The sequence below is a fragment of the Agromyces mariniharenae genome (assembly GCF_008122505.1).
Taxonomy (GTDB): domain Bacteria; phylum Actinomycetota; class Actinomycetes; order Actinomycetales; family Microbacteriaceae; genus Agromyces; species Agromyces mariniharenae.
In genome coordinates this window covers 2,096,782-2,553,843 of the sequence record NZ_VSSB01000001.1, presented here as the reverse complement: position 1 = coordinate 2,553,843, position 457,062 = coordinate 2,096,782, and the positions used below count along the sequence as shown (strand labels likewise).

General features: G+C 71.6%; 412 protein-coding genes, 4 tRNA genes and 3 pseudogenes (2 of these 419 cut by a window edge). 192 read left to right on the top strand and 227 right to left on the bottom strand.

Translation table 11 applies throughout. From position 1 onward, the window contains the following. Together FYC51_RS19265 and FYC51_RS11815 are read left to right on the top strand one after the other, a co-directional pair. Positions 1–502 carry the 3' portion of a spermidine synthase gene (locus tag FYC51_RS19265; RefSeq protein ID WP_187432601.1) on the top strand. It extends 260 nt beyond the left edge of the window, so 502 of the gene's 762 nt are visible here — the last part of the coding sequence; its start codon lies beyond the left edge, outside the window; its stop codon occupies positions 500–502. Between the two features lie 78 nt (positions 503–580). Beyond that, positions 581–1,441, top strand: a complete 861-nt coding sequence (locus tag FYC51_RS11815; protein ID WP_148733759.1) for a spermidine synthase — start codon at positions 581–583, stop codon at positions 1,439–1,441. A 126-nt stretch (positions 1,442–1,567) separates the two neighbouring features. On the opposite strand, the gene FYC51_RS11810 is transcribed toward FYC51_RS11815, so the two are convergent. From FYC51_RS11810 to FYC51_RS11800, 4 genes are all read right to left on the bottom strand, one after another. After that, the gene (locus FYC51_RS11810; RefSeq protein ID WP_148733757.1) at positions 1,568–3,214 is read right to left on the bottom strand and encodes a glycoside hydrolase family 10-like protein; all 1,647 of its coding nucleotides are present in this window, start codon (positions 3,212–3,214) and stop codon (positions 1,568–1,570) included. 78 nt (positions 3,215–3,292) lie between these two features. Next, positions 3,293–4,162, bottom strand: coding sequence for a 5-oxoprolinase subunit C family protein (locus FYC51_RS19450; protein WP_222863248.1), 870 nt, complete (start codon positions 4,160–4,162; stop codon positions 3,293–3,295). Further along, complete coding sequence (locus tag FYC51_RS19445) at positions 4,159–4,791, bottom strand: 5-oxoprolinase subunit B family protein (protein ID WP_222863247.1); 633 nt, start codon at positions 4,789–4,791, stop codon at positions 4,159–4,161. Before FYC51_RS19445 ends, FYC51_RS19450 begins: the two co-directional genes overlap by 4 nt. Then, on the bottom strand, positions 4,788–5,549 hold the full coding sequence (locus FYC51_RS11800; RefSeq protein ID WP_148733756.1) for a LamB/YcsF family protein: 762 nt from the start codon (positions 5,547–5,549) through the stop codon (positions 4,788–4,790). Before FYC51_RS11800 ends, FYC51_RS19445 begins: the two co-directional genes overlap by 4 nt. A gap of 47 nt (positions 5,550–5,596) precedes the next feature. Between FYC51_RS11800 and FYC51_RS11795 the strand changes: the two genes are divergently transcribed. From FYC51_RS11795 to FYC51_RS11780, 4 genes are all read left to right on the top strand, one after another. Then, positions 5,597–6,808 (top strand): PQQ-dependent sugar dehydrogenase, encoded by a 1,212-nt coding sequence (locus FYC51_RS11795; RefSeq protein WP_148733754.1) that lies wholly within the window; start codon positions 5,597–5,599, stop codon positions 6,806–6,808. Between the two features lie 118 nt (positions 6,809–6,926). Continuing rightward, positions 6,927–7,424, top strand: a complete 498-nt coding sequence (locus FYC51_RS11790; RefSeq protein WP_148733752.1) for a SprT-like domain-containing protein — start codon at positions 6,927–6,929, stop codon at positions 7,422–7,424. A 100-nt stretch (positions 7,425–7,524) separates the two neighbouring features. After that, positions 7,525–8,139, top strand: coding sequence for a CGNR zinc finger domain-containing protein (locus FYC51_RS11785; protein ID WP_148733750.1), 615 nt, complete (start codon positions 7,525–7,527; stop codon positions 8,137–8,139). Positions 8,140–8,280: 141 nt separating this feature from the next. Beyond that, entirely contained in the window at positions 8,281–8,988 is a 708-nt protein-coding gene (locus FYC51_RS11780) for a TIGR00266 family protein (protein WP_148733748.1), read from the top strand. 73 nt (positions 8,989–9,061) lie between these two features. On the opposite strand, the gene FYC51_RS11775 is transcribed toward FYC51_RS11780, so the two are convergent. Together FYC51_RS11775 and FYC51_RS11770 are read right to left on the bottom strand one after the other, a co-directional pair. After that, a complete protein-coding gene (locus FYC51_RS11775) occupies positions 9,062–9,649 on the bottom strand; it encodes a 2-phosphosulfolactate phosphatase (protein ID WP_148733747.1) in 588 nt (195 codons plus the stop codon). A gap of 200 nt (positions 9,650–9,849) precedes the next feature. After that, positions 9,850–11,115 carry a hypothetical protein gene (locus tag FYC51_RS11770; RefSeq protein ID WP_148733745.1) on the bottom strand — a complete coding sequence of 422 codons (1,266 nt, stop codon included), beginning with the start codon at positions 11,113–11,115 and terminating at the stop codon, positions 9,850–9,852. Positions 11,116–11,215: 100 nt separating this feature from the next. Between FYC51_RS11770 and FYC51_RS11765 the strand changes: the two genes are divergently transcribed. The 5 genes from FYC51_RS11765 (at position 11,216) to FYC51_RS11745 (ending at position 15,935) form a co-directional block, all read left to right on the top strand. Next, positions 11,216–11,806 carry a hypothetical protein gene (locus FYC51_RS11765; RefSeq protein WP_187432599.1) on the top strand — a complete coding sequence of 197 codons (591 nt, stop codon included), beginning with the start codon at positions 11,216–11,218 and terminating at the stop codon, positions 11,804–11,806. Beyond that, a complete protein-coding gene (locus tag FYC51_RS11760; protein WP_222863246.1) occupies positions 11,803–12,432 on the top strand; it encodes a DUF1684 domain-containing protein in 630 nt (209 codons plus the stop codon). The genes FYC51_RS11765 and FYC51_RS11760 overlap by 4 nt, the downstream gene beginning before the upstream one ends. Positions 12,433–12,692: 260 nt before the next feature. Then, positions 12,693–14,273, top strand: a complete 1,581-nt coding sequence (locus FYC51_RS11755) for a DEAD/DEAH box helicase (protein ID WP_148733743.1) — start codon at positions 12,693–12,695, stop codon at positions 14,271–14,273. Between the two features lie 157 nt (positions 14,274–14,430). Next, a complete protein-coding gene (locus FYC51_RS11750) occupies positions 14,431–14,934 on the top strand; it encodes a GNAT family N-acetyltransferase (protein WP_148733741.1) in 504 nt (167 codons plus the stop codon). 44 nt (positions 14,935–14,978) lie between these two features. After that, entirely contained in the window at positions 14,979–15,935 is a 957-nt protein-coding gene (locus tag FYC51_RS11745; RefSeq protein ID WP_222863245.1) for a nucleoside hydrolase, read from the top strand. A 25-nt stretch (positions 15,936–15,960) separates the two neighbouring features. On the opposite strand, the gene FYC51_RS11740 is transcribed toward FYC51_RS11745, so the two are convergent. Further along, entirely contained in the window at positions 15,961–16,542 is a 582-nt protein-coding gene (locus tag FYC51_RS11740; protein ID WP_148733738.1) for an NUDIX hydrolase family protein, read from the bottom strand. A gap of 51 nt (positions 16,543–16,593) precedes the next feature. On the opposite strand from FYC51_RS11740, the gene FYC51_RS11735 reads away from it, so the two are divergent. Further along, positions 16,594–17,226 carry an alpha/beta hydrolase gene (locus tag FYC51_RS11735; protein WP_148733736.1) on the top strand — a complete coding sequence of 211 codons (633 nt, stop codon included), beginning with the start codon at positions 16,594–16,596 and terminating at the stop codon, positions 17,224–17,226. On the opposite strand, the gene FYC51_RS11730 is transcribed toward FYC51_RS11735, so the two are convergent. Beyond that, positions 17,223–17,621, bottom strand: coding sequence for a DUF5997 family protein (locus FYC51_RS11730; protein WP_148734274.1), 399 nt, complete (start codon positions 17,619–17,621; stop codon positions 17,223–17,225). The two genes, FYC51_RS11735 and FYC51_RS11730, sit on opposite strands and share 4 nt — an antisense overlap. A gap of 147 nt (positions 17,622–17,768) precedes the next feature. Here FYC51_RS11730 and FYC51_RS11725 point away from each other — a divergent pair, with 147 nt between their 5' ends. Beyond that, positions 17,769–18,497 carry a LysR family transcriptional regulator substrate-binding protein gene (locus FYC51_RS11725; RefSeq protein ID WP_187432598.1) on the top strand — a complete coding sequence of 243 codons (729 nt, stop codon included), beginning with the start codon at positions 17,769–17,771 and terminating at the stop codon, positions 18,495–18,497. Then, positions 18,494–19,231 carry a glutamine amidotransferase gene (locus FYC51_RS11720; protein ID WP_148733733.1) on the top strand — a complete coding sequence of 246 codons (738 nt, stop codon included), beginning with the start codon at positions 18,494–18,496 and terminating at the stop codon, positions 19,229–19,231. The genes FYC51_RS11725 and FYC51_RS11720 overlap by 4 nt, the downstream gene beginning before the upstream one ends. Positions 19,232–19,235: 4 nt before the next feature. On the opposite strand, the gene FYC51_RS11715 is transcribed toward FYC51_RS11720, so the two are convergent. The 3 genes from FYC51_RS11715 to FYC51_RS11705 all read right to left on the bottom strand — a co-directional run bounded on the left by FYC51_RS11715 (position 19,236) and on the right by FYC51_RS11705 (position 20,859). Continuing rightward, positions 19,236–19,940 carry a YidC/Oxa1 family membrane protein insertase gene (locus tag FYC51_RS11715; protein ID WP_338014699.1) on the bottom strand — a complete coding sequence of 235 codons (705 nt, stop codon included), beginning with the start codon at positions 19,938–19,940 and terminating at the stop codon, positions 19,236–19,238. 221 nt (positions 19,941–20,161) lie between these two features. After that, positions 20,162–20,452: a DUF6412 domain-containing protein gene (locus tag FYC51_RS19595; RefSeq protein WP_238476314.1), complete on the bottom strand. Its 291-nt coding sequence runs from the start codon at positions 20,450–20,452 to the stop codon at positions 20,162–20,164. 137 nt (positions 20,453–20,589) lie between these two features. Next, a complete protein-coding gene (locus FYC51_RS11705) occupies positions 20,590–20,859 on the bottom strand; it encodes a GlsB/YeaQ/YmgE family stress response membrane protein (protein WP_148733731.1) in 270 nt (89 codons plus the stop codon). A 98-nt stretch (positions 20,860–20,957) separates the two neighbouring features. Between FYC51_RS11705 and FYC51_RS11700 the strand changes: the two genes are divergently transcribed. From FYC51_RS11700 to FYC51_RS11690, 3 genes are read left to right on the top strand one after another with little or no spacing between them, the layout of a single operon-like run. Next, entirely contained in the window at positions 20,958–22,040 is a 1,083-nt protein-coding gene (locus FYC51_RS11700; RefSeq protein ID WP_238476313.1) for a DNA polymerase IV, read from the top strand. Positions 22,041–22,086: 46 nt separating this feature from the next. Next, on the top strand, positions 22,087–23,379 hold the full coding sequence (locus FYC51_RS11695; protein WP_148733729.1) for a hypothetical protein: 1,293 nt from the start codon (positions 22,087–22,089) through the stop codon (positions 23,377–23,379). A 49-nt stretch (positions 23,380–23,428) separates the two neighbouring features. Then, on the top strand, positions 23,429–23,893 hold the full coding sequence (locus FYC51_RS11690; RefSeq protein ID WP_148733727.1) for a YdeI/OmpD-associated family protein: 465 nt from the start codon (positions 23,429–23,431) through the stop codon (positions 23,891–23,893). A gap of 60 nt (positions 23,894–23,953) precedes the next feature. Here FYC51_RS11690 and FYC51_RS11685 read toward each other — a convergent pair whose 3' ends face one another. The 3 genes from FYC51_RS11685 to FYC51_RS11675 form a co-directional block, all read right to left on the bottom strand. Then, on the bottom strand, positions 23,954–24,388 hold the full coding sequence (locus FYC51_RS11685; RefSeq protein WP_148733725.1) for a hypothetical protein: 435 nt from the start codon (positions 24,386–24,388) through the stop codon (positions 23,954–23,956). Positions 24,389–24,486: 98 nt separating this feature from the next. After that, positions 24,487–25,665: an MFS transporter gene (locus FYC51_RS11680; protein ID WP_148733723.1), complete on the bottom strand. Its 1,179-nt coding sequence runs from the start codon at positions 25,663–25,665 to the stop codon at positions 24,487–24,489. Further along, entirely contained in the window at positions 25,662–26,024 is a 363-nt protein-coding gene (locus FYC51_RS11675) for an ArsR/SmtB family transcription factor (protein ID WP_148733722.1), read from the bottom strand. The genes FYC51_RS11680 and FYC51_RS11675 overlap by 4 nt, the downstream gene beginning before the upstream one ends. A gap of 91 nt (positions 26,025–26,115) precedes the next feature. Here FYC51_RS11675 and FYC51_RS11670 point away from each other — a divergent pair, with 91 nt between their 5' ends. The 4 genes from FYC51_RS11670 (at position 26,116) to trxB (ending at position 29,888) form a co-directional block, all read left to right on the top strand. Next, positions 26,116–27,477 (top strand): NAD(P)-binding domain-containing protein, encoded by a 1,362-nt coding sequence (locus FYC51_RS11670; RefSeq protein WP_148733720.1) that lies wholly within the window; start codon positions 26,116–26,118, stop codon positions 27,475–27,477. Positions 27,478–27,513: 36 nt separating this feature from the next. Then, on the top strand, positions 27,514–28,401 hold the full coding sequence (locus FYC51_RS11665; protein WP_148733718.1) for a metalloregulator ArsR/SmtB family transcription factor: 888 nt from the start codon (positions 27,514–27,516) through the stop codon (positions 28,399–28,401). Between the two features lie 75 nt (positions 28,402–28,476). Continuing rightward, on the top strand, positions 28,477–28,890 hold the full coding sequence (locus FYC51_RS11660; protein ID WP_148733717.1) for an arsenate reductase ArsC: 414 nt from the start codon (positions 28,477–28,479) through the stop codon (positions 28,888–28,890). Positions 28,891–28,892: 2 nt separating this feature from the next. Further along, entirely contained in the window at positions 28,893–29,888 is a 996-nt protein-coding gene (trxB, locus tag FYC51_RS11655; protein WP_222863244.1) for a thioredoxin-disulfide reductase, read from the top strand. A gap of 321 nt (positions 29,889–30,209) precedes the next feature. On the opposite strand, the gene FYC51_RS11645 is transcribed toward trxB, so the two are convergent. From FYC51_RS11645 to FYC51_RS11630, 4 genes are all read right to left on the bottom strand, one after another. After that, positions 30,210–30,893: a cation efflux transmembrane domain-containing protein gene (locus FYC51_RS11645; protein WP_148733711.1), complete on the bottom strand. Its 684-nt coding sequence runs from the start codon at positions 30,891–30,893 to the stop codon at positions 30,210–30,212. Next, entirely contained in the window at positions 30,893–31,228 is a 336-nt protein-coding gene (locus FYC51_RS11640; RefSeq protein WP_148733709.1) for an ArsR/SmtB family transcription factor, read from the bottom strand. The genes FYC51_RS11645 and FYC51_RS11640 overlap by 1 nt, the downstream gene beginning before the upstream one ends. A gap of 125 nt (positions 31,229–31,353) precedes the next feature. Beyond that, positions 31,354–32,739, bottom strand: a complete 1,386-nt coding sequence (locus tag FYC51_RS11635) for an FAD-dependent oxidoreductase (protein WP_148733707.1) — start codon at positions 32,737–32,739, stop codon at positions 31,354–31,356. Between the two features lie 413 nt (positions 32,740–33,152). Further along, positions 33,153–33,242: transfer RNA gene (locus FYC51_RS11630), tRNA-Ser, on the bottom strand. A 145-nt stretch (positions 33,243–33,387) separates the two neighbouring features. On the opposite strand from FYC51_RS11630, the gene FYC51_RS11625 reads away from it, so the two are divergent. Beyond that, complete coding sequence (locus tag FYC51_RS11625) at positions 33,388–34,167, top strand: SGNH/GDSL hydrolase family protein (protein WP_238476311.1); 780 nt, start codon at positions 33,388–33,390, stop codon at positions 34,165–34,167. A gap of 56 nt (positions 34,168–34,223) precedes the next feature. On the opposite strand, the gene FYC51_RS11620 is transcribed toward FYC51_RS11625, so the two are convergent. Continuing rightward, positions 34,224–35,429, bottom strand: coding sequence for a flavin-containing monooxygenase (locus tag FYC51_RS11620; RefSeq protein ID WP_148733705.1), 1,206 nt, complete (start codon positions 35,427–35,429; stop codon positions 34,224–34,226). Positions 35,430–35,515: 86 nt separating this feature from the next. Here FYC51_RS11620 and radA point away from each other — a divergent pair, with 86 nt between their 5' ends. Further along, on the top strand, positions 35,516–36,880 hold the full coding sequence (gene radA, locus FYC51_RS11615) for a DNA repair protein RadA (RefSeq protein ID WP_148733703.1): 1,365 nt from the start codon (positions 35,516–35,518) through the stop codon (positions 36,878–36,880). A 15-nt stretch (positions 36,881–36,895) separates the two neighbouring features. Here radA and FYC51_RS11610 read toward each other — a convergent pair whose 3' ends face one another. Together FYC51_RS11610 and FYC51_RS11605 are read right to left on the bottom strand one after the other, a co-directional pair. Continuing rightward, positions 36,896–37,306, bottom strand: a complete 411-nt coding sequence (locus tag FYC51_RS11610) for a dehydrogenase (RefSeq protein WP_148733701.1) — start codon at positions 37,304–37,306, stop codon at positions 36,896–36,898. 23 nt (positions 37,307–37,329) lie between these two features. Beyond that, entirely contained in the window at positions 37,330–37,587 is a 258-nt protein-coding gene (locus FYC51_RS11605) for a three-helix bundle dimerization domain-containing protein (RefSeq protein WP_187432597.1), read from the bottom strand. Between the two features lie 84 nt (positions 37,588–37,671). Between FYC51_RS11605 and FYC51_RS11600 the strand changes: the two genes are divergently transcribed. Next, on the top strand, positions 37,672–38,448 hold the full coding sequence (locus FYC51_RS11600) for a class I SAM-dependent methyltransferase (RefSeq protein ID WP_148733699.1): 777 nt from the start codon (positions 37,672–37,674) through the stop codon (positions 38,446–38,448). Between the two features lie 68 nt (positions 38,449–38,516). Continuing rightward, a complete protein-coding gene (locus tag FYC51_RS11595) occupies positions 38,517–38,762 on the top strand; it encodes a hypothetical protein (RefSeq protein ID WP_148733697.1) in 246 nt (81 codons plus the stop codon). A 35-nt stretch (positions 38,763–38,797) separates the two neighbouring features. On the opposite strand, the gene FYC51_RS11590 is transcribed toward FYC51_RS11595, so the two are convergent. From FYC51_RS11590 to FYC51_RS11580, 3 genes are all read right to left on the bottom strand, one after another. After that, positions 38,798–39,451 carry a hypothetical protein gene (locus FYC51_RS11590; RefSeq protein ID WP_148733695.1) on the bottom strand — a complete coding sequence of 218 codons (654 nt, stop codon included), beginning with the start codon at positions 39,449–39,451 and terminating at the stop codon, positions 38,798–38,800. Positions 39,452–39,514: 63 nt separating this feature from the next. Continuing rightward, positions 39,515–40,018, bottom strand: coding sequence for an amino-acid N-acetyltransferase (locus FYC51_RS11585; protein ID WP_148733693.1), 504 nt, complete (start codon positions 40,016–40,018; stop codon positions 39,515–39,517). A 66-nt stretch (positions 40,019–40,084) separates the two neighbouring features. Continuing rightward, positions 40,085–42,613, bottom strand: a complete 2,529-nt coding sequence (locus FYC51_RS11580) for an ATP-dependent Clp protease ATP-binding subunit (RefSeq protein WP_148733692.1) — start codon at positions 42,611–42,613, stop codon at positions 40,085–40,087. 232 nt (positions 42,614–42,845) lie between these two features. Here FYC51_RS11580 and FYC51_RS11575 point away from each other — a divergent pair, with 232 nt between their 5' ends. Together FYC51_RS11575 and FYC51_RS11570 are read left to right on the top strand one after the other, a co-directional pair. Continuing rightward, a complete protein-coding gene (locus FYC51_RS11575; protein WP_148733691.1) occupies positions 42,846–43,472 on the top strand; it encodes a DUF2975 domain-containing protein in 627 nt (208 codons plus the stop codon). Next, the gene (locus tag FYC51_RS11570) at positions 43,472–43,720 is read left to right on the top strand and encodes a helix-turn-helix domain-containing protein (protein ID WP_148733689.1); all 249 of its coding nucleotides are present in this window, start codon (positions 43,472–43,474) and stop codon (positions 43,718–43,720) included. The genes FYC51_RS11575 and FYC51_RS11570 overlap by 1 nt, the downstream gene beginning before the upstream one ends. On the opposite strand, the gene FYC51_RS11565 is transcribed toward FYC51_RS11570, so the two are convergent. Beyond that, positions 43,713–44,216, bottom strand: a complete 504-nt coding sequence (locus tag FYC51_RS11565; protein ID WP_148733687.1) for a hypothetical protein — start codon at positions 44,214–44,216, stop codon at positions 43,713–43,715. The genes FYC51_RS11570 and FYC51_RS11565 overlap by 8 nt on opposite strands. Positions 44,217–44,314: 98 nt before the next feature. Between FYC51_RS11565 and FYC51_RS11560 the strand changes: the two genes are divergently transcribed. Continuing rightward, positions 44,315–45,310 carry a pirin family protein gene (locus FYC51_RS11560; protein WP_148733686.1) on the top strand — a complete coding sequence of 332 codons (996 nt, stop codon included), beginning with the start codon at positions 44,315–44,317 and terminating at the stop codon, positions 45,308–45,310. Between the two features lie 11 nt (positions 45,311–45,321). Continuing rightward, on the top strand, positions 45,322–46,938 hold the full coding sequence (locus FYC51_RS11555; protein WP_148733684.1) for a hypothetical protein: 1,617 nt from the start codon (positions 45,322–45,324) through the stop codon (positions 46,936–46,938). 56 nt (positions 46,939–46,994) lie between these two features. Here the strand turns inward: FYC51_RS11555 and FYC51_RS11550 are convergent, their stop codons facing one another. From FYC51_RS11550 to tilS, 22 genes are all read right to left on the bottom strand, one after another. Then, on the bottom strand, positions 46,995–49,580 hold the full coding sequence (locus tag FYC51_RS11550) for a M14 family zinc carboxypeptidase (protein WP_148733682.1): 2,586 nt from the start codon (positions 49,578–49,580) through the stop codon (positions 46,995–46,997). Between the two features lie 406 nt (positions 49,581–49,986). Further along, positions 49,987–51,462: a cardiolipin synthase gene (gene cls / locus FYC51_RS11545; RefSeq protein ID WP_148733680.1), complete on the bottom strand. Its 1,476-nt coding sequence runs from the start codon at positions 51,460–51,462 to the stop codon at positions 49,987–49,989. 16 nt (positions 51,463–51,478) lie between these two features. Beyond that, positions 51,479–51,655, bottom strand: coding sequence for a hypothetical protein (locus tag FYC51_RS19260; protein ID WP_187432596.1), 177 nt, complete (start codon positions 51,653–51,655; stop codon positions 51,479–51,481). Positions 51,656–51,762: 107 nt separating this feature from the next. After that, a complete protein-coding gene (locus tag FYC51_RS11540; protein WP_148733678.1) occupies positions 51,763–53,823 on the bottom strand; it encodes a PTS fructose transporter subunit IIABC in 2,061 nt (686 codons plus the stop codon). A gap of 10 nt (positions 53,824–53,833) precedes the next feature. Further along, a complete protein-coding gene (locus FYC51_RS11535) occupies positions 53,834–54,820 on the bottom strand; it encodes a 1-phosphofructokinase family hexose kinase (protein ID WP_148733677.1) in 987 nt (328 codons plus the stop codon). Beyond that, positions 54,817–55,611: a DeoR/GlpR family DNA-binding transcription regulator gene (locus FYC51_RS11530; RefSeq protein ID WP_148733676.1), complete on the bottom strand. Its 795-nt coding sequence runs from the start codon at positions 55,609–55,611 to the stop codon at positions 54,817–54,819. The genes FYC51_RS11535 and FYC51_RS11530 overlap by 4 nt, the downstream gene beginning before the upstream one ends. Before the next feature lie 416 nt (positions 55,612–56,027). Next, on the bottom strand, positions 56,028–56,177 hold the full coding sequence (locus tag FYC51_RS19255) for a hypothetical protein (protein WP_187432595.1): 150 nt from the start codon (positions 56,175–56,177) through the stop codon (positions 56,028–56,030). A gap of 13 nt (positions 56,178–56,190) precedes the next feature. Further along, positions 56,191–57,708, bottom strand: coding sequence for a lysine--tRNA ligase (gene lysS / locus FYC51_RS11525; protein ID WP_148733675.1), 1,518 nt, complete (start codon positions 57,706–57,708; stop codon positions 56,191–56,193). 83 nt (positions 57,709–57,791) lie between these two features. Next, a complete protein-coding gene (panC, locus tag FYC51_RS11520; RefSeq protein WP_148733673.1) occupies positions 57,792–58,664 on the bottom strand; it encodes a pantoate--beta-alanine ligase in 873 nt (290 codons plus the stop codon). Beyond that, on the bottom strand, positions 58,661–59,419 hold the full coding sequence (locus FYC51_RS11515; protein ID WP_148733671.1) for a Rossmann-like and DUF2520 domain-containing protein: 759 nt from the start codon (positions 59,417–59,419) through the stop codon (positions 58,661–58,663). Before FYC51_RS11515 ends, panC begins: the two co-directional genes overlap by 4 nt. Next, entirely contained in the window at positions 59,409–61,127 is a 1,719-nt protein-coding gene (locus tag FYC51_RS11510; RefSeq protein ID WP_148733669.1) for a PH domain-containing protein, read from the bottom strand. The genes FYC51_RS11515 and FYC51_RS11510 overlap by 11 nt, the downstream gene beginning before the upstream one ends. Positions 61,128–61,152: 25 nt before the next feature. Beyond that, a complete protein-coding gene (locus tag FYC51_RS19590; protein ID WP_420797247.1) occupies positions 61,153–61,767 on the bottom strand; it encodes a PH domain-containing protein in 615 nt (204 codons plus the stop codon). Positions 61,768–61,834: 67 nt separating this feature from the next. Then, a complete protein-coding gene (locus FYC51_RS11500) occupies positions 61,835–62,308 on the bottom strand; it encodes a DUF3180 domain-containing protein (protein WP_148733667.1) in 474 nt (157 codons plus the stop codon). After that, the gene (gene folK / locus FYC51_RS11495; RefSeq protein WP_148733665.1) at positions 62,305–62,790 is read right to left on the bottom strand and encodes a 2-amino-4-hydroxy-6-hydroxymethyldihydropteridine diphosphokinase; all 486 of its coding nucleotides are present in this window, start codon (positions 62,788–62,790) and stop codon (positions 62,305–62,307) included. Before folK ends, FYC51_RS11500 begins: the two co-directional genes overlap by 4 nt. Continuing rightward, positions 62,787–63,158: a dihydroneopterin aldolase gene (gene folB, locus FYC51_RS11490; protein WP_187432594.1), complete on the bottom strand. Its 372-nt coding sequence runs from the start codon at positions 63,156–63,158 to the stop codon at positions 62,787–62,789. The genes folK and folB overlap by 4 nt, the downstream gene beginning before the upstream one ends. Next, positions 63,151–63,942, bottom strand: coding sequence for a dihydropteroate synthase (gene folP / locus FYC51_RS11485; protein ID WP_148734269.1), 792 nt, complete (start codon positions 63,940–63,942; stop codon positions 63,151–63,153). The genes folB and folP overlap by 8 nt, the downstream gene beginning before the upstream one ends. 16 nt (positions 63,943–63,958) lie before the next feature. Then, positions 63,959–64,555, bottom strand: a complete 597-nt coding sequence (gene folE / locus FYC51_RS11480; RefSeq protein WP_148733661.1) for a GTP cyclohydrolase I — start codon at positions 64,553–64,555, stop codon at positions 63,959–63,961. A gap of 25 nt (positions 64,556–64,580) precedes the next feature. Then, positions 64,581–66,602 (bottom strand): ATP-dependent zinc metalloprotease FtsH, encoded by a 2,022-nt coding sequence (ftsH, locus tag FYC51_RS11475; protein WP_148733659.1) that lies wholly within the window; start codon positions 66,600–66,602, stop codon positions 64,581–64,583. Positions 66,603–66,614: 12 nt separating this feature from the next. Further along, entirely contained in the window at positions 66,615–67,394 is a 780-nt protein-coding gene (locus FYC51_RS11470; protein ID WP_148733657.1) for a DUF2652 domain-containing protein, read from the bottom strand. A 44-nt stretch (positions 67,395–67,438) separates the two neighbouring features. Continuing rightward, positions 67,439–69,127, bottom strand: a complete 1,689-nt coding sequence (locus tag FYC51_RS11465) for an MFS transporter (RefSeq protein WP_148733655.1) — start codon at positions 69,125–69,127, stop codon at positions 67,439–67,441. A gap of 28 nt (positions 69,128–69,155) precedes the next feature. Next, positions 69,156–69,707, bottom strand: a complete 552-nt coding sequence (hpt, locus tag FYC51_RS11460) for a hypoxanthine phosphoribosyltransferase (protein WP_148733653.1) — start codon at positions 69,705–69,707, stop codon at positions 69,156–69,158. Between the two features lie 91 nt (positions 69,708–69,798). Then, positions 69,799–70,926, bottom strand: a complete 1,128-nt coding sequence (gene tilS / locus FYC51_RS11455) for a tRNA lysidine(34) synthetase TilS (protein ID WP_148733651.1) — start codon at positions 70,924–70,926, stop codon at positions 69,799–69,801. An 81-nt stretch (positions 70,927–71,007) separates the two neighbouring features. Here tilS and ppa point away from each other — a divergent pair, with 81 nt between their 5' ends. Continuing rightward, on the top strand, positions 71,008–71,493 hold the full coding sequence (gene ppa / locus FYC51_RS11450) for an inorganic diphosphatase (protein ID WP_148733649.1): 486 nt from the start codon (positions 71,008–71,010) through the stop codon (positions 71,491–71,493). Between the two features lie 234 nt (positions 71,494–71,727). Here the strand turns inward: ppa and FYC51_RS11445 are convergent, their stop codons facing one another. Together FYC51_RS11445 and FYC51_RS11440 are read right to left on the bottom strand one after the other, a co-directional pair. Then, positions 71,728–72,987, bottom strand: a complete 1,260-nt coding sequence (locus FYC51_RS11445) for a C40 family peptidase (protein WP_148733647.1) — start codon at positions 72,985–72,987, stop codon at positions 71,728–71,730. A gap of 25 nt (positions 72,988–73,012) precedes the next feature. Further along, on the bottom strand, positions 73,013–74,392 hold the full coding sequence (locus FYC51_RS11440) for a M23 family metallopeptidase (protein WP_148733645.1): 1,380 nt from the start codon (positions 74,390–74,392) through the stop codon (positions 73,013–73,015). A 279-nt stretch (positions 74,393–74,671) separates the two neighbouring features. Between FYC51_RS11440 and FYC51_RS11435 the strand changes: the two genes are divergently transcribed. The 3 genes from FYC51_RS11435 (at position 74,672) to FYC51_RS11425 (ending at position 75,020) form a co-directional block, all read left to right on the top strand. Further along, positions 74,672–74,747, top strand: a tRNA-Glu gene (locus FYC51_RS11435). A 33-nt stretch (positions 74,748–74,780) separates the two neighbouring features. Then, positions 74,781–74,854: transfer RNA gene (locus tag FYC51_RS11430), tRNA-Asp, on the top strand. Between the two features lie 93 nt (positions 74,855–74,947). Further along, positions 74,948–75,020: transfer RNA gene (locus FYC51_RS11425), tRNA-Phe, on the top strand. A gap of 235 nt (positions 75,021–75,255) precedes the next feature. Here the strand turns inward: FYC51_RS11425 and FYC51_RS19730 are convergent. Further along, positions 75,256–75,648: an isochorismatase family protein gene (locus FYC51_RS19730; protein ID WP_148733644.1), complete on the bottom strand. Its 393-nt coding sequence runs from the start codon at positions 75,646–75,648 to the stop codon at positions 75,256–75,258. Positions 75,649–75,911: 263 nt separating this feature from the next. Here FYC51_RS19730 and FYC51_RS11415 point away from each other — a divergent pair, with 263 nt between their 5' ends. Both FYC51_RS11415 and FYC51_RS11410 read left to right on the top strand, forming a co-directional pair. Then, positions 75,912–76,346 (top strand): Hsp20/alpha crystallin family protein, encoded by a 435-nt coding sequence (locus FYC51_RS11415; protein WP_148733642.1) that lies wholly within the window; start codon positions 75,912–75,914, stop codon positions 76,344–76,346. A gap of 123 nt (positions 76,347–76,469) precedes the next feature. Then, complete coding sequence (locus FYC51_RS11410) at positions 76,470–76,880, top strand: hypothetical protein (protein ID WP_148733641.1); 411 nt, start codon at positions 76,470–76,472, stop codon at positions 76,878–76,880. 73 nt (positions 76,881–76,953) lie between these two features. Here FYC51_RS11410 and FYC51_RS11405 read toward each other — a convergent pair whose 3' ends face one another. Further along, positions 76,954–77,787, bottom strand: coding sequence for an oxidoreductase (locus tag FYC51_RS11405; RefSeq protein ID WP_148733640.1), 834 nt, complete (start codon positions 77,785–77,787; stop codon positions 76,954–76,956). Positions 77,788–77,876: 89 nt separating this feature from the next. Here FYC51_RS11405 and FYC51_RS11400 point away from each other — a divergent pair, with 89 nt between their 5' ends. After that, the gene (locus tag FYC51_RS11400) at positions 77,877–78,461 is read left to right on the top strand and encodes a TetR/AcrR family transcriptional regulator (protein ID WP_222863242.1); all 585 of its coding nucleotides are present in this window, start codon (positions 77,877–77,879) and stop codon (positions 78,459–78,461) included. 537 nt (positions 78,462–78,998) lie between these two features. Here FYC51_RS11400 and FYC51_RS11395 read toward each other — a convergent pair. Beyond that, positions 78,999–79,382: a pyridoxamine 5'-phosphate oxidase family protein gene (locus FYC51_RS11395; RefSeq protein ID WP_238476309.1), complete on the bottom strand. Its 384-nt coding sequence runs from the start codon at positions 79,380–79,382 to the stop codon at positions 78,999–79,001. A gap of 158 nt (positions 79,383–79,540) precedes the next feature. After that, positions 79,541–79,948, bottom strand: a complete 408-nt coding sequence (locus FYC51_RS11390) for a cyclophilin-like fold protein (RefSeq protein ID WP_148733638.1) — start codon at positions 79,946–79,948, stop codon at positions 79,541–79,543. A 100-nt stretch (positions 79,949–80,048) separates the two neighbouring features. On the opposite strand from FYC51_RS11390, the gene FYC51_RS11385 reads away from it, so the two are divergent. Continuing rightward, positions 80,049–80,957: a helix-turn-helix transcriptional regulator gene (locus FYC51_RS11385; protein WP_148733637.1), complete on the top strand. Its 909-nt coding sequence runs from the start codon at positions 80,049–80,051 to the stop codon at positions 80,955–80,957. Positions 80,958–81,411: 454 nt separating this feature from the next. Then, positions 81,412–84,117 carry an AMP-binding protein gene (locus FYC51_RS11380; RefSeq protein ID WP_148733636.1) on the top strand — a complete coding sequence of 902 codons (2,706 nt, stop codon included), beginning with the start codon at positions 81,412–81,414 and terminating at the stop codon, positions 84,115–84,117. Here FYC51_RS11380 and FYC51_RS11375 read toward each other — a convergent pair. The 5 genes from FYC51_RS11375 to FYC51_RS11355 form a co-directional block, all read right to left on the bottom strand. Beyond that, on the bottom strand, positions 84,057–85,151 hold the full coding sequence (locus FYC51_RS11375; RefSeq protein ID WP_148733635.1) for an ABC transporter ATP-binding protein: 1,095 nt from the start codon (positions 85,149–85,151) through the stop codon (positions 84,057–84,059). The two genes, FYC51_RS11380 and FYC51_RS11375, sit on opposite strands and share 61 nt — an antisense overlap. Next, positions 85,148–86,635, bottom strand: a complete 1,488-nt coding sequence (locus FYC51_RS11370) for an ABC transporter permease (protein WP_148733634.1) — start codon at positions 86,633–86,635, stop codon at positions 85,148–85,150. Before FYC51_RS11370 ends, FYC51_RS11375 begins: the two co-directional genes overlap by 4 nt. A 68-nt stretch (positions 86,636–86,703) precedes the next feature. Then, a complete protein-coding gene (locus FYC51_RS11365) occupies positions 86,704–87,723 on the bottom strand; it encodes an iron ABC transporter substrate-binding protein (RefSeq protein WP_148733633.1) in 1,020 nt (339 codons plus the stop codon). Positions 87,724–87,824: 101 nt separating this feature from the next. Then, on the bottom strand, positions 87,825–88,943 hold the full coding sequence (locus FYC51_RS11360) for a sensor histidine kinase (protein WP_148733632.1): 1,119 nt from the start codon (positions 88,941–88,943) through the stop codon (positions 87,825–87,827). Next, entirely contained in the window at positions 88,936–89,631 is a 696-nt protein-coding gene (locus FYC51_RS11355) for a response regulator transcription factor (RefSeq protein ID WP_148733631.1), read from the bottom strand. Before FYC51_RS11355 ends, FYC51_RS11360 begins: the two co-directional genes overlap by 8 nt. Positions 89,632–89,719: 88 nt before the next feature. Between FYC51_RS11355 and FYC51_RS11350 the strand changes: the two genes are divergently transcribed. Next, positions 89,720–90,376, top strand: a complete 657-nt coding sequence (locus FYC51_RS11350) for a M15 family metallopeptidase (protein ID WP_148733630.1) — start codon at positions 89,720–89,722, stop codon at positions 90,374–90,376. Further along, the gene (locus FYC51_RS11345; RefSeq protein WP_148733629.1) at positions 90,373–90,957 is read left to right on the top strand and encodes a VanZ family protein; all 585 of its coding nucleotides are present in this window, start codon (positions 90,373–90,375) and stop codon (positions 90,955–90,957) included. Before FYC51_RS11350 ends, FYC51_RS11345 begins: the two co-directional genes overlap by 4 nt. Positions 90,958–90,969: 12 nt before the next feature. Here the strand turns inward: FYC51_RS11345 and FYC51_RS11340 are convergent, their stop codons facing one another. From FYC51_RS11340 to FYC51_RS11325, 4 genes are all read right to left on the bottom strand, one after another. Next, on the bottom strand, positions 90,970–91,698 hold the full coding sequence (locus FYC51_RS11340; protein WP_148733628.1) for a DivIVA domain-containing protein: 729 nt from the start codon (positions 91,696–91,698) through the stop codon (positions 90,970–90,972). 11 nt (positions 91,699–91,709) lie between these two features. Then, positions 91,710–92,903 carry a globin domain-containing protein gene (locus FYC51_RS11335; protein ID WP_148733627.1) on the bottom strand — a complete coding sequence of 398 codons (1,194 nt, stop codon included), beginning with the start codon at positions 92,901–92,903 and terminating at the stop codon, positions 91,710–91,712. 4 nt (positions 92,904–92,907) lie between these two features. Further along, on the bottom strand, positions 92,908–93,315 hold the full coding sequence (locus FYC51_RS11330) for a group I truncated hemoglobin (protein ID WP_148733626.1): 408 nt from the start codon (positions 93,313–93,315) through the stop codon (positions 92,908–92,910). 221 nt (positions 93,316–93,536) lie between these two features. Further along, positions 93,537–93,905 carry a DoxX family protein gene (locus FYC51_RS11325; protein WP_148733625.1) on the bottom strand — a complete coding sequence of 123 codons (369 nt, stop codon included), beginning with the start codon at positions 93,903–93,905 and terminating at the stop codon, positions 93,537–93,539. A 131-nt stretch (positions 93,906–94,036) separates the two neighbouring features. Here FYC51_RS11325 and FYC51_RS11320 point away from each other — a divergent pair, with 131 nt between their 5' ends. Beyond that, positions 94,037–94,471: a winged helix-turn-helix transcriptional regulator gene (locus FYC51_RS11320; RefSeq protein WP_338014698.1), complete on the top strand. Its 435-nt coding sequence runs from the start codon at positions 94,037–94,039 to the stop codon at positions 94,469–94,471. On the opposite strand, the gene FYC51_RS11315 is transcribed toward FYC51_RS11320, so the two are convergent. The 9 genes from FYC51_RS11315 to FYC51_RS11275 all read right to left on the bottom strand — a co-directional run bounded on the left by FYC51_RS11315 (position 94,463) and on the right by FYC51_RS11275 (position 106,179). Then, positions 94,463–94,828, bottom strand: a complete 366-nt coding sequence (locus tag FYC51_RS11315; RefSeq protein WP_148733624.1) for a DUF202 domain-containing protein — start codon at positions 94,826–94,828, stop codon at positions 94,463–94,465. The two genes, FYC51_RS11320 and FYC51_RS11315, sit on opposite strands and share 9 nt — an antisense overlap. Next, the gene (locus tag FYC51_RS11310) at positions 94,825–95,187 is read right to left on the bottom strand and encodes a YidH family protein (protein ID WP_148733623.1); all 363 of its coding nucleotides are present in this window, start codon (positions 95,185–95,187) and stop codon (positions 94,825–94,827) included. The genes FYC51_RS11315 and FYC51_RS11310 overlap by 4 nt, the downstream gene beginning before the upstream one ends. Beyond that, positions 95,184–96,686 carry a sulfatase family protein gene (locus FYC51_RS11305; RefSeq protein ID WP_148733622.1) on the bottom strand — a complete coding sequence of 501 codons (1,503 nt, stop codon included), beginning with the start codon at positions 96,684–96,686 and terminating at the stop codon, positions 95,184–95,186. Before FYC51_RS11305 ends, FYC51_RS11310 begins: the two co-directional genes overlap by 4 nt. After that, complete coding sequence (locus FYC51_RS11300; RefSeq protein WP_148733621.1) at positions 96,686–98,305, bottom strand: sulfatase family protein; 1,620 nt, start codon at positions 98,303–98,305, stop codon at positions 96,686–96,688. Before FYC51_RS11300 ends, FYC51_RS11305 begins: the two co-directional genes overlap by 1 nt. Positions 98,306–98,312: 7 nt before the next feature. Then, complete coding sequence (locus FYC51_RS11295) at positions 98,313–99,341, bottom strand: aliphatic sulfonate ABC transporter substrate-binding protein (protein ID WP_148733620.1); 1,029 nt, start codon at positions 99,339–99,341, stop codon at positions 98,313–98,315. A 32-nt stretch (positions 99,342–99,373) separates the two neighbouring features. Continuing rightward, a complete protein-coding gene (locus tag FYC51_RS11290) occupies positions 99,374–100,198 on the bottom strand; it encodes an ABC transporter ATP-binding protein (RefSeq protein ID WP_148733619.1) in 825 nt (274 codons plus the stop codon). After that, on the bottom strand, positions 100,195–101,076 hold the full coding sequence (locus FYC51_RS11285; RefSeq protein ID WP_238476308.1) for an ABC transporter permease: 882 nt from the start codon (positions 101,074–101,076) through the stop codon (positions 100,195–100,197). Before FYC51_RS11285 ends, FYC51_RS11290 begins: the two co-directional genes overlap by 4 nt. 37 nt (positions 101,077–101,113) lie before the next feature. Beyond that, positions 101,114–102,346, bottom strand: a complete 1,233-nt coding sequence (locus FYC51_RS11280) for an ROK family transcriptional regulator (RefSeq protein WP_148733618.1) — start codon at positions 102,344–102,346, stop codon at positions 101,114–101,116. A gap of 218 nt (positions 102,347–102,564) precedes the next feature. Next, positions 102,565–106,179: a family 43 glycosylhydrolase gene (locus FYC51_RS11275; RefSeq protein ID WP_222863241.1), complete on the bottom strand. Its 3,615-nt coding sequence runs from the start codon at positions 106,177–106,179 to the stop codon at positions 102,565–102,567. 314 nt (positions 106,180–106,493) lie between these two features. Between FYC51_RS11275 and FYC51_RS11270 the strand changes: the two genes are divergently transcribed. Beyond that, positions 106,494–107,825, top strand: coding sequence for a family 43 glycosylhydrolase (locus FYC51_RS11270; RefSeq protein ID WP_148733617.1), 1,332 nt, complete (start codon positions 106,494–106,496; stop codon positions 107,823–107,825). Between the two features lie 29 nt (positions 107,826–107,854). Next, complete coding sequence (locus tag FYC51_RS11265; protein ID WP_222863239.1) at positions 107,855–109,048, top strand: hypothetical protein; 1,194 nt, start codon at positions 107,855–107,857, stop codon at positions 109,046–109,048. 85 nt (positions 109,049–109,133) lie between these two features. On the opposite strand, the gene FYC51_RS11260 is transcribed toward FYC51_RS11265, so the two are convergent. Beyond that, a complete protein-coding gene (locus FYC51_RS11260; RefSeq protein WP_148733616.1) occupies positions 109,134–110,000 on the bottom strand; it encodes a helix-turn-helix transcriptional regulator in 867 nt (288 codons plus the stop codon). Positions 110,001–110,101: 101 nt separating this feature from the next. Between FYC51_RS11260 and FYC51_RS11255 the strand changes: the two genes are divergently transcribed. The 3 genes from FYC51_RS11255 (at position 110,102) to FYC51_RS11245 (ending at position 113,631) form a co-directional block, all read left to right on the top strand. Continuing rightward, positions 110,102–111,379, top strand: coding sequence for a multidrug effflux MFS transporter (locus FYC51_RS11255; RefSeq protein WP_338014697.1), 1,278 nt, complete (start codon positions 110,102–110,104; stop codon positions 111,377–111,379). Positions 111,380–111,404: 25 nt separating this feature from the next. Continuing rightward, on the top strand, positions 111,405–112,421 hold the full coding sequence (locus FYC51_RS11250) for a zinc-dependent alcohol dehydrogenase family protein (RefSeq protein WP_148733615.1): 1,017 nt from the start codon (positions 111,405–111,407) through the stop codon (positions 112,419–112,421). 100 nt (positions 112,422–112,521) lie between these two features. Next, entirely contained in the window at positions 112,522–113,631 is a 1,110-nt protein-coding gene (locus FYC51_RS11245) for a fatty acid desaturase family protein (protein WP_420797246.1), read from the top strand. A gap of 33 nt (positions 113,632–113,664) precedes the next feature. On the opposite strand, the gene FYC51_RS11240 is transcribed toward FYC51_RS11245, so the two are convergent. From FYC51_RS11240 to FYC51_RS11230, 3 genes are all read right to left on the bottom strand, one after another. After that, the gene (locus FYC51_RS11240; protein WP_148733613.1) at positions 113,665–114,000 is read right to left on the bottom strand and encodes a hypothetical protein; all 336 of its coding nucleotides are present in this window, start codon (positions 113,998–114,000) and stop codon (positions 113,665–113,667) included. Between the two features lie 91 nt (positions 114,001–114,091). After that, positions 114,092–115,099, bottom strand: a complete 1,008-nt coding sequence (locus FYC51_RS11235) for a zinc-dependent alcohol dehydrogenase (RefSeq protein WP_148733612.1) — start codon at positions 115,097–115,099, stop codon at positions 114,092–114,094. Next, positions 115,096–116,016 carry an SMP-30/gluconolactonase/LRE family protein gene (locus FYC51_RS11230; protein ID WP_148733611.1) on the bottom strand — a complete coding sequence of 307 codons (921 nt, stop codon included), beginning with the start codon at positions 116,014–116,016 and terminating at the stop codon, positions 115,096–115,098. The genes FYC51_RS11235 and FYC51_RS11230 overlap by 4 nt, the downstream gene beginning before the upstream one ends. Before the next feature lie 101 nt (positions 116,017–116,117). Here FYC51_RS11230 and FYC51_RS11225 point away from each other — a divergent pair, with 101 nt between their 5' ends. Together FYC51_RS11225 and FYC51_RS11220 are read left to right on the top strand one after the other, a co-directional pair. Then, positions 116,118–117,836 (top strand): IlvD/Edd family dehydratase, encoded by a 1,719-nt coding sequence (locus tag FYC51_RS11225; protein WP_148733610.1) that lies wholly within the window; start codon positions 116,118–116,120, stop codon positions 117,834–117,836. 167 nt (positions 117,837–118,003) lie between these two features. Beyond that, complete coding sequence (locus tag FYC51_RS11220) at positions 118,004–118,996, top strand: alpha/beta fold hydrolase (RefSeq protein ID WP_148733609.1); 993 nt, start codon at positions 118,004–118,006, stop codon at positions 118,994–118,996. A 79-nt stretch (positions 118,997–119,075) separates the two neighbouring features. Here FYC51_RS11220 and FYC51_RS11215 read toward each other — a convergent pair whose 3' ends face one another. Next, positions 119,076–119,792, bottom strand: coding sequence for an alpha/beta fold hydrolase (locus tag FYC51_RS11215; RefSeq protein ID WP_148733608.1), 717 nt, complete (start codon positions 119,790–119,792; stop codon positions 119,076–119,078). 161 nt (positions 119,793–119,953) lie between these two features. Between FYC51_RS11215 and FYC51_RS11210 the strand changes: the two genes are divergently transcribed. The 3 genes from FYC51_RS11210 to FYC51_RS11200 all read left to right on the top strand — a co-directional run bounded on the left by FYC51_RS11210 (position 119,954) and on the right by FYC51_RS11200 (position 121,619). Beyond that, positions 119,954–120,859 carry an alpha/beta fold hydrolase gene (locus FYC51_RS11210; protein WP_238476307.1) on the top strand — a complete coding sequence of 302 codons (906 nt, stop codon included), beginning with the start codon at positions 119,954–119,956 and terminating at the stop codon, positions 120,857–120,859. A 14-nt stretch (positions 120,860–120,873) separates the two neighbouring features. Beyond that, the gene (locus tag FYC51_RS11205; RefSeq protein WP_148733606.1) at positions 120,874–121,074 is read left to right on the top strand and encodes a hypothetical protein; all 201 of its coding nucleotides are present in this window, start codon (positions 120,874–120,876) and stop codon (positions 121,072–121,074) included. Between the two features lie 191 nt (positions 121,075–121,265). Next, positions 121,266–121,619: a DUF7882 family protein gene (locus FYC51_RS11200; RefSeq protein ID WP_238476306.1), complete on the top strand. Its 354-nt coding sequence runs from the start codon at positions 121,266–121,268 to the stop codon at positions 121,617–121,619. Here FYC51_RS11200 and FYC51_RS11195 read toward each other — a convergent pair. Next, complete coding sequence (locus FYC51_RS11195; RefSeq protein WP_187432593.1) at positions 121,609–122,550, bottom strand: helix-turn-helix transcriptional regulator; 942 nt, start codon at positions 122,548–122,550, stop codon at positions 121,609–121,611. The two genes, FYC51_RS11200 and FYC51_RS11195, sit on opposite strands and share 11 nt — an antisense overlap. Before the next feature lie 135 nt (positions 122,551–122,685). Between FYC51_RS11195 and FYC51_RS11190 the strand changes: the two genes are divergently transcribed. Further along, positions 122,686–122,898 carry a hypothetical protein gene (locus FYC51_RS11190; RefSeq protein ID WP_148733604.1) on the top strand — a complete coding sequence of 71 codons (213 nt, stop codon included), beginning with the start codon at positions 122,686–122,688 and terminating at the stop codon, positions 122,896–122,898. Positions 122,899–122,943: 45 nt separating this feature from the next. Here the strand turns inward: FYC51_RS11190 and FYC51_RS11185 are convergent, their stop codons facing one another. Next, entirely contained in the window at positions 122,944–123,966 is a 1,023-nt protein-coding gene (locus FYC51_RS11185; RefSeq protein ID WP_148733603.1) for a PHP domain-containing protein, read from the bottom strand. Positions 123,967–124,108: 142 nt separating this feature from the next. Then, complete coding sequence (locus FYC51_RS11180; RefSeq protein WP_148733602.1) at positions 124,109–125,152, bottom strand: zinc-dependent alcohol dehydrogenase family protein; 1,044 nt, start codon at positions 125,150–125,152, stop codon at positions 124,109–124,111. Between the two features lie 213 nt (positions 125,153–125,365). Between FYC51_RS11180 and FYC51_RS11175 the strand changes: the two genes are divergently transcribed. Both FYC51_RS11175 and FYC51_RS11170 read left to right on the top strand, forming a co-directional pair. Then, positions 125,366–126,310: an EamA family transporter gene (locus FYC51_RS11175; RefSeq protein ID WP_148733601.1), complete on the top strand. Its 945-nt coding sequence runs from the start codon at positions 125,366–125,368 to the stop codon at positions 126,308–126,310. Positions 126,311–126,347: 37 nt separating this feature from the next. Beyond that, a complete protein-coding gene (locus FYC51_RS11170; RefSeq protein WP_148733600.1) occupies positions 126,348–127,049 on the top strand; it encodes an alpha/beta fold hydrolase in 702 nt (233 codons plus the stop codon). 7 nt (positions 127,050–127,056) lie between these two features. Here FYC51_RS11170 and FYC51_RS11165 read toward each other — a convergent pair whose 3' ends face one another. From FYC51_RS11165 to pip, 3 genes and pseudogenes are all read right to left on the bottom strand, one after another. Beyond that, on the bottom strand, positions 127,057–127,797 hold the full coding sequence (locus FYC51_RS11165; RefSeq protein ID WP_238476305.1) for an alpha/beta hydrolase: 741 nt from the start codon (positions 127,795–127,797) through the stop codon (positions 127,057–127,059). Positions 127,798–127,828: 31 nt separating this feature from the next. Then, positions 127,829–128,707: a KPN_02809 family neutral zinc metallopeptidase gene (ypfJ, locus tag FYC51_RS11160; RefSeq protein WP_148733599.1), complete on the bottom strand. Its 879-nt coding sequence runs from the start codon at positions 128,705–128,707 to the stop codon at positions 127,829–127,831. Positions 128,708–129,079: 372 nt separating this feature from the next. Then, a pseudogene (gene pip, locus FYC51_RS11155) lies at positions 129,080–130,030 on the bottom strand (prolyl aminopeptidase); the annotation flags it as partial. A gap of 110 nt (positions 130,031–130,140) precedes the next feature. On the opposite strand from pip, the gene FYC51_RS11150 reads away from it, so the two are divergent. The 4 genes from FYC51_RS11150 (at position 130,141) to FYC51_RS11135 (ending at position 132,786) form a co-directional block, all read left to right on the top strand. Then, positions 130,141–130,635 carry a DUF427 domain-containing protein gene (locus FYC51_RS11150; protein ID WP_148733598.1) on the top strand — a complete coding sequence of 165 codons (495 nt, stop codon included), beginning with the start codon at positions 130,141–130,143 and terminating at the stop codon, positions 130,633–130,635. Positions 130,636–130,723: 88 nt separating this feature from the next. Next, complete coding sequence (locus tag FYC51_RS11145; RefSeq protein ID WP_148733597.1) at positions 130,724–131,737, top strand: malate dehydrogenase; 1,014 nt, start codon at positions 130,724–130,726, stop codon at positions 131,735–131,737. A 50-nt stretch (positions 131,738–131,787) separates the two neighbouring features. After that, positions 131,788–132,582, top strand: coding sequence for a glycoside hydrolase family 16 protein (locus tag FYC51_RS11140; RefSeq protein WP_148733596.1), 795 nt, complete (start codon positions 131,788–131,790; stop codon positions 132,580–132,582). 30 nt (positions 132,583–132,612) lie between these two features. Continuing rightward, entirely contained in the window at positions 132,613–132,786 is a 174-nt protein-coding gene (locus FYC51_RS11135; protein ID WP_148733595.1) for an HPP family protein, read from the top strand. A gap of 2 nt (positions 132,787–132,788) precedes the next feature. On the opposite strand, the gene FYC51_RS11130 is transcribed toward FYC51_RS11135, so the two are convergent. Beyond that, positions 132,789–133,556, bottom strand: a complete 768-nt coding sequence (locus FYC51_RS11130; protein WP_238476304.1) for a TetR/AcrR family transcriptional regulator — start codon at positions 133,554–133,556, stop codon at positions 132,789–132,791. 76 nt (positions 133,557–133,632) lie between these two features. On the opposite strand from FYC51_RS11130, the gene FYC51_RS11125 reads away from it, so the two are divergent. Together FYC51_RS11125 and FYC51_RS11120 are read left to right on the top strand one after the other, a co-directional pair. Further along, the gene (locus tag FYC51_RS11125) at positions 133,633–134,664 is read left to right on the top strand and encodes an ATP-binding cassette domain-containing protein (protein WP_148733593.1); all 1,032 of its coding nucleotides are present in this window, start codon (positions 133,633–133,635) and stop codon (positions 134,662–134,664) included. Beyond that, a complete protein-coding gene (locus FYC51_RS11120; protein WP_148733592.1) occupies positions 134,661–135,509 on the top strand; it encodes an ABC transporter permease in 849 nt (282 codons plus the stop codon). Before FYC51_RS11125 ends, FYC51_RS11120 begins: the two co-directional genes overlap by 4 nt. A gap of 110 nt (positions 135,510–135,619) precedes the next feature. Here the strand turns inward: FYC51_RS11120 and FYC51_RS11115 are convergent, their stop codons facing one another. The 9 genes from FYC51_RS11115 to FYC51_RS11075 form a co-directional block, all read right to left on the bottom strand. After that, complete coding sequence (locus FYC51_RS11115; RefSeq protein WP_148733591.1) at positions 135,620–137,755, bottom strand: acyl-CoA dehydrogenase family protein; 2,136 nt, start codon at positions 137,753–137,755, stop codon at positions 135,620–135,622. 244 nt (positions 137,756–137,999) lie between these two features. After that, positions 138,000–138,401: a DUF7144 family membrane protein gene (locus tag FYC51_RS11110; RefSeq protein ID WP_148733590.1), complete on the bottom strand. Its 402-nt coding sequence runs from the start codon at positions 138,399–138,401 to the stop codon at positions 138,000–138,002. Positions 138,402–138,453: 52 nt separating this feature from the next. Beyond that, positions 138,454–138,891: a DUF7144 family membrane protein gene (locus tag FYC51_RS11105; protein ID WP_148733589.1), complete on the bottom strand. Its 438-nt coding sequence runs from the start codon at positions 138,889–138,891 to the stop codon at positions 138,454–138,456. Positions 138,892–139,172: 281 nt separating this feature from the next. Beyond that, positions 139,173–139,604, bottom strand: a complete 432-nt coding sequence (locus FYC51_RS11100) for a DUF7144 family membrane protein (protein WP_148733588.1) — start codon at positions 139,602–139,604, stop codon at positions 139,173–139,175. A 78-nt stretch (positions 139,605–139,682) separates the two neighbouring features. Continuing rightward, positions 139,683–141,713, bottom strand: coding sequence for a DNA helicase RecQ (recQ, locus tag FYC51_RS11095; protein ID WP_148733587.1), 2,031 nt, complete (start codon positions 141,711–141,713; stop codon positions 139,683–139,685). A 97-nt stretch (positions 141,714–141,810) separates the two neighbouring features. Then, complete coding sequence (locus tag FYC51_RS11090) at positions 141,811–142,467, bottom strand: copper resistance CopC family protein (protein ID WP_148733586.1); 657 nt, start codon at positions 142,465–142,467, stop codon at positions 141,811–141,813. Beyond that, entirely contained in the window at positions 142,464–143,162 is a 699-nt protein-coding gene (locus FYC51_RS11085; protein ID WP_148733585.1) for a YcnI family copper-binding membrane protein, read from the bottom strand. Before FYC51_RS11085 ends, FYC51_RS11090 begins: the two co-directional genes overlap by 4 nt. An 83-nt stretch (positions 143,163–143,245) precedes the next feature. Beyond that, on the bottom strand, positions 143,246–143,782 hold the full coding sequence (locus FYC51_RS11080) for a hypothetical protein (RefSeq protein WP_148733584.1): 537 nt from the start codon (positions 143,780–143,782) through the stop codon (positions 143,246–143,248). Positions 143,783–143,919: 137 nt separating this feature from the next. Beyond that, on the bottom strand, positions 143,920–147,462 hold the full coding sequence (locus FYC51_RS11075) for an ExeM/NucH family extracellular endonuclease (protein WP_187432591.1): 3,543 nt from the start codon (positions 147,460–147,462) through the stop codon (positions 143,920–143,922). 394 nt (positions 147,463–147,856) lie between these two features. On the opposite strand from FYC51_RS11075, the gene FYC51_RS11070 reads away from it, so the two are divergent. Continuing rightward, positions 147,857–148,783, top strand: a complete 927-nt coding sequence (locus tag FYC51_RS11070) for a DMT family transporter (RefSeq protein ID WP_148733582.1) — start codon at positions 147,857–147,859, stop codon at positions 148,781–148,783. Positions 148,784–148,834: 51 nt separating this feature from the next. Here FYC51_RS11070 and FYC51_RS11065 read toward each other — a convergent pair whose 3' ends face one another. From FYC51_RS11065 to FYC51_RS11055, 3 genes are all read right to left on the bottom strand, one after another. Continuing rightward, positions 148,835–151,312: a DEAD/DEAH box helicase gene (locus FYC51_RS11065; RefSeq protein ID WP_148734262.1), complete on the bottom strand. Its 2,478-nt coding sequence runs from the start codon at positions 151,310–151,312 to the stop codon at positions 148,835–148,837. Between the two features lie 90 nt (positions 151,313–151,402). Then, positions 151,403–152,116: an LGFP repeat-containing protein gene (locus FYC51_RS11060; RefSeq protein WP_187432590.1), complete on the bottom strand. Its 714-nt coding sequence runs from the start codon at positions 152,114–152,116 to the stop codon at positions 151,403–151,405. A gap of 340 nt (positions 152,117–152,456) precedes the next feature. After that, the gene (locus FYC51_RS11055; RefSeq protein WP_148733580.1) at positions 152,457–153,056 is read right to left on the bottom strand and encodes a TetR/AcrR family transcriptional regulator; all 600 of its coding nucleotides are present in this window, start codon (positions 153,054–153,056) and stop codon (positions 152,457–152,459) included. A gap of 97 nt (positions 153,057–153,153) precedes the next feature. On the opposite strand from FYC51_RS11055, the gene FYC51_RS11050 reads away from it, so the two are divergent. Both FYC51_RS11050 and FYC51_RS11045 read left to right on the top strand, forming a co-directional pair. Further along, the gene (locus FYC51_RS11050; protein ID WP_148733579.1) at positions 153,154–153,465 is read left to right on the top strand and encodes a putative antibiotic biosynthesis monooxygenase; all 312 of its coding nucleotides are present in this window, start codon (positions 153,154–153,156) and stop codon (positions 153,463–153,465) included. A 73-nt stretch (positions 153,466–153,538) separates the two neighbouring features. After that, positions 153,539–155,617, top strand: coding sequence for a YihY/virulence factor BrkB family protein (locus tag FYC51_RS11045; protein ID WP_148733578.1), 2,079 nt, complete (start codon positions 153,539–153,541; stop codon positions 155,615–155,617). Between the two features lie 12 nt (positions 155,618–155,629). Here FYC51_RS11045 and FYC51_RS11040 read toward each other — a convergent pair whose 3' ends face one another. Together FYC51_RS11040 and FYC51_RS11035 are read right to left on the bottom strand one after the other, a co-directional pair. After that, positions 155,630–156,418: a DUF1353 domain-containing protein gene (locus FYC51_RS11040; RefSeq protein WP_148733577.1), complete on the bottom strand. Its 789-nt coding sequence runs from the start codon at positions 156,416–156,418 to the stop codon at positions 155,630–155,632. A gap of 94 nt (positions 156,419–156,512) precedes the next feature. Continuing rightward, positions 156,513–157,433 carry an AEC family transporter gene (locus tag FYC51_RS11035; RefSeq protein ID WP_148733576.1) on the bottom strand — a complete coding sequence of 307 codons (921 nt, stop codon included), beginning with the start codon at positions 157,431–157,433 and terminating at the stop codon, positions 156,513–156,515. A gap of 208 nt (positions 157,434–157,641) precedes the next feature. On the opposite strand from FYC51_RS11035, the gene FYC51_RS11030 reads away from it, so the two are divergent. Both FYC51_RS11030 and FYC51_RS11025 read left to right on the top strand, forming a co-directional pair. Next, complete coding sequence (locus tag FYC51_RS11030; RefSeq protein ID WP_148733575.1) at positions 157,642–158,109, top strand: aromatic ring-opening dioxygenase LigA; 468 nt, start codon at positions 157,642–157,644, stop codon at positions 158,107–158,109. Between the two features lie 14 nt (positions 158,110–158,123). Then, complete coding sequence (locus FYC51_RS11025; protein ID WP_148733574.1) at positions 158,124–160,529, top strand: phosphoketolase family protein; 2,406 nt, start codon at positions 158,124–158,126, stop codon at positions 160,527–160,529. An 18-nt stretch (positions 160,530–160,547) separates the two neighbouring features. On the opposite strand, the gene FYC51_RS11020 is transcribed toward FYC51_RS11025, so the two are convergent. The 6 genes from FYC51_RS11020 to FYC51_RS10995 form a co-directional block, all read right to left on the bottom strand. After that, the gene (locus FYC51_RS11020) at positions 160,548–161,537 is read right to left on the bottom strand and encodes an aldo/keto reductase (protein WP_148733573.1); all 990 of its coding nucleotides are present in this window, start codon (positions 161,535–161,537) and stop codon (positions 160,548–160,550) included. Positions 161,538–161,631: 94 nt separating this feature from the next. Next, positions 161,632–162,492, bottom strand: coding sequence for a PhzF family phenazine biosynthesis protein (locus FYC51_RS11015; RefSeq protein WP_148733572.1), 861 nt, complete (start codon positions 162,490–162,492; stop codon positions 161,632–161,634). After that, entirely contained in the window at positions 162,489–163,094 is a 606-nt protein-coding gene (locus FYC51_RS11010; protein WP_148733571.1) for a hypothetical protein, read from the bottom strand. The genes FYC51_RS11015 and FYC51_RS11010 overlap by 4 nt, the downstream gene beginning before the upstream one ends. 212 nt (positions 163,095–163,306) lie before the next feature. Beyond that, positions 163,307–163,747 carry a VOC family protein gene (locus FYC51_RS11005; protein WP_148733570.1) on the bottom strand — a complete coding sequence of 147 codons (441 nt, stop codon included), beginning with the start codon at positions 163,745–163,747 and terminating at the stop codon, positions 163,307–163,309. Between the two features lie 80 nt (positions 163,748–163,827). Continuing rightward, a complete protein-coding gene (locus FYC51_RS11000; RefSeq protein ID WP_148733569.1) occupies positions 163,828–164,301 on the bottom strand; it encodes an SRPBCC family protein in 474 nt (157 codons plus the stop codon). After that, on the bottom strand, positions 164,298–164,699 hold the full coding sequence (locus FYC51_RS10995; RefSeq protein WP_222863237.1) for an ArsR/SmtB family transcription factor: 402 nt from the start codon (positions 164,697–164,699) through the stop codon (positions 164,298–164,300). Before FYC51_RS10995 ends, FYC51_RS11000 begins: the two co-directional genes overlap by 4 nt. Positions 164,700–164,860: 161 nt before the next feature. Between FYC51_RS10995 and FYC51_RS10990 the strand changes: the two genes are divergently transcribed. Continuing rightward, positions 164,861–165,277 (top strand): VOC family protein, encoded by a 417-nt coding sequence (locus FYC51_RS10990; protein WP_148733568.1) that lies wholly within the window; start codon positions 164,861–164,863, stop codon positions 165,275–165,277. A gap of 229 nt (positions 165,278–165,506) precedes the next feature. Here FYC51_RS10990 and FYC51_RS10985 read toward each other — a convergent pair whose 3' ends face one another. Then, positions 165,507–165,962: a MarR family winged helix-turn-helix transcriptional regulator gene (locus tag FYC51_RS10985; RefSeq protein WP_148733567.1), complete on the bottom strand. Its 456-nt coding sequence runs from the start codon at positions 165,960–165,962 to the stop codon at positions 165,507–165,509. Between the two features lie 129 nt (positions 165,963–166,091). Here FYC51_RS10985 and FYC51_RS10980 point away from each other — a divergent pair, with 129 nt between their 5' ends. Together FYC51_RS10980 and FYC51_RS10975 are read left to right on the top strand one after the other, a co-directional pair. Next, a complete protein-coding gene (locus FYC51_RS10980; protein WP_148733566.1) occupies positions 166,092–167,327 on the top strand; it encodes an MFS transporter in 1,236 nt (411 codons plus the stop codon). Between the two features lie 226 nt (positions 167,328–167,553). Then, positions 167,554–168,255: a type 1 glutamine amidotransferase domain-containing protein gene (locus FYC51_RS10975; RefSeq protein ID WP_148733565.1), complete on the top strand. Its 702-nt coding sequence runs from the start codon at positions 167,554–167,556 to the stop codon at positions 168,253–168,255. A 140-nt stretch (positions 168,256–168,395) separates the two neighbouring features. Here FYC51_RS10975 and FYC51_RS10970 read toward each other — a convergent pair whose 3' ends face one another. Together FYC51_RS10970 and FYC51_RS10965 are read right to left on the bottom strand one after the other, a co-directional pair. Then, positions 168,396–168,749: a TFIIB-type zinc ribbon-containing protein gene (locus tag FYC51_RS10970; protein ID WP_148733564.1), complete on the bottom strand. Its 354-nt coding sequence runs from the start codon at positions 168,747–168,749 to the stop codon at positions 168,396–168,398. Positions 168,750–168,859: 110 nt separating this feature from the next. Beyond that, on the bottom strand, positions 168,860–169,516 hold the full coding sequence (locus FYC51_RS10965) for a UdgX family uracil-DNA binding protein (RefSeq protein WP_148733563.1): 657 nt from the start codon (positions 169,514–169,516) through the stop codon (positions 168,860–168,862). 245 nt (positions 169,517–169,761) lie between these two features. Between FYC51_RS10965 and FYC51_RS10960 the strand changes: the two genes are divergently transcribed. Genes FYC51_RS10960 through FYC51_RS10950 form a run of 3 tightly spaced genes read left to right on the top strand, consistent with a single transcriptional unit; the run spans position 169,762 to position 172,607 of the window. Next, on the top strand, positions 169,762–170,109 hold the full coding sequence (locus FYC51_RS10960) for a hypothetical protein (RefSeq protein ID WP_148733562.1): 348 nt from the start codon (positions 169,762–169,764) through the stop codon (positions 170,107–170,109). Next, complete coding sequence (locus FYC51_RS10955; RefSeq protein ID WP_148733561.1) at positions 170,109–171,680, top strand: M14 family zinc carboxypeptidase; 1,572 nt, start codon at positions 170,109–170,111, stop codon at positions 171,678–171,680. The genes FYC51_RS10960 and FYC51_RS10955 overlap by 1 nt, the downstream gene beginning before the upstream one ends. A gap of 54 nt (positions 171,681–171,734) precedes the next feature. After that, positions 171,735–172,607, top strand: coding sequence for an NAD-dependent epimerase/dehydratase family protein (locus tag FYC51_RS10950; protein ID WP_148733560.1), 873 nt, complete (start codon positions 171,735–171,737; stop codon positions 172,605–172,607). Positions 172,608–172,710: 103 nt separating this feature from the next. Here the strand turns inward: FYC51_RS10950 and FYC51_RS10945 are convergent, their stop codons facing one another. Then, positions 172,711–172,914 carry a cold-shock protein gene (locus FYC51_RS10945; protein WP_056733649.1) on the bottom strand — a complete coding sequence of 68 codons (204 nt, stop codon included), beginning with the start codon at positions 172,912–172,914 and terminating at the stop codon, positions 172,711–172,713. Positions 172,915–173,331: 417 nt separating this feature from the next. Between FYC51_RS10945 and FYC51_RS10940 the strand changes: the two genes are divergently transcribed. Genes FYC51_RS10940 through FYC51_RS10925 form a run of 4 tightly spaced genes read left to right on the top strand, consistent with a single transcriptional unit; the run spans position 173,332 to position 175,382 of the window. Next, a complete protein-coding gene (locus tag FYC51_RS10940; RefSeq protein ID WP_187432589.1) occupies positions 173,332–173,883 on the top strand; it encodes a VanZ family protein in 552 nt (183 codons plus the stop codon). A 31-nt stretch (positions 173,884–173,914) separates the two neighbouring features. Next, a complete protein-coding gene (locus FYC51_RS10935) occupies positions 173,915–174,730 on the top strand; it encodes a sulfite exporter TauE/SafE family protein (protein WP_148733558.1) in 816 nt (271 codons plus the stop codon). Next, positions 174,723–175,079: a DUF2510 domain-containing protein gene (locus FYC51_RS10930; RefSeq protein WP_187432588.1), complete on the top strand. Its 357-nt coding sequence runs from the start codon at positions 174,723–174,725 to the stop codon at positions 175,077–175,079. The genes FYC51_RS10935 and FYC51_RS10930 overlap by 8 nt, the downstream gene beginning before the upstream one ends. A gap of 9 nt (positions 175,080–175,088) precedes the next feature. After that, on the top strand, positions 175,089–175,382 hold the full coding sequence (locus tag FYC51_RS10925; RefSeq protein ID WP_148733556.1) for a DUF1905 domain-containing protein: 294 nt from the start codon (positions 175,089–175,091) through the stop codon (positions 175,380–175,382). A gap of 103 nt (positions 175,383–175,485) precedes the next feature. On the opposite strand, the gene FYC51_RS10920 is transcribed toward FYC51_RS10925, so the two are convergent. After that, positions 175,486–176,712: an RNA polymerase sigma factor gene (locus tag FYC51_RS10920; RefSeq protein WP_238476303.1), complete on the bottom strand. Its 1,227-nt coding sequence runs from the start codon at positions 176,710–176,712 to the stop codon at positions 175,486–175,488. 38 nt (positions 176,713–176,750) lie between these two features. Then, positions 176,751–177,125: a YciI family protein gene (locus FYC51_RS10915; RefSeq protein WP_148733554.1), complete on the bottom strand. Its 375-nt coding sequence runs from the start codon at positions 177,123–177,125 to the stop codon at positions 176,751–176,753. A gap of 264 nt (positions 177,126–177,389) precedes the next feature. On the opposite strand from FYC51_RS10915, the gene FYC51_RS10910 reads away from it, so the two are divergent. Beyond that, the gene (locus FYC51_RS10910; protein WP_148733553.1) at positions 177,390–178,529 is read left to right on the top strand and encodes a carboxylate-amine ligase; all 1,140 of its coding nucleotides are present in this window, start codon (positions 177,390–177,392) and stop codon (positions 178,527–178,529) included. Positions 178,530–178,555: 26 nt separating this feature from the next. Here the strand turns inward: FYC51_RS10910 and FYC51_RS10905 are convergent, their stop codons facing one another. The 10 genes from FYC51_RS10905 to FYC51_RS10860 all read right to left on the bottom strand — a co-directional run bounded on the left by FYC51_RS10905 (position 178,556) and on the right by FYC51_RS10860 (position 188,364). Beyond that, positions 178,556–179,176, bottom strand: a complete 621-nt coding sequence (locus FYC51_RS10905) for a hypothetical protein (RefSeq protein WP_148733552.1) — start codon at positions 179,174–179,176, stop codon at positions 178,556–178,558. Positions 179,177–179,373: 197 nt separating this feature from the next. Continuing rightward, entirely contained in the window at positions 179,374–179,955 is a 582-nt protein-coding gene (locus FYC51_RS10900; RefSeq protein WP_148733551.1) for a hypothetical protein, read from the bottom strand. Positions 179,956–180,054: 99 nt separating this feature from the next. Further along, positions 180,055–180,276 carry a hypothetical protein gene (locus FYC51_RS10895; RefSeq protein ID WP_148733550.1) on the bottom strand — a complete coding sequence of 74 codons (222 nt, stop codon included), beginning with the start codon at positions 180,274–180,276 and terminating at the stop codon, positions 180,055–180,057. Between the two features lie 227 nt (positions 180,277–180,503). Further along, positions 180,504–181,394: a MurR/RpiR family transcriptional regulator gene (locus tag FYC51_RS10890; protein ID WP_148733549.1), complete on the bottom strand. Its 891-nt coding sequence runs from the start codon at positions 181,392–181,394 to the stop codon at positions 180,504–180,506. After that, entirely contained in the window at positions 181,384–182,370 is a 987-nt protein-coding gene (gene murQ / locus FYC51_RS10885; RefSeq protein ID WP_148733548.1) for an N-acetylmuramic acid 6-phosphate etherase, read from the bottom strand. The genes FYC51_RS10890 and murQ overlap by 11 nt, the downstream gene beginning before the upstream one ends. Beyond that, positions 182,367–183,614, bottom strand: a complete 1,248-nt coding sequence (locus FYC51_RS10880) for an anhydro-N-acetylmuramic acid kinase (protein ID WP_148733547.1) — start codon at positions 183,612–183,614, stop codon at positions 182,367–182,369. The genes murQ and FYC51_RS10880 overlap by 4 nt, the downstream gene beginning before the upstream one ends. After that, a complete protein-coding gene (locus FYC51_RS10875; RefSeq protein WP_148733546.1) occupies positions 183,611–185,176 on the bottom strand; it encodes a glycoside hydrolase family 3 protein in 1,566 nt (521 codons plus the stop codon). The genes FYC51_RS10880 and FYC51_RS10875 overlap by 4 nt, the downstream gene beginning before the upstream one ends. Continuing rightward, the gene (locus FYC51_RS10870; RefSeq protein WP_238476370.1) at positions 185,173–185,973 is read right to left on the bottom strand and encodes a carbohydrate ABC transporter permease; all 801 of its coding nucleotides are present in this window, start codon (positions 185,971–185,973) and stop codon (positions 185,173–185,175) included. The genes FYC51_RS10875 and FYC51_RS10870 overlap by 4 nt, the downstream gene beginning before the upstream one ends. A gap of 122 nt (positions 185,974–186,095) precedes the next feature. Continuing rightward, a complete protein-coding gene (locus FYC51_RS10865; protein ID WP_148733545.1) occupies positions 186,096–187,067 on the bottom strand; it encodes a carbohydrate ABC transporter permease in 972 nt (323 codons plus the stop codon). A gap of 4 nt (positions 187,068–187,071) precedes the next feature. Beyond that, positions 187,072–188,364, bottom strand: a complete 1,293-nt coding sequence (locus tag FYC51_RS10860; protein ID WP_148733544.1) for a sugar ABC transporter substrate-binding protein — start codon at positions 188,362–188,364, stop codon at positions 187,072–187,074. 173 nt (positions 188,365–188,537) lie between these two features. On the opposite strand from FYC51_RS10860, the gene FYC51_RS10855 reads away from it, so the two are divergent. The 3 genes from FYC51_RS10855 (at position 188,538) to FYC51_RS10845 (ending at position 190,767) form a co-directional block, all read left to right on the top strand. Next, entirely contained in the window at positions 188,538–189,551 is a 1,014-nt protein-coding gene (locus FYC51_RS10855; protein WP_222863236.1) for an N-acetylglucosamine kinase, read from the top strand. A gap of 26 nt (positions 189,552–189,577) precedes the next feature. Further along, the gene (locus FYC51_RS10850) at positions 189,578–190,036 is read left to right on the top strand and encodes an NUDIX hydrolase (RefSeq protein ID WP_148733543.1); all 459 of its coding nucleotides are present in this window, start codon (positions 189,578–189,580) and stop codon (positions 190,034–190,036) included. Positions 190,037–190,182: 146 nt separating this feature from the next. Beyond that, positions 190,183–190,767 carry a dihydrofolate reductase family protein gene (locus FYC51_RS10845; RefSeq protein ID WP_187432587.1) on the top strand — a complete coding sequence of 195 codons (585 nt, stop codon included), beginning with the start codon at positions 190,183–190,185 and terminating at the stop codon, positions 190,765–190,767. A 30-nt stretch (positions 190,768–190,797) separates the two neighbouring features. Here FYC51_RS10845 and FYC51_RS10840 read toward each other — a convergent pair whose 3' ends face one another. Continuing rightward, on the bottom strand, positions 190,798–192,501 hold the full coding sequence (locus FYC51_RS10840; RefSeq protein ID WP_148733541.1) for an acyl-CoA dehydrogenase family protein: 1,704 nt from the start codon (positions 192,499–192,501) through the stop codon (positions 190,798–190,800). Between the two features lie 180 nt (positions 192,502–192,681). After that, entirely contained in the window at positions 192,682–193,341 is a 660-nt protein-coding gene (locus FYC51_RS10835; protein ID WP_148733540.1) for a TetR/AcrR family transcriptional regulator, read from the bottom strand. 128 nt (positions 193,342–193,469) lie between these two features. Here FYC51_RS10835 and FYC51_RS10830 point away from each other — a divergent pair, with 128 nt between their 5' ends. The 11 genes from FYC51_RS10830 to FYC51_RS10780 all read left to right on the top strand — a co-directional run bounded on the left by FYC51_RS10830 (position 193,470) and on the right by FYC51_RS10780 (position 208,962). After that, a complete protein-coding gene (locus tag FYC51_RS10830) occupies positions 193,470–194,156 on the top strand; it encodes a DUF998 domain-containing protein (RefSeq protein WP_148733539.1) in 687 nt (228 codons plus the stop codon). A gap of 170 nt (positions 194,157–194,326) precedes the next feature. Beyond that, complete coding sequence (locus FYC51_RS10825) at positions 194,327–196,060, top strand: ABC transporter ATP-binding protein (protein WP_148733538.1); 1,734 nt, start codon at positions 194,327–194,329, stop codon at positions 196,058–196,060. 89 nt (positions 196,061–196,149) lie between these two features. Beyond that, entirely contained in the window at positions 196,150–198,201 is a 2,052-nt protein-coding gene (locus FYC51_RS10820; RefSeq protein ID WP_420797245.1) for an ABC transporter ATP-binding protein, read from the top strand. Between the two features lie 166 nt (positions 198,202–198,367). Next, entirely contained in the window at positions 198,368–199,075 is a 708-nt protein-coding gene (locus FYC51_RS10815) for a FadR/GntR family transcriptional regulator (RefSeq protein ID WP_148733536.1), read from the top strand. A 164-nt stretch (positions 199,076–199,239) separates the two neighbouring features. Further along, positions 199,240–200,118 (top strand): NAD(P)-dependent oxidoreductase, encoded by an 879-nt coding sequence (locus FYC51_RS19925; protein WP_148733535.1) that lies wholly within the window; start codon positions 199,240–199,242, stop codon positions 200,116–200,118. Between the two features lie 51 nt (positions 200,119–200,169). After that, positions 200,170–201,471: an MFS transporter gene (locus FYC51_RS10805; protein ID WP_148733534.1), complete on the top strand. Its 1,302-nt coding sequence runs from the start codon at positions 200,170–200,172 to the stop codon at positions 201,469–201,471. Between the two features lie 44 nt (positions 201,472–201,515). Next, positions 201,516–202,391, top strand: coding sequence for a transketolase (locus tag FYC51_RS10800; RefSeq protein WP_148733533.1), 876 nt, complete (start codon positions 201,516–201,518; stop codon positions 202,389–202,391). Then, complete coding sequence (locus tag FYC51_RS10795) at positions 202,388–203,395, top strand: transketolase family protein (protein WP_148733532.1); 1,008 nt, start codon at positions 202,388–202,390, stop codon at positions 203,393–203,395. The genes FYC51_RS10800 and FYC51_RS10795 overlap by 4 nt, the downstream gene beginning before the upstream one ends. After that, positions 203,392–204,705: a four-carbon acid sugar kinase family protein gene (locus FYC51_RS10790; RefSeq protein ID WP_148733531.1), complete on the top strand. Its 1,314-nt coding sequence runs from the start codon at positions 203,392–203,394 to the stop codon at positions 204,703–204,705. The genes FYC51_RS10795 and FYC51_RS10790 overlap by 4 nt, the downstream gene beginning before the upstream one ends. 103 nt (positions 204,706–204,808) lie before the next feature. After that, positions 204,809–206,119 carry an MFS transporter gene (locus FYC51_RS10785; protein WP_148734259.1) on the top strand — a complete coding sequence of 437 codons (1,311 nt, stop codon included), beginning with the start codon at positions 204,809–204,811 and terminating at the stop codon, positions 206,117–206,119. Between the two features lie 89 nt (positions 206,120–206,208). Further along, the gene (locus tag FYC51_RS10780; RefSeq protein WP_148733530.1) at positions 206,209–208,962 is read left to right on the top strand and encodes a cation-translocating P-type ATPase; all 2,754 of its coding nucleotides are present in this window, start codon (positions 206,209–206,211) and stop codon (positions 208,960–208,962) included. Positions 208,963–208,965: 3 nt separating this feature from the next. On the opposite strand, the gene FYC51_RS10775 is transcribed toward FYC51_RS10780, so the two are convergent. Beyond that, complete coding sequence (locus tag FYC51_RS10775; protein ID WP_238476302.1) at positions 208,966–212,073, bottom strand: DEAD/DEAH box helicase; 3,108 nt, start codon at positions 212,071–212,073, stop codon at positions 208,966–208,968. Positions 212,074–212,300: 227 nt separating this feature from the next. On the opposite strand from FYC51_RS10775, the gene FYC51_RS10770 reads away from it, so the two are divergent. Further along, on the top strand, positions 212,301–215,498 hold the full coding sequence (locus tag FYC51_RS10770; RefSeq protein ID WP_222863235.1) for a M14 family metallopeptidase: 3,198 nt from the start codon (positions 212,301–212,303) through the stop codon (positions 215,496–215,498). 268 nt (positions 215,499–215,766) lie between these two features. Beyond that, positions 215,767–218,898, top strand: a complete 3,132-nt coding sequence (locus FYC51_RS10765) for a M14 family metallopeptidase (protein ID WP_148733529.1) — start codon at positions 215,767–215,769, stop codon at positions 218,896–218,898. A gap of 67 nt (positions 218,899–218,965) precedes the next feature. On the opposite strand, the gene FYC51_RS10760 is transcribed toward FYC51_RS10765, so the two are convergent. Beyond that, a complete protein-coding gene (locus FYC51_RS10760) occupies positions 218,966–219,667 on the bottom strand; it encodes a hemerythrin domain-containing protein (protein ID WP_148733528.1) in 702 nt (233 codons plus the stop codon). 115 nt (positions 219,668–219,782) lie between these two features. On the opposite strand from FYC51_RS10760, the gene FYC51_RS10755 reads away from it, so the two are divergent. From FYC51_RS10755 to FYC51_RS10745, 3 genes are all read left to right on the top strand, one after another. Next, positions 219,783–220,604: an MOSC domain-containing protein gene (locus tag FYC51_RS10755; RefSeq protein ID WP_148733527.1), complete on the top strand. Its 822-nt coding sequence runs from the start codon at positions 219,783–219,785 to the stop codon at positions 220,602–220,604. 63 nt (positions 220,605–220,667) lie between these two features. Next, on the top strand, positions 220,668–222,089 hold the full coding sequence (locus FYC51_RS10750; protein WP_148733526.1) for a maltokinase N-terminal cap-like domain-containing protein: 1,422 nt from the start codon (positions 220,668–220,670) through the stop codon (positions 222,087–222,089). A gap of 20 nt (positions 222,090–222,109) precedes the next feature. After that, positions 222,110–222,532 (top strand): PNPOx family protein, encoded by a 423-nt coding sequence (locus tag FYC51_RS10745; protein WP_148733525.1) that lies wholly within the window; start codon positions 222,110–222,112, stop codon positions 222,530–222,532. A gap of 7 nt (positions 222,533–222,539) precedes the next feature. Here the strand turns inward: FYC51_RS10745 and FYC51_RS10740 are convergent, their stop codons facing one another. Next, entirely contained in the window at positions 222,540–223,007 is a 468-nt protein-coding gene (locus FYC51_RS10740; RefSeq protein WP_187432586.1) for a methyltransferase family protein, read from the bottom strand. A gap of 378 nt (positions 223,008–223,385) precedes the next feature. On the opposite strand from FYC51_RS10740, the gene FYC51_RS10730 reads away from it, so the two are divergent. After that, positions 223,386–224,075 carry a DUF1345 domain-containing protein gene (locus tag FYC51_RS10730; protein ID WP_148733523.1) on the top strand — a complete coding sequence of 230 codons (690 nt, stop codon included), beginning with the start codon at positions 223,386–223,388 and terminating at the stop codon, positions 224,073–224,075. On the opposite strand, the gene FYC51_RS10725 is transcribed toward FYC51_RS10730, so the two are convergent. Then, complete coding sequence (locus tag FYC51_RS10725; RefSeq protein WP_187432585.1) at positions 224,072–224,803, bottom strand: nucleoside/nucleotide kinase family protein; 732 nt, start codon at positions 224,801–224,803, stop codon at positions 224,072–224,074. The genes FYC51_RS10730 and FYC51_RS10725 overlap by 4 nt on opposite strands. 82 nt (positions 224,804–224,885) lie before the next feature. Continuing rightward, on the bottom strand, positions 224,886–225,560 hold the full coding sequence (locus tag FYC51_RS10720; RefSeq protein WP_274379493.1) for an NADPH-dependent F420 reductase: 675 nt from the start codon (positions 225,558–225,560) through the stop codon (positions 224,886–224,888). Positions 225,561–225,629: 69 nt separating this feature from the next. Between FYC51_RS10720 and FYC51_RS10715 the strand changes: the two genes are divergently transcribed. After that, on the top strand, positions 225,630–226,115 hold the full coding sequence (locus FYC51_RS10715) for a hypothetical protein (protein WP_238476301.1): 486 nt from the start codon (positions 225,630–225,632) through the stop codon (positions 226,113–226,115). 56 nt (positions 226,116–226,171) lie between these two features. Here FYC51_RS10715 and FYC51_RS10710 read toward each other — a convergent pair whose 3' ends face one another. Continuing rightward, complete coding sequence (locus FYC51_RS10710) at positions 226,172–226,540, bottom strand: winged helix-turn-helix transcriptional regulator (protein WP_148733521.1); 369 nt, start codon at positions 226,538–226,540, stop codon at positions 226,172–226,174. A gap of 122 nt (positions 226,541–226,662) precedes the next feature. On the opposite strand from FYC51_RS10710, the gene FYC51_RS10705 reads away from it, so the two are divergent. Then, entirely contained in the window at positions 226,663–227,541 is an 879-nt protein-coding gene (locus FYC51_RS10705; RefSeq protein WP_148733520.1) for an SDR family oxidoreductase, read from the top strand. 182 nt (positions 227,542–227,723) lie between these two features. Here FYC51_RS10705 and FYC51_RS10700 read toward each other — a convergent pair whose 3' ends face one another. Continuing rightward, positions 227,724–231,626, bottom strand: a complete 3,903-nt coding sequence (locus tag FYC51_RS10700; protein WP_148733519.1) for a S8 family peptidase — start codon at positions 231,624–231,626, stop codon at positions 227,724–227,726. A gap of 158 nt (positions 231,627–231,784) precedes the next feature. Between FYC51_RS10700 and FYC51_RS10695 the strand changes: the two genes are divergently transcribed. The 3 genes from FYC51_RS10695 (at position 231,785) to FYC51_RS10685 (ending at position 236,398) form a co-directional block, all read left to right on the top strand. After that, positions 231,785–232,753, top strand: coding sequence for a helix-turn-helix domain-containing protein (locus FYC51_RS10695; RefSeq protein ID WP_148733518.1), 969 nt, complete (start codon positions 231,785–231,787; stop codon positions 232,751–232,753). Between the two features lie 165 nt (positions 232,754–232,918). Beyond that, positions 232,919–235,204: an immune inhibitor A domain-containing protein gene (locus FYC51_RS10690; protein ID WP_238476300.1), complete on the top strand. Its 2,286-nt coding sequence runs from the start codon at positions 232,919–232,921 to the stop codon at positions 235,202–235,204. Positions 235,205–235,288: 84 nt separating this feature from the next. Next, entirely contained in the window at positions 235,289–236,398 is a 1,110-nt protein-coding gene (locus FYC51_RS10685) for an epoxide hydrolase family protein (protein WP_148733517.1), read from the top strand. Between the two features lie 257 nt (positions 236,399–236,655). Here FYC51_RS10685 and FYC51_RS10680 read toward each other — a convergent pair whose 3' ends face one another. After that, positions 236,656–237,069: a YybH family protein gene (locus tag FYC51_RS10680; protein ID WP_148733516.1), complete on the bottom strand. Its 414-nt coding sequence runs from the start codon at positions 237,067–237,069 to the stop codon at positions 236,656–236,658. 140 nt (positions 237,070–237,209) lie between these two features. Here FYC51_RS10680 and glsA point away from each other — a divergent pair, with 140 nt between their 5' ends. After that, entirely contained in the window at positions 237,210–238,424 is a 1,215-nt protein-coding gene (gene glsA, locus FYC51_RS10675) for a glutaminase A (protein ID WP_148733515.1), read from the top strand. A gap of 137 nt (positions 238,425–238,561) precedes the next feature. Next, complete coding sequence (locus FYC51_RS19250; protein ID WP_187432584.1) at positions 238,562–238,735, top strand: hypothetical protein; 174 nt, start codon at positions 238,562–238,564, stop codon at positions 238,733–238,735. On the opposite strand, the gene FYC51_RS10670 is transcribed toward FYC51_RS19250, so the two are convergent. After that, positions 238,713–239,264 carry a methylated-DNA--[protein]-cysteine S-methyltransferase gene (locus FYC51_RS10670; protein WP_148733514.1) on the bottom strand — a complete coding sequence of 184 codons (552 nt, stop codon included), beginning with the start codon at positions 239,262–239,264 and terminating at the stop codon, positions 238,713–238,715. The genes FYC51_RS19250 and FYC51_RS10670 overlap by 23 nt on opposite strands. A gap of 29 nt (positions 239,265–239,293) precedes the next feature. After that, entirely contained in the window at positions 239,294–240,643 is a 1,350-nt protein-coding gene (locus FYC51_RS10665) for a DUF2207 domain-containing protein (protein ID WP_148733513.1), read from the bottom strand. A 138-nt stretch (positions 240,644–240,781) separates the two neighbouring features. On the opposite strand from FYC51_RS10665, the gene FYC51_RS10660 reads away from it, so the two are divergent. The 4 genes from FYC51_RS10660 to qcrB all read left to right on the top strand — a co-directional run bounded on the left by FYC51_RS10660 (position 240,782) and on the right by qcrB (position 244,621). Then, entirely contained in the window at positions 240,782–241,999 is a 1,218-nt protein-coding gene (locus FYC51_RS10660) for an amidohydrolase (protein ID WP_148733512.1), read from the top strand. 159 nt (positions 242,000–242,158) lie between these two features. Continuing rightward, positions 242,159–242,575: a CBS domain-containing protein gene (locus FYC51_RS10655; RefSeq protein ID WP_148733511.1), complete on the top strand. Its 417-nt coding sequence runs from the start codon at positions 242,159–242,161 to the stop codon at positions 242,573–242,575. 77 nt (positions 242,576–242,652) lie between these two features. Then, a complete protein-coding gene (locus FYC51_RS10650; RefSeq protein WP_148733510.1) occupies positions 242,653–242,856 on the top strand; it encodes a hypothetical protein in 204 nt (67 codons plus the stop codon). Positions 242,857–242,998: 142 nt separating this feature from the next. Next, complete coding sequence (qcrB, locus tag FYC51_RS10645) at positions 242,999–244,621, top strand: cytochrome bc1 complex cytochrome b subunit (RefSeq protein WP_148733509.1); 1,623 nt, start codon at positions 242,999–243,001, stop codon at positions 244,619–244,621. Here qcrB and FYC51_RS10640 read toward each other — a convergent pair. Continuing rightward, positions 244,618–244,845 carry a hypothetical protein gene (locus FYC51_RS10640; RefSeq protein WP_148733508.1) on the bottom strand — a complete coding sequence of 76 codons (228 nt, stop codon included), beginning with the start codon at positions 244,843–244,845 and terminating at the stop codon, positions 244,618–244,620. The two genes, qcrB and FYC51_RS10640, sit on opposite strands and share 4 nt — an antisense overlap. Before the next feature lie 136 nt (positions 244,846–244,981). Beyond that, on the bottom strand, positions 244,982–245,194 hold the full coding sequence (locus FYC51_RS10635) for a hypothetical protein (RefSeq protein ID WP_148733507.1): 213 nt from the start codon (positions 245,192–245,194) through the stop codon (positions 244,982–244,984). A 478-nt stretch (positions 245,195–245,672) separates the two neighbouring features. Between FYC51_RS10635 and FYC51_RS10630 the strand changes: the two genes are divergently transcribed. Beyond that, the gene (locus FYC51_RS10630; RefSeq protein WP_148733506.1) at positions 245,673–246,050 is read left to right on the top strand and encodes a YciI family protein; all 378 of its coding nucleotides are present in this window, start codon (positions 245,673–245,675) and stop codon (positions 246,048–246,050) included. A gap of 131 nt (positions 246,051–246,181) precedes the next feature. Here FYC51_RS10630 and FYC51_RS10625 read toward each other — a convergent pair whose 3' ends face one another. The 3 genes from FYC51_RS10625 to FYC51_RS10615 form a co-directional block, all read right to left on the bottom strand. Beyond that, positions 246,182–246,580, bottom strand: coding sequence for a DUF7715 family protein (locus FYC51_RS10625; RefSeq protein WP_148733505.1), 399 nt, complete (start codon positions 246,578–246,580; stop codon positions 246,182–246,184). A 163-nt stretch (positions 246,581–246,743) separates the two neighbouring features. Continuing rightward, positions 246,744–250,571 (bottom strand): rhamnogalacturonan lyase family protein, encoded by a 3,828-nt coding sequence (locus FYC51_RS19725; RefSeq protein WP_148733504.1) that lies wholly within the window; start codon positions 250,569–250,571, stop codon positions 246,744–246,746. 157 nt (positions 250,572–250,728) lie between these two features. Further along, the gene (locus tag FYC51_RS10615; protein WP_148733503.1) at positions 250,729–251,238 is read right to left on the bottom strand and encodes a MarR family winged helix-turn-helix transcriptional regulator; all 510 of its coding nucleotides are present in this window, start codon (positions 251,236–251,238) and stop codon (positions 250,729–250,731) included. A gap of 101 nt (positions 251,239–251,339) precedes the next feature. Between FYC51_RS10615 and FYC51_RS10610 the strand changes: the two genes are divergently transcribed. From FYC51_RS10610 to FYC51_RS10600, 3 genes are all read left to right on the top strand, one after another. Beyond that, positions 251,340–252,350: an NADP-dependent oxidoreductase gene (locus FYC51_RS10610; RefSeq protein WP_238476299.1), complete on the top strand. Its 1,011-nt coding sequence runs from the start codon at positions 251,340–251,342 to the stop codon at positions 252,348–252,350. Positions 252,351–252,530: 180 nt separating this feature from the next. Further along, the gene (locus tag FYC51_RS10605; RefSeq protein ID WP_148733502.1) at positions 252,531–253,205 is read left to right on the top strand and encodes an O-methyltransferase; all 675 of its coding nucleotides are present in this window, start codon (positions 252,531–252,533) and stop codon (positions 253,203–253,205) included. A 91-nt stretch (positions 253,206–253,296) separates the two neighbouring features. Continuing rightward, positions 253,297–253,569 carry a DUF1876 domain-containing protein gene (locus tag FYC51_RS10600; protein WP_148733501.1) on the top strand — a complete coding sequence of 91 codons (273 nt, stop codon included), beginning with the start codon at positions 253,297–253,299 and terminating at the stop codon, positions 253,567–253,569. Between the two features lie 143 nt (positions 253,570–253,712). Here the strand turns inward: FYC51_RS10600 and FYC51_RS10595 are convergent, their stop codons facing one another. The 15 genes from FYC51_RS10595 to FYC51_RS10525 all read right to left on the bottom strand — a co-directional run bounded on the left by FYC51_RS10595 (position 253,713) and on the right by FYC51_RS10525 (position 284,591). Further along, positions 253,713–255,305 carry an HNH endonuclease signature motif containing protein gene (locus tag FYC51_RS10595; RefSeq protein WP_148733500.1) on the bottom strand — a complete coding sequence of 531 codons (1,593 nt, stop codon included), beginning with the start codon at positions 255,303–255,305 and terminating at the stop codon, positions 253,713–253,715. 73 nt (positions 255,306–255,378) lie between these two features. Continuing rightward, positions 255,379–256,986 (bottom strand): DUF3482 domain-containing protein, encoded by a 1,608-nt coding sequence (locus tag FYC51_RS10590; RefSeq protein WP_222863234.1) that lies wholly within the window; start codon positions 256,984–256,986, stop codon positions 255,379–255,381. Further along, positions 256,983–258,461 carry a DUF2868 domain-containing protein gene (locus tag FYC51_RS10585; protein WP_148733499.1) on the bottom strand — a complete coding sequence of 493 codons (1,479 nt, stop codon included), beginning with the start codon at positions 258,459–258,461 and terminating at the stop codon, positions 256,983–256,985. The genes FYC51_RS10590 and FYC51_RS10585 overlap by 4 nt, the downstream gene beginning before the upstream one ends. A gap of 430 nt (positions 258,462–258,891) precedes the next feature. Further along, on the bottom strand, positions 258,892–260,016 hold the full coding sequence (locus FYC51_RS10580; RefSeq protein WP_148733498.1) for a reverse transcriptase family protein: 1,125 nt from the start codon (positions 260,014–260,016) through the stop codon (positions 258,892–258,894). 211 nt (positions 260,017–260,227) lie between these two features. Beyond that, a complete protein-coding gene (locus tag FYC51_RS10575) occupies positions 260,228–261,436 on the bottom strand; it encodes a phosphoribosyltransferase-like protein (RefSeq protein WP_420797234.1) in 1,209 nt (402 codons plus the stop codon). Positions 261,437–261,751: 315 nt separating this feature from the next. Then, the gene (locus FYC51_RS10570; RefSeq protein WP_148733496.1) at positions 261,752–263,857 is read right to left on the bottom strand and encodes a DEAD/DEAH box helicase; all 2,106 of its coding nucleotides are present in this window, start codon (positions 263,855–263,857) and stop codon (positions 261,752–261,754) included. After that, positions 263,838–265,172, bottom strand: a complete 1,335-nt coding sequence (gene brxD, locus FYC51_RS10565) for a BREX system ATP-binding protein BrxD (protein WP_148733495.1) — start codon at positions 265,170–265,172, stop codon at positions 263,838–263,840. The genes FYC51_RS10570 and brxD overlap by 20 nt, the downstream gene beginning before the upstream one ends. 3 nt (positions 265,173–265,175) lie before the next feature. Next, the gene (pglZ, locus tag FYC51_RS10560; RefSeq protein ID WP_187432583.1) at positions 265,176–267,836 is read right to left on the bottom strand and encodes a BREX-2 system phosphatase PglZ; all 2,661 of its coding nucleotides are present in this window, start codon (positions 267,834–267,836) and stop codon (positions 265,176–265,178) included. Beyond that, the gene (locus tag FYC51_RS10555; RefSeq protein ID WP_148733493.1) at positions 267,833–271,534 is read right to left on the bottom strand and encodes a DUF6079 family protein; all 3,702 of its coding nucleotides are present in this window, start codon (positions 271,532–271,534) and stop codon (positions 267,833–267,835) included. The genes pglZ and FYC51_RS10555 overlap by 4 nt, the downstream gene beginning before the upstream one ends. Continuing rightward, a complete protein-coding gene (gene pglX / locus FYC51_RS10550) occupies positions 271,531–275,151 on the bottom strand; it encodes a BREX-2 system adenine-specific DNA-methyltransferase PglX (protein WP_148733492.1) in 3,621 nt (1,206 codons plus the stop codon). The genes FYC51_RS10555 and pglX overlap by 4 nt, the downstream gene beginning before the upstream one ends. Beyond that, positions 275,148–279,332 carry a BREX system serine/threonine kinase PglW gene (gene pglW / locus FYC51_RS10545; protein ID WP_148733491.1) on the bottom strand — a complete coding sequence of 1,395 codons (4,185 nt, stop codon included), beginning with the start codon at positions 279,330–279,332 and terminating at the stop codon, positions 275,148–275,150. The genes pglX and pglW overlap by 4 nt, the downstream gene beginning before the upstream one ends. Positions 279,333–279,458: 126 nt before the next feature. Beyond that, entirely contained in the window at positions 279,459–280,373 is a 915-nt protein-coding gene (locus FYC51_RS10540) for an FRG domain-containing protein (protein WP_148733490.1), read from the bottom strand. A gap of 358 nt (positions 280,374–280,731) precedes the next feature. Beyond that, positions 280,732–282,879 carry a GmrSD restriction endonuclease domain-containing protein gene (locus FYC51_RS10535; protein ID WP_148733489.1) on the bottom strand — a complete coding sequence of 716 codons (2,148 nt, stop codon included), beginning with the start codon at positions 282,877–282,879 and terminating at the stop codon, positions 280,732–280,734. A gap of 507 nt (positions 282,880–283,386) precedes the next feature. After that, positions 283,387–284,334 (bottom strand): DUF3825 domain-containing protein, encoded by a 948-nt coding sequence (locus tag FYC51_RS10530; protein WP_148733488.1) that lies wholly within the window; start codon positions 284,332–284,334, stop codon positions 283,387–283,389. Beyond that, positions 284,331–284,591 carry a hypothetical protein gene (locus FYC51_RS10525; RefSeq protein ID WP_148733487.1) on the bottom strand — a complete coding sequence of 87 codons (261 nt, stop codon included), beginning with the start codon at positions 284,589–284,591 and terminating at the stop codon, positions 284,331–284,333. The genes FYC51_RS10530 and FYC51_RS10525 overlap by 4 nt, the downstream gene beginning before the upstream one ends. 109 nt (positions 284,592–284,700) lie before the next feature. Between FYC51_RS10525 and FYC51_RS10520 the strand changes: the two genes are divergently transcribed. Next, the gene (locus FYC51_RS10520; RefSeq protein WP_187432582.1) at positions 284,701–285,894 is read left to right on the top strand and encodes a helix-turn-helix domain-containing protein; all 1,194 of its coding nucleotides are present in this window, start codon (positions 284,701–284,703) and stop codon (positions 285,892–285,894) included. A gap of 75 nt (positions 285,895–285,969) precedes the next feature. Here the strand turns inward: FYC51_RS10520 and FYC51_RS10515 are convergent, their stop codons facing one another. After that, positions 285,970–287,316: a coiled-coil domain-containing protein gene (locus FYC51_RS10515; protein WP_148733485.1), complete on the bottom strand. Its 1,347-nt coding sequence runs from the start codon at positions 287,314–287,316 to the stop codon at positions 285,970–285,972. 104 nt (positions 287,317–287,420) lie between these two features. Here FYC51_RS10515 and FYC51_RS10510 point away from each other — a divergent pair, with 104 nt between their 5' ends. The 3 genes from FYC51_RS10510 (at position 287,421) to FYC51_RS10500 (ending at position 289,856) form a co-directional block, all read left to right on the top strand. Continuing rightward, entirely contained in the window at positions 287,421–287,897 is a 477-nt protein-coding gene (locus FYC51_RS10510) for a GNAT family N-acetyltransferase (RefSeq protein ID WP_148733484.1), read from the top strand. 164 nt (positions 287,898–288,061) lie between these two features. Further along, entirely contained in the window at positions 288,062–288,622 is a 561-nt protein-coding gene (locus FYC51_RS10505; protein WP_148733483.1) for an RNA polymerase sigma factor, read from the top strand. A gap of 40 nt (positions 288,623–288,662) precedes the next feature. Then, positions 288,663–289,856, top strand: coding sequence for a hypothetical protein (locus tag FYC51_RS10500; protein ID WP_148733482.1), 1,194 nt, complete (start codon positions 288,663–288,665; stop codon positions 289,854–289,856). Between the two features lie 55 nt (positions 289,857–289,911). On the opposite strand, the gene FYC51_RS10495 is transcribed toward FYC51_RS10500, so the two are convergent. The 4 genes from FYC51_RS10495 to FYC51_RS10480 form a co-directional block, all read right to left on the bottom strand. Next, entirely contained in the window at positions 289,912–290,343 is a 432-nt protein-coding gene (locus FYC51_RS10495) for a DUF1761 domain-containing protein (protein WP_148733481.1), read from the bottom strand. A 144-nt stretch (positions 290,344–290,487) separates the two neighbouring features. Further along, on the bottom strand, positions 290,488–291,762 hold the full coding sequence (locus tag FYC51_RS10490) for a hypothetical protein (protein ID WP_148733480.1): 1,275 nt from the start codon (positions 291,760–291,762) through the stop codon (positions 290,488–290,490). A gap of 139 nt (positions 291,763–291,901) precedes the next feature. After that, a complete protein-coding gene (locus FYC51_RS10485) occupies positions 291,902–292,558 on the bottom strand; it encodes a response regulator transcription factor (RefSeq protein WP_148733479.1) in 657 nt (218 codons plus the stop codon). Further along, positions 292,555–293,661, bottom strand: coding sequence for a sensor histidine kinase (locus FYC51_RS10480; protein ID WP_187432581.1), 1,107 nt, complete (start codon positions 293,659–293,661; stop codon positions 292,555–292,557). The genes FYC51_RS10485 and FYC51_RS10480 overlap by 4 nt, the downstream gene beginning before the upstream one ends. 127 nt (positions 293,662–293,788) lie before the next feature. Here FYC51_RS10480 and FYC51_RS10475 point away from each other — a divergent pair, with 127 nt between their 5' ends. From FYC51_RS10475 to FYC51_RS10465, 3 genes are all read left to right on the top strand, one after another. Next, on the top strand, positions 293,789–294,724 hold the full coding sequence (locus FYC51_RS10475; protein ID WP_187432580.1) for a hypothetical protein: 936 nt from the start codon (positions 293,789–293,791) through the stop codon (positions 294,722–294,724). A gap of 87 nt (positions 294,725–294,811) precedes the next feature. After that, positions 294,812–295,366 carry an RNA polymerase sigma factor gene (locus tag FYC51_RS10470; protein WP_148734251.1) on the top strand — a complete coding sequence of 185 codons (555 nt, stop codon included), beginning with the start codon at positions 294,812–294,814 and terminating at the stop codon, positions 295,364–295,366. Next, positions 295,356–296,564: a hypothetical protein gene (locus tag FYC51_RS10465; protein ID WP_148733476.1), complete on the top strand. Its 1,209-nt coding sequence runs from the start codon at positions 295,356–295,358 to the stop codon at positions 296,562–296,564. Before FYC51_RS10470 ends, FYC51_RS10465 begins: the two co-directional genes overlap by 11 nt. A 64-nt stretch (positions 296,565–296,628) precedes the next feature. Here the strand turns inward: FYC51_RS10465 and FYC51_RS10460 are convergent, their stop codons facing one another. Further along, positions 296,629–298,026 carry an MFS transporter gene (locus tag FYC51_RS10460; protein ID WP_222863233.1) on the bottom strand — a complete coding sequence of 466 codons (1,398 nt, stop codon included), beginning with the start codon at positions 298,024–298,026 and terminating at the stop codon, positions 296,629–296,631. Positions 298,027–298,352: 326 nt separating this feature from the next. Between FYC51_RS10460 and FYC51_RS19245 the strand changes: the two genes are divergently transcribed. Further along, the gene (locus FYC51_RS19245; protein ID WP_187432579.1) at positions 298,353–299,162 is read left to right on the top strand and encodes a nuclease-related domain-containing protein; all 810 of its coding nucleotides are present in this window, start codon (positions 298,353–298,355) and stop codon (positions 299,160–299,162) included. Positions 299,163–299,245: 83 nt separating this feature from the next. Continuing rightward, positions 299,246–299,569 carry a MobA protein gene (locus FYC51_RS10445; RefSeq protein ID WP_148733474.1) on the top strand — a complete coding sequence of 108 codons (324 nt, stop codon included), beginning with the start codon at positions 299,246–299,248 and terminating at the stop codon, positions 299,567–299,569. Between the two features lie 145 nt (positions 299,570–299,714). Here FYC51_RS10445 and FYC51_RS10440 read toward each other — a convergent pair whose 3' ends face one another. Further along, a complete protein-coding gene (locus tag FYC51_RS10440; RefSeq protein WP_148733473.1) occupies positions 299,715–300,008 on the bottom strand; it encodes a hypothetical protein in 294 nt (97 codons plus the stop codon). Positions 300,009–300,124: 116 nt separating this feature from the next. Between FYC51_RS10440 and FYC51_RS10435 the strand changes: the two genes are divergently transcribed. Then, entirely contained in the window at positions 300,125–300,760 is a 636-nt protein-coding gene (locus FYC51_RS10435) for a hypothetical protein (RefSeq protein ID WP_148733472.1), read from the top strand. Between the two features lie 259 nt (positions 300,761–301,019). Beyond that, a complete protein-coding gene (locus FYC51_RS10425; RefSeq protein WP_238476298.1) occupies positions 301,020–301,496 on the top strand; it encodes a DUF4442 domain-containing protein in 477 nt (158 codons plus the stop codon). A 29-nt stretch (positions 301,497–301,525) separates the two neighbouring features. Here FYC51_RS10425 and FYC51_RS10420 read toward each other — a convergent pair whose 3' ends face one another. Then, complete coding sequence (locus FYC51_RS10420) at positions 301,526–302,026, bottom strand: pyridoxamine 5'-phosphate oxidase family protein (RefSeq protein WP_148733469.1); 501 nt, start codon at positions 302,024–302,026, stop codon at positions 301,526–301,528. A 75-nt stretch (positions 302,027–302,101) separates the two neighbouring features. Here FYC51_RS10420 and ppk2 point away from each other — a divergent pair, with 75 nt between their 5' ends. After that, positions 302,102–302,917, top strand: a complete 816-nt coding sequence (ppk2, locus tag FYC51_RS10415) for a polyphosphate kinase 2 (protein ID WP_238476297.1) — start codon at positions 302,102–302,104, stop codon at positions 302,915–302,917. A 37-nt stretch (positions 302,918–302,954) separates the two neighbouring features. Here the strand turns inward: ppk2 and FYC51_RS19580 are convergent, their stop codons facing one another. After that, a complete protein-coding gene (locus FYC51_RS19580; protein ID WP_238476296.1) occupies positions 302,955–304,259 on the bottom strand; it encodes a hypothetical protein in 1,305 nt (434 codons plus the stop codon). 368 nt (positions 304,260–304,627) lie between these two features. On the opposite strand from FYC51_RS19580, the gene FYC51_RS10400 reads away from it, so the two are divergent. Then, positions 304,628–305,854, top strand: coding sequence for a DUF2510 domain-containing protein (locus tag FYC51_RS10400; RefSeq protein WP_148733467.1), 1,227 nt, complete (start codon positions 304,628–304,630; stop codon positions 305,852–305,854). A 125-nt stretch (positions 305,855–305,979) separates the two neighbouring features. Next, complete coding sequence (locus FYC51_RS10395; protein WP_238476295.1) at positions 305,980–306,924, top strand: DUF2510 domain-containing protein; 945 nt, start codon at positions 305,980–305,982, stop codon at positions 306,922–306,924. Here the strand turns inward: FYC51_RS10395 and FYC51_RS10390 are convergent. Together FYC51_RS10390 and FYC51_RS10385 are read right to left on the bottom strand one after the other, a co-directional pair. Continuing rightward, positions 306,908–307,678, bottom strand: a complete 771-nt coding sequence (locus FYC51_RS10390; protein ID WP_148733465.1) for a M23 family metallopeptidase — start codon at positions 307,676–307,678, stop codon at positions 306,908–306,910. The genes FYC51_RS10395 and FYC51_RS10390 overlap by 17 nt on opposite strands. Next, positions 307,678–309,045, bottom strand: coding sequence for a type I glutamate--ammonia ligase (locus FYC51_RS10385; protein WP_187432578.1), 1,368 nt, complete (start codon positions 309,043–309,045; stop codon positions 307,678–307,680). The genes FYC51_RS10390 and FYC51_RS10385 overlap by 1 nt, the downstream gene beginning before the upstream one ends. 198 nt (positions 309,046–309,243) lie before the next feature. Here FYC51_RS10385 and FYC51_RS19575 point away from each other — a divergent pair, with 198 nt between their 5' ends. After that, positions 309,244–310,233 carry a DUF2510 domain-containing protein gene (locus tag FYC51_RS19575; protein WP_238476294.1) on the top strand — a complete coding sequence of 330 codons (990 nt, stop codon included), beginning with the start codon at positions 309,244–309,246 and terminating at the stop codon, positions 310,231–310,233. Between the two features lie 91 nt (positions 310,234–310,324). Here FYC51_RS19575 and FYC51_RS10370 read toward each other — a convergent pair whose 3' ends face one another. Both FYC51_RS10370 and FYC51_RS10365 read right to left on the bottom strand, forming a co-directional pair. After that, positions 310,325–310,513, bottom strand: a complete 189-nt coding sequence (locus FYC51_RS10370; protein WP_148733463.1) for a hypothetical protein — start codon at positions 310,511–310,513, stop codon at positions 310,325–310,327. A gap of 193 nt (positions 310,514–310,706) precedes the next feature. After that, complete coding sequence (locus tag FYC51_RS10365) at positions 310,707–311,261, bottom strand: dihydrofolate reductase family protein (protein ID WP_148733462.1); 555 nt, start codon at positions 311,259–311,261, stop codon at positions 310,707–310,709. Between the two features lie 133 nt (positions 311,262–311,394). On the opposite strand from FYC51_RS10365, the gene FYC51_RS10360 reads away from it, so the two are divergent. Both FYC51_RS10360 and FYC51_RS10355 read left to right on the top strand, forming a co-directional pair. Beyond that, entirely contained in the window at positions 311,395–313,005 is a 1,611-nt protein-coding gene (locus FYC51_RS10360; RefSeq protein ID WP_148733461.1) for a response regulator transcription factor, read from the top strand. Positions 313,006–313,140: 135 nt separating this feature from the next. Continuing rightward, complete coding sequence (locus tag FYC51_RS10355; RefSeq protein WP_148733460.1) at positions 313,141–314,268, top strand: flavin-containing monooxygenase; 1,128 nt, start codon at positions 313,141–313,143, stop codon at positions 314,266–314,268. Positions 314,269–314,338: 70 nt separating this feature from the next. Here FYC51_RS10355 and FYC51_RS10350 read toward each other — a convergent pair whose 3' ends face one another. Next, a complete protein-coding gene (locus FYC51_RS10350; RefSeq protein WP_148733459.1) occupies positions 314,339–314,608 on the bottom strand; it encodes a hypothetical protein in 270 nt (89 codons plus the stop codon). Between the two features lie 226 nt (positions 314,609–314,834). Here FYC51_RS10350 and FYC51_RS10345 point away from each other — a divergent pair, with 226 nt between their 5' ends. Beyond that, positions 314,835–317,672: an ATP-binding protein gene (locus tag FYC51_RS10345; RefSeq protein WP_187432577.1), complete on the top strand. Its 2,838-nt coding sequence runs from the start codon at positions 314,835–314,837 to the stop codon at positions 317,670–317,672. Between the two features lie 30 nt (positions 317,673–317,702). Here the strand turns inward: FYC51_RS10345 and FYC51_RS10340 are convergent, their stop codons facing one another. After that, positions 317,703–317,975 carry a DUF4242 domain-containing protein gene (locus FYC51_RS10340; RefSeq protein WP_148733457.1) on the bottom strand — a complete coding sequence of 91 codons (273 nt, stop codon included), beginning with the start codon at positions 317,973–317,975 and terminating at the stop codon, positions 317,703–317,705. Between the two features lie 108 nt (positions 317,976–318,083). On the opposite strand from FYC51_RS10340, the gene FYC51_RS19240 reads away from it, so the two are divergent. The 3 genes from FYC51_RS19240 to FYC51_RS10330 are packed head-to-tail and all read left to right on the top strand — an operon-like array spanning position 318,084 to position 320,253. Further along, positions 318,084–318,260 carry a hypothetical protein gene (locus tag FYC51_RS19240; RefSeq protein WP_187432576.1) on the top strand — a complete coding sequence of 59 codons (177 nt, stop codon included), beginning with the start codon at positions 318,084–318,086 and terminating at the stop codon, positions 318,258–318,260. 1 nt (position 318,261) lies between these two features. Continuing rightward, positions 318,262–319,341 carry an NAD(P)H-dependent flavin oxidoreductase gene (locus FYC51_RS10335; protein ID WP_187432575.1) on the top strand — a complete coding sequence of 360 codons (1,080 nt, stop codon included), beginning with the start codon at positions 318,262–318,264 and terminating at the stop codon, positions 319,339–319,341. Between the two features lie 45 nt (positions 319,342–319,386). Beyond that, positions 319,387–320,253: an NAD-dependent epimerase/dehydratase family protein gene (locus tag FYC51_RS10330; protein WP_238476293.1), complete on the top strand. Its 867-nt coding sequence runs from the start codon at positions 319,387–319,389 to the stop codon at positions 320,251–320,253. A gap of 63 nt (positions 320,254–320,316) precedes the next feature. Here FYC51_RS10330 and FYC51_RS10325 read toward each other — a convergent pair whose 3' ends face one another. From FYC51_RS10325 to FYC51_RS10310, 4 genes are all read right to left on the bottom strand, one after another. Beyond that, complete coding sequence (locus tag FYC51_RS10325) at positions 320,317–321,000, bottom strand: VOC family protein (RefSeq protein WP_222863232.1); 684 nt, start codon at positions 320,998–321,000, stop codon at positions 320,317–320,319. A 60-nt stretch (positions 321,001–321,060) separates the two neighbouring features. Then, positions 321,061–322,014 (bottom strand): DMT family transporter, encoded by a 954-nt coding sequence (locus tag FYC51_RS10320; protein ID WP_187432574.1) that lies wholly within the window; start codon positions 322,012–322,014, stop codon positions 321,061–321,063. A 93-nt stretch (positions 322,015–322,107) separates the two neighbouring features. After that, positions 322,108–323,106: a type I glyceraldehyde-3-phosphate dehydrogenase gene (gap, locus tag FYC51_RS10315; protein WP_148733455.1), complete on the bottom strand. Its 999-nt coding sequence runs from the start codon at positions 323,104–323,106 to the stop codon at positions 322,108–322,110. Positions 323,107–323,247: 141 nt separating this feature from the next. Next, positions 323,248–323,772, bottom strand: a complete 525-nt coding sequence (locus FYC51_RS10310) for a metallophosphoesterase family protein (RefSeq protein ID WP_148733454.1) — start codon at positions 323,770–323,772, stop codon at positions 323,248–323,250. 47 nt (positions 323,773–323,819) lie between these two features. Between FYC51_RS10310 and FYC51_RS10305 the strand changes: the two genes are divergently transcribed. Then, complete coding sequence (locus FYC51_RS10305) at positions 323,820–324,209, top strand: hypothetical protein (RefSeq protein ID WP_148733453.1); 390 nt, start codon at positions 323,820–323,822, stop codon at positions 324,207–324,209. Position 324,210: 1 nt separating this feature from the next. Here the strand turns inward: FYC51_RS10305 and FYC51_RS10300 are convergent, their stop codons facing one another. Further along, positions 324,211–325,500 (bottom strand): MFS transporter, encoded by a 1,290-nt coding sequence (locus tag FYC51_RS10300; RefSeq protein ID WP_148733452.1) that lies wholly within the window; start codon positions 325,498–325,500, stop codon positions 324,211–324,213. A 78-nt stretch (positions 325,501–325,578) separates the two neighbouring features. Between FYC51_RS10300 and FYC51_RS10295 the strand changes: the two genes are divergently transcribed. Then, entirely contained in the window at positions 325,579–325,968 is a 390-nt protein-coding gene (locus FYC51_RS10295) for a MerR family transcriptional regulator (RefSeq protein ID WP_148733451.1), read from the top strand. Between the two features lie 77 nt (positions 325,969–326,045). On the opposite strand, the gene FYC51_RS10290 is transcribed toward FYC51_RS10295, so the two are convergent. Then, positions 326,046–327,008 (bottom strand): GlxA family transcriptional regulator, encoded by a 963-nt coding sequence (locus tag FYC51_RS10290; RefSeq protein ID WP_148733450.1) that lies wholly within the window; start codon positions 327,006–327,008, stop codon positions 326,046–326,048. A 306-nt stretch (positions 327,009–327,314) separates the two neighbouring features. Between FYC51_RS10290 and FYC51_RS10285 the strand changes: the two genes are divergently transcribed. The 3 genes from FYC51_RS10285 (at position 327,315) to FYC51_RS10275 (ending at position 331,041) form a co-directional block, all read left to right on the top strand. Further along, positions 327,315–328,028 carry a hypothetical protein gene (locus FYC51_RS10285; protein ID WP_148733449.1) on the top strand — a complete coding sequence of 238 codons (714 nt, stop codon included), beginning with the start codon at positions 327,315–327,317 and terminating at the stop codon, positions 328,026–328,028. 102 nt (positions 328,029–328,130) lie between these two features. Continuing rightward, on the top strand, positions 328,131–328,361 hold the full coding sequence (locus FYC51_RS10280) for a hypothetical protein (protein ID WP_148733448.1): 231 nt from the start codon (positions 328,131–328,133) through the stop codon (positions 328,359–328,361). 382 nt (positions 328,362–328,743) lie between these two features. Then, entirely contained in the window at positions 328,744–331,041 is a 2,298-nt protein-coding gene (locus FYC51_RS10275; protein WP_148733447.1) for a beta-glucosidase, read from the top strand. Between the two features lie 218 nt (positions 331,042–331,259). On the opposite strand, the gene FYC51_RS10270 is transcribed toward FYC51_RS10275, so the two are convergent. The 4 genes from FYC51_RS10270 to FYC51_RS10255 form a co-directional block, all read right to left on the bottom strand. Further along, a complete protein-coding gene (locus tag FYC51_RS10270) occupies positions 331,260–333,179 on the bottom strand; it encodes a glycoside hydrolase family 127 protein (protein WP_222863231.1) in 1,920 nt (639 codons plus the stop codon). After that, positions 333,176–334,150 carry a carbohydrate ABC transporter permease gene (locus FYC51_RS10265; RefSeq protein ID WP_148733445.1) on the bottom strand — a complete coding sequence of 325 codons (975 nt, stop codon included), beginning with the start codon at positions 334,148–334,150 and terminating at the stop codon, positions 333,176–333,178. The genes FYC51_RS10270 and FYC51_RS10265 overlap by 4 nt, the downstream gene beginning before the upstream one ends. Beyond that, positions 334,150–335,073: a carbohydrate ABC transporter permease gene (locus FYC51_RS10260; protein ID WP_148733444.1), complete on the bottom strand. Its 924-nt coding sequence runs from the start codon at positions 335,071–335,073 to the stop codon at positions 334,150–334,152. The genes FYC51_RS10265 and FYC51_RS10260 overlap by 1 nt, the downstream gene beginning before the upstream one ends. A gap of 81 nt (positions 335,074–335,154) precedes the next feature. After that, entirely contained in the window at positions 335,155–336,447 is a 1,293-nt protein-coding gene (locus FYC51_RS10255) for an ABC transporter substrate-binding protein (protein WP_148733443.1), read from the bottom strand. Positions 336,448–336,615: 168 nt separating this feature from the next. Here FYC51_RS10255 and FYC51_RS10250 point away from each other — a divergent pair, with 168 nt between their 5' ends. Then, entirely contained in the window at positions 336,616–337,644 is a 1,029-nt protein-coding gene (locus FYC51_RS10250; protein WP_148733442.1) for a LacI family DNA-binding transcriptional regulator, read from the top strand. A gap of 108 nt (positions 337,645–337,752) precedes the next feature. Here FYC51_RS10250 and FYC51_RS10245 read toward each other — a convergent pair whose 3' ends face one another. The 5 genes from FYC51_RS10245 to FYC51_RS10225 all read right to left on the bottom strand — a co-directional run bounded on the left by FYC51_RS10245 (position 337,753) and on the right by FYC51_RS10225 (position 345,937). Then, positions 337,753–338,190, bottom strand: coding sequence for a hypothetical protein (locus FYC51_RS10245; RefSeq protein ID WP_148733441.1), 438 nt, complete (start codon positions 338,188–338,190; stop codon positions 337,753–337,755). Then, positions 338,190–343,904, bottom strand: coding sequence for an OmpL47-type beta-barrel domain-containing protein (locus FYC51_RS10240; protein WP_222863230.1), 5,715 nt, complete (start codon positions 343,902–343,904; stop codon positions 338,190–338,192). Before FYC51_RS10240 ends, FYC51_RS10245 begins: the two co-directional genes overlap by 1 nt. A gap of 242 nt (positions 343,905–344,146) precedes the next feature. Beyond that, positions 344,147–344,491: a hypothetical protein gene (locus tag FYC51_RS10235; RefSeq protein WP_148733439.1), complete on the bottom strand. Its 345-nt coding sequence runs from the start codon at positions 344,489–344,491 to the stop codon at positions 344,147–344,149. A gap of 37 nt (positions 344,492–344,528) precedes the next feature. Then, positions 344,529–345,026 carry a nucleoside deaminase gene (locus FYC51_RS10230; protein ID WP_148733438.1) on the bottom strand — a complete coding sequence of 166 codons (498 nt, stop codon included), beginning with the start codon at positions 345,024–345,026 and terminating at the stop codon, positions 344,529–344,531. Between the two features lie 68 nt (positions 345,027–345,094). Next, entirely contained in the window at positions 345,095–345,937 is an 843-nt protein-coding gene (locus FYC51_RS10225; RefSeq protein WP_338014696.1) for an SDR family oxidoreductase, read from the bottom strand. Between the two features lie 37 nt (positions 345,938–345,974). On the opposite strand from FYC51_RS10225, the gene FYC51_RS10220 reads away from it, so the two are divergent. Continuing rightward, a complete protein-coding gene (locus FYC51_RS10220) occupies positions 345,975–347,006 on the top strand; it encodes an NAD-dependent epimerase/dehydratase family protein (protein WP_148733437.1) in 1,032 nt (343 codons plus the stop codon). Here FYC51_RS10220 and FYC51_RS10215 read toward each other — a convergent pair. After that, the gene (locus FYC51_RS10215) at positions 347,003–348,673 is read right to left on the bottom strand and encodes a DUF885 family protein (RefSeq protein WP_148733436.1); all 1,671 of its coding nucleotides are present in this window, start codon (positions 348,671–348,673) and stop codon (positions 347,003–347,005) included. The genes FYC51_RS10220 and FYC51_RS10215 overlap by 4 nt on opposite strands. Positions 348,674–348,859: 186 nt before the next feature. Here FYC51_RS10215 and FYC51_RS10210 point away from each other — a divergent pair, with 186 nt between their 5' ends. The 9 genes from FYC51_RS10210 (at position 348,860) to FYC51_RS10170 (ending at position 359,968) form a co-directional block, all read left to right on the top strand. Continuing rightward, the gene (locus FYC51_RS10210) at positions 348,860–349,513 is read left to right on the top strand and encodes an NAD(P)H-binding protein (RefSeq protein ID WP_148733435.1); all 654 of its coding nucleotides are present in this window, start codon (positions 348,860–348,862) and stop codon (positions 349,511–349,513) included. 142 nt (positions 349,514–349,655) lie between these two features. Then, complete coding sequence (locus tag FYC51_RS10205; protein ID WP_148733434.1) at positions 349,656–350,687, top strand: FUSC family protein; 1,032 nt, start codon at positions 349,656–349,658, stop codon at positions 350,685–350,687. A 115-nt stretch (positions 350,688–350,802) separates the two neighbouring features. After that, positions 350,803–351,636, top strand: a complete 834-nt coding sequence (locus tag FYC51_RS10200) for a tryptophan-rich sensory protein (RefSeq protein ID WP_148733433.1) — start codon at positions 350,803–350,805, stop codon at positions 351,634–351,636. Between the two features lie 255 nt (positions 351,637–351,891). Further along, entirely contained in the window at positions 351,892–354,918 is a 3,027-nt protein-coding gene (locus FYC51_RS10195; RefSeq protein WP_148733432.1) for an aminotransferase class III-fold pyridoxal phosphate-dependent enzyme, read from the top strand. Positions 354,919–354,978: 60 nt separating this feature from the next. After that, complete coding sequence (locus tag FYC51_RS10190) at positions 354,979–356,019, top strand: DUF2207 family protein (protein ID WP_148733431.1); 1,041 nt, start codon at positions 354,979–354,981, stop codon at positions 356,017–356,019. Positions 356,020–356,113: 94 nt separating this feature from the next. Continuing rightward, positions 356,114–356,464 carry a putative antibiotic biosynthesis monooxygenase gene (locus tag FYC51_RS19570; protein WP_148733430.1) on the top strand — a complete coding sequence of 117 codons (351 nt, stop codon included), beginning with the start codon at positions 356,114–356,116 and terminating at the stop codon, positions 356,462–356,464. Between the two features lie 28 nt (positions 356,465–356,492). After that, on the top strand, positions 356,493–357,194 hold the full coding sequence (locus FYC51_RS10180) for an alpha/beta hydrolase family protein (RefSeq protein ID WP_148733429.1): 702 nt from the start codon (positions 356,493–356,495) through the stop codon (positions 357,192–357,194). A 76-nt stretch (positions 357,195–357,270) separates the two neighbouring features. After that, the gene (locus FYC51_RS10175; RefSeq protein WP_148733428.1) at positions 357,271–358,815 is read left to right on the top strand and encodes a molybdopterin-dependent oxidoreductase; all 1,545 of its coding nucleotides are present in this window, start codon (positions 357,271–357,273) and stop codon (positions 358,813–358,815) included. Positions 358,816–359,332: 517 nt separating this feature from the next. Then, a complete protein-coding gene (locus FYC51_RS10170; protein WP_222863229.1) occupies positions 359,333–359,968 on the top strand; it encodes a hypothetical protein in 636 nt (211 codons plus the stop codon). Positions 359,969–360,065: 97 nt separating this feature from the next. On the opposite strand, the gene FYC51_RS10165 is transcribed toward FYC51_RS10170, so the two are convergent. Genes FYC51_RS10165 through FYC51_RS10150 form a run of 4 tightly spaced genes read right to left on the bottom strand, consistent with a single transcriptional unit; the run spans position 360,066 to position 364,911 of the window. Next, positions 360,066–360,437 carry an HNH endonuclease gene (locus tag FYC51_RS10165; protein WP_148733426.1) on the bottom strand — a complete coding sequence of 124 codons (372 nt, stop codon included), beginning with the start codon at positions 360,435–360,437 and terminating at the stop codon, positions 360,066–360,068. Positions 360,438–360,473: 36 nt separating this feature from the next. Next, positions 360,474–362,324, bottom strand: a complete 1,851-nt coding sequence (locus FYC51_RS10160) for an amidase (RefSeq protein ID WP_148733425.1) — start codon at positions 362,322–362,324, stop codon at positions 360,474–360,476. After that, complete coding sequence (locus FYC51_RS10155; protein WP_148733424.1) at positions 362,321–363,355, bottom strand: agmatine deiminase family protein; 1,035 nt, start codon at positions 363,353–363,355, stop codon at positions 362,321–362,323. The genes FYC51_RS10160 and FYC51_RS10155 overlap by 4 nt, the downstream gene beginning before the upstream one ends. Next, the gene (locus FYC51_RS10150; RefSeq protein WP_148733423.1) at positions 363,352–364,911 is read right to left on the bottom strand and encodes a purine-cytosine permease family protein; all 1,560 of its coding nucleotides are present in this window, start codon (positions 364,909–364,911) and stop codon (positions 363,352–363,354) included. The genes FYC51_RS10155 and FYC51_RS10150 overlap by 4 nt, the downstream gene beginning before the upstream one ends. Before the next feature lie 119 nt (positions 364,912–365,030). On the opposite strand from FYC51_RS10150, the gene FYC51_RS10145 reads away from it, so the two are divergent. The 3 genes from FYC51_RS10145 (at position 365,031) to FYC51_RS10135 (ending at position 370,369) form a co-directional block, all read left to right on the top strand. Next, on the top strand, positions 365,031–365,666 hold the full coding sequence (locus tag FYC51_RS10145; protein WP_148733422.1) for a TetR/AcrR family transcriptional regulator: 636 nt from the start codon (positions 365,031–365,033) through the stop codon (positions 365,664–365,666). A 37-nt stretch (positions 365,667–365,703) separates the two neighbouring features. After that, the gene (locus FYC51_RS10140; protein WP_238476292.1) at positions 365,704–366,720 is read left to right on the top strand and encodes a zinc-binding alcohol dehydrogenase family protein; all 1,017 of its coding nucleotides are present in this window, start codon (positions 365,704–365,706) and stop codon (positions 366,718–366,720) included. Between the two features lie 106 nt (positions 366,721–366,826). After that, complete coding sequence (locus FYC51_RS10135; protein WP_148733421.1) at positions 366,827–370,369, top strand: TM0106 family RecB-like putative nuclease; 3,543 nt, start codon at positions 366,827–366,829, stop codon at positions 370,367–370,369. A gap of 43 nt (positions 370,370–370,412) precedes the next feature. Here the strand turns inward: FYC51_RS10135 and FYC51_RS10130 are convergent, their stop codons facing one another. Next, entirely contained in the window at positions 370,413–370,850 is a 438-nt protein-coding gene (locus tag FYC51_RS10130; protein WP_148733420.1) for a YdeI/OmpD-associated family protein, read from the bottom strand. A gap of 82 nt (positions 370,851–370,932) precedes the next feature. Between FYC51_RS10130 and FYC51_RS10125 the strand changes: the two genes are divergently transcribed. Next, positions 370,933–371,211 (top strand): glutaredoxin family protein, encoded by a 279-nt coding sequence (locus FYC51_RS10125; protein WP_420797233.1) that lies wholly within the window; start codon positions 370,933–370,935, stop codon positions 371,209–371,211. 32 nt (positions 371,212–371,243) lie between these two features. Here FYC51_RS10125 and FYC51_RS10120 read toward each other — a convergent pair whose 3' ends face one another. Beyond that, complete coding sequence (locus tag FYC51_RS10120) at positions 371,244–372,245, bottom strand: LLM class F420-dependent oxidoreductase (protein WP_148733419.1); 1,002 nt, start codon at positions 372,243–372,245, stop codon at positions 371,244–371,246. A gap of 111 nt (positions 372,246–372,356) precedes the next feature. Here FYC51_RS10120 and FYC51_RS10115 point away from each other — a divergent pair, with 111 nt between their 5' ends. Next, complete coding sequence (locus tag FYC51_RS10115; RefSeq protein WP_148733418.1) at positions 372,357–372,758, top strand: hypothetical protein; 402 nt, start codon at positions 372,357–372,359, stop codon at positions 372,756–372,758. 43 nt (positions 372,759–372,801) lie between these two features. Here FYC51_RS10115 and FYC51_RS10110 read toward each other — a convergent pair whose 3' ends face one another. Together FYC51_RS10110 and FYC51_RS10105 are read right to left on the bottom strand one after the other, a co-directional pair. Continuing rightward, complete coding sequence (locus FYC51_RS10110) at positions 372,802–373,986, bottom strand: baeRF3 domain-containing protein (RefSeq protein ID WP_148733417.1); 1,185 nt, start codon at positions 373,984–373,986, stop codon at positions 372,802–372,804. 81 nt (positions 373,987–374,067) lie between these two features. Then, the gene (locus FYC51_RS10105) at positions 374,068–375,543 is read right to left on the bottom strand and encodes an FAD-binding oxidoreductase (RefSeq protein ID WP_238476291.1); all 1,476 of its coding nucleotides are present in this window, start codon (positions 375,541–375,543) and stop codon (positions 374,068–374,070) included. Between the two features lie 207 nt (positions 375,544–375,750). Between FYC51_RS10105 and FYC51_RS10100 the strand changes: the two genes are divergently transcribed. After that, positions 375,751–376,812, top strand: coding sequence for an LLM class flavin-dependent oxidoreductase (locus FYC51_RS10100; RefSeq protein ID WP_148733415.1), 1,062 nt, complete (start codon positions 375,751–375,753; stop codon positions 376,810–376,812). A 149-nt stretch (positions 376,813–376,961) separates the two neighbouring features. Here the strand turns inward: FYC51_RS10100 and FYC51_RS19235 are convergent, their stop codons facing one another. Next, positions 376,962–377,378 carry a transferase gene (locus FYC51_RS19235; RefSeq protein WP_187432573.1) on the bottom strand — a complete coding sequence of 139 codons (417 nt, stop codon included), beginning with the start codon at positions 377,376–377,378 and terminating at the stop codon, positions 376,962–376,964. A 229-nt stretch (positions 377,379–377,607) separates the two neighbouring features. Here FYC51_RS19235 and FYC51_RS10090 point away from each other — a divergent pair, with 229 nt between their 5' ends. The 3 genes from FYC51_RS10090 (at position 377,608) to FYC51_RS10080 (ending at position 381,756) form a co-directional block, all read left to right on the top strand. Further along, positions 377,608–378,921, top strand: coding sequence for a glycosyltransferase (locus FYC51_RS10090; RefSeq protein ID WP_187432572.1), 1,314 nt, complete (start codon positions 377,608–377,610; stop codon positions 378,919–378,921). Positions 378,922–379,057: 136 nt separating this feature from the next. Beyond that, positions 379,058–380,812: an ABC transporter ATP-binding protein gene (locus FYC51_RS10085; RefSeq protein WP_148733412.1), complete on the top strand. Its 1,755-nt coding sequence runs from the start codon at positions 379,058–379,060 to the stop codon at positions 380,810–380,812. Positions 380,813–380,886: 74 nt separating this feature from the next. Beyond that, positions 380,887–381,756 (top strand): energy-coupling factor transporter transmembrane component T family protein, encoded by an 870-nt coding sequence (locus FYC51_RS10080; protein WP_148734242.1) that lies wholly within the window; start codon positions 380,887–380,889, stop codon positions 381,754–381,756. A 28-nt stretch (positions 381,757–381,784) separates the two neighbouring features. On the opposite strand, the gene FYC51_RS10075 is transcribed toward FYC51_RS10080, so the two are convergent. Next, positions 381,785–382,741 carry an FKBP-type peptidyl-prolyl cis-trans isomerase gene (locus tag FYC51_RS10075; RefSeq protein ID WP_148733411.1) on the bottom strand — a complete coding sequence of 319 codons (957 nt, stop codon included), beginning with the start codon at positions 382,739–382,741 and terminating at the stop codon, positions 381,785–381,787. Between the two features lie 108 nt (positions 382,742–382,849). Here FYC51_RS10075 and FYC51_RS10070 point away from each other — a divergent pair, with 108 nt between their 5' ends. Continuing rightward, positions 382,850–383,665: a class I SAM-dependent methyltransferase gene (locus tag FYC51_RS10070; protein ID WP_148733410.1), complete on the top strand. Its 816-nt coding sequence runs from the start codon at positions 382,850–382,852 to the stop codon at positions 383,663–383,665. A 200-nt stretch (positions 383,666–383,865) separates the two neighbouring features. On the opposite strand, the pseudogene FYC51_RS10065 reads toward FYC51_RS10070, so the two are convergent. Beyond that, positions 383,866–384,734: pseudogene (locus FYC51_RS10065) on the bottom strand (sulfurtransferase). A gap of 17 nt (positions 384,735–384,751) precedes the next feature. Further along, positions 384,752–385,972: an ATP-binding protein gene (locus FYC51_RS10060; RefSeq protein WP_187432571.1), complete on the bottom strand. Its 1,221-nt coding sequence runs from the start codon at positions 385,970–385,972 to the stop codon at positions 384,752–384,754. 117 nt (positions 385,973–386,089) lie between these two features. Between FYC51_RS10060 and FYC51_RS10055 the strand changes: the two genes are divergently transcribed. The 10 genes from FYC51_RS10055 to FYC51_RS10010 all read left to right on the top strand — a co-directional run bounded on the left by FYC51_RS10055 (position 386,090) and on the right by FYC51_RS10010 (position 398,044). Beyond that, positions 386,090–389,200, top strand: coding sequence for a Na+/H+ antiporter subunit A (locus FYC51_RS10055; protein WP_148733408.1), 3,111 nt, complete (start codon positions 386,090–386,092; stop codon positions 389,198–389,200). Next, positions 389,197–389,715, top strand: a complete 519-nt coding sequence (locus FYC51_RS10050) for a Na(+)/H(+) antiporter subunit C (protein WP_148733407.1) — start codon at positions 389,197–389,199, stop codon at positions 389,713–389,715. Before FYC51_RS10055 ends, FYC51_RS10050 begins: the two co-directional genes overlap by 4 nt. Continuing rightward, positions 389,712–391,298 (top strand): Na+/H+ antiporter subunit D, encoded by a 1,587-nt coding sequence (locus tag FYC51_RS10045; RefSeq protein WP_148733406.1) that lies wholly within the window; start codon positions 389,712–389,714, stop codon positions 391,296–391,298. The genes FYC51_RS10050 and FYC51_RS10045 overlap by 4 nt, the downstream gene beginning before the upstream one ends. Continuing rightward, complete coding sequence (locus FYC51_RS10040) at positions 391,295–391,888, top strand: Na+/H+ antiporter subunit E (protein ID WP_148733405.1); 594 nt, start codon at positions 391,295–391,297, stop codon at positions 391,886–391,888. The genes FYC51_RS10045 and FYC51_RS10040 overlap by 4 nt, the downstream gene beginning before the upstream one ends. Further along, complete coding sequence (locus tag FYC51_RS10035) at positions 391,885–392,157, top strand: MrpF/PhaF family protein (RefSeq protein WP_148733404.1); 273 nt, start codon at positions 391,885–391,887, stop codon at positions 392,155–392,157. Before FYC51_RS10040 ends, FYC51_RS10035 begins: the two co-directional genes overlap by 4 nt. Then, positions 392,154–392,513: a monovalent cation/H(+) antiporter subunit G gene (gene mnhG / locus FYC51_RS10030; protein WP_148733403.1), complete on the top strand. Its 360-nt coding sequence runs from the start codon at positions 392,154–392,156 to the stop codon at positions 392,511–392,513. The genes FYC51_RS10035 and mnhG overlap by 4 nt, the downstream gene beginning before the upstream one ends. 237 nt (positions 392,514–392,750) lie before the next feature. Beyond that, positions 392,751–394,934, top strand: coding sequence for a hybrid sensor histidine kinase/response regulator (locus FYC51_RS10025; RefSeq protein WP_222863228.1), 2,184 nt, complete (start codon positions 392,751–392,753; stop codon positions 394,932–394,934). After that, positions 394,934–395,323 (top strand): response regulator, encoded by a 390-nt coding sequence (locus FYC51_RS10020; RefSeq protein ID WP_148733402.1) that lies wholly within the window; start codon positions 394,934–394,936, stop codon positions 395,321–395,323. Before FYC51_RS10025 ends, FYC51_RS10020 begins: the two co-directional genes overlap by 1 nt. Then, positions 395,313–396,449 carry an adenylate/guanylate cyclase domain-containing protein gene (locus FYC51_RS10015; RefSeq protein WP_148733401.1) on the top strand — a complete coding sequence of 379 codons (1,137 nt, stop codon included), beginning with the start codon at positions 395,313–395,315 and terminating at the stop codon, positions 396,447–396,449. Before FYC51_RS10020 ends, FYC51_RS10015 begins: the two co-directional genes overlap by 11 nt. Then, positions 396,446–398,044, top strand: coding sequence for a peptide ligase PGM1-related protein (locus FYC51_RS10010; protein ID WP_148733400.1), 1,599 nt, complete (start codon positions 396,446–396,448; stop codon positions 398,042–398,044). The genes FYC51_RS10015 and FYC51_RS10010 overlap by 4 nt, the downstream gene beginning before the upstream one ends. 12 nt (positions 398,045–398,056) lie before the next feature. Here FYC51_RS10010 and FYC51_RS10005 read toward each other — a convergent pair whose 3' ends face one another. From FYC51_RS10005 to paaA, 6 genes are all read right to left on the bottom strand, one after another. Next, entirely contained in the window at positions 398,057–398,842 is a 786-nt protein-coding gene (locus FYC51_RS10005; RefSeq protein WP_148733399.1) for an enoyl-CoA hydratase/isomerase family protein, read from the bottom strand. Between the two features lie 62 nt (positions 398,843–398,904). Beyond that, complete coding sequence (gene paaE / locus FYC51_RS10000) at positions 398,905–400,131, bottom strand: 1,2-phenylacetyl-CoA epoxidase subunit PaaE (RefSeq protein ID WP_148733398.1); 1,227 nt, start codon at positions 400,129–400,131, stop codon at positions 398,905–398,907. Then, on the bottom strand, positions 400,131–400,613 hold the full coding sequence (paaD, locus tag FYC51_RS09995; RefSeq protein WP_148734240.1) for a 1,2-phenylacetyl-CoA epoxidase subunit PaaD: 483 nt from the start codon (positions 400,611–400,613) through the stop codon (positions 400,131–400,133). The genes paaE and paaD overlap by 1 nt, the downstream gene beginning before the upstream one ends. A gap of 83 nt (positions 400,614–400,696) precedes the next feature. Further along, a complete protein-coding gene (gene paaC, locus FYC51_RS09990; RefSeq protein ID WP_148733397.1) occupies positions 400,697–401,551 on the bottom strand; it encodes a 1,2-phenylacetyl-CoA epoxidase subunit PaaC in 855 nt (284 codons plus the stop codon). Beyond that, entirely contained in the window at positions 401,548–401,853 is a 306-nt protein-coding gene (gene paaB, locus FYC51_RS09985; protein ID WP_136707718.1) for a 1,2-phenylacetyl-CoA epoxidase subunit PaaB, read from the bottom strand. Before paaB ends, paaC begins: the two co-directional genes overlap by 4 nt. Further along, positions 401,853–402,836: a 1,2-phenylacetyl-CoA epoxidase subunit PaaA gene (paaA, locus tag FYC51_RS09980; protein WP_148733396.1), complete on the bottom strand. Its 984-nt coding sequence runs from the start codon at positions 402,834–402,836 to the stop codon at positions 401,853–401,855. Before paaA ends, paaB begins: the two co-directional genes overlap by 1 nt. Positions 402,837–402,972: 136 nt before the next feature. Between paaA and paaI the strand changes: the two genes are divergently transcribed. From paaI to FYC51_RS09965, 3 genes are all read left to right on the top strand, one after another. After that, on the top strand, positions 402,973–403,407 hold the full coding sequence (gene paaI, locus FYC51_RS09975; protein WP_148733395.1) for a hydroxyphenylacetyl-CoA thioesterase PaaI: 435 nt from the start codon (positions 402,973–402,975) through the stop codon (positions 403,405–403,407). Positions 403,408–403,423: 16 nt separating this feature from the next. Beyond that, positions 403,424–404,755, top strand: coding sequence for a phenylacetate--CoA ligase PaaK (paaK, locus tag FYC51_RS09970; RefSeq protein ID WP_420797232.1), 1,332 nt, complete (start codon positions 403,424–403,426; stop codon positions 404,753–404,755). 141 nt (positions 404,756–404,896) lie between these two features. Then, positions 404,897–405,547, top strand: a complete 651-nt coding sequence (locus tag FYC51_RS09965) for a TetR/AcrR family transcriptional regulator (RefSeq protein WP_148733394.1) — start codon at positions 404,897–404,899, stop codon at positions 405,545–405,547. 45 nt (positions 405,548–405,592) lie between these two features. Here FYC51_RS09965 and FYC51_RS09960 read toward each other — a convergent pair whose 3' ends face one another. After that, on the bottom strand, positions 405,593–405,787 hold the full coding sequence (locus tag FYC51_RS09960) for a hypothetical protein (protein ID WP_148733393.1): 195 nt from the start codon (positions 405,785–405,787) through the stop codon (positions 405,593–405,595). A 111-nt stretch (positions 405,788–405,898) separates the two neighbouring features. Between FYC51_RS09960 and FYC51_RS09955 the strand changes: the two genes are divergently transcribed. Both FYC51_RS09955 and FYC51_RS09950 read left to right on the top strand, forming a co-directional pair. Next, positions 405,899–406,969 carry an LLM class flavin-dependent oxidoreductase gene (locus FYC51_RS09955; RefSeq protein WP_148733392.1) on the top strand — a complete coding sequence of 357 codons (1,071 nt, stop codon included), beginning with the start codon at positions 405,899–405,901 and terminating at the stop codon, positions 406,967–406,969. Positions 406,970–407,099: 130 nt separating this feature from the next. After that, positions 407,100–408,866: pseudogene (locus tag FYC51_RS09950) on the top strand (RecQ family ATP-dependent DNA helicase); the annotation flags it as partial. An 81-nt stretch (positions 408,867–408,947) separates the two neighbouring features. Here FYC51_RS09950 and paaZ read toward each other — a convergent pair. The 6 genes from paaZ to FYC51_RS09920 form a co-directional block, all read right to left on the bottom strand. Then, on the bottom strand, positions 408,948–411,041 hold the full coding sequence (gene paaZ, locus FYC51_RS09945) for a phenylacetic acid degradation bifunctional protein PaaZ (RefSeq protein WP_420797231.1): 2,094 nt from the start codon (positions 411,039–411,041) through the stop codon (positions 408,948–408,950). 112 nt (positions 411,042–411,153) lie between these two features. Continuing rightward, entirely contained in the window at positions 411,154–412,128 is a 975-nt protein-coding gene (locus FYC51_RS09940; RefSeq protein ID WP_274379486.1) for a 3-hydroxyacyl-CoA dehydrogenase family protein, read from the bottom strand. Next, positions 412,125–412,895 carry an enoyl-CoA hydratase/isomerase family protein gene (locus FYC51_RS09935; protein ID WP_148733391.1) on the bottom strand — a complete coding sequence of 257 codons (771 nt, stop codon included), beginning with the start codon at positions 412,893–412,895 and terminating at the stop codon, positions 412,125–412,127. The genes FYC51_RS09940 and FYC51_RS09935 overlap by 4 nt, the downstream gene beginning before the upstream one ends. Beyond that, positions 412,895–414,091, bottom strand: a complete 1,197-nt coding sequence (locus FYC51_RS09930) for an acetyl-CoA C-acyltransferase (protein WP_148733390.1) — start codon at positions 414,089–414,091, stop codon at positions 412,895–412,897. The genes FYC51_RS09935 and FYC51_RS09930 overlap by 1 nt, the downstream gene beginning before the upstream one ends. 216 nt (positions 414,092–414,307) lie before the next feature. Next, on the bottom strand, positions 414,308–415,015 hold the full coding sequence (locus tag FYC51_RS09925) for a collagen-like protein (RefSeq protein WP_148733389.1): 708 nt from the start codon (positions 415,013–415,015) through the stop codon (positions 414,308–414,310). Positions 415,016–415,163: 148 nt separating this feature from the next. Next, a complete protein-coding gene (locus FYC51_RS09920) occupies positions 415,164–417,224 on the bottom strand; it encodes a DEAD/DEAH box helicase (RefSeq protein ID WP_148733388.1) in 2,061 nt (686 codons plus the stop codon). 322 nt (positions 417,225–417,546) lie between these two features. Here FYC51_RS09920 and FYC51_RS09915 point away from each other — a divergent pair, with 322 nt between their 5' ends. From FYC51_RS09915 to FYC51_RS09890, 6 genes are all read left to right on the top strand, one after another. After that, complete coding sequence (locus FYC51_RS09915) at positions 417,547–418,560, top strand: alpha/beta hydrolase (protein ID WP_187432570.1); 1,014 nt, start codon at positions 417,547–417,549, stop codon at positions 418,558–418,560. A 92-nt stretch (positions 418,561–418,652) separates the two neighbouring features. Continuing rightward, positions 418,653–419,681, top strand: coding sequence for a YihY/virulence factor BrkB family protein (locus FYC51_RS09910; protein ID WP_148733386.1), 1,029 nt, complete (start codon positions 418,653–418,655; stop codon positions 419,679–419,681). A gap of 133 nt (positions 419,682–419,814) precedes the next feature. Next, positions 419,815–420,993 carry a sensor histidine kinase gene (locus FYC51_RS09905; protein WP_148733385.1) on the top strand — a complete coding sequence of 393 codons (1,179 nt, stop codon included), beginning with the start codon at positions 419,815–419,817 and terminating at the stop codon, positions 420,991–420,993. Further along, positions 420,990–421,661 (top strand): response regulator, encoded by a 672-nt coding sequence (locus FYC51_RS09900; protein ID WP_148733384.1) that lies wholly within the window; start codon positions 420,990–420,992, stop codon positions 421,659–421,661. Before FYC51_RS09905 ends, FYC51_RS09900 begins: the two co-directional genes overlap by 4 nt. Before the next feature lie 153 nt (positions 421,662–421,814). Next, positions 421,815–423,149, top strand: coding sequence for an acyltransferase family protein (locus FYC51_RS09895; protein ID WP_187432569.1), 1,335 nt, complete (start codon positions 421,815–421,817; stop codon positions 423,147–423,149). Between the two features lie 46 nt (positions 423,150–423,195). Then, on the top strand, positions 423,196–423,792 hold the full coding sequence (locus tag FYC51_RS09890; protein WP_148733382.1) for an antibiotic biosynthesis monooxygenase: 597 nt from the start codon (positions 423,196–423,198) through the stop codon (positions 423,790–423,792). 44 nt (positions 423,793–423,836) lie between these two features. Here the strand turns inward: FYC51_RS09890 and FYC51_RS09885 are convergent, their stop codons facing one another. After that, a complete protein-coding gene (locus FYC51_RS09885) occupies positions 423,837–424,619 on the bottom strand; it encodes an IclR family transcriptional regulator (protein ID WP_148733381.1) in 783 nt (260 codons plus the stop codon). An 82-nt stretch (positions 424,620–424,701) separates the two neighbouring features. Between FYC51_RS09885 and hutH the strand changes: the two genes are divergently transcribed. From hutH to hutI, 4 genes are all read left to right on the top strand, one after another. Further along, positions 424,702–426,273, top strand: coding sequence for a histidine ammonia-lyase (gene hutH / locus FYC51_RS09880; RefSeq protein WP_148733380.1), 1,572 nt, complete (start codon positions 424,702–424,704; stop codon positions 426,271–426,273). A gap of 252 nt (positions 426,274–426,525) precedes the next feature. After that, entirely contained in the window at positions 426,526–427,977 is a 1,452-nt protein-coding gene (locus FYC51_RS09875; protein ID WP_148733379.1) for a M23 family metallopeptidase, read from the top strand. A 78-nt stretch (positions 427,978–428,055) separates the two neighbouring features. Continuing rightward, complete coding sequence (hutU, locus tag FYC51_RS09870) at positions 428,056–429,732, top strand: urocanate hydratase (RefSeq protein WP_148733378.1); 1,677 nt, start codon at positions 428,056–428,058, stop codon at positions 429,730–429,732. Between the two features lie 47 nt (positions 429,733–429,779). Continuing rightward, positions 429,780–431,069 carry an imidazolonepropionase gene (hutI, locus tag FYC51_RS09865; protein ID WP_187432650.1) on the top strand — a complete coding sequence of 430 codons (1,290 nt, stop codon included), beginning with the start codon at positions 429,780–429,782 and terminating at the stop codon, positions 431,067–431,069. Between the two features lie 28 nt (positions 431,070–431,097). Here hutI and FYC51_RS09860 read toward each other — a convergent pair whose 3' ends face one another. Genes FYC51_RS09860 through FYC51_RS09845 form a run of 4 tightly spaced genes read right to left on the bottom strand, consistent with a single transcriptional unit; the run spans position 431,098 to position 433,065 of the window. Beyond that, on the bottom strand, positions 431,098–431,394 hold the full coding sequence (locus FYC51_RS09860; RefSeq protein WP_148733377.1) for a DUF503 domain-containing protein: 297 nt from the start codon (positions 431,392–431,394) through the stop codon (positions 431,098–431,100). 20 nt (positions 431,395–431,414) lie between these two features. After that, positions 431,415–431,687, bottom strand: coding sequence for a DUF6510 family protein (locus FYC51_RS09855; protein ID WP_148733376.1), 273 nt, complete (start codon positions 431,685–431,687; stop codon positions 431,415–431,417). Further along, complete coding sequence (locus FYC51_RS09850; RefSeq protein ID WP_238476289.1) at positions 431,684–432,478, bottom strand: FAD-binding oxidoreductase; 795 nt, start codon at positions 432,476–432,478, stop codon at positions 431,684–431,686. Before FYC51_RS09850 ends, FYC51_RS09855 begins: the two co-directional genes overlap by 4 nt. After that, entirely contained in the window at positions 432,475–433,065 is a 591-nt protein-coding gene (locus FYC51_RS09845; protein WP_148733375.1) for a sulfite oxidase-like oxidoreductase, read from the bottom strand. Before FYC51_RS09845 ends, FYC51_RS09850 begins: the two co-directional genes overlap by 4 nt. 128 nt (positions 433,066–433,193) lie before the next feature. On the opposite strand from FYC51_RS09845, the gene moaA reads away from it, so the two are divergent. Both moaA and FYC51_RS09835 read left to right on the top strand, forming a co-directional pair. After that, positions 433,194–434,261 (top strand): GTP 3',8-cyclase MoaA, encoded by a 1,068-nt coding sequence (gene moaA / locus FYC51_RS09840; RefSeq protein WP_148733374.1) that lies wholly within the window; start codon positions 433,194–433,196, stop codon positions 434,259–434,261. Between the two features lies 1 nt (position 434,262). After that, positions 434,263–434,514, top strand: coding sequence for a MoaD/ThiS family protein (locus FYC51_RS09835; RefSeq protein WP_148733373.1), 252 nt, complete (start codon positions 434,263–434,265; stop codon positions 434,512–434,514). Between the two features lie 16 nt (positions 434,515–434,530). Here FYC51_RS09835 and FYC51_RS09830 read toward each other — a convergent pair whose 3' ends face one another. The 4 genes from FYC51_RS09830 to FYC51_RS09815 are packed head-to-tail and all read right to left on the bottom strand — an operon-like array spanning position 434,531 to position 438,283. Then, complete coding sequence (locus tag FYC51_RS09830) at positions 434,531–434,965, bottom strand: molybdenum cofactor biosynthesis protein MoaE (protein ID WP_148733372.1); 435 nt, start codon at positions 434,963–434,965, stop codon at positions 434,531–434,533. Next, a complete protein-coding gene (moaCB, locus tag FYC51_RS09825) occupies positions 434,958–435,974 on the bottom strand; it encodes a bifunctional molybdenum cofactor biosynthesis protein MoaC/MoaB (protein ID WP_148733371.1) in 1,017 nt (338 codons plus the stop codon). Before moaCB ends, FYC51_RS09830 begins: the two co-directional genes overlap by 8 nt. Next, complete coding sequence (locus FYC51_RS09820; protein WP_148733370.1) at positions 435,971–437,167, bottom strand: molybdopterin molybdotransferase MoeA; 1,197 nt, start codon at positions 437,165–437,167, stop codon at positions 435,971–435,973. The genes moaCB and FYC51_RS09820 overlap by 4 nt, the downstream gene beginning before the upstream one ends. A gap of 15 nt (positions 437,168–437,182) precedes the next feature. Continuing rightward, entirely contained in the window at positions 437,183–438,283 is a 1,101-nt protein-coding gene (locus FYC51_RS09815; protein WP_148733369.1) for a ThiF family adenylyltransferase, read from the bottom strand. A gap of 101 nt (positions 438,284–438,384) precedes the next feature. Between FYC51_RS09815 and FYC51_RS09810 the strand changes: the two genes are divergently transcribed. The 4 genes from FYC51_RS09810 to FYC51_RS09795 are packed head-to-tail and all read left to right on the top strand — an operon-like array spanning position 438,385 to position 441,237. Next, positions 438,385–438,801 (top strand): TOBE domain-containing protein, encoded by a 417-nt coding sequence (locus FYC51_RS09810; protein ID WP_148733368.1) that lies wholly within the window; start codon positions 438,385–438,387, stop codon positions 438,799–438,801. Beyond that, positions 438,798–439,616, top strand: a complete 819-nt coding sequence (modA, locus tag FYC51_RS09805) for a molybdate ABC transporter substrate-binding protein (RefSeq protein ID WP_238476288.1) — start codon at positions 438,798–438,800, stop codon at positions 439,614–439,616. The genes FYC51_RS09810 and modA overlap by 4 nt, the downstream gene beginning before the upstream one ends. A gap of 11 nt (positions 439,617–439,627) precedes the next feature. Further along, a complete protein-coding gene (modB, locus tag FYC51_RS09800; protein WP_420797230.1) occupies positions 439,628–440,512 on the top strand; it encodes a molybdate ABC transporter permease subunit in 885 nt (294 codons plus the stop codon). Continuing rightward, positions 440,509–441,237, top strand: a complete 729-nt coding sequence (locus FYC51_RS09795) for a sulfate/molybdate ABC transporter ATP-binding protein (RefSeq protein ID WP_148733366.1) — start codon at positions 440,509–440,511, stop codon at positions 441,235–441,237. Before modB ends, FYC51_RS09795 begins: the two co-directional genes overlap by 4 nt. A 59-nt stretch (positions 441,238–441,296) precedes the next feature. Here the strand turns inward: FYC51_RS09795 and FYC51_RS09790 are convergent, their stop codons facing one another. The 6 genes from FYC51_RS09790 to FYC51_RS19230 all read right to left on the bottom strand — a co-directional run bounded on the left by FYC51_RS09790 (position 441,297) and on the right by FYC51_RS19230 (position 446,053). Continuing rightward, a complete protein-coding gene (locus FYC51_RS09790; protein ID WP_148733365.1) occupies positions 441,297–442,598 on the bottom strand; it encodes an HNH endonuclease signature motif containing protein in 1,302 nt (433 codons plus the stop codon). Positions 442,599–442,867: 269 nt separating this feature from the next. Further along, the gene (locus tag FYC51_RS09785; protein ID WP_148733364.1) at positions 442,868–443,353 is read right to left on the bottom strand and encodes a SixA phosphatase family protein; all 486 of its coding nucleotides are present in this window, start codon (positions 443,351–443,353) and stop codon (positions 442,868–442,870) included. Positions 443,354–443,429: 76 nt separating this feature from the next. Further along, positions 443,430–444,398: an arginase family protein gene (locus FYC51_RS09780; protein WP_148733363.1), complete on the bottom strand. Its 969-nt coding sequence runs from the start codon at positions 444,396–444,398 to the stop codon at positions 443,430–443,432. Between the two features lie 100 nt (positions 444,399–444,498). Next, positions 444,499–444,768 (bottom strand): SHOCT domain-containing protein, encoded by a 270-nt coding sequence (locus tag FYC51_RS09775; RefSeq protein WP_148733362.1) that lies wholly within the window; start codon positions 444,766–444,768, stop codon positions 444,499–444,501. 132 nt (positions 444,769–444,900) lie between these two features. Further along, the gene (locus tag FYC51_RS09770) at positions 444,901–445,887 is read right to left on the bottom strand and encodes an NAD-dependent epimerase/dehydratase family protein (protein WP_148733361.1); all 987 of its coding nucleotides are present in this window, start codon (positions 445,885–445,887) and stop codon (positions 444,901–444,903) included. Between the two features lie 7 nt (positions 445,888–445,894). Beyond that, complete coding sequence (locus FYC51_RS19230; RefSeq protein ID WP_187432568.1) at positions 445,895–446,053, bottom strand: hypothetical protein; 159 nt, start codon at positions 446,051–446,053, stop codon at positions 445,895–445,897. A 263-nt stretch (positions 446,054–446,316) separates the two neighbouring features. On the opposite strand from FYC51_RS19230, the gene FYC51_RS09765 reads away from it, so the two are divergent. Then, a complete protein-coding gene (locus tag FYC51_RS09765) occupies positions 446,317–448,572 on the top strand; it encodes a copper-translocating P-type ATPase (protein WP_420797243.1) in 2,256 nt (751 codons plus the stop codon). A 27-nt stretch (positions 448,573–448,599) separates the two neighbouring features. Here the strand turns inward: FYC51_RS09765 and FYC51_RS09760 are convergent, their stop codons facing one another. From FYC51_RS09760 to FYC51_RS09745, 4 genes are read right to left on the bottom strand one after another with little or no spacing between them, the layout of a single operon-like run. Then, positions 448,600–449,751: a molybdopterin molybdotransferase MoeA gene (locus FYC51_RS09760; RefSeq protein WP_148733360.1), complete on the bottom strand. Its 1,152-nt coding sequence runs from the start codon at positions 449,749–449,751 to the stop codon at positions 448,600–448,602. Beyond that, positions 449,748–450,017, bottom strand: coding sequence for a DUF6457 domain-containing protein (locus tag FYC51_RS19225; protein ID WP_187432567.1), 270 nt, complete (start codon positions 450,015–450,017; stop codon positions 449,748–449,750). The genes FYC51_RS09760 and FYC51_RS19225 overlap by 4 nt, the downstream gene beginning before the upstream one ends. Next, positions 450,014–450,616, bottom strand: a complete 603-nt coding sequence (gene mobA, locus FYC51_RS09750) for a molybdenum cofactor guanylyltransferase (protein ID WP_238476287.1) — start codon at positions 450,614–450,616, stop codon at positions 450,014–450,016. Before mobA ends, FYC51_RS19225 begins: the two co-directional genes overlap by 4 nt. Before the next feature lie 44 nt (positions 450,617–450,660). Continuing rightward, positions 450,661–451,899, bottom strand: a complete 1,239-nt coding sequence (locus FYC51_RS09745; RefSeq protein WP_148733359.1) for an FAD-dependent monooxygenase family protein — start codon at positions 451,897–451,899, stop codon at positions 450,661–450,663. 251 nt (positions 451,900–452,150) lie between these two features. Between FYC51_RS09745 and FYC51_RS09740 the strand changes: the two genes are divergently transcribed. Then, positions 452,151–452,582: a YciI family protein gene (locus FYC51_RS09740; protein ID WP_148733358.1), complete on the top strand. Its 432-nt coding sequence runs from the start codon at positions 452,151–452,153 to the stop codon at positions 452,580–452,582. Continuing rightward, positions 452,583–453,896, top strand: a complete 1,314-nt coding sequence (locus tag FYC51_RS09735; protein WP_148733357.1) for an RNA polymerase sigma factor — start codon at positions 452,583–452,585, stop codon at positions 453,894–453,896. Between the two features lie 7 nt (positions 453,897–453,903). Here the strand turns inward: FYC51_RS09735 and FYC51_RS09730 are convergent, their stop codons facing one another. Next, positions 453,904–457,062: the 3' portion of an efflux RND transporter permease subunit gene (locus FYC51_RS09730; protein ID WP_148733356.1), read on the bottom strand. It continues 21 nt past the right edge of the window; the window shows 3,159 of its 3,180 coding nt (coding positions 22–3,180); its start codon lies beyond the right edge, outside the window; its stop codon occupies positions 453,904–453,906.

Below are 457,062 nucleotides of genomic sequence, written 5' to 3'. Positions count from 1 at the left end.
CATCGAGCACGACGCCGAGCTCGTCGACCTGGTGGCCGACCGGCTGCCGCTGCCCGCCGACGCCGACATCGCCGTGCTCGTCGCCGATGCCCGCGACATGCTCTCGGCGCTCGCGGCCGCCCGCCCGTTCGACGCGGTCGTCGTCGACCTCTACTCGGGGCTCGACGCCCCGGCCTTCGTCGACGAACCGGCCTTCATGGGCGGATGCCTCGCGCTGCTGTCGGCCGGTGGGCTGCTGGCCGTGAACGTGGCCGACGCCGCCGGACTCGCCCGCCTGCGCGCGCAGACCCGGGCGCTGGCACGGGCCGACCCCGGCGCCGACCTGCTCGTCGCGGGCGACCCCACCGTGCTCTCGGGCGCGGAGGAGGGGAACGCGATCCTCGTCGCGGCGCCCGACGGGCTGCCGCCCGGCCTCGAGGACCGGCTGGCGCTGGGCGGTCCGTTCCCCGGCGAGGTGCTCACGGGGCACCGGCTCGACGCCGCGCTCTGGGGCGCCTGCTGAGCGGCGACGGTCGCGCACGGACTCGAGCGGATGCCGCTCGCGCTTCCGGTCGGGCACCGGGCGGGTAGCGTGGCATCCGTGCCCGACCTCGAACGCCGCCTCGCCGTGAGCGGCCACGTCGCCCGCCTCGAGGAGTCGCGCAGCGCGCCCGGGTCGTGGACCCTCTTCGTCGACGGCACCCCGCAGTCGCACGTCGAGCTCGACCGGCCCGACTGGCTCGGCTTCGAGTACGTGCGGCGCATCGGCCACGCCGCCGACCTCGTGCGCCCCGAGGGCGAGGCCGTCACGGCGCTGCACCTCGGCGGCGGCGCGCTCACGCTGCCCCGCTACATCGCGGCGACCCGTCCCGGCTCCCGGCAGCAGGTCGTCGAACTCGAGAGCGACCTCGTCGAGTTCGTGCGCGAGCACCTGCCGCTCCCCCGCGGCGCGCAGGTGCGCATCCGGCACGGCGACGCACGCGAGGTGCTGCAGAAGCTGCCCGCCGGGCTCGACGGCGCGGTCGACCTCGCGGTGGTCGACATCTTCTCGGGCGCACGGACCCCGGCGCACGTGACGAGCGCGGAGTTCTACGGACTGCTCGTGCCGCGGCTCGCGCCGGGCGGCATCGTCGCGGTGAACGTCGCCGACGGCGCCGGGCTCGCGTTCGCCCGCTCGCAGGCGGCGACGCTCGCGCACGTGTTCGCGCACGTCGCCATCGCGGCCGACACGGCGATGCTGAAGGGCCGGCGGTTCGGCAACGTCGTGATGTACGCGTCGGCCGACGAGCTGCCGTTCGCGGGCCTGCCGCGTCGGCTCGCGAGCGACCCGGCCCCGGCGAAGCTCGTCGACGGCGACGAGCTCCGCCGGTTCATCGCCGGCGCCCCGGTGGTGACGGATGCCACGGCGGTGCCGTCGCCGCCGCCGGCGCGTTCGGTCTTCCTGTCGAAGCCGGGTCGCTGACCGCGGCGCCGCGACGCGCCGACGCCGCGCAGCGCCGCGCCGACGGCCCCGACCGCGCGGGAATCCCGTTGCGCCGTTGGAATCCCGTACGTGCGGGATTCCAGCGCACGATCGGGATTCCGCCGGTCAGCCGACGGCGCGCACCGCGCTCGGTGCGCTCTCGTTCCAGACCCGGTCGAGGGCCGTGACCGCGTAGGCGTACTCGCGTCCGGCCTCGGCCGACGCGTCGGTCCAGGCCTGCACCACGCCGGCCTGACCCCGCACGGTCGCCACGAGGTTCGCGGCGTCCTCGACGTCGATGGCGTCGGCCGCGCCGTCGACGCGGTAGACGGCGAACGAAGTCGCACGGCTGCTCGGCGGCGCGGCATCCGACCACTGCAGCTCGACGCCGCCGTCGGTGCGCCCGACCCGCGCGAGCACCGGGGTGCGCACGTCGGCGGCCGGCAGCCACTCCATGGCCGGCACGATCGCAGGATGCGCGTAGTGGTCGGCGACGACCCGCGACATGGAGCCCTGGGGGTCGGCGGGCACGTGCTTGGCCGAGAAGTAGACGTTGCCGTGCACGGGCGTTCCGGCCGCGTCGATGCCGCGGTCCATCGTGAGGTGGTTCGACAGCTCGGCCGGGTCGGTGAAGACGCCCGAGGTCACCTTGTACAGCGCCTCGCCGATGTAGAGGTGCGTGCCGGATGCCGCGGCCACGTCGGCCCACCACGGCACGAGCTTCGCGTAGTCGGCCACCGCGAGCCCGATCTGCCAGTACACCTGCGGGTTGATGTAGTCGAGCCAGCCCTCGAGCACCCACTTGCGGGTGTCGGCGAACTGCAGGTCGTACGACTGCGAGCCGCCCGTCTCGGAGCCGAGCGGGTCGGTCGCGCGGTTGCGCCAGATGCCGAACGGGCTGATCCCGAACTTCACCCACGGCTTCAGCGCCTTGATGCGCTCGGAGATCGACCGCACGAACGTGTCGACGTTGTGGCGGCGCCAGTCGGCGACGTCGGCGAAGCCGGCGCCGTGCGCGGCGTAGGTCGCGGCATCCGGGATCACCTGGCCGGCCACCGGGTACGGGTAGAAGTAGTCGTCGAAGTGCACGCCGTCGAGGTCGTAGTGCTCGACCGAGTGCAGGATCGCCTGCTGGATATGCTCCTGCACCTCGGGCAGGCCCGGGTCGAAGTAGAGCTTGCCGCCGTAGGCCCAGACCCACTCGGGGTGCACGCGCGCGGGGTGCTCGGGCACGAGCTGGGCCGGATCGGCCTGCATCGACACGCGGTAGGGGTTGTACCAGGCGTGCAGCTCGAGGTTGCGGGCGTGCGCCTCCTCGACGATGAACGCGAGCGGGTCGTAGCCCGGGTCCTGTCCCTGCACGCCCGTGAGGTACTGCGACCACGGCTCGAGCGGGCTCGGCCAGAAGGCGTCGGCGGTGGGCCGCACCTGCACGAAGACCGCATTGAGCCGGAACTGCTCGGCCACGTCGAGCCAGTGCAGGAACTCGGCGCGCTGCGCGTCGGCGCTGAGGCCCGTGCGGCTCGGCCAGTCGATGTTCACGACCGACGAGATCCACATCGCGCGCAGCTCGCGTTTGCGCGGGGCCACGGCGGCCGCGGTCGCGCCGGCCGTCGCTCCGAAGGCATTCGCGTGCGCCGGCGCCGGCGCGAGGCCGCCGATCGTGACGGTGAAGGCGGATGCCGCGACGCCCGCGACCGCGAGCGTGAGGAAGCCGCGGCGGCCGAGCGCTGCGGCGGGTTGGTCGGCGGGCGTGGACTGGGAGTGCGTCATCGATCCTCCAAGCAGGTCGGTTTGGAAGATACTTCCATACTCACCGACGCTTGTGAAGCGTTGTTTCCGAGATGGTGCTCAGCTCCGGTGCGCGTGCCGGAACCGCACCTCCTGCCCCGGACGCACCTGCGCCATCGCATCCAGCGAGCCCGGATCGAGGATCGCGATGACGGGATAGCCGCCCGTGACCGGCCGGTCCGCGAGCAGGATCGTCGGTTGCCCGTCGCCCGCGACCTGCATCGAGCCCGGCACGGTCGCCTCGCTCGCGAGCTCCCCCGGGCGCTGTCGCTCGAGCGCCGGCCCCACGAGCCGGACGCCGATGCGGTCGGCCTGCTCCGAGACGCGCCAGGGCCGTTCGAACAGGGCGGCGCGCGCGGCATCCGTGAACCAGTCGGCGCGCGGGCCCGGCAGGAGCGACAGCCGCACCGCGTCCTGCGGCGGCGGGAACGCGACGTCCTGGTCGATCACGGGCACGGATGCCGCGGGCTCCGGCCCGATCGCCAGCACCTGTCCCGCAACCACGGGTTCGGGGCCGATCGCGGCGAGCGTGTCGCGCGATCGGGATCCGAGCACGGGCGGCACGTCGAGGCCGCCGCGCACCGCGAGCACGTAGCGGATGCCGCGCGCCGCCGTGCCGAGCTCGAGCACCGCGCCGTCGCGCGCCCGAGCCGCCGCGTACGGCGCGACCGGCCGCCCGTCGAGCGTGACCGGGCCCCACGCGCCCGTGACCGCGAACCACGCCTCGCCCTCGAACCGGGCACGGAGGCCGCCGACGAGCACCTCGAGCGCGGCCGCGCCGTCGGGGTTGCCGACGAGCCGGTTCCCGAGCGTCAGCGCGCCGCGGTCGAGCGCACCCGAAGCCGGGACGCCGAGGTGCGCGAGGCCCGGGCGGCCGAGGTCCTCCACGAGCGCCGAGGCGCCCGGGTGCTCGACGCGCAGGCCGGTCATGCCGAGCCGATCGCCTCGAAGCGCACGCGACGGCCCGGAGCCAGCAGCGCGGGCTCGTCCGCCTCGGGGTCCCACAGGGTCGCGTCGGTGCGCCCGATGAGCCGCCAGCCGCCCGGGCTCTGCCGCGGGTACACGCCGCCGAACGCACCGGCGACGGCGACCGAGCCGGCGGGCACGCGCGGACGCGGGGCATCGAGCCGGGGGACCTCGAACGGCCAGTCGTCGCTCACGAGGTAGCCGAAGCCCGGTGCGAAGCCGACGAACGCGACGCGCCACTCGGCCGCGGTGTGCGCCGCGACGAGCGCCTCGGGCGAGACGGCCAGGAGCGTCGCCGTGACGGAGAGGTCCTCGCCGTCGTAGGTCACCGGGATGACGACCGGGTCGGCCGCGGCGCCGGCGACCCGCGAGCCCGCCTCGGCCGGGATGCGACGCACCCACGTCGCCGCGGACTCGAGCGGCAGTCGCGTGGGGTCGACCGCGACGAGGATCGTGCGGGCGGCCGGCACGAGCTCGACCACGCCCAGGCGCGGGTCGGCGGCGAGCGCGTCGTGCAGCGCGAGCACCTCCTCGAGCGAGTCGCACTCGACGAGCAGGGCCGCGTCGCCGCTCGGGAGCAGTCGGCGGCTCATGCGAACGACCGGATCTCGACACCCGCACCCTGGAGCGCGTCGCGCACGGCGCGGGCCATGGCCACGGCGCCCGGGGTGTCCCCGTGCAGGCACAGCGAGTCGGGAGACAGCTCGACGCGGCTGCCGTCGTCGGCGGTGAGGCCGCCCGTCTCGGCGAGCTCCAGCGCGCGGTCGGCAGCAGCCGCGGGGTCGTCGACGACGGCGCCCGGCTCGCCGCGCGGCACGAGCGAGCCGTCGGCGACGTAGCCGCGGTCGACGAAGGCCTCGCGGGCGAAGCGCAGGCCCGCGGCATCGGCTGCCCGTTCGAGCCGGCTGTAGGGCGGACCGAGCACGGGGAGGGTCGGGTCGTAGCGGGCGACGGCCTCCGCGAACGCGTGGGCGGCGCGCTCGTCGGCGGACAGCCGGTGGTAGAGCGCGCCGTGCGCCTTGACGTAACGCACGCGCGTGCCCGCGCCGCGGGCGACGCCGTCGAGCGCGCCGAGCTGCACGAGGAGCTCGGCGGCGATCTCGGCCGGGCTCGTGTCGAGCGCGCGGCGCCCGAAGCCGACGAGGTCGCGGTAGCCGGGGTGGGCGCCGAGGGCGACGCCGTGGCGCACCGCGCGGCCGGCGCTCTCGGCCATCGTCAGGGCGTCGCCGGCGTGGTAGCCGCACGCGACGTTGGCGCTCGAGACGATCGCGAACATCGCCTCGTCGTCGCCGACCCGCCACGCCCCGAAGGACTCGCCGAGGTCGCTGTTGAGGTCGATCCCAGGCGTCATGCTCCCATTCTGCCGAAGCAGCGCGCACACTGGGATGGGGAGGTCGCATGCCGAACGCGGTACGTACGCGACGCCGAGGGCGTCGATCCGGTGCCCGGAGCGCCGCGGCCGCGGCATCCGTCGCCCTCGTCGCGGTCGCCGTGCTCGTCGCGTGCGTCGGCGCGCCCGAGCGCAGCCCGCTGCCGTCGACGCCGCCCGGCACGCCCGCGTCGCCGACCGCCTCGGAGCCTCCGACCCCGTCGGGCCCGCCGCCCGTGCTGCTGCCGAGCGGCGGCGTCGAGGTCGTCGCGCAGGGGCTGCAGGCGCCGTGGTCGATCCTCCGGCTGCCCGGCGGCGGCGTGCTCGTGAGCGAGCGCGACACGGCGAACATCGTCGAAGTGCTCGGCGACGGGTCGCTGCGGGTCGCGGCGACCGTGCCGGGCGTCGTCCCCGGCGGCGAGGGCGGCCTGATGGGCCTCGCGCTCCGCCCGACGGACGGCGATGACGACGGCCCCGCCTACGTCTACGCGTACTTCACCGCGGCATCCGACAACCGCATCGTGCGGATGCCCCTCACCGGCGCGCCCGGGTCGCTCGGCCTCGGCGCCCCCGAGGACGTGCTCACGGGCATCCCGAAGGCGGGCAACCACGACGGCGGGCGGATCGCCTTCGGGCCCGACGGGTTCCTCTACGCCACCGCGGGCGACGCCGGGAACCGCGATGCTGCGCAAGATCCCGGCTCGCTCTCGGGCAAGATCCTGCGGATGACGCCCGAGGGGCAGGCGGCGCCCGGGAACCCGTTCGGCAACCTCACCTGGTCGTACGGGCACCGCAACCCGCAGGGCATCGCGTGGGACGCGAACGGCGACCTCTGGGCCGCCGAGTTCGGCCAGAACACCTGGGACGAGCTCAACCGCATCGAGCCCGGCGCGAACTACGGGTGGCCGGTCGTGGAGGGGCGGGCCGGGGACTCGCGCTTCGTCGACCCGGTGCAGCAGTGGTCGACGTCGGAGGCCAGCCCGAGCGGGCTCGCGATCGTCGGCGACACCCTCTTCCTCGCCGCGCTTCGCGGCCAGCGGCTCTGGACCATCGCCCCCGCGACCGCAGGCGGCGCGCTCACCGCGACGCCGTGGTTCACCGGCGAGCTCGGGCGGCTGCGCGACGTGACGGCGGGACCCGACGGCGAGCTCTGGTTCATCTCCAACAACACCGACGGGCGCGGCTCGCCTTCCGACGGCGACGACCGCCTCTACCGGGTGCGGCTCGCGCCGGCGGGCTAGCGGCCGCCACGACCCGGCCCGGAAGACCCGAAAGGCCCGGAAACGGGTGCGAAACGCGGCCCCGTTCGGGGGCCAGCGCCTCCGCCGCCACGTCGGCGGGCAGGGCTATCCTCATCCCATGGCGGATCTCGAGCGGGTTCGGCGGTGGGCGGAGGCCCTCATCGTCCTGCACCTCGATGCCGCGGTGTGGAGCTTCGGCTTCGACAACGCGAAGAAGCGCGCCGGCCTGTGCAACTACACGGCCAAGCACATCTCGGTGTCGCGCTACCTCGCCGCCCGCTACGACGACGACGAGATCCACCAGATCCTGCTGCACGAGGTCGCGCACGCCGTGGCCGGCCCGCGCGCCGGGCACGGGCCGAAGTGGGCGACCATCGCGGCCGACCTCGGCTACGTCGGCCGGCGCACGCACGACGGCGAGGTCGCGCACGAGTTGGCGCCGTGGGTGGGTCGCTGCCCGGCGGGGCACGAGCATTTCCGCTACCGTGAACCCCAGCGCCCCCTGAGCTGCGGTCTGTGCCGTCGCGGCTTCGATCGGGCGAACCTCATCGTCTGGCGTCATCGCGAGATCACGCCTGCGGTGCGGCGGCGGGCCGCGAGCGCGGCAGCCGGCTGACCGCCGAGTCGGCCGGGCCGTCGAGCGCATGCCCGCCGGCGCATGCGTCCTCCCCAGCAGCGCGGATGCGGCGTCCGCGACGTCCGAGGATGGTTCCCCCATGCCCGTCTCCACCGTCTCCATCCCCGTCGGACAGTGGTTCACGTCGGCCGAGGGAGTGCGCTGGTGGTTCGACTCGGGATCGTTCGCGCTCGACTTCGCCTACACGGGCGCCATGGGCGGCAACCCAGCCTGGGAGCGGCTGCACGCGCCCGACGACCTCACCACGTGGCTCCGCGACCGGTTCCCCGTGGCCGTCGGCACGGCCCGGTCGCGCGACCTGTTCGACGCGATCTCGCTGCGCGACGCGATCGGGCGCATGGCGTTCGCCGCCGCGCGCGGCGACGACGTGCGGGCGCAGGACATCGACCTCGTGAACCTCTACGCGGCGACGCCCGACATCCCGCCCGTGCTGGCCGGCGGCTCCCGACAGGCCGGCCGCTCGGTGCAGACCGTCGGGCAGGCGCTCTCGACGATCGCCCGCGACGCGGTCGACCTGTTCGACCAGGCCAACGCCGACCGCATCCGCGAGTGCAGCGGCGACTGCGGCATCGTCTACCTCGACACCTCGCGGGCGGCCACCCGGCGGTGGTGCTCGATGCAGCGCTGCGGCAACCGTGCGAAGGTGCGCGCGCACCGGGCCCGTGCCCGGAAGGCGGACCGCGCGGCGGCCTGAGCCTCCGGGTCGGCACGACATCGGCCGCGGCATCCGTCGACCGGCTCGCGGACCGCAGCGACTTCGACCGGTCTCGGTCGAAGCGGCGGCTTCCCTCCGGATGGCCCGGCCGCGCGGGGCATCCGCTGGTACCGTGCGGCCATGGAGCCCAAGATCGTCGGAACCACCATGCCCATCCTCGAGCTCACCCTCGCCCAGGGGGAGCAGATCGTCGCCGAAGGCGGCGACGTCTCCTGGCTCACCAACGGATTCCGCATGGACACGTCGACCGCCCACGGCAGTGGCGGCCAGGGCGGGTTCATGAGCAGCCTGAAGCGCGTCCTCGGCGGCGGCCAGCTCTTCCTCACGGAGTACACCGCGCCGCAGGGCGGCGGGTTCGTTGCGTTCGCGGCGCAGCTGCCCGGCACGATCCGCGAGCTGCGCATCGACCCGTCCGACGAGTTCATGATCCAGTCGGGCTCCTACATGGCGAGCACCCACGGCGTCGTGGTCTCGGTGGGCCTGCAGAAGAAGCTCGGCGCGGGCATCTTCGGCGGCGCGGGCGTCGTCTTCCAGAAGCTCACCGGCAACGGGACCGCCTGGGTGCAACTCGCCGGCGAGCTCGTCGAGTACGACCTGCAGGCCGGGCAGTCGCTGCTCATCCACCCCGGGCACCTCGCGATGTTCCGCGCCGAGATGCCGCTCGAGTTCGCCACCGTGAAGGGCGTGAAGAACAAGTTCTTCGGCGACTCGCTCATGCTCGCGCAGCTGCACGGCCCCGGCCATGTGTGGCTGCAGTCGATGACGCCCGCGAAGCTGGCCGCGGCGATCGAGCCCTACCTGCCCGAGAAGGACGACTCGAGCAGCTGAGCGCGCCGGCCCTGCGCCGGTCGGTCGATCAGCCGGCGGCGGGCTACGGCGCTGCCGCGACCCTGCTCGCCGATCAGCCGACCGACGGCACCTCGTCGGACGCGTCGACCTCGGTCGCGGCGCGGACCTCGGGTCGCCGGCCCTGCGCGACGAGCTCGGCGCCGCTCGCCGACGCGCCGATGAGGTGCACGGCCGCGTGCCGCAGGCCCTCGAACGCGGCGCACGCCACCGCGGCCTCGGGCGACGTGTGGTCGATGCCGAGGGCGATGAGCGCGTCCACGATCGCGCCGGCGCCGAGCTGGTCCTCGACGGCGAAGCGCACGGCGTCGGAGTGCGCGTCGCTGCCGCCGACCTCGGAGCCGGCGCGTCCGCCCGTCCGTTCGCCCGCGGCCACGATCGCGACCATGAGCCGCTCCCCGCGCTCCTCCTGCAGCTCGAGGATGCGGCGCGCCACCGCACTCCGGTTGCGCAGCGAGCCCTCGAGCACGACGAGGTCGCGTCCGGCCAGCGCGGCGGCGATCGCCTCGCCGTCGGGCGACGGCAGCACGTCGACGACGACCGCGACGTGCGCACCCGGCACGATGCGCTCAGCCCCCGTCGCACCCCAGTCGAGTCGGACCTGGTACTTCGCCTGCCCGTACGGCGCCCTCGTCTCGCTCACCGCGACAGGCTACCCCGCCGTCGACGTCGACCTCTGCGGGCGGTCGTGCCGTGCCGTGCCGTCCCTCCCGAGACCTGCGGAGAGCTGTCTGCAGGAACTTCCGAGCGACGCGCCGCGCGGAGGGCCCCATCGACCGGCGTGTCGCTCGGAACTTCCTGCATCGATGATCCGGAGGGCACGACGCCGCGAGGGAGTGGCGGCTAGCGCCCGTCGCCGAGCGTGTCGTACGCGGCGAGCGCCTCCGCGTCGTTCGCGCGGGCGGCGGCCCGCCGCGCGGCATCGAGCGCGGCCACGGGATCGGGCTCCTGGCGTGCGATGACGAGCTGCCGCTCGGCCTCGGCGAGACGGGTGCGGGCGTCCGCCCCGACGCGCGGACCCGCCCGGTCGATCGCGGCGCGGGCGACACGCGCCTGGCTCTCCGCGATCGCGATCGCACCACCCAGTGCGCCGCGCGCTCCGTCGAGCCGACCCTGCGCGTTCCGGGCAGCGGCCCGCGCCACCTCGAGTCGGTCGAGGGCGGCGCGGATCCGGTCGCGGTCGGCGAACGGGTCGCCCGCGACGTCGCCGCGTGCGGCGAGCACGGCCGACGCCTCGGCGATCGCCGCGCCGAGGGCCTGCTGGGCATCGGCGTCCTCCTGCGCGTCGCGCTCGCCACGCGCGGCCACGAGGTCGGCGTCGAGCGCCGTGGCCTGCGTCGCGGCGTCCTCCTGGGCGGCGGCGAGTTCGAGCTCGATGCCCTCGACGACCGCGAGGTCCCGGCCGGCGCGATCGAGCAGGTCCGCCGCCGTCGCGAGCGTGTCGGCTGCGGGCTCGGTCCCTGCGAGCAGCCGCTCGGCGCCGTCGAGCGCCGAGGTCGCGCCCGAGACCGCCGACGCGGCCCGTGAGGCCGCCGCCCGTGCAACGCCGAGCGCCGACGGCGTGAACCGCGTGCCGAGCCGCTCGAGCCCCGCCTCCGCCTCCGCACGACGGCGCTCGAGGCGCGCGGCATCCGCACGCAGGGCGGGCACGTCGTCGCGGGCTCCCCGTTCAGCCCGGCGCCGTGCTGCGAGCGCGGCATCCGCTTCGTCGAGCTCGTGCAGCGCCGACTCGCAGAGGTCGACGATCCGACTGCTCCACGTGCGGCGCTCCGCGGCGCTGGAGGGGGCGACGTCGTCGAGCCGCTGCTGCAGCAGGAATGCCTCGCGGAGCCGCCCGCGCGCCGCCTCGAGCGCCGTCCGCACGTCACGTGCGACCGCCGGCCCGAACTGCGCCTCGGCGAACGCGACCTCCCGGTCGGCGTCGCGCACGGCGTTGTCGGCCTGGACGATGAGGCCCTTCGCCCGCACCTCGAGGGCGCGTCCGTCGCCGAGCTCCGCGCGCTCGCGCCGCGCGCCCAGGCGACGGAACCCCACAGCCCCGGCGACGAGCGCCACCGCCGCGGCGCCGAACACGACCAGGGACGGCAACCACCAGAGCGCGTCGGCCATGGCCGGAGTCTAGGACGCGCAGCCGAGCCCCGGCCGGGCGGGCGCCGTGAATCCGGCGGGGATCCTTGGCAGGGGCATCCGCTCGGCCTACTCTCTGGACATGCGGGTGCTCCTCAAACTCACGCTCGACTGCACGCCGGATGCCGCGTGGCGCGCGCTGCGGAGCCCGGCCGTCCTGCGCGAGGTCGTCGCCCCCTGGCTCGACTTCTCGTCGCTCGAGCAGGAGGGCCTGCCGACCACGTGGCCCGAGGGACCGCACCGGGTACGGGCGCTCGCCTTCCGGCGCTTCCCGGCGGGCGAGGAGCTCGTCGACGTGAGCTACCCGGGCGGGCTGCCGACGGGCGTGCGGATGCTGCGCGACGGTGGCGGCGCCCTCACGGGCCCGCTCGCCCTGTTCGATCGCTGGGACCACCGCATGGCGGTCTCCGCCCTGCCCGACGGGCGCACGCTCTACCGCGACCAGCTGCTCGCGCACGCGGGCGCGCTCGACGTGGTCGCGTGGTATCCGACGTGGGCGTTCTGGCAGTGGCGCGGCATGCGGCTCCGGCAGCTCGCGCCGACGTGGTCGTTCGACCCGCCCGGCACGGCGGATGCCGCGGCCGCCGCCGGCGCAGCGGGCGACGCGACGGCGAGCGCAGCCACCGCCGGGGCAGCGGGCGCGGCATCCGTCACCCTGGGAGCCGCCGCGTGAACACCTCGATCGGGTCGCTGCAGCTCGCGGACTGGCGAAGACGGGTCTTCGGCCTCTACGCGGGCGTGCGCCAGCTCAGCGTGCACGACCCCGCGTCGGGCCACGAGCTGTGGAAGTCGGGGCGCGACGAGCTGTTCGCGGGGCATCCGCAGTCGCCGCTGCTGCCCGACGACCGCGCGAACTTCACGGGCCTGCGCATCACCCGCTACGACCCCGACTGGCGCTTCGAGCTCGAGGTGCACCGCTCGGAGGAGCCCGTGCGCATCGTCGTCGACAGCGCCACCGACGGCAGGATCCCGTTCTCGCTCGTGGGCACGGTGCGCCTGCCCTACCTCGGCTCGCTCGACGTGTGGCGGCTCACGGGCTACGGCGGCGGCCTGTTCCTGCCGGTGAAGGACGGCCTCGCCGGGGTCGCGGGCGGCACGTACGGCGGCGGGCGCTACCTGCTCGACACGGTCAAGGGCGCCGACCTCGGTCCGGGCGCCGGCGACGACACGCTCGTGATCGACTTCAACTTCGCCTACAACCCCTCGTGCGCCTACGACCCGTCGTGGTCGTGCCCGCTCGCGCAGCCGGGCAACACCCTGCGCGACGAGATCCCGGTGGGCGAGCGGATGCCGCGCTGAGCCCTCGCTCACAGCATCCGCCCCGCGGGATCCGCTATGGTGGTCGACGGCGAGCGCGACGAACGCGCCGCCTGCGTCGTAGAAACGCTTCCGGGCAGGGCCTCGTCGAGAGGGCGCCCGATGACTCTCATACGGCGAACGGATGCGCCGACCGGCGCCTTCGCCACTTCCCACCGCCGGGTCCGATCCGCCGCTCCTCGAGCCAGTCGAAGAGCGCGGGCACTTCGACCTGCGGTGCGCTCTGCCCCCGAAAGGCACCAGTGACCGACATCACCTTCTCAACGCTGGGCGTGCCCGCCCCGCTCGTCGCGGCCCTCGCCGCCGACGGCAAGACCTCCCCGTTCCCGATCCAGGTCGACACCCTGCCCGACACGCTCGCCGGACGCGACGTGCTCGGCCGCGGCAAGACCGGCTCGGGCAAGACCCTCGCCTTCGCGCTGCCCATCGCCGCGCGCCTCGGCACGTCCCTCGCCGGTGGCCGGCGCCGCCCGGGCCGTCCGCTCGCCCTCGTGCTCGCGCCGACCCGCGAGCTCGCGACGCAGATCACCGCGACCATCGAGCCGCTCGCCGCCGCATACGACCTGAAGGCCACCACGATCTACGGCGGCATCAACCAGAAGCGCCAGGTCGACGCGCTGCGTGCCGGCGTCGACGTCGTCGTGGCCACGCCCGGCCGCCTCGAGGACCTCATGCAGCAGGGCTTCATCACGCTCGACGCCGTGGAGATCACGGTGCTCGACGAGGCCGACCACATGGCCGACCTCGGGTTCCTGCCGGTCGTCACGCGCATCCTCGACAAGACGCCCCGCGGCGGGCAGCGCCTGCTGTTCTCGGCCACGCTCGACAACGGCGTGGACAAGCTCGTGAAGCGCTACCTGCAGAACGAGGTGCTGCACTCGGTCGACGAGGCGAACTCCCCCGTCGCCCAGATGACCCACCACGTCTTCGAGATCGACGACGTCGACGCGAAGAACGAGCTCGTGCGCACGCTCGCGTCGGGCACCGGCCGCCGCATCCTCTTCATGCGCACCAAGCACCACGCGAAGAAGCTGGCGAAGAAGCTCACCGAGCAGGGCATCCCCGCCGTCGACCTCCACGGCAACCTGTCGCAGCCGCAGCGCGACCGCAACCTCGCCGCGTTCGGCGACGGCTCGGTCAAGGTCATGGTCGCCACGGATGTCGCGGCTCGCGGCGTGCACGTCGACCACGTCGAGCTCGTGATCCACGTCGACCCGCCCATGGAGCACAAGGCGTACCTGCACCGCTCCGGCCGCACCGCGCGTGCCGGCAGCGAGGGCGACGTCGTGACGATCTGCCTGCCCGGCCAGAAGCAGGACCTCAAGACCCTGCTGCGCAAGGCCGCCATCACCGTGACGCCCGAGCGGGTCACCGCCGAGTCGGCGTCGGTGACGGCGCTCGTCGGCGAGGTCGCAGCCTACGTGAAGCCCGCGCCGCGCCCGTCGACGGGCTCGGGCAACGGCGGAGGCGGCGGCCGCTCGCAGGGCGCGAACGCACAGCGCAAGCGCGCCCGTCGCGACGAGCTCGCCGGCGCCGCCGGTGCGCAGCGTCCGGCCGGCGAGGGCCGGCGCAGCCGCGGCCGCGGTCGCGGTCAGGGCAGCTCGGATGTCGCGCCCGCGACGCCGCGCCGTGACCGCTCGGGTCGTCCGGCCGAGGCGAAGGCGCACGCTCCCAAGCAGGGCGCCGGCCAGAGCCGCGGTGCGCAGACGACGGGCGCGCAGCGCGGGGCATCCGGTCGCTCGACCGCGAAGCAGCCGCTGCGCGTCGGCAGCCTCGTCTCGCCGAACCGCAACCAGCGCACGAACCGCCGCGCGCAGGGCTGACCCAAGCCCCGCTCGTCGAGTAGCGCCCGGCGCAGCCGGACGCGTATCGAGACGCACCCATGGGTCTCGATACGGGTCGGCTGCGCCGGCCCTACTCGACCACCGGCTGCTCGACGCTCGATTTCGCGTCGCGCGCGCGCTGGCTTAGCCTTTCGGCATGAGCACCGATGTTGTTGCCGAAGTCGTCGTCCGTCCCATCCGCGATTCCGACGTCGAGGCCCTGGGGCGGGTCCACGCCATCTGCTGGCACGAGACGTACGACCACCTCATCAGCGCAGCCGCTTTCGAGAAGCTCTCCCCTCGGCGCATGGCCGAGCTGTGGAACCACTACGCCGAGCGCGGCGAGGAGTACCAGCAGTTCGCCGCGCTCGTCGACGGCGAGATCGTCGGCTTCGTCGGCTCGGGCCCGGCCCGCGACGAGGACGCCCCGCGCGAGCGCGAGCTCTACTTCATCTACCTGCTCGACGCGTACCACGGCACCGGCATCGGCCAGAAGCTCTTCGACGCCGCCGTCGGCACCGACCCCTCCTACCTCTGGGTGGCGTCCGACAACCCGCGTGCGCACCGGTTCTACCAGCGCAACGGGTACGCGCTCGACGGCGGCGAGCAGGTCGTGCCGTTCCTCGGCGAGGAGATCCACGAGGTCCGCTTCGTCCGCTGAGCGCATGACGGCAGCGGATGCCGCGGCCGCGCTACGGTGATCCGATGAGCGTTCCCGTCATCCTCGACGTCGACACGGGCGTCGACGACGCCCTGGCCATCATGTTCGCGGTGCGGCATCCGGGCCTCGACCTGCTCGGCATCTCGTGCGTGGCCGGGAACGCGCCGCTCGCGCAGGTCGTCGACAACACGCTGCGCGTGCTCGATGCCGTCGGCGCGCCCGACGTGCCCGTGGCCGCGGGCACCGCGCGACCCCTCCTCGAGGCGCCGCGGGAGGCCCGCCACGTGCACGGGGCCGACGGGCTCGGCGGCATCGCGCTGCCGCCGACGACGCGGCAGCCCGAGCCCGTCGCCGCGGTCGAGCTCCTGCGCCGGCTCATCCTCGAGCACGACCGACCGGTGACGCTCGTGGCGCTCGCACCGCAGACCAACCTCGCGCTGCTGCTGCGCACCTACCCCGAGGTCGCCGGCAACCTCGAGCGCATCGTGTTCATGGGCGGATCGGCGAGCGTCGGCAACGCGACCGCGGTGGCCGAGTTCAACGTGTGGCACGACCCCGAGGCTGCGGCGATCGTGCTCGACTCGGGGGTGCCCGCCTACATGTACGGGCTCGACGTGTTCAACCGCGTCGCCGTCGACCACGAGACGGCGGTCGCGCTCGAGCACGGCGACGACCGGCTCGGCCGGGTGGTCGGAGCGCTGATCGGCAACCGCGTCGCCCTCTCCGAGGACGAGCGCGCCGAGTACACCGGCCTCATCGGCGACGCCGGCGCGGTCTGCTCGATCGTCGATCCGCTGGCGATCGGCACCGAGGTGCGACCGGTGCGGGTGGAGCTCGCGGGCTACGGTCGCGGGCAGACGCTCGTCGACCGCCGCGACTTCGCGGGCGAGGACATGGTGCACGGCCTGGCCGGCGAGTGGACGCAGGTCGAGGTCGCGCTCGACGTCGACGCCGAGCGCCTCGCGCGGCTGTTCCTCGACACGCTCGGGCTCTCGGCGTAGGCGGGCCCCGCCGGCGCCGCGCGACTCAGCGCAGCGCGCCCACCGAGGCGAGCGCCTGGCGCAGCAGCACTCCGCGCCCGCCCTCCATCTCGGCCGCGATCGCCTCGGATGCCGCCTCGACCGGCGTCATCCACGTGACCTCGAGCGCGTCCTGGCGCGGCTCGCACGTGCCCGTGACGGGCACGACGAACGCGAGCGACACGGCGTGCTGTCGTTCGTCGGTGAACGGCGTGAGGCCGGGCAGCGGGAAGTACTCGGCGACCGTGAACGGCACGGGACTCGCGGGCAGCAGCGGGAACGCCATGGGCCCCAGGTCCTTCTCGAGGTGCCGGAACAGCGCGTCGCGGATGGTCTCGCCGTACATCACGCGTCCCGAGACGAGGGTGCGGGTCATCTCGCCCACGGCGTTGGCGCGCAGCAGCATGCCGACCTCGGTGACCTGCCCGAGCCCGTCGACCCGCACGGGCACCGCCTCGACGTAGAGCAGCGGGAGCCGGCCGCGCACCTCGGCGAGCTCGAGATCGCTGAGCCAGCCCGGATTCGCGGGCGGACGGACGACGGGCTCGTCGCCGGGGTTCCAGTCCGGGTCTGGTGTGCGCACGCTCATGCCTCGATTCTGCCTCACGGTCGGCTCGGCGGCCCGGGGTACGATGCCCTGATGCGGATCGACGACGAGGCGGTGCTCTGGTCGGCATCGTCGGCCGACCGGGCCGGGCGCCCGCTCCTGGTGCTGCTGCACGGCTTCAACTCCCACGAGGGCGACCTCTTCGGGCTCGCCCCGTACCTGCCGCTCGCTCCGGCGATCGCGTCGCTGCGGGCGCCCATCGACGCCGGGTACGGCTACGCCTGGTTCCCGCTGCTCGCGCAGGGCGAAGCGCAGGCGCTCGACGACGCCGACCAGGCGACGACGGCGATCGTCGACTGGCTCGATCGCGTCGCGCCCGACACCGCGTCGGTCGGGCTCCTCGGCTTCTCGCAGGGCGGCGCGATCGCGCTCGAGCTGCTCCGCCGCGCACCCGACCGGTTCGCGTTCGCGGTCAGCCTCTCCGGTTTCGCGCTGCCCGGCGTGCGCGACGGCGACGAACGGATGTCGCAGCTCGCCCCGCCCGTCTTCTGGGGTCGTGGCACCGACGACGAGGTCATCCCCGCGGCATCCGTCGCCCGCACCCTGGAGTGGCTGCCCGAGCACGCCGACCTCGACGCGCGCATCTACGAGGGCCTCGGCCACTCCGTCTCCGAGCGGGAACTCGCCGACGTCACCGCGTTCCTGCGCGCGCAGTACGCAAGCTAGACGCCCGCGCCGCCTCCTCCGCCGCCCGCCTCGGTGCGCTTGGCGGCGCGCTCGGCGTCGCGGTCGGCGACGCGGCGCTTCTCGGCGCGCACGCCCGCCTGCGTCGCCCGCTCCTGCACGAGCCAGGCAGGCGGGGCGGCGAGCAGGTCCTTGATCTCGGCGGTCGTCAGCGGCTCGGTGACCCCGCCGCGCGCCAAGCCCGAGTTCGAGACCCCGAGCTTCGCGGCCACGACACCGCGGGGGTGCGGGCCCTCGCGGCGCAGCACCTGCAGCCACTCGGGCGGATCCGCCTGCAGCGCGTTCAGCTCGTCCCGCGTCACGACGCCCTCGCGGAAGTCCGCGGGGGCGGCCTCGAGGAGGATGCCGAGCTTCTTCGCGGCGGTCTCGGGTTTCATCGACTGGGACTGGCTCACCCTGCCACCGTAGCCCCGTTCCGCGGCATCCGCCCGCCGCTGGTCGTGTGACGCCCGGCGGCTGCCGTGCGCACCCGAGTGGCTAGGCTGTGGGCAGGCCGGAGGGGTCGGACATCGGACGGGGGCGCTGTGACGCTGAGGCTCCGCTACGTCGCCGGGGTGAGCCCCGCGAAGTGGCTGCGCGCCTGGTCCGAGCGCCGCCCCGACCTGCCGCTCGAGGCCGCGCGGGTCGAGCAGCCCGAGCAGCTCGCCGAGGTCCTCGCCGGTGACGCCGACCTCGCCTTCGTGCGCCTGCCCGTCGAGGCCGAGGGCTTGCACCGCATCCCGCTCTGGGAGGAGGTCGCCGTCGCGGTGCTCCCGAAGGACCACCCGCTCGCCGACGCCGCGGAGCTCACGCTCGCCGACCTCGAGCACGAGCCCGCCGCGCCCGTACAGCCCGACCCCGCGATGACCGTCGAGCTGGTCGCCGCGGGCACGGGCTACGCGATCCTCCCCCACAGCCTCGCCCGCCTGCACCACCGTCGCGACGTCGCAGCGGTGCCGGTGACGGATGCCGCCCCGACGCGCATCGCGCTCGTCTGGCGCGTCGAGCGCGACGACGCCGACATCCAGGAGTTCGTCGGCGTCGTGCGCGGCCGCACGACGCGGAGCTCGCGCGGCGACGCCGGCGACGCCGGCGACGGCGACGCGACCGGCTCCTCGGCCGGCACTCCGAAGGCGTCGAGCGCCACTGGCTCCACCAAGGCCTCGGCGAAGGGCGGGGCCGGCAGGGCGGGCGGGAAAGGTCGCGGCGCCAGGCGCGCGGCATCCGCCCGCTCCGGTCGCACCGCACGCAAGCGCGGCGGTCGCGGGCGATGAAGCCGTTCCTCTTCCTCGGCGCCCGTCCGGAGTCGGAGGCGGCCGCCCCGGAGTACGAGTCGATGCGCCTCGCGATGGGCCTCGAGCCCGAGCGCCTCGTGCACGTGCGGCTCGACCGCGAGCCGCTCGACGAATCGCCGCTCGACCACGTCGCGGGAATCGTCGTGGGCGGCAGTCCGTACAACGTGATCACGCCCGAGCACGAGAAGTCCGCGACGCAGCGACGGCTCGAGGACGACCTCGCCCGCCTCGCCGAGGCCGCCATCGCACGCGACTTCCCGGTGCTCTACACCTGCTACGGCATCGGGGTGCTGACGCGCGTGATCGGCGGCACCCTGGGAACGCGATACGCCGAGCCCGCCGCCGCGATCGAGATCACGCTGACTCCCGAGGGCGGCGCGGATCCGCTGGTCGGGGTGCTCCCGCAGCGGTTCCACGCGTTCGGCGGGCACAAGGAGGCCGCCGATGCGCTGCCTGCCGAGGCGGTGCTGCTGGCCTCGTCGGCGGCGTGCCCGGCGCAGGTCTACCGGATCGGCGACCGCGTCTACGCGACGCAGTTCCATCCCGAGGTCACGGCCGACGACTTCATCGCCCGTGGCCACGTGTACCGGAACCACGGCTACTTCGCGGCCGATGCGCTCGAGGAGTTCAGCACGCGCGTGGCGGCGGCATCCGTCACCGAGCCGCGACGGATGCTGCGGCGGTTCGTCGAGCTCGCCGACGCGGAGGCCTGACCCGTCAGGCCGGCAGCGGCAGCGGCGGATACGCCCGGCGGAGCACCGCGCGCTGGCCGAGCGTCCACGCGACCGTGACGAACAGGTACAGCGCGGCCGCGAGCGGCACGAACACCGCGATCACCGCCGTGATGAACTGCAGCAGCCCGAGCGCGCGCTGCATGCCGGCCGACGAGAGGGCGGCGAGCGGCTCCGACACTGCTCCGTTCTTCGAGGCAGTGTCGGAGCCACCAGCCGGTGAGGTCGTAGCGGCGGGCGCGGCATCCGGCAACTGCGGTCGGAAGACGCGCCGCGTCACCTCACCGACGAGCGCGATGGCGACGACCACCGAGGCGTAGACGGCGAGCGTCCCGGGCGTGAGGGTGCCGGCCGCGAGCTCGCCCGCGAGGCTCGATCCGAGCGGCACGCCGAACACGGTGTGGTCGAGCAGGGCGTTCGGGTGACCGGCGATGGTCGGCAGGATGAAGAGCGCGTAGATCACGCCGACGATCGGCGCCTGCACGAGCATCGGCAGGCAGCCGGCGAACGGCGAGGCGCCCTCGTCGGAGTACAGCGCCATCGTCTCGCGCTGGAGGCGTTCGGGGTCGCTGCCGTGCTTCCGGCGCAGCTCGGCGAGTTTCGGCGCGAGGCGGGCGCGGGTGCGCTCGGCCTTCGCCTGCGAGACGCCGACGGGGATGAGCGCGGCGCGCACGAGGAGCGTGACGAGCACGATCGCGGCTGCGGCGCTCGAGACGCCGACGAGCGGCTGGAGCAGGTCGGCGAGCCCATGAGCAGGGCGTGGGCGCCGTCGAGCACCGCGGCGATGGGCGGGAAGGCGTAGAAGTCCATGAGGTGTTCCAAACGGTCGGAGGGATGCGGGATCCGTCTGGCCGCGGAACAGCGGGGTCGACCGTGCACCCTGCCGGGCAGGGTCGTCGATGGTCGGTGCGGTTACGCGGCCGGGATGCCGCGTCCGGGCGCCCTGGGTCGCGGACGCCCCGCCGCGTCGGGGTCGCTCTGCGCGAGCAGCGTGCCGGGATCGGCCGTCTGCCGCAGTCGCGTGGCAGCGCCGCTCTGGTCGGCGGCGACGAGCGCGGGCACCGAGCTCCACGCGGCGGCCACGAGGACCACGGCGGCCGCGCCGAGCACGCCCAGCAGGATCACGGTGACCTGCGGGTTCGACGCCACGGCGATGTCGAGCGAGGCCTGCACCTGGCGCAGCAGCATGACGAGCAGCTCCACCTCGGCCTCCTCCCGTGCGTCTCGCCCTCACGCTAGCACTCGCGGCTGCGCCGCCACTCCCGGCGGGAACACCTCTCGAACGCGATCGAGCGGATGACGCGCGGTCGCGTCATCCGCTCGGATCGGGGTTCGCCCGCTCAGGTGGTGCGGGTGCGGTTGCGCGTGATGAGCCCCCAGATCAGCAGCACGATGATCGAGCCGCCGATGGCGAGCAGCCACGTGCCCAGGTCCCAGAACTCCGTCAGCGGACGGTTGAGGATCAGGCTGCCGAGCCAGCCGCCGAGCAGTGCGCCGACGACCCCGAGCAGCAAGGTCATGAACCAGCCCCCGCCCTGCTTGCCGGGCAGGATCAGCTTGGCGATCGCGCCGGCGATGAGGCCGAGGACGAGAAATGCGAGGAAACTCATGTGCGCTCCTTCGATCTTGGGTGATCACAATCTCCTCCGTGCAGGCATCTCGGTGCAAGAGGTTGCGCAGTCGGGCGGAATGGCGCTATCTGGACTGGATGGGGGATCACGAGCGCCCGTGGGTGCTGCACGTCGACCTCGACCAGTTCATCGCGGCGGTCGAGGTGCTGCGGCGTCCCGAGCTCGCAGGCAAGCCCGTGATCGTGGGCGGCCGCGGCGACCCGTCCGAGCGGGCCGTCGTCTCGACCGCGTCCTACGAGGCGCGCGAGTTCGGCGTCGGCTCGGGGATGCCGCTCCGCCTCGCCGCGCGGAAGGCACCCGATGCCGTGATCCTGCCCGTCGACGCGGAGCACTACCTCGCGGCATCCGAGGCCGTGATGGCGACGCTGCGCCAGCAGCCCGGAGCGACCGTGCAGGTGCTCGGCTGGGACGAGGCCTTCGTGGGCGTGGAGACCGACGACCCCGAGGCGTACGCACGGCGACTGCAGCAGGACGTGCTCGAGCGGACGCGGCTGCACTGCACCGTCGGCATCGGCGACACGCTCGTGCGCGCCAAGGTGGCCACGGGCTTCGGCAAGCCGCGCGGGGTGTTCCGGCTCACTGCCGAGAACTGGCTCGAGGTCATGGGCGACCGGCCGACGATCGACCTGTGGGGCGTCGGCTCGCGCATCTCGGCGCGGCTCGCGAAGCTCGGGATCACCACCGTGGCGGAGCTCGCGGCGGCGCGTCCGGCGCCCATGATCGAGGAGTTCGGCCCGCGCATGGGCCCGTGGTACGCGTTGCTCGGACGCGGCGAGGGCGCGCGCGAGGTCGACGACACGCCCTGGGTCGCCCGCGGGCACAGCCGCGAGACGACCTACCAGCAGGACCTCGCCGACCCCGCCGAGGTGGAGGCCGCGCTGCGCGAACTCGCAGCGCGGGTGCTCGACGACGTCGCCGCGGAGGGCCGGCCGGTGATCGGCCTCACGCTGAAGGTGCGATATGCGCCGTTCATCACCAAGACCTACCAGCGTCGAGTCCCCTCGTCCTCCGATCGCGACGACGTGCTGGGCCGGGTCCTGCAGCTCGCCGCCGACCGGATCGAGCCCGGTCGCCCGATCCGGCTGCTCGGGCTCCGCGCCGAGATGGCGATGCCCGAGGATGCGCGCGCGGGACACACGCCGACGCGCGGCGGGTGGTGAGCGTGGTGCGGCCCGGTATGCGTCCCATGGCTTGTACCGTGGTGCCGTGGTGAGCACGCCATCCACACGGCGGAACTTCATCGCCGCGGCCACGGAGAGCGTGAGCTTCGCGGTCGCGAACCAGCTCACGGCCGTCGCCGTGGTGCTCCCGTTCATCTGCATCGCATTCGGCGGGAGCGCCTTCGCCGCCGCGCTGATCTTCCCCACCTACACGGCGGCCAACCTGCTCGGGGTGGTCCTGGCGCCGCGCGTCCTGGGGCTGCGTTCCGTCTCGCGGTCGCTCGCGCTGATCCTCATCCTGATCGCGACCGTGTTCGCGATCACGGGCATCGCGATCGCTGTGGTCGACGAGGTGTGGCTGAACACGCTCTGGATCGTCGCCGCCGTGCTCGGCGTGCTGGCGGGCGTGGCGTCGATCGCCGTGGTCGAGGTGATGTCCTCCTCGCTGGCACCGTCGCAGAAGTCGGCCATCAGCGTCGTGCAGAGCACCGGCGGCTCCATCCTCACGCTGGCGATCACGGTCGTGATGGGCGCGCTGTTCCTCGACCCGACGGGCAAGGACGCCCACGTGACGCTCCTGTGGGTCGGCGTCACGGCGATGGTCGTCGCGGCCCTCGCGCTCCTGCCCATCCGCCCGACGGCATCCGGTCCGGCCGTCCGGCACCGACCGGTCGGCATCCTCGCGGCGCTTCGCGCCCGACCCGATCGCAAGTACCCCTGGGTCCGGGAGTTCCTCATCACCCAGATCCTGTTCCTCTCGATCTCCCTCGGAACGAGCTTCTACAGCGTGCACGGCGCGACCCTGCACGGGCAGGAATCCGAGGCCCTGCACGACATCGTCGCGCTCACCGCGGTCGGGAGCCTCCTGTTCACCGCGCTGTGGACGCTGAGTCGACACCGGGCGACGATCCGGGGACTCCTGCTGACGGCCGCGGCGCTGGGTGTCACCGCAGGGATCACCGCGCTCATCACGGACTACGGCGGCGTCGAGGGCATGCCGATCCTGAGCGGCGTCGTCATCACGCTCGCCGCGGCCGGAGGGGCGGCGACCTCGAGCACGCGGTCGACGTGGATGTACCTCAACCTCGGAGAGGAGGACGACATCGAGGTCGTGGTCTTCTGCCAGGTCGTGCTGGGCATCACGGCCACCCTGGTGGGACTCTTCTTCGGCATGCTCGCCCACCTGGATTCGGTGGCACCGACCTGGGGCCTGCTGATCCTGTCGGGCTATGCGCTCTTCCATGCGCGGAGGGCACCGGGGGAACGCATCTCGGAGACCAAGGCCGGCCACCTGCTCGACCACCACCACGGACATCACTGGGGCGGGTTCCACTGGTGACAATCCGCCGCCCGTTCTCGTTCGACGTCGGGCGTGGCAGGCTACGACCATGGGCACGCAGCAGCGCTTCCGCACGTCGGTCGTGATCGACCGGCGCGGGCGCACGATCGTGACGATCCCGTTCGACCCCGACGAGGTGTGGGGCGTGAAGCCACGTCACCCGGTGCGCGGATCGATCGCCGGCTGCTCGATGCGCGGCAACATCGAGAAGCACGACGACGGGCCGAGCATCACGCTCGGACCCACATGGACGCGCCTTCCCCTGCGCGATGGCTCCGAGGTCGAGGTCGTGCTCGAGCCTGAGGGACCGCAGCGTTCCGACCTCGCGCCCGACGTGGCGGCGGCGCTCGACGAGGCTCCGGATGCCGCGGCGTTCTTCGATTCGCTCGCGCAGTTCTACCGCAGGGCCTGGCTGCGCTGGATCAACTCGACGAAGCGCAAGCCCGAGCAGCGCGCCGTGCGCATCGCGGAGATGGTCAGGAGCCTGCAGGACGGGCGCAAGGAGCGGCCGTAGGCGCGCGGCGCCGGCGCCGGCGCCGGTGCGGAGGATCGCGGCGCCCTCGCCGACGCGAGCTCACCGGTCGTCGTCCTTCTCCTTGTCCCCCTTGTCGCCCTTGCCCTTCTCGCCCTTGTCGTCGCCCTGGTCCTGGAGCTCTTCGATCTGCTGCTGCAGCCGGGCCTGCTCCTCGATGAGCCGCTGGCGCTCCGCCTCATCGGCGGCCGCGGCGATCGCGGCCTCCAGATCGAGGCGTACGAGTTCCATGGCTCCGACGATCGCCTCGAAGCGATCGTCGTCGACCCTGCCGTCCTCGCGCGCCGTGGCGAGCTCGGCGGTCATCACGTCGAGTTCATCGATGGCCGCCTGCCAGTCCCCCGCGGCGCTCGCCTCGCTGACGGTGACGACGTGTTCGCGCAGGCCGTCGCGCGTCTCCGCGTCGTACGCCGGCGAACAGGCGGTCATCGTGAACGCCACGACGATCGCGACGAGGCCGAGCGGGTGAGGTCGCATCGTGCTCCTTTCGACCTCTCAACGCTACGATGCCGAGGCATCACGACGCTCCCCGTTGACAGCGGAGGTCCCGCGACGTCGACGACGAAGGCCCCGGCTCACGAGAATCGCGCCGACACGAGTGCGACCGCACCGAAGCCGGCCATGATGAGCGCCATGGCCGCGTAGCTCCCGACCCCGGCTGCGACGACCGGTCCGAGCGCCGGCCCGAGCGCGGTGATCGCCGTGATCGGCGCGGCGAACACGCCATTGATCGATCCGTAATTCCGCGTTCCCCAGCGGTCGGCGACGGCTGAACCCTGGACGAGCGTCTGCGCCCCTCGGACGGCTCCTGCGGCCATCCCGATCGCGATGAGCAGCCATGGCGGTCCGGGCACGAGCGCCATCAGGCCGAGCAGCACGACCGCGAAGCCCGAGGTCGTCGCGAGCGGCACCCACGGTGCGCTGCGGTGCGGCAGCACCACGTAGACCAGTCGACCGATGACCTGTCCGGCCCCGAGCAGTCCGAGCGCCCAGGCCGCGAGTTCGTACGAGAGGCCCTTCTCCATGTAGAGCGGGATCACGGCGAGCGTCACGCTGAACAGCGCGATCGCGAGTGAGAGCATCGAGAGCTCCAGCGCCCAGAACCGCCGAGTCCGAACCACGGATGCGACGTGATGGACGTGCTCGTCGGGATGCGGCGGCGGCAGCGGCGTCCAGTCGTGCTCGAGGAAGAACCAGTGCAGCGGCACGGTCAGCACGAGGAGCAGGATCGCGAGCACGAGGAAGGTCGCCCGCCAGTCGAGCCGGGTCAGCAGTCCGGCGACGATCGGCGCGAACACCGTCGACGCGAGACCGCCGGCGAGGGTGAGGATCGTCATCGCGCGGCGCCGTCCATCGCCGTGACGGCGCGTGATCACGGTGAACGCGGCTTGGTAGAGCACCGCGGACTGCGCGAGTCCGCAGACGAGCCATCCGACCGTGAAGACGAGGAGGTTCGGCGCCGCGCTCACGACGACCAGTCCGACGGCACCGATGAGCGCGCCCGCGGTCATGATGAGCCTGGGCCCGCGATGGTCCAGCCACCGGCCGACGAGGATGCCCGAGAGCGCCGAGACGATGAGCCCTGCGGAGAAGGCCAGTGTGATCGCGGGGAGCGTCCAGCCGGTCTCATCCGCGATGGCGGGCGCGGCGACGATCAGGGCGTAGTAGAGGATGCCCCAGCTGACGACCTGCCCGACCGACAGCGCACCGAGCCGGACTCCGAGCCGGTGCCGCCTGGTCGAGACGGTGGTCACCGTGACGCAGTGACGTCGAGCAGTTGCGAGAGCTGGCCGAGTGCGCCGGGCACGAGCTTGTAGTAGGCCCAGGTGCCGCGCTTGCTGCGGGACAAGAACCCGGCCTCCATGAGGATCTTCAGGTGATGCGACACGGTGGGCTGGCTCAGCCCGACCGGTTCGATGAGATCGCAGACGCAGGCTTCCTCGCCCTCGGATGCCGCGACGATCGACACGAGACGCAGCCGGGTCGGATCGGCGAGGGCCTTGAGCTTCCGCGCAAGGTCCTCCGCGCGCTCGACGTCGATCGCCTCGCGGGTCAGCGGCGTGCAGCAGGCCTCGAGGTCGGGCTGGATCACCGGAAGCAGCGTCGTCGTCATGACGCCATCCTAAACTGAATATTGACAAACGTCGATGAACTGTCCACACTCAATATCGAAGTTCATCGATGCCATTGGAGGCTCCCCGATCATGACCCTGGTCGACCTCACCGTCCCGAGCCTGCGCGAGCGCAGCCTCGACGCCCTTCCCGTCGCGATCGTCGGCGCCGGCCCGATCGGCCTGGCCACAGCAGCGAACCTCGTGCAACGAGGCATCGACTTCGTGATCTTCGAAGCGGGTGACGACGTCGCCAGCAGCATCCGTCAATGGGGCCACACGCGCCTGTTCTCGCCGTGGAAGCACGTCGTCGACCCCGCCTCGCGGGAGCTGCTGGCAGCGACCGGGTGGGAGGTGCCGGCGCCCGAGAGCCTCCCCACCGGTGCGCAGCTGGTCGAGCAGTACCTCGAACCGCTCGCCGCACTCGAGCCCATCCGATCCCGCATCCGCACCGGCGTCACGGTCGACGCGATCACGCGGCAGGGCATGGACCGAACGCGGACCGCACGCCGGTCCTCCACGCCGTTCCTGCTCCGAGTCCGCAGCGCCGACGGAGTCGAGGAGATCACCGCCCGCGCGGTCATCGACGCCTCCGGCACCTACGATCACCCGAACAGCCTCGCCTCGTCCGGGCTCGAGCCGCTCGGCCTTCCCGACGTCGCCGATCGGGTCAGCCACGCGCTGCCCGACGTCCTCGGGCGGGAACGCTCCCGATTCGCCGGACGCCACACGACCGTGGTCGGCGCCGGACACTCCGCCGCCAACACCCTCCTGGCACTCGCCGAGCTCGCAGAGCAGGTGCCCGGCACGCGGATCACCTGGCTCATCCGCAATGCGAGCGCCGTGCGCGTGACCACCTCCGACGACGACGGCCTCGCCGCACGCGCCTCCATCGGACGACGAGTGGACGCGCTGGTGCACGCCGGCCGGATCGAGGTCGTCGACCGGTTCGAGACCATCCGCCTGGGCCGCACCGACGACGGCGTGCGCCTCTACGGCCTGCGCGGCGACGACCTCGTCGAGCACGAGACCGACCTCGTCGTGAACGCCACCGGATTCCGACCCGACCTCGACATGCTCCGCGAGATCCGCCTCGAACTCGACGACATCGTCGAGGCGCCCAAGCGCCTCGCGCCGCTCATCGATCCCAACGTGCACACGTGCGGCACGGTCGAACCGCACGGCTTCGCCGAGCTGCAGCACCCCGAGCCGAACTTCTTCCTCGCCGGGATGAAGAGCTACGGTCGCGCTCCGACCTTCCTGCTCGCCACCGGATACGAGCAGGTCCGCTCGATCACGGCGTGGATCGCCGGCGATGTCGCCGCGGCCAGCCGCCTCGCGCTCGAGCTGCCGGCGACCGGCGTGTGCTCGACCAGCCTGCCCGCAGATGGCGCCGCCTCGTGCGCAACGGACGCAGGCGACGCGGGCACGGCGCAATCGGGCTGCTGCAGCTGAGCCGGCGAGCGACCCGGGTGGCATAGACTTCGATCTATGGATGCCACCGCGGAGGCCTCGCGCGAGCTGAGGATCGTTGCCGACCCCACGCGCGCGAGCATCCTCCGCTCGATCCTCGAGGCGCCCGACGGGCGCGTTCTGACCGGTCGCCTCGCGGAGGAACTGGAGCTCCGGCAGCCGACGGTCAGCCATCACCTCAAGGCGCTGCTCGACGAGGGGCTGGTCGAGAAGGAGCCCGACGGCCGTCGCACGTGGTACTCGATCCCCTCGGGTCGGATCGACCGGCTCGCAGCGATCCTTCGAACCGAGGATGCATCGGGTCCGCTCGACAGCAGCCTCGACCAGATCATCGACAACCTGGCGTTCCGGTTCGCAGGCACCTTCGGCCGCGAGACGATCGAGCAGTACGTGCGGGAGAGCTACGACCTGCTCGCGGCGCGCCCCGACGCCGGGCGCCATCTGCCGTCGTATGCCGCAGCGTTCGCCGCCGACCGCCTCGACGCCCTCGCCCATGAGGACGAGCGGCCCGCCGATGGGGTCCCCGAAGTGCTCTTCGTGTGCGTGCAGAACGCCGGACGTTCGCAGATGGCGTCCGCGATCCTGCGCCACCTGGCCGGTGACCGCGTGCACGTCCGGACCGCTGGATCCGAACCCGCCGGGGAGGTCCGTGGGACGATCCTCGCCGCGTTGGACGAGGTCGGAGTCCCCCTGGGCGGCGAGTACCCGAAGCCACTGACCGATGAGGTCGTCCGTGCTGCCGACGTGGTGATCACGATGGGCTGCGGGGACGCATGCCCGATCTACCCCGGACGCCGTTACCTGGACTGGGATCTCGACGATCCGGTCGGTCGGCCGATCGCGGACGTCCGCGAGATCCGCGACGACATCGATCGTCGGGTTCGCGACCTCCTCGCCACCCTCTGATCACCGACTTCGAGGACACCGAGACCAGCGGAGTCCGCGTTGGCACAATCATAGATTGTCGTCTATTATTCAGGCATGACCACCGACAAGCCCTCCGTCCTGTTCGTCTGCGTCCACAACGCCGGCCGTTCCCAGATGGCCGCCGGATACCTCCGCGAGCTGGGCGCCGGCCGCATCGAGGTCCGCTCCGCCGGCTCGGAGCCGAAGGACGTGATCAATCCCGTCGCCGTGGAGGCCATGGCCGAGGACGGGATCGACATCACCGGCAACACGCCCAAGATCCTCACCGTCGATGCCGTCAAGGAGTCCGACGTCGTGATCACGATGGGGTGCGGCGACGCCTGCCCCATCTTTCCCGGCAAGCGGTACGAGGACTGGGAGCTCGACGACCCCGCCGGTCAGGGCATCGACGCGGTGCGCCCCATCCGAGACGAGATCAAGCGACGGGTGACCGAGCTGGTGGGCGAGCTCCTTCCCGCACGCGCATGAGCATGAGCATGGGCATCGAGAACGTCGTCGTCATCGGCTCCGGCCCCTCCGGCTACACCGCGGCGCTCTACCTCGCTCGCGCCGGACTGGCGCCCGTCGTCCTCGCGAGCTCGGTCGAAGCCGGCGGAGCACTCGTGACGACCACCGAGGTGGAGAACTACCCGGGATTCAGCGACGGCATCATGGGCCCCGACCTCATGGAGCAGATGCGTGCCCAAGCCGAACGCTTCGGCGCTCGGATCGTCTACGACGACGCGACCGAGGTCGACCTGGCCGCCGACGTGAAGTCCATCCGCACCATCAACGGCGTCGAGTACCGTGCGCACGCGGTCGTGCTCGCGATGGGCTCCGCCTACCGCAGGCTCGGCGTCGAGGGCGAAGAACGTCTCACCGGCCGCGGCGTCTCCTGGTGTGCGACCTGCGACGGATTCTTCTTCAAGGGAAAGCACATCGCCGTCGTGGGCGGTGGCGACTCGGCCCTCGAGGAAGCCATGTTCCTCACCCGTTTCGCGGACTCGGTGACGCTCGTGCACCGGCGAGACTCGCTGCGCGGTTCCCGCATCATGCAGGAACGTGCCCTGTCGAACCCCAAGATCCGGCCGTACTGGAATGCGGAGGTCGCAGCGGTCGAGGGCGCCGACGGTGTCGAGCGCCTCCAGCTCCGCGACACGGTGACCGGCGCCGAGACCGCGCTCGAGGCGACCGGACTGTTCATCGCGATCGGTCACGATCCCCGCAGCGAGCTCGTCGCCGGCCAGGTCGAACTCGACGCGGACGGGTACGTGCGGGTGCGGCATCCGTCGACCCACACGAACGTCGAGGGTGTCTTCGCGTGCGGCGATCTCGTCGACAAACGCTACCGACAGGCCGTCACCGCTGCGGGCACGGGCTGCGCTGCCGCGCTCGATGCCGAGCACTACCTCGCCGAGCGTGGGCTCGCCACGCCCGTCGAGGAGCAGCCGGCGATCATCCTCGAGACGATCGCCTCCTCGAGCTGAGCCCGCGTCGGATGCCCCGAGAATCCCCGGGGCGTCGCATACACGCGGCAGGCGAGCGACCGCGTTCGTCCAGCCGATGGGAACAGGTCGACCCCGTCGACGAGGATCGTCGGCGATCCTGCGAACGCCCATGCGCCGGCTGCCTCCTGGGAGTCGAGCAGCTGCACTCCGATCGGAACGGCTCGGTGCCCTGTCGCGTCGAGCGCCGAGCGGAGCAGGCGCAGCGTCTCCTCCCAGTTCGGACAGTCGGCGATGTGGAGGAGTTCGATCCGCGCGCCACCGTCACGACGCCCCGTCCCAGGCGAGGTCACCGGGTCGGTCTCAGTGGTCATGATCGTGATCGGGATCGTGGTCGTGCGACTCGCCCTCTTCGAGGATCCCGACCGAGGTCGCGCAGGCGTCGCCCTTCCATGCCTCGATGCCCTCGCGGACGGCGAAGACGACGATCACCAGGCCGGCGATCGGGTCGGCCCACCACAAGCCGAAGAGGCTGTTGAGCACCAGTCCGACGAGCACCGTGGCGGACAGGAACGCGCAGATCAGGGTCTGCTTGGAGTCCGCGACGGCGGTCGCGGAGCCGAGCTCGCGTCCGGCACGACGTTCGGCGACTGACAGGAGCGGCATGACGGCGACGCTCACGGCGGTGAGGATCAGTCCGACCGTGCTGTGCTCGGGCTCGACGGCGCCGGCGAGGGCGAGCACCGAGGAAACGGTCACGTAGGCCGCGAGGGCGAAGAACGCGATCGCGATGACCCGCAGCGTGCCTCGTTCCCATCGCTCGGGGTCGCGGCGCGTGAACTGCCACGCCACCGCTGCGGCCGAGAGCACCTCGATCGTCGAGTCCAGCCCGAAGCCGAGCAGCGCGACCGACGACGCGATCGAACCGGCCGTGATCGCCACGATGGCCTCGATCACGTTGTAGCCGATGGTCGCGGCGACGATCAGTCGGATGCGACGATGCAGGATCGTACGGCGAGCGCCGGTGACCGTGGAGGTCGAGGTCATCAGCAGGTGCACCCCTCGCCCTCGCAGCAGTCGGGATCGACGAACAGCACGAGGCGCAGGAGGTCGTCGAGTGCATCCGCGAGATGCGGGTCCGCGAGGCGGTACCACGTGCGGCGACCGTCGGGAATCGACTCCACCAGCCCGCATCCGCGCAGGCAGGCCAGCTGGTTCGACATGACCTGCCGCGACACCCCGAGCGCGTCAGCGAGGTCGGACGGGTACGCCGGTGCCTCTCGAAGCGCAAGGAGGATGCTTGTCCGGGTCGGATCCGAGAGGGCGTGCCCGAGTCGGGCGAGCGCGGCGGTGTGCGTGACAGTCGCGGTGGCGGTGGTCATGGCGCTAACAGTACAGCGAATTGTGAATTAACGACACCGTGTATCGCGGATCTGGGGGCGGGAGTTCGAACCGAAGCGCCGGAACGTGGACCGACGAACGGTTGGTGCGCAGGTGGCTCGCCCGCTCAGATTGTCACGGTCAGCGGCGAGCGGGCTCGTGACCAGGCTTGGGTGGCGTTCTGGACGGCATCCCAGGGCGACCCGAGCGGTGGCGTGTACGAGAGGTCGAGGTCGCTGACCTGGTCAACCGTCAGACCGGCGAACAGCGCTGTCGCGTAGGTGTCGACGCGTTTGGCGGTCTCGGTGCCGAGACGCCCGACCAGTTGCGCACCGAGGAGCCGGCCGGTCTGGTGGTCGCCGGTGATGCGGAAGCCGATCGGCTGGGCCCCTGGGTAGTAGCGCTTGTGGTCGTCGGCGGCGGACTCCACCGTCCTCGGCGCGAACCCGGCCGCAGCTGCTTCGTGGTCGCGGAGTCCGGTGCGGGCGGCGACCGTGTCGAAGACCTTGACCACCTGCGTGCCCACGGATCCGGCGAAGCGCGCCGACCCGCCGAGCGCGTTCTCGCCCGCGATCCGGCCCTGCTTGTGCGCGGTCGTTCCGAGCGGCAGGTAGGTGACGCCGAGGAGCCGATGGTGGGTGACCACGCCGTCGCCGGCTGCGAAGACATGGGGGATGCCGGTGCGCATCCATTCGTCGACGACCACGGCCCTCCCGGCTCCGAGTGCCGCCCCGGCCTGCTCGAGGAGCGCCGTGTTCGGTCGCACGCCGACGACCACCAGCACGAGTTCGGCGCTGTGGATGACCGCCCGTCCCTCCTGCTCGGCGTGGACGGCCAACCCTCCGGCCGTCTTCTCGACCGCCCGCACGGTCGTGCCGGTGTGGACGTCGATTCCGTGAGCGACGAGCTCGGCGCGGACGATCGACGACAGTTCGGGGTCCAGCGTCGAGAGCACTTCCGGGCCGCGCTGCAGCTGCGTCACGTGGATGCCGCGGCCGCTGAATCCTTCGGCCATCTCGAGCCCGACGTAACCGGCGCCGATGATGATCGCGGTGCGGGGTTCGCGCCGGATGAGGTCGTCGTCGAGCGCGAACGTGTCGCCCATCGAGTGGAGGACGTGCACGCCGTCCGCGGGTCCGAGGTCGTCCAGCCCGACGATGCCCGCGTGCTGCGGCAGCGCCCCGGTGCCGACGATGAGTTCGTCATACCGGATGACGGACGGGCGGCCGGTGGCGTCGACGACGCCGAGCCGTCGGCTCGCCACGTCGATCTCGGTGGCGAGGGTATCCAGTCTCAGCTGCATCCCGGTGGCTTCCAGGTCGGCGTGGGTTCGGTGCGCGAGGCTCTGCCACGGGTGCACGTCGCCGGAGAAGTAGTACGGGATGCCGCAGATCGAGTAGTTCGGATACGCGTCGGCGACCACGACCGTGACGTCGACGGTCGGGTCGAGTTCGCGGGCCCGCAGCGCGGCGGAGATGCCCGCATCGCTCCCGCCGATGGCTACCAGGTGCATGTTCGGATTCCTCGGTTCGCGGGTGGGCGGTCGGGGGGTGGGCCGGATCGCGTCAGTCCACGAGGCTCGCGAGCTCGTCCTGCGCGGTCCTGGTCTGCTTGTCGGTGAGCGGAACGAAGAGGGCCGACTCTGCGCTGCGGTTCTCATGGCCAAAGAATAGATCGTCGTCTATGTAATTTGCAAGGGCCGTCGCTTCGGGGTCGTGGCCACTGCTCCCATGACCGGTGGGAGCGGGCGACGATGCCGGAAGCCACCTGCATACTGCCCTCGGCGCGGCGGCGCCGGCGGATCGAATGGTCCGTTTCGTCGGGCGACGGTCGCCCGCTTGCCTGAAGGGTTGCCGCACGAGCCCTCGAACGAGAAGGAACCCCCCAGACTTCCGCGGAATCCTGCGGGAGTCGGGGGGTTCTTCGTGGCGGTACCGGTGGGATTTGAACCCACGGTGGGCGTTAACCCACACAACTTTTCGAGAGTTGCACCTTCGGCCGCTCGGACACGGTACCGGGATCGATAGTAGACGACTCCCGCGCAACGGCCAAAACGAGCGGATGCCGCGGCCGTCGCGGCATCCGCACGAGCACCCGTGCCGCGCTACCGTCCAGCGAACGTCCAGCCCTCATCCAGCCGTCGAGGGTACCGTCGGCACACGTGACGTCGAAGCGCCTGCTTGCTCCGGCGATCGCCACTGGGGCGGTCGCCGCCATCGGCGCACTCGCTGCCGTGGGCTGGCGCCGGTTCCGCGCGAAGCTGACCGCGAACTCGCTCGTGCTCAACGAGACGCTCCCCATCCACTCGAAGTGGTGGCGCGACCACGCGAAGGAGCGCGGCGAGATGCTCTACGTCGCGATCGGCGACAGCGCGGCCCAGGGCATCGGCGCGAGCCGCCCCGACCGCAGCTACGTCGGCGTGCTCGCCGACGACATCCGCGACCTCACCGGGCGGTCGCTGCGCGTCGTGAACCTCAGCGTCTCGGGCGCGACCACCGAGCTCGCCGTACTCGACCAGCTGCCGCGCCTCGCGAAGCTCCACCCCGACCTGGTCACGGTCGCGATCGGCGCGAACGACATCGCCCAGTGGGATCCCGCCCGCTTCGAGCGCAACGTCGGCGCGATCCTCGATGCCGTGCCCGGCGACGCGATCGTGGCCGACCTGCCGTGCTTCCACTTCCCGAAGAACGAGCGCAAGGTCGCCGTCGCCAATCGCATCCTCCGCCGGCTCGCCGCCGAGCGCGGGCTCACGGTCGTGCCGCTGCACGAGCTCACGAAGCGGCAGGGGCTCCGCGGCATCCTGACGCAGTTCGCCGAGGACATGTTCCACCCGAACGACCACGGCTACCGCATCTGGGCCGACGCCTTCCGTCCCGCCCTGCTCGCGCTCGTCGCCCGCCGCCTCGTGGACGCCGGCCACGACCACGCCGAGGTCGCCTGAGCCGAGCTCTGCCGACCGACTGGCGCGGCGGTGCGCCGGTCGAGGCCACGCGGCCGTCACGCCGCGATCCGCCGAGCGACCGCCGCGGCATCCTCGCCGACACCCAGGAGCAGCGGCGACTTGCGGTGCGAGAGCCACGGCATGCCCACGAACCACAGGCCGGGCGCACGGATGCTGCGACCGCCCTCGTGCACCGGGAATCCCATGTCGTCGACCAGGTCGGGGATGCGGATCCAGCCGTACGCCGGCCGGTAGCCGCAGGCGACGACGACCGCGCCGAGCTCCGACACGCGCGGCGGCTCCGTGGCCTCGAGCGGCGTGTCGTCCAGGTCGAGCGGCGGGAGGGCGGGCAGCCCCTGCGCCTCGGCGACCGCGATCGCCGCGCCCCAGATCTGCCGGTACGCCTCGTCGCCGACCGCCACCGACACGGCGAGGTCGTCGGCGACGACGAACTCGTCCCCATCGACGCCCGTGACGCGGCCGCTGAGCGGGACGCCCGACGCGGCGAGGGTACGGAGCGTGAGGTCGTGCCCGCCGCGCGCGCCCGTGGCGAGCGGGTTCGCCGCGAACCGCACCGCCGGCGAGGGCATGTCGGCGAGCGTGTGCTCGAAGAAGCCGAAGTCCTCCAGCCAGTCGACCGCGTCGCGCCCGGCGATCCGCCGCGGCATCGAGGGCGCAGCCCCCGCGGCGAGCGCGACGTCGCGCCCTGCGTCGTGGAGCTCCTCCGTCAGCTGTGCGGCCGTCTGCCCCCCGCCGATCACGAGCACCCGCCCGTCGGGCAGCGAGTCCGGCGAGCGGTAACCCCCCGGCCCGGTCACGTACACACGCTGCGCCAGTTCCGACGCCCACGGCGGCCGGTGCTCGCGCTGGTACGCGCCCGTGCAGACCACGACATTCCGGGCACGGATGCCGCCGAGCGGCGTCTCCGCGCGGAATCCGCCGTCCTCCTGCACGAGCGCCGTCACGGGGCGCCCCTCCTCGATGGGAGCGTGGAACGACGCTGCGTAATCGCGGAGGTGGGTCACGATCTCGTCGCGCGCGAGGAAGCCCGCGGCATCCGTGCCCCGGTACTCGCCTCCGGGTAACCGCACGGTGTGGTTCGGCGTGACGAGGCGGAACGAGTCCCACCGACTCGCCCAGGACCGGGCGATGCGGTCCGCCTCGAGGACGACGTGCTCGACCCCGGCGGAGCCCAGCTCGTGGCTCACCGCGAGGCCGGCCTGGCCGGCGCCGATCACCAGGACGTCGACGTCCGCGGACATGCCGCCAGCGTATGCCCGTGCGACCTGCGGGGCGACACCCCAGTGCGGGCGGCTGCGGTGTCGGATGCCGCGGCTAGGCTGCGGGCATGGCCCGACCGACCTCCGCGTTCCGTTGCACCGAGTGCGGTTGGAGCACCGTCAAGTGGGTCGGCCGCTGCGCCGAATGCCAGCAGTGGGGCACCGTGGTCGACGCCGCCGAGCAGACCGGCATCGTGCGCTCGGTGCAGGCGGTCACGCCGACCGCCGCGCGGGCCGCCCGGCCGATCGCCCAGGTCGAGGCCGAGCACACCGCGCACCGGCCCAGCGGCATCGGCGAGTTCGATCGCGTGCTGGGCGGCGGCATCGTCGCGGGCGCCGCCATCCTGCTCTCGGGCGAGCCGGGCGTCGGCAAGTCCACGCTGCTGCTCGAGGTCGCCGCGCGCGTGGCGTCGACCGGCCGGCGCGTCCTCTACGTGAGCGCCGAGGAGTCCACCGCGCAGGTGCGCCTTCGAGCGGGCCGCACGGGCGCGCTGCACGACGAGCTCTACCTCGCCGCCGAGACCGACCTCGCGACGATCCTCGGGCAGGTCGACCAGGTCGCGCCCGACCTGCTCATCGTCGACTCGGTGCAGACGGTCTCGAGCTCCCTCTCCGACGGTCTCCCCGGCCAGCCGAGCCAGGTGCGCGAGGTCGCGTCGACGCTCATCCGGGTCGCGAAGGAGCGCAGCCTGCCCGTGCTCATCGTCGGGCACGTCACCAAAGACGGCTCGATCGCCGGACCGCGACTGCTCGAGCACCTCGTCGACGTCGTCTGCCAGTTCGAGGGCGACCGCCAGACCGCGCTCCGCTTCGTGCGGGCGCTCAAGAACCGGTTCGGGCCCACCGATGAGGTCGGATGCTTCGAGATGACCGGCGACGGCATCGCCGAGGTGCCCGATCCCTCGGGTCTCTTCCTCAGCCGAGCGCGCACCGTCGTCAGCGGCACGTGCGTCACGGTCGCCCTCGAAGGACGCCGCGCGCTTCCCGTCGAGGTGCAGGCGCTCGTCGTCTCGACGAAGGCGCCGCAGCCTCGTCGCGTGGTGAACGGCGTCGATCCTTCGCGCGTGGCCATGATCATCGCCGTGCTCGAACGTCGCGCCGGGCTCGGCCGCCTCGGCGAGCACGACGTCTACGTCTCGACGGTGGGCGGCGTGCGGCTCGCCGAACCGGGCGCCGACCTCGCCATCGCCGTGGCGATCGCCTCGGCCATGCGAGACCGCGCCGTGCCGCACGAGCTCGCCGCGTTCGGCGAGATCAGCCTCGCCGGCGAGGTGCGGCCCGTCACCTCGGCGACGCAACGCGGCAACGAGGCACGCCGCCTCGGCTACACGACCATCCTCGACGTCGAGGCCGGCAGCGTGCGCGCCGCCGTCGAGCGCGCGATGATGGCGTCCGCGTCGAGCCGCGAACGCGAGCTCGACGCCGCCTTCTGACGCGCGGCCCCGGGGCTACGCCTCGAGCGCCCGCAGCAGCTCGCCGGGCGGCGCCTGCATCGGGTGCGGCCCCGCGATGTCGAGGAAGACCGTCGTGATCGTCGACTCGTAGCGCTTGAGGAACGTGCGCAGCCACGCCGGGCTCTGCAGCCCGACGGCCGGGGGCAGGTTGGCGGGCTTGTTCGCCGCGTCGCTGAACAGCAGCAGCGCGACCTCGCCGGTCTTGGGGTCGCGGTAGGTCCAGACCTCGCCGCCGTCGAGCGGCTTGTCGCGCGGTCCGGGCTTCACGAGCGGCACGACGGTGTTGCCGTGCCGCAGGGCGAGCGCCACGGCCGCCATGTCCTGCCGCTCGAGCGCGTCGGCGAGCGCCTGCGATCGGAACTCCACCGGCTCGCTCGGCTTGCCGGACTTCTTTCGCTGCGCCATGCCTCCAGCGTAACGAGCGGATGCTACGAGACCGCGTCGCCCGGCTCGAGCGCCGCCGCGGCATCCGCCGTGAGCACCGGCGTCGCGCCTTCGGCGCGGAGCCGGTCGCGCGCCTCGTGCTCGACGAGCACGGGGACGAAGTCCCGGATGCGGTTCCCGGCGAGCACCCGGTGCTCCTCGCCCACGATGGCGGCGACGCGATCGCGGGGCACGCCGGGGAATCGCTGCGCGAGGCGGTCCACGACCTGGTCGACGGCGCGCGCCTCCTCTTCGGCGTTCATGCGATGAGTCTGCGCCGGGGATCCGCGCCGATCAAGACCCCCATGCTGCGGTCACGGGGCGGTCGCCCGTAGGATGCAGGCACCATGGCCGAGTACGTCCTGGACCACCACCTCGACGGCGAGCGCTCCCGGCTCGCCCTGATGTCGCGCCTGCTCGACCCGATGCACCGGCGGCACCTCGAGGCGCTCGGCGTGCACCCCGGCGACCGCACCCTCGAGGTCGGATGCGGCAACGGCTCCATCTCCGCCTGGCTCGCCGATCGCGTCGCACCCGGCGGCACGGCCGTCGCCGACGACATCGACCTCTCCCTCGTCGACGTGCGCCCGCCGAACCTCGAGCTCCGCACCGACGACATCGTGGCCGGGCCCATCGACGCGGGATCCTTCGACCTCGTCACCGCGCGTGCGGTGCTCCACCACGTCGCCGACGCGGATGCCGCGCTGCGCAACCTCGTCGCATCGCTGAAGCCGGGCGGCGTCATCCTGCTCATCGAGCCCGACTTCCTGCCGGTGAGCGTGGCCGAGCCGCCCGAGGTGGAGGCGTTCTGGGACGGCTGGCTCGCCTGGTCGCGAGATGCGGGCATCGACTACCACATCGGCCGCAGGCTCGCGCCGCGGCTCGCGGCGCTCGGGATCGAGGACCTCGCCGGCACCGCCGAGACCGCGGTCTACAACGGCGGCTCCGCGTGGGCGACGTACTGGATCGACACCGTCACCGAACTGCGCGACCAGCTCACGGCGAGCGGCCACCTCACCGCGGCGCTCATCGACGGCTTCCTCACGCGATGCGCGGATGCCGCGTGGTGGACGGAGACCATCGCGTTCACGGCCGTGCACGGCCGCCGCGCGCCGCACTCGTGACGCCCGTCCGGGGGACACTCAGGGTTGTCCCCGATGGACGGTGCGGGACCCGCGATTAGCGTCGAATCATGGGCATGGTCAAGGACGCACTCGACGACGATCGGATCCTCGGCGGGATCATCACGCTGCTGATGCTGGCGGTGGTCGCACTCGTGATGGGGATCGTCCTCTGGTCGGCCGATGCCGAGCTCGCACCGCTCTCCGACGATGACGGCTCCTCGTCGATCGAGGCGTCACCGACTCCCGGTCTCGCCGGCCTCGCCGACGACGGCGGATCGTTCTCCACCCGCGGCCACGTCGTCCCCACGTTCTGAGCTCGCCTGAACGCGAACACGGACCGGACGGCCGCTCAGTAGAGCTGGAACTGCTTCGTCGCCTCGGAGGCGAAGCCGTCGACCGTCACGGCCAGGTGGTACGAGGCGCCGCCCGCCGGCACCGCCTCACGCGGCCCCTGGCACGTGTCGACGCTCGATCGCGTGCGGTCCCAGACGATCGGCACGCTCGAGCTGATCGGCGTTCCGGGGGTGAGCGAGACCTCGGCATCGACGGGGTCCACCTGGCAGTCGGTCGAGAGCCAGTAGACCTCGGTGCCGCTCGTGATGGTGAAGACCTGCGCCTTCGTGCCGGCGTTGATGACGCAGACGTTCTTGCCGATGTTCGTGATCGTGACCGAGAGCGCCGGCTGCTCCCCCGCCTCGTACACCGACTTGTCGGTGACCGCCTCCACGAGGAGCGCGCCCTCCTTGCAGCGGTCCCCGTCCGCCTCGGCCGGTTCGGTCGGGATCACGGTGGGCGGCGGCGTCGCCGGGTCCGTCGCACGCGGCGTCGCCGACGGGGTGCCCTGCGCGGCGGCATCCGGTTCATCGCCCTGGCTCGCGCCCGGGCGCACGATGATGAGCACGATCGCGACGATCACCGCGACGAGTCCAAGCAGCACCATGAGCCGACGACGCCGGTACACGTGCGGGGGATGCCGCCGCGCCGGTGCGGGATTCGTCGACATGCCCACAGGGTACGACCGCCGGGCCGTTCGTCCCTGCAGCCTCGCGGCGCGCCGGGCGCCTGCTCAGAAGCGCTTCAGCATGCGGGTGTTGCCGAGCGTGTTCTGCTTCACCCGGGCGAGGTCGAGGAACTCGGCGACGCCCTCGTCGTGGGATCGCACGAGCTCGCCGTACACCTCGGGATCGACCGTCTCGGCGCCCATGTCCTCGAAGCCGTGGCGGCCGAAGAACTCCACCTCGAACGTGAGGCAGAACAGGCGGCTCAGGCCGAGCTCGCGGGCGTCCTGCTCGAGCGCCGCCAGCAGGGCGTGGCCGACGCCGTGGCCGAGCCACGCGTCGTCGACGGCGAGCGTGCGGACCTCGCCGAGGTCCTCCCACATCACGTGCAGCGCTCCGGCGCCGATGAGTCGCCCGCCGTCGGTCTCCGCGACGCGGAACTCCTGGACCGACCCGTAGAGGTCGACGCGCTCCTTGCCGAGCAGGATGCGTCGGGCGACGAGCGGCTCCACCAGCGCGAGGATCTTCGGCACGTCGCTGGTGCGCGCCCGGCGCACCGTGTAGTCGGTCATCCGATCATCGTAGGCGCATGCGAAGAGGGCGGATGCCGCGGCATCCGCCCTCTTCGTGTCAGTCGGTCAGTCGCCCGAGGCGGCCGCCAGGTCGGGGCTCACGGGACCCGTGCCGATCGCGGCGCTGGAGTTCACGCCCACGCCGACGGGCAGGGCCCGCTGCGTCGTGGTCATCACGAACTCGCCGTCGCGGTAGTCGACCAGCACGTGGTCGCCCGAGTTGAGCTCGCCGTGCAGGATCTTCTCCGACAGGCGGTCCTCCACCTCGTGCTGCACCGCGCGGCGCAGCGGCCGGGCGCCGAGCGCCGGGTCGAAGCCGACCTCGATGAGGCGCTCCTTGGCGGCGAGCGTGAGCTCCACCGTCATGTCGCGGTCGAGCATGCGGTCGCCGAGGCGCTTGATGAACAGGTCGACGATCTGCAGCAGCTCCTCCTTGGTGAGCTGCGGGAACACGATGATCTCGTCGACGCGGTTCAGGAACTCGGGCTTGAAGTGCTTCTTCAGCTCCTCGTTCACCTTGCCGCGCATGAGGTCGTAGCCCGTGCGGGGGTCGCCCTCGAGCTGGAAGCCGACGGGGCCGGTCGAGATGTCCTTCGTGCCGAGGTTCGTGGTCATGATGATCACGGTGTTCTTGAAGTCCACCACGCGACCCTGGCCGTCGGTCAGGCGGCCCTCCTCGAGGATCTGGAGGAGCGAGTTGAAGATGTCGGGGTGGGCCTTCTCGATCTCGTCGAAGAGCACGACCGAGAACGGCTTGCGGCGCACCTTCTCGGTGAGCTGGCCGCCCTCCTCGAAGCCGACGAAGCCGGGAGGGGCGCCGAACAGCCGCGAGACGGTGTGCTTCTCGCCGTACTCCGACATGTCGAGCGAGATCATCGCCGCCTCGTCGTCGAACAGGAACTCGGCGAGCGCCTTGGCGAGCTCGGTCTTGCCGACGCCCGTGGGGCCGGCGAAGATGAACGAGCCCGAGGGGCGCTTCGGGTCCTTGAGGCCGGCGCGCGTGCGGCGGATGGTCTTCGACAGGGCGGAGATCGCCTCCTCCTGGCCGATGACGCGCTCGTGCAGTGCCTTCTCCATGAAGACGAGCCGGCTCGACTCCTCCTCCGTCAGCTTGAAGACGGGGATGCCGGTGGCCTGCGCGAGCACCTCGGCGATCAGGCCCTCGTCGACGACCGCGGTGGTCTTGACGTCGCCCGACTTCCACTGCTTCTCGAGGCGCAGGCGCTCACCGAGCAGCTGCTTCTCCTCGTCGCGCAGCGAGGCGGCCTTCTCGAAGTCCTGCTCCTCGATCGCGGTCTCCTTCGCGGCGCGCACCACGGCGATCTTCTCGTCGAACTCGCGCAGCTCGGGCGGCGACGACAGGATCGACAGGCGCAGGCGGGCGCCGGCCTCGTCGATCAGGTCGATGGCCTTGTCGGGCAGGAAGCGGTCGCTGATGTAGCGGTCGGCGAGGTTCGCCGCCGCGACGATCGCGCCGTCGGTGATCGAGACCTTGTGGTGCGCCTCGTAGCGGTCGCGAAGGCCCTTCAGGATGTTGATCGCGTGCGGCAGCGAGGGCTCCTGCACCTGGATCGGCTGGAAGCGGCGCTCGAGCGCGGCATCCTTCTCGAAGTGCTTGCGGTACTCGTCGAGCGTCGTGGCGCCGATGGTCTGCAGCTCGCCGCGGGCGAGCAGCGGCTTGAGGATCGAGGCCGCGTCGATCGCGCCCTCGGCGGCACCCGCACCCACGAGGGTGTGGATCTCGTCGATGAAGACGATGATGTCGCCGCGCGTGCGGATCTCCTTGGTGACCTTCTTCAGGCGCTCCTCGAAGTCGCCGCGGTAGCGGCTGCCGGCGATGAGCGAGCCGAGGTCGAGCGAGTAGAGCTGCTTGTCCTTCAGCGTCTCGGGGACCTCGTTCTTCACGATCGCCTGCGCGAGGCCCTCGACGACGGCGGTCTTGCCGACGCCGGGCTCGCCGATCAGCACGGGGTTGTTCTTCGAGCGGCGCGAGAGGATCTGCATGACGCGCTCGATCTCCTTCTCGCGGCCGATGACCGGGTCGAGCTTGGACTCGCGCGCGGCCTGCGTGAGGTTGCGGCCGAACTGGTCGAGGATCTGCGAGCCGCCCTGGGGCTGGGCCTGGTCGTTCGCGCCGACCTGCACCTGCTCCTTGCCCTGGTAGCCCGAGAGGAGCTGGATGACCTGCTGGCGCACCCGGTTGAGGTCGGCGCCCAGCTTCACGAGCACCTGGGCGGCGACGCCCTCGCCCTCGCGGATGAGGCCGAGCAGGATGTGCTCGGTTCCGATGTAGTTGTGGCCGAGCTGCAGCGCCTCGCGCAGCGACAGCTCGAGCACCTTCTTGGCGCGCGGCGTGAACGGGATGTGGCCCGTCGGCTGCTGCTGGCCCTGCCCGATGATGTCCTGCACCTGCTCGCGCACCGCGTCGAGCGAGATGCCGAGCGACTCGAGCGCCTTCGCTGCGACGCCCTCACCCTCGTGGATGAGCCCGAGCAGGATGTGCTCCGTGCCGATGTAGTTGTGGTTCAGCATCTTGGCCTCTTCTTGGGCCAGGACGACGACACGGCGGGCTCGGTCGGTGAATCTCTCGAACATCCTCAACTCCTCACGGCGCCGGCTTCAGGTAGGGGGCTCCGATACAACGAGCGTAGACACCGCGGATGCCGCGCGGGCGGATGTTCGCCGTGGGCGCAGCGCCGTTACGGGACCCGACAGGCGTCGCGATGACGGATGCCGCGACGCGACCCCCGCCCTTGACAGCGTGACCCGGCATCCCTAAGTTATCGTTTATCGTTATTATCGTTTATCGTTAGGATCGGATCTGGAAATGCAGGCGACCATCACGACCCCCGGCCCGTTCGTCAAGCGCGCTGACGCGGTCAGCCTCTGGCTGTTCATCGCCGCCGGCGCGGCCATCGCCGTCTGGGTCGCCTGGTCGGCCGTCGCGCGCATCATCGACGTGCTGCCGAATCACGACGTCGCCGTGCTCGCCGTGTTCGCCGGCACCCCCGCGGAGGCGCCGATCGGACCCGACGGCGCGCCGGTGGCCGTCGCACTCGAGGAGGCGTGGCTCACGGTGCCCGAGCTCCCGATCGCCGCGCTCTGGGCGATCGTCATCCAGCAGGTGCTGCTGGTGGCGACCGTGGTCACGGTCGTCACGGCCCTCATCTGGCTCAGCCGGAACCTCGCCCGCGGCGTCGCCTTCTCGCGCACCAACACCGCCCTGGTCGCCACTGCAGGCATCGTCGGACTGCTCGGGTACGTCGCGGTCCCGTTCTTCGGCAACATGGCGGCGAACGGCGGATTCGCCGCCATCAGCGATCGCACGTTCGACAACGTCATCATGTCGGTGGACCCGTTCACGCTGGTCCTCGCGGCATTCGTCGTCGCCATGATGAGCACGGTCTTCTCGATCGGCGAGCGACTGCAGCGCGACACGGAGGGACTCGTCTGATGGCGCCGGCCGAGCCCGACGACGCATCCGACCTGCACTGCCGGCTCGACGAGCTGCTCGAGGCCCGCGACATGACGCTCACGCGGCTCAGCGAACTGGTCGGCGTGAGCCTCGTGAATCTCAGCGTGCTGAAGAACGATCGCGCGAGGGCCATCCGCTTCTCGACGCTGCAGGCGATCTGCCGGGCGCTCGACTGCGAGGTCGGGGAGCTGCTCGTGCTGCGGCCGCGGGGGTCGAGCCCTACTTGATCGGGACCTCGACCTCGTAGCCCGCCACCTCGACGATGAGCGGCTCGGTGGTGGTCACCTCGACCGGGGTCCAGAAGATCGTGGAGTGCGGCACGAAGTCCATGGTGCAGATCTCGTCTTCGGGGCGCTGCACGAGGTCGATGGCGACGCGGTTGCCCTCGCCGGCCGGCTCGAGCACGCGGATCTCCTTGCCGACCGTCGGGCAGCTCGAGCTGCCGTAGATGACGAGGGCGATCTGGCCGCCCTGCTCCCACCACGCGACCTGCGGCTCGTCGGACTCCTCGAACGTCGGCCCCTCGAGCTCCTCCTCGGAGACGTCGTCGGTCTCGCCGCCCGACTCGGGATCGACGTCGATGGGCTCGGCCTCGGAGGCGACCGGCAGGCCGGAGAAGTTCTCGGCGGCGTTGCCCGACGGGTTGCACGCCGAGAGCAGGAACACGGACGCGAGCGCCACTGCTGCGAAACCGACCCGACGAAGACGCACGGAGGGAGCCATGCCGCCATGCTAGCGGGCGGAGGGCTCGAATCGGCGGTAACGACGGGACTTCGTCTCGGGGCGGGTCCGGCGCCGCGGGGCGCGGGTAGCATGCCGACATGAGCAACCTCGAGCGCGACCCGGTGGAGCTGCTGTGCCCGCCCGACGAGCCGGTCGGCCCGGTCGTGCAGGTGCTCGCGCCGCGCGACGTGCCGCTCGGCGGTCCTCGTGCGATGAACGTGCGCCGCACCCTCCCGCAGCGCGGCCGCACGACCATCGGCGCGTGGTGCTTCGCCGATCACTACGGCCCCGACGACGTCGCGGAGTCCGGGGGCATGGTCGTGCCGCCGCATCCGCACACCGGGCTGCAGACCGTGAGCTGGCTGTTCGAGGGCGAGATCGAGCACCGCGACAGCGCCGGCAGCCACGAGCTCGTGCGGCCCGGCGGCGTGAACCTCATGACCGCGGGTCGTGGCATCTCCCATTCCGAGGTGTCGACGCCGGGCACCACCACGCTGCACGGCGTCCAGCTCTGGGTGGCGCTGCCCGAGGCGTCCCGCCACATCGGCCCGTTCTTCGAGCACGCCGAGACCCAGACGACGGCCGTCGACGACGCGACCGTGCGGGTCTTCGTCGGCTCGCTCGCCGGCCTCGACGCCGACGTCACCGTCTTCTCCGAGCTCCTCGGCGCGCAGGTCGACCTCCCGGCGGGCGGGCGCGTGCGCCTCGACCTCGAGCCGACCTTCGAGCACGGCGTGCTCGTCGACGCGGGGCCGGTGTCGATCCGGGTCGAGGGTGCGGATGCCGCGACCGACGTCGAACGGTCGGAGCTCGCGTACGTGGAGCCCGGTCGCCGTCGGCTCGAGCTCGCCGCGGGCGACGCGCCCGCGCGCGTGCTGCTGCTCGGCGGCGTGCCGTTCGGCGAACCCATCGTGATGTGGTGGAACTTCATCGGCCGCTCGCACGACGAGATCGTCGACTTCCGCCGGCAGTGGCAGGCCGACGTCATCGGTCGCGACAACCCCGACGGCCGGTTCGGCACGGTGCAGGGGTACGACGGCTCGCCCCTCCCGGCGCCCGAGCTGCCGACCGTACGGCTGAAACCCCGTTCGTGAGCCGGGCGGTCGTGGACCGCGCGCCATCCGACGCGCGGGCGACGAGGGCAGGGCAGCGCGCCCTGGGCTGGGCGGCAGTCGTCGTGCCCGCCGTCGTGGCCTTGGCGCTCGGCCTCCAGCGCTCCCTGCGCCTGCCGTTGTGGCGCGACGAGTACGCGACGGCGTTGTTCGCGCAGCTTCCGCTCGGAGACCTGATGTCGGCCTTGGCGCACGTCGACGCCGTGACGGGGCCGTACTACCTGCTCGCGCACGCGACGTCGCCCGTGCTGGGCCACGGGACCGGGCTCCGGGCGCTCTCGCTCGCGGCGTTCGCGCTCACGGCCTCGGTCGTGGCACTGGTGGCGCTGCGGTGGTGGGGGCCGCTCGCCGCGGCATCCGCGGGCCTCGCCTTCGCCTGCAACGGCGCGGCGCTCACGGCGGCGGTCCAGGCTCGTCCGTACGCGTTGGCGGTGCTGTTCGTCGCGCTCGCGGTGCTCACCGCCGACCTCGCCGCGAGCACGGGGCGCCGGCGGGCGTGGATCGCGTACGCGGTCGCAGCGTCGGCCGCGGTCGCCATGCACGTGCTCGCCCTCATCGCGGTGCTGCTGACCGCCCTGCTGCTCGTTGGCCGCCGACGCCCGCCGGCGGGGCGGGCGCCGGCACTCGCGTGGTGGTGCGGTACGACCGCCCCGGCCGTCGCCGTGGCCGTCGCGCTGCTCGTCCCGGGGCTCGGGCAGCGCGGCCAGCTGGGCTGGATGTCCGACCCGACATTCCGGTCCGCGCTCTCCGACCTGGCGCGAGCGGCCGGGGTGTCGCCCCACCGGGAGGCGCTCTTCGACGGGCTCGCGCTCCTCGCGCTCGCTGCGGCCCTCGCGGTGGCGATCCTCGCGGCGTCTCGACCCGCCGAGGCCCGCCGCGCCGCGCCGGCCGAGCCGGCCGCGACGGAGATCGCGCGAATCCGGCCCGTCGTGCTCGCCGGCTCCCTCGCGTTCGTGCCGTGGACCCTGCTGCTCGGTGCATCGTGGCTCGTGACGCCGATCCTCGCGGAGCGCTACATGACCTGGTCGGCGCTCGGCGCAGCACTCGTGGTGGCGGCGGCCGTCCATGCCGCGCAGACGGCGCGGCGCGGCCTGGCGCTGGGCGCCGGCATCCTCGCCGGGGTCCTGTTCGCCGGCTCGGTGGCCCTCGCCGTGGAGCGGCTGTGGGACCTGCCGCCGGCCGCCGACGACTTCCCCGCCGCCGTCGGCGTGGTCGAACGCGGGGCCGCGCCCGGCGACCTGCTCGTGCTGCAGCAGCGCTACTACGAGGGCGGTGTGGCCTACGGCTTCGCGGAGTCCGCCGCCGACCCGGAGCAGCTCGGCGACGTGTTCGATCGCCAGCCCGAGGGCGGCCAACCACCGCTCGACGTCCGTCGCATCACGAGCACCGACCCGCTTCGGAGCTCCGCGGACGCCGGCGCGGCCGGCGTGGGCGAGACGGTCTGGCTGGTCGGCCTGGTGCAGCCGCTCGACCCGGGGGTCGATGCGACGCTCGAGCCGTCGCTCGCCGCATGCCTGGCCGACGCCCGCTCGAGCGAGCACGACCGGTTCGGCGCGCTGTACGTGTACCGGATCGAGTGCGCCGATGCCGAGACGACCGACAGCGACTGACGCGACGGCGCCGGCCGGGAGCTCCCCGACCGGCGCCGTGCTGCGGCATCCGCCGACTACGGTGCGGGCACCTCGGCGCCCTCGGTGCCGGCCCAGAACAGGCCGCGCGCCATCTGGCTGAAGCCACCGACGGGGTGCGTGCGGAAGTTCAGCGACGTGCCGAACATGAGCACCTTCGACCCCGCGGCCGACTCGGCCGAGACGACCGACGCCTGGCCCGCGGCATCCGCGATGGAACGCCCGGCCTGCGTGGCCGCCCAGTGGCCCGAGATGAACGTGCCGTCGGTCGCGTACCGCTGCTCGACGACCGCGTTCGCGCCGAGGCCGGTGTACCAGACGGCCGGGTAGACGAACGCCGTGTCCTGCGGGTAGGTCGACAGCAGGCCGCCGTCGGGGTTCTCGACCGACACGATGCCGTTCGAGCCACTGGTGCCCTGCGTCGCCGTCGAGGTGACGAGCCCGAACGTGTTCGCGAAGGTCGCGATCGCCGTGCCCTTGCCCGCGACGCCCTTGCCCGTCGCGAGGTAGTCGGCGACCTCGGTGCGCCCGGCCGCCTGGCCGGCGTTGAACGAGAGGTTCGCGCCGATCCAGAGCACGTCGACGTCGTCGAGCTGCACCTGGCCGCTCGTGAGGTTCGCCGAGGTGACCTGCCTGAGGTCGTCGAACCCGAGCTTGCCGAGCGAGATGCGCTCGTCCTGGCTGCCCGAGTAGGCGACGGTGAGCTCGTCGAGGCCGGTGCTCTCCTCGCCGGCGAGGCGCGAGCCGTCGGACGCGGTGAACGCCACCCCGAACTCGTCGGCCACGTCGCTCGCGGCGGCGTACGACGCGGAGTCGGGGCCGAGGATGACCGAGCCGTCCTCGAACGCCGACACCGGGATGCCCGCGTCGAGGAGGGCGTTGACCGCCTGGTACTCGGCCACGCCGCTCGTCGCGAGCTCGAGGTACGAACCCTGCGCCGGCACCGACCCCGTGGGCGCGGCCTCGGCGACGGACTCGAGCACCACGTCGAGCGGGCCGTCGGTGGTCGACCCGACCGCGTCGACGTCGGCGCCCCAGAGGAGCGCGAGGCTCCACGCGGAGATGTCGTACATGTCGGGCACGCGGTCCGAGATGTCCGAGCCGTCGGCGAGCAGCACGTTCGCCATGCCGCGCAGCGGCTGGTGCATGTCGACCACGTACGAGCCCGCGGCGTAGTCCACGCCGCCGGCCGTGAAGTCGCCCGCAGCCCGCGACACCTCGACGCCGTTCGCGATGAGCTGGTCGACGAGGGTCGCGGCATCCGTCACCGAGCGCTGCGTCTCGTCGACCGGGATCACGTAGGCGCGGGGGAACTCCGCCGAATAGACGTCGGTCTCGTCCCAGATCTCGGCCCACTCGTTCGGCGCCGGCACGCTCGCCGGGTCGACGTCGGCCGGGGTGACGCGGAGCGGCTCGCCGGCCGTGCCGCGGCGGAAGATCTCGATCTGGTTCGCGAGCAGCGCCTCGGCGTGGTCGGCCACGTAGTCGACCGCCGTCTCGATCACGACGCCGGCGACCTCGATGTTGACCTTCGAGTTGGCCTGGTTCGTCTGCTGGTTGTTCGTGCGGCCGAGCGGGAGCTCCACGGTGTTCGTGATCGCGCCCTGGTAGGCGACGTACTGCGGCGTGAAGATCGGGGGCCAGTCGTCCCAGCCGGAGCGGATGTCGCGATACGGGATCCGGATGTTGCCGGTGTTCGTCTGCGTGACCTGCCCGGTGGCGCGGTCGAGGTACGTGTTGCCCGGGATGTTCGCGTCGACGACGGCCTGCTCGATCTCGAGCGCCGCGGCGTAGGCGTGCGGCAGGAACAGGTCGTACTCGTAGTTCTCGCCGTGGGGCGGACCGCACGGCTCGATCTGCAGCACGTTGGTGTAGCCGTGCAGGTCGATGAAGAACGTCGGCTGGATGACGCTCGACAGGTCGCGGACGATGCGGGACTCCGGCGTGGCGCCGGTGATCATGTCGCGGTTGATGTCGAAGCCGTCGGCGTTCGCGCGCTGTCCGAGCGCACGGCCGTCGGGGTTGTTCGTGACCGTGAAGTAGAACCGGTAGTCCTGCAGCAGGTCGCGCACCTCGGGCCACGGCGCGGTGGCGAGGTACTCGATGTAGTCGAGGATGCCGTCGGTGCCCTCCCACTCGTTGCCGTGGATGTTGCCGTTGAACCAGATCGGCACCTTGTACTGGTTCTGCAGCGGCCGGTTCTTCGCCGCGGCGTCGGGATCCGCCTTGATGAGCTCGCGGAAGGCCTTCTGCTTGGCCGTCTGGTCGGGCGACTCCTTGGCCGTCAGGGTGACGAGGTGGATGTCCCGGCCGAGGGTCGACTGCCCGACGACCTGCGCCGAGATGCGGTCGCTCGTCGCCATGAGCGAGTTGAGGAACGGCGCGATCTCGTCGTACGGCGTCACGCCGCGGGCGATGGAGGCGTCGGTCGGGTCGTCGGGGACGGTCGGCAGCAGCGGCTGCGACGGGTAGCTCGTGGGCGGGACGACGAGCGAGGAGATCGGCGTGGCGATGGGCGTGGCCGTGAGGGCCTCGACCGCGGTCGCCGGCGCCGCACCGGCGACGAGCGTCGCGGCGACGACCGCCGTGATGCCCGTCCCGGCGAGGAGGCGTTGGAACGACATGGTGCTCCGTTTCTGCGTGGTCTTCTGCGTTGCGTGCGTTGCGTGCGTTGCGTTGCGTGGTCGGCGGTTGCGTGTGTCGGTAGAGGGGTGGAGCGCGCCCGCCGTCGCGGGTGTGCGGGGCGGGCGTGTGCGACGCGAGATCCGATGATGCGGGAATCCTGCGTCAGTCGAGCGGTAGTGCCACTCTGGCATGCGGCGTGAAGCGTATTCCAGACCGATTCATTGCGTGTGCATCAAGATTGTTGCGACTTTCGTGCAGTCTCGCTCGTCGCCGCGCAGCACGCCATGGCGCCGGGAGCGTGGGCGGCTGCGCCCCGCTCGACCTGCGCCGATGTGTCGAGGCTACGTGCGGTCGGGTTACGCGCGTGTGTCGGAGCGCGCCGGGCGCGGCATCCGTCGGCCTTCGCTACTGCAGCGCTGAGGTGAGCCGTGCGAGGTTGTCGAGCACGGTCGAGCGGAGCGGCTGCGTGAGCCACTCGTCGAGCGTGAGCTCGCGGCTGTTGTCGCGGTAGCCGTTCTCGACCGCGCGCATGTCGCGCACGAACGAGGCGCCCCGCACGAGCAGCGACACCTCCATGTTGAGCTCGAAGGACCGGATGTCCATGTTCGAGGAGCCGATGACCGCGACGTCGTCGTCGACGCTGAAGTGCTTCGAGTGCAGGATGTACGGCGCCTTGTAGAGGTAGATCCGCACGCCGGCACGCAGCAGCGCCTCGTAGTACGAGCGCTGCGCGTGGTACACCAGCGCCTGGTCCCCGATCTCGGAGACGAACAGCTCGACGTGCACGCCGCGCTGCGTGGCGCCGCTGATCGCGCGGAGCATCGCCTCGTCGGGAACGAAGTACGGGCTCGTGAGGATGATGCGCTCGCGCGCCGCGTACATGAGCGCGAGGAAGAGCTTGAGGTTGTTCTCGTTCGTGTAGCCGGGCCCGCTCGGCACGACCTGGCAGTCGAGGTCCTGCGCCTCGCCCTCCTGCCCGAGCGGCACGATCTCTCGCATGGGCGCCTCGCCCGTCTCGAGGTACCAGTCGGTGGCGAAGATCGCCTCGAGGCCCGACACGATCGGCCCCTCGACGCGGGCGACGAGCTCCTTCCACATGAGGCCGCGGCGGATGTTCGACCGCTTGTTGTAGGAGCGGTCGATGATGTTCTGCGAGCCCATGAACCCGACCTCGCCGTCGACGACGAGGATCTTGCGGTGGTTGCGCAGGTCGGGACGCTGGTACCGGCCCTTCAGCGGCTGCACGGGCAGCATGAAGTGCCAGCGCACCTGCATCTTGTCGAGGCGCTTCAGGGTCTTGCGGTAGCCCTTCACCCGGATCGAGGCGATGTGGTCGAGCAGCACGCGCACCTCGACGCCCCGGGCCACGGCGTCGCCGAGGGCGTCGAAGAACCGGGCGGTCGTGGGGTCGTACGCGAAGATGTAGAACTCCACGTGCACGTAGCGCTGCGCGGCGTCGATCGCGTCGGTCATCGCGTCGAGCGACTCCTGGTAGTCGCTGATGAGGCCGGCGCTGTTCGAGCCGATGAGCGGCATCGCGCCGAGCGTGCGGTTGAGGCGCACCACGCCGTCGAACCACGTCGGCCAGGTGCGGCTGTCGCTGATGCGCTCGACGCCGTGCGTGGACTCGCGGATGTACTCGTCGACCTCGGCCTGCTTCTCACGGCGGCGCTTCGGCAGCTTGGGATTGCCGATGAGCAGGAAGATCAGGCCGCCGACCACCGGGAAGAAGAAGATCGCGAGCAGCCAGGCCATGCCCGCGGTGGGGCGGCGGTTCCGCGGCACGACGATGACCGCGATGATGCGGATGACGATGTCGATCAGGATGATCGCGCCGGCGACGAACGCCGTGAACTCGGGCGCTGAGATGTCGATCGTCATCCGGCGGGGCGTTCCGTCATCCGGCCGGGTGTTCGCGCCCGAGCTTGGCTCGCTCCTCGGCTTCGATGCGGGCGTACGCCTTGCGCTCGCCGCGGTCGGCGCGGATGATCGCGCGCATCACGAACCAGAAGATCAGCCCGATGAGCACGGTCGGCGCCAGCGACCAGATCGCATTCGCCCAGAATTCGTTCATAGCCCTTCAAGGATACGGGGGTTTCCTCGGGTTCGGTGAACGGATGCCGCGACGGCGACGTCGAAGGACGCGGCGGGTGCTCCACCCGCCGCGTCCTTCGGTGCGGATCAGACGGTCGCGGTCGCAGCGCCGGCGGGCACCGCCGCGCGCTCCTCGACCTCGACCGGGGCCCGACGCGCCCAGCGCTTCAGCGCGACCACGAGGAATCCCATCACGATGGTGCCGGCGAGGATCGCGACGAGGAACATCCCGAAGTTGCCGATCGCGAAGAACACGAAGATGCCGCCGTGGGGCGCCTGCGAGGTGACCCCCGCGGCCATGCAGATGGCGCCGGCCGTCGCACCGCCGACCATCGACGAGGCGATCACGCGGAGCGGGTCGGCGGCCGCGAACGGGATCGCGCCCTCGGAGATGAACGACAGGCCGAGCAGCCACGCGGCCACGCCGTTCTCGCGCTCGGGCTCGGTGAACATGTTGCGTGCGAGGACCGTCGACGCGAACGCCATCCCGAGCGGCGGCACCATGCCCGCCGCCATGACGGCGGCCATGATCATCCAGGGGGCCTGATTCTCGACCGAGCCGGCGGCGAGGCCGGTGACCGCGAACGCGTAGGCGACCTTGTTGACCGGTCCGCCGAGGTCGAAGCCCATCATGAGCCCGAGGATCGCGCCCAGCGCGATCGCGCTGACGCCGGTGAGCGAGTTCAGCCAGTCGGTGAGCCCGGCCATCAGCGTGGCGATCGGGGCGCCGAGGATCAGCAGCAGCAGGCCCGACGAGAACAGCGACGCGAGCAGCGGGATGATCACCACCGGCATGAGGCCCGCGAGCCAGCGCGGCGGGCGGAGCCGACCGAGCCACATGGCCGCGGCACCGGCGAGCAGGCCACCGACAAGGCCGCCGAGGAAGCCGGCGTTGAGGACGAGCGCCACCGAGCCGGCGACGAAGCCCGGGGCGATGCCCGGCCGATCGGCCATCGCGTAGGCGATGTAGCCGGCGAGCGCGGGGACGAGGAACGCCATCGAGGCCGAGCCGATCACGATGAGCACCGACCCGAGGTACTCGGAGAGGCCGCCCGGCGGAAGGTTCCACAGTGCGTTGTTGAGGACGACCTCGCCGGCGTTGTCCCCGATCTCGTAGCCGCCGATGAGGAAGGCCAGCGCGATGATCAGGCCACCGGCCGCGACGAACGGGATCATGTAGCTCACGCCCGTGAGCAGCCACCGCTTGAGGTTGGCGCCGAACGACGCGCTGCCCGCCACCGCGGTCGCCCCGGTGGGGGCGCCGCCCGCCGGCACGCGCGGGGCGTTCGGGTCGGATGCGGCGGCGAGCGCCTGCGCGACGAGCGCGTCGGGCTCGTCGATGCCGCGCTTCACCGGCACCTGCACCACGGGCTTGCCCGCGAAGCGTGCCTTGTCGCGCACGTCGACGTCGACCGCGAAGATGACGGCGTCGGCCGCGGCGATGACGGCGGGGTCGAGCGGCTTCGCGCCCGAGGAGCCCTGCGTCTCGACGTGGTAGTCGACTCCCGCGCGTCCGGCGGCGGCGGCGAGCGCGTCGGCGGCCATGTAGGTGTGGGCGATGCCGGTCGGGCACGCGGTGACCGCGACGATCGAACGGCGATCGGATGCCCCGGCGTCGGCCGGTGCGGCATCCGTCGGCGCTGCAGCCGTGGTCGCCGCCGCAGCCGCGGCCGGCGCGGCATCCGCTGCCGGCTCGTCGTCGCCCGCGAGCGCACCCTGGACAATGCCGACGACCTCGTCGGGCGTGGCGGCGCTGCGCAGCGACGCGACGAAGTCCTCCTTCATGAGCGAGCGGGCGAGCGTCGACAGGAGCGCGAGGTGGTCCTGCGCGGCGGTGTCGGGCGCTGCGATGAGGAAGACGAGATCGGCGTCCTCGCCCTCGTCGAACTCGACGGGGCGCGCGAGTCGCGCGACCGCGAGGCTCGCCTGCTTCACGGCGGGCGACTTCGCGTGCGGGATGGCCATCCCACCGGGGAGGCCGGTGGGCGCCTGCTCCTCGCGCTTCCACGCGTCGGCGAAGAGGGCCTCGGCGTCGGTGGCGCGGCCGCTCTCGGCGACCCGGGCGGCCAGCGCCTTGATGACGCCGGACTTCTCGGGCCCGAGGTCGGCATCGAGCACGACCAGCCCCGGTTCGATGATGTCGGACATGGGGTTCTCCTTACTGGTGGTCGCCGACCGGCAGGCCGGCGACCTCGGTGACGACGACGCGGGCCGGGTCGACCTGGTCTCGGGTGGGCACCGCGCTGCCCGGGAGGGCGACGGCGGCGGCGCCGGAGGCCACGGCGCGGGCGAGCGCGTCGGCCGGCGACGCGCCCTCCACCGCGGCGACGAGGAAGCCCGCGAGCGAGCAGTCGCCCGCCCCCACGGTGCTTCGCGGCACGACGCGGGGAGCCCGCGCGAACCAGGCGTGGTCCTCGGACACGAGTGCGGCGCCCTCGGCGCCGAGCGTGACGAGGCTCGCGCGCACCCGCTCGACGGGGATCGAGCGCGCGAGGTCGATGGCCTCGTGGGGGCCGGCCTCGAGGGCGGCCTCGTCGGAGGAGCCGGTGAGCTCGGCGAGCTCCTCGGCGTTGGGCTTGATGAGGTCGACGCCGACGCCGGACTCGACGAGCGCGGCGAGCGCTGCCCCTGACGTGTCGACCGCGATGCGCGGGGCTGCGGCGCCGGCTCGCACGGCTGCAGCTCGAGCCGCCTCGACGACGCGCACGTAGAACTCGTCGGGAGCACCGGGCGGGAGCGAGCCGGCGAGCACGAGCCAGTCGGCGCCGACGGATGCCGCGGCGGTCGCGTGGACGAGGCGCGCCTGCGCGTCGGCATCGAGCGCGGGGCCGGGCTCGTTGACCTTCGTGGTCACGCCCGCGGCATCCACGATCGTGAGGTTCGTGCGCACCGCGCCGTCGATCGGCACCGCGCGGTGCGGCACGCCTTCGGCGTCGAGCGCGGCGAGGAACGCGTCGCCGGCGGCGGCGGGGAGCACGGCGATCGAGTCGACGCCCGAGGCGCGCAGCGCCCGGGTGACGTTGACGCCCTTGCCGCCGGGGTCCTGGCGGGTGCTCGTGGCGCGCTGCACGGCGCCGGGCTCGAGCGCCTCGGCGAGCTCCACGGTGCGGTCGAGCGACGGGTTGGCCGTGAGCGTGACGATCATGCGAGCACCACCTGCACGTCGGCGTCGGCGAGGGCCTCGGCGAGCTCGGGCGGCGGCGCGGCATCCGTGATGAGCGTGTCGACCTCGTCGAGGCACGCGAACCGCACGAGCGACTCGGCGTCGAGCTTCGTCGAGTCGGCCAGCACCACGACGCGCCGGGCCGCATGCACCATCGCGGCCTTCGCGGCCGCCTCGGTCTCGTCGGGCGTGGAGAAGCCGAACGCGGAGCTCACCCCGTTGGCGCCGACGAAGGCGAGGTCGGGGCGGATGTCGCTGAGCTGGGCGATGGTGGTCGGGCCGACGGCCGCGCCGGTGATGCCGCGAACCGCTCCGCCGAGGCTGCGCAGCTGCAGGTGCGGGTTCGCGGCGGCGTGCAGTCGCGCGGCGAGCGGCACGGAGTTCGTGGAGATGTCGAGCGTCGCGCCGGGGACGTCGGGTGACCAGTTCTCGATGAGCTCGGCGAGCCGGCCGGTGGTGCTGCCGGAATCGATCAGCACGGAGCCGCGGAAGGTCGGCGGGACGAGATGAAGTGCGGCACGCGCGATCGCGTCCTTCTGCTCGGCGTTGCGGCCGAGGCGCTCGACGAGGGAGGTCTCGGCGAGGGCCGACTGCTCGGCGGGGACCGCGCCGCCGTGGACGCGACGCAGGCGCCCGGCCTCCTCGAGCGCGTCGAGGTCGCGGCGGATCGTCTCGGTCGTGACGCCGAAGTCGCGTGCGAGGCCCGCGACCGAGACGCGACCGACGAGCTCGAGCGTGTCGGCGATCTGCTGGTGTCGCTCCGTCGCGTACATCGGCCTGTCCTCCGGTCTGCGTCTGCCTGTGGTTCCGCCGCCGGTCGGTCGCCGTCGACGTGTTATGAGCAATATTCACACACAAACCAACAGAAAGCAACACATTCAAAGATTCCGGGGACGATCGGATGCCTTCGAGACCATCGGATACCCTCGGGACGATCGGATGCCCCCGGGACCATCGGATACCGGGGGCCACTGCTCGTCGACGGCCCGCGCCCTGCCTCCGCACCATCGCACGCCGCCCGAATGCAGGAAGAACCCGGGCAGGACCGGTGTGTCCCGGACCACGGAACGGTGTGTCGGGGAGGTCTTCCTGCATTGCGCACCGCCGCCTCGAGCGACAGCGAGCGAGCGGGACGCCGAAGGCCCGATCCGCGCGGGATCGGGCCTTCGTGAGTGGTGGGCCGAGTGGGTCAGCCGGCGGTGATGATGCCCCAGATGCCCGAGCCGAGCAGGTAGAGACCGACCGCGCCGACGACGATCCAGATCGCGATGCGCGCGTTCGACGGGCGCTTCGGGTCGGGGTCGGGCTCGAGTTCCTTCTTGGGCAGGTAGTCGTTCATGCGCGGCATCCGTTCACTTGACGAGGGGGAAGAGGATGGTCTCGCGGATGCCGAGGCCGGTGACCGCCATGAGGAGGCGGTCGATGCCCATGCCCATGCCGCCCGACGGCGGCATGCCGTACTCGAGCGCCCGCAGGAACTCCTCGTCGAGGCGCATCGCCTCGGGGTCGCCGCCGGCGGCGAGCTTCGCCTGCTCGACGAAGCGCTCGCGCTGCACGACGGGGTCGACGAGCTCGGAGTAGCCGGTGGCGAGCTCGAAGCCGCGCACGTAGAGGTCCCACTTCTCGACGACGCCCGGGGTCGACCGGTGCGCGCGCACCAGCGGCGACGTGTCGAGCGGGAAGTCCATCACGAACGTCGGCCGCTCGAGCGAGCCCTTCACGTGGTGCTCCCACAGCTCCTCGACGTACTTGCCGGGCAGCGGGTGGTCGATCTCGATGCCCTCGGCGTCGGCGAGCTCCTCGAGCCGCGACATGGGCGTCTCGGCGGTGATCTGCTCGCCCACCGCCTCCGACAGCGTGCCGTACATCGAGATGCGGTCCCACTCGCCGCCGAGGTCGAACTCGGTGCCGTCGGCCCAGGTCACCACGTGCGACCCGCTCGTGGCCACCGCGGCATCCTGGATCAGCTGCTGGGTCAGCGCGGCCATGGTGGTGTAGTCGCCGTAGGCCTCATAGGCCTCCAGCATCGCGAACTCGGGGCTGTGCGTGGAGTCGGCGCCCTCGTTGCGGAAGTTGCGGTTGATCTCGAACACGCGCTCGATGCCGCCGACGACGGCGCGCTTCAGGTAGAGCTCGGGCGCGATGCGCAGGTACAGCTCGGTGTCGAACGCGTTCGAGCGCGTCACGAACGGGCGAGCGGATGCCCCGCCGTGCATGACCTGGAGCATCGGGGTCTCGACCTCGATGTAGCCGAGCGCATCGAAGGTGCGGCGGAGGCTCGCGTTGACCTTGGCACGGTCGACGACGTTGCGGCGGGCCTGCTCGCGGGCGATGAGGTCGAGGTAGCGGCTGCGCACGCGCGTCTCCTCGGAGAGCTCGTTGTGCAGGTTCGGCAGCGGCAGGATCGCCTTCGACGCGATGCGCCAGTCCTTCACGAGGATCGACAGCTCGCCGCGCCGGCTCGTGATGACCTCGCCCGACACGAACACGTGGTCGCCGAGGTCGACGAGCTCCTTCCAGTCGGCGAGCGACTCCTCGCCCACCTCGGCGAGCGACACCATCGCCTGGATGCGGCTGCCGTCGCCCGACTGCAGGGTCGCGAAGCAGAGCTTGCCGGTGTTGCGCGAGTAGACGATGCGGCCGGCGAGCCCGACCTGCTGCCCGCTCGCCTCGTCGACGCCGAGGCCGACGAAGCGGTCGCGCACCTCGGGGATGGTCGCCGTGATCGGCAGGCGCACCGGGTACGCGCCGAGTCCGAGGTCATCGGATGCCGCGATGAGCCGCTCGCGCTTGGCGAGCCGCACGGCCTTCTGCTCCGAGATCTCCTCGGCGGTGGGCTCGGCTGCGGCTTCCGTGGTGGTTTCGGCCATCGTTCACTCTCGGTTCGCGGAAATGTGCGTGCCCAAGCCTACTCAGCCGTGGCTCCACGGTTCATGGGCGGATGCCGCGGGCGTCAGTCGCCGCCGACCTCGACGAACGCGTTGTCGATGAGCCGCGTGCTGCCGACGATGGCGGCGACGAGCACGAGTGCCCGCCCGCGGTAGTCCTCGCCAACGGGCAGGAACGTGTCGGGGTCGACGACCACGAGGTAGTCGAGGCTGACGCCGTCGTGGTCGCCGAACGCGGCGACGCCCTCGGCGAGCAGCTCGGACGGGCCGTCGGATGCCGCGGCATCCGCTGCTCGCAGCGACTCGGCCAGCACGAGCGCCGCCTGCCGCTGGCCCGCGTCGAGGTAGCGGTTGCGGCTCGACAGGGCGAGGCCGTCGTGCTCGCGCACGGTCGGCACGACCTCGATGCGCAGGGGCATGTCGAGCTCGGCGACCATGCGCGTGACGAGGAAGACCTGCTGCGCGTCCTTCTGGCCGAACAGGGCCACGTCGGGCTGCACGATGTTGAAGAGCTTCGCCACGACCGTGAGCACTCCGTCGAAGTGGCCGGGGCGCGAGGCGCCCTCGTACTGCGAGCCGACGGGCCCGGCCTGCACGGTCGTGCCACCTCGTCCGTTCGGGTACATCTCGTCGACGGCCGGGGCGAAGACCGCGTCGACGCCGAGCGCCTCGAGCGCCGCGACATCCGCGTCGAACGTGCGCGGGTAGCGGTCGAGGTCCTCGCCTGCGCCGAACTGCAGCGGATTCACGAAGATCGAGACCACGACGAGGTCGGCGAGCTCGCGGGCACGCCGCACGAGCGCGAAGTGGCCGTCGTGGAGGGCGCCCATGGTGGGCACGAGGGCGACGCGCCCACCGTCGGCGCGTCGTCGGGCGACGAGCTCGCGGAGCTCCGCGATCGTGGGCACGGTGCGGATGCCCGATGCCGCCTCGGTCACGAGCCACCTCCCAGTGGCCGGTCGGTGCCGGCCCCGTCGATCGTACCGGTCCCGTCGAGGAACGGCCCGGGATCGTGCCGCGACAGCGCGTTCTCGACGGCGCTCCGCACGAGCGGCGCGAGCACGGCGCCGGGTCGCGCGACGCCGATGCCGTCGAGCAGCCCGCTCGCCTGGTCGACGATGGCGCTCGAGAAGGATGCCGCGGTGTCGATCGCCTCGGCGTACGCCCGGCGGTCGGCGTCCGCCACCACGAACGGCTCCCCGCCCATCTCGACCACGAGGGCCTGGCCGATCGGCAGCACGGGCGCCGGCGCCGTGACGGCGAACCACGTGCCGGCGAGGCGTGCGAGGTCGATGCTCGTGCCCGTGAACGCCATGGCCGGGTGCACCGCGAGCGGGATCGCGCCGGCGCGGCGGGCCGGGTCGAGCACTCCCGTGCCGAAGCGCGCGGCCGTGTGCAGCACGAGCTGGCCGGGCTGCCACACGCCGGCGTCGGCGAGCCCCGAGACGAGCCCCTCGAGCTCGCCCTCGGGCACCGCGAGCAGCACGAGCTCGCTGCGCTCGACGATCTCGGGGATCGGCAGCACCGGCACGGCGGGCAGCATCGCCGCCGCGCGCTCCCGGCTCGCATCCGACACGGCCGCGATGCCGGTCACGGCGTGGCCGGCGCCCGCGAGGGCCGCGGTGAGCACGGCGCCCACGCGTCCGGCGCCGATCGCGCCGACGCCGAGCCGGCCGGATCGCTCAGCGGGCATCGGCGGACTCCTGCGGTGCGACGGCGGCGCCGGCACCCGCGGCGCTCGCGGCGCCCCAGTGGTGCGAGGTGTCGCGCGCGGCGCGGTCGACCGCCTCTGCAGCGAGCCGCTCGAACAGCCCGTCGGCCTCGTCGCGGTCGGCGACCGGGAGGGTCGCGTACACGGGCCCGGCGACCGTGTGGATGCGCACGGCGGCGAGCCGCAGCATCCGCTTCACCGGGCCGACGTGGATGGCGACCGACTGCATGCGCGCGAGCGGCGCGAGCGTGAGGCTGCGCAGCAGCCAGCCGCGGCGGATCAGCGCGACGCCGTCGATCACGTTCCAGCCGATGCGCCGCCACGAGAACGGGCGCAGCCAGGCCGCCCGACGCGGGGTGCGCGAGAATCCGTCGCCGTCGCGTCCGATGAGCCCCGCGTCGACGAACGCGTCGACGGATGCCGCGGAGTCGGGCAGGAGCAGGCCGAGCACGCGGTGCACGTCGACGACGGTGCCGACGGGGAGCACGAGCGTGCGCTGCGCGGCCTCGTTCCCGGCGCTGACCGACTGGCCCGCGACGTTGATGCGGATCGACCACCAGCCGAACGGCCGCCAGAGGATCCACTGCTGCGCCTCGATCGCGTGGATGCGGCCCGGCGGGATCGTCTGGTTGCCCGTCGAGAGCAGGCCGTGGCCGATGCGCACGCCGTCGGGCGTGCCCGCGATCGAGTAGCGCAGGGACTTCGTGATGCGCGACCAGAGGTAGCTCACGAGGCCGATCGCGGCCGGCACGAACGAGAACAGCACCCAGAGCTGGCCCGTCGAGACGCCGATCACGATGATCGCCACGAGGATGATCGCCCACACCGTCGAGCCGCCGAGCAGCGTCGAGCCGATCACGCGGCCGAGCGGCAGGTGCACGACCGACTCGGGCGGTGCGAGGTTGGGGTCGAGCTCGGGGGCGAGGAACTCGTCGACGCGGTGCCCGATCACGGTCGACACCGTGGGGCGTCCGTTGGCTGCGGGCCCGGATGCCGCGGGCGCACCCGGTGCGGTCGGGGCGACCGCGAGGCCCGCGGCATCCGACACGCCCGCGGCATCCGTCACCGGCGCCGCATGCGCGGCCGCCTTCTCGGCGCGGGCCCCGGAGGCGAGGCGCAGCACGTCGGCGCGGAGGCCGTCGGCGAGGGCGGACCCGAGGTAGGACAGCTGCACGTTCGCGGACTGCCCCGCCACCGAGATCTCGAGCTTCGCGGTGCCGAAGAGCCGCGCGAACACCGGCCGGTTCACGTTGATGCCCTGGATGCGGTCGAGCCGTGCGCTGCGGTGCGACCGGAACAGGATGCCGCTGCGCACCTCGACCGCCTCGTTCGTGACGCGGAACGTGTGCATGCGCCACGACAGCCAGAAGCCGATGATGACGAGCACGATCACGACGGCGACGCCCGCCACCGCCCAGCCCACGAGGCCTTGATCGACGATGCCGCCGATCGGGTCGTTGGCCCAGTCACCGCGCCAGCGCTCGAACTCGCCCTCGAAGTCGTCGCCGAGGTCGGGCGCGAAGACCACGATGAACATGTCGACGAGACGCTCGCGCAGGTTCGCGATGATGAAGCCGAGCACGGCGATGAACACGAGGCCGCCGCGCAGCAGCGGGCTCGCGGGGTGCAGCCGGTGCCACTCGCCGTCGGCGAGGTTCGTGACCGGCTGGGGCCGGACGGGTGCGGTCACCGGATGCTCCCTGTGCTCACCGCGCTCACAGTCCGGCCCGGCGGGTCTCGGCGAGCGCCACGAGCTCGTCGCGGAGCCGGTCGGCCTCCTCCATCGGGAGGCCGGGCACGGTGACGGCGGTGGCGGCCGCGGCGGTCACGAACTTCAGATCGGCGAGTCCGAGCGCTCGGGCCACGGGCCCGCGCGTGATGTCGACGAGCTGCATGCGGCCGTAGGGCACGGCGACCTGGCGCTGGAACATGATGCCGCGCTTGAATACGAGGTCGTCTTCACGCAGGCGGTAGCCGATCGAGCGCACGCGCCGCGGCTCGAACGCGATGCCGATGAGCGAGATGGCGCCGATCACGATCGCGCCCCAGAGCGTCCACCACATGCCCCAGAGGGCGTACGCCACGAGCAGGCCGCCGACGAAGACGACCATGCCGATGAGCGAGCCGACGACCTCCACCACGATGTACTTCGGGGAGACGCGGAGCCAGCCGGTGTCCGCGGGGGCGACCGGAGCGGCCGGGGCAGCCGGAGCGGCCGGGGCGGCCGGGGGCTCGGGTGCGAGCGGCTGCGCTCGGACATCCGATGCGAAGACCGGAGCGGATGCGGCATCCGCCGGCTGCACGCCCGGCGCCGCGGGCGTCTCGGGCACGGCAGCGGCACCCTCACCCGGCACCCCGCCCTCCACCGGCTCGATGCGGCCCGCGTCGTCGCGGATCTCAGGCATGCGCGTGCTCTTCCTTCTCGGGTTCGGTGTCGTCGGGCGGGAGGGTGCAGAAGGCCTCGGCGATGAGCCCGGCCGCGAGCAGCAGTCCGGCGCCGATCGCGGTGGCGAGCGCGAGCCAGATCGTGCCGGTGGGCGGCACGACGCTGCGCGTGAGGAGGAACAGCGTGATGCCGATGCCGAATCCGAGCACGAGGGAGCCGCTGAGGCTGCACGCCTTGGCGAGCACGGCCGTGCGCATCGCGCGGAACGGGTCGAGGTGCTTGGTGGCCTTGCCCTTCACGGCGCGCCGGATGGGCCACGCGAACGCCACGACGAGCGCCGCGACGCCCACGAGCGTGATCGGCAGCGACAGCGGCGGCACGATCGCGTTGCCGCCCGCCGAGACGATGGCGAGGTCGACGAGGTAGCCTGCGACCGCGCCGGCGAGCACGAACGCGATGACGGTCGAGGCGTGCGTGCGCTTCATCGCCGCACCACCTCGTCGCGCGCCGCCGCGCGCAGCTCGGCGACCGGCCCGCGCCCGGGCAGCACTGCGTCGGGGTCGACGTCGAGCCACGGCTGCAGCACGAACGCACGCTGCCATGCGCGCGGATGCGGCAGTTCGAGCCGCTCGTCGGACGACACCGCGCCGCCGAAGTCGATGAGGTCGAGGTCGAGCGTGCGGTCGCCCCAGTGCTCGGCGCGCACGCGGCCGTGCTCCTGCTCGAGGCCCTGCAGCACGTCGAGCAGCGCATGCGCGTCGATCCCGGTCTCGACGACGACCACGCCGTTGAGGTACCCGGGCGCGTCGTGGTCGACGCCGGAGTCCTTGATCGCCGGGGTCTCGTAGATCGGCGAGACGGCCACGAGCTCGACGCCCGGCGTCTCGGCGAGGGCGCGCACGGCGGCGTCGATCGTGACCTCGCGTGCGCCCAGGTTCGCCCCGAACGCGACGACGGCGCGGGTCATGCGCGGCTCCGCACGATCGTGACGGCGACATCGTCGAACGGCACGGAGATGGGCGCCTCGGGCTTGTGCACCGTGACCTCCACCTCCTCGACCGCCGGGTACGCCAAGGCGACGTCGGCGACGCGCTCGGCGACGGTCTCGATGAGGTCGACCGGGTCGCGGCGCACCGCGTCGGCCACCGCCTCGGCCAGCTCGCCGTAGTGCACGGTGCGGCCGAGGTCGTCGCCGGATGCCGCGGCAGCGAGGTCGACCGCGACGGACACGTCGATCACGAACTCCTGGCCCTGCTCTCGCTCGAAGTCGAACACCCCATGGTGCGCGCGGACGCGCACGCCGGTGAGGGTGATGCGGTCGGGGGTCCTAGCCACGTCGTCCACTCTGCCACGCCCCGAGGACGTCGAGCGCGCGGCGGGTGCCGCGAACGTCGTGCACGCGCACGCCCCAGGCGCCGGCCTGCGCCGAGAGTGCGCTCACGACCGCCGTGGGCAGGTCGCGGTCCTCCATGGGCGCATCGTCGGGGAGCAGCGCGCCGATGAACCGCTTGCGCGAGGCGCCCACGAGGATCGGCAGCCCGAGCTCGCCGAGCACGTCGAGCCGGCCGAGCAGCTCCCAGTTCTGCGCGCCGCGCTTCGCGAAGCCGAGGCCCGGGTCGAGGATGATGCGCTCGCGCGCGACGCCGGCGTCGGCCAGCGCGTCCACGCGCGCCGCGAGCTCGTCGCGCACCTCGACCGCCACGTCGCCGTACTCGGCGAGCGCGTCCATGCGATCGGAGTGCCCGCGCCAGTGCATCGCGACGTAGTGCACGCCCGTCTCGGCCACGATCGGGGCCATCGCGGCATCCGCGAGCCCTGCAGAGACGTCGTTGATGATCTCGGCGCCGGCCTCGACGGCGGCCAGGGCGGTCGCCGCGCGCATGGTGTCGACGCTGACCCGGATGCCGCGACCGGCGAGCTCGCGGACGACGGGCACCACGCGGCGCAGCTCCTCCTCGGGCTCGACGCGGGCGGCGCCCGGACGCGTGGACTCGCCGCCGACGTCGAGCACGTCGGCGCCGTCGGCCACGAGCTCGAGCCCGTGCGCGATGGCCGCGTCGGCGTCGAACCAGCGCCCGCCGTCGCTGAAGGAGTCGGGCGTGACGTTGACGACGCCCATGATCAGGGTCGATCCGTCAGCCACGGTCGGCGGATCCGATCAGCGCGATGATCTCGGCCCGGGCGGCCGGCTCGCCGAGCGCGCCGCGGCTGGCGATGGTGATCGTCGAGCTGCGCTCCTGCCGGGAGCCGCGCGTGGTGACGCAGCGGTGCTGCGCGTCGAGCACGACGAGCACGCCCTTCGGGTCGAGGCCCGCCTCGAGCGTGTCCGCGATCTCCTCGGTGAGCCGCTCCTGCAGCTGCGGCCGCGCCGCGAGCGTCTCGATGACCGCGGGGATGCGCCCGAGCCCCACGACGCGCTCGGCCGGCAGGTAGGCGACGTGCGCCGTGCCGACGAAGGGCAGCAGGTGGTGCTCGCACACCGAGCGGAAGGCGATGTCGCGCAGCACGACCGCGTCGGACGTCGCGGGGACGCCAGCCTCGGTGTCGCCGAGCGGCACGGTGTCGGCCAGGTGCGTCATCGGGTCGACCGCGAGGCCGCCGAAGAAGTCGGCGTACGCCTCGGCGACCCGCTGCGGCGTGCGCTCGAGCCCCGGGCGTTCCGGGTCCTCGCCGATCGCGAGCAGGATCTCGTGCACGGCGCGCTCGATGCGCCCGGTGTCCACACCGGCCATGGCACCCCCTCTTCGGGTCGGTCGGCTAGGCCGTCGCGGGCCGCGGGCCCGTCCGCGGCGCGCGCGCTGCGGCCGGCTCCTCGACCGGGGTCTGGCCCGAGTCGACGCCGCCGTCGACGGCGCCCTGGTCGATCGGCATCTTCTCCTCGGCGGGGAAGGCGATCGGCGGGCGGTCGGAGACGGGGCGACGGTCGCTCGAGAGCCAGAGCGGGCGCTCGGGGAGCCGCTTCACGTCCTTGAAGATCTCGGCGATCTGGTTGTGGTCGAGCGTCTCGTGCTCGAGCAGCTCGGCCGCCAGCTTGTCGAGGACGTCGCGGTTGTCGTTGAGCACCTGCCACGCCTCGTCGTGCGCCTGCTCGATGAGCGTGCGCACCTCGGCGTCGACGCGCTCGGCGATCTCCTCGGAGTAGTCGCGCTGGTGGCCCATGTCGCGCCCGAGGAAGACCTCGCCCTGCGACTGGCCGAGCTTCACGGCGCCGACGTTCGCCGACATGCCGTACTCGGTGACCATCTTGCGTGCGGTCGCGGTGGCCTTCTCGATGTCGTTCGAGGCGCCGGTCGACGGGTCGTGGAACACGATCTCCTCGGCCACGCGGCCGCCCATCGCGTAGGTGAGCTGGTCGAGCAGCTCGTTGCGGGTGACCGAGTACTTGTCCTCCAGCGGGAGCACCATCGTGTAGCCGAGGGCCCGGCCGCGCGGCAGGATCGTGATCTTCGTGACGGGGTCGGTGTAGTTCATCGCCGCCGCCGCGAGCGCGTGTCCGCCCTCGTGGTAGGCCGTGATGAGCTTCTCCTTGTTCTTCATCACGCGCGTGCGGCGCTGCGGGCCGGCGATCACGCGGTCGACGGCCTCGTCGAGGGCGCGGTTGTCGATGAGCTGCGCGTTCGAGCGCGCCGTGAGCAGCGCGGCCTCGTTGAGCACGTTCGCGAGGTCGGCACCGGTGAAGCCCGGCGTCTTGCGCGCGAGCACCTCGAGGTCGACGCCCTTCGCGAGCGGCTTGCCCTTCGAGTGCACCTCGAGGATCTTCTGGCGGCCCTTGAGGTCGGGCGCGTCGACGCCGATCTGGCGGTCGAAGCGGCCCGGGCGCAGGAGCGCGGGGTCGAGGATGTCGGGGCGGTTCGTCGCCGCGATGAGGATGACGTTCGTCTTGGGGTCGAAGCCGTCCATCTCGACGAGCAGCTGGTTGAGGGTCTGCTCGCGCTCGTCGTGGCCGCCGCCGAGGCCCGCACCGCGGTGCCGGCCGACCGCGTCGATCTCGTCGACGAAGATGATGGCCGGCGCGTTCTGCTTGGCCTGGTCGAAGAGGTCGCGCACGCGGCTCGCGCCGACGCCGACGAACATCTCGACGAAGTCGGAGCCCGAGATCGAGTAGAACGGCACGCCCGCCTCACCCGCGACCGCGCGGGCGAGGAGCGTCTTGCCGGTGCCGGGAGGGCCGTAGAGCAGCACGCCCTTGGGGATGCGCGCGCCCACGGCCTGGAACTTCGCCGGCTCCTTCAGGAACTCCTTGATCTCCTGGAGCTCCTCGATCGCCTCGTCGGCGCCCGCCACGTCGTCGAACGTGACCTTCGGGCTCTCCTTCGTGACGAGCTTGGCCTTCGACTTGCCGAACTGCATGACGCGGTTGCCGCCGCCCTGCATGCCCGACAGCATGATCCAGAAGAAGAGGCCGATGAGCACGAGTGGCAGCAGGATGCCGAGCATCGAGAGGAACCAGTTCGGTTGCGGCACTTCGTCGTTGAAGCCGTCGGTCGGGTTCGCCGCGTCGACGGCGTTGATGACGTCTTCACCACGGGGCGTGACGTAGTAGAACTGCACCTGCTTGCCGAGCTCGTCGTCGGCTTCCTTCAGCGTGAGGTCCACGCGGTTCTCGCCGTCGACGATCTTGACCGACGAGACCTTGTCGTCCTGCAGGAGCTCGAGGCCCTTCTGGGTCGACACCTCGCGGAACCCCGAGGCGGTGATGAGGCTCGATCCGATCCACACGGCGACGATCGCGAGCAGGATGTAGATGATCGGCCCGCGCAGGATCTTCTTCATGTTCATGGTCCTGCAAGGCTACCGCGGTGGTGCTGGACGCTTGCCCCCTGTTCGCTGAAAGCGCGCAGGGCCCTCGTCGTCGGGCTGATCGGATGCCCCGCGGCGGGTCCGCTTCAGCCCCATCATGTACGGCAGCCCCTTGCCGGCCGCCGCAGCGGTGCGCGAGAGGCGCCCTGGCCAGGCCGGCGGCGGCAGCGGCGGCAGCGGATCCTCGAGGTCGCCCACGTCGACGAAGTACGCGCGCACGGTGCCGAAGCCCTCGAGCTCGGGGGCGACCTCCTGCATTGGCTGCCGCACTGCGTCGGGGCCGGCGCGGTAGAGGTCCTCGGAGAGCAGGACGTACTCGGGGATGCCGACGGGGTTCTTCAGGAGGCGATGAACGAGGATGACGTCGATCCCGACGAGCTTGATGCGGTCGCGGATGGTCTGGGTGGCGACGTCGCCGACGTGCGCCACGAACTTCAGCTTGAGGTCGGCGGCCCCCTTGCACCCGGTGCACGGGCACAGGTTCGCGGCGACGTACTGGCGCTCCTCGTGGAAGGCGCGGTGCATGGCGACGGCCGCCTCGAGGATGTCGACGATCGCGGTCTGCGCGTCGCCGTTCTCGGCCTTCCGCGAGAGGAACGCCGCGTCGCCCTCGATCTCGATGAGGTCGAAGCCGGGGGCGGCGTCGATCATCTTCTCGAGCATGCGCGCCGTGTTGACCTCGGCGTGGGCCAGGCTCATCCGGTGCGTGCTCATGTACTCGGTGTAGCCGCCGATGTCGGCGATCAGCAGGACCGCCCGCCCCGAATCCATGCCTCACCTTGTCATTTCTGCGTCGGCAACTCAACGGGTCGGCGTCAGGCCGGGGGTGACGGGTCCTCGGATGCCTCGTCGGGCGAGTAGCGCTCGAGCTCGGCGTCGACCGCCAACTCCGCCTCGCGCGCGCTCGGGGTGTAGCCGAGCACGATCGGGAGGAACTGGTCGGAGCGGAGCATCCGGAGCTCGAGCCGGCTCGTCGCGACCACCGTCGCGGTGCGCGGCGTGCGCCGCAGCAGTGCGATCTCGCCGAAGCCCTCACCAGGGCCGAGCGTCGCGACGACGCGGCCGCCGCCCACGACGTCGGCCTCGCCCGACTCGATCACGTAGTAGCGGTCGCCGACGTCGCCCTGGGAGAACACCGTCTCGCCCGCGGGCACCTCGGCCGGCTCGAGGCCGCGTGCGAGCTGCTCGATCGAGGGCAGTGGCAGCGGCGCGAGCATCGGCACCCGCTGGAGCAGCCCCACATCCGCGTCGAGCGCACCCACCGCCCGGTCCAGGCCGTGCAGGCGCCGCCACGCGACCACAGCCAGCACCGGGCACACCAGGCCGACGGCGATGAGCGCCGGCTGCAGCCCGATCCAGGCGATCAGTCCCGAGGTGGCGACGGCGCCGATCCCGATGAACACGGCGACGAAGCTCTCGAGCACGCCGAAGACGCGCGCGAGCACCTCGTCGGGCGCCAGCCGGCCGAGCAGCGTGAACCCGGCGAGGTCGATGAGGGCGTTGCCGACGCCGATGAACGACAGGAAGACGAGCGCCGCCGCCTGCTGCGGGAACACGCCGACGAGGGCGAGCGGGAGTCCCCACAGGGCGACGCCCACCGCGAACCAGGCGCCGAGCCGCTTCGTGCCGACGAGCAGCGACGCGACGAGCGACGCGATGACCGCCCCCACGCCGACGGCGGTCATGAGGGCCCCAGCCCCTGGCTCACCGGTGCCGAGCAGCTCGATCGCGACGACCACGGAGAAGACGGTGAGGGCGCCCCGGGTGAACGCCTGGGCACCAGCGAGCCCGATGATGATCGCGAGGTCGCGGTTGCGGGCGACGGCCTTCACGCCCTCGGCCGCCTCCCGCAGCAGGTCGCGGCGCTGGGCCGGCGGTCGCGGCGGCGCGTCGTAGCGCACCCGCGCGAGCAGCGCGGCCGCCCAGAGCGACGCCGCCGCGGCGACGCCGAACACGACCGAGACATCCGTGAACTGGAGCAGGATCGCCGCGAGCAGCGGCCCGACGAGCGTCGCGGCGGAGTCGAGCAGGCCGCGCACCATGTTCGCGCTCGCGAGCTCGTAGCCGGTGCGGCAGAGCGACGGCAGCAGCGCGGAGTGCGCCGGCCGGAAGAGCGTCGCCGCGATCGTCGACACGATCGCGAGCGCGTAGACGATCGCCGCGGGACCCGCGATCGCCGCGACCACCGCCGCGGCTGCGGTCGCGATGCCGCGCACCGTCGACACGAGCACGAGCACGCGCTCTCGGCGTCCGCGGTCGGCGATGGGCGACAGCAGCGGTGCGCAGATGGCGGAGGGCACCATCCGGAGCAGGCCGACGAGTCCGACCGCGGCCGCGCCGCCGTCGCGGTAGGCGACGATGCCGAGCGCCACGGTGAACGCCCACTCGGCGGTCCACGCGCCGAGGAAGCTCAGCTGCGCGCGCCGAAGGTTGGGATTGAGCGCGTTGCTCGTGAAGGCGCCGGCCGCGTCACGCAGTCGGCTCCGACCCCGTCCGTCGGCCATGGATCGCCCCCCGATCCGCTCCCGCGCCTCAGCTGTACACGTGCGGCGCGAGGATCGCGACGTCGCGCAGGTTCCGGTACCGCTCGGCGTAGTCGAGTCCGTAGCCCACGACGAACCGGTTCGGGATGTCGAACCCGAGGTACTTGACGGTCACGTCGACCTTCGCGGCATCGGGCTTGCGCAGCAGCGCGCAGATCTCGACCGACTCGGCGCCGCGCGACTCGAGGTTGCCGAGCAGCCAGCTGAGCGTGAGGCCCGAGTCGATGATGTCCTCGACGATGAGCACGTGCCGCCCGGTGAGGTCGGTGTCGAGGTCCTTGACGATGCGCACGACGCCGCTCGACTGCGTGCCGGCGCCGTACGACGAGACCGCCATCCAGTCCATCTCGACGTGCGGTCGCAGCTCACGGGCGAGGTCGGCCATGACCATGACCGCGCCCTTCAGCACGCCGACGAGCAGCAGGTCGCGGCCCTCGTAGTCGGCCTCGATGCGGCGGGCGAGCTCGGCGAGCTTCGCATGGATCTCGTCTTCGGTGACGAGCACCTCGGTCAGGTCGCCGTCGATCTCGCGCGCGTCCATGCCTGCTCCCTGGTGTCGTGGCGAACGGATGCTCAGAGCCTAACGCCGCAGTCGCGCACGGCCGGAGGATCGGCACGACTCCGCACACGACTCAGTGGTCGTGCGGCAGCACCTCGGTCGACCCGGTCGTGCTGAAGACGATGCGACTGCCCGCCCGAGTGGCACGGATGCCGCCGGGCAGGTCGATCGGTCCCTGCCCGTGCCAGTCGGTGACGAGCCGGGCCACCTCGAGGGTCTGCGTGCGCGAGAGCGAGACGCCGAACTCGCTCGCGACCACGTGCCGGATGATCCGCTGCCGCAACGCGGCGGGGTTCGCGGCGAGCGCCGCGGCCGACACGGCGATCCCGGCCTCGGCGGGCTCGCAGAGCTCCTCGATGAACTCGTCGATCTGGCTCGTGAACGCCTGCTCGTCCTCGCGGAGCTGTTCGGCCGTGCGCGCGAGCGCCTCGGCGACGCCGGGGCCAAGCTCCGCCTCGAGCACCGGCAGCACGCGGTCGCGCACGCGCACGCGCGTGTACGCGGGGTCGGCGTTGTGCGGGTCGTCCCAGGGCTCGAGGCCAGCGTCGAGGCACGCCTGCCGGGTGGTCGCCCGGCGGATCCCGAGCAGCGGCCGAGCGTAGCGGCCCGACCGCGGCGGCATGCCCGCGAGGCTCGCGGCGCCCGATCCCCTCGCGAGCCCGAGCAGCACGGTCTCGGCCTGGTCGTCGAGCGTGTGGCCGAGCAGCACGAGCACGGCGCCGGTCTCGTCGGCGGCCGCGTCGAGCGCGCCGTAGCGCGCGGCGCGAGCGGATGCCTCGGGGCCGCCCTCGCCGGTCACGTCGACCCGCCGCACCAGCACGGGGTCGAGACCGAGGGCCCGCGCGGCGTCGGCGGCCGCCTCGGCGACGGCGGCGGATGCATCCTGCAGGCCGTGGTCGACGATCACCGCGCCCGCGCGGAGCCCAGCACGCGGCGCCTCGAACGCGGTGGCCGCGGCGAGCGCGAGCGAGTCGGCGCCGCCCGAGAGCGCGACGAGCACGAGCAGGCCCGGTGGTCGAGTAGCGAGCGAAGCACGCGTATCGAGACCCTCGGTTCGATCGGGCGACGAGGTCTCGATACGCGTCGCCTCCGGCGGCGCTACTCGACCACCGGTCGGGAGCACGGCGCGCACCGCACGCCGCACGTCGGCGATCGGCGGAGTGAGGCGCGGACGCCGCGCCGAAGGGTCCTCGGGAGCCATCAAGTAACCTTATTGCGCCGTTCCCGCCGTCCTGTCGCGGGCCTGCACGGCCGAAGCTTCCGCCAGACAAGGAGAACCAGCATGGGCGAGTACGCCGCCGTCATCGAGATCCCGAAGGGGAGCCGCAACAAGTACGAGGTCGACCACGAGACGGGTCGCGTGTTCCTCGACCGCGTGCTCTACACCTCGTTCGTCTACCCGACCGACTACGGCTTCTTCGAGAACACGCTCGGCGACGACGGCGACCCGCTCGACGTGCTCGTGCTCACGCAGTACCCGCTGTTCCCGGGCGTCGGCGTGAAGGTGCGCCCGGTCGGCGTGTTCCACATGACCGACGACGGCGGCGGCGACGCCAAGGTCATCGCGGTGCCCGCGGGCGACCCGCGCTGGGACTCCATCCAGGACGTCGCCGACATCCCCGAGTTCACGCGCAAGGAGATCGAGCACTTCTTCGAGCACTACAAGGACCTCGAGCCCGGCAAGTGGGTCAAGACCGAGGGCTGGGCGGATGCCGCGGAGGCCGAGTCGCTCATCCGGAAGGCGATCGAGGCCTACCCGGGTCACTGATCCGGGTCTGAGCTTCACGAGGGGCGAGCCGTTCGGCTCGCCCCTTCGTCGTGCCGGAGGACCCTCGGTTCGAGGAGGGGATGCAGCCCGTCGCTCGAAATCGGCCCGCACGCACGAAATGCAGGAAGAACTCGGGTCCCGCTGGCGAGTCGTGACGCGGGCAGCGGCGTGTCGGCTCGATGTTCCTGCATTCCGTACGCAACCCCCGCGGGGACCGTGTGAGCCGGGCTGCGGTCAGCCGGCCGGGCGGGCGGCCGCCGAGGGCGAGCCCCAGATGAAGTACTCGCGCACCGGGACCCCCTCGCGCGGCGCCTCGAGGATGCGGCCGCCGCCGAGGTAGATCGCGACGTGGTAGTAGTCGCCGCCCGATCCCCAGAAGAGCAGGTCGCCGCGTTGGGCCTGCGACACCGGCACGCCGAGGCCGCGCCCAGCGAGCGTGCGGTACTGGTTCGTCGCCGAGTGGGTGCCGATGTAGATGCCGGCGTTGGCGTACGCCATCTTCGTGAGGCCCGAGCAGTCCCACACGTCGGGACCGGCACCGCCGAGCCGGTACGGCTCCCCCAGCTGCGCGCGGGCGAACGCGATCGCGGTCTCGACCGCACCCGAGTTCGGAGGGGCGGGCGCCGACGGCGGAGCCGGCGCGGGAGCCGGTGCCACGCCGCCTCCCCCGGGCGCCGGCGCAGGCGGCGCGGGCGCCGCCGGACGCGACGCGGCCGCGGCCGCCGCGGCCGCAGCCGCCGCTGCGGCGGCAGCCGCCTCACGCGCCTGCCCCTCCGCACGCTCGCGCTCGAGCTCGGCGGTGGTGTCCTTGAGGCTCGCGAGCTGCGCGTACAGCTCCGCGGACTTCTGCTCCTGCACGGCGACGGCGGTGTTCGCGCGGTCGGCGGCCTCGCGCGCCTCGTCGGCGCGCTGCTCGGCGAGGCCGGCGAGCCGCTCGCGCTCGGCCGCGGCATCCGCTGCCTGCTCGCGCAGCGAGTCGGCCGTGTTGCGATCGGCGAGCGCCTGCTCGTACAGCTCGTTCGACTGCTCGCCGAGCTTCGAGGCCATGCCGAGCTGCTGCAGCAGCTCCCGCGCATCGTCCCCCGAGAACATGAGCTCGGTCGCGAGGTCGCTCCCGGCGGTCTTCGCGAGGTGGGCGGCGAGCAGGCCCGCGCGCATCTTCGAGATCTCGGCGACGGCATCGGCCTCGTCGGCCTGCTGGCGCAGCATGCGCTCGCGCTCGGCGGCCCGGTCGCGCTGGTCGACGGCGATGCGCCAGGCCTCGTCGGCCTGCATGGAGACGATCGCCGCGGCATCCGCCGCCTGCTGCAGGCCCACGAGCAGCTCGCCGACGCGGGCGATCTCGGCCTGCTTCGTCTGCTCGTTCTGCTTGGCCTGCTCGATCTCGCTCCACGACGGGTAGTCGGGCTCGGCCATCGCCGGCCCGCCCGCCACGACGACCGACGCCGTGACGGCGCCGACCGCGACGGTCGAGAAGACGGTCGCGGGCTTCACCCGCGAGATCGGACGAGTACGGTGCTCAGCCAAGGCCCACCCCCCGGTCGGCCATGAATGGAATCGGATTGATGCGGCTGCCGCCGACGAAGACCTCGAAGTGCAGGTGGCATCCGGTCGAGGCTCCGGTGGTGCCGCTCGACGCGATGTTCTGGCCCGACTCGACCCACTGTCCGGTGCCGACGAACGTGCCACCGGGACGGATGTGCGCGTAGCCGGTCCAGACGCCGCCGCCGTGGTCGATCTGCACGTAGTTGCCGTAGGTGCCCGACCAGCCCGCGAAGCGCACGACGCCGCTGTTCGCCGCGTAGATGGGCGCGGAGCATCCGGTGCCGAGGTCGACGGCGTAGTGGAACGAGTTCGAGCACCCGCCGCCGGTGCAGATCGAGCTGCGCGAGCCGTAGCCCGACGTGATGCGCCCCGCGGCCGGCCGCGCCCAGCCCGACGCCGCCACCGCGCCCGGGGAGCCGTTCTTCAGCGCCTCCTGGCGCCGGCGCTCCTCCTCCTCCTTGCGGATGCGCTCGCCCTCCTGGTAGGCCGCTGCGGTCTTCGCCTCGGTGTCCTGCAGGAACTTCAGCTGCTGCTCGAGCTCGATCTTCTTCGCCTGCGACTCGGCCAGCGCCGCCTCGGCCGCCGCCTGGGCCGCCTGCGCCACCGCGAGCGCCTCCTCGGCGGCGATGCGCAGCTTCTCACGCTCCGCCCTGGCCACCTCGGCCTGTCCGGCCAGCGAGCTCGCCGCGTTCTGCTTCTCCCGGGCGGAGTTGTAGATGTCGGACGTGCGCTCGACCATCTTCTCCATGCTGCCGAGCTTCGCGAGCAGCGTCTCGGTCGCGGCGGAGTTGCCCGCGTCGAGGAAGAGGCTCACGCCCACGTCGCCCGTGCCCGCGCGGTAGAGCTGCGCCGCCACCTGCCCGGCGTTGCGCTCCGCCGCGGCCGCCTCGGCCGCTGAGGCGTCGGCCTGCGCCTGGATCTGGTCGGCGCGCGCGACCGCGTCGTCGAACTTCTGCTGCGCCACGATGAGCTCGTCGGTGCGAAGCTCGGCCTCCGCCCTGGTGATCTGGACGTTCGTCTCGAGCTGCGCGATGAGTCCGGTGATCTGCACCACGGCGGCGGCGCCCGCCGCGGTGTTCGCCTTCGCCGCCTGCAGCTCGTCCCAGGTCGGGTACGCCGCCGCCTGCGCGCTCGCCGGCACCGCGACCGCCCCGACGAGCGCGAGCGCCGCGATCGAGACGCCGGCCATCACGCGCCGCACGCGGCGGCGCAGCCGCAGGCGCGCGCCGGCGGCATCGGTCGCGCCGGGCGTGCTCGGCGCGCTCGACGCCGGTCGGCCGGGCCGGCGACGGATGCCCCGTGGCGAGGTCGTGCGGTCTCGGGCGATCGGCATGCGGATGGTGGTGCGGTCCATGGTTCCCCGTCCACGCGGGCTCGTTCGCCCCGCGCTCCTCGCGTCTCTCGGCTTCTCTCGTGGGTCGGTGATCGGCTGCCGTGCGGGCAGTGGCAGCCTTCACGTTAGGCGCGAGCGAGGCGCTTTCCGGGTATTTCGGGCGCGCGTGGCGGATGCCGCGGGGTGCGTGCCGGGTCCCGGATCGGAGTGCTCGCGGCATCCGCCGGCCTCGTTTTGCGCTCGCGCGCGTTGGCACGTATGCTTGCTTGTCGGCGGTCATGCCCCAAAGCAAGGCCACCCGGCCCCATCGTTTAGTGGCCTAGGACACCGCCCTTTCACGGCGGCAGCACGGGTTCGAATCCCGTTGGGGTCACCACGAAGGCATTACAATTGAACAGCTTCTTTACGAGGCCCTGTGGCGCAGTTGGTTAGCGTGCCGCCCTGTCACGGCGGAGGTCGCGGGTTCAAGTCCCGTCAGGGTCGCTCAGGCGACAAGCCCTTTCCCTTTCGAGAGAAGGGGCTTTCTCCTTATCGAGGTGGTGTTGACCTGGTCATCCAGGTCAGCGGATGCCCCGAGGCTCTGTAGCTCAGTTGGTAGAGCGTTCGACTGAAAATCGAAAGGTCACCGGATCGATGCCGGTCGGAGCCACATCGAAAACCCCCGGTCATCCGGGGGTTTCCTTGTTTGTGCGGTCTATTTGAGTCGCATGCATTCGCATCGTTTGCCCACAATTGCCCCGGTGCCCAGTTGATCGAATGCCTGCGTCGCGGCCGTTTCCCCGAGCGCCTCAGGAACCGGCGGAGGGCCGGAGTCCGGCTTGGACGCCGGCCCCTCGGCTTCCGGCAGAGGCGCTGAGCAGTCACCAGGTCTCCGTGGTGGCGACTCAGCCGTCGATCGCGGCGAGGATCTCGGTGGTCGTGGCGACCTTCGCGAGCATCGGGAAGATGCGCTCGAGGCTGTTCTGGTGCGTCTCGGGTCGAAGATCGATCACGGCATCGGAGGCGATGACGAGTTCGTAGCCCAGGTCGTGTGCCTCGCGGGCGGTCGATTCGACGCCGATGCTCGTCGCGACACCCCCGAGCACGAGGCGCGTGATGCCCCGGCTTTCGTGCCGCCGATGTCGACCGCGAGAACGACCGAGGAGTCCTGTCGGGACCGCCCATCGGAGAGCGCCGCATCGGCCGCCGAGGGGAGTGTCATCTTGATGCTCATTTCTGCTCGAACTCTCCGCGAGAGGGTAGCGAACGGAAGCAGGCTCAAGCTCGGACCCCGTCATATGCCTCGAGCTGTTGCATTCTCCCGGTCTCGCCGATATGGGAGCGTCACCGCAGCCGGAGCGGGCGATCGAAGGACTGTCATGTGGGCCGAGCGCGTCGACGAGACGCCTGACCTCGCAAAATTCTCAGCACCTGCAAGTGATCGACGACTGTGTTTCCCCTTGGCACTCTCTGACCGAGAGTGCTAATCTGAGCGTGGTTGAGCGACATCGACTCAACTCTTGGAACCGGCCGAACGGCCGACATCAGGGAGGAGCAAGCCATGGCCATGTACTGGGACCCGTTCCGTGAGCTCGACCGCCTCGCTGCGGGCATGCTCGACTCGAGGCAGGGACCTCGCGTGATGCCCATCGACCTGCACCGCGACGGCGACCACTACGTGCTCTCGGCCGACCTGCCGGGCGTGGACCCCGGCTCGATCGACGTCGACGTCGACGGGCAGCTGCTCACGATCCGGGCGGAGCGCACGCTGCGCTCCGACAGCGACGTGCAGTGGCTCGCGCACGAGCGCCCCAGCGGTTCGTTCCTTCGCCAGCTCACGCTCGGCGACGGGCTCGACACCGCCGCGATCAGCGCCCACTACGACAACGGCGTGCTGAGCGTCGTCATCCCGGTGAGCGAGCGTGCCAAGCCGCGCAAGGTCGAGGTGCAGAGCGCGCCGAACTCCGAGCGCGAGATCTCGGCGTCGTCGAGCTGAGCAACCGCCGTCACGAACGAAGAGCCGCTTCGCCGTTCGGCGGAGCGGCCTCTCGCACGCTCCGTTCGCCCGAGTCACCAGCCGGCTGACTCGCGGCCCGATCACGTCGAGGAGATGAGAGAGATGCAAGCTCACGACGGGTGGCGGCGTTATGACCGGACCCTCTTCCCCATCTTCCACGAGCGGTTCGAAGAGAAGTGGGGATCCGGCACGGCACCGTTCCTCGATCCGAGCGTCTACGACAAGGACCAGCCCAGACCGCGAGCCCAATGGATCAATGTCGACACCGGAGCCGCGGTCGCGGTCGTTCCCGTCTGGGAGAACGACCCATCCGCGCGCTCGTTCGCCGTCTTCTACCTCCCGCCACACGGAGGCATCTGGGTACTGCGACCAGCCGGACTGACCGGCTATGTCGAGGATCCGGCCAGCGACACGCTGCTCGGCGAAGGTTCGATCGCACTCCGCAACGACTCGTTCAAGAAGGCAGTCGCCCATGCCGAGGACTTCATCTACGGAACCAGACCAGGGATTTGAAGCCGTTCCACGATCCACGCCGATGCGGTAGGTCTCGAGCGCCGCTCTCGTAGGCCAGGCAGCCCGGTCGGTGTCAAGTGCGAGGCAGCCCGGTCGCGCGACTGATCAGGCTGTCGAACGCGCGGTCCGTGAGCAGGCCGCGCGCCGCGATGAGCGGCTTGGCACCGAACCCCACTGCGTACCGCGTCCTGGGACGGCGGGCGGTCACGCCCTTGCCGATTGCGTCGGCGATCACCGACGGGGGCGAGTTTCGGTTCACGTTCGCCTCGGAGCGCAGCGACTTGGCGACCGCATCTGCCTGCGCCTTGTACGCTCCGGTCCCGGAAGTCTCCTCGAGGTGGGTGGCCGCAATCCCGCCCCACTCGGTGGCGATCCCGCCCGGCTCGACCACGACAACGTCGATCCCGAACGGGGCGACCTCCAGCCGGAGGCAATCCGAGAGCGCCTCGAGCGCGAACTTCGTGCCGTGGTACCACCCGCCAAGCGGGGTGTGCAGCCTGCCGCCCATTGACGTGATGTTCACGATCGTCCCGGAGCGCTGCTTGCGCATGTGGGGCAGTGCGAGCTGGGCGAGACGGATCGCGCCGAACACGTTCACCTCGAACTGGCGGCGCCCCTCGTCGATGTCCACATCCTCCAGCGCCCCGTAGGAGCCGTAGCCGGCGTTGTTGACGAGCACGTCGATCCGACCGGTCTCGGCGATGATCCTTTCGATCCCCGCCTGCATCGACACGTCGTCGGTGACATCCATGGCGAGGGCACGGATCCCGTCGGCCGAGAGCTTCTGCAGGCGATCCGTGCGGCGCGCCGCGCCGTAGACGGTGAAGCCGAGGCTCTGCAACTCGCGAGCCGTGGCCTCGCCGATTCCTGAGGAAGCGCCGGTGACGAGGGCTACCTTGTTGGTCATGTCTCTCTCCCGATGTAAAGTGAATCACGGTTCATGAACATCATGAACCGGCGCTCACGTTAAGTCGAGTGAGAGATCAACTCTCGTTTATGCAGGAGTCGCACATGTCAGTCATCAGGCCCATGCGGGCGGACGCGGTTCGGAACCGTCGCAAGATCCTCGACGCCGCCAACGCGCAGATCACTGCCCGCGGGCCCGACGTCGGCATGGACGAGATCGCCCAGGCCGCCGGCGTCGCAGTTGGCACCCTCTACCGACATTTCCCGACCAAGACCGACCTTGTCGCGGCCGTCGTCGGCGAATATGTCGTCGCGGTCGCCGATGATGCGCAAGCCTCCCTCGGCCGGGCGAGCGTAGGTACCTCACGCGCCGTCGACGAGGTCGTCGGATTCCTCTCCCGTGTCGCCGAGTCATCCGCCGACCACCACGCCGTGAAGGCCGCAGCCCAAGGCCTCGGCGTTGAGGGACATGGCGACGAGTCCGACGAGTCCCGCGCCAGCGGCGCCCTCGCCGAGCTCATCGCCCTCGCGCAGGCCGACGGCGACATCCGTACCGAGGTTACCGTCGACGACCTCTACCTGCTCATGGCCACAGCCCCCACTGATGAGCCCGCGCCCGTCCGGCAACGGTGGCTTGACCTCATTCTCCCCGGAATCACCACCCCACCGTGCTGAAGAGGCCTGCCGTTGAGCCTTCATCGACGGCGGCGGGATGACCTGAGCAGAACCACGCCGACGAAGTCATCCAAGTCGGCGCTGAGCTCGTCGCCGCCCCGATAGAGGCGGCCCCAAGAGAGGCACTCGATCACGGCGCCGACGAGTTCATGTGCGGCGCACGAGGCGCGCCGCGATCCTCCGTCGCGTCGCAGCCGACCATTCTCCTCGCCGAGCTCTGCCTTACTGGTCGACACGCGGCCGGCCCGCTCGCTGGCGTACAGGCGACCGAGCGGCGTGCCCACATTTTGCCCACGACTCGGAGACATCGAGCCGACTTGGACGTGATCATGAGGGCCACAACTGCCTTGCAATCGCTGGGATCGTGAGGCACAAGCCCTGAGATCTCACGGCACCCGGGCCGACTGAAAATCGAAAGGTCACCAGATCGATGCCGGTCGGAGCCACATCGAGAACCCCCGGGAGACCGGGGGTTCTCTCGTTGTCCGCGCGGCGTTCGGGGTGCCCGCTCCGTGGGCTCCGCGCTCGGGTCGGCCGTCAACTGATGAGCCCGGAGCTGGCCATGATGCGAACGGGATCGATGCGAATCGCCACGCGCAGCGGGTTCACGCGCGGCTGGCGGTAGCGGGTCGCATACAGCGCGACGGCCAGTGCGACCTCTTCGCGATCGTCGTGCACGGTGCCCACGCCCTGGACGGTGATCCAGCGGGCGCCGTCGAACTGGCTCACCGTGGCGGTGCCGTTCCGTCGGATGTTCTGGACCTTCTGAGAGCCTCCGGACGAGATGATTCGCAGCACCCCGTCTTGCAGGGTGAAGCCGACGGGCACGGAATGGATGCCACCCCAGGCCGCCAGGGTGGAGAGCGTGGCGAGGCGACGCTCGGTTACGAATTCCTGCCCCGCTTCGGTGAGCCTTCGCACTCCCTCAGGGTATCGAGGCATCGCGGAAGCGCTTGGTGGGCCGCGAGCCACCACTGCCTCGACGTGTCCATTTGCGCGTCCGCGAACGCGTCACCGCCGTCTCGTCGACGGCCTCCCCCATCCTGATGTCCCCATCACCCCCGAGTAACGTCGCCCGTTCATCGCGCAGCAGCCGTCAGGCGAAGCGGGCAGTCGCGCACGCAATCCGCAAGACGCTCAATCCCCGACGTGACCCGCCCGATGCCGACCAGGCCATCCGAGGGCTCGGCCGCGCCGTCGAAGAGGAACACGATGAGGCTCTGCCCGGCGGGCCAGTACGCCACGTCGCCCACGCGGTAGCTGGTGACCGGCGTCGCCGTTGCCGTCTCGAGGGCGGCCGGGAGCTGGGCGACCTGCGCCGCGCCCATTCGGTCGTCGAGCTCGAGGGCGACGGAGAGGCGCTGCTCGAAGCCGGTCGCCGGGTCCAATTCCGCCACGGTCTCAGTCGCGGGGCGATCCGGGGTGAACGCTGGTGCGCCGGCGAGGAGGAGTGCGGCGACGATCGGGGCGAGCATTCGGAAGGTCATGACACGAGCATCCGGCCCGTTGAATGCGTGCGGGAGTCCCGGGTCTGAGGTGTCCTCGCAGGGCATCCCAGCTCGGACGGCGCCCGCCTAGCCTTGATGCATGGATCATCATTCGGAGGTGCGTGAGTTCCTGATGTCGCGGCGCGCCCGAATCGAACCCGAGCAGGTCGGCCTCGCACCGGGCGGCGACCGTCGGGTCCCGGGACTCCGGCGGGGTGAGGCGGCCGCGCTCGCCGGCGTCAGCGTGGAGTACTACGCGCGCCTGGAGCGCGGCGGGCTCGCCGGGGCATCCGATGCCGTGCTCGACGGGCTCGCGAAGGCCCTGCTCATGGATGACGCCGAACGCGAGCACCTGTTTCGCCTCGCCCGTCGAACCGACGGCGTCGGAGCGGGGCGGCGCTCAACGCGCGCGGCCCCGCTCGCCTGGCGTCCGTCGGAGAGCATCCAGTGGGTGCTCGACTCGATGGAGTCCGCCGCCGCGCTGATCGGCAACGGCCGGACCGACCTGCTTGCATGGAACGCGCTCGGTGGCGCGCTGATGGACGAGATGATCACGACCGCGACGACCTCGCCGCCGAACTTCGCGAGGTTCATCTTCCTGGAGCCGGTCGCGCGCCGCTTCTACCCCGACTGGGATATCGCCGCCCGCACGAACGTCGCCCAACTCCGCACCGAAGCCGGCCGAGACCCGAATGACAAGCAACTCCATGACCTCGTCGGCGAACTGTCGACACGGAGCGACCACTTCCGCCAGTTGTGGGGTCGTCACGACGTCTGGCAACACGAGACCGGAGTCAAGCGCGTCCATCACCACGTGGTCGGCGACCTCACGCTGCACTACGACGGGCTCGACCTCGTGGGGCAGGCCGCCGTGCAACTCACCGTGCTCAGCGCGCAACCCGGATCTCAGGAGCACGATGCCCTCCGATTGCTCGGAGCATGGGCCTCGTCGAATGCAGATGCGGCGGAAGCGGTCCAGAAGCCGGGGTCGCGCAGCACGGCGGACTGAACCGCGTCGACGCCGTTCACTGCCACCGTCGGGGGATCACTGCGAACACGCCCACGGGCGGTCACGAGCAGCGCAAGGACGACTGCTGCCGCACTCACGAGGACGGAGATCCATCCGGGAATGCCGAACGCCGCGACGACTTCGGGAAGATTCACGACGACGACCGCGAACGCGCACACCGCGATGGCCAACAGTGCGGCGACGACTCCCGCGACGTACGAGCTCGTTGAGCCTGCTGCCATTTCTCCCTCCAGATCCGACGATGCATGCAGGTGGTTCTCCCGCCCGACGTGACCGCACCAGCCGCACTCGGGACCCAATGAAATGCCGCGACGAACCAGACGGCACGCCCCTTGACAAATGCCCGCCGACACCGAGGGGGGCGCAGATCATAGCCCGGCGAGCGCTTAGGGTAGGCTAACCTGACCCCCTGTTCGCCAACCGGAGATCCGTCGTGCTCAGAACCGCACCCTCGCCCGGCCTGACCCTCCTCGGTGGGACTGCCGACGACGTCGCGCTGGTGTCGGGCGACGAGCGGATCAGCTACGGCGACCTCGCCGACCGGGTCGACGCGCGACGGGCTGAGCTCGGTTCGGGTCGACGCCTGGTGATGCTGCAGGCGGCGAACGCCGTCGAACCCGTCATCACGTACCTGTCCGCACTGGCCGGCGGGCACCCGGTGCTGCTGGTCGCCCCCGGCGATGACGAGGGATCGATCCGGCATCGCGCGTCGCTCGCCGAGCGATTCGATCCCGACCTCGTGGCGGCCGGGTCGGGCGACGCCGTCGCCCTGCACGAGGTCCGCGAGGGCAGTGTGCACCGGTTCGCCCCCGAGCTCGCGCTGTTGGCCAGCACCTCGGGATCGACCGGGTCGCCGAAGCTGGTCCGCCTCTCGCGCGAGAACCTCGAGAGCAACGCACGGGCGATCGCCGAGTACCTGCGGCTGACGCCCGACGACCGGGCGGCGACGACGCTGCCGATGCACTACTGCTACGGGCTCTCCGTGATCAACAGCCACCTCGTCGCGGGCGCGAGCCTCGTGCTCACCGATCGCTCGGTCACCGACCCAGGGTTCTGGCACGAGGCATCCGAGCACCGGATCACGTCGTTCGCCGGGGTCCCCTACACCTTCGAGCTGCTCGAGGCCGGCGGGTTCGCCGAGCGCATGCCCTCGAGCATCCGCTACCTCACGCAGGCCGGCGGACGGCTGGCGCCCGAGGCCGTGCGCCGGTTCGCCCGGCTCGGCGAGCGCCGGGCGTTCGAGTTCTTCGTCATGTACGGGCAGACCGAGGCGACGGCGCGCATGGCGTACGTCCCCGCCGAGCTCGCCGAGCAGGCCGCGGGGTCGATCGGCCGGCCGATCCCGGGCGGCCGCCTCCGCATCGACGCCGAGCTCGGTGCGCACGTCGGCGAGCTCGTCTACGAGGGTCCGAACGTCATGCTCGGGTACGCCGAGTCGCCCGACGACTTCGCGCTCGGGCGCACCGTCCACGAGCTCCGCACCGGGGACCTCGCGAAGCAGCGCGAGGACGGCCTGTTCGAGGTCGTCGGCCGCATGAACCGGTTCGTCAAGGTCTTCGGACTCCGGGTCGACCTGGACGCGGTGCAGCGCCTTCTCGCCGACGAGGGCATCGAGGTGCGCACCGCGAGCGCGGGCGAGCGGCTGCTCGTGTTCGTCCGCGCCGAGCGACAGCTCGAGGCGGCACGCACGCGTGCGGCGGCGCTGCTCGGCATCCCCGGTCACGCCGTGCGGGCCTACCCGATCGCGGAGTTCCCGTGCACGTCGACCGGCAAGCCCGACTTCGCCGCCCTCGTGCGCCACGCCGACCTGCTCGACCGCCGGGCCGACGAGACCGCAACGGATGCCGCGGATGCCGCGGACGGCACGGTCACCGCCGAGACCATCCGCGACCTCTACGCGGAGCTGCTGGGCCGGCCCGACGCGACGCCCGGTGACACCTTCGCCGGGCTCGGCGGCGACTCGCTCAGCTACGTCGAGGTCTCGCTGCGGCTCGAGGAGCTGCTCGGCCGCCTTCCGCGCGACTGGCCCTCGCAGTCCCCGCGCGCGCTGGCCGAGACCGTGACGACCACGGATGCCGCCGCCGACGGCCGCGCGGGCGCCGAATCCACGCCCGACGGATCCCCGACGACAGCGGACGCCCCGGGAGCCGAGCCCGGCCTCAAGGCCACCAAGCGCTCCCGCTCCTGGTTCCCGCACGTCGAGACCCCGGCGACGCTGCGGGCGATCGCGATCGTCCTGATCGTCGCCACCCACGCCGACCTGCTCGGCGTGAAGGGCGGCGCCCATCTCCTGCTCGCCGTGGCGGGGTACAACCTCGCCCGGTTCCAGCTCGCGACGGGGGCCGGCGGCGCCCGTGCCCGGCGCCTGCTTCGCAGCGCGGCGCAGATCGCGATCCCCGCGGCGCTCTGGATCGGCGCGGTCGCGCTGGTCAGCGGCAAGTACGTGCCGACGACCGCGCTGCTCGTGAACAACCTGGTCCCGGGCGACGGTCGCTGGAACGAGCAGTGGCAGTTCTGGTTCCTCGAGGCGGCCGTCTGGACGATGCTGGGCCTCGCGCTGCTGTTCGCCGTCCGGCCCGTCGACCGACTCGAGCGGCGGCATCCGTGGGCGTTCGCGCTCGCGCTGCTCGCGGCGACGCTCGGACTCCGATTCGCGCTCGTCGGCATCGACGCGCACGGCGTCGAGCGCTACGCCGTGGCGACCGTGCTGTGGTGCCTGGTGCTCGGCTGGGCGGTCGCCCGGGCCGACACCGCGCGCAAGCGGCTCCTCGTGTCGGCCGTCGCCGTGGCGGCCACCGTCGGGTTCTTCGGCGACCCACTGCGCGAGGGGGTCGTGATCGCGGGCATCCTGCTGCTGGTCTGGGCGCCGAGCCTCCGGATGCCCCGCCCGCTCGTGCCCGTCGTGCGGCTCCTCGCCGGGGCATCCCTGTTCATCTACCTGACGCACTGGGTGGTGTACCCGCCGTGGGAGCAGTCGGCTCCGTGGCTCGGAACGCTGCTCTCGCTCGCGGTGGGCGTGGCCGCGTGGTACGCGTATCGCCTGGCGACGACGGGCCTCGGCGCGGTGCGCCGCCGACGTCAGCCGGCCGGAGTCGCTTCGGGGACGAGCGTGCGGCGCCGGAGCGCGGTCTCGGGGTAGAGCACCACGCCGCCGTCGACGTCGACCGTCACGGCGGAGCCGGTGCTGAACCGCGCCGCCTCGTGCAGCGGCACCCGGTGGGTCACCTCGACGGGGATCTGGGATGCCCCGATCCGCAGCCGCAGCTCCGCGGTGCTGCCCGCCGAGCGCATCCCCACGACGGTCGCGTTGCCGCCGTCGGCGGCGTCGTCGACCCGGAGCTGCGACGGCCGGAGCATGGCGCACACCCGGGGAGCGCCGCCGCTGCGGTCGTGGCGCACCTGGAGGCATCCGAAGGCGCACATGGCGAGCGCCTCGCCCGCGGCCTCAGCGGGGACCATCACGACGTCGCCGAGGAACTCCGCGATCTCCGCGTCGACCGGTGCGTCGAAGACCTCGGACGGCCGACCCGACTGCACGAGGCGACCGTCGGCGATGACGCCGATCTGGTGCCCGAACGCCAGCGCCTCCTCCTGGTCGTGCGTCACGAGCACGGTCGTGACGCCGCTGCGATCGAGCGCCTCGACCATCGCCGTGCGCGTGTGCGCGCGCAGGCCGGTGTCGAGGGCGCTGAACGGCTCGTCGAGGAGGATCACCGACGGCTCGAGGGCGAGCGCGCGGGCGAGCGCGACGCGCTGCTGCTGCCCGCCCGAGAGCTGGTGCGGGTACCGGTCGGCGAGCGCGGGGTCGAGCGAGGCGATGTCCATCACGTCTCGCACGCGCCGAGCACGGTCGGGGCGACGACGGATGCCGAAGGCGATGTTCCGCGCCACGGTGAGGTGGGGGAACAGGGCGCCGTCCTGGGCGACGTAGCCGATCCCCCGCCGGTGCGCCGGAACGTCGGCGCCGCGACCCGCGAGCGCGCGGCCGTCGAGCGCGACCGTGCCCGAGTCGGGGCGCTCGAAGCCGGCGATGATGCGCAGCAGCGTGCTCTTGCCACTCCCGGAGGCGCCGACGATCGCCAGGCGCGCGCCGCGCGGCACGTCGATCGACACCGCGTCGAGCACGCCGAGGCGGCCGAACGACTTCGAGACGTCGGTCAGCTGCAGGCTCATGGAGTCCTCCTGGCTTTCACTTGGGCGAGCATGAGCGCCACCGCCGGGATCGACAGCAGCACGAGCGTGAGCGCGTATGGTGCGGCGGCGGGGTAGTCGACCGCGGATGCCGCGGCCCAGAACCCCGTGGCCACCGTCGTGGTCCCCGTGGGGGCGAGCAGGAGTGTCGCGGTGAGCTCGTTCGCGGCGCCGAGCGCGACGAGCGCCCCGCCGGCCGCGAGCGACGGCAGCAGGAGCGGGCCCGTGACCCGCAGCTTCGCGACGAACGGCGAGGTGCCCAGCGAGCGGGCCGCCTCCTCGAGGCTCTCGGGCACCTGCGCGATGCCGGCCCGCACCGACACGAGGGCGCGCGGGAGGAAGATCACCACGTAGGCCGCGATCACCGTCGCGACCGTCTGGTAGAGGCCGGGCAGCACGCGGAGGGTGACCGTCACCAGCGCGAGGGCGACGATGATCGCCGGCAGGCTGCTGGCGAAGTAGTAGGCGCCCTCGAGCGTCCGAGCGACCCGCCCCGGATACCGCGCGGAGAGCCAGGCCGCCGGCAGTGCGACCGCCAGCGCGGCGACCGCGCCGCCGACGGCGAGCAGCAGCGTCTGCACGGTCGCATCGACGACGGGCGCCCAGCTCGCGGCATCCGTCACCAATGCCCAGCGGATGACGCTGACCAGCGGGACCACCGACGAGGCCACCGCCAGCGCGACGAGCGCGAGGACCACCGGTGGCGTCGCGCGGCCGAGGCCGAGCCGGGGTGCCGGATGCGGCGAGCCGCCGCCGACCCGGGCGTAGCGCAGGCGACCGCGTGCGGTGGCCTCGACGAGGAGCACGACGAAGCAGAGCAGCGCGAGCACGACGCCGAGCGCCGCGGCGTTGGGGCCGGCGAAGCTCGACTGGTAGGCGACGACGATCGCGGTGGTGAACGTCTCGAAGCGGAGAAACGCGAACGCGCCGTACTCGGCGAGGAGGTGGAGGGCAACGACCAGGCCACCGCCGAGCATCGCGAGCCGCAGCTGCGGGAGGACGACGCGGACGAACACCGCCCAGGAACCCATGCCCAGTGATCGCGCCGACTCCTCGAGCGCCGGGTCGAGGCCGCGGAGCGCGGCGAGCGCCGGCAGGTACACCAGCGGGTAGTAGGCCAGCACGGCGACGAGCAGGCCGCCCCCGAGTCCGTTGATCGACGGGATCGCGCTCGCCCAGCCGTAGCTCGCGACGAACGCGGGGATCGTCAGGGGCACGACGAGCAGCACGGCGAACAGGCGCCGGGCCGGGAGGGCCGTGCGCTCGACCAGCCAGGCTCCGCCGACGCCGAGCACGACGGTCAGCGGCACGCCCAGCACGACCAGCAGGACCGTGTTCACGAGCAGTTCGCCCACGCGGGGGCGGAACACGAGCTCGGCGAGCTGCTGCCACCCCATCTCGACGGCGACCTGGACGACGTAGCCGACGGGGATGAGCGCGGCGGCGCCGAGGACGGCGACGAGCACGACGAGTCCGGCGGGCGGTCGCCTCCGGTCGGCGACCGTCGCCGGTGCTCGTGTCGTCGCCGTCTGGGTCAGAGGAGTCCGGCTTCCGTCATGAGGTCGATGACCTGGGGGCCGTTCAGCTTCGAGGGGTCGATCGCGGGAGCGCCGAGGGAGTCGAGCGCCGGGAGCGGCTCACGTGCGGGCACCCCCGAGCTGACGGGGTACTCGAAGCTGTAGCCCTCGCCGAGGATCGTCTGACCCTCGGTGCCGGCGAGCCACGCGAGGAACTCCTGCGCCTCCTCGGCGCGCTCGCTCGACTCCAGCACGCCGCCGCCCGAGACGCTCACGAACGCACCGGGGTCCTGGTTGCCGAAGTAGTGCAGCTCGGTGTTGCCGCTGTTCTCGGCCGTCTCGTCCTGGTCGCGGTACCAGTAGTAGTGGTAGATCACGCCGACTGGCACCTCGCCCGCGTTGACGGCCTTCATCGTCGCGATGTTGTTGCGGTAGATGGTCGCGTTCTCGTGCATGCCCTCGAGCCACGCGCTGGTAGCGTCCTCGCCCTGCGTCTCGAGCACGGCCGAGACGATGGCCTGGAAGTCGGCACCGCTCGGCGCCGCGCCCCAGCGACCCTTCCACTCGGGCTGCTGGAGGTCCATGAGCGAGGCCGGCAGCTCGGCCTCGGTGATGAGCGACGGGTTGTAGACGAGCACGGTCGAGCGGGCGGCGATGCCCGTCCACGCCCCCGTGGAGGGTCGGTACTGCTCGGGCACGAGCTCGAGCGTGGACTCGTCGACGGGCGCGAACAGGCCCGCCTCCTCGACGAGCGACATGGCGGGCGAGTTCTCGGTGAGGAACACGTCGGCGGGCGACGCCGATCCCTCGGCGACGAGCTGGTTCGCCAGCTCGCTGTCGCCGCCGTTGCGGAGCACGACGTCGATCCCCGTCTCCTCGGTGAAGGCCGCGACCCACTCCTCCGTGAGCTGCTCGTGCTGCGCGTTGTAGACGACGAGCGCGTCGTCGGGCGCGGCTCCTCCTCCCGTGGCGCAGCCCGCGAGCAGGAGCGGCACGGCGGCGAGCGGAACGAGGGCAGCACGGAGCAGGGGACGCATAGATGGATTCCTCACAGCGGTAGGTAAGGCTATCCTAATGGTCGCGCCGCACCCGAATTCGCACGGGGCGACGCACGGGGACTTCTCCGGGAGCCCGGTCCTCAGCGCCGGTCGGCGTCGACCGCTGCGTGCGTCGCCGTGACGGATGCCGCGGGGAGCCGCACCGTGACCCGCAGCCCACCGTCGGGGCGGGCGGCGATGTCGAGCGTCCCGTCGTGCGCCCGGGTGATGCTCGCGACGATGGCCAGCCCGAGGCCGACCCCCGCGTGGTCGGTGCGGATGCGCTCGGTGCCGCGCTGGAACGGCTCGGTGAGCGTGGAGACGAGCTGCGGGCTGAGCTGCTCCCCCGTGTTCTCGACGGTCAGCACCGCCGACTCGGAATCGACCCCGGTCTCGACGTGCACCGTGCCGTGCTCGGGCAGGTTGTGGACGATGGCGTTGTGCAGGAGGTTCGTCGCCAGCTGCAGCAGGAGCGCGTGCGATCCGAGGGCAGGGGTGATCTCCCCCGACGTCTCGATGCCGACGCCGTGCTTCTCCGCGAGCGGGAGGAGCGTCTCGGCGGCCTCCTCGGCGATGAGGGACAGGTCGACCGGCGTGCGGGTGAAGGACCGCTGGTCGGTGCGGCTGAGCAGGAGCAGCGCCTCGGTGAGGTCGATCGCTCGGGCGTTGACGACGCGGAGGCGTTCGATGAGCTCATCATCGTCACGCCGCGGATCGTTCTCGGCGACCTCCAGCAGGGTCTGCGTGATCGCGAGCGGAGTCCGCAGCTCGTGAGAGGCGTTGGCCGCGAACCGCTGCTGCTCGGCCACCTGCGCTTCGAGCCGGGCGAGCATGGCGTCGAAGCTGTCGGCGAGCTCGTGGAACTCATCCTGGCGACCCTCCAGCTCGATCCGGTGGGAGAGCGACCCGCTCGCGGCACTGCGGGTCGCCGACGTGATGCGCGCGAGCGGGGCGAGCATGCGGCCGGCGAGGAGCCACCCGCCGAGCAGTCCGAACACGAGCAGGAAGCACAGCGCCCAGGCCGCCGCCGGCACGAACGCGCGCACGAGGTCGTCGCGGCCGGGCACGAAGCCACCGATGGTCTGGATCGCCTCGGGGGGCACGTAGCGCAGGAGGAACAGCCACACGACCGCGAGCAGCGCGGCGCCCGCGACCATGAGGAAGCCGGCGTAGCTCAGGGTGAGCTTGAACCGGACGCTCAGCCCCGGCGCCCTAGCCATGTCCGCCTCCCTCGCCGGCCGAGGCGGGTCCCGTGTCGATGCGGTAGCCGACGCCGGGCATCGTGGCGATCAGCCACGGTTCCCCGAGCCGCTTGCGCAGCGCGGAGACCGTGATGCGCACGGCGTTGGTGAACGGGTCGGCGTTCTCGTCCCAGGCCCGCTCGAGCAGTTCCTCGGCACTGACGACGCCCCCCTCGGCGGCGACGAGCACCTCGAGCACGGCGAACTGCTTCCTCGTCAGCGCGACGTACCGCCCGTCGCGGAAGACCTCGCGGCGGAACGGATCGAGGCGAAGGCCCGCGATCTCGCGCACGGGCGGTCGGCTGACCGCCCGTCGGCGGTCGAGCGCCCGCAGCCGCAGCACGAGCTCCCGGAGCTCGAACGGCTTGGTGAGGTAGTCGTCGGCGCCGAGCTCGAACCCCGACGCCTTGTCGTCGAGCCGGTCGGCGGCGGTCAGCATCAGGATCGGCATGCCGCTGCCCGATGCGACGATGCGGCGGGCGATCTCGTCGCCCGATGGTCCGGGGATGTCGCGGTCGAGGACGGCGATGTCGTAGGCGTTGATGCCCAGCAGCTCCAGGGCGGTGTCCCCGTCACCGGCGATGTCGGCCGCGATCGCCTCGAGGCGCAACCCGTCGCGGATGGCCTCCGCCATGAACGGCTCATCCTCGACGACCAGAACACGCATGCCCTCGATGGTAGAAGGCGGCGCATATCGTCCGCCTATCGAAAACCGCATACGGCCTGGCAACGCCGCGCTGCGTTGACTTGGCCGCATGAGTCGATCCACCACCGCACGACGACGGCTGCGCCGGACCCTCGCGTTCCTCGCGGTCGGCCTGGCCGTCGCCACCGCCGCCGTCGTCGGGGCATCCGCCGCACAGTCGCCGCCGTCGTCGGCGACCTCCTTCGGGGAGATCCCGCGAGGCGATCTCCCCGGCCCGGCGGCCGACGGCGCAGCGACCGAGGCCGACGGCGCGATGACCGAGGCCGACGGCGTCCTGCCCGACGGCGTGACGGTCTTCGACGACCGGTACGCCGGCGTCGCCAACCTCGACGCCGAGCTGCTCCGGGCGCTGCGCGACGCGGCGACGGATGCCTCCGCCGACGGCCTGGAGTTCCTCGTCAACAGCGGGTGGCGATCCACGGAGTACCAGGACCGGCTGCTCCGCGAGGCGGTCTCCACCTACGGCTCGGAGGCGGAGGCCGCCAGGTGGGTCGCCACGGCCGACACCTCCGCGCACGTCTCGGGGGACGCGGTCGACCTCGGGGCGACGGATGCGGCGTGGCTCTCGGAGTTCGGCGCCGCGTACGGCCTGTGCCCCACGTACGACAACGAGCCCTGGCACTACGAACTGCGCCCCGAGGCGGTCGGCAGCGGCTGCCCCGCGACGTTTGCCGATCCCACGCAGGACCCGAGGATGCAGCAGTGACCGGGTGGCGATCCAGGACCAGGACCGTCCTGGTCGCGCTGTTGGCCGTCTACCTCGTCCTGCTCGTGTGGCTCGTGCTCTGGAAGCTCGAGGTCCCCTGGGTCGGCGACGACGGGCGGCGCGTGATCAAGCTCGTCCCGTTCGTGCCCGGCGACGGGACCGGGGCCAGCCGGCCGCTCGAGGTCGTCGCGAACCTCCTGCTCTTCGTGCCGTTCGGCGTCTACCTCCGTCTCCTCGCGCCGTCGTGGTCGTGGTGGAGGGCCGCGGGCGTGTTCGCCTCGGCGAGCCTCGGCCTGGAGATCGCGCAGTACGTGCTGGCGGTCGGGAGCTCCGACGTGACCGACGTCATCGTCAACACCGCCGGAGGTCTGGCCGGCATCGGAGTCGTTGCCGCGGCCGGCCGGCGGCTCGAAGGGAGGACCGCCGCCGTCATGGTGCGTGCCTGCTCGATCGCCACCGTGCTCGCCCTCGTCGCGAGCGCGGTCGTGACAGCCTCACCGCTGCGCTACGGATCACCGGGCACCGGGCCGAGCCTCGACCGCACCCTGCCCGCGCAGCAACACCCCACGTCGAGTGATTGACGAGGGGACCCCTCAGTGCGACTCGGCGGCGGTCGATCCCGAGGCCGATGGTGCCCAGTCGGGCTCCCCGGTGGGACCCTCGTCCTCGTCGGTGGCGGCGTCGGCGTCGGCGGGCGCCGCACCGGCGTCGGCCGACGGCTGCGGCAGGCTGCCGAGGCGGTCGACCTGCTCGGTGAGGGCCTCGAGGACCGAGCGCAGCTGGATCTGCGCGACCTGCGCGTAGGTGCGGACGTACTCGATCTCGGGAACGGGCGGAACGTGCTCGGCGGGGATGGTCGCCGTCGCCGCCTGGCTGGCGGTGCTCTCGGCGCGCTCCAGGATCTCCCGGTACTGGCTGCGCGCGGTCAGCACGAGGTCGCGTGCGTACTGCTCGGCGTCGGCCACGGCCTTGTCGGCGATGAGCTGGGCCTGGGTGAGCAGCCCGACCGCGCCCGCCGTGATCTCGTCGTCGGAGTCGGGACCGGACGCACTCTGGGTGGTCTTCTGCGCTCGCAGTTCGGCGAGCTCCTGCCGGGTGCTGGCCGCAGCCGCCTTGACCTCGGCGATCGCCGTCGCGAGGTCGCGCATGAAGTTGTCGACCTCGAGGCGGTCGTAGGCGCCGCCGCGGATCTTCATGGTGAACTCGACCGAATGGGGGTCGGGGAGGTGGCTCACCGCGACGGCCAGGTCATGCTCGGGCCCGCTGCCCGAGTCGGCGCCCGAGTCGGCGAGGGTGTCGGGGTCGGTCTCGTTCTGCGACATGCGTGGTACCCCTATTCGCTCCCCGGCAGCCGAGCCGGCTCCGGATCATGGGTGTGGTGGTGGAGTTCATGACTGTCTTCGTCGAGCGTCGCGAACTGCTCGAATCGGACGTCGGTCGGGGCGATCCCCGCGGCACGGAGCCGGGACACCGTGTGCCGCACCATCTCGGGCGAGCCGCACACGAGCGCGAGGCGCCCGTGCAGCGATCCGTCCTCCGCGGCGACATCGCCGACGAGGCCCTTCCTGCCGGGATAGCTGGGATCGTCGGAGACCACGGGCGTATACGTGAACCAGGGGCGTGCCGAGAGGTTCTTGAGCAGCCGGTTCTCGTAGAGGTTCCATGGCAGTCGTGCACCGTGGAACAGGTGGACCTGGGGGGCCTGGCCGGTCGCCTGCCACTCCAGGTCGATCCGCTCGAGGTGGGACCGGAGCGGAGCCAGGCCGGTGCCGCCCGCCACCATGATGAGGTCGCGCCGACGCTCGTCCTCGTCGAGGGTCAGCTCCTGACCCACGGGGGCGCCGATGCGGATGGTCTCGCCGGCCTCGAGGTGACGGACCATGCTGCTGCTGACCTGGCCTCCGGGGACCATCTGGATGTGGAACTCGACGCTGCCGTCGGCACGCGGTGCGTTGGCCGGGCTGAGATAGCGCCACAGCCTCGGCCGGGCCGGGATCTCCACCGCGACCGACTGGCCCGGCTCGAACGCCAGCTGAGGTTCGGGGCGGACCTGGATGACCGTGAGGTCCATCCCGCGCCGATCGACCGCGGTCACGTGACCGCCCCAGGATGCCGGGCTGGTCGACTCGGACTCCTCGGCCGCCTTGACCATGACCGTGGCGATCAGCCCGTAGGCCTCGGCCCAGTCGGCGGCGACCTCATCCGTCCACCCGTCGCCGAGGAAGTGCTTCAGGGTGGCGAGCAGCGAGGCGCCGACGGCGTTGTAGTGGGCCGCGATGACCTCGAAGCGCCGGTGGTCGCGGCCCAGCTGCTCGATGAACCCGACCACCTCGTCGAGTTCGTCGACGCTCGACACGATCCGCCCGAGCGCTCCGACGAGCCGATCGCGCTGCGTCGCCATCGAGACGGGGAACATGCCCCGCAGCTCGGGGTGCGACAGGAACAGGTGCGAGTAGAAGAACAGCGGCACCTCATCGCCGAGGCTCTCGGCCGCCGCCCATGTCCGCTTCAGCGCAGCGGTGTCCACCGCGTCACCCGGCCGCCGTGTCGTTCTCGATGATGTCGGGTGCCGTGCCGGCGACCGCCGTCACCGTGCGGTCGATGATCGCGGGCTCGACCCCGGCCTCGGTGAGCGCGGTCACGAGGTGACCCGCGACGGCGGCGAAGGCATCGGTCGAGATGCCCTTGCCCTGGTGGACGGTACGCAGCTGACGGCCGGAGTACTCGACCGGTCCGCCCATCACCTGGGACACGAGTGCCGTCTGGTGCCGCTTGAGTCGGTCCATCTCGACGCCGTCGAAGTACCCGCGGAGTCGGTCGTCGTCGAGGATGAGGACGTAGAACCGGTCGACCACCGCGGCGACCGCCGGACGGCCGCCGACCGCGTCGTAGTCGCTTCGCGCCTGGTTGTCGGACTGCTCGTCACGGTTGGCGTTCATCGGTGAGTTCCAATCACTGGCAGGGCAGGGGTGTTCCTTTCTTAGCAGAGTCGAACCGCGCACCTGAAGCCGTCATGTCGGCATTGTGCAGACGCCCGAACTGTGGCAATGCAATCCGATAGTCACCTTCATCAGGCGTTTCCACGGAACCCGTCCGCGACGGAACCCCGAACGCGTCAGGGGATTTCCCAGCAACCGGAGCGTCCCGGCCCACTCCCCGCTCAGCCGAGGAGCGCGGCGAACCCGAGTACGGCGCTCGTCGCGGCGAGGAGCAGCAGCACCACGTTCGCCGTGGGGTTCTCCGTGCGACGCACGTGCACCACGATGGCGCCCACCATCACGAGCGCGAGTGCGGACGCGGCGATCGGGCTCAGGATCGGCGCGATACCGGTGAGCGCGGGCAGCACGATGCCGATGGCGCCGAGCACCTCGGCGGCGCCGATGGCCTTCAGCGTCGACTCGCTGAAGTCCTCGGTCCAGGCCATGCCGGATGCCGCGAGCGCCGCCTTCGGGCGGGCGAGCTTCATGACGCCGGCGGCGAGGAAGGCGAGGGCGACGAGGCCGCTGACGATCCAGAACGCGATGAGCATGAGGTCCCTCTCAGGGTCGATGGTTACTGTTTGTGCGTGACCACATGATGCGTGAGTATTGAGGGACGTGCAAAAGGCACACGAGCGTGCAGGAGGCACATGCGTGTGCGTGAGGAACATCGGAGGAAGCGGTGACGATCGCCCTGGATCCGCAGTCGCAACCCGCTCGCAGCGAGTACGAGGGCGCGTGCGCCAGCCGTGGTGACGGCGACGGGCGCGCCGTACGCGAGGTGCTCGACCGCATCGGCGACAAGTGGTCGCTCCTCGTCATCGTCACGCTCGTCGACGGCCTGCTGCGCTTCACCGAGCTGCAGCGGCACATCCCCGGCATCTCGCAGCGGATGCTGACCCTCACCCTGCGTCAGCTCGAACGCGACGGGCTCGTCGCGCGGACCGTGCACGCGGAGGTGCCGCCGCGCGTCGAGTACGAGCTCACCGAGGTCGGCCGCACGCTCATCGAGCCGTCCATGGCCCTGGCCGGCTGGGCGATCGAGAACTACCCGCGCATCAGCGAGGCGCGGGAGCGCTTCGACGCGAACGCGCCGGCGCGACCGCCTTCACCCTGACGATCCTCCCGCCAGCGCGACGAGCAGGACGAGCGCGCCGACCGCGCACGCGGTGACGAAGACCGTCAGCGTCAGCAGCAGGCCGGCGCCCGGCATCCGCTCGAACCGGCTCGACAGAAGCGCCCGGTTGGCTCGGCCGGATCGTGCGCGAGCGAGCGCCCAGAGCACGACGGCGAACGCGACGCCGAGCAGGCCGGGCGCCAGCCAGAGTGGCTGCGCAGCATCCGCCGGCGCCGCGGCGGGCAGCACGCGGAGGGCGATGAGCGAGCCGACGCCGATCCCGAGCGCGGTGCGACGCCACGCGAGCTCGGTGCGCTCGGGTTGGAGGCCAGGGTCGAAGAGGAGGGAGCCGCTCATCGGAACACGATGCCGAGGAGCACGAGTCCGCCCACCAGCACGATCGTCACGGTGAGGAGGATGCTCGTCGCGGAGCCCGGGAGCGGCGACGTGGCTCGGAGCGCGCGCTCGGTGCGTCCCCATTCGAGCCACGCGAGGATGGGCAGTCCGAGCCCGGCGGCGATGAGCACCACCGAGCCGGCCAGTCGGAACGCCGGCTGCAGGTCGAGTCCCAGCGCCTCGAGCGCGACCCCGCCCGCGATCAGCGCGAGGGCGGTGCGCATCCACGCGAGGAACGTCCGCTCGTTGGCGAGGCTGAATCGCGGGTCGGGCTCGGAGCCCGTGCCGTAGACCGACCGTGGGAAGCGCACATCGCTCATCGGGCGCCCGGCACCGCCGCCGCGGCATCCGCTTGCTCGGCCGCGGCCGCCGCGGCATCCGCTCGATCGGGCACGCCGGCCGGCCGCGGCTGGCTCGAATGCGGGGCGTCGCCGAGGCGTGCCTGCTCCAGCCACATGGCCCGCTCGAGCTCGGCCCGCACGGAGGCGTACGCGGGATCTTGGGCGACGTTCCGCAGCTCCTCGGGGTCGGCCGCGAGGTCGTACAGCTCCCACTCGGGCGGGTACGTGAACGGTCCGGTGCCCGGCAGGCCGAGCCCGTCGTTGTAGTAGTAGATGAGCTTGTGCCGGTGGGTGCGGTAGCCGTAGTGCGCGGGCGCCTTGTGGAACGTGTCGTCGTGCTCCCAGTAGCGGTAGTACATGCCCTCGGCGGGCGGCTCGACGGGCCCGCCCACGAGGTCAGGCCAGAAGCTTCGGCCCTGCATGCGCGGATGCGACGGCACGTCCGCAGCATCCAGGATCGTCTGCGCGAAGTCGACGTTCGTCACGATCCCGTCGAACACGCGGCCGCCCTCGAGCCGGCGCGGATAGCTGAGGAGCATGGGCATCCGGAGCGACTCCTCGTACATGAAGCGCTTGTCGAACCATCCGTGCTCACCCAGGAAGAACCCCTGGTCGGATGCGTACATGACGAGCGTGTCGTCGAACTCGCCGCGCTCCCGCAGCCGGTCGACGACGCGGCCGACGTTCTCGTCGACGGACGCCACGCACGCGAGGTAGTCCTCCATGAACCGCTGGTACTTCCACAGGGCGAGCTCGTCGTAGGAGAGACCCTCGGGCGGCGAGACCTTCAGGTCCTCGTCGTTCAGGTTCTCGGCGAGTCGCATGAGCGCCCGGCGGGTCGATGACGACCGCGTGTCGTAGTCGTCCCAGAACGTGCCCGGCACCGGGATCGTGTCGCGGAACAGCTCGGCGTGCTCGGGCTTCGGCTCCCACGGGCGGTGCGGCGCCTTGTGGTAGATGAGCACGCACCACGGGTCGTCGCCCTCGAGCGACTCGAGCCAGTCGAGGGCGAGGTCGGTGATGCGGTCCGTCGCGTAGCCCTCGACGACGCGCTCGCCCTCGGCCGAGAGGAACAGCGGGTCCCAGTACTCGCCCTGGCCGTCGTGGCCGACGAGGATGTCCCAGTAGTCGAAGCCCTGCGGCGTCGACCCCTCGTGCTCGCCCATGTGCCACTTGCCGACCATCGCGGTGCGGTAGCCCGCCGTCCTGAGCTGCGACACGAACGTCGGCTGGCTCGCGTCGATCGGCGTCACGAGCGTCGACACGCCGTTCACGTGGCTGTACGTTCCCGTGAGGATCGACGCCCGGCTCGGGGAGCACAGCGCGTTCGTCGCGAAGCACTGGTCGAAGCGCCAGCCGTTCGCCGCGATCTCGTCGATGCGCGGGGTCGCGTTCACGACCGAGCCGTACGCGCCGATGGCCTGCGAGCCGTGATCGTCCGTGAGGATCATCACGATGTTCGGCCGCCGAGCCGTCATCAGGCGCTCCGCCGGCGGGCGTCGAGCACGCTGACGCCCCGTTCGGCAGCCACGCCGGCGGCCTCGTCGGTGACGGATGACGCGGCGCCCGCGGACGGGCCGGCGGATGCCGCGGCATCCGGTTCGCCCGACTGGTACGTGGTCTCGTCGAGCCCGCTCTGGGTGGGGTCGTAGTCGACCTCGCCCACGTGGTACATCGTCGTCATCCAGTGGTAGAAGTTGTCACCGCGATCCCGCAGCACGCCGTAGAGCCGCTGCATCATGCGGTTCCGGATGTCGCGCATCTCGGGGTGCTCGTAGACGTTGAGCAGCTCGTCGGGGTCGAGGTGCAGGTCGTAGAGCTCGTTGACCGAGTCGGGATTGACGACGAGCTTGTAGCGCTCGTCGCGCAGCATCCGCTGGGGGTACGGGAAGTGGTGCCCGTGGAACTCGCACACGATGTCCTCCTCCCACGCCGGCTGCTCGCCGGCGGCGAGCGGTACGAGGCTGCGGGAGTCGACGGCGGGCGACGGATCGACGCCCGCGAGGTCGAGGATCGTGGCCGTGCAGTCGAGCAGGCTCACGAACTCGGTGCGCACCTGGCCGGGGGCGCCGCCCGGGATCCGGAGCAGGCCCGGCGTGCGGTAGATGTCCTCGTACATCGCCGGGCCCTTGTCGTGCAGCCGGTGCGAGCCCGTGAACTCGCCGTGGTCGCACGTGAAGAACACCGCGGTCTCGTCGACCAGGCCGAGCCGCTCGAGCGCGTCCATCACGCGGCCGATCTGCTCGTCGATGAGGGCGACGTAGCCCCAGTAGACCGCGATGAGCTTGCGCGTCACCTCGATCGGCATCGTGTCGAACGTCCAGTGCGCGCTGTAGTTGCGCTGCACGGGCGGCTTGCCCTCGAACGTCTCGGCGATCGAGCGCGGCAGCTCGATGTCCGCCGGGTCGAACAGGTCGAAGTACTCGTCGGGGACGATGTACGGCAGGTGGGGGCCGAAGAAGTTCAGCTCCAGGAAGAACGGCGTGCCGTCGCGGTCGTTGTCGGCGGCATAGCGCTCGAGCAGCTCGATCGTGCGGGTCGCGAGGTAGTACTCGAACGTCGCCTCGACCGGCTGGTGGAGCCGGGCAGCCAGCAGGTTGCCCGGCCCACCGTTGGGCAGCGTGCCGCGGATGCGGTCGCTGATGCGGTACGGCGGCAGGCCGTGCTCCGCGAGGTAGCCGAGGTAGTCCTCGTTCTCGACCGGGTTGTGCCACCCCGGGAGGTCCGGTCCGTCGAACCCGAAGTCCGCGGCCTTCTTCTCGGTTCCGGCGTGCCACTTGCCGACCAGTCCGGTGTTGTACCCCTTCTCCCGCAGCGCCTCCACGAACGTGAAGGTGCCCTCGGCGAGGTCCTCGAGGTAGCCGACGTTGCGTTCGTGGTTGGCGAGGACGCGGTGGCGGAAGGGCGCCTGGCCGGTCAGCAGGCTCGCGCGAGCCGGCGTGCAGATCGCCGTCGGCGTGTACCAGCGATCGAAGCGCGTGCCCGTGCGGGCCAGCTCGTCGAGCACGGGCGTGGCCGCGAGGGCGTTGCCGTACGCCCCGAGCGTGTCCGCCCGGTGCTGGTCGGTCATGAGGAAGAGGATGTTGCTCGGCTTCATCGCTGGATTACTCGCCTGCCTGCACGAAGAGGTCGCCGGTGTAGAACTCGGCCGGGTCGACCGGAGCGGGGAGCTTGCCGGCCTGGACGAAGTAGTCGACCATGCCCGACAGCCACGTGTTCACGGTGCCGTCCTCGGTGAGCTGGTCGAGCTCCTCGAGCGACAGGATCTGCACGTTGCCCGCGTCGGCCTCGACCTGCGCCGGGTCGAGCGCGGAGAACTGCGCGGTGAGCTGGATCGCCTCGTCGGTGTTCTCGGCGCGGAACGCGATCGCGTCGCGCAGCGCCTTCAGCACGCGGTCGACCTTCTCGGGCTCGTCGGCGACGACGTCGTTGCCCGCGACGAACGCGGTCGGGAAGGCGACGGTGTCCTCGAAGTCCTGGTTCTTCGCCAGCTCCTCGAGGTCGGGCACCTGCTGCTCGACCGTCGCGAGGGCGGGGTACCAGAAGCCGGCGCCGTCGACCTGCTTCGACGACAGCGCGGCGACGATCGCCGACGGCTCCATCGGCACGGCGTTGATGTCGGCCTTCGTCATCCCCGCCTCCTCGAGCGCGAGGGTGAGGATCATGTCGCCCGAGGTGCCCTCGGGGAACGCGACGGTCTTGCCCTTGAGGTCCTCGACCGAGTCGATGCCGGCCTGGGCGACCACGCGGTCGGCCTGGCCGAGCGTGTTGATCGCGACGACCTTCGCCTGGCCAGACGCGGGCAGCCACATGGCGCCCGGCCCGATGTAGCCGAAGTCGAGGTCGCCCGTGCCGAGCGCCTGGATCTGCAGCGGGCCGTTCGTGAACGACGTCGCGGTGACGTCGAGGCCGTACTTGTCCCACAGGCCCTGGTCCTCGGCGACCGCGAGGAGGCTCGTGCCGTTGAAGTCGGGGATGTACCCGAAGTTCACGTCGAGCACGTCCTCGTACTCGCTCCCGGCGGCGGGCTCCGATGCGCCCGAGCCACCCGAGCCGCCGGCGCAGCCCGTCGCGAGCAGCGCCACGGCGGCGCCGACGGCGGCCGTGCCGAGGAGTTTCCTGGAGAATCGCATTGCAGTGTTCCCTTCGTTGGGGGTCGGGCGTCTCAGTTCGACGCGGTTCCGGCGGCGACGCCGGGCTGTTGGTGGTACACGGAATGCCACACGCGGTTGCGCAGCTCCCCGAACTCGGGGCTCAGGCGCACGTCCTCCGTGCGGGGGTACGGGAGGTTCACATCGATGACGTCGTAGATGCGGCCGGGGCGGGCCGCCATGACGACGACGCGGTTCGCGAGGAACACGGCCTCGTCGACGTCGTGGGTGATGAACATGACGGTGCGCTTCTCGCGGCTCCACGTGTCGAGCAGCTGCTCCTGCAGCTTCACGCGGGTGAGCGCGTCGAGGGCGCCGAACGGCTCGTCCATGAGCAGGATCGACGGGTTCACCGCGTAGGCGCGGGCGATGGCGCATCGCTGCTTCATGCCGCCCGAGAGCATCTTCGGCAGCGCGTCGGCGAACTGCTCGAGGCCGACCATGCGGATGAAGTAGTCGGCGCGCTCGCGGCGCTCCGCACGCGACAGGCCCGCGACCTTGAGGCCGAACTCGACGTTCTTGCGCACGGTCAGCCACGGGAAGAGCGCGTACTGCTGGAAGATGACGCCGCGCTCGGGCCCGGGGCCGGAGACGTCCGTGCCGTCGACGAGCGCGTGGCCCGCCGTCGGCGTCTCGAGGCCGGCGAGGATGTTCATGAGCGTCGACTTGCCGCAGCCCGACGGCCCGACGACCGTGACGAACTCGTTGTCGGCGATGTCGAGGTTCACGCGCTCGATGGCGACGAACTCCTCGCCCTTGAGCTCGAAGGTCTTGCGGACGTCGCGGACCGAGATCTTCGCGGTCGCGGTGGGCGTGTTCGTGGGGGTGGTCGTGGTCATCGTCGTTCCTGCCATCCGGTGAGCTTGGTCTCGGCGAAGAGCAGCAGCCGGTCCATCACCAGGCCGAGGATGCCGATGATGACGATGCCGACGAAGATCGTCGCGAGGTCGTAGTAGAGCTGGGCCTGCTGCATCCGGTAGCCGAGACCGGCCTGCGCGGCGAGGAGTTCTGCCGCGACGAGGGTCGCCCAGGCGGAGCCGAGGCCGACGCGCATGCCGACGAGGATGAACGGCGTCGACGCGGGCACGACGACCTTGAGGAAGATCGTGCCGTCCTTGGCGCCGAGCACGCGGGCCGCGTTGATCATGGTGCGGTCGACGTTCACCACGCCCTGGTACGTCGAGATGACGCAGGCGAGGAAGGCCGCGAGGAAGATCACGAAGACCTTCGGCACCTCGCCGATGCCGAGCAGCACGAGCACGAGCGGCAGCAGCGCGAGCGGCGGGATGGTGCGGAAGAACTGGATCCACGGCTCGAAGAGTCCGCGAGCCACGGTGTACCAGCCCATGAGGAAGCCGACGGGGATGGCGGCGGCCGAGCCGAGCAGGAAGCCCGTCAGCACGCGGCCGAGGCTCGCGAGGATGTCCTGCTGCAGGATGCCGGCCTGCCAGAGCTGCACGGCCTTGGCGACCACCTCGGGCGGGGTCGGGAACTGGAAGCCGTTGAGCGCGAGGACCCACCACAGGGCGATGCCGCCCACGATGGAGATCGCGTTGAGGATGAGCAGCTTGGCGCGCTTCGAGAGCCGCTGCCGGCGGCGTGCCGGCTCGGGCTTCGGGCTCGTCGGGGGCAGGTGCTCCGAGACGGCCGACGTGCTCATCGTGTAGGGCTGGATCTCGGCGCGCGACGGCCCGATGGTCATCTTCACCTCGGTCATGGCCGGCTCCCTCCGTTCGGGCGAGGTCGGTGGGCGTTCACAGTGCGCTCCTTTGCTGCTGCACGGGCTCGGCGGATGACGCGGGGTCGGGGTATCCGGCGAGCAGGGGGGACTGGTGGAAGATCGCCGCGATCGCGCCGAGGGCGCCGTCGCTGTCGTGCAGCTGTGCGGCGCGCACGATGTGCGGCTGATCCGAGGGGATGGAGTAGAGCTCGTAGCGCAGGGTCGACGCCGCCTGCTCGACGAGCACGGGCGCGACGCGCACGATCTCGCCGCCGATCACGACCTCGCGGGGGTTGAGCGTCATGGCGGCGGCGCCGAGCACGCGCCCGACCGTCGAGCCGACCTCGCGGAGGACGGATTCCACGGCGGGGTCGCCCTTGCCGACGGCGACGGCGAGGTCGTCGAGCGTCTCGACCTCGGCGCCGACGTCGCGGCACGCGCGGAGGATCGCGGGGACGGAGGCGATGGTCTCGAGGCATCCGCGCTTGCCGCAGCGGCAGGGCGCGCCCGACGGGTCGGCGGTGACGTGGCCGAGCTCGCCCGCGAACCCGCGGGAGCCGGTCACGAGCCGGCCGGAGATGACGAGTCCGCCGCCGACGCCGTCGGAGAGGCGGAGGTAGATGAGGTTGTCGACCGCGTCGGGCCGGGAGATCGCCTCGGCGAGTGCGGCGAGACGCGTGTTGTTGTCGACGACCACGGGCGCGCCGAACCGCTCGGCGAACGCGGTGTCGACGCCGTCGGGGGCGAGCTGCTTCTTCCAGCTCACGGCGGGCATGCCGGCTCGGGCGCCCGTGTAGGGGCCGGGGACGCCGATGCCGACGGCCTGCAGTGCCCCGAAGTGCACGCCCGTCTCGCGGCTGAGCCGGTCGATGAGCTCGAACGCGATCTCGAGGCGGTCGGCCCAGGCGATGTCGTCGTCGTAGCGCTCGACGCCCTGCGCGATGACCTCGTGCGAGGCATCCGCCACGGCCACGTGCACGCGCCGGTGGCCGAAGTCGACGCCGAGGAACTGGCCCGAGTCGGGGTCGAGCGCGAGGCGCTCTGCGGGGCGTCCGCTGCCGGCGCGGGTCGCGGCATCCGTGTCGGCGACGATGATCGCGCCGCGCTGCAGGAGGCTCGCGGTGATCTCGGACAGGGTCGTGCGGCTCAGCCCGACGCGCTTCGCGAGCTCGGCACGGCTGAGCGCGCCGTGGGCTCGCAGCGCGGCGAGCACGCGCTCCTCATGGGTCCGCCTCACGAGGGCGTGGACTCCGGTCGTCGTCGACATGCGTGCCAGACTCTCAACGCTGAATTTTTCCGTCAACATCCCGGCAGAATAACTTCGAAAATCTGTTGGCGTCTTTGCAGAAACGGATGCCGCTCGCCGGTTCGCTGCACAGCGAGCCGCCCGCCGCGGGCGTCGAGCCCTCCCCGAGCACGGGGTCCGGAGACGCCGACGGGGCGCGCACCATATCGGCACACGCCCCGCCGGGACCTCGGATGGGATCAGTCGGTCGTGTCCTCCACGCGGAGCAGGTCGCCCAGCGGGCCCGAACGCTCGAGCCGCACGACGCCCGGCACCGCGGCGTCGTCGAGCCGCGAGGCATCCGCCCAGTACCCGAAGTTCGGGTTGCGGAAGAACGTCGCCCAGACGGTGCCGTCCTCGTCGGTGAACATGTTGTCGTGGCCCGCGCCGACGCCGAGCGTGTACCGCGCCGAGTACGGGCCCTCGAACGAGTCCGAGACGGCCACGACCGCGTCGTACTGGTCCTTGGCGCCCGTGTTCGCGAGGTACGACCACGTCGGCGACGTGGGCGTGCCGCCCTTCAGCGCCCAGATCGCGTGCATGAGGTAGTACTTCTCGCCGACCTTGGTGACCGTGGCCCCCTCGAGGTACGGCTCGGGCGAGTACTTCTTCTGGGTGAACGCCGGCAGGCTCGTCGGCGTCTCCAGGTTCTCCATGTCGGGTGTCATCTTGGCGTAGAGGTCGTTGTGCAGCACCAGGTACGTCGCATCGCCGTCGTCGAAGAGCCCGCCGTCGATGTGGTAGTACTGCGGGTTGGTCGCACGCACGGGCTCGCCGAGCGGGTGCTCGACGCTCCCCTGGATGTTGCGGTACGGACCCTCGGGGCCGCCGTCGCTCACGAGGATGAACGAGCCGGTCAGCGTGCTCTGGTCGCCCATGCACGCCACGAGGTACCACGTGCCGTCGATGTAGTGCAGCTCGGGCGCCCACGCGTTCCCGGCCTTCGTGGCCGGGTCGTCGGGGTTCTGGTAGGCCTGCCACGGCGCCACAACGACCCGGCCCTCGGTGTTCTCGTCGACGAACTCGGGCGACCACACCTTGCCCTTCGGCTGGTCGGGGCGGATGCCGGTGGTGTCCGCGAGCGTCCACGGGCCGTCGAGCGATGGTGCGAGCCACACGTAGATGCCGTCGTTCCAGGGCCCCGCCTTGTCGAGCCCGGGCGACCTGGTGGTGCCGGTCGCGACGTACATCGACGTCCCGTCGACCTCGAAGCGATTCACGTACGTGTCCCGCATCCAGACGCGGCCGAGCTCCTCGTCCTGCGGACGCAGCTCGAGGTCGAGCACCTTGGAGTTCTGCGCGTTCGGCATGAGCTCGGCGCGTGCGTCGGCCGTGCCGTACGGCATCGCCGCCGGCCAGCTCGCCGGGAACGCGGCATCCTCACCGCCCATCTCGTACGTGCGCACGTAGTCGAACTTCGCGGTCGCGCCAGTGGCGTTCATGGAGATGAGGCCGATGCGCAGGTCGCCGAGCACGGGGATCGTCCAGACGCCGCCCCACTGCCAGTCCTCGCCGTCGGTGCTCGACGCCATGCGGACCTCCCACTCGTGGCCCTCCTCGTCGACCTGGGCGTAGAGGCGCAGCCACGTGGTGTCGGCCGTGCTCGCGCCGAACATCGGGCCGTTCGCGACCGCGGCGGGCGGCGTGGCGGTGGGCCGCTCCGCCTCCTTGCCGAACTCGGTCTGGTGCAGGAACTGGCCCGCCTTGCGGTTCAGCGGCAGGATCGAGTGCGTCAGCTTGACGTAGCGGTCGTCGGTCTCGTAGAGCACGAGTCCCGCCTGCTGATTGCCGCGCGTTCCGTCGAAGTCGAGCTTCGTCTCGACCATGAAGTCGCCCTGCGGCGCGTCCCGCAGCAGCACCGACGCCGTGTTGTTGGCGAGGTGCAGCTCGGCCGCCTGGGTCGGCCAGACGAGCTTGCCGTCGGTCGCGTTCGGGCCCGACGCGGGCTTGCGCACCCACGTCCACGCGTCGTCGCCCGCGGTCGGCGCACCGGCGGCGTCGAACTCGTCGGAGTACTCCGGCAACTGGTCGCCCACCTCGGGGTCGGCGACCCGCTCGGTGACGGGCTCGTACAGCGCCGCGGCGCTCAGGTTGTCGCCGGCGACGGATGCCGCGCGCGCCGCCACACCGACCGACCCGTTCGACGTGGCGTCCTCGGGCGCCTCGAAGGCGACCTCCGCGAGCGGCTCGAGCAGCGTGTCGGCGCCCACCTCGGCGGACACCGCCTCGCCGCGCCACTCGATCGCGACCACGTGCCACGAGTCGAAGTCGAACGACTCGGGCAGCGCCGCGGCATCCGTCGTCACCTCGTCGCCGTGGCGCACCTCGAGACGCAGCTCGCCGGCGGCGCGATCGATCCACGCCGTCGCGCCGTTCTGCCCGCGGGAGCCGACGACCAGCCCGGCCGAACCGTCGTCACCGCCCTCGACGAACCGCAGGTCGGCCTGGACGCGGAGGTCGCCGGTCGCCTTCTCCGAGCTCGTGAGCGTCGCGGCGCCGGATCCGGTCGGCGCGATGCGGACGTACCCGCCCGCGTCGGGCGCCTGCCCGGCCGTGACGGCACCGTCACCCCGCAGCTTCCAGTCCGCCGGCGGACCGGCGGTGAAGTCGCTGCCGACGAGCGCGGTCGTCACCGGGGCGGTCTCCTCCCCGCTCGAGGGGCCGGCGCCGGCGCGCACGACGGGCCAGCCGTCGATCCAGTCGAGCCGATCGATCATGAGCGGGCGCTTCGACAGGTTGAGCCGGCCCGCACGCGTGTCGACGGGCGGGAAGTCGGGGTCTGCCGTCGGGATGGCGTGGTACACCAGCCAGTCCTGGCCCGACAGGTCGGTCTGGATGGCGTTGTGCCCGGGCCCGGCGAAGCCGTTGCCGTTGGACTGCAGCACGAATCCGCCCTTGCTCGTGAGCGCCATGAGGTCGACGCCGTGGTCGTCGACGAACGGCCCGCGCGGGCTGTCGGACCGCCCGACCTTCACGGTGTAGCCGCTGAACGCGCCGTCGCAGCATCCGGCGTCGGAGTACAGGAGGTAGTACCAGCCGTCGCGCTGCACGACGAAGCCGCCCTCCATGCGGCGGCCCTGCGCGATCTGCGTGACTGGACCGGTGAGCGCCGCGCCATCCGCCGTCAGCTCGGAGACGCAGATGACGTCGTAGCTGCCCCAGTAGAGGTAGCGGGTGCCGTCGGAGTCGGTGAACATCGCCTGGTCGATGTTGCCCGTCGGGCATGCGCCGACCGCCGCGCCGCCCATGAGCAGGCCGCGGTCGGTCCACGGGCCGGTCGGCGTGTCCGCGGTGAGCAGGGCCACGCCGCCGTTCGAGAGCGAGTACGTGAGGTGGTAGCTGCCGTCGAGATAGCGGATGTCGGGCGCCCACGGGCGGGTTCCGGCGGCCCAGTAGGCCGGCTTCGGGGCATCCGCGGGGTACACGTCGCCGACGTAGGTCCAGTCGACGAGGTCGGTCGAGCGGAGGACGGGCAGGATGTGCTCGCCCGGCTCCCCCGCGCTGTTGAAGATCGGGTTGGTCGTGCCGTACGCGTACCAGGCGCCGTCCTTGCCCCGGATCATCGCAGGGTCGGGGAACGTGTCGACGACGCCGGCACTGACCGGGTTCGTGTAGGTGGGGCCGTCGGCCGCGGTGGCGGCCACGGTCTGCGCCGGGGTCGCGGTCGCCGCCGTCGCGGTCGCCGCCGGGTCCACCGCGGGCGGGGCGGTGACGGATGCCGCGGTCGGGGCCGCCATCGCCGGCATGCCGCCGCCGAGCAGGACGGCCGCCGCGACCGCGGCCACCGCCCCGAGGCCGGCTGATCTCCATCGCATCAGGTGTGCACTCCTTCTCCATCGAAGTCGCCGCGCAGGCGCGCGGCGGTGTCCGCGCACCCTGCGGGCGCGCGCGAGCGGTCGCGGATGCCGCGTCGGATCCGGCATCTGCGCGACGGCGGAGCGCCGTCGGCGGCGCCGTCGAACTCATCCAACGGAGCCGCGATTTTTCCGTCAAGAGACCGGCGGAAAGCTTTCTGACGGTCCGTTGACGGAAAAATCGCGCGTCCGTAGCGTCCCTCAGGACGGGCCGACCCGAGGGCCCGATGGGCCGGAACCGACCGGCCCGCGCTGCGATGAGGAAGGTTTCAACGATGAACAACTCCACGAACGGAGCCCGCCTGGATCGGCGTGCGTTCCTGGTCGGGGTCACCGGCGCGGTGGCCGCGGCGGCGCTGCCGGCCGGGGCCGCCCACGCGACGCCGACCGAGGCCGCGCCGAGTGGTCGGTACCCGTCGAACTGGCCGGATCTCGAGCCCTACGGGGCTGCGGACACGCGCATCGACCTGTGGCCACGCGACGACAACTCCTTCATCCTCGACCTCGAACACCGGCCGCGGGACCCCGAGGGCACGCACGTCTGGATGCGCGACACCTACGTCAACTGCTTCGTCGTGGACGGCCGGCCGGTATACGTCGCGACGGGCACGACCCGCGTTCCCGGGCTCGATCGGGCGGCGCCGTGGAACGACGGCATCTTCATCTGGGTCTCCTCGTCGCTGCGAGGGCCGTGGCGACTCGTCGACACCACCGGGATCCGGCCGGACGTCGAGCGCGGCAAGGTCTGGTCGCCGGAATTCGTCGACGAGAACCGACCCGGCCGCACGATCGTCGCCCCGTGGCAGGAGTACTGGACCGACACGCAGTTCGGCAAGCGCGGACAGGTCTGGGCACCCGAGGTCCACCACTTCCGCGACACCTGGTACATCGTCGCCTGCATGGGCGACCACTCGCAGAAGGTCGGCTCGTTCATGCTCGTGAGCGAGGGCGGGATCGAGGGTCCGTACCGGCTCGTCGAGGGCAACCTCGAGAAGCCGTTCGGCGACCCGGTCGCCGGTGGACCGGCGTTCATCAAGCCGGGCGCCTATCACCACATCGACGGCAGCATGTACACCGAGGGGGACGACGCCTGGCTCGTACTCCACAACCACGAGTACGCGAAGTTCCAGGACGACCTGGAGGACATCCTCCCGACGACGGCCCTTCCGGCGTTCCAGCAGACGCCGTACTCGCCTGAGCCGTACCTCGAGGGCGCCTACGTCTTCCACTACGGCGAGAAGTACTACCTCCTCCACGCGGCCTGGGACCGTACGTCCCTCGGCGCCGACGGCAGCGTACGGTACGCGTACGACACCCCCGCGCCCGGTCGCACGCAGTACCAGTACGACGCCGTGGTCGCCGTGTCGGATTCGTTCGAGGGCCCGTACTCGCCGCGGTGGACCGCGGGTGTCGGCGCCGGCCACAACAACTTCTTCGTGGACCACGGCGGCACGGCGTGGGCGACCTACTTCCTCAACCCGAACGCCGGGTACTGGTCGGACCCGTCGCGCCTCGCCGAGGCCGCCGTGCCCGGAGTGGTCCGGATGGAGTGGACGGGCCCAGAGGGCAACCGCCTCTACGTCGAGCGCCGTCGGGGTCGCGACTGATGCGCGCGCGCCTGGATCGGGGCACGCACGTGACCCGCCGCCGCCCCGCGGCCGCCTTCACCCTCGTCGCGGCGGCCGTCACCGCCATGCTGGCACTCGGGGCGCCGGGCGCGGCGCTCGCCGCCGACGGCGGCGGCGGCGATGACCGCGTCGCGCCGCTTCCGCCACTCGGGTCGCTCGGCGCGAACTACAACGAGAACCTCGACCAGCTGAACGAGCGCGAGCTGCGCGAAGCGCGGGCGAGCTGGGTCCGGGGCTTCTACAACGTGGCCGAGGCCGACACGGTGGCCCCGTCGGAGAGCCCGACGATCCGCTCGATCGGAGCGGTGCACGACCGCGGGTTCCAGACCATCCTGAGCCTGAAGTTCAACAAGGCGAACACCGCGTTCCCGGCTCCGGGCAGCGCCGCGATGGCGAATGAGCTCGCGCGACTCGACCGCGTGCTGCCGCTCGTGCTCGGGACGGTCGACATCGTCACCATCGGCAACGAGCCGTTCATCGAGAGCATGCCCGCCCAGCGCGACGAACGTCTCAACGCGTTCTACGAGACCGTCGCGCGCCACGTGATCGACGCCAGGGCCGAGTTGTGCGGCGACGACTGCGCCACCCACCTCTACCTGGGCGCGCTGAATCGGCTCGACCTGCCCCAGAACCGCACGGCCGCGGTCGAGCGGTTCCTCGCGTTCGCACGCGAGACGCCAGAGATCGAGGGCGTCGACCTGCACCCGCACGTCCCCGACGAAGCACGGGTGCAGGCCTTCCTCGACTACACGCTGCCGCGCCTTCGAGCCGACCAGACCTTCCTGATGACCGAGTTCTCCCTCGTCTGGTACTGGCAGGAGCACATGACGGATCCCGTCCCCGCCGGGTTCGCCGACCGCTACGGATACGCCCCCGACACCCAGGTCTGGGAGGTCATCGGCGAGGCGATCGAGGAGCCGTTCCCGTCCCGCAAGTGGAACGACCTGCTGTCGGAGAGTCCGTGGTTCGAGGGCAAGAAGCACGTGCTCAGCGACGTGATGGGGCAGCTCCGAAGCACGGGGCGACTCGCCGTCGCGACCTACGGCTTCGCCCAGATCCCGTCGATGACCTCGGGCTGGAGCGCGACGAAGCCTCCGTGGCTCCTCAACAGCGTCTACGCGAGCCTCACGGTGCAGGCGCGCGGGGAGGCGATGTCGACGCCGACCTACGCCTGGCTGGAGGACTTCCGCCGACTGCAGTGAACCGACCTTGGTGTCCGTGGAGACGCAGACGCTTCCCCGCGGCGTGGTCCTCACCGGGAACGAGACGATTCGCTGAGCGCGTTCCCTAGGCTTCGGCGTGCTGGGTCGCCGCCCACGACGCGAGGAGCTGCAGCCGCTCCGCCGAAGGCGAGCCCGGCTCGGCCGTGTAGACGAGCATGACGAGCCCCGGCTCGGCCGTGATCGTGAACTCCTCGTAGGCGAGGATGAGCTCGCCGACGACGGGGTGATTGAATCGCTTGGTGCCCGCGCCGTGCGTGCGCACGTCGTGCGCGGCCCAGAGTCGACGGAACGTCTCGCTGCGGGTCGAGAGCTCCCCCACGAGGTCCTGCATCGTGCGGTCGTGCGGACTGCGCCCGGCATCCGCCCGCATGATGGCGACGCACATCTCGGCGAACAGGTCCCAGTCGGGGTAGAAGTCGCGCGAAGCAGGGTCGAGGAACTGGAAGCGCGCGAGGTTCGGCGTGCGTCCGCCGTCGCCGATGAGCGGCGAGTAGAACGCGCGGCCGAGGGCGTTCGTCGCGAGCAGGTCGGAGTACTGGTTGCGGACGAACGCGATGCCGCCCGTGATGGACTCGAGGGTCCACTGCAGGCTCGCCCGCGAGGGCGCCTGCCGCGTGGTCCGCCGGCGTGGACGCCCCGATGCGGGGATGCCGTCGGCGGCGCGCGCGAGGTCGAACAGGTGCGCACGTTCCGTGTCGTCGAGCTGCAGCGCGTCGGCGATGGCGTCGAGCACCGAGGCGGATGCCCCGGCGATCGCGCCGCGCTCGAGCTTCGCGTAGTACTCCACGCTCACGTCCGCGAGCACGGCGACCTCGGTGCGCCGCAGACCCGCCACGCGCCGGTTCGGTCCGGCCGGCAGGCCCGCCTGCTCGGGCGTGAGCTTCGCCCGGCGCGACATGAGGAACTCTCGCACCTCGGCTCGGTTGTCCATGCTCACAGGGTAGGTCGGATGCCGCCGACGAGGGGTGCCCTGCCAGTACACGGTTCGTCAGGGACTCCCTCGAACGGTGGCGCTCGCGTCCACTTGATGTCGTGCCCATCACCGTTTCCACTCCCGATGCGTCGGCGTCCGCCGGCCGGCTGCTGCCCGCCGTGCTGCTCCTGCTCACCGTGTTCGGTCCGATCTCGATGGACCTGTACCTGCCGCTGCTGCCCGCACTGACGCTCGACCTGAGCGCCACCACGTCGATGGCGCAGCTGACCGTGACGGCGTGCCTGTTGGGGCTCGCCCTCGGCCAGCTGATCGCCGGCCCCCTCTCGGACCGATTCGGTCGGAGAGGGCCGTTGCTCATCGGGGTCATCGGCTACGTCGTCATGTCGGCGTGGTGCGCGATCGCACCCAGCGTCGAGCTGCTCATCGGCGCCCGCCTGCTGCAGGGCGTCGCCGGCGGCGTCGGACTCGTCATCGCGCAGGCGGCGGGTCGCGACCTGTACTCGGGCGGGGCGCTCATCCGCTACTTCGGTCGCCTGACCGTGCTCAGCGGCCTCGCCGCGATCGTCGGTCCGCTCGCGGGCGGGCTGCTCGCGACCGTCGCCGACTGGCGCGGCCTGTTCCTGTTCCTCACGGCGATCGGCGTCGCCATCCTGCTCGCGGTCTTCTTCGCCTTCGCCGAGACCCTGCCGCGGGATCGCCGCGTCTCCGGTGGGTTCGCGCACACCGCCGACGGCTACCGCACCCTGCTCCGCGATCGCCGCTTCGTCGGCGCCGTGCTGGTGAGCGGCTTCGTCAGCGCCGCACTGTTCGCCTACCTCGCCGGCGCGACCTACGTACTGCAGGGAATCTACGGGCTCTCGCCGCAGCAGTACGCGCTCGCGTTCGGGCTGAACTCGGCCGGCTTCATGGTCTTCGGATGGCTCGCCGCACGCAGCGCCGAGCGCTGGAGCCTCCACGGCACGCTCGTCACCGGGCTGGCGATGTGCGCGCTGGGCGCGCTCGGACTGCTCGCGGCCGCGGTCGCCGCACTGCCGGTCGGCGTCGTGATCGGTTCACTGCTCGTCCTGGTGAGCGGCGTCGCGGTGACGACCCCGCCGACGACCACGATCGCGCTTGCCGGGTACCCGCAGATGGCGGGCACCGCGTCCTCCCTGCTCGGCATGGCGCGCTTCGCCTTCGGCGGCGCCGCCGCGCCGCTCGTCGGGATCGCCGGTGCCGGGACCATGCTGCCGCTCGGCGTCATCACCGTCGCCGGGATCGCGCTCGCCGCGGCATCCGTCGCCCTGCTCGCGCCTCGCCGCAACGCGACCGAAGCGGCCTCGACCGACCCCCACACCCCTGCCGCCGACGCGCTCGCGACGGCGGCGGACCGATAACCCCGAAGAGAAGGAGCACACCCCCATGCGCGGTGTCATCATGCACGGCCCCGGCGACGTCCGCGTCGAGGACCGCACCGATCCCGTGATCCAGGAGCCGACCGACGCGATCATCCGCGTCACCGCCGCCTGCATCTGCGGATCGGACCTCTGGCCGTACCGCGGCGCGGAGGACCCGCAGTGGCCGATCCCGATGGGCCACGAGTACGTCGGCGTGGTCGAGGAGATCGGCGCGGACGTGAGCACCCTGAAGCCGGGCGACTTCGTCGTGGGGTCGTTCTTCGCGTCCGACAACACGTGCGAGATCTGCCGGGCCGGCTACCAGTCCCGCTGCGTGCACGCGACCGGGCTCGACGGTACGCAGGCCGAGTACGCCCGGATCCCGTTCGCCGACGGCACCCTCGTGACCGTGCCGGGGCAGCCCGACGAGCGTCAGGTCCGAGGCCTCCTCGCGGCATCCGATGTGCTCGGCACCGGCTGGTTCGCCGCCGTCGCCGCCGAGGCCGGGCCGGGCAAGACCGTCGCGGTCGTCGGCGACGGGGCCGTGGGGCTGCTCGGCGTCCTCGCCGCCCGCGAGCTCGGCGCCGAGCGGATCATCGCGTTCAGCCGGCACGCCGACCGCCAGGCGCTCGCGCGGAGCTTCGGGGCGACCCACATCGTCGAGGAGCGCGGCGACGCCGGCGTGGCCGAGGTCAAGGAACTCACCGGCGGGCTCGGCGCGCACTCGGTCGTCGAGGCCGTCGGCACGCAGGAGTCCATGATGCAGGCGATCCGCTCGACGCGCGCCGGCGGCCACGTCGGGTACGTCGGCGTCTCGCACGACGTCGAGCTGCCGGGGCTGGAGCTCTTCTTCTCCGGCGTGCACCTGCACGGCGGACCCGCGCCCGTGCGCCGGTTCCTGCCCGATCTCGTCGAACTCATCATGCACGACCGGATCGACCCGGGAACGGTCTTCGACCTGAGCCTTCCGATCGAGCAGGCCGCCGAGGGCTACCGCGCGATGGACGAGCGGCGAGCCACCAAGGTGCTGCTCACGTTCTGATGCGGCTCACAGACCCCTCCCATGTGCAGCCCGTAGCGTTCGAGCATCTGCAGCGGGTGATCGCCCGCGAACCCCGGCTGGGAAGTCGACAAGACCCCAGCTGGGACGTGCACACATCTCCTCCACCGACTCCCTCGGTGCGGTCCGGGCGACGAAGCCCCGAACCGGATCCGCGGACCTCACCCGCAGCTACACCGCCCTCTCCCGCGTCGTCCGCGAGTCGGGACTCCTGAACCGGACGCGATGGTTCTACGCCGCGCTGGTCGGGGCCCTGGCGCTCGCCCTCGGCGGCACGGTCACCGGGTTCATCCTGCTGGGCGAGTCGTGGTTCCAGCTGCTCATGGCGGCAGCGCTCGGGATCATCTTCACGCAGTTCGCGTTCCTCGCGCATGAGGCCTCGCACCGGCAGGTGCTCGAGTCCGGACCGGCCAACGATCGCGTGGGACGCATCCTCGCCGCCGGGGTCGTCGGCATCAGCTACGCGTGGTGGATGACGAAGCACACCCGCCACCACGCGAACCCGAACCGGCTCGGCAAGGATCCCGACATCGAGTTCGACACGATCTCGTTCGTCGAGACGGATGCCGCGAGGCAGCGCGGGCTGCTCGCCCTCATCACGCGCCGGCAGGGGTGGCTGTTCTTCCCGCTGCTCACGCTCGAGGGCCTGAACCTGCACGTCCGCTCGATCAGCACGCTGTTCGCCCGCCGACCGGTGAAGGGACGCTGGATCGAGCTCGCCCTCATCGCAGCCCGGTTCACGATCTACCTCGGCGCGATCTTCTGGGTGCTGCCGCTCGGCATGGCGTTCGCGTTCCTCGGAGTGCAGCTGGCCGTGTTCGGCATCTACATGGGCGCCTCGTTCGCGCCCAACCACAAGGGCATGCCGCTCATCCCCGCCGACACGAAGCTCGACTTCCTGTCGAAGCAGGTGCTCACCTCGCGCAATGTCTCGGGCGGATGGTGGGCGAGCGCCCTGCTCGGCGGCCTCAACTACCAGGTCGAGCACCACCTCTTCCCGAACATGCCCCGCCCGCACCTCGCCAAGGCGCGCGAGATCGTGCGCGAGTACTGCCACACCCTCGACGTGCCCTACACCGAGACCACGCTGCTGCGGTCCTACGGCATCGTCATCCGCTACCTCAACCGCGTCGGACTCGCCGCCCGCGACCCGTTCGACTGCCCCATGGTCAACCGGTTCCGCCGGGCCTGACCGATCGACCGGTGACGTAGCGCGCGTCCGCGATCAGAGGTCCTCGACCCAGTCCGGAACGTCACCGTTCGAGAGCATCGGCGGTGCCGACGGGTTCGGCCGCAGCGCACGAGTGCGAGCCTTGAGCTCGGCCACCACGCTCGGATCCTGCAGCTCTTCGGCGTCGGTGTCGGCGCGCTTCGCGATGATCTGGCTGGCCGGGCCGACCAGCACGGTCGTCGTGGAACGGGAGCCGTCCGCTTCGAGCGTCGGGATCTCCACCTTCGAGGCGGTGCCGTTCTGGGCGAGCGCCTGGCCGTACTCGAGCAGCGCCTCGGCGATCTCGTCTCCGGTCAGCAATTCGTCCCCCGCGTACACGATGATCTTCACTCCTCGATCACAGCGCCGTGTCGCTCGGGTGGCAATGGTCTTGAAAACTCGCGAGCCGAACGCTAGGCGAGCCGGGTCGACGCGACGGCGGTCAGATCGCGACGTGGAACTTCGGCCCCGGGCCTGAGCCTTCGGGACGCTCCCCGGCGAGCACCGCCGGCAGGTCGTCGAGCGCCACGGTCGCGGCGACGAGCGGGCGCGGATCGACCTGCTGATGCGCGTACGCGCGGATGGTGCCCTCGAGGCCGGGTGACGCGCTCAGGATGCCGACGGCGGTGACGTCGCCGAGCGCGAGCATCCGGGTGTCGAGCAGGCTCGGCGAGCCCGCGAGGCCGATGTAGACGACGCGCTTGCCGGGTTCGACGAGCTCGACCGCCCGTGCTGGCGACTCCGGTGCGTTCGAGGCGTCGATGACCGCGTCCCACGGCAGCTCCGGGAGCGCGTCCTCCGACCATACGTGCTCGAAGCCGAGGGAGCCCGCGAAGTCAAGGGAGCGTTCGCTGCGCCCGAGCAGATGCACCTCGGCGCCGCCGGCCCGCGCGAACATCGCGCAGAGCAGCCCGATCGTGCCGGGTCCCGCGATGAGCACGCGATCCCCGGGCTCGAGGTCGGCGGCCTGCACGGCGCGGAAGGCGTTGCCGCCGGGCTCGACGAGCGCGCCGGCGGCGTCGTCCACGGTGTCGGGGAGCGCGTGCAGCGCACGGGCGGGCACGGCGACCTGCTCGGCGAGCGCACCCGGCCTGCCACGACGGATGCCGAGCTCGGATCGGTCGGCGCAGACGTGCTGGTAACCCGTGCGGCAGCGGCGGCACACCCCGCAGCCGAGCATGGTGTCGCCGGTGACGCGACGACCGAGCCACGACGGATCGACGCCGTCGCCGATCGCGGACACGACACCCATCCACTCGTGGCCGATTCGCATCGGGTAGGTCGCCTGCCCGTCGTGGAGGTACTGCATCTCGCCGCTGAAGAACTCGAGGTCGGTCCCGCAGATGCCGGCGCGACCCACGTCGACGACGACCTCGCCGGGCACCGCCGCGGGCGCCGGCACGTCCTGCACCTCGGCACGACCCGGGCCGGTGATGACGAGCGCCCTCATCCCAGTTCCTCGTCCGTCGCCTCGCCCATCTCGTCGAGGAAGCCCGACCACAGCGGTTGGGGCAGCCCGGTGACGCCCGGAACGATCGTGAAGAGGCATCCGGAGTGCGGGTACTGCTCGAGCTGCTCGGGAGACAGCTCGTCGGCAGCGGTGGTGATGACGAGCGTGTCGAGCCGCGGCCCCGCGAACGCGACGCTCGTCGTGTGCGGGGCGGGCACCTCGATCGCGCGGACGAGCTCGCCGCCCGGGGTGTAGCGGCGCACCTCGCCGAGCCCCCAGACGGCGACCCAGAGATGGTCCTCGGCGTCGACGCACATGCCGTCGGGGAAGCCCTGGTCGAGCTCGACGAGCAGCTCCCGGCGCCCGGTCGCTCCGCTCTCCATGTCGTAGTCGCGCGTGTACACACGCCGCCGGAGCGTGTCGATCGTGTGCAGCCGCGTGCCGTCGGCCGACCATCCGAGGCCGTTCGCGAGGGTGAGATCGCCGTCGAGCACGCGGCGCGAGCCGTCGCGCTCGACCACCAGCAGCTCCTCGCGGTCGGACGGCCCGGCGAGCGACAGCGTGCCCACGAGGTAACGGCCCGCGGCATCCGGCTTGCCGTCGTTGAACCGGCGCGCACCGTCGCTGCCGAGCACGGGGATGGTGCGGATGATCCCGCCGTCTCGCACCACGACGAGATGGTCGCCGTTCGCGACGATCCACTCCCCGCTCGCCGACGGAGCCATGGCACCGACCGTTCCCGGCAGCGAGACCCGGTCGACCACCTCGATCGTCCCGTCGTCGAAGAGCGTTCCCGTGAACACCTCGCCGCGTCGGATGTCGACCCAGTGGATACTGCGGCTCACCGGGTCCCAGAACGGTCCTTCGGAGAGCACGCCCGGCTCTGCGGTGGCGAGCGTCAGCCGGTCGGCGCTCATGCGGGGGACTCCGGTGCCGACATGCTCGCGCGCCTCCCCTCTCGGGCCATATGCTCACCGCAGTCTCACATGACGGACCCGTATTCCGAAGGGTGGACATCATGAGCCAGGTCCTGCGGAGTTCCGCCTGGTACTCGGGCGACGACCGCAACGCGTACATCCACCGGGCGTGGATGCGTCGTGGCGTGCCCGACTCGGCGTTCACGGGTCGGCCGCAGATCGCGATCGCGAACACCGCGTCCGACCTGACCCCGTGCAATGCGCACCTGACCGAGGTCGCCCAGTCGGTGAAGCACGGGATCTACGAGGCGGGCGGCATCCCGCTGGAGCTGCCGGTGGTGTCGCTGGGCGAGACGCAGGTGCGTCCGACGGCGATGCTCTGGCGCAACATGGCCGCCATGGCGACGGAGGAGATGCTGCGCGCGAACCCGATCGACGGGGTGGTGCTGCTCGGCGGGTGCGACAAGACGATCCCGTCGCTGCTGATGGCCGCGGCATCCGTGGACCTGCCCGCCGTCGTCGTGCCCGGTGGGCCGATGCTGACCGGGCACTTCCGCAACGAGGCGCTCGGATGCGGCACCGATGTGTGGCGGCTCAGCGAGGAGGTGCGCGCCGGAACCCTGAGCGAGGCGATGTTCCTGAAGTCGGAGTCGTCGATGATCCGCTCGAAGGGGCACTGCAACACGATGGGCACGGCCTCGACGATGGCGCTCGTCGCGGAGGCGCTGGGCACGGTGCTGCCAGGACTGGCCGGCACGCCCGCGCCCGACGCGCGGCTGCTCGAGGCGGCGCACGAGACCGGGCGCCTCGCGGTGGAGCTCGTCGCGGACGACCGGCGGCCGTCGAGGTTCCTCACCGCCGGGAGCTTCCACAACGCGATCGTCGCCCTCGCCGCGATCGGCGGCTCGACCAACGCGGTCGTGCACCTGCTGGCGATCGCCGGGCGGCTCGGGATCGAGCTGACGATCGACGACTTCGACCGCATCGGCGAGCACGTCCCGCTGCTGGTGAACCTGCAGCCCGCGGGGAAGTACCTGATGGACGACCTGTACCGGGCGGGCGGGTTCCTGGCCGTCATGCGCGAGGTGCGCGACCTGCTCGATCCCGACGCGCTCACGATCACGGGCCGGCCGTTCGTCGACTACCTCGACGACGCCCGGATCTGGGATCCCGAGGTCATCACGCCGCGCGAGGCTCCGCTGCTCCCCGCCGCCGGGATCGCGGTGCTGCGCGGCTCACTCGCGCCTGGCGGGGCGATCGTCAAGCCCGCCGCGGCATCCCCGCACCTGCTGAAGCATCGCGGCCGAGCCGTGGTGTTCGACTCGGTCGAGGACTTCCACGCCCGCATCGACGACCCCGACCTCGACATCGACGCCGACTCCGTGATGATCCTGCGCGGCTGCGGTCCGCGCGGCTACCCCGGGATGCCCGAGGTCGCGAACATGCCCCTGCCGAAGAAGCTCCTCGAACAGGGCGTGCGCGACATGGTCCGCATCTGCGACGGCCGCATGTCGGGCACCGCGTACGGCACCGTCGTGCTGCACGTCACCCCCGAGGCCGCCGCCGGCGGGCCGCTCGCACTCGTGCGGACCGGTGACTGGATCGCGCTCGACGTGCGTGGCGGCCGGCTCGACGTCGAGGTGCCGGCCGACGAGCTCGCGGACCGCCGGCCCGACCAGGCGACGATCGACGGCTACGCGAACCCGCGCCGCGGCTGGGAGCGCCTCTACGTCGACCACGTGCTGCAGGCCGACCGCGGCGCCGACCTCGACTTCCTCGTCGGCGGCTCGGGCTCGACGGTCAGCCGCGATTCGCACTGAGGCGCAACATCCACCTCTGCAGGCGTTCGACGGATGCCGCGACCGCGCGTTCGCCGACCTTGCCGCACCTGCGGGCCGGGACTAGATTGCGCCGTGTCGGGGGCCGCGCCGACACCTCGTCGACCGGGTGCCGCGCCTGGGACGCATCCGACGAATCGAGGTCTCGCATGCCGGCCCATCGGGAGCACCGACACACGCTCGCCGCGGGATGCGCCGTCGGCGTGCTTGCGCTGTTCGCGGGCTGCAGCCTGGGCCCGGTCGCCCAGACCGGGACGGGCAGCCCCGTCGCGTCGGACGCGTCGACCGCGGCATCCGATGCCTTCGTGCCCGGCGACGGCGACCGGTCGGGCCTCGTCGACCTCGGCGACGGTCGCGAGGTGTTCCTGCAGTGCAGCGGCAGCGGATCGCCGACGGTCGTCCTGATCTCGGGCGCCGGCGTGGCCGCCGACGATTGGGAGTACGTCGGCGACCCGACCAGTGCGACCGACCCCGCGGTGCCCTCCGGTGACGCCGTCTACCCGCAGGCCGCCGAATCGACGCGCGTGTGCGCCTACGACCGGCCCGGCACCGAGCAGATGGAGGGCGAGCCGAGCCGATCGACCGAGGTGCCGCAGCCGACGACGTCGCAGGATGCCGCAGCGACGCTGCAGGCGCTGCTGACCGCCGCCGAGGTGCCAGGGCCCTATGTCGTCGTCGGGCACTCGTGGGGTGGCATGATCGCGCAGACCTTCGCGCGGGAGCACCCCGACGATGTGGCGGGCCTCGTGCTCGTCGACCCCGGCTCCCAGTATCTCCAGGAGACGCTGCCGCCCGAGGTCTGGGACCGATGGATGGCGGACGCGGCGGCCGCCGGCGCGTCCAAGCCCGGCGCCGAGACGCCCGACTACCCGGCCAGCTTCGCCGCGCTCGCCACCACTCCGCCGCTCCCCTCGATGCCCGCGGCCGTGCTCACCGCCGACCGGCCGTTCGACTACCTCGGCATCGGTGACGCCACCACCTACTGGCCGGCGTGGATCGAGGCGCAGACGCGACTGGCGGCCTCCCTCGGCGCGACGCACGTCACGCAGACCGACAGCGGCCACTTCATCGGCAACGAGCACCCCGAGCTCGTGCTCGAGCAGATCCGCGCGGCGATGATCATGGGCAGCACATCGGGCTGAGCGCCGGTCGCGGCGCCGAGAGTGCTCGAACGGTCGGAATGACGCGAACATTCCGACCGTTCGCGCACGCTCGATCGTTTCAGCCGCGCCCGCTCGCCGTGAGGATCAGGTCGGCGATCTCGCGGGGGTGCGTGACCATCGAGAGGTGGCCGCTCTCGAGCTCGATGCGCGTCGCGCCCATCCGCTCGGCGACGAACCGCTCGAGCTCGGGTGACGTCGTGCGGTCCTGCGCCGAGATCGCGTACCAGCTGGGCTTCTCGCGCCAGGCCGCCACGGTCGTGCGGCTCGCGAAGAGCGTGTCCGTGATCGGTCCCTGGACGGCGAAGAGCACGCGCGCCCTGGCCGCGTCGACGCCGTTCGCGAAGTTCTCCAGGAACGCCTCGTCGCCGAACTGGATGAAGCCGGCGTCCTTGACGAGCCCCGCCATTGCGGGCGGCGTCGGGAAGCGCGCGGCGAGCGCGGCGTAGTCCTCTCCGACGTCGGGGCCCCGGGCGGCCACGAACACGAGCGCCGAGACGTTCGGGTGCAGGCCCGCCTCCGAGATGACCGTGCCGCCCCACGAATGCCCGGCGAGCACGGTCGGGCCGTCCTGGCGGTCGAGCGCCCGTCGCGTGGCGGCCACGTCGTCGTCGAGCGTGGTGAGCGGGTTCTGCACCGAGGTGACCGACAGGCCCGCCTGCTGCAGCAGCGCGATGACGTCGGCCCACGAGGACCCGTCGGCGTACGCCCCGTGCACGAGGACCACGTTCCTCGCCGGGACGCTCGCCCCGGCGGATGGATCGGCTGGCATGGACATGCGGGCTCCTTCCGGATGTTCGGTCGGGTCGTGCCCACCATACGTTCGGGCCGGGGCTTCGATCTAGACTCGCCCTGAAGGCAGCACCGCGCGGCATCGCAGACGTGGATCGGGGGCCGGCATGGTCTGTGCACTGGTGGTCATCGAGCGACGGGCCGGCGTTGTCCGCACCTGACGTCCGCGGCGAACCGCGATCCGAGCCGCGCGGACCCCGCCGGCCCGAGTCGAGCCTGGCCGAGCGCTGGACCCGGATCGACGGCGTCGACGTGTTCTACCGCGAGTCGCCCGACGCACCGCCCGACGCCCCGGTCATGGTGCACCTGCACGGCTTCGGGCTCTCGGGCCGCTACCTGCTGCCGACCGCCGAGCGGCTCGCGGACGAATACCGCACGTACGTGCCCGACCTCCCCGGGTTCGGGCGGAGCTGGCGAGCGCCGCGAGCGCTCGACGTGCCCGGGCTGGCGCAGACCGCCGCCCGGTTCCTCGACGACCGCGGCGTCGAACGGGCGACGCTCGTCGGCAACTCGATGGGCTGCCCCGTCATCACGGAGTTCGCCTACAGCTTCCCCGACCGCATCGACCGAGCGATCCTCGTCTCACCGGCCGGCGGGGTCTACAACCAGCCGCTCATGGGCGCCATCACGCAGCTCGCGCGCGACGGCGGCCGCGAGCCGAAGCGGATGCTGCGGGTGGCCGTGCCCGACTACCTCAAGTTCGGCATCCCGAGCACCGTACGCATGTTCCGGTCGCTCACGCGCTACCCGTCGTACGAGCGCCTGCTCGCCCTGCACATCCCGACGCTCGCCGTGGTCGGCGATCGCGATCCGCTCATGCCGCCGCCCGCCATCGTCCGCGAGGTCGCGACCAACACCGACAACCACGTCGTGCTCGTCGTCATCGAGGGGGCCGCGCACGCGATCAACTTCAGCCATCCCGACGAGCTCGCGCACGTCATCCGGCTCTTCATGGCCGACCGTCCGATCGTCGACGACCCCGACGCGCCGGGGCTCGCCCACGTCGAGGAGGTCCACCGCAGCCCGCACCACCCACCCGTCACCGACGCGTAGCCCGAGGAGCCCTGATGGCCATCAACCCGATCGAGCGAGCGCAGATGCTGAAGGCGCTGGCGTCCGAGACCACCGCGGCGATCGGCGCGCTCGCCGACAGCGGCGAGGTCGCGCCCGGCAGCGCGGTGTTCGACGCGGTCGCGAAGCTCGCCATCCAGGCGAACGGCATCTCGAACGTGCTCGTCGAGGTGCTGAACGAGCTGCGCACCCGCTGAGGTCGCGATCGGAACGGCCGCAGCCGCTGGCGGAAGAGCTGCGTCGGGCGACCGCGCAACCGGTTGCGCCCAGCCGTACCGTGTGAGCGGACGAACGCCGGCGGTGGGGGCCCCGCCGGCAGGGCCTTCGATCCCGCACGTCCTCCGCGGCACACCCCCGCCCGCGGACCCCCGACCGGTTGGAGCACCCGATGGGCACCCTCATCTACAACGGCGGCATCTCCCTCGCCGTCGACGACCGCACCATGGCGCACCTGCAGGTCGTCATCATCAACAAGCTGCGCCGTCGCGAGTCGTTCACGTTCACGTGGGACGACGGCGCGCAGCAGACGGTGTGCTGGATCGGCCCGTCGATCGCGATCGAGTTCGTCTACTCGGGCAACCGTCGTCCGGCGCTGAACCGGGCCTGGCTCGAACTGCTCGCCCTCTCGGCGAACGCGAACAGCGGCCTCATGGCCGTGCCCGAACCGCTCGAACCGCCGCGACCCGTCGGACGCCCCGGCGAGGGCGTGCCCGGCGGCGTCCCCGAGCCGATCAGCGTCTGAGCGTCTCGGCCGGGTGCTCGCCGAACGCCCGGTGGTACGCCTGCGCGAACCGCGACGGGTTGGCGAAGCCCCAGCGGCGAGCGACCGCGGCGACGGTGAGGTGCCCATCGGATGCCGCGAGCTCCGCGCGCGCCCGCTCGAGACGGATCCGCCGCAGCACCTCCGACGGTGATCGGCCGAGGTCGCGCGTGAACGCGTAGTGCAGGCCGCGGGCGGAGATGAACGCGGCATCCGCGACCTGCTGCACGGTGATGGCCTCGCCCGCGTGCTCGTGCATGTAGTCCACGGCGCGACGCACGACCGCCGACGGCGCGGGGTGCGCGGGGGCACGCTCCGTGACGTCGATCCAGCTCGTGTCGAAGGCGTGCAGGAACGCCGTGGCCAGCTGGTGGAACATCCCCTCGGCGAAGATCGGCGAGTCGAACGCCTCGGGCGCCTCGGCGAGCATGCGCTCGAACGCGCCGAGCGCCAGGCTCCAGTGGCGGGCGCGCTCGGGGGACACGGGTGCGGTGCCTCGCCGGACGAGGCGGAACGACGGATCCCCCGCGGCCGATTGCGCGATGCGCTCGACGGCGCCGAGGTCGAGCCGCACGAGCTTGGCGTCGAACGCGTCCCAGCGCCCGGCGAGCCCCTCCGACGGCACGAGGAACGGCCGCGACGTGTCGACGGCCTGCCGGCCGTGCGCCAGCTGGTAGCCCCGGCCGCGGCTCATGACCACGACGAGGTCCTCGGATCCCGACGTCGCAGCGCCCGACCCCTCGAACGAGTACTCCATGACCGTGAAGCGGTCGCCGGCGGTGGTCGCGAACGTCGATCGGAAGCCCTCGCGTTCGACCCGTCCGAGGCGGACATCGGGAAAGTGGGCGCCGAGCTCGCGCTCGGCCGAGTCGAGGTCGTGGATGACGACCGCCGTGCGCGTCACACCGCTCATTCCAGCTCCTCGGGGGTCGGGTCCTCCCATCGGTGCGACCACTGTACGCGCCCGCGTGCGTCCGGCAGAAGTTCCGTGTTGGAGCGCGACTGTCAAGGGGCGGCGGCGAAGGCCCCCGCGTGCGAGGCTGACGCGATGGACACCCAGGACGCACCCATCGAAGACGGCAGCGGCGAGGCGGGCATCGACGAGAAGATCGCGGGCGTGGCGGAGCAGATGCGCGGCGACGCCGCCCTCGGGCACGTCGACGACCTCACGGCGATGGCGCGCCAGCGGCTCCAGGAGGCGAACCTCCCGACGGACGAGGCCACCGTGGCCGCGGTCGTCGACGCCGCCCGGCGCGGCTGACGCCTGCCGCCCGCCAGCGGGGGCGCCGCAGGGCGGCGCGCCCGATCAGCGGTTGCGGCGCGACCACTCCAGCAGCCGGTCCACCGGCCAGGTCGTGACGATCCGCTCGGCGGGCACGCCGTTCGCCTCCGCGCGCGCCGCCCCGAGCTCGAGGAACGCGAAGTGCCCCGGCGCGTGCGCGTCGCTGTCGATGCTGAAGAGGCATCCGGCCTCGAGTGCGAGCTGGATGAGGTCGTCGGGCGGATCCTGGCGCTCGGGCCTCGAGTTGATCTCCACCGCGACGCCGTGCTCGGCGCAGGCGGCGAAGACCGCCTGCGCGTCGAAGGTCGACTGCGGCCGGGTGCCGCGCGAGCCCTCGACGAGGCGTCCGGTGCAGTGGCCGAGCACGTTCATCTGCGGATCGGCGATCGCCCCGATCATCCGGCGGGTCATCTCGCGCGACTCCATGCGCAGCTTCGAGTGCACGCTCGCGACCACGACGTCGAGGCGCGAGAGCATCTCGGGCGTCTGGTCGAGCCCGCCATCGAGCAGGATGTCGACCTCGATGCCCGAGAGCAGCCGGATGCCGCGGTCGCCGCGGGCGTTCAGGTCGTCGAGCACGCCGAGCTGCTCGGTCAGCCGCTCGACGCTGAGCCCGTTCGCGACGGTGAGGTTCGGCGAGTGGTCGGAGACCACGAGGTACTCGAGGCCGACGAGTTCGGCCGCGCGGGCCATCGTCGCGATGGGGGTCGTGCCGTCGCTCCACTCGGTATGGCTGTGCAGGTCGCCCTTCAGCTGCGCCCGCAGGCCGGGCTTCGCGGCCGAGACCGCCGGGCCGCTGCGCTCGCGCAGGTCGGCGAGGTAGTCGGGCACCTCGCCGCCGACCGCCTGGGCGATGACCGCGTACGTGCTGTCGCCGATGCCCTTCGTGCGCTTCAGCCGGCCGTCGCGCACCCGCGCCGCGAGCTCCTCTGCCGTGTACTCCTCGATGATCGCCGCGGCTCGGCGGAACGCCGTGGACTTGTACCTCGAGGCTCGGTCGCGCTCCAGCAGGAAGGCGATCTCCTCGAGCGCCGCGACGGGATCCATCCCCCCATTCTGGCGACCTCGGACCTTCGACGTCGCGGATTCAGGCGATCGGTCGCGATTCAGGCTGATTCGTGCGGAATCGGCCTGAATCGAGCGCGATCGCCTGAATCCGGCGCGAGCGCCAGCAGTTCGACGGATACCGCTACAGCTCGACGACCGTCATGCCCGAGCCCGCGCCGCCGGCCGTGCCCATCGCGGCGAGCGCCGCGGGCACCTCGTCGAGCGCGATCGTGCGGCCGACGAGCTCGACCGGACGGAAGTCGCCCGACGCCACCGCGCCGAGCATCGACGGGTACTCGTGCGCCGCCATGCCGTGGCTGCCGAGGATCTCGAGCTCGCCGGCGATGACCGCGTCCATGGGCATGGCCGCGAGCGCGTTGTCGCCGAACATGAGGCCGATCTGCACGTGGCGGCCGCGCTTCTTGAGGCTGCGCACCGAGTCGAGCGCGGTCGCCGCCGAGCCGTACGCGTCGAACGACACGTCGACGCCCCCGCCGGATGCCGCGACGATCCGCTCCGCGGCGCCCTCACCGCCGCGCACCGGCACCGCGCCGAGCTGCTCCGCCGCCTCGAGCGCCGCGTCGGACACGTCGACCCCGTAGACGGTCACGCCCGCCGCGACGGCGATCATGATCGCCGACAGGCCGACGCCGCCGCATCCGTGCACCGCGATCTGCTCGCCCGGGGCGAGGCGGCTGCGCGACACGATCGCCCGGTAGGCGGTGGCGAAGCGGCATCCGAGCGAGGCGGCCTCGACGAAGCCGAGCGAGTCGGGCAGGCGGATGAGGTTGCGCGCCGCCTCGTCGACCACGACGAGCTCTGCGAACGAGCCCCAGCGCGTGAAGCCCGGCTGCGACTGCGCGTCGCAGACCTGCTCGTTGCCCGCGAGGCACTCGGGGCAGCGGCCGCACGCGCAGATGAACGGCGCCGTGACCCGGTCGCCGACGCGCCAGCCCGCCTCGGCGGGCACCTCCGACCCGAGCGCGGCGATCTCGCCCGCGAACTCGTGGCCGGGCACGTGCGGGAGGGCGACGGTGTCGTCGTGGCCCATCCAGGCGTGCCAGTCGCTGCGGCAGACGCCCGTGGCGCGCACGCGGATCACGGCGCCGCGCGGCGGGCACACGGGCTCCGGCACGTCGGCGATCCGGGGCGTCTCGCCGAAGGCGTTCACGAGCACGGCACGCACAGGGGTCCTCCGATCGGGGTCGCTCCGCCGACGGGCTGGGGGAACCACGTGACGGATGCCGCGGCGGCACCTGCTGAGGGGGAGGAGACGGTCCGCGGCACTGCGTTCCGTCGCCGCAGGTCGCGCGCGACATCCGCGATGTTACCTCGCCGCGCAGGTCCATGCGTCCGCACGGAGTTGCGGCGGCGTGACAGGATTGTGTAACAATATCGCATGCGTTTCGTCGTCGCGGTCCTCCTCGCCTCGGTGTGCTTCGGCACGACCGGCACGGCGCAGGCGCTCGGGCCCGAGGCGAGCTCCGCCTCCGTGGGTGCCGCGCGCATCCTGATCGGCGGCGGCGCGCTGGGGCTCATCGCCCTCTTCCTGTACTTCGCCGGGCGTCGAGGCGGCGCGACCGGGACATCCGCCGCGTCGACGCCCGGCGTCGGCCTCGCGGCTCGGCGACGGGTGCCCACGTGGGTGATCGTCGGCATCGGTGCGCTGGGCGTGCTCGCGTACCAGCCCGCCTTCTTCGCGGGCACCGCCGCGAACGGCGTCGCGGTGGGCACCGTCGTGGCACTCGGTTCGGCCCCGGTCATCACGGGCGCGCTCGACTGGATGCTGCGGCGCCGCTACCCGGGACACCGCTGGCTCGTCGCCACCGCGATCGCCACCGCGGGCGTCGCGATCCTCGCCGGCGCCACCGACCAGGGCTCAGCGGGCGCCAGCCCGCTCGGACTGCTCGCCTCCCTCGGCGCGGGCGCCTCGTACGCGGTCTACACGCTGGCCGGCAAGGCGCTGCTCGACCGCGACTGGACGCCCACGGGCAGCATGGGCGCGCTCTTCGGCGTGGCGGCGATCGCGAGCCTCCCGGTGCTCCTGTCGACGGATGCCTCGTGGCTCGCGACCGGGCCCGGCCTCGTCATGGCGCTGTGGCTCGGCCTCGTGACGACGACGCTGGCGTACGTGCTGTTCGGGATCGGCCTGCGCGGACTCGCGCCCGCGACCGTGTCGACGCTCACCCTGGCCGAGCCGCTCACGGCGGGCATCCTGGGCGTCGCGGTGCTCGGCGAGACCCTGTCGGCGGGCGGTTTGCTCGGCCTCGCGGTGCTCGCCGCGGGCATCGTCGTGCTCGCCACGACGGGCCGCGGCCGGGCGCCGCAGCCGGCGGTCGCCTGACCGTCCGCATGTCGGTGGCCGGCGATACCGTCGAGCAATGGACGTCATCCTCATCCCCGGTTTCTGGCTCGACGCGTCGTCATGGGAGCGGGTGACCCCCCTCATCGAAGAGGCCGGTCATCGCGTGAATCCACTCACTCTCCCCGGACTCGAGTCGCCCGACGCCGATCGCTCCGACATCGGCCTGCGCGACCACATCGACGCGGTCGCCGAGATCATCGACGGCTATCCGGCCGACGCGCAGCTCGTGCTCGTCGCCCACTCGGGCGGCGGCGCGATCGCGCACGGCGTGGCCGACGCCCGACCCGACCGCATCGCCCGTGTGGTCTACGTCGACGCGGGTCCGCTCGGCGACGGCAACGCGGTCAACGACCAGCTGCCGGTGGTCGACGGCGAGATCCCGCTGCCCGCCTGGTCGGTCTTCGACGACGCCGACCTCGTCGACCTCGACGACGAGCTGCGCGCGCAGTTCCGCGAACGGGCGATTCCCGAGCCCAAGGGCGTCGCCTACGACCCGATCGCGCTCGGCGACGAGCGGCGCTACGACGTGCCGATCACGATCATCGCGTCGGAGTTCCCGAGCGCGGCCCTCGTCGAGTGGATCGCGGCCGACTCGCCGTTCACGCGCGAGCTCGCGCAGGTGAAGCAGGTCGACTACGTCGACCTGCCCACCGGGCACTGGCCGCAGTTCACGAAGCCCGTGCAGTTGGGCCAGGCGATCGCCGCGGCGATCGGGTAGGCCCGCGTCACTGCGCCGATGAGAGGAATCCCGCGACCGCGTCGGTGATGCGGTCGCGGGTGTCCTCGTCGGACGCGGTCGCCGTGTCGTCGCCCGGCTGCGGGCCGTAGTCGCCGAACGCGGCGTGGTTCGCGCCCGGCAGCAGCACGGTCTCCGCGGTCGGCGGCAGCAGGTGCGCCGCGTCGGCCACCTTCTCGGGCGTCGAGAGTCCGTCGCGCTCGCCGACGAGCGAGAGCACCCGCAGGTCGGTGTCGGAGAGGTCGTTCGCGCAGTAGCTGCCGAACAGCACGACGCCGGCGACCGGCGGGTCGGCCGCGGCATCCGTGCCCGTGCCCGCGAGCTGGCAGGCGCGCACTCCGCCCAGGGAGTGGCCGCCGACGTACCACTCGGACACGTCGGGGGCGTCGGCCGTGAACGCCGACAGCGGGCGCGTGTCGAAGAACGCGAGGTTGAGCGTGGGCTCGGTGATCACGACGGTCGCGCCCGACTCGGCGACGATGCCGCTGAGCTTCCACAGGTAGGCGGAGGGGTCGACGCGCGCTCCCGGGATGAACACGAGTCCGACGTCGCTGCCGCCCTCGGCCGGCTCGATGACGAACGAGCGCTCGGTGCGCGTGATGGTCACCTCGGGGTCGCGCCACGCCTCGAGCGAGGCGGGTCGCTCGCCCGCCATGACGAGGTGCGCCCAGACCAGGAACACGACGACGGCGAGCACGAGGATGCCGACGACGCCGAGGGTGATCCCCACGACGCGGCGGCGGATCACCGACCGACGCAGATCACAGCTGCGAGCCGTCGATCGAGAAGGTGTCGCACGACTGCGCCCCGCCCTGGTACCCGGTCTCGAACCAGCGCACGCGCTGCTCGCTCGATCCGTGGGTGAACGAGTGCGGCGACACCTGCCCCTGCGTCGCCTCCTGGATCCGGTCGTCGCCGACAGCCGCGGCGGCGTCGATCGCCTGCGCGTACTCGTCGCGCGTGATCGGCTGCAGGAACGGGACGCCCCGCTCATCCGTGGTCTGCGAGGCGGCCGCGGCCCACGAGCCGGCGAAGCAGTCGGCCTGCAGCTCGGTGCGCACCGAGTTCGACGTCGGTCCGGTCTGGCCGTCCTGCGCGCGCTCGAGGATGCCCGCGAGGTTCTGGATGTGGTGTCCCCACTCGTGCGCGACCACGTACATCTCGGCGAGCGGGCCGCCGCTCGCACCGAACTGGCTCTCGAGCTGGTCGTAGAAGGTCGTGTCGACGTAGAGGGTCTGGTCGGGCGGGCAGTAGAACGGGCCCGTCGCCGACGAGGCGTTGCCGCAACCGGTCGCGACGGCATCCGTGAAGAGCACGAAGCCCTGCGGGCTCGCGTAGGCGACCCCGATGGTCGGCGCCGCGTCGACCCAGTAGTCCTCGAGGGACGCGGCCGCGCCCTTCATGCGGCAGTCGATGCGCTCGTTGGCGTCCTGGCCGGTCTGGCACTCCTGGAGGGCGGAGTCCTCGGCCGCAGGCTGGCCGCCGCCTCCGCCGAGGAGACCGGTCACGTCGACGCCGAGGAGCTGCGAGATGATCACCAGCGCGATCACGCCGAGGCCGCCGCCGACGGCGATGCCGGTGTTGCGTCCGCGCTTCGAGGTCTTGCCACCGCCGATGTCGGCGTTCGGGTTGAACGTCATGGCATGACGCTACTCTCCGCGGGGCTTCGGGAGCCGATCTCCGCCGTCTTCGGGCGAGGGGTTGACGACGTCGGGTCGGGCGGGGATGAAGCCCCTCCGGTGCCGGAGCGGTCCCGTGTCGACGGTGACCGCGTCGTCGTGGTCCGACTCATCCTCGTCGTCGACCGACTCATCCTCGTCGTCGGCCGACTCATCCTCGTCGTCGTCCGACTCGTCCTCGTCCTCGTCGTGGCGCCCGTCCGAGTCGTCCGCGACCGCCTCGTCGCCGTGCGCCTCGACGCCGCCCTCGTCCGCGACGACTCCGCCCTCGTCGTCGGCAACGTGGGTCGCGGCATCCGTCACCGGCTCGCCGTCGTCGCCCTCGTGATCGCGCGCGAACCGGTCGGTCGCCCGGATGAGCGCGTCGAGGATGCCCGGCTCGTCGAATGCGTGCCCGGCGTCGGGGATGAGGTGGAACTCGGCTTCGGGCCAGGCGTTGTGCAGGTCCCAGGCGGTCATCGCGGGCGTGCACATGTCGTACCGGCCCTGCACGATGACGGCGGGGATGCCGGCGAGCCGCGGGGCGTCGCGGATGAGCTGCCCCTCCTCCCACCAGCCGCCGTGCCGGAAGTAGTGGTTCTCGATGCGCGCGAACGCCGTGGCGTACTCGGGCGCCGTGAACCGCGAGATCGTGTCGGCCTGCGGCAGGAGCGTGATCGTCGACGACTCCCATCGCGACCAGGCGATCGCGGCGGGCTGGTGCACCTCGGGATCGGGGTCCTTGAGCAGCCGGCCGTAGGCCTCGATGAGGTGCCCGCGCTCGAGCGCCGGCACGGGCGCGAGGAACTCCTCCCAGAGGTCGGGATACACGGCCGCAGCACCGCCCTCGTAGAACCAGTCGAGCTCCTGCCGGCGCAGCGTGAAGATGCCGCGCAGCACGAGCTCGGTGACGCGCTCGGGGTGCGTCTGCGCGTAGGCGAGGGCGAGGGCGCTGCCCCAGGACCCTCCGAAGACCTGCCACCGATCGATGCCGAGGTGGTTGCGCAGCCGCTCCATGTCGGCCACGAGGTGCCACGTGGTGTTCGCCGAGAGGTCCGCGTCGGGCTCCGATGCGTGCGGGATGGAGAGGCCGCAGCCGCGCTGGTCGAACAGCACGATCCGGTATCGCTCGGGGTCGAACAGGCGGCGATGCTCGGGAGTCGTGCCGGCGCCGGGTCCGCCGTGGAGGAACACCACGGGCTTGCCCTCGCGGTTGCCCGACACCTCCCAGTAGATGTGCTGGCCGTCCCCCACGTCGAGCATGCCCGTCTCGAGCGGCTCGATCTCGGGATAGAGGTCTCTCATGCCGACACGCTAGACGATCCGCGGATGCCGCCGACACCCGCCGCGCCGCCGCTGCACCCCCACCGGCCCACGTGCCGCCCGCTCCCAGCCTCGCGTCGTACGCTCCCGCCATGCGCCCCGTCCCGGCATCCGCGGCTCCTGGGCAGGAGTCCGTCTGGGACTACCCGCGTCCCCCGCGCGCCGAGGCCGTCGACGTGCGCGTGACGATCGACCTCGGCGGCGAGCGCGTGGTGGACACGCGCGACGTCGTGCGCGTGCTCGAGACCAGCCATCCGCCCGTCTACTACGTGCCGATCGCGGCGTTCGCACCCGGTTCGCTCGAGCCCGCGGCGGGCCGGTCGTTCTGCGAGTTCAAGGGCGCGGCCCGCTACCTGACCGTGCGGGGCGGCGACTCGGTGGCCGAGCGCGCGGCGTGGAACTACCCGACCCCGTCGGCCGGGTTCGAGGTGCTCGCCGATCGCGTCGCCGTCTACGCGGGCCCGATGGACGCGTGCACGGTCGACGGCGAGACGGTGGTGCCGCAACCCGGCGGGTTCTACGGCGGCTGGATCACGTCCGACGTCGTCGGCCCGTTCAAGGGCGTGGCGGGCTCGTTCGGCTGGTGACGCGTCCGGCGTCGGGCGCGCGGCGTCGGTCTCCTGTCGCGCGACAGCTCCTCGTTCCCGCGCGCACACCCGGGCATAGTCTGTGGGTATGGCCGCGAAGAAGCCGATCACGATCACGATCACGGGCGCCGGGGGGCAGATCGGCTACGCGCTGCTCTTCCGCATCGCCTCTGGCGCGATGCTCGGACCCGACACCCAGGTGCGGCTGAACCTCCTCGAGATCCCGCAGGGGCTGCGCGGCGCCGAGGGCGCGGCACTCGAGCTGCACGACTCGGCCTTCCCGCTGCTCTCGCACGTCGAGGTCTACGACGACCCGACCGCGGCCTTCCGCGGCACGAACCTGGCCCTCCTCGTCGGCGCGCGACCCCGCACCGCGGGCATGGAGCGCGGCGACCTGCTCGCGGCGAACGCGGGGATCTTCGGCCCGCAGGGCGAGGCGATCAACGCCGGCGCCGCCGACGACGTGCGCGTCGTCGTGGTGGGCAATCCGGCCAACACGAACGCGCTCATCGCGGCGGCGCATGCTCCCGATGTCCCGGCCGATCGCTTCACGGCCCTCACCCGCCTCGACCACAACCGCGCCCTGGCGCAGCTCGCGCCGACCGTGGGCACCCCGGTGAGCGACATCCGCGACCTCACGATCTGGGGCAACCACTCGGCCACGCAGTTCCCCGACGTCGCGCACGCCACCGCGGGCGGGCAGTCGGTGGCCGCGCTGCTCGCGTACCGCCTCGGCGGCCCCGACGCCGCACGCGAGTGGCTCGTCGACCACTTCATCCCGCGCGTGGCGAAGCGCGGCGCCGAGATCATCGAGGTGCGCGGCTCCTCGTCGGTCGCGTCCGCGGCGAGCGCGACGATCGACCACGTGCATGACTGGGTGCTCGGCACCTCCAACGGATGGACGAGCGCCGCCGTCGTGTCCGACGGATCGTACGGCGTGCCAGAGGGCCTCGTGTCGTCGTTCCCGGTCGAGTCGGTCGACGGCGCCTGGCGCATCGTGCAGGGGCTCGAGCTCGATGCGTTCGCGCGGCACCGCATCGACGTCTCCGTGGCCGAGCTCCAGGACGAGCGCGACGCGGTGCGAGCCCTCGGCCTCGTGTAGCGACAGCAGCAGCGGGCGACGCAGGCGTCGCGGAAGGGGAGCGACCGACGATGACGACGGATGCCACGACCCTCGACCTCGACGGCTACGTGCTCGCGGTCGACGAGCAGTTCGACGGCGACGACCTCGCCGACACGCGCTGGCTTCCCTACTACACACCGCACTGGAGCTCGCGCGCGGCGACACGTGCCCGGTACGAGGTCTCCGACGGCACGCTGAAGCTGCGCATCGACCGCGACACCGAGCCGTGGTCGCCCGAGTACGACGGCGACGTGCGGGTCTCGCACCTGCAGACGGGCCAGTTCTCGGGCCCGCTCGGCAGCCCGGTGGGCCAGCACCGCTTCCGCGCCGGACTCGTCGTGCGCGAGGAGCAGGACGAGGAGCGCCTCTGGCTGCCCCACTTCGGCGTCATCGAGGCCCGTGTGCGGGCCATCCGGCATCCGTCGGCCATGGTCGCGCTCTGGCCGATCGGATTCGAGGACGAGACCGCGAACTGCGGAGAGATCTGCATCTTCGAGATCTTCGGCAGCGAAGTGGGCGAGGACTCGGGCCTCGTCGGCGTCGGCGTGAAGCCGCAGCACGACCCGCGACTCGTCATGGACTTCGAGAAGGTGCGCGTCGACGGCGACCTCACCGAGTTCCACGACTACGCCGTCGAGTGGCTGCCCGAGCGCCTGCGCTTCTTCGTCGACGGGCGGCTCGTGAGGACCGTGGAGCAGTCGCTCGCCTACCCGGTGCAGCTCATGCTCGACGTCTACGAGCTGCCGACGGATGCCCCGCGCGACCTCGACGCCCTGCCGTTCGTGTTCGAGGTGGCGCACGTGCGCGAGTACCGCTCCCGCTGACCGCGCACCCGCGCCGCCTAGGCTGGAGGCATGGCCTCCGAACCGATGACCCCCGCCCGCCGCAAGCAGCTCATCGTCGGGCTCGTCGTGGGCGCCGTGGTCGGGGTCGGCATCAGCCTCTGGACCGGGTTCTGGCTCTGGCTCGCGGCCGGCCTCGCGGTCGGCCTCGCGGCCGGAGCGCTCATGAAGCCGCCGTCGGAGTGACCTCAGCGCGCTGACGCGACGTACGCCTCGATCCCGTCGATGACGCGGGCGAGACCGAAGCGGAACGCGCGCTCGGGATCGGACGGCGCGCCGTACTCCTCACCGGCCGCCTGCCCGACCCGGCCTGAGATGGGGTAGCGCGTCGGATCCATGATCTCGCCGAGCACCGGCGCGTTGCGCTCCCACCACTCCTCGTCGGTCTCGGTCGTCGAGCGGTGCAGGCGCTCGGCGTCGACGTAGGCGCGCGCCGGCCCGGAGACGAAGCCGACCACGAGCGTGATCACCTGGTCCATGTCGAGATCGCTGAGCCCGAGCCCCTCGATGGCCCGCAGGCTCCACTCCCAGCGGTCCGAGACGTTCGGGCCGAGCGGCGGCCGGCTCGTGTCGATCGAGAGCAGCCACGGATGCCGCAGCAGCTCGTCCCACGTCAGCTGTGCCAGCTGCTCGAGGCGCTCGCGCAGCGATCCCCGCAGCTCGGGCAGCGGCTGCTCGCCCGCGACCCGGTCGACCATCAGGTCGATGAGCTCGGCCTTGCCCGGCACGTAGGTGTACACCGACATCGGCTTCAGGCCGAGGCGCTCGGCGATGCGGCGCATCGAGAGCGCCTCCATGCCCTCCTCGTCGGCGAGCGCGATCGCCGTGTCGACGACCGCGTCGACGCTCGCGCGCTGCTTCGGACCGCGCGAGCCCACCGGCTCGCCCAGCCGGTCGCGCCACAGCAGGCGCAGCGTGCGGTCGGGCTCGCCCCGGCCCGTGGATTCGGTCGACACGGGGGCTAGCCTACATTCTCCGTATGATGTACGGTCAAATGAAACAACCCCGTACGCCATACGCTGAAAGGGTCCGATGACTGCCACCCTCACTCCCCCTCCAGCCCTCGAGGCCGTGGGCCTGCGAAAGCGCTTCGGGCGCGAACCGGCGCTCGACGGCTTCGACCTCGCCGTCGCGGCCGGCACCGTGCACGGCCTGCTCGGCCCGAACGGCGCCGGAAAGACCACGGCCGTCCGCTGCCTCACCACGCTGACCTCGTTCGACGCGGGCACCGCCGCGATCGCCGGCGTCGACGTGCGGCGCGATCCGGCGAGCGTGCGCGAGCGCATCGGCCTGGTCGGCCAGTTCCACGCCGTCGACGACGCCCTCTGCGCACGGCAGAACCTCATGCTCTTCGCCCGGCTCAGCGGCCTGTCGAAGCGCCGGGCGGCGACGCGCGCCGGCGACCTGCTCGAGGCCTTCGGGTTGGCGGATGCCGCGGACCGCCCGACCTCGGGGTTCTCGGGCGGCATGCGCCGCCGCCTCGATATCGCGGCGGGCCTCGTGCTGACACCGGCCATCCTGTTCCTCGACGAGCCCACCACCGGACTCGACCCGCGCGGCCGCGCCACCGTCTGGCAGGCCGTCCGCGAGGTCGCCGCCGCCGGCACCACGGTGCTCCTCACGACACAGTACCTCGACGAGGCCGACCAGCTCGCCGACCGCGTCTCCGTCATGGACCACGGCCGGGTCATCGCCGAAGGCACGCCGGCCGAGCTCAAGCGCCGCCTCGGCGGCGACCGGGTCGAGGCCGTGCTGGCCGACGCGAGCCGGCTGGCGGATGCCGCGGACGCGATCTCGCAGGTCACGGATGCCGCGGCATCCGTCGATGCGGACACCCGGACCGTCACGGTGGAGGTCGCCGACGGCGCCAAGGCGCTCGCACCCATCGTGCGGGCGCTCGACGCCGCGGGGCTCGACGTGGACGACCTCGCGCTGCGCCGCCCGACGCTCGACGAGGTGTTCCTGCATCTCACCGCACCCGGCCAGGTGCCCGAGTCCGCGCCAGACGCCCCGGATCCCGACCGCGCACCGTCCGCCCGATCCGACGAGGAGGTCTCCCGATGAGCGCCGCGACCCACCCCACGCCCGCCCGCGGCATCGCCGCCGCCCCCGGGTTGCGCGACCGCCGCTCGAATCCGCTCCGCGAGGGCGCGCTCATCGCCGGGCGCGACGTGCTGCACCAGGTGCGCGAGCCGTGGGGCGTCGTCTTCGGACTCGCGTTCAACATCATGCTGATCCTGCTGTTCGCGTTCCTCTTCGGCGGCGCGATCGAGGTGCCGGGCGGCGGCGACTACATCGCCTACCTCCTGCCGGGGATGTTCGCGCTGGCGATGCTGTTCGGCCTCGAGACCACGATGACCGCCATGTCCGAGGACGCGAAGCGCGGCATCACGGACCGCTTCCGGTCGCTGCCGATCTCGAGCGCGTCGGTCGCGCTCGGGCGGGCGATCGCCGACCTCGGCAACTCGGTGCTCAACCTGGCGGTGCTGATGGTGGGCGGCCTGCTCATCGGCTGGCGGCCGACGACGGGGCCCGCGGAGATCGCGCTGGGCGTGCTGCTCCTGCTGTGGCTCCGGTTCGCCCTGCTGTGGGTCGGGATCTTCCTCGGGCTCCGCTTCCGCGGCACGGGCGCCACCACGGCGGTGCAGGTGCTCGTGTGGCCCGTCGGCTTCCTCTCGACCGTGTTCGTCTCGGCAGAGACGATGCCCGGGTGGCTCGGGGTGATCGCCGAGTGGAACCCTGTCTCGGCGACCGCCACGGCAGCACGCGAGCTGTTCGGCAACCCGACCGGGGTCACGACCGGATGGCTCGCGGAGAACGCGGTGCTCGCGGCATCCGTGTGGCCGCTCGCGATCGCACTCGTGTTCGTGCCGCTCGCGGCGTCGGCGTATCGCCGGCTGCGGAGGTAAGCACCCCCGGTGATCGAGTAGCGCCGCGCGAAGCGCGACGCGTCTCGAGATCCGTCACCCGGTCTCGATACGCGTCCGCCTCCGGCGGGCGCTACTCGACCACCTGTGAGCTACTTCTTCGAGTTCTTCTCCGGAGCGGGCAGCGTGCCCGCCGCGCGGCGCTCCGCGTAGTACGCGCGGGCCTCGTCCTGGCGCTCGAGCTCGGCGCTCGTCGCGATGCTCGCGCGCAGGTGCTCGGGCGCGAAGCCGAACGCGTCGACGAGGTCCTGCGCATGCGGGCGCAGGCGCTCGACGAGCCGGTCGATGTAGGCCGTGACGGCCTGCCCCCGCTGCGGCGAGAGGCGACCGTGGATGAGGTACCACGCGAGGTGCTTCTCGACGAGGCCGAGGCCGAACAGGTCGCGCACCCACGTGAGCACCTGCTTCGTGCCCGGGTCGGTCGTCTTTGCGAGGCCGCGCGTGAACGCCTCCCACTGCAGCAGCTCGGCGTGCGCCCGGGCGGCCTCGATGAGCTCGTTCTGGTTGCGGTTGAACGCGGCCGCGGAGTCCGCCTTCGGCAGCTTGCGCGCATCGCGGAGCCGGCCCGCGATCTCGGCGATCATCGTCTCGACGCGGCCGGTGAGCAGCTCGCGCTGCGTCTCCTCGTCGCGGAGCTCCGAGACCGAGCGGGCCGTCGACCCGAAGTCGGCGATCGTCTGCGCGAGGCGGCGCAGGCCCGAGCCGTGGTAGGCACGGTCGGCCGTCTGCGCGACGACGTAGCGCGCGAGCGCGCCGGCGTCGGCGTTCGCGAACTGCTTCGAGTAGTCCGTGAGCAGGCGCTTGGCGACGAGCTGGAGCAGCACGTTGTTGTCGCCCTCGAACGTCACGTAGATGTCGAGGTCCTGGCGCAGGCCGACGATGCGATTCTCGGCGAGGAACCCGGCGCCACCGCAGGCCTCGCGGGCCTCCTGCAGCGTCTCGAGCGCGTGCCACGTCGAGAGCGGCTTCAGCGCCGCGGCGATCGTCTCGAGGTCCTGCCGGTCGTCATCGGTTTCGGCCTTTCCCGAGAACACCGCGTCGAACTTCACGAGGAACTCGTCGTGCGCGAAGACCTGCGCGTACGTCGTCGCGAGCTTCGGGATGAGCCGGCGCTGGTGACGCTGGTAGTCGAGCAGCACCTCCTCGTCCACATCGCTCGCGGCGTTGAACTGGCGGCGCTGGTTGCCGTACGTGATCGCGATGTCGAGTCCCATGGCCGCGGCGATGGTCGACGCGCCGTCGAGCGACACGCGACCCTGCACGAGCGTGCCGAGCATCGTGAAGAAGCGACGGCCGGGGCTCGCGATGGGGCTCGTGTACGAGCCGTCGGGGGCGACGTCGCCGTAGCGGTTCAGCAGGTTCTCGCGCGGGACGCGAACGTCGGTGAAGTGCAGGCGACCGTTGTCGATGCCGTTGAGGCCGCCCTTGAGGCCGTCGTCCTCGCCGCCGACGCCGGGCAGGAACTCGCCCTGCTCGTCGCGGATCGGCACGTAGAACGCGTGCACGCCGTGGTTCACGCCCTTGGTGACGAGCTGGGCGAACACGACCGCCGCGATGCCGTGCACGGCCGCGTTGCCGAGGTAGTCCTTCCAGGCGCCACGGAACGGCGTGTGGATCACGAACTCCTCGGTCTCGGGGTCGTAGGTCGCCGTGGTGCCGATGGCCGCGACGTCCGAGCCGTGCCCGGTCTCGGTCATCGCGAAGGCGCCGGGCACCTCGAGGCTCATGATGCCCGGCAGCCACTTCTCGTGGTGCGGGGTCGTGCCGAGGTGCAGCACGGCGGCGCCGAAGAGGCCCCACTGCACGCCCGACTTGATCTGCAGGCTGGGGTCGGCGAGCACGAGCTCCTCGAACGCGGCGATGTTGCCGCCGTGGTCCTCCTCGCCGCCGAGCTCCTTCGGGAACGCCTTGTGCACGGCGCCCGACTCGACGAGGCGCTTGAGCTGCCCGAGCACGCGCTCGCGGTGCTCCTCCATGGACTGGCCGTCGATGCGCTGGTACTCGGGCTCCGCCGCGCGGGCGCGGGCCGCGAGCCGGATCTCGGGCCACGTGCCGAGGAGCTGGTGCGCGAGCTGCTCGACGTCGATGCGCGGCGAGTCGGGCTGCGCCGCGGCGGGCGGGGCCTGGATGGGCGCCGCGGACTGGTCGCGCGCGGGCGTCGCTGGGACGGTGGCGGCGGTCGTGTCGCCGGTCGTCTTCGAGGAAGTAGGGGTTGCCGTGTCAACCATCGTCGGTTCTGTCCTTCGCTGTTCGGCGGGCTGCCGTTCCACGCTAGGACGCCCTCACGAGGGCCGGAAACGAGGCGTCCGCCGCCTACAAACGGTGTGCGGGACCCCTCGGACGGGGCTGTCGGGACCCTACAAACACGCGCTGACCGCACGTTGCAGTGTCCACAAGCGGATGCCGCGGCATCCGTGCCCGGTGACAGCGGCGATGGGCGGATGCAGCGGCATCCGCCCATCGAACCGCGGTTCAGCTGCGGAAGAAGGCGTTCGCCCGCCGCGTCCAGAGCAGCGCGATGATCACGAGCGAGATGGCCGCGCCGACGTACTCGCCGATCGCACCGGCCGGGTACGCGATCGCGAAGAAGATCGAGATGATGATCGAGATCACCTCGAAGACCGTGATCACGACCCGGGCCCAGCTGCGGCCTCGCATGAGGCTGACGGCCACGACGATGACGATGGCGCCGACGAGGATCGCGCCGATCGCGGACAGGATGAGCTGACTGGCGCCGCCGAACTGCTCGACGGTCGAGGCGATGCTCGTCTGGAACAGCAGGATCGTGCCGCCCAGGATGTCGAGCGCACCCCCGATCCAGGTCAGCACGGCGACGAGCGTCACGCCGCCCGGTCGGTCGACGGAATTCGACATCGATGACTCCCCCACATCGGCGCCGCCAGGACGCGGCGCGCCTGGTGCGATGCTAGCGCTTGGCGCGTTCCTTGGCGCGGGCCGTCGCGTTGAAGTAGGCGCTCGCGGGGCGCGTCCAGAGCAGGATGAGCACGATCGCCGAGAGCGCGACGTTCGCCCACTCGCCGACCGGGTTGCCCATCCACGCCACCGCGAGGAACAGCGACTTGATGAGCGACAGCGCTCGCACGACGGTCACGATCATGCGCGCGACCCAGTTGCCGGTCCACAGGCCGAACGACAGGGCCACCACGATGGCGCCGAGGATCATCGACCCGATGGAGGCGGCCAGCACGCCGCCCGAGCCGCCGAACGCGGCGTTCACCGTGGGATCGTTCGCCTGGAAGATCAGCAGGATGCCCGAGATGATGTCGTACACGCCCGAGATGAACGCCACGACCGCGACGATCGAGACGACGACCGGCCGCTTGACCTCTGCAGAATCCGTCATGATGCGCACCCCATTCGCTTCGGGAGACGCGACCACTGCGTCCCGTGAGGCCGATGCTAGCGCGGTGGCGGATGCCGCGGCGAGGGCGCGCGGCATCCGCCGGACGATGGCGATCGCGACGGCTACGGTGCGGTGGATCAGCCCTCGAAGCGCAGGCCGTGGCCGAAGCGGAACAGCGGATCGGCGGTGTCGAATGGCACGTCAGGCCGGTTGGCCTCGACGGCGGCCATGCTCGACGGCAGGTCGAACGGCAGGCGGCCCTTGTCGCTCGGTTTTGAGCCTCAGGCGGTCGGTTCGTCGGGGGCGAGACCACGGAAGTACCGGCTCGCCTCTCCCGACCAGAGGAGGAAGAGCAGGGCGATCGCGAGGAGGGCGCTCAGGATCTCGCTCGGGAGCAGCGCCGGGTTGACGACGGCCAGCCAGATCGACTGCGCCAGCGAGAACACCTGCAGCACCGTCGCGGCGATCCGGGCGGTCGCGTTCCCGCGCAGCAGGCCGAAGGCGATGATGATCATCGCCGCACCGAGCAGCAGCGAGATGATCGCGGCGGTCACCACCAGCCCGGAACCGCCCATCCGCTCGACGACCTCGGGGTCCGCCTGCACGGCGAGCAGCATGATGCCCGCGATCACGTCGATGATGCCGGCGATGATCGAGAGCGCCGCCACGATCGTGACGCCGAGCGGCCGTTTCGTCGCGAACTGGTCTGACATGGCACTCCCTCGGTCGGGCGAACGGATGCCGCGGCGAACCGCGCTTGCGGCGATCCTAGCGGGGACCCGACGGACGGGCTATGCCGCCGCGACCACCGCGAGGAGCGCCTCGCCGTAGGCCTCGCGCTTCTTCGCGCCGATGCCCGTGATGCCGTCGAGGTCGCCGAGGTTCGCGGGCCGTGCCACGGCGACCGCGCGCAGCGTGGCGTCGCCGAACACGATGTAGGCGGGGACGCCCTGCTCGCGAGCCTCCCCCGCGCGCCACGCCCGCAGCGCCTCGAAGAGCTCGGCCTGGGCCGGCTCGAGGTCGGCCGCTGCGGGGGCCGCCTTCGGCCCGCGCGAGCGCTCCGCTCGCTCGGGCTCGGTGCGGAGCATGACCGTGCGCCCGCCCGACAGCACGTCGGACGCGGAATCGGTGATCGCGAGCGTGCCGTACTCGCCGTGCGTCTCGAGCAGGCCCTGCGCGAGCAGCTGCCGCACGACGCCGCGCCACTGCTGCTCGCTCAGGTCGTCGCCGATCGACCAGGTCGCCAGCGCGTCGTGTCCGTATTGACGCACGCGGGGTGTCTCCTTGCCGCGCAGGATGTCGATGAGGTGGCCCGCGCCGAAGCGCTGCCGCCGCTCGCGCTGCAGCCGCACGATGGTCGACATGAGCTTCTGCGCCGGGACCGTGCCGTCCCATGCTGCCGGCGGCTCGAGGCAGGTGTCGCAGTTGCCGCACGGCTCGCTGCGCTCGCCGAAGTACGCGAGCAGGTTCTGCCGCCGGCACTGCACGGTCTCGCACAGGGCGAGCATCGCGTCGAGGTGCTGGGACAGGCGACGACGGTGCGCGAGGTCGCCGGGGCTCTCGTCGATCATGCGACGCTGCTGCACGACGTCTTGCAGTCCGTAGGCGAGCCAGGCCGTGGCGGGCGCACCGTCGCGGCCTGCTCGACCGGTCTCCTGGTAGTAGCCCTCGACCGACTTCGGCAGGTCGACGTGGGCGACGAAGCGCACGTCGGGCTTGTCGATGCCCATGCCGAACGCGATGGTCGCGACCACGACGACGCCGTCTTCGCGGAGGAAGCGCTCTTGCGTGCGACGTCGGACGCCCGCCTCGAGGCCGGCGTGGTACGGCAGCGCGTTCACCCCGTTCTGGGCGAGGAACGCGGCGATCTTCTCGGTGCTCGCGCGGGAGAGCGCATAGACGATGCCCGAGACCGGGGCGCCCGAGGCATCGGTGCCCTCGCTGCGGATGACGTCGAGGAGCTGGCGGCGCACCTCGAGCTTGGGCGCGATGCGGTACTGGATGTTGGGCCGATCGAAGCTCGAGACGAAGTGCTTCGCGCCCTCGAGCGAGAGCCGGGTCGTGATCTCGCGGTGCGTCGCCTCGGTGGCCGTGGCCGTGAGGGCGATGCGCGGCACGTCGGGCCAGCGATCGGCGAGCTCGGACAGGGCGAGGTAGTCGGGCCGGAAGTCGTGGCCCCACTGCGACACGCAGTGCGCCTCGTCGATCGCGAACAGGGCGATGCGGCCGCCCTCGAGGAACCGCTTGACGGGCTCGGCGTTGAGGCGCTCGGGGGCGATGTAGAGCAGGTCGAGCTCGCCGGCGAGGTACGCCCGCTCGACCTCGGCGCGCTCGGCGGGCAGCTGGCTCGAGTTGAGGTAGGCGGCCCGCACGCCGTTGCGCACGAGGGCGTCGACCTGGTCGTGCATGAGCGCGATGAGCGGCGAGACCACGATGCCCGTGCCCTCGCGCAGCAGCGCGGGGATCTGGTAGCAGAGGCTCTTGCCGCCGCCCGTGGGCATGAGCACGACGGCGTCGCCGCCACCGGTGACCTGCTCGATGATCGCGGCCTGCTCGCCACGGAAGGCGTCGTACCCGAAGACCGTGTGCAGCGCCTCGTCTGCACTCGAGAAGCGGACGGGAGCAGGACGCACGACGTGCGGCTCGGGTTCGACGAAGCGGGCGCCCGCGTCATCGGTCGCGGGGGCCCAGCCGCCGTCGAGGGTCGGCAGTCGCCCATCGTCAGGGGGCGGCGGAGCCCACTCGTCGTCGGGCGGCGGAGCGAGCTCATCGGGATCCCAGGGGACCTCCTCGGGGCCATGGGATTCCGCGTTCCAGCTCACCCGTCGAGTGTAACGAGCACCCCCGACGGGTGAGCCGGTTCCGTCCCCGGCCCGGCGGTCGTCGCCGACCGCCGGGCTGGGGAGGACGGGTCACGCGTCACGCCCTCCGACGGACGACCAGCCAGGTGACGATCGCGGCGACCGCGGCGAGCAGCACGCCGCCGACGATCCACAGCGCGTCGAGCGGTGCAGCGGATGCCGCGTCGCTCGTCTCGTCGGGCGCCTCGGACTCGGACGCCGGCGCGCTGGCCTCGGGCTCGGCGGCTGCCGAGGTGTCGCCGCAGGCGCCCGGCTCGTCGGATCCGTCGGCGAGTGCGATGCCGTCGACGGGCTGCCACGTGAACGCCCACGTGCCCGAGATCGGGTGCCCGTCGGTCGAGACCACGCGCCAGGTCACGGTGTACTCGCCGGGTTCGCCCAGCTGGGTCTGCGTGGTGGCCACGGGCCCGTCGACCACGGCGCATCCGTCGCCGTAGTACCGGCCGTCGGGACCCTGCACCTGGATCACCGATCCGCCCTCGACGTCGAGCAGGGCCTCGTTGGTCTCGAGCGAGACCGTGCCGGGTTGCGCGGTGACGACCGCGCCCTTCGCGGGCGTCGTCGCCACGACGTAGTTGTGCGCCGACGCCGGCAGCGCGGGCAGCACGGCGAGGGCGGCGGATGCCGCGACGACCGCCGCGAGCCGGCCGAGGCGAGCCGTGGCGCGACGCCGCCTCGCCGCCGACCGCGGAACCGCACCTGTCGCCGACATCATGCTCCCGATCGCGGACGGCGCGCGGCGAGCGCGAGCACGATGCCCACGACGCCGACCACGAGGCCGCCGATGCCGAGCACGCGGGCCACGGTGTCGGCGTCGCCCGACGTGGCCGCGACCTCCTCGGTGCCGTCGGCGTGGCCGTCACCGTGCTCGTCGGCGGCAGCCTCGTCGGTCGCGGCGCCGTGACCGTGCCCGTCGCCCGTCGCCTCGGTCACGACGATGACGGGCGCCGGGCTCTCGGGCTCCTCCTCGCCCTCCTCGGCGACCTGGTTCCAGTTCGTCTCGCCGACTTCGCAGGTCTGCAGCACGGGGAAGGCGAGCGTCTCGCCCGCCGCGTCCTCGGGCAGCTGGAGCGAGAGCTCGATGGTGTCGCGGTAGCCTTCTGGCACCGGCGTGATCGCGGTGTAGACGACCTGCGAGGTCCGGTCGCCGTCGGCGACCTTCTCGATCGTGTAGTTCGGGTTGAGCGTCGGCGAGACGCTCGCGATCGACTCGGGGATGTCGATGGCGATCGCCGTGGTCGGCGAACCTTCGCAGCCGTGGCTGTAGGCGAACGTCAGCACGGTGTAGCTGCCGGCGGCGGTGCCGCTGGGTGTCACGGTCACGTGGGCGCTGGCGGCGAGCGGGACGGCCGCGAGCGCCAGGACGGCGCCGCCGGCGAGGCCGGCGGCGGAGAGGCGTGCGATGCGCATGATGGGATGCTTTCGTGTTCGGTGCGGGCGCGCGCGTGCGCGAGGAGACCGCAAGGAAGGAGAGGTGGGAAGCGTCGGCCGCGTCAGGATGCGGCGACGGCGTTCGGCGGACCTCTCGATCCGAGTCCCGAGACGAGGAGCAGCGCGGCGAAGCGCGGTCGCGGCGCATCGGCGAGCAGCGAGAACGCCGGCGCGACGACGGGCACCGGAATCGTCGTGACCCGGCGCACGGCGACGCGGAGCGCACGTCGTACCGCGTCGAACACCCGGTCGCCAGCCACGAGCGCGGCGAGCGTCAGCGCGGCGGCCGCGAGGTGCGCCACCGGCATCCAGGAGTCGCCGTGGTCGACGGATGCCGCGGGCACGCTCAGGTGCGCGGACGCGTGTCCGCTCCGCATCGAGGGCGTCGACGGCGCGCCGATGGCATAGGTGAGGTGCAGCACCCCCTGGGCGACGAGCGCCGAGACGGCGGTGCGCAGCATCCGCGCTCGGGCGCCCGAGAGCGCCATGGCGAGCGGCGCCGAGAACGCGAGCGCGACCGCGAGGGCGACGGGTCCGGGCGGTGCACCGCCGCCGATGGTGTGCGCCAGCGAGGCCACGAAGGTCGCGAACACGGCCACGGCCGTTCCGCGTGCAACTCGTGCGCCCCGGGAAGTCACACGATCAGCCTAACCGGCGCCGCTGATCGCGAACGGGAGCAGGAAACGGGAACGGCCCCGGGCTCGCGCCCGGGGCCGTCTCCGTCATGCCGGTCGGCTCAGCCGACGTTGATCACGAACGAGCTGGTGGTGCCCACCGGCGTCGTGATGCCGAACCGGGTCGGTCCGCTGGTGCCCGCGGGCACCGTGAACGTCACCGTGGCCTTGCCGATCTCGTCGACCGTCGGCGTGTATGCCCGGTCGACGGTGCCGGTGCCGACCGTCGCTCCGCCGAACGTGACCGCGACCGTGCCGGCCGCCGTCTCCGTGCGGCTGAACTCGAGCGACGAGAGGTTGACCGTCACCTGAGATCCCGGAGCGAAGGTGGGGCCGCCCTGCACGACCACGCCGACCGCCCGCTGCGCGAGATCCGGCGTGATGGTGTCGAACGCCTCGAAGTAGTCGACCATCGACTCGAGGTCGACCTTGCCGCTGTCGGCCTTCTCCGTGCCCGTGTTCAGGGTGAGGAAGTTGTCTCCACCCGTCGCGAGGAACGAGTTCACGCCGACCACGTAGGTCGCTGCAGGATCGATCGCCACGCCGTTCAGGAACATCTCGGTGATGTGCTGGCCGGCCGGTGCGCCCGGGTTGTAGGTGTACGTGAACTCCTTGTTGATGCCGAGCTTGAGGAACGGACGCGACGCGCCTGCCGGCTGCCACTGCTCCTCGAGCACCTGCTTGATCTTCGCGCCCGTGAGCTTCATGGTCACGAGCGTGTTGGCGAACGGCTGCACGTCGGCCGCCTCGCGGTAGGTGACCTCGCCAGATGCCAGGTCGGCCCGCAGGCCGCCCGGGTTCATGAACGCGATCTGCACGCCGCGCGGCTGGTCGGAGTTGAGCGACCAGAGCTGCACGTCGGCCACGAGGTTGCCGAGCGTGGACTCGCCGCCTCGGTTCTCGGGGAACGACGAGGCACCCGCCGGGTTCGACGCCACGGCGCGGCCGAAGTCCGCGTTCGCGGTGCCGAGCACGACGTTGCCGAGCTCGTTGGCCTTCGCCACGGCTGCGTCGACGATCGGCTTCACGGCCGCGTCGTCGGGGTACAGCGCCGTCGTGCCGTCCATCAGGTTGAAGATCTCGTTCTTCATGGTGAAGGACTTGGTCTTCTTGTCGAACGTGATGTCCATGCGCGAGAACCGCTCGCCGTACTGGCCGCTCGAGATCACCGGCATGTCCGCGTGGTCGAACTCCGGGGAGTCCGCACGGGTGATCACGTGGTTGTACGCGAGGTGCGTGTGACCCGAGACGATGGCATCGACGTTGTCGTTCACGCCGAGCACGATCTCGCCGAATCGCGACGCGGGGTCGAGCGCCGACGCCTTGCCGGTCGTCGCCGCCCCCTCGTGCACGAGGAGCACGACGATGTCGGCCTCGCCGTTTCCGCCGTTGCCATCGCTCAGCTGGTCCGCGACGCGGTTCGCGGCCTCAGTCGGGTCGCCCACCGAGATCTCGGCGATGCCGCCGGGGCTCACCAGCGACGGCAGCTCATCGGTGACCGCACCCACGAAGCCGATGCGCACGCCCTCGAACTCCTGGATCCAGTACTCCGGGAGCGCCGGCGTCGTGGTGTCCTTCTCGTAGATGTTGGCGCCGAGGTACTCCCAGAGCGCCATCGGCATCACCCGGTCGGTGAGGTCGGCGAAGCCCTGGTCGAACTCGTGGTTGCCCACGGAGCTGACGTCGAGCCCGGCCGCGTTCAGCGACTGGATCGTGGGCACATCCTGCTGGATGAAGGACGTGAACGTCGACGCGCCGATCATGTCACCGGCCGCAGCGAAGATCGTGTTCGGGTTCGCCGCACGGATCTCCTTGACCGCCGATGACAGCGCGGCGATGCCGCCCGACGGCGCCGCCTGCTCGATGCGCCCGTGGAAGTCGTTCACGGTCACGAGGTCGATGTCCACCTTGGTGCTCGCGTTCGGCGAGCCGACACCCACGACGATCGGGTCGTGGTCGCTCGAGCGGTACGGGGTCCCGGCCTCGGCGGCCGTTCCCCAGTACTCGCGCTGCGACCACTCGGGCGAGTTGATCGGCCAGATGCCGACCCCGGTCACCCGATCGGTCGCCGCGGGCGACGCGAGCACGTGGTCGAGCGAGCCGAGCTCGCCGTCGAACGTGTAGGTGAACTGGCCGCGAGCCTTGGCGAAGGCGAGGTCGGTCCAACCCGCCTTCGCGAAGACCTGCACCGGGTCCTCCTTGGAGTACGCGTTGAAGTCGCCCACGAGGTAGACCGCGTTCTTCTTGCCCTCGGACAGCGTGTTCGCGAACTCGAGGAGGTCGTTCGCCTGCTCGACACGCTCGTCGTTGAAGGCGTCCTGGCCCTGCTGCGGCGACGGGTCGGTGCCGCTCTTCGACTTGAAGTGGTTCGCCACGACGGTCAGGAACGACTTGCCGTACTTGAAGGTCTGGGCGATCGGCTCGCGGGCGATGTCCCACACGGCCTCGTCGATGATCGTCTGCGCCTCGCCCGACGGCTTCACGACCGCGGGCTTGTAGATGATCGCGTTGGTGATGAAGTCGGTGATCGCGGCGTCGTGCAACGCGGCAGGCGTGCGCACGTAGTCCCACACCTTCGAGCCTGCGTCGGCGTTGAGGCCCGCGACGAGGTCGGCGAGCGCCTCGTCGGGCGCCTCACCGAGCTTCACCGAGTTCTCGATCTCCTGGAGCGCGACGACGTCGGCGTCCAGGCCGTTGATCGCCTCGATGATCTTCGACTTCTGGATGGCGAACTCCTCGGGCGTGGCCGCGCCGCGCGCCTCGGGGTTCTGCGACGTGAGCGTCGTGAAGTAGTTCAGCACGTTGAACGCCGCGACGGTCACATCGCCGCCCACAGCCGGCGCGGTCAGGCCCGGGCGCGTGTTGACCGCGGTGAACGTCGGCTTGAGGTTCGCGGCGCTCGCGTCGTTGATCGGCAGCGGCGGCTGCACGCGCCAGTTGTTGAACCCGAAGCTCAGGACGCCCCCACCGGTCGGGAAGGTCACGCCGTCACCGTTGCGTACGACGAGCTCCTTGGTGAAGTAGGGCTGGCCGCCGGGGTGCCTGGCGTCGGCGGTGTTCACGTCCCATCCGTCGTCGAGAATCAGGCGGGCGTTGTTGTTCGCGGCCGTGATGTTGTTGGCGGCAGTCGTCGTGGGAGCCTGCTGCTCGAATGCCTCGACCGGCATCGCGCTGCCGGCGCTCGTCCACAGCTCGCCGAAGTTCTGCAGGTTGTGACTCGAGACGACCCGGTAGGTCCCGGTCGGGCGCACGAGCATGCCCTCGAACGCCTCCCGGGCGGAGCCGAGCACGGTCGCGGCCAGGTTGGTCGGCGCGAGCGGCCCGAAGCCGGCCTGCACGACCTCCACCGAGGCGCCGGCACCCGAGGCGTTGACCCGGGTGACGGAGCCGGACTCCTGCGCCACGCCCGTCGCGCGCACGAGGTCGCCGATTGCGAACGACGGCGTGGCCGCGGCGCCGACGAGGACGAAGATGCCGTCGGATGCGCCCTGCGTCGTATCGGGACCCGGCGTCTGGATGTAGAAGCCCCGGTAGCTGCCGTCGACGCGGTGGTCGGCGGTCACGACACCCTCGACCGTCACGGTCTGGCCGGCGAGGGGCGTCACGGCCCCTGTGCCTTGGACCTGAGCGATCGTGTGGCTTACCGGTACGGCGTATGCCGGTGGTGCGGCGAGGACTCCCGCCACGACGGCGCCGGCCGCGGCGACCGCCACGGCTGACAGGCGTTGAACAGTGCTGCGACGTGGCATGACTCTCCTCTGATCCCCACTGCCTCATTGGTGCGCGCTGCGGGGACTCAGGCTCGACGACGTTGTCGGGTCGGGTTCGCAGGGAGCACTGCCCGTAGCCTAAGCACCGCTTCCGACCCTGCCAAGGGGTTTCCGTTGCTTCGTACGCCCGTTTTCATGCGGTGTTCACGGATCGCGCGCAGATGTGCACCATGCACCCCGAACCCTGCTCGGATGAGCACGCGTGCGTCGCCGATACGCTGGGACGACCATGCTCACCGCCGTCTTCTCGCTCGCCGGGGCGCTCGTCTTCGGCGCGGCCGACTTCCTCGGCGGACTCGCCGCAAAGCGGGTGAGCTCCATCCTGGCCACGGCCGTCGCATCGCTGACCGGATTCGTGCTGCTCCTCGCGGCGCTCCCGCTCCTCGGCGGCACCTGGACCGACGACGACCTGCTCTGGAGCGTGCTCTCGGGCGTCGCCGGCGCGGTGGCGATCTCGCTGCTCTACGCGTGCCTCGCGATCGGGCCGATGAGCATCCTCTCCCCGCTCACGGCGCTGGTCTCGGCGGTCGTGCCCATGGTGTGGGGACTCATCGTCGGCGGCGAGCGCTTCGCGACGCTCGGCTACTGGGCGCTCGGGCTGGCGCTCGTCGCGGTCGTGCTCGTGGGCTTCGTGCCCGAGCGCGGCGCCGTGCGACCGAGCCTGCGCGGCATCCTCATGGCCATCGGGTCGGGCATCGCGATCGGGACGTTCTTCATCACGATCGACCAGACCTCGGAGGAGAGCGGCGCACTGCCGCTGCTCGTCAACCGCGTCGTGAACGCCGCCATCATGTTCTCCGTGCTCGGCGTGCTGGCGCTCGTCGGCATCGCCCGTCGGCGACGCAGCGACATGCCACATGCCGATCGGATGCCGCGGCCGGCGTCGGTCGGCGCCGCCGTCGCGCCCGCGCGCAGCACGACCGCGACGGGCGTGCAGCTGGCGATCGCCTGCGGCGCCGTCGACGTCGTGGCGAACGGACTGCTCCTCGTCGGCATCCGCGCCGGCGACCTCTCGGTGGCGGCGGTGCTCGGCGCGATGTACCCGGCGGGCACGATCCTGCTCGCCGCGCTCGTGCTCAAGGAGCGCATCGCGCCCGTGCAGTGGGCCGGGCTCGTGCTCGCGCTGACGGCGGCGGGCATGCTCGCCGTCGCGTAGTCGGGTCTCGATACGCGTCCGCCTCCGGCGGGCGCTACTCGACCAGCGGGTCTAGAGCCGCACGACCTCGGTGACGCGCACGACCGCGGCGCCCTCCTCGGCGGACGCTTCGAGGTCGACCTCGGCGCGGATGCGCCAGTCGTGGTCGCCCGCGGGATCGTCGATCACCTGCTCGACGCGCCACAGGCCGCTCGCGGCATCCGATTCGTCGATCGTGACGAGCCGCGGCGAGCGCGCCGGGCCGCCCGTGAGGATCTCGTCGTGCTCGCCGTAGTAGCGGTCGAGCGCGTCGGGCCATCCGACGTCGGGGTCGAGCTCGGCGAGCTCGTCGTCGCGCTCGAGCGCCGCGAGCTGCACCCGCCGGAACAGCTCGTTGCGCACGAGCACCGTGAACGCGCGACGATTGGTGACCACCGACGGCGGCGCGGGCGGCACGACGGCCTGCTCGTCCTCGGGCAGGTGCGACGACGGGTCGACGAGCTCGGCCCACTCGTCGACGAGGCTCGAGTCGACCTGCCGCACGAGCTCGCCGAGCCACTCGATGATGTCGAGCAGCTCCTCGTCCTTCGCGTCGCTCGGCACGGTCTGGCGGATCGCGCGGAACGCATCGGAGAGGTACCGCAGCACGAGCCCCTCGCTCCGCTGCAGCTGGTAGAAGGAGACGTACTCGCCGAACGACATGCTGCGCTCGAACATGTCGCGCACCACCGACTTCGGCGAGAGCTCGAAGTCGCGCACCCACGGCTGGCTCGACGCGAACGTCTCGAACGTGACGGCGAGCAGCTCGTCGAGCGGCTTCGGCCAGGTCACCTCCTCGAGCAGCGCCATGCGCTCGTCGTACTCGATGCCGTCGCGCTTCATCGCGGCCACGGCCTCGCCGCGCGCCTTGTACTGCTGCTGCGAGAGGATCGGCCGCGGATCGTCGAGCGTGGACTCGATGATCGAAACGACGTCGAGCGCGTAGTGCCCCGTGCCCTGCTCGCTCGTCTCGGGATCGAGCAGCTCGATCGCGGCGAGCGCGAACGGCGACAGCGGCTGGTTGAGGGCGAAGTTCGGCTGCAGGTCCACCGTGAGGCGCAGGTCGGCGAGGCGCCCGGGCGCGGTGGGCTCGAGGATCTCGACCACGCCGGCGACCTTCAGCGTCCGCAGGATCTCCAGGGCCCGCCGTGCGAGCTCGTACTGCCGCGCCCGTGACTGGTGGTTGTCGAAGACGAGCGAGCGGATGCCGCGGACGACGTCGCCGCCCCGCCCGATCACGTTGATGAGCATCGCCGCCGTCAGCTGCAGCTGCGGCACGAGCGCCTCGGGCTCCGCGGCGACGAGCCGTTCGAACGAGCCCTCGCCCCAGGTCACGAATCCGGCGGGCGCCTTCTTCCGCACGACCTTCTTGAGCTTCCTCGGGTCGTCGCCGGCCTTGCGCACCGCGACCTCGTTCTCGATCTCGTGGTCGGGCGCCAGCACGACGACGGTGCCGGCCGTGTCGTAGCCGGCGCGGCCCGCGCGGCCCGCGATCTGGTGGAACTCGCGGGCGGTGAGCTGCCGCATCCGCTGGCCGTCGTACTTCGAGAGCGCCGTGATGAGGACCGTGCGGATCGGCACGTTGATGCCGACGCCGAGCGTGTCGGTGCCGCAGATCACGCGCAGGAGCCCGCGCTGCGCGAGCGTCTCGACGAGCCGCCGGTAGCGCGGCAGCATCCCCGCGTGGTGCACGCCGATGCCCGCCCGCACGAGCCGCGAGAGCGTCTTGCCGAACCCGGTCGTGAACCGGAACCCGCCGATCGCCCCGGCGATCTCGTCGCGCTGCTCGCGCGACACGACCCGGATCGAGGACAGCGCCTGCGCGCGCTCCATCGCCGCGGCCTGCGAGAAGTGCACGATGTAGACGGGCGCGAGCCGGGTGTCGAGCAGCTCCTCGACGGTCTCCTGCACGGGCGTCTTCGCGTACGAGAAGTGGAGCGGCACCGGGCGGTCGACGCCCGTGACCCGTGCGGTGTCGCGACCGGTGCGGCGAGTGAGGTCGTCGGCGATGGCCGTGACGTCGCCGAGCGTCGCCGACATGAGCACGAACTGCACGCGCGGCAGGGTGATGAGCGGCACCTGCCACGCCCACCCGCGGTCGGGATCGCCGTAGTAATGGAACTCGTCCATGACGACCTGGTCGACGTCGGCGTCGGCGCCGTGCCGGAGGGCAAGGTTCGCGAGGATCTCGGCCGTGCAGCAGATGATCGGGGCATCCGGGTTGACCGAGCTGTCACCCGTGACCATGCCCACGTTCTGGGCGCCGAAGATCTCGACGAGCTGGAAGAACTTCTCGCTCACGAGCGCCTTGATGGGCGCCGTGTAGTAGCTGCGGCCGCCACGGGCGACGGATGCCGCGTGCGCCGCGACCGCGACGAGCGACTTGCCCGTGCCGGTGGGGGTCGACAGGATCACGTTCGCGCCCGAGACGATCTCGATGATCGCCTCGTCCTGCGCGGGGTAGAGCGAGAAGCCCCGGCCGGCGGCCCACTCCACGAACGCGTCGTACATCGCGTCGGCGTCGTACGGGCGCGGGGCGAGGTCGAGGAGCGGCGCGGTCACCCGACCGAGTCTGTCATGCGGCCGAGCGGGGGCGCGCCGCTACGCCTTTGGCGCGAACGCGGTGCTCAGCCGTCCGAGCGCGTCGCGGTCGGAGGCGTCGAGGGCGGCGCAGGCGTCGGCGACGGTGATCTCGGGCCCGCGCGACGGCGACCAGGCGATGGTGCCGTGCTCGAAGCATCCGCTCATCGCTCCGGTCGCCGGGTCGACGAGCACGTCGGCGACGGGCAGGCCCAGGTTCGAGCGCTCCCAGCCGAGCAGCGCCCAGATGTCGCGCACCATGCCGTGCACGATGGCGGCGCCGTGGCGGGACGTGCGGTAGATCGATCCGCCCTCGAAGTGCGCGAAGCCGCCGGCGTCGCGCGAGAGCCCGTCGAGGCGCTGCTCGTCGGTCGTCGGCAGTCCGAGGAACGACCGCTCGCCGCCGACCGCCAGCCAGCGCTCGGCGATCTCGCCGTGCACCTCGTGCGCGCCCGTGCGCTCCGACCAGTACACCGCGCCGTGCTCGTAGCCGCGGCGGTACACGTCGGCGTCGCCGAGCTGCGTGTGCAGCGTGACGGCCTCGCCGAGCCACGCGTGCTCGGCGCGCTTGGCGCTGATGGCCGGGACGGCGATGAGCAGCCGGTTGGCCGGGTCGTACCGCACCGCGGTGCGGAAGTCCGTCCAGCTCACCGCGCGGTCGAGCCGCTTCGGCAGCAGGGCGGCGTGCGCCGGTCGAGCCTGCGTGAGGCGCTCGGCTCGCGTCGTGTGGTCCATGGGTGCTCCGCTCGTCGGGCCGGACTCGTCGCGGCCGGGTCGTGTGCGCTCGTCGTGAGCGATGGTGGGCTGGTCGTCCCGGCGATTCCGGGGAGAACGGGGGGAGCCGGTCGCACCCGATTCGCGACCAGGTGCCGACCGGCTCTCCGGTCGCCGTCCGCGGTGACAGTTCCCCCTGCGGTCCGCGGCTCGACGACCGGATCCCACGCTACGCACGCCCCGAACGGCGGGCATCAGGGTTCTCCCTGAACCTCGCCGACGCGGTCGACGGATGCCGCGGCGGGGTGCCGAGCGTGCGGCTCAGGCGGCGGATGCCGCGGCGAGGTGCCGAGCGTGCGGCTCAGGCGGCGGATGCCGCGGCGTCGATCGCGTCGCGGGCGAGCGCCGACGCCGACGCGACGAGCACCGCGCGACGGCGCGCCGCCCGGTCGGAGCCGCCGTCGACGAGGAACGCGTCGAGGTGGCCGAGCACGGGCCACGCGTTCACGAGCGACACGATCGTGAGCAGCAGCTCGCCGGCCGCCTCGCGGTCGACGCCGGGCAGCAGCTCGCGGAAGCGCTCGACCTTCTGCTCGTGGTAGGCCGCGCGCGCGGCGTCGGCCGCGGTGGCCGCGCCGCGCTCGAGCCCCTCCCAGAAGACCAGCCGCGGGATGACGCCGTCGGCGAGGTGGTGGTCGAAGAGGCGGCCGGCGTAGTCGCCCACCGCCTCGGCGCCGACCCCGCGCATCGGGACCTCGTCCATCGACGTGCGGAGGCGGGCGGCGAGCACGGCCGCGAACAGGTCGTCCTTCTTGCCGAAGTACTGGTAGATCCGCTCCTTGTTGACGCCTGCGGCCGCCGCGATGCGGTCGACGCGCGCACCGGCGAGCCCGTGCTCGCTGAACTCGGCGGTCGCGGCATCCAGCAGCAGTCGCTTCGTGCGCTCGGTGTCCCAGGCCATGCCCCCAGTCTAGCAATTTCCAACCGACCAGTTGCGAATTCGATCGGGACGTGGTTCAATTACAACCGTTCAGTTGGAAATGACATGAGGAGTCGCCATGACCACCGCCCCCAGCCCCGTCGTCGAGGCCGCGCCGACGACCGCCGCGCCCACGACCGTCCGCGCCGTCCCCGCCCCGCCGTCGGTGCACGTGCGCGCCGTGATCACGTGGCTCGCGATCTTCCCGCTCGTCGCCGTCGGCATGGTGCTCATCGCCCCGATCGCGGAGTCGTGGCATCCGGTGCTGCGGGCCTTCGTGCTCACGCTCGTCGTCGTGCCGCTCGCGGTGTACGTCGTCGTGCCGCAGCTCATGCGCGCCTACGGTGCGCTGCGCCGTCGCCGCGCCCCGCGTTCGGGGGAAGTCGCTTGATCCGGCGATCGGCCGACCACTAGCGTGCGGTCAGGCGTCGCGCCCCGCGCCGCCCGAGACGCAGGAGGACCAGATGCTCATCGCCCCGGCCAAGGGTCCCGAGTCGGCGACCCGACCCGAGCTCGGCACCTTCGACGCCGCCCTCGTGGTGGTGCACGGCATGGGCAACGCGTTCAAGAGCCAGATCCTCCTCGAGTGGGCCGAGCCGCTCCTCGAGCGCATGGACTGGGTCGCGCGCGACCGCATCATCGGCGCCGACGAGACCCATGGGGTGACGATCCACGACTCCGACCTCTCGGGCGACACCCCGATCGTCACGGCGACGGTCCGGTTCCCGAAGCACCGCGACCCCGACGCAGCGGATGCCGCGGTCGAGACGGTCGAGCGCAGGATCGCGATCCTCGAGGCGCGGTGGTCGGAGTCGTTCGTGCCCATGACGCGGGCGCAGGTGTTCCGGTGGGCGGTGCCGTTCATGTGGCGCGCGATCACGCGCACGCTCGGCCTGTTCTGGAACACGATGGTCGTGCTGTCGTGGCTCACGCTCGGGCACCACCTGCGCGCTCCGCGCGAGACCCTGCTGCTCCCCCGCTGGCTCAACCTCGTCGTCGACCTCATCCGGGTCGTGGTGTCGACGATCGCGTTCGTCGTCGTCTGGACGTTCCTGGTGCTGCTCGGCGTCGTGCTGACGCCGATCCTGCCGCTGCTCAGCCCGCTGCTGCTCATCCCGTGGTTCAAGGACCTCGCGCAGGGCGTCCTCGACCAGCTCGTCGAGTCGATCGGCGACGTCGCGTCGTGGAAGGAGCGTCCCGTGCGGGCGTCCGCGATGCGCCTCGTCGTGCGCGACGCGCTCGCGCAGGCGAAGGACCTCGTCGGCGACGGCGACGTGCACCTCTTCGCGCACTCGCAGGGCGCCGCGGTGGCTACGTTCGCGTTGTTCGAGGAGCTCGATCCGGCCGACTTCAACGTGCGCCGGCTCACGACCGTGGGTGCGGCGGTGGTGCTGCTCGGGCGCGAGAAGTGGCAGGGCCGCAAGGACGTCTACACGCCCGTGAAGACCTGGATCGACCGCAACTCGGCGAACCGGCGCGAGGGCAAGCCGCATGTCGCCTGGTCGAACCACTGGGCGATCTGGGACCCGTTCTCGGCCGGTCCGATCACCGACACGAAGGATGCCGCGCGCAAGCGCTGGCAGGCCGCGTACTTCCCGTCAGCCTCGACGATCGCGCTCGGCCCCGAAGAGCACGCCGTGCACAACACGAGCCAGCCCTGGCTCGACCACGGCGTCTACTACGCGAACACCGTGCAGGTGGTGGAGCCGACCGCGCGGCACCTGCTCGGCGACGAGTTCCCGCCCGTGCCGCAGCCGGTGGAGTACATCCGCAACAGGCTCGTCGTGATCGACAAGAAGTCGCTCGGCCTCTCGACCATCGCGGCGTTCGTCATCGCGGCCATCCTGCCCGGCCTCTCGGGCGCCTCCGCGTTGTTCGCCTGGCTCATCCAGGCCGTCGCCGACGCGGTCGCGTGGGTGATCGGGCTCGTGCCCGGCCTCGACGGCTCGGGGGCCGCGGCATCCGTCGCGTTCCTCATCGACCGGGGCAGCACGCCTCCGCGCCTCTCCACCATCGGCTGGGTCGTCGCGTCGGCGCTCGTCGCGGCCCTGCTCGTCTGGCTCAACCAGCTCATGCAGAAGCAGACCGAGCGCTCGATCGTGTGGGACCGCTGCCCCCTCGACGTTCGCACCTGGCTGGTGCTCACCGCCATCCCGCGTGCGCTCTACGTGTTCGGCGCGGCCGTCGTCGTCTGGTTCGCGATCCTCGACTGGTGGGAGCCGCAGCCCGACACCGGCTGGCTCGTCGTGAGCGGCGTGCTCCTCGCGGCCGTCGCGGTGTTCGTGATCGTGGAGCCCCGATTCTCGCCCGCGCCGCGGACCGTGCCCGAGCAGGAGACCCTCGAGGCCACGCCCCGCGTCGTGCCGCCGCCCGAGCCGATGCGCCTCGGGATCGCGATCGCGAGCGACGAGTACCGCCGCGAGCTCGCGGCCCGGCGCGCCAACCTCCAGCCCGAGGGCGCATGGGCGACGTGGTGGGCGAAGCACTTCCACGGCTGGACGCCCGACGCGACGCCCGCGGCATCCGACACCACCGTGATCTGACGCCGCGAGTGCTCAGCCGTCGTCGCGGCGCTCGGGCGGCGGCGCGACCGTCGGCCGCAGCACGCCGCGCGGGTCGCCCCCCGCGAGCACCTCGACGAGCGCCTCGACGAGCCGGAACGGCACGAGCGCGGCGAGGTGCAGCGCGAGCAGCGGGCCGAGCACCGCGAGCGAGCCCGAGAGCAGCAGCACGAGCGTCGCGAGGCCCGCGGCCGCCCACGGCCAGGCGGCGAGCGCGACGGCGGGCAGCGCGAGCAGCCACCACGGGTTCCAGAACGCGGCGACGGATGACCCGACCACCACGATCGCGCCGACGATCACCTGCACGAGCAGCAGCACGCCGGCCGCACCGCCGAACTGCCGCTCGCGGTCGGCGGCGACCCACGCCCACATCAGCCAGGAGCGCAGCACCGGGACGCGCTGCTCGCGGAGCGCCGTGCGGAAGACCCGGTCGTCCTCGCGGCGCTGCACGAGGGCGGCGCGTCGATCGCCGAGGTCCACCGCGTCCAGCGACAGCTCGTCGTGCAGGATCGCCGGCGCGGACTGGCGACCGTAGCTCGCGATGAAGCTCCACATCCACATGGGCACCGACGCCAGGTCGGTCACGCCATGCGTGGCCGGCTCCGGCACGCCGGGGTCGGGCAGGGGCGCGCCTGGCGCGCGGGCGGGCACCGTGTAGCGGCGCCCCGACACCGGGTCGTCGTAGACGAATCCGGCTCGCACCTCGAAGCGGTAGCCGTCGGCCGGGCGCTGGGCGAGCAGCAGCTCGCCGAGGGATTGTCCGTCGTCGGTGCGGAACGGCATCCGGTCTCCTTCGGTCGCAGGGTCGCGCAGGTCGCGAGGGTCGCGCACGCCCGTGGTTCGGCGAGCGCACTCGCGACCATCCTGCCGCGTGCGGTCAGCCGAGCAGCAGCGCCACCGCGAAGAGCACCGGGACCGATCCCATCGTGGTGACGAAGACCGTGTCGCGGGCCACCACCTCGGCCGTCTCGTACCGCTGCGCGAACACGAACACGTTCTGCGCGGTCGGCAGCGCGGCGAGCACCGTGACGGCATAGAGCTCGATGCCGTCGAGCCCGAACGCGAACCGCCCGAGCGCCCACGCGGCGAGCGGCATGGCCACGAGCTTCAGCGCCGACGCGAGGAGCACGTCGCGGCGGCCGGTGCCGGGCTCGAGGAGCCGCTGGCCGTGCAGCGACAGGCCGTAGGCGATGAGCATGAGCGGCACCGCGGCGTGGCCGATGAGTTCGATCGGCTCGAGCACGTACGCGGGCAGCTCCAGACCCGTGACGGCCACCAGCACGCCGAGGAGCGAGCCGACGATGATCGGGTTCGTGAACGTCGACCGGACGATCTCCCACGCCGACGCGCGACCCTCGACCTTCGCGCCCAGCACGGCGAGCGCGATCGGGGCGAAGAGCAGCAGCTGGAGCAGCACGACCGGCGCCGACCAGGCGGCGTCGCCGAGCATGTAGACGGCGATCGGGATGCCGAAGTTGTTGCCGTTCACGTACCCCGAGGCGAGGGAGCCGATCACGGTCTGGGCGAGCGTGCGCCGCCATGCGAGCATCGCGACGAGGGCGAAGATCGCCATCATCGCGACGGCCGTGACCGCCGAGACGGGCAGGAGCGCCGAGAACAGCGCGCCGACGTCGGCCGTCGCGAGCACCGAGAAGAGCAGGAACGGCGCCAGCACGTTGAAGTTCAGGCGGGCGAGCACGGGCCTCGCCTCGGGCGGGAGCACCCCGGTGCGGGCCGCCAGCCAGCCGACGAGGACGGCGAGGGCGATGACCGCGAAGCCGGTCAGGATGCCGATCACGCGCGCACGCCCTGACGCGGTGCACGGGACGGGCGGATCATCGCCACGAGCCTACCGGCGCACGCACGACTCGGACGTCCCTCGCGCTCGACGCCGACTCGGAGCACCGCGCCGGGACAGGGACTTTCGCCCTTCCGCCCGACCGGCGCCGCCCGATACGCTGCCCCCGAGGGCGGGAATCGCCCCCGACGGGGAGGGGGAACTAGCCATGAGCGGACAGGTGGACGACACCCAACGCACCACGACCGAGCAGCCGCGCCGAGGCAGCGGCGGCTCCCGATTCGCCGGCATCGTCGGCATCATCATCGGCGCGCTGATGATCCTCGGCGGCGTCGCCGCCTGGATCGGCGTGACCACCCAGTTGGCCGAGGAGAACATCGTCGTCAGCGACGACGCCGCGTTCGCGCAGGGCCAGCAGGTGCTCGACCCGATCACCGCATGGGCGCAGGCGGAGGTCATCCAGAAGCACGCGCTGGAGGCGACCGGCGGCCAGACCTACGCCGAGCTCGACCAGGACGACCCGATGCGCGAGACGGCGGCGACCGCCTCGTACCTGCGCACCTCGCTCTTCACCTCGATCGTCGCGTTCGGCGTGGCGCTCCTCGCCGCCGGCACGGGCGTGATCGCCGTGCTCTACGGCTGGTCCTTGCTCGCACTCGGGAGGCGGCCGGTCTGAGCGGGAGCGACGACATGGCATCGAGGGGCGGGGCATCCGTCGCCCTCGAGGTCGTCGACGCGTGGTGGCGCGCGGCGAACTACCTGAGCGTGGGCCAGATCTACCTCATGCGCAACCCGCTGCTCGATCGCCCGCTCGAGCCCGACGACGTCAAGCCGCGTCTGCTCGGGCACTGGGGCACGTCGCCCGGCCTGAACCTCGTCTACGCGCACCTCAACCGCGCGATCGTCGAGCGCGACACGCCGACGCTGTACGTGTGCGGGCCGGGTCACGGAGGCCCGGCGATGGTCGCGAACACCTGGCTCGACGGCACGTACTCCGAGCTGTTCCCGGCGACCACGCTCGACCGGCCGGGCATGGAGAAGCTGTTCCGCCAGTTCTCCTTCCCCGGCGGCATCCCGTCGCACGCGGCGCCCGAGACGCCCGGGTCGATCAACGAGGGCGGCGAGCTCGGGTACTCGCTCATGCACGCGTTCGGCGCGGCGCTCGACAACCCGGGCCTCGTGGTGGCGTGCGTCATCGGCGACGGCGAGGCCGAGACCGGGCCGCTCGCGGCGAGCTGGCGCGGGCACTCGTTCCTGAATCCGGTCACCGACGGCGCGGTGCTGCCGATCCTGCACCTCAACGGCTACAAGATCGCGAACCCGACGCTGCTCGCGCGAATACCCGAGGCGGAGCTCGTCGACTTCTTCCGCGGCAACGGCTACGAGCCGCTGCTCGTCACGGGCGGCTTCGACGGCGAGGACCACATGGCCGTGCACGGCCGCCTCGCCGACGCGATCGACGTCGCCTACGAGCGCATCGGCGCGATCCGGGGGGATGCCGCGGCCGGCGCGTTCGACGTGAACGCGGCGCGCTGGCCCGCCATCGTGCTCCGCACGCCCAAGGGCTGGACCGGCCCCGGCGTGGTCGACGGGGTGCAGGTGGAGGGCACGTTCCACGCCCACCAGGTGCCGCTCGCGGAGGTGCGCGAGAACCCCGAGCACCTCGCGATGCTCGAGGCCTGGCTCCGCTCGTACCGGCCCGAGGAGCTCTTCGACGCCGACGGGCGGCCGGTCGCCGACCTCGACGCGCTGCGCCCCCGCGGCGAGCTGCGGATGAGCGCGACCCCCGTGGCGAACGCCGGCATCGTGCGGCCGCTCGACCTGCCGCCGACCGAGGACTTCGCCGTCGACGTGGACCCGGGCGATCGCGGCGACTCCGCCGAGTCGACGCGGGTGTCCGGCGCCTGGCTCGCCGAGCTCATGCGGCGCAATCCCGACGACGTGCGGCTCTTCGGCCCCGACGAGGTGCTCTCGAACCGGCTCGGCGCGGTGTTCGACGTGACGAAGCGGGTGTGGGCGGAGTCGCTGCATCCGCTCGACGAGCACCTGGCACGGTCGGGCCGCGTGACGGAGGCGCTCAGCGAGCACCTCATGCAGGGCATGCTCGAGGGCTACCTGCTCACCGGTCGGCACGGGCTCATCACGAGCTACGAGGCGTTCATCCACATCGTCGACTCGATGTTCAACCAGCACGCGAAGTGGCTCGAGTCCGCGACGCACGTGCCATGGCGCGGCGACCTCGCCTCCCTTAACTACCTGCTGTCGTCGCACGTGTGGCGGCAGGACCACAACGGCTTCTCGCACCAGGACCCGGGCTTCCTCAACGTCGTGGTGAACAAGCAGGCCGACGTCGTGCGGGTGTACCTGCCGCCCGACGCGAACACGCTGCTCGTGGTCATGCGGCACGCGTTCGACACGCAGAACCGGGTGAACGTCATCGTGGCGGGCAAGCAGCCGGCGCCGCAGTGGATGACGCACGCCGAGGCCGAGGCGCACGTCGAGCAGGGCGTCGGCATCTGGGCCGAGGCGAGCAACGAGCCCGGGTACGACGCGGCCGACCCCGCGGCATCCGTGCCCGACGTCGTGCTGGCGTGCGCGGGCGACGTGCCGACCATGGAGACCGTGGCCGCTGCGCTGCTGCTGCGCGAGCGCCTGCCCGACCTGCGCGTGCGCGTCGTGAACGTCGTCGACCTGATGCGGCTGCAGGATCCGTCGCATCACCCGCACGGACTCAACGACCTCGCGTTCGACGCGATCTTCACGAAGGACCGGCCCGTGGTGTTCGCGTTCCACGGGTACCCGTCGCTCATCCACCAGCTCGCCTACCGGCGCACGAACCACGCCAACCTGCACGTGCGGGGGTTCGTCGAGAAGGGCACCACGACGACGCCGTTCGACATGCTGCACCTCAACGACCTCGACCGGTACCGGCTCGCGCTCGACGTGATCCACCGCGTGCCGGGCCTCGCCGAGCGAACCGGCGTGGCCGAGATCGCCGACGAGTGGCACGCGGCGCGGGCCGCGGCACGCGAGTACGCGTACGAGCACGGCATCGACCCCGACTGGGTCACCGGCTGGGAGTACGAGTCGCGCTGAGGTGCGCCGCGGGCTCGCCTACCAGCGGTCGTGCACGAGCGGTCGGATGTCGCGGTCGTAGAGCTCGCGCACCTGCGCCTGGAACGACGCCGGCAGCTCGAGCGAGCCCGCGGCCGCGTTCGCCCGGGCCTGCTCTGGGCTGCGAGCCCCGGGGATGACCGAGCTCACGCCGTCCTGCGCGGCGACCCAAGCGAGCGCGACCTGCGCAGCGGTGGCGTCGGGCGCCGTCTCGCGCGCGAGCTCGGTGAACTCGGATGCCGCGCGCACCCCGGTCGCGTAGTCCACGCCCGAGAACGTCTCGCCGACGTCGAACGACTCGCCGTGCCGGTTGAAGCTGCGGTGGTCGTTCGCGGGGAACTCGGTCTCGAGCGTGTAGCGGCCCGAGAGCAGTCCGCTGGCGAGGGGCACGCGCGCGATGATGCCCACGCCGTTCGCGCGGGCGGCGGGCAGCACGTCGTCGAGCGGCTTGAGGCGGAACGCGTTGAGGATGATCTGCACGCTCGCCACCCGCGGACGCGCGATCGCGGCGAGCGCCTCCTCGACCGTCTCGACGCTCACGCCGTAATCGGCGATCGCGCCCTCGTCGACGAGCGTGTCCAACGCGTCGAACACCCGGTCGTCGGCGTACACCGAGGTCGGCGGGCAGTGCAGCTGCACGAGGTCGAGCGTGTCGACGCCGAGGTTCGCGCGCGAGCGGTCGGTCCAGGCGCGGAAGTGGTCGAGCGAGTAGTTGGCGTGCTCCTGCGGCATCCGTCGGCCCATCTTCGTGGCCACCGTCACGCCCGAGCCGGGGTGCTCACGCAGCCAGCGCCCGATCAGCGTCTCGCTGCGGCCGTCGCCGTAGACGTCGGCGGTGTCGAAGAACGTGACGCCGGACTCGTGGGCCGCGTCGAGCACGGCGAGCGCGTCGGACTCGTCGACGTCGCCCCAGTCGGCGCCGAGCTGCCAGGTGCCGAGGCCGATCGCGGAGACGGTGCGGCCGGTGCGGCCGAGGGTGCGGGTCTGCATGCGATCGAGCCTAGCCGCGAGTTCGGAAGGCGGTTGCCGGGATCGCGACGTCGGCCGGGTGCCGCTGCTGCTCGACGGATGCCCCGCCCGCGCCTCAGCGGATCGCCACCGCCCGCCCGCTCACGACGATGCCGCCCTGCTCGGGGATGTCGACGATGAGCCGCCCGGGGCGTCCGACGTGCCGGCCCTGCTCGATCACCACGCGCGCGGGCGGACGCACCGCGCCGATCCCCCGCAGGTAGCCGCCGACCGCGGCGGCGGCCGAGCCGGTCGCAGGGTCCTCGGCGATGCGGCCGACGGGGAAGATGTTGCGCGCCTCGAAGTGCAGGGCGCCCTCCGCGGCATCCGACACCCGATGCAGCACGGCGATGGTGAGCGGCCAGCCCTGCGCGTCGATGAACGCGCGCATCGCGCCGGGGTCGAAGCCGAAGTCGTCGAACACGTGGGAGTCGGCGATGACGATGATCGGGTGCCGGCCGCCGGCGGTGGCGATCCGAGGCGGATACCGCTCGTCGAGGTGCACGCGGTCGACGCCGATGAGCTCGAGCAGGGCGTCGAGCGCGAACTCGGGGAAGTGCGCGACCTCGGTGTCCGGGCTCGTGAACGCCGCGTACAGGCCGCCGGCGTCGGCGCGCGTCTCGATCACGATCTCGCCGACGGGCGTCGCGAATCGAACCACGCCCGGGCCCTCGCGCTCGGCGATCGCGACCGCCGTGGCGATGGTCGCGTGCCCGCAGAAGGGCACCTCGGAGATCGGCGAGAAGTAGCGCACGGTGCGCACGTCGCCCTCGCGAGCCGTCACGAAGGCGGTCTCGGAGTAGTCGACCTCGGTCGCGATCGCCTGCATGGCCGCGTCGTCGAGCGTCGACGCGTCGAGCACGATGCCCGCCGGGTTGCCGCCCTCGGGATCGTCGGCGAACGCGGTGTACCGCAGGACCCTGGGCTCCGAGCTCATGACGCCTTCGTCGGCGAGTAGCGCGTGGCCGACCAGTCGTCGGCGACGGCGCTGACCTTCGTGTCGCGCCACCCGGACCCACGCAGCACGGCGCGCACGGCGTTGTCGCCGGGCGCTGTGCTCGCGCGGCCCTTGCCGTGCACGACCCACACGTGCGAGGCGATGCCGCACTCGCGGAACCACGCGGGCAGCGACTCGAGCTCACCGTCGTTGTGCACGACGACCACCACCACGTCGGCCTCCCATGGGGGCACCCGCGTGGCACCGGCCAGGGCGTCGTCGAGCTCGTGCAGCGGCAGCGCACCCCGCACTGCGACCGTCTCGCCCTCGGACACCCCGAGCTTCTCGGCGAGCGACGGCGGCGGCGTGGTGAGCGCCGTCGCCCACGTCGGCGCCGCCGCGCCGAGCTCGAACCGGTACATGCGCCCGTCGGCCTCGAACGACACCACGCCGTCGGCCGCCTCGACATGCGACCACGCCGAACGGGGCACGCGCGCCCGGCGCTCGCCCGAGATCTGCAATCCGGCGGCCTCGAGGTGCAGCGTCACGGATGCCGCGGTTCCGTGCTCGCCGATCCAGGTCGCCTTCGCCTGCCTCCCCATGTCAGAACCCCCCGGATCATGATCGCTGCGGACGCGGCTCGATGCAATGGGTCTGGGGTCGGATGTCGCAGGGTTTCCACCCGAGATCGGGTGGCGCGGCGCGAACGCGCAGACGGGGGCGCAGACGAGCGGATGCCGCGGGCCGATCTCCTCGTGGGGGATGGGCTCGCGGCATCCGCCGCGTGGTGCGGTAGGCCCGGTCGGCCCCGCCGTCAGCCCTCCTGCTCGGCGCCGAAGCGCTGGCGGGCGTCGAGCGGGATGAGCGGCCGCTCGCCGCGCGCCGTGATCTGCTGCACGGCCCACGTGTTGCCGTCGGGATCGGCGAACCCGAAGAAGGTGCCGCCGTCGCGCTCGTCGAACACGGTGATCTCGCTGCACTCGATGCCGCGGGAGGTGAGCTCCTCACGGGCGGCGGCCGCGTCGGCGACGACCAGCTGCAGCCCGCGCATCGAGCCCGGCGCCATCTCGCGCTGCGAGGGCAGGTCGCCGATCACGATCGAGCAGCCGGACCCGCGCGGGGTGAGCTGCACGACGTGCATCTGCTCGTTGCGCGTGTCGTGGTCGAGGTCGAACCCGACCTGGTCGCGGTAGAACGCGACGGACCGGTCGATGTCGGTGACGGGGAGGAGGACGACCTCGAGGGTCCAGTCCATGGTGTGCTCCGTTCTCGGTGTGGTGGGTGTGGTGCCGGCCGGGCCCGAGGCGATCGCGCCGGTGCGCCGGTGGGTGCTCGTCAGGCGGCGAGGATCGCGTCGAGGCGCTCGAAGCCCTCGCGCAGGCCGATCTCCATGCCCGACTCGACCATGCCGTCGCGTGCCTCGACGCTCGGGTAGGTCGACCAGCCGCGGAGTCGGGAGCGGCCGTCGCCCAGGTCTTCGAAGGTCATCGACTCGACCGCGACGACATCGGGGTACCCCTCGAACTCGAAGGTCTGCACGGCGAACTCGTTGTCGCGCACGGTGTGGAACGTGCCGTTGAACCGGTACTCCTCACCCTCGGGATTGCGGTGCACGTAGCGGTAGCCGCCCTGGGTCGTGAAGTCCCAGCGCTCGATGTCCATCTCGTAGCCGTTCGGCCCGAGCCACTGCTTCACCAGCTCGGGCTCGCGGTGGGCGCGGAAGACGGCCTCGACCGGGGCGTCGAACTCGCGGATGATCTCGATGAAGGGGAGCCCCTCGGGGGCGTTGATGGTGACGGGGTTCGTCATGGTTCCGTCGCTTCCTGTGCAGCCCCGGTGTTCGGGGCTTCGGTGTCGGGTGCCGCGGCGTCCGTGCCGCGGCCGGTGAGCAGGGCGTCCAGGTTGCGGAACTGCTGCTCGTGGATCAGCCGGTAGCGGTCGATCCATGCGGTGAGCGCCTCGAGCTGCGCCGCATCCAGGTGCACGGGCCGGCGCTGCGCGTCGCGCGTGCGCGTCACGAGCCCCGCCTGCTCGAGCACCTGGATGTGCTTCGAGACCGCCTGCTTGGTGATCTCGAACGGCTCGGCCAGCTCGTTGACCGTCGCCGGGCCCCGGCTGAGCCGGGCGATGATGCGACGGCGCACCGGGTCGGCGAGGGCCATGAAGGCCCGGTCGAGGCGGTCGTCGGCGCTCGGGTCGTAGATCATGGCCGCCTCCTTTGTCAACTCGATGCTTGATCAACCGTTTGATTGATTACGAGAGTACGCCCATGCCGGATGGTCGTCAAGAGTTTGCCGGGACCCCCTCGCGTCGCCGCGGCATCCGGAGCAGAATCGGGCGGAGGACCAACCAAGATCTGGAGGCCACGATGGTCACGCTCAACCCGTACCTGAACTTCCGCGACAACGCCCGCGAGGCGATGGAGTTCTACCACTCCGTCTTCGGCGGCGACCTGAACGTCTCGACGTTCGCCGACTTCCAGTCGGCCCAGGACCCGTCGGAGAACGACCTCGTGATGCACGCGCAGCTCGACGGACCGGGACTCACGCTCATGGGCGCCGACACCCCGAAGCACATGGACTACAACGGCATCTCGGGATTCTCGGTGTCGCTCTCGGGCACGAACGACGAGGACGCGACGCTGCGCGGCTACTGGGACAAGCTCGCCGACGGCGGCACCGTCGTGCAGCCGCTCGAGGTCGCGCCCTGGGGCGACGCCTTCGGCATGCTCGTCGACCGCTTCGGCGTGAGCTGGCTCGTCAACATCGGCGGCGCGGCCGCCTGACGATCACGACGCGGCATCCGTCATCTCTGGCGGCGGATGCCGCGTTGTCGTGTCAGCGATCGTGCTCGGCTCAGCTCGGCTCCGGCTCCGGCTCCGGCTCAGCTCAGCTCAGCTCAGCTCAGCTCAGGCGATCGGTCCCGATTCAGGCACGGATGCCGCATCGCGGCCTGAATCGCGACCGATCGCCTGAATCGTGCTCGCGTCGCGCCGCAGCCGCGCCGCTCGACGCTCAGCCGGCGGCCGGCACCGCGGCGCCGTGCAGCGCCTCGACGACGGGCGAGAGCTCGGGCTGGTCGGCGGCCTCGGCGAGCACGCGCTCGAGCGTCTCGTCGTGGATCGGGCGCGCCCGCTCGTAGAGCGCCCGGCCGGCCGGCGTGAGCTCGGTGTAGATGCCGCGCCGGTCGTCGGCGCAGAGGATGCGCGTGAGCAGCGCGCGATCCTCGAGCCGGTTCACGAGGCGCGTGGTGGCGCTCGGGCTGAGCGCGGCGGCGCGGGCCAGCTGCTGCATGCGCATGTGCCAGCCGTCCTGCCGGTTCAGCGCGTCGAGCACGGTGTACTCGACGACCGAGAGGTCGACCGACGCCGCGAGCGCGCGCTCGAGCTCGGCCTCGATCATGCCGTGCAGTGCCGCGAGCGTGCGCCAGCCCTGTGCGCGCACCTCGACCGCGTCGTCGGCGATGCCCATGTGATGCTCCTCGGTCTGGTCGGCGAAAGTAGTTGCTTGCGCTTTGTATTTGCGTGTGCAAGTATTATGCCTGCGTTCGCAATAGAGCGCGTCTGCAACTATCTTACCGCTTCCCAGGAGATCTTCCGCATGCCACTCGGACTCGTCGCCCTCGCCATCGGGGGCTTCGGCATCGGCCTCACCGAATTCGTCATCATGGGCCTGCTGCCCGAGGTGGCCGCCGACTTCGGCGTCACCGAGGCGGCGGCGGGCTGGCTCATCTCGGGCTACGCGCTCGCCGTCGTCGTGGGGGCGCTCGGGCTCACGGCCGCCACCACCCGTCTCCCCCGCAAGCCCGTGCTCATGGGCCTGCTCGTGCTCTTCATCGTGGGCAACGCCCTCTCGGCGCTGGCCCCGACCTACGAGCTCATGATGGCCGGACGCGTCATCGCGGCGCTCTGCCACGGCGCGTTCTTCGGCATCGGCTCGGTCGTCGCGGCCGGCCTCGTCGCTCCCGAGAAGGCCGCGGGCGCCATCGCGATCATGTTCACCGGCCTCACCGCCGCGAACGTGCTCGGCGTGCCGTTCGGCACGTTCCTCGGCCAGCAGTTCGGCTGGCGCTCGACGTTCTGGGTGATCGCGGCGATCGGCGTGCTCGCCCTCGTCGGCATCGCCACGCTCGTCCCTGCACTCCACCGCGACGGGCCGGCCCCGAGCCTGCGTCGCGAGCTCGGCGCGTTCCGCTCGGGACAGGTGTGGCTCTCGCTCCTCGTCACCGTGCTCGGCTTCGGCGGCATGTTCGGGGCGTTCACCTACATCGCCTACACGCTCACCGAGGTCAGCGGCTTCGCGGCGAACGCGGTGCCGTGGCTGCTCGTGCTCTTCGGCGCGGGCCTCGTCGTCGGCAACTGGGTCGGCGGACGCCTCGCCGACCGCTCGATCGACGGCACCCTGCTCGCCTTCATCGGCGCGCTCGTCGTCGTGCTGGCGCTCTTCGCCTGGCTCGCCTGGAGTCCCGTCGCCACCGTGGTGCTGCTCGTGCTCATGGGCGCCTTCGGGTTCGGCACGGTGCCCGGGCTCCAGAGCCGCATCATGCGCTACGCCGCCTCGGCCCCCACGCTCGCGTCGGGTGCGAATATCGGCGCGTTCAACCTCGGCAACGCGCTCGGCGCGTTCGCGGGCGGCGTCGGCATCACCGCGGGCCTCGGCTACACGTCGCCCATCTGGGCCGGCACGGTCATCACGCTCGCCGCGCTCGCGGTCATGACGGTCGCGGCCGTCGCCGCTCGTCGCGCAGGGCGAGCGGATGCCGCGAACGCGCCCCGAGCGGATGCCGCGACGACGCCCGCCTCACCCGAGCGCGAGCCCGCGGCATCCGTCGCCTGAGTCGCGCCCGGACCATGCACGCATGGCCCGCACGCTGCGCAGGCCCGCACGCTGCGCAGGCCCGCACGCTGCGCAGGCCCGCAGGCTGCGCAGGCGATCGCGCGGAATTCAGGCCGAGATCACGGAATCCGTCCTGAATCGCGGGCGATCGCCTGAATCGCGAAGGTGCGACCCGATCCACGAACCCCATCCCCCAACTCGCACACCACTCAGGACAGGACCACGAATGCGCAACCTCCTCATGATCGTCACCGGGGCGACCAGCCTCACCATGAAGGACGGGTCGGAGCATCCGACCGGCTTCTGGGCCGAGGAGCTCGTGACGGCGCACCGCGACCTCGTCGCAGCCGGCCACCGCGTCACGATCGCGACGCCGGGCGGCGTCACGCCCACCGTCGACGCGGTGAGCCTCGACGCGGCGGTCGTCGGGAGCGCCGAGACGGTGCGCGAGCTGGAGGCGTACCTCGCGTCGATCGCCGGCGAGCTCGCCGCCGCGGTACCCGTCGCCGACGTCGACCCCGCCGACTACGCCGCGGTCGTGCTTCCGGGCGGCCATGGCCCGATGGCCGACCTCGCGTCCGACGCGGGCGTCGGCCGCGTGCTCGTCGCCGCGAACGACGCCGGCACGATCATCGCGCCGTTCTGCCACGGACCCGCCGCGCTGCTGTCGGCGACGCTCGCCGATGGCACCAATGCCTTCGCCGGGCGCCGCCTCACCGTCTTCACCGACGAGGAGGAGCGCACCGGCGGCACCGGCGAGAACACCCCGTGGTGGGTCGAGACCGCGCTCCGCGACGCCGGCGCCGTCATCGAGTCGGCTGCGCCCTGGAGCGACCACGTCGTCGTCGACCGCAACCTCATCACCGGGCAGAACCCCCAGTCGAGCGCCTCGGTCGCGCGCCGGGTGCTCGAGGCGCTCGCCGCCTGAGTCCCACGTCGGTGACGTGCCGGCGGATGCCCCGATTCAGGCGATCGGCGGGAATTCAGGCGCGGATGCCGCAGCGCAGCCTGAATCGCCGCCGATCGCCTGAATGGCGGCCGAGCGCGCGGCATCCGTGGGGTCGAGGCTCAGTCGAAGAGGTCGGAGAGCCAGCTCTCCTTCTTCTTCTTGCGGTACTGGCCCTGGTCGCCGTAACCGCGGTTGTCGTAGCCGCGGTTGTCATAGCCGCGGTCGTACCGGGGGTCGTACGACTGCTGCCCATAGGCCGGCTGCTGGTACTGGGGCGCCTGCGGCGGCGCGGGCGGCGTTGCGGGGGCCTGGGCGGCCGACGCGGCCTGGCCGAACTCGCGGGCGTCGCGCTCGATGATCTTGTCGAGCTCGCCGCGGTCGAGCCACACGCCGCGGCAGGTCGGGCAGTAGTCGATCTCGATGCCGCTGCGCTCGCTCATCACGAGCACGGTTCCGTCGTTGGGGCACTGCATCGGGGGATCCTCCTCAGGGTCGTCCGCGAACATCGGCGTCTCGACGACCCTATTGAGCGAAGCTCCGAAGACGCCGGGATGCCGCGCGCACGAACCGCGGTCGCGGTAGATCAGCCCGCGGCATCCGCTGCCGTGCGCAGGTCGTCGACGAGCGCCTCGAAGGCTGCGGCTCGGTCGGCGGCGTCGTCGATCCGAAGCAACGCCGACGGATGCGTCGTCACGAGCACGGGCGCCGGCAGCGCGGGTGCCCCGCCTGCGGCATCCGGCGGCATGACCCTGCCGCGGATCTCGCCGATGCGCACCGTGCGACCGAGCACCGAGCGGGCCGCGGTCGCTCCGAGCGCGACCACGACCGCGGGCTGGACCGCCTCGAACTCGGCCTCGAGCCAGGGGCGGCAGGCGACGATGTGGGCGACCGACGGCTTCTCGTGGATGCGCCGCTTGCCGCGCCGCTCGAAGCGGAAGTGCTTCACGGCATTCGTGACGTACACCCGTTCGCGGGCGATGCCCGCCGCGTCGACCGCGTCGGCGAGCAGCCGCCCGGCCGGACCCACGAAGGGCTCCCCCTCGAGGTCCTCGCGGTCACCGGGCTGCTCGCCCACGAGCATGAGCGCCGCCCCCTGGCGACCGCGCGAGAACACCACCTGCGTGGCGTCGCGCCAGAGCTCGCAGCCACGGCAGTCGGGCGCGGCGCGACGCAGCTCGTCGACGTTCGCGTCCTCGGGGACCCACTGCTCGGCGCCGGGTCGCTCGACGTCCCTTGGCATGGTGCGAGGCTAGGCTCGGTGCCCGTCCGGTGGGAGGGGGTTGCGGCATCCGACGTGTCCGACGCGGCATCCGAGAGCCCATCGGAACATGAGGTTGCGTCACTTCTGCGGCGGGAGTACGTTGACGCCCAGAGGGGTCCGGGGGGAGCCCGTTCGACGTGCCCGCACGAGTCGACGTGCCCGCGCGAGCACGTCGGGCGCGCCATCGACCTTCGGGCGTGCCATCGACCTGAGGGGGAAGTCCCATGGCCAGGCGATCGAAGCGCGACGAGCGCGATGACGGCGTCGACGAGGGGCCGGGCCGCCAGCAGGGCGCCCGCTTCGAGGCGACGGTCCACCCCGGCGAGCGCGACGTCGCCCTGAGCCAGGTGTCCGACCTCGACCTCGACCGCATCCCCGATCCGCAGGGCGGGGTGCGGGTGGTCGTCACGGCGGACGAGCTCGCCGAGCTCGTGCGGCGCGGCTACGAGGTGCGGGTGTTCCGCACCGTGCCGATCGAGCCGCTCGATCCGAAGCTCATCCAGTCCGACGAGGACGCGAAGCGCTGGCTCGACGAACGCGTCGCCGGCATCCCGCGTGAGGAGGAGGGCTGATGTACCGCACCGTCGCGCAGCTCGACTCGCTGACGCAGCTCCTCGCCACCTGGTTCCCCGACTACTTCACGCGGATCCAGCTCCCCGAGGCATCCGTGCAGGGACGCCCCGTCTTCGCCCTCCGGCTGCGCGCCGGCACGGGACCCGAGCGACGCGGCGTGCTGCTCGTCGGCGGCACGCACGCGCGTGAGCTCATGAATCCCGACGCGATCGTCGAGCTCGCCGTCGACCTGTTCACGAGCTACGTCAACGAGCGGGACCTCGTGTACGGGGGCCGGCGCTGGCCCGCCGCCGACGTCAAGCTCATCCTCGAGGCCCTCGACATCTGGATGGTCCCGTGCGTGAATCCCGACGGGCGCGTGCACGTGATGACCGTCGACGGCATGTGGCGCAAGAACCGTCGCTCGAACGCGGGCACCTCGTGCATCGGCGTCGACCTCAACCGCAACGCCGACTTCGTGTGGGGCGTGACGCAGGGCCAGACCTCGTGCAACCCGTGCACCGACATCTACGTCGGGCCGAGCGCGTTCAGCGAGCCCGAGAACCGCAACGTGAAGCACCTGCTCGACACGCACCGTGTCGACACGTTCGTCGACGTGCACTCGTACTCCGAGCTCATCCTCTGGCCGTGGGGGCACGCCCCGACGCAGACCACCGATCCGTCGAAGAAGTTCACGACGCTGCCGACCGGCACGTGCGCACCGATCGGCGTCCCCGGCTACCAGGAGTACCTCCCGCCGCGCGACCTGCAGCGGTTCACGACGGTCGGCGGACGCATCCGCGACGCCATCGCGGCGGTTCGGGGTCGCACCTACGCGAACCAGGCGAGCGTCGCCCTCTACCCCACCACCGGCACGTGGAGCGACTACGCCTACAGCCGGCACATCGCGAGCTCACGACTCGGCAAGACCTACGGGTTCACGTTCGAGACGGGACCCTACGTGGGCTCGGCCGAGGAATCGTTCCACCCCGCCGACCCCGAGCCCGTGAAGCGCGACGCGAAGTCGGGCATGGTGGCGCTGCTCCAGCAGAGCATCTGCGCGATCGAGCTCATCGGACTCCAGTTCTTCCGCGCGCAGACCGAGGTCAACGCGCTGCGGAAGGTGCGCGACAAGCTGCTCGCCACCACCGACGCCGGACGCGAGTGGATCGCCCTGTTCGAACGCGTGGAGGTGCCCGTGCTGGCCGCGGCGCTGCAGGACCGCGACCTGCTCGGCGAGACCGCCGAGCTCGTGAAGCGCAGCGCGGGCCTCGCCCGCGACGACACGGCCAAGCTCACGACCGAGGAGGTCGACGTGGGGGTGAGGGTCGTGCGGCGGCTCCGGACGCGCGTCGACGACCCCGAGCTGCGGAAGGACCTCCGCGCGATCGAGGTGCACCTCGACGCCATGCGCGGCGTCACGATGGCGAAGGCGATCGAGCGCCTGATGGTGCAGCCGCCGGGTGCGAAGCCGAAGGCGCCGGCGGCGCGCGGCCGGGCGACGACCGGGTCGAACGCGAAGCCGAAGGCCGTCGAGAACGGCGCACCGACGGCGAAGGCGTCCACGAAAGCGGGCGCGCGCCGGCGCTGAACGGCGACGGATGCCGCGACGCGCCGCCGCGGCATCCGGTGCCAGACTTGGGGCATGCGCATCGCCGTCACCGGAGGGTCGGGCAAGCTCGGCCGCACCGTCGTCCGCACGCTCCGCGACGAGGGCCACGAGGTGGTGAACCTCGACCAGCAGGGGGACCGCGAGTCGGTCACTCGGGTCGACCTCACCGACTACGGTCAGGTGATCGACGCCATCGCGGGCGTCGACGACCGGCACGCCGGGGTCGACGCGATCGTGCACCTCGCCGCGATCCCGGCGCCCGGCATCGTGAGCGATGTCGCGACCTTCCACAACAACATGCTGTCGACGTTCAACGTGTTCCAGGCGGCCCGCCGCCTCGGCATCACGCGCATCGTCTACGCGTCGAGCGAGACGGTGCTCGGCCTCCCCTTCGACGTGCCGCCGCCGTACATCCCCGTCGACGAGGAGTACGCGGCCCGGCCCGAGAGCACGTACTCGCTCGTGAAGCACCTCGAGGAGCAGATGGCGATCGAGCTCGTGCGCTGGCACCCCGAGCTCTCGATCACGGCGCTGCGCTTCTCGAACGTCATGGACCCCGCCGACTACGACGCGTTCCCGTCGTTCGACGCCGACGCGAGCCTGCGCAAGTGGAACCTCTGGGGCTACATCGACGCACGCGACGGCGCGCAGGCCGTGAGCCTCGCGCTCGCCACGGCGCACCCCGGTTTCGAGCGCTACATCATCGCCGCGGCCGACACCGTCATGACCCGGCCGAACGCCGAGCTCGTCGCGGAGGTGTTCCCCGACGTGCCCGTGCGCGGCGACCTCGGCGTCAACGACACGATGCTCTCGATCGACAAGGCGCGCCGCATGCTCGGATACGAGCCGCGGCACTCGTGGCGCGACGAGGTGACGGATGCCGCGGCATCCGTGCGCCCCAGCTGAGCCCGAGTCACGCCCCGGCTGAGCCCGACCGCCGTGTCCGGCCCCGGCCGAGACGACGGACGCCGCCGCGAGCGAGTCGCGACGGCGTCCGGTTGTGCGAAGCCTAGAGCCCGCGGATGTTCTCGGCCTGCAGGCCCTTGGGGCCCTGCGCCACCTCGAACTCGACCTTCTGGCCCTCTTCGAGCGAGCGGTAGCCGCTGCCCGTGATGGCGCTGAAGTGCGCGAAGACGTCGGCGCTGCCGTCGTCGGGGGCGATGAAGCCGAAGCCCTTTTCGGCGTTGAACCACTTGACGGTTCCGGTTGCCATACTGCTGTCCTTCTCTCATGCGGGCCGCCGGCTGCGTGCCCGGTGCGATCGGCGGTCGATCGCGGCTCCGGCGACACGGTGCCGCCGAGGCGTCTTGGGCGAGGGGCGGGGTGCACTCGGCATCCGCCGTCTCGTATCGGGTCATGCCATGCGGATCGGTCCGCCTCCGGGCAATCAGGTGGAGGCGCGGGCGAATGCCCGCTGATGGAGGTCAACCAACACTAATGCACTCCGGCCGATCCGGCACGGTTTCATCCACAGGTGACGTGCGGTGACGCGGCGATGCGGCGCGCCCGACCCGGCCGACTCGACCCCCAGCCGGCGCGACTCGTCCTCGACAGGAGGGCATCGGCGGTGATCGGCGGACATGCGGCAACGTGCCAGCCTGCTCATAGGGAACCGGAGGAGAATCGTGGGATGAACCGCCGCCCCCTGCGATTCGTCGCCCTCGCCTACGCAGCCCTCGTGCTGTGGGTGACGGTCGGGCCCACGCCCTGGCGCACGAGCAGCGGCAGCCAGCTCGACGGCGGCATCCTCAATCCCGAGTCGTGGACGGCGACGACCACCTGGACCACCGGGTACCTCTCCGAGATGGCGTTCAACGTGGCGCTGTTCATCCCCGTCGGCGTGCTCGCCGCCCTGCTCATCCCACGCCGCCGCTGGGCGCTCGCGCTGCTCGCTGGGCTGGCGTTCACCACCGTCATCGAGCTCATCCAGGTGCCCGAGCCGCACCGCATCTCCGACCCGCGCGATCTCGTGATGAACACGGCGGGCGCCGTCTTCGGCGTCCTGCTCGTGCTCGCCGGCCGCATGGTACGCCGATCCGCCCGGGTGGCCGCGGCGCTGCCGGTGGCGGTTCCGGCCATGGAGTCGCTGCCCGACGTCGTCGCCGACCCGTCCATAAGCATCGGCGCCACCGAGCGCACCGAGTCCACCGTGCTGCTCGCCGCCGGCGACCGCGCGGCCTGATCCCGCGGCCGCGCGCCGCTACGCTGGGCGGGTGACCTCCCCCGACGCTCCCGCCGATCAGGCGCGCGTGCCGTGGGTGCGTCTCGCGCTCGTCGGGGCGGCGGGCGGACTGCTGTCGGGCGCGTTCGGCGTCGGCGGCGGCATCCTCATGGTCCCGCTCCTCATCCTCTTCGCGGGCATGGACCAGCGTCGCGCGTCGGCCACCTCGCTCGCGGCCATCGTGCCCGCCGCACTCGCGGGGTCGCTCACGTACTTCGCGAACGGCGAGATCGACCTGCTCGCGGCGCTGTTCGTGGCGATCGGCGGCATCGTCGGGTCGTGGATCGGCTCGTGGCTGCTGCGGCGGCTCTCGCTCGGCTGGCTGCGGTGGCTGTTCGTCGGCCTGCTCATCGCGGTGGCGGTGCGAATGGTGCTCGTCGCGCCCGTTCGCGGCGACTCCTCGATCGAGTTCGACGTCCTTCCCATCCTCGGCATGATCGCGCTCGGCATCGTGATCGGCATCGCCTCGGGCCTGTTCGGCATCGGCGGCGGCGTCATCATGGTGCCCGCGTTCATCGCGCTGTTCGGCATGAGCGACCTCGTGGCGAAGGGCACGTCGCTCGCCGTGATGCTCCCCACCGCGATCAGCGGCACGGTCGCGAACACGCGGGCGGGCATCGTCGACCTCCGGGTCGCCCTCGTGGTCGGCATCGCGGCGACCATCGCCTCGTTCGGCGGCGTCGCGATCGCGTTCCTGCTCTCGCCCGAGTGGTCGGCGTGGCTGTTCGCCGCGCTCATGGTCGTTGCGGCCGTGCAGCTCGCCGTGCGCGCCGTGCGGCTCACGCGGAAGGAACGCGACGGTGCCTGAGCCTCGACGCGCGGCCGGGTGGTACGACGACGACGCGGATGCCGCGATCCTGCGCTACTGGGACGGCGCGAAGTGGAGCCCGCACACGGCGCCGCGGCCCCCGCACGATGACGCGCACGAGCGGCTCGTCGCCCTGTTCCGGGAGGACGCGCCGCCCCGCACGACCGCGCCGCACGCGGAACCGGCGAGTGCGACGGTCGGGCCCGGCGTGGCTGCCACGACCGCACCGGCCGTCACCGTGACGCTGCCCCTGCGCGCGCCCGACGAGCACACCACGGTTCCGCTCCCCGACGAGCCGGCGGCGTCCCGACCGGGCGACCGGCGCCGGCGCGTCGGTGGTCGCCGGTAGCATCCGGGCATGCGATTCCGCTTCACGGCGCCGCTCTGGGAGTGGAGCGCGCAGGGCGGCTGGTTCTTCGTGACCCTGCCCGAGGAGATCGGCGACGACATCCGCGAGGTGCCGCGCATGCCGCGCGGCTTCGGGTCGGTGCGCGTGCGCGTCACGGTGGGCGGCACGACCTGGTCGACCTCGGTGTTCCCCGACTCGAAGCAGGGCAGCTACGTGCTGCCGGTGAAGAAGGCCGTGCGCACCGCAGAGCGCATCGAGGAGGGCGACGACGTCGAGGTCGCCCTCGAGGTGCTCGACCTCTGAACGCACGCTGGAATCCCGCTGACGCGCTGGAATCCCGCCCGGTCCGGATTCCGGCGCACGGACGGGATTCCTGCGGCGAGTGCGCGATCCCGCGGGCGGCCGCTCAGCCCGTCGAGCTGCGCAGGCGCTCGGCCTTCGCGGCGAGGTAGCGCTGCTCCGGCCCGTTGAGCGTGCGGCGCGCCGCCTCGGCGAACGCGAGCGACGCGGCATCCGTCGACCCCGACTGCTCGAGCAGGTGTGCGCGCACCGCCCAGGTGCGGTGGTGGTCGGACAGCCCGCCGTCGTGCTCCGCCTCGGCGCGGTCGAGCGCCAAGAGCCCCGGCTCGGGACCCTCCACCATGGCGAGGGCGACGATGCGTCCGAGCGTGACCATCGGGCTCGGGGCCATGCGCGCGAGCAGGTCGTAGAGCCCGAGGATCTCGAGCCAGTCGGTCGTCGCGGTCGAGTCCGCCTCATCGTGCACCGCCGCGATCGCGGCCTGCAGCTGGTACGGGCCGATGGGCGCCCGGTCGAGCACCGCGGTCACGAGCGCGACGCCCTCGTCGATCATGGCCCGGTCCCAGCGCGACCGGTCCTGCTCGTCGAGCGGCACGATCGCACCAGCGTCGTCGGTGCGGGCGGCACGGCGCGCGTCGGTGAGGAGCATGAGCGCCAGGAGCCCGGTCGTCTCGCCCGAGGCATCGGGGTCGGCGTCGTGGAGCTGTCGGGTGAGCCGGATCGCCTCCGCCGAGAGGTCGACCCGGGCGAGCCGGTCGCCCGAGCTCGCGGTGTGCCCCTCGGTGAAGACGAGGTAGAGCACGCTGCGGAGCGCGCCGAGCCGTGCCTCGAGCTCGTCGGGGCGCGGCATCCGGAAGCCCTCGTCGCTCGCCTTGATGCGCGCCTTCGCCCGCGAGATGCGCTGGGCGACGGTGGCCTCGGGCACGAGCAGCGCGCGGGCGATCTCGGCGGTGGTGAGTCCGCCGACCGCCCGCAGCGTGAGCGCCACCTGCGACGGCGTGGTGAGCGCGGGGTGGCAGCAGAGCAGGAACAGGGCGAGGGTGTCGTCGACGCCGGGGACCGGGGTGGGCGGCGGCTCGAGGTCGGCGGCGAGCGACTCGCGGCGTCGGCGGGCGGCATCCGATCGCACCTGGTCGATGTAGCGCCGCGACGCCACCTGCACGAGCCACGCGCGCGGGCTGTCGGGCACGCCGTCGCGAGGCCACTGGGCGGATGCCGCGATGAGCGCCTCCTGCATGGCGTCCTCGCACGCTTCGAAGTCGCCGTAGCGCCGCACGAGCACTGCGAGCGCCGACGGTGCGGCATCTCGCAGTGCTCGGACGGCGTCGCTCACGGCGTCGCTCATCGTCTCACCCGGCGTCGCGCCCGTCCTCAGACGTCGCCGCGGGCGGCCATGTCGAGCACCGGGCGCACCTCGATGAGCCCGAACTCGGCCTCGGGGAAGCGGGCGGCGATCTCGACCGCGCGGGCCTCGGTCTCGCAGTCGACGAGGTAGAACCCGGCGAGCAGCTCCTTCGTCTCGGCGAACGGGCCATCGCTCGCGACGGCGCTGCCGTCGGTCTGCGTCACGCGCTTCGCGAGCGAGGCGTCGGCGAGCGCCTCGGCGGCGACGTACTCGCCGCTCGACACGAGCTCCTCGCTGATCGCCTGGTAGTAGGCGTAGCCCTCGGCCTGCTGCTCGGGCGTGAAGCTGTCCCACATCGCCCGCGACTCGGGGTTGCTGTAGATCTGGATGAGGTACTTCATCGGAATCGCTCCTTCGATCGTGCGTCGTCGTCGTTTCGTTCAGGAGGCTGGACCGCGCTCCCACCAGTATGTCGAGGCTGCCGTCGCGTTCTCGACACGTGCCCCCGGACGGGTCTTTCCTCCCGATGCGCCGTTCCCTCGGGGATCACCGGATAGCCGAGAACCGTTCATCCGTCACGGGGTTGACAGGAGGATTCCAGCCACCGATGGTCGAATCGGGGGACAGTTTCGAGGTCAGGTCGGGGTCGGCGGAGGGGTCACGTCGTGAGGACGTTCGGAATCGAAGAGGAGTTCCAGTTCCTCGAGCGCATGACGCTGCGCCCGGCGGATGTCGCGGCCGACGTGTACGGCGCCCTGATGGCGTCGCCGCAGTGGGCCGACGTCACGCACAAGGAGTTCCTCGCCTCGCAGGTCGAGCACGCGTCGGCCGTGTTCTCCTCGCTCGAGGAGGCGCGATCGGCCCTGCTCGGCTTCCGGCGGTTCGTGGCCGAGCGCGCCGACGCGCTCGGCGTCGTCGCCGCGAGCGTGGGCACTCCCCCGCAGACGACGCCGTTCCCCTCGATCGCCGACGTCGAGCGCTACCACCGCATCGTCGCCGACCTGGGCGGGATCATCGCCGACCACCAGCTGAGCGGCCTGCACGTCCACGTCGGCGTGCCCGACCGCGAGGCGGGCGTCGTCGCGCTCAACGCCGTCCGGCCGTGGATGCCCCTCCTCACCGCCATCTCGACGAACTCGCCGCTGTGGCGCGGCCACGACACGGGCTACGACAGCTGGCGCACCATCCTGCTGCGCCGCTGGACGATCGCGGGCTGCCCGCCCTCGTTCATCGACGCCGCCGACTACGACCGCCGTGTCCACCGGCTCCTCGGCATCGGCGGCACGAAGGACCTCGGCCTGATCTCGTGGGACGTCCGCCTCTCCGAACACCTCCCCACGATCGAGTTCCGCATGGCCGACGCGCAGCTCGACGTCGAGTCGACCCTGCTCGTCGCCGCGCTCTGCCGCGCCGTGGTGAGTCACGCACTCACGAGGCCCGAGGCGACGGATGCCGCGGCGAACGCCTCGGCCGAGGTGCCGCCCGAGCTGCTCAGCGCGGCGCTGATGCACTCGGCGCACCACGGCATGCGCGCCGACGTGTTCGACCCGATCTCCGGCGGACTCGCTCCGGCCGGCGACGTGCTGGGCCGCTTCGTCCTCATGCTCACGGACGAGCTCGAGGAGGAGGGCGACCTCGACGCCGTCCAGAGCTCGGTGCGACGCCTGCGCCGCGCAGGCACCGGCGCGGAGCGGCAGCGTGCGGCCTTCGCGATCGACGGCATGGCCGGTGTTCGGCGGTTGCTCGACGCGACCATCGTGGCGAACCAGGGCCGCAGCGGCGAGCACACGCCGTCGACGTGGTAGGGCTCGACGTCGTCGTGGGTTGGAACTCAGCAGCCGGGCCCTGACGGGTCGGCGATGCAGTCGCCGCGCGTCAGCACCGTGTCGAACTCGCCCACGAGCACCCGCTGCGGCGGGCCCGTCACCGCGAGGGTGCCCGCGATGGACCGCCAGGGCGAACCCGCGAACCGGTACTCGGCGCGAAGCGCGACCTCCAGCTCGGCCGTATACTCGCCCGGAGCGACGTAGACGTGGCTGGTCGGAGTCGGGCTGAACTCCCGCTGCCCGAGGGCGTCCCACGTCGCGCCGGGGCTGCCCGATTCGACGATCCCGCCGTCGCTGTGGCTCCAGCGGTAGCCGACCGGCGTGAACCGGACGTCGGCGGGCTGCCCGAGCAACGTGCCGGAGACCACCTCGACGGATGCCGCCGCCACGAAGTTCGCCGGCAGCCCGACCACCGCCCATCCCCCGGGCTCCATCCCGTTGCCGGGCGTCGCCGGGCGGAACGACGCGATGTCGCGGAGCGTCACGACGATCGGTGCCGCGGGCTCCTCCTGCGGCGCGGCCGGATCGCCCGCGCAGAGCGTGAGGTTGTTGGGGCTGCAGTTGGCTGGTGGGGGCGGGGGAGGCGGCGACTCCGAGGTGTCGGTGCCAACAGTTGGAGCGCCCACCGGCTGCTCGGATTCCTCAGTGGAGCCTTGCTCACTGCCTGGCCGAATGGCCTCGAGAATTGCCTCCCCTGTGCTGAGGCTGCCTCCAACATCGGGGCAGCCCAAACCCGCCAGCGCGTCAGAGCAGCCGCTACCACCATCCGCCTTCGCCGGCGACGCAATTGCTATTGCCGCCGTCAGCGCAAGCGCGCTCGGAATCAACAGAAATCTTCGCCAGTCCAACGATCTACCCCGTCGACGAGCAGGACACTGGGATTCTCGGCAGTCGACACCAGAAACACTTGAGTCGGAGCGGATGCGTCACGATCTGCGGGGGTTACATCGCTACCGTCCGACGCAACAACCCTCACAGCACTCACATCACGGCAAAGGTAGATCGTGACCCTTGCGCCTTCTGTATCCACCGCATTCTCCGCAAGCGCCGCCTCATAGAACGTGGTTTCGCCAGTCATGCGAAGGCCCGCGTCCGCAAGTGCCGCGAACTCTTCGTGAAGTGTCTCGGCGTACGCCGATGTAACCGTTTCGTCCACACGCTGGGGATTCGTTCCTCCGTCCGCCGTAACGACCGCCGACGCGTCGTTGTACTTCGCATACGCAGCTTCCGCCGCCGCGAGCGCCTCCTCGTCCGACGCGAAGATCGGCGCGGGCGTGTCGGCCGCCGTCGGCGTGGGTGTCGGCGTGGGCGCGCCGACGCATCCGGCGAGCGCGAGCGCGAGGCCCGTCGCCGCGACGACCGAAGCGCCCCGTCGCACGGCTCGGCGGCGGCGGGGGATCGGCATGGCGTCGAGCCTAGGTGAGCCCGGCCGCCCGTCTCGCCGGGTTATCCACAGGCGGGCGCGGGTTCCTCTCCCGCGCGATGGATTCCGCCGGACCTCCGCCTAGCGCATGAGGTCGCGCACGAGCTCGCCCCACTCGAAGCCGCACTCGCGGCAGTCGAACAGGGGTCCGTCTGCGGCGAACGGGTCGGCGGCAGCATCCGCGTCGATGACGACGTCGACCGTGCGGGTGTACACGACCGCTCGCACGGCGGTCGACTCGCAGCGGGGGCACGGCTCGTCGAGCACGTCGGGCGCGACCGTGATCTGCACCTGGTTCGTCATGGCGCCCACGGTACGCACGGAGGGCGACAACACCCGGCGTACACGCGCGGGTCGGCCACAATCGAGCCGATCGTCCGCATGGCGCGAGCCCGGAGCGGACGCTCGGGAGGAGCGTAGTGGCACCGGATTCACCCGATCGGACCGGATTCAGGCGGGAATCCGCGGAAGCGTCCTGAGCGGAGGGTGATTGCCTGAATCGCGCGCGACGGGCGTATGGCGGGAGACCCCTACCCCTGCTCGCGCCGCTTCCGCGAGCTCACCTTGTGGCTCGCGGTCACCTCGTAGGTGCGGCGCAGCGGCGCCGCGACGTCTTCGTGCCGGCGCTGGGCGACGCGCACGAACACGAAATCCACGACGGCGAGCTGCGCGATGCGGCTCGACATGGCGCCCATGCGGTAGGTCGACTCGCGCGCCTGGGTCGTGAGCACCATGTCGGCGACCTCGGTGACGGGCGAGTCGGGCGAGTTCGTCAGCGCGACCGTGGTCGCACCCGCATCCCGGGCGACGCTCAGCGCGTGGATCGTCTCGGTCGTGAGGCCCGAGTGCGAGATGCCGATCGCGACGTCGCCCGGCTTGCGCAGCGCGGCCGAGACGAGCGCAAGGTGCACGTCGACCGAGCAGAACGCCGAGATGCCGATGCGCGCGAGCTTCTGCTGCAGGTCCTGTGCGGTGAGGCCGCTGGCGCCGAACCCGTAGAGATCGACGTGCGCGGCGCTGGCGATCGCGTCGACGACGCGGTCGAGCTCGGCGATGTCGAGCGCCTGCACGGTCTGCTCGATCGCGAGCACCTCGTGGAACGCGATCTTGGCGACCACGTCGGCGGCGGGGTCGTCGGGTCCGATGTCGGAGTCGGCGAGCCCGAACCGGTCGCGCTCGGCAGCCTCGCGGCTGATGGCGCTCGCGACCTCCATGCGGAACTCGCGATAGCCGCTGTAGCCGAGCGTCTGGCAGAACCGCGCGACGGTCGAGAGCGAGGTGCCGCACCGCTTCGCCAGGTCGGTGATCGTGAGGTCGACGACGATCGAGGGGTCGGCGATGATCGCCTCCGCGACGCGGGCCTCCGACGAGCTCAGGCGCGGCAGGGACTGCCGCACACTCTGGAGCACGTCAACGGACATCGGTCTCCTCTGGACGGATCACGGGCATCGGCACCGCGCGAACCTCAGTCAGAGCATCGCGCAACACCCCATCGTGCGTCGAGAGGCGCGCGAGTGCGTCATCGGGTGACACCCCAGTAATGGTCACGAGGATGGCCGCCTTCACCGAGCCGCCGACCGATTCGAGGGCCGCGGATGCCGCCGCCGCATCGACGCCCGTCGCGAGCATGACGATGCGCTCGGCACGGGCGCGCAGCTTCGCATTGGTCGCCTGCACGTCGACCATGAGGTTCCCGTGGACCTTGCCGAGGCGCACCATCGCGATCGTCGAGATGGCGTTGAGCACCAGCTTCTGCGCGGTGCCGCCCTTGAGGCGGGTCGACCCGGCGACGATCTCGGGTCCGACGACCGTCTCGATCGCGAGGTCGGCGACCTCGCCGATCCGGCTCCCGGCGTTGCACGAGAGCCCGACCGTGAGCGCGCCGAGCGCGCGGGCGTGCTCGAGCGCGCCGACGACGTAGGGCGTGCGCCCCGATGCCGAGATGCCGACGACCGCGTCGGCGGGGGTGAGCCCGATCGCCTCGAGGTCGGCGGCGCCGCGGGCGGCGTCGTCCTCGGCGTCCTCGACGGCGGAGCGCAACGCGATCTCGCCGCCCGCGATGACGCCGACGACGAGCGACGGGTCGGTGCCGAACGTCGGCGGGATCTCGCTCGCGTCGAGCACGCCCATGCGTCCGGCGGTGCCGGCGCCCAGGTAGACGAGCCGGCCGCCGGCGCGAAGCCGGGGCACGATCGCGTCGATCGCCGCGGCGACCTGCGGCGCGGCATCCGTCACCGCAGCGACCGCCTGCGCGCTCTCCGCCTGCATCGCGGCGAGCTGCGCCTCGGTCGCGAGCAGGTCGAACTCGCCGTGCGCGTCGTTCACGCCCTCGGTGGCGAGCTCGCCGAGGAGCTCGCGCAACGCGCGATGGTCCTCGGCCGGGACGGTGTGGTTCATCGCGGTGCTCCCCCGTGGTCGGTGCTGGTGATGGTGACGGATGCGACGCCGGCGAGCGGCGGCGGCAGGCGGAGCGGCATCCGACCGCTCGTGAACCGGCCGGCGACGCGCGGCTCCCCCGAACCGCCCGACGACAGCCGCGCCGGAACGCCGTGCCAACTGAGGTAGCCGAGCAGGGCGAACATGAGCGACTCCTTGAACGACGGGTCGATCCCGCGCACCTCGCTCGACTCGACGACGATGCCGCGCTCGGCGGCCAGCGCCGCGATGCGCCCGAGCAGCACGGGGTTGCGCGCCCCACCACCCGAGGCGATGAGCACGGCCGGGTCGCCGGGGATCGCGTCGACCACGGTGTGCGCGGTCAGCTCGGTGAGCGTCGCGACGAGGTCCTCGAGGGCGGGCGGATCCGCGGTCGCCGCGCCGCCCGATGCCACGACGGCGGATGCCGCGACGGCCGCGACGGCGCGGTCGACGACGCCGAGGTCGAACGTCTCGCGCCCCGTGGTCTTCGGCACGGGTGCCGCGAAGTACGGATGACGCTCCAGCTCGGCGAGGAGCGCCTCGTCGACGCGTCCGGATGCCGCCAGCCGGCCGTCCTCGTCGAAGGACCGCCCGCCGTCGGTCGCCCGTGCAACGACGGCGTCGATGAGCCCGTTGCCGGGTCCGCTATCGAACGCCACGACGTCGCCGTCGGGATGCACCACCTGCACGTTGGCGATGCCGCCGAGGTTCACGGTCGCGAGCGCGCGGCCCGTCGCGGCAGCCTCGGCGCCGAGCCAGGCCCGGTCGAAGACCGCCATGAGCGGAGCGCCCTCGCCGCCGGCGGCGATGTCGGCTGCTCGCAGGTCGGAGAGCACGGGCGCGCCGACGGCCTCGGCGATCCACGCGGGCTCGCCGAGCTGCATCGTTCCCCGGGCGCGGCCGTCGGCCACCCAGTGGAAGATCGTCTGGCCGTGCGAGACGACGAGGTCGGGCACGACGCCCGCGGCGCGGGAGCCGGCGGCCGCGGCATCCGCGAACGCCTGTCCCAGCCGGGTGTCCAGCTCGCAGAAGGCGCCGGCGGTCAGCGGTTCGCCGGTGGTCGCGGCCAGTGCGCGGTCACGGAGGTCGGGCGCCCAGTCGACCGTGTCGGCGTGGAGGAGGCGCATGGCCAGGTGCGAGTCCTCCTCGATCCGCGAGATCTCGACGACGGCGACGTCGATGCCGTCGGCGGAGGTGCCCGACTGCAGGGACAGCACGATCATGCGGTCGCCTCCAGGCGCGAGCCCGACGCGAGCAGCGCGCTCGCGGCTTCGGCGGCGAGTCGGCTCGCGGCCCGCGTGTGCACGGTCGCGAGCGGGAGACGCCCGCCGGGCATCCCCACGTTCACGACGACCGCGCTCGGGCGGATCGCGCCGAGCTGCTCGATCACGTCGCGCTGGGCGCTGTGCGCGCCGACCGCGTCGACGAGCACGACGAACGCGCCTCGCGCCTCGGCGGCCGCGGCGACGGCGCCGCGCAGGTCGTCGCCCGGCACGGCGCTCGTGTCGAGCCGCACGACGCGTCCGCCCGCGGCGAGCGCGCCGGCCACGTAATCGGCATCGCCGTCGACCGCGATGGTCGCGCGACCGCGCACGTCGAGCACGGTCCGGGGTCCAGGTGCCGGCGCGACGGGTCCGTCGACCGTCATGGCGAGCCGGGCGACGGATGCCGCGTCGACTCCCCAGTTCGCGGCATCCGTCGTTCCCGGCGCCTCGGCGCGCCCGCCGGTGAATCCCCCACCGGCGAGCGCGGCGCCGAGCTTCCGCACCCGATCCGCCGCGCGTTCGAGCGCGACGACGGGTAGGGTGCCGTCGTCGAGTGCGGCGAGGATCGCGGCCTGCACCTCGCGGAAGTCCTGTTCGTCCTGGTCGGGCGCCGCGGCGGAGCCCGGGTTGCGCGGGTTGCCGATGCAGAGCAGGTCGGCCCCGGCGAGGAGCGCCTGCACGGCTCCGGGCCCCGCGCCGACGGTCGCGCGCACCGCCGCCATGTCGAGCGCATCGGTCACGATGACGCCCTCGAAGCCCATGGTGCGCAGGCGCGAGAGCACGGACGGGTTGAGGGTCGCCGGGGCGTCGCCCCACTGGGGCACCACGAGGTGCCCGGTCATGACGGCGGCGACGCCGGCCTCGATCGCGGCGCGGAACGGCGGGAGGTGCATCCGCTCGATCTCGTCGACGTCGATCGTGAGCGTCGGCAGCGCGTGGTGCGAGTCGACGTGCGTGTCGCCGTGGCCCGGGAAGTGCTTCACGCAGGCGGCGGCCCCCGCCGACTGGATGCCGCGCACGGCCGCGGCGACGTGCCGCGACACGAGCTCGGGCGCCTCGCCGAACGCGCGCACGCCGATCACCGGGTTGCGCGGGTTGGTGTTCACGTCGGCGACGGGGGCGAGCACCACGTTCGCGCCGGCTGCGAGCGAGCGCTCCGCCAGCGCGCGGCCGGTCGCGGCGGTGGCATCCGTGTCGTCGACGAAGCCCAGCTGGGCGGCGCCCGGGAGCGTGGAGCCCGTCGCCGCCTCGAGGCGGGTGACGTTGCCGCCCTCCTCGTCGATGCCGATGAGGACGTCGTCGCGGAGGTCGCGGAATGCGGACGCGGGTCTCGATACGCGTCCGGCTTCGCCGGGCGCTACTCGACCACCGGGAAGGTTGTGCGAGAACAGCACCGCGCCCGCGAGGCCGCCGTCGGCGAGCTCGCGGCGCAGCCAGTCGGGCAGCTCGCGCCCGAGGTACCCGGGCCAGAGCACCGCGCCCACCAGCCGACGGAGCCCAGGGTCGTGCACGGCGCTCATCCCTTGACCGCACCTGCCACGAGTCCGGCCGACAGGCGTCGCTGCACGATGACGAAGAAGATCATGACGGGGATCGTGATGATCGTCGAGGCGGCCATGATGTAGCCCCACTCGTTCGTGTGCTCGCCGAAGAACTGCTTCAGGCCGATGGCCACGGTGTAGTTCTCGGATGCCCCGCCGAGCAGCGTCATGGCGAAGATGAACTCGTTCCACGCGGTGATGAAGGAGAACACCGAGGTCGCCACGAGCCCGGGCATCACGAGGGGGAGGAGCACGGAGCGGAACATCCGCCCCCAGCTCGCGCCGTCGATGTAGGCGGCCTCCTCGAGCTCGACCGGCACGGCCGCGACGAATCCGCGCAGCATCCAGATGCCGAACGCCAGCGAGAGCGCGACGTACACGACCATGAGACCGAGGAGCGTGTTGAGCATGCCGAGGTCGCGCACCTGCACGAACAGCGGGATGACGAGCGCCTCCAGCGGCACCATCTGCACGATGAGGATCATGAGCAGGATCGCGGTGCGCGACCGGAAGCGGAAGCGGGCGACCGCGACCGCGGCGAGCAGCGAGAGCACGGCGCTCGCGACCACGGTGACGAGCGCGACGATCGCCGAGTTGCGCAGGAACACGTCGAACCCGCCATCGGTGAGCACGTACGAGAAGTTGTCGAACGTGAACTCGCGCGGGAGGAGCGTCTGGCCTCCGGTGCCGGCCTTCGCGTCGAACGCGCTCGAGAGCATCCAGAACGCGGGGAAGAGCGTGAACGCGAGCAGCAGCACGACGAGCACGGCCTTCAGCGCGGCGGCGCGGGTCTTGCGGGCGGTGCGGCGGCTGCGCGCGATGCGGCGGGTCACGTCGGCGGGGCCGGCGACGGCAGCGGATGCCGCGGGCGCGGTCGTGGGGGCGGGCGTCACGGTGCTCACAGCTCCTCCTCCTTCAGCATGGTGCGCACGTACACGACGGTGATCGCGAGGAGCACGAGGGTGAGCAGCACCGCGATGGCGGAGCCGAAGCCGTAGCGGTTCTGCCCGAACGACTCGACGTACGACCACACGCCGAGGTTCAGCGCCTCGCGGTTCGAGCCCGAGCCACCGGGCATGAGGTAGACCTGCGCGAAGACCTTGAAGTCCCAGATGGTCGACAGGATGATGACGACCGCGAAGACCTGCTTGAGGTTCGGCACGATGATGCGCCAGAACCGGCGCCACGGGCCGGCGCCGTCCATCTCGGCGGCCTCGAGCATCTCCTTCGGCACGCCGAGGAGGCCGGCGAGGATCGTGATCGCGACGAACGGGAAGCCGTGGTGCACGACGTTGAGCAGCACGATGGCGTAGAAGGTGTACCGGTTCGTGAACCAGTTGACGGGCTCGTCCTGGAGCCCGAGGGCCTGGAGGGTCTCGTTGAAGATGCCGCGGTCGGCGTCGAAGATCCAGACCCAGACGTAGGTGCCGGTGACCGCGGGCATGGCCCAGGCGATCATGATGGCGCTGCCGACGATGGTGCGCCAGAAGGGTCCGAGCGAGGCCATGAGCACGGCGACGGCCGTGCCGAGGGCGACGGTGCCCGCGACGGCGAGCACCGCGAAGCCCACGGTGTTGGGGAGGACGACGGTCCAGAGGGTGGGGTCGGTGAAGACCTCGAGGTAGTTGTCGATGCCGATCCAGTTCGGCTCGCCCGAGACGATCTCGCGCAGGCCGTAGTCCTGCAGGGAGAAGAGGAACACGCGCACGAGCGGCCAGAGCAGCAGCACGGCCAGCACCGCGAGGGCGGGCGCGAGCAGCAGCCACGGCCGCAGCCGCGTGATCGGGTTCTTGCGTTGAACGGGGCCGCCGCCCGCGCGGGGGGACTCGGCCCCCCGCGCGGACGTCGGTACCTGGATCGTCGAGGTCACGGACTCAGTTGCCGTTCATGATCTCGTTCATCTCCGCTGCGGCGTCGGACGTGGCCTGCTCGACCGTCTTCTGCCCGGAGAGGATCGCCTGGATGGCGGTGTTCGTGGTCTTCTTCGCCTGCACGGCGCCGAACTTCGGCGTCACCGGCACGGTGCCGCCGCCGTCGACGAGCTGCGTGGCGAAGGGTGCGACCAGCGGGTCGTCCGACTCCATGGTCTCGGCGAGGAGCGACTGCTGGCCCGGGAAGTAGCCCGACTGCTCGCCCCACTGCTCGGCGAACTCACCGGTGGTCATGAGCTTGATGAACTCCCACGCGAGCTCGGGGTTCTTCGCGGTGTTGAACATGCTGAGGTGCGAGCCGCCCAAGACCGAAGGGGCGATGCCGCCGTCCTTGCCGGGGATCGGGGTGGCGGCGAACTTGCCCTCGAGCTCGGCGTTCTTCTCGACGATCGCGGCGGGCGTCCACGAGCCCATGAGCGCCATGGCGACGTTGCCCTGCGAGAAGTTGTCGAGGACGTCCGTCTCCTTCCACGTGGTCGCACCGGCCGACGAGAAGCCGTGCTTCAGCGCGAGGTCGGTGTAGAACTGGATGCCCTCCTGCGACTCGGCGCTGTCGAGCCCCGAGACCCACTCGTCGCCCTCCTGGACGGAGACCTCGCCGCCGGCGCCCCAGACCCACGGGTACACGCCGAACTCGGCGTCGCCGGGGACCGCGAACGCCATCATCTCGGGGTGGGCGGCCTTGATGGCCTCGCCCGCCGCGACGATCTCGTCCCAGCTGGTCGGCGCCTCGAGGCCGAGCTCCTCGAAGATGTCGGAGCGGTACACGAGCGAGCGCACGCCGGCGTACCAGGGCATGCCGTAGAGCTCGTCGTCGTAGGTGCCCGAGGTCACGAGGCCCTCGACGAGGTCGTCGCCCAGGCCCTCGTCGTCGACGTAGTCGCCGATGGGGGCGAGCGCGCCGGCGTCGGCGAACTCCGCGGTCCAGGTGGTGCCGGTCTCGGCGACGTCGGGGGTCGTGCCGCCGGCGATCGACGTCACGAACCGGTCGTGGGCGTCCGCCCACTGCACGAACTCGACGTTGAGCTCCGCGCCGGTCTCCTCGGTGAACGCCTCGCCCACCTCGTCGAAGAACGCGTCGGAGTCGGGGTTCGTGCCCTCCATGATCCAGACGTTGAGGGTCTCGCCCTCGGCGCTGACGTCACCGCCGTCTCCACTGTTCGACCCGCCCGCACACGCGGTGAGCCCGAACGCGGCCGTGGCGAGCACGGCGACGGGCAGCAAGCGCTTCTTCATGGATGCCTCCTTCATTGGAAATCTCGATGGCGCGACACGCGCCCGGAATGTGACACTGGGAAGTAGTATTCGTGAGCGATGCAATGTTTGCAAGTTATTTCCGAAATCGTGATCTTCCGGAAACCTGCGACCTCACGAGGGCGCGTCGGATGCCCCGGCCGTAGGCTCGGGCCGTGAAGAGTGTCGCATCGCGCGGCTGGGAGTCCGGCGAGTCCGGCGCCGCACGCTGGGTGCTCGGCATCGACGTCGGCGGCACGGGATCGCGCGCGGCGCTCGAGCCGCTCGCAGGGTCCGGCGCGGCGGGCGCACCCGTGGGCGCCGAGCGGCGCGTGCTCGAGGGCGGCCGGGTCGCCGTGGCATCCGGCGGATCGAGCACCGTCGACGTCGCCGTAGCCCTCATCGCCGACGTGCGAACCACGTGGCCCGATGCCGCGCTCACCGGCGTCGGCGTCGGCGCCACCGGCCTCGCCTCCCTCGTCGGCTCCCCCGACGATGCGGCCGCTCGGCTCGCACATGCCGCCGGCGCGCCCGTCGCGCTCGCGATCGACGCGGTCACCGCGCACCTCGGCGTCCTCGGCGGACGCGGCGGCGCGGTCGTCGCCGTGGGCACGGGCGCGATCGCGATCGGCACCGACCTGCGCGACCGCTGGAAGCGCGTCGGCGGCTGGGGCCACCTGTTCGACGACCGCGGCTCCGGCGCGTGGATCGGCATCGAGGCGCTCAAGGCGGCGATCCGCACGCACGACGGCGTGACGACGGATGCCGCGGCGCTCCTCGAGGCGGCCGTGGCGCGGTTCGGCGCGGCGCCGTCCTGGCCCGGGCAGCTGCTCACGCGGCCCGACCGTGCGGGCCTGCTCGCCGGGTTCGCGGCGGATGTCGCGGGGCTCGCGGCATCCGGGGACGCCGTGGCATCCGACATCATGCGGCGGGCCGGCACCGAGGTCGCGGCCACGCTCGCCGCCGCGCTCGACCCCGAAGTGCCACCGCTCGCGGCCGGGACGGGTGGGGTGTTCGCGGCGGGCGGCGCGTTTGCCGAGTCGTTCGCGGCCGAGTTCGGTCGGCTCGCCCCCGCCGCGACGCTCGTCGCGGCCGCTGGGACGCCGCTCGACGGGGCCGTGCGGCTCGCGCGGCTCGTCGCGGCGGGCGAGGCGCCGACGGGGCATCCGCCGTTCGTCTGGCGCGGCTGAGCGCGCGGCGGGGGTAGCGTGTCCGCATGGCGGAGACCAGCGCGGGCATCCTGCTCTACCGGCGGCAGCCGGGGCTCGAGGTGTTCCTCGGGCACATGGGCGGGCCGTTCTGGCGCGGCAAGGATGCGTCGGCCTGGTCGATCCCCAAGGGCACCTTCACCGACGAGACGCCGCTCGCCGCCGCGCTGCGCGAGTTCGCCGAGGAGGTGGGCCGGCCCGCGCCCGATGTCGAGTACCGGGAGCTCGGCGCGTTCCGCTACTCCTCGGGCAAGGTGGTGCACGTGTTCGCGGGCGAGTCCGACTTCGACCCCGACGACGTGCGCAGCAACCTGTTCGAGATCGAGTGGCCGCCCCGGTCAGGGCGGCGCCAGTCGTTCCCCGAGCTGGATGCCGCGGCCTGGTTCACCCCCGACGAGGCGCTCGACCGCCTCGTGAAGGGCCAGCGCCCGGCGCTCGCGGCGCTCGAGCGGCTGCTCGCGGGCTGATCCCGCTCGCCTCGCCCCCATCTTCTCGAGAGTGCTCGAACGGTCGCTTCCGGCGTCGGATACCGACCATTCGAGCACTCTCGCCATGCGCGGCACGCAGAGCCCGACACTGGCGGCGCGCGGCATCCGGGCGGAGGATGGGCCGCATGCGCAGGATCACCGTGACCGAGAACATCTCCCTCGACGGCGTCATGCAGGCGCCGGCGTCGCGTGAGGAGGACACCCGCGGCGAGTTCCCGTACGGGGGATGGGCCATCGCGGGGAGCGACGACGCGCTGGCGGCCGAGATGGCCGTCGGCATGGGCGCCGACGGCGCGATGCTGTTCGGGCACCGCACGTACCGCAGCATGGCGGCGTTCTGGCCGCACCAGGCCGACGGCAACCCGTACACCGAGTACCTGAACCGCGTCGAGAAGTTCGTGGTGTCGCGGAACGCGGCGACCCGGCTCGAGTGGGAGAACTCGACGCTCCTCGCCGGCGACGCGATCAAGACGGTGGCCACGCTGAAGCACGGCGATGGCCCCGACCTCTCGATCCTCGGCAGCGGCATGGTCGTGCGGTCGCTCGCGGCGGCGCACCTGATCGACGAGTACGTGCTCGTGATCCACCCCCTCGTGCTCGGCACCGGCACGAAGCTGTTCGGCTCCACGCACCAGCCGATGGAGCTCACGCACAGTACGACGACTCCGAAGGGCGTGACGGTCGCGCGGTACGTGCCGATCCGGAGCTGAGGCGAGGGAGCGCCCGCGCAGGCTCGCGACCTACGCCCGCGCGAGGATCGCGGCCGTGTCGAGGCCGGGCGGCAGCGCGCCGTACATGGTGCCGCCGTCGCCCTCGATCCGCGAGCGCACGAACGCGTCGGCGACGGCGGCCGGCGCGTGCTGCACGAGCAGCGACGCCTGCAGCACGAGCGCGAGCCGCTCGGTGAGCTCCCGGGCGCGCACGGCGCCGCTCGCGGGATCCCGCGACACCTCGAGCACGACCGCCTGCGCCTCGGCGACCTCGAGGTCGAGCGCGGCGTGCTCCCCCGTCGCGTCGGCGACCACGGCGAAGAACGCGTCGAACGCCTCGGGCTCGCGGGCCAGCACCCGCAGCACGTCGAGCGCGATGACGTTGCCCGAGCCCTCCCAGATGGCGAGCAGCGGCTGCTCGCGGTAGCGCCGGGCGAGCGGGAACGCCTCCGTGTAGCCGTTGCCGCCGAGGCACTCGAGGGCTTCATGCGCATGACCGGGGCCGCGCTTGCAGACCCAGTACTTCGACACGGCCGTGGCGAGGCGCCGGAACGCCTGCTCCGAAGCATCCGCATCATCGTCGTAGGCGCGCGCGAGCCGCATCGCCGTGACCGTCGCGGCCTCGGACTCGAGCGCGAGGTCGGCCACGACCGCCTGCATCGCGGGCTGGTCGACGAGGAGCTCGCCGAACGCGCGACGGTGTCGCACGTGCCACGAAGCCTCGGCGACCGCCTGGCGCATCCCCGCGGCCGTGCCGATGACGCAGTCGAGTCGCGTGCGGGTGACCATCTGCACGATCGTCGCGACGCCGCGGCCCTCGTCGCCGACGAGCCACGCCGCCGTGCCGTCGAGCTCGATCTCGCTCGACGCGTTCGACCGGTTTCCGAGCTTGTCCTTCAGGCGCTGGATGCGGAACACGTTGCGCGAGCCGTCGGGCAGCACGCGCGGCACGAAGAAGCAGCTGAGCCCGCCGGGCGCCTGCGCGAGCACGAGGAACGCGTCGCTCATCGGCGCGCTGCAGAACCACTTGTGGCCCGTCAGCCGGAACTCGCGGCCCCACGGCCCGTCGGATCCGGTCGGCTCGGCGCGCGTCGTGTTCGCACGCACGTCCGATCCGCCCTGCTTCTCGGTCATCGCCATGCCGACGAGCGCCGACCGCTTGGCGACCCCCGACCCGCCCAGCCCCGGCTCGTACTCCCGGCTCAGCAGCCGCGGCATCCAGTCGCGCGCGAGCCCGGATGCCGCGAGCTCGAGCGTCGGCACGGCGGCGTGCGTCATCGACACCGGGCACGCGTGCCCGGGCTCGACCTGCGCGAGCAGGAAGAACGCCGCCGCGCGCTCGACGTTCGCGCCCGGACCCGGCTCGGCCCACGCCGACGTGTGCGCGCCGGCGCCCACCGCCGCGGCCATGATGCGGTGGTACGCGTCGTCGTACTCGACCTCGTCGATGCGGTCGCCCCACCGGTCGTGCGTGTGCAGCACCGGCGGTTGGGTGTTCGCCCGCTCCGCGTCGCGCTGGAAGGCGGCCGAGCCGACGTGCCGTCCGAGGTCGTGCAGCACGGATGCCGCGTCGATGCCGTCGGCGTCGGGCGAATCGGGCGCGGGCGAGCCGCCGCCCGTCTGCGACCCCCCGCGCCCCCAGCGCGCGACGGCCTCGACGAGCGGCACGTTCGCCGCGAACTCGTCGACGCCCTCACGGGCCGGTGCCTGGTTCAGGACCTCGTGCGTGCTCATCGTCGACCTCCGCGGTCCATTCTGGTCTCACGGACCGCCCTCGCCACCCCTCCCGCTCGCGCCCCGGCGCGATTCAGGCGATCGGCGCGGATTCAGGCGCGGATGCCACGAACCGGCCTGAATCCGGGCTGAATGCCTGAATCCGGAACGACTCCGCGGGCGTCGGCCGCGACGCGCAGCTCAGGCCGCGTAGGCGCGGAGGAACGCGGCGGCGCCGCGGTCGGCGCGCTCGACCGCGCGGGTCGCCGTCGCGGCATCCGTGTCGCTCTCGAGGTCGAAGAGCGCCCGGTCGAGCGACGGCCCGATCGCGAGGAAGGCGAAGTGCTCTGCGGCGAGCTCGGGGTCGTCGATGCGCAGCAGCCCGCGCTCGCCGAAGCCGCGCAGCGCGCCGGCGACGGCCGTCATCACGCGTCCGGGCGCCCGCTCGTAGTACTCCGCGGCGAACTCGGGGAAGCGCGACGCCTCGCCGATGAGCAGCCGCCGCAGCGGCACCACGCGACCGCTGAGCACGGATGCCGCGAGCTCGCGCGCGAGCGCCGTGAGCGCCGCCTCGACGTCGTCGGCCCCGCCCGCGGTCTCGCCGAACGCGAGGGAGTAGCGCTCGGCCGTCGTGATCGCCTGGTCGAGGATCGCGCGGAAGAGCTGCTCCTTGTCGTCGAAGACGTTGTAGACGGTGCGCTTCGAGACGCCGGCCTCGGCGGCGATGTCGTCGACGCTCGTGCCGGGGTAGCCGCGCTGCAGGAAGACGCGAGTGGCGGCCTCCATGATGAGCGCGCGGGAGCGCGTGATGCGCGGGTCCTCGTAATCGGCCCGGCCGGTCGTCGACGTCGCGCTGTTCATCCCGGCTCCGAATCTCTTGCACTCATCCGTTTACTTTTGCATGACTCGGTGCAATACTACACCGAAGAGGGCAGAAAATGCCCACGACCCCTCGCACCACACGAACGAAGACGGACAAGGTGAGCACGATGTCGAACGCAGTCCCCGGAACCACGCCCCGCGCGACGTTCGATCGCGGCCGGGCCGTCACGAAGTCGCTCCTCGGCTGGGGCGTCGTGGCCGGACCCTTCTACCTCGTGGTCGGGCTCGCCCAGGCGCTCCTCGTTCCCGGCTTCGACCTGTCGCGGCACGCCCTGAGCCTGCTGCTGCTCGGACCGCTCGGCTGGATCCAGGCGCTGAACCTCGTGCTCAGCGGGCTCATGGTGCTCGCCGCGGCGCTGGGCTTCGCACGGCTGCTGCCGGGCGGCCGGGGGGTCGCGACCGGCATCCTGCTCGGCCTCTACGGCGTGAGCCTCTTCGGCGCGGCGCTGTTCCCGCCCGACCCGATGGGCGGCTTCCCGCCCGGGGGCACGGATGCCACGACGGCGTCGGTGAGCGGCCTGCTGCACCTCGTGGCGGGCGCGATCGGGTTCATGAGCCTGGCCGCGGCCGCCGTGGTCGCGGGCGGCTGGTTCCGTCGCGAGCGCCGGCGCGGCGTCGCGATCACGTCGTACGTCGCGGCCGCCGTCATCGTGCTCGGCTTCCTCGGCGGAGCGGCGCTCGCCATGGCGCCCGCCGGCGTGGGACTGCTCTGGCTCGCCGTCGTGGCCGGCTGGGCGTGGCTCGCGATCGCCTCGCTGACGGCCTATCGGATGGCGCCCAGCCCCGTCCTCTGAGGCCCGATCGCGCCCATGATTGCGCTCTCAGCGATATCGGCCGGACGGATGATGTCGGAGGGTCGGGGTTCGATGCAGACTAGCGGGTGCGATGCCGATCGGGGGTTCGGCGTCGCGCCCCCGCGGGTCCCTCACGCTCCCGCCATCCACCCCGCCCTTCCCGGAGAACCATGCTCGGCAAACTCTTGATCCGCTACCTCAGACCATACGGGTGGCTCCTGCTCGGCGTGCTGGTGTTCCAGTTCGTGTCGGCGCTCGCGTCGCTCTACCTGCCCAGCCTCAACGCCGACATCATCGACGAGGGGGTGAGCAAGGGCGACACCGAGTACATCTGGTCGACCGGCGCGTTCATGCTGGCGATCTCGCTCGCCCAGATCACGGCGGCCATCATCGCGACCTACTTCGCGGCGAAGGCGGCGATGAAGCTCGGCCGCGACATCCGCAACGACGTCTTCGACAAGGTGAGCGGGTTCTCCGAGCGCGAGGTGTCGCAGTTCGGCCCGGGCTCGCTCATCACCCGCAACACGAACGACGTGCAGCAGGTGCAGATGCTCGCCATGATGGGCGCGACCATGCTCGTGCAGGCGCCGCTGCTCGCCATCGGCGGCATCGTCATGGCCCTGCGCCAAGACGTCGGGCTGAGCTGGCTCATCTGGACATCGGTGCTCATCATCCTGGTCGTCGCGGCCGTCGTGATCACCCGCATGGTGCCGCTGTTCCGCTCGTACCAGAAGAAGCTCGACAACGTGAACCGCATCCTGCGCGAGCAGCTCACGGGCATCCGCGTCGTGCGCGCATTCGTGCGGGAGCGCATCGAGGAGCAGCGCTTCCGCGGGGCGAACACCGACATCATGGATGTCGGCCGCCGCGTCGGCACCCTGTTCATCACGCTCTTCCCGCTCTTCATGCTCGTGCTCAACGTCACCGTCGTCGCCGTGCTCTGGTTCGGCGCGATCGAGGTGGACGAGGGCGACGTGCTGATCGGCACGCTCTTCGCCTTCATGCAGTACGTCGGCATTATCCTCGGCGGCGTGCTCATGGCCGCCTTCATGACGATCATGATCCCGCGCGCCGCGGTCTCGGCCGAGCGCATCGGCGAGGTGCTCGACAACCAGTCGACGCTCGCACGTCCCGAGAACCCGGTCTCGGCCTTCCCCGAGGTCGGCACGATCGAGTTCCGCGACGTCGCGTTCCAGTACCCGGGCGCCGAGCACCCCGTGCTCGAGGGCATCTCGTTCCGCGCGAACCGCGGAGAGACCGTCGCCATCGTCGGCTCGACGGGCGCCGGCAAGACGACGCTCGTGTCGCTCATCCCCCGGCTCTTCGACGTGACCGGCGGCTCCGTGCTCGTGAACGGCGTCGACGTGCGCGAGGCCGACCTCGACCGGCTCTGGAAGACGATCGGACTCGTGCCGCAACGGCCGTTCCTGTTCGCCGGCACGATCGCCTCGAACCTGCGGTTCGGTCGTGAGGATGCCACGGATGCCGAGCTGTGGGAGGCCCTCGCCATCGCCCAGGGCAGCGACTTCGTCGCCGAGAAGGAGGGCGGCCTCGACGGACGCATCTCGCAGGGCGGCACGAACGTCTCCGGCGGCCAGCGCCAGCGCCTCGCCATCGCGCGGGCGATCGTGCACGAGCCCGACATCCTCGTCTTCGACGACTCGTTCTCGGCGCTCGACCTCACCACCGACGCGAGGCTGCGGCAGGCGTTGTGGCGCGAGCTGCCCAACGTGACCAAGATCGTGGTCGCCCAGCGCGTGTCGACCATCACCGACGCCGACCGCATCGTCGTGCTCGACGACGGCGGCATGGTGGGCATCGGAACCCACGAGGAGCTGCTCGAGACCTGCGAGACGTATCGCCAGATCGTCGAGTCGCAGCTGGCGGCGGGAGCACGGGCATGAGCGCGGACATGAAGAACGAGGGCCGCGGACGCGGCCGTGGCCGCCGCGGCGCACCCGTGGTCGAGCCCGAGCTGACCGAAGAGGAGCGGATGGAGGCCGAGCTCGCCGAGCAGGCCCGCCTCAACTCCGGCGACTGGGACAGCGTGAAGCCCGGCAAGGCGCAGGACTTCGGCAAGAGCTTCCGGCGGATGCTCGGCCTGCTCGCGCCGTGGAAGTGGTCGTTCGCGTTCGTCTCGCTGCTCGGCGCCATCGGCGTCGTGCTCACGGTCATCGCGCCGAAGGTGCTCGCCGAGGCGACGAACATCATCTTCGAGGGCTTCATCTCCCTGCAGCTGCCCTCGGGCGTGACGCAGGAGCAGGTCGTCGAGCAACTCCGCGCCACCGGGCAGGAGGACCTGGCGAACATCGTCGGCGCGGCGACGCTGACACCCGGCGAGGGCATCGACTTCGTACGCCTCAGCCAGGTCATCATCGTCGTGCTGATGCTCTACGTCGTGGCATCCGTGCTCTCGTGGATCCAGGGCTACGTCATCAACGTGATCATGGTGAAGGCCATGTTCCGACTCCGTGAGGACGTCGAGTCCAAGGTCAACCGCCTGCCGCTCAGCTACTTCGACCGGATGCAGCGGGGCGAGCTGATCTCGCGCGTCACGAACGACATCGACAACATCACGCAGACGATGCAGCAGTCGCTGTCGAGCGCGCTCACGAGCGTGCTCACGGTGCTCGGCGTGATCATCATGATGTTCTCGATCTCGTGGCAGCTCTCGCTCGTCGCCCTCGTCGCGCTGCCCCTCATGGGCGTGATCTTCGGCGTCATCGGCCCGAAGTCGCAGGCCGCGTTCGGCGTCCAGTGGAAGAAGGTCGGCCGCCTGAACGCACGCGTCGAGGAGTCCTTCTCGGGCCACGCCCTCGTCAAGGTCTTCGGCCGCGAGCAGGACTCGAGCCAGAAGTTCCGCGACGAGAACGAGGAGCTCTACGAGGCCTCCTTCAAGGCGCAGTTCCTCTCGGGCATCATCATGCCCGGCATGATGTTCGTCGGAAACCTGACCTACGTGGGCATCGCGGTGCTCGGCGGCCTCATGGTCGCGAGCGGGCAGCTCCGACTCGGCGACGTGCAGGCGTTCATCCAGTACTCGCAGCAGTTCACGCAGCCCCTGTCGCAGCTCGGCGGCATGGCCGCGGTCGTCCAGTCGGGCACCGCCTCGGCCGAGCGCGTCTTCGAGCTGCTCGACGCCGACGAGCAGGACCCCGACGCTTCCGACGCGCCGGCGCCGGTGGAGGGCGACGGCACGATCGAGTTCCAGAACGTCTCGTTCTCGTACACGCCCGACCGTCCGCTCATCAGCGACCTGTCGTTCCGCGTCGAGCCCGGGCAGACGGTCGCGATCGTCGGACCGACGGGCGCCGGCAAGACGACGCTCGTGAACCTCATCATGCGGTTCTACGAGCTCGACGGCGGCCGCATCCTGCTCGACGGGCAGGACATCGCCGAGCTCGCCCGGCACGACGTCCGCGCCCGCACCGGCATGGTGCTGCAGGACCCGTGGCTGTTCGCCGGCACGATCCGCGAGAACATCCGCTACGGCCGCGAGACCGCGACCGACGACGAGATCATCGCCGCCGCGAAGGCGACGTACGTCGATCGGTTCGTGCACTCGCTGCCCGACGGGTACGAGACCGTGCTCGACGAGGAGGCCTCGAACGTCTCGGCGGGCGAGAAGCAGCTCATCACGATCGCCCGCGCGTTCGTGTCGCAGCCCTCGGTGCTGATCCTCGACGAGGCGACGTCCTCGGTCGACACCCGCACCGAGCTGCTGCTGCAGCACGCCATGGCGGCGCTGCGACAGGGTCGCACCTCGTTCGTGATCGCCCACCGGCTCTCGACGATCCGCGACGCCGACCTCATCCTCGTGATGGAGCACGGCGACATCGTCGAGCAGGGCGACCACGAGCAGCTCATCGCGAAGCAGGGCGCGTACTGGCGCCTCTACAACTCGCAGTTCGAGCAGGCGGCGACCGACCTCGACGCGGAAGAGGCCGCCGAGCAGGCGAGCAAGGCTCCCGCGCAGACGACCCGCCCCCTCGAGGACATCATCGAGGAGAAGGTCGACGCGGTGGCCGCGGAGGGCGACCTCTAGGAGCGGAGCGGTTCACGGAGGGCCGGGGTGACACGTCCACCCCGGCCCTCCGGCGTCTCGACCAGAGCCTCCGACGGCCGCGCGCGGCACCTCGAACGAATCTCCAGCCTGCTCCCGTAGCATGGACGCGAATGGTTGGACCTTTCATGGGGGAGATGGAGACGGCATGGCCACGGCATCGCTCGAGTCGATCGTGAGCGAGCTCATGCGCCTTGCGACGCCGGAGCCCGGCACGACCGCGCGACGCCTACCGCCCGAGCGGGAACTCGGCGAGGCGCTCAACATGAGCCGCGGCGCGCTCCGTGAGCAGCTCTCGGTGCTCGAGCTGCTGGGCTTCCTCCACCGCACGCAGGGCCGAGGCACCTACATCGACACTCCCGGCGACGACTTCGTGCGCAGCTATTTCACGATCTCCCGGCAGCTCGGCTACCTCAACGACCAGCAGTTCGCCGACGCACGCGTGCTCCTCGAGGAGTCCATCGCCGAGCAGGCCGCCCGGGTCGCCTCCGACGAGCAGGTCGAGGCCCTTCGGGCCGATGTCGACGCCATGATCGCCGCCACGAAGGCCGGCGACCACGAGGCCGCGTTCGAAGCCGACGTGCGCTTCCACTCCCGGCTCAACGGCATCGTCGACAACCCGATCTTCCGGCTGATGCACGAGGGCTTCAGCCACGTGCTCCGCGAGACCATCCGCTATCGCCGGCTCCAGGCGGTGCGGGTCGAGCCGGTCGACGAGCACGGGGTGCGGCGCACCGACGCCGTGCACTACGACGTCGTCGACGCGCTCGAAGCACGCGATCCCGATGCCGCACGAGCAGCCATGCGCGAGCACTTCGAGAACTGGCTGCAGCTCCACATCGAACCGGTGCGCTGACGCCCACGCGGTGCGAAGGCTCCGCTCGCCCACGTGCCACATTGGTTGAACCAATTGTTGACATCACGTCGCGGGTGTGCCTATCATCGACGCAGAACGGATTGGTAGAACCAATCAGGGCCGGCTGACCGGCCCGCGATCCGGACCAAAGGAGCTTCGACACCATGACCGAGCACATCGCCTTCGTCGGCATCGGGGCCATCGGGCTCCCGATGGCCGTCCGCCTCCACGAGGCCGGCGCCGACGTCACGGGTGTCGACCCCTTCCCCGCAGCCCACGAGCGCGCCGCCGCCGCCGGCATCCGCGCCGTCGCGAGCATCGCCGACGTCGCCGACGCCGCGACCGTGATCGTCATGGTCGCCACCCCCGACCAGCTCGCCGAGCTCGTCGACGCCGCGCTCGCGGCCGGCACCACCGCCGGCCAGACCTGGGTGGTCATGAGCACGGTCGGCCCCGCCGCCGTCGTCGAGCAGGGCGACCGGCTCGAGCGGGCGGGCGCCCGCGTGGTCGACGCGCCCGTGACCGGCGGCGTCGCCCGCGCCCGCACGGGCGAGCTCACGATGTTCCTGTCCGGCACGCCCGCCGACGCCGACCGCATCGTCCCGGTGCTCGCGCCGCTCGGCACGGTGAAGGTCGTGGGCCCCTCGCTCGGCGACGGGCAGGCGATCAAGGTGGTCAACCAGCACCTCTGCGCCGTGCACATCGTCGCCGCGGCCGAGGCACTCGCCCTGGCCGAGTCGCTCGGGCTCGACGCCGCACAGGTGCTCCCGCTCGTCGAGTCGGGCGCCGCCGCGTCCTGGATGCTGTCCGACCGCGGCCCGCGGATGCTCGGCGACACCGACGTCGAGGTCACCAGCCAGATCAACATCTTCGTCAAGGACTCCGGCCTCGTCGCCGACGCCGCTCGCGGCGCGGGCGCCGAGACTCCACTGCTCGACGCGGCCCGCACGCGCTACCTCGCCGCGGCCGACGCCGGCCTCGGCGCACGCGACGACTCCCGCGTCATCGAGACCTACACCCGGGCCGCCGCGCTCACGCGATAACCCACCATCCGCAACACCCGACCTGCAGCATCCGTTCAAGGAGGAACACCCATGACCAGCACGGCCGAGCGCCCGCCCGCCACCACGGTGCAGCGCGACAATCCCCTGAAGGTCTCCATCGCGTCGATGATCGGCACCGCGGTGGAGAGCTACGACTTCTTCATCTACGGCACCGCCGCGGCCGCCTACTTCGGCACCGCGTTCTTCGCCGCCGACACCCCGCTGATCGGCATCCTGGCCTCATTCGCGACGCTCGCGATCGGGTTCTTCTTCCGCCCCCTCGGCGGCTACCTCGCCGGGCACTTCGGCGACCGCGTCGGCCGCAAGACCATCCTCATCGCCGCGCTCGCCATCATGGGCGTCGCGACCTTCCTCATCGGTGTGCTGCCCACCTACGCGACGGTGGGCGTCCTCGCGCCGATCCTCCTCATCGTGCTGCGGGCCGTGCAGGGCATCGGCTACGGCGCGGAGTGGGGCGGCGCCGTGCTCATGACCGTCGAGCACGCGCCGAAGGCGCGCCGCGGATTCTTCGGCAGTGTCACGCAGATCGGCATCCCCGCGGGCCTCCTGCTGGCGAACGGCACCTTCCTGCTGTCGGCGGCGATCTTCGAGGGCGACTGGGTGTGGCGCGTGCCGTTCCTCCTCTCGATCGTGATGGTCGCCATCGGCCTCTGGATCCGCCTCGGCATCACCGAGTCCCCCGACTTCGAGAAGATGAAGGCCGCCGGCGAGATCCACAAGCGCCCGGCCGTGGAGGTCCTGAAGCGCGACTGGCGTTCGGTGCTCCGCATCATCGGCCTCCGCCTCGCCGAGACCGGCGGCTACTACATCACCACGAGCTTCGTGATCTCCTACGTCGTGCTCGCCGGCATCACCGAGACCCAGTACGTGCTCTACGGCACGATCATCGGCTCCGCGCTCGGCCTCGTGAGCCACCTGCTCTACGGCGCCCTCAGCGACAGGATCGGTCGCAAGCGCGTGTTCCTCATCGGCTCGGTGTTCACGATCCTGTTCGCGTTCCCGATGTTCCTGCTCATCAACACGGGCGCCGTCGTGATGGTGATCGTCGCCGTCGCGATGAGCCTCCTCTTCAGCCACGACCCGATCTTCGCGGTCGAGGCGTCCTGGTTCTCCGAGCTGTTCGACCGCAACGTGCGCGCCTCGGGCATCTCGCTCGGCTACAACGGCGCCTCGATCGTCGCCGGCCTCCTGCCCTTCCTCGCGACGGCGATGTACGGCTGGATCGGCTGGGTCGGTCCCGCGCTGATCTTCATGGCGCTCGGCGTGATCTCGACCGTGGTCGCCGTGATCACGAGGGAGACCGCACCGATCAAGACCGGCGAGCTCGGCTGAGCCGCGGCATCCGTCACCACCCCCACCACCACGGGAGCAACACCATGACCGACAACGCGACCGCCGTTCGCACCGACCGGGTGACCGCCGTGCGCGACGCCGCCTACCGGATCCGGCACCACGTGCTCGACATGGGCGAGGTGCAGGGCCAGGGCTACGTGGGCCAGGCCCTCGGCGTGGCCGACCTGCTCGCCGTGACCTACCGCGACCAGCTCCGCTACCGGGCCGACGACCCGCACTGGGGCGAACGCGACCGGTTCCTGCTCTCCACGGGGCACTACGCCATCGGCCTCTACGCAGCCCTCGCCGAGGCGGGCGTGATCCCGGTCGAAGAGCTCGAGACCTACGGGTCGGATGACTCGCGGTTGCCGATGTCGGGCATGGCGAGCTACACGCCCGGCATGGAGATCTCGGGCGGGTCGCTCGGCCACGGCCTCGCGGTGGCGGTGGGGGTGGCGCTGGGGCTGCGGCTCCAGGCCAACCCGGCGCGCGTGTTCACCTTCGTCTCCGACGGCGAGCTCGACGAGGGCTCGACGTGGGAGGCCGCGATGGGCGCCCACCACCACCGGCTGGGCAACCTCATCGTGATGGTCGACATGAACGCGCTGCAGGCCGACGGGAAGACCGAGACGGTGCTCGGCATCGAGCCGGCCCACGACAAGTGGGCGTCCTTCGGATGGTTCACCCAGCGCGTCGACGGCAACGACGTCGAGGCGCTCCTCGACGCGTTCGACCGCGCCGCGGCGCACGCCGCACCGGAGGGCACGCCCTCGGTCATCCTCTGCGACACGAGGATCGGCCGGGGGGTGCCGCTCCTCGAGCAGCGCGAGAAGGCGCACTTCATGCGCATCGACGAGCACGAGTGGCAGGCCTGCCGCGACCAACTGACCGCCGGTTACGCAGGGAGCGTGAACGCATGAGCACCGTGAAGGACGGCGCCGTCACCGCGCCCCGCCTGAAGACCTCGGCGATGATCGCCTCGTTCGCCGATCCCGGGCAGAAGACCGCGCCGGCCCCGTTCGGGCGCGCGCTCGCCGCCCTCGCCGAGACCGACCCGCGCATCGTCGGCCTCTCGGCCGACCTCTCGAAGTACACCGACATGCACGTGTTCGCGAAGGCCCACCCCGACCGGTTCTTCCAGGTCGGCATGGCCGAGCAGCTGCTGTTCGGCGCGGCCGCGGGCATGGCCGAGACCGGCCTCGTGCCGTTCGCGTCGACGTACTCGGTGTTCGCCGCGCGTCGGGCCTACGACTTCATCTGCCTCGACATCGCCGAGCCCAACCTCAACGTCAACATCGTCGGCGGCCTGCCCGGCCTCACCACCGGGTACGGCCCGAGCCACCAGGCGACCGAGGACGTCGCCATCTTCCGCGGCATGCCGAACCTCACGATCGTCGACCCGTGCGACTCGGTCGACCTCGAACAGGCCGTGCCGCAGCTGGCGGCGCACGCGGGGCCGACCTACCTGCGCCTGCTGCGCGGCAACGTGCCCACCGTGCTCGACGAGTACGACTACACGTTCGAGCTGGGCAGGGCCAAGGTCGTGCGCCCCGGCAACGACGTCGTGTTCGTCTCGAGCGGCCTCATGACCATGCGGGCGCTGCAGGCGGCCGAGGCCCTCGCCGCGCACAAGGTCGACGTCGCCGTGGTGCATGCGCCGACGCTCAAGCCCTTCGACGAGGCCACCGTGCTCGCCGAGCTGGACACCCCGCGGCTCGCCGTGACGCTCGAGAACCACACCGTCGTCGGCGGACTCTTCGAGACCGTCGCCTCGGCGCTCGTGCGCCGCGGCCTCACCCGCCGGGTCGTGCCCATCGGCCTGCCCGACGCGTTCCTCGACGCCGGCGCCCTGCCGACCCTGCACGACCGCTACGGCCTCTCGAAGGCCGCGATCGTCGAGCGCGTGCTGGAGGAGCTCCGATGAAGCTCATCGTGCTCGACGACGACCCCACCGGCACGCAGTCGGCGACGGGCGTGGAGGTCCTGCTCGACTGGGACGCCGAGGTGCTCACGCAGTCGCTGCGGCGCGCCGACAGCGTCTACCTGCTCACCAACACCCGCGCCATGCACGAGCCCGACGCGATCGCGCTCCTGCAGCGCATCCGGAGCGAGCGGGATGCCGCGGCCGACGCGCTCGGCGAGCCGGTGCACGTCGTGCTCCGCGGCGACTCGACCCTGCGCGGCCACGTCTTCCCCGAGACCGCCGTCTTCACGGGGCCCGACGACGTGATCCTGTTCGTCCCGGCCTTCCCCGACGGCGGACGCACGACCGTCGACGGCACGCACTACGTGCGGGTCGGCGACCGGGCGATCCCCGCCCACGAGAGCGAGTACGCCGACGACCCGGTGTTCCCGTTCCGCTCCGCGGTGCTCACCGAGTACGTCGCCGAGAAGACCGGGCGCGAGGGCGTGCGCGTGCCGCTGGGCGACGTGCGCTCGGGCGGCCCCGACCTGCTCGCCGCCCTCGTGGGCGCGGCGCCCGGCACCGTGGTCGTGCCCGACGCCGAGACCGACGACGACATCCGGGCGATCGCCTCGGCGGTGCGCGCCGCATGGGCGTCGGGCGTCGTCGTCGTCGTGCGGTCGGCCTCCCCGCTCGCTGCGGAGCTCGCCGGCGTGGCGAGCACGGGCCTGCTGCCGAGCCCGCTGCGCCGCGATCCCGCCCCGACGCTGCTCGTCTGCGGATCGCACACGATCGGCGCCACGCGACAGCTCGAGCCGGTCGAGCGGGACTTCGGCGCGGCATCCGTGGTCGACACCGGCCGCGCGCTCGCCGACCCCGCGGCCGAGGGCGAACGGGTGGCGAACGCCGCCGCGGTGGCCGCGGCCGTGCACGGGCTCGCCGTCGTGGCATCCGCCCGCCAGCGCGACCGCGCGCACAACACGCTCGACCACGGCGAGCGCGTGATGACCGCGCTCACGAGCGCGACCGCACGCCTGCGCGACTCGGTCGACGTGGTCGTGTCGAAGGGCGGCATCACCTCGGCCGAGATCGCGCGCGTCGGCCTCGGCGCCAGCACCGCGACCGTGCTCGGCCAGGTGCTGCCGGGCGTCTCGGCCTGGCGGGTCGTCACTCCCGAGGGCGAGGAGAAGCTCTACATCGTCGTGCCCGGCAACGTCGGCGACCCCTCCACGCTCGTCGACGTGCTCGCGGCGGTCGGCGTGCGGGCACCGCGCGTCGGCGAGGCGCCGGAGCCCTCCACAGCCCCCGAGCTCTCCGCCTCGGAGCGCTGACCACCCCGACTAGGCTGGAACGGCGGCGCGCGGATGCCGCCGCGGCACCGATCCCCCTGAAGGCCCAGTGACGATTCTCCCCACCCCCGCGCGCCCGTGGCGCATGTGGCTGGTGTGGACCGTCGGCGTGGCCGCCTACGTGCTCTCGGTCACGAACCGCACGTCCCTCTCGTCGGTCGGCGTCGACGCCGCCGTCAGGTTCGACGCGGATGCCTCGGCGCTGTCGATGTTCGCGGTCATCCAGCTCGCCGTGTACGGCGCGATGCAGATCCCCGTGGGCCTGCTCCTCGACCGGTTCGGCGCCCGGCCGATCGTGACGGCCGGCATGGTGCTCATGGCGCTCGGGCAGCTCGTGATGGCCTTCGCCACCGACGTCGGCATCGGCATCCTCGCCCGCGTGCTCATCGGCGCCGGCGACGCGGCCGTCTTCCCGAGCGTGCTGCGCCTGATCGCGGTGTGGTTCCCCGACCGGCAGGCGCCTGTGCTCGTGCAGTTCACCGGGCTCGTCGGGCAGTTCGGGCAGATCATCTCGATCCTCCCGCTCGCCGCGCTGCTGCATGCGACCTCGTGGACCATCGCGTTCGGCAGCCTCGCCGGGCTCGGGGTGCTGTTCTCGATCCTCACGTTCGCGATCATCCGCAACCACCCGCCCGATCGGAACGCCGACGTCGCGGTCGACACCGAGACCGGCGCCATCCGCGTCGTGACGAGCGCGGCCGACCTGCGCGAGGGCTTCCGCGAGTCGTGGGCGCACCCCGCGACGCGGCTCGCGTTCTGGTCGCACTTCGCGACGCCGTTCGCCGGCACCGCGTTCGTCATGCTGTGGGGCTTCCCGTTCCTCACCGCCGGCGAGGGCCTGTCGCCCGCCGTCGCGTCGCTCGTCGTCACGTCGTTCGTGATCTTCGGCATCCTCGTCGGTCCGGTCATCGGCGCCCTGTCGAGCCGGCACCCCATGCGCCGATCGCGCATGCTCGTGCTGCCGACGATCGCGATCCAGGCGGTGGCGTGGCTCGCCGTCATCCTCTGGCCGGGGCCCGCCCCCCTCCTGCTCCTGTTCCTGCTCGCGGCCGCCCTCGGCACCGGCGGTCCGGCGTCGATGATCGCGTTCGACCACGCGCGCACGTTCAACCCGAGCCACCGTCTCAGCACCGCGACCGGCATCGTGAACGGCGGCGGTTTCCTCGCCGGCCTCCTCGCGATCCTGTTCATCGGCATCGCCATGGACGCGCAGGGCGCCGGCACGCCCGCGACCTACTCGCTCGAGGCGTTCCGCCTCGCGTTCCTCACGCAGGTGCCGCTCTGGGCGCTCGGCGCGGGCATGGTCATCTGGGAGCGCAAGCGCACCCGCGTGCACATCGGGCTCGACGAGCCGCGCTCGCGCCGCCGCGACCGCTGGGGCCGATTCGGGCGCTGACGGTTCGGATTCCCCCGTTCGGACTCTCCCACTCGTCGCTGCTTCGGCATTACTCTGGCCACAGTCGGCACGACGTCCCTGGGGGTCTTGTGAGCATCGAAGTCCAGAGCACCACGACCGAGGCGGAGGATCACGGCGTCGAATGGTGGGCCCTCGCGCCCGACACCGCCGTGACCGAGGCGAAGACCGACGGGGCGCGCGGCTTGGCCGCGGCCGAGGTCGAGAAGCGGCGCGCCGAGGTCGGCCTGAACGCCCTGCAGAGCGCTCCACCGCCGAGCGTGTGGCGGATCGCGCTGAGCCAGGTGCTCGAGCTCATGACGCTCATGCTCATCGCGGTGACGATCGTGTCGCTGCTCATCCAGCAGTTCACGACGGCGATCATCGTGGCGATCCTCGTGCTGTTCAACGTCATCACGGGCACGCGCCAGGAGGTGAAGGCGCGGCGCAGCGTCGACGCGCTCGCCAAGCTGCAGACGCCCCAGGCCCGCGTCGTGCGCGACGGGAGCCTGTCGCAGGTCGATGCCACCCAGCTCGTGCCGGGCGACATCGTGGAGCTCGAGTCCGGCGACCTGGTGCCGGCAGACGGTCGCATCCTGCGGTCGGCGAACCTCGAGACGCAGGAGTCCGCCCTCACCGGCGAGTCGCTGCCGATCCCGAAGGGCCCGGCCGAGAACGCACCCGACACGGCGCTCGCCGACCGCACGTCGATGGTCTTCCAGAACACGTCGGTCACGCGCGGGACCGCCCGCATCGTCGTGGTCGAGACGGGCATGCGCACCCAGATGGGCCGCATCGCCTCGCTGCTCACGCAGGTCGGCGACAAGAAGTCGCCGCTCCAGCTCGAGCTCGACAGCCTGACGAAGGTGCTCGGCATCATCGCGTGGAGCGCGGTGCTCGTGATCGTGCTCATCGGCTTCGCACGCGGACAGAGCCTCGACGAGCTGCTGTTCCTCGCGACAGCCGTGGCGATCTCCGCGATCCCGACCGGCCTGCCCGTGTTCGTGCAGAGCCTGCTCGCGTGGGGCGCCTCGAAGCTCGCGAAGGAGCGGGCGATCGTGGCGTCGCTCAACGACGTCGAGACACTCGGCGCGACGAGCGCCATCTGCTCCGACAAGACCGGCACCCTCACGCTCAACCAGATGACGGTGCGCACCGCGTGGGCGGGCGGCAACACCTACCGGGTCACGGGCGAGGGGTACTCGTTCGACGGACGCGTGCTCGGCACGACGGACGAGCCGCTCGACGCGCCGACGCTCGGGCTCGCGATCGGACTGCCGAACGACGCGACGGTCTCGACCGAGGGCGACGTGGTCGGCGACCCGACGGAGGCCGCGCTCATCGTGCTCGCCGCGAAGCTCGGCGTCGACGCCGACGACGCCCGCCGCGAGTACCCGCGGCTGGCCGAGGTGCCGTTCGACTCCGACTACAAGTTCATGGCGACGCTGCAGCGGATCCCCGTCCGCGGCGAGAAGCGGCTGGTGCTGCTCGTGAAGGGCGCGCCCGACGTGGTGCTCAAGCGGTGCACGACCATGCTCGGCGAGGACCGCGAGATCGTGCCCGTCGCCGCCGACTCGGCGACCGCCGAACTCGAGCGCCTCTCGGCGACCGGCCTGCGCACCCTCGCCTTCGCGGCTCGCTTCGTCGACGACGCCGACGAGGGACGGATCGCCGCCGATCCGATGTCGTGGGTCGAGGAGCTCGTGCTCATCGGGATCGTCGGCATCGTCGACCCGCTGCGCCCCGAGGCCAAGGCGGCCGTCGAGGTCGCACACGCCGCCGGCATCGACGTGCGCATGATCACCGGTGACCACGCCGTCACGGCGGGCGCCATCGGTGCGGAGCTCGGGCTCGGCGCGGGCGCGGTGAGCGGCGCCGACCTCAAGCAGATGAGCGACGAGGAGCTGTCGCGCCGACTCCCCGACCTGCACGTGTTCGGTCGCGTCACGCCCGACGACAAGCTGCGGCTCGTCGGCCTGCTCCAGGCGAAGGGGAACATCGTCGCCATGACGGGCGACGCCGTGAACGACGCGGCCGCGATCAAGCAGGCGAACATCGGCGTGGCCATGGGATCGGGCTCGGAGGTCACGAAGCAGGCGGCGAAGCTCGTGCTCACCGACGACAACTTCGCGACGCTCGTGCACGCGGTCGAGCTCGGCCGCATCGTGTACTCGAAGATCACGGCGTACCTCCGCTTCCAGATGACGCAGCTGCTCAGCCTGATCATGCTGTTCCTCGCCGCGAGCGCATTCTCGATCGCCGAGGGCGTCGCGCTCTTCCCGGCGCAGGTGCTGTTCATCAACTTCTTCGTGGCGCTGTTCGCCGTGCTCGCGATCGCCGCCGACGCGAACCCGCCCGGCATCATGAACCACCCGCCGCGCGATCCGAGGATCGGCGTCGTGAACCCGGTGTCGCTCGTCGAGTGGCTCGTCTACGGCGCGGTCATCTTCCTCATCGCGCTGGTCCCGCTCGTGTGGGGACCCGACGAGCCGAGCCCGAGCGAGCCGACGGCGTCGATGACCATGGCCTACGTCGTGCTCGGGCTCGCCACGGTGCTGAGCGCGCTGCTCATGCGTCGCACGCCCGAGTCGGGCCTGCTCCCGCCGATCTGGGCGGTGACGAAGATCCTCATCTGGCCGGTCGTGCTCATCGTGGCGTCGACGGAGGTCGGGCTGCTGCAGCGAGCGCTCGGCACGGTGTCGCTCACGGGCTGGCAGTGGCTGGAGTGCATCGGGCTGACGCTGATCCTGCTCGTCGTGGTCGAGGGAGACAAGTGGATCCGCCGGCGCCGGGCGGCGAGCCGTCAGCCGGGACGGAGGGTCGCGCCGACGGCCGTCGCGCGCTGACCCTCACCCCTCGAGCAGCTGCCGCAGGTCGTCGGCCGTGAGCGTCTCGGCCGCGCGCAGGCCGGCGCCCCGCCGGCCTGCGGGGCCCGACGCGACGCCCGCATCGCCGCCACGCGAGCTCGCGGCATCCGCCCAGGCGTCGAGGATCGACGCGACCAGCTCGCCCTTGCGCGCCTTCAGCGCCATGACCTTCTCCTCGATGGTGCCCTGCGCGACGAGCCGGTAGACCATGACCTGCTTCGCCTGGCCGATGCGGTGGGCGCGGTCGACGGCCTGGGACTCGCTCGCCGGATTCCACCACGGGTCGAGCAGGAACACGTAGTCGGCCTCGGTGAGGTTGAGGCCGAACCCGCCCGCCTTCAGGCTGATGAGGAACACGGATGCCTCGCCGGCGCGGAACCGCGCGATCTCGGCGTCGCGGCGTCGCACCGGCGTCGACCCGTCGAGGTACGCGGAGGGGATGCCCGCGGCATCCAGTCGAGCCCTCGCGCGCCCGAGGAACGAGGTGAACTGGCTGAACACGAGCGCCCGATGCCCCTCCGCGAGCACGTCGTCGAGCTGCTCGAACAGCGCGTCGAGCTTGGCCGACGGGTAGCCGGCGTACCGCTCCTCGTCGATGAGCGCGGCGTCGAGCGCGAGCATGCGCAGCAAGGTGAGCGAGCGGTAGACGATGAATCGCTGGCGGTCGAGGTCGTCGACGAGGCCGAGGAGCTTCTGCCGCTCGCGCTGCAGGGTCGCGTCGTAGAGGCGCCGGTGCGCGGGCGCGAGCTCGACGGCGAGCACCTGCTCCTGCTTCGGCGGCAGCTCGGGCGCGACCAGCTCCTTCGTGCGGCGCAGGATGAGCGGGCGGATGCGGCGGCGCAGCCGCTCGCGCCGCTCGACGTTGCCGTCCTGCTCGATCGGGCGGCGGTAGGTCTCGTCGAACGCGCGCCGCGACGGGAACAGGCCGGGCGCGACGATCCGCAGGATCGCCCACAGGTCGCCCACGTGGTTCTCGATCGGCGTGCCGGTCATGGCGAGCCGGAACGGCGCACGGATGCCGCGGGCGGCGTCGTGCACCTTCGTCGCGGAGTTTTTCACGAACTGCGCCTCGTCGAGCAGGAGCCCGCCCCACTCGAGCGCGGCGAACGCTGCGGCCTCGAGCCGCAGCACCGCGTAGGTCGTGACCACGACGTCGGCGGATGCCGCGGCCTCCGCGATGCGGCCGCGACGCCGCGCCTCGGTCGAGGTGACCGTGGCGACCCGGAGGTCGGGCGTGAAGCGCGCCGCCTCGCGCATCCAGTTCGACGCGACCGACGTGGGGACGACGACGAGGAACGAGGGTGCGACCACCGCGTTGCGCGCGTGCTGCATGAGCGCGAGCGCCTGCACCGTCTTGCCGAGCCCCATATCGTCGGCGAGGACGCCGCCGAGCCGGTTCGCCCACAGGAACGCCAGCCACCGGAACCCCGCGAGCTGGTACGGCCGCAACGGCAGCGCGAGCCCCTCGGGCGGTGCCAGTTCCTCGACGCCCCCGTGCGAGAGCCCCTCGACGATGCGACGCCAGGCGACCGCGGGTTCGGCCTCGTGCGCGAGGTCCTCGAAGTCGGCCCAGAGTCCCATGCGACTGCGGTGGATGGGGAGCGTGCCGGTCTCCCATTCGGCGACCGTGCCGGCCTCCTCGATGAGCTCGCGGAGCGGATCGAACAGGGGATCCGCGAGCGAGAGGTACGTCTTGTCGACGAGCAGCAGGCGGCGCTGGCCCTTCGCGAGCGCGGTGAAGAGCCGCTGGAACGGCACGGGTCGACCGTCGACGGTGAGCTGCACGCCGAGGTCGAACCAGTCGGCCTTCTGCGACTCGACGGCCGTGATCCGCAGGCGCGGCTCGCCTTCGGCACGGCGGTAGTCGGGCCGGATGCCGCGCACGTCGATGCGCAGCGCACCGCGCTCGGCCAGGCGCTCGAGTCGCGGCATCCGCTCGACCGTGAACTCGGCGGCGTCGGCGCCGCGCAGGAGCACCGCCTCGAGCGGCACCCAGCCGAGCACGTCGGCGACCCGGGCGAGCAGGTCGTCGTCGAGGTCGGGGTCGGCGGCGGAGGCGGCCACGGACGCGTCGACCGGGGTCGCGCGCCCGTCGGCGTGCTCCCACCGCCACGCGAGCCGCAGCACGTCGCCGGGCTCGTGCCGCGCGTCGAGCACGAGCGTCGCGGGCGGCGGCGCCGGCGGCGCGAAGCTGTCGTCGCGGCTCACGATCGCGATCGACCGCGCGAGCCGGTGGACGTGCGCCCGCAGGAACTCGGGGACCTCCGCGGCGGGCACTCGCACGTGGCGGCCGTCGTCGAGCGCGGCGGACTCGGCAGGCCCGAGCGGCGCCGCCAGGGGCGCGAGCTCGAGCACCCCGGCGTCGAAGTCGAAGCGGTAGAGGCCGTGGCCGCCGATCCGGCGCACGTGCTGCACCGGGCGAGCGTCCGCGGCCTCGTCGCCGAGGCGCACGATCGGCTCGAGCACGAGGTCGCCGTCGTCGCCGATCGTCGCGTCGAGCGCCACGGATGCCGCGTCGTGCACGACGACCGCGGGCGTCGCCGTCGATCCGGCGAGCGCGATGCCGAGCCGTCGCGCCTCGGCGAGCAGCGCCCAGAGCAGGGGGCTCTCGAACTCGTCGAGCGCGATCCACTCGGACCCGGAGGGCTGGTACACCGCGGTCGAGCCGCCCTTCAGCAGCGCGAACTGCCCGAACCATCGCGACTGCGCGTGGTCGAATCCGCCGGCGCTCGCCTGGTAGGCGATGTTCTGCCACGTGAGCCCGGCCTTGACCCAGCGACCCCGCGCGCCGGCGGTGACCGGGCGCACCGCGAGCCGGTCGACGGATGCCGCGCGCCGGGCGGGCTCGTCGCGGCGCCCCTGCCACTCCCCGGGCCGTCGGGGCACGTCGCGGCGCAGCTCGAACTGCATCGCGAGGGGGCGCGGAGCGGCGGTCGGTCGGGCGTCGCGCGAAGTCCGCGACGCGGCATCCTTCTCGTCGGACGCCGCCGGCAGACCCGAGGGCGCAGCCGTGAGCGAGGCGATCGCGCGACGCCAGTCGTGCGGCCGTTCGCCGCGCGCGCCGGGGCGGGAGGCGGGCTCGGCGGGCATGCACCCATGCTCGCACGCGGCGCCGACACCGCGGCCGGAAGGGGCAGGGCCTCGCGGCGGCGACTCAGGGGCTCGGGTCCCCGATTCGGCGAATGTTCTCCGCAACGGGTTGACCCGCACCCGAGCCGGGGACCAAGATGAGGATCGTTCGTGTCGCGGCGAACCTCCGCGAGCGGACGGCCGGGTGATCACCCCGGCGAAGACGCATCGCGCACAAGGGGGTACGCATGTTCCGTCAGCTCGCCGTCGCCACCGCAGCGGCATTGGTCATCTCGGGGGTCGGCGCCGCGCCGGCCATGGCGAGTCCACCGTCATCCGACCTGCCGGATACCGTCGGCGTCGGCGTGTACGAGGCCACGGTCGATGAGCAGGGCCTCGCGACGATCGCCGAGCTCGGCGTCGACCGCGCCGAGGGCGAGCTCCGGGTCGAGCCGGCCGAGGACGGCACGTTCGCCGTGCAGGTCGTCCTGCCGGCCGTGCAGGCCGAGCAGGTCCGGAAGCAGGGCATCGACCTGCAGCCCGTGGTCGACGAGGGAGCGGCCGACCAGCGGATGCGCTCGTTCTCCGCTGAGGCGGTTCCCGAGGGCGTGTTCCGCACCTACCTCGGCGAGGGGGGCATCGCGGAGGAGCTCGCGGCCCAGGCGGCCGCGTATCCCGACATCGCCGAGCTCGTCACGTTCGGCACGACGTGGGAGGGCACCGAGATGCAGGCCGTCCGCGTGACGCGCAACCCCGGCAAGGTCGCCGAGGGCAGCCGTCCGACGACGGTGTTCCTCGCAGCGCAGCACGCGCGCGAGTGGATCACGCCCGAGATGGTGCGACGCCTGCTGAACGAGGTGCTGACGTCGTACGGGAGCGACCGCGAGATCACCGATCTCGTGAGGAACACGGAGATGTGGTTCATTCCCGTCGCGAACCCCGACGGATACGACTTCACGTTCGAGGTGCCCCCGACATCGGATGACACCGGCACCCGGATGTGGCGAAAGAACCTGCGCGACAACAACGAGAACGGCGAGCTCGACGGCGGCGACGGCGTCGACCTGAACCGCAACTCGCCGACGCGCTGGGGCTACGACAACGAGGGTTCGTCGCCGAACCCCGTCAGCCTCACCTACCGTGGTCCGTCGCCGGGCTCCGAGCCGGAGTCGGAGGCCATCGACGCGCTGTTCGGCAAGATCACGCCCGAGTTCTTCATCAACTACCACTCGGCCGCCGAGCTCCTGCTGCACGGCATCGGCTGGCAGGTCGCGACCCCGTCGCCCGATGACGTGATCTACGAGGCGATGGTCGGCGACGACGCGCACCCGGCCGTGCCCGGGTACGACCCCGACATCTCGGCGGAGCTCTACACGACGAACGGCGACATCGACTCCCACATGCAGGAGGCGCACGGGACGCTCGGCTTCACCCCCGAGATGTCGACCTGCCTCGTGGCGGTGGGATCGGATCCCGAGGACGACTGGACGGAGGAGGACTGCGCGGACAACCTGCAGGGCTTCGACTTCCCCGACGACGAGGAACTGATCCAGGCGGAGTTCGAGAAGAACATCCCGTTCGCCCTGGCCGTCGCGCAGTCGGCGCTCGACCCCGACGACCCGGTCTCGGTGGTCGGACGTGACGCCGAGGACTTCCGCGTCGACAGCTTCACGGTGTCGTACGGCGACCCGCAGACGGTGGCCGTCACCGCGAAGCGCGCGCTCACGTCGAAGAAGCTGCTCTACTCGATCAACGGCGCCCGTGCCGTCGAGGCGACCGTCTCCGAGTGGGACGGCGGCGAGCGCTACGGCTTCGAGAACGACGACTACTACGCGGAGTATCGCGGTGTCGTGAACGGCGCCGAGCCCGGCGACACGGTCGAGGTGTGGTTCTCGGGTCGGGCATCCGGGAAGGACGTCCCCAACGGCGAGAAGGCCGGACCCCGCGAGAGCGCGCACTTCACCTACGAGGTCGCGCAGGACACGGACCGTTCGGTGCTCATCCTCGCGAACGAGGACTACACGGGGTACAACCCCGAACCGGCGCCGCGCAACGACGGCCTGAAGTACCTCGACGAGCGCGTCGAGGCGCTCGCGGCGAACGGCGTGACGGCGGACGTCTGGGACGTGGACGCGCAGGGCGTGCCCCATGACCTCGGCGTGCTCGGCCACTACGACGCGGTGCTCTGGTACCTCGGCGACAACCGGTTGACGCAGGACCAGGAGGACGTCGTCACCTCGTACTTCGGCACGCCGCTGCCCAACCTGGCCGTCGCGGAGCGCCAGCAGTACCTCACGCTCGCGGTCCGCGACTACCTCAACGAGGGCGGCAAGGTCGCGTACGACGGCGAGACGACGGCGTACTACGGCCTCGGCGCCAGCAACTTCGGCGGCATCTGGTACGGACTCGACGGTGCGCCCGAAGAGGACTGCGTCGTCACGGCCGACCCGTTCTCCGACTGCCTCCTGCTCGCGGACGACTTCACCCAGTACTGGATGGGGGCGTACGGCCGGCAGAACTCCGGGGCGGAATCGGGCACCGAGGGCATCGCGCCTCCGCTCGACGGCATCACGGTCGAGTTCGGAAGCAACGCTGAGCTCGACAACGACGTCAACGAGGCGGGCGCGTTCGTCGTGACGAGCGACGTGCTCCCGGTCGACGAGTTCCCGCAGTTCGCGAGCGAGGGCGCCGCCGAGTACCCCGACCCGTTCGCGGCGGTCGAGGGTGACTGGGCTGCGGCGGCCGGCCACGTGGACGACGGCTACCAGCGGCTCGGTCGCACGTACGACCTGACGAACCTGGACGCGACCGACCTGCCGGCCTTCGCGGCCCAGATCGCCTTCGACACCGAGGAGGGCTACGACAACGTCATCGTCGAGGCGCGTGCGGTCGGAACCGACGACTGGACCACGTTGCCGGAGGCCGGCGGCGCGACCAGCTCGGACGTCCCGACGGAGTGCGAGGCGGGCTTCCTCCTCGACCTCCACCCGTGGCTGCTGAACTACCTCACTCCGGGCAACCCGTGCGCCGCTTCCGGCGACACGGGCGACTGGAACGCCCTGACCGGCTCCACGCTCTGGATTCCGGTCTCGTACGACCTCAGTGCGTACGCGGGCGGCCAGGTTGAGGTCGTGGTGAGCTACGTGACCGACCCGGCGACGGGCGGCCTCGGCGCCATCATCGACGACACGAAGCTGGTCACCACGGGCGGCGAGTCGCAGCAGGAGGGCTTCGAGCAGGGCCTCGGCGCCTGGCAGGTGCTCGGCTCCCCCGAGGGCAGCCCGGAGAACCTCTCCGACTGGGAGCGCTCGGACGGCCTCGCGGAGCTCGCGTCCGTGACCGCCACGGAGGACACGCTGCTCTTCGGCTTCGGCCTCGAGCAGCTGGCCACCGACGCCGAGCGCGAAGCGGTCATGGGCCGCATCCTGGCCCACTTCGGGATCTGATCGAAGGGAGCAGGTGATCGGATGCCGCGTCGGGTTCGCCCGGCGCGGCATCCGTCGTCTGCGGGGTCGCGACGAGCGACCGTGACGAGGGAGTCGCGCCATCCAAACGTGAGAAACCCTCGGAAATGCCTTGACGCCGAGGGCGCGGCTCGGCAGGCTGGCTCCTAGGGTCCGCAGTGAGCACCAGAGGCGTGACGGACATTGGGGAACCCGAGACGATGACGTCACACACCCGCGCTCTGGCCGAGACGGACCGAAGGAGTCCCTCATGGCCGGATCTCGCTCCACTGCTTCCAAGCGCCTCGTGGTCGGCGTCGCCGCGCTCGCCGTGGCCTTCTCGATGCTGGGTCCCGTCGGCGCGAGCGCCGTCGGCGACGACGAGGGCGCACTCGACGTGTACACCGCGGACGTGACCGCCGCCGAGGCGGCCGACCTCGCCGCCGCCGGCATCGAGATCGCCGACAGCAGGTACACCGACACCGGCGTCAGCGTCGACGTGGTGCTCACCGCGGAGGAGGCGAAGGGCCTCCAGGAGCGTGGCCTCGACGTCGCGGTCAAGAAGAACAAGGACGGAAAGTCCGCCCGGCAGTTGGCGGCCGAGCAGGCCGCGTCGGGCTTCGAGGTGTTCCGGTCGTGGGACGAGCCCGGCGGCATCCGAGACGAGCTGTACCAGCTCGCCGCCGACAACCCGCAGCTGGTGAAGCTCGTGGTGCTCGGCGAGACCCACCAGGGTCGCGAGCTCATCGCCCTGAAGCTCACCCAGGGCGCCCAGGGCATCGCGGACGGGTCCCGCCCGGCGGTGCTGCACAGCTCGACGCAGCACGCCCGCGAGTGGATCTCGACCGAGGTGAACCGGCGGCTGCTGACCTGGTACATCGACCAGTGGCGCGCGAACAACATCGAGGTCAGGGACCTCCTGCAGAACAACGAGCTCTGGTTCCTCGTCGTGGCCAACCCCGACGGATACCAGTACACGTTCGACACCGAGCGGCTGTGGCGCAAGAACCTGCGCGACAACGACGGCGACGGCCAGGTCACCCGGGCCGACGGCGTCGACCCCAACCGCAACTACCCCGAGCACTTCGGCTACGACGAGGAGGGCTCGTCGTCGGTGATCTCGAGCGACACCTACCGCGGACCGGCGGCCGGATCCGAGCCCGAGACGCAGGCCATGATGGCGCTGTTCGACCGGGCCGACTTCTCGTTCCAGATCAACTGGCACTCGTTCGGGCAGTGGCTGCTGTACGCCGAGGGCTGGCAGACGGGCACGCCGACCGCGGATGACCCGATCTACTTCGCACTGTCGGGCAACCGAGACAACCCGGCCATCCCCGACTTCGAGCCGGGCCTGTCGTCCGACGTGCTCTACGTGACGAACGGCGAGACCACCGACTTCGCCCACGCCCAGCGGGGAACGCTCGCCTGGACGCCGGAGCTCGGCGAAGGCATTCCCGGTTCGATGTTCGTGTTCCCCGACGATGAGGAACTCGTGCAGGCCGAGTTCGAACGCGTGCTGCCGTATGCGCTCGACGTGGCGAAGTCCGCGGCCGACCCCGAGAACCCGGTCTCGCACCTGGGCCTCGAGACGAAGCCGTTCTACCTGAAGAGCGACGACACGTACAAGTACGGGCTGCCGCTGGCGAACTTCACGTTCGACTATTCCTACGGCGACCCGCAGGAGGTGCGCGTCATCGCGAAGCGCAGCCTGGGCGACGTGACCCTGAAGTACTCCATCGACGGCGCTCCGGCGGTCAGCGCAGCCACCGAGGAGTGGACGGGCGGTGACCGCTACGGCGGCCAGACGGGCGTCTACTACCGCGTCGTGAGCGGACTCGTCACCGGCACCGAGCCCGGCGACACCGTCGAGGTCTGGTTCGAGGGCGGCGGCGCGACGAGCGAGTCGTTCACCTACCAGGCCGTCGAGGAGTCGACCGATGACGTGCTCATCGTCGCGGCGGAGGACTACACGGGCGCCTCGCCGGTGCAGCGCCGCGGACCGAACTACCTCGGGTTCTACGAGGACGCGCTCGACGCGAACGGCACCGGGTTCGACGTGTACGACGTCGACGCGCGCGGCCGCATCGCCTCGGATGCGCTCGGCGTGCTCTCGCACTACGACGCCGTGATCTGGTACACGGGCGAGGACATCATCACCCGAGAACCCGGCTGGGCGGGCGGCAACGCCTCACGGCTGGCACTGGACCAGATCCTCGAGGTGCGCGACTTCCTCAACGAGGGCGGCGAGGTGCTCTACACCGGGAAGTACGCCGGCACGCAGTACAACCCCGGCTTCGTCAACCTCCAGTTCTACGACCCGACCGAGGCGAACGCGCAGTGCCATGCCGATCCTGCGGTCGAGGCGCGATGCCGGCTGCTCGGTGGGTCGGGCGACCTGACGAACGACACCCTGCAGTACTGGCTCGGTGCGTTCCTCGTCGTCAACGACGCGGGGACGGCCTTCAACGCCAATGGAAAGGTCCAGGGCCTCCTGGACGTGCTCGGCGTCGACACGCCGTTCACCGGCCTCGATTGGGGCTTCAACGGTGGCCAGAGCGCGAAGAACCAGGACCACAGCAACTCGTTCATCACCACGAGCGGCATCCTCGACCCGGCGCAGTACCCGCAGTTCGAGAGCTGGGTCGCCGGCAGGTGGGACCGTGCGGGCGGACCGTTCGAGCCGCACACCGGCGACGCCTACGTCTACTCGCAGATCGCCGACGTGTCGTACAAGCGCCTGACGCGCACGATCGACGTGCCCGCGGGCGGCGCCGAGCTGTCGTTCTGGACGTCGTACGACACCGAGGCCGAGTGGGACCACGTGGCCGTCGAGGCCCGAACGGCCGGAGGCGACGACTGGACGACGCTGCCCGACCTCAACGGGAACACCACCCAAAGCACCGGGCAGAGCTGCCCGGCCGGCTGGCGCGAGCTGCACCCGCAGCTCGACCACTACCAGACGTTCGTCGACGAGACGTCGTGCGACGCGACCGGCACCACCGGCGCGTGGAACGCGGCATCCGGAAGCTCGGGCGGCTGGCAGCAGTGGAGCGTCGACCTGTCGGACTACGCCGGCGGCCAGGTCGAGGTCTCGATCGCGTACATCAGCGACTGGGCCACCCAGGGGCTGGGCGTGTTCGTCGACGACATCGCGGTGTCGACCGGCGAAGGCACGACGTCGTTCGAGGGCGGCGACACCGGCGGCTGGGAGGTCACGGGCCCGCCCGAGGGCAGCGCCCCGAACGCGAACACCTTCGTCTTCACGACGGCCGCCGGGTTCCCCGAGGCCGCGGTGGTGGCGACGCCGCATTCGCTGACGACGGGCTTCGGGTTCGAGGGCATCACGGGCGCCGACCTGCGCGCCGAGTGGATGGGCCGCGCATTGGAGCACCTGCTCGACTGACGGAACGGAGTGCAGCCACGGATGCCGCGTCGGGATCACTCCCGGCGCGGCATCCGCGTGCGCGGCGCTACGCCTTCACGAGCGCCGTGCGGTGCGCCTCGTACTTCGGCCGCCCGAACCATCGCCAGAGGAGGCGCACCGGCGGCGGCAGGTGCTTGCGCTGCCACTCGGCCCCGCCGTCGGGCTGCGCGGCGAGGATCGCGCCGAGCTGCAGGAACGCCTTGCCCTTCGGCGTCGACTTGCGGCCGTGCTCCGAGAGCGCGTCGACCTCGGACTGCGTGATCACCGTCTCCATGACCGGAACGATGTTCGCCTCCTCGTCGGGCAGGTGCGCGGCGAGCGCGGCATTGATGCCGTCGAGCGCGGCGAGCACGTCCTCGGCATCCGCCGATCGCCCGCTCGTCCGCCAGGCCGGCAGCGCGTCGTCCATCGCCGTGAGGTGCACGAGCAGGGCGGCGTGCTGCTGCTTCATGCGCTCGATGTGCGCGGCGCACGACGGCGCGCGCTGCTCGAGCGGATCCCAGAGCATGGTGTCCTCGCCCTCGTGGTGCGCGTGCAGCCCGACGGAGAGCATGTCGAGGTGGTCGCCGACGAGGTCGGCCTGCGCCGCGTCGCCCTCGGGCACGGCCTCCACGAGCATCCGCCCCTCGCCGAACCCCGCGCGGAACATTCGGTGGATGTCCGCCATTCCGCTCGCGTCGCAGGTCTTCACGGGCGGGCCGGATGCCGCGGGTCGGTCTCCGCTCGAGGGCAGCGCGGTCGCTGGCATGTCGGCTCCGTTCGTCGTCGAAGGGATGCGGTCGAACGCGACGATACGAGCACGCGGATGCCACGACAAGTCCCCGATTCTCGGCACACCGCGCGACGCCCGGTACCGTGATCGGATGCAGGTCACGCGCGTCCGCGTCCACCCCGTGAAGTCGTTCGCGGGCAATGACGTGCGCTCGGCCGTGGTCGAGCCGTGGGGGCTCGCGGCCGACCGTCGCTGGGGCGTCGTCGACGCGGCATCCGGCGCCGTGGTCACCGCGCGCGAGCGCAACGGGCTGCTCGCGCTCCGCGCCGAGCCGCTGTCCGGCGGCGGGGTGCTGCTCGACGACGGCCGGGGCGATCCGCTGCTGGTCGACCCGCCCGTCGACGCTGCGCCGATCCCGGTGGGCTTCACGCGCCAGGGCACCGCGCTGCCCGCGGGCGACGAGGCCGATGAGTGGCTCGCCGCCCGCATCGGCGTGGGCGTGCGCCTCGTGTGGCAGCCCGACCCGACGGTGCGCACCGTGAACCCGTCGCACGGCGGCCTGCCCGGCGAACGCGTGACGCTCGCCGACGTGGCCCCGCTGCTGCTCACGAGCGAGGCGTCGCTCGCGCAGCTCGACGCGTGGACCGGGGAGGAGGTCGCGCCCCTCGACATGCTGCGATTCCGCCCGAACATCGTCATCGACGGCGAGGTGCCGTTCGCCGAGGACGCCTGGCCGTACGTCGACCTCGGCGACGTGCGCTTCCGCGTGACGGCGGTGTGCGACCGGTGCGTCATGACGACGATCGACCCCACGACGCTCGTGCGCGGTCCCGAGCCCGTCCGCACGCTCGCGAAGCACCGCAAGTGGGACGGGAAGACCTGGTTCGGCATCCTGCTCGTGCCCCGGCTCGACGACGGCGGCCCTGCCCTCATCCGCGTCGGCGACCCGGTGCGCCCCGTTCCGGGGGTCTGAACGGCCCGGGAACCCGCGGCGTCGCTCCTCGACATCGGCCGGGGCGCGTCGTACGGTTCAGGCATGGACAGCGCCGTGGCCGCGATCGCCGAGTGGATGCCGCTGCAGCGTTGGTTCGGCGGCAAGGGCCACACGCCGTCGCTGCGGCTCATCGGCGCGTTCGAACTGCCCACGGTCGAGGAGGAGGCGCGGGTGCGCACGCTCCTCGTGATGGACGACGCGTCGGAGCCGCCCGTGCTGTACCAGGTGCCGGTCGTCGAGCGGGTCGACCGCCTGGCGTCGCCCGCGGCATCCGATCACCTCATCGGGCGCCTGCCCGACGACGGCTTCCTCTACGACGGGCCGCACGACCGCGCCTACACCGACGCGCTGCTCGCGACCATCGTGGGCGATCGCGATGCGGCCTCCGACGGCGCCGACGCGATCGGCCATTACTCGGGCGACGCGACGCGCCCGCCCACGACCGCCCCCGCCTCGGTGCTCGGCGGCGAGCAGTCGAACACGTCGATCATCTTCCGCCCGGCCGACACGGCCCCGATCATCTGCAAGGTCTTCCGGCAGCTGCACCACGGCGAGAACCCCGACGTCACGCTGCAGACCGCGCTCGCGGCGTCGGGCTCCCCGCACGTGCCCGCGAGCGTCGGCGACGTCGTGGGCGAGTGGGACGACGTCGGGCGTCCAGACGGACGCGCGCGCGGGCACCTCGCCTTCGCGCAGGAGTTCCTGCCCGGCGTCGAGGACGCGTGGCGCGTCGCGCTCTCGTCGGCCGCGTCGGGCGCGCCCTTCACCGACGAGGCCCGCGCGCTCGGCGCCGCCGTCGCCGAGGTGCACCTGTCGCTCGGCCGGCTGTTCCCCCGCGAGCCGTCGACGTCCGAGCACATCCACGCGATCACGTCGGCCTGGACGCGACGGCTCGCCATCGCCGTCGCCGAGGTGCCCGAGCTCGAGCCGCACCGTTCGGCGATCGAGGCGTTCTACGCCCGGGCGCAGGCGGGCGCGTGGCCCGAGCTGCAGCGCATCCACGGCGACCTGCACCTGGGGCAGGTGCTCCTCGTGCCCGATCGCGGCTGGGTCCTGCTCGACTTCGAGGGTGAACCCATGCGGCCCATGCACGACCGCCAGCGTCCCGACGTGCCTGCGCGCGACGTCGCCGGCATGCTGCGCTCGTTCGACTACGTCGCCGGCTCCACGGGCCTCGCGCTGCCCGAGCGCGCCGGGTCGGCCGTCGCGTGGGCGGATGCCGCGCGGCGGGCGTTCCTCGAGGGCTACGTCGCGGCATCCGGCCTCGACCTCAGCGGCTACCGCGACCTGCTCGCCGCGTTCGAGCTCGACAAGGCGGTGTACGAGGCGATCTACGAGACCCGGAACCGCCCGACGTGGGCGGCGATCCCCCTGCACGCGATCATGAGCCTGCTCGAGTCGGGGCCGACCCGCGCGGGCGACACGGCATCCGAGCCCGACGCGCCGACGCCGTCGCTGGCCTGACCCGGGCGGACCGCGCCGCGATGGGACGCATCAAGCAGGCGTGGCTGACCACCATCAAGCACACGTTCAATCCCCTCACCCTGCGGATGGCGCGGCGTGGGATCGGCCCGTTCTCCCTCATCCGGCATGTCGGGCGCAGGAGCGGTGCGACGTTCGAGACGCCGCTCATCCTCGCGCGCGTGCCCGACGGGTTCGTCGCCGAGCTCACCTACGGCGCGGGCGTGAACTGGTACCGCAACGTGGTGGCGGCCAGCCACGCCGTGGTGGTCTGGCACGGCCGCGAGTACTCCATCGATCGCATCGGGCCGTGCCCGACCGAGGACGGACTGCGCGCGTTCGGCCCACCGGCGTCGTGGTTGCTCCGGATGCTGCGGCGGCACGAGTTCCGCATGCTCCGCGAGTCGACCGCGCCCCCTGCGCCACCTTCGTCGGGGACGGCCTGAGCGCCCGTCAGCGGATGCCGCGGCCGAACAGCAGCAGCGGCGTTCGCTCGGCATACGCGAGGTAGTCGTCGCCGAACGCGTCGAGGAGCCGGCGCTGCTCCACGTGCGCCTTGATCACGAGCACGACGCAGAGCAGGAGCCACACGACGACGAGCTCGATGCGCGCCCGCCAGAGCACCCATCCGGCGGCCGCGATCATGAGCCCGAGGTAGATCGGGTTGCGGGTGAGGCGGTAGATCCCGTCGGTGCGCAGCGGCGCGTCGGGCTTCGGCGCGACCCACACCACGAGATCGCGTCCGAGCACGGCGAAGCCGGCGACGGCCACGCCCAGGCCGGCCGCCACGAGCAGCGCCGCGAGCACGGTGATCCAGGTGGCGCTCCAGAGCGGGTCGCCGGGCAGTAGGAGCAGGAGGAAGAGCGCGAACTGCGCCCACACGAGCCAGTTCCCGCGGTCCCATCGCACCCTCGCGTCCACGACCCCATCCTCCTCCCGTGTCCGGGTGCGGAGCCGATCCCTCCCGTTCGAGTGTCGGGAGCTCGCACCTCTGAACCTGGAGCCCGGAGCGCGACCTTCGGCACGTTTCGGCACTTCGGTACCGCGGCACTTCGGCACTTGGGCACTGCGGCTGTTCGGAAGTGCGGCTGTTCGGAGCTCCGGCACCGCGGCACTTCGGCACTTCGGCACTTCGGCACTTCGGCACTGCGGCTGTTCGGAGCTTCGGAACTTCGGAACTCCGGAACTTCGGAACTTCGGAACTTCGGTATCGGGCTTCCGCTGGCGACCGGGCCCCGTCTTGACGCGGCGCGCAGCCGAGGGCCATCGTGGTGTCCACCGTGACGGCGAGGGGGACCCATGGCGGAAGCGACGACGGCGACCGTCGCGGCGCCCAACCACCGCACCGCGCGCGTGGTGAACATCACGACCCTCACGATCATCGTCGTGCTCGGCATCACGTTCCTCGTCGGCGAGGAGCCGGTCTTCGAGATCCTCGTGCTCGCGGCGTGGTGCCTGCTCTCGTCGGCCTACATGGCCGCGTGGATGATCGTCCTCGGCCGGATCTCGAGACGGGAGTGGCGCGGCACGCCGACGCTCATCGCGACCCGGCGGCCGGGTCGGGTCGCGAGCCTGGTCACGACCATCCTGTCGAGCCTCATCGGCGTCACGGCCGCCGGCCAGCTGCTGGTCCTCCGCCAGGATCCCGAGCTCGGCCAGGCGATGAACTTCGTCGGCGTGTGGGCGATGCTGATCGCCTGGGGCTTCCTGCACTGGGGCTTCGCGCAGATCTACTACCGGCTCGACAACCGCGTGCCCGACGACCCGCGCGGCCGGCCGCTCATGTTCCCCGACCGCGATGACCCCGGCCTGCTCGACTTCGTCTACGCCGCGTTCATGATCGGCACGAGCTTCACGCCGAACGACATCAACACGACCTCCCGCATCCGCTGGACCGTGACGTGGCACTCGGTGCTCAGCTACTTCTTCAACGGCTTCATCATCGTGCTCGCGCTGAACACGATCATGGAGATCACGGCGACGGGCTAAGCCGAGCCCTGCTCGCGGCGCTCGCCCGCCTCCCTCGCCTCGCCGAGGATCTCGCCCGTGACGCCCGACACGACGAGGTCGGCGCGCACGCGGGTCGGGTCGATCCGCCGCGCGTTCGCGCCGTCGACCTCGACCGCCCACGCGCGAGCGGCATCGGGCGTGCGGCCGAACTCGGTGTGCCGGTGCACGAGTCGCGGCATCCGCTCGTCGTCGTCGGCGGCGCAGAACCACGACTCGTCGACCAGGTCGCGGATGCGCCGCCACGGCTCCTCGTCGCTCAGCAGGTAGTTGCCCTCGGCGACGACCACGCGCGCCGTCGGCTCGATCGCGATCTCGCCCGCGACCGGCTCGTCGACGTGCCGCTCGAACGCCGGCGCGTACACGGTGTGGTCGACCTCGCGGCGCACGCGCTCGAGCAGGCCGACGAACCCCCAGCCGTCGAACGTCTCGATCGCGCCCTTGCGGTCGCGCAGGCCGAGCCGGTCGAGGGTCGCGTTCGCGAGGTGGAAGCCGTCCATCGGCAGGTGCGCAGCGGATGCCGCGTGCCGCGCGTTGAGCGCGGCCACCACCGATCGGGCGAGCGTCGTCTTGCCCGCGCCGGGCGACCCCGTCACCCCGATGAGGACGCGTCGGCCGGATGCCTCGCCCAGCGCCAGCGCGCGGGAGGCGAGCACGTCGATCGCGGCGGCCGGGAACGCGGAGGGCGGGTGCGGCGAGCTGGCGGACACCCCTCCAGCCTGCCAGTTCCGGTGGTCGAGTGGCGCCCGGCGCAGCCGGACGCGTATCGAGACCCGTGCTCCGGCGGGGCTATTACGCCGCGAGCCGCTCCGCGCGTGCGAGGTTCGCGACGAGCTCGTCGCGGTCCTGCGGCACCACGTACGCGGGCTGGTCGCGCTCGACGCGCCAGCTCTCGGCGAGCGGCCCGAGGTTCACCGTGTCGAAGCCGAACGCGTCGTAGAGGTCGGTCACGAACCGCGCGGCATCCGCGTGGTCGCTGGCCGTCGCGAGCGCACGGCGACCGGGCGTGCCCGCGGGCAGGCCGGCGGTCGTGATGTCGCTCGCCATGATGTGGTTGAAGCCCTTGGCGACGTGGCTCGTCGGGAGGTGCTCCTGCAGCAACCCGCTGACGGTCGCGCGGCCCTCGTCGAGGGCGGGCACGTGGCCGTCGCGCTCCCAGTAGTAGTTGTTCGTGTCGATCACGATCTTGCCGGCGAGCGGCTCGACCGGGATCGCGTCGTACGCCTTGAACGGCACGGTCACGACCGCGACATCCGCCGCCGCGGCCGCCTCGGCCGCCGTGGCCGCACGCGCCTTCGGGCCGAGGTCGGACACGAGGTCCGCGAGCGTCTCGGGTCCGCGCGAGTTGGCGATCACCACGTCGTACCCGTTCGCGATCGCCGCGCGCGCGACCTGGCTGCCGATGTTGCCTGCTCCGATGATTCCGATCGTCGTCATGCTGAGGCGAACCGTGCGGTGCGACCGAATGTTCCCGTTCTCCGACGATCGCGGCGCCGGTCAGGAATCGAGAAGCACGCGCTGCCGAAGCCGCGTAGCGTGACGAGCACGAGCCGATCAACCGGGCTCACCGACGTGAAGGAGCAGATCATGGCCGAGCGAGGCGAAGGACTCTCGAAGGAAGAGCGCGACGCCGTCAAGGACCGCGCGAAGGAGCTGCGGGCCGAGGCGAAGGCGGGCAAGAACCGCGCCGCGGGCGAGCAGGCGATCCGCGAGGCGATCGACGCGATGTCGGGCGAGGACCGCGCCATCGCCGAGGGCTTCTACAAGGTCGTCTCGGAGGTCGCCCCGCAGCTCATGCCGAAGACGTACTACGGCATGCCGGCCTTCGCGAACGGCGAGGGCAAGGTCGTGACGTTCATGCAGCCCGCCGACAAGTTCAAGGCGCGCTACGCGACCATCGGCTTCGAGGACCGCGCGAACCTCGACGACGGCGACTTCTGGCCGATCGGCTTCGCCGTGCGCACGTGGACGCCGGCGATCGAGCAGCGCTTCTCCGAGCTGGTGGCGTCCGCGGCCAGCTGAACGAGCGTTCACGACGAGCCTGGGCGACGCCGCCCAGGCCCGTCTGCCTCGCCGACTCAGGCGGGGCGGGCCACGATCTCGTCCGCGTTCCCCGCCACCCACTCGACGAGCGCGAGCATGCGGTCCATGAGCTCACGGCCGAGCGGCGAGAGCGCGTACTCGACCCGCGGCGGCACCTCTGGGTAGGACTCGCGCACGACGAGGCCGTCGGCCTCGAGCGTGCGCAGCGTCGAGGCGAGCATCTTCTCGCTGATGCCCTGCACCTCGCGGCGCAGCTCGCCCCAGCGGTGCGTGCCGTCGGTGAGCGCGAGCAGCACGAGCACGCCCCACTTGCTCATGATGTGGTCGAGCACGACGCGCGTCGGACAGCCTTCCATGAAGACCTCGCCGGAGGTCTGCCGGATTTCCGCAAGACTCACCACCATGTGGGTACCTTACGTCAAAGTGGGTACCTCCGACAGGGAAGGTACAGCCGCGGCATCCGGTTGCCCTCGGTGAAGCACGCCCCTCGAGGGCGATGCGCCACCGACCGGAAGGAACCGCTCCCATGACCATCCTCGTCACCGCCACGTCGGGCCACCTCGGCCGCCTCGTCGTCGAGGCGCTGCTCGCCCGCGGCGCGGCGCCCGCCGACATCGTCGCGACCGCGCGCGACACGTCGAAGCTGCAGGGCCTCGCCGCACGCGGCATCCGCACGGCCGAGCTCGACTACGAGCGCCCCGACACGATCGCCGCGGCGCTCGACGGCGTCGACGCGGTGCTGCTCGTCTCGGGCTCGGTGCCCGGCGCCCGCCTGCAGGGCCACCGCAACGTGATCGACGCCGCGAGGGCCGCGGGCGTCGCGAAGCTCGTCTACACGAGCGCGCCGAAGGCCACGACGGCCGAGGACTTCCCGCTCGCGGCCGACCACAAGGCCACCGAGGAGGCGATCGCCGCCTCGGGCGTGCCCGCCGTGATCCTGCGCAACGACTGGTACACCGAGAACTACACGGCGGATGTCGCGCGCGCGGCCGACATCGGCGTGATCGCGTCGTCCGCGGCCGACGGTCGCGTGGCCAGCGCTCCCCGCGCCGACTACGCCGACGCCGCCGCGGTCGTGCTCCTCGAGGACGGCCACCTCGGCGAGGTGTACGAGCTCGCCGGCGACACCCCGTGGACCTACGACGAGCTCGCCGCCGCGGCATCCGAGGTGCTCGGCCGCGAGGTGTCCTACCAGCGGCTCACGACCGAGGAGCACGTCGCCGCACTCGAGTCCGTCGGGCTCGATGCGGGCACGGCCGCGTTCGTGGCGGGCCTCGACGACGCGATCCGTCGCGGCATCCTCGGCGACAGCGACGGCACGCTCTCGCGGCTGATCGGGCGGCCGACGACGCCGCTCGTCGACGCGCTGCGGAGCGCGGTGGGCGGGGAAGCGGCCGCGGCGTAGCCTGCACGCCGCGCGACCCGAGTTCGCAGGACGACCGGACCGATCGATGGCTCGGTGGGCCGCATCGTGGCGCTCATCCTGCGAACTCGGCGCAACGCCGAGGCCCGGACGTCACGGCGACGTCCGGGCCTCGGGTCTCGATACGCGTCGGCTTCGCCGGCGCTACTCGACCAGCGGAGGGGTCACTTCCCGCCGCGCTTCACGGGCGCGACCTCGACGGCGCGCTCGATCTCCTGGCTGAACGTGTTGCCCGCGGCGTCCTCCGCCGTCACCCGCAGGTCGATCCACCCGCCCCCGTCGGCGACGGGGAGGGCCGCCTGGTACGCGGTCACGTAGGCGCGACCCTCGGGGAAGATCCAGCTCGGCGGCTCCCCCGGCCCTGAGGTGTCCGACGACACGACCTCGAGCGGCACCGCCACCCAGTCGCCGCCGGCCACCCGCAGCTCGAGCGTCGCCTCGGTCACCGCGCCGCTGCCGACCGCGCCGGCGAGGTGCCCGAGCTCGAGGCCGAGCGCCACGGGCGCACCCTTCTTGCGTCCGGCACCGACCGTGCCCGCGGCATCCGATTCGACGTCGTAGACCGCCTGCAGCATCGGCTGGAACCGCACCGTGTAGTCGTCGACCGCACCCGTGGTCGTGAAGGTCCACTCCGAGACGGTCTTCGTCGACGAGGCGAGCGACGTGCCGTCGTGCTCGGCGGTGTTCACCACGCGCACCTCGGCGTCGCCGTCGGGCAGTCCCCATGCGTTGACCCCCTGGAACGGCGAGGACTTCACGAACTCGCCGTCGAGGTAGAGGTCGGTCACCTGCGAGAACCCGGGGTGGCCGGCGAACACGTCGAACGTGCCCGTGTGCTCGGGCTCGCCGCCGTCGGCCCACGAGGGCAGGTTCACCTGGAGCGAGTCGCCCGTGCGGTGCGGCGCCCAGTATCCCGGGCCGACGAAGGGGCGCACGATCGGTCCGAAGTAGCTCGTCTCGACGTGCTCGCCGGGCTCGTAGGTGCGCAGCACGTCGCGCACCTGCCAGCCGACCTCGACCAGGGTCACGTCCTGGTACCAGCCGACGTCGGTGTTGACCCACTCGGTGCGCTCGATGCCGCGGCCCATGCCCATGGGCAGGCCGAAGCCGTACTTCGCGTTCGGTGCGAAGTCCCAGCGGAACTCGCCGATCAGGTCGCCCTCGTCGCCCCGGTACGTGGTGTCGATGCGGGCGAGGTCGGTGGGCTCGTAGTGCAGGTCGGACGGGATCTCACCGTCGGAGTACCAGGCGAGGTCCCAGATCTCGTCGGCGTTGGCGACGCCCTGACCCGTGATCGCGAGCCGACCGTTCGCCTTCGCGATCGCGGCGAGCACCGTGCGCCCCTGCACGCCGCTCATCGCGGCGACGGGGATCCCGACGTCGGACCCGTCATCGGCGCCGACCCATTCGCTGAGCTCGCCGTCGGCGTCGTTCGCGACGAGGAGCAGGGCGGCACCCGCGGCGAGCGCGTTGGCCGCACGCTCGTGCGCCGACACGGCGTCGGAACGCGTCGCGACCGCCACCTTGCCGCGCACGTCGACCGCGGCGAACTCCTCGACGCTACCGGTGCCGACGTCGACCGCGCGCGCCGCGAGGCGGCCGTCGAAGCGGACCGATCCCGCCTGGGGGATGAGGTCGAGCCGCTCCTTGCCGGCCTGCAGCGCGAGCGGTGCCTCCTGCAGGCGCCAACGCGTGGTGAAGTCGAAGTGCTCGACTTGGGGGGCGTCCATCGGCTGCGCCCACAGCTCGTCGGTCCAGACCGGCGCGAACACGCCGTTCCCGTACCCGTCGGCGCTCACGTCCATGCGACGCACGGTGGCCGCGAGGCCGTCCTCGCCCACGTCGACGGTCACGGGCTCGGCGGCCCGAGCGTCGAGGGCGACGGATGCCGCGCCGTCGAGCACGAGGTCGGGGTCGCCGACGAGCACCTGGGCGATCGTGTCGGGCTCGCGATCGAGCTCGAGCACCGACATGACCGAGTACCGGCCGGCGAGCAGCCGCAGGGTCGTCTCGCCCGCGATGCCGACGAGGCCGTACTCCTGCGTGTCGTGGTGGTAGAGCACCGCGTACGTCTCGATGGGCTCGCCGTCGAAGCCCGTCGCCGTGATCGTGAGGTCGTAGCGCTCCGGCTCGGCGATGATGCCGAGCGCCGTGCGCGCGACCGCTTCGCCGTCGATGGCCGCGACGAGCGCGCCCGACAGCTGGGCGCCCGCAGGCACCGCGGCGGGGTCGGCGGTGACCGTCACCGAGCGGGTCTCCCCCGCGGGAATGGTGAGCGTGTCGACGTCGAGGGCGAGCACGTCGGATGCCTCGCCGGCCGACAGGGGACCGACCTCGCCACCTCCACCCGGGGTGGTGTCCGCGAGTGTCGCGGCGAGGTCGAGGGTCACCTCGGCGTCGGTGCGGTTCGCGTACTCGATCGTGCGCGCGACGGGCTCGGGCGCCTCGCCCCACGTGAGCATGCCGAAGTCGCCCGAACCGGATGCCACGACGGGCGCGTCCACCGCCTCGCCGATGTCGAGCACGCCGGCACCGGCCTGGTACGACGTGAGGCCGACGTCGGTCGCCGTGCTGAGCAGCGCGGCGCGCAGCTGGTCGGCCGTGTACTCCGGATGCTGCTGCTTCACGATCGCCGCGCCGCCGGCGACGTGCGGCGTCGCCATCGACGTGCCGCTCATGGTGAGGTACGACCCGTCGCCGCCGGCGTAGTCGGCGGACCGCGCCGCCGTCACGTCGTTGCCTGGGCCGGCGAGCTCGGGCTTCATCGCCCCCGACCGCACGAGCGGACCCTGGCTCGAGAACCACGAGAGCGCGCCGCTCGGGTCGTCGACCGAGCCGACGGTGAGGGCGCGCTCCGCCGATCCCGGCGAGCCGATCGTCTCGGGCGCGCCGTTGTTGCCCGCCGCGACGACGAACAGGGACCCGGTCTGCTCGGCGATGCCGTCCAGCGCCTCGGCCATGAGGTCCTCGCCGTCGGACGCCTGCATCGAGCCGAGGCTCATCGACACGATGGGGGCGCGCTCGGCGGCCCACTCCATGGCGTCGATGATCCAGGAGTCCTGGCCGTAGCCCGACTGGTCGAGCACCTTGCCGACGAGCAGGTTCGCGCCGTCGGCGACGCCGCGGTGCGCGCCACCGCTCGCCGCGCCGGTGCCGGCGATCGTCGACGCGACGTGCGTGCCGTGGCCGTTGGGGTCCCAGGCGACCTCCTCGCCGGGCACGAAGCTCGTCGAGTCGGGCAGCACGCGTCCGGCGAGGTCGGGGTGGGTGTCGTCGTAGCCCGTGTCGAGCACCGCGACCGTCACGCCCGTGCCGGTGTAGCCGTCGGCCCACGCCTCGGGTGCTCCGACCCAGGGGACGCTCGAGTCGAGCGTGGCCTGCACCTTGCCGTCGATGTGGATGGCGGCGATGCCGCCGCCGAGGGACACGTCGGACGGGTCGGCGCCGAACGTGCGCGGACCGGCGTCGCCCGCGGCATCCGTGCCCGTGAGCGCGGCCCACGTGGACGCGGCATCCGCGTGCCCGGCCGTCGCGGCGGCGGCGCCGATGCTCTCGAGCGGCGTGCCCACGGCGAGGCCGGGCACGGGCGGTTCGGCGCTGAAGGGTGCGGGACCCTCGTCGAGCTCGACGATGATCGGCGTCGCGTCGACCGAGGCGTCGTCGTAGCCGTACTCGATGAGGCGCGTGACGTTGAAGAGGTCGGGGTCGACCACGCCCGCGGCGAGGTAGCGCTCGGCCGCGGTCGGGATGACGCTGAGCTCGCCGTCGGCCGTGACCGTCTGGTAGCCGGCGCCCGGGACCGCGGTCTCGACCGCGACGGCGTGGGTGCCACCGGCGAGGTCGGTGACGGTCACCCGGTCGCCCGTGATGAGGGTGACGCGGTGCTCGCCCGTCGGGGCGCCCGCGAGCACGCGAGCGGACGGCGGCGCGGCGCCGTTCCCGCGGTCGGGTGCGGCGGCCGCGGGCAGGGCGGCGCCGACGCCGGCGATGCCGATCGCGAGGCCGCCGATGGCGGCGGCGATCGCGCGCCGGCGACGGGAGGCACTCGTGGTGCGTCGTCGTGGCATGGAGGTACCCCTTTCGGAGGAAGCTGGTTGCCTTGCACGCTCCCACGAGTCCCCCGTTAGGGTGGTGGCGGAGACATGCCATGGCCGCGATCCGCCACGCGTGACGGTGCTTCCGGTCGTGGCGCAGGGTCTGCATCCGGCACGGTGAGGAGGTGCTCGTGCTCGAGGCGATCGGACTGGACGAGGCCCACACGGCCGTGTACCGCGTGCTGCTCGCGCTGCCGTCGGCCGATCTCGAGCAGGTCGCCCGGGCGTCGTCGATGTCGGTGCGCGAGGCGCGCGGCATCCTCGACGACCTCGAGGAGCTCGGCCTCATCGCGCGGCAGGCGTCGGCGCCCGACCGCGTCGTCGCGTCGCCGCCCTCGGTCGCGCTCCGCCCGATCCTGCTCGAGCGCGAGCGCCGGCTGACCGAGGCGCACGAGGCGCTCGTGCACCTCAGCGACCTCTACCGCGAGGGCGCGGCGCAGCGGGCGGCGCCCGACGTGGTCGACGTCGTGCTCGGCCCCGAGGCCGTGGTGCAGCGACTCGGCCAGCTGCAGGCGGCCGCGAAGGACGAGGTGTGCGCGTTCGTGCTCGAGGACGTCGCGCTCCTCAGCGGCGCCGACAACACCGAGGAGGACCGTGCCCTCGCCCGTGGCGTGCGCTACCGGGTCGTCGTCGAGACGGCGGTGCTCGACCGGCCGGGCTTCGTCGACGTGGTGCGCGAGCTCGAGCCGCTCGGCGAGGAGGTGCGCGTGCTGCCGAGCCTGCCGACTCGGCTCTTCCTCGCCGACCGCTCACTCGCGCTGCTGCCCATGTACTCGCACGGCGAGCGCAGGGTCTCGGGCGCGCTGCTCGTGCACCCGAGCGGGCTGCTCGACCTCGTCGTCGCGATGTTCGAGCAGGCCTGGCGCGACGCGCCGCGGCTCTTCGCGGAGCGCGCCGAGGTGGTTGAGCCCGTCGAGCAGCCCGTCGACCGGGACCTGCTGAAGCTGCTCCTCCTCGGGCTGACGGATGCCGCGGCCGGCGCCCAGCTCGGCATCTCGGTGCGCACGGTGCAGCGTCGCGTGGCCGAGCTCATGGAGCTCGCGGGGGTCGCGACCCGCATCCAACTGGGCGCGGAGGCCGTGCGGCGCGGGTGGGTGTGACGCGGGCGCGCGGCATCCGATCGGGGCTTCTGCAGGATCTTCGAGTTCGCTGCATTAACGCGAAAAAGGTGACCGAAGTCAACATCTTCCCAAGGCGGATTCGCGGTGCTAGATTTCCCGCACTGTGCCCGGCGATCCCGGGCATTCAATCCGAAGGAGAAACCCGTGAATCGACGCACGCGCGGCCTCTTGGCCGTCGCTGCGGCGGGGGCGACGGTAGTGGCCGGTGCGGCATTCGCACCGGCCGCGTTCGCTGCCCCCGCCAAGGACCCGGCCCCGTCGGCGGCCCAGCGCCTCGACAACCGCCCCGGTCCGCTGACCGAACGACAGAACGAGCGGCGCAAGGCGGCGCAGAAGCTCATCCTGTCGGGCCAGGCCGCACCCGGCGAAGACGGCGTGGTGCAGCTGGCCGAGGACAAGTACTACCAGGCTGCCGTCACCGGCGAGGACCAGGTCTTCACGATCCTGGCCGAGTTCGGCGACCAGGGCAGCGGCAAGCTCGGCACGACGCCCGGCCCGCTGCACAACGAGATCCCGAAGCCCGACCGCGCCGTCAACAACAGCACGCACTGGGTGCAGGACTTCGACAAGGCGTCGTACGAGGAGCTGTTCTTCGGCGAGGGCGAGTCGTTCAAGGACTTCTACGAGCAGCAGTCCTCTGGTGCCTACACCATCGCCGGCGAGGTGAGCGACTGGGTGAAGGTGCCCGGCAACGCGTCGACCTACGGTGACAACTCCGTCGAGGACTACGGCGGCTCGTGGCAGTTCATCGAGGACGCCGGCAACGCGTGGTACGCCGCGCAGAAGGCCGCGAACAAGACCGACGACCAGATCAAGGCCGAGCTGTCGACGTTCGACCAGTGGGACCGCTACGACCACGATGGCGACGGCGACTTCGACGAGCCCGACGGCTACCTCGACCACTTCCAGGCGGTGCACGCCGGCGAGGGCGAGGACGCCGGCGGCGGAGCGCAGGGCGAGGACGCCATCTGGTCGCACCGCTGGTACGTGAACTCGACCGACTACGGCGTGACCGGCCCGGCCGGCGCGCAGTACGGCGGCGCGCAGATCGGCGACACGGGCTTCTGGATCGGCGACTACACGGTCGAGGCGGAGAACGGCGGCCTCGGCGTGTTCGCGCACGAGTACGCGCACGACCTCGGCCTGCCCGACTTCTACGACACGAACGGCGGCGAGAACTCGACCTCGTTCTGGACGCTCATGTCGTCGGGCTCGTGGCTCAACCACGGCACGGAGGACATCGGCACGACGCCCGGCTACATGGGCCCGTGGGAGAAGCTCCAGCTCGGCTGGCTCGACTACTCGGTCGTGAACCCGGGGACGACGGATGCCGCGTTCACGCTCAGCCCGGCCGCGCTGCAGGTCGCCGACCAGGACCAGGCGCTCGTCATCGACGTGCCCGACGAGCCGGTGACCGAGCAGTACGTGACCCCGAACGGCGGACACGCCTGGTGGACGAGCAGCGCCGACGACCTGAACACGACGCTCACGCGCACCCTCGACCTGACCGCCGTGAAGTCGGCGACCGTCACGGCGAAGGCCTGGTACGACATCGAGGCCGGCTACGACTACCTGTACGCCGAGTACAAGGATGCGTCGGGCAACTGGGTGCAGATCGGCTCGCCGATCTCGGGCTCGACGAACGGCAAGTGGTCGAACCTCCGGTTCACCGTTCCGGGCAACGGCAAGGTCGACTTCCGGTTCCGCTACCAGAGCGACGGCGGCGTGCACCTCGCCGGTGCCTTCATCGACGACATCGTCGTGAAGAACGGCGGCACCGTGCTCGCCACCGATGACGCCGAGCAGGGCGACAACGGCTGGACGGCCGCGGGCGGCTTCACGCTCAGCACGGGCTCGGAGACCTCGTCGGGCGACCGCTACTACCTCGTCGAGAACCGCGCGTACGTGGGCTACGACGAGACGCTGCGCGACGGCCCCTACCAGTTCGACAAGGCGTACACGGCGCCCGACCACGTCGAGCACTTCTCGTTCCAGGACGGCATGCTCGTGTGGGCGATCGACGAGACCTACACCGACAACAACACGATCGACCACCAGGGCCACGGCCTCGCGCTGCCGGTCGACGCTCGTCCCGCGAAGTTCACGTACCCCGATGGGACCGGACCGAGCAACCGTCGCCAGCCGTTCGACGCGACCTTCGGCCTGGAGAAGTTCGATGCGGTGTCGCTGCACAAGGAGGTCCTGGTCGGCAAGGGCAAGAGCCAGACCGTGGAGTCGGTCGAGGCCGTGGGCACGACCGGTTCCGAGGACCGGCAGGCGACGTTCTCCGACACCAAGACCGACGCGTACTTCCACGCGAGCAACCCGCTCGGCGGCGTCTACGTGGCCGGCCACGGCGTGACGGTGACCGTCACCGAGCAGAACCCCGAGGGCACCATGGACGTCATGGTGACCAACCCGGCGGAGTAGCCTCGCTGCGCTGCTGATCGGGCGGGCCCGTCTCCTCGGAGGCGGGCCCGTTCGCATGTCGGCGGGCAGGCGTAGCGTCGCCCCATGAGCGAGCCGCAGCCCTTCGAGCTCCACGTGCCCGACGAGGTCGTCGACGACCTCCGCGAGCGCCTCGCGCGCACCCGTTTCCTCGACGATTCGCCGCGCAAGCCCGTGTCGGGCATGAACGCCGCCTACCTTCGCGAGCTCGTCGGCACCTGGCTCGACTGGGACTGGCGCGAGCGCGAGGCGTGGCTCAACCGGCATCCGCAGTTCACCGTGCCCATCGACGACGCGGTCGTGCACTTCGTGCACCGAAGGGCCGAGCGAGCGGATGCCCCGGTGCTGCTCGTCATGCACGGCTGGCCGCACACGTTCGCCCTGCAGCTCGACTTCGTCGACGCGCTGCCCGACGTCCACGTCGTCGTCGCGAGCCTGCCCGGATTCGCGTTCTCGTCGCCGTACGCCGACGGACCGATGACCGAGAAGCGCCTCGCCGCGACGATGCACGCCCTCATGACCGACGTGCTCGGGTACGAGCGCTACCTGACCTACGGCGAGGACGTCACGGCGAACGTGAGCGACCTCATCGCCGCGAGCTACCCCGAGGTGGCCGGCATCGTCGCGACCCACTCGCACTTCCCGACCTACGAGGAGCGGGCGGCGCTCACCGATCCCGACGAGCAGGCGTTCTTCGCCGCCCTCGCCGCGAAGCACGAGACCGACGGCGCCTACGGGCACGTGCAGGCCACGCGACCCGACACGCTCGCCGCCGCGCTGAACGACTCCCCCGCCGGGCTGCTGGCCTGGCTCGCCGAGAAGCTCGTCGAATGGAGCGACACCCCGCCGGGCGACCCGTCCGCCGTCGAGCGCCGCATCTCGCGCGACCGCATCCTCACCGAGGCGATGATCTACTGGGTCACCCAGTCGATCGGCACGTCGTTCCGTCCGTACCACGAGGGTGCCGACCAGCCCGATCCGATCCCGCCGACCGACGTTCCGGCCGCGGTGTACATCCAGCGACACGAGGCCGAGTACCCCGAATCGCTCGCGCGGCAGCACTACCGCGGCCTGCGCGAGTTCGGGCGCCTCGAGGCGGGCGGGCACTTCACGGCGGCCGAGGTGCCGGGCGAGCTCGCCGAGCGCATGCGGGCGTTCGCGGCATCCGTCTGGTGACCGCCGAACGCACGATGACGGCGCGGTGCGGCGCGCCGGATCCGGATAGGGTTCGGATCCGGCACGCGGACGCACGCGGACCGGCGCCGGGGCACGAGGAGCTCGGCTCGGGGGGTCGAGCGGCTCCGCCCATGGCGCCGGCCGGGGGACTCCCACCGGGGGAAGTGGGTCGAATGTCCCACTCAGAAACGTACTCTGCCGGCCTGTGAGAGCGCTCTACGCAGGCCGAACGGCAGCCGTGAGCGGGCTATGCATGCTCACGCCTCGACGGCGTGCTCCCACTCGATGCACCACACGTCGTCGATCCGTCGCAGCGCGACGGTCGTCGTCAGCGTCATCCGCACCCGGGCCTGCGTCCAGGCGCGCAGGCTCACCTGCTCGATGCAGTGGCAGATCGCCTGGTCGCCGGTCATCCGCATCTTCTCGACCCGCGTCGACCAGCGAATGCGCCCCTGCAGCAGCTCGAACCACTCCCACAGCCGCATGGCGTCGCGGCTCGGGTCGGCGACGCGCGTCACCGGCGGCGTCGGGCCGACCACCGGCGCGCCCGGGAGGTAGCGGGCGGCGAGCCAGTCGGCGTCGCGCGAGCGCATGGCCGCGGCGCGCTTCGACACGATCCAGGCGACCTCGGCCTCGTGGATGCGGCGATCGTGTTCGAAGCTCGTGAGCATGGCGGTTCCTCCGTCGTGTGGCGTTCGTCCTGCTGGTACGACGAAGACGGATGCCGCGAATCGACCGGCGTTGATTCGCCGCCCTCGCTTCAGGAGCCCGACCCGTGACGCGCGGCATCCGTGCCCCATAGGCTGACCGCATGCCGGTCGACCTGCATCACCCGGTCCGCGCGACGCTCGACGCCGTGCTCGACGCCGCACGTCCCGACACGAGCGGCGAGGTCGCGTCGTACATCCCCGAGCTCGCCGACGTCGAGCCCGAGCGCCTCGGCATCGCGCTCGTGAGCACGCGCGGCGACGTGCACGACGCCGGCGACAGCGACGTGGCGTTCACGATCCAGTCGGTGTCGAAGCCGTTCGTGTTCGCGCTCGCGCTCGACGCGCTCGGGGTCGACGAGGTCACGAAGCACGTCGGCCTCGAGCCGAGCGGCGAACCGTTCAACGCGATCAGCCTCGAGGCGGCATCCGGTCGCCCGCTCAACCCGATGATCAACGCGGGCGCGATCGTGACGACGTCGCTCATCGCGGGCGACACCGTCGAGGACAAGTTCGGCGTCATCCGCTCGGGGCTCGAGCGCTTCGCGGGCCGCGACCTGCTCGTCGACGAGGACGTGTTCTCGTCGGAGGCGCGCACCGGCGACCGCAACCGCGCCCTCGCCTACCTCACGAAGTCGGCGGGCACGCTCGCCGCCGACGTCGAGGTCGCGACGACCGCGTACTTCCGCCAGTGCTCGCTCTCGGTCACCGCCCGCGACCTCGCGATCATGGCCGCGACACTGGCGACCGGCGGCGTGAACCCGGTGTCGGGCGAGCGCGTGATCAGCGAGGATGCCGCCCGCTGGACGACCGCGGTCATGACGAGCTGCGGCATGTACGACGAGTCGGGCCACTGGATGGTGCACGTCGGCCTGCCCGCGAAGAGCGGCGTCGGCGGCGGCATCGTGGCGGTGCAGCCGGGCCAGTTCGGCATCGGCACGTTCAGCCCGCGACTCGACGCGCGCGGCAACAGCGTGCGCGGCGTCGCGATGCTCGAGCGCCTGTCGGCGCAGTACGGCCTGCACATGCTCGCCCACCGCGGCGACGCGCTCTCGGCGATCGGCTCGCTCACCACCTCCGACGGCGAGACGGTCGCGATGCTCCGCGGTGAGATCTACTTCGCGGCCGCCGAGGAGGTGCTCACCCGGCTCGCTCCACTCGTGTCCGACGACGGATGCCTCGTGCTCGACTTCTCGGGCGTGACCCGTGTCGGCAGTGCGGTGCGCCAGCTCTTCCACGCGCTGCCGTCGGCCGTCGGAGCGCGTCCCGACGGGTCGCCTCGGGTCGTCGTGCTCGATCCCGACGGGGTGCTCGGCTGACTCGGATGCCGCGGCGGCGGCGGCCCGGATGAACAGCATCCGAACTCGCGCGGCCGGTGGTCGCGGCATCCCTCGAGTCGGAGGAGACTGGGCTGCAGCGAGGATTCCTCGCACCGGCGCGAGCGAAGGAGGTCGCCATGGGTCGACGCGACCACGACGAGGTCGAAGAGGGCTACGAGGAGATGCAGCGCGTCGAAGGCGAGGACACGCTCCCCGGTCCCTCGCGCGCCGACGAGGACGGCCGCAACGCCGCCCGCCGCGCGGCATCCAGCTGGGGCGCGCCCTGGGTCACCAGCGACGACGAGCGCTGACGGCGACCTCCCGCCTCAGAACAGCCGCCGCTGCGCCCACCACCTCGGCGCCCTCGAGCTCGAGCAGCAACCGCTTGCGGTCGAGCCCGCCCGCATAGCCCGTGAGCGAGCCGTCGGCGCCGACCACGCGGTGGCACGGCACGAGGATGCTCAGCGGGTTGCGGCCGACCGCACCGCCGACGCGCCGCGCGAGGTTGCGGTCACCGAGGCGCTCGGCGAGCTCGCCGTAGGTGGTCGTCTCGCCGTAGCGGATGCCGCCCAGCATCCGCCACACCGTCAGCTGGAACTCGTCGCCGACCGGCGCCATCGGCAGGTCGAACTCGGTGCGGCGTCCGTCGAGGTACTCGCCGAGCTCCGAACCCAACCGCTGCACGAGCGCGTCGGTGTCGGCGTCGACCTCGACGCCGAGCGAGCCGGCGACCGGCGGATGCCAGTGCCCCGGGAAGTAGATGCCCGCGAGCGCGTCGCCGTCGGCGACGACCAGGAGGTCGCCGATCGCGGTCGGCAGGGTGGCGTGACGTCGGGGCACGCCTCCATCCTCACCCCGACCGAGGCGCCTCAGAACCCGCCGCCTCCGTCGCCACCGACACCACCGCCGTCGAACCCGCCGAAGCCACCGCCGTCGAACCCGCCGGCCGTCCCTCCATCGACGCCGCCTCCGCCCGGCCCGACCGTTCCGCCGAAGCCGCTGTTGCCGTAGTAGTACGCGCTGCTCCACCCGCGGTAGTCGCCGACCAGCGGCACGCCGAAGCGGCCGTCGTCATGCGTCCACGGCGCCTTCGCCCCGACGCGGATCGGCTGCGACAGCTCCGCCGTCACCAGCGCGAGGCACGACACCAGCCGATCGGCCGTGAACGGCTCCGTCGACCGGTACCAGGCCGGCGCACCGCCCGAGCCCTCGGCCACCTCCGCCACCCGCCGGATCGTCCCCTGCTCGTCGAACAGCACCGCCCACGGCAGCACCTGCTCACCGGAGGCCAGCGTCGGCACGTCGGCCGTCGCGATGATCTCGCGCAACTGGTTCGCCCGCTCGCGCAGCAGCAGTCCCGTGGCGTTCAGCGGGATCCATCGCGGCAGCAGTAGGCGCAGCCCCAGCGAGATCGCCCCGATCACGATCGCGCTCCACGCGATCGACACGGACGTGGCATCCAGCCCGACCGAGAGGAACCCGAACACCAGGCCCAGCAGACCGCAGACCGTCGCCACTCGGAAGCGCACGGTCGGACGCGGTTCGCGGTACCACCCGATCGCCTCCCTGAACCGGTCGCCGGTGAGCGCGGCGAGCGTCCCGTTCCTCGTCACGACGCGATCCACGTCGACGCTCGTGCCGGGAACCGGCTCCCGGGGGCCGCCCGTCATGCCGGGCTCGAACACGGCGGCGACGACTCCGCCCTCGCGTTCGTACGTCCCGCCGCCGGCGAGCACGCCGGCCGCCGCCCGCTCCGCCTCGGCGTTCGCGGCGCCGAAGACGAGTCGCACGTCCTTCGGGCGCGCGGCCGAACCGCCCGATGCGCCCGATCCGCCCGAGCCGCCGGATCCGCCCGAGCCCGCGGCATCCGCGCCCGCCCGCCGGTCGTCGATCGTGATGACCCGGTCGCACGCGAGCTGCACGACCGTCGCGGCCAGCCATCGCCGCGACGCCCCGCCCGACGCGAACCCCACCGACATCAGCCCGGCCGTCTTCGGATCGGTGACCTCGATGAGGCCCGTCGGCTCGGGCACGCGCAACCACGTCACGATGAGCGACCCCACCGCGACCGCGGCGACGACCGACGCGATGAGCGCGAAGATCGGCAGCAGCGCCGGCGCGAGCGCCGGTGCCTCCAACGCGTACGAACCCTCTCCTGTGCCCGCCGTGCCCGGGTGACCTGCCACCTGGTGCAGCGCCGGGACGAGCACGCATCCCATGACCGCACGCTACTCCCGCGCGGCATCCGGGGCCATGCGTGGAGGCGCGCGTTCTGGGCGTGCCCTCGCCCCAGTTCGAGGGTGGGATCGGGCGATCGGATGCCGCCGCGAACGCCGCCGACGCGAGAGAATCGCCCCATGACCGCGAACGCCGAGCTCGCGCGCGCCATCGATGCCATGCCGCTCATCGACCACCACGCGCACAGCCTGCTGCGTCCGCCGCTCGCCGAGCGCGACCTGCTCGACGCGCTGACGCAGGCCGAGCACGCGACCGACCACGCCGCGATCTTCGACAGCCAGCTCGGCTTCGCCCTGCGCCGCTTCTGCGCCCCGGCGCTCGGGCTGCCCCCGTTCGCGGATGCCGCGGAGTACCTCGCCGCCCGCGAGCGACTCGGCTTCGACGAGGCCACCCGCCGGCTGCTGGGCGCCTCGGGGATCCGCACGTACCTGATCGACGACGGGCACGCGCCCGATCGGCTCCTCTCCGACGCGCAGCTCGCCGAGCTCGCGAGCGAGGGTGCAGGAGCCGACGGCGACCGCGCCGGTGCCGCCGGCGACGTCCGCGTCCACCGCATCGTGCGCCTCGAGAGGCTGGCCGAGTCGGTCATGTCGGATGCCGCGTCGGGCGCCGACTTCGTCGACCGGCTGCCCGTGGCGCTCGAGGCCGCCGCGGCGAGCGCGGTCGGGTTCAAGACCGTCGCGGCGTACCGGGGCGGACTCGCGCTCGATCCGGCGAAGCCGTCGCCCGCAGAGCTGGCGGAGGCCGCCGAGGCGTGGCACGCGGCGAGCCGGCGCGGCGGCGCGGCATCCGTGCGCCTCGTCGACCCGGTGATCATCAGGCACCTCGCGTGGTGGGCGCTCGAGCGCGGCGACGCCGGCGGCCCCGGCGTGCTGCAGGTGCACGTCGGCTTCGGCGACCCCGACCTGCGGCTCGATCGGGCAGACCCGTTCCTGCTGCAGCCGTTCATCGCGGCGACGCAGGCGACGGGCGGGCGGATCGCGCTGCTGCACTGCCACCCGTACCTCCGCGAGGCGAGCATGCTCGCGCATCTCTTCCCGCACGTGTTCCTCGACGCGGGCCTCGCCGTCGCCCACGTCGGCGCGAACGCCGACACGCTCGTGCGCGAGTCGCTCGACCTCGCGCCGTTCTCGAAGGTGCTCTTCTCGACCGACGCGTGGGGTGTGCCCGAGCGTGTGCTGCTCGGCGCCGCCGTGTGGCGCGACGCGACGACCCGCGTGCTCGGGTCGTACGTCGCCGAGCACGGCTGGCCCGTCGACGAGGCGATCCGCGTCGCCGAGCTCATCGCGTGGCGCAACGCCGACGCGCTCTACGGGCGGTCGTTCCTCGAGGGGTGAGCGGATGCCCGACGCCGGCGCCCGCCCTCCGCGACCCCGGCGCTGAGCGGATGCCGCGCGCCGCCGCCCGCGTCAACCCCCGTGCCGTCGACGCCCGCGCTGGTTAGCCTGCCGGAACCGGATCCCAGACCCGACGGGACCCGGAGAGAGGACCGACCGATGACCGTCGCACGCGACCTCATGACCCCCGACCCGACGTGCGTGAAGGAGGACCAGACCCTCGTCGATGCCGCCCGCATGATGCGCGACCTCGACGTGGGCGCGCTGCCCATCTGCGGTGACGACGACCGTCTGCGGGGCATGCTGACCGACCGCGACATCGTGGTGAAGTGCATCGCCGACGGCGGCGACCCGAGCACGACCACGGCCGGCAGCCTGGCCGAGGGTCGTCCCGCCACGATCGGCGCCGACGACGACATCAGCGAAGCGCTCGAGGTGATGCAGAAGTACCAGGTGCGCCGCCTCCCCGTGCTCGACGGCTACGACCTCGTGGGCATCATCAGCCAGGCGGATGTCGCGCTGGCGCTCTCGGCGGAGGAGACGGGCGAGACCGTCGCCGAGATCTCCGAGGCCTGACGAGCACCCCCCGACCGGGCGACGCACCGAACGAACGACACCCGCACCGAATCCAGACCGAACGGAAGGAGCCGACCATGACCGACTCGCGCCTGCCTGATGACACGAGGCCGATCCCCGATGACGACGAGCGAGCGGATGCCGCGGACCGCGACGAGGACCGCGAGGACCAGCCGGGCCCCGCGGGCCCCGACACCCCGGGTGCGCCGACGAGCGCCGAGCCGATGACCGACTCGACCGACGGCGGCCTCGAAGGAGGCGACCCGGGCGTCGAGGAGTAGTCACGCACGGCACGTGGCCGGGGCGCATCGTGCGTCCCGGCCACGTTCATGCCACCACCGAGCGTCCCGGCACAAAAAGCGGGATGTCACAAATCGGCCCCCTCGCGCGTCGTATGGAGTGAAGGACGTTCGAGGAGCACGAATGCGAAACCACTCCATCACCGACCGCATCGCCGCACGCGTCGGAGCGGCGACCATCTTCGGCCGCCGCCTCACCGACGTCAGGGCGGAGGCCCGCCGACGACGCGTGCCGAGCCACTGGACGAACCTCTTCGGCATCGTCACCCTCGCGTGCATCGTGGTCGTGACGGTCACCGGCCTGTGGCTGATGTTCTTCTACTCGCCGTCGAGCGACACCGTCACCTACTCGGGCGGGTACGCGCCGCTGCACGGCGCCGAGGTGTCGAAGGCGTTCGCGTCGACCATGGCGATCACGTTCGACGTCCCGGGCGGCCTGCTCATCCGGCAGGCGCACCACTGGGCGGCGCTCCTGCTGCCCGCCGCGATCATCATGCAGCTCCTGACGACGTTCTTCACGGGTGCGTTCCGCCGTCCGCGTCGCGGCATGTGGGTGCTGCTGTTCCTGGTCTTCGTGAGCGCCCTCGCCGCAGGCTGGAGCGGCTACGCCCTCCCCGACGACCTGCTGTCGAGCACCGGCCTGCGCATCACCGAGGGCATCGCGCTCGGCATCCCGGTCATCGGCACCTGGCTCGCGTCGCTCCTGTTCGGCGGGTCGTTCCCGGGCCAGATCATCGAGCACCTGTATCCGCTGCACGTTGCCGTCTTCCCGGCGCTCCTCATCGCGCTGGTCGTGCTGCGCGGCCTCGCCGCGTGGCGGCACGGACCCCCGCAGTTCGCCGGACGCGGCCGCACCGAGCGGAACGTCGTCGGCGTCCCGCTGGTGCCGACCGCGGCCGCCCGTGCCGGCGGCCTGTTCCTCCTGGTCACGGCGCTCCTGCTGCTCGTCTCGGCGACGGTCACCGTGAGCCCGATCTGGCTCTACGGCCCGGCCGATCCCGCTGCGGCCGGCGCCGGCAGCCAGCCCGACTGGTACACGGGCTTCCTCGACGGCGCGCTCCGACTCGTGCCGCCCGACTGGGAGTTCGTCTGGCTCGGCCGCACCTGGACGCTCGCGATACTCGTGCCGCTCGCGGTCGTCGGCATCTACCTGCTCGCCGTCGTGGCGTACCCGTTCGTCGAGGAGTGGATCACGGGCGACCACCGCGACCACCACGTGCTCGATCGGCCGCGCAACACGGCGACCCGCACCGGCATCGGCGTCGCCGGGATCGTGTTCTACGGCGTCCTCTGGCTGGCCGCGAGCGCCGACCTCATCGCGACGCAGTTCTCGGTGAGCCTCGAGACCGTGATCGCCACGCTTCAGGCGGCGCTCCTGCTCGGCCCCGTCATCGGGTTCTCCGTCGCCCGTCGCGTCTGCCTCGGCCTCCAGCGCAAGGACCGCGACATCCTGCTGCACGGCTTCGAGACCGGACGCATCGTCCGCCTCCCGGGCGGCGAGTACGTCGAGGTGCACCAGCAGCTGGGCGAGTCCGAGCGCGCCCGCATCACGGTGACGGATGCCCCGCGCCCGCTGCAGCTCCGACCGAACGCGCGTGGCGCACTCACGCTCACCGAGCGGCTGCGGGTGCGGCTCTCGAGGTTCTACTTCGCGGATCGCATCGAGGTCGACACCCCGGAACTCGCATCGGGTGCCGACCCCCACGACACGGATGCCGCAGCCGACCTCGAACTGCGAGGGCGCTAGTCGCGCGGCGTGCGGTGACCGCCACCCAGATCGAGGTCGTCGCCGGTCTCGAGGTCTGGGCCGTCGCTCTCGGTGATGTTCGCGCCCTCCCAGAACGGGTCGACGCCGAGCTCCCGGTCGTGCTCGGCCTTCAGCCGCGCCTGCTCGCGCGCGCTGTCGGCGAATCTCCGTTCGTCAGGCGGATTCGGGACGGGGCCTCGACCCCGGCCCGTGGTGTCGCTCATGTCGCCTCCTCGGTCGATGCGCCCACGGTAACCCACGAGGCGCTCGGCCGCACGGGGCTATTCCGCGTCGAGCGGGCGGTGACGGATGCCGCGCGAGCGGCGCCGCCGCGCGCGGCCGCGCCGCACTGACGCTGCGTCAGTGGGCGGGCCGCATGGTCGACGCGGTGCGGCCGTCGTGCCAGAGCGCCGCGAGGCGGCGCAGCAGGCCCGACCGTGCGGCTCGCGCTGCCTGCTCGGCGCGGTCGGCGCGGCGGTCGGCGGCGTTGCGGCGGTGCTCGTTCACTCGTGCGGCGACGAGCTCGTCGTGGGTCTGCAGCGTCTGGGCGATGTAGCCGGCTGCGAGGTTCATGATCATTCCATTCGATCTGCGAGGGCGGGGGTCGCCGTCTGCATTCAGGTTCTTCGCTGAGGTGGTGGGTTCGGATCGGGCGATCGCCGTATCTTCCGAACGGTCGGTGGCGGGGTGCCTTACTGGGAGATGGTGGGCGTGCGGCGGTAGCCGTCGCGGCCGAACTGGACGACGGCCGAGGCGATCGCCGCGGCGGCGAGCGTCCCGAGCATGAGCATCGTTGCGAGCATTCGTGCACCTCCCTTCGAGTGAGTGCGGTGCGGGCGGAATCCCGCTGCACACCACACTCCTCTCGAAGCCACGCCGGCGAATCCGTGTGCAATACGGATATTCGCGCCGAGCACTACCGACGTTTGGGTACTCCACCTACTGAGAACGAATCCGCAGGTTCATCCGAACCGGATGTCGATCCGCGCGGTCTCCCGTTCGACGTCGGAGTGAGGGCGACCCTCCGGCGTCCCGGACGAGAGGATGAGCAATGACCCAGTACTTCCTGACCATGCCCCACGACGCGGCGACGGAGCCGACGATGGAGTCCATGCAGGAGTTCGACCCCGAGGAGCTCGCCGCGGTGATGGCCGCCGTCGAGGCCTTCAACACCGCACTCCAGGACTCGGGCGCCTGGCTGTTCGCGGGCGGCCTCCACCCGCCGTCGACCGCGAAGACCGTCGACACGTCGTCAGGTGAGCCGCGCGTGCTCGACGAGCCGTTCGTCGAGGCGCCCGCCTACGTCGGCGGCTTCTGGGTGATCGAGGCGCCCGACGAGGCCGCGGCGATCGACTGGGCGACCCAGGCATCGCGCGCGGTGCAGACGCCCATCGAGGTGCGCGCGCTGCAGGACCCGCCTGAGCTGTAGGCGGAATGCCACCTGGCTGAGTGGGAGTGGTGCGCAGCGGGAATCCCGCTGCGCGCCATCTCTTCGGGAGTCCGGAACTTCGGAACTTCGGAACCGTGAATACCGGGACAACACCGCCGGCCGGCCTCCGCTCACGCTCCTGCCGCCCGCCGCACGATCACCCGATCGACGAGACGCTCGACGATCGTGCCTTCGGCGAACATGCCGGCGATCGCCGTGAGGTTCCATGCCTCGGCCACAGGGTCGATGTCGCAACTGCAGCCCCACGAACGTTCGAACGCGTGCGTCGCGTCGAGGCAATCGACGAACGTGGCGAGATCGAGGCCCGGTACCGCGCGGACGATCGCCGTCGTCGTGACCCCACCGCTCGTCATGCCGCGAAAGGTGATTCCGCAGTTGCACCGACCGTACGGCCGGCGTCGACTACTCGGACACGGCTCGATCGCGTAGACGAACTCTCCGTCGACGCACCGCATGACGTCGGTCGATCTCGCGCCCTGGGCAACGCTCGTCGCGACGAGCACCTTCATGTTCCACACTCCGACCCCGGCACGAGCTCTGCGAGTAGTGGTCCTCACGGTAGGCGGAGCCACCGACATCAGAGGGGCCGCGACCGCGGTCCACACACACGAGGGGCCGAGCGCACCAGCGCCCGGCCCCTCGCCGCGACCGCAGTCGCGATGCCGCGAACCGCTACTTCACGGTCACCTTCAGCGGCTTCGACGCGGTCTCGCCGTTCGCGTTCGCGAACACCGCGACGAGCGTGTGCTCACCGGATGCCACGCCGCTGAGCGGCACCGACGCCGACTGCGCGCCCGGGGTCGCCGCCGTCAGCGATCCCGACCCGACCACGACGCCGTCGAGCTCGATCTGATAGAAGGTCGCGTTCGTGCCCCACCAGAGGTTCGCGGTGGCGGTGAACGACGACGCGCCCTTCTTCTGGTCGGTGCTCACGGAAGGCGTGCCCGGCGCGGCATCCGTCACCGTGACCGTGGTCGTGGTCGTGGCCGTCGCACCGATCGCGTTGACGAGCTCGCCCGTGTAGACGTAGGTGCCGTCAGGCTTGCCCTCGAACGAGACGCCCGAGGTCTGCGACATGCCGGCCGTGTCGCCCAGCACCCGAGTCGACACGAGCGCGCCGTTCTCGTAGAGCCGGAAGATCGTGCCCGGCGTGCCCCACCACAGGTTCATGACCACGTCGTAGTTTCCGTCGTGCAGGCCGTACTCCCAGCCGCTCGTGTTCGAGAGCGTGCCACGACCGGGTGCGGTCGCGGCATCCGATGACGGAACGACCAGCAGCTGCGACGAGGCCGTCGACGTGAGGCCCGCGTGGTTCGTCGCGGTGACCTCAACCGAGACGTCGCCCGCGATGCCGAGCTCCGCGAGATCCACGAGGCCGTCGGGTTGCACCGCGACACCGCCGATCGTCACCGACTGCGAACGGATGCCGCTCTCGGCATCTTCGATCGCGATGCCGAGCTGCAGCGGGGCATCCGACACCACCGTGCCCGAGGGCAGGCCCGAGATCACCGGTGCCGTCTCGTCGAGGCCCGGCGCGCCCACGTAGGCGATGGAGGCCGCGGGCGGCTCCGCCATGTCGGCGCCGATGAAGTACGACGGATTCGGCGGCTGGTTGTACGCCGAGTTCTGCCCGGCGACACCCACGCGGTACTGCGAGTCGTGCATCAGCGTCGGGATGCGGGCGTCCGTGGCATCCGTCGTCGTGTAGATGCGGATCGCGTCGCCGTCGGCGGTGCGGACCGCGAGCTCCTCGCGCCAGTCGCCGAACAGGTCGGCCTGGATCACGGGGTTGCCCTTGGTGGTGTTGTTCGTCAGCGTGCCGTCGAGGCGCAGCAGCAGCTCCGACGACTTCGTCGCGGGGTCCCACTTGGAGATCGTCGGCACGCCCGAGGCGTTCGCCTCGGAGTAGTCGTGGTCGGTGATCTCGCGGGTGAGGTCGCCGTCCCACCAGGTGACGAAGTTCGCGGCCGGGATGTCGGTCGAGAGCACGTCGCCGGATGCCGCGTTGAGCGTGCCGACGCGCGAGTTCCACGCGTAGTCGCCGCCGATGTTCCACGCCTCGGCGCCCGGGTGCGACGGGTCGATGTCGGCCGCGGTGCCGCGTCCGGTGTCGCGGTTGCCCGAGTTCGACCAGAGGATCTGGCCGGTCTCGGCGTCGCGCATCGACGCGATCCTGCCGCCGTTGCCGCTCGGCGTCTCGTGCACCGCGTAGACCTCGAGGCCCGCGCGGTCGGTGACGAAGTCGCCAACGTGCAGCGCGTCGCCGTGCAGGAGGCGCGTGTTGTAGAGCGGTGTGCCGTCGTCGTCGATGGTCATCGAGCCGAACACGATCTCGTCGAGGCCGTCGCGGTCGACGTCGGCGGGCACGAACTGGTGGTTGCCCTGGCCCTCGTAGGTCGATCCGGCCTGGTTCGAGTCGAACGTCCAGCGCTCGACGAGCTGTCCGTCGACGAGGTCCCATGCCACGATCACGGTCCGCGTATAGTACCCGCGGCTCGTGATGAGCGACGGGTGCTCGCCGTCGAGGTACGCGACGCCCGCGAGGAAGCGGTCGACGCGGTTGCCGTAGGTGTCGCCCCAGGCGCCGACCGACCCGCGGCCCGGCTTGTAGTCGACCGTGTCGATCGCCGCGCCCGTCGTGCCGTCGAAGACCGTGAGGTACTCGGGCCCGCTCAGGATGTAGCCGCTCGAGTTGCGGTAGTCCTTCGTCGCGTCGCCGATCACGGTGCCAACGCCGTCGACCGTGCCGTCGGCGGTCTTGAACGCGACCTCCGAGCGTCCGTCGCCGTCGAAGTCGAACACCTCGAGCTGCGTGTAATGCGCGCCGGCGCGGATGTTCACGCCGAGGTCGATGCGCCACAGGCTTGTGCCGTCGAACTCGACCGCCTCGGCGTAGACCTTGCCGGTGTAGCCCGACTGCGAGTTGTCCTTCGAGATCGACGGGTTCCACAGGAACACGAGCTCGTACTCGCCGTCGCCGTCGACGTCGCCGACCGTGCCGTCGCCCGGCCAGTAGGTGACGGTCTGGCCGTCGGGCAGGGTCGCGGGGGCGGGCTTGTCCAGCGGGATGTCGAGGTACTGGTCGCTCCAGACCTGCACGTCGTCGGCGACGGTGATCTCACGGGCCGCGTCGCCCTCGCCCTGGAGGGCGGTGATCAGGTACGTCGACTCGGTCGTGCCCTCATCGTCGACGAGGTTCGTCGCACCGGTGATGGGCTCGTCGTTGACGAGGTCGCCGTCGCGGTACACGTTGAACCCGAGGTCGCGGGCGTCGAGGCCGAGCAGGCGCCAGCCGAGGTACACACCCTCGTCGGTCTGCACGGCGACGGGCGCGCGGTCGAGGTACTCCGCCTGCCGCACGAGCGTCGTCGCAACCGCGGTCGCATACGTCCCGGATGCCGCGGACGACCCGCCCGCGTTCAGCGCCACGAGCTGGTACAGGTACGGCCGCGTGGTGAGCACGTCGGTATCGGTGAACGTCGGCTCGGTCGTGGTGCCGACCTGCTCGAACGGGAGGTCGGCCCGCGTCGTGCGGAACACCTTCCACTGCAGCGCGTCGCCCGCGTCGGTCCAGCTCAGGGTGACGCTGTTGCGGTCGATCGCGGCGGTCTCAATGCCGGTCGGCGTCACGGGCTTCGCCACGTCGGGGTCGACGACGGATGCCTCGACGCGCTCGCCCGGCTTCGAGACGCGTGCGTCCTTCACGGTCGCCAGGGCGTAGTCATAGCTCTCGCCGAGGGCGACGCCCGTGTCGGTGAAGCTGGTCGTCGCGGCATCCGTCACCCGGCCGATCTCGGCGAGCTCGCCGCCCGGTGCCGAGCGGAAGATCGCGTAGCCCGTGGCCTCCGCCACCGGCTGCCAGTCGAGCGAGATGTTCTCGTCGACCGCGTCGATGTCGGTGGCCTGCAGGCCGGCCGGCGCGGGCAAGGGGGTCTGCACGCGGATGCCGTTGATGCGTCCGTCGCCGCCCGTGACGCGGATGTTCAGCTGCCCGTCGGCGACCGCGACAGCGGGGAAGTACGCCTCGTGGATCACGCCCGTGCTCGTGCGCGGACCCGCATAGGCGGTGCCCTCGATGTCGAAGTTCGTGCCGTTGCCCGCGATGAGGTCGCCGGCCCACGTGGTCACCTCGTACGTGCCGTTCGGCACGTCGACCGCGAACGCCTGGTTGTTGGCGATGGTGAAGTCGCGGCGCAGCAGGTCGTCGCCGCCGCGGTCGCGGAAGCCGTTGGACGCGGGCGTGGTCGTGAATCCGTAGCCCTGCGTCGCGTTGTAGGTGGTGCCGGGGTGCACGCCGATGAACCCGGCGGCGACCGGCGTGGTCGGGCCGCCGAAGTCGAAGCTGACATCGACGGATGCCGCGGCCGCCGTCGCCCCGGCTCCTGCGGGCTCTTCGGCGGCGGCCGGTGATGCGGTGAGCGCGGCTCCTGCAACGAGTGCGGCGCCGGCGAGCGCGGCGATGATCGGCCGCGCGCGGCCATGTCGGACGTCTGGACCCACTGGATCTCCTTCGATCGATGCGTGGTGGTGCTCGGTGGGTGCAGCGTCCGTGCGCGCCGCGGTGATTGGGATCGAGACAATGTGGGAAAGCGCTTTCTCGATGAATCGCCTCAATCCTGACTCACGACACTGAGGTGCGTCAAGCGACGCGTCGTGGTTACGCCTCGGCGCTTCGGGTCGGAGCCCGGCGAGCCGAGCGAGGCGGTCGCGAACGCAGGTGCCGGGCGACCTGTCGGAGCAGGCGCGTGAGCTCGTCGCGGTCAGCGCCGTCGAGCGCATCGACGATGACCTCGCGCACCTCGTCGGCGTGGCCGGGGAGGACGCGCGCGAGCACCGCGGCACCCGTCGGGGTGAGCGTCACGTTCACGCCGCGCTCATCCTGCTCCGACGGCACGCGGGCGACGAGCCCCGCCTGCTCGAGTCGATCGACCTGGTAGGTCAGGCCGCTCCTGCTGTGCACCAGCCGGTCGGCGAGATCGGTCATGCTGCGTGGCGATGACGGGTCCTCGCCGAGGATCGCGAGGATCTGGAACTGCACGAAGCTGAGCCCTCCGTCACGCCGCAGTTGGCCCTCCACGCCGTGCTGCACGAGGGCGCTCACCTCGAGCAGCGCGAAGTACACGCCGAACTCCCGGGGCAGGATCGGCGGAACGATGGGGTCCGACATGCCCGAAGCCTATCCACCCATTTGGTTCGAATTGGAAATAGCTGGCGAGTGGCGCGCGTTGTCGACGGCGAAAGGTAGTTCGAATTCGAAGGAGATACTCCATGACCATCTCAGACACGACGCGCGGCCTGAACCCGACCACGATCGGACCCGCCACGATGCGCGCTGTCCAATACACCCGGTACGGCCGCCCGGAGGTGCTCGAGACCGTCGAGGTTCCCCGGCCGGCACCGGGTCCCGGCGAGGCGCTCGTCCGGGTCGCCGGCACGACGTTCAACCCGGTCGACGCCACCGTCCGCGCCGGCTACCTGACGGAGGTGTTCCCCGTCGACCTGCCGCACGTGCCGGGCATCGATGTCAGCGGCACCGTGGTCGCGGTCGGCGAGGGTGTCCCCGTCGACCTGATCGGCCGCGGCGTCGTCGCGTTCCTGCCGATGACCGGGCCCGGCGCGTCCGCGGAGTACGCGACCGTACCGGCCGAGCTGATCGCGCCTGCGCCCACGACGATTCCGCTCACGGATGCCGCTGCACTCGCCTCGAGCGGGCTCACCGCCTGGCAGGCGATCGTCGAGGAGGCCGGCGTCCACGCCGGTCAGCGGGTGCTCGTGAACGGTGCCGGCGGCGGAGTCGGCAGCTTCAGCGTGCAGCTCGCAGCCGCAGCCGGCGCGACGGTCGTCGCCACCGCCAGCGCCCGGAGCCGGGATGCGGTCGCGGCGCACGGCGCCTCCCAGGTGATCGACTACACGACGACGCCCGTGGCTCGGGCCGTGACCGAGCCGGTCGACGTCGTGCTGAACCTCGTGCGCACGTCGCCCGAGGAGACCGCGGCCCTCGTGTCGCTGGTGAAGCCCGGCGGCGTCTTCATCTCGACGACGACGCCCGGCGTCGAGCCGGCAGGCGCCGACGTCCGCACTGTAAGCCTCTTCGTGCGCAGCGATGCCGCGCAGCTGGCGCGTCTGGCGCAACTCGTCGACGCCGGCGACCTGCGGGTCGACGTGAGCGCGCGCTATCCGCTCGAGGAGCTCGCCACGGTGCACGGTTTGGGTGAGGCCGGCGAGCTCCGCGGCAAGGTGGTGCTCTCGCCGACGCGCGCCGGCGGTGACCAGTCGTAGGCCGAGGTGATCGGACCAGGTGCAGCCGGCCGTGGGCTGCACCTGGTCATCGCCGTCCCAGGTCGCAGAGGGTGACACATCTCCGTGCCGCCCCTGCGGGAGGTCGGTTGACGGACCGTCGTCCGCGTCGACGACCGGCTTCGCGTTGACGACCGGCCACGCCGCGAGGAGGCTGGCCGCATGGCTGACTCCACTCCGCAGAACTGGCGCCGCGTCGACGACTACCTCGCTGCGACCCTGCTCGACGATGACCCGACGTTGACCGCAGCCCGCGCGGACTCGGATGCCGCGGGCCTCCCCGCCATCGAGGTGACCCCGGTCGCGGGCAAGCTGCTCAACCTGCTCGCGCGCATGACCGGGGCGCGCCGCGTGCTCGAGATCGGGACGCTCGGCGGCTACTCGACGATCTGGCTGGCGCGCGGCATCCCGAGCGATGGTCGCGTCGTGACGCTCGAGCTGCTGCAGAAGCACGCCGATGTGGCGCGCGCCAACCTCGAGCGGGCGGATGTATCGGAACGTGTCGAGATCGTCGTCGGGCGGGCGTCCGACACGCTGCCGCGCCTCGCCGAGCGCGGCGACGAGCCGTTCGACCTGGTGTTCATCGACGCCGACAAGGAGTCGAACACGATCTACCTCGATTGGGCGATCCGGCTGGGGCATCCGGGCACCGTCATCGTCGTCGACAACATCGGCCGCGCGGGCGACGTCGCCGACCCGGGCAGCGAGGACTCGATGGTCGTCGGCACCCAGCGCGGGCTCGAGCTGTTGGGCAGCGACCCGCGGGTGGATGCCACGGCGCTGCAGACCGTGGGCGCGAAGGGGTGGGACGGGCTGGCGATCGCGGTCGTCGTGTAGGGGGCGTCGGCATCGCATCTTGACCCTCGCCGCGCGTGCGACACGTGGGTACGCTGAGCGTGGAACCAGACCGGGGAGGGTGGTGAGTTCCATGTCTGCGACGAAGCACTGGGACATCACCGTCGACATCGACGAATTCGACGAGGACACCACGTTGGCGCACGTCAGCGTCCGCACGCCCGCAGGTCAGGAGGTGACCGGCGTGGGGCAGGCGCAGCGCAATCCGCTCGATCCGAGCGTGCACGAGATCGGCGACGAGCTCGCCGTGTCGCGCGCGCTGCGCAACCTCTCGGAGCGCCTGCTGCACACGACGGAGAAGGACATCGCCGGCGTCACCGGCGAGTCGGCGCACCTGCATCGGTAGCGCCGGGCGGCGCGATCGTCGAGCAGCCTCTGCGGTCCGGCGTCTCGTCCACGTCGGCACGACGCGGCACATTCACGCGGCGGCGCGGGCGCGTGCGTGCGGTCAGTGCGAACCGCTCGCGCCCACTGCCAGGGGCGCGCTGATCACGCGGTCGCGGAGCCCACGAGCGCAGGCGCGGAAGCGTGCCTACCCGCGTTGCGGGCTCGCCTGCGCACGGCGAGATGCTCGCGGGCGAGGTGATCGGGAGCCGTGTTGCCCGGTCGCGGGCGCTGGTCGGGATCGAGGTGGGGCGGAGGGACGAACCAGCTGCGCCCCTCGCGGATGAGGATCTTCCAGCCGTCGCCGTGCACCCGGTGGTGGTGATGCGCGCACAACATGATGCCGTTGTCGAGGTCGGTCGGTCCGCGATCTCGAGTCCACCAGTCGATGTGGTGCGCCTGCGTGTGCGACGGCGGTCGGGGGCATCCGGGCCAGGCGCAGCCGCCGTCGCGAGCGATGAGCACGGCCCGCTGCGCCGAGTTGAACAGCCGGAGAGAGCGCCCGAGCTGCACCTTCTCGCATCCGTCAGCCATGAACAGGGGGGAGATGCCCGCCGACATGGCCAGTTCACGGGCGGTCTGGATGGACACCGGCTGGTCGACACCGTCGATCGTTGCGTGCCCGCGGCCGGACGCCAGGGCGTCGGCGTCGACGCGCGCGATGACCGTGGCCGAGCGCAGCGCCGGAGGCGCCTCGGGGCTCGAGAGGGAGAGTCGCGCGATGTCGGCGAGCGCGTCGGCGTTCATCTGGGCGATCGATCGGTCTTCGGCGAACAGCGGATCGGGTGCGGTAGCGCCTGCAGTCGCGTCGGATGCGGCGGCGCCTGCCGTCGCGTCGGATCCCGACATGCCGGCCGCCGGTGAACCCCCGGTCGCAGACGCTCCGGCCTCGCCGGCGTCACCGTCACCCGCACCGAATCCATGCCGCGCATCCCGCGCAGCATGCAGCTCGGCACCGACGAGCGTCTCGATCGCCAGCTTGATCGGTGCGCCGGTCGCGGGGTCGAACGCGCCGCGGAGGTTGATCATGCCCGCGGCATCCTGCCAGATCTTGAGCGAGCGCGCCGAACGCAACTCGTCTTCGCGCGGCTTCACTCCGTCGGGGTCGAGGTAGGCCTCGAGCTGCCGGATGAGCCGCTGCGTGCCCTCGACACCGATGCTCGGCGCGCGTTCGACGAGGAGCGTCTCGGCCTCGCGCAGGTCCTCACGGTCGGCGCGAGGAGCCACATGGTCGAGGAAGCGCCGGATGACGTCGGCGACCTCGATGCTCACCGACCCCGCCTCGAAGGCGGCGGCGAGGTGCGGATGCCGCGCCGGCAGGACCTCGCCCGTGAACGTCGCCCGGTGCGCCGTGGCCTCGCCGATGGACACCAGCCGCGCGGCATCCGTGTAGCGACCGCCCGTGGCCTCGACGATGAGACGCTCGGCCGACGCGAACCCGTGCTGCTTGGCCACATCGGTCTCGTCGCCCGTGCGCGAGCGCGCCGCGAGTTCGGCCGCGCAGCGCGCCTGCAGCACCTGGACGCGCCGCTGCACGCGCGCGAGCGCCTCGGTGACACGCACCAATCCGGCATCGCCCATGAGTCGCACATCGGACTCGGTGTCGGCGGATGCCCCGAGCAGCGCGCCCGACCACACGCCCGCCAGCTCGGCCTGCAAGGCCTCGAGCGACTGGAGCGCGGCGGGCGATTCGGACATGCTTCATTCTCCCATCGGAGGCTCGGTGATGGGGAGAAATGTTCGAACTGTGGAGAACTTTCCGAAGCCGAGATTAGTAGATTTGATCACCAAGAGGTGGCGGCTCGAGCGCCCCCGGGTACAGCTCGTCGAGCAGCCCGAGCGCCAGGTCCTCGAGCACCTCCTCGAGCTCTCGCTGCAGCACCTCCTCGCCCTCGCCGCGGCGCGACCAGATCACCGCGAGCCGATCGCCCTCCGCGACCACCGCGTCGACGACCATCGGACGCCAGTGCGGCGGGTACTCGCCCTGCCGCCAGGTGCCGCGCCCGCGTCCGTAGTGCGCGACGGCGAGGTACCGCAGCAGCGCCGACGTCACGAGCCCGTCGAGGAACGCCTCCTCCCACCGCAGGCTTGAATCGCTACGTCCGCGCACGACATTGACGCCGCGCGCGACACCCGCGCCGCCGAGCGCACCGAGGATCGCGCCCGCGACCATGCCCGCCCCGAACGTGAGCCCACCCGCGAGCAGGTCGGCGCCGAGCCCCGTCAGCGCCCCAGAGACGACCCCGCCCACCGCGGCGGTGCGGGTCTCGTCGAGCGGCGCGTCCATGCGGATGTCGCCCGCCACCCGCTCGAGCACCTCGTCGGCCGCGCGTCCCTCGAGCCCGTGGATCGCGATGAGCCGCTCCATGCTCTGACGCAGGTCGGCCTCCAGCCGAGCAGCCAGATCGGATGCCGCATCCGCTCGGGCCTGCGTGCGCGCCGGACTCGGCAGGCCGAGCGACCCGCCGACCTTCTTCGGCAGCGTCGGCTCGGTCGGCAACGTCTCCCGATCGACGGCGGCCCGCGCGATCGGCCCGGCGAGCGCCCCCACAGCCGAGGAGAACGCGGACATCCGCAGCTCCCGCCACGCCTCCGACAACCGCGCGAACGCCGGCCGCGAGGCATCCGGAACCAGCGGTTCGATCGCCCGGAACAGCGTGAACTCCTGCACCCAGCAGCGGGCGAACGCGTCGAAGGCGAGCACCTCGCGCACATGCCCCGAGGAGGCGAGCGCGGCGCGCCACCGCGCGGCATCCGCTGCCTCAAGAGAGCGCTCGCGCCGCGGACCGGTCTGGTTCAGCAGCACGAGCACGGGCTTGCCGATCCACTCGAGCACCTCGAGCTCGGGCGCGAGGTAGCCGGCGTCGGCGGGCGACTCGGACGCGTTCACGAGGTAGAGCACCACGTCGGTCTGCTCGGCGACGTTGCGCACCGCGAGCTGGCTGAGCCACAGGGCGCGGTCCTGGTAGCGGTCCCACACCTGCGAGAGGAACCACCCGATGGGGTTACGGTCCTGCCGCAGCCGGCGCGCGAGCCGCACGCTGTCGCCGAAGCCCGGGGTGTCCCACAGCGTGAGCAGGTCGCCGTCGGTCGTCTGCACGAGCGGATACGGCGTCGCCTCGGCGGTGACGTGCGGGGCGTCGCGCACCTCGCCGACGTCGCGTCCGAGCAGCGTGCGCGCGAGCGTCGTCTTGCCCGCATTCGTGTGCGAGATGAGCGACAGCGACACGGCGCCGGCGTCGAGGCCGGGCACCTCCGCCGCCGGTGGTCGAGTAGCGCCCGGCGGAGCCGGACGCGTATCGAGACCCCTGCCCACGTCTCGATACGCGTCGCCTGCGGCGGCGCTACTCGACGACCGCGAGAGCTCGCCCCCGCTCACCCTCCCCGCCTCCCGTCGCTGTCATGAACGGATGCCGCATCCCCAAGCTCCGCCTCAGCCGCCGCCAGATCGGGCGCACCGAGATCCACGAACACCGCACGCCCGCCGTGCGCCTCGACCAGCTCGCGCCACGCCGCCCGCCGCTCCTCGCGCCGCTGCGCATCCTGACCCCACCGCGCCAGGAACCCCGACTCATCCACCAGCACGGCGCTTCCACCGGATGCCCCGCCACGCCCACTCCCCGACCAAAGCTCGGTGAGGAACGCCCCATGCGCATCCTCCTCCGGCGTCGCCGTGAGCCCGAACAACGCGACTCGCACCTCGGACCCGCCGCCCGCGGCATCCGTCGCCGGACTCAACCACTCGTCATCGCCCCACCCGACGGGCTCGTCGATCGTCGCGACCGCGTTGCCGTACGCCCGCGCGAGGATCGCCTCGAGCCCCGCCCGGGCTTCGGGCGTGAGGGTGTAGCTGTACGGGATGACGCGCACGCGCGTCGCTTCGCCCACCCACCCGGCGACGAGCCGGCGGTAGTACGGTTCATCGAGCGGCAGCCGCACGCGCCTCGCGCGGCGCCGCTCGACCAGCCCGGCCACGAGGGCGAGAACGAGCCGCGGCACGATGACGACGACGGCGACCGTGCCGGCCATGAGGTGCATCCACATGGCGGCGTTCTCGCTCGCGGGCGCGCGGATCGCCTCGATCGCGGCGACGTCGGGCACCGGGATGCCGGTGATCCACGAGCCCGGCGCGAGCGTCACGCTCAGCAGCGCGTGCACCTGCTCGGCGCCGAGGAACGTGCTCTCCCACGACGCGCGGTACTCGAACGCGAGCCCGCGCAGGTAGAGGCCGGCGATCACGCCGAGCGCGGTCGCCGCGGCGGCGAGGTGCAGCACGCGCGCGGCGCGCGCAGAGTAGAGGGGAGCGGCGACGCGCGCCCACTCGCGCGGAAGTGCGGCGAGCATGGTGCGCCGGGCGGCGGTCGCGGCATCCGTCGGCTCGCTACGAAGCGGTGCTCGCACCGACGCGACCCGGATGAGCAGCGACCGCACCGGACCCGCCGCGCCGCGCCCGAGCACCAGCGGCCGCACGAGCAGCCAGACGTACACGACCAGGTTCCACGCGACGAGCGCGAACACCGGCGGCGCGAGCAGGTTGATGCTCGACCCGCCGCCGATGCGGTCGATGACCACGCCGAACAGGAACGCCGCGATCACGGTCACGACGCCCACCCACGGCCGCCATCGGATGCCGCGCACGGTGCGCGTCACGGCCGGCTGGCGCGTCCCGATCCGCTCGAGCACGAGCTGCGCCCGCCGCCCGAGGAACTCCTCCGCGCTCGCCCGCTCCCCCACGATCGTCGCGGCCGCCCGGCTCGCCCACTCGCGATCGGCATCCGCCCACAGCACGCGCTCGCGGTCAGCCGTCTCGACGGCGCGCGCCGCGGTTGTGTCGAGGGCGGCCGACTCGTCCATATGTTGGGGAGTCTATGGCCGGCGAGATGGTGCCGCCGAGGTCTTGCGGGAGTTCCCGGGGAACTGCGGCCAGAACCATCGACGAGTCAGCCCGCAGTGAGGCCCGGGCGGGGCCCGACCAGACCGTGACAGTCGTGGCGACGAGCTCGCGGTCTGCGCGCACTGCGCAACCTCGCCGCCCGGCTGCTGCATACCAGTGAGAGGACATCGGCGGCGTCATGTGGGAGTCGAACGCACCCGCATCGGCATTTGTGCGGCACGGCAAGGGTTACCTTCTGTGAACGTATGTCGCTGCCTCCAGCGGATGCCATACGGTGGCAGCACCATCGGACCTAGTTGAACGCCGGCATAACTGCGAGCCGGCGGCTCCGGGCGCGGGGTTAGAAGTACATCACCTGCTACCTATGAAGGCGCGGGAAAATGCGCCCAACTAGACCCGCTGAATCGCGCTCAGAAGTCCCGCCCCACTTAACACGTGATTGAAGCGTGAGCGCCACACCATCGCTCGGTCTCGTTCGACGCCAAGCGCGAACGAGATCCAGCCGTCGAGGTGATCTACGAACGAGAATACGGAGTCGAATCCGCGATGGGCCGCATGTTCCGCCAGCCCGAACTTCTCGCACGCTCGAATATGCACCTCAATCCTTCTCCGGTGTTCGGGAAGGAGCCGAACGGAATCATCGACAAGCAATCCCAGCACGACTCGACGAGCGCCAGGTGGCACGATTCGCGATTTATTCCGATGCGGAGAGAACCCGGCGGCACGCGTCAAGCCTGAAACCCGACGGATCACGTTGACCGCATCCACACGACGGAACGCAGCGTGACTTGAGAACATTAAGTCGTCAGAGTAACGCGTATAGGTGAGGCCGGCTTCCAGCGCAAAGGACTGTATTAGCCGGTCCAGTCGAGTGGCGGCGGCGTTTGCTAACTGACCGCTAGACGGGCCACCCTGGGGTAGAACGCCTTCGGCATCTACAGAGTATGCGCGGATCGTTCGGTTCCCAGCCAGCCAAGGTGCGTACCGTGCGTTCTGCGCTCGAGTGGTTATCCTCGCCAGCTCAAAGGAGACGAGCTTTGCATACCCAAGTCGGCGAAAGACCCGGTACACCGAGGTTTCGGTGACTGTGCCGAAGAAGTCATGTAGATCCATCTTCACCATCCAACTGGCCCCGGCGTGCTGCTCAGCACAGTGCACTATGGAAGTACCTGGACGGTACGCGAAGCTCGCCGGGTGCGTCGGCGTCCGTTCCAGAAGATGCTTCAAGATCCATCGTTGAACATCCATCAGAATGGGTTCCGGCGCCGAGATTGGCCGCGTTCCGCCGTCTGCCTTTGGGATGGCTACATCCTGGTATGGGTCGCGAGTGCGGCTGACGACCTCTCGCAGGTAGGTGTAGCTGGCTCCCGTTTCATGGGCGAGATGCGCGAGGGAGAGCAACGGATATGCTCCCTGCGCTCTTAGGCGTGCTCGCTCGTCCGCAGCGCGCTCGAGAACGTCCGGATCAACACCGAGCGCAATCCCGTCGCGGTAATAGAGGTGAGGAGGGCGCATGTTCACTTACCCTTCGACCCGGCAGGGTCACGCAGGTCTGGATGGGAAGGCCCCGAGTCATCGAGGACAGGAACTTGCCATCCAGCTCCACGCGTAGCCTCGGCTCGTCCTACGGTCGTGGTTAGCCAGGACCTACGGGCGCAACACTGTGGTTGCGCCCTAGCGAGCTGCCGCAAGGCGGCAGCTTCATCACTAAGCGAACGCTCCCTCCTCACCTCGTAAGCCGAGGGTAGTACGGCGACGCATCTGGACGAAGCCCAGCGGATACAATTCGAGGCTTCCGCCGATTTGAGACCAGAGTCTGCTTGCCGGCTGGCGTCAAACGGCCGGATTGGTCAACTAGTCCGAGGCGGACAACGACGCTTCGGAGGCTTCGGACTTCCGGAATGGTGAGTCCCAGCGCCAAGGCAATTTCCTCTTCGGACTTGGGCAGGAGTGCTAGGAGTCCTAGGTAGTCGTGCCACCTCGCCTCAATACCGCCCTCTCTGTAGCGGGCGGCAAGTCGAGCGTCTCCTACTGCGGCAACTTCGTCGGCGACTTCTATATCTGGATGATGCTCACCGATCTCTTCGGCGAGCGTTGCAGTCACGGATCGTCCTTCGAAGAAAGGCATCCATCGCGGAGAGCGACGGATGAGGATCGCCGGCAGATTGTTGGGCACGGAGAACGAGGTCGCGAATAACCCAGCGCTATCTTGATAGCCGAGGGGCGCGCCTCTCAGGCGCCCCCGCCTGGCATAGAGGCGGCACACCTCAGCGATTTTCGGATCGTCGATGATTCTGGTCCAAGCGCCCAACGCCGGCGCGACTTCGACTAGTTCCAAAGCGTCGATGTGCGTGTCCGCTTCGACTAGTCGTTTTCCCGCGATAGTGCTTGCGTAGGCCATCACTACAACTCTTATGAAGCCAAATGAGCGCCAACTCCGGATGGTGGGGTGGCGGCACCAAGCGTCGACGTAAGTGATTACCTGATGACCTGACCCGATGTAGTCCGTCAGAAACAATAAGGTGCGCGCCCTTACGCCCCTAAGCCCCTCAAGCGTCAACGGCGTCGGGACCAACAACTCCTGGGGTGTTGCGCGCCGGACCTCATTCACTAGATGCGCCATCAGCGCTTCGCTGCCTGGCTCGCTATCTAGGTCCTGCGATGGGTCAAAGTGCTCGAACACGGTTGGCCGGTCGGAAAGATGCATCCCCGGGCGGGGACGCAAGTCCTCATGTGCGAGAACCGGGACAAGGGCGACTGGCGTTCGCTGCGGGTGAGACAAGACAAAATCCTCGGTTGCACGCCGGACACCTGCGATCACATCGCCACCGGGGACAAACCGAAGGGAATCGATTAGCTTCGCTGCCGCTTCGCGATCGTCCTGCTCAAACTGCTCAAGCCAAACGAGGCCGCGCGAGGTCTCGGACGGCCTCATGGTGACACCAGTTCGGCGCGGCTGCCGTCATCAACTTCTGAGGAACACCAGCTCATAATGCGCCTACTTCCTTCAAAATCGATCTAGTCATCGGAAAACAGTCCGTGGCTCTGTCGATCAGGCCGCATCTTCAATATGGCGCACGATGGCTTCATCAGATCAGTAAATCGCATGCCTCGAGCTCGCCGAAGAGATCATTTCGGCTCGTCTCCATGACGTTCTCGAGGCACTCATCGTCTACGCCGTGCGGCGGGGAACTGCGGAGACCTGTAGCTGGTGGCCACGTGATACCGGAATGTGCTCAAGAGGACCGGTCTACTCGCGGCTGTTGGGCACGAGAGCGACCGGATCCGTCGCGATCCGCAACGCCCCGGCCCGATCGGCGAAACGCTCCGCCAGAGTTTGTTGAGCCAACGCTCCAGGCAGCGCCGCTGAGAACTTCAGCCCTGCCACAGCGTCCGCGGCAAGCCACGGCACTGCCTCCAGCACATCGGCGCGCCTCAGGTCCCCGACACCTATCTCAAATGGCAGGAGAATGCCCTCGTTTGACGCCGCCGCGGAGTCAGCTAGTCCCATGGCCGCGATAAGCGTCTGGTTTGCCCGCAGCCCGCCCCAGGTCCAGAACCTGACGCCCATGCCGCCGCGTTGCATCACCTGTCCACCGTCATCGACGTGCTCAGCGTGCAGCAGACGCCCATCCTCGAGCCGCACGGTTGCTCGCTTCGACAACTTCACCGCGGGATCGACCCCGAGGAGCACCTCTCGACGAGCACGCATCATCTCGAACGACTCGGCGATGGGCTCGGATGCCCACCGCACCTTGCCCTTCTCCGGGTCTTCGTTCACGACAACTTCATGCTTCTGCCAGGTGACCGATTGCACCTTCCACGCGCGACCGGCCAGCAAGAGTGGCTTTCGGCCGTCCACGACGTCTCGAGTCATCGACAGCGGCGAGACCGATCCGATCTCGCGTACCCCAGCAACGACGCGCAGTTCAAGGTCGGCGATGAAGGAGGACAGCAGATCCATGAAGTGGCGGCGACCGAAGTCTCGCTCGGCCGCCGGCCCGATGAAAATGAACCCGCCATCCTCGACGAGATACTGCTCATTGCGCAGGTAGTCGAGCACCTCGTCGGCATCATCCATCACAGCGCACCCCGACCACCAGTCATGCCAACCGTTCGCGGGGAACCGTCCTTCCTGCAACGCGAGCGCCAGGAACTGCTGGGCGGCGATGTGTCGCGGATGCGGCGGCGGAAGCACAGGCTCCACGTAACCGCGCGACCAGAGGTGGAGGAGACCGGCGGCCCGGAGAAAGTTGTCGAGGTCCGTGGCGAGAAAGAGCGCGTTCCGCACTGTGCCGGGGCGCCGGCCCGTTCGTCCAAGTCGCTGCAGGAACGACGCGACGCTGAACGGCGCGTCGATCTGGACCATCCGGTCAAGGTCCCCGATGTCGATCCCAAGCTCGAGTGTGGATGTCGCGACGATGACGCAATCACGCGCCTCGGCGAAGGCTCGCTCCGACTGGCGCCGTTCATCCACCGACAGCGAGGAGTGTGAGACGAATGTCGTCACACGTCGCTGACGTAGCTCGAACGCGAGCTCCTCGGCCTGCGCCCGAGATTGGCAAAACACCAGTCGCTTCTCGCCGACGTACAGCCGCGAAAGAACCTCAGCGGCGTTTTCGACTGATCCGACGTAGTCAAGCGTGACATCGGGGGCGGATGCTGTGCCGCCGCGGTCAGCAACGACTTGGCGATCGACCCCGGTCTGGGTGTTGGAGCCCTGCATCCACGTCAGGATCTCGTCGGGGTTTCCCACGGTCGCCGACAACCCGATGCGCTGAATCCGCCTCCCGGCGAGTCGCTGGATCCGCTCAAGCACTGCCAGGAGGTGCCAGCCGCGATCCGCAGACGCGAACGCGTGAAGTTCGTCGATGATGATCGCGCGCACGGTCGCGAAGAACGATCGGTGATCGACCCGTCGCGACACGAGCATCGCCTCGAGCGACTCGGGAGTAGTAAGGAGCACGTCCGGCGGGTCGGCGAGAATCCGCCGACGCTCACCATCCCCGATGTCACCGTGCCACAGTCCGACCCGGCGCCCCACCCACGCCGCGTAGATCTCCAGCCGGGGGTGCAGATTGTTGAGGAGCGCCTTCAACGGGGTGACGTAGATGACCGTGAGTCCGCGCCATCCGTCGTCGACCATATTGGAGAGCACCGGGAACATTGCTGCTTCGGTCTTCCCACCGGCGGTGGGCGCGATGAGCAGACAGTCTGCACCGGATCGCACCGGAGCGATAGCGGCCTGCTGCAAGGGCCGAAGCTGCGTCCACCCCAGCGCATTGACGATGTGGTACTCGATCGCTGCGCTCAGTTGATCGCTGGGTCCGCCCCAATCAGACGTCGAGGTCGACATCATCCACTCCCCCGGCCGGCGCATGCTCGCCGCCGAACCGAGTGACCGCGAGCTCGGCCGCGGTCATGTCTGCAGCAGGAATCGCACCGAGCGCGTCCCGTCTCGGTTCGTACTCCTCGAATTGGTCGACCCGATCCAGGATGTCGACCAGCCGTCGCAGATACAGACGCGGCGCGACTCCAACTCGGCCACCCAACTGCCCGGCGATCGACGAGCCGAGCTCGGTCAGGAACGCGTCATCAACGTGCGTTAGGAGTCGGTCCTGTGTCGGCTGCCCGCTGGCGTACACCTCTCGGATGCGCGCACCCAATTCGTGCAGGGATGTCTCGGTGAACCCCGTGAGCCGAACCTGCGGCGCCCGCGGATTGTCGAAGCGGGGGTCGCCGCTGAAGTCAGCAGCGATCCGCTGCGCAAGAGGTGGCAGTCGCTGCATTCCCTGTGGCCCGTCGAAGAACGCTGGCGTGCCCGTGATGAGAATGTAGAGGCCCGGGAACCGCCCGGCGTCGACCTCATCGACGAGCTGGCGCAGTGAGTTCAACGACTTTTCGCGGACGTCGGATCGCACCCGCTGCAGCGTCTCGACCTCATCGAGGATGACGACGAGGCCGCGGTAGTCCGAGTCGCGCAGTACGGTCAAGAGCCCCTGCAGGAACCCGAGCGCTCCGAAGTGGTCGAGCTCTCCTCGCACGCCAGCACCTCGCCGCACGGCCGCGGCGACGTGCGGCTGTCCGGCAAGCCACGCGAGCAGACCCTCAGCTTGGGCGGCATCGCCAGCCCGTACGGCGGCACGGTAGCCGCGGAGTGCGGTCGCGAACGCCGGCGCCGTCTTACTGACGTTGCTCAGCCGCCGCTCCATGAGCGCGTCGGCGGCGGTTGCGAGCTCGTGCGGGTCGGCGCCGTTTGCGCCAGCATCGATGGCGTCGCCCTCGAGCACGTGGAACCAGCCGTCAATCACTTCGCGAAATGCGCTCGGCTGTGCCTCCGCCGTCGCAAGATTCTCGATGATCCGCCGATAGACGGTCTCTAAGCGGTGAAGCGGAGTCTCGGTCTCCGAGATCTGAATTTCGGCGGTCGCGAATCCTTGCTTCTTCGCGGTCTCACTGAGCCACCGGGCGAAGAACGTCTTGCCAGAGCCGTACTCGCCTCGCACCGCTTTGAACGACGCCCCACCCTGCGCGACCGCGTCGAGCTCGTCTCGCACGGTCGCGTCGAACCGATCGAGCCCGACGGCCATGACGTCAAGGCCGCGGTCGGGCACGGTGCCCCGGCGCAGCGCGTCGATGATGTCTCGGCGTCGTCGGGGGCTGATGTCCACGGGCTACCTCACCTTGAACTGTTCGCGCAGCAGGTCGACGTCGAGCAAGATCGTCACGCCATCGCGGTCGAGCGAGATCACATCGTAGCCCTCGACGTTCAGCAGCCTTCGGAGCGCAGCGAGGGTCTGGTCAATCGCCGTCGTGGCGATGCCGAGCCCCGCACCGAATGCATCCCGGTGGGCACGGCCGCCCTGTGTGTGAAGCACATCTATGGCGCGGGTGACCACCTCGTCTGACAACGCGTGCCGGCCAGCACGAGTCTTCTGCGAACGGTAGAGATCGGATGCCACGAGACGGGACGAGAGACTCGATTCGTGCTCGCCGCCCACCTCTATGTCGAACATCGCGGGGGTCTGCTCGGTGACGCGTCGTGCCGGTCGTCGCGCAGCCTTGGTCGGAGCGGGTGCTGCGCCGACTGTCGCGGACTCGTTCCACCACGTCGGCGTCTGCGGCACGGCATCAGGCCAACCGGGAATCTCCCCGCCGCGGGCGTTTCGCAAGACGATCACCGGCACCGTGAGCTCGGCGAGGCTCGCGCCACCGTGGTACCCGGCCGCCTTGGGCATGTAGCGCAGGCGCTCGTCGACTGCGAGGATCGCGCGGCCCTCGGGGCTCAGCACCCGCGACCCCATGACGACGATCTCGTCCTTAGCGAGCGCCCCGCTGTCAACCGTGCGCCATCGTGCTCCGCCCGAGCCACCGGCGATCGGACGGTACTCGCCCCCGCGCTCGATTACGTGTCCATGGTCGGATGTCAACACGACAGCCCTGCCCGCCAACGCCGCGGCGTCCAGGAGCGCCCGAAGGTGCTGCACGGCGGCGAGATTCCAGCGAGTGCCACCCGGGTCATGCTTGGCGAGCGCATCGTCGATGGTGTTCAGTACTACGCCAACGATCTTGCGCTTCCCGTCGTTGATCGCATCTACCACTGAGCGAGGGAGCTCGTGCCCGCCCGCGGCCCGAAGGTCGTCCTTGTGGAAGGCCACACCGCCAACCCGCTCGGCGAACTTCGCTTTCTCTGTCGTTTGGTCCCCAGCGCACAGCGCACCCGCGAAGAAGGAGGTGCGAGAGAACCTGGTGAGCGAGGGCAGCGCCGCGAGCGCGACCAGCCTCCTCGGATGCCCGTCGGGAAGCACCTCGACCCAGCCTGCCTGCTGCGCGTCCTGTGCAATCTCGGTCGCGGTCGCGATGCTCATGCCGTCGATGAGGATAATGAGGGACTGGACCCGCGTGGATAGCGGCACCACGACGCGTTCAAGCAGCTGCTCGACGGGGATGACCGTACCGGCGTGGGTTTCCCCGGTGACCAGCGCAGCGGCCGCTGCGTCCTCGCGGTCGCGGCGATCCCGAGCTCGCTCGACCAGGGCCTCGTACGCAACAGCAGTCTCGGCGACGGATGACCCGACCCAGGTTGCTGACAATGCCCGATCGGCCCACCCAGTGTCGTGCACATACGCGGTGAGGGTTTCGTCAAGGGAAGCCGGTGCCTTAACCTCGACCGACATCCATCGCATGAGGCGCACCGCCATCTGAGCCGCGAATACTTCGGACGCGTAACGCGCCGCGAACGCGTGCCCGGACAGATTCCGTACGGCCGACTCGGCGAGTGCTGCAGCGTCCGCCGCTCCGGCGAGCCAAGCCTTGATCGCTCGCCCAACCTCGCCGAGCCGAGCGAACATACCGGCCCGCGTGAAGCGAGACTGCGCTGCGCCAGCTTCCCAACCCAGGTCCTTCGCGAGCGCCTCCGCCTGGTCGAGGATGTGCTCGAACCCGTCGTCTCCGAGAGCTTCGCGTCGGAGCCCGGCGGCGATCGAGGCGTCCGCGAGGGCCCGTGCATCTCGCTCCTCGATGTTCGGGCCAAGCAGCTTCTCAAGCCGAACGCGCGCGGCGAGCGCCTCTCCCTGCAGCGACGACCGGCCGCCGGCCGGCCAGAGCACGTCGGCAACGAGACCGATTGCCGCGATCGAGATCGGGTTATCGGATGCCGCCGCGCGAAGCGCGAGCACCACGTGGCCCCCCAAGACCTTGCCGGCCGCCGTGGTGAGACCTTCTCGCGTGGGCTCGTCAAGCTCGCGCCAACGTGTTCGCGCGTCAGGGCGTTCGAGCTGTTCAAGGACCCGTGCGGCGTCGATCTCCTCGAGCAGCGATATGCCAAGGATCTCTGCGAGCAGCAAACGAATGACCACACCGGTCGATAGGGGTCGACCGGTCTGCTTCGGCCATCTCGTCGCCGGCTGGTAGCGCAAGAGCGCCTCGGGAAGCCAGTTTTGGCCGATCGCTCGGAGGGCAGGATCGACATCTTGGCTTCGCACGCCAAAGAGTCCGGGGACGAGGTTCCAGACGTCGAGTCGGGTGATGCGCTGGTGGTACGCCTGTAACAGGATCGCGGATCCGAGCTCATCCTCGGTGAGCGGAGTGACGACCGCGAGCAATTCCTCGGGCTCAAGCGAGTACAGCTCGTCGAGGATTGCGAGCTGGGAGACGCCCTCGACGATGCGGATCGTGCGCCCCGCCGCGACGATGGACGTCGGCCCACTCCACGATGACTGCGCGCGCAGAATCAGCACTCGTTCTGCGGCTCTGGCCGTCGCAGCGAATGCTGCGACGTGTTCCTGCACCGAGGCTTCGGTTGCGACGGGGACGTGAGTGGTGACGGGTGTCACTCGAGCCACCATTTGATGCGAACACGCTTGCCCGGTGCCTGCTCCATCGCGACGCGAATTTCATCTCGCAGCGCGTCGATGTTGGAGGTAATGGACGCGACATCGGGGAGGACAACCTCGTCAGGGTTCACGATTGGCCCTGCTCCGGAGGCGGAATCGTCGTCCAATCCAGGAGCGAGCGTCGGTCCGGCGCCGGACGCACCGTCACCAAGTCTCGGCGTCGGCGGCGGTCCCGGCTCGTGCTTGCGAACCCGGGCCAGCACCGCTTGTCGCGCCACCACCATCGCCCGATCTAGCACGTCGCCGAGCGGGCTGACGTACTCGTCCTCGGCTGCGGCCGCGCGAAGCGCAGCGATGGCTTGGGCAGCGTCTGGCGCATCATCGAGCGCGTCTGCTGCGCGGAACGTGTCCCAATCGGCGGAGGCAAGCTTCCGCTGCAAGGCGGCCGCGCTCGAAGTCGACCGCGCCAGCGGAGTGACGTCCGCTCCAAGCTCCGTGGCCGCGAGCCGCTCGATGATGACCAGCGGATTTCGCTCCCCGGCGACAGCCGATACAAGACTCTGGGCGCGACGCGCGGTGGCGAGACGTCCGAGTGGTGCATCCGTCGCGATACCCAGGTCTCGAGCATGACGAACAAGCTCAGAGACCAGGCCATCAGACGCTGCCACTGCCTCTCGTGCCCGCGTCTGCACGGCGTCTCCGAAGCGCCGCACCGCCGTCGAGATCCGTGCGTGCTCCTTGGGCATGCCAAACACCGCGGCGGCGACCTCGTTCGCGCGTTTCCAGTCGGCCTCACTCGGCAGGTTCGCTGATCGAAGCACGAGGTCATTCGGGATCGAGCCGGCTGCGGGGGCCGGCACTGCGGTCTCTCCGCGCACCCACTCGCGGTCAGCGATGAGCGCCCAGCTGGCAATGAGTGTGTCCTCGACGTCACGCGCCATACCCCAGGCCGCGAGTCGATCACGCAGCGTTTTCACGTCAATGCGATCGTCCGCCTCGGCGGCCCACTTCGATAAGGTGTCGCGCCATCGGAATTCCACCATTGATGCGACGAACACGTTTTCGCTGAGCGTTCCTAGCCCGAGCGGCACGCCGATGCGCTTGAGGATCTCCTGCTCTGGCCGGCCGAGTCCTTCGGCGCGACCGCCCGAGGTCACCGCAGTCTCGACCAGCTCAACGACGCGTCGAAGGTCGGTGGTGCGGATCTCGGCGCCGCTGGGCTCGAATGCCGGGTGCTCGGGAAACTCCACCGCCCACGCCTGCTCGAGCGCCGACTGCAGCCCCTTCAGCAAGTCATCGGCCACCGGCGGGCTGATCTTCAGCCCAGGAAACAGTGTGGAGAACACCTCCGACGACGTCAGGTCGTCATCCACATCGCCGGGCTTTCTGCTCGAGACGGCGTACGCCTGCCGCAGGGCCGAGATGATCGAGGTGCGAAGCGTCTTCCGCTGGTTCTCGAGTGCCTGCCGGGCCGGCTCCCGGTCAGTGGCAGGAAGATGGCTCGAATTCTGGTCAAACTGGTTCGGCAGCAGCACGTGCTCGAGCTTCACGAGCTTGCCGAGGTCCGAGAGCCGGTCTTGCGTGAGGAAGTTCGGGATCCACACGATGGTCTGCGATTCGACGCCCCCATCTTGCAGGTCGCTCAGCCGCGCCAGGTCATCCGTAGGAGGTCTTCCGTCGGCGTCATAGGGATAGTCGATCACGAGTTTCCACTCGTCACTCGACGAGATCAGGTCCTCGTCCCGAACGTCATTCTGGTCGCGCACGTTGCCGAAGATCGCCACGACAGTTCGCTTGCGACCGCGCCAGACATGCGTGAGCTGCTTCTCGCGAATGAGCCCGCCGCCAGTCAGTTTCAGTTCGCTCTGTACGAGATCGCGGAGGAGCACGCGGCGGTTCGAGGGGTTATCTTCGGATGCCACGCGCTCGAGGATCGAGTCGTAGTCGACCCCACTCAGGTGAATCGCGATGAGCGGGTCCACACCCTCGCCGACTGAAACCTCACCGAACTGCTGTGCCCACTGGCTGACCCACGTCCGCACCTGCTGGGCCTCCGCCCCTGCCACGTACGAATTGATGGTCCCGTAATTCAGCGCAGCCAGCTTGGCCGCGGTGAGATTGCGAAGGGATGTCGTGCCCGGCGCCAGATCAGCAACGAGCAACGTCTTGGCGAGCCGGTCTTCGGTGCGGAACGGATGCTTCCGACTGAGGGCGCGCGCGTCCGACTCCGTGAGGCTGTGCTTGTTCAGCAGGTACGGTCGGAACTTCTCGTCGTAGAACGACCGAGCGATCGAGAATCGCCGCTTCATGTCGCTCGTCAGCGGCGTCGAGCTTCCGGTCATGATCTGATCGAACAGGTCACCGACCGGGACGACGTCGGATGCGGTGAGCTCGTTCCGCCCATCTGCGAGTAGCTCGCCCATGAGCTTGAGAGCAGTGCGCTCGCGCTGCATGAGCGAGGACAACGCGATCATCGAGTCGACGAGTGCGGGCGAGAACGGGTAGACGTCAGCGAAGTCCTGCTCGTCGGAGTTCACCTCGTCGGTCATCAGGTACGTCCACGCACCGCTGCGCTTCACGCTTTCGAGGGCGTCACTCAGAACGGATGCCGCGGCGTCCGAGGTCGGAGCAAGGAGTCGCTGCTTCACAATCTTCGGCAGGTCGGCGGCCTTGAGCTCGATGCGTTCGAAGCGGTCCTCCCACCACTGGAAAGATTGGCCGATCGCCTGCTGCTGTGCACCATCGATGCTGTCGCCGAGGAAGTCTTTGAGATCGCGCTGTCGGGCGACGAACGAGACGATTGGGATTGGCAGCGACGAGACACCCGTCTCAACCAGCTTTGCGACCTTCGAGGTCTCCTCCTGGATGAACGCGCTGTCCGACAGATGCTGGCCGAGCCAGAGCACGAGCTCGTCGAGAAAAAGCACGATGCCGTCGTATCCCAGGCTCTTGGCGTGCTCCGTCATGCGCTCGAGCCCGCTGGAGATGTCGAGCCACTGACCGGCGTGCGTGTATGACTGGTAGAGCGTTGAGATGAGGTCCGTCACGAGACGGTCTCGCTCGGCACCGCCAGCTCGGATAGCCGCGTCAAAGCTCTCGGCATCCCAGGGTGCGCTGAAGTCGCCCCAACCGTCGTCTGCCCCCGTACTGATCGCGGCGAAAAAGGCAGCGTCGCCCATTCGCGCTCGTGCATTGGCGGCGTCGGCGAGGAGGCTGTCGCTGACGTGGAGCATCGGAGCGGGCGCATGTGGATGCGCATTGCGAACCGCCTTCAGATACCCGTTGAACAGCTCATCCTCGAAGCTCTTGGCTCCAAGCAGGTGATAGTCGATTGCAAGCACGCTCCGCGAGAGCACGCTGCTCCTACGATCTACGACGCTCGCGAGGCCATCGAGCTTGCGCGCGGTGACGTTACCGGTGAGTAGCAGGTGAAGCACGGCCATGAAATGCGACTTACCACTACCGAATGAGCCGTGGATGAACGCCCCCTTGGCGCGCCGCTCCGCGAACGTGCGCTCGACGATACCGAGTGCATCGTCGAGCGACTCGGCGATGGAATCGGTGACGACATAGTCGGAGAGTGTACGGTCGGCGTGCTCGACACCCTCGTGGAGTTGCAGCACGAAGTCGGACGCGTCGACCTTCTCCGGGATGTCGATCAGGTCGCGCAGCGGCGAAGTGAGGTACAGCTCGGTCATGCGTTTGCCTTATCGGTGCTTGCAGGCCGTCGGCCGCGTCGCGTGGCGGTTGGAGTCGGGGCCCAGGCGTTCACGTCGTCGCGGCTGACGCCGTGCTGGGCGAGAAGTCCTTCGAATACACCGGTGATTGCGTCGGCCGGGCTCATGCCGAACGTCGGATCGATGTCGGCGTGCCACTGCCGCAGCCACGGCTCCAATTCCACCAGCCCTGCGAACAACGGCATCAGTGCGTCGGATGACGCACCTTCGGCACTCATCGCAGATGCCAGGCCCAGCAGTGCCTGACCCCGCTCCGCGTGGTCCCAGCCTGCCCAGCCGAACACCGCGCTGTCGTCGTTCGGCAGCGCCGCACCTGGATACGAGATGAACCGCTCCTTGGGCACGTCGAGCTTCCCGCGCACCTTCCAATAGGTCGACTTCTGGAAATCGGCCTGCGTGTATCTCGGCGGCACCGGGATCGAGACCTTCTCGCCGCGGTCTTCTGCTCGCTGGAGCTCCCAGACATGCTGCCAGGCGCGGAACTTCTCCAGTCCCGCCGGCTTATAACGCTGCACCGCCACGTGCGGCATCGATTCACTCCCCAGCAGATCGGTCACCAACGCGACATAGTCGACGTCCGACGACCCAACCAGCAGCTCAGCGACCTCACGTGCACGCGCATCGCGCCGCAGCGCCGCCGCGAGATCGGCGACCGACCGAACGCCGGGTCGTCCATTCGCGTCGACCCAAACGCCCCTGGATCCCAATCGGTCGAGCAAGGCGCCGCGCAGCCCGCCCGGGAGCTGGTCGTCCCACGACGGTCCTCCCCATCGCCGCTTGTACTCGGGCTGTTCCAGCAATCTAATCCACGGATTGGTAACCATCTCGTCGAGTCGGCGCTGAACGACTTCTCGATATTCGACAGACCACGACTCAGGGAGCTCGGTAATCGGGGTACTCCCATGTCGCGCGAACCATGCTGTACTCTCGACCCCTAATCCGACTCTCCGCGCAAGCTCGATCTCGAATGCTCGCTCACCGAGCTTCAGCTGTGCCGTTGGAGCGGCCGCAAGGTCACTTGTCGTTAGGCCGTACGTGGAATACACCTCCCAGTCGAGCTCCTCCTGCTCAAAGATCGCCTCGCTCCTCGCTCGCTCGTGCTCAGCGCGAGCCCGTGCGATTGCGGGGCCGACCGGTTCGTCCGCTGCAAGGCCCGCGATGACTCCCGCGGGCTCGAGGTTTTGCATTCGGGATGCGAGCTGATCCAGCCTCCTTGCACGCTCGCGCGGTAGCTCGGAGGAAAGCGGAAGTCCGCCAACCTTCGTTGCGTTGAACTGATAAAAGTCCTCCCATGGCAACTGGGTCTGGCGGGCACCTTTTGTATCCACCGTGCTTCCCTTGTTGTGGCTGACCTGCTTGAACCAAAAGCACGCGGTAGAAGAATTGAGGATGCCTAGTAGGTCATAGTGCTCATCATCGGTCGCGCCAGTTGGCAGCTTGATGACCGGTGCGGTCTGCTTGAAGACCTTCCCGCCCCTGTCGAACACGAAGTGATTGTGCGTCGCCACCTCTGCCCAAATGATCGAGAGCGGAGTTTCGAGCTTGCTGGCAGTCAGCCGTCCGAACTCCGTCCATTTCAGCCCCGACTGCACCTTTGTTACTCCACCAAACATGATGTTGTTCGACAAGTTCGATCGATACGGCCACATGCAGCGAAACTCGGGAGTGCTCCGCTCCAGGTCAAGCGATCGGAACGCCGAATCGTAGGCGAATAATGCACTGTCATCGCCTCCAAACGCCCAGTCGCGCAGCTGATCACCAAGCACCATCGGTCGTGTCATCTGTACCCCGGCGGTTCGCCAGGCCGTGTCGGGACGCACGAAGACGTCATCCTCGAGGGTAAAGCTCGTGATCCCCAGCGAATCCGCGATCTGACTCAGCGTGCGATTGCCACGATCGTCGAGGAGCTCCTTCAGCTCCCCAGCACCACCGCCGGACAGCGACCATGGATGCGCAGCTAGCTTGTCCCTGCTGAGGTCACTGATCGTGACGTACGTTCCGTTGTACCCGGGCTCGTCAATATGGGCCACGATCTCGGTCCACACCTTGCCGTACGCCGGATCCGCCGGCTGCCCCGGCTCACCTCGCACGCCGAGCGCCGCGCGCACCGTGTCGAGTGCGGGACGACGGCGGCGACCGAACAGGATCACGGTCGGCGTGCCGTGCCCAGGAATGTACGCCCCCGACGTGTCGACCACTCCGGTCAGATCCACCGGGCTGAACGGATCTACACCTGATAGGAACTTCTCGATCACCTTCTTCCCGAACTCGCGCTTCATGAACGAGTTCGACGTGATCTTGCCCACATAGCCAGCACCCGAACCGGCGGCGTCCGACCGCTTCGCAAGTTCAAAGAACAGCTCCATAAACGGCACGCTGAGCGCGTACTTGCCGGAGCAGGTCTTGAACAGCTCCCGGTAACGCTGGTTCAGGGCCTTGTCCTTGACCTGGATGTATGGGGGATTGCCGACCACGACGTGATACTGGCCGCGATCGAGGATTCCGGCGTACTCCTTGACGTCTTCGACCGAGTAGGTGAACTCCTCCTCGTCGTCCCCCATCGACAGCTTCTGCGTCGACGCCTCCGAACGCAGCAGGGAGTCACCGACCGCGAGGTGGAATCCGAACACCGGGGCATCCGTCAGCGTCGGCTCAGCCGACGCGCGCAGCGCCGCGACCGTCAACCGGAACCGGGCGATCGCGACCGCGAACGGGTTCAGGTCCACCCCATGGATCGAGTCCAGCGCCTTCTGCACGCGAGCCCTCGCATCAAGCCCCGGCGCATGGGCCAGCCACGCGTCATCCAGCCGGGCGAATGCGCCGAGCAGGAAGTGACCCGACCCACACGTCGGGTCGATCAGCTTCAACCCCTCAAGCCCGAACTCGTCGATCGCGGGAGTCAACGTACGGTCGAGGATGAACTCCTCCACGAACACTGGCGTCTGCAGCAGCGCGTAGGTCTTCTTCGCGTAGTCCGAGAGGTCCTGGTACAGGTCGCCGAGGAACCGCGTGTCGAGATTCGCGTCGGTGAAGTCGTGCATGACCTCGCCGCTCAGGTCGGCCCGCCGCCAGAAGGCCAGGAGATCATCCGCCGCCGCGCCACTGATCGGCGCCGACCACACCGGGTTGTGGCGCCGATCCAGTAGCGCCTTGCCCGCGGGCAGGTCAGCAAGGACGCCGAAGGCGACGTGGAACCAGTCGCGGCTGTTCGTCGTCGGCACGGCGTTGTGGAACGCCGTCTGGTTCTCCACTGCACGATCACGCGCGACACCGGGACCCGACAGCCACGGCCCCTCGATGCCGCGCTCATCTCGAGCGCCCGCCAGCAAGCCGTTGTCCTCCGCGAACCGCACGAACACGCACGCGACGATCCATGCCACGGAGGCGAGCGTGACCTCACCGTCGCGCCACTCCGACCATGACAGGGCCGTCCGCTCACGCGCGAACGCCCGGTCATACTCCGCACGCAACTCCTGCGCCCACGCGTCATCCCGCTCCTCAGCGCGTGCACGCAGATCGTCTTCGAGCAGGCGCACTCGCCGCTTCAGGTCAGCCAGCAATGCGGCAGTATCAATCACGCAACAACTCCAGACGAGGAAGGGAACAGTTCAGCGAGGTCTGAGGGTAGCGATACCCACCGATCGGGACCGAGCGGGATCGGCCGCCCGTCGAGATCCGGCGTCGGCTTCGCCGCTTTGTGCGGCACGAGCAGCCACCGCGCGGCGGGACGCGGACGAGCGAGGTCGAACATTTCGGCAAGGTACTCGGTGAGGCCGTAGCGAGCGATCGGTGCAGCGTTCGTGAGCAGCAATGGATTCGGATCGGCTGAGAGCTCGCGCCAGTATGGCTCGAATGCCTCGCGTGCGATCTGGCTGACCCGCTTGAAGTCGATTGACGTCGGCTCCGAGGCATCCGCCCGACTGACGACAGCCCACTTCGCGCCGCGCTCGTCGGCCGTGGCGTGCATGCGACGCACGAGCTCGGCTGCAAGATCAATGGTGGTCACGTCGTAGCGGTTCGTGAGGTATCGCCGCGCCTCCGTGTAACGCCGCGGATTGACCGCGAGCGTCAGCGGCGCGTTGCTGCCGAGAGACCCGAGAAGGCGAGCATGAAGATCGGATGCCGGGAGCGACTGCGCGAGATCAGTACGAGAGAGCGTCGTTGAGCTGTAGGAGCCACCCACAGTCGAACGCGGACGGTAGGCATCGCCGGACCAGACGAGGTGTGGGTGCGTTCGTGCGATGACGTCGTCGAGAGCGGGTCGGTGCGGCACCTGGCCGGCGAGTGGGAAGCGTGACTCGGTGCGGCGGATGATGCCATCGCGCGTCAGGTCACGGACTGCGATGCCCCGCAAGGCGGTCTCGACCGCGCGATCGCCGGCCATGCCCTTCGGGTAAACCTCGCCGACGCTCGACCGTGCGGCAGCGCTCGACGCACTCACCGCGAGCTCAACGAGTCGCTGGTCATCGATGAGCGCAGCGTCGGGAGCCACAGCGCGAAGCTGCTCACGCGCACTCGAGCCGCCGATGACCTCGCCTGATTCGACGAGCGCGTCGACCCGCTGTGCGAGTGCGTTCGCCACGTCGAGCATCGCATCAGCCATGGGCACTGAGGGCTGGCCGGGCGACGCCACAGCCGTGGTCAAGGCGATGAGGATGTCGGGTTCTGCCCGCTGCGTACGGCGGAACTGGAAGCGCGGTGTAGCGGCTGCGGCATCCGTCTCGATGGCCGCACGGAGGAGGCCCAGCGCCCGCCGCCGCCGCGCAGCGCCATCGAGCGCTGAGCCGTATGCAACCATCAGAGCCGACGCCAGCTCGTCGGCGGTGGCGACGCGACCGCAACTCAGCAGGGTCTCGACGAGGTCATCGAGCACGCCGCGAAGGGAACCGTTCTTTTTCCATCGCACGACAGCCGTGTCGATGACGCGGAGAACGTCCTGGACCGGCAGGTCGGTGAGTTTGGACAGCTCCGCCGTCGACGGCCAGTCGGGCGCCGCAGGCTGCGCGACTCTCGGCTCAAGCCCCAGAAGCTGCGTGAGCGCCGTGACTTCGGCGGCATTGCCGTCTGTTGCCCGGGGAACCAGCGCAGCGGTTCGACGTTCGATCGACTCGCGCCGGGTGGGGTCTGGTGCCACGGGAGTCGTCGTCGTGCTCAGCAATCGGGCACGCCACGCGGCGATGCGACCCTGAACCTCCTTGCGAACACGCTCACCCATCCCTCGAACGGCGTTGAGCTTCACCGGTGGAACCGCAAGCAGCTCGCCGACGGTCGTGGCGTCGACTCGCGCGAGTGCTGAGATCGCCCTGGCGCTCAGTCCGGACTGCGCGATGGGGGTATCGAGGCCTGCGTTCTCTGCGAGCGCGTCGCTCGACGAGGCATCCGCCTCATCGACCGGAACCGCGTCAACCTCGGCAAAGACGCGTCGCCATGCCTCCGCCATCTCGCTGACGTTCGCAAAGCGCGCGGAAGCCTTGGGCATAAAGGCGCGATGAAAGAAGGTCGAAAGTCCGGATGCCACGCCTGCATCAAATAGGCCATCGTGCACGACGGCACTGTCATCCGGACCCGTGGGCCCGGCCCCACCCTTGTCCCACCATGGCGTCGAGGCGACCGCCATCTCGAAGAGAGTCACGGCCACTGCATAGAGTTCGGCGGCACGGTCGTATTGCGGGCGCCGCATGATGACAAGGAACGGATCCAGGTACGGGCGAGAACCTGACTGAATGTTGCGTACGGGTTCTTTCGCCAAAGAGAAGTCGAAGAGATTGAGCCGTGGCTTGCGGGTGCCGGGATCGGGCGCGACGGCGAGGTTTGCCGGCTTGATGTCTCGGTGGAAGACGCCATGCCCGTCGAGATACGCGACCGCTTCGAACAGGTCGGCACCGAACCGCTCGAGCTGCTCGATGGTGGCCCGGCCCTCGTTCTGGAGTTTGAGGGCGAGAGTCTCGGCACCTGCATCCGACAGAACCAGCCCGGTGCGTTCACCAACCGTAATTGGGCCCTCGATCAGCTTCACGACCCTCGGATGGTCGAGATTGCGCAGCACATCGGCCTCGACGTGCAGGCGGGCGGCGGCCGCGTCATCGCGCGCCAGCTTCAGGATGACGCCCGACACAACGGCTTCGACGTCATCGACCAGCAGGGCGGTGCCCGTCGAACCCGAGCCGCGCCGGTCTTGCACGATGAACCGTTCGGCGATGGTCTCGCCCTTGGACGCGTCGATCGGGTCGCCCTCGGCTGCGCGTGGTTCATCGGCGTCATCCGGGCGGGTGATCTCCTCCAGCGCGTACTCGAGGCTCGCCAATACGGAGTCGATGTCGATCGTTCGGTGGATCTCGTGGAACATCGTCGCATTGGTGATGACCTCGGCGACTGGCTCGGGCAGGTCAGGGCTGACGGAGAGCGGGTCGAGGCTCTCGAACGTCTGGACCCGCTCCATGAGGTCCTTGATCCCCGGGGCCGGGGGCTTACCGGTCAGGATCAGGAAGGCGACCGCACCCAGACCGTAGACGTCGAGCGCGATCGGCGGCGCATCCGGGTCGTGCCGAAGAGTCTCCGGCGCCAGGTACACCCAGGACGCGTGCTCGACGAGGGAGTCCACCTCGGAGACACCGCCCGACACGATCGTCATACTCGTGGTGCTCGAGGAGGATCGTTGCGCGGTCATCCAGTCACGGATCGCAACCGTAAGAGTGGCACCCGATGGCCGGACGTAGATCTGGCGGGGCGTCAGCGCGCGATGCGTCAAGCGGCGGGCGTGGGCGTACGAGAGCACCTCGCCGACGCTTCGGATCAGGCCGAGCCGCGCGTCGAGGTCGAGCGTGGCGCCCGCACCTGCGAGGAAGTCATCGAGCGGCACGTCGTCGGGGTGGTAGTCGAAGAGCAGCGCCGGTCCGTTGTCGGTGGCGAAGTATTCGATCGCTCGTGCGATGCCAGGGAATGAGAGGCCGTCGGTGAATGCGAACTCACGCTTCGCATTGAGCTCAATCTGCTGGAGCGCTTGGGCCGACGCGCCGCGCGGCACGTCAAACAGTCGCATCCGGCGCTTCTTGCCGGTGTCCGGATGGGTGACGAGGACGTCGCGCCAACCAGCGCCCTCGCCGAGCGGGTCTGCATTGTCGAGCTGGTAGTGACCGACGGTTCGCGTCTTCGGAGTCGGCAGGAAGCCGGCGGCCTCAATGATCTTGCGAATCTCGTTCGCACGGGGACCGTCGACAGGCTTCTGGTCGGCGATCGGCGTTGCGAGGAACTGCGAGACCGTGTTGCCGGGTGGGAGACCCTTCACGCCGTATCCGTCAAGCGACAGGACCCGGACGGCCGTTGCCGCATCGAGCGAGACCTTTGAGTCCTTGCCGTGCAGCACGATCCGAGCCGTGACGAACGGGACACGCGGCTTACCAGGAACGTGCGCAGCAGCGTCCTTGAGCGTCGACGCGAGCCGCTTGGCCTTGCTGTCAGTAAGGATGTACGGATTCGGGACAAAGTCGTGCCGCCGGCCGACCTTGCGTTCCCAGGTCGTCGGCTTCCCGTGGATCTCGCCGTGCCAACCCTTGAACTCGAGTACGAACAGCCCCGCTCTGGTGAGGAGCAGCGCATCGATCTCGTCGGTCCGCCCGTCCGGGTTGATCGCGGTGAGGTTCACCCATGCGGTCGCGATGCCATCGTCGGGCAGGAGCTCGCGGAACCGCTCGAGCGCGTCCGCCTCGGCGGCGGATGCAGGCTCGCCAAGGACAATCCACCTGTTCGAGTCTGACTTCATTGGGATTACAACCTAGGGCGGTGCTGGAAGGGTCTGGGATCGATTGTGGCAGAGGGCACCCACGGGACGAAGGAGCCTGGCGGGGGACGAGGACCCACGTTCGGGGGTGGAGCCGTGCGCCACTCCTCAGCGGTGCTCGTTCACCGTCGGCGACTTCTCCCTCGGCGTCACGGTGTGTCCCATCTCGCGAAAGCCGGTGAAGTCAGGAAAGAGCGTTCGAGGTGTTCGGTTGTAGGTGTTCTCGAGCATCAAGCGCACGCGATGCTTGATCTCTTGACGGACCTTCACTGCTACGAACGGAATGACTGGCCCCGCAGTCCCAAGTCTGTGACGGTCGCCGGGATGACTGAGCATGGTCTTCAACCAATCCGATTCCACGCGTTCGTACTCGACGCGAACGCTCTTGAAGGGGCCCGACTGCTCGACTCTGTCCGGAACCCGATCTGCAATGAAAAAGCCCTCCTGTGCTCGAAGACGATCGTTCGGCGAGAGTGATTCCACGACGAATGGAGACTCGCCAGCGAGCGCCTCCTCGAGCTCGGCGCTGACCGAGTTGTCGAGGGATGACCTGCGATCGGAGGGACGCGCACGCCCAAACCGCGGCCATTCCGCCGTATTCATAGCCAAGAGGAGACCACTTCGGGAGACGTTCGTGTCGCGAGGCGGTTGGAGACAAGCGAACCAAAGCGCTGTCATGGGATTGCTCGTGAAGTCGATCAGCCGAGTGCTCGTGCCGTAGTGCTGAAGATCGGCGAGCAGTTGCAGATCACTTGCCCACCCGCCAAAGCCATACCCAAGACCCCAATCGCGCGCCTCTCTCAGGGTCCTCTGCTCTGCGCGACGCAATGACGCTTCATCCTCAAGGTTTGGCGCCCGCTGCAGCGATGAGATGAGGTCGAAGTCGGCGCTCGAATGACCTCGCCACGCGAAGCGCGCCCGAGAGCTGTATCCACCGATAGCGCCGAGCGTCGCGAACAGGTCTCGCGGGTTCCTAGGAACCACATACCAGCCCGTCTCGATCCATCTCTGCGCTGTCACCATCCTGAGCACCTCATTGAGAAGCTCAAGCTAGCGGATGAGACTAGCGAGGGACACATTCGCCCCTCTTGAGTAGGCCGGCTGTCTCCTAGAGTCCTATCTCGATGTCGTGACGGATCGTACTCGCACGGGCGTCGACGGGCCGATCGCATCAAAGGCGCACGAGATACCCGTCGGATATTGCGTTTCAGCCAGCGCGAGTTGACGCGCCTCTCGCTCGACGACTGCTTTCGCAGGGCCCAAACACGGCCTCCGCAGGCAGGAATGACGCACCAGTGCTAACGACCAACTCCTCGACGGTCGCGGGCTACGCGTTGATCGCGGTCGGAGTTGGCGTCGAGGTCTGGGGTCCCTCCCGGGCTCAGGCGCTGAGTCCTCCGCCACCCGCGCCGTCGCCATTCAGCAGTCGATCGCGAAGCGTGTTCAACCATGCTCCGTTCTCGACGCGCCAGAAGTACCAGGCGTTTCCGCTCTTCCCCTCACGCACCTGGCGCGCAGCTGCCGCTGGTGAAGAGTACCTTTTCCCGCCGTAGAGAACCTGCCCGCCTGCGAGGACCTCACAGCGCGCGTCGGGCCAGCGCTCGTCTGTGCACACCAGGGTGGCGCCCACCTGCAGCAAGCCGGCGGCAATCAGATGGGCATAACTCACTGTCGCCTTGGAGAGCCGTGATGACCGGTCTATGACCTTCCCCTCATGCGTATCCGGTACTGGCCACGTCTCGAGGAGGGCCCTGGTGAGCTCTGCCGTGCGTTCGTCAATCATTGACTCATCCCACCCTGCAACCGAACGAGCGACTACAGCTCTGTTCATCAGGAAGACATCATGTCGGTCCACTGCACTGCGCTTGCCCTTGTCCCCAAGCCACCCACTGTTGGAAACGGATGCATTGAGTGAGCCAGTGAGCAGCGTGAGGTTACCCAGCCTGTGAACGTGATCGTCTCGATCTGCCTCGTCCGCCGCGCTCGTAACGGGCCAATTGGTGCGCCATCCGCGGGGAAGGATGTGTTCCACCTGCTGCTTGTCACGAAAAACGCGGACGCCGGTCTTCGACGCGCCACGTGAACCGTATCCGCGGTACCAGTCCTCAGCGGCCTGTAGAAGCAATCGCTGCATCGGCTGTGAGAATCGACGATAGAAATGCTCCGTCGCGAGCGCCGAAGTGATCTCAGCGTCCCCAGGCCAGTATGTACTCGCATACTGTTGGCCGGTGAGGAAGCGCTCGACAACTCCGATGAGTTCGGACTCAGCGACGCCGCGCCCCGTTGACACGAGGTCGGCAGCGATTCGCCCGAGGTCACTGCTCTGCAACCGCAGAAGTCGCCGCCGAACAATCCAACTCTCCACCATGTCTATTACCCGGTCCATGACGGCCTTTGAGTAGCCGGCACCAGGTTCTGTCAGCCACAGCACAATGGGCTTGGTGATCTCAACTTGGGCGATGCCCATCCGGTACATGTGCAACTCGAGGCGACTCAGATCGGCATGCGCGTCGGCTGCGCGCTCGGTGAGCTGTTGGTACGTTCGCGCCTGCTCGCTGATCAAACGAAGTAGTTCGACCATGGAGAGCGTCGTCTCATGTTCAACGAAGAACTTGAAACGGGTGAACGTGGAGCGCGGGCTTATCTCTTTGCCGACGCGGGACACGAGCCACTGACTCAGGAACACCGCACTGCGCGTTGTCGCAAAGCGGCCAACGCTTACTTCAGCCTCCCAAAACTTGGTTTCGAATGGCCACAGTTCGCGATACGCACGTTCCTCGTCCTCACCTTCCTGCTTCAACCTCTGGAACACGAAGTTCTTGATGAGATCGGCCGCAGTGAGTGGCGTTCCGCGTGCATTGAGGGTCTCGAAGATCTCTTGCGAGTCCTCACTCGCGCTCAACTGAATGACCACCAGTTCGAGGGCATTTTGCAGTGCGACCGAGAGGGCGTCCGCGCGAATCGGCGGAGCCTCCGGTCCCTCATCGAGCCACTTGCCTACACGTCCATAGAAGAACTCGTGTGCCTTCACGAGAAGCGAATCACGATGGGAAAGCGCGGCGTATTCGATAGGCGGAATTGCCTGCATTACCTCCCGGAAAGCCCCGCGATCACGATTGGTGTGCCGCAGCTTCAGCCCGGGTTGGTCCGAACCTAAGAACATCGCGCTGTTGTGAGTGAGAAACTCCAACTGGCCCGTCAGTGCATCGAGCTCGCGCGCGCGGAACGCTGCCGCGGTCGCGTCGAGGACGAGCTGCAGAGTGGTTAGTCGTTGCTGCCCATCGACGATCAGGAATTCCTGGACTCCCACGGGCTGCGTGTCCGCCTGCTGAGTAACGACGGCTCCCAGGAAGTGGGTCGCGAGGGTACCCGTGCCGCCCAAACGATGCTCCGCTATCCGTCGGATGTCAGCCCACAGAGGGCCCCATTGCTCGTCCTCGTTCCATACGTAGGGTCTCTGATAGAGGGGAACGGTGAGGTGTTGGGGCATCCCGAAGATGCCCTGAGGCGTCGTGACGTCGGTCTTCATGTTGCGACTAGTTCCTTTGGGGTTCGTGGCGGCTACTTCTTCGTTGCAGGACGACAGCGATCGACGGTGGCGACGTACTGCCCCCGAGTCGCAAGCCTTCGCCAATCCGGCTATCGTGCCAGACGCATCGTTGACTCGAGGTTCGGGCTGGCGGATAACGCAAATCGTTTGTCCGCATTCGGTGACATTAGAGACCACGAAGGACGGAGGCCTTCTCCCAATCGGTTAGTCACTAACCACGTGACAGAGGACAGTTAGCGGCGGCCTCCGTTCCCCAGACAGCAGCTGACGAGCCCCCTTCCGTTCACCACCTTCCGGAGCATGTGCCGCATGAACGAGAAGCCCCAGCTGCTGCCACCATCGACCGCATACTTGGCCGGGCGACCCCTTTTGCGTCGGCGATCGCGGCTCGGTCCCGTTGGCGTGGCGGGCCGACAGCGGGATGACGCACTCGATTGCTCTCGGATCGCCGTCTGGTAGTCGAGCAGGAAGGGATCTCGCTTGCGCCTAGCCTCCGACCAGCACGTCGTCGAGCTCGCCTGCGGGATATGCCTGTGGCTTAAGCCATTCAGAGTCCGGGCGCGCGACAAGTCGTGCGTTGGTATACGCCATCTCGAGGGTCAGCACGGTGTTGCCCCTGTAGCTGTCGCCCACCGCGGAGACGACTAGCGCAAGATCTGCCTTCCCATCTCCGGTGAGGTCGAGCGGCATGAGAAATTGCGCCCCGGCGTCATGGAGCCGGGGGTACCACTGGGGCACCACGAGCTTGTGATTACGCCGAACACGCTTGATTGCCACCTCAATCGCGGCGGTGATGGCCGCTCGTGCACGATGGGGTGCTTTGGCAAGCTCGGGTGGGAATCGCTCGATGTTGTCACCCAGAATGTGCTCGAAATTGAGCTTCAGGTCTCGTCGCCAGTCGTAGACCAAGTCCCCGGCGTTCGTCACATACTCGGTCATCTGCGGCGCCTCGGGAAAATGCATCATGATGTCCCGATCCGATTCTGTCGCCCAGCGCAGGAAGTACCACGGCTGGCCGGAGGGATGACGGTTTCGCTGAAACAGCGCGAAGATATCTTCGGTGTACTGAGTCAGCAGACCCGTGTTGAAGGCTGCGTACTCATTGTCTGCAGTCGTGACGATCTTGTCCTCCATAACGAGGCGCTGGTACGTATACCGGACATAGCTGTCGAGGATCGGAAGCGCCACGAGTGAAGAAGCCCCGCCGATCCACTCTTCCGGTTCCGCCAAACTGGAAAGCGCCTCGAGAGCATCCGCCCATGCTCGGCCCCCAGCTTCTTGGCCGATTAAGCCGTCAGTTCCCCGATAGGCGAAGAACGCAAAGCGACGGATCGTGTCGCGCTGCGCCTCAGGATGATCGGCGACCTGAATTGGTACCTTGTTCGCGGGCTCACGTCGCGCGATATCGAGCGGACTGGGCATTGAGAGGCTCACGCGGGAAGCCTAGCGCCGAAAGGTCCCGCTTCCCCGCGGCAGGCCGCGGCCACATGGTCAGCCACCGCCGCGATAATGCCCTGGCTAACCTTGCGCACGTCAGGGTTTTGCACGAGTCGCATCGATGCGTCGTGCACTGCGGGGATCCGGAGCAGAGCGGCAAAGCCGATGAAGCCTCCGCCGACCAGTACGATTCCGCACCCAATCGTGGCGAACGCGCGTCGGTCGATGGCTGGCGGCGTGATGGTTGAGGTCATGTCGTGCTCTCCTGGCCTGATCGTGATGTTAGGTCCTTGGGAAGGTTAGTCACTAAGTCGGTTTATATCAAGCCACTTAGCCATGACGCTGGGCTATAGAATGAGATTCATGACCTCCTACTCCTTGGAGTCCCTCGGCGCCGTGGTTTCAGCCCTCCGCAGGGAGAAGGGCCTCACCCAACAGCAACTCGGGGAACGCGCTGGCTATCAGGCCGGAGCTGGTGTCGCGATCTCCCGGCTTGAGAACGGGCAGCTCCGGCCGGGTCGAGACAAACTCGAGGGAGTCGCGCGAGCATTGGGAATCTCGACCGACGAGTTGGCCATTCGCGCCGCCGATGGCAACGACGAATCCGAGCGTTCAGCGAGACCCAGCATCGAGTCCGTCGACAATCGCATAGCTCGCATCAGTCGCGAGATCGAGAGGCAAAGACAACTCGAGCGTGACCTTGAAGCGTTCAACGAAGCGAGGGATCGAGCGAACGAGCTGTTCCTAATCAGATTTAGTGCGATCGCCGCGCGCATTGGCGGCTCGCCAGCGCGAAGCGAACAGAACATCGAAAGCATCGACGGCGAGGATGCCGACGTCGAGGCAAAGTACCAGATTCGATTTACGACGATCGGTGTATCGGCGGCCCTTGCCGGCCGAGCCGGCGACGGCGCAGCGGACGCCAGGAGCTTTGGGGGGTACAAGGCGTTTGTGCAAGCGGTCGCGCTTGGATTGGCCTCGACGGGTGCGAAGCTCCTCGCATCATCATCAGGTGAGTCACGAGCGCTTGGTGGCTACAGTGCAGCTGTACATGCCGGCCAAGTCGCCGCTCGTGGCGCGAGCGCCTCCGGAGGCAACGCGTTCGTTCTGGGGCTGGTGGCCGGAGCGGCAGTCGTTGGGTTCGCGGATCTGTTGACGACGGCGGAACGAAAGCGCAAGCGCATGAAACAGGATTTGGATGCCGAGTTGGAGAAGGTCGAGGCAGCGGCCGCAGATATCAAGTCCAACGTCGATGCGCTACGGGAGCTCGTGCCGAAAGCCACCGAAACACTCGAATACATTGCAGTGCACGCGGGGCATGCGCTAGGCCGGTGGGAAAGTCAGCTCGGGCTGGGCGTCCGCGAATGGAACTCATTGAACAGCGCTGATCGTCGGCGCTACGAAAGCTTTGTGGACATCGCGGCTGCACAGCTCGCGGTAGCGGGGATCGACATTGCGGCTTTGTGGATGGCCAGGACCGATCAACTCGAGGAGGAAAGAAGGCTGGCCGACCGCGTCTTGACTCAAGCGAGTCTGGTCATTACTTCGCACGTCTAGTTCGCGTGACACGGGGCAATCTCGGGATGTGCGCTTGATGGTTAGGCAAACCTCCGTCGACGCCAGTGGCTAGCACTAGTCGAAGATCCCGTCGAGCACACTCCCGATCACAAGCCCCCCGAGAATCCCGCCCATCATGTCGCCTCCGCCGCCGCGGCGACCGCCGCCCCAGCCCGGACCGCCGCCCCACGGGTCCTGCGGCCGTGACGAGTCGATGTCGCGCCGCGCGAGGTGCAGGGCTTCGGCCGCAAGGTACGCCACGCGGCGGGCCATCGCCATCGCCTGCTCGCGGTGGTCCTCGTCGATCACGGTGGCTGTTGCCGCCGACCGGCCGAGGAAGTGGTCGAGGTCGATCCGGATGCGCTCGGACTCGGCCAGCCGAGTGCGGGCGTCGGCGCCGATCCAGCCGCGGTGGCCGGCGATGACGTCGCGGGCGACGGCGAGCTGTCGGTCGGCGTCGTCGATGGCGTGTCGCACGTGTTCGAGCGGTGGGATCGGACGAGCAGCCCGCTCGCGGGCAGCGGCGATCGCGGCATCCAGGCCCGAGTTCGCTTCGCGCAGCCGGTCGAGCTGGGTGAACGGGTCGGTGTTGACGCCGGCCGCCGGGAGGGAGGCGAGAGCCGCCTGAAGTTCGTCGATCGCCTTCTGAACTCCGGGCGAGTGCGGCTCCTTGAGCGCGACGACGACGTCGCCGCGGGAGTCCTCGACGATCGCCGCCAGCGTAGACTCGGCCCGCAGCGCCTCGACCTCGAAGTTCTCGACCGCATCGAGCAGCGCCGCCGCTCGGCGCACCGATTCGGCGGATGCCTCGAGCGCGAGATTCGCTTGCTCGCGCTGCCCGGCCTCACGCCGCCGCTCGGCGACACTGGCGCTGTGCTCGGCGAATCCGAGCAGCTGCTCGGCTTCCGCGGGGTTGGACTGCACCTGGGCGAGCGCCTCAGGCGAGTAGCGGGCGGCGAGCCGTTCGACGGTGTCGCGGGCCTGCGGGATGCGGGCGCGCAGGAGCGCGACATCCCCTCGCACGCCGGCGATGATCTCGGGGGCGCGCCGCGCGCGGGCGATCTTCTCGGCGAGGGCCGAGGTGCGCTCGTCGAGCACGTCTTCGGCCCAGTCGCAGAGCTGGACGATGCGGGCGTTGCGGGTGCGCAGTTCCTCAGCGGTATCGGGGATCTCGTCGTGATTGAGCTGGTTCAGCCGGAAAGCCTCGCCCAGGTGCGTGCGCACCGCAGTGAGCCCCTCGCGAAGGTCGGCGGTCGCCTCGGGGCCGAGCTCGGCCTCGGCGAACGCGAGCTCGTCGGTGGTCACGCGGATGCGCTCGTCGGCGGCGACCAGGGCGGTTCCGGCGCGCTTCGCCAAGTCGGCGTCCTGCGCTTGGAGTTGCTGCTCTTCTTCGCGCTTGCGCTTGCCCCAGAATCCGGCCATGCCTTCGATCCTAGGGTCGGCGCTGGGAGCGCGCTGTGGGGCGAGGACGACTCGTCAGCGGCTCGGTGCGCACGCGGCATCCAACCGTACGCCAGCATGGACCCATGACCGACACCACCGACTCCCGCACTTGGCTGCCCGAGGGCTTCGAGCACCCCGAGCGGGTCGACCTCGCTTCCGGTTTCCACCTGCGCCCGATCCGTGCCGACGACGTCGACATCGACTACCCGGCGGTCATGGGCTCGCGCGAGCGCCTCTGGCGCATCTACGGCGACGCGTGGGGCTGGCCGCCCGAGACGATGACCTACGAGGCCGACCGCGAGGACCTCGCCATGCACGAGCAGGAGATCGCCGACCACGTCACCTTCAACTACGCGATCCTCGACGAGGAGGAAACTCGGCTCGTCGGCTGCGTCTACATCGACCCGCACGACGAGGCGGATGCCGAGTCCTCATGGTGGGTCGTCGACGACCTCGTCGGCTCCGATCTCGAGCGCGAGCTCGACGAGTTCGTGCCGCATTGGCTGCAGTCGGCGTGGGGGTTCCGCGCGGTCGCGTTCCCGTTCAACGCGGTCGACTAGGGGGCCGAGCGGATGCCGCGGGCGTCGGATTCTGCGTCCGCGGCATCCGTTATTCGGGCATCAGCCGGCCGCCACGTCGCCGACCGCACCATGAAGACCCGAAGAAGATGCGAACCGTGTGACCTTTCCGCCTCCCGTGACATTCCTAAGGTGAGGAGGTGCACGTGGAAGAGGACGAGGGCAGCGACGCCGACCTGTTGAGACGGGTGGCGGGCGGGGACCAACGGGCGTTGGCGGTCGTGTTCGATCGGCACGCGGCATCCGTGACCCGGTATGCGTGGGCGATCGCCCCGAGCCGCATGGATGTCGAGGAGATCGTGCAGGACACGTTCGTCACGATGTGGCGCAGGGCGGCCGAGATCGCGATCCCCGAGACGTCGCTGCTGCCCTGGCTGCTCGTCACGTGCAAGAACCTCGGACGGAACACGGTACGCAAGGCCGCGCGTCATGAGGCAGACGAGCTCGACGAGAGCCGAGCGGATGCCGCGGGGCTGGTGCGCGATCATCACGATGCCGAGGCGGCCCGCGAGGACCTCCGCTGGGTGCTCGACGAGATCGAACGCCTCGAACCCACCGATCGGCGCGTATGCGAGCTGTGCCTGATCGACGGCATGCCCTACGCCGACGCTGCGAAGTTGCTCAACCTCAGCGTCGGCGCCGTCAAGCAGCGCGTGTCCCGGAGCCGTGCCCGACTGAAGAAGGCGGTGACCCTCGATGAGATCTGAACCTCCCACCGGAGACGAGCTGACGCGAATGCTCGTGTCCATGAAGCGCAACGTGCTCGAGCAGGTCGCCAGAGAAGCGGATGCCACGAAGCGCTCGAGGTCGACGCACCGCATCATCGGGCTGGGCGTCGGCGTGACATTGCTCCTGGGCGTCGGAGCGGGGGCGGCATTCGCGCTCGGAATCGTTCCGACGTCATCTGATGACGTGACCCCGAGCTCGGCCGCCGCGGCATCCGCCTCACCGACACCGACGCCGGAACCCACACCCACGCCGCCTCCCGTCGACTACGAGGTGACCGCCGGCCAGCCGGCGTCTCGCTTGGGTTTGGACTGCGAGACGTTGGTCGACCCCGCCGTGATCGAGAGCCTGTTCACGTCGGCCGTGGCAGCCACTGACCCGTTGGTCACCGCATCGGAAATCGGCGCGTCCATCCCGAGGCGCACGTCGATCCTGTCGGTCGGCGGGACGGTGTGCGAATGGTCGAACGGAGAGGCCAACAACGATCAGTACGGCACGAGCGATACCTACGTGGGCGTGGCGGTCTCCGTCATGCCGCGGCCGGCGGAAGGTTGGAGCGATCGCGCGGTCAGCCTGCTCGACGTTGGTGATTACAGCACGTGCGACGACTTCGGGTGCCGCAGCTCGGCCGAGGTCGGTGACGCGTGGGTCACGGTCGAAGCGTTCGGCGGCGAATCGAAGGCATTGATCCCTGGCCACTGGCAGCCGCTGGTCGACGCCGTCGCCGAAGCCGTGAGCTCCGCGGGTCCGGCCACCGAATACATCGCGCCGGACCGCGCCGGCGCGCCCTTCCCCGAGACCTGCGAGTCGATGATGCCGCTCGATGTGGTGGCGTCCATCGCCGGCACGAGCGTCGAACCGACGGGTGGCGGCGGGTGGAGCGAGTGGGCCGAGGCCCGCCTTCAGGCACGCAACTTCAGCTGCGGTTGGACGGAGGAAGGTGGTGTCGGACGAGGCGGCGCACTCAACATCAGCTGGGTGCGCGACGGCCGCTGGGCGTTCGACCGGATGCTGCTCGCCGGAACCACATCGCCGGTGGAGCTGACTGGACTGCGTTCGAGCGACGCGGCCGTGATCCGGTGTTTCGATACGACCTCCGAGACGTATTGTGGCGTCGATCTCCGGGTCGGCCAGGACTGGTTGAATGTGACCGCTTCCGGTCGCGACCAGACGATCCGTTACGCCGAGGCACTGCTGGCGCAGCTCGCATCGTGACGCGGCCGACCCTCTCGGGGCGGGAGCGAGCTCGCTGGTCGAGGCGAGCCGCGCCTCAGACGGTGCCGGCCGGCGGCCACACCCCGATGATCAGCCCCATGATGACCACCGTCACGAGTTCGTGGGCGATGTTGAGCCCGGTCAACGCCCACGGGCGACCCTCGAACACGTCGTGCGTGATGAACCTCGCGGCGGTGAATCCCGCCCACAGGATCAGCGCCGTGAGAACCGCCGAGAAGAGGTAGCTGCCGCCGTAGAAGTGCCAGGCGATCGTCGAGGCGCCAGCGAGCACCCATGCCGTGATGAAGCTCACGAGCACGGTCACGACGATCGGCATCACCGCGCTCGCGCCGGGGCGATCCATGTCGACGTTCGCGAGCTTCGCCCAACGGGTGCCGAAGACGCCCCGCGCGTACCAGATCGAGCCGACGAGCATGCTCGACGCCGTCGCCAGCAGCACCGCCCAGTAGTTGATCTCGGGGACCATCTCCGCCTCCTTCTCGCTGCGGCCAGGCCGCTTCCACCGGAGACGCGCACGTCGCGCGGTCCGCTGCGCGTGAGCGTACTCCCGCCCGAGGACCTTCCGAGGGGAGCGCGCCGGATGCCGCGCGGGGTGCCCCCGTGCCTCCGCCTACGGCGTCGAGCTGGGGTGCGCGTCGACGCCGACCCGCGGCTTCGGATTCCGCGATCGGAACGCGTCGATGTCCCGTCGCGCCAGGAGCAGTGATTCGCCCGCGAGGAACGCAGCACGCTGGGCCATGGCGATCACCTGCGCTCGGCGATCCAGGTCCATCACCGTGATCGTCTCGCCGAAGCCGCTGAGGTAGTGGCCGAGATCGGTGCGAATGCGCTCGGACTCGGCCAATCGCGTGAGGGCCTCGGCGCCGATCCGGCCCGGGTGGCCGGCGATCGCATCACGGGCGACATCGAGCTCCCGGTCTGCGTGCGAGATCGCATGACGCACGTGGTCGACGAGCACGATCGGATGCGTCGCGCGCTCGTGGGCCGCGTCGATGGCGGCCTCCAGCGTCGCGTTCGCCTCGCGCAGCTGCTTGAGGTGGGCGAACGGGTCGGTGATGACGCCGGCAGGCGGGAGGTCGGCGAGCGCACCCTGCAGGTCGGCGACCGCGGTCGCGACGGGACGCGAGGCGGGCTCCTCACGCGCGATGGCAAGGTTGCGCCGAGCTCGCTCGACGAGGGCCGCCAGCTGGGACTCCGCCCGCAGGGCCTCGACCTCGAAGGCCTCCACCTCGTCGAGCAGGGCTGCGGCACGACGCACCGAATCGACGGATGCCTCGAGCGCGACGTTCGCCTGCTCACGATGCCCAGCGGCCCGCCGACGCTCGGCCACACCGACGCTGTGCTCCGCGAATCCGAGCAGCTGCTCCGCCTCCGCGGAGTTGGACTCGACGGCGGCGAGGGCGCTGCGCGCGTAGCGCATGGCAAGCTGATCGAGGATGCCGCGGGCCAACGGGAGCCGGGAGCGCAGGCGCTCGACGTCGGCTCGCACGCCGGCGATGACCTCGGGCGCATGTCGCGCCCGACCGATCCCGTCGGCGAGGGAGCCGACGTGCTCGTCGAGCACCTGCTCGGCCTGCTGGCACAGCAACACGATGCGAGCGTCGCGGGCCTGCACCTCCTGGGGAGTGCCCGCGGTCAGCTCGTGGTTGGTCCGGTTCAAACGGAACGCCTCGCCCAAGAGCCCCCGCGCCGCGACGATCGCCTCAGCCAGCCCCTCGGTCGCGTCGGAACCCAGCTCCGCCTCGGCGAAGGCGAGCTCGTCGGCGGCGAGGCGGACGCGCTCATCGGCGGCGACCAAGGCCGATCCGGCCCGCTTCGCCACGTCGGCGTCGTGGACCTCGAGTTCCTGCGCACCGCGTCGGCGCCTGACCCTGAACCCGGCCATGCTTCATCATAAAGTTCGTGACCCGCCATGAGGCAGGCCCCGAATCCAGACTCTCGGCCGCTTCACACCGCAGCGCCACTCACGGCGAGCGCGCTCGTCGACGAATCCGCGCGCTCCGCGGCATCCGATCGGATGCCCGCTACGGCCGCAACCCCGCATCGAAAGCTGTGACGATCGCCGCGGCCCGATCACGCGCGCCGAGCTTCATGAAGATCGCCGAGACGTGGGACTTCACGGTGCGCTCTCCCACGCGCAGCTGCGCCGCGATCTCGCGGTTGTTCGCCCCGAGACAGATGCGGCGCAGCACCTCGAGCTCGCGTGGGGTCAGCTGCTCGAGCGCACGGCTCGCCGCCGGAGAGGCCGGCGCGCGGTCCTTCGCCCGCGCCAGCACCCGGGGAAGCACCCGTGCGTCCAGCCAGGCTCCCCCGGCGGCGACGGTGCGCACCGCCGCGACCAGGTCTTCGGCCGGGCTGTCCTTGAGCACGAAGCCCGCGGCCCCGGCCGTCAGCGCTCCCCAGAGCACGGCGTCGTCGTCGAACGTCGTGAGGGCGAGCACGGGCGGGGACGCCGAGACGGCTCGCAGCTGCCGGGACGCCTCGGGACCGTCCATCCGCGGCATCCGCACGTCCATCAGCACGAGGTCGGGGTGGTGAGCGCGAACCGCCGGCAGCACGCCCGTGCCGTCGGCGCATTCGGCGACCACCGAGATGTCGGGCTCCGCACCGAGGATGAGCGCGAGGCCGGCCCGCACCATGGCCTGGTCGTCGACGAGCACGAGTCGTAGCGGCGCGGTCACGCGGCACCCCCGACGGGAAGCCGGCACTCGACGACCCACGAGTCGCCCTCGGGCCCGCTGCTGAGCTCGCCGCCGAGCGAGGCGGCCTGCTCCCGCAGCCCGACGAGTCCGTAGCCGTCGGGGCCGGCATCCGTCGAGCCGGGAGGGAACTCGTTCGAGACGCGGGCGACGACGGCGTGATCGTCGATCCCGACGTCCACCGTGGCCGACGCTCCAGCAGCGCGGTGCCGAGCGGCGTTGGCGAGCGCCTCCTGCACGACGCGGTAGAGCGTGAGCCGCAGGGGTAGCGAAAGTGGTTCCGCGGTGCCGCTGACCTTCAGATCCACCGGGAGCCCTGCCGAGCGATACGTCGAAACGAGTCGCTCGAGGTCCAAGGATGCCGCCTCGGACTCGTCGTCATCCCGCAGCATCCCGACGGCCCCGCGAATGGCATCGAGACTCTCGCGCGACACTCGTTCGGCTTCGATGAGGGCCGCCTCGGCGGCATCCGGATCCTTGCGCAGCAGTCGACGTGCCCCGCCGACGTGGAGCACGACGACCGCCAGCGAATGCGCGACGAGGTCGTGCACGTCGCGGGCGATCCGGTGCCGCTCCTCGCGCGCCGCGGCATCCGCCAGCTCGCCTTCGGCCGCGCGCAGCTCGTCGGTCAACCGCGTGGCGCGCCGCAGGAGCACGCCCACGAGCACGCTGAACGCGCCGCCGAACGCGAAGTAGATCGCGCCGACATCCCATTCGACTCCGAACAGGAACGGCACGAACGGGAGCGCCATGACGACGACGGTGACCGTGCCGACCAGCCAGCGGTCGTCGTACCTGCTGGCGAGCCGGCTGGCGGCCGCGAAGCTGACGAAGAGCGCCGCCCCGATCTCGGAGAGCGCGATGACGGGGACCACCGGGACGATCGCGAGGGTCACGAAGGCGAGCTGGGGGAGTTCGACACCGAACACGAGCAGGGCCCAGGGCACCAGGGCGACCAGCATCGCCACCACGACCACGGGGTCGAATTGCGCACCGACCACGGCCAGTACCGCGGCGACGAGGGCGATCCCGGCGTAGACGAGGTCGGTGACCCGTGAGCCCGCCCCGACTGAAGCCCGCTGCATGCGTCGCTCCTCTCGGCTTCGCCTCAACGAAACCGTATCGGACGTGTTCGCGCCTCGTCCCGTGGTACGAGATCGAGGCGTTCCACGGTGCGATGACGGCCGGATGCCGCGAGCGCAGCATCGGGGCATGACCACCTCGATCCCAACCTCAACGCTTCCCCGTTCCTCCTCACGCGCATCGGCAGCGGGCGCCGTGCTCGCGGTCGGCGCCGGCCTCAGCGCCGTCGCGTTCGCGATCGCGGTCGTCGGCCTCATCGTCGACCCGACCGTGATCACGGGGGCTCCCGCCTGGATGAAGCCCGCCAAGTTCTCGTTCTCGATCGCGGTCTACCTGCTGACGCTGCGCTGGGTCCTTTCGCACGTTCGGGGCCACGCTCGGCTGCTGGCGGTGCTCAGCACGGTCATCGCGGTCGCCCTCGTCGCCGAGATCGCGCTCGTCGAGCTGCAGGTCTTCCGCGGCACGGCCAGCCACTACAACGAATCCAGTGACCTGGATGCCGCGGTCTGGTACGCCATGGGCGGCATCGTGTCGCTCGTGCTGATCGCGACCATCGCCGCCGGCGTGCTTGCCCTGCGACAGCGAGGGCTCGACCCCGGACTGGCAGCCGGGCTCCGCTGGGGGATCGGCATCTGCGTGCTCGGCATGCTCGCGGCGGTCACGATGATCTTCAACAAGGAATGGAACGACTCCGGCGGACACACCGTCGGAGCGGCGGACGGCGGCGCCGGAATGCCGATCACCGGCTGGAGCCTCGAGCACGGCGACCTGCGCGTGGGGCACTTCATCGGACTGCACGCCCTGCAGGTGCTGCCGCTGCTCGCCTGGGCGCTGCTGCGATGGACGCGCCTGGACGCGACGACCCGCGCGCGGCTGCTGAACGTGGCGGGGGCGAGCTACACCGCGGTCGTGCTGCTCGTCACCTGGCAGGCGCTTCGGGGGCAGAGCATCGTGCGCCCCGATGGTGAGACGCTGGCGGTCTTCGCTGCCGTGGCGGGACTCGCGGCGGTGGCGACGGTTGCGGTGCTGCGGCGGAGCCGTCGGCGATCCCTGTCGGTTCGGTAGGAACGGGGGCTTGGCGTGCCAACTTGATCCCACTTTGTGACCTTTGCTCATCTCTCGACATTCCTAGAGTGAAGGGGGGTGCACGTGATGGAGAGCAGCGGCACGGACGCCGAGCTCCTGGAGCGCTTGGCAAGCGGCGACCAGCAGGCGATGGCGGTCGTGTTCGACCGGCATGCCCCGGCGGTCACGCGCTACGCGTGGGCGATCGCGCCGAGCCGGATGGACGTCGAGGAGATCGTGCAAGACACGTTCCTCACGGCCTGGCGCAAGGCGGCCGAGATCGTCATCGCCGAGACGTCCCTGCTCCCATGGCTCCTCGTCACGTGCCGCAACTTCGGCATGAACGCCGTCAGGCGAGCGGCCCGCGATCGGGCCGACCTGTTCGACGACGACGCCTACCGCGCTGACGCCCTCCGCGAGCACCAGGACGCGGAGATGGCGCGGGAGGACCTGCGCTGGGTCCTCGACGAGATCGAACGACTCGAGCCGATCGACCGGCAGGTGTGCGAGCTCTGCCTGGTCGACGGCCTCACCTACGCCGAGGCGGCCGAGCAGCTCGGCCTCAGCGTCGGCGCGGTCAAGCAGCGCGTGTCCCGGAGTCGGGCCCGATTGAAGAAGGCGGTGACCCTCGATGAAGTCTGAACCTCCCACTGGAGATGAGCTGGCGCGCCTCCTCGTGTCGATGAAGCGCAACGTGCTCGAGCGGGTCGCGCAGGAACCGGCGCCCGCGAGGCGGATGTCGACGCACCGCATCCTCGGGCTGGGGCTCGGCGTCGCCGCGCTCTTCGGCGTCGGGGCGGGTGCCGCCTTCGCGCTCGGCATGTTCACCGGGCCGCAGGAAGACCCGACTACCACGACGGATGCCGCGACCGCGCCTCCGAGCGCACCGGCGCCGAGCGAGTACGCGGTGACCGCCGGCCAGCCCGCATCGCGGTACGGCCTGGACTGCGCCACCCTCGTCGATCCGAGCCGTGTTTCGAACCTGTTCTCGACCGACGTCGCCGCGGTGGATCCGATCCTCTCCGAGTCGGGCGTCGGCATCGCGATCCCGAGGCGCGCCGCGATCCTCGCCGTCGGCGGCACCGTGTGCGAGTGGTCGAACGGCGTGGCCATGAACGACCAGTACGGCACCGAGCCCGACTACGTCGGCGTCACGATCTCGGTCGTCCCACGGCCCGTCGAGGGCTGGAGCGAGGTCGCCACGCAGCACGGGATGCCCGCTGACGAGCGCGAGTGCGGCGACACGTGGTGCTGGGCGAGCGTGCCCGTCGGCGACGCCTGGGTCACCGTCGCGGCATCCGCCGGCGATCTGGTCACGGATGCCTCGGGCTGGTCGTCGCTCGTCGACGCCGTCGTCGCCTCGGTGGCCGCCGCCGGGCCGGCGGCCCCGCCGACCATTCCCGAGCGCACCGCGATGCCCGTGTCCGAGGACTGCGAGGCGATCATCCCGCTGGACGAAGTGCGCACGATCACGGCCACGCCCGACGCGCAGGCGATGCTCGGCGCCGGAGGCTGGAGCGAGTGGGCCGAGGCCCGGCTCATCGCTGATGCCTGGGGCTGCGGCTGGGGCGTCGACGACCTCAGCCGGGTCGCGAGGGTGGACTGGCTCCACGAGGGGCGCTGGGCGTACCTGCGGATGCTCCAAGCCGGCACGTCGACGCCGATCCAGCTCGACGGCCTCGCGGCTGGGGATGCGGCATCCGTTCGTTGCGACGACCGGTACGGCACGACCTGCGCCGTCGACCTCGCGGTCGGTCGCGACTGGTACAACGTGACCGCCAACGACGAGTCGACAGCCATGGCGCTCGCCGAGGCCCTGGTCGCCCGGCTCGCGGGGTGACCCTGCAGCGCCGACACGACGAACCCCGCAACCTGGCCGGTTGCGGGGTTCGGCGCCGTTGCGGCTACGCCGCGGCCGGAACCAGGTCAGCGTCGCGGACGTCGGCGAGCGCCGCGGTCTCGGTGTCCGCGTCGGGCTCGCCGGTCTCGTCGCTCACGTCGCCCGAGTCGATCGGGTTCGCGATCTCGTCCCGCGTCATCCGTGCGGCGATGATCGCGACGACCCCGATCACCAGCGGCGCGATGCCCGCGATGAGGAACACGATCGACAGCCCCAGCGACTCCCCCGCCGGGCCGGCGACGGCCATCGAGACGGGCATGAACGCGAGCGAGACGAAGAAGTCGAGGCTCGAGACGCGGCCGAGCATCTCCGGCGGGACGCGGCGCTGCAGCAGCGTGCCCCAGATCACCACGCCGCCGTTGAAGGCCGCGCCGACGAGGAACGCTGCGATCGCCATGACCCAGATCTGGTCGGTGAGGCCGAAGACCGCCAGCGGGAGGCATCCGAACGCCCAGAGCAGATTCATCACGGTGAGGTAGCGACGCGGCATCCGGAGCGAGGCGATGATCGCGGAGCCGACCGCACCGCCGATGCCGAACGCGGCCAGGATCAGCGCGTGGTCGTCGGGGCCGCCGGCGGCGCGGTCCTTGATCACGAACGGCACGAGCACCTCGAACGGCCCCATGATCAGGAAGATCAGCAGCGACGCGAAGGTCAGCGTGCCGAGCAGCCACGGGGTGCGCACCATGTAGCGGAATCCGGCGGCCACGTCGACGAGCAGGGCGACGGCCGGATGCCGCGGGGTGGTGTTGCCCGCGATCGCGTCCGCGTCGGCGTTCGCCTGCTCGAGCTCCGGGCGCTCGCCGCGCAGCGGCGTCTCGGGCACCTTCAGGATGAACACCACGGCCGCAACGCTGGTGAGCGCGGCCACGGCGAGCGCGGCACCCGGAGACGAGATCGCGATGAGCGCGCTCGCGAGCGCCGGCCCGCCGGCCTGCATGAGCACCGGACGCGCCATGCCCTCGAAGCCGTTCGCGGCCATGAGCTGGTCCTCGGGCAGCACGCTCGGCAGCAGCGCCGAGTACGCCGGGTAGTAGAGGCCGGCCATGACGCCGCCCACGAACGCGACCGCTGCGAGCTGCCACGCCTCGAGGGCGCCGGCGAGCGACAGCAGCGCGACGATGCCGACGCTGGCGGCCCGCACGACCTCGACGACGAGCAGGATGCGCCGCTGCGACATCCGGTCGGCGAGCGCACCGCCGAGCAGCGTGGTCAACAGCATGCCCACCGCGGATGCCCCGGCGACGAGCGAGAGCTCGGCCGCGCCGCCGCCGATCGCCACGATCTGCCAGACGAGCGCGACCATCCAGATGCCGGCGCCGATCATCGACGCCACGAGCGCCGCGGCGAGCCAGCGGTAGGCCGGGTTGCGGAGGGGCCGGAGTGCCCGGGGTGTTGACATGATGTCGTCTCCTTGTGCCGCTCTTCGTGAGCTTCGGTTCCTGCTCGAAGCGGATGCCTCGAACGGATGCTTCTACTCATGCGTCGAACGGGGATGGGGGAGATCGACACATCGCGTAGGACTTTCCCGAACTCGCCGAGGTGCCCAAGTGCCCAGGTGCCCAAGTGCCCAAGTTCCGAAGTTCCGAAGTTCCGAAGTTCCGAAGTTCCGGACGTTCGCGACGAGAACACCGGCACGGCAACCCCACGTTGTGGGACTCCCTCGGGGATCGGGTCGCTGGGAGGATCGAGCGACCCTACCGCCGAACGAACCGAGACCCGCGCCCCATGACGAACGAGCCCACCGTCTCCCACTCACTCGGGCTGCGGCGCCCTGCGGCATCCGTCATCGCCGAGTGCCTGCGCGTGCAGGCGACCGTGCGGCCCAACAGCGCGGCGCAGCGCCTGTTCGGCGTCTCGCCACTCGGCCGCGAGGCCGAGCCCTGGTACGTCGGCGCGCTCGGGGAGCTCGAGGTCGCCCGGCGGCTCGAAGCGCTCGGGCCGGGCTGGTACGTGCTGCACTCGGTGCCGATCGGCGCCGGCGCGAGCGACCTCGACCACGTCGTGATCGGACCGGCCGGGGTGTTCACGATCAACACCAAGCACCACCGCGGGCAGCACGTGTGGGTGGGCGCGAAGCGCATCATGGTGAACGGGCAGCGCACCGACCACCTGCGCAACGCCGCGTTCGAGGCGAGGCGTACATCGAAGCTGCTGTCGGTGGCCGCTCGCGCCCTCGTCGAGGTTACTCCGGTAGTCGCGGTCGTCGGAGCCCGACGGATGACGGTGCGCGAGCGCCCATACGATGTCGTTGTGCTGCACGACCATCAGCTGGTTCGCTGGCTGCAGCGGCATCCGGTGACCCTGACACCCGAGCAGGTGCAGCGCGTCGCCGCGGTCGCAGCGCACCCGGCGGCGTGGCAGCGGATACCGGAGGCCGACGCCGTCGACCACGCGGCCTTCGACCGCCTGCATGTCGCCGTCGGGCGCGCACGACGGCGGCGGCAGGCCTGGGCGGCCGTTCTCATCGCGGCCATCCCGCTCACCGCCTTCACCCTGTGGTCGGCGGCCACCTCGACGCTGGTCGCCGTCGGATAGGGCACACCCGCCGACTGGGGCTGACCGCGACCGCGGCCAGCTGCCATGCTCGGAGTCGACCTCGACATCGGAGGCGAGGGGTGATGGCAGAACCCGACTTCTCGACCCTCTTCGAGCGGCCGCTCACCCAGTGGGGTATGCGCGGGGACCCGCCGCTGTGGCGCGCGATGGCGCACGCCCTCGAGGGTCACCCCCTCCCGGGGAGGTTCTGGGACGTTCGCAGCACGGTGGAGCGGGAGTTCGAGCGCATCACGGGGCATCGGCTTCTCGAGAGTGCGGAACCGTTCCACATGCCCGAGTTCGCGATCGGCAGCGGCATGAGCGATGGCGTGGTGGCTCCGGCGTTCTGGGTTCGCACGGCGATTCCGATCCTCATCGATCGATGGGAGGCGCTTCGCGCAGGCTGAGCGCCGGCATTGCTGCGCGTCAAGCACTTCGCCGCGAACGCGCGCAGCCGACTGGTCGCTCGCGCGGCATCCGACCGGTTCATCGAGGTGGTCGAGCGCTGGCTGCGCACCGCGACCTGAGCGCAGCGAGCAGGACGCCGAGCGCTCAGGTCACCGACACGCGCCCGTACGCGTCGACCCGGATGATCTTCGTCTCGATCTTGCGGTTGACGACGCGGATGATGATCACGATGAGCCAGAGGCCCGCGGTGATGAGCACGAGCAGGAGGTTCCAGAACCAGCCGATGCGCTTCTTGCGCTGCAGCACGCCCTGGCCGGACGAGACCGAGCTGACGGTCCAGCCCTGGTTCGCGTAGCGGGCGACCTCGGCGTTGAGGATGGCGGCGCGGGTGGTGTCGTCGACTGGGACGGGAGCTGAGCTGGGCTTCGGATTCGTCACAGGGTCGAGCGTACGCTTCGGATGCCGCGGGGCTGAAGCCCCTGTTCACGCGCGCCCTGCCGCGATCAGCGCTCGCTTCGAGGTGACGCTAGGTTCGTCGGAGAGGAGGCGGCGGCGTGGGAAATCGAGCACCGAAGGGTCTGATCCCGGCGATCGTGCTGGCCCTCATCACGCTGGCGCTCGTGCTCGCCCGGGTGTTCGGGCTCGGCGGAGAGGAGTGGCGCGGCATCCTCGAGGCCGCACCCGTCTACGTCGGAGCCGCCGCGGCGGCGTTCATCGTCATCGCCGTCTACAACTGGTGGGCGGATGCCCGCGACCGGCGCCTCGCCCGCGATCATCCGGGTGCGCTCGTCTTCGGCGCGGAGATGACCGCCGCGCTCAAGCGGCGGCTCAGGTCGGATCCCGACCAGTACACGGCGCCCGCCGTGACCGGGCGCACCCCGCACCTCTTTACCGTCGTCTCCGACGCCGAGGGCCTGAGCATGTGGAACGGCTCGGCTTCGAAACCCGTCAGGTTCTGGTGGATCGACTGGCACACCGTCTCGGGGATCCGGGCCGCCATGTACCAGCTCCAGTACAAGGAGGTGAGGGGTCTCGTGCTCGACACCAGCACCGGCGCGGTGCTCGGGGCGCTCGAGCTCGTCCCTCGTTCGACGCGACTCCTGTCTGCACGCAACGATCGGTCGCCGGCACTCATCGAGCGCCTGACCGAGCTGTGGCGCGCCGCCCGCCAGGCACGGCCGAACACGTAGCCGGCGGCCACGAGCCGCACGCTCCCCTGCGTGCAGGCCGCGGCCCGACGCGGTGCCGAAGTGCCCAAGTACCCAAGTGCCCAAGTTCCCAGGTTCCGAAGTTCCGAAGTTCCGAAGTTCCGCGCCTTGCCGAGGGGAACTCTCCCGAGGCGCAGGCGTTCGAGATCCCGGTCGGGCACAGCGTGCACGCCGCGGCATCCGACGAGTTCATCGCCGTGCTCGTGCGCTGGCTCCAAGGGTGAACAATCGAGGGATGCGCATGACACCACGACGCCTGGCGATCGGCATGAGCCTGTGGATCCCGAACCTCTTCAGCGGCATCCGGGTGAAGGGGTTCTCGAAGGACTGGACCCGCGCGACCGTCGAGCTGCACGTCAACGTCTTCACGCGCAATTACGTGAAGACGGCGTTCGGCGGCTCGATGTCGGCGATGACCGACCCGTATTACTTCATGCTCGTGCGGCACCAGATCGGCCGCGACTACGTCGTGTGGGACACGCGCGGCGAGATCGAGTTCCTGAAGCCCGGACGCGGCGTGCTCACCGCGCACTTCGATGTGCCGCGCGCGAACATCGACGAGCTGCGCGAGCGCGCCCGCGGCGGCGCGAAGGTGCTCGAGTGGTTCGAGACGTCGATCACCGACCGCGACGGCGACGTCGTCGCGCGCGTGCGGCGCGAGGTGTACGTGCGCGAGAAGCGCCGGGTGACGGATGCCGCGGCATCCGTCACGACCTGAATCGAGCGGATGCCACGAACGTGACGCCGCTACAGGAGCGGGATCCGGTGCTCCTCCTCGTCGAGCACCCACGCCTGCGACGCGGTGGCGCGGTAGATGCGGTGCGGGGCGAACCCGCTCACGTCGGAGGAGCGCCAGGCCCGCAGGCCCTGCGCGACGGAGCGCTCGTTGAACACCTCGAGCGCCTCGGACAGGTCGCCCTCGGCGACCTCCTCGGCCGTGGCCTCGACGTAGACCGCGATCGCGCTGCCGACCGGAACCGTCGAGTCGAAGATCGCCAGCCCCACCTCCGGACGCTCGGCGATGTTGCGCGAGTGCCGCGTCTCGAATCGCGACACCCAGATGAATTCGCGCAGGTCGCGCTCGGCGAACCACACGGGCGTCGCCCACGGTTGGCCGGCGGCGTCGGCAGTGGCGAGCGTGACGTAGGTGATCGCGGCGAGCACGCGGCGCGCGGCATCCGTCGCCGATTCGCCTCGGATGAGCGGGGCACTCGGCTCGGGCACCGGGCCCGTGAGGTTGGTGGCCATTGCTCATGGCTACCAGTTCGGGCCTGCCGCGGGGAAGGGCCGACGCCGTAGGCTTCGATCGCGAGGGGGTGCCCGATGACCACGAAGATGCCGAAGGCGCTGTACGAGCGTGAGCTCATCTCGTTGCAGGCGAAGCTCGTCGACATGCAGGCATGGGTGCAGCAGTCGGGCGCCCGCGTCGTAGTGATCTTCGAGGGGCGGGATGCCGCGGGCAAAGGCTCCACGATCAAGCGCGTGTCCGAGTACATGAACCCGCGCGTCACGCGGATCGTGGCGCTGCCGACGCCGAGCGCGCGCGACAAGACGCGCTGGTACTTCCAGCGGTACGTGCCGCACCTCCCGGCGGGCGGCGAGATCGTGCTCATGGACCGCTCCTGGTACAACCGGGCCGGCGTCGAGCGCGTCATGGGCTACTGCACGAACGAGGAGTACCACCGGTTCCTGCACCAGGCACCGATCTTCGAGCGACTGCTCGTCGAGGACGGCATCATCCTGCTGAAGTACTGGTTCAGCGTGTCCGACGTCGTGCAGGAGGAGCGGTTCCGGTCGCGCCTCGACGACCCGATGCGGCGTTGGAAACTCAGCCCGAACGACGTGCTGTCCATCACGAAGTGGGAGGACTACTCGCGCGCCAAGGACAACATGTTCATCCACACGGACATCGCCGAGGCGCCCTGGTACGAGGTGCGCAGCGACGACAAGCGGCGCTCGCGCATCAACATGATGCACCACCTGCTGTCGAAGATCCCCTACGAGCGCGTCGAGCCCGAACCGATCGTAATCCCGCCGCGTCCGGCGCCCGGCGGGTACGAGCGGCCACCGCGCGACTGGTCGAACATCGTGCCCGACTACGCGCAGGAGCTGATCGACGAGCACACGTCGGGCGGATGACGCGGGGCAGGCGCGGCGCCCGGACGCAGCGCGGGCGCTACTCGACGCCGAGCGCGTGGCGCGCGTACCGGTACTTCTCGGCGAGGCGCTGCTGCATGTCGTAGTCGAGGCGGCGCAGGCGCCACGGCGCGGTGTTGTCGTCGATGTCAGCGAGCTTCACGCGCAGCGCGATCGGGTCGCGACGGATGCGCGCGTAGTACTCGTCGGGCGAGACCTCGGGCCGGCGCGTCAGCAGCTGCACCACGACGACGATCTCGGGCAGCACGCCCGCCTCGAGCAGCTCCTGCTCGGTGACCGCGGTGTCCTCGAGCACGTCGTGCAGCCACGAGGCCGCCGCCTCGACGGGCTCGGTCACGGGATCGAAACGCTCGGCGATGCGCCCGGGGTGGTCGATGTACGGGAGGCCGCTGCGGTCGAGCTGCCCGCGGTGCGCGACGAACGCGATGCCCTTCGCGAGCGACACCTGCGCGATGGCCTCGGCGGCCGACAGCGAGAGGGCGGCGTCGGGTTCGGGGGCCGGCGCGGGCGCCGCGGTCGGTGCAGGCTCCGCGCGCGCGATGCCGCTGGCGACGGATGCCGCCGCAGCCGGCCGAGCGAACGGCGACGTCGTCGACTCCATCATCAGCGCCTCGAACTCCTCGGTCATCGGATCCACGTCGTCGGTCTCCCTCTCGTCGGCGTCGTCGGTCGGCAGGTCGGTCGGGTCGTGCGCCGCGGCCTCGAAGGTCGCAGCTGCGGGTTCATCGGCCGGATCGTCGATCCAGGCTTCATCAGAGTCTTGCTCCTCGGCAGTCGTCTCCGCAGTCACCGGCTCCGGCTCGGGCTCCGCAGGCACCGGCTCGGGATCCGGCTCGGGCTCCAGCTCCGATTCGAGCTCCGGCTCCTCCTCGGTGGCCGCTGGCTCGAGCTCCGGCTCGGCAGGCTCGTACGCCTCGTCGGCGTCATCCGCCTCCGCGATCGGATCGCGCCCGCGCACCGGTCGAACGAACCGCAGCTCGGCCTCGAGCTCGCCGAGCTCGCGTTCGTCGAGCTCGAGCAGCGAACGCGTGCCGCTCTCGCGGCGGCGCTCGAACGACACCTCGTCGACCTCGGTGAGGGCATCGCCGTCGCGGGTCGTGAAGTACCGGCGCCGCGAGCCATCGGTCACCGCGACGATGACCGAGTCGTAATCGCCGCTCGGCTCGAACGAGCTCAGGAAGTAGCGGCGCCGCTCGGGCATCGGATGCCGCGGCACCTCGACCGGCGGCACCTCGAGTCGCCGCGCATGCGCGCCGGCCTGCTGCCGTGCCGATCGATCCCGCGGGCGCTCGAGTGCGGCCGAGGGCGCGCCGAATCCGGACACGTGGTCGTCTTCAGCGGGGGCGGTCAACCGGGCTCCAGGGGGCGGCTGGTCCGTCGGGTCGGCGGATCGGGTGGAGAGTGCAGGCTTGGAGGTTCGTATGCGGCGGGCGGGGCACCCGCGCACGTTCGATGGTAGGGCGTAACCTCCAGCGCCGCAGTCGCGAGGCCCGGCATGGCCGAACTTCGACGACCTGCCGGGGGTGATCGCGGTTCCGAAGTGCCGAAGTTCCGAAGTTCCGAAGGGCCGAAGTTCCGAAGTACCGGACCTCCGCGGTCGCGGTGCCCACGTACCCAAGTGCCCAAGGGCGCTCAGGTACCGATATGCCAACGTTCTGAACCGACGGCGGCGGCGTCTGCCACGATCGAGACATGAGCGACCCGACGAAGGCGCCGGCCGGGTGGTACGAGGACGGCTCGGGCGGGCGGCGGTACTGGGACGGTGAGGCGTGGACCCAGTACACCGCGCCCGGCGCGAGCGAGTCGGCCGCCGGGGCCGGAGGGGCGGCCGGTGCGGATGCCACCCCGACGTCGCCGATCGGGAACAACGACGCGACCGTGCCGATCGACGGCCCGACGATCCCGTACGTCTGGGGGTCTGGCGCGGCCACGGGCGGCGGATCCGCGTACGGGGAGGGCGTGCCCGCGGCATCCGGGTACGGCGACTCGACGACCGTGCCGAGCGGCTGGAACGACCCGACGGCGCGGTACGACGACCCCGACCTGAGCGCGTTCACGGCGAGCCCGACCGCGCCGACCGAGAACTACGGCGCGCAGTACGCGGCACCGTACCCCCCGCAGCCGACGGCGGTGATGACGGCGCAGCATCCGTTCACCGAACCCTCGAACCCGCCGCCGAACGTCGTCGGCATCATCGCGCTCGTCGTCGCGATCGCGGGGTTCGTGTTCGCCGTCATCCCCGACGTGATGGGGGTCGCGTGGATCCTGCTGCCCGTCGCGTTCGTGCTGTCGCTCGTCGGGCTGTTCGCACGCGGTGCGAAGTGGCCTGCGATCACGGGCCTCATCATCTCGATCGTTGCCACGATCGTCGGCATCGTCGTGTTCGTCAACGCGCTCATCGGCTCGTTCGGCGACGTGTGGGACACGATCGACGAGGCGATCCCCGACGCGACCGACGTTCCGCAGCCGGGCGACGACGCGCCGTTCGGCGAGCCCGAGCAACCGGCTCTACCCGTCGAGAACCTCGCCTTCGGCGACACCATGACGTGGGACGACGGCGTCGCCCTCACCGTCTCGGCGCCCGAGCCGTACACGCCGAGCCCGTTCGCGGTCGGCTCGACGCTCGCGGACAACGTCGTCTTCACCATGACCATCACGAACAACTCGACCGAGAACCTGCAGCCCGTGCCGTTCCCGACGCTCACCTCGGCCGACCAGGAGGCGAGCCAGATCTTCGACGTCGGCGAGGACCTCGAGGGCAATGGCGACGACGTCGGCATCCCGCCCACCGCGATCGTGCCGCCGGGCGGCTCGGTGTCGTGGCGCGTCGCGTGGTCGGTCGCCGATCCGGCCTCGCTCACGATGGAGGCGTCGCCGAGCTTCGCCTACGCGAACGCGACGTTCACGAACGTGCCGTGATGCGCTGACGGATGTCGCGCCGGCCGTTCCCGGCGCGGCATCCGCCGTCACCGTTGGTGACTGTGCCCCGATCTGGGGCACGCGAGCACTGTCGGCGGGGCGTCCCGGAGTGCCACGATCGAGCTGTGGGCGAGCCGGGCAAGGCCCCTGCAGGCTGGTACGACGACGGTGCCGGGAGTCTCCGCTACTGGGACGGCGACTCGTGGACGGAGCACACCTCGGCCATCGCGACGGCGACCGCGGCCGCGACCGCGACCGCGACCCCAGGCGAACCGCCGTCGGAGGCCCGGAGATCCAACGCGTACGGCATCGGTGCACTGACCGCGGCGCTCGTCGGCTTCGTGCTCATCCGCCTCCCGTTCGAGATCCCCGCCTTCGTCGGCGTCGCCCTGCTCCTGGTCGGCCTGGTGATCGCGATCATCGCGATCGTGGTCATCGGCAGGGAATGGCGCGCGGTCACCGCGCTCGTCGTCTCGATCATCGGCCTCGCGACCTCGATCATCGCCTTCACCATCGGCGCGCTGTCGGTGATCCCCGCGACGCTCGACGAGATGAGCGGCGGGGTGCCCACCTCGGACGTCCAGCAGCCGACGGTTGAGCCCGAACCGGAGTCGACCGCCGAGCCAGACGAGATCGAGGATCCGGTCAAGGGCGACTTCCCCGGCATGATCGCGCCGACGAGCCCGGGCGTGCCCTTCGGCCAGACCATGTCGTGGGAGGACGGCGTGACGATGACGGTCACCCCGCCCGAACCGTACGTGCCGACCGAGTTCGCCACGGGCGGCGGCGCGAACAACGTGGTCTTCGCGCTGACCATCACGAACGGCTCCCCCGGGCCCATCAATCTCCTCACGTATTCGCAGGTCACGTCGGCCGGGCAGCCCGGCTCGATCGTCTACGACGTCCTCGACTCCGGCGAGGAGATCAGCGCGGAGCCGAGCGGCGTCCTCGAGCCCGGCCAGTCCGTCACCTGGCGGGAGGCGTGGGCGGTCGCCGACCCCAACGCCATCACGCTGCTCGACTCGCCGACGGTCGACCACGTCGAGGTGACGTTCACGAATGAGCAGTGACCGACCGGATCCGCTCGCGCCGCCCGGGCACGCCGTCGGCGACCGGCTCCCACACGCCGTCGCGCAGCACCTCGTAGGCGCGGAACGCGCACGGGATGCCGTTCGCGGTCATGAGGTCGGGCGAGTCCATGAGCTGGAAGTGCAGGTGCGGCGACGTCGAGTTGCCGGTGTGGCCGACGTGTCCGAGCAGGTCCCCCGCCGCGACGCGCTGGCCGCTCTCGACCGCGACGGTGCCGGGTGCGATATGGGCGAAGCCCGCATAGACGGGGCCAGTGCCGCCGGCCCGGCCGACCCGGCCGACTTGCGCCGGCAGGGCCGCCCGCAGGAGCACGTGGTTCCCCATGATCGATGGCAGCTTGTCGGGCGTGAATGTCACGGCGTTCTTGAGCATGCGGAAGATCTCGCCGGTCGGCACGATCCACTCGCGCTCCGCCATGCCGTCGACCGCCGCCACGACCTCGCCGTCGAACGGCGCGTGGATCGGCTGCCCCCAGGCGTAGCACTCGCGCGTGCGGCCGCCGACCGTCTCGGTGCGCCACGATCCGCCCGGGTGCACGTGCACGCCCGGCCGGTCGTCGACCTTCACGAAGTCGTAGGCGTACCGCTGCCCGAGCATGTCGGTGCCGTGGCTCGGCACGCGGTGGGCGGGCGTCGTGACCGCCATCCAACCCTCGCCGCGCAGCGGGAAGTCCACGACGACCGGACGCTCGTCGAGCGCACCGGCGGAGGAGTCGGAAGCACCGGCGCCCGCCATCAGTACCGCCACCGCACGGCGTCGGCCACGTTCTGCGGCGGGCGTCCCCCGTAGGCGTCGGCCTCGTGCCGCCGCACCGCGAGATACGCATCGAGCAGCACGTCCCCGAACACCTCGCGGAAGAACGCGCTCCCGTCGAGCAGCTCGAGCGCCGCGGCGAGGTCGGCCGGCAGGCGACGGATGCCGCGTGCCGCACGCTGCTCGTCGGTGAGGCGCCCCGGGTCGATCTCGACGGGCTCGGGCAGCCGGGCGTTGCGGCGCGCGCCGTCGACGGCCGCCGCGAGGACCGCCGCCACGGCGAGGTACGGGTTCGCCGCGGCATCCATCGGCTTCACCTCGAGGTTCGCCTGGCTCGCGTGCGCGAGCACGTCGACGGTCTGCCCGGTGACGTACCGGATCGCCGCCTCGCGATTGGCCGGCCCCCAGCAGATGTCGGCGCCCGCCCAGGTGCGCGGACTGAGCCGCACGAACGAGAGCACGCTGCCGCCGAGGAGCGCGACGCCCTCCTCGAGCCGGTCGAGGATGCCGGCGATGAGGTGCCCGCCCTCCCACGTGACGCCGAGACGGGTCGCCGGGTCGACGAGCAGCGCCTGCCCGTCGCGTGTCGCGGAGAGGTGCACGTGGCATCCGTTCGTGGCGCCGCCGACGAGCGGCACGGGCGAGAACGAGACGAGCAGCCCGTGCGCGGCGGCCGTGCGCAGGATCACGACGCGTGCGAGCGCGAGGTCGTCGACCGCGCGCAACGGCTCGCGCGGCGCGAGCGCGAGCTCGTACTGGCCGGGCCCGAACTCGGGGTGGAACTGCGCCACGGGCACGCCCGCGGTATCGAGCGCGGCGAGCACGTCGAGCATCCACGCCTCGACGTCGAGCGTCGCGCGCGTGGAGTACCCCGGTCCCTGCGCGGCGAGCTCGGGCTCATCGGGGCTGCCGCGGAACAGCGTGAACTCGAGCTCGAACCCGACCAGGAAGTCGAGGCCGGCGGCCGCGGCATCCGCTGCCACCCGGCGCAGCGCCGACCGCGTGCAGGTCGGATGCACCGTGCCCTCGAGCGTGTGCAGGTCGGCGGGCGCCCACGCGAGCCCGACCGCCGGGTCGAGCATCGCCACGGCCGAGAGGTCGGGGATGCCGCGCAGGTCGCCGACGATCGGATCGAGCGCGGCCGTCTCGTTGAGGTGGTCGTCGACCGAGAACAGGAACCCGACGCTGTTCGAGATCGTGATGCCGTGCGACGCCGCCCCGGCGAGCGCCCGTGCGGGCAGCACCTTCGCCCGCGAGATCGACGCGTTGTCGTGATAGCTCACGAGCAGCGCGCGCACCTCGTCGAGGTCGACGGATGCCGCGTCGCCGCTGTCGTTCGAAGTCACCATGTCGATCCTCCCCGGCGGGCCGAACCTATCCCGGGGCGGGGCTCGTCGGCAATGCCCGACGCGCCCATCCTGCTCGACGGTTGCCGTTCCCGGTGCCGGCGCCACGACGCCACGCGATTTTGCGGAGGGAACCTGTACCCCGATCTGGGGCGGCATCATCCTCCTCGCGCGGAAGGGCGCTCTGCCAGCATCGAGATCATGACTGACGCACGCACGCCCGCAGGCTGGTATCCCGACGGATCCGGCAACCTCCGCTACTGGGACGGGAACGCCTGGACGGAGCACACGGCACCCGGTCCGGGCTCTGCGCAGCCGCCCGCCACCGCGGCTGAGGCGTCGGCCTCACCCGCAGACGCGGCATCCATCGGCGACACCGGGCCGACGCAGCCGTACTACGCGGCCGCCGGCATGCCCGTCGCCACGCTCGAACAGCCGAGCGCTGCGCCGTCGACGAAGCCGCATGTGCTGGGCATCATCGCGCTCGTCGTCGCCGCGATCGGCTTCATCTTCGCGTGCATCCCGGGCGCTCTCATCGTCGGATGGATCCTGCTGCCGGTCGCGTTCATCCTCTCGATCGTCGCGTTCTTCCTGAAGGGTGCGAAGTGGCCGGCGATCACGGCGCTCGTCGTCTCCGTGGTCGGCACCATCGTCGGCGTCGTCGTCTTCCTCACCGTCGTCACGACCTCGTTCTCCGAGGCGTTCGAGGACATCGACGGGGCGATCGCGGAAGCATCCGAGGCGGCTGAGGAAGCCGCCGTCCCGGACGACACTTTGGACGATCCGGTTCCTGACGCCGTCGGCAACCTCGCATTCGGCGACACGATGACGTGGGAGGACGGCGTCTCGCTCACCGTCTCAGCCCCCGAGGGATACTCGCCCACGGAGACGGCACTGGGAGCAGATCAGGCGAACAATCTCCTGTTCACGATCACGATCACGAACAACTCCAGCGCGAACCTCGAGCCGCTGGCCTACTCCCAGCTCTCCTCCGGCGGACTGGAGGGCAGTCAGATCTTCGACACCGGCAGCCCCGTGGGCGACGTCGGCGCCTCGCCGTCAACGGTGATCCTTCCCGGCCAGTCGGTGTCGTGGAAGGAAGCCTGGTCGGTGGCCGACCCTGCCTCACTCACGATGCAGATCGCTCCCAGCTGGGACTACGAGGACGCGATCTTCACGAACCTCGAGTAGGAACTCCGCAACTTCGGAACTTCGGAACCTCGGTACCGAGTTCTAGCGAGCGGATGCCGCGAGGTCAGGCCCCGCGGCATCCGCTCACTCGTCACAAGACGGCTGGCTCGCGCGTGAGGGCGGCGTAGCGGCCGGCGTGCAACCGAGCCAAGTCGAGGTCGCCGGCCAGCAGCGCCTCGGCGCAGCCACGCGCGGCCTCGTCGATCTCGAGCTGTCGCGTGAAGCCCTCGCTGTTGGTCCGGAGGGCGCGCAGGAGCCGGTCCCGGTCTTCGTAGATCATGTTCTCCTCGTTTCCGTCATGGCGATCATGACGACGTCCCCCGGTGCAGGCGAGGATAGCTCACGCGTCTGGAAAGAGCCAACGCCGGTCGGTTTTCGGCCGGCGGCCCAGCGCTCCCCGCGACACGCGTGAGCGGATGCCGCGTGGTCGCCCCGCGGCATCCGCTCACCGTGCGCTGCGACGACCGGCGACGTCAGCGCTCGACGTCGTAGACGTACTTGACGACGCCGTTCGAGTAGGCCTCGAACTCGACGAGCTTGAGCTTGCCCTGCTCGCGCCCGTTGAAGAGGCGCTTGCCCTCGCCGAGCGTGACGGGGAACTGCAGCAGGTGGTAGCGGTCGACGAGGCCGGCCTCGGCGAGCGCCTGCGCGAGCGTCGCGCTGCCGTGCACGAGGATCGTGCCCTCGCCGTCGCCCTCCTTGAGCGCGGCGACCTCGTCGAGCGAGCGCAGCACCGAGGTGTTGTTCCACTCGGGGTCGGTGAGCGTCGTCGACACGACGTACTTCGGCATGGCGTTGTACTCGGCGAACTCGTCCATCTTGGGCCAGATGGGGGCGAACTCGTCGTAGCTCTGCCGGCCGATGAGCAGGGCGCCGGCCTCCTCCTGCTCGGTGCCCTTGATCTGGTAGGCCTCCTCGACGAACGGGACCTCCTTGAAGGTCCAGCCCGCGCGCGGGTGGTCGCCGCCTCCGGGGGAGTCGACGACGCCGTCGAGGGTGATGAACTCGGTGACGATGAGGGTGCGCATGGCGGATCCTTCTCCTGGGCCGTTCGAGGCGGACGATCCGTCTCATTCTGGACGTCGAACGGCCTCGTGCACAGATCGACATGGGGCGCGGAATTCCTTGTCGCGCCGTCGGGCCCGGACCGATACTGGCAGCATGCCCACCGCGGGAGCGGTGCGGGCGGTCGACTGGGTGGCCCGCTACGACGAGCTCTCCGCCGGGCGGGAGGCGCTCGGCGCCGAGGGACTCGACGAGCTCGGCCTCGCGGCGTGGTTCCTCGGGCGCGAGGCCGACTCCGTGCAGGCATGGGGGGAGGCGCACGAGGCCTACCTCGCCGCCGGCGATACGGATGCCGCGATCCGCTCCGCGTTCTGGCTCTGCTACACGCTGGGACAGCGTGCCGAATACGTGCGCGCCGGCGCCTGGATGGCGCGTCTGATCGACCTGGCCGGCGACTCGCCGTCACCGCGGTCGGCCGCCGCCGCGATGCTCTGCCGAGCCGTGGCTACCCTCGAGTTCGGCGGCGTCGAGGAGGCCGTCGACCTCAGCGGCCGGGCGATCGAGCTCTCGCGCGCGGCCGGCGACCTCGACTTCGAGGTGCTCGCGACCATGGCGCTCGGCCGGGCGCTCGTCGCCGGCGGCGACGCGCGGGCCGGCCTGGCCTGCCTCGATCGCGTGATGCTCACGATCTCCACGGAGGGCGTCAGCGACCGGGTCGCCGGCCCGGCGTACTGCGCGGTCATCTCGAGCTGCCTCGAGCGCTGGGACGTGGAGCGGGCCCGCGTCTGGACCCGCGACCTCAGCGACTGGTGCGACGCGCAGCGCGGACTGGAGCCGTTCCGCGGCGAGTGCTCGGTGCATCGCGCCACCGTGCTGCAGCTCGTCGGCGAGTGGACGGAGGCGGCCGACACGCTGTCGGAGGTCTCCGTGCGCGAACGTCGCGAGCAGACGCTCGAGAACGCCCTCTACGGGCTGGGCGAACTGCACCGACTCGCGGGCCGCACCGCCGAGGCCGAAGACGCGTACCGCCAGGCCGGCGCGCTCGGCCGCGAGGTGCAGCCCGGCCTGGCCCTGCTCCGGCGCGACGCGGGCCGCGCCGCGACGGCGCGCACCGGGATCGCGCGAGCCCTCGAGGCGGGGCCGGCGCTACGGACGCGCACGGAGCTCCTGGCCGGCCAGGTCGAGCTCGAGGTCGACGGCGGCGACCTCGCCGTCGCCGAACGCGCCGCGGCCGCGCTGCGGGAGCTCGCGGAGACCTTCGACACGCCCTACCTGCACGCGCAGGCCGACCGCGCCGAGGCCCACGTGCACCTGGCGACGGATGCCCCGGATGCCGCGCTCCCCCTGCTGCGCCGCTCGTGGGCGGCGTGGCGCCGACTCGACGCCCCGTACCACGCTGCGATCACGCGGGTGCTCCTCGGACGCGCGAGCCGGGCCCTCGGCGACGAGGAGGCCGCGCAGCTCGAGTTCGACGCGGCCCGCACGGTGCTCACCGACCTCGGCGCCGCCCCCGATCTCGCCCGGCTCGAACGCATCGCGTCACCGGGCGCGCGAACGGATGCCGCGGGCGGCCTGACCCGACGTGAGGTGGAGGTGATCCGCCTCATCGCGAGCGGGCGGTCCAACCGCGAGATCGCCGATCACCTGTTCCTCAGCGAGCACACGGTCGCCCGCCACGTGAGCAACATCCTCGCGAAGCTCGGCGTCGCCAACCGCGCGGGCGCCACGGCGTTCGCCTTCGAGCACGGGATCGCCGCGACCGCCTGAGGGAGTGCAGGCGAGCGACGGCCCAGGCGCACTGCGTACCCGCGGCCGGAATTGGTCATTTCTGCCGACGCCGCCACCTCGCGGCATCCGTAGGTTCACGTCGAAGACGTCCGAGCAGCACCGAGGAGGCCCGCCATGTCCACCACCACCCTCGACACCGTCGTCATCGGCGCGGGCGCAGCCGGACTCATCGTCGGCCGGCGACTCGCCGCTCGCGGCATCCGCTTCGAGCTCTTCGACGAGCACGCCCGCGTGGGCGACCAGTGGCGCGAGCGCTACCGTTCGCTGCGGCTCTTCACGCCGCGCGGCTTCGCGAGCCTGCCCGGCATGCTCCTCGACGTCGGCCGGTTCGAGTATCCGACCGGCACGCAGTTCGGCGACTACCTCGAGCAGTACGCCGAGCGCTTCGAGCTCCCGGTGCGCACGTCGACGCGCGTCACCAGCCTGAGCCGTGAGCCCGACGGACGCTTCCGGCTCGCCGACGACGACGTGCTCGCCGAGCACGTGATCGTCGCGTCGGGCGCGCACCGACGGCCGGTCACGCCGGGGTTCGCGACCGGGCTCGACCCGTCGATCCGGCAGCTGCACTCGATGGAGTACCGCGGCCCCGAGCAGTTCGCGGAGGGGCCCGTGCTCGTGGTCGGCGCCGCGAACTCGGGCACGGATGTCGCACTCGATGCCGCGCGCGCCGGTCACGCCGTGACGCTGGCCGGGCGCCACCCCGGCCATGTGCCCGTCGACATCGACACCCCGATCGGCAACCTGGCGAGCCGCATCTTCCTCGCACGACTCCGGCGCGTGACGATCGACTCCGAGAAGGGCCGCCGCATGCGAGCCGCTGAACTGGGTCACGGCGTGATGCTCATCCGCAACTCGCTGCGCGACCTCGAGCGCGCGGGCGTCGTGCAGGCCGGCCGCGTACGCGGCGTCGAGGCGGGGCATCCCGTGCTCGCCGACGGCACGGTCGTCGACGCGACGACCGTGGTGTGGTGCACCGGCTCGCGGCCCGACCTCTCGTGGCTGCGCATCGACGGCGTGGTCGGCGCCGACGGCGAGCCCGAGACGACCCGCGGTGTCGTCACCGGATGCCCCGGGCTCGGGTTCGTGGGCATGGAGTTCCAGTACTCGGTCGCGTCCGCGGCCCTCGTCGGCATGGACCGGGACGCGGCGATCGTCGTCGACGCGTTGTTCGGGGACGCGGCCGATCGGGTCGAGCCCGCCGTGCCGGCGACTCACGAGGACGCAGCCGAAATCGCTGCCTGACGCCGTCACGAAAGCGGGGGCGGAGCCTCGCGGCATCCGCCCCCTGGGAGGGCCTGCGTCACCCTCGGTCTCATCGCTGGACCCGCTGCATCCGCTCCTGGTGCAGGTAGCCGAGGCTCATGTCGTCCTCGACCTGCTCCGCGATCAGGCGGTCGAAGTCGGCGCCGCACACGCCCTCGGGCGCGGCCTGGCGCACGTAGTTCGGCGCGTTGCAGACCTCGGTCGAGGTCTTGGGCACGGTCAGCTTCGCTGAGCCTGCCGTCGTCGTCAGCCCGCACCCGGCGAGCAGCAGTACGGCCGCAGCTGCCGGAACCGCCCATCCCAGTGTTCGAGTGTCCATGGTCGTTCCCTTCCCCGCCGGCTCGCTGCCGCGGCCGGTCGAGGGCGACGCTACGGATGCCGCGAGCCCGCCACATGACGTGGATGCGTCATCTTGGCCAGCCGACGGCATAGTCAATTCGGGTCATCGACCCTGCGCCCGTTCCGGGGCTATCGTGTGGAGCATGCGGAGCTGGCCAGCTCCCGCCCTGCCTTCGAGTTGGACGAACACCGGCGCCCCGCCCTTCGTGGCCCGACGCGAGGAGCTCCGCGCGCTGCGGGCCGCGTACGACGACACCGAGCGGGGTGCCGGTCGGGTCGTCTTCGTGAGCGGCGACCCGGGCACCGGCAAATCGCGGCTGATCGGGCAGTTGTGCGCCGAGGCCCACGAACGTGGCGCCGCGGTCCTGGCCGGCACTACCGTGCAGGAGTTCGGACGTCCGCTCGAGCCGTTCGACCAGGCTCTCGCACCCCTGCTCGCCGCGATCGCGGATGCCGAAGCCGCGGCAGCCGATGCCGACGATGGCGACCTCGGGCGGACCATGGCCGATGACGCGCTCGCCCTGGTTCGTGACGCGTTCGCGCGCGACGAGCGATCGGTGCCGGTCATCGGGCAGGACCGGTTGTTCGAGGCGGTCGTCGAGGTGCTCGTCGCCGCGTCCGCCATCCGCCCGATCGTGATGGTCCTCGACGACCTGCACTGGGCCGGCGACGACGCAGTTCGCCTGCTGACCCGGATCATCCCCGGAACGGCGGACGCTCGCATCCTCATGCTCGCTGCGTCGCGTCCCCATCCTCCCGACAAGTCCGACGAGTTGGCGGAGGCTATCGAGCGCTCGAGTCACCGTCCGAATGTCGAACGCGTGGAGCTCACACCGTTCACGGCCGCCGATGTCACGGAGTTCCTCCGGGTCGGCGCGGGACTCTCCGACGAACAGGCCAGGGCGTCGACCAGCGCGCTCATGGAGGTCACCGGTGGCAACCCCTTCCTGGTTCGCACCGTCTGGCGACCGGCCGTCGACGCGATCGTCTCCCGCGACACCCGCTTCGAGATGCCGGAGTCCGCGTTCGAGCCCCTGCGCCCGCGGATCGCGATGCTCGCACCGGCGGAACTCGATGTACTCCAGGCCGCGGCCGTGCTCGGGCAGGAGGTTGACGTCGTCGAACTGATCGCCGTCAGCGACCAGTCGCAAGATGCAACGCTCGACGCTATCGATTCCATCCTGCGCTCGGGCCTGCTCGAGCCACCCGAACGAGCCGACGGCCCCTTCCGATTCCCTCACGCGATCGCCCGGCAAGCGGTCCTCGGCACGATGACGCCATCGTCGACGATGCGTCTTCATGGACGGATCGCCCAGACGCTCGAGGCCCGATTTCCCGCCGCGCCGCGTCTCGTCCAGCGGTTGGCGCATCATTTCAGTGCCGCTCGAGCGCTGGGGTTCGGCGACCGCGCCGTCACCTACCTCATCCAGTCAGCGGAGTCCGCCGATCGGCGCATCGCGCACGAGGAGGCAGCGAGCCTCTTCGAGCGCGCCGCGGCGCTCACCGGCCGGTCGGACGAGCGCGATGAACTCCAATTGCGCTCAGCGCGGAGCTGGTCTCTCGCCTCCGATTTCGCCAAAGCCCGAATCCAACGGGAACGGACGTTGGCCTCGAGCGATCCGCGCACGCGCCTGCGAGCCGCGATCGGGTACGAGGAAGCCTCTTTCCGAGCCGCGCTCTACGGAACACGCGCAGCCGAGCTGCTGACGTCGGCGCTCGACGACGTCTCCGGAGACGATCACGACCCCCTGGTGATCGAGGGATTGGCCGGCCTCGGACGGGCGATGGCGTACACCGGCGACCTCGACACTGCCGCGATCCACGGAGACCGAGCGATCGCCCTCGCTCGAGAGCTCGACGACGACCGCACGCTCGCCGCCGTCCTGCGCGCCCGGATCTGGCATACCCTCCGACCCGAGGGCGTGCGCGAGCGCCTCGACCAGGCCGAGGAGCTCAGCGGGCTGATCGCCGACATGGATGACGACTGGATGGGCGTAGCGGCGACGATCGGCAGTTCGAACGCCTACATCGTCGGCGACCCCGAGGCCATGGCACGGAACGAACGGCGCCTCGTCGAGACTGCCCAGCGCTGGGGTTCGTATTGGGCGTACTGGGCCGAATGCTGCCGGTTCGGCCGAGCCTTCATCGACGGGCGCCTCACCGACGCCGGCGCACGGCTCTCGCGCATGTCGGAGATCGAGCTGGAGTTCCGGTCGGACGCGGCGACAGGCGCGATTCCCATTCAGGTCTACATGATGCGTCGGGAGGCGGGTCGCCTGACTCCGGCAGCCCGACTCCTGACGGCCGACCGCGCGCCCCGATCGGCGTGGACTCCCGGCCTCCTCGCCCTGTACACCGAGTTCGGCATGGAGGAGCCCTGCCGCCGGACGCTCCACTGGCTCCTCGATCGCGACCATGAGAAAGCGCACGTCTCAGGCAACTGGCCGGTCCGGCTCGCGTTCATGGTGGAGGCGGCGCTCGCCCTCGGCGATCGGGATGCCGGGCGGATGCTCCGACCGCTGATGCAGGACTACGCCGGTCTCAACGTCCTCTCTGCGTTCTACGTCGCGCCGCTCGGCCCCGCCGACCGGTACCTCGGAGAGCTCGATGCGCTCTGCGACACCGGCGATCCCGCAGCCGAGTTCGCCAGCGCGATCCAACTGAGCGAGCAACTCGAGGCGCCGCTTCACATCGCGTACGCGTCGGCATCGGCCGCCGCATTCGAGCGACGGGTCCACGGCGACTCGGCGGAGGCGCGGTCGCTCGCCGAGCGGGCGAGGGCGATCGCCGAGCCGCTCGGCCTTGCCCGTGTGCTCGCCATGCTCCCGCCCAGGACCGCCATACCCGATCCCGACGGCCTGACTGCACGCGAGACAGAGGTCCTCCGGCTCCTGGCCGACGGGCTCAGCAACCGGGAGATCGCGACAGAGCTCGTGATCAGCGAGCACACCGCCGCGAATCACGTCCGCAGCATCCTGATCAAGGTGGGTGCACCGAACCGAACCCGCGCCGCTCGGTACGCTCGGGAACGCGGCATTGTCTGATGCGTACCGCCGATTCGGCGGTCGAGGTGGTCAGGTGACGGAGGCGAGCAGGCCGCTCGGCATCAGCCGGCCCTCCACCTCGGTGATCACGTCGGCGGGTACCCCATTCCGAGCCGCCGCGGCGAGGATCGCCTCCTTCGAGTCGGCTTCGTACAGGCAGTAGCTCTTGCGGTGATCCACCGACAGGAACGAGAACACCCAGCGCACGTCCTCCTCGTCGTTGATCAGGTTGATGTCCGGCGCGGCCTCGAACGGAACAGGTACGTTCTCCGCGTAGTTGCGTTCGATGATGAAGTACGGCATCGCAACCCCCTTTGCGAGGTCTCGTGGCCGAGGGTACTCCCGGTTCCGCGAAGCGGGAACCGGAGGAAGACCCCTCGTTCGGGCGACACGGAGGCGTAGCGTGGAACGGTGCGCGCGGAGGAGCAGCCGAACGAGCTCGAGGGCGGAATGCTCGACGGCGCCGTGTGCTGGCTCGCGGCGACGTGCACCGAGTGCGGCGCGCTCATCGAGGGCGGCACGTGCTGGAACTGCGGCGCCCGCCGCGCTGACGAGTGGGGCGTGCAGCCCGCGACGACGGAGGACTGACATGGCGGATGCCGCGACACGGCTGACCGAGCTGCTGGGCATCGAGCATCCGATCGTGCTCGGGCCGTTCGGCGGGCTGTCGTCGGTCGAGCTCACCGCGGCGGTGAGCGGGCTCGGCGGGCTCGGGTCGTTCGGGCTCTATGGCTACGACGCCGGCCGCATCGCCGAGACCGCGGCGGCGCTGCACGCGGCGACCGACCGGCCGTTCAACCTCAACGTGTGGCTTCCGCTGACGGATGCCGCGACCGACGCCCCGCTCGACCGCGACGGCTACGACCGCACCGTCGGAGCGCTCCGCCCCTTCTTCGACGAGGTCGGGCTCGCGGTGCCGGCGGAGCCGCCCGCGTCGTACCTCCCGTCGTTCGACGAGCAGTGGGCGGCCGTGCTCGAGGCGCGTCCGGCCGTCGCGAGCTTCGTGTTCGGCGTGCCTCCCGCCGACGTGGTCGAGAGCGCGAGGGCGCGCGGCATCCGCCTGGTGGGCACCGCGACCTCGGTCGACGAGGCCGTCGCGCTCGACGCGGGCGGGGTCGACGCGATCGTCGCGACCGGGCTCGAGGCCGGCGGACACCGGGTGTCGTTCCTGCGCGAACCCGAGCAGTCGCTCATCGGGTCGATCGCGCTCGTCCCGCAGGTGGTCGACGCGGTGTCGGTGCCGGTGATCGCGGCGGGCGGCATCGCCGACCGGCGGGGCGTCGCCGCGGCGCTCGCGCTCGGCGCGTCGGGCGTGCAGGTGGGCACGGCGTTCCTGCGCACGCGGCAGTCCGCCGCGAACGACGCCCACCGCGCGGCCATGGGCGACACGGCCGCGCACGAGACCGTGCTCACGCGTGCCATGAGCGGGCGACTGGCGCGCGGACGGCTGAACCGCGCCATCCGCGAGATCGAGGCATCGGGCGCCATCGCGCCGTTCCCGGCGCAGAACTGGCTCACCGGGAGGTTCCGCGCCGAGGCCGCGCGCCAGGGCCGCGGCGACCTGCAGTCGCTCTGGATGGGCCAGTCGGCGCCGCTCGCGGTGCGCGACGACGTGCGCGCCGTGTTCGCGGAGCTCGCGGCCGGGGTGCCATCGTCCAGCGCAGCCTGAACGTCACGTCACCGTGCCTCCCGGGCGGCCGGGGAGCCGTTTGGCATGATCGTGCGCATGGGTGCAGCGGATGCCGCGAGCGAGGTCGTCGTCGTCACGGGCGCGTCGGGGCGGATCGGCCGGCGCGTGGTGCCGCTGCTGCGACGGCCGGGCCGGACGCTCCGGCTGGTCGACCTCGACGTGCCCGAGGATGCCGCCGCGGCATCCGATGACCACGCACGCGGCGCCGTCGAGTGGCATCGCGCCTCGATCGAGGACGCCGATGCGATCGGCCGGGTCGTCGACGGCGCCGATGCGGTCGTGCACCTCGCCGCGCTCGCGTCCGAGCGGCCGTGGGCCGACCTGCTGCGCGTGAACATCGACGGCACCCAGAAGGTGCTCGAGGCGGCCCGCACGGCGGGCGTGCGCCGGGTGTTCCTCGCGAGCAGCGTGCACGCCGTCGGGTTCGCCTCTGTCGCGGATGTCGCGCAGGACGAGCCGCTGCTGCCGCGACCCGACACGTACTACGGGGTCAGCAAGGCGGCGCTCGAAGCGCTCGGCAGCCTGTACGCCGACCGGTTCGGCATGAGCATCGTCACCGCACGCATCTGCCACTTCGCGCCCGACCCCGGAGCCGGCGGCACGCTCGGCCTCAGCCTGGCGCAGTGGCTCTCGGTCGACGACGCCGTGCGGCTCATCGAGGCGGCGCTGCGCGTCGAGGACGGACGTCACCACCTCGTCTGGGGCGTCTCCGCGAACGCGCCCGCGCGCTTCTCACCCGAGGCGGGTCGCGCCATCGGGTACGAGCCGCAGGATGACGCCGTGCGCGTCGCGACCGAGCGCGACGGCGTCGCGCCCGTCATCCCGGCGCCGCGGGGACCGATCGGCGGCATGTTCACCGACGACGAGCATCCGGTCGGCGGGACGTGGTGAGCCGGGGCGCGCTGGAACGCCCGCCGCGCCCATGGCTTCCGCAGCGTCAGCGCGGCAGGCGCGTCACTGCTCGCGCTGCTCCTCGAGCCGCACCGCCTCGCGACCCCACCACGTCGTGATGTCGACGCCGTGGTTCTCGGCGTCGGCGAGCGTCCACCACTCGGGCGCGAAGGAGTCGTCGGCGATGCGGCCGCCCGCCGCGACGGCCGCGTCGATGCGGGCGTACACCTGGTCGTGCGGCACGCTCACGTCGATGTGCATGCGCCCGCGGCCCGGCGCGACGCGGTCCTCGCGCTGGAGGAAGAACGACGGGTTTCGCCGCAGCGGGTCGACGAGGTGGGACCCATTGGGCCGCACGTAACCGAGCACCGCGGCCCAGAACGGCGTGACGTCGGCCGACGGTGGCGACGCGACCGCCGCCTGCACGATCTGCAGCGCCGATGGGTCGGCGTCGAGTCCCAGGTCGCGCGCCGCCTCGGAGATGCGCCTCGCGAGCTCGATGTCGCGGGTGCTCAGGTTCCGGATGCCGCGGGTGATGAGCTTCACCGCAACGCCCTCGCGACGCAGGTCGACGTCGGGGTCGTGCCGTGTGGGCGCCGCGAGCTCGGCGACCGCAGCCACGAACCTGGCCGCCTGCGCGTACGACGTCGCGCGGAAGAACGCGTGCGCACCCCAGTAGAGCACCCGCCAGTCGTCGACCCCGTCGGCGTCGTGGAACTGCTGCGGCGTGATGGGCTCGACATCCATGCGCCCCATGCTGGCGGGGCGAGCCCGTGGTGGCAATCCCGTCGGGCGGGCTCGGCCGGGCTACGCCTGTCGGCGCGCCTGCTGATCCTGCCGTTGCTCCGGTTGCAGTTCCTGCTCGGCGCAGGCCTCCTCGGGACCCTCGGCCGCGACGGGCTCCTGCCGCTTGCGCGTCACGAGATAGGAGCCGAGGAGCACCAGCGTGAAGCCGACGATCGTCCACACCGTGATGCGCTCGCCGAGGATGAGCACGCCCGCGAGGATCGCGACCGCGGGGTTCACGTAGGTGATGGCCGTCGCCTTGACCGGCCCGATCTCGCCGATGAGCGCGACCATGAGCAGGAACGCGAGGGCGCTGCAGACCACCGCGAGCACGACGATCGAGAGGATGACCGACGTCGACGGCCACGTCGTGGGCCAGGCACCGGTGAAGAGCACGAACGGCACGTACACCACCGCCGTCGCGGCCAGCGACACGGCGACGACGCCGACTCCCGGGAGGTCGGACATCCAGCGCGCGAGGATCGCCGGGCCGAGCGCGTAACCGACCACGACGACGGCCATCTCGGCGACCGCGATGAGGTCGGACCCGGCGATGTCGAGGCCGACGAGCGCGGCGACGCCGAGCATGCCGAGCGTGATGCCGAGCCAGTTGAGGCGCGTGAGCCGCTCGGGCCGCCCCATGATGAAGGCGATCGCCACACCGGCCAGCGGCACGGTGGCGAGCAGCAGCCCGGCGGTCGAGCTCGGGAGCTTCTGCTCGGCCGAGCTCAGGAAGTACCACGGCAGGATGATCTCGACGATCGTGTAGGCCGCCATCGGCTTCCACCGACGCACGACCTGCCAGACCTCGCGACGGAAGAACGCGAGCGGCATCAGCAGGAGCGCGGCCAGCGCTGATCGCCCGAGGACCACCATCGCGGGGTCGAGCTCGCTCACCGCCACCTTGATGAAGAGGTAGGGGATGCCCCAGGCGATGCCGAGCGCGGCGAAGAGGATCAGCCCACGACGAGTCACCAGCCAATTCTGCGTCGTGCCACCGACATCGGCGACCCGTCGGCTGCCGGGTTGGCGTGAAATCCCGCCAACCCGGCAGCTCGGACGAGCGCGTCAGCCCTGCGCGAGCAGCTCCAGCGTGTCGATCACGCGGTTCGAGAAGCCCCACTCGTTGTCGTACCACGCGACGACCTTCACGTGCTTGCCGTCGACGCGCGTGAGCGCCGCGTCGAAGATCGACGACGCCGGGTTGCCCGTGATGTCCGACGACACGAGCGGGTCCTCCGAGTACTCGAGGACGCCAGCGAGGGGCCCGGCGGCAGCGGCCTTGTACGCGGCGAGCACCTCGTCGCGGGTGACCTCGCGCGACACGGTGGTGTTGAGCTCGACGATCGAGCCGACGGGCACGGGCACGCGGATCGAGTCGCCCGACAGCTTGCCGTCGAGGCCCGGCAGCACGAGGCCGATCGCCTTCGCGGCGCCCGTCGTGGTCGGCACGATGTTCACGCCGGCGGCGCGGGCCCGGCGCGGGTCGCGGTGCGGGCCGTCCTGCAGGTTCTGCTCCTGCGTGTAGGCGTGCACCGTGGTCATGAAGCCGTGCTCGATGCCGGCGAGGTCGTCGAGCACCGAGGCGAGCGGCGCGAGCGCGTTCGTGGTGCACGAGGCGTTCGACACGATGGTGTGGGATGCCGCGTCGTACGCGTCGGTGTTCACGCCGTAGGCGAGCGTCACGTCGGCGCCGTCGGACGGCGCGCTCACGAGCACCTTGCGCGCGCCGGCGTCGAGGTGCGCCTTCGCGGCCTCGGCGGACGTGAAGCGGCCGGTCGACTCGAGCACGACGTCGACCGCGAGCTCCTTCCACGGCAGGTTCGCGGGGTCGCGCTCGGCGAGGACCTTGATACGGCGTCCGTCGACGACGAGCTCGTCGCCCTCGACCTCGACGGGGCGCCCGAGGCGGCCGAGCGAGCTATCGAAGCGCAGCAGCTGGGCGAGGGCCTTCGGGTCGGTGAGGTCGTTCACGGCGACGATCTCGAGGTCGGAGTCGCGCTCGAGGAGGGCGCGCAGCGTGTTGCGGCCGATGCGTCCGAAGCCGTTCACGGCGATGCGGGTCATGCGGGGGTTCCTTTCGTTCCCGGTGGTACCCCACGAGGATCGCCGATGCGCGGCATCCGCGGCAGTGGCCGGAGCGACAGCATGCGCAAGGATCGCGCCACGCCTTCGCATGCCTGCGAGCGAAGCAGCGGATGCCGCGGCTCAGCGCTCGACGGGCACGAGCTCGACCTCGCGGAGCTCCCCCGCGTCCGCGATCGCGGTCATCATCGTGCACACCGGCTGGCGCCGGCGATCGGTCGGCGATCCGGGGTTCAGCAGGCGGATGCCGCGGGGCGTCACGGCGTCCCACGGGATGTGGCTGCGCCCGAACACGAGCACGTCGAGCTCGGGGCGTCCGTCGCCGGGGCCGGCGTACGCGGCATCCGCTCGGAGCCCTCGACCCGTCGCCGGACCCGTCTCGTGCACCACCCCGAACCGCAGGCCCTCGAGCTCGAACCGCGCGACCTCGGGCAACCGGGCCCGCAGCGCCGGGCCGTCGTTGTTGCCGAAGACCCCGACCAGCCGAGCCGCCCGGGCCTCGAGGGCGTCGAGCGTCGCGGCATCCACCCAGTCGCCCGCGTGCACGACCACGTCGGACTCGTCGACCGCGCGCCAGACCCGGTCGGGCAGGCGCTTCGCGCGCGCCGGCACGTGCGTGTCGGAGATGAGCAGGAGCCGGGTCGGCATGGATCCATCCTCGCGCCGCGGGGCGCGAACCGGGCAGAATCGTTCGGATGATCCCCTACGAGCACACCGCGGGCGCCGGCTGGGCTCGCTTCTTCGCGTGGACCTCGCTCGGGCTCGGCGCGGCATCGCTCGCCGTGGCGTTCCTGGTGCCGCTCGCGGGCGAGATCGGGCGGGCCGCCGTGGTCGCGTTCTTCGGCGGCTTCGCGATCTGGTTCGGGCTCATGGCGCGGAGCCGCTTCCGCGCGATCGAGCACCCCGTGTCGTGGCCGGCGGTGCTCGGGACCGTGCTCGGCATCCTCACGATGGTGATCATGGCCTACGCGATGTTCGCGCTCGTCATGGCCATCTACTACGGCGTGCTGCTGCCGATGGCGCCGAACTGGATCGCCGGCATCTCGAACCCCGGCCTGGGGATCGTGCCCGGCGTGGACGTGTAGCTCAGGCCGCTGCCCCAGGCCGCCGCAGCACGAGGAACAGCCCTGCAGCGGCGACGGCCACGACCGCAGCGCCCAGCGGCGGCAGCGCCGCGACGCCCGAGGAGTCGACGACGAGTGCGGCCAGGCCCGCGCCGATCGCGATGCCGAGGTTGAACACGACCGGGATGAGCGCGCCCGCGAGCGACCGTCGCTCGGTGCCCGCCAGGCGCAGGATCATCGTCTGCGCGAGCGCCGGCAGCGCACCGGATGCCACGCCCCAGACCACGACGACCGCGATGCCGACGGCCGGGTGCACGCCGACGAGGGCGAGCGCGGCGACGGCGATCGCGGTGACGATCGCGCCCGCGACGAGCACGCGGGCGGTGCGCGCGCCGAACCGTCCTGCGAGCACGATGCCGAGCCACGACGCGACGCCGAACGCGAGCAGCATGCCGCCGACGCCCCCGGGCATCGCCTGCGCCGGCGCATCGACGAGTCGCGTGACGAACGTGTAGACGCCGTAGTGCCCGACGAGCAGCAGTGCGACGAGTCCGACGATCGCGAGCATGGGGCGCAGGGTTCCGGATGCCGCGTGCGAGGCGGGGGTGGCCTGGTCATCGGTTGGCGCGGCATCCGTCGGCGTGATCGGGGCCTGCGCGGCATCCGTCGTCGCGATCGGGGTCGTCGCGGTCGGCCGCCGCACGACCGTGCGGACGAGCACCGCCGCCACCACGGCGGCGACCGCGAGCCCGGCGAACGCGGCCCGCCAGCCAACGCCCTGCGCGACGAGGCTCCCGATCGGCGTGCCCAGCACGGTGCCGAGCGTCGCGCCGCCGAGCACCACGGCGACCGCGCGGGCCAGGTCGCGGTCGGCGACGAGGTCGGCCGTGTACGCGTTCGTCGTCGCCCAGAGCAGGCCGACGGCGAGCGCGCCGGCGAGCCGCCCGCCGACCGCGATCGGGTACGTCGGCGCCAGCGCCGTCACCGCGACGGAAGCCGCGAGTCCGACGAGGCTCCACACGATGAGGCTCCGCCGATCGAGCCGGCGCGTGAGGCGGACGAGCGGCAGGCTTCCCACGACCACGACCGCGGCCCACAGCGACACGAGGAAGCCGGTCTGCGCCTCGGTCACGCCCAGCCCCGCGCTCATCTCGGGGAGCACCGCGGTCGGGAGCATCTCGGCGGTGACCATCACGAAGGCGGTGCCGCCGAGCACGAGCAGCGACGGCCAGGGCAGGCCGCGCGGCGCCGGTGCCGGGCGGTCCGGGAGTGCGGCTTCGGAGGGGGTGATCCGGGTGCTGGTGCGGTCCATGCTTCGACGCTAAACTCTGACATTGATGTCAATGTCAAGGTCTGTGTCGCAGATCGATCATCAAGAGGTGGTGGCGTCATGAAGATCGGCGAGCTCGCGAGCCGTGCGGGCGTCTCCCCGCGCCTGGTCAGGTACTACGAGCAGCAGGGGCTGCTCGCCCCGAACCGGCGGCCCAACGGGTACCGCGACTACGACGAGGAGCACGTCGACCGCGTCATCCGCGTCGCCGGGCTGGTGCAGGCGGGCCTCGCGACGCGCCTCGTGAAGGAGGTGCTCGAGCTCGAGGATGCCGCGGCCGACGAGCGCCCGAGCTGCCCGCGCACGGTCGCCGACATGCTGGCGCTCGAGCTCACCGGCATCGAGGAGCGCATCGCCTGCCTCAGCCGCAGCCGCGACACGATCCGCGACTTCCTCGCCCGCACCGAGCACGCGGCCGTGCTGTCGGAGCGGCAGGCCGCGCCGGCCTGAGGCCGCGCTGCGGCATCCGCTGCGTCTCGATACGGCTGCTGCGTCGCCTACTCGACCAACGGGTGCTGCTTCGCCCTCTACTCGACCAACGGGTGGGCCGCGAACGTGTGCCGATACTCGCTCGGCGACGTGCCGAGGATGCGGTGGAAGTGCAGCCGGAGGTTCGCGCCCGTGCCGAGGCCGACGCGATCGGCGATCTGCTCGACGCCGAGGTCGGTGCGCTCGAGCAGCTCGCGAGCGTGGTCGATGCGGGCGCGCAGGATCCACTGCATGGGCGTGTAGCCCGTGTCCTCGACGAAGCGCCGCGAGAACGTGCGCGCCGACACGTTCGCGTTGCGTGCGAGGTCGCCGAGCGTGAGCGGCTGCCCGAGGCGCTCCATCGCCCACTGGCGCGTCGCCGCGAAGAGCTCGCCGAGCGGCTCGGGCAGCGCGCGCGGCACGTACTGCGCCTGGCCTCCGCTGCGGTAGGGCGCGGCCACGAGCCGTCGGGCGACGTGGTTCGACAGCCCGACGCCGTGGTCGCGCCGCACGAGGTGCAGGCACAGGTCGATCCCGGATGCCGCGCCTGCCGACGTGAGCACGCTCCCCTCGTCGACGAACAGCACGTTCTCGTCGACGCTGATCGACGGATGCCGCGCCTGCAGCGCGTGCGTGTAGTGCCAGTGCGTCGTGGCGCGCCGTCCGTCGAGCAGCCCCGTCGCGGCGAGCGCGAACGCGCCCGTCGAGATCGCCGCGAGCCGGGCGCCGCGCGCGTGCGCCGCGCGCAGGGCATCGACGACGTCGGCCGGCGGATCCTCCCGGTCGGGGTGCCGGTAGCCCGGGATGAAGATCGTCTCCGCCCACTCGAACGCCTCGAGCCCGTCGGCCACGTGGTACGAGAGCCCGTCGCCGCCCGTCACCATGCCGGGATGCGCGCCGCACACGCGCACCTCGTAGGGCATGCTCTGCCGTGTCGAGAAGATCTGTGCCGGGATGCCGACGTCGAGCGGCTTCGCCCCGTCGAGCACGAGCACGGCGACCCGGTGGTTCCTGCGCTGCATCCGGCCAGACTGACATGGTGCGCAAGGATGCCGCCACCCGCGGCCTCCTGGATTGCGCACCCGACCGCGTCGAAGACGGCGGGTCGTGACCGGAACGAGACCGGCTCGAGACCCGTTCGAGACCGTCGTGACCCGTTCGTGATCGTCGTGACCGGATCGAGACCGTCGTGATCGGATCGAGAGGTTCGCGCCGCCGGCACGGTCGGAAGATGGTGCCACAGCAGCCACACCGATCGGACACGAGGAGGGCCCACGATGTCGGCAGCACCTCCGAGCAGCAGGCCGTCCGCGGCCGCGGCGCCCCCTGTGCCCGCGTCGCCCGCGGCGCCCGCGGCTGCACCGAGCGACGGCGACGAGCCGATCACCGTCGTGCCGCAGCGCCCGCCCGCCGTCACGGGCTGGCTCGACGCGCTCGGCACGGTCTCGCTCGTCGTCGGCATCATCGCCGCGCTGCTGACCATGGTCACGCCGTTCCGCGATCCCATCGCGACGGGCGGCCTCGCGGCCCTCGCCGCGGTCGCCCTGGTGCTCGGACTCGTCGTGCGTGTGCGCGCCGTGCGCGCCGGCCAGCGTGCGACGAACGCGTTCATCGGGATCATCCTGTCCGTCGTCGCGCTGGCGCTCCTCGCGATCACGTTCGTCCCCTACCTGTTCATGTCGGTGCTCGCCGAGCGGGTCGACGAGCAGCCCGGGGCGCCGCCGGCGGTCGTGCAGCCCGTCGACGACGAGCTGCGGCAGCTCGAGGCATCCGCCCGGGTGGCCGAGCAGATGCTGGATGCCGCGCGGCAGACGACCGGCACCTACCCGACCACGCTCGCCGTCACCACCCGCGGCGACCGCCTGCTCACGCTCGACGGTTTCGTGGTCGCGGGGCTGCCCGACGGCACCGAGGTGAACTACGAGACGAGCGTCGAGGGCACGCGCTACGACCTCGTGTTCTTCGGCCAGTACGGCGGCAGCGTCGCGCTGAACTCGGAGCAGGGCATCGTGAGCTCGACGCCCGGGCCGGTCGAGGGCTGAGCCGATCTCGCCGCGCGGGCGCGAGCCCCGCATGTCAAGCCCGCTCCGGATGCCGCGCCGTCATGACACGGTGATCGGAAGCCGAACGACGAGGAGCCGATCATGAGCGACACCACGGGCGGGGCCGACGAGCGCGGCGCCGAGCTCGACCTCGAGCGGGATCCCGATTCGCCCGACCGCGACGACGTCAGCCGCGACGAGGGGCTCGGATCCGAGGGGACGATCCCCGACGACCCCGGCAGCGTCGGCGTGGGCGCCGGCGAGCCGACCACGTTCGAGCCCGAGGAGGACCCTGAGGCGGCCGCGAACCGCGACCGCAACGCGCCGAGCTGACCGCGTGGCGCCGAGCTGACCTGAGCCGAGCCGAGCCGAACTCAGGTGAGGTGAGCGGCGCCGAGCTGGCCTGAGCCGAGCCGAGCCGAACTCAGGTGAGGCGGATCCCAGATGCGCTCGCCGCGCGGCATCCGTCGTGTCGCGTGCGCCTGATGCATGGCGGATTCGACATGAGCCCCGGCACCACGCGGCATCCGTCGGCGCGCACGCGACATCCGTCACGAAATCAACGCTCCCCCTTCCCTCGACGACGGCCTCATGGCTAGGCTGTGAAACGGTTCAGAATGTAGATCGGTCTACATAGATCGATCTCCAAGCCGAGCCGCAGGGCTTGGCGGGGCACGCCCGTCAGGGAACACCTTCAAGGAAGAGGGAGAGATCGATGGATTCGATCACCGCACGACCGGCGCGCGGCCGATGGCGGCGGCTCACGGCCGTGGCGATCGGGGTGACGATCGCCGCCGGCGGCGTCGTGGCCACGACCGCCGCACCCGCGACCGCCGAGGACTGTTCGGCGTATCCGTGGATGGACACGTCGAAGTCGGCCGACCAGCGGGCGCACGCGCTGCTGGACGCGAGCACGCAGCACCAGATGTACCGATGGCTGGTCGAGCAGCCGGCGAACGACCCGCAGCGCACGACGTGGACGGGCGGCGTCGTCTACCCAGTGCAGGTGCCGTGCACGCCCGCCGTGATCTACGCCAACGGACCCGACGGCGTCTACACGAAGGCCGGCACGACGGCGTGGCCCGGCCCCATCGCCGTCGCCTCGACGTGGAACCTCGCCCTCGGCGAGGAGAAGGCCGTCGCGCACGCGAGCGAGTCGTTCGACAGCCGCAGCGCGGTCGTGCTCGGCCCGGGCATCGCGAGTGGCCGCACGCCGCTCTCGGGCCGCGGCTCCGAGTACTTCGGCGAGGACCCGCTGCTCTCGGGGCTCATGGCCGCGGCCAACGTGAAGGGCCTCGAGCACGGCAACCCCGACAAGCCCGTCGTCGCGAACCTCAAGCACTACGTCGCGAACGAGCAGGAGGTCGACCGCCAGACGAGTTCGTCCAACATGGACGAGCGCACGCTGCGCCAGGTCTACGACCTGCCCTACGAGATCGCGATCACGGAGAGCGACCCCGGCAGCGTCATGTGCTCGTACAACCAGGTCAACGGCGTCTACGCCTGCGAGAACCCGATCCTCACGACGAGCCTCGGCGAGCAGGCCGGCTTCGACGGCTACGTCATGAGCGACTTCGGCTCGGTGCACTCGACGGCCGCGTCCCTGGACGCGGGACTCGACCAGGAGCTCAACCGCCCGATCTGGTACACGCCCGTGCGCCTCGACGCCGCGCTCGCGGCCGGCGAGATCACGCAGGCCCAGATCGAGCAGGCCGCGTTCGACGTGGTGCACACCTACATCGAGAAGGGCCTGTTCGACCATCTGGTCCCGGCGACGGCGATCCCGAACGTGTCGACGCCCGCCCACAAGGCGCTCGCCCGCGAGATCGCCGAGCAGAGCACGGTGCTGCTGAAGAACGACGGCGTGCTGCCGCTGGGCGAGGATGCCCCGACGGTCGCCGTCATCGGCCAGACCGCCTCGGCGACGCCGACCGCCGGCGTGAGCGCGAAGACCGGCTGCGCCTGGTACCTCGTGTTCGCCCGCAGCACGGCCCTCAACTGCGACGCGATCTCCGACCCGCTGACCGGCATCACCCAGCGGGTGCAGCAGGCCGGCGGACAGGTGCTCTACGCGAACGGCGCCGACACGGCGCAGGCGGCGGCCGTCGCCGCGCAGGCGGATGTCGCGATCGTCTTCGGCCACTACACGATGGGCGAGACGACCGACCTCGCCGACCTGCACCTCGACGCGAACGGCGACGCCCTCATCGCGGCGGTGGCCGCGGCATCCGACCGGACGGTCGCGGTGCTGAACGCGGGCAGCGCGGTGGAGATGCCGTGGCTCGGCGACGTCGACGCGGTGCTGCACGCCTGGCACTCGGGCGAGCAGTTCGGGCCGGCGCTCGCGGCGCTGCTCTGGGGCGACGTGAACCCGTCGGCCAAGCTGCCGATGACGTTCCCGAAGTCGGTGGCCGACACGCCCACCGCCGGTTCGACCGCGCAGTACCCGGGCGTCTTCTCGGACGGCTCGACGACGCGACCGGCGGGCTCGAACGAGATCCGCCAGGTGTCGTACGCCGAGGGCCTCGAGGTCGGCTACAAGTGGTACGACGAGCAGGACATCGACCCGCTGTTCGAGTTCGGCTACGGCCTCTCGTACACGTCGTTCGAGTACTCCGACCTGAAGGTGCAGGTCGATCGCGAGCGCCGCACGAACGAGCGCGCGGTCGCGACGGTCTCCTTCACGGTCACCAACACGGGCGACCGCGACGGCACCGAGATCCCGCAGGTGTACCTCACGCTGCCGGATGCCGCGGGCGAGCCGGGCAAGCGCCTGGTCTCGTTCGACCGCGTCGAGCTCGCAGCCGGCGAGAGCACGCGCGTCGAGCTCGTGGTGGACTCGGCGGCGAGCAACCAGCCGTTCTCGATCTGGGACGTGGACGCCGACCAGTGGGTCTCGCCGAAGGGCCGGTACGAGATCTCGGTCGGCTCGTCCTCGCGGGACATCCGGCTCTCCGACACGCTGCAGCTGAACATCACGATGCCGGCGGCATCGGCGAACGGCCGCGGCTGATGCGGGAGGCGTGATGCGCTGACGCGCCTCACGGCGTGACGGACCGACGTCCGGGGCGGTGGTGCGGCCACCGTCCCGGACGTCTTCCGTGCCAGTCGCCCCTCGCAGCCGACCTCACGCGCCCCTGCGCCACTTCCGTCCGGTCTGCGCCAGTTCGGATGGCGCGGAGGGCGCCGAAGTGGCGCGGAGCGCCAGCCGCGAACGTGCGGCGGCAGCGGTCAGCTCCCGACGACCGGCACCCAGACGCGCATGCGCGACGGGCCGCGCTCGGCCCAGTCGTGGTAGCGCACGAGCGGCACGTCGGCGCGAGCGCCCGTGCGCTCGTCGACGACCGCCACGACCACGCCGCCGTCGGCGACCTCCCGCGGCTCCACGGCCGCGTCCAGGCGCAGGTCGGCGAAGTCGGATGCCTCGAGCGCCGTGCCCGCGAGGTCGACCGACTCGAGCGCGAACACCTCGGGCCCGCGCTCCACCACGAGGCATCCGCGCACCGCATCGACCCGGGAGTCGGGACGCGTGAACCGCGGCGCGACGGGGAGCTCGAGCACGACCTCGTCGCCGGCGGCGAACGGGCGCTCGACCGAGACGACGCCGCGCGCGGCGGGCATGCGCTGCTCGAGGCCGGATCCGGCCGGGCGCACCACGAGCGACGCACCCGAGGCCCACGCCGGCACGCGCAGCGAGAGCGTCCACGGCGACGCGGCATCCGTCAGCACGCGCACGCGCACGACGCCCGACGCCGGGTACTCGGTCGACACGTCGAGCGCGACCTCCTGCCCGTCGGCGAGCGTGGTGCGGATCGACGCGGGCGCGTACTGGTGCAGCTGGATGCCCGAGGCATCCGCCGTCGCGACGTAGGCGGCGAGGCTCGCGAACGTGCGCGCCGTGTTGGGCGGGCAGCACGACACGTCGAACCACGGCGCGCGCAGCGACGAGTGGGCGCGCGGCGACACGACGTCGGCCTCGGCCTCGGAGCCCGGCTGCCGCTGGTGCAGCGTGTTCGCGTAGTAGAACGCCGTGCCCTGCGCCGACGGCGACGTCTCGATCACGTTGAAGAGCGTTCGCTCGATCTGGTCGGCGTGACGCGGGTCGCCCTGCGCGAGCAGCAGTCGCCAGCTGAACATGACGGATGCCACGCCCGCGCACGTCTCGGAGTAGGCCCGGTCGGCGGGCAGCTCCCAGTCGTCGCCGAACGCCTCGTCCTGGTGGTGCGAGCCCTGCCCGCCCGTGACGTAGGTGCGGCGCGCGACGGTCGCGTCCCACTGGCGGTCGAGCGCGTGGAGCAGCTCGTCGTCGCCGGTCTCGACCGCGACATCCGTGGCGCCCGACGCGAGGTAGTTCGCCCGTACGGCGTGGCCGCGCAGCACGCCGGCGTCGCGCACGGCGACGTCGTCCTGGTAGTACGAGCGGCCCCACTCGATGTCGCGCAGTGTGCCGCGGCCATGGCGCTCCACGAACAGGCGCGCCTGCTCGACGTAGCGCGGCTCGCCGAGCGCCCGGCCGAGCTCCGCGAGACCGACCTCCACCTCGGCGTGACCGCAGATGCGCTCGTCGCCGCCCTCGCCGAACACGTCGCAGACGAGGTCGGCGGCGCGGCGGGCGACGTCGATGAGGCCGTCGTCGGCGTCGGGACGCGTGCGCACGCGGGCCACCGCGGCCTGGAACAGGTGCCCGAGGCAGTACAGCTCGTGCCCCCACTCGAGGTCGGACCAGCGCGGCCCCTGCCCGGGCCGGCCGAACTGCGTGTTCAGGTAGCCGTCGTCCTCCTGCGCCGCGGCGACGCGGGCGACGATCCGGCGCAGGCGCGCCTCGAGCTCGTCGTCGCCGCCTCGACGGCCGATCTCCCACGACACGGCCTCGAGGTACTTGTACACCTCGGAGTCCGAGAACTCGCGTCCGCGGCGCCCCTCGGGCAGCCGGCCGGATGCCGCGAGGTCGAAGTTCGGCAGCCAGCCCTCGCGCTCGAGCCATCCCTCGATGTGCGCGAGCGTGTTGGTGCCGTTCACCTCCTGGCGGTGGTGCCAGAACCCGCCCGTGATGGTCACCTCGTCGAGGCCGAGGGGGCGCAGGGCTCCCGAGCTCGGCGCGACGGGCACGAGGTGGGCGGTGGTGGTGGTTGCGGTGCGGGTCATGTTCATCCCTTGAAGGCGCCCGACATGAAGCCGCGCACGTAGTGACGTTGGAGGATCAGGAAGAGGAGGATGCAGGGCAGGGCGAGCACGACGACGCCGGCTTCCGTGGCCCCGTAGTCGACGACGCCCTGCACCTGGCCGCGCAGGTTCGAGATTGCGAGCGGGAGGGTCATCCGGTTCGTGTCGCTGATGAGGATCAGCGGGGCCATGAAGTCGTTCCAGGCGGCGAGGAAGGCGAACAGTCCCACGGTGATGAGGCCGGGCTTCACCGCCGGCACGAGCACCTGCCACAGGACGCGCCAGCTGGAGCATCCGTCGACCATGGCGGCCTCGTCGAGCTCGCGCGGCACGGACTCGAACGAGATGCGCATCATGAACATCGAGAACGGCAGCTGGAACATCGTGAGCACGAGCGCGACGCCGACCAGCGAGTTCGAGAGCCCCACCGCGTTGAGCAGCACGTAGAGCGGGATGAGCAGCGTCGTGTACGGCACCATCAGGATCGCGAGGGTGGACAGGAACAGCAGGTCCTTGCCCGGGAACCGGAACCGCGCGAACGCGTAGCCGCCGAGCAGCGAGATGGCGAGCGTCAGCAGCACCGTGAGCAGCGAGACGAACGTCGAGTTGAACAGGTAGACCCAGATGCCGGCCTGGTAGTTCGCGAGCGTCGCGTAGTTGCCGAAGCCCCAGCCGTCGACCTGGTTCGTGCCGGGCAGCGGCGAGACCGACGAGATCGCCGTCCAGATGAGCGGGTAGAGGAAGAGCAGCGCGAGCGCCCCCGTCACGACCCAGTACGGCGTGCGCATCGCGATGCCGGCGAACGAGGTCGGCGCGGGTCGCTTGCCGCGGCGGCCGGCACCCCCGAAGCGGCCCCGCCCGCGGCGCGATCCGCGGTAGTCGGGCGCGACGATCGCGACGGTGCTGTCGGAGCGGGGATTCGACTCGTCGGAGGGCCGACGCGTGGTGGTCGTGCTCATCAGTCCTCGGCCTTCCGGTTGAACGCGCGGATCTGCGCGATGTTGATCACGATGAGCGCGAGCAGCACGATCACCGAGAGGGCGCCGGCGACGCCGAGGTCGTTCTGGCCCTGGAACGCGACGCTGTAGATGAGCTGCACGATCGTGATGGTCGAGTTGTCTGGACCGCCCTTCGTGAGGATGTAGAACTGCTCGAACGCGAGCAGCGAGCCGGTGACGCACAGCACGGTCGTGAGCGCGAGCGTCGGACGCAGCAGCGGGATGGTCACGCTCCGGAACGTCTGCCAGCGCGAGGCGCCGTCGATGCGAGCGGCCTCGTACACGTCGTCGGGGATGCCCTGCAGGCCCACGAGCATGAGCAGCATGTAGAAGCCCGCGTAGCGCCAGACGATGAGGAAGATGGTCGACCACAGCGCGCCGTCGGGCGTGCCGAGGAACGTGAAGCCCCACGCCTTCATCAGGCCGGCGAACGGCCCGGCGATCGGCGAGTAGAGCACGTAGAAGAGCAGCGACGCGGATGCCAGGCCGAGGGCGCTCGGCACGAGGAACGACGTGCGCAGCAGCCCCTTCCAGCGCGTCGACTCCTGCACCAGCAGCGCGAGCCCGAGGCTCAGCGCGAGCAGGATGATCGTCGTGAGGATCGTGTACTTCAGGGTGAACCAGACCGAGTCCCAGAAGAACCGGTTCGACACCGCGTCCTGGTAGTTCTCGGGGAAGTTCCAGCCCTGGTTGCCGCCGAGCAGCGGCCAGTCGGAGCCCGACATCTGCAGCACGAGCAGCAGGGGGAGGGCGAAGAGGAGGAGCACGAAGAGCGCGGTCGGCAGGGCGTACAGCCAGCCGGTGATCGCGCCGCGCCGGCCGGGGCGGCGACGCTTCGGGCCGGATGCCGCGGCCGTCGTGTCGGCGGGGAGGGTGGCGGTCATGGTGGTGGAGCCTTTCGATGGGGCCGGTGGCCGGCGCGCGGCATGGACGTCCGCGCGCCGGCCGGTCGGCCGTCGGAGCGACTACTGCGAGAGCACCGCCGTGATCTCGTCGTTGTCGGCGTCGACGGACTCCCCGTCGCCGAGCACCGCGTTCCGCACGAGCGTGAGCCACGGGCTCGACGGCGCGTTGAACGCCTGCTGGAAGTTGATCGCGACCGGGGTGTCGCCGTTGCCGGCCACCTCGTTGATCGTGATCAGGCGCGGGTCCTTCTCGGAGTACTCGTTGTTCGCGAGGTCGGCGCGGGAGACCACGTCGTTGTTCTTCGCGAGCACCTGCACCTGCGCATCCTCCGACATCAGCCAGTTGAGGAAGTTCCACGCCTGCGCGGCCTTCTTCGAGTCCTTCGAGATGCCGATGCCGTCACCGCCGACGAACGTCGAGCCGCCACCCTTCGGGCCGGGGATGCCGGCGACGCCCGCGTCGAACGGCGTCGACGAGAGCAGTGTGGCCGGGTAGAACTGGATGCCGACCTTGCCCTCGGTGAAGCCCGCGGTCCAGGTCGGGCCCGCCTCGTCCTGCGACGACGGGAGCACCGCACCCGAGTCCCAGAGGTCCTTCCACGTGGCGTAGACGTCCTTGGCGGTGTCGCTCGCGAGCAGCGACTCGGTGCCGTCGTCGGAGAGCACCTCCTCGCCGTCGGCCCAGACGCTCGGGAACCACGTGAAGACGAGGCATCCGCCGCAGTTCAGGCCCGTGGCCGTGCCGTAGGTGTCGGGCTTGTTCAGGGCCTGGATCGCCTTGGCCCACTCGGCGTACTCCTCGAGGTTCGCGGGACCCGCCTCGGCGTCGAGGCCGGCCTCGGTCGCGAGCTCCTTGTTCCAGAACATCATCGAGAGGTCGAGCACGAACGGCAGCACGTACTCCTCGCCGTCGAGCGTTCCGGCCGAGAGGTGGCCCTTGTTGATCTCGTCCTTGAAGTCGAGGCCGTCGATGTTGGCGGTGATGTCCTGGAAGAGGCCCTGCTCCACCCAGTTCGGCACGTAGACGATGTCGGCCGCGAAGAGGTCGGGCAGACCACCCGACCCGGCCGCGGCGCCCACCTTGGCGACGTAGTCGTCGTTCGGCACGACCGTGAGCTCGACCTGGTTCTCGTGGGACGCGTTGTAGGCGTCGACGAGCAGGTTGGCCTGCTTCTCGAGGGGTGCGCGGGTCCAGAGGGTGAGGGTCGAGCCGTCGTCGACGCCTTCGGCGCCGGCTTCCGAAAGGTTGCTCTGGGGCTCCGCGCCCTGGGCACAGGCGGCGAGCCCGACGGTGAGGGCGCCGGCGGCGAGCAGGGCTGCGGCCCGCGTCATCCGGCGATACGTGCGTGTCATCTGTGGTCTCCTTGCTCATCGTTGAGGGGGCTCGGGGAAAGCCCGGGAATACGATTGCTGATGCGGCAGATCTCGAAAATTCCGAAATGCCTTTCGGCACGCTACAGTGTGTATCTCACCGACGTCAAGAGGAACTTCCGGTAGCGTTTCAGTTGGAAAGGCGGCAACATGGCGCGTGTGGATCCGCACCCCGGTCGAGCGACGACGCTGAGCGACGTCGCGCGTCTCGCGGGGGTCTCCCTCGCGACGGCCTCGAAGGCCATCAACGGCCGCGACCAGGTGGCCCCGGCCACGCGACGTCGCGTGATCGAGGCCGCCGAGCAGCTCTCGTTCAGCCCGAACCAGCTCGCCCGCAGCCTGATCGCCGGGCGCACCGGCACCGTGGGCCTGCTCACCAGCGACCTCGAGGGCCGGTTCGTGATCCCGATCCTCATGGGCGCCGAGGACGCGTTCGGTGCGGGCCAGGTGAACGTGTTCCTGTGCGACGCGCGCGGCGACGCGATCCGCGAGCAGCACCACCTCAAGGCGCTGCTCAACCGGCGCGTCGACGGCATCATCGTCGTGGGCCGGCAGACCGACCCGCGGCCGTCGCTCGGCAAGGACATCCCGGTGCCGGTGGTCTACGCGTACGCGCCCTCGGCCGACCCGACCGACTCGTCGGTCACGCCCGACAACGTGAGCGGCGGCCGCATCGCCACCGAGCACCTGCTGTCGACCGGGCGCCGGCGCATCGCCCACATCAGCGGCGACCCGACGTACGCGGCGGCGCAGGACCGCGCCGTGGGGGTGCGCGCGGCGCTGGCCGACGCGGGCCTGGAGCTCGTCGGCGACGTCATGTACTCGAATTGGACCGAGCACTGGGGCCGCGCGGCGGCGGCGATGCTGCTCGCGCAGCACCCCGACGTCGACGGCATCGTCTGCGGCTCCGACCAGATCGCCCGCGGCGTGCTCGACACGCTGCGCGACCTCGGCAAGGAGGTGCCCGAGGACGTCGCCGTGATCGGCTACGACAACTGGGAGGTGCTCGCGATCAACTCCCGCCCCGAGCTCACGAGCATCGACGCGAACCTCCAGCAGCTCGGCCGCACCGCCGCGATGCGCATCTTCGAGGCGATCGACGGCACGGAGCCCGACGCGGGCGTGCGGCAGCTGCCCGTGCGGCTCGTGATCCGGGGTTCGACGATCCCGCGTCGCTGAGCCGGCGCGGCTCGCCGGCCCTGCGCGTCGGAGCGCAGGTGTCGTCGGAGTGCAGGTGGAACGAGCACCGGCCGGGACGCGAACCTCCTCGCGTCCCGGCCGGTGCGGTCACGCCCCTTCGGGTGCGCGCCGCCGCCGCCGTGCGAGCACGGAGGCCACCACGGTGACGACCACGGCGAGCATGACCGCGGCGAGCACCGCGATCCCGCCGCCCAGCGCCGCGGCAAGCGGGTCGGACGCCGCGGCAGCGGTCTCCCCTGCCGCCGCGGCGTCGTGCCCGGCCACGCTCACGACCGCGGAGAGCTCCCCACCCCCGCCGGTCGCCGTGAGCTCGGCGACGCCCGAGGGCGTGCCGGTCGGGATGGTCACCAGCGACGTGCCGGTCCCGTCCTCCCCGACCGTCACGGCTCCCAGCGCGGTGCCGTCGGCGAGCTCGACCTGCCAGGTGGTGCCGGCGTCGCCGCCGACCACCGACACGGGCACCTGACCCCCGTCGTCCACCTGGCGGACGCCCACGTACAGCGTCGCCTCGTCGCCGTCGGCCATCACTTGCCCCGCTTCACGGTGAGCACCGCGGAGACGTTGCCGGCCGCGTCGATCGCCCGCGCCTCGACCACGTCCTTCGGCGAGACGTCGATCGGGCCGGTGTAGGTGGCCCAGTCGCCGTCGCCGATGCGGAACTCGAGGTGCGAGACCCCGGATCCGGCGTCGGTCGCCTCGAGCGCCAGGCGCTTCTTGTTGGCCGACGTCCACGAAGCGGTCGGCTTCGGCGCGACGGTGTCGATCTGCACGGTCGCGGCCTGGAGGTCGCTCACGTTGCCCGCGGCATCCGTCGCCCGGAACTCGAGCGCGGTGACGCCGTCCTCCGAGACGGTGACCGGACCCGTGTACGGCTTCCAGTCCCCCGATCCCGAGCGGACCTCGACCACCGGGAGCGAGTCGCGGTTGTCGAGCGCGGTCGCGGTGACGGTGACGTCATCGGTGTACCAGCCGCTCGCCGGCAGCGTGGGCGAGACCTCGACCACGACGATGGGCGCCTCGGTGTCGGGCTCCTCCACCGGCGGGGCCTCGAAGACCTGCCACTCCTTGATGCCGAGGCTGCCCGCGCCGGACTCGGTGCCCGAGGCCTCGAGCGACAGGCGCAGCCTCGTCGTGGTCACCGCCTCGAACTCGACGACGTTGTACGTGTCGACCTCGGTGCCGTAGAGCCCGGATGCCTCGACGGGAGCCCAGGCGGCCGCCTCGGCATCCCAGTACTCGGCGCTCCACGCCTTCGGCACGTCGATGCCGACGCCGTTGCCGTCGAGGTTCGAGATGAAGTACACCCCGAGCTCGCCGATCGTGACCGGCTCGGCCCAGTCGTACTGCACCCACTGCTCGCCGATCTCGGGCCAGGCGCCCCAGACGTTCGCGTTGTCGTTGGGCGTCACATCGCCCGACGAGGTCGGCTGCTCATCGTCGTTGAGACCCGTCACCCGGTTCCAGCCCGCAGTGACCGAGGCGGTCGGCGTGGCGAGGAGGGCGACGTTGCGGCGGTGGTTGCCGTCGCTGGCCGGCACGGTGCGCTCCTCGATCGCGGAGACGTTGCCCGCGGCATCCGTCGCACGCAGCTCGGTGCGCACCTCGTCGAGGCCGACGAGGATCGTGCCGGTGACGGGACGCCACTCGGTCTCGCCCGCGTACCGGTACTCGAGCGCGGTGACGCCCGATCCGGCGTCGGCCGCCGTCGCCTTCACCGTGCGGGCCACCGCGTCGGTGACGATCGTGAGCGCCGGCGCTTGCGTGTCGATGCGGAACTCCGCCTCGGGCACGCTCGACACGTTGCCCGCGGCATCCGTGGCCCGTGCCTGCACGGTGTGGGCGCCGTCGGCCGAGACGACCACGGGCTCCCCGAAGGCCGCCCAGTCGCCGCCGTCGACACGCACCTCGATGACCGGTGCGGTGTCGCGGTTGTCGGTGGCCGACGCCGTGACGGTGACAGGACCGGTGTGCCAGCCCGAGGCGGGTGCCTCGGGGACGACGCCGAGCGTCACGGTGGGCGCCTGGGTGTCAGGGCCGTTCGCTCCGCCGCCGACCGTCACGGTCGCCTGCGCGGTCGTGTCGCCGGGCAGCGAGGTCTGCACCTCGCCGGCGACCGCGAACTCGCCGCCGGTCGCGTACGCGGCCGGGTCGATCGCCTCCCACACGACGGGCAGGTCCTCGCGGGAGCCGTCGTTGTAGAGCACGCCGACCGCGGCGGGCAGGTCGGGCGCGACGCCGGCCTTCGTGCTCACGGCGACCGCGTCGACCTGGTTCACCTGTGCGGGCGGCGTGGCCCGGACCCACACGGTCGCGGCCGCCGCCACGGGCGACCCGGGCACGATGCCCGGCACCGCGAAGCTGCCCTCGCCGGCGACCTGGTCGGCGCTCACGCCGGCCCACGTCACGTCGAAGTCGGCGTGACTGCCGTCGGCGAAGGTGCCGTCGACGGTGGGGGGCAGCTCGGGCACGACGCCGACGGCGGTGCGCACGTCGATCGGCTCGATCGCGACGGGCGGGTCGGTGAAGACCTTCCACTCGCTCACGCCGACGGCGGCATACGTGGTGCCGGAGCCCATGGCGCTGAGCACGAGGCGCACCCGAGTCGTGGTGACCGCGTCGAACGTCGTCGAGTTCGGCTCGTCGCGGAGCACGCCGTAGCCGCTCGGGTTGGCGACGTCGACCCACGCGGCGCCGTCCCAGTACTGCGCCTTCCACGACTTCGGCACGTTGACGCCGGCCGTCGAGGTGACGCTGTTCTGGTCGCGCCAGAAGCTCACCTCCATGTCGGACACGCGCACCGGCTCGGCCCACGTGTACTGCAGCCAGCGCGTGGCGGGGTGGTTGCCCGACCACGTGCCCCAGAGTTCGGTCTGGTCGCCGCCCGTGTGCAGGATCGTGCCGTTGTTCACGGCGGTCACCCGGTTCCAGCCGGCTGTGTACTCCGCCGTCGGCGTCCCGCCGGGCGCGACGTTCACGCCGCGGCTCGCGGCCTCGCCCTGCACGGTGACCTCGGCCGAGCTCGACGCCTCGCCGTCGCTCGCGGTCAGGCGCAGCACGTAGGTGCCCTCGGTCGAGAAGCGAGCGACGGTCGTCGCCGCGTGCGGGTCGTCGAAGAGCACCGTCGCACCCTCGGGCGCGCTCACGATCGACCAGTCGATCGCCAGTTCGCCGGCCGGCAGGCCGTCGTCCTTCGCCGTGCCGACCAGCGCGGCCTCGCCCGCGGACGACGCGGTCGCGTCCTCCCAGGCCGTCACGAGCGGCGCCTGGTTCGTCGAGGGCGGAGCGGCGATCCCGGTGCTCGACACCTGGACCTCCTTGATGCCGGTCTTCGCACCGCCGGCGTGGGTGACGGTCACCCGCACCGCGTCGCCGGTCACCTCGGGGAACTGCACGTGGTTGAGGTTCGCCCGCGGGTGCGCGGGAGTCCGGGCCTGCTGCGCGATGGGCGTCCACTCGCCGCCGCGGCGAACCTCGAGCGCGTAGAGCGCCGGCTCGCGGTAGCCCGCGACGGTCGCGCTCGACGAGCTGTCGTAGAAGTACACGCGCACGTCGTCGAACGCCTGCTCGCTTCCGAGCTCGACCGTCAGCGAGTCCGTGGCGTTCGGCGAGCCCGCAGTGCCCCAGAACGGCTCGTTGATGGTCGTGCCGTCGACGGCCCCGTCGGGTCCTCGACCCGAGGCCGAGAACGTCGCGGTGGCCTGGCCGCCCTCGGCCAGGTTCGCCGTGCCCACGGCGGCGGTGCGCAGGTCGGCGCCCGCCTTCGCGAACAGGTCGACGACGCGGGCGTCGTCGTCGAACCGCACGTCCTCGGGCGCCTGCACGGCGGAGGCGACCGCGGTGGTCACCTGGGCGTCGCCGTCGACCTCGACCGCGCCGGTCGCGGGGTCGTAGACCACGCGGGCGAGGCGGTCGACCGTGAACGCGAGCTCGCCGTCGAGGAACACCGAGTACCCGTCGGGCACGGATGCCCCGTAGTGGTCGGTGCCGTCGGCGGCGTCCCACGTGACCGTGAGGTCGCGGTCGCGGTAGCGGATGTTGTTCGCCGTGAAGTGGTCCCAGCCGATGTCGATCGGGTCGAGCTCGATCTTCGCGTCGGTGCGCGGGCGCAGGCCCATCGCGTCCTCGATCATCGTGAAGTTCGTCGCGCCGAGGATCGTGTGGTGGATCCACGACCGGTAGCCGATGCGCTGCGGGTCGGCCGACCCGTCGGCCCAGAACTCGTTCTGGTCGGGCAGGCGGTTGTCGCCGCCGTTCTGGTAGTGCGCCCAGGCGTTCCAGTAGAGGAGCTTCTTGTACCACTCCGCGTCGATCGCGTCGGTCGGGTACTCGCGCAGCACGCGCGACAGCATGCGGAACGTCACGGTCGAGTTGATGACCGAGAAGTTGTTGCTGCCGGGGTCGCCCTGCGCGGCCGCCTCGGCCTTGTCGGCCTGGTTGGCGGTGTAGAAGGGGAAGATCGGGTACTCGGCGTCGTCCGCGTACAAGCGCAGCGCCTGCACGTAGTCGTCGTCGTAGTCGGGGTCGCCGGGCTTCGGCACGAGGCCGACCGAGAACGGGTAGTAGTTGTTGATCTCCTTCCACGGCACGTGCTCGCCCGAGGAGTGCAGGTGCTCGATGAGCTTGGTGTCGGGGTTCCAGAGCAGGTCCATGACCTGCGACTTGATGTTCGCCGCGAAGGCGTCCATCTCGTCGGCCTTGGCCGTGTCGCCCGCGAGCCGGTACGCGTCGGCGGACGCCTTCGCGTTCGAGTAGAGGTACGCGTTCTCGGCCCGGTCCATGTTGCCGGGCTTCCAGTCGAACGACACCGCGTCGGCGTCGTTGCCCGTCATCGCGCCCCAGCTGTACTCGATGAGGCCGTTGTCGTTGAAGTCGTAGGCGTCGACGAGCCCCTTCACGTCGTCCTCGGCGTACGTCGCGAGGTTCTCGGCGATCGCCGTCGGCCCGCCGTGCAGCTGGTACGAGCGCCACGCCGCCTCGGAGATGTACTGGGTGTAGCTGTTCGACCAGTTCGCGGGGTCGCCGGGGTTGTCGGTGAACTTGTAGCTCTTCGAGGTCTCACCGGCCGACACCCACGGCCCGTACGAGTAGATCGGGTCGCGGAAGTACTTCAGGTCGTCGATGAACATGCCCGTCGTGAGCACGATGGCGTTGTTGTACCCGAGCACGCCCTCCATGGAGGTGGGGAACTGGTAGGTGTTGCCGGGGATGTCGGCGTCGAGGAAGTTGTAGCGCATCAGCCACCAGCGGTAGAACAGCGTCTTGTCGATGTTGTCCTCGGGCGTGTCGAGGTAGGGCACGTTCTCGGCCCACCAGCGGTTGTACGCCGTCACGTGCGACGTGTACGCGGCGCTGGGTGCGGCCTGCCTCACGGCGTCGTACTCGGCGCGCGAGTCCGCGATCTCGTCGGTCACGAGGCCGAGCTGCACCTTCGTGCTGGCCGAGCCGCCGGCGGGCACGGCGACGGATGCCTCGAGCCCGCCGTCGACCGGCGCGAAGCCGTCGCCCGAGAAGCGCGGGTGGAGGACCGTCAGGTCGTTCAGCGCGTCGACCGTGCCGGTGAGCTCGGCGCCCTCGGCGCCGACGGCGAACGGCGAGACGGCGCGAAGGGTCACGTCGAGCGCGGGGCCGGTCGAGCGCAGCTCGAGGTTCGTCACGAGCACGTTCGCGTTGGTGATGAACTTCGTCTGCACGACCTCGAGGCCGGCCGCGGCATTGCGGTGCACGCTGCGCCAGTAGCTCGGGGTCTGCTTGCGCTGGGCGGTGTCCTCGGTGAGCGAGACGTCGGCGCCGCCGATTCGCGCGGTCACCGTGTAGCCGCCGCGGCCGTCGATGGCCTCCCAGTAGGCGAGCTGGCCGCCGAACCCGAGGGTCCCGGGCGTGTGGGTCTTCATGAATGCGGCGCGGCCGCGGCTGAACAGCCACTGGTTGTTGTCGTCGAAGCTGCCCGCGGTGCCGGTGCGGGCGAGCATCTCGTCGAACCAGAAGTCCTGTGCGGGCGACGCGCCCGCCCCCGACGCCACGTCGGCGTCGAAGATCGCCTGCAGCTGTCCGCCCGGCGCGTACTCGACGCCGGTCGACGGCACGGGCTGTGCGCTGCCGGTGAAGCTCGGATACCCGATGTCGGCGTTGTCGGCGAGCGCCGGTGTCGCCAGCAGGCCGCTGCCGATCACCGCCGCGGCGGCAGTGGCCGCCAGGGCGGCGCGCGCGGCTCGCCCTCGTTGCTTGGATCCCCAGACCACGTTGTCCATCCCTCTCTGCCCGCGACGGCTGGCGCGGGCGACGCTGGAAGGCACCGTAGCCGTGGCCGCAACCGGGCCGCAACCCTTTTCGGTGATTTCGGGATTCGTCGAAAACCTCCCGGTCGTAGGCCGTCGGAACGCTGGGAGCGTTCCGCGAAAGGATTTCGTGATGACGCTTTCCCTCATCGCGGCGGAACGGCCGCACCCGCCCGCGGGCGATGCGTCGCGCCGCTGAGCACGACTCAGGCGATCGCGAGCAGCAGCACCACGCTCGCGAGGTTGCGCAGCGCATGGACCGAGACGGCGAATCCGACGCTCGCCCATGGTCGCTCGCGCGTGAGCCGGAGGCTGCGCGCCCACGTGTCGCGGAACACCCAGCTGCCCACCACCGCGAACACCGCGACGATCGCGAGGTTCCCCCACGTCGCGATGACCGGGTCGAGGGCACCCGTCGACGCGAACACCGCGGCGCCGACGGGATAGCTCACGAGGTAGGCCGCGACGAACACCACGCGGGCGATCCGACCCCGCCCGGACGCGGCCGCGACGGGCGCGACGAACGCGACATCGTCTCGGGAATCGACCACGATCCGAGCGTAGGCGATCGGATGCCGGGGGCGCCGGTCAGACCCAGAAGCCCTCGTGCACGCTCCTCGCCTCGGGCAGCTCGGCCGGCCCGGCCACCACGACGCGACGGCCGCCGCGGGCGAAGACCTCCCGGCACGGCAGCTCCATGGTCGGCACGCCCTCCTGGGCGGCCACGAGCTCGCGCAGCCCCGACTCCGAGAGCGCGTAGACCACACGCGCGATGCCGCTCCAGTAGATCGCGCCCGAGCACATCGCGCACGGCTCGGTGCTCGTGTAGAGCGTCGCGGTCGCGAGCTCCTCTGACGTGAGCGCCTGCGACGCCGCACGCACGGCGTTCGTCTCGGCGTGGCCGGTCGGATCGCCCGTCGTCACGACGGTGTTCATCGCCTCGACCACGCGGCCGTCGGCCGCGACCACGATCGAGCCGAACGGATGGTCGGTGCGGTTGCGCGCCTCGCCCGCGAGGGCGGTGCACCGGCGCAGCCACGCGAGGTCTGCGTCGGTCACGAGGGTCGGATCGGCCTGGTCAGGCATGCGCGGAGTCTAGCCGCGGCATCCGTGCGTCTGCGTCGACCGACCCGACCCGACCCGACCCGACAGCGTCAGCGCGCCGGCGCCGCGGCCTGCGCCGCCTTCCACTGCGCGAACGTCGTCGCGCCGAGGCGTGCGGTCGCGGCATCCGCCGGCACCAGCGAGCCGTCGTCGAGCCTCGTGCCGAAGTACTCCGCCTCGGGATCGGCGACCACGGTGCGCTCGTCGCCGCGGGCCGCCAGCGCGTCGGCGATGAACTCGTCGAAGCGGAACTCCTCGGGCCCGGCGATCTCGACGTCGCCGTTCACGGGCTCGCCCGTCGCGACCGCGGCCACGGCGTCGGCGACGTCGTCGGACGCGATCGGCCGGAACCGCACGGGCGCGATGCGAACCGTCTCGCCATCGGTCGCGCCGTCGGCGATCGCCTTCCCGAACTCCATGAACTGCGTGGCGTGCACGATCGAGTACGGCACGCCGCCGTCGCGGATGAGCCGCTCCTGCGCGACCTTCGCCCGCATGTACCCGCTGTCGGGAAGGCCGTCGGAGCCGACGATCGACAGCGCGACGTGGTGTCCGACGCCGGCCGCCTGCTCGGCCGCAAGCAGGTTGCGGGTCGACGTCTCGAAGAACGCGAGCACCTCGTCGGCCGCGAACGACGGCGAGTTCGACACGTCGATCACCACCTGCGCTCCGTCGAGCGCCTCGGCGACGCCCTCGCCCGTGAGCGTGTTCACCCCGGTGTTCGGCGAGGCCGCCACGACCTCGTGCCCCTGCGCGGTGAGCCGCTGCGCGACCTTGGACCCGATGAGCCCGGTTCCGCCGATGATGACGATCTTCACGATGTTCCCTTCCGTCGGGGCATCCGCCACCCCGTTCCAGAAGCTCCGACCGCGCGGCCCGCCGATCTGTGACACGGATGCCGCGCCTCCGTGAACGGAGCAGGATGGCTCCGTGAGCGGCGAACTCGTGCTCGTGACCGGCGGCTCCGGCTTCATCGGCGTGCATTGCATCGTGCAGCTCCTCGAGGCCGGGTACCGAGTCCGCACCAGCCTGCGGTCGCTCGCGCGGGCCGACGAGGTGCGCGCCATGGTGGCCGAGGGCGGCGCGGATGCCGCGGGCGTCGAGTTCGCCGAGCTCGACCTGTTGCACGACGACGGCTGGCTCGACGCCGCGACGGGGGCGACGTACCTGCTCCACGTCGCCTCGCCGTTCCCGGCGACCCAGCCGCAGGATCCCGACGAGCTCATCGTGCCGGCCCGCGACGGGACGGTCCGCGCCGTGCGCGCGGCTCGGGATGCTCGGGTCCGACGCGTCGTGCTCACGTCGTCGTTCGCCGCGGTCGGCTACGGCGCGCCGCATCCCGGCCGACCCTACGCCGAGGACGACTGGACCGACCCGGCCGACGAGCGCCTCACGCCGTACGTGCGGTCGAAGGCCGTCGCCGAGCGCGCCGCGTGGGACTTCATCGACCGCGAGGCGCCCGACCTCGAGCTCGCCGTGGTCAACCCGGTCGCGGTGTTCGGTCCGACGCTCGGCCGTGATCTCTCGTCGTCGCTGCACCTGCTGCGCACGTTCCTCAACGGCGAGGTGCGCGGCATCCCGGATGCCGCGACGAACGCCGTCGACGTGCGCGACGTCGCCGCGCTGCACCTCGCCGCCATGACGCACCCCGATGCCGCCGGCGAGCGGTTCCTCGCGGTCGCGGGCGACCCGATGCCGTTCACCGAGGTCGCCGCGATGCTGCGCGAGCGCCTCGGCGACGCGGCACGGCACGTGCCGACGCGCGCGGTCCCGAGTTGGGTCGTACGCATCGCCGCGCGCTTCGACCCCGACGTGCGCGCGGTCCTGCCGCAGCTCGGGCGCCGGCCGTACGCGTCGCACGCGAAGGCCGAGCGCATGCTCGGCTGGCACCCGCGATCGAACGAGGAGGCGATCCTCGCCTCAGCCGAGAGCCTGCTGCGGCTGGGGCTGGTGCGGGGTTAGAGCACCGCGTCCCAGCGACCGGCTGCGTCGAGGAGGTCGACGTCGCTGCGGTCGCCGAGCAGCTCCCACCGCTGCAGCGAGAGCGGCACGTTGCCGTTGCGCCATACGAAGTCGTGCACGTCGCGCGCGGAGAGCTCGCGCCCGTCGGCGGCGGCCGCGACCGCGGCATCCGTCACGAGTCGCAGCACCTCCTGCTTGCCCACGTGGTACGCCATCGCGAGCCCGGGCGTCGCGACGTAGTACGAGGTCTCCTCGGTGGCGGTGCCGACGTCCATGGGCACCTCGCGCACGAAGAAGTCGACGGCATCGGGCAGGCTGAACGCGCCGGTCGCGAGGTTCACGTCGACGACGACGCGCAGCGCCCGCAACCGGATGAAGTTCTGCACGATCGCCTGCGAGTGCGGCGCGTCGGCGAAGAGCCCGGCGGTGAGCATCAGCTCCTCGTTGTAGTGCGCGATGCCCTCGTTGGCGACCGAGTCGATGAAGTGCCGGCGCATCGGGTTCGGCTGCGCCCACGACAGCGCGAGCTGCTGGCTGTGCGCGCCCTCGTGGATGATGCCGAGCCGCGGATCGCGCGCGTTCGCGGCGGCGAAGTACGGCAGGTCGGGCGACGGCTCGGGCACGTAGGAGGTCGCATCGTCGTCGACCCGGCGGATGCTCGTGAGATCGTCGTTCACCCCGAGGAACGCGAGCGGCTCGAGGTAGTCGGGCGTCGGCGCGTACCGGTATCGCCGCAGCGAGTCGGGCTGGCTGAGCAGGCCCGCCGCCTCGGTGAACGCGCGCACCTCCCGTTCGAGCTCGGCCTGGTCGGCCGACTCGGCCTCGGCGGATGCCGCGAGCTCGGGCTCGGGCAGACCGCTGAAGCGGGTGCGCGTCACGAGCTCCGCGACGACGCTGCGCCGGTAGTCCTGCATGGCCGCACGCACGAGCTCCTCGGGCTCGGCGGTCACGAGCGCCACGTGCCGCAGGTACCACGTGAACGCGTCGCGTCCGACGACCACGTCGGGTCCGAGCCGGCCGGCGGATGCCGCGAGCCACTCCCGGTAGCGCTCGAGCGCGTCGCTTGCGGCGGGCCGGGCTGCGGCGAGCGCGGCGGCGGTCGCGGCGTCCGTCAGCGGGCGCACCGCGTCGACCGACCGGGCGAGCCGCGCGCCGATGTCGTCGAGCTCGGCCGCCGCGACGCGGGCGAGCGTCGCGACGCCGGCGCGTTCGAGGTTCGCGATCGCCTGGTCGACGCCGGCCGGGACCGCCTCGAGCACGCGCACGAGGTCGGACCGCCGTCGGGCGTCGAACGGCGGGGGCGGGAGCAGCAGGTCGAACCACGGTCCGAGCACCTGCGACGTGAGGAACACGGCGTCGCGCTCGTGGTTGCGCAGCACGTCGAGCTCCCAGTGCACGCGCGCGAGCGCCGCGCCGAGGAGTCGGTGGTCGACCTGGTCGGGGATCGGCAGCGCGCCGACGCCCTCGTCGTCGATCGCCCGCCAGCGCGCGGCGAAGCCCTCGAGCTCGAGGCGGAACCCGTCGATCGCCGCCCGGTCGAAGCGCGGCAGCCAGCCGTCGGGCCGCTCCACGCGCGGGATGTCGTCGGACGTGCGGAACGACGTGGCATCGCGCCACTCCCAGAACTCCACGCCGAGGCGGGCGAGGTCGGTTGCGAGCGACGTCATGCGTCCACGCTATCGGGGGCCTCCGACGCCCTCCCCGGTGATCGAGTAGCGCCGCCGCGGAGCGACACCACCGGTGATCGAGTAGCGCTGGCGCGAAGCGACAACGCGTATCGAGATCGGACAAGGGTCTCGATACGGGTCCGACTTCGTCGGGCGCTACTCGACCACCGGTGGGATACTCGGGTGATGCGCGTCGTCATCGCCGGAGGCCACGGCAAGATCGCCCTCATCCTCGAACGCCTGCTCGTCGAAGCCGGGCACGAACCGATCGCCATCATCCGCAACCCAGAGCACCGGGCGGACGTCGACGCCACGGGCGCGTCCGCCGTCGTGCTCGACCTCGAGGACGCATCCGTCTCCGAGGTCGGCCAGGTGCTGAAGGACGCGGATGCCGCGGTGTTCGCCGCCGGCGCCGGACCCGGCTCGACCGCCGAGCGCAAGTTCACGGTCGACCGCGACGCCGCGATCCTGCTCGCCGACGCCGCGGAGGCCGCCGGCGTCCCTCGGCTCATCGTGATCTCGGCCATCGACACCGACCGCTTCGACCCCGACTCGCAGGACATCTTCCAGCTCTACCTGCGGGCGAAGAGCGAAGCGGATGCCTCGGTCCGGTCCCGCGACCTCGACTGGACCATCGTGCGGCCGGGCTCCCTCGTGAACGACGCCGGCACCGGGCGCATCCGCGCCGCCGACGTGGTGCCCGGCGGCGGACGGATCCCCCGCGCCGACGTCGCGGCCATCATCGCGTCGCTGCTCGAGACCGGCGCGGCCTCGCGCACGCAGTTCGAGGTCGTGTCGGGCGACGATCCGATCGACGGGGCGCTCGCCGCCCTGGGATGAGCGGTCGTCGAGTAGCGCCGCGCGAAGCGCGACGCGTATCGAGACGCGGCGAGAGGGTCTCGATACGCGGCCGGCTTCGCCGGGCGCTACTCGACCACCGGGCGCTACTCGACCACCGGGTGCTGCCGCGTAGCCTGAGGGCATGGGCATCACGGCGACGTTCCGGGCCACCAAGCGCGTCCCGATCCTGCAGGTCCTGAAGTCGGCGGTCGCCACGATCGCCGCCTGGCTCGTCGCCGGCTGGCTCATCCCGGGGCCGCTGCCGGTGTTCGCGGCGATCGCGGCCCTCCTCGTCGTGCAGCCGAGCGTGAACCAGTCGCTCGGCAAGGCGATCGAACGCTCCATCGGCGTCATCCTCGGCGTGCTCATCGCCACGGGCATCTCGCTCGCCTTCGGACAGACGACGTGGGTCATCCTCGTCGCGATCGTCGTCGCGATGCTCGTCGCGTGGGCGCTGAAGATGACGCCCGGCACGTCGAACCAGGTCGCGATCAGCGCGATGCTCGTGCTCGCCCTCGGCGCGTCCTCGCCCGAGTACGCGCTCGACCGCGTGCTCGAGACCCTCATCGGCGCGGCGATCGGCATCATCATCAACGCGCTGATCGTGCCGCCCGTCGCCGTCGCGCCGGCCCGTGACGCGCTCGCGCGCCTCGGCGGTGAGCTCGCGGCATCCGTCGACCGCCTCGCCCACGCGCTCGAGACGAATCGCACCCCTGCCGAGCTCGAGTCGCTCATGATCGAGGCACGGCTGCTGCGCCCGATGCGGGATGCCGCGGATGCCGCGATCGACGACGGCCAGGAGTCCTTGACCCTCAACCCGCGGCGCTCCGCCCACCGCGAGGAGCTCGCCCAGCTCCGCGAGCTGCTCGAGCAGCTCAGCCCGATCGTCACGCAGCTCATCGGCATGACCCGTGCGTTCGCCGACCACTACGACGCCAGCCTGCACGACGAGCCGACGGTGCGCGCCATCGCGGAGCAGCTGCGCCGGGTCGCCCACGACGTGCGCCTCGCCGCCCGCGTCGCGGAGCCCGAGCCCGAGCCGCTCACGTCCGAGACGCCGGCGCTCACCTCGGCGCTCGTCATCGCGGCGCCGAAGTCGGCGCACTGGATCCTCGTCGGCTCCCTCATGGAGGACCTGCGCCGCATCCGCGAGGAGCTCGGCGCCGAGGAGTGACCCTCCCGCGCTCGCCAGGTCGTCCATCGGAAGTTCGACGCGTGAGAACGCCCGCATGCCTAGGCTGGCGGGCGAACCGACCGGGGTCCACGAGACGACGGCAGGAGTGGCGGAGATGACGACGACCAGCACGGCGGCAACGACCACCCGAGGCGGCGACCTCGCCAGGCAGCTCACCGTGGCGGTGAGCGCCCTGCTGGCGGTGATCGGCTCCTTCATCGGGTCGGGCGCGGCCGGCGGAACTCCGGTGCAGGATGCCGCCGGTGGAGCGCTCGCGGCCGATGCGACCCTCATCGCCCCGGGAACGGGCGCCTTCTCGATCTGGTCGCTCATCTACTCCGGGCTCCTCGCGTACGCCGTCTGGCAGTTCCTGCCGGCGCAGCGCATCGCGGAGCGGCATCGCCGCATCGGCTACCTCGTGGCGGCCTCGCTGCTGCTCAACGCGGCGTGGATCCTCAGCATCCAGTTCGACCTGCTCCGGCTCAGCGTGCCGATCATCGGCGCGCTCCTCGTCGTGCTCATCGCCGCCTTCCGGCGCTGCCTCGCCCTGCCGCCCCGGAACGCGCTCGACGCCCTGGCCACTGACGGCACCGTCGGGCTCTACCTCGGCTGGGTGACCGTGGCGACCGCCGCGAACGTCACGGCCGCGCTGGTCGCCGCGGGCTTCGACGGCTGGGGCATTCCGCCCGAGACCTGGGCGGTCGTCGTGGTCGCGGTCGCGGGCCTCGTCGGCGTCGCCCTCGCCGTCTGGGATCGCGGGCGCATCGCCCCCACCCTGTCGCTCGCGTGGGGCCTCTCCTGGATCGCGATCGCCCGCCTCACGGACACGCCGGAGTCGACCGTGACCGGCATCGCCGCGATCATCGCGGCTGTCGCCGTCGTGCTGACCACCGTCGTGGCCCGGCTCGCCGTCGAGCTCCGCCGGCGCCGCGCCCCTCGCTCCTCGTAGCAGTCCTCCGGAACTCCGGAACTCCGGAACTCCGGAACTCCGGAACTCCGGAACTTCGGGCTCTCGGGAACTTGGTCACCTGGGCACTTGGACACTTGGGCACCGACTTCTGCTGGGCGACACAACGACCGGAACGCCGACCCGAGTCGACGCGCACCCGGTCGCCGTGGCGAACGCGGGCGGCGTCCCTCGCCATCGCGCACATTCTCGGCGGCCGGCGCGGCTGGCTATCGTCGAGAGCGGAAAGGGGCGCGGATGTCGCAGGGAAGCGCAGGCGTGCGGGGGTTCGACTTCTTCGGGGCGGGCGAGCTGCCGGCGCCGAACCTGCCCGCCGACGAGGTCGCGTCCATCGTGCGCGAGCGTTGGGGTATCGTCGCGGAGCTCTCACCGCTCGGGAGCCAGCAGGACCAGAACTTCCTCGCGCGCGTCGACGGCGAGCCGGTCGGCGTCGTGAAGATCACGAACCCGGCGTTCACCGCGGTCGAGCTGGCCGCCCAGGAGCAGGCCGCCGACCGCATCGCCGCACGTGCGCCGGCCGTGCGCATCGCGACCACCACGACGGACGCCACGGGCACGCCCCGTTCGATCGTCGCCGAGACGAGCGAGGGCCCGCTCAGCATCCGCATCATCGAGCACCTCGACGGCGGCACCCTCACCGGCGGCGGATACCTCTCGCCGGCGACCATCGCGCGCATGGGCGAGCTCGCCGCCCGCACGAGCCTCGCCCTCGCCGACTTCGGCCACGACGGGCTCGAGCGCGTGCTGCAGTGGGATCCGCGCCACGCCGACCGCGTCGTCGAGCTCCTCGCGCCGCACCACCCCGACCCGGCCCGTCGGCGTCAGGTGACGGATGCCGCGACCGCCGCCTGGGCCGACCTCGCCGACGTGGCATCCGCGCTTCCGCTGCAGGCCGTGCACCTCGACCTGACCGACGACAACGTGGTGTGCTCGACCGAGCGCGGCATCCGCCTGCCCGACGGGATCATCGACTTCGGCGACGTGACGCGCAGCTGGGCGGTCGCCGAACTCGCCATCACCATCACGTCGCTCCTGCACCACGCGGGCGCCGAGCCGGCTTCGGTGCTGGCGGCGATCCGCGCGTTCCATGCGGTGCGGCCGCTGTCGCCCGAGGAGGTCGCGGCGATCTGGCCCATCGTCGTGCTGCGCGGCGCCGTGCTCGTGGTGAGCGGCGAGCACCAGGTGCAGCTCGACGGCGGCGAGAACGCATATGCCGCGAGCGGCATCGCGCGCGAGTGGCGCATGTTCGAACAGGCCGTCTCGGTGCCCACCGCGGTCATGTCCGCCGTGATCGCCGACGCGCTCGACATCCCCGGTGGTCGAGTGGGGCCTGGCGAAGCCGGCACCCCCGGTGGTCGAGTAGGGCCCGGCGAAGCCGGACCCGTATCGAGACCGGGACGTGAGGCGTCTCGATACGCGTCGCCTTCGGCGGCACTACTCGACGACCGGGTCGCATCGTCGCCTCCGGCGGCGCTCCTCGACGACCAGGTCGCGACGTCGGCCGTCCGCCTCGACGTCTCGATCACCTCCGACGACGTCGACGCCGGCGCGTGGCTCGACCCCGACCTCGAGGATCGGGTCGCCCTCGCGGCGCTCGACGCCGGGGCATCCGTCGCGTGGCTCGAGCGGGGCACGCCCCGCCTCACCGCGAGCGGCACGCACTCGACGACCTCGTCGGCGACCATCCCGACCGGCGTCGACGTGTGGTTCGCGGAGCCGCAGCACCTCTCGGCCCCCGACGGGTACCGGCTCGTGATCGAGGCCGCCGACGGCGTCACGATCCTCGACGGGCACATGCTCGCGCGCACGCGTCACCGGATCCGGCTCGAGCGGCCCGACGGGCCGAAGGTGCCGCACCTCGTGCGGCCGGAGTATGCGGCGGGGTGGCTGGGGCTGACGGGGGATCCGGCGATGATCATGGGTCTCGATACCCGTCCGGCTTCGCCGGGCGCTCCTCGACCCGCGGGCTCGGCCGAGCGCGACGCCGCGGCGCTCATCGCGCGGCGCGACCGCGCGTTCGCTGAGGTGCAGGAGCACTACTACGACGCCCCGCCGCGCATCGAGCGCGGCTGGCGCGAGCACCTCGTCGGCACCGACGGACGCGTGTACCTCGACATGGTGAACAACGTGACGCCGCTCGGCCACGGACACCCGAAGCTCGCGGCGGCCGTCGCGAAGCAGCTGCGCACGCTCAACACGAACTCGCGCTTCAACTACGGAGCGGTCGTGGAGTTCTCCGAGCGCCTCGCCGAGCTCCTGCCCGATCCGCTCGACACCGTCTTCCTGGTCAACTCGGGCTCGGAGGCGACCGATCTCGCGCTCCGCGTCGCGCTCGCCGCGACCGGACGCCGCGACGTCGTGTCGATCCTCGAGGCCTACCACGGCTGGACGTACGGCTCCGACGCCGTGTCCACCTCGATCGCCGACAACCCGAACGCGCTCGCGACCCGGCCCGACTGGGTGCACGTGCTCGACGCGCCGAACCCGTTCCGCGGGCTGCATCGGGGCACGGATGCCGCGCGCTACGCGCCCGAGGCCGCTCGCCGCATCCGGGAGCTCGCGGCATCCGGTCGGCTGCCGGCCGCCTTCATCGCCGAGACCTTCTCCGGCAACGCCGGCGGCATCCCGCTGCCCGACGGCTACCTCGCCGAGGTCTACGCGGCCGTGCGCGAGACCGGCGGGCTCGCCATCGCCGACGAGGTGCAGGCCGGATACGGACGCCTCGGCGAGTGGTTCTGGGGCTTCGAGCAGCAGGGCGTCGTGCCCGACATCGTCGCCGTGGCGAAGGCCGCCGGCAACGGCTACCCGCTCGGCGCGGTGATCACGACGCGCCAGATCGCGGCGCGCTTCCGCACGCAGGGCTACTTCTTCTCGTCGACCGGCGGCAGCCCGGCGTCGAGCGTGGCGGGCCTCGCGGTGCTCGACGCGTTCCGCGACGAGGGCCTGCAGCGCAACGCGGCCGAGGTCGGCGCGCACCTGAAGGGCCGGCTCCAAGAGCTCGCGACGCGGCATCCGCTCATCGGGGCCGTACACGGCCTCGGCCTCTACCTCGGCGTCGAGTTCGTGCGCGACCGCGAGACGCTCGAGCCGGCCAGCGAAGAGACCCGCGCGATCTGCGACCGGCTGCTCGCGCTCGGCATCGTCATGCAGCCCACGGGCGACCACCAGAACGTGCTGAAGACGAAGCCCCCGCTGTGCATCGACCGGGCCTCGGCGGACTTCTTCGTCGACACGCTCGACCGGGTGCTCGCCGAGGGGTGGTAGGCGCCCGGACGCTTGTCAACGCCAAGACACCGGATGCGGCCGCATCCCTAGACTGGGCCCGTGCTCCCCGCCGTCATCGCGCTCGCGATCGCCCCTGCGTTCCTGATCCTCGGGCTCGGCTTCGTCGCCCGTGCGATCGCCGCGCAGCGCGTGACGGGACTCGTCGTGCAGTACGCGCCGCAGCGCGGCTCGACGGTGCTGCACGACGCGCTGCTCGTCGACGCGGATCGGCGCGCGGCATCCGCGATGCTCATCGACCTCGCGGTGAAGCGCAAGGTGCGGCTGCTCGCCGGCTCGAAGCGCGAGCCGATCGGCGTGGCGGTGCTGCCGAACGTGGTGTTCACGGCCGATGAGCTGACCCTGCTCGAGGCGCTGTTCGGTCCCGACCACACGCCCGGACGGGTGCGGCGGTTCTCGTCCGAGCGGCGGGCGCTCACCGGACGGCTCCGCACGCTCGTGCAGCACGCCGAGCACGCGCTCGCCCGCGAGGGGCTCATCGCCCCGCGCCGCACCACCTGGCCGGGCGTCACGCTGCGCAGCCTCGCGTACGTCGGCATGCTCGTGGAGGCGCTGCTGATCGTCTTCGCGCTGATCGACGGCGACGGCGCCGCGCTCGGCCTGACCCTGATCGCGCTCGCGGCCACGATCGCCACGATCGCGGTGACGCCGGCGTCATGGCGCCGATTCCTGCCACCCGCGCGTCCCCGGCGCGAACACCTCGACGGCCTGCGGCAGTACCTCGAGCTCGCTGAAGCCGACCGGCTGCGGATGCTGCAGTCGCCGACCGGGGCCGATCTCGTGCCGACCGACGGCGAGGATCCGGCGCTCGCCCGCTACCACCTGCACGAGCGACTGCTCCCCTACGCGGTGCTGTTCGGGCTCGAACGGGAGTGGATCCGGCAGGTGAAGCTCGAGCACGACGAGCTCGTCACGCGTGACCTCGACCTGCTCGACGTGGTCGACGTCCTTCCCGACGTCGCGACGGCCCTGGATGCCGCGGGCGGCGCCGTGCAGCTCACGGCCGCGGTCGGCGACCTCGTCGACGGCACCGGCGCGGTGCTCGACGGGGTGGGCGGCATCTTCGAGGTGTTCAGCTCCTAGCGGAGCAGTCGGGCCGGGAGGACAATGGAGGGGCCGGTCGCGTCCGCGCGGCCGGGCAGCATCAACGGGCTCGCGCCGATGCGGAGCCGAACACATGACCGTGACACCTCCCGAGCACGGCTCGCCCGTGCCGAACCCCGAATCGCCGACGGACCAGGCGCCGCCGACCCCCGCGCCGACGCCGCCTCCACCTGCGCCGCCGAAGCGGCCGAACATCCACGTCACCGCGCTCATCGTGTGGCTCACGATCTTCCCGCTCGTCGCCATCGTGAGCGTGCTGCTCGCGCCGGTGATCGCGGACTGGCATCCCGTGCTGCGGGCGTTCGTGGTGACGCTCATCGTCGTCCCGATCGCGGCGTACTGGCTGATGCCGCAGATGTTCCGGTGGTACGCCGCCATCGAGCGGCGACGGGCGGCGCGTCACGCCGACAAGGGCATGTTGTGACGAGTCGACGATGCGGCACGATTGAGGCATGACCCCGTCGACCTCGTCCGAGACGACCATCACGATCGACGTCGACGGCACCCCCGTGTCGGGCGTGTACTCGCGCCCGGCGGATGCCGCGGCCACGATCGTCGTGGCGCACGGCGCCGGCGCGGGCATGGAGCATCCGTTCATGTCGGGCTTCACCCGGGCGATGCACGACCTCGGCTCCGCGACGCTGCGGTTCAACTTCCCGTATCGCGAGGCGAAGCGGCGCTTCCCCGACCGGCCGCCCGTCGCGATCGCGACGTGGCGTGCGGCGCTCGCCGCCGCGGCCGAGCGGGCCGGCGGCGCGGGCGCGGGCTCGGGGGAGCCGATCTGGGCCTCGGGCAAGTCGTTCGGCGGGCGCATGGCGTCGATGGCGGTCGCCGACGGCATGCCAGTCGCGGGCCTCATCTACCTCGGCTACCCGCTGCACCCGCCCGGCCGTCCCGAGAAGGCGCGCGACGAGCACCTGCCCGGCATCACGGTGCCGATGCTGTTCCTGCAGGGGCGCAACGACCCCTTCGCGATCCCCAACGAGCAGCTCGACAAGGTTGTCGCACGCATCGGCCCGACCGCGACGGTCGAGTGGATCGAGGAGGCGAACCACTCGTTCGAGGTGAAGGGCCGCAAGCGCCCGGCCGCCGAAGTCGGCGCGTCGCTCGCCCCGCGCGCGGCCGCGTTCATGGCGGCGCACCCGGCGAGCTGATCGCCGCCCGACGCCGCTCATCCACAGGCGCGAACTTCCGAGTCGACGCGCAGCCTCGCCGACTTACGCTGGACGCATGCCCACGACGACCGGTCGCGCGCGGGGGTGGGTGCTCCCGGCGCTCGCCGGCGTGGCATCCGTGGCCCTCGGCGCCGGCGTCGGCGAGCTCGCGGCGGCGATCCTCGCCCCCGAGGCGAGCCCCTTCGTCGTCGTCGGCTCGCTGCTCATCGACCTCGCCCCGTCGTGGGCGAAGGATGCCGCGATCGCCCTGTTCGGCACGGCCGACAAGGTCGCGCTCCTCATCGGCATCGCGATCGTGCTGCTCGCCGTCGCCGGAGCGGCAGGCATGCTCGAAGTGCGTCGCCCGCCGTGGGGACGCGTGCTCATCGGGGCGCTCGGGGTGGTCGGGGTCGTCGCCGCGATGACCCGGGCGAACGCGCCCCTGCTGGCGTTCGCGCCGCCCGCACTCGCGGCGGTCGCGTCGGTCATCGCACTGCAGTTCCTCGTCACCCGGCTTCCGTCGACGGATGCCCCGGCGCCGTCGCAACCCGAAGGGATCGACCGGCGCCGCTTCCTCGGGTGGGCCGGCGGCGCCGCGGCGGTCGGCGTGCTCGCGGCCATCGGCGGCTACGCCCTGCAGGCGGGTACCCGCGCGGTCACGGCGATCCGCGACACGATCGCGCTGCCGAAGCCCACCACGAATGCCACCGTTCCCTCTGGCGCCGAGCTCGACGTCGAGGGGCTCACCCCCGTCATCACGCCGAACGCGCAGTTCTACCGCATCGACACCGCCCTCGCAGTGCCCGCCGTCGACCCCGAGACGTGGAGCCTCCGCATCCACGGCATGGTCGACCAGGAGGTCACCCTCACGTGGGACGAGCTCCTCGCCCTCCCCCTCGAGGAGAGCGTCACGACGCTCGCGTGCGTGTCGAACGAGGTCGGCGGCGACCTCATCGGCAACGCGGTCTGGCTGGGCTACCCGATCCGCGAGCTGCTCGCCCGTGCGAACCCGACTGCCGACGCCGACATGGTGCTCTCGCGCAGCGTCGACGGCTTCACGGCGTCGACCCCGCTTGCCGTGCTGCAGGACGACCGGAACGCGATCTTCGCCGTCGGCATGAACGGCGAGCCGCTGCCCGCGCAGCACGGATTCCCCGTCCGTATGGTCGTGCCGGGGCTCTACGGATACGTCTCGGCCACGAAGTGGGTGGTCGACCTCGAGGTCACGCGCTTCGATGCGGCCTCCGCCTACTGGACCGACCGCGGCTGGAGCGCGAAGGGCCCGATCAAGCTGCAGAGCCGCATCGACGTGCCGCGCAGCGGCCAGCAGCTTTCGGCGGGCACCATCACGGTCGCCGGTGTCGCCTGGCACCAGCACGTCGGCATCGCCGCGGTCGACGTGCAGGTCGACGACGGGCCGTGGCAGCCGGCGACGCTCGCCGAGGCGATCTCGATCGACACCTGGGTGCAGTGGCGCTTCGACTGGGACGCCGACTCCGGCACCCACACCCTGCGCGTCCGCGCGACCGACGTCGACGGCGAGGTCCAGACCTCCGAGCTGCAGGGCGTCGTCCCCGACGGCGCGACGGGCCTCCACGAGCGCACCGTGACGGTCGCCTGACGCCGTCACCCGCCCGCCGCTCCCGCTCCACCCCGCCGTCCTCCACCCCGCCCCTCGTCGACCATTTCCGCCACTCGCGCCCACCCGTCCATCACCCTCCACGCATCCCTCGCCCTCCACGCATCCGTCTCCCCTCCACGAATCCCTCGCCCCTCCACGCATCCCTCACCCCTCCACGCATCCCTCGCCCCTCCACGAATCCCTCGCCCCTCCACGAATCCCTCACCCCTCCACGCATCCCTCACCCCTCCACGCATCCCTCGCCCCTCCACGCATCCCTCACCCCTCCACTCTTCCCCGCCCCGCCTCTTCCCGCGCTCCCGCGTCTCGTCCTCCACAATCGAGCCACCCGATCCCCGCAGAACCGGGCCCCGATCGCCTGCGTTCGACGGGCCCGCTGGATGGGAGTGTTTCTCCCCAGAAGTCACGGAACTTCGGAACTTCGGAACTTCGGAACCGAGTTCCACGAGGGAACAACACTTCATGCGCTGAATGCATCGAGAGAGGACGGAGCGCCATGCCGGGATCACGGAACACCGTCGAACGCGCGGTGAAGGTCGACGTGGACACTGATCGGCGCATCGCGCAGTTGGCCTACTTCATGGACGTTCCGAAGAAGGCGGTCGTCCGCGAGGCCGTTGCGGAGTACGCGGAGGCGCGATTGTCACGAGCGGGAGGCGGGGCAGGGGCCGATGCCGGCGGTGGTGCGGGTGGAAGTGGCGACGAGGGTGGTCGAGGCGACGCCGTCGGTCGGGGTCACGGAGGCGACGGCGAGGACGCGAGCCGGGGCGGTGAGTTGTCCTCGACGGCGGCGGCGCTGACGTTCGAGGACCTGCCGATCCGGGATCGGCTGGCCTTGAGCCGAGGACAGTTGATCCGAGAGTTCGCGGCCCGCGGAGGAACTGGGGTGCGTGTGGTGATCGAGCGGCCGTCGCAACGTGACGATGAGTTCGAGTTCGGAGGTGCCGAGGAGGACGAGTTGGAGCTCCTCGTTGACACGCGCCTGGAGGACGGCAGCGGAGCGGTCGTCGTGCTCGGCGGAATCGCACGATCGATCCTCAAGTCGTGGGTCGACGTGACCTCGCTGACCGCGGTCCGGCTGTACCGCCCATCGGAGCTCGACGACCTCATCGCGCGCTCGCGTCCGCTGTGATGCAGCTGTCGGATGCCGCGAACCGTGCAGTCGCGGCATCAGATGGGCCCGGGTCAGACCGCCCGGGCGGGCGCGGAGCCGAAGGTCCCGCGGCGCGTCAGGTCACCGCATGATCCGGGCCCGCGAAGCGCGCGACCAGCTCGAGCGCGATCTCGCGCTGCCGCAGCAGGAATGCCCGCTCGTCGAGCTTCTTGCGCCGCAGCCACGAGGTGACCTCGTCGTTGCACTTGCTCGCGTTGCACGATCCGCATGCGGGGACTACGTTCTCGAGCGTGTAGCGTCCACCGCGCGAGATCGGCAGCACGCAGTCGCGCTGCAGGGCCCGGTCGGTGGCGCCGCAGTAGGCGCATCCCCGCCACTCCGCGGTCAGCGCCGCCCACTGCGCGTCGCTGAGGTCGTGCGTGACGCGCGCCATGCGCCGCTTGCGCCGTCGCGCGGAGACCGCCGCGCGGGACCGGCTGACCGCCATGCCGTCAGGGTAGCGTCCGCGAGGGCGCTCGCCCCGTCAGCGCCTCGGCGTGCGCGGCGGCTCGGTGCGGCGCGATCCCGTCGCCTCGAAGGCCGCGGCGAGCGCGAGCAGCGCGTTGTCGTCGTAGGCGCGTCCGGCGAACGTCAGCCCGACCGGCATCCCGATGTCGGCCATGGTGCCCATGGGCACCGTGACCGTCGGGATGCCGAGGTGCCGCGGCACGAGGTTGCCGTTCGCGACCCACACGCCATTGCGCCAGCCGAGGTCGGCGGATGCCGCGACGACATCCATGTCGGCCGGACCGACGTCGGCGACAGCCGGGAACACCACCGCGTCGAGGCCGAGGTCGTCCATCCACTGCTCGAGGTCGAGCCGCCGGGTCTCCTCGAGGCCGCGAAGCCCGGACTCGAGCTCGGGCATGTCGGCGAAGGTTGCGCCCGGGTTCGCGCGGGCCCACTCGGGGTACTCGGCGATGTCGTCGTCGAACCCCGTGTAGCGATCGGGCAGGGTGCCCTCGGGTTGCGGGAAGATCCGTGCGCCGTCGACGTCCGCGAGCGAGTGCAACGCGGGGTCGCCGTTGGCCTCGAGGAAGTCGTTCCACGACCAGGCCGAAAGGTCGACGATCTCGCGGTGCAGGTACTCGGGGCTCACGAGCCCGCGGGTCGCGATCGTCGGCGCACCCGGGCGATCGCCCTCGTAGTTCGACACGACCGGGAAGTCGACGAGGACGACCTCGGCGTCGGCCGCCTCGAGGTCGCGGCGCGCGGCCTCCCAGAGGTCGATCACGGAGGGGCGAGTGTCGATGCGCTGCCCGGTGGGTCCGCCGATGCCGGGCGAGCGACCCGGCTCGGCGGTGCCAGCGTCGGGATCCTCGTTCACGTACATGCGCGGGATTCCGAATCGTTTCCCGGCGAGCGCCGAGCGTGCCGCTGCGGCATCCGCCGGCCGCAGCGCCGGGTACGAGTCGGGCCGCACCGACGACGACGCGGGGATCTCGACCCACGGCTGCACGCGCCAGAAGTCGCCGCGCGTCTCGGCGTCGTCGGCGACGATCACGTCGAGCACCTCGAGCAGGTCGGCCATGGAGCGCGTGTGCGGCACGACCACGTCCATGGTCGGCACGAGCGGCCAGTTGCCGCGCACCGAGATGACACCCCTCGAGGGGGTGTACGCGCACAGCGCGTTGTTCGAGGCGGGCGCGCGGCCGCTCGACCAGGTCTCCTCGCCGAGGCCGAACGCCGCGAAGGATGCCGCGGTGGCGGTGCCCGAGCCGTTCGACGACCCCGAGCCGAACGCGGCCGTCAGGTACTCGGCGTTGTACGGGCTCTCGGCGCGGCCGTAGACGCCGCGCTGCATGCCGCCGTTCGCCATGGGCGGCATGTTCGTGAGGCCGATCAGCACGGCGCCCGCCGCGCGCAGCCGCTCGATCGTGAACGCGTCGCGCTGGGCGACGAGGTGCTCGAACGCGGGGCTGCCGGCGGCCGCGGTGAGCCCCTTGGCGAGGTAACTGTCCTTGGCGGTGTACGGGATCCCGTCGAGTGGCCCGAGCGTCTCGCCGCGGGCGCGGCGCTCGTCGGAGGCCCGCGCGTCGTCGATCGCCGACGGGTTCATCACGACGAGCGCGTTGAGCCCGGCCGCGGTGCCCGGGCGGTCGTACGCCTCGATGCGCTCGAGGTACGCCCGGGTGAGCGACTCGCTCGTCGCGCGTCCGTCCTCGAGCGCCGCGCGCAGCTCGGCGATCGACGCCTCGACGACGTCGAACGATCCGCCCGGTCGTCGAGTAGCGCCCGGCGCAGCCGGCCGCGTATCGAGACGTGACGCGTTCGGGTCTCGATACGCGTCGCCTGCGGCGTCGCTACTCGACCATCGGGAGGTGTCCCCGCTCATCGCGCCACCGCCGGCTGCTGCTGCGTGATGCAGTGGATGCCGCCGCCACGGGCGAAGAGCGGGCGCGCGTCCACGGTGACGGCTCGGCGCCCGGGGTACGCAGCCTCGAGGATCTCGCGCGCCGCGGCATCCGCTCGTTCCTCGCCGAACCCGCAGGCGATGACGCCGCCGTTCACGACGAGGTGGTTCACGTAGCTCCAGTCGACGAAGCCCTCGTCGTCGCGGAGCGTCTCGGGCGCCGGCAGGTCGAGGATCTCGAAGCGGCGGCCCGCGGCATCCGTCTGCTCGGCGAGGTGGGCGCGGAGCTCGTGGGTCACCTCGTGGTCGGGGTGCTCGGGGTCGCGCTGGTCGTGCAGCAGCAGGTGTCCGGCGGACGGCATCGTCGCCACGATGTCGACGTGGCCGTTCGTGCCGAACTCGTCGTAGTCGCGGGTCAGTCCACGCGAGAGCCACACGACGCGGGTCGCGCCGATGGTACGCGCGAGCTCCGCCTCGACGCGCGCCCGGTCGGCGTACGGGTTGCGGCGCGGGTCGAGCTGCACGGTCTCGGTGACGAGCACGGTGCCCTCGCCGTCGACGTGGATGCCGCCGCCCTCGTTCACGAGCAGGCTGCTCACCGTCTCGGCGCCGACCAGGTCGGCGATGATCCGGGCGTGCTCTGCGGACTTGCGCCACTCCGACCACTCGGGCGCGCCCCAGCCGTTGAACACCCAGTCGACGGCGCCGAGGACCCCGGGCCGTTCGTCGTCGACGACGAAGGTGGGGCCGTGGTCCCGCATCCAGAACTCGTCAACCGGCGCCTCGACCTGCTCGATCCCGTCGCCGAGCATCGACGCCGCGCGCTCGCGCTCGGTCGGGTCGACGAGCATCGTGACCGGCTCGAACTCGGCCACGGCGTGGGCCACGGCCGTCCAGGCGGCGTAGCCCTCCTCGCGGTCGGACGTCGACTCCCCGAGGGTGATGCCCTCGCGGGGGAACGCCATCCAGGTGCGCTCGTGCTGCGCGGTCTCGGCGGGCATGCGCCAGGTCATGCGGGTACCTCCATGGTGACGGGGGCGGATGCCGCGGCATCCGCCTGCTGGGTTCCGGATGCCGCGGCATCCGCTGTCGCATCGCGACCGACGGCCGGCGCACCGGGACGGCGCGCTCGGTCGCGGTACGGCGAGGTCGTGAGCCAGAGCACGGCGTAGAGCGCCCCGGCGAGGAACGGGCCGGCGACGGCCGAGAGGTCGGCGCCGCCGAGCGCGGCCGCGATGGGGCCGACGTAGAGGGTCGTGTTGGCCATGAGCACGGCCACGGTCGTGCCGACCATCATGGTGATGACGCCCGGCCAGAACACGCCTCCCGTGTACCAGAACGGGCTGCCCCGGCGCTCGTCGCTGAGGGCGACGCCGTCGTACCGGTTGCGGCGCAGCACGATGTCGACCGCGTAGATCGCGACGAGCGGTCCGAGCACGGTGACGCTGAGCTCGAGCGACGCGTTGAGCGTGTCGAGGAAGCTCGGCGCGAGGTAGACGAACCAGCCCGCGGCGACGGTCGCGAGCATGCCCGTGATGATCACGGTCGCGGCGCGGGAGACCCGGATGCCGAGGCCCTGCGCGTAGAGACCGGTCGAGTACGCGACGAGCACGTTGTTCGTGATGCTGCCGAGCACGACGATCGCGAGGAAGACCGGGGTGAACCAACCGGGCACGATCTCGCCGATGGTGAGCTGCGGGTCGGTCATGTCGATCGCGGTGCCGGCGACCACGCCGAGCGTGCCGATGAGCACGGCCGGGATGAACCCGCCGAGCGCGGTCCACAGGGCGACCGTGCGCTTCGGGGTGTCGCGCGGCAGGTACCGGGCGTAGTCGGCCCCGGTGCCCCACGACAGCGGGCCCGACGCGACGATCGCGTAGCCGAGCAGGACCATGGCCCAGTGCTCGCCGTCGGGCAGTGGCGCCGGCCGGTACGTGAAGTCGGCGGCCTGGAAGACGAACACCGCGAGCACGATGAACGCCACGGCGAGCGCGGCCGAGAAGTACGGCGACAGCTTGGTGATGGTCGCGTGGCCGTAGACGCTGAGCACGAAGCTCAGGGCGGCGACGACCACGAGCACGACCCAGCCGAGCCCGCCCGACACGTCGATGCCGATGAGCCCGAGCAGCGCGTTGGCGGCGAGCGTCGCGACGGCGATGTTGATGATCTCGTAGAACAGGCCGATCGCGACGCCGAGTCCGCCGCCGAAGACGCGGTTGCCGCGGATGCCGAACATCGCGCGCATCACGGTGACGCTCGGCGTGCCCGACGCGGGGCCGCTCACGGCGAGCCAGCCGACGGCCGCCCACCAGAGGTTGCCGACGACGGTGATCGCGAGCGCCTCCCAGATGGAGAGGCCGAGCAGGATGAGCACGCCGCCGAGCACGAAGTAGAGGTAGACGACGTTGGCGCTCATCCAGACCCAGAACAGCTCGCGCGGACGGCCGTGGCGCTCGGCGTCGGGGATGACGTCGACGCCGTGGGTCTCGATGCGGCCGGCGCGGTCGGATGCCGCGGCCGACGCGTGCGGCGACGCTGCCGCGCTGGGGTCGGGGGTGGTGTGGCTCATCGTTGAGGACTCTCCGGTTTCGATCGCCCGGGGCGATCTCTGGACTCGGCCGGGGACTCGACCTATTATTGATCACACGATCAATAAGTTGCAAGGACGCTACCTACACTGAGGTCACGATGTCAAGACCCCCTCGCAAGAAGGCCGCGCGCAAGTCCCCGGCCGAGCGCTCCGCCGAGATCGCGGATGCCGCGCGCGCCGTCGCCCTCGAGCACGGCCTCTACGGGGTGACCCTCCGCAGCGTCGCCGCGCGCATCGACGTCGCCCCCGCCCTCGTCGCGCACTACCAGCCGAACATGGACGTCCTCGTCGCGAGCACGTTCGGTTCGATCGTGGCCGACGAGCTCGCGGAGCTCGAGGACCTCGTCGGCCCGCTGCCGACGCCGAGCGCGCAGCTCGCGCACCTCCTCGACACGCTGCTCGACGGCACGCGCGACGACGTCACCGTCATCTGGGTCGAGGCGTGGGCACTGGGCCGTCGCAACGAGGCGCTCGCGCAGCGCGTCCGCGAGGAGATGGACGACTGGCGCGTGTTCGTGCAGGGCATCGTGCAGGCGGGCGTGGCGGCGGGGGAGTTCGAGACCGACGACGCGGCATCCGTCGCCTGGCAGCTGCTCGGCATGATCGACGGTCTCAACGCGCACGCGCTCGTGCGCTGGGAGGACGCGACCGACCGCGGCTCGCGCATCGGCCACGCGGTCGAGGGCATGCTCGGCCTCGGCCGCGGCGCCCTCGCCCCCACGCCCGGTGGTTGACGGGAATCCACCGCGGCATCCCCGGGTTCCCCTTCACATGACGACCCTCCCGACCACCATGCGTGCCGTCGCCGCCACGGGCGCCCTCCCCCTCGACGACGAGCGAGCCTTGGCCGACGTCGAGCTGCCGCTGCCCGAGCTGCGCCCGCACGACGTGCTCGTCGAGGTCGCCGCCGTCTCGGTGAACCCGGTCGACCTCAAGACGCGGATGCGGCGCGCCGCCGACGCCCCGCCGATCGTGCTCGGCTACGACGCCGCCGGCACCGTCGTGGCGGTCGGTTCCGACGTCACGCTCTTCTCCCCCGGCGACGAGGTCTACCACGCGGGCGTCATCACCCGGCAGGGCACGAACGCCGAGTTCCACGCGGTCGACGAGCGCCTCGTGGGCCGCAAGCCGGCCAACCTCTCGATGGCCGAGGCGGCCGCGATGCCGCTGACCACGATCACGGCGTGGGAGTCGCTGTTCGACCGCTTCGGGCTCCGCGCCGACAGCACGGGCACCCTCCTCGTGCTCGCCGGCGCGGGCGGCGTGGGGTCGATCCTCACGCAGCTCGCGCGGCAGCTCACCGACGTCACGGTCATCGCGACCGCGTCCCGGCCCGAGTCGCAGGAGTGGTCGCGGCGGATGGGCGCGCACCACGTGCTCGACCACCGCGGCGACCTCGCGGCATCCGTGCTCGAGCTCGCCCCCGGCGGCCTCGACCGGGTCTTCACGCCCGCGACGGCCGGACGCGTGCCGCTCTTCGCCGAGGTCGTGCGGCCGTTCGGGCAGGTCGTCGCGATCGACGAGGACCCCGACATCGACCTGCGCGCGCTGAAGTCGAAGAGCATCGCCTGGCTGTGGGAGTCGATGTTCACGCGTGGGGTCTTCGAGACGCCCGACATGATCGGTCAGCACGAGCTCCTCGACGCCGCCGCCGGGCACTTCGAGGCGGGCACGCTGGTGACGACGCTCACCCGCGAGATCAGCGGGCTGGATGCCGCGGGCCTCCGGGAGGCGCACGCGATCGTCGCGTCGGGCCGCAGCATCGGCAAGGTCGTCGTCACGCGCTGAGCGGGCTTCAGGCGGGCGGATGCCGCGGGCGCACGCCGGGCGGATGCCGTGGGCCGATGTCGGTCGCGCCCGTTAGCGTGGTGGAAAGCCGAGGGAAGGAGCCGAAATGTTCGTGGTCGACGGCTCCGTGGTCACCAGCGCGAGCGACCTGAAGAAGGCGTCCGAGTGCGAGTTCGCGTTCCTGCGCGAACTCGACGTGAAGCTCGGGCGCGAGACCCTCTTCGAGCCGAACGCCGACGCGATGCTCGAGCGCGCGGGGCGCCTCGGCGACGAGCACGAGCGGCGGGTGCTGGCGCGCTACCGCGACCAGTTCGGCGTGGGCGTCGTCGAGATCCCGCAGCCCAACGTGCGCGACACCGAGGCGGTCGCGGCGGCGGTGGAGGCGACTCGCGCGGCACTCGAAGCCGGCGTTCCGGTCGTCTACCAGGCGACGTTCGCCGACGCGGGGTTCATCGGCTTCGCCGACTTCATCGTGCGTCGGCCCGACGGGCGCTACCGCGTGCAGGACTCGAAGCTCGCCCGGCACGCCCGGGTCACCGCACTCCTGCAGCTCGCGGCATACGCGTCGCAGCTCGACCGCATCGGCATCGCGAGCGACGACGTGGTCGAGCTGCTCCTCGGCGACGGCACGAGCAGCGAGCATCGGCGCGACGACATCACGCCCGTCTACGTGCAGCGCGTCGCGCGGCTGCGGCAGCTCGTCGACGAGCGGGTCGCCGCCGACGGTCCGGTCGCCTGGGGCGACCCCCGCTACACGCACGACGGCCGCTGCCCGACCTGTGAGCTCGAAGTGCAGGCCAATCGCGACGTCCTGCTCACGGGCAGCCTCCGCGTGACGCAGCGCGAGCCGCTCGCCGAGGCCGGCATCACCACGATCGACGAGCTCGCGGCGTCGAGCGGTCCCGTCCCGCACCTCATCGACTCGACGGTCGACAACCTCCGCGCGCAGGCGCGCCTGCAGCTCGTCGCCGAGGCGGCCGACCTCGCCGCCGAGGCATCCGGTGAACGCAGCCCCGACGACCCGCCGCTTGCGCCGCCGGTCGAGGTGCGCGAGGCCGCCGCCCTCGCGGCGATCCCCGAGCCGAACCCCGGCGACCTGTTCTTCGACTTCGAGGGCGACCCGCTCTACACCGAGGGCGACGCCACGTCGTGGAACCTCGACTACCTCTGGGGCATGGTCGACGAGCAGGAGCAGTACACCGCGCTGTGGGCGCACTCGTTCGCCGAGGAGCGCGAGGCGCTGCTGCAGTTCCTCGAGCTCGTGAAGCTGCGCCGCCAGGTGCATCCCGACCTGCACATCTACCACTACGCGTCCTACGAGCGCACGCACCTCACGACCATCGCCGCACGGCACGGCGTCGGCGAGGCCGACGTCGACCAGCTCCTCCACGACGGGGTCCTCGTCGACCTGTATCCCATCGTCAAGCGGTCGGTGCGCGTGGGCAGCCGCTCGTACTCGATCAAGAAGCTCGAGCCGCTCTACATGGGCGACGAGCTGCGCGAGGCCGACGTCAAGAGTGGCGCCGACTCCATCACCGAGTACGTCCGGGCGCGCCAACTCGTCGAGTCGGGCGGCGCGGCCGAGACGCTCGAGGCGGAGCGCATCCTCGACGACCTCGCCGACTACAACCGCTACGACTGCGTGTCCACGCGCCGCCTGCGCGACTGGCTGCTCGCGATCGCACGGCGCGAGGGCGTCGAGCCCGTGCCGCCCGCCTACCTCGCCGAGGGCGCGGCGAAGGTCTACGAGCCGACGCCGCTCGCCCTCCAGCTGCGCGAACTCGTCGGCCCCGCGGCACCCGGCGACGGACGCACGCCCGACGAGCTCGCGCTGGCCCTGTCCGCTGCGGCCATCGACTACCACGACCGCGAGGCGAAGAGCTTCTGGTGGTCGCACTACCTGCGCGTCGACCAGCCCGTCGACTCGTGGGAGAACCACCGCGACGTGCTCGTCGTCGACCCCGCGGCATCGCGCGTCGAGCAGCGCTGGTACGAGGAGGGAACGCGGCAGTACCCTCGGCGCGAGGTGCTGCTCGGCGGGCGCATCGCCCCCGGCTCCCGGTTCGGCGTCGGCGCGAACGTGTTCCTGCTCTACGACTGGCCGGCGCCGTTCCCGTCGAGCACGATGCGCCCCGGACAGCGCGCCTGGTCGAGCGGCACGATCCTCGAGGTCACCGACACCGGGGTGCTCGTCGAGGAGGTCGGCGTCGCCGACGCCACGTGGCCGGGGCTCCCCATGGCGATGACGCCCGGCTGGCCGCCCGACTCGCGGGCGCTCAAGGCGGCGATCGCCGAGTGGGCGGCGCCCATCCCCGCCACCGTGCCGTCGCTCCCCTCGAATCCCGCGATGGACGTGCTGCGACGGCTCGCGCCGCGTGCCGCCGGCGGGCTCGCACCCGTGCTCGGCGCCGACTACGTCGACGCCGTCGTCGAGTCGGTGCGGCGGCTCGAGCACTCGTACCTCGCCGTGCAGGGCCCGCCCGGCACGGGCAAGACCTACGTGGCCTCGCACGTCATCGCACGCCTCGTCGCGGAGCACGGCTGGCGCATCGGCGTCGTCGCGCAGTCGCATGCCGTGGTCGAGCACGTGCTGGAGGCGGTCGTCGAGGCCGGCCTCGACGCGGCCCTCGTGGGCAAGGCCGTGAAGGATCCGTCAGAGGTCGAGTCGCGGGTGTTCACGGCCTTCGCCAAGAAGGACGACCTGTCGAAGTTCACGGCCGAGCGCCCGTCGGGCTACGTCATCGGCGGCACCGCGTGGGACTTCTGCAACGTGAAGCGCGTGCCGCGGGGCTCGCTCGACCTGCTCGTCATCGACGAGGCCGGGCAGTTCTCGCTCGCGTCGACGATCGCCGTGTCGGTGGCCGCGCGCAACCTCCTGCTGCTCGGCGACCCGCAGCAGCTGCCGCAGGTCAGCCAGGCCCTCCACCCCGAGCCGGTCGACACGTCCGCGCTCGGCTGGGTGGCCGACGGCCACGAGGTCCTCCCGCCCGAATACGGCTACTTCCTCGCCGAGAGTCGACGGATGCATCCCGCCGTCGCCGCGCCGGTGTCGCGGCTCGCCTACCAGGGCGAGCTCCGCTCGCATCCGGTCGCCTCGACCCGGCACCTCGACGGCATCGACCCCGGCGTGCGTCCGATCCGAGTCGACCACGAGGGCAACACGACCTGGTCGCCCGAGGAGGCCGACATCGTGGTCGAGCTCGTCTCCTCACTGCTCGGGCGCGACTGGTCCGACGCCGGCGACACGGCCTCCGGGCCGGTCCGGTCGCCCGCACGGCCCCTCGAGCAGACGGACCTCATCGTCGTGACGCCCTACAACGCGCAGCTCACCACGGTGCGCGAGGCCCTCGACCGCGCCGGGTACCCCGACGTTCCCGTGGGCACGGTCGACAAGTTCCAGGGCCAGGAGGCCGCCGTCGCCATCGTGTCGCTGGCCGCGTCGTCGGCGAGCGCGGCCCCCCGCGGCATCGAGTTCCTCCTGCTGAAGAACCGGCTCAACGTCGCGATCTCCCGTGCGAAGTGGGCGGCCTACCTGCTCTACTCGCCCGGCCTGCTCGACGCGCTGCCGCGCCGCCCCGACGGCGTCGCCCAGCTCAGCGCGTTCATCCGGCTGGTCGGGGCCGACGTGCCCGAGGCGGTCGCGGTCTAGCGGCGGCCGAAGCCGAGCAAGCCTGCCGGAGCACTCGGCCCGCTCAGCCCGTGAGCTGCTCGACCGCCTTCGCGATCCGCCGCTGGCGGGTCTCGGCAGCCTTCGCACCCTCGATCGCCGTGACGTGCGCCTTCTTGTGGCTGGGTGCGAGCTTCTCCCACGCCTCGCGCGCGCCGGGCGTCGCGTCGAGCGCCTCGGCGAAGTCCGCGGGCGGCTCCACGATGCGCGGCGCCGTGTCGAGCTCGAGCTCCACGACGATGTGATCTCCCCCGGCGAGCCCCGTCGTCGCGCGCTTGTCCGAGCTGAACGGGATGAGGAACGTGCCGCCCATCGAGGCGATCGTGCTGCGGTACTCGAAGCCGTTCACGTTCACGACCACGGCCGGGCGCTTGCCGGCGCCGAACGACGCGACGACCTCGGGCGGCACCTCGATCCCGGTGTTCCGGCCGTCCACGAGCAGCAGCTCCGTCTCGAATCGCATGCGGCGAGTCTGCCATCCGCGCCGACAGCGCGACACCCCGAAGCTGGGAATACCGCACAGCCTCGCTGCGTAGGGTTCTGACGTGACTTCCCCTGCACAGTCAGACCTGAACCCTGCCCGCATCACCATGTACGGCGCCGCCTGGTGCGGCGACTGCCGTCGCTCGAAGGCGCTCCTCGACGGCCGCGACGTGGACTACGAGTACGTCGACCTCGAGGTCGTCGTCGACGGCGCCGACCGCGCGAAGGCGATCAGCGGCCGGACGCAGATCCCCGTGGTGGTGTTCCCCGACGGGACCCACTTCACCGAGCCGACCGACGCGGAGCTCGGCGCGAAGCTCGACGAGGCCATCGCGGCATAGCCCCGGCCCTGCCGCTCATCGGTCCGCAGGCCCTACCGCTCCTGCAGCGCCGGGATCACCTCGCGCGCGAAGAGCTCGAGGCCCGAGCGGTCGAACGCCGCCTCGGGGAAGTAGTGGATCGCGTACCCGAGGCCGCGCTCGCGGCGCTCGGCGAGCATCGCCGCGACCTGCGACGGCGTCCCGACGGCGAACGCCTCGGGTCCGCGGAACGCGTGCATGTACTCCGCCGTCTTCGCGGGGCCGAGGTACGGCGCGACGCGGGCCTCGATGGTGTCGAGGCGCCGCGCGACATCCGCCTCGTCGACGCCGACGACGGTGTTGAAGTTCGTCGACCGCGTGATCGCCTCGAAGTCGGTGCCGAGGTCCTCGCAGTGGGCGCGGAGCACCTCGCTCCGGTGCACGAACTCCTCGATCGACCCGGCGAAGTTCGTGTACGACGCGTACTGCGCGGCGATGCGCAGCGTGACCTTCTCGCCCGCACCGGCGATCCAGATCGGGATGCCGCCGGGCTGCAGGGGGAGCGGACGCACGATCGCGCCGTCGACCCGGTAGTGCTTGCCGTCGAGCGTCGCCGACCCGGTCGTCCACGCCTGGCGCATGATGTCGACACCCTCGCGGAGCCGCGCGAGCCGCTCCCCGACCGGCGGGAAGCCGTAGCCGTACGCCCGCCACTCGTGCTCGTACCAGCCGCCGCCGATCGCCATCTCGACGCGTCCGCCCGAGATCACGTCGACCGTCGCCGCGACCTTCGCGAGGTACGCAGGGTTGCGGTAGCTCATGCACGTGCACATCTGGCCGAGCCGCACGCGCGAGGTCGTCGCGGCATACGCCGACGTCAGCGTCCACGCCTCGTGCGTCGCCTCGGTCTCGCTCGCGACCGGCACGGTGTGGAAGTGGTCGTAGACCCAGATCGACTCCCAGGGCCCGGCGTCGGCGAACTCCGCGAGCCCGCGCATCGTGTCCCAGTGCTCGGCCGGCTCGATGCCGACGAGATCATGACGCCAACCCTGGGGAACGAACATTCCGAATCGCATGCGTTCAAGCCTAGGTCGGCTCGAGGACGTCGGAAACCGCTTCCTCGCCGTCGGCGGATCTCAGCGCCAGCACTGAGGACGCCTCATCCCGACGCGCCTAGCGTCGAGGACATGACTGCGCCGAACCACTGCGACTTCTCCGCCGCCGACTTCCGGGCGACCGCGATCGAATCGTCGGCTGGGCGCCTCATCCGAGTGACGGGATCGGGCCTCTGCCCGACGAGCGGCTGGGAGCTGCGACTCGTCGCGGCCAACCCCGGCGTGGTCCCCCACCCCGAGACCCTCTGGCTCGAGCTGCGCGAGTTCGAGCCGCGCAAGGCGCCGCGGGTGGTGACGGAGACGACGGTCGAGGCGATCGTCGAGGACTCGCGCGCGCGCGAGATCGTGGTCCGCTTCGGCTGGCGCGAGGGGTTCACGATCCCCGTCGTCGCCGCATCGCTGCCCAGGAGCCGGCGCGCTGCGCGCAGGGCATCGGATGCCGCGCGCGGGCGTCTCGCGGCATCCGCCCTCTGACCCGCCTGACCTGTCGCAACCCGCCAGGGACCCTGAGAGCCGGCTACGCGAGCGCGTAGCGGAGCTCGGCCATCGCCGGCCCCGACCAGACGTTGTCGTCGAGGTCGTCGCTGCGCACGGTGACGACCTTGCCACCCTTCGCGATGACGAGCAGCGCGAGCTGCGGCAGCACGTCGCCCGCGAGGGTCCCGTCCTGCAGGCTCTCGCCCTCCCCGTTGCCGGTGGCGAACTCGATCGCCCCCGACTCCTGGTCGAGCGTGCCGTTGACCGACGTGGTGAAGTCGAACCACAGGGTCTCGACCGCGCCGTCGGCCGCGAGGCGGCCGATCGCCGCGAGGTCGCGTTCGACGCGACCCGCGCTGCCCTCGGTCAGGCCGTGCAGCGCGGCATCCGCCTCGTTGATGTTCAGCGTGCCGAGCTGGAGGCGCAGCGCCTCGTCGATCTCGGAGGGGCCGAGCCGGTCGGGTCCGCCGGGCACGGCGATGATGCGTCGGTGGTTGTGCGCACGCTCCATGAAGCCGCTGAGCGTCGGCTCGGTCGCGAACACGAAGAGCGGGACCCGCTCGTCGGGATCGTGCACCTGGAGCTCCTGGCGCACCGCGTCGGCGACGCGCTTCGCGTAGATGTCGAGCATCGCGGCGCGCTTGTCCTCCTCGCTCGTGCCGCGGTCGCCGTGACCGCCGACGCGCTTCGTGCCCGCGCCGCCGGGCTCGCGGTTGGCGGCCTCCTCGGCGTTCTTCGGCAGGGTGGGCTCGACGGGCATCTGCGCGGCGCGGTCGGTCGGCGTGGCGTGCCACAGGCTCCACTCGTTCGCGGAGATGGCGACGGCGTACGCCTCCTGGTCCTGGCTGGGGGCGCGCAGCAGCTGGCCGAGCGTGAAGTGGGAGCCGACGTGCACGGCGTCGTCGAGGCGGTTCGGCAGCACGAACACCTCGCTGAAGCCGGGCGCGACGAAGATCGCCATCGACCGGGCGAGGTTGCCCCAGAGCTGCTGGTCGAGCACGATCGCGTCGCGCGCACGACGCAGCTCGTCGACCTCGGCGGCGGACGCGCCTGCGCCCTTGACCTGTTCGATTGCGTCGTCGAACGCGCTCTTGACGGTCACCTCGGACCGTTCTCGTTCGCTGACGACCGGCGATGTCGACGCGTAGATGGTGATCGCCGGGTGATGCGGGCCCGCCAGTGCGGCGAAGTCCGCGGTGGTGGGCAGTTCGTAGTGGAGCGTCATTCGTTCCCTCCCCGGGGAATCGCGACAGCGGTGTCGCTCGCTCCCAGCCTATGAAGGCCGCGGCGCGAGCGACACCCCCCGTCACCGACGCACGGGGTGGTTCGACCGGATGACGCCAGTGGGGTCGACGGCGTTCTTCAGCGCGCGCAGGCGGTGCACCCGCTCGCCGAAGATGCGCTCCGCGCCGCGCTCCCGTTCGGCGAAGTTGAGGTAGTCGAGCGGGGCGCGCCACGGCTCCACGCGCGACAGCAGCCGACCCAGCGACATCGCGAGCGCCTCGGATGCCCCGGGCACGGCGATCCCCACGCCGAACACGGCGTACTCGGCGTCGAGGCCGGCCACGGCGCCCGGCGCCGGCGTGTCGCGCTCGGCCGCGGAGGCGTGCGCCGCCTCGGGCCGGAGCCCGCCGCCGAGGTGCCGGATCTCCGCCGAGAGCAGGGCGCTGTCGGATTCGGGACCGGCCGCGGCCACGAACGCGCGCACGGCGGCCGGGGGCAGCTCGGCGAGGAGCATGCTGTCGCCGTACCCGGGCACGGGCGCGGGCGGGTCCATGTGCAGTTGCAGCAGCTCGGGAATCGCCTGCGGATGCACGGAGTCCATGGCGGGGCCGAGGGCGCGGAGTGGCGCGAGCAGCTCGTCGGCCCGCTCGAGCGACTCCTGGATCGCCGCCTCGACGACCACGAACGACTGCCCCGAGAGGAACGGCGGCAGGTCGGGCATGGGCGGGAACCGCAGCACCCGACCGACCGAGGTGACGCTGTCGGGCACCGTCGTCGTCCACGCGGCCCACGCCTGCAGCACCTCCTCCGCGCGGTCGATCGGGAAGAAGAGCGTGCCGGCCACGATCTCGGAGATCGGGAAGAGTCGGAATTCGAGGGCGGTCACGACGCCGAAGTCGCCGCCTCCGCCGCGCACAGCCCAGAACAACTCGGGGTCGTGGTCCGCGTCGACGCGGCGCACCACGCCGTCGGCCGTGACGAGCTCGACCGCGAGCACCTGGTTGGCGGCGAGGCCGTGCGATCGTCCGAGCCAGCTGATGCCGCCGCCGAGCGTGTAGCCCACCACGCCGACGTCGTGCGACGATCCGGCGAGCGCGGCGAGGCCGTGCGGCGCGACCGCGGCGACCACGTCGCCCCAGAGCGCGCCGGCCTCGACGCGGGCCACGCGCAGCTCGGGGTCGACCTCGACGCCGCGCAGCTCCGACGTGCGCAGCAGCAGTGCGTCGGCGAGGCCGTCGCCCGCGGCGAGCGGTCCGGCGTTGTGGCCGGTCGCCTGCGGGGCGACCGAGAGCCCGAGGCCCTTCGCGGTGCGCACGGCCAGCGCGAGGTCGTCGGCGGCACCCGCCACGACCACGGCGACGGGACGCTGGTCGACGGCGAGGTTCCAAGCGGAGCGCGCCTCGTCCCAGCCGACGTCGCCGGGGATGAGCACTCGACCCGCGATGCGGTCGTCGAGCAGGGCCAGCGCCTCGCGGAGCGAGAAGGTGGTGACGTCGTCGGACTCGGTGCGGACGTCGGCGGCGGGCGTCGTCACGGCGCCGGGCACAGGGGTGTTCACGGATGGTTCCTCTCGGGATCTCGCGTCTCGCGGGCCCGGGCCCTCCGTCGGAGGCGGACGGCCGCGGGGGATCCCGGCGGCGCGCACGAACGCGATCTCCATCCCATGACGAATCGCCCCACCGGACGACAGGGGCATCCCTCCGATCGGCTCAGGGACAACCCTGTCCCCGGAATACCGGCCCCGGCGCGGCGGTTGCCGAGAGGGATGACACCCACGCCCCGCCTCTCCGTGCTCGACCTCGTCCCGGTGCGCACCGGCCAGACCAGCGCAGGGGCGGTCGCGGCATCCGTGCGCCTCGCGCAGCTCGCCGACCGCCTCGGGTACACGCGCTACTGGTTCGCCGAGCACCACAACATGCCGGCGGTCGCGTCGACGACCCCGCCCGTGCTCATCGCGGCGACCGCGGCGCAGACCTCGCGCATCCGGGTCGGGTCGGGCGGCGTAATGCTGCCGAACCACGCGCCGCTCGTGGTCGCCGAGCAGTTCGCCGCGCTCGAGGCGCTCGCGCCCGGGCGCATCGACCTCGGCATCGGCCGCGCACCGGGCAGCGACCCCGTCATCACGCAGCTGCTGCGCGTGAGCGGACCGACGGCCGATGTCGACCGGTTCCCCGACCACGTCGCCGACATCCTGAGCCTGCTCTCGCCCGACGGCGCGACGCTGCGCCTCACGAGCGGACGCGAGTACCCGATCACCGCGACACCGGCCGCGGCCGAGGTGCCCGAGCTCTGGCTCCTGGGGTCGAGCGACTACTCGGCGAAGCTCGCCGCCGAGCTCGGCCTGCCCTACGTGTTCGCCAACCACTTCTCGGGCGAGGGCCTCGAGCGGGCGCTCGAGCTCTACCGCACCGAGTACCGGCCCAGCGAGCGGCATCCGTCGCCCGTCACGTTCCTCACGATGAACGCGTCGGTCGCGCCGACCGTCGAGGAGGCGGAGGCGCGCGCCCTGCCGCAGCTGCGCTCGATGGCGCGGCTGCGCGCGAACCGGCCGATGCGCCCGCTCGAGACCGTCGAGGAGGCGCAGGCGGCCCCCGCCGACTCGATCGCCGACGAGCTCATCGCGGGCATGCGGCGACGCTGGGTGATCGCGGATGCCGCGACGGCGGCGTCCGAGCTGCGCCGCTTCGCCGAGCGGCACGGCGTCGACGAGGTCATGGTGTCGCCGATCGCCGGCGCGTACGAGGCCGAGCCGGCGGATGCCGTGCCGGGCCGCGAGCAGACGCTGGAGCTGCTGGCGGGCGAGCTCTCCGCACCGGTGGTCGAGTAGCGCCCGGCGAAGCCGGACGCGTATCGAGACCCTCCCCGATCAGCACTGGCGTCTCGATACGCGTCGCCTCCGGCGGCGCTACTCGACGACCGCATGCAGATGCCCCGGGGCTGTGCACCCCGGGGCATCCGTGTCGTCTGGTTTGCGGCTCAGGCCGCGAGGCCGAGCCGGCGGAGGTCGTCGCTCGATGCGCGGAACTCCGCGCCCTCGGCGATCGTCGCCTCGCGCGGCACCCGCGCACCGTTCTGCACGCGTGCGTCGGCGCCGATCTCGGCGTAGGGACCGATGACCGCGTTGCGGCCCACGACGGCGCGACGTCCGACGTGCGCGCGCACGCCGATCACGGCGCGCTCGGCGACGATGGCGTCGCGATCGACCCAGCCGCCCGGGCCGATGTTCGCGTTGCGCTGCACCTCGGCGCCCGGGTCGACGTAGGCCGTCGGGTCCACGAACGCGGTGGGGTCGACCTTCGCGGTCGTTGCGACGAGGCCGCGACCGTTCACGTGCTTGCGGTAACGCCGCAGCACCCCGTTCTCGTCCTCGAACTCGACGTAGCTGATGCCCACGTTCTCCTCCTTCCGGCGTGGTCCTCCCACGCCGCTCCGACGTGGTGGCTCCACGTCCGGACATTGGTACAACATCCGGGCTGACCGGGGCATTCCCGGTTTCGAGGCTGCCCGAGGACCTCCAGCGAACCCACAGCTCGGTGCCAGCACTGAAACTCGATGGGGCCAGCCCGGAAACCGGTCCGAATCGCTTGTCCACGGTTCCGGGCGGTGGATAGCTTCGCTGCTCATGTCCACCTACCTGCTCTGCGCCAGCCCCATCCAGGGCCACGTGGCGCCCATGATCGCCATCGCCCGCGACCTCGTCGGCCGCGGCCACGACGTCACCGTCCTCACCGGCTCGCGGTTCCGCGACACCGTGCTCGCCGCGGGCGCCGACCACCGCCCGCTCGTCGGCATCGCCGACTACGACGACCGTGTCATGCAGGATCTCCTGCCCGAGCGCGACCGCCACCGCGGCATCGCGAAGCTCGAGTACGACGTGCAGACCATGTTCGTGCGGCCCGTGCCCGACCAGTACCGCGCGGTCGAGCAGGCCATCGCGGAGCTCGCCCCCGACGCGATCCTCGCCGAGGGCGCGTTCGCCGGCATCGTGCCGCTGCTGCTCGACGACCCCGCCTCTCGGCCGCCGATCCTCGGCGTCGGCGTGATCCCCCTCGTGCAGCTCAGCGTCGACACCGCGCCGGCCGGGCTCGGCCTCGCGCCGAAGCCGGGCGCGTTCGGCCGCCTCCGCAACCGGGTGCTGAACGGGCTCGTCACGAAGGTGATCTTCCGCAAGACCCAGGCGCTCGCCCAGCAGGTCATGCGCGACCTCGGCCGGCCCGGCCTCGACCCGTTCGTGTTCGACTCGACCCGCAAGTGCGACCGCTACCTGCAGCTCTCGCCGGCCGAGTTCGAGTACCCCCGCAGCGACCTCAGCCCGAACGTGCGCTTCGTCGGCACGGTGCTGCCGCCCGCCCCCGCAGACCCGGCCCTGCCGTCGTGGTGGGACGAGCTCGATGGCGACCGCCCGGTCGTGCACGTCACCCAGGGCACGATCGACAACAAGGACTTCGACCGGCTCGTGCGCCCGACGCTCGACGCGCTCGCCGACCGGGACGTGCTCGTGGTCGTGGCGACCGGCGGTCGTCCGGTGGAGGAGCTCGGCGAGCTGCCGGGCAACGCCCGCGCCGCGGAGTTCCTCCCCTACGACCGACTGCTCCCGAAGACCGACGTCTTCGTGACGAACGCGGGCTTCGGCGGCACCCAGTACGCGCTCAGCCACGGCGTGCCGATCGTCGCGGCGGGCGACACCGAGGACAAGCCCGAAGTCTCGATGCGCGTGCAGTGGGCCGGCGTCGGCGTGAACCTGCGCACGGGCACGCCCACCGCGGCCGCCGTCGCGAAGGCGGTCGACGAGGTGCTCGCCGACCGGACGTACCGCGACCGCGCCCGCGCGATGGCGGCCCGGATCCGCGAGTACGACACGTTCGACCTCATCGAGGCCGAGCTCGAGGCATCCGTCATCGCCGCCTCGCTGCGGCTCGAGACGCCGGTCGGCTGAGGCATCCGTCGGGCCCGGTGAGGGCGGCGGATGCCGCGTCTCGCCCCGCCCGAACGCGAGAGGTTAGGCTGTCCTAAGCCGACCCCGTCGGCGATGCTTCGCCCGCCGGCGGCAGCCGGCACGACCGGGACTCCCGATGACCGCTCCCCTGCTCGAGCTCGATGCCGTGCGCATCCGCCACGACGGCGCGACCCGCGCGACGCCCGACGGCGTGAGCCTCGCGGTGCGGCCCGGCGAGGTCGTGCTCGTCCTCGGGCCGTCGGGCTGCGGCAAGTCCACGCTCGCGCTCGCCCTCGACGGACTGGTGCCGCACGCGGTGCCCGCCGAGCTCGACGGCACGGTCTCGATCGCCGGACTCGACAGCCGCGAGCATCCCGTCGGCGTGCTCAGCGCGCACGTCGCGATGGTGTTCCAGGACCCCGACGCGCAGGTCGTCACGGGCACGCTCCTCGACGAGGTCTGCTTCGGCCCCGAGAACCGGCTCGTGCCGGCCGAGGAGGTGCTCGCGCGCGCCGAGCGGGCGCTCAAGCTCGTGGGTCTCTGGGACCGGCGGGCCGACAACCCCGATCGACTCTCGGGCGGTGGCCGGCAGCGCCTGGCCATCGCCTGCGCGCTCGCGATGGCCGCACCCGTGCTCGTGCTCGACGAGCCGACGGCCAACCTCGACCCCGCCGGCATCGACGAGGTCTACGCCGTGCTGCGCGAGCTCGCGTCGACGCGCGACCACGCGATCGTGCTCGTCGAGCACAACCTCGATGCCGCCGTCGACATCGTCGACCGGGCGGTCGTGCTCGACGCCGACGGTCGCGTGGCGTTCGACGGACCCGTGCGCGAGGTGCTCCGCGACCACGTCGACGAGCTGCTCCGGCTCGGCGTGTGGCTTCCCGTCTCCACGCTGGCGGCGCTGCGGCTCCGCGACGCCGGCGTCGTGCTCGAACCGCTGCCGCTCACGCCGGCGGAGCTCGCGGCGGCGCTCGACGCACGCGCGGAGCTGCCCGCGCCCCGGGCGGAGCCGGCCGCGCCCGCCGCAGCGCCCGCACTCGACTCGGCCCCGGCGTCCGCCCGACCGGCGATCCGCATCCGCGGGCTCTCCGTGCGCCGCGGCGGACGACGCGGCCCGGTCGTGGTGCACGACGTCGACCTCGACGTGGCGGCCGGCGAGTTCCTCGCCGTCGTCGGCACGAACGGCGCCGGCAAGACGAGCCTGCTGCAGGCCGTCGCGGGTGTCATCCCCGCGGCATCCGGCACCGTCGACGTGCTCGGCCTCGACCCGCAGCGTGCCGACGCCCGCGAGCGCAGCCGCCGCATCGGCTTCGTCTTCCAGAACCCCGAGCACCAGTTCGTCGCGACGACGGCCGAGGAGGAGCTCGACACGAGCCTGCGCGTGCAGGGCGTGCCAGAGGCCGAACGCGCCGCGGAGGTGACGCGGATGCTCGAGCGGTTCGGCCTCGGCGAGCTGCGGGCGCAGCATCCGTTCCTCCTCTCGGGCGGGCAGAAGCGCCGGCTCTCGGTGGGCACCGCCCTGATCGCGGGCGCGCCCGTCATCGCGCTCGACGAGCCGACGTTCGGGCAGGATCGCGAGCGGGCCGCGGAGCTCCTCGACGTGCTGCGCGCCCTGCACGAGGAGGGCACCACCGTGCTCGTCGTGACGCACGACCTGCAACTCGTCGCCGACTACGCGACGCGCGTCGCCGTCATGGCCGACGGGCGCCTGCTCGGCGCCGGCACGACCGCCGAGGTGCTCGCCGGTCCGCTCATCGACGAGGCGGGGCTGCGCCATCCGCCGCTCGCCCGGGCGACTCGAGGGCTCGCGCGGCATCCCGAGTGGCATGCGGTCACGCGGATGTCGCAGCTGCCGTCGCCCGCGGGCTCGCCGGAGGGCGCCTCGTGACCGCCGCCGAGGCCCGTCAAGCGCCGACACCCGCACCGGTATCCGACGTCACGAACGCCGACGGCCGACGCGCCATGGATGCGGGCACCGTCAGCGCCCCGGGCGCGGCCGTCGACCCGTTCGCCGAGCGCTCGGCGCCGAGCGGGAGGTTCCTGTACCGGCTCAACCCGCTCGCGAAGCTCGCCGCGCCGCTGCCGGCCATGCTCGCGCTGATCATCACGCGTGGACTCGCGATCCCGACGGTGCTCATCCTGCTCTCGCTCGTGCTGCTCCTCGTCGGCGCGCGGTTGCGGGCCCGCGCCGTCGTCCTGCTCCTGGTCGGCCTCCCCGTGCTCGTCGCGGTGCTCGGCGTGACCTTCGGCGTGTGGGTCGACCCGAACCGGATCGACCCGGGGAGCCCCGGGGCATCCGTGGTGCTCGTCGAGGTCGGCGGCTGGCAGTTCACGCTCGCCGCGTACCTCATCGGGCTCGCCACTGCGCTCCGCATCGCGGCGCTGCTCGTGCTGAGCCTCATCGCCGGGCTCACGACGACGGGTCCCGAGCTCGTGCGCGCCCTCGTGCAGAACCTGCGCGTGCCCTACCGGATCGGCTACACCGCACTCGCGGCGCTGCGCTTCGTGCCGCGGTTCGGGCACGAGCTCGAGGTCATCCGGGCCGCGCAGCGCGTGCGCGGGCTCGACCACGGGCGCGGCCCGGTCGCCGCCGTGCGCCGAACGCTCGCGGTCGCGATCCCGCTGCTCGCCAGCGCGATCCGCCACGCCGAGCGCGTCGCGCTCGCGATGGACGCGCGGGCGTTCGGCGCCAACCCCACGCGCACCGAGCGCACGCTCAGCCGCTGGCGCCCTCGCGACACCGCCTTCGTCGCGCTCGCGTGGTGCACGATCGCGGCGGTCTACTGGTGGGGGCTCTCCACCGGGTTCGGCGGACTGGGCGGGCGGCCGTGACGCGCTCGCGCGACGGCCGCCCCGGTGCCTACTGGCCCTGCTCCGTGGCGGGCGCGGTGTCGATGATCTCCACGAGGAACACGAGCGTCTGACCGCCGAGCTCGGCGGCGTTCGGGTCGGTGCCGTAGCCGTACTGCGGCGGGATGGAGACGATCAGCTTCGTGCCGACCTTCTGGCCGACGAGCGCGGCACCGAAGCCCTGGATGACCGCGTCGGTCGTGAACTGCGCCGGGTCGCCGCCGTAGGACTGGTCGAAGACCTCGCCCGTGTCCCAGCTCGTGCCCTGGTAGTGCAGGGTGACGTTGTCGCCCGACTGCACCTCGGCGCCGTCGCCCTCCTCGAGCACCTTGAGCTGGTACTCGGCGGGCGGGGCAGTGTCGGGCAGGGTCACGGTGGGCACGTCGCCCTCGGCGCCGAACTCCACCTCGGGCACGTCCTCGGTCCACTCGGCCGGCTTCAGCGGCTCCTGCACGTCGACCACGATGACGACGGTCTCGTTCGGGGCGATGCCGATGGTCTCGTTGCCCTGGTCGCCGTAGAGCGTCGACGCCGGCGCGACCGTGACCGTGCGCGAGCCGGTGGGCACGCAGTCGATGCCCGCGAGGAACGCCTCGAACACGCTGTCGTCGCCCGCCTTGATGGTGGCCGGCTGCGAGAAGGCCTGCTGGCCGGTCGTGCCCGAGAACGCGCTCACGATGGCGTTGACGTCGTCGCCCGCCTGCGTGACCTCGCCGTCGCCCTCGATGACGACCGTGCGCTCGAGCTCGTCGGCCTCGAGGGGCGTCGTGAACGTCGCCGTCGGCGCAGTGCCGAAGTCGCCTTCGACCTGCACGCCGTCGCTGAGCGAGCCGGACGAGACGTCCATGCAGTCGGCGCCGGCCGGGGTCGTGGTCTCGGGTCCGGGGCCGGCGGCGCAGCCCGCGAGGACGAGCGCGGCGGCGGAGAAGAGTGCGACGGGCGCAGCGCGGCGCAGGGCACGGTTCATGACGGGGATTCTCGTTTCGATCGGGAACGCGAACTGCCAGTCTGCCCGGTGCGGCTTTTGATTGCCTGAGACTTCGGATTTCCGCCGGATCAGGACGAGAATGGGCAGATGGGGGACACGACGACCGTACCCGATTCCGCGGGGGAGTTCGCCGGGACGGCCGACTCCGTCGCCGGCCTCGACGAGGTGCTCTGGAACACGATCTCGACGGCCGTGCTGCTACGCTCGCATCCGCGGTTCGACGAACGCGTGCTCGACGCGTACGCCCGCGACGGGGCATCCGCCCTGCCGACGGCCGAGCTCGTCGGCATCGGCGGGCTCGTCGACGCCGTCGAGCCGTCCGAGTCGCTGGTGTCGCTGGCCCGCGAGCGGGCGGGCGAGCGGATGCCGCAGCTGCAGCTGCACGTCGCCGATCCCGCCGGGTGGGAGCCGACCGGCTACGACCTCGTGCAGTGCGTCCTGGGCGTCGCGGCGTTCGACGACGTCGAGGCGGGAACCCGTCACCTCGTCGAGCGTGCACGACCCGGCGGCCGCGTCGTGATCGCGGCGTGGGCACGCGACGCGCTCGATCCGCTCCCGGGGCTGCTGGCGGCCGCCGTTCGCGACCGCGATGACGATGCCGAGGCGAGCCCGGCCGCCCTCACGGTCGACGTCGCCGACAGCGCGGGGAACCTCGCGCACTGGCTGACCGAGCTCGGCCTCCTCGGCGTTCGCGCCGAGGAGGTGCAGCGGCACGTCGACCTCACGCCCGAGCTCGCCTGGCAGCTCGTCGAGGGCACTCGGCTCCGCTCGGCGCTCGCCGGCCTCGACGACGAGCGGATCGCTGCGGTGCGCGAACGCTACCTCGCGTCGGTCGCGGGCGACGACGTCGTCGTCGTCGACCTGTCGACGCTCATCGCCGTCGGGCGTCGCCCCGAGGCGTAGCGCCCGGGTGCTTCGGTCGCGCCGCCCGCAGTTCCGGCCGGGCCGCGGCCGTGGTCGAGGCGTGCTCCACCAGTCGTCCGAGCACGAGCGACCACGCGACGGACAGGAACTGCGCCTGCGCCGCGTCGTCACCTCATGCTCGACGGCGCCTCGATCGAGGTGCTCGAGTTCCTCGAGCTGCCCGGCATGGGCTGACGGGATCAGCCCCGGGTGGGAGCCACCGGCCCGCCCGGTTCGGCACCCGTCGCGACGGGGCGGCCGGGCTCGTTCGACCACTGGCTCCACGACCCCGGGAAGAGCGCGGCGTCGACACCCGCGAGCGCGAGCGCCGCGACCTGGTGCGCGGCGGTGATGCCCGAGCCGCAGTAGGTCGCCGTCGAGGTGTCCGGCTGAATGCCGAGCGCGGCATACTTCGCTCGCAGCTCCTCGGGTGGGAGGAAGCGCCCGTCAACGTCGAGGTTCTCCGCAGTCGGAGGGAGAGCGCGCCGGGCACGTGACCGGCCCGCGGGTCGATGGGCTCGACCTCGCCGCGGTAGCGTACGCCGGCTCGCGAGTCGAGCACGACCCCGGTCGCGGGCAGCGCGGCCACGCCGTCGGCGTCGATCACGGGCATCGCACCGAAGTGCGCGGTGGCGTCGCCCCGTTCCACGGTCGTCGGTCCCTGTTCGAGCGGATGCCCCGCCGCGAGCCAGGCCCCGAGCCCGCCGTCGAGCATCCGCACGTCGCCGAACCCGGCGTGGCGCAGCAGCCACCACGCACGCGCCGCGGACTGGTTGCCGAGGTCGTCCATCACCACGGCGGTGTCGCCGTCGTGCAGTCCCCAGGCACGCATGGCCTCGGTGAACGCCGCCTCCGACGGCAGCGGATGCCGCCCGCGTCCCTCGACCGAGTGGTCGGCGAGCTCGTGGTCGAGGTCGACGTAGACGGCCCCGGGGACATGCCCGTCGAGGAATGCGGGACGACCGTCGGGCACGGCCAGCGACCAGCGCACGTCGAGCACGACCGTGCGGGTGTCCGCCTGCCCCTCCCGCTCGTCGTCGAGCCGGCTCGCCAGGTCGTCGACGTTCATGAGGATGGGCGCGGTCATCAGTCGTCCCTCCGCTTGCGCTTCTGGATCTCGGGCACGTGGAGCTCGGGGACCGCCCGCAGCATGAAGGCGTCGAAGTCGGGAACGGTGAACGCGGCGTAGCCGTGCTCGGGCGTGTACAGGAGGCCCATGTCGATCAGCTCGGCCCGGGTCGGCCCGACCTGGGTCGACTCCCGCCCCATGACCCTCGCGACATCCGATGCCTTCTGCGGCTTCGAGCCGAGTTCGGCCATCGCCCGCAGGTAGGAGGTCTGCAGCGGTGTTGCCCGATCGAGGCGCACCCGGAAGAACGAGCCGTCGAGCTTGGCCTCGTACGCCTCGCGGGCGGTCGCCACGTCGGCGCGACGGACGCGGTGCTCGGTCGCGACGCCCCAGACCTGGTAGCCGAGCTCCTGGATGAAGTACGGGTACCCCTGGGTGATGCGGATCGCGAGCTCCACCGCGTCGTCGTCGAAGGTCACGCCCTCGACGAGGGCGGGCTCGACCAGGGCCTTCGCCGCGTCCTCCTCGTCGAGCGACCCGACCGTCGGGAAGGTGAACAGCCGCTCCGCGTAGCTCTTCGCGTCGCCGGCCAGCTCCGCGATCTGGGGCAGGCCCGCGCCGACGAAGGTGATGGGCAGCCGGCGCTGCACGGTCTTGTGCACGGCCTGGATGAGCGCCTCGAGCTGGCTCCGCCCGAGGAACTGGACCTCGTCGATGAGGAGGGCGACCCCTCGGTCCTGCTCCTCGGCCGCCTCTCCCAGGGCGACGAACACGTCGGTCAGGTCCATCGAGAGGTCGCCGTGGTCGCCGGCGCCCTCCGCAGCGGGCACGTCCCAGGAGACGCTGAACGTGCCCTTCTGGTCGACGGAGACCGCGAAGGCGCTCAGCACCTCCGCTGCGCGTCGGGCTCGGTCCGTCCATCGCGCCCGCGGCGAGAGCCGGAGCAGGGCGGCCTTGAGCTGCGAGAACATCGCCTGGCGGAAGCGCGTGTCGTCGTGCTTGCTCGCCTCGAGCTCGACCACCTCCCAGCCCGCACGACGCGCGATCTCGCCGAACTTGCCGAGGAGGACGGTCTTGCCGACGCCCCGGAGCCCGGTGATGATCATCGACTGCTCGGTGCGACTCCGCTCGAGGCGCTGGAGCAGGACGGTGAAGGCCTCGAGCAGGTCGTCCCGGCCGACCACGATCTCTGGAGCGGCCCCGGCGTTGGGCGTGTACGGATTGCTGACGGCGTCCACGACCCGTAGCTTAGGAGGTTTTGCACGCTTTATGAAGCATCGATAAAGCGACCTAAACATTTGGCGAACTCCGATAGACTGCTCGGACGGAATGTTGCGCGAGTGCTGGGAGGTCGGATGATCACCAGCCTCGTCGCCTTCGGCGTCGTCGCCCTCCTCACGCCGCTCGCCACGAGGCTCCTCGGCCGGCGCATCTTCCCGATCATCGCCCTCGTCCCCGCCGCCGTCTTCGTCGTGCTGCTCGCCTGGCTGCCCGGGGTCGTCGCGGGCCGTCCGGTCGTCGAGGTCGTGCCCTGGATCCCCCAGCTCGGCATCGCGCTGTCCTTCCGGCTCGACGCGCTCGCGCTCCTGCTCGCCCTCATCGTCACGGGCGTGGGCGCGCTCGTGCTGCTCTACTGCACGCACTACTTCCGCGACGACGAGCCCGCCCTCGGTCGGTTCGCGGCGCTCCTCCTCGCCTTCGCGGGCGTGATGCTCGGCCTCGTCACCGCCGACGACGTCTTCCTGCTCTTCGTCTTCTGGGAGGCGACGAGCGTGCTCTCGTACCTCCTCATCGGCCACTACACCGGCCGCAAGGAGAGCCGCGGTGCCGCCCTGCAGGCGCTCACCGTCACGACCTTCGGCGGCCTCGCCATGCTCGTCGGCCTCGTGCTGCTCGTGGTCGCGGGCGGCACGACCTCGCTCTCCGAGCTCATCGCGAACCCGGTGACCGGCGCGGCCGGCGAGTGGGGCATCGCCCTCGTGCTCGTCGGCGCGATCTCCAAGAGCGCGCTGGTGCCGTTCCACTTCTGGCTCCCCGCGGCCATGGCCGCTCCCACGCCGGTGTCCGCGTACCTGCACGCCGCGGCGATGGTGAAGGCGGGCGTGTACCTGGTCGCGCGCATGGCCCCCGGGTACGCCGACCTCGACGTGTGGCATCCGATCGTCATCGGGCTCGGCGTGCTCACGATGCTCGTCGGCGGCTGGCGCGCGTTGCGCCAGTACGACCTCAAGCTCCTGCTCGCGTACGGCACGGTGAGCCAGCTCGGCTTCCTCGTGCTCGTCACCGGGTACGGCACCCGCGACGCTGCCCTCGCGGGCGTCGCGCTGCTGCTCGCGCACGCGCTGTTCAAGGCCGCGTTGTTCCTCGTGGTCGGCATCGTCGACCACGCCGCGGGCACCCGAGACTGGCGCAGGCTCTCCGGTCTCGGACGACGGATGCCCGTGATCGCGACCATCGCGATCGTCGCCGCGGCGTCGATGGCGGGCCTGCCGCCGCTGCTCGGATTCGTCGCGAAGGAGGCCGTGTTCACGGCGTTCCTCGAGGCGGCGGCGGCCGGCGAGTCGTGGGCGTGGGTCGCCCTCGTCGGTGCGTTCCTCGGCTCGGTGCTCACCGTCGCGTACTCGGTGCGCTTCGTGTGGGGCGCGTTCTGGACACGCCCCGACCTCGAGCCGACACCCCTGCACGAGGAGTCGCCGCTCATCGGCCTGGCCCCCGGCATCCTGTCTGCTGCGAGCCTCGTCGCGGCGTTCGCCATCTCCGCGATCGAGCCGCTCCTCGCCGCCTACGCGGATGGGCTGCCGGGGCCGCACGACTACCACCTCGCGCTCTGGCACGGACTCGAGCCGGCGCTCTGGATCTCGCTCGCGGTGTTCGCGCTCGGCGCGCTGCTCGTCTGGGGCCGCGTTCGCGTCGCCCGCCTGCAGGCCGCCGTGACCCCGATGGTCGACTCGGCACGCGGGTACCTCGGCATCGTCTCCGTCGTCGACCGCGTCGCCGCGGCCGTGACCACCGCGATCCAGCACCGCGGGCTGCCCGGCTACCTGGCGATCATCGTCACGGTGTTCATCGGCGGGCTCGGCGCGGCATCCGTCATGAACACCACCTGGCCCGACGGCATCCGGCTCTGGGACTACCCGGCGCAGCCGTTCCTCGCGTTCGTCATGGCCATCGCTGGGCTCGCGGCCGCCACGGTGAGGCAGCGGATGACGGCGGTGCTGCTCGTGAGCGTCACGGGCTACGGGCTCGTGCTGCTGTTCGGCATGTCGGGCGCGCCCGACCTCGCGCTCACGCAGGCGCTGGTCGAGACGATCGTGCTCGTGGTGTTCGTGCTGGTGCTGCGCCGCCTGCCCCGGCAGATCGCGCAGCGCAACCCGCCCGTGCACAAGGTCGCGCGCGGCATCATCGGCGCGCTCGCCGGGATCGTGATGGGCATCATCGGCCTGGTCGCGCTGGGCGCCCGCATCGAGCCGACCATCGCCGAGGGGCTGCCGGCGCTCGCGATCGAGGCGCACGGCAAGAACATCGTGAACGTCATGCTCGTCGACATCCGCGCCTGGGACACGCTCGGCGAGATCTCGGTGCTCGTCGCGGTCGCCACCGGCGTCGCGAGCCTCATCTTCGTCTCGGGTCGCACGGGCGGCGCGCCGCGGCTCGACCTCGCCGAGCTCGACGTGCCCGTCGACCGGCGGCAGCGCCTGCGGCCGGTGCCCGAGCCCGCGTCGAGCATCCGCGCCCCGCGCACGAGCCTCGCCGACACCGAGGGCGAGACGGATGCCGCGGCCGAGGCCGCATCGACCCGGCAGACGTGGCTCCTCGCCGGCCGCACCCTGTCGCCGCGCAACCGCTCGATCCTCATCGAGGTGCTCGTGCGGCTGCTGTTCCACCCCGCGATCATCGTGTCGGTCTACCTGCTGTTCGTCGGCCACAACGCCCCGGGCGGCGGCTTCGCGGGCGGCCTGCTCGCGGGCCTCGCCCTCGTCGCGCGCTACCTCGCCGGCGGACGGTACGAGCTCGGCGAGGCGGCCCCCGTCGACGCCGGCCGGCTGCTCGGCACGGGACTGCTGCTCGCAGCCGGCACGGCGGCCGGCTCGCTCGTCTTCGGCACCGCCCCGCTCGAGTCTGCCTGGTTCGAGGCCGACCTCCCGCTCATCGGCACCATCTCGATCGGCACCTCGACGCTGTTCGACATCGGCGTCTACCTGGTGGTCGTCGGGCTCGTGCTCGACATCCTCCGCTCGCTCGGCGGCGAGGTCGATCGCCAGGAGGAGCTGGCGGGCGACGAGAGCGAGGAGGGCGGCGACCTCGATCGCGGCGGCGCGGCGGCCGGCGCCGACCTCGAGCAGGGCGAGGGCCCCGAGCTCGCCGAGCGCCCCGAGCACGTCGACGCCGAGCTCGAGACGCCGCTCACCACCGCCGGCCGCACCGGCGGCGACGCCCGAGCCGACGCAGGGGAGGCCCGCCGATGACCGCCTCGCTCACGCTCGTGGTGCTCATGGCCGTGCTGTTCGGTGCGGGCATCTCGATCATGCTCGAGCGCAGCCTCACGCGCGTGCTCATCGGCTTCCTGCTCGTCGGCAACGCGGTGAACATCCTCATCTACCTCATGAGCGGCGCGCCGGGCCTCGCTCCGATCCTCGGCGTGGGCGTCGACCCCGACGAGATCTCCGACCCGCTGCCGCAGGCCTTCGTGCTGACGGCGATCGTCATCAACCTGGGCATCACCGCGTTCATGCTCGCGCTCATCTACCGGTCGTGGTGGCTCGCCCAGCTCGGCACGAAGGGCGACCTCGTCGACGACGAGGAGGAGGACGTGCAGGACGCAGAGGAGGCCGCCGACCTCATCCGCAGCTCCGCGGCCGACGACGCGGCCATCCAGGAGATCATCGACGCGAGCGACGAGGAGCCCGACGAGGCGCTCGAGGAGGAACTCGAGCTCGAGGCATCCGCCCGCGACCGCAGCGAGGGGGGTGACGACCGATGACCGCCGTGCTCGTGCCGCTCGTCGTGCTGCTGCCCCTGCTCGGAGCGGCGACCGCGCTCATCCTCGGCCGCCACCGCCGCGCGCAGATGGGCGTGAGCGCGACCGTGCTCGGCGGCGTCGTGGTGATCGCCGCGGTGCTGCTCGGCGCCGTCGACGCGGGCGAGCCGACCGTCGTCTCGGTCGGGGCATGGCCGGCGCCCCACGGCATCGTGCTCGTCGTCGACCGCCTCTCGGCGATCATGCTGCTCATCTCGGCGATCGTGCTGCTCGTCGTGCTCGTGTACGCCGTCGGGCAGGGCGTGGCCGACCGCCACCGCGAGACGCCGGTGTCGATCTTCCACCCGAGCTACCTCATCCTCTCGGCGGGCGTGTTCAACGCGTTCATCGCGGGCGACCTGTTCAACCTCTACGTCGGGTTCGAGATCCTCCTCTCGGCGAGCTACGTGCTGCTCACGCTCGGCGGCACCGGTGAGCGCATCCGCGCGGGCGTCACCTACATCATCGTGAGCCTCGTCTCGTCGCTGTTCTTCCTCTCGGCGATCGCGCTCATCTACGGCGCGACCGGCACCGTGAACATCGCGCAGCTCTCGGTGCGGCTCGCGGAGCTCCCCGACGGCGTGCAGCTCATCCTGCACCTGCTGCTGCTCATCGCGTTCGGCATCAAGGCCGCGGTCTTCCCGCTGTCGTTCTGGCTTCCCGACTCCTACCCGACGGCCCCCGCCCCGGTCACCGCGGTCTTCGCCGGCCTGCTCACGAAGGTCGGCGTCTATGCGATCATCCGCACCGAGACCGTGATCTTCACCGAGAGCGACCTCACGCTGCTGCTCATGGTGGTCGGCGGGCTGACGATGCTCATCGGCATCCTCGGCGCGCTCACGCAGGCCGACATCAAGCGACTCCTGTCGTTCACGCTCGTGAGCCACATCGGCTACATGATCTTCGGCATCGCCGTGGGCACGCAGCTCGGCCTCGCGTCGACGATCTACTACGTCGTGCACCACATCACCGTGCAGACCACGCTGTTCCTCACCACCGGACTCATCGCGCGCTTCGGCGGCGCGACGTCGATCAACCGGCTCGCCGGGCTGCTCAAGGCGTCGCCGCTCCTCGCGGTCCTGTTCTTCATCCCGGCGCTGAACCTCGGCGGCATCCCGCCGTTCTCGGGGTTCCTCGGCAAGGCGGGCCTGTTCCTGGCCGGGGCCGAGCAGGCGGGCGCACCGGATGCCGCGGGCACGGCCTGGCTCACCTGGGCCGTGATCGCCGCGGGCGCCGCCACCTCGCTCATCACCCTCTACGCCCTGACGCGGTTCTGGAACATGGCGTTCTGGCGCGGACGCGACGAGCTCGAGGGCTACGAGTCGGTGCTGCTCGGGTCGGTGCAGGAGGCGCCGGAGGGCGCGACCGTCACCGCGACGCGCACCACGCCCGTGCTCATGGTCGCGGCGACGACCACGCTCGTCGTGGTCACGGTGCTGCTCACGGTGTTCGCCGGTCCGCTCTTCGAGCTCACCGACCGCGCGTCGTTCGACCTCGTGAATCCCGAAGCGTACGTCTCGCTCGTGTTCCCCGGAGGCATCCGATGAGCCGGCCCGAGCTCGAGGTCTCGCGCTGGCGATCGGTGTGGCGGCAGCTGCCGCTACTCATCGGGCTCGTCGCGCTCTGGCTCTTCCTCTGGGACCACGTCGACACGCTCACCGTCGTGACCGGCGTCATCCTGGCGATCGCCGTCACGCGCGTGCTCTACCTGCCGCCCGTGCTGCTGAGCGGCCGGTTCAACCCGTGGCGCGGCCTCCTGCTCGGACTGCGCATGATGTTCGACGTCGTCGTCGCGTCGCTGCAGGTCGCCGTCCTCGCCGTGAACCCGCGCTGGAAGCCGATGAACTCGATCATCGCCGTGCAGCTGCTCACCCGCTCCGACCTCGTCACGACCCTCACCGCCGAGGCGATCTCGGTCGTGCCGGGCACGGTCGTCGTCGACATCGACCGCGAGCGCGGCCTGCTCTACCTGCACGCACTCGGCACGCGCACCGAGGCCGACATCGAGCGCACCAGGCGGGGTGTGCTCGGCACCGAGGAGCGCATCGTGCTCGCGATCGGCACGCACGCGCAAGCGGTCGCCGTGCGCGAGGCGCAGCGCGCGCGGCGCGGCTCCGAGAAGGGACGGACCCCATGACCTTCCTCACGTTCGTCAGCATCATCGCGGGCGTCATGTTCGGAATCGGTGCGCTCGCGGCCGTGTACCGCATCATCCGCGGGCCGTCGATCCTCGACCGAGCGCTCGCCACCGACGTGCTGCTCGCCATCGCGATCTGCGCCCTCGGTGCCGAGATGGCGATCAACACGCACACCGACACGCTCGTGGTCATGCTGATCCTCGCGATGTTCGCGGTCGTCGGGTCGATCTCCATCGCCCGGTTCATGGCGAAGCAGGATGCCTCGTGAGCGCGAGTGAGATCGTCGTCGGCGTGCTCATCCTGGTGAGCGCCTTCCTCTCCATGGCCGCCGGGATCGGCATCGTGCGGTTCCCCGACGTGCTCACCCGCCTGCATGCGGCGACGAAGCCGCAGGTGCTGGGCCTGGCCGCCGTCCTCGTCGCGATCCTCGTGCAGGTGCCGACGTGGGGCGTGCTCACGACCATCGTGCTCGTCATGACGTTCCAGCTGCTCACGCAGCCGATGACCGCGCACATGCTCGGCCGTTCGGCGTACCGCACCGACCACGTGCGCCGCGACCTGCTCATCGAGGACGACCTCGGCCGCGACATCGAGGAGCACGACCAGGAGGACGCGCGCCGCTGAGGCGTGCCCGCTTCGTCCAGCCGCGGCCGGCCGCGCTGGCACGCGATCTGGGTCATTGCGTGGTCGGCGCCACCGCGAGGAGAATGTCGGCTGAAGTCGCGTTCGTGCGAACGGTCTCCGAAGAAGGAGAGGCCACACATCAGCGAGCGGGGTCGCAGCAGCATCAGCGAGGAGGACTTCGAACGCCTCCAGCGCGACTACACCGACGCCACCGAGCAGTTCGCGGCGACGAACGAGGTGCTCACCGCGCTCGGCAGATCCTCCTCCGACCCCGATGCGGTGCTCGACACGGTCGTGGAGAGCGCGCGACGCCTGTGCCGGTGCGAAGCGGCGCAGGTCTACCTGATCGAAGGCGACTACTTCGTCCTCTCGTCGTCGGTGGGACTCTCCGACGAGTTCGTCGACTACGTGGAGACGCATCCGCTGCAGCGCGACCGCCGCACCCTGATCGGCCGGGTGACGCTCGATCGCGAGGTGCAGCAGATCGCCGACGTGCTGAGCGACCCGCAGTACGGCCGCCAGGACGTGCAGCAGATCGGCGGCTTCCGGACGCTCATCTCGGCGCCGATGCTCCTCGACGGCGAGGTCGTCGGCGCGCTCTCGCTCTGGCGCACCGAGGTCGCCCCGTTCGACGAGCGCGCCATCGCCCTGCTCGAGGCGTTCGCGGCGCAGGCCGCCGTCGTCGTGCGCAACGTGCACCTGGTGCGCGCCCTCGAGGCTCGCGGCGCCGAGCTCGCCCGGCGGATCGAGCAGCTCGAGGCGCTCAGCGAGGTCGGCGCGGCAGTGAGCTCGAGCCTGGTGCTCGACGAGGTGCTCTCGAACATCATCATGAACGCCGTGCGATTCGCCGGATGCGACGGCGGCTCCATCATGGAGTACCTCCCCGAGGACCGGAGCTTCTCGGTGCGGAGCGCCTATGCGTCGAGCGCCGAGCTCCTGCGCAAGCTCCGCGGCATCCGCATCGACGTCGAGACCACGCTCGTCGGCCGCGCGGCGCTCGAGGGCCATCCGATGTCGGTCGCGGACCTCGACACCGTCGAGCTCGACCCGCACCTGCAGCTCCTGCACGACGACGGCTGGCGGTCGGTGCTCACCGTGCCGGTGCTCCGCGGCACGCAGATCATCGGCGCGCTCGTCGTGCGCCGCAAGCGCACGGGCGGGTTCTCGGACGAGACGATCGAGTTCCTCGAGACGTTCGCGAGCCAGTCGGCGCTCGCGGTCTGGAACGCACGGCTCTTCCGCGAGCTCGAGACGAAGACCGCCGAGCTCGAGGTCGTGAGCCAGCACAAGTCCGAGTTCCTCGCGAGCATGTCGCACGAGCTCCGCACCCCGCTCAACGCGGTCATCGGCTTCTCGGAGGTGCTGCTGGAGCGGATGTTCGGCGAGCTCAACGACCGCCAGGACGAGTACCTCCGCGACATCCTGAGCTCGGGCCGGCACCTGCTCAACCTGCTCAACGACATCCTCGACCTCTCGAAGGTCGAGGCGGGGCGGATGGAGCTCGCGCCGTCGACGTTCTCGGTGTCGTCGGCCATGGAGTACGGCATCTCGATGGTGCGCGAGCGCGCCGCGATGCACGGGCTGACGCTGACCCTCGAGGTCGACCCGACCGTCGACGTGATCGACTCCGACGAGCTGCGGGTCAAGCAGGTGCTCCTCAACCTGCTGAGCAACGCGGTGAAGTTCACCCCCGACGGCGGCCGCATCGCGGTGGTCGCCCGGCGCGACGGCGACGAGCTCGCCGTCACCGTGACCGACGACGGCGACGGCATCCCCGCCGAGGACCGCGAGCGCATCTTCGAGTCGTTCCAGCAGGGCGGACGCGGCACGCAGCGCGAGGAGGGGACGGGCCTCGGCCTCACGCTGTGCCGGCGCATCGTCTCGCTGCTCGGCGGTCGGATGTGGCTCGAGTCGGAGGTCGGGCGGGGCAGCACGTTCGGCTTCACCCTCCCGCTCGACGGACCCGTCGTCGAGAGCGCACCCCAGTCCGCCGACCACGCGAACCTCCCGGTCGTGGTCGTGATCGACGACGACCGCGCCTCCCTCGACCTCATGACCGCCTACCTCGACGGGCTCGGCGTGCAGGTGGTGCACGCCCGCGACGGCGAGGAGGGCCTCGAGCTGATCCGGGCGCTCGGGCCGGCCGCGGTGGTGCTCGACATCCGGATGCCGGGACTCGACGGCTGGCAGGTGCTCACCCGCGTGCGCGAGGACCGGGCGATGAGCGCAGTCCCGGTGATCATCGTGTCGATCCTCGACGAGCGTTCGCGGGGCATGACGCTCGGCGCGACGGACTACCTCGTGAAGCCCGTCGGCCGCGAGGAGCTCGTCGGCGCGCTGCGGCGGGTCGGCGCGGTGCACTCGGGCTCGCTCCCGGGCCGCAACGGGCGGCCCCCGCAGGACCCGGAGGAGGCGGGATGATGGCCGGCCGACGCATCCTCGTCGTCGAGGACAACCCGCTCAACCTCAAGCTCGTGCGCGACGTGCTCACGGCCTTCGAGTACGAGGTCGTCGAGGCGCACACCGGCGAGGAGGGCGTTGAGCTCGCGGGCACCTGCTCACCCGACCTCGTGCTGATGGACCTGCAGCTCCCCGGCATCGACGGGTACGAGGCGCTCCGCCTCCTGCGGCAGGATCCCCGGCTCGGGTCGGTGCCCGTGGTGGCGGTCACCGCGTTCGCCATGAAGGAGGACCGGGAGCGCACCGCCCGCGAGGGCTTCGACGGCTACCTCGGCAAGCCGATCAGCGTGCGGGCGCTGCCCGGGCAGGTGAGCGAGTTCCTGAGCAACGGACGGAACGATGCGCCGTGACGAGGTCACCATCCTCGCGGTGGACGACCTGCCCCAGAACCTCCGGCTGCTCGACGCGGTCCTGAGCCCACGCGGCTACCGGGTGCTCACGGCGTCCTCGGGCGAGGAGGCGCTCGCGATGCTGCCCACGGCCGGCGCCGACCTCGTGCTGCTCGACATCGTGATGCCCGGCCTCGACGGCTACGAGGTGTGCCGCCGCATCCGGGCCAGCGAGTCGTTCGCCTTCCTGCCGGTCGTCATGATCACGGCGAGCGGCGAGCAGGAGAAGGTCCGTGCCATCGAGGCCGGCGCCGACGACTTCGTGAGCAAGCCGTTCGACCAGGGCGAGCTCCTCGCCCGCGTCGCGTCGCTCGCCCGCATCAAGCGCTACCACGACACCATCGAGCGGCAGGCCGAGGAGCTCGCGGCGTGGAACGTCGAGCTCGAGGCGCGGGTCGACGCGCAGGTCGCCGAGCTCGAGCGGGTCAACCGACTCCGCCGCTTCCTGTCGCCGCAGCTCGTCGACGTCGTGCTGGATTCGGGCGAGGAGGGCGTGCTCGCCAGCCACCGGCGCGAGATCGTCGTGGTGTTCTGCGACCTCAGGGGCTTCACCTCGTTCGCCGAGGCGAGCGAGCCCGAGGAGGTCATGGGCGTCCTGGCCGAGTACCACCGCGCGCTCGGAGAGCTGATCTACCGGTTCGAGGGCACGCTCGAGCGGTTCACGGGCGACGGGCTCATGGTGTTCTTCAACGACCCGTTGCCGGTCGACGATCCGGCCGAGCGGGCGGTGGCGATGGCGGTCGCCATGCGCGAGCGCGTCGCCGAGCTCGCCCACGGCTGGAGCCGGCAGGGCAACGACCTCGGCTTCGGCATCGGGATCGCCCAGGGCTACGCGACGCTCGGCCGCATCGGGTTCGAGGGGCGGTTCGACTACGCCGCCATCGGCAGCGTCACGAACCTGGCCGCCCGGCTGTGCGCCGTGGCGGAGGCCGGGCAGATCCTCGTCGCCCAGCGCGTGTACTCGGCGGCCGAGGGGCTGGCCACGGGCGAGCCGGTCGGCGAGCTCGACCTGCGCGGCTTCAGCCGGCCGGTGCGGGCGTTCGCGATCACGGGCATCGACGAGCCGAAGGCGGAGGTGGGGACATGACCACGGTGGATGACGCGACGAGGACCGCCTCGACGACGGCCACGCTGTCGGGGCTCGACGAGGACGCCCGGAACCTGCGCTTCGATCGGCTGCAGGAGCGGATGCCGTCGGTATGGGACGCGATGCGACTCGGGCTCGAGGACGAGTCCGTCGTCGTCATCCCGTCGGTGACGTTGAGCCGGGCGGTCCCGGGAAGCGGCAGCGGCAGCATGGCGCAGGCGTTCGAGGAGCGGTTCCTCTTCCTGCTGCTCCTGCTCCGCCAGCCCCGGCTCCGCATGGTCTACGTCTCGTCGATGCCCATCGATCCGCGCATCATCGAGTACTACCTCGCGCTCCTGCCCGGCGTCATCCCGAGCCACGCGCACGCCCGGCTGACGATGGTCCCGGTCGGCGACGCGTCGCCGCGACCGCTCAGCGTGAAGCTGCTCGAGCGCCCGCGGCTGCTCGAGAGGATCGCGGGTCTCATCCCGAACCGCGGCCGCAGCCACCTCATCCCGTACAACACGACCGAGCTCGAACGCGACCTCGCGCTCGAGCTCGGCATCCCGATGTACGGCTCCGACCCCCGGCTGGCCGACCTCGGCACGAAGACCGGATGCCGCCGGCTCTTCGGCGAGGTCGGCGTGCCGTATCCGCTCGGAGCGGAGGACCTGCACGGCCTCGACGAGGTGGTCGACGCGATCGGCGGGCTGCTCGACGCGCGGCCGACCATCGGCCAGGTCATCGTGAAGCTCAACGACGGCGTCTCGGGGGCCGGCAACGCGCTCGTCGACCTGGGCGGCGTCGGCGGGCTGCCGGCGCCGGAACGGCGCTCGGCGATCGCCGAGCGCGTCGACGGCATGCGGCTCGAGGCGCAGGACGTGCCGTTCGCGGCCTACGTGGCGAAGCTCGAGTCCGACGGCGGCATCGTCGAGGAGCGCATCGTGGGCGAGGAGCTGCTGAGCCCGAGCGTGCAGCTGCGCTCGCTGCCCGACGGCACGGTCGAGCTCCTGTCGACGCACGACCAGCTGCTCGGCGGCGCGAGCGGGCAGAGCTACCTGGGCTGCGTCTTCCCGGCCGATCCGGCCTACTCGCGCCTCATCAGCGAGCCGGCGACGGCGATCGGCGAGCGGCTGGCCGCCGAGGGCGTGCTCGGGCGGTTCGCGGTCGACTTCGTCACGATGCGGGATGCCGCGGGCGGATGGTCGGCGTACGCGATCGAGCTCAACCTCCGCAAGGGCGGCACGACGCATCCGTTCCTCACCCTGCAGTTCCTGACCGATGGGCGGTACGACGCTGAGACGGGCCGGTTCCTCACGCCCGAGGGCGCCGAGAAGCACCTCGTCGCCACCGACCACCTCGAGGGCGAGGAGCTGCGGGCGCTCTCGATCGGCGACCTGTTCGACGTGGTCGCACGGCACGGCCTGCACTTCGACCAGTCGCGGCAGACCGGGATCGTGTTCCACATGATCAGCTCGATCACCGAGCACGGTCGCGTGGGCATGACCGCCGTCGGCGACACCCCCGAGCAGGCGATGGAGCTCTACGAGCGGGCCGGCCGCGTGCTCTTCGACGAGGCCCGGCTCGCCGCGTCGGAGCGGCCGCTCCCCGACTAGGCGTCGGCGAGCTCAGCCGCGGCCGGTGAACTCCGGCCTGCGCTTCTGCTGGAACGCGGCGAAGCCCTCGCGGTAGTCGTCGGTGTCGCACAGGGCCGCCTGCGCCCGGTTCTCCTGGTCCATCGACTGCCAGAGCCCGAGGCGGTCGTCGCGCAGCGATGCGATGAGCGACTTCGAGGCCACGAACGCCTGGGTGGCCCCGGATGCCGCGGCGCGGGCCGCGGCGCGGGCGGCATCCGTCACCTCGTCGGCGGGGAACACCTGCGAGAACAGGCCCGCGGCGACCGCCTCGGTGCCCGACATGAGCCGGCCCGTGACGATGAGGTCCATGGTCCGGTGCGCGCCGAGCCGTTCGAAGAACAGCGCGTGGCCGCCAGAGTCGAGGGTCGCCCCGAGGTTGGCGAACGGAGAGCCGATCTTCGCGGTGTCGGCGACGTACACGATGTCGCTCGCGATGAGCAGTCCGAGCCCGACACCGAGGCACGCGCCGTGCGCGACGGCGAACGTGGGAGCCGGGAAGGCCGCCATGCGCTCGAGGAGCGGCTGCACGCGCCCGCCGAGGTACCCGATCACGTCGTCGTCGCGCGGGTCGACGCCCGAGATGTCGCGGCCGGCGCAGAACGCGCGACCCTCGCCGCGCAGCACGAGCGCCCGCACGTCGCCCGCCTCGGCCGCGTGCTCGGCCGACGCGTACGCCTCGGTCAGCTCGGCGAGCGCCGCGACGTCGAGGGCGTTGAGCTTGTCGGGGGCGTTCAGCACGACCTCCGCCACGCCGTCGGTGACGCTGAGTTCGATCATGATGCTCCTTCGTCGGGGCGCGGCCCGACGTCGGTGTCGGGCCCGCTCGCAGGGTACCGGGGTCAGACGTCGTAGTCGACGACGACGCGGTCGGACTTCGGGTGCGACTGGCACGTGAGCACGTAGCCGCGCTCCAGTTCGTCGGGCTCCAGCGCGTAGTTCTCGGTCATGTTCACGCTGCCCTCGACGAGGCGAGCCCGGCACGTGCCGCACACGCCGCCCGCGCACGCGAACGGCACGTCGGGACGCACGCGCAGCGCCGCGTTGAGGATCGACTCGTTCGCCGACACGGGGCTCTCGACCGTCGAGGACTGCCCGTCGAGCGTGAACTCGATCGCGACGGTCTCCTCGCCCTGCTTCACGTCGACGGGCCGCCCGTGCCGCGGCTCGACGCGGTCGGCGTCGGTCGTGAACAGCTCGTAGCGCACGTGGTCGGCCGGCACGCCGTTCGCCGCGAGGGTGTCGCGGGCGAGCTGCACGAGCTCGAACGGCCCGCAGAGGAACCACTCGTCGACCGTCTCGGGCCGGATGAGCACGTCGAGCATGGTGCCGAGCTTCTCCGCGTCGATGCGGCCCGACAGGAGCGGCGCGGTGCGCTGCTCGCGCGAGAGCACGTGGTGCACGGCGAGTCGCGACGGGTAGCGGTCCTTCAGCTCGGCGAGCTCCTCGAGGAACATCACGTCGAGCGTCGAACGGTTCGTGTAGACGAGTTCGAACTCCGCCGTCGCCGAGCGCGAGAGCACGGTGTGCGCGAGCGCCATGAGCGGCGTGATGCCGCTGCCGGCGGCGATGCCGACGATGTGCTTGCCGTCGAGGGCGTCGAGCGTCGAGGTGAACGTGCCCTGCGGGCTCATCACGTCGAGCGTGTCGCCCGCCTGCAGCTCGGAGTTCGCCCACGACGAGAAGATGCCGCCGAGGTCGCGCTTGATGGCGACCGAGATGCTGCCGCGCTCGGGCGGCCGGCAGATCGAGTAGCTCCGGCGGCGCTCGTGCCCGTCGAGCTCCTTGCGGAGCGCGACGTACTGGCCGGGCAGGTAGGTGTAGTCGTCGGCGAGCTCCTCGGGCACCGTGAAGGTCACCTCGACGGCGTCGGCCGTGAGCGGACGCACCTCCGCGACCGCGAGCTCGTGGAACCGCGCCCGGTGTCGCTTCACGACGTGTTCGCCGCCGACCGTCGAGGCGAGGAACGCCTCGGCGACGGAGGCGTCAGCAGGCTGCGCGGCGCTCGGGGCGGGGGCGGTCGACGTGCCGAATCCCAGGCCCGTCGACCCCAGGTTGCGCGCGGCCATCAGAGCACCTTGAAGTAGTCGAAGGGCTCGAGGCAGTCGCGGCACTCGTAGAGCGCCTTGCACGACGTCGAGCCGAAGCGGGCGAGCTCGCGGGTGTTCAGCGAGTCGCAGCGCGGGCACTTCACCGCGAGCTGCAGGCGCACGGGGCCCTGCTTCGCAGCGGCCCGGCCGGTGGGCGCCTGGATGCCGTAGCGGCGCAGCTTCTCCTTGCCGGCGTCGCTCATCCAGTCGGTCGTCCACGCGGGGGCGAGCACGAGGTCGACCCGCACGTCGTCGTAGCCGGCGTGGGTGAGCGCCACGAGCACGTCGTCGCGCATGGCGTCGAGCGCGGGGCATCCGCTGTACGTGGGGGTCAGCTGCACGCGCACGGCGCCGCCGCCGTCGACCTCGACCGAGCGCAGCACGCCGAGGTCCTCGATCGTGAGCACCGGGATCTCGGGGTCGGTCACGGTGGCGGCGACCTCCCAGGCGCGTCGGGCCATCGGGTCGCTCGGCAGCGGCCGGGCGACGGACTGCGTCTCGATACGCGTCGCCTGCGGCGTCGCTACTCGACGAACGACCGCGCTCACCACGACGCCCCCGGGTGCTGGCGGGCGAGCACCTGCATCTCCGCGAGCAGCGGACCGAGGTGCTCGGTGTGGCTGCCGGAGCGTCCGCGGCCGGCGGCGATGAACGCCGTCCGCCCGGTGGGCGGCTCGAACTCGGCCTCGGCGAGCACCGCGGCGACGACCTCGTCGAACCGGTCGCGCAGCGTCGACGGCAGCACAGCGACGCCCGCGTCGGCGAGGCGCTCGGTGAGCTCGTCGTCCTCGAAGAGCTCGTCGAGGTAGGGCCAGGTGTCGGCGATCGCCACGATCATGCGGCGACGCGACTCGTCGGTGCCGTGCGCGAGGCGGAGCGTCCACTGCACGGCGTGGTCGCGGTGGTAGTCGACCTCCTTGGCCGCCTTCGCCGCGATGGCCGCGAGGGTCGGATCGGTCGACGCCGAGAGCTCGCCGTAGAGCTCGAGCAGGTAGGTCGACACCACGAGCTGGCGGGCGATCGTGTGCGCGAAGTCGCCGTTCGGCTGCTCGAAGATCCACGCGTTGCGCCACTCGGGCTCGTCCCGCCAGTAGGCGAGGTCGTCCTCGCTGCGGCCGGTGGCGCTGCCCGCGTAGTGCAGCAGCGACCGGGCGTGGCCGATGAGGTCGAGGCCGATGTTGCCGAGCGCCACATCCTCCTCGAGCTCGGGCGCGCGGGTGATCCACATGCCGAGCTGCTGCGCGAGCACCAGGGCGTCGTCGCCGAGCCGCATCGCGTACTCCGCGGCATCCGCCGACGCGACCGCGCCGTGGCCCTCGGCGCCGGCACCCGCGAGCTCCTCGACGAGCTCGACCTGGTCGACCGAGACGTCGCCGTGCGCGTCGTGCTGGTCGCTCACAGGTGCTTCACCCCCTCGGACTTCGTGTAGTACACCGCGTGGCGGTAGTTCTTGCCGGCCGGGCTCTCGAAGAACGCGCCCTTCGCGTCGGGGTCGCTCGTGGTGATCGCGTCGGCGGGCACCACCCAGATCGAGACGCCCTCGTTGCGCCGCGTGTAGAGGTCGCGCGCGTTGCGCACGGCCATGTCGGCGTCGGGCGCGTGCAGCGACCCGACGTGCACGTGGCTGAGGCCGCGGTTGGCCCGCACGAAGACCTCCCAGAGGGGCCAGGCCTCGGTGCCCGTCTCGCCCGGAGTGCTCATCACGCCACCGCCTTCTCGCGCTCGGCCTGCTTGCGGGCGTACTCGGCGGCCGCCTCGCGCACCCAGGCGCCGTCGTCATGGGCCTCGCGCCGGCGGCGCAGGCGCTCGGCGTTCGCCGGACCGCGACCGGCGAGCACCTCGTTGAACTCGGTCCAGTCGATCTCGCTCATGTCGTAGGCCTGGCGCTCCTCGTTCCACGCCAGGTTCGGGTCGGGCAGCGTGACGCCGAGCACCTCGGCCTGCGGCACGAGCATGCCGACGAAGCGCTGGCGCAGCTCGTCGTTCGAGAACCGCTTGATGTTCCACGCCATCGACTGCGCCGAGTTCGGCGACTGGTCGTCGGGTGGGCCGAACATCATGAGGCTCGGCCAGTACCAGCGGTTCACGGCGTCCTGCGCCATCTCGCGCTGCGCCTCGGAGCCCTGCATGAGCTCGAGCAGGATCTCGAAGCCCTGCCGCTGGTGGAACGACTCCTCCTTGCAGATGCGCACCATCGCCCGGCCGTAGGGCCCGTAGGACGCGCGGCACAGCGGCACCTGGTTGCAGATCGCGGCGCCGTCGACGAGCCACCCGATGGCGCCCATGTCGGCCCAGGTCGGTGTCGTGTAGTTGAAGATCGAGGAGTAGCGCGCCTTGCCGTCGATGAGCTGCTGCATCATCTCCTCGCGCCCGATGCCGAGCGTCTGCGCGGCCGAGTAGAGGTAGAGCCCGTGGCCGGCTTCGTCCTGCACCTTGGCCATGAGGATCGCCTTGCGCTTCAGGCTCGGCGCGCGCGTGATCCAGTTCGACTCGGGCTGCATGCCGATGATCTCGGAGTGCGCGTGCTGGCTGATCTGCCGGATGAGCGTCTTGCGGTACGCCTCGGGCATCCAGTCGCGCGGCTCGATGCGCGAGTCCTTGGCGATGAGGTCGTCGAACAGCGCCTGGGCGGCCTCGTCGTGCTCCTCACGACTGGCGACGCTGAGGTCTGCGGGTGCGGTCATCGTCGACTCCTGTGCTTGGCGGAATCCGGGCCGGGCGGTACGCCGAGGCATCCGGTATTACTAACCGATCGTTCAGTTAGTATATAGTCATCTTCAGCGCCGCAGCAACGGCGCGCAACTCGACGAGGAGCAGCGCATGACGGATGCCACGACCGACGCCATGACGGATGCTGCGAGCCGGGCGAATCGCGCCATGATGGACCGCGACCTCGCGTCCGCCGCCCTCGGCATGGTCGTCGAGCGCGACGACCCCGGTCACGCGGTCGTGTCCATGCGCGTGCGCGAGGACATGACGAACGGCTTCCACATCACCCACGGGGGCCTCGTCTTCACCCTGGCCGACACGGCCTTCGCCATCGCCTGCAACGAGGACGACACCGTCACCGTCGCGGCGGGCGCCGACATCACGTTCCTGAAGTCCACTCGCGCGGGGCAGACCCTCACCGCGACGGCCGTCCGCCGCACCCGGTCGGGCCGCACCGGACTCTACGACGTCACGGTCGTCGACGAGCACGGCGACGCGGTCGCCGAGTTCCGCGGCCGATCCATCTCCACGAACCGAACGATCTGAACCCTCGGAGCACCACGTGTCGACGACGACCATCTCCCCCACCGTCTCGGGCCTCGAGCCCGTGCCCGCCGCCGAGCTCGACCCCGAGGAGCGGATGTCCCGCGCCGAGATCGAGGCGCTCCAGCTCGAGCGGCTGCAGCAGACCGTGCGGCACGCCTACGAGCACGTGCCGCTCTACACGCGCAAGTTCGACGAGGCCGGCGTGCACCCCGACGACATCCGTTCGCTGGCGGATGTCGCGAAGCTGCCGTTCACGACGAAGGCCGACCTGCGCGAGACCTACCCCTTCGGCATGTTCGCCGTGCCCATGGAGCGGGTCGCGCGGATCCACGCGTCGAGCGGCACCACCGGTCGGCCGACCGTGGTCGGCTACACCGCCGGCGACCTCGACCGCTGGGCGACGCTCGTTGCCCGATCGCTGCGGGCCAGCGGCATCCGACCCGGCATGAAGGTGCACAACGCCTACGGCTACGGCCTCTTCACGGGCGGCCTCGGCGCCCACGCGGGCATCGAGAGGCTCGGCGCGACGGTCATCCCGATGTCGGGCGGCCAGACCGCGCGCCAGGTGCAGCTCATCCAGGACTTCGAGCCCGACGCGATCCTCTGCACGCCGAGCTACCTGCTCACGATCGCCGACGCGATGGTCGAGCAGGGCATCGACCCGCGCTCGACCTCGCTGAAGGTCGCCGTGCTCGGCGCCGAGCCGTGGACGAACGAGATGCGCCACGAGCTCGAGCAGCGCCTCGGTCTCGACGCGCTCGACATCTACGGCCTCAGCGAGGTCATGGGCCCGGGCGTCGGCAACGAGTGCCTCGAGACGAAGGACGGCCCCCACCTCTGGGAGGACCACTTCCTGCCCGAGGTCATCGACGGCGACACCGGCGCGGTCCTGCCCGACGGCGAGCTCGGCGAGCTCGTGTTCACGTCGCTCACCAAGGAGGCGTTCCCGGTCATCCGGTACCGCACGCGCGACCTCACGCGCCTCCTGCCCGGCACCGCCCGCCCGGGCATGCGGCGGATGGAGAAGATCACGGGCCGCAACGACGACATGATCATCCTGCGCGGCGTGAACCTGTTCCCCACGCAGATCGAGGAGCTCGTGCTCGGCATCGAGCAGCTCACGCCGCATTTCGTGCTCGAGCTCTCGAAGGAGGGCCGCATGGACGCGCTGAAGGTGCGCATCGAGCGGCATCCCGACCTCTCGGTCGAGACGTGCGAGGCCGCCGCGGTCGTGCTCGCGCAGCGCATCAAGGTGCACGTCGGCTCGACCGTCGCCGTGCAGCTCGAGGAGCCCGGCGCGCTGCCGCGCAGCGAGGGCAAGTACAAGCGGGTCTACGACCTGCGCTGATCGCGACGGCGCGCCGGGCGGCCGGCACGCGGCATCCGTGTCTGCGCCACTTCGACGCCAACCGCGCCACTTCGACTGGCGCAGACGGCACGGAAGTGGCGCAACCGCCGACCGCACGACCGAGATGGGAGACTGGGGCGGATGTCAGAGAACGGAAGCCTCCGACGGGGACGCCCCGGCTACGACCAGCAGGGCATCCTCGACGTCGCCGTCGCCGCGTTCAACCAGTACGGCTACGACGCGACATCGATGGGCGTGCTCGCCGACCGGCTCGGCCTGTCGAAGTCCGCGATCTACCACCACTTCGCATCGAAGGACGAGATCCTCGACCGCGCCCTCGACACGGCGCTCGGCGCCCTCGAGGGCGTGCTCGAGGAGTCGGCGCACCCTGACCTCGTCGAGGGGGCCGCGCCCCGGCGTGCCGCCGACCGGCTCGACCACGTGCTGCGGGGCGCCGTGCACGTGCTCGTCGAGAAGCTGCCCTACGTGACGCTGCTGCTGCGCGTGCGCGGCAACACCGACGTGGAGCGCCGGGCGCTCGCCCGCCGGCGCGCCTTCGACAAGCAGGTCACGGCGCTCGTGTCCGAGGCGCAGGCCGAAGGATCGCTGCGCAGCGACATCGACGTGCGCGTCGTCGAGCGGCTGCTCTTCGGCATGATCAACTCGATCGTCGAGTGGTACCGCCCGGGCGGCGCCGAGGACGCCGACCGCCTCGCCGACGACGTCATCGCGATCGCGCTCGACGGGCTGCGCATGCCGACGTCGAACCGGGTGGAGGAGCTGCTCGGCTGAGTGCCTCCGCGGGTCGAGGAGCCGCGCAGCGGCGTCACGGACCCCCTACGCCGGGCAGGGCGCGTTCGTCGCGACGCGGGCGCGCGGCATCCGCTCGCGTCGACGTCGCGTGCGTGCCGGCGCGTCGCCCGACGTCTCGGCGAGTCGTTCGGCGACGACCCGGCGACGCTCGAGCTCCATGGCGAGCTGCGCCTCGCGGGCCTCGGCGAGGTGCGGGAAGGTCAGTTCCGAGATCAACATGTCCACTCCGGTTCCGTGGTTCGTTGACCCTAGACTCGGGTCTGAGGTGGCCGCCCGGCATCCGGCAGATGCCCTATTCTCCGCGGCCGAGACGCAGAGGGGAATGAGCGGATGCCGCAGGATGCTGTACCCGTCGTGAAGCAGCGCATCGGATTCCTCTCGTTCGGCCACTGGCACCCCTCGCCGCAGTCGTCGACCCGCTCGGGGCGCGACGCGCTCGTGCAGTCGATCGAGCTCGCGGTCGCGGCCGAGGAGCTCGGCATCGACGGCGCGTTCTTCCGGGTGCACCACTTCGCGCGGCAGCTCGCGAGCCCGTTCCCGCTGCTCGCCGCGATCGGCGCCCGCACGAGCCGCATCGAGATCGGCACGGGCGTCATCGACATGCGCTACGAGAACCCGCTGTACATGGCCGAGGATGCCGCGGCCGCCGACCTCATCAGCGCCCACGCCGGCGGCGAGGGCCGGCTGCAGCTGGGCGTGAGCCGAGGCTCACCCGAGCCCGCGCAGAACGGATCGCACGCGTTCGGGTTCGTGCCGCCAGAGGGCGAGACCGACGCCGACCTCGCGCGCCAGAAGACCGAGGTGTTCCGGGCCGCGATCACCGGAGCGGGCGTCGTGGCCGGCAACCCGCAGATGACGGGCTCCACGGCCGCGCTGCCGATCCAGCCGCAGTCGCCCGGCCTCGCCGACCGCATCTGGTGGGGCAGCGGCACCCGCGCCACGGCCGAGTGGACCGCCGAGCAGGGCATGAACCTCATGAGCTCGACGCTGCTGACCGAGGACACCGGCGTGCCGTTCGACGAGCTGCAATACGAGCAGATCCAGCTCTACCGCGACGCGTGGGAGGCCGCCGGCTGGGAGCGCACGCCGCGCGTCTCGGTGTCGCGCAGCGTCATCCCGCTCGTGACCGACGAGGACCGCGAGTACTTCGGCCCGCGGGTCGGCAGCGACACCAAGGACCAGGTCGGCTTCCTCGACGGCGGGCTCGCGCGCTTCGGCAAGAGCTACATCGGCGAGCCCGACGAGATCGCCGAGGAGCTCGCGAACGACAAGGCCGTCGCGGCCGCCGACACGCTGCTCGTCACCGTGCCGAACCAGCTCGGCGTCGACTACAACGCGCGCCTGCTCGCGTCGATCGCCGAGCACGTCGGCCCGGCCATCGGCTGGACGCCCAACCGCTGAGTCCCGCGCCGACGCGGCGGAATCCCGTCGGCGCGCCGGAATCCCGGTCGGAGGGGATTCCTGCACGCGAACGGGATTCCAGGGCGGTGGCGCGAACGCGGATGTCGGCCGCATCGGCGAGAGTGGACGCATGAGCCCCCTCGTCGCGACCGATGCGACGCGCGCCGACGCCCTCGCCGCACTCCGCGACCTCGTGGGCCGGCCCGACGCGGAGTTCCACGACGGGCAGTTCGAGGCGATCGAGGCGCTCGTCGATGGGCGACGGCGCGCGCTCGTGGTGCAGCGCACCGGATGGGGCAAGTCGGCGGTCTACTTCGTGGCCACCGCGCTGCTGCGCCGCAGGGGCGGCGGCCCGACCGTGCTCGTCTCGCCGCTGCTCGCCCTCATGCGCGACCAGATCGCCGCGGCCGAGCGTGCGGGCGTGCGAGCGGTCGCGATCAACTCGACGAACCCCCACGAGTGGAGCGACGTGCTGCGCCGGCTCGACGCCGACGAGGTCGACGTGCTGCTGGTCTCGCCCGAGCGGCTCAACAACCCCTCCTTCCGCGAGGAGCAGCTGCCCGCGCTCGTGCGACGCATCGGCCTGCTCGTCGTCGACGAGGCGCACTGCATCAGCGACTGGGGCCACGACTTCCGGCCCGACTACCGGCGGCTCCGCGACCTCATCGCCCGCATCCCGGCCGACGTCCCGGTGCTCGCGACCACGGCGACGGCCAACAGCCGGGTGGTGGCGGACGTCGCGGAGCAGCTCGGCGGGAGCGAGGTGCTCACGATCCGCGGCCCGCTGGCCCGCTCGTCGCTGCGCCTCGGCGTCCTGCGACTCCCCGACTCCACGACCCGCCTCGCCTGGCTGCTGAGCCACCTCGACGATCTCCCCGGCTCGGGCATCATCTACACGCTCACCGTGTCGGCGGCGAACGACACGGCGCGCCTCCTGCGCGAGCGGGGGCACGACGTGCGGGCGTACACGGGCCAGACCGATCCCGACGAGCGCGAGGAGTCCGAGGCCCTGCTCAAGCGCAACGAGGTGAAGGCCCTCATCGCCACGAGCGCGCTCGGCATGGGATTCGACAAGCCCGACCTCGGCTTCGTGGTGCACCTCGGGGCGCCGTCGTCGCCCGTCGCCTACTACCAGCAGGTCGGGCGAGCCGGCCGTGCGACCGAGCGCGCCGACGTGCTCCTGCTCCCCGGCAACGAGGATCCGGCGATCTGGCACTACTTCGCGACCGCGTCGATGCCCGACGAGGAGCGCGCCCGTCGCGTGATCGCCGAGCTGTCCGACGTCCCGCTGTCGACGCCGGCGCTCGAGGCGCGGGTCGACATTCGCCGCACGCCGCTCGAGCTGCTGCTCAAGGTGCTCGACGTCGACGGCGCGGTGCGCCGCGTGCAGGGCGGGTGGGTCGCGACCGGCGAGCCGTGGAGCTACGACGCCGAGCGCTACGGGCGCATCGCACAAGAACGCGAGGCGGAGCAGCGGCACATGGTCGAGTACGAGCAGACCGACGGATGCCGCATGGCGTTCCTGCAGCGCTCGCTCGACGACGAGACGGCGGTGCCCTGCGGCCGGTGCGACACCTGCGCCGGCGCCTGGTACCCGGGCGGCCTGGCCGACGGGGCGGCCGAGGCCGCCGCCGGCGCGCTCGACCGGGTGGGCGTGCCCATCGAGCCGCGGCGAGCGTGGCCGACGGGCGCCGACCGGCTCGGCGTCCCGGTGAAGGGCCGCATCCCCGCCGGCGAGCAGGCCGACGAGGGCCGCGCGCTCGCGCGGCTCACCGACCTCGGCTGGGGCGGCACCCTGCGCGAGCTGTTCGCGCCGAACACGCTCGACGCTCCGGTTCCGCCGCAGGTGCTGGCGGCCTGCGTGCGCGTGCTCGCCGACTGGGACTGGGCCGAGCGCTCAGGGAGCGGGGCGCGAGCGCGGTGCTCCCGTTCGTGCTCGCGCTGCGCGGCTGACGCGCTCCGCGGCCGATTCCCGGCGCTACGCCGGCTGCGGCGCCTGCTCCTTCGCGACGAGCGTGAGCACGTCGTAGGTCGCCACGATCTCGTCGTCCTGGTTCTTCAGCACCGCGTCCCAGCGCACCTCGCCGTATTCGTCGGTCTCCCGCGGCGAGATCTGCTTCGCCGTGAGCTCCACGCGGATCGAGTCGCCGGGCGACACGGGCGTGATGAACCGCAGGTTCTCGAGGCCGTAGTTCGCGAGCACCGGGCCGGGCGCGGCGTCGACGAACAGGCCGGCGGCCCACGACACGAGCAGGTACCCGTGCGCGACGCGACCCGGGAAGAACGGGTTCGCGGCCGCGGCCTCCTCGTCCATGTGCGCGTAGAACGTGTCGCCCGTGAACTCCGCGAACGTCTCGATGTCCTCGAGCGTCACCGTGCGCGACGCCGAGACGACCTGGTCGCCGATGCGCAGCTCCGCGAGCGACTTGCGGAACGGGTGCACGCCGCCCGGCTGCGACGCCGCGCCCTGGTGCCAGACGCCGGTGAGGGCGGTGAGCATCTCGGGCGAACCCTGCACGGCCGTGCGCTGCATGTGGTGCAGCACGGCACGGATGCCGCCGAGCTCCTCGCCGCCTCCGGCGCGACCCGGTCCGCCGTGCACGAGGTTCGGCAGCGGCGAGCCGTGGCCCGTCGAGCTGCGCGCGTCGTCGCGGTCGAGGAAGAGCACGCGGCCGTTGTACGCGGCGATGCCCGACGCGAGCGCGACGGCGACCGACGGGTCGTGCGTCGCGACGCTCGTCACGAGCGATCCGCCGCCGCGGGCCACGAGCCCGGACGCCTCGTCGAGCGAGCCGTAGCCGACGATCGACGCGACCGGCCCGAACGCCTCGACCTCGTGCAGCGCGGGGCTCGCGGCATCCGCGAACCGCAGCAGCATGGGCACGACGAAGGCGCCGTCGGATGCCGCGCCGGTGCTGCCGTCGGCGTGCATGACGCTCGGGGCATCCGTCGACCCGATGACGAGCTCGCCGCCCGCCTCCTCGAGCCGGCCGACCTGGCGGAGCACCTCGTCGCGCTGCGCGATCGACGCGAGCGGGCCCATGGTGACGCCCTCGGCGCGCGGGTCGCCGACGACCACGCGCTCGGCGATGCGGGCGCGCACGGCGTCGATGACCGCGTCGACGGATGCCTCGGGCACGAACGCACGGCGGATGGCGGTGCACTTCTGGCCCGCCTTCGTGGTCATCTCGACGACGAGCTGCTTCACGTACGCGTCGAACTCGGGCGTGCCGGACACCGCGTCGGTGCCGAGGATCGAAGCGTTGATCGAGTCGGTCTCGCTCGTGAACCGCACGCCGCCCGTCTGCACGGAGTCGTGCGCGCGCAGCCGCTCCGCGGTCGACGCCGACCCCGTGAACGCGACGAGGTCGCCGAGGCGGAGGTGGTCGAAGAGGTCGGGCACGCTGCCCGACACGAGCTGGAGCGAGCCCGCGGGCAGCAGGCCCGATTCCACGAGGATGCGGACCATCGCCTCGGCGAGGTAGCCCGTCGGCGTCGCGGGCTTCACGATCGTCGGGACACCCGCGAGGAACGCTGGGGCGAACTTCTCGAGCGAGCCCCAAACCGGGAAGTTGAACGCGTTGATCTGCACGGCCACGCCGGGGAGCCGAGTGTAGATATGCCGTCCGAGGAATGAGCCGTCCTTCGAGAGGTTCTCGACGTTCCCGTCGATGTAGACCTTGCTGTTCGGCATCTCGCGGCGGCCCTTGCCCGAGTACGTGAAGAGCACCCCGATGCCGCCGTCGATGTCGACCCAGGAGTCCTGCTTCGTCGCACCGGTGCGGCTCGACAGCTCGTACAGCTCGGCCTTGCGCTCGGTGAGCGCGAGCGCGAACTGCTTGAGCAGCACCGCCCGCTGGTGGAAGGTCAGCTCGCCGAGGCTCGCCTGGCCGACGGTGCGGGCGTACTCGAGCGCGCCCGCGAGGTCGAGCCCCTCGGTCGAGACGCGGGCGATCACGTCGCCCGTCGACGCGTCGCGCACCTCGGTCGCCGACGCCGCGGCCGCGGCATCGGGCGTCCACCACTCGCCCTGGACGTAGCTCGGCAGGATGTCGGTCATCGTCTCGGTCATTGCATTCCTCCCGGCGCGCAGAGCGCCACTTCGGCGCGCACTGCGCCATTACGACTGGTGCGGAGCCGCGCGAACTGGCGCAGCGGCGGGGTGAGCGCGACGGTGATGCGCGTCACGGCGCATCCCACAGGTAGAAGCCCTCGCCCGTCTTGCGGCCGAGCTTGCCCTCGGCCACCATGCGGCGCAGCAGCGCGGGCGGCGCGAATCGCTCGCCGAGCGTCGACGAGAGGTACTCGGCGATGCCGAGCCGCACGTCGAGGCCGACGATGTCGGTGAGCCGCAGCGGGCCCACCGGATGCCTGTACCCGAGCGTCATGGCCGCGTCGATGTCCTCGGCGCTGGCCACGCCGTCCTCGAGCATGCGGATCGCCTCGAGCCCGAGCGCGACGCCCAGCCGCGACGACGCGAAGCCCGGGGCGTCCGCGACGACGATGGGCGTCTTGCCGATGGCGTGCACCCACTCGCGCGCCTCGGCCACGAGCGTGCCCTGGGTGGCGTCGCCGCGCACGAGCTCGACGAGCGACGACGCGGGCACGGGGTTGAAGAAGTGCATGCCGAGGAACCGGTCGGGCCGGTCGAGCAGCGCGGCGAGCTGGTCGATCGAGATCGACGAGGTGTTCGACGCGAGCGCGGCCTCGGGCGGCAGGACCGCCTCGACGCGGGTGAGCGCGTCGATCTTCAGTTCCAGGTCTTCTGGCACGGCCTCGACCACGAGGCCTGCGCGGGCGAAGTCCGCGACGTCGGTGCTCGTGGCGAAGCGCGCGGCGATCGCCGCCTCGTCGTCGTCGGCGGTGCCTCGGGCCACGGATGCCGCGACGGATTCGAGCACGCGCGCCGACGCCGCGGAGGCGGCATCCGCGTCGCGCTCGACGACCGTCACGCGCGAGCCCGCCAGGAGGAACGCGTGCGCGATGCCCGCGCCCATGCGCCCGCCGCCGAGCACGCCGACGTCGGACGGGGCGCCGGTCGAGGTCGCTGATCGAGTAGCGCCGCGCGGAGCGCGACGCGTATCGAGATCCTCGTCGCCAGGTCTCGATACGCGTCCGGCTTCGCCGGGCGCTACTCGACCACCGGACATCTCGCTCATCGCTTCTGCCTCCGCTCGAGGAACTCGGTCATGCGCCGGAACTTCTCGGGGCTCTCGAAGAGCTCGGCCTGCTCCTCGAGGTCGACGGCGGGATGGTCCGCGCGCGGCGCGCGGAACACGCGCTTCGTGGCGATCGTCGCGGCCCGGTCGTTCGCGGCGATGCGGTCGGCGATCGCGTGCGCCGCGGGCAGGAGCTCGTCGACCGGGTGCAGCTCGGTCACGAGGCCGAGGTCGCGCGCCTCGTCGGCGCCGATCGCCCGCCCCGTGAGCAGCAGCTCGATCGCGCGCGCCTCGCCCACGATCTCCTTCAGGCGCCAGCTCGCGCCGGCCGCGGCGATGATGCCGAGCCCTGTCTCGGGGTTGCCGATGCGCAGGCGCGGCGTGGCGATGCGGATGTCGGCCGCGTACGCGAGCTCGGCCCCGCCGCCGAGCGCATAGCCGTCGAGGGCGGCGATGACCGGCATGGGCAGCTCGTGCACGCGCACGAACGCGTTCGCGTTGATGCCCCGCCGCGCGTCGTCGGCCCGGCGCTCGCGCAGCTCTCCGATGTCGGCGCCCGACGCGAACACGCCGCCGGCGCCCGTGAGGATCAGGATCCGCGGAATCGCCTCGAGCTCCGCGCACAGCAGGTGCAGCGCATCGATCGTGGCCTGGTCGATGGCGTTCCGCTTCTCGGGCCGGTTCAGCGTGGCGACTACGCGGTCGTCGAACCGCTCGACGCGCAGCGGCCCGCCCGCGGCATCCGACAGCGGGGGAACCTCGCCCATCACACGCGCTCCACGATGAGGGCGGTGCCCTGGCCGACGCCGACGCACATGGTCGCGAGGCCGTAACGCGAGCCCTCCCGCTCCATGCGGCCGAGCAGCGTCACGACGAGCCGAGAGCCCGACGAGCCGAGCGGATGCCCCAGGGCGATCGCGCCGCCGTCGGCGTTCACGCGTGCCTCGTCGAGGCCGAGCCGGCGCATGCACGCGATGGACTGCGTCGCGAACGCCTCGTTGAGCTCCACCGAGCCGATGTCGTCGAGGTCGATGCCCGAGCGCTCGAGCGCCTTCTCGGTCGCTGGCACCGGCCCGAGGCCCATGATCTCGGGCGCGAGCCCGGCGCTCGTGCCGACGACGACGCGGGCGCGCGGCGTGAGGCCGTAGCGCTCGACCGCCTCGCCGCTCGCGACGAGGATCGCGGATGCGCCGTCGTTGAGCGCGCTCGAGTTGCCCGCCGTCACGACCGAGCCGCCGTGCACCACGGGACGCAGCCCGGCGAGGACCTCCGGGGTCGTCTCGGGGCGCGGGCCCTCGTCGACGAGCACCTCGCCCTTGTGGGTCTGCACGCCGACGATCTCGGGCTCGAAGCGGCCGGCGGCGATCGCCGCGGCGGCGCGCTGCTGGGAACGCAGGGCGAAGGCGTCGGCGTCCTCGCGCGTGATGCCGTCGACGCGGGCGACCTCCTCGGCGGTCTCGGGCATCGCGTAGGTCGCCTTGTCGCGGGCGAGCAGCTGGGGGTTCGGGAAGCGCCAGCCGATCGACGTGTCGTAGGCCGCACCCGGCTTGGCCCACGGCCGGTCGGGCTTGGCCTGCACCCACGGCGCGCGGGTCATCGACTCGACGCCGCCCGCGATGATGAGGTCGGCGTCGCCGGCGCGGATCGCCTGGGAGGCCATCGTGATGGCCGACATGCCCGACGCGCACAGCCGGTTGACCGTGATCCCGGGCACCTCGTCGGGCAGTCCGGCGAGCAGCACCGACATGCGCCCGACGTTGCGGTTGTCCTCGCCGGCCTGGTTGGCCGCGCCGAGGATGACCTCGTCGATCGCGCCGAGCTCGCCGGCGCGGTCGAGGTCGGTGCGACGCACGAGCTCGCCGACGACGAGTGCGGCGAGGTCGTCGGGCCGTACGCTCGCGAGCGCACCGCCGTAGCGTCCGACCGGGGTGCGCACCCCGCCGACGAGGAAGGCCTCCGCCATGCTCACTCCTGACTGCATCGTCCGGGAACGCTCGCCCGCCCAGCGTATTCGCCGACGGGTCCTCCCGGTCGAGCGGCAGCTCGAGCTCGGAATTGGCAACCGACCGTTCAGTCAGTAATTATGCCCCAGGGTCGGGCGGGGCGCCACTCGGGGCGACACACGACGATGGCGTCGCACCGGCACTCGTTGCCACGCGACGCCATCGGTCGGGTTGCCTCAGCCCTCGGTGGGCGCCTCGGTCGGGGCGGGCAGCTGCGTCGGCGTCGGGCCGAACAGCGTCCACTCGCCGGCCGTGCACTCGTAGAACTGCACGGTGCTCGTGTCGATGAAGATGTCGCCGTCGGTCGTGCAGGTCTCGGGGTCGGGCACGCCGGTGCCGAGGAGCACCTGGGTGCCCGGCGTTCCGGCCTCGCCCTGCTCGCCCTGCGCACCCTGCTCGCCCTGGGCACCCTGCTCGCCCTGTGCGCCCTGCTCCCCCTGCGGACCCTGCGCACCCGTGAGGTTCTCGGCCGCGTTCTGGCGGATGTTGCCGACGAGGGTCCATTCGCCGTCCTGGAACAGGTACACATCGGAGTTCGAGATGTCGATGTAGACGTCGCCCTCGTAGCCCTTGCCCGCCTCGGGCACCCCGGTGCCGGCGCGCACGGCCGAGCCGGCGGGCAGGATCTCCTCGATGGCCTCCTCGTAGGCGGCCTCGTCGACCTCCGCGGCCGTCGGCGTCGGCGTGGGCGCGGCCTCGGTCGCATCGGCCGAGCGCGCGAGCCACGACCCGAGGAACGCCGCGACGAACGAGAGCACGACCACCGCGGCGCCGACCCAGAGGAGCATCGCGCGGCTCACCGTCGGTGAACCGCCGGGCGATGGCGACGCCCCCGGCGTCGGCGAGTCCGGCGATCCGGCCTGCGGGTTCTGGTCGTCGCTCATGTCGATGCCCTCCACACCTCGCGCCCTCGCCCACGCCCAGTCGTGCACGGCATCGCGCGTGCGCTCATGGTAGCCCTGCGCGTGACACGCGAGAAGGCCCGCGACCGGGCGGGTCGCGGGCCTGTTCGAGCCGGTCGGCGCGGGTCTCCTAGGAGACGACCTCCTGGGGCTCGCGCTCGGTCTCCACCGGCGCCGTCTCGATGGTGTCGAGGTCGGTGAGCAGTTCGTCGCCGAGGCGCACGTCCTCGAAGTCGACGTCGATCTCGGCGCGGCCGAGCAGCTCGGCCATGCGACGCTGGCGGTTGCGCGGGATGAGCGTGACGACGCGGCCCTCCTTGCCCGCGCGGCCGGTGCGTCCGGCGCGGTGCAGGTAGGTCTTGTACTCGTCGGGGGCGTCGGCCTGGATCACGAGGTCGATGTCGTCGACGTGGATGCCGCGTGCCGCGACATCCGTGGCCACCAGCACGTCGACCCGGCCGCTCGTGAGCTGCTGCAGGTTGCGCGTGCGGCGCGACTGGTTGAGGTCGCCGTGCAGCGCCACCGCGCGGATGCCGTAGTCCTCGAGGTGGTCGGTGAGGTCCTCGGCGAACGCGCGGGTGCGCGAGAAGACGAGGGTCTTGCCGTCGCGCTGGGCGAGCTGGGCCACGATGTCGCGCTTGTCGCGGTTGTCGATGACGAACACGCGGTGGTCGATCGTCGAGGACGCCTGGTCCTCGCCGGCCACCTCGTGCACCGCCGGGTCGACGAGGAACTCGTCGACGAGCGCGGCGACGCCGGTGTCGAGCGTCGCGGAGAACAGCAGCTTCTGCCCGCCTTCGGAGGTGCGGCGGATGATGCGCTGCACCGGCTCGAGGAAGCCGAGGTCGCACATGTGGTCGGCCTCGTCGAGCACGGTGACGACGACCTGGCTGAGGTCGAGGCGGCCCTGCTCCACGAGGTCCTCGATGCGGCCGGGCGTGCCGATCACGATGTCGACACCGCGCTGGAGCGCGCCCACCTGGCGGCCCTGCGGGACGCCGCCGTAGACCTGCGTGGTGTAGAGGCCGACGCTCTGCGCGATCGGCTGCACCGTGCGGTCGATCTGCAGCGCGAGCTCGCGCGTCGGCGCGAGGATCAGCGCGCGGGGGCTCCGGCCGATCTGCCGCTTGCCGCCCGACTTGCCCGACTCCGCCCAGAGTTGCATGAGGCGCTCGACCGTGGGCGCGCCGAACGCGATGGTCTTGCCGGAACCGGTGCGGCCGCGGCCGAGCACGTCGCGACCCTCGAGCACGACCGGGATCGTCGCCGCCTGGATCGGGAACGGCGACTCGGCGCCGAGCTCGGCGAGCGCGCGCACGACATTGCCGCCGAGCCCGAGGTCGGCGAAGGTCACGCCCTCGACCGCGTCGGCCTGGATGGCCTCGGCCTCGAGGCGCTCGAGCACGACGTCGTCCTGCGGCGTGAAGCGGGCCTCCGCCTCGCGGGACGGGGAGAAGCTCGACGCGCGACGCTCGGAGTCGCGGAAGCCGGGGCGGTCGAACTCGCGGCGGACGGGACGCTCGTCGCGGTCGAACTCGCGGCGGACGGGACGCTCGTCGCGGTCGAACCGGCGCGGCGCACGGTCGTCACGGTCGAAGCGACGCGGGGCACGATCGTCACGCTCGAAGCGACGCGGCGCACGATCGTCACGGTCGTAGGAGCGCGCGGGTCGCTCGTCGCGGTCGAACCGACGCGGGGCGCGGTCGTCCCGGTCGTACGGACGCGCGGGACGCTCGTCACGGTCGAACCGACGCGGGGCACGCTCACCGCGGTCGTACGAACGCGCGGGACGCTCGTCACGCTCGAACCGACGCGGCGCACGGTCGTCGCGGTCGAACCGGCGCGGCGCACGGTCATCGCGGTCGTACGAACGCGCCGGGCGGTCCTCCCGATAGTGCGCGCGCGGCGCACGCTCGTCGCGGCCGGGGCGCTCCTCACGCGCCGGACGTCCGTCGCGCACGGCGCGGTGCGGCGTGCGGCCCGTGGCGACGCGCTCCTCGCGCGACCAGCGCTCCTTGCGGGGGGCCTCCTCCTCGGGGCGGTAGCCGCGGTGGCCGGCGCTGCGCGATCCGGGCTTCTGCGTCGACGAGCCGTGACGCGCGGCGGGGCCGCCCTTGCGGCCGCCCTTCGCGTACGAGGGATCGAAGTTCCTGGCGGGTCGTCCGCCCGCGGGCTTCTTGTTCTTGGGCACGATCTTGCTTCCTGGGTTGTACTGAGTACATGGCAGCCGGCCGGGCGCAGGAGTGCGCTCGGCATGGCTGAGAACCCGGAACATCGTCGACCGGGGCCGTTCACATACGGTGACTTCCGAGGGCAAGCCGCCCTCGAATCCGGCCCTCAGGACTCACAAACCCATCCGCACCGTGGCGCGGTGTCCAGAACCGACTCGGCAACGATACCGGATCGCGGCTGGGAAAGCCCCGAGCAGGCCACGGATCCGGGCGTGGACCACGGCGTTTGCGATCGCCGGATCGTGGGTTAGCATCACTCCACCCCTGAACCCGGAGCCCGGTGTGACCTCGACCCGAATCACAGGCGGCTCCGGCATCCGCGCCAGGCGGATCGTCGCAGCCGCGCTGGCCGCCATCGCGGCGATCACCGGCGTGGTCGCGCTCTCCGGCTTCCACACGCAACTGCGCGAGATCGACCCGACTGGCCCCGACGCGGCGAGCGAGGTCGCGAGCGCGGAGATCATCGGCATCCGCACGTTCACCCCGCCCGCGGGCCTCGACGTCGAGGCCGACCTCGAGTACGGCACGCGGGAAGACGGCACGTTGCTGACGCTCGATGTCTGCCTGCCCGCCGCCGACGCGCTCGTGCAGCAGCGGCCGGCGGTCGTGTCGATCCACGGCGGCAGCTGGGCCCGCGGCGACAAGGCGAACGCCGACTGGCGCAACGTGTGCCTGTGGCTCGCGAGCGAGGGCTTCGTCGCGGCATCCGTCAACTACCGGCTCGTGCCCGACGCGCGGTTCCCGGCCGCGATCGACGACGTGGCGCTCGCGGTGGAGTGGCTGCGGCGCCCCGAGCAGGTCGAGCGCTTCGGCATCGACCCCGCGCGCATCGGCGCCTTCGGCGGGTCGGCCGGCGGCAACCTCGCCGCGCTCCTCGGCACCACGGGCGAGGGCCCGCTCGACGAGGGGTCGCGTGTCGCCGCCGTCGCCGAGCTGTCGGGCCCCGTCGGCCTGAGCGCGGCCGAGCTCGCCGCCGACGGCGCCTCGCCGTGGCTCGAGGGCATCGTCGGCGAGTACCTCGGCTGCGACCCGGGCGCCGGCCTCGACGCGTGCCCGCAGTCGGCGGATGCCTCGCCGACGAGTCGGGTCGACCCGAGCGACCCGCCGTTCTTCATCGGGCACGCCGAGCAGGAGGTCGTGCCGCTCGGGCAGTCGCAGCGCTTCATCGCCACGCTCGGCGCCGCGGGCGTGCCGGCGCAGCTGGTCGTGGTGCCGGGCGATGCGCACTCGATCGGCATCCTCGACGACGCGCTCCGGCCGCGCGTCGCCGCCTTCCTGCACGCCCACCTCGGCTGACCGGGCGAGGGCGGTCGCGCAACCCCTGCCGACCGCGGCATCCGCGGACATAGGCTCGGCACGAGCCCGTCCGTCCAGCCCGAGGAGGCGAGATGAGTTCCGGTGCCGACTCCCCCGTCGAACTGACGCGCGACGACTGGCAGACGATCTTCCGTCGCACGCTGCACGAGTTCCGCATCAGCCAGAGCTGGGACATCGCGGCGGCCCTGACCTACCACGCGGTGCTCTCGGTCTTCCCCGCCCTGCTCGGCGCCTTCGCGCTCATCGGCATCTTCGGCAGCGCGGAGTCGGTGGCGCGCACCGCCCTCGACGTGATCGGCGACCTCGCCGGCGACGAGGTCGCGACGGCGGTCGACGATCCGATCGAGCAGCTGCTCGACGCGTCGCACGCCGCGCTCGCGTTCGCGACCGGGCTCGTGCTCACCCTGTGGACGGTGTCGGGCTACCTGGGCACGTTCGGGCGCGGCATGAACCGCATCCTCGGCATCGACGAGGGACGCCCGTTCTGGAAGTCGCGGCCCATGTTCCTCGGCATCGCGGTCGTGATCGTCGTGCTCGGCTCGATCGTGGCGGTGCTCATGCTCGTGAGCGGCCCGGTCGCCGATGCGCTGGCGCGCTCGCTCCGCGTCGACGAAGGCCTCGTGATCTGGTGGGACTTCCTGAAGCTCCCCGTCGTGGCCGTCCTCGTCGCCGTCATCATCGCCCTGCTCTACTGGTCGACGCCGAACGTGAAGCGGCGCAACATCCGCTGGATGAGCGTCGGGGCGGGCGGTGCGCTGCTCACCTGGCTCGCCACGACGGCACTCTTCACGGCGTACGTGCTGGGCGTGCGCACCTACGAGCGCACCTACGGCGTGCTCGGGTTCGCCGTCGCGTTCCTGCTCTGGGTGTGGCTCTCGAACCTCGCGCTGCTGTTCGGCGCCGTGCTCGACACCGAGGTCGAGCGTGCCCGGCAGCTGCGCAACGGCATCGACGCCGAGGATCGGCTGCAGCTGCCGATCCGAGACGATCGCATGATCCAGAAGAATCGCGAGCAACGGAACGCCGACCGGCTCGCCTCAGCCGCGATGAAGCCCGACACCGCCGTCGACGGGATCGTGACGCCGTCCACGGAGCGCTGACGACCGCGCGCCCGGATCGGCACACGGCCCCGGCCGGCGCCGGACCCTACCGGCGTACGGCCGCAGGATCGCTCCGCCGAGGGATGCCGCGCCGCGGTCCTCGTGACAGGCTGCTGCCACCATGGACCTCCGAATGCAGGCACCACCCTCCGGCGACCGCCGCGTGCGCGCGTGGACCTGGCTCGCGACCTCGCTGCTCGCGGTCGTGCTCGTGACGGTCTCGGTGCCGATCGCCGCGACCGCCTACGGCGTGCACCCGCTCGCGGCGTTCGCCACGAGCCTCGCGCTCGCGGGCGCAGTCCCGCTCGCCGTGCGCCTGCCGTGGCTCGGCGCCGCGCTCTCGACCGTCGGCCTGCTCGCGTTCGCGCTGCTCTCCGCGTCGTCGGATGCCGCGCCGTGGCCCTGGCCGGTGACGTCGATCCTGTCGCAGGCCGCCCTGCTCATCGTGCTCGGCCTCATGCGCCCGTGGTGGCTCGGCTTGTCCGCCTGGCTCGCCGGCGTCGTCGTCACCGCGCCGTTCGCGTTCGTCGACGCGGGCGCCGCGGCGAACCTCGTCACAGCGGCGGCCATCACGCTCTCGGCGCTGGCGGTGGCCGTGCTCGTCGCGCAGCGTCGCACCATCGGAGTAGAGCTGTTCCGCGAGCGGGCGGCCACCGCCTCCGAGCAGGAACGCCGCGTGCTCGTCGAGGAGCGCAATCGCATCGCCCGCGAGCTGCACGACGTCGTCGCGCACGGACTGTCGATCATCCACGTGCAGGCCACGAGCGCTCCCTACCGCCTGGCGGGGCTGAGCGACGAGGCGACGGCCGAGTTCGGTGAGATCGCGGCATCCGCTCGCACCGCCATGACCGAGATGCGCCAGCTGCTCGGCGTGCTGCGCAGCGAGGACGCCGCCGCCGACACGGCGCCGCAGCCCGGCCTCGACGACCTGCCGGCCCTCGTGGGCTCCGTCGAACGCGCGGGCGTGCCCGTCACGCTCGAACTCGGCGAGGCGCTGCCCGCCACGGGGCTCACCGCGACCACGGCCTACCGCATCGTGCAGGAGGCGCTCTCGAACGTGGTGCGCCACGCCCCGGGCGCCGCCACGCACGTCACGGTCGAGGTGCTCGCAGGCGACCTCGTCGTCGGCGTCGAGAACGAGCCGGCCACGGGTGCCCCGGGTCCCGACGCGCGCGGCGGCGGCCACGGCCTCGTGGGCATCGGCGAGCGCGCGGCGCTGCTCGGCGGCCGTGCGGAGTACGGCGAGCGTCCGGGCGGGGGATACCGTGTGCTTGCGACCCTCCCGCTCGGGTCGGACGGAGGAACCACGTGACGATCACGGTGCTCGTCGCCGACGACCAGGCGATGGTGCGTGCCGGGTTCGCGGCGGTGCTCGCCGCGCAGCCCGGCATCGACGTGGTGGGGCAGGCCGCCGACGGCGTCGAGGCGGTCGCGCTCGCCCACGAGCTGCGCCCCGACGTCGTCGTGATGGACGTGCGGATGCCGCATCGCAACGGCATCGAGGCGACGAGAGACCTGCAGACGCCGGCGCGCGGCTCCGACCACGTGCCGCGCGTGCTCATGCTCACGACGTTCGACATCGACGAATACGTCTACGAGGCGCTGCGCGCGGGCGCGAGCGGGTTCCTCCTGAAGGACGCGACGCCCGAGGAGCTCGTGGCCGCCGTGCGCGTCGTCGCCGCCGGCGATGCGCTGCTCGCGCCGAGCGTGACCCGGCGCCTCATCGAGGACTTCGCCCGGTCGGCACCGCCGCCGCGCACCTCGGAGACCCGACTGGCCGGTCTCACCGAGCGCGAGCGCGAGGTGCTCACGCTCGTGGGCCGGGGCATGTCGAACGCCGAGATCGCGTCGGCGCTCTTCATCGCCGAGCAGACCGTCAAGACGCACGTGTCGAAGATCCTGCAGAAGCTCGGCCTGCGCGACCGCGTGCACGCCGTCGTGCTCGCGTACGACACGGGGCTCGTGCAGCCCGGCGCGTAGCCCGAGCTCCTCGTACCGTCGGCCCATCCGCCGGCCCCCCGAGCGGTACCGGGGTAGGGGTCGGAACGGCACCCCCGTGTGATGTGGCCGGGGGTGCCCGGTCCCTACCGTCTCTCATCGTGGGCGGATGGTCCGCCCGGATGGAGCACGGTGATGACCGACACGCTCAGCCGCCCGGCGGGCACGCCCGCAGCGGCATCCCACCACGGCGGCTCGCCCGCCGCCGGGCGCACCGGAGTCGCCCGCGACACGAGCGTCGACGCGATCCGCATCGCCCTGCTCGTCGTCGTCTTCGGCCTGCACGCCATGATGTTCGGCGTCAGCATGGGGCCGGACGGACCGGTGCTGCAGAACGCCCTCGAGGGGCAGCCCTGGTTCGGCCCCGTCAGCTGGGTCGTGCAGATCATGCCGCTCTTCTTCATCGCGGGCGGCTTCTCGAGCTTCCACCACTGGCGGTCGATGCGCGCCAAGGGAGCGACGGCGTCGGAGTACGTCCGCTCGCGCATCGGGAGGTTGGTGCGGCCCGCGATCGCCGTCGTCGCCGTCGTCGCGAGCGGTCTCGTCGTGCTCCGGCTCGCCGGCCTGCCCGAGGACCTCGTGGCCACGGCGGGCTTCCGCGTCGGCCAGCCGCTGTGGTTCCTCGGCGTCTACCTCGCGACCTCGGCGCTCGTGCCGGTCATGGTGCGCGCGCACGAGCGGGCGCGGCTGCTGACGCCCGTCGTCCTCCTCGCCGCGGTCGTCGCCGTCGATGTCGTTCGCCTGTCGACGGGCGTGGACGCGATCGGGCTGCTCAACCTCGTGCTCGTCTGGCTCCTCGTGCAGCAGCTGGGGTTCCACCTCGCCGACGGCGGGCTCGACCGGTTCCGCCCCCGTGCGCTGTGGGGAACTGCTGTCGCGGCGCTCGGCGTCCTCGCCGTGCTGACGGTGGCGGGCCCGTTCCCGGTCGACATGTACGAGAACCTCAACCCGCCGAACGTGACCCTCGTGGTGCTCGGCGTCGCGCAGCTCGCGCTGTTCCAGCTCGCACGGCCGCGCATCCGCGCCTGGGTCGACCGGGCGGATGCCGCGGGCCCGATCTCCGCGGTCGGCGAGCGCGCCATGACGGTGTACCTCTGGCACATGCCCGTGCTCGTCGCGCTCGCGGGCCTCTCCCTCGCCGCGCACGCGACGTTCGGCACGCCGCTGCCGGATCCGCTGAGCGTCGAGTGGTGGGCGACGCGTCCGCTCTGGCTCGCCGCCGGCGCGGCAGCCGTGGTGCCCGTGGTGCTCGTGTTCGCGCGCTTCGAGCGGGGTCGCCGGCAGCGAGGCCGAGACGCGGCATCCGTCGTCGCGACCGTCATCGACACCGTCGCGGCCGTCGCCGGCGTCGCGACCCTGCTCGTCGCGGGCTTCGCTCCGCTGCCGGCGCTCGTCGCGCTCGCGCTGCTCGCCCTCGCGCACGTCGGCTCCCGACGCGTGCTCGCCGGTGCGCGCCGACTGGTCGGGTAGGGCCGCCCGTTACCGCTCCGAAACCGCGATGGGGTGGGATGGATGCATGGCCAGCGAACCGATCACCGTGTCGATCCGGCGCGAGGTGGACCCGGCCCGGATCTCCGAGGCCACCGCCTGGGTGCAGACCGGCGTCAACCTCGCGAACGGATATCCGGGCTTCCTCGGCTCGGGCTGGGTGCGCGCCGGCGAGACGTCGACCGTGTGGCACATGCTCTACCGCTTCGCGAACGAGGAGACGCTCGACGCGTGGGAGCGATCGCCCGAGCGCAGCCGGTGGCTGTCGATGGGCGAGGACTTCGTGCACTCCGAGCGCAGCCGGCGGCGCACCGGCATCGAGGGCTGGTTCGACGAGCCGGCCACGGGCTCGGTGCCGGTGGCGGATGCCGCGGGGCACGGCGCCGAGGCATCCGACCTGCCGCCCGCGCCGCCGCGCTGGAAGCAGGCGGTCACGATCTGGCTCGGGTTCTTCCCGGTGAACCTGCTGTTCGCCTACCTCGTGGCGCCCGTGCCCGGATGGGGCGAGCTGCCGATCTGGCTCAGGGCGCTCGGCACCACGCTCGTGCTGACGCCGATCATGACGTACTGGGTGCTCCCCCTCGTCACGCGGATGCTGCGGCGCTGGCTCGCACCGAAGCGCTGACCGGCAACAGAGCTGACCGGCACCGAAGCGCTGACCGGTTCCGATCAGCGGATGCCGCCGATGCGACGTGAGAGCGTGGCCGCCGCCTCGCGCACGCCCTCCACGGCCCGCTCGCGCAGCCCGGTCGCGGCGTCGTCGGGGAACGTCACCGCGATCGCCGCGGCCGGCCAGCCGAGGTGGTCGACGACCGCCGCTCCGGCCGACGCGAGGCCGCTCGTGACCTCGCCGTCCTCGGCGGCCCAGCCGCGGGCGCGCACGTCGGCGAGCACGCGCTTCAGGCGCCCGTAGCTCCACTCCGCGGCATCCGCCTCGCCCTCGGGATGCCGCTCGGCGAACGCCGCCCGGTCGGGATACAGTGCGCGCAGCTGCGCCGGCGGGAGTTCGGCGAGCATCGCCCGTCCGGTGGCCGTGAGGTGCGCGGGCAGGCGCACGCCCACGTCGGTGACGAGCGAGGGACGCCGTGGCGCGCGCTCCTCGACGAGGTAGAGCACGTCGCGTCCGTGCAGCACCGCGAGGTGCCCCGACTCGCCGAGGCGGTCGACGAGGGTCGCGACGAGCGGCCGTCCGAGCCGGGAGAGCGGCTGCTGCCGGCTGAACCCGCTCGACAGCTCGAACGCGGCGATGCCGAGCCCGTACCGGCGCTCCTCGGGCAGGTGCACGACGAAGCCGCGTTCCTGCATGACCGCGAGCAGGTGGTAGACGGTCGAGCGCGGGATCTCGAGCGCCTGCGCGATGGTCGCGGCGGGCACGGGCCCGCGCTGCGCGGCCAGGTGGGCGAGGATCGCGAGCGTCTGGTCGGCGGCGGGCACCTTCGAGCCGGGCTCCATGCGACCTCCTCGTCCGGGATCCCGGACGCCAGCGTACTCCTCGGCGTTCCCGCGCGCGCGGGTGCGGTGTGGAATCGGAGGCATGAGCACCATCGCGCCCGCACCCGACCGCATCGCGGCATCCGTCACCGTCGGCACCGGACCCCTCACGATCGACGACGTCGTCGCCGTGGCCCGGCACGGGGCATCCGTCGAGCTCGACCCGGCGGCCCTCGAGGAGGTCGCCGCGAGCCGCGCGATCGTCGAGGGCCTCGCCGCCGACCCCGAGCCGCACTACGGCATCTCGACCGGCTTCGGCGCGCTCGCGACCACCTTCATCGCCGAGGACCGCCGCGCACAGCTGCAGGCGAGCCTCGTCCGCTCGCACGCCGCGGGCTCGGGCGCCGAGGTGGAGCGCGAGGTCGTGCGCGCCCTGATGCTGCTGCGCCTCTCGACCCTCATGACCGGCCGCACCGGCGTGCGCCGCGAGACCGCCGAGACCTACGCGGCGATCCTGAACGCGGGCATCGCGCCGGTCGTGCGCGAGTACGGCTCGCTGGGCTGCTCGGGCGACCTCGCGCCCCTCGCGCACTGCGCGCTGGTCGCCATGGGCGAGGGCGAGGTCCGCACGGCCGATGGCGAGCCGACGGATGCCGCGACGGCCCTCGCCGCCGCCGGCATCACGCCGCTGCGCCTCGGCGAGAAGGAGGGCCTCGCCCTCATCAACGGCACCGACGGCATGCTCGGCATGCTCGCCCTCGCGATCGACGACCTGCGTCGCCTGCTCCCCACCGCCGACGTCGCGGCGGCCATGAGCGTCGAGGGCCTCATGGGCACCGACGCGGTGTTCGCCGAGGACCTGCACGCCCTGCGCCCGCAGCGCGGCCAGGCGCTCGCCGCGTCGAACCTCCGCGCCCTGCTCGCCGGGTCCCCCATCGTGGCGAGCCACAAGGGACCCGAGTGCACGCGCGTGCAGGACGCCTACTCGCTGCGCTGCGCCCCGCAGGTGCACGGCGCCGCCCGCGACACGCTCGCCCACGCGGCGTCCGTCGCCGACGCCGAGCTCGCCAGCGCGGTCGACAACCCGGTGCTGACGCTCGACGGCCGCGTCGAGTCGAACGGCAACTTCCACGGCGCGCCGGTCGCGTACGTGCTCGACTTCCTCGCGATCGCGGTGGCGGATGTCGCCTCGATGAGCGAGCGGCGCACCGACCGGTTCCTCGACCGCGCGCGCAACCAGGGCCTGCCGCCGTTCCTCGCCGACGAGGTGGGCGTCGACTCGGGGCTGATGATCGCCCAGTACACGGCCGCGGGCATCGTGTCCGAGCTGAAGCGCCTGGCGGTGCCGGCGTCGGTCGACTCGATCCCGTCGTCGGCGATGCAGGAGGACCACGTGTCGATGGGGTGGGCCGCCGCGCGCAAGCTCCGGCGCGCGATCGACGGCCTCGCGCGCGTGCTCGCGATCGAGGTCATGACCGCCTCGCGCGGCCTCGCGCTGCGCGCTCCGCTGCGGCCGGGCGCCGCCACGGGAGCGGTCGTGGAGCTCGTGGCGGGCGTCGGCGCAGTGCCCGGGCCCGACCGATTCCTGTCCCCCGAGATCGAGGCGATCACGGGGCTCGTGGCGTCGGGCGAGGTCGTCGCGAGGGCGTCGCGGGAGGCCGGCGACCTGGTGTGACACCTTCCGGGCACCATCCCCGCCGACGTGAGACATGCTCATGTACCCCGAACGTGGGCTGTGCGTACGCTGCAGAACGGTTGTCTCACTCGGGCGGCGATGACAGACTGGACGGGATCGGCCCCGGGCCGATACCCGAAACGGAACCTGATGACGCCGACGCCACCCTGTTCAGAACCCGGCCGAGAGCGCCCGTGGTATTCACGGAGCGCTCGCCGGGGTGGCGTCACGCTCGCCGCAGCAACGGCCGTCGTGCTGCTGAGCGTCCTGGGTGCCGCGCCCGCTTACGCGGAGGAGCTCTCGGCGACCGGGACCACCGACACGACGAGCACGACCGACGCGACCACGACCGAGACCGCGGAACCGACGACCGAACCCGCGCCGGCCGAGGAGCCCGCGCCGGCGGAGGAGCCCGCGCCGGCGACGGAGACTCCGACCGATCCGGCCACGCCGCCGCCGACCGATCCCGCCACGCCGCCACCGACCGACCCGGCCACGCCGCCGCCCACTGACCCGGCCACGCCGCCGCCGACCGACCCGGCCACGCCGCCGCCGCCGACCGACCCGGCCACACCGCCGCCCACGGATCCGGCCACACCGCCGCCCACGGATCCGGCAACGAACCCACCGGGCTCACCCGCGCCGACCTCGCCGACGATCTCGTCGCCCACGCGCACGCTGCGCGCGACCGCTGCGTCGATCTCGACGGGCACGAACAGCCTGCAGTCGGCCGCGCTCGCGGGGGCGCAGGCGCGTATCCAGCTCGCCACGTCGCAGCTCCGCGCCGCTGAGGCGGCGCTCGCCGACGCCCGGTCGATGCGGGCCGAGGCGCAGGCCGTCGCCGAGCGCATGCAGGGCCTCGCCGACGACGCCAAGGCCAAGGCCGACGCCGCCGGCCGCGTGTACTTCGCGGCCGCGCAGGGCGACGGCGCGACGCTCTCGTCGATCCCCGCCGCGTTCGGCGCCGGCAAGGACCTGCTCGCCGGCCTCGGCGGCGTGGCGCGGGTCGAGCAGATCGCCGGTGACGTCGAGAAGCTCCTCGCGATCGCCGACAAGCGCACCGAGGAGGCCGCGGCGGCGCAGGAGCGCGCCGACGCCGCATGGGCCGCGGTCGACGAGGTGCCGGTCGAAGCCGCAGAGGCCGAGGTCGAGGCCGCCGAGCAGGCGCTGGCCGACGCGCGCCAGGAGCTCGCCGACCTGCAGGCCGACGCCGCATCCGACAGCCGCCTGGCGTCGAGCGGCGTCTCGCTCCTGCTCAACCTGCCCGCCGATGCGGGACAGCTCAGCGACCAGGGCTGGGCGCTCCCCGTGGTCGGTCGGATCACCTCCGACTTCGGCCCTCGGCCGGTCAAGCCGCTGCCGGGCGTGAACGACTTCCATCGGGGCACCGACCTCGCCGCCTCGTGCGGCACGGCGGTCTACGCCGCCACGTCGGGCGTCGTGAACGCGGCCGGCCCGAACGGCAGCCTCGGCAACTGGATCCAGATCGACCACGGCTCGGGCGTCGAGACCGGCTACGGGCACCTGACCGACGGCGGCGTCTTCGTCGCGGCCGGCGAGACCGTGACCGCGGGCCAGCTCATCGGCGCGGTCGGCAGCACGGGCGCCTCCACCGGGTGCCACCTCCACTACGAGGTGCACCTCGACGGCGCCGCCATCGACGCGGTCCCGTTCATGGCCGCGCGCGGCATCTCGCTCGGCTGACCCTCCTCGTCTGGGATCCCGGACGCGCACCCCGCGGCATCCGTTGTCGCAGCGTGCCGCGTGCGGTGGGATCGAGGCATGACCGATGCACCCCCCGCCCCCGCGCGCACCGTCCGCGCCGCCCGCGGCTCGGAGCTGACCGCGAAGAGCTGGCAGACCGAGGCGCCGCTGCGCATGCTCATGAACAACCTCGACCCCGAGGTGGCCGAGCGCCCCGGCGACCTCATCGTCTACGGCGGCACCGGCAAGGCCGCCCGCAACTGGGAGTCGTTCGACGCCATCGTGCGCACGCTCGAGGACCTCGAACCCGACGAGACGCTGCTCGTGCAGTCGGGCAAGCCCGTCGGCGTCTTCCGCACGCACGAGTGGGCGCCGCGCGTGCTCATCGCCAACTCGAACCTCGTCGGCGACTGGGCGACGTGGCCCGAGTTCCGCCGCCTCGAGCAGCTCGGCCTCACCATGTACGGCCAGATGACGGCCGGCTCCTGGATCTACATCGGCACGCAGGGCATCCTGCAGGGCACCTACGAGACCTTCGGCGCCATCGCGCGCGCACGGTTCGGTGGTTCGCTCGCCGGCACGCTCACGCTCACCGCCGGCTGCGGGGGCATGGGCGGCGCCCAGCCGCTCGCCGTGACCATGAACGAGGGCGTCATGCTCATCGTCGACGTCGACGAGTCCCGCCTGGCGCGCCGCGTCGACCACGGCTACCTCGACGAGCTGACCGACGACCTCGACGACGCGATCGAGCGCGTGCTCGCCGCGAAGGCCGCGCGCACCCCGCTCAGCGTCGGCCTCGTCGGCAACGCCGCCACCGTGTTCCCCGAGCTGCTCGCGCGCGGTGTGGCGATCGACATCGTGACCGACCAGACCAGCGCGCACGACCCGCTGTCGTACCTGCCCGAGGGCGTCTCGGTCGACGAGTGGCACGAGCTCGCGGCATCCGACCCCGAGGGCTTCACGACCCGCGCCCGCGAGAGCATGGCGAAGCACGTCGACGCGATGGTCGGCTTCCAGGAAGCCGGCGCCGAGGTGTTCGACTACGGCAACTCGATCCGCCGCGAAGCGGAGCTCGGCGGGCTCGCGCACGACCGTGCCTTCGCGTTCCCGGGCTTCGTCCCCGCGTACATCCGCCCGCTCTTCGCCGAGGGCAAGGGCCCGTTCCGCTGGGCGGCGCTCTCGGGCGACCCGGCCGACATCGCCGCGACCGACCGCGCGATCCTCGAGCTGTTCCCCGACGACGAGCACCTGCGCCGCTGGATCACGCAGGCCGGCGAGAAGGTGCACTTCGAGGGCCTTCCGGCTCGCATCTGCTGGCTCGGCTACAAGGAACGCCACCTCGCGGGCCTGAAGTTCAACGAGATGGTCGCCTCGGGCGAGCTCAGCGCGCCGGTCGTCATCGGCCGCGATCACCTCGACTCGGGCTCGGTCGCCTCGCCCTACCGCGAGACCGAGGCCATGGCCGACGGCTCCGACGCGATCGCCGACTGGCCGCTGCTCAACGCGCTGCTGAACACGGCGTCGGGCGCGACCTGGGTGTCGATCCACCACGGCGGCGGCGTCGGCATCGGGCGCTCGATCCACGCCGGCCAGGTGGTCGTCGCCGACGGCACCGACCTCGCGGCCGAGAAGATCGCACGCGTGCTCGTGAACGACCCGGGCACCGGCGTCATGCGGCACGTCGACGCGGGCTACGACCGCGCCGTCGAGGTGGCTCGCGAGCGCGGCCTGCGCGTGCCCATGATGGACGCATGACGGGTCTCGGTTCGCCCGGCATCGACGCGACGATCGGGAGCGCACGCATGACTGATGGCGGTGCAGTGAAGCGGATGCTGCTGACGAACGTCGGCGAACTGGTCACGAACGACCCGGCTCCCGACCGCGACGGCGGCCCGCTCGGCATCGTGCGGGATGCGGCCGTGCTCGTGGAGGACGGCCGCATCACGTGGATCGGGCCCGCCGCGCACGTGCCGTCGCACGACGACGAGCTGCGGCACGAGCGCGAGCAGCGGCGCGACGGCGAGGAGCACCGGTCGCTGTGGGACGCCGACGTCGAGGTGGTCGACGCGGGCGGCCGTGCCGTGTTCCCGGGCTTCGTCGACAGCCACACGCACCTCGTCTTCGGCGGCGACCGGGCCGAGGAGTTCGCCGCGCGCATGGCCGGGCGCCGCTACGAGGCGGGCGGCATCCGCTCGACCGTGGCTGCGACCCGCGCCGCGACCGACGACGAGCTGCGCGCCCGCCTCGCCGGGTTCGTGGCCGAGCTGCACGCCCAGGGCACCACGACGTTCGAGGTGAAGTCGGGGTACGGGCTCTCGGTGCGCGACGAGGAGCGCATCGTGCGCCTCGCCCGCGAGGTCACCGACGAGGTCACGTTCCTCGGCGCGCATGTCGTGCCGGCCGACTACGCCGACCCGGCGGGCGATCCCGGCACGGGCGCCGACGCCTACGTCGACCTCGTCGTCGGCGAGATGCTCGAGGCCTGCGCGCCGCACGCGAAGTGGATCGACGCGTTCTGCGAGCGCGGCGCCTTCACCGCGGAGCAGTCCCGGCGGGTGCTCGAAGCGGGTGCGGCCATGGGCCTCGGCGTGCGAGTGCACGGCAACCAGCTCGGCGCGGGCGACGGGGTGCGTCTCGCGATCGAGCTCGGCGCGGCATCCGTCGACCACTGCACCTACCTCGACGACCCAGAGGTCGCGGCGCTCGCGGCATCCGACACGGTCGCCACCCTGCTGCCGGGCGTCGAGTTCTCGACCCGGCAGCCGTACCCCGACGCGCGGCGCCTCATCGACGCGGGCGTCACGGTGGCGCTCGCGAGCGACTGCAACCCGGGGTCGAGCTTCACGAGCTCGATGCCGTTCTGCATCGCGGTCGCCGTGCGCGACATGGGCATGACGCCCGCCGAGGCGCTCTGGGCCTCGACCGCCGGGGGTGCGACAGCGCTGCGGCGCACGGATGTCGGGGCGATCCGCCCGGGCGGCCCGGCCGACCTCGTGCTGCTCGACGCGCCGAGCCACGTGCACCTCGCCTACCGTCCGGGCGTGCCGCTCATTGCGCGCGTGTGGAAGGACGGGGAGGTCGTCGCGAGCTGAGGCGTGCGGCCGCAGCCGCGGCATCCGCTCAGTCGTCGTCGCTGCGGCGCAGCCGCCGCCGCGCCGAGAGCAGCATGACGTCGGGCCGCGAGGCGACGAGCCGCTCGGCGCGGTCGAGCGTGTCGGTCACGCGCTCGGCTCCGGATGCCACGACGCCGACGCCGAGCACGGCGCGACGGTGCAGGTCCTGCTCAGCGACCTCGGCCACGCTCGCCTCGGTGGCTCGGCGCAGGTCGGCGAGGATCGGCCGGATGACGGCCCGCTTGTCCTTCAGCGAGTGCACGTCGCCGAGCAGCAGGTCGAACTCGATCCAGCCGATCCACATGGCGTGCTCCCCGTGGAGTGTCAGCCCTCCGATGGCGTCCGACGCACCTCGATCGCGGTCACGCCCCTGAGGCCGATCCAGGCGCGGTCGCCCGACTCGACGAGCGTGGCGAGCACGGTGTCGCACGTGCTGCAGCGCACGACCGTGCCGGCGCCGCTGCGGTAGACCATGGCCCTGGCGAGCTCGGCGACCGTGCCGCAGCCGACGCACCGCCCGCTGGCCATCGTCGCGTCGAAGGTGAAGAACTCGGCGAGCGGACCCGCGATGGCGTTGCCGTCGACGTGCTCCATCATGCGCCTCCGTATCGTTCGGTGCGGATCGACCGCGGGTCGTGGCCGAGCTCGACGAGCCAGTCGGCGACGCGCTCGACGAAGCCCGTCGAGCCGCAGACGAAGACCCGCGGGCGCTCCGACGCGGGGAACACGGCGGCCTCCAGGGCCTCGCGCATGATCCGGCCGGGCGCCGTCGCCCAGCCCTCGGGCGCGCGGCGGGTGTAGACCACGTCGAGCTGCAGCGGGGCCGCGGCATCCACGAGCGTCGCGAACTCGTCATCGAAGTAGACGTCGTCGGGCGTGCGCACGGAGTACAGCAGGCGGAACGGCGTCGGGTCCGAGGCATCCGCGTGCGCGTGCGCCATCGCGTAGAGCGGCACGACGCCCGACCCGCCGGCGATGAGCTGGACCGGTCGATGGTCGCCCGTGTCGGCCGCGGGAGCCCAGACGAAGAACGCCCCGAGCGGGCCGTGCACCTCGAGCATGTCGCCGGCGCGCACGTCGTCGACGAGGTACGGCGACACCTCGCCGTCGGGCAGCTTGTCGACCGCGAGCACGACGCGGGTCGACGACCCCGACGAGGCGATCGAGTACGACCGCGTCGCCTGGTAGCCGTCGGGCGCGGTGAGGCGCACGTCGAGGTGCTGCCCCGCCGCATTGCCCGGCCAGCCGGGCACGTCGAGCTCGATGCGGGTCGCGTTGGGCGTCTCGCGGTGCGTCGCGGCCACCGTGGCGACGTGCCAGCCCGAGCGCGGGACGGCCAGCGGCGCCGCGCTCGGCGCGACGGCCTGCGCGGTCGGAGCGTCGCTCACCAGTACCGCTCCTCCTTCCACGGATCCCCATGGATGTGGTACCCGTTCTGCTCCCAGAAGCCGGGCTCGTCCTGGTCCATCATCACCAGTCCGCGCACCCACTTCGCGCTCTTCCAGAAGTAGAGGTGCGGCACGAGCAGCCGGGCCGGGCCGCCGTGCTCGGGGTCGAGCGGCTCGCCGTCGAACTCGAACGCGACCCACGCCTTGCCGTCGAGCAGCTCGTCGAGCGGCACGTTCGTCGTGTAGCCGCCGTAACTGTGCGCCATCACGTAGTCGTACTGGGTCTCCACGTCCTCGAAGAGCGTGTCGAGCGAGACCCCGCGCCACCGCGTGCCGAGCTTCGACCAGTGCGTCACGCAGTGGATGTCGGTGTCGACGTCGTCGATCTTCAGCGCCATGAACTCGTCCCAGTTCCACGAGTGCGCGCCGGTCTCGGTGCGGATCGTGAACTCCCAGTCGTCGGTGTCCACCTCGGGCGTGGGCCCGGCCGAGAGGACCGGGAAATCGGTGACGAGGGTCTGCCCCGGCGGGAGCCGGTCGTCGCGCTCGCGACCGCGTCCGCTGAACCCCCGAGTGATGAACGACATGGCGTCTCCTCCCGACTCGTCTCAGGGTAGTGAGGAGCGCGGGCGCTGTCACGGAATCGAGTGCAGTCGACCCCTTCCGTTCGCCGGCGGACATCGGCGCGAAACACGCGAGCGCCTAGTGTGGAGGCATGGCGGCCCTCTCGCTCGGCATGCCGGCTCTGCGCCGGCCGCCGTCGGCTGCGCCGTCGACCGAGGGGCGACCGGATGTCCCGGGGCTCGTCGACCGGTTCGGCCGCGTCGCCCGCGACCTCCGCGTGTCGATCACGTCGGCCTGCTCGCTGCGCTGCACGTACTGCATGCCCGCCGAGGGCCTGCCCGTGATCCCACGTGACGAGCTGCTCTCGTCGACCGAGATCGCGCGACTCGTCGGCATCGCGGTGCGTGATCTCGGCGTGACCGAGGTGCGCTTCACGGGCGGCGAGCCGCTCACGCGCGCCGACCTCGTCGAGATCGTCGCGCTGAGCGCCGCGGCCGCCCCCGGCACGCCGCTCGCGCTGACGACGAACGGCATCGGCCTCGACCGCAAGGCCCAGGCCCTGAAGGACGCCGGGCTCAGCCGGGTCAACGTGTCGCTCGACACGCTCGACCGGGAGCACTTCACGCGGCTCACCCGCCGCGATCGGCTGCCGCGCGTGCTCGACGGCATCGCCGCGGCGCATCGCGCCGGGCTCGGGCCGCTCAAGGTCAACGCGGTCGCCATGCGCGAGACCCTCCACGACGCGCCGACCCTGCTCGCCTGGGCTATCGAGCACGGATGCCGCCTGCGCTTCATCGAGCAGATGCCGCTCGACGCCGACGAGACCTGGCTCCGCGAGAACATGGTCGACGCGCAGGAGCTCCTCGACGTGCTCGGCGAGCACTTCGCGATCGAGCCCGTCGGCCGCGACGACCCGTCGGCGCCGGCCGAGGAGTGGCTCGTCGACGGCGGCCCGGCGACGGTCGGCATCATCGCCTCGGTGACCCGCTCGTTCTGCGCCGCCTGCGATCGCACGCGCCTGACCGCCGAGGGCACCGTGCGCTCGTGCCTGTTCGGCGACGACGAGACCGACCTGCGCGCGATGCTCCGCGACGGGGCATCCGATGCCGAGCTCGCCGACCGCTGGCGCGCCGCGATGTGGGGCAAGCAGGCCGGCCACGGCATCGACGCGGCGGACTTCCACCGCCCGGTGCGCTCCATGGGCGGGATCGGGGGCTGACGTGGCATCCGTGACCGTGCGCTACTTCGCGGCGGCCGCCGAGGCGGCCGGCGTCGAGGAGGAGACCCTCGCCGCGACCGAGGCGGGGTCGACCGTCGGCGAGCTGCGCGACCTGCTCGTCGGACGCTACGGGCCCGCGATGGCCCGGGTCGTCGCGAACGGCTCGTTCCTCGTCGATGGCGTGGTTCGGCGCGACGCGGCGGCGCCGATCGGCGCGAACGTCGACGTGCTGCCGCCGTTCTCGGGAGGCTGAGCGGCACCCGAAGCCGCTACAGGTTCACCCACTCCGTCGCGCCGCCCTCGAGGTGCTGGCGCTTCCAGATCGGCGTGCGCTCCTTGATCCGGTCGACGAGCAGGGCGCACGCCGCGAACGCCTCGGCGCGGTGCGGCGCGGCGACGGAGGCCACGAGCGCGACGTCCCCGATGGCGAGCGACCCGATGCGGTGGGCGGCCGCCACGCGCAGGCCCGTCTCGCGGGCGACCTCGGCGCACGTCTCGCGCAGGAACCGCTCCGCCTCGGGATGCGCCTGGTAGTCGAGGCGGGCGACGGATGCCCCGTGGTCGTGGTCGCGGATGACGCCCTCGAACGTCACGAGCGCGCCGTCCTGCGGCGACTGCACGAACGCCTCGATCGCCGCGCGGTCGATGGGCTCGTCGAGCACGAGCGCGAGGACCTCGGGGTCAGCAATCTCGGGGTCAGTCATTCGACGCCTCTCGCGGCGCGTGGTCGCCGCCGGCGACCTGGTCGAGCAGGTGCGGCAGCAGCTCGTCGAGCACGCGCAGCCCGTCGGCGACGCCGCCGCGCGAGCCGGGCAGGTTGACGACGACCGTCCGCCCGGCGATGCCCGCGAGCGCGCGGCTCAGCGCCGCGGTCGGGGTGGCGGCGCGACCGGCCGTTCGGATCGCCTCGGCGACGCCGGGCAGTTCCTGGTCGAGGATCGCGAGGGTCGCCTCGGGGGTGCGGTCGCCAGGGTTCACCCCGGTGCCGCCCGTCGTGATGAGCACGGCGGGCGATCCCGAGACCGCGCCGCGCAGCGCCTGCGAGACGTCGGCGTCCGCCACGATCACGGGCGCGTCGGTGTCGAAGCCGCGCTCGCGGAGCCAGTCCACGATGATCGGGCCGGTCGTGTCCTCGGCGGCGCCGTCGGCCGCGCGGGTCGACACGACGAGCACCTCGGCGATGCCGGCGGCGCGCGGATGAGCCGGCGCGGTGCGCGCTTCCTCGACGAGCGCCTCGCCCGCGGCATCCGCTCGCCAGACGCCCCGCTTGCCGCCGCGCTTCTCGACGAGCCGGATGCCGCCGAGCTGCGCCGCCGGGTCGACGGCCTTCACCATGTCGTGCAACGTGAGGCCGGCGATCGCGACCGCGGTGAGCGCCTCCATCTCGATGCCGGTGCGCGCGGTCGTCGAGACGGTCGCGCGGATGGTGACCGCCGTCTCCTCGAACCCGAAGTCGATCGACACCGCGTCGAGCGGCACGATGTGCGCGAGCGGGATGAGCTCGCTCGTGCGCTTGGCGCCCGAGATGCCGGCGATACGCGCGGTCGGCAGCACGTCGGCCTTCTTCAGGCCGTCGGATCGCACGAGGCCGACCACCTCGGCCGTGGTGTCGAGGCGGCCTTCGGCGATCGCGACGCGACGCGTGACGGGCTTGCCGCCGACGTCGACCATGCGTGCACGGCCGTCGTCGTCGAGGTGGGTGAGCGAGGTCATAGCTCAACGGTATCCACGACGGCGCCGGCGTCGAGCGACGTGACGTCCTCGGGCACGACGATGAGCAGGTCGGATGCCGCGAGCGCCGCCACGAGGTGCGACCCCGGTCCCCCGACGACCTCGGCACGCCCGTCGTCGGTGCGCCGCCCGCGCAGGAACTGCCGCTTGCCGGCGACCGACACGAGCGGCGCGGCGAGCTCGAGGCGTTCGCGACGGGCCTGGGGGAGTCCGGCGATCGCCCGCAGGGTCGGCGCGACGAACAGCTCGAAGGAGAGCTGCGCACTCACGGGGTTGCCCGGGAAGCCGATCAGCGGGATGCCGCGGTACGCGCCCGTGGCCTGCGGGCCGCCCGGCTGCATCGCGACCGAGCCGACCCACGCGCCGAGCGGCTCGATGAGCTCGCGCACGACCTCGTAGGCGCCCTGCGAGATGCCGCCGCTCGTGAGGATGAGCTCGGCCTCGGCCTCGCGGGCCGTGTCGAGCTCGGCGCGCAGTCGGTCGGCCGCGTCGCGAACGCGCGCCTCGTGGACGACGACCCCGCCCGCGGACCGAACGGCCGCGGCGAGCGCGATGCCGTTCGCGTCGGGGATCTCGCCGGGCTCGAGCTCGGCACCGGGCGCGACGAGCTCGCTGCCCGTGCTGATCACGGCGACGCGCACGCGCTCGCGCACGAGCAGCTCGGTGAGGCCGGATGCCGCGGCGGCCGCGAGGTGGCGCGACGCGAGCTTCAGTCCGGGCGGCAGCACGTCGGCCCCGGCGGCGAGGTCGGAGCCGGCCTCGCGCACGTACTCGCCGGCGCGCCGAGCGCTCCCGATGCGGACGCCGCCGTCGCCGTCGGGCTCGGTGTCCTCGACGGGCACGATCGCGTCGGCGCCGGCCGGGACCTGCGCGCCCGTCATGATCCGCACGGCGGTCCCGGGCTCGAGCGCTGCGGGATCGCCCGCCGCGGCGGCGACCTCGCCGGCGATCGGCAGCGACACCGGGGCATCCGCCACGTCGACGGCACGCACCGCGAAGCCGTCCATCTGCGAGTTGCGGAACGGCGGCAGCGCGATGGGCGACTCCACCGGAGAGGCGGTGATGCGGCCCAGGGCTTCGGCGAGCGCGACCCGCTCGGTCGGCCGTGCGCCCAGGCCCGCGAGCAGCGACCGCACGAACGCGGCGTGCTCGTCGACGGGGATGCGGTCGGCCATCAGCAGCTCGCCATCTCAGTACCTCGCGACCGCGGGGTCGACGGTGCGCGACCAGGCGTCGATGCCGCCGACGAGGTTGCGCACGTTCGCGAAGCCCGATCCGGCGAGGAGGCGTGCGGCGTACTCCGAGCGCACGCCGAGGTGGCAGTACACGACGACGGATGCCGCGCGATCCAGCTCCCCCGCACGGTCGGCGAGCTCGGGCAGCGGGATGAGCGTGGCGCCCGCGATCGTCGCGATCTGCGCCTCCCACGGCTCGCGCACGTCGAGGAGCAGCGGCGGCGCGTCGGACGCGAGCTCGCCGGCGAGCGCGGCGGGCGCGACGTCGCCCGGCACCGCGGGTTGCGGAGCCGGCCGAGCGGGTTCCGGCTCGACCGGTCGTTTCGCGGCATCCTCCGCCCGGCGGTACGCGATCTCGCGCGATCGGCCGCTCAGCCCGTCGTACACGACGACGCGACCGAGCAGCGGTTCGCCGATCCCCGTGAGGAGCTTCAGGACCTCGCCGGCCATCATGCCGCCCGTCACGGTGCAGACCGTGGGCAGGATGCCGTCGATCTCGCAGCTGAGCCCGGCATCGGCGGGCGGCTCGGGGAAGAGGTCGCGGTACGAGACGCCGCGCGCATCCCACGAGACGCCGACCTGGCCCGAGAACTTCGCGGCGGATCCCCACACGAGGGGGATGCCGGCGCGCGCCGCGGCGTCGTCGGCCGCGTAGCGGGTCAGGATGTCATCGGTCCCCTCGACGAGGAGGTCGGCGCCGGCGAGGAGCTCGTCGGCCACGGTCTCGTCGAATCGGATCGCCGCCGGGACGAGGTCGGTGTCGGGCGACAGGTCGTACGCGGCATCCGCTGCGGACTCGACCTTGAGCCGGCCGAGGTCGCCGGGCGCGTGCAGGAGCTGGCGGTGCAGGTTCGTGACGTCGACCTCGTCGTCGTCGACGACGACGACCGTGCCGACGCCGGCCGCGACGAGCGAGGGCACGACGAAGCTGCCGAGGCCGCCGGCGCCGAGCACCACGACGCGGGCGTCGGCGAGCCGGCGTTGCGCGTCGGTGCCCCAGCCGGGCAGCACGCGCTGGCGGGCGTAGCGGGGCGAGTCGGGATCGATCGCGGGCATGCTCCGATTCTCGCAGGCGGTGCGGCCCGTCCGACCGTTATCGCATGAATCCGCAGGTACGGATAGGATCGCGCTGTGACCACGCACCTGAGGATCAGATGATGCCCGAGTACCGCATCAGCGAGGCCGCCGCCCTGCTCGGAGTGAGCGACGACACCGTGCGCCGTTGGGGGGAGCACGGGCGTCTCACGCTCCGGCGCGGGGCGAACGGCATGCGGGTGGTCGACGGCACCGACCTCGTGGCGCTCATGGCCGAGGTCGGGTCGGGCGCGGCGCTGGCCGAGGCGTTCCCGTTGGCGCGCGCCTCGGCCCGCAACCGCTTCGTCGGCCTCGTCACGCGCGTGCAGCGCGACGGCGTCATGGCGCAGGTCGACCTGCAGGCGGGTCCGTTCCGGGTCGTGTCGCTCATGAGTCGCGAGGCCGCCGACGACCTCGGGCTCGAGCCCGGCATGCTCGCCGCCGCGAGCGTGAAGGCGACGAACGTCACGATCGAGCTGCCGCCGGGGAGCGAGGGGTGACCGGTCGGCGCATCGGGCGGATGCCGCGTGCCGCCGCCGCCGTCGGCGCGCTCGCGGCGCTCGTGCTCGCCGGGTGCGCGTCCAGCGGCGCGAACGGGGGCACCGCCTCGCCCGCGCCGTCCGATGCGACCGACGACGCGGAGGCCACGACGTTGACGGTGTTCGCCGCCGCATCGCTCACCGAGGCGTTCGACGAGCTCGCCGAGCGGTTCGAGGCGGAGCATCCGTCGGTGGACGTCGCCCTGAGCTACGGCGGCAGCGCCGCACTCGCACAGCAGGTCGTCGAGGGCGCGCCGGTCGACGTGTTCGCGTCGGCGGCCGAACCGCCGATGCAGACCGTCGTCGATGCCGGGCTCGCGGGCGATCCGGTGGTCTTCGCGACGAACACGCTCGAGCTCGTCGTCCCGGCGGGCAACCCCGCGGGCGTCACCGGCCTCGACGACCTCGCCGACGCCGACCTCCGGATCGCCCTCTGCGATGCGTCGGTGCCGTGCGGCGCGGCATCCGTGAAGCTGCTCGAGCAGGAGGGCGTGGTGGCGGCGCCCGACACGCTCGAGTCCGACGTGAAGGCCGTGCTCACCAAGGTGTCGCTCGGCGAGGTCGACGCGGCGCTCGTCTATCGCACCGACGTCATCGCGGCGGGCGACGAGGTCGAGGGAATCGAGGTGCCCGGCGCGGCATCCGTCGTGAACCGGTACCCGATCGCGGCGCTCGCCGAGGCCGGCGATGCCGACACGGCGGCGGACTTCGTCGTGTTCGTGACCGGCGACGCGGGACGTGCGGTGCTCGCCGAAGCGGGCTTCGGGAAGCCGTAGTGGCGTCTCCCGTGTCGGACCGACCCGGGATCGGGCGAGGACCCCGGACCGGACGCGCAGGGCGTGGGCCGGGCGGCGCGGGACGACGTGGACCGCGCGTCGCGGGACGGCTGGCGTGGCCCGTCGCCGTCGCGGCCGGGATCGCGCTCGCGGTGCTCGTGCTGCCGCTCGCCGCCCTGGTCGTGCGGGCTCCGTGGTCGGACCTCCCCGAGCTGCTCGCGCGCGAGTCGGTCCTGCAGGCGCTCGTGCTGTCGTTCACGACGGCGTCGGTCGCGACGGCGTGCTGCCTCGTGCTCGGCGTGCCGCTCGCGGCGCTCCTCGCCCGCGCCGCGGACTGGCCGACGTTCCCGAGGAGGGCGCTGCGCGCGGCGGTCACCGTGCCGCTGGTGCTGCCGCCCGTGGTCGGCGGCATCGCCCTGCTCATGCTGCTCGGGCGTCGCGGCCCGATCGGGCAGCTCCTCGAGGAGTGGTTCGGCATGACCGTGCCGTTCACGACGGGTGCCGTGGTGATCGCGCAGGTGTTCGTGTCGCTGCCGTTCCTCACCTTCGCGGTGGAGGGTGCGCTGCGTTCGGCGGATCGGCGCACGGAACTCGCGGCCGCGACGCTCGGGGCGTCGCGCTGGCAGGTGTTCCGGCACGTGACGCTGCCGCTCGTGGCGCCGGGCGTCGCAGCGGGCGCGGTGCTGTGCTTCACGCGCGCGCTCGGCGAGTTCGGCGCGACCATCACGTTCGCGGGCTCCCTGCCCGGCGTCACCCGAACGCTGCCGATCGCGAGCTACCTCGCGATGCAGTCGGATCCCGACGAGGCGATCGCGCTCGCCCTGCTGCTGCTCGCCGTGTCAGTGATCGTGCTGCTCGGACTGCGCGACCGCTGGATGCCGGAGGTGCGCGCATGATGACGGATGTCGCGACCCGACCAGCCCTGCACGCCGACGTCGTCGTCGCCCGCGGCGAGACGCGGATCGCCGCTGCGTTCGACGTGGCGCCGGGCCATCCGCTCGCAGTGATCGGACCGAACGGAGCCGGCAAGTCGAGCGTGCTCGCCGCGATCGCGGGGCTCGTGCCGCTCGAGTCGGGACGCGTGGCGATCGGCGCCCGCTCGGTCGACGGGCTCCCGCCGGAGCGCCGACGCATCGGCGTGCTCTTCCAGGACTACGTGCTCTTCCCGCACCTGACCGTGCGCGACAACGTGGCGTTCGCCGCCCGGATGCGCGGGTCGCGCGCCGCCGCCCGCGCCGCCGCGGAGCCGTGGCTCGAACGCTACGGACTCATGTCGCTCGCCGACCGGCTGCCCGCCCAGCTCTCGGGCGGTCAAGCGCAACGCGTGGCGCTCGCCCGTGCGCTCGCCGCCGATCCCGAGGTACTGCTGCTCGACGAGCCGATGTCCGCCCTCGACGTGGAGGTGCGGTCCGACATGCGGGTCGAGCTCGCCACGCACGTGCGGGAGTTCGGCGGCGCGACGGTGCTCGTGACGCACAGCCCGGCGGACGCCGCTGCCCTCGCGGATTCCGTGCTCGTGCTCGAGGGGGGCCGCATGACGCAGCGCGGCACGCTGGCGGAGCTGCGCGCGTCCCCCGCGACGCCGTACGTCGAGCGGATGCTCGCGGCATCGGGTGAGTGAGGGTCGAGGCTGCGTCCTGCCTCGCACGGCTGAAGCGCAGCGGTCCCGCGCCGACGTGATCATGCGGCATCGGAGGTCGGTGCGTCGGATTCGAGACGTTCCGTGCTTCCAGCTGTCGCCCATGGGGGCTCCTGAGGGAGCCGTGTGAATGGCTGCTCGGGGCTGGTGAGGTGTTCGTGGCCGGCCGGTGAGGTCCAGCGGACGTCGCCGCTCGGCATCTGCGACATCCGCCAGCGGGTGTTGTGCTTGAGGCGGTGGTGCTTGCGGCAGAGGTGGGCGAGGTTGTCGTGCCGGGTGTCGCCGCCCGTCGCCCAGTCCCGGGTGTGGTCGATATCGCAGCCGACCGCGCGGCGGGAACAGCCCGGGAAGCGGCAGGTGCCGTCGCGGACCCGGAGGTACCCGGCGAGATCGGCGGGCACTCGGTAGACGGTGCGGTCGTAGGAGAGGGAGGCGCCGGAGTGGGGGTGGGTGAGGATGCGCCGGAACGACGGCGCGTGCGCCGCGAGGCGACGGGCGGTCTCGGCGTCGATCGGTCCGTGCCCGTCGAGTTCGGCGGGCTCGTCGGTGTGTCCGAGCAGGGTGAGCACTGGCACGGTGACGTACACCCGCGGGGACACGACGCCGAGCGGCGACGCATGTGCAGCGGCATCCGCGTCGAGCGGACGGCCGAGGAGCAGGTCGGCCGCCGCGTCGAGCTTGGAGTGTGCGCGGGTTGCTGAGGACTCGGCGGATTGCGCGTCCGCGAGGGCGTCGAGTCGTGCCATGATCGCGACGCCGCGTTCGGCCTCGAGGTACAGGCTGAGCCAGGCCATGCCGTCCTCGGCGGGTTCGAGGCAGACCCGCCGCCGGTCGCGTGCGCGGTCGTGCCGGGCGGTGAGCGGTTCGGAATGCAGCCGATCGCGCAGCCGCCGGATGCGACGACGGAACGCCGACGCGGTCTCGTGTGGCGCCCGCTCCAGCGCGGCCGCCTCGAGTCTGGCGGCATCCTCGGCGGGTAACCCGACCACGGCGTCGAACAGGGATCGGACATGGGCCAGGCTGATCGCACCCGAGCCGAGCGCCGCGATCGTATCGGGGTGGCGTCGGGCGATGCCGCCGTCGGCGATCAGCCCGGATGCCGTGGCCTCGGGGATGTGGAGCAGGGTGGCGAGTTCGGCGATGAACGACCGGGTCGCGAACTCTCGTTCGACCTGCGGCGACCCGTCATGCACGTCCGCGGCGGAGTGTGCCCACCCGTGCGCCCGGTCGATCAGGCGCAGCTGCTCGGCCTGCGCCGCACGGATCTCACGCTCCAGGATGGCGATGCGGTCGAGGTCGGCCCCCAGCGCGGCCTCGGCGATGGTCGCCCCGGATGTCGTCATGCATCGATTCCATCACCACCCACCGACATTCCGATCTCACAGAAATATACCCTGATCAGGTACTTTGCTTGTGGATAAGCTCGCCCGCGCCCTGCCTGTGGAGGACAAGTCGCCGAAGCGGCACGTGGGGTGAATGTGCGGGCCGCGAGGAGCTGAGGGCGGGGACGCGTCTCGATACGCGTCGTCCTGCGGTCGGCGCGACTCGACGACCGGTACGCGTCGCCCTGCGGCCCGCGCTACTCGACGACCGGAGCGCGTCGCACTCCCACCTAGTCCCGCGGCGTCTCCACCCGCACCGACGACGGCTCGACGTCCTCGAGCTCGTACCAGGCGTCGACCTCGAACGTGAACTCTGCAACGGCGCACGTCGGCATCTCGTGGATGTCCGACGAGAACTCGTGCGCGAGCGACGCGGTCTCGGGGTTGTGCCCGACGACCATGACGGTCGTCACCTCGCCGTCGAGCTCGCCGATGACGCGAAGCACCTCGTCGGCGGATGCCGCATAGAGGCGCTCGTCGAGCATGATCCGGTCGGCGTCGACGCCGAGCGCATCCGCCATGAGCTGCGCCGTCATGCGCGCCCGCAGGGCGGTGCTCGAGAGGATCCGCTCGGGCCGGAACCCGCGCTCCGCGAGCCGACGCCCCATCGCGGGGGCATCGCGCTGGCCGCGCGAGTTCAGCGGCCGGTCGTGATCGGACACGCCGGGGTGATCCCAGCTCGACTTCGCGTGGCGCACGAGCGCAAGGGTCTTCATGGGCCCGAGTCTGCCACCGCACGCACGGGGCCGCGAGGCCGGATGCCGCGACACCAGGTGGGGCGACGACCGCGCCCTACCCGCGCGCCGCCAGCCCCGCCGCGAACTCCAGCACGCACAGCGCCGCCAGGCGCACGGTGCGGCCGTCCGCGGCATCCGCGGTCGCATCGATCTCGACGAGGTCGGCCGACCGCACCCGCGGGTCGACGGCCGCGGCGCGCACGAGCGCGCGCAGCTCCCACGCGGCGAGCCCGCCCGGCACCGACGCCGGGCACCCCGGCGCGACCGACCGGTCGCAGGCGTCGACGTCGACGTCGAGGTGCACCGGACCGCCGGCGGCGCCCGCGATCTCGAGCGCCTCGGCCATGACCTCGGCCGGTCGCCGGCCGTGCAGCTCGTCGCGATGGATCACGGTGATGCCGAGGTCGGCCGCACGCGTCGCGTAGGCGACCGAGTTGGCGAAGTCGGCGATGCCGATCTGCACGATCCGTCGCGGGTCGAGCCCCGCCTCGATCAGGCGGCGCACGGGCGAGCCGTTCGAGACACCGTCACGCAGGTCGTAGTGGGCGTCGATCGTCACGAGTCCGGCGGACGCGAGGTCGTCGCCCCATGCGCCGAGCGCCGTGGCGACCGTGACCGAGTTGTCGCCGCCGAGGGCGACCAGTGCCTCAGCGCGCTCGAGCGCCGCGGCGGTTGCGGCGATGGTCCGTGCCTCGCCCTCGGGCCCATCGGGCTCCACGATGTCGCCGGCGTCGGCGAATCGCAGCTCGAACAAGTCGCGCCCACGCCGCGCGCCCGCGGCATCCGTGGCCTGGAACGGCGCCGAGCTCGCGGCCGACCGGTCGGGCATCAGTGCGGGGCTGTATCGGCGCAGCGCGTCGCGGATCGCCGCCGGCGTCGCGTGCGCGTTCGTCGGCGAGAGCGAGGTGCGCCACGCCGGCACGCCGAGCAGTGCCAGGTCGACGGATGCCCCCAGTCCGAAGTCCGCGAGCGCGGGCCAGTCGCCCGCGCGGGGCCAGAGCGGGTCGTACGAGAGCGTCGCCATGCCACGACGCTAGCAACGGCGGATGCCGCGGGCCGAGGCATCCGCCGACCGCGATGTCTGCGATCCCGGACGCCCGGCGACCGCGTGCCGTGCGCGGCGCTCAGGGCAGCGGCCGCGGCGGCCCCTCGTCGAGTGCGCGCACGATCTCCCGATACTCGTCGGGGCTGATCTCGCCGCGTGCGAGGCGCTCCTCGGCGATCGCCCGGGCGGGACTCCTCGGCGGCACCGGCGGGCCCTGGTGCGGCGGCGGTCCCGGCGGAGCCGACGTGAACGAGCGCACCACCAGGATGACGAGCGCCGCAAGCGCGAGCAGCAGGAACAGGGCGATCAGCCAGCCCCAGCCCATTCCGTAGCCGTGACCCCAGAACATGCCGCACCACCTCCGCCGGCGCCGACGGGGATGTCCCGTCGTGGCCTCATGCTACGCCCGGGGACGAAGCGCGGATCGGGCCGTTGGTCCCACCCCGGGCCGGTCCCACCCCGGAAGGAACAAGCCCGCCCGCTATCCCCGCAGAGCCGCGAGCAGCTCCCGCTCCTTCGCCTTCGACAGCCCGGCGCCGCGCTCGCGGTCGAGCCCCTTCCTGCGCTCCCACTCGAGGGTCTCGGCGAGGAGCTGCTCGAGTGGACGCAGGCGCAGCCCCGCCGCCTTCGCGGCCGCGTTCGAGCGGTCGAGGAAGGCGTTCCACTCGGGGTCGATGATCCAGAGCGGCAGCGAGTCGGGTCCCGACCACTCGGCGACCCCCTGGTCGGCGAGCCACTCGGGCGACACCGCGACGACCTCGCCGCGGTGTCCGCCGACCGCACGACTCGCCTCGAGCCAGTCCTCGAACGACACGCGGTCGCCCACGGCGTTGAAGGCGCCCCTGCGCCCGGCCGCGACCGAGTCGAGCGTGAAACGGACGAGGTCGTCGACGTGGATGGCCTGCACCGATGCGTCGAGGATGTCGGGCACGAGCATCGGATCGTCGTCGCGCGCCGCTCGGGCGACCCAGTACCCACTGCGACCCGAGGCGTCACCCGGACCCGCGATGAGCCCGGGACGCACGACGAGCAGCCGGTCGCCGAGCGCCTCGCGATACGCCTGCTCGATCGCCGACTTCGCCTCGCCGTACGTGTCGGGCGTCGACTCGTCGGATGCGAGCGGCGGCATGAGCGCGGCGGACTCGTCGGCGCCCGGCTCGTCCTGCGCGGCGTACACATTGCCCGACGAGATGAAGGTGAAGTGCGCGGCCCGAGGCCCGAGGTCCGCGGCGGCTCGTCGCGCGAAGCCGGGCTGGCGCGTCACGTCGATCACCGCATCCCAGTCACGACCCGACACGGCGTCGTAGGCGCCCGGCTTCGAACGGTCGGCCACGACGAGCTCGGCGCCGTCGGGCACCGCTCCGGCCTCGCCGCGCGCGAGGCACGTCACGCGATCGCCGCGGGCGAGCGCCTCTTGCGCGATCGTGCGTCCGAGCCATTGCGTGCCACCGAGGATGAGCAGGTCCATCCGCACATCACAGCACGCGACGGATGCCGCGGTCGCCCATGTTCTCCGATCGCGAACCGGGCTGGACGGCCACGCCCCCGATCCGGCATGGCGGATGCCGGGATGCCGCGGCGCTCGTCCACTCGTCGCGCCGGGCAGTGCGCCACTTCGCTGCCGTCTGCGCCACGCCAAGAGGCGCAGGGGGCTCGGAAGTGGCGCAGAGGGTTCGTGCGGCGAGATCGGGAAGGGAATCGCACGGGTCGTCGTTGTGAAAGATACCCCTAGGGGGTATGCTGCGAAGCTGAGCGATGTGGAGGAAGATCGATGGACATGACGCGGGACGAGACGCAGGGCCACCGCGGGCACGAGCAGCATGGCGTGCACACGGGACACGGCGCGCAGGCGAGCCACGAAATGCACGCGGAGCACGACGCGCACGCCGGGCACGACATGCACGCCGACCATGATGCACACGCGGGCCACGACATGAACCACGCCGGCCACGAGATGAGCCACGACGCACACGCCGGCCACGAGATGAGCCACGACGCACACGCCGGCCACGACATCGGCCACGACGCACACGCCGGCCACGACATGGGCCATGCGGGCCACGACGCGCACGCCGGCCACGACGCACACGCCGGCCACGCCGGCCACGGCGACCACGTCGGCCAGTTCCGCCGCCTGTTCTGGATCAACCTCGTGCTCGCGGTGCCGACGATCCTGTTCAGCCCGATGTTCGCCGACATCATCGGCTATGCCCTGCCCGACAACGCCCTGATCCCGTGGATCTCCCCCGCGCTCGGCACCGTCATGTTCTTCTGGGGCGGCCGCCCGTTCCTCACGGGCGCCTGGTCGGAGCTGAAGGCGCGCAAGCCCGGCATGATGCTGCTGATCGGCCTCGCGATCACGGTCGCGTACTTCGCGTCGCTCGGCGCGAGCCTGGGCCTGCTCGACCACCGCCTCGACTTCTGGTGGGAGCTCGCGCTGCTGATCGTCATCATGCTGCTCGGCCACTGGATCGAGATGCGCTCGATCGCCGCGACCTCGTCGGCGCTCGACGCGCTGGCCGCGCTGCTGCCCGATGAGGCCGAGCGCGTGACGGATGCCGCAGACGGCACCTCCACCGTCGAGATCGTCGCACCCGCAGACCTGCGCGTCGGCGACGTCGTGATCGTGCGGCCCGGCGGACGCGTCCCCGCCGACGGCGACGTGATCGACGGCACGGCCGCGATGGACGAGTCGATGATCACCGGCGAGTCCACGACGGTGAGCCGCGGCCCCGGCGACCACGTGGTCGCGGGCACCGTCGCGACCGACACCGCGATCCGCGTGCGGGTCTCCGCCGTCGGCGACGACACCGCGCTCGCGGGCATCCAGCGTCTCGTCGCGCAGGCGCAGGCGTCGAGCTCCCGCGCGCAGCGACTGGCCGACCGCGCCGCCGGCTGGCTGTTCTGGTTCGCCCTCGGTGTCGCGGCGATCACGGCGACCGTATGGACCCTCCTCGGCAGCCCCGACGACGCCGTCGTGCGCACCATCACCGTGCTCGTGATCGCGTGCCCCCACGCGCTCGGCCTGGCCATCCCGCTCGTCGTGTCGATCGCGACCGAGCGTGCGGCCCGCGGCGGCGTGCTCGTGACCGACCGCCTCGCGCTCGAGACCATGCGCACCGTGCAGGCCGTGCTGTTCGACAAGACCGGCACCCTCACGAAGGGCGAGCCGGCCGTGACGGATGCCGCGGCGGCCCCCGGCTGGAACCCCGACGAGCTCATGGCGCTGGCCGCCGCGGCGGAGGGCGACTCCGAGCACCCGCTCGCGAAGGCGATCGTCGCGGATGCCGCGCGCCGGGGCCTCGCCGTCCCGCAGGCGTCGGGCTTCACGGCGTCGGCCGCGATCGGCGTGCACGCCACCGTCGACGGCCGGTCGGTGCAGGTCGGCGGCCCCGGACTGCTCGCCCGCGAGGGCGCCGAGCCGCTCGCGGCATCCGCCGGATGGAGCGAGCGCGGCCAGACCGTGCTGCACGTGCTCGTCGACGGCCGCGTCGCCGGCGCCATCGCGCTGGCCGACGAGGTGCGGCCCGAGTCGAAGGAGGCGGTCGACGCGCTGCACGCGCTCGGCGTGCAGGTCGTGATGATCACGGGCGACGCCGAGCCGGTCGCCCGGAGCGTGGCCGCGAGCATCGGCATCGATCGCGTATACGCGGGCGTACGCCCCGAGGACAAGGCCGCGAAGGTGCAGGAGCTGCAGCACGAGGGCCTCAGCGTCGCGATGGTCGGCGACGGCGTGAACGACGCGCCCGCGCTCGCGCAGGCCGACGTCGGCATCGCCATCGGCGCCGGCACGGATGTCGCGATCGCATCGGCCGGGGTCATCCTCGCGTCGTCCGACCCGCGTTCGGTGATCTCGGTGATCGAGCTGTCGCGGGCCAGCTACCGCAAGATGGCGCAGAACCTGTGGTGGGCGGCCGGGTACAACCTCATCTCGGTGCCGCTCGCCGCCGGCGTGCTCGCCCCGATCGGGTTCGTGCTGCCGATGTCGGTCGGCGCGATCCTGATGAGCCTCTCGACCGTGATCGTCGCGCTCAACGCGCAGCTGCTGCGCCGGCTCGACCTGCGGCCCGAGGCGTCCACGCGGGCGGTCCTGGCTCGGGCCGGGCGCCCGACCGGCGCGGCGGAGCCGGAGCGGGTGGACGTCAGGGCGTAGCTCGTCGCGGCGGCCGGCGCGACCCGCTCACGTCGGCCACGGCAGCGGCAGCGCCGCGGCGGATGCCCCGCGGTCGACGCCCTCCTCGGGCACGACGAGCACGGCGTCCGCCGCGGCGAGCCCGCGCAGCATGCCCGACCCGAGGTGCGCGGTGGGCGTCGCGCCCCCGTCGCCCACCGCGACGGGCACCAGCCGAGTCGCACCGCGCGTCCCCGCGAGGGCCTCTGCGGCCACGACGGTCATCGTCGCGGCCGTCCGGCCGGTCCACTCGCCGAGCAGCGGGCCGCCGATCGCGAGCAGCCCGAGCACCGCGGCGAGCGGGTTGCCCGGGAGGCCGAGCACGAGCCGGTCGGGCAGTCGCGCGAGGAACGTCGGCCCACCCGGGCGCATCGCCACCGACGGCACGAGCACCTCGGCGCCGAGCCGCTCGACGGCCACGCGCACCTGGTCGGCGTGCGAGCCGCCCGTGCCGCCCGTGGTCACGACGAGGTCGACCCGGTCGGCGGTGATCGCGTCAGCGGTGGCGGCGGGGTCGTCGCCCACCCGGTGCACGGCGATCGCCTCGGCGCCCAGCTCGTCGAGGATCGCGGGCAGCGCGAGCCGGAAGCTGTCGCGCACGCGACCCGGCGCGGGCACACCCGACTCGACGACCTCGTCGCCCGTGAGCACGAGCGCCACCCGTGGACGTCTGCGTACGGTGAGCCGATCGGCCCCCGTGGCCGCGGCGAGCGCGACCCGCGGCGGCGTCACCAGGCTGCCGGCCCCGAGCACCAGCTCGCCCGCGGATGCCTCGGTGCCGGCCGGCCGGATGTGCCGACGCTCCGCGACGTCCCGGTGCCCCGTCTCGCCGACGGGCTCGAGCCGGCCGTCGACCACGCGCCCCGCCTCGGAGCGGAGCACGGCGTCGGCGCCATCCGGGACGAGTCCGCCCGTCACGATCACGACCGCCTCGCCCGCCTCGATCCCGGGTCCCTCGACGAGCCGCCACGGCGCCGCACCCCGCACGGCCCAGCCGTCCATGGCCGACGACGCGTAGTGCGGCAGCGGGATGGGCGTGTGCACGTCCGCGGCCAGGACCCGTCCGCCGGCGCGGTGCAGCGGCACGTGCTCGATCGCCGCGGCAGGGGCCGCCGCGGCCGCGCGCTCGCGCGCGACCTGCCAGGCGAGACCGCGACTCACGGGGACGCGAGCTTGCGCACGCGGTCGAGCACGTCGCGGGCGGCGGTCGCGGCATCCGCACCACCGGCGGCGGCGACGCCCGCCGCGTAGCCGGCCAGGTACGTCGTGATGGGCGCCGCCGGACGCATGACGGAATGCGCGGCGACACCGGCGACGCCGAGCACCTGCTGGATGTCGAGCGGCGCGTCCCTGATACCGAGCTCCGCGCGGACGCGATCGGCCCACTGCGCCAGCACCCGGTCGAACTCCTCGTCGGAGATCGTCATCGTCCCTCTCCTCCCGTCGCGCCGACGGCGTCGGCGTCGGCCCAGGTGTCCACGTCCATCGTCGCCTCGGGCGCCACGGCGATGTCGACGAGACGCAGCGGCTCGAGCAGCGTCCGCATCGAGACGCCGTCGAGCGTTCGCCCATCGGATGCCGCGGCGACGGCCGCCTCGAGCGCCGCTCGACGCACGACGCAGGTGAGGTGCTGCGCGCGACCGTCGGCATCGACCGCTCGCGCACCATCGGCATCGGGGGCGCCCCTGCCGAGCGCATCGAGGAGCGGCGCGATCGCCGCCGCCACGAACGGCAGGTCCCCGGCGAGCAGGAGCACCACATCAGCATCCCCGCCGAGCGCGCGCACGCCTGCCGCGACCGCCGCCGCCGGGCCGCCGAACGGCGGCTCCTCGCGCACCACGCGCACGTCGGTCGGCAGCGCCGATGCGCCGACCTCGCCGACCACCACGCGATCGCGCGCCACGTCGGCGGCGTCCACGACCCGCTCCAGCAGTGTGCGCCCGTCGACGCGGAGGTCGCCCTTGGCGGCGCCGCCGAGGCGTTCGGCGCGACCGCCCATGAGGATCACCGCATCGAGGACGAGCACGGCTCAATCGTAGGACCGACGGCCACGCGGCATCCGACCCGCCCTCAGTAGATGTGCAGCTTCTGCAGGAGCGCGAGCGGATCGTCGATCGACTCGAAGAGGTCCTTGTTGTGCTTGATCATCTTGCTGCGCATGTAGACGCGAAGCCACTGCTTGTACATGAAGAGCTCGTACTCGTCCTGGAGGTCGTCGACGGGCAGGGCGGGACGCGCGATGAGCTCGGCGAGCCGCATCGCGCACTCGAACCCGAGCGAGATCGACTGGAAGTACGGCGATCCGATGGCGGAGTCGCCGGCCAGGAATACCGGAGCGTGTGCGAAGGGGTGGTCGGTCCGTCCCGACCGCAGCCAGCGCCGGTTCGTCGCGTTCCGTGCCCGGTAGACGTTGAGCGGGATGCGCACGATCTCGAGGTCGCCGATCAGGTCGCCGTTCGTCTCCTCGCGGATCTTGTCGATGAAGCGGTCCATCGACTGGGCCATGGCGGGGAAGTTCTCGCGCAGCCATGCGCCGTCGCAACGCGGCGGGATCACCGCGAACTCCTCGGGGGTGATGGTCACGATGCCGGTCACGTGGCTGACGTGGCCGTCGTAGTGGGTGCGGTGCACCATCGGGATGAACTTGTACGTCGGGTTCCCGGCGTTCTTGTAGTACTTGCAGTACTCGTTGCAGTCGTAGGGCTGCCCGTACAGGAACGTGATGACGAGGGCGTACTCGAGGCGGACCGTCATGGTGTTCGCACGCGCCTCGACGTCGTCGTCGCCGGTGGTCAGGTGGTTCCTGAGGATGGAGCCGCTCCCGGTGCAGTCGACCAGGATGCCGCCCGGCTCGAGCATCGCGATCGCGTCCTCCGCCGTCACGATGCCCGACGCGCGGACGACCGGGTGCGCCGTGCGCGAATCGATGAGGTCGCTGAGCGACTGCTCGATCTCGTTGAGCGCGCAGAAGCCGAGCGACCACTCGTGGAGCAGCGCGCCCAGGTCGCTCGGGATCGTCCCGCGGAACGCGAGGCCGTCGAGGAGCTCGCCGGGATCGAACAGGGCGCCGATGCTGTCCCCGTCGATCTCGTCCGTCTCGTAGCTCTCGATCGAGTCCGCCACGAGGTACGGGGCGAGCTGCACCATGCGCGTGCGCGTGTACGTGGCGCGCTTCTCGTAGAGGTGCAGCGACATGCCCTCGATCGGCTGCAGCAGCGCCGTCAGCATCAGGCCGACCGGGCCGGCCCCGATCACGTGCACGTCGCCGGTGAACGGGCGGATCCCGGTTGTGGTGGGGGACGAGGACATGGAGCCTCCTTGCTCGTGCCGGAGCTCGCTCATGCGGGAGCGTGCGGCCGAGCCGGGCCGGTGGCGGCCTCACGGAGCCCCCTGCGAGAAACGACCGATCCTCAGGGTACGCCTCGCGCGCTCGTCCGGTTTCGGACGCACATGGAAACATGGCCCGAGGAATGTCCGCGACGATGTCGATCCGGCCACTGGCCCGTTCGACGTGCAAGTGAGGCGGGCGCACGGCCCGTCCGACGAAGGAGCGAATCACGATGAAGTACATGCTGATCATGCGGGACTCCGAGGAGGCCATCGAGGCCTCGAAGGACCTCGACTTCGAGGAGATCATCGCGGCGATGGGTCGCTACAACGAGTCGCTCATCAAGGCCGGCGTGCTGCTCGCCGGCGAGGGCCTCGCGCCGGTCGAGGAGGGGTTCGTCGTCGACTTCGACGCGACACCGCCAGTCGTCACCGACGGCCCGTACGCCGAGGCGAAGGAGCTGTTCAACGGGTTCTGGATCATCGGCGTCTCGAGCAAGGAGGAGGCCATCGAGTGGGCCAAGCGCTGCCCGCTCGGGCCCGGGACGAAGCTCGAGGTGCGACGAGTGAACGAGCTCGAGGACTTCCCGCAGGACAACGAGTGGATCCAGAAGGAGGCCCAGTGGCGTGCCGACGCCGAGGGCCGACTCGGATCGTCGAGCTGAATGTCCGACGTGACGGATGCCGCGGGCGCGGTCGTCCCGGCGGATGACGCCGACGTCGACCGTGCCCGGCGCGCCCTCGCCGCGGTGTGGCGAATCGAGTCCGCGCGCATCATCGCGACGCTGACGCGCTTCGTCGGCGACGTCGGCCAGGCCGAGGACCTCGCCCAGGAGGCGATGCTCGAGGCGCTCAGGCAGTGGCCGGTCGAGGGCGTGCCGCGCAACGGCGGCGCCTGGCTCACGGCGGTCGCGAAGCGCCGCGCGATCGACGGCTGGCGGCGTCGCGAGCGGCTCGACGAGCGGTACGCCGCGATGGCCCGCGACCTCGAGGAGGAGGAGCGCACGGCATCCGGCACCTTCTGGGACCCCGACACCATCGACGACGACGTGCTGCGCCTCGTGTTCGTCGCGTGCCACCCCGTGCTCTCGCGGGAGGCGCAGATCGCGCTCACGCTGCGGATCGTCGGCGGCCTCAGCTCCGAGGAGATCGCCCGGGCATTCCTCGTGCCGGTCGCGACGATCCAGCAGCGCATCGTGCGGGCGAAGAAGACCCTCGCCGCGGCCAACGTGCCGTTCGAGGTGCCCGAGCCGCAGGACTACGCCGAGCGCCTCGGCTCGGTGCTCAGCGTGCTCTACCTGATCTTCAACGAGGGCTACCTGCCCGCGGCCGGCGACCAGTGGGTGCGACCGGATGTCTCGGCCGAGGCCCTCCGCCTCGCCCGTATGGTCGCCGGCCTCATGCCGCGGGAGCCCGAGGCGCAGTCGCTGGTGGCGCTCATGGAGTTCCACGCGGCGCGGTTCGCCACGCGCGTGGCGCGCGACGGCACGCCGATCCCCCTCGACGAGCAGGACCGCAGCCGCTGGGACCGCGCCCAGATCGAGCGTGGACGCGCCGCGCTCGCGCGCGCCGACCGCATCGGGCGCGGCCGAGCGTCGTACGGGCTGCAGGCCGCCATCGCCGAGTGCCACGCGGTGGCGCCGACCGCCGAGGACACCGACTGGGCCCGCATCGTGGTGCTCTACGAGGCGCTCGGACGCATCGCACCGTCGCCCGTCGTGGAGCTCAACCGTGCGGTCGCCGTGGCGATGTCCACCGGTCCGGCGAGCGCGCTGCGCCTCGTGGACGACCTCGAGCGCTCGGGGCGGCTCGCCGGCTACGCCGGGCTGCCCGCCGTGCGCGGCGAACTGCTCGCGCGGCTCGGCCGCAACGAGGAGGCCCGCGGCGAGCTCGAGAGCGCGGCGCGGCTCACGGGCAACGAGCGCGAGCGCGCCGCACTGCTCGCGAAGGCGGCGGGGCTCGGTCGGGCGGTCGAGTAGCGCTCGGCTACTCGACGACCGGCTCCGGCTCCCTCGCCGCCGCGGCGCCCTCCGCCGTCGCCGCCTTCCGCTCCCGGCGACGCTCGCGGCCGCCTTCGACGAGGTCGTAGAGCACGGGCAGCACGATGAGCGTGAGGGCCGTCGACGACACCAGGCCGCCGATCACCACGAGGGCGAGCGGCTGCGAGATGAAGCCGCTGTGGCCGGTGAGCCCGATCGCCATGGGCAGCAGCGCGAAGATCGTCGCGAGTGCGGTCATGAGGATCGGCCGGAGTCGGCGGGACGCGCCGTGCAGCAGCGCGTCGCGCACGTTGCGGCCGCGGTCGCGGTACTGGTTCACGAGGTCGACGAGCACGATCGCGTTCGTCACCACGATGCCGATGAGCATGAGCACGCCGACGAGCGACGCGACGCCGAGCGGGATGCCCGTGATGACCTGCAGCGCGATCGCGCCCGTGGCCGCGAACGGCACCGAGACGAGCAGCAGCAGCGGCTGCAGGAGCGAGCGGAACGTCGCCACCATCACGATGTAGACGATGAGGATCGCCGCAAGCAGGGCGAGGCCCAGCTGCGAGAACGACTCCTGCTGGTCGGCCGTGACGCCGCCGATGGAGGCACTGGCGCCCGCGGGCAGGTCGGCGCGGTCGACGGCCGCCGACACCTCGGCGCTCGCAGTGCCGAGGTCGTTGCTGTTCGGGGTCGCCGACACCGTCGCGCTGCGGAGGCCCTGCACGGTCGTGACCGACGACGGGCCGTCGACCTCCTCGACCGTGGCGAGCGTGTCGAGCGGCACCGGGCCCGTCCGCGTGGGCACCTCGAGGGCCGAGAGCTCCTCGACCGTCGCGGGCGGGTCCTCGCTCGCGAGGTAGATCGTGAGCGTCTTCTCATCGATCACGATCGAGCCCGCCGACTGCGGCTGCATGGCGGCCGAGACGAAGCCGCCGAGGGCGACCTCCGAGTAGCCGGCGGCCGCGGCATCCGCTCGATCGACCTCGACCGCGATGTACTCGCGCGACTCCGACAGGTTCGAGCTCACCTGCGACACCGAATCCAGGTCCTCGACCTCGGACTGCACCGCATCGGTCGCGGCCGCCAGGTCCTCCGCGTTCGACGCCGTGACGTCGACCTCGATGTCGTTCGAGGCGCCGAAGCCGCTCGATGCGGCGAGGGTGATCTCGCCGATGCCGTCACCGAGGTCGTCGAGCTCGGTGCGCACCTCGTCCTGCAGCGCCTCCTGGTCGGCGTTCTCGTCGGTCGTGACGGAGTACGTGATGGTGGCGCCGCTCCCGCCGCCGAGCACGGCGGCGAGGCCGCGACCGCCCGAGCCGATCGAGGTCTGCACCGTCTCGACGCCCTCGACGTCGAGCAGCGTGCGCTCGACGGGCTTCGATGCCTCGTCCATCGCCTCGAGGCTCGTGCCGACGGGCAGCTCCTGCGTGACCTGGAACGTGTTCTGGCCCGACGACCCGAGGAAGTTCGTCTTCATGAACGGCGTGAGCGCGAGCGTGCCGACGAGCACGAGGCCGGCGATCACGAGCGTGACGACGCCGTGCCGCAGCGTCCACTCGATGATCGGCAGGTAGCCGCGCTGCAGGCGCGACGGGTGCTCGAGCTCGTCGACGGATGCCGCGGGGCCCGACTCGTCGACGAACGCCGCCGCCGCGGCCTCCCCCACGTCGTCGTGCTTGTGGAGCTTCGCGGGCTTCAGGAACCAGTAGGCGAGCACGGGGACGATCGTGAGCGACACGAGCAGCGACGCGAGGAGCGCGATCGTGATCGTCAGCGAGAACGGCCGAAACAGCTCGCCCGTGACGCCCTCGACGAGGGCGATCGGCAGGAACACCGCGACCGTCGTGATCGTCGATGCCGTGATCGCGCCGGCGACCTCGCGCACGGCGTGCACGATCGTCGTGGCCTTGTCGACGCCCTCGACGAGGTGGCGCTTGATGTTCTCGATCACGACGATCGAGTCGTCGACCACTCGGCCGATGGCGATCGTGAGCGCGCCGAGCGTGAGGATGTTCAGCGTGTAATCGGCGGCCTGCAGCCCGATGAACGTGATGAGCACCGAGGTCGGGATCGAGATCGCGGTCACGAGCGTCGCGCGGATCGACAGCAGGAACACGAGGATCACGAGCACCGCGAAGAGCAGGCCGAGCAGCCCCTCGGTCGCGAGCGACTCGATCGACTGCTGGATGTAGGGCGCCTGGTCGAAGACGACGGTGAACGTCGCGCCGGGGTTCGTCGTGTCGAGCGACGACTCGAGGTCGGGCAGGATCGCGCGCACCTCGTTCGACACGTCGACCGTGTTGGCCGCGGGCAGCTTCGTGACGGAGATCGAGAGCGCGGGTTCGCCGTTGACGCGCGAGATGCTCGTGACCGGGTTGTCGGTGAGCTCCACGGATGCCACGTCGTCGATGGTCGTCGCCGGCCCCGGGGCACCCGGGGTGCCGAGCACCGGCAGCGCGGCGATGTCGTCGACGTCGGCGAGCACCTGGCCGGTCTGCACGGCGAACGTCGTGTCGTCCTCGGTGATCGTGCCGGCGGGCACGAGGAGGCCGTTCTGCGTCAGCGCGTCGCGGATCGCCTGCTGGGTCAGCCCCCGCGCAGCGAGCGCGGCGGGATCGGGCGTGATCGTGACGCGCTGCCCGACGTCGCCGATGAGCGTCGCCTCGCGCACGCCGTCGAGGTCGTTGATCTCGCCGAGCGTGGTGCGCGTGATCTCATCGGAGAGCGCGCTGACGTCGTCGGCGCCGGTCACGGCCACGACGATGACCGGGAAGTCGTCGAGGCTCAGGGCGAGCACCCGCGGGTCGACGTCCTCGGGCAGCTGGTTCGCGATGCGGTTCACCGCCGAGAGCAGCTTCTGCTCGGCGAACGCGAGGTCGGTGCCGTAGGTGAAGCTCGCGGTGACGCGGGAGAGGCCCGTCGAGCTCGTGGTCGAGGTGGACTCGAGCCCGGTGATGCCCTGGATCGCGGTCTCGATCGGCGTCGACACATCCGTGTTGACGACATCGGGCGAGGCGCCGGGGTACGACGTCACGATCGACAGCTGGGGGAACTCGATCGACGGGGCGAGCTCCTGCTTGAGGTTCGTCAGCGCGATGCCGCCGAAGATGGCGACGACCACGGTCACGAGGGCGATGAGCGCGCGGTTCTTCATGCT

Coding starts and splice junctions, on each gene's coding strand:
- FYC51_RS11810 (WP_148733757.1), bottom strand. CDS start 3,214: ATGACGCACTCCCAGTCCACGCCCGCCGACCAACCCGCCGCAGCGCTC.
- FYC51_RS19450 (WP_222863248.1), bottom strand. CDS start 4,162: ATGACCGGCCTGCGCGTCGAGCACCCGGGCGCCTCGGCGCTCGTGGAG.
- FYC51_RS19445 (WP_222863247.1), bottom strand. CDS start 4,791: ATGAGCCGCCGACTGCTCCCGAGCGGCGACGCGGCCCTGCTCGTCGAG.
- FYC51_RS11800 (WP_148733756.1), bottom strand. CDS start 5,549: ATGACGCCTGGGATCGACCTCAACAGCGACCTCGGCGAGTCCTTCGGG.
- FYC51_RS11795 (WP_148733754.1), top strand. CDS start 5,597: ATGCCGAACGCGGTACGTACGCGACGCCGAGGGCGTCGATCCGGTGCC.
- FYC51_RS11790 (WP_148733752.1), top strand. CDS start 6,927: ATGGCGGATCTCGAGCGGGTTCGGCGGTGGGCGGAGGCCCTCATCGTC.
- FYC51_RS11785 (WP_148733750.1), top strand. CDS start 7,525: ATGCCCGTCTCCACCGTCTCCATCCCCGTCGGACAGTGGTTCACGTCG.
- FYC51_RS11780 (WP_148733748.1), top strand. CDS start 8,281: ATGGAGCCCAAGATCGTCGGAACCACCATGCCCATCCTCGAGCTCACC.
- FYC51_RS11770 (WP_148733745.1), bottom strand. CDS start 11,115: ATGGCCGACGCGCTCTGGTGGTTGCCGTCCCTGGTCGTGTTCGGCGCC.
- FYC51_RS11765 (WP_187432599.1), top strand. CDS start 11,216: ATGCGGGTGCTCCTCAAACTCACGCTCGACTGCACGCCGGATGCCGCG.
- FYC51_RS11750 (WP_148733741.1), top strand. CDS start 14,431: ATGAGCACCGATGTTGTTGCCGAAGTCGTCGTCCGTCCCATCCGCGAT.
- FYC51_RS11745 (WP_222863245.1), top strand. CDS start 14,979: ATGAGCGTTCCCGTCATCCTCGACGTCGACACGGGCGTCGACGACGCC.
- FYC51_RS11740 (WP_148733738.1), bottom strand. CDS start 16,542: ATGAGCGTGCGCACACCAGACCCGGACTGGAACCCCGGCGACGAGCCC.
- FYC51_RS11735 (WP_148733736.1), top strand. CDS start 16,594: ATGCGGATCGACGACGAGGCGGTGCTCTGGTCGGCATCGTCGGCCGAC.
- FYC51_RS11730 (WP_148734274.1), bottom strand. CDS start 17,621: ATGAAACCCGAGACCGCCGCGAAGAAGCTCGGCATCCTCCTCGAGGCC.
- FYC51_RS11720 (WP_148733733.1), top strand. CDS start 18,494: ATGAAGCCGTTCCTCTTCCTCGGCGCCCGTCCGGAGTCGGAGGCGGCC.
- FYC51_RS11705 (WP_148733731.1), bottom strand. CDS start 20,859: ATGAGTTTCCTCGCATTTCTCGTCCTCGGCCTCATCGCCGGCGCGATC.
- FYC51_RS11700 (WP_238476313.1), top strand. CDS start 20,958: ATGGGGGATCACGAGCGCCCGTGGGTGCTGCACGTCGACCTCGACCAG.
- FYC51_RS11690 (WP_148733727.1), top strand. CDS start 23,429: ATGGGCACGCAGCAGCGCTTCCGCACGTCGGTCGTGATCGACCGGCGC.
- FYC51_RS11685 (WP_148733725.1), bottom strand. CDS start 24,388: ATGCGACCTCACCCGCTCGGCCTCGTCGCGATCGTCGTGGCGTTCACG.
- FYC51_RS11675 (WP_148733722.1), bottom strand. CDS start 26,024: ATGACGACGACGCTGCTTCCGGTGATCCAGCCCGACCTCGAGGCCTGC.
- FYC51_RS11670 (WP_148733720.1), top strand. CDS start 26,116: ATGACCCTGGTCGACCTCACCGTCCCGAGCCTGCGCGAGCGCAGCCTC.
- FYC51_RS11665 (WP_148733718.1), top strand. CDS start 27,514: ATGGATGCCACCGCGGAGGCCTCGCGCGAGCTGAGGATCGTTGCCGAC.
- FYC51_RS11660 (WP_148733717.1), top strand. CDS start 28,477: ATGACCACCGACAAGCCCTCCGTCCTGTTCGTCTGCGTCCACAACGCC.
- trxB (WP_222863244.1), top strand. CDS start 28,893: ATGAGCATGGGCATCGAGAACGTCGTCGTCATCGGCTCCGGCCCCTCC.
- FYC51_RS11645 (WP_148733711.1), bottom strand. CDS start 30,893: ATGACCTCGACCTCCACGGTCACCGGCGCTCGCCGTACGATCCTGCAT.
- FYC51_RS11640 (WP_148733709.1), bottom strand. CDS start 31,228: ATGACCACCGCCACCGCGACTGTCACGCACACCGCCGCGCTCGCCCGA.
- FYC51_RS11635 (WP_148733707.1), bottom strand. CDS start 32,739: ATGCACCTGGTAGCCATCGGCGGGAGCGATGCGGGCATCTCCGCCGCG.
- FYC51_RS11620 (WP_148733705.1), bottom strand. CDS start 35,429: ATGTCCGCGGACGTCGACGTCCTGGTGATCGGCGCCGGCCAGGCCGGC.
- radA (WP_148733703.1), top strand. CDS start 35,516: ATGGCCCGACCGACCTCCGCGTTCCGTTGCACCGAGTGCGGTTGGAGC.
- FYC51_RS11610 (WP_148733701.1), bottom strand. CDS start 37,306: ATGGCGCAGCGAAAGAAGTCCGGCAAGCCGAGCGAGCCGGTGGAGTTC.
- FYC51_RS11605 (WP_187432597.1), bottom strand. CDS start 37,587: ATGAACGCCGAAGAGGAGGCGCGCGCCGTCGACCAGGTCGTGGACCGC.
- FYC51_RS11600 (WP_148733699.1), top strand. CDS start 37,672: ATGGCCGAGTACGTCCTGGACCACCACCTCGACGGCGAGCGCTCCCGG.
- FYC51_RS11595 (WP_148733697.1), top strand. CDS start 38,517: ATGGGCATGGTCAAGGACGCACTCGACGACGATCGGATCCTCGGCGGG.
- FYC51_RS11590 (WP_148733695.1), bottom strand. CDS start 39,451: ATGTCGACGAATCCCGCACCGGCGCGGCGGCATCCCCCGCACGTGTAC.
- FYC51_RS11585 (WP_148733693.1), bottom strand. CDS start 40,018: ATGACCGACTACACGGTGCGCCGGGCGCGCACCAGCGACGTGCCGAAG.
- FYC51_RS11580 (WP_148733692.1), bottom strand. CDS start 42,613: ATGTTCGAGAGATTCACCGACCGAGCCCGCCGTGTCGTCGTCCTGGCC.
- FYC51_RS11575 (WP_148733691.1), top strand. CDS start 42,846: ATGCAGGCGACCATCACGACCCCCGGCCCGTTCGTCAAGCGCGCTGAC.
- FYC51_RS11570 (WP_148733689.1), top strand. CDS start 43,472: ATGGCGCCGGCCGAGCCCGACGACGCATCCGACCTGCACTGCCGGCTC.
- FYC51_RS11565 (WP_148733687.1), bottom strand. CDS start 44,216: ATGGCTCCCTCCGTGCGTCTTCGTCGGGTCGGTTTCGCAGCAGTGGCG.
- FYC51_RS11560 (WP_148733686.1), top strand. CDS start 44,315: ATGAGCAACCTCGAGCGCGACCCGGTGGAGCTGCTGTGCCCGCCCGAC.
- FYC51_RS11550 (WP_148733682.1), bottom strand. CDS start 49,580: ATGTCGTTCCAACGCCTCCTCGCCGGGACGGGCATCACGGCGGTCGTC.
- cls (WP_148733680.1), bottom strand. CDS start 51,462: ATGACGATCGACATCTCAGCGCCCGAGTTCACGGCGTTCGTCGCCGGC.
- FYC51_RS19260 (WP_187432596.1), bottom strand. CDS start 51,655: ATGAACGAATTCTGGGCGAATGCGATCTGGTCGCTGGCGCCGACCGTG.
- FYC51_RS11540 (WP_148733678.1), bottom strand. CDS start 53,823: ATGTCCGACATCATCGAACCGGGGCTGGTCGTGCTCGATGCCGACCTC.
- FYC51_RS11535 (WP_148733677.1), bottom strand. CDS start 54,820: ATGATCGTCACGCTCACGGCCAACCCGTCGCTCGACCGCACCGTGGAG.
- FYC51_RS11530 (WP_148733676.1), bottom strand. CDS start 55,611: ATGTACGCGACGGAGCGACACCAGCAGATCGCCGACACGCTCGAGCTC.
- FYC51_RS19255 (WP_187432595.1), bottom strand. CDS start 56,177: ATGAACGACTACCTGCCCAAGAAGGAACTCGAGCCCGACCCCGACCCG.
- lysS (WP_148733675.1), bottom strand. CDS start 57,708: ATGGCCGAAACCACCACGGAAGCCGCAGCCGAGCCCACCGCCGAGGAG.
- FYC51_RS11515 (WP_148733671.1), bottom strand. CDS start 59,419: ATGCCCGCTGAGCGATCCGGCCGGCTCGGCGTCGGCGCGATCGGCGCC.
- FYC51_RS11500 (WP_148733667.1), bottom strand. CDS start 62,308: ATGAAGCGCACGCACGCCTCGACCGTCATCGCGTTCGTGCTCGCCGGC.
- folK (WP_148733665.1), bottom strand. CDS start 62,790: ATGACCCGCGCCGTCGTCGCGTTCGGGGCGAACCTGGGCGCACGCGAG.
- folP (WP_148734269.1), bottom strand. CDS start 63,942: ATGGGCGTCGTCAACGTCACGCCCGACTCCTTCAGCGACGGCGGGCGC.
- folE (WP_148733661.1), bottom strand. CDS start 64,555: ATGGCCGGTGTGGACACCGGGCGCATCGAGCGCGCCGTGCACGAGATC.
- ftsH (WP_148733659.1), bottom strand. CDS start 66,602: ATGAACATGAAGAAGATCCTGCGCGGGCCGATCATCTACATCCTGCTC.
- FYC51_RS11470 (WP_148733657.1), bottom strand. CDS start 67,394: ATGGATTCGGGGCGGGCGGTCCTGCTGATCGCCGACATCGGCGGCTAC.
- FYC51_RS11465 (WP_148733655.1), bottom strand. CDS start 69,127: ATGGCCGACGGACGGGGTCGGAGCCGACTGCGTGACGCGGCCGGCGCC.
- hpt (WP_148733653.1), bottom strand. CDS start 69,707: ATGGACGCGCGCGAGATCGACGGCGACCTGACCGAGGTGCTCGTCACC.
- tilS (WP_148733651.1), bottom strand. CDS start 70,926: ATGGCTCCCGAGGACCCTTCGGCGCGGCGTCCGCGCCTCACTCCGCCG.
- ppa (WP_148733649.1), top strand. CDS start 71,008: ATGGGCGAGTACGCCGCCGTCATCGAGATCCCGAAGGGGAGCCGCAAC.
- FYC51_RS11440 (WP_148733645.1), bottom strand. CDS start 74,392: ATGGACCGCACCACCATCCGCATGCCGATCGCCCGAGACCGCACGACC.
- FYC51_RS19730 (WP_148733644.1), bottom strand. CDS start 75,648: ATGACGGGGTCCGAGCTTGAGCCTGCTTCCGTTCGCTACCCTCTCGCG.
- FYC51_RS11415 (WP_148733642.1), top strand. CDS start 75,912: ATGGCCATGTACTGGGACCCGTTCCGTGAGCTCGACCGCCTCGCTGCG.
- FYC51_RS11410 (WP_148733641.1), top strand. CDS start 76,470: ATGCAAGCTCACGACGGGTGGCGGCGTTATGACCGGACCCTCTTCCCC.
- FYC51_RS11405 (WP_148733640.1), bottom strand. CDS start 77,787: ATGACCAACAAGGTAGCCCTCGTCACCGGCGCTTCCTCAGGAATCGGC.
- FYC51_RS11400 (WP_222863242.1), top strand. CDS start 77,877: ATGCAGGAGTCGCACATGTCAGTCATCAGGCCCATGCGGGCGGACGCG.
- FYC51_RS11390 (WP_148733638.1), bottom strand. CDS start 79,948: ATGACCTTCCGAATGCTCGCCCCGATCGTCGCCGCACTCCTCCTCGCC.
- FYC51_RS11385 (WP_148733637.1), top strand. CDS start 80,049: ATGGATCATCATTCGGAGGTGCGTGAGTTCCTGATGTCGCGGCGCGCC.
- FYC51_RS11375 (WP_148733635.1), bottom strand. CDS start 85,151: ATGAGCCTGCAGCTGACCGACGTCTCGAAGTCGTTCGGCCGCCTCGGC.
- FYC51_RS11365 (WP_148733633.1), bottom strand. CDS start 87,723: ATGCGTCCCCTGCTCCGTGCTGCCCTCGTTCCGCTCGCCGCCGTGCCG.
- FYC51_RS11360 (WP_148733632.1), bottom strand. CDS start 88,943: ATGGCTAGGGCGCCGGGGCTGAGCGTCCGGTTCAAGCTCACCCTGAGC.
- FYC51_RS11355 (WP_148733631.1), bottom strand. CDS start 89,631: ATGCGTGTTCTGGTCGTCGAGGATGAGCCGTTCATGGCGGAGGCCATC.
- FYC51_RS11350 (WP_148733630.1), top strand. CDS start 89,720: ATGAGTCGATCCACCACCGCACGACGACGGCTGCGCCGGACCCTCGCG.
- FYC51_RS11340 (WP_148733628.1), bottom strand. CDS start 91,698: ATGTCGCAGAACGAGACCGACCCCGACACCCTCGCCGACTCGGGCGCC.
- FYC51_RS11330 (WP_148733626.1), bottom strand. CDS start 93,315: ATGAACGCCAACCGTGACGAGCAGTCCGACAACCAGGCGCGAAGCGAC.
- FYC51_RS11325 (WP_148733625.1), bottom strand. CDS start 93,905: ATGCTCATCGCGTTCTGGATCGTCAGCGGCCTCGTCGCCCTCGCCTTC.
- FYC51_RS11315 (WP_148733624.1), bottom strand. CDS start 94,828: ATGAGCGGCTCCCTCCTCTTCGACCCTGGCCTCCAACCCGAGCGCACC.
- FYC51_RS11310 (WP_148733623.1), bottom strand. CDS start 95,187: ATGAGCGATGTGCGCTTCCCACGGTCGGTCTACGGCACGGGCTCCGAG.
- FYC51_RS11305 (WP_148733622.1), bottom strand. CDS start 96,686: ATGACGGCTCGGCGGCCGAACATCGTGATGATCCTCACGGACGATCAC.
- FYC51_RS11300 (WP_148733621.1), bottom strand. CDS start 98,305: ATGAAGCCGAGCAACATCCTCTTCCTCATGACCGACCAGCACCGGGCG.
- FYC51_RS11295 (WP_148733620.1), bottom strand. CDS start 99,341: ATGCGATTCTCCAGGAAACTCCTCGGCACGGCCGCCGTCGGCGCCGCC.
- FYC51_RS11290 (WP_148733619.1), bottom strand. CDS start 100,198: ATGACCACGACCACCCCCACGAACACGCCCACCGCGACCGCGAAGATC.
- FYC51_RS11285 (WP_238476308.1), bottom strand. CDS start 101,076: ATGACCGAGGTGAAGATGACCATCGGGCCGTCGCGCGCCGAGATCCAG.
- FYC51_RS11280 (WP_148733618.1), bottom strand. CDS start 102,346: ATGTCGACGACGACCGGAGTCCACGCCCTCGTGAGGCGGACCCATGAG.
- FYC51_RS11275 (WP_222863241.1), bottom strand. CDS start 106,179: ATGCGATGGAGATCAGCCGGCCTCGGGGCGGTGGCCGCGGTCGCGGCG.
- FYC51_RS11270 (WP_148733617.1), top strand. CDS start 106,494: ATGAACAACTCCACGAACGGAGCCCGCCTGGATCGGCGTGCGTTCCTG.
- FYC51_RS11260 (WP_148733616.1), bottom strand. CDS start 110,000: ATGGACAACCGAGCCGAGGTGCGAGAGTTCCTCATGTCGCGCCGGGCG.
- FYC51_RS11250 (WP_148733615.1), top strand. CDS start 111,405: ATGCGCGGTGTCATCATGCACGGCCCCGGCGACGTCCGCGTCGAGGAC.
- FYC51_RS11235 (WP_148733612.1), bottom strand. CDS start 115,099: ATGAGGGCGCTCGTCATCACCGGCCCGGGTCGTGCCGAGGTGCAGGAC.
- FYC51_RS11230 (WP_148733611.1), bottom strand. CDS start 116,016: ATGAGCGCCGACCGGCTGACGCTCGCCACCGCAGAGCCGGGCGTGCTC.
- FYC51_RS11225 (WP_148733610.1), top strand. CDS start 116,118: ATGAGCCAGGTCCTGCGGAGTTCCGCCTGGTACTCGGGCGACGACCGC.
- FYC51_RS11220 (WP_148733609.1), top strand. CDS start 118,004: ATGCCGGCCCATCGGGAGCACCGACACACGCTCGCCGCGGGATGCGCC.
- FYC51_RS11215 (WP_148733608.1), bottom strand. CDS start 119,792: ATGTCCATGCCAGCCGATCCATCCGCCGGGGCGAGCGTCCCGGCGAGG.
- FYC51_RS11205 (WP_148733606.1), top strand. CDS start 120,874: ATGGCCATCAACCCGATCGAGCGAGCGCAGATGCTGAAGGCGCTGGCG.
- FYC51_RS11200 (WP_238476306.1), top strand. CDS start 121,266: ATGGGCACCCTCATCTACAACGGCGGCATCTCCCTCGCCGTCGACGAC.
- FYC51_RS11195 (WP_187432593.1), bottom strand. CDS start 122,550: ATGAGCGGTGTGACGCGCACGGCGGTCGTCATCCACGACCTCGACTCG.
- FYC51_RS11190 (WP_148733604.1), top strand. CDS start 122,686: ATGGACACCCAGGACGCACCCATCGAAGACGGCAGCGGCGAGGCGGGC.
- FYC51_RS11185 (WP_148733603.1), bottom strand. CDS start 123,966: ATGGATCCCGTCGCGGCGCTCGAGGAGATCGCCTTCCTGCTGGAGCGC.
- FYC51_RS11175 (WP_148733601.1), top strand. CDS start 125,366: ATGCGTTTCGTCGTCGCGGTCCTCCTCGCCTCGGTGTGCTTCGGCACG.
- FYC51_RS11170 (WP_148733600.1), top strand. CDS start 126,348: ATGGACGTCATCCTCATCCCCGGTTTCTGGCTCGACGCGTCGTCATGG.
- ypfJ (WP_148733599.1), bottom strand. CDS start 128,707: ATGACGTTCAACCCGAACGCCGACATCGGCGGTGGCAAGACCTCGAAG.
- FYC51_RS11150 (WP_148733598.1), top strand. CDS start 130,141: ATGCGCCCCGTCCCGGCATCCGCGGCTCCTGGGCAGGAGTCCGTCTGG.
- FYC51_RS11145 (WP_148733597.1), top strand. CDS start 130,724: ATGGCCGCGAAGAAGCCGATCACGATCACGATCACGGGCGCCGGGGGG.
- FYC51_RS11140 (WP_148733596.1), top strand. CDS start 131,788: ATGACGACGGATGCCACGACCCTCGACCTCGACGGCTACGTGCTCGCG.
- FYC51_RS11135 (WP_148733595.1), top strand. CDS start 132,613: ATGGCCTCCGAACCGATGACCCCCGCCCGCCGCAAGCAGCTCATCGTC.
- FYC51_RS11125 (WP_148733593.1), top strand. CDS start 133,633: ATGACTGCCACCCTCACTCCCCCTCCAGCCCTCGAGGCCGTGGGCCTG.
- FYC51_RS11120 (WP_148733592.1), top strand. CDS start 134,661: ATGAGCGCCGCGACCCACCCCACGCCCGCCCGCGGCATCGCCGCCGCC.
- FYC51_RS11115 (WP_148733591.1), bottom strand. CDS start 137,755: ATGGTTGACACGGCAACCCCTACTTCCTCGAAGACGACCGGCGACACG.
- FYC51_RS11110 (WP_148733590.1), bottom strand. CDS start 138,401: ATGTCGAATTCCGTCGACCGACCGGGCGGCGTGACGCTCGTCGCCGTG.
- FYC51_RS11105 (WP_148733589.1), bottom strand. CDS start 138,891: ATGACGGATTCTGCAGAGGTCAAGCGGCCGGTCGTCGTCTCGATCGTC.
- FYC51_RS11100 (WP_148733588.1), bottom strand. CDS start 139,604: ATGTCAGACCAGTTCGCGACGAAACGGCCGCTCGGCGTCACGATCGTG.
- FYC51_RS11090 (WP_148733586.1), bottom strand. CDS start 142,467: ATGATGTCGGCGACAGGTGCGGTTCCGCGGTCGGCGGCGAGGCGGCGT.
- FYC51_RS11085 (WP_148733585.1), bottom strand. CDS start 143,162: ATGCGCATCGCACGCCTCTCCGCCGCCGGCCTCGCCGGCGGCGCCGTC.
- FYC51_RS11070 (WP_148733582.1), top strand. CDS start 147,857: ATGCTCACCGCCGTCTTCTCGCTCGCCGGGGCGCTCGTCTTCGGCGCG.
- FYC51_RS11065 (WP_148734262.1), bottom strand. CDS start 151,312: ATGTACGACGCGTTCGTGGAGTGGGCCGCCGGCCGGGGCTTCTCGCTC.
- FYC51_RS11060 (WP_187432590.1), bottom strand. CDS start 152,116: ATGGACCACACGACGCGAGCCGAGCGCCTCACGCAGGCTCGACCGGCG.
- FYC51_RS11055 (WP_148733580.1), bottom strand. CDS start 153,056: ATGGCCTGGGACACCGAGCGCACGAAGCGACTGCTGCTGGATGCCGCG.
- FYC51_RS11050 (WP_148733579.1), top strand. CDS start 153,154: ATGACCACCGCCCCCAGCCCCGTCGTCGAGGCCGCGCCGACGACCGCC.
- FYC51_RS11045 (WP_148733578.1), top strand. CDS start 153,539: ATGCTCATCGCCCCGGCCAAGGGTCCCGAGTCGGCGACCCGACCCGAG.
- FYC51_RS11040 (WP_148733577.1), bottom strand. CDS start 156,418: ATGCCGTTCCGCACCGACGACGGACAATCCCTCGGCGAGCTGCTGCTC.
- FYC51_RS11030 (WP_148733575.1), top strand. CDS start 157,642: ATGAGCGGACAGGTGGACGACACCCAACGCACCACGACCGAGCAGCCG.
- FYC51_RS11025 (WP_148733574.1), top strand. CDS start 158,124: ATGGCATCGAGGGGCGGGGCATCCGTCGCCCTCGAGGTCGTCGACGCG.
- FYC51_RS11020 (WP_148733573.1), bottom strand. CDS start 161,537: ATGCAGACCCGCACCCTCGGCCGCACCGGCCGCACCGTCTCCGCGATC.
- FYC51_RS11015 (WP_148733572.1), bottom strand. CDS start 162,492: ATGAGCTCGGAGCCCAGGGTCCTGCGGTACACCGCGTTCGCCGACGAT.
- FYC51_RS11010 (WP_148733571.1), bottom strand. CDS start 163,094: ATGGGGAGGCAGGCGAAGGCGACCTGGATCGGCGAGCACGGAACCGCG.
- FYC51_RS11005 (WP_148733570.1), bottom strand. CDS start 163,747: ATGGACTGGACCCTCGAGGTCGTCCTCCTCCCCGTCACCGACATCGAC.
- FYC51_RS11000 (WP_148733569.1), bottom strand. CDS start 164,301: ATGACGAACCCCGTCACCATCAACGCCCCCGAGGGGCTCCCCTTCATC.
- FYC51_RS10995 (WP_222863237.1), bottom strand. CDS start 164,699: ATGATCTACGACCCGAGCGCCGACGACCGCCTCGACCGGGCCTTCATG.
- FYC51_RS10990 (WP_148733568.1), top strand. CDS start 164,861: ATGGTCACGCTCAACCCGTACCTGAACTTCCGCGACAACGCCCGCGAG.
- FYC51_RS10985 (WP_148733567.1), bottom strand. CDS start 165,962: ATGGGCATCGCCGACGACGCGGTCGAGGTGCGCGCACAGGGCTGGCGC.
- FYC51_RS10980 (WP_148733566.1), top strand. CDS start 166,092: ATGCCACTCGGACTCGTCGCCCTCGCCATCGGGGGCTTCGGCATCGGC.
- FYC51_RS10975 (WP_148733565.1), top strand. CDS start 167,554: ATGCGCAACCTCCTCATGATCGTCACCGGGGCGACCAGCCTCACCATG.
- FYC51_RS10970 (WP_148733564.1), bottom strand. CDS start 168,749: ATGCAGTGCCCCAACGACGGAACCGTGCTCGTGATGAGCGAGCGCAGC.
- FYC51_RS10965 (WP_148733563.1), bottom strand. CDS start 169,516: ATGCCAAGGGACGTCGAGCGACCCGGCGCCGAGCAGTGGGTCCCCGAG.
- FYC51_RS10960 (WP_148733562.1), top strand. CDS start 169,762: ATGGCCAGGCGATCGAAGCGCGACGAGCGCGATGACGGCGTCGACGAG.
- FYC51_RS10955 (WP_148733561.1), top strand. CDS start 170,109: ATGTACCGCACCGTCGCGCAGCTCGACTCGCTGACGCAGCTCCTCGCC.
- FYC51_RS10950 (WP_148733560.1), top strand. CDS start 171,735: ATGCGCATCGCCGTCACCGGAGGGTCGGGCAAGCTCGGCCGCACCGTC.
- FYC51_RS10945 (WP_056733649.1), bottom strand. CDS start 172,914: ATGGCAACCGGAACCGTCAAGTGGTTCAACGCCGAAAAGGGCTTCGGC.
- FYC51_RS10940 (WP_187432589.1), top strand. CDS start 173,332: ATGAACCGCCGCCCCCTGCGATTCGTCGCCCTCGCCTACGCAGCCCTC.
- FYC51_RS10925 (WP_148733556.1), top strand. CDS start 175,089: ATGCGATTCCGCTTCACGGCGCCGCTCTGGGAGTGGAGCGCGCAGGGC.
- FYC51_RS10915 (WP_148733554.1), bottom strand. CDS start 177,125: ATGAAGTACCTCATCCAGATCTACAGCAACCCCGAGTCGCGGGCGATG.
- FYC51_RS10900 (WP_148733551.1), bottom strand. CDS start 179,955: ATGCCGATCCCCCGCCGCCGCCGAGCCGTGCGACGGGGCGCTTCGGTC.
- FYC51_RS10895 (WP_148733550.1), bottom strand. CDS start 180,276: ATGACGAACCAGGTGCAGATCACGGTCGCGCCCGACGTGCTCGACGAG.
- FYC51_RS10890 (WP_148733549.1), bottom strand. CDS start 181,394: ATGTCCGTTGACGTGCTCCAGAGTGTGCGGCAGTCCCTGCCGCGCCTG.
- murQ (WP_148733548.1), bottom strand. CDS start 182,370: ATGAACCACACCGTCCCGGCCGAGGACCATCGCGCGTTGCGCGAGCTC.
- FYC51_RS10880 (WP_148733547.1), bottom strand. CDS start 183,614: ATGATCGTGCTGTCCCTGCAGTCGGGCACCTCCGCCGACGGCATCGAC.
- FYC51_RS10875 (WP_148733546.1), bottom strand. CDS start 185,176: ATGAGCGCCGTGCACGACCCTGGGCTCCGTCGGCTGGTGGGCGCGGTG.
- FYC51_RS10860 (WP_148733544.1), bottom strand. CDS start 188,364: ATGAAGAAGCGCTTGCTGCCCGTCGCCGTGCTCGCCACGGCCGCGTTC.
- FYC51_RS10850 (WP_148733543.1), top strand. CDS start 189,578: ATGGCGGAGACCAGCGCGGGCATCCTGCTCTACCGGCGGCAGCCGGGG.
- FYC51_RS10845 (WP_187432587.1), top strand. CDS start 190,183: ATGCGCAGGATCACCGTGACCGAGAACATCTCCCTCGACGGCGTCATG.
- FYC51_RS10840 (WP_148733541.1), bottom strand. CDS start 192,501: ATGAGCACGCACGAGGTCCTGAACCAGGCACCGGCCCGTGAGGGCGTC.
- FYC51_RS10835 (WP_148733540.1), bottom strand. CDS start 193,341: ATGAACAGCGCGACGTCGACGACCGGCCGGGCCGATTACGAGGACCCG.
- FYC51_RS10830 (WP_148733539.1), top strand. CDS start 193,470: ATGTCGAACGCAGTCCCCGGAACCACGCCCCGCGCGACGTTCGATCGC.
- FYC51_RS10825 (WP_148733538.1), top strand. CDS start 194,327: ATGCTCGGCAAACTCTTGATCCGCTACCTCAGACCATACGGGTGGCTC.
- FYC51_RS10820 (WP_420797245.1), top strand. CDS start 196,150: ATGGAGGCCGAGCTCGCCGAGCAGGCCCGCCTCAACTCCGGCGACTGG.
- FYC51_RS10815 (WP_148733536.1), top strand. CDS start 198,368: ATGGCCACGGCATCGCTCGAGTCGATCGTGAGCGAGCTCATGCGCCTT.
- FYC51_RS19925 (WP_148733535.1), top strand. CDS start 199,240: ATGACCGAGCACATCGCCTTCGTCGGCATCGGGGCCATCGGGCTCCCG.
- FYC51_RS10805 (WP_148733534.1), top strand. CDS start 200,170: ATGACCAGCACGGCCGAGCGCCCGCCCGCCACCACGGTGCAGCGCGAC.
- FYC51_RS10800 (WP_148733533.1), top strand. CDS start 201,516: ATGACCGACAACGCGACCGCCGTTCGCACCGACCGGGTGACCGCCGTG.
- FYC51_RS10795 (WP_148733532.1), top strand. CDS start 202,388: ATGAGCACCGTGAAGGACGGCGCCGTCACCGCGCCCCGCCTGAAGACC.
- FYC51_RS10790 (WP_148733531.1), top strand. CDS start 203,392: ATGAAGCTCATCGTGCTCGACGACGACCCCACCGGCACGCAGTCGGCG.
- FYC51_RS10785 (WP_148734259.1), top strand. CDS start 204,809: ATGTGGCTGGTGTGGACCGTCGGCGTGGCCGCCTACGTGCTCTCGGTC.
- FYC51_RS10775 (WP_238476302.1), bottom strand. CDS start 212,073: ATGCCCGCCGAGCCCGCCTCCCGCCCCGGCGCGCGCGGCGAACGGCCG.
- FYC51_RS10770 (WP_222863235.1), top strand. CDS start 212,301: ATGTTCCGTCAGCTCGCCGTCGCCACCGCAGCGGCATTGGTCATCTCG.
- FYC51_RS10765 (WP_148733529.1), top strand. CDS start 215,767: ATGGCCGGATCTCGCTCCACTGCTTCCAAGCGCCTCGTGGTCGGCGTC.
- FYC51_RS10760 (WP_148733528.1), bottom strand. CDS start 219,667: ATGCCAGCGACCGCGCTGCCCTCGAGCGGAGACCGACCCGCGGCATCC.
- FYC51_RS10755 (WP_148733527.1), top strand. CDS start 219,783: ATGCAGGTCACGCGCGTCCGCGTCCACCCCGTGAAGTCGTTCGCGGGC.
- FYC51_RS10750 (WP_148733526.1), top strand. CDS start 220,668: ATGGACAGCGCCGTGGCCGCGATCGCCGAGTGGATGCCGCTGCAGCGT.
- FYC51_RS10745 (WP_148733525.1), top strand. CDS start 222,110: ATGGGACGCATCAAGCAGGCGTGGCTGACCACCATCAAGCACACGTTC.
- FYC51_RS10730 (WP_148733523.1), top strand. CDS start 223,386: ATGGCGGAAGCGACGACGGCGACCGTCGCGGCGCCCAACCACCGCACC.
- FYC51_RS10710 (WP_148733521.1), bottom strand. CDS start 226,540: ATGGTGGTGAGTCTTGCGGAAATCCGGCAGACCTCCGGCGAGGTCTTC.
- FYC51_RS10705 (WP_148733520.1), top strand. CDS start 226,663: ATGACCATCCTCGTCACCGCCACGTCGGGCCACCTCGGCCGCCTCGTC.
- FYC51_RS10700 (WP_148733519.1), bottom strand. CDS start 231,626: ATGCCACGACGACGCACCACGAGTGCCTCCCGTCGCCGGCGCGCGATC.
- FYC51_RS10685 (WP_148733517.1), top strand. CDS start 235,289: ATGAGCGAGCCGCAGCCCTTCGAGCTCCACGTGCCCGACGAGGTCGTC.
- FYC51_RS10680 (WP_148733516.1), bottom strand. CDS start 237,069: ATGCTCACGAGCTTCGAACACGATCGCCGCATCCACGAGGCCGAGGTC.
- glsA (WP_148733515.1), top strand. CDS start 237,210: ATGCCGGTCGACCTGCATCACCCGGTCCGCGCGACGCTCGACGCCGTG.
- FYC51_RS19250 (WP_187432584.1), top strand. CDS start 238,562: ATGGGTCGACGCGACCACGACGAGGTCGAAGAGGGCTACGAGGAGATG.
- FYC51_RS10665 (WP_148733513.1), bottom strand. CDS start 240,643: ATGGGATGCGTGCTCGTCCCGGCGCTGCACCAGGTGGCAGGTCACCCG.
- FYC51_RS10660 (WP_148733512.1), top strand. CDS start 240,782: ATGACCGCGAACGCCGAGCTCGCGCGCGCCATCGATGCCATGCCGCTC.
- FYC51_RS10655 (WP_148733511.1), top strand. CDS start 242,159: ATGACCGTCGCACGCGACCTCATGACCCCCGACCCGACGTGCGTGAAG.
- FYC51_RS10650 (WP_148733510.1), top strand. CDS start 242,653: ATGACCGACTCGCGCCTGCCTGATGACACGAGGCCGATCCCCGATGAC.
- qcrB (WP_148733509.1), top strand. CDS start 242,999: ATGCGAAACCACTCCATCACCGACCGCATCGCCGCACGCGTCGGAGCG.
- FYC51_RS10640 (WP_148733508.1), bottom strand. CDS start 244,845: ATGAGCGACACCACGGGCCGGGGTCGAGGCCCCGTCCCGAATCCGCCT.
- FYC51_RS10635 (WP_148733507.1), bottom strand. CDS start 245,194: ATGAACCTCGCAGCCGGCTACATCGCCCAGACGCTGCAGACCCACGAC.
- FYC51_RS10630 (WP_148733506.1), top strand. CDS start 245,673: ATGACCCAGTACTTCCTGACCATGCCCCACGACGCGGCGACGGAGCCG.
- FYC51_RS10625 (WP_148733505.1), bottom strand. CDS start 246,580: ATGAAGGTGCTCGTCGCGACGAGCGTTGCCCAGGGCGCGAGATCGACC.
- FYC51_RS10615 (WP_148733503.1), bottom strand. CDS start 251,238: ATGTCGGACCCCATCGTTCCGCCGATCCTGCCCCGGGAGTTCGGCGTG.
- FYC51_RS10610 (WP_238476299.1), top strand. CDS start 251,340: ATGACCATCTCAGACACGACGCGCGGCCTGAACCCGACCACGATCGGA.
- FYC51_RS10605 (WP_148733502.1), top strand. CDS start 252,531: ATGGCTGACTCCACTCCGCAGAACTGGCGCCGCGTCGACGACTACCTC.
- FYC51_RS10600 (WP_148733501.1), top strand. CDS start 253,297: ATGTCTGCGACGAAGCACTGGGACATCACCGTCGACATCGACGAATTC.
- FYC51_RS10595 (WP_148733500.1), bottom strand. CDS start 255,305: ATGTCCGAATCGCCCGCCGCGCTCCAGTCGCTCGAGGCCTTGCAGGCC.
- FYC51_RS10585 (WP_148733499.1), bottom strand. CDS start 258,461: ATGGACGAGTCGGCCGCCCTCGACACAACCGCGGCGCGCGCCGTCGAG.
- FYC51_RS10580 (WP_148733498.1), bottom strand. CDS start 260,016: ATGCGCCCTCCTCACCTCTATTACCGCGACGGGATTGCGCTCGGTGTT.
- FYC51_RS10575 (WP_420797234.1), bottom strand. CDS start 261,436: ATGAGGCCGTCCGAGACCTCGCGCGGCCTCGTTTGGCTTGAGCAGTTT.
- FYC51_RS10570 (WP_148733496.1), bottom strand. CDS start 263,857: ATGTCGACCTCGACGTCTGATTGGGGCGGACCCAGCGATCAACTGAGC.
- FYC51_RS10555 (WP_148733493.1), bottom strand. CDS start 271,534: ATGACCGAGCTGTACCTCACTTCGCCGCTGCGCGACCTGATCGACATC.
- pglW (WP_148733491.1), bottom strand. CDS start 279,332: ATGAAGTCAGACTCGAACAGGTGGATTGTCCTTGGCGAGCCTGCATCC.
- FYC51_RS10540 (WP_148733490.1), bottom strand. CDS start 280,373: ATGGTGACAGCGCAGAGATGGATCGAGACGGGCTGGTATGTGGTTCCT.
- FYC51_RS10535 (WP_148733489.1), bottom strand. CDS start 282,879: ATGAAGACCGACGTCACGACGCCTCAGGGCATCTTCGGGATGCCCCAA.
- FYC51_RS10525 (WP_148733487.1), bottom strand. CDS start 284,591: ATGACCTCAACCATCACGCCGCCAGCCATCGACCGACGCGCGTTCGCC.
- FYC51_RS10520 (WP_187432582.1), top strand. CDS start 284,701: ATGACCTCCTACTCCTTGGAGTCCCTCGGCGCCGTGGTTTCAGCCCTC.
- FYC51_RS10515 (WP_148733485.1), bottom strand. CDS start 287,316: ATGGCCGGATTCTGGGGCAAGCGCAAGCGCGAAGAAGAGCAGCAACTC.
- FYC51_RS10510 (WP_148733484.1), top strand. CDS start 287,421: ATGACCGACACCACCGACTCCCGCACTTGGCTGCCCGAGGGCTTCGAG.
- FYC51_RS10500 (WP_148733482.1), top strand. CDS start 288,663: ATGAAGCGCAACGTGCTCGAGCAGGTCGCCAGAGAAGCGGATGCCACG.
- FYC51_RS10495 (WP_148733481.1), bottom strand. CDS start 290,343: ATGGTCCCCGAGATCAACTACTGGGCGGTGCTGCTGGCGACGGCGTCG.
- FYC51_RS10490 (WP_148733480.1), bottom strand. CDS start 291,762: ATGGCCGGGTTCAGGGTCAGGCGCCGACGCGGTGCGCAGGAACTCGAG.
- FYC51_RS10480 (WP_187432581.1), bottom strand. CDS start 293,661: ATGCAGCGGGCTTCAGTCGGGGCGGGCTCACGGGTCACCGACCTCGTC.
- FYC51_RS10475 (WP_187432580.1), top strand. CDS start 293,789: ATGACCACCTCGATCCCAACCTCAACGCTTCCCCGTTCCTCCTCACGC.
- FYC51_RS10470 (WP_148734251.1), top strand. CDS start 294,812: ATGGAGAGCAGCGGCACGGACGCCGAGCTCCTGGAGCGCTTGGCAAGC.
- FYC51_RS10465 (WP_148733476.1), top strand. CDS start 295,356: ATGAAGTCTGAACCTCCCACTGGAGATGAGCTGGCGCGCCTCCTCGTG.
- FYC51_RS10460 (WP_222863233.1), bottom strand. CDS start 298,026: ATGTCAACACCCCGGGCACTCCGGCCCCTCCGCAACCCGGCCTACCGC.
- FYC51_RS19245 (WP_187432579.1), top strand. CDS start 298,353: ATGACGAACGAGCCCACCGTCTCCCACTCACTCGGGCTGCGGCGCCCT.
- FYC51_RS10445 (WP_148733474.1), top strand. CDS start 299,246: ATGGCAGAACCCGACTTCTCGACCCTCTTCGAGCGGCCGCTCACCCAG.
- FYC51_RS10425 (WP_238476298.1), top strand. CDS start 301,020: ATGACACCACGACGCCTGGCGATCGGCATGAGCCTGTGGATCCCGAAC.
- FYC51_RS10420 (WP_148733469.1), bottom strand. CDS start 302,026: ATGGCCACCAACCTCACGGGCCCGGTGCCCGAGCCGAGTGCCCCGCTC.
- ppk2 (WP_238476297.1), top strand. CDS start 302,102: ATGACCACGAAGATGCCGAAGGCGCTGTACGAGCGTGAGCTCATCTCG.
- FYC51_RS10400 (WP_148733467.1), top strand. CDS start 304,628: ATGAGCGACCCGACGAAGGCGCCGGCCGGGTGGTACGAGGACGGCTCG.
- FYC51_RS10390 (WP_148733465.1), bottom strand. CDS start 307,678: ATGGCGGGCGCCGGTGCTTCCGACTCCTCCGCCGGTGCGCTCGACGAG.
- FYC51_RS10385 (WP_187432578.1), bottom strand. CDS start 309,045: ATGGTGACTTCGAACGACAGCGGCGACGCGGCATCCGTCGACCTCGAC.
- FYC51_RS19575 (WP_238476294.1), top strand. CDS start 309,244: ATGACTGACGCACGCACGCCCGCAGGCTGGTATCCCGACGGATCCGGC.
- FYC51_RS10370 (WP_148733463.1), bottom strand. CDS start 310,513: ATGATCTACGAAGACCGGGACCGGCTCCTGCGCGCCCTCCGGACCAAC.
- FYC51_RS10365 (WP_148733462.1), bottom strand. CDS start 311,261: ATGCGCACCCTCATCGTCACCGAGTTCATCACCCTCGACGGCGTCGTC.
- FYC51_RS10360 (WP_148733461.1), top strand. CDS start 311,395: ATGCCCACCGCGGGAGCGGTGCGGGCGGTCGACTGGGTGGCCCGCTAC.
- FYC51_RS10355 (WP_148733460.1), top strand. CDS start 313,141: ATGTCCACCACCACCCTCGACACCGTCGTCATCGGCGCGGGCGCAGCC.
- FYC51_RS10350 (WP_148733459.1), bottom strand. CDS start 314,608: ATGGACACTCGAACACTGGGATGGGCGGTTCCGGCAGCTGCGGCCGTA.
- FYC51_RS10340 (WP_148733457.1), bottom strand. CDS start 317,975: ATGCCGTACTTCATCATCGAACGCAACTACGCGGAGAACGTACCTGTT.
- FYC51_RS10335 (WP_187432575.1), top strand. CDS start 318,262: ATGGCGGATGCCGCGACACGGCTGACCGAGCTGCTGGGCATCGAGCAT.
- FYC51_RS10330 (WP_238476293.1), top strand. CDS start 319,387: ATGATCGTGCGCATGGGTGCAGCGGATGCCGCGAGCGAGGTCGTCGTC.
- FYC51_RS10325 (WP_222863232.1), bottom strand. CDS start 321,000: ATGGATGTCGAGCCCATCACGCCGCAGCAGTTCCACGACGCCGACGGG.
- gap (WP_148733455.1), bottom strand. CDS start 323,106: ATGACCCGCATCGCCGTGAACGGCTTCGGACGCATCGGCCGCAACACG.
- FYC51_RS10310 (WP_148733454.1), bottom strand. CDS start 323,772: ATGCCGACCCGGCTCCTGCTCATCTCCGACACGCACGTGCCGGCGCGC.
- FYC51_RS10305 (WP_148733453.1), top strand. CDS start 323,820: ATGATCCCCTACGAGCACACCGCGGGCGCCGGCTGGGCTCGCTTCTTC.
- FYC51_RS10300 (WP_148733452.1), bottom strand. CDS start 325,500: ATGGACCGCACCAGCACCCGGATCACCCCCTCCGAAGCCGCACTCCCG.
- FYC51_RS10295 (WP_148733451.1), top strand. CDS start 325,579: ATGAAGATCGGCGAGCTCGCGAGCCGTGCGGGCGTCTCCCCGCGCCTG.
- FYC51_RS10290 (WP_148733450.1), bottom strand. CDS start 327,008: ATGCAGCGCAGGAACCACCGGGTCGCCGTGCTCGTGCTCGACGGGGCG.
- FYC51_RS10280 (WP_148733448.1), top strand. CDS start 328,131: ATGAGCGACACCACGGGCGGGGCCGACGAGCGCGGCGCCGAGCTCGAC.
- FYC51_RS10275 (WP_148733447.1), top strand. CDS start 328,744: ATGGATTCGATCACCGCACGACCGGCGCGCGGCCGATGGCGGCGGCTC.
- FYC51_RS10270 (WP_222863231.1), bottom strand. CDS start 333,179: ATGAACATGACCCGCACCGCAACCACCACCACCGCCCACCTCGTGCCC.
- FYC51_RS10265 (WP_148733445.1), bottom strand. CDS start 334,150: ATGAGCACGACCACCACGCGTCGGCCCTCCGACGAGTCGAATCCCCGC.
- FYC51_RS10260 (WP_148733444.1), bottom strand. CDS start 335,073: ATGACCGCCACCCTCCCCGCCGACACGACGGCCGCGGCATCCGGCCCG.
- FYC51_RS10255 (WP_148733443.1), bottom strand. CDS start 336,447: ATGACACGCACGTATCGCCGGATGACGCGGGCCGCAGCCCTGCTCGCC.
- FYC51_RS10250 (WP_148733442.1), top strand. CDS start 336,616: ATGGCGCGTGTGGATCCGCACCCCGGTCGAGCGACGACGCTGAGCGAC.
- FYC51_RS10245 (WP_148733441.1), bottom strand. CDS start 338,190: ATGGCCGACGGCGACGAGGCGACGCTGTACGTGGGCGTCCGCCAGGTG.
- FYC51_RS10230 (WP_148733438.1), bottom strand. CDS start 345,026: ATGCCTGACCAGGCCGATCCGACCCTCGTGACCGACGCAGACCTCGCG.
- FYC51_RS10215 (WP_148733436.1), bottom strand. CDS start 348,673: ATGACGTCGCTCGCAACCGACCTCGCCCGCCTCGGCGTGGAGTTCTGG.
- FYC51_RS10210 (WP_148733435.1), top strand. CDS start 348,860: ATGCGCGTCGTCATCGCCGGAGGCCACGGCAAGATCGCCCTCATCCTC.
- FYC51_RS10205 (WP_148733434.1), top strand. CDS start 349,656: ATGGGCATCACGGCGACGTTCCGGGCCACCAAGCGCGTCCCGATCCTG.
- FYC51_RS10200 (WP_148733433.1), top strand. CDS start 350,803: ATGACGACGACCAGCACGGCGGCAACGACCACCCGAGGCGGCGACCTC.
- FYC51_RS10195 (WP_148733432.1), top strand. CDS start 351,892: ATGTCGCAGGGAAGCGCAGGCGTGCGGGGGTTCGACTTCTTCGGGGCG.
- FYC51_RS19570 (WP_148733430.1), top strand. CDS start 356,114: ATGACCGTGACACCTCCCGAGCACGGCTCGCCCGTGCCGAACCCCGAA.
- FYC51_RS10180 (WP_148733429.1), top strand. CDS start 356,493: ATGACCCCGTCGACCTCGTCCGAGACGACCATCACGATCGACGTCGAC.
- FYC51_RS10175 (WP_148733428.1), top strand. CDS start 357,271: ATGCCCACGACGACCGGTCGCGCGCGGGGGTGGGTGCTCCCGGCGCTC.
- FYC51_RS10170 (WP_222863229.1), top strand. CDS start 359,333: ATGCCGGGATCACGGAACACCGTCGAACGCGCGGTGAAGGTCGACGTG.
- FYC51_RS10165 (WP_148733426.1), bottom strand. CDS start 360,437: ATGGCGGTCAGCCGGTCCCGCGCGGCGGTCTCCGCGCGACGGCGCAAG.
- FYC51_RS10160 (WP_148733425.1), bottom strand. CDS start 362,324: ATGAGCGGGGACACCTCCCGATGGTCGAGTAGCGACGCCGCAGGCGAC.
- FYC51_RS10155 (WP_148733424.1), bottom strand. CDS start 363,355: ATGACCTGGCGCATGCCCGCCGAGACCGCGCAGCACGAGCGCACCTGG.
- FYC51_RS10150 (WP_148733423.1), bottom strand. CDS start 364,911: ATGAGCCACACCACCCCCGACCCCAGCGCGGCAGCGTCGCCGCACGCG.
- FYC51_RS10145 (WP_148733422.1), top strand. CDS start 365,031: ATGTCAAGACCCCCTCGCAAGAAGGCCGCGCGCAAGTCCCCGGCCGAG.
- FYC51_RS10140 (WP_238476292.1), top strand. CDS start 365,704: ATGACGACCCTCCCGACCACCATGCGTGCCGTCGCCGCCACGGGCGCC.
- FYC51_RS10135 (WP_148733421.1), top strand. CDS start 366,827: ATGTTCGTGGTCGACGGCTCCGTGGTCACCAGCGCGAGCGACCTGAAG.
- FYC51_RS10130 (WP_148733420.1), bottom strand. CDS start 370,850: ATGCGATTCGAGACGGAGCTGCTGCTCGTGGACGGCCGGAACACCGGG.
- FYC51_RS10120 (WP_148733419.1), bottom strand. CDS start 372,245: ATGCGATTCGGAATGTTCGTTCCCCAGGGTTGGCGTCATGATCTCGTC.
- FYC51_RS10115 (WP_148733418.1), top strand. CDS start 372,357: ATGACTGCGCCGAACCACTGCGACTTCTCCGCCGCCGACTTCCGGGCG.
- FYC51_RS10110 (WP_148733417.1), bottom strand. CDS start 373,986: ATGACGCTCCACTACGAACTGCCCACCACCGCGGACTTCGCCGCACTG.
- FYC51_RS10100 (WP_148733415.1), top strand. CDS start 375,751: ATGACACCCACGCCCCGCCTCTCCGTGCTCGACCTCGTCCCGGTGCGC.
- FYC51_RS10090 (WP_187432572.1), top strand. CDS start 377,608: ATGTCCACCTACCTGCTCTGCGCCAGCCCCATCCAGGGCCACGTGGCG.
- FYC51_RS10085 (WP_148733412.1), top strand. CDS start 379,058: ATGACCGCTCCCCTGCTCGAGCTCGATGCCGTGCGCATCCGCCACGAC.
- FYC51_RS10080 (WP_148734242.1), top strand. CDS start 380,887: ATGGATGCGGGCACCGTCAGCGCCCCGGGCGCGGCCGTCGACCCGTTC.
- FYC51_RS10075 (WP_148733411.1), bottom strand. CDS start 382,741: ATGAACCGTGCCCTGCGCCGCGCTGCGCCCGTCGCACTCTTCTCCGCC.
- FYC51_RS10070 (WP_148733410.1), top strand. CDS start 382,850: ATGGGGGACACGACGACCGTACCCGATTCCGCGGGGGAGTTCGCCGGG.
- FYC51_RS10055 (WP_148733408.1), top strand. CDS start 386,090: ATGATCACCAGCCTCGTCGCCTTCGGCGTCGTCGCCCTCCTCACGCCG.
- FYC51_RS10050 (WP_148733407.1), top strand. CDS start 389,197: ATGACCGCCTCGCTCACGCTCGTGGTGCTCATGGCCGTGCTGTTCGGT.
- FYC51_RS10045 (WP_148733406.1), top strand. CDS start 389,712: ATGACCGCCGTGCTCGTGCCGCTCGTCGTGCTGCTGCCCCTGCTCGGA.
- FYC51_RS10040 (WP_148733405.1), top strand. CDS start 391,295: ATGAGCCGGCCCGAGCTCGAGGTCTCGCGCTGGCGATCGGTGTGGCGG.
- FYC51_RS10035 (WP_148733404.1), top strand. CDS start 391,885: ATGACCTTCCTCACGTTCGTCAGCATCATCGCGGGCGTCATGTTCGGA.
- FYC51_RS10020 (WP_148733402.1), top strand. CDS start 394,934: ATGGCCGGCCGACGCATCCTCGTCGTCGAGGACAACCCGCTCAACCTC.
- FYC51_RS10015 (WP_148733401.1), top strand. CDS start 395,313: ATGCGCCGTGACGAGGTCACCATCCTCGCGGTGGACGACCTGCCCCAG.
- FYC51_RS10010 (WP_148733400.1), top strand. CDS start 396,446: ATGACCACGGTGGATGACGCGACGAGGACCGCCTCGACGACGGCCACG.
- FYC51_RS10005 (WP_148733399.1), bottom strand. CDS start 398,842: ATGATCGAACTCAGCGTCACCGACGGCGTGGCGGAGGTCGTGCTGAAC.
- paaE (WP_148733398.1), bottom strand. CDS start 400,131: ATGGCCGCGCGCAACCTGGGGTCGACGGGCCTGGGATTCGGCACGTCG.
- paaD (WP_148734240.1), bottom strand. CDS start 400,613: ATGGCCCGACGCGCCTGGGAGGTCGCCGCCACCGTGACCGACCCCGAG.
- paaB (WP_136707718.1), bottom strand. CDS start 401,853: ATGAGCACTCCGGGCGAGACGGGCACCGAGGCCTGGCCCCTCTGGGAG.
- paaA (WP_148733396.1), bottom strand. CDS start 402,836: ATGACCGCACCCGCAGACCTCAGCGTCGCCAGTCGTGAGGAGCACGAC.
- paaI (WP_148733395.1), top strand. CDS start 402,973: ATGACGGATGCCACGACCGACGCCATGACGGATGCTGCGAGCCGGGCG.
- FYC51_RS09965 (WP_148733394.1), top strand. CDS start 404,897: ATGTCAGAGAACGGAAGCCTCCGACGGGGACGCCCCGGCTACGACCAG.
- FYC51_RS09960 (WP_148733393.1), bottom strand. CDS start 405,787: ATGTTGATCTCGGAACTGACCTTCCCGCACCTCGCCGAGGCCCGCGAG.
- FYC51_RS09955 (WP_148733392.1), top strand. CDS start 405,899: ATGCCGCAGGATGCTGTACCCGTCGTGAAGCAGCGCATCGGATTCCTC.
- paaZ (WP_420797231.1), bottom strand. CDS start 411,041: ATGACCGAGACGATGACCGACATCCTGCCGAGCTACGTCCAGGGCGAG.
- FYC51_RS09940 (WP_274379486.1), bottom strand. CDS start 412,128: ATGAGCGAGATGTCCGGTGGTCGAGTAGCGCCCGGCGAAGCCGGACGC.
- FYC51_RS09935 (WP_148733391.1), bottom strand. CDS start 412,895: ATGGGCGAGGTTCCCCCGCTGTCGGATGCCGCGGGCGGGCCGCTGCGC.
- FYC51_RS09930 (WP_148733390.1), bottom strand. CDS start 414,091: ATGGCGGAGGCCTTCCTCGTCGGCGGGGTGCGCACCCCGGTCGGACGC.
- FYC51_RS09925 (WP_148733389.1), bottom strand. CDS start 415,015: ATGAGCGACGACCAGAACCCGCAGGCCGGATCGCCGGACTCGCCGACG.
- FYC51_RS09910 (WP_148733386.1), top strand. CDS start 418,653: ATGAGTTCCGGTGCCGACTCCCCCGTCGAACTGACGCGCGACGACTGG.
- FYC51_RS09905 (WP_148733385.1), top strand. CDS start 419,815: ATGCAGGCACCACCCTCCGGCGACCGCCGCGTGCGCGCGTGGACCTGG.
- FYC51_RS09895 (WP_187432569.1), top strand. CDS start 421,815: ATGACCGACACGCTCAGCCGCCCGGCGGGCACGCCCGCAGCGGCATCC.
- FYC51_RS09890 (WP_148733382.1), top strand. CDS start 423,196: ATGGCCAGCGAACCGATCACCGTGTCGATCCGGCGCGAGGTGGACCCG.
- FYC51_RS09885 (WP_148733381.1), bottom strand. CDS start 424,619: ATGGAGCCCGGCTCGAAGGTGCCCGCCGCCGACCAGACGCTCGCGATC.
- hutH (WP_148733380.1), top strand. CDS start 424,702: ATGAGCACCATCGCGCCCGCACCCGACCGCATCGCGGCATCCGTCACC.
- hutU (WP_148733378.1), top strand. CDS start 428,056: ATGACCGATGCACCCCCCGCCCCCGCGCGCACCGTCCGCGCCGCCCGC.
- hutI (WP_187432650.1), top strand. CDS start 429,780: ATGACTGATGGCGGTGCAGTGAAGCGGATGCTGCTGACGAACGTCGGC.
- FYC51_RS09860 (WP_148733377.1), bottom strand. CDS start 431,394: ATGTGGATCGGCTGGATCGAGTTCGACCTGCTGCTCGGCGACGTGCAC.
- FYC51_RS09855 (WP_148733376.1), bottom strand. CDS start 431,687: ATGATGGAGCACGTCGACGGCAACGCCATCGCGGGTCCGCTCGCCGAG.
- FYC51_RS09845 (WP_148733375.1), bottom strand. CDS start 433,065: ATGTCGTTCATCACTCGGGGGTTCAGCGGACGCGGTCGCGAGCGCGAC.
- moaA (WP_148733374.1), top strand. CDS start 433,194: ATGGCGGCCCTCTCGCTCGGCATGCCGGCTCTGCGCCGGCCGCCGTCG.
- FYC51_RS09830 (WP_148733372.1), bottom strand. CDS start 434,965: ATGACTGACCCCGAGATTGCTGACCCCGAGGTCCTCGCGCTCGTGCTC.
- moaCB (WP_148733371.1), bottom strand. CDS start 435,974: ATGACCTCGCTCACCCACCTCGACGACGACGGCCGTGCACGCATGGTC.
- FYC51_RS09820 (WP_148733370.1), bottom strand. CDS start 437,167: ATGGCCGACCGCATCCCCGTCGACGAGCACGCCGCGTTCGTGCGGTCG.
- FYC51_RS09815 (WP_148733369.1), bottom strand. CDS start 438,283: ATGCCCGCGATCGATCCCGACTCGCCCCGCTACGCCCGCCAGCGCGTG.
- FYC51_RS09810 (WP_148733368.1), top strand. CDS start 438,385: ATGCCCGAGTACCGCATCAGCGAGGCCGCCGCCCTGCTCGGAGTGAGC.
- FYC51_RS09795 (WP_148733366.1), top strand. CDS start 440,509: ATGATGACGGATGTCGCGACCCGACCAGCCCTGCACGCCGACGTCGTC.
- FYC51_RS09790 (WP_148733365.1), bottom strand. CDS start 442,598: ATGACGACATCCGGGGCGACCATCGCCGAGGCCGCGCTGGGGGCCGAC.
- FYC51_RS09785 (WP_148733364.1), bottom strand. CDS start 443,353: ATGAAGACCCTTGCGCTCGTGCGCCACGCGAAGTCGAGCTGGGATCAC.
- FYC51_RS09780 (WP_148733363.1), bottom strand. CDS start 444,398: ATGGCGACGCTCTCGTACGACCCGCTCTGGCCCCGCGCGGGCGACTGG.
- FYC51_RS09775 (WP_148733362.1), bottom strand. CDS start 444,768: ATGTTCTGGGGTCACGGCTACGGAATGGGCTGGGGCTGGCTGATCGCC.
- FYC51_RS09770 (WP_148733361.1), bottom strand. CDS start 445,887: ATGGACCTGCTCATCCTCGGTGGCACGCAATGGCTCGGACGCACGATC.
- FYC51_RS09765 (WP_420797243.1), top strand. CDS start 446,317: ATGCACGCCGACCATGATGCACACGCGGGCCACGACATGAACCACGCC.
- FYC51_RS19225 (WP_187432567.1), bottom strand. CDS start 450,017: ATGACGATCTCCGACGAGGAGTTCGACCGGGTGCTGGCGCAGTGGGCC.
- FYC51_RS09745 (WP_148733359.1), bottom strand. CDS start 451,899: ATGTCCTCGTCCCCCACCACAACCGGGATCCGCCCGTTCACCGGCGAC.
- FYC51_RS09740 (WP_148733358.1), top strand. CDS start 452,151: ATGAAGTACATGCTGATCATGCGGGACTCCGAGGAGGCCATCGAGGCC.
- FYC51_RS09735 (WP_148733357.1), top strand. CDS start 452,583: ATGTCCGACGTGACGGATGCCGCGGGCGCGGTCGTCCCGGCGGATGAC.